This is a genomic window from Aminobacter sp. HY435 (assembly GCF_027568395.1).
In the GTDB taxonomy this organism is placed as follows: domain Bacteria; phylum Pseudomonadota; class Alphaproteobacteria; order Rhizobiales; family Rhizobiaceae; genus Aminobacter.
In genome coordinates this window covers 55,372-434,689 of record NZ_JANKZL010000005.1, presented here as the reverse complement: position 1 = coordinate 434,689, position 379,318 = coordinate 55,372, and the positions used below count along the sequence as shown (strand labels likewise).

Below are 379,318 nucleotides of genomic sequence, written 5' to 3'. Positions count from 1 at the left end.
GCATGCCTGGGAAGCCGCCGGCTACGGCCACCTGCCGGTGTGCATGGCCAAGACCCAGTACTCGTTTTCGACCGACCCCAACTTGCGCGGCGCGCCCACCGACCACGTGGTGCCGGTGCGCGAGGTCCGGCTGTCGGCCGGCGCCGGCTTCGTCGTCGCCATCTGCGGCGAGATCATGACCATGCCAGGCCTGCCAAGGGCACCATCGTCGGAGAAGATCTTCCTCAACGAACAGGGACAGATCGAAGGCCTGTTCTGAGCTTTCTCCCTTATTCTCCCAAGGCGCTCCTCCCCACCCACCTGTCCCCCAGGCCCGGAGCGCCCTTCAAGGCCTGGCACCTTGTGCCGGGCCTTCTTTTTTTACGCGGCGCAGCCGATGCCGAAACCGTTCCAAAGCAAAATTCGACCAACAAAAGTTGCCTGTAAGTAAAAATTCTTGCACTTGGATATTGCCCTTGGGACACGTTTCGGTTCAATATGTCCCCAACAACGTCCGCCTGAAGGCAGGATCGCCAGCATAGGCGGAGTGGTATAAACGGAGGAGAATTACCGATGACAGCTTCTTGGCGTTTCTCGACCCTGGCCGACCGCCACCGCGCGCTTGGCTCCAAGCTGGAAGACTGGAGCGGCATGGGAACCGCCTGGTCCTATGACAAGGACGCGGACGAAGAATACCTGGCGATCCGCACCAAGGCCGGCCTGATGGACGTGTCTGGTCTCAAGAAGGTCCACATCACCGGCGCGCATGCCTCGCATCTGATCGACCTGTGCACCACCCGCAATCCCGAGAAGATCTATCCGGGCAAGTCGGTCTATGCCTGCATGCTCAACGATGCCGGCAAGTTCACCGACGACTGCGTCATCTACCGCATGGGCCCCAACTCCTGGATGGTCGTGCACGGCTCGGGTTCGGGCCATGAGGAACTGACCCGCGCCTCGATCGGCCGTGACGTCTCGGTGCGCTTCGACGACAATCTGCACGACCTGTCGCTGCAGGGCCCGCTCGCCGTCGACTACCTCGCCAAGCACGTGCCCGGCATCCGCGACCTCAACTATTTCCACCACATGCAGACCCAGCTGTTCGGCCTGCCTGTCATGATCTCGCGCACCGGCTATACCGGCGAGCGCGGCTACGAAATCTTCTGCCGCGGCCAGGACGCGCCGAAAATCTGGGACACCATCGTCGCCGAAGGCAAGTCGATGGGCATCATCCCGACGCGCTTCACCACGCTCGACATGCTGCGCGTCGAAAGCTACCTGCTGTTTTACCCCTACGACAATTCGCAGAAGTACCCCTTCGCCAATGAAGGCCCCGGCGACACGCTGTGGGAGCTCGGCCTCGACTTCACCGTCAGCCCCGGCAAGACCGGCTTCCGCGGCGCCGAAGAGCACTACCGCCTCAAGGGCAAGGAACGCTTCAAGATCTTCGGCGTGCTGCTCGACAGCGACAAGGCCGCCGACGAAGGCGCCGAGATCTGGCGCGACGGCAAGAAGGTCGGCGTTGTGACCTGCGCGATGTATTCGCCGCTGGTCAAGAAGTCGATGGGCATCGCCCGCCTCGACGTCGATTGCGCCATCGTCGGAACGCCGCTTGAAATCCGCAACGCCGGCGGTACGGTCAAGGCGACAGCCCAGTCGCTGCCGTTCGACGACCCCAAGAAGCTCAAGCGGACGGCAAAGGGCTGAGACCTTGGACAGTGCGCCGGTGAAGACGATCCTCAGTCGCCCGGTCTACGGAACATTGTCACCGCAGGCCGGTAGCAGCCATCTGCTCGTAGCGGACGCCGAAGGGGCGTCCGCGATCCTGGACCTGGCGCGGCAGGCGCCCGAAGGCTTCTTCGCCAGTGCCCATATCATGTTCATACCGGGCCGGTCGGGAGAGCGCTTCCAGCAGAGCCTGAAAGCGCTCAAGCCGGCCCAATATTATGAAGGCCCCAGCGTCGCGGCAGCCTTGCCGCGACTGAAATGGACGCTCGCCAACGCCCATATGGGGCTGCGCATCTACCTCGCCGGCACCGAAGGGCTGATCGGTCAGATGATGCTGGCCGCGACCGAAGCCGGTATCGACCATGCGTCGATCCAGACGGAGCAGCGCGGTTCTCTCGCCCGCCGCATGCAGTGCGTGCACTGCAAGGGCATCACCGAAAACGTCACCACGCAACCGGCGACCTGCTCGCATTGCGGACTGCTGCTTCTGGTGCGCGACCACTATTCACGCCGCATCGCCGCCTTCCAGGGCGTGTGCATCAATGCCGAGGATCCGACCGAGATCCCTCAGAAGGAGGAGATTTTCCGGTGAGCGCGGGAACAACCAAGCTGAACGTCACCGTGACCGACGTGGTCGCGGTCAATGAACTGGTCAAGCGCTTCCATTTCGAGCGCACCGATGGCGATGACCTGCCGACTTTTTCCGGCGGCGCCCATGTCGTCGTCGAAATGCGCGACAACGGCACGACCAGGCTCAACCCCTACTCGCTGATGAGCTCGCCGCTCAACACGCGCGACTACACGATCTCGGTGCGCCGCGACGATTCGGGCCGCGGCGGCTCGCTGTTCATGCACAATCGCGTCAAGCGTGGCATGGAAATGGTGATCAGCTATCCGGTGAACCTGTTCTCGCTGGACCTTCGGGCCAAGAAGCACCTGATGATCGCCGGCGGCATCGGCATCACGCCATTCCTGGCGCAGACGGCGCAGCTGGCGTCGTCAGGCGGCAATTTCGAGCTGCACTACACCTGCCGTTCCGAGACGCTGGGCAGCTACACCGATGTCTTGCGCGATCGCTACGGCAGCCGCGTCAACCTCTACTACGACGACCGCAACGAGCGCATTCCGCTCGAGCGGCTGCTCTCGGGCCAGCCGCTGGGAACCCACCTCTATGTCTGTGGCCCGGCGGGCATGATCCGCTGGGTGCGCGATACGGCCGCGGCACATGGCTGGCCGGACGAAATGGTGCACTACGAGCACTTCGCCGCGCCGCAGCCTGGCACTCCCTTCGACGTCACATTGGCGGTGAGCGGGTTGGAGATCCGGGTCGGCGAACAGCAAAGCCTGCTCGAAGCCATCGAGGCGGCGGGCGTCGATCCACCTTACCTGTGCCGCGGCGGCGTCTGCGGCCAGTGCGAGACGAACGTCATATCCCATGACGGCACGTTCAAGCACAACGACCATTGGCTGAGCGCGGAGGAACACTGCTCGGGCAAGAAGATCATGCCGTGCGTGTCGCGTTTCGAGGGAAGATCACTGGTTCTCGAACGCTGACATCAGCCGGCACAAGGGAGGAACTCATGGGAATTAACTTCAGGCAAGAGACGTTCCGCGACGACTTCAGCTTCAAGAACAGTCCGGAGCAGGTCAGGCGCTTTCCGTTTCCGTTCAACGAAGACGCCTACATGTATGCGGTCAATATCGAGCCGCATGTGCCCGGGCCGAGGAACAGCGTGTTCGAGCACCTGATCGACGTCGACGAGCACTACATCTCGGAGATGCAGGACCGCGCGATGGTTCTGGCCGAGGATCCGCTGCGCTGCCAGTCGCTGCCGCACATGACGCTGGCCGGCTGGGACCTGCTCGAACTCCTGATGGTCGAGAAAGCCAAAAGCTATCCCGAACATTTCACCCTGACGCGTGACGGCGACCGCTGGCGTTGGATCAACCGTCCGCTCGGCATCGACGACACCTTCACCTTCGGCGACGTCTCCACCCTGCCCTACGGCCCGATGGAATACATCACCCGCCAGAGCCAGGGCGACTTCGCCATCCTCGACCAGCGCGACGGCAATCTCTGGATGGACGCCGGCACGGTCACCACCCAGGCCGACTGGTCGCTCGACTTCGACATCGGCATGAACTTCTTCGAGTGGCACGCGCCGGTTCCGCTGGCGCACGAGAAGGGCATCTTCACGCGTGCGCTGAAGTTCCTGACCAACATCCAGCAGGGCCAGCCGGCGCGCCGCCTGAACTGGACGATGACGATCAATCCGCGGCTCGACACCAGCCCCGAGAACTTCCACAAATGGGGCAGTGACCGCTTGACGGTGACGCCGGAGAATGTCGGCGACAAGGTGCATCTGCGCGTCGAGCTGCAGAGCTTCTGGCGGCTGCCGCGCTCCAATACGCTGGTGTTCCCGATCCGCTGCTACCTGATCAAGATGGACGAGCTGGTGGCGCAGCCGAAATGGGCACGCCGCTTCCACAGGGTGCTGCGCGACCTGCCGGTCGAACTCGCCGACTACAAAGGCCTGACGCGCTATCGCCCGACCGTCGTCGAATGGCTGTCGAAGTACGACGACGGCGCGCCGACCTCACCGGGCTTCAGCCCCGACTGAAAAGCAAAACCATGACGGCCCCGGCATGAGCCGGGGCCGTTTCAGCCAGGCCGCCATGCCGGTGCGCGGCGGAGGTGACCATGAACGATGCCTTGCAACCCAGACGGCCCTCGCTGTTTGTCGAACTCGGCGGCGAAGAGGCGATCCGCAAGCTCGTCGAGGTCTTCTACGATATCGTCGAGCAGGATGAGGACGCGCGCCCGCTGCACGTGCTGCACTTGCGCGGCCATGGCGTGGCCCATTCGCGCGAGGAACAATTCAACTATCTCTGCGGCTTCTTCGGCGGGCCAAGCTATTACGTGCAGAAGCACGGCCATTCCAGGCTCAAGGAAATCCACGAGCATGTCGAGATCGGACCGGATTTGCGCGACCTGTGGCTGAAATGCATGCGCAAGGCCATCGAGAAGGCCGATCTTCCCGCCAACTATCGCGAGATGGTCATGCGGCACTTCGGCTTCGCCGCCGAAACGACGCGTAACCGCGACTGAGCGGCTCTTCCAGCCTCAAGCAACTTTCCGAACCGAACGGGGTCAGTCGCCGCTCGTGCCCTGCGGGTAGGAGATGATCGACAGATACTTGATCGGCAGCGTGGTCAGCTCTTCCGGTCCGTGCGGCGCGTCGGCGTCGAAGAACAGGCTGTCGCCCGGCGTCATGCGGTAGAGGTTATTGCCGTGCCGATAGACGACTTCACCCTCCAGCATGTAGAGGAACTCCATGCCCTCGTGCTGGAACATCGGAAACACGTCCGAGTCTTCCGACAAACTGATCAGATAGGGCTCGACGGTGACGCCGGCGGTGTTCGAGCCGATGTGGCCGAGCAGGTTATACTGGTGGCCGGCGCGGGTGCCGCGGCGTTCGACGTCGACGCCCTCGCCCGACTTGACGAAGACAGCGCTGCGCTCCTCCTCGAAACGGCGAAAGAAGGCGGTCAGCGGCACGCCGAGTGCCCGCGACAGCGCCTGCAGCGTGGTCAGCGATGGCGAGGTGATACCGTTTTCGATCTTGGACAACATGCCGAGCGAGATGTTTGTCATCGCCGCCAGGTCGGCGACGGTGATGCCCAGCTTCTTGCGGAAGGCACGCACCTCGTGGCCGAGCGCGACCTCGAGCACTTTTTCCGGCGTGTCGCGGATGGCGTGCGGATCCTGATGCAGTGGGACCGGCTGAGCCCTTGTGGCGATAGCGGCCGCGGCCTTCTTGCCGTCGGCAGTCAAAACGGCTGACAAACGGTCTTCTTTCACACGGCTATCCCTTGTTGCAAAACTCACAAATCCATCAGTTCACCCATGGTAAAATTTCTTTACAAAAGATTCAAGGGCCTGCGGGTCAAACTGTAGGCAAAATGCATACCGAAAAGGCCGGTTGCCGCGGAAAACCATTCGGCAGCAAAGCCTTTTCGCCGCTTCAAGGCACGATCAGCCGGCCTGAAGCGGCGCGCTGATTTGACTAGACCCCTCCCCCATTCGATTGATTTACAGCGACACTGGAGCGCGCGAGACTCCTGGCTCGTGCAATCGCACGATGCATCAGCGGAGGAACGGCCATGAGGTCTGCCAGTTTCGCCAGTGGCGCCATCGTCGCCCTGGCTCTCGTCTGGAATGCGAGCCAAACCATCAATGTCGCCAGCGCGGAAGAACCCAGCAAAGCCGAACTCGACGCCGCGCGCCAGGCGCTGGAAAAATACAAGGATCCATATGTAGCTATCCGCGACCTCTATCTTTCGACGGTGGGCTGCGTCCACTACACCGGCGAAAAGATGGAAGGGCGGATGGAGTATCCGAAGGGTGCGATGGGCGTCCACTTCGTAAATCTTACCGTGAAGGGGCCGCCCGACCCCAGCAAGCCGAACGTGCTCATCTACGAACCTGGGGCGGACGGCAAGCTTAGCCTCGTCGCGGTCGAGTGGCTGGTTCCACTGGACGCGGCAACGGAGCGGCCAAGCGTGCTCGGCCAGCCTTTCCAGGGCCCGATGGAAGGCCACGAACCCTTGATCCCCAAGGAGTTCGCCCACTACGACCTGCACGCCTGGCTGTTCAAGGACAATCCGAACGGGATGTTCAGCCCGACAAACCCCGACGTGAAATGCGACGGTTACCCATTCACCCTGCTGGAGGAACCGACCAAGATGGTGCACGCGCCTTGAGGACAAGGCTCTGAAGCACCACCGCATTCAGCCTGACTGAGCGGCCGCGCCTGGTGCCCCGATCTCTGCCCGGTCCACCAGAGCGCCGTGATGGCCGATGACGGCGGCCGCGACGGCGGCGGCGAAGCCTGCCGCCGCGCGGTGATCGCCGCTCTGGAGGTAGTTGGCAAGGAAGGCACCATTGAAGCTGTCGCCGGCGCCGGTTGTGTCCACAATCCTTGCCGCCCTCGTTGCGGCAGCAAAGGACTGCTCGCCGTCGAAGCTCAGCGTGATGCCTTCCGCGCCGTTCTTGACGACCAGCCTGTTTGCGCCCGCAGCGCGATAGCGCGCGATCGTCGCGTCAACCGAGGCATCGCCGAAATGCGTCGCCTCATCTTCGAAACTCGGCATGACGAGCGATGAGGCGGCAGCACCTGATGTGATCGTGCTCCGCATGGTCTCGACATCGTCCCACAATCGCGGCCGGATGTTGGGATCGAACGCCACCAGCTTGCCGGCTGCCTTGGCACGGCCGAGTTCGCCCAGCAGCGTTGCGGCCGCCTCGGGCGCGAGGATCGCCAGCGTGATGCCGGAGAAGAAGATCACCTCCGAGGCGTCGATGGCGGAGCGCAATGCGGCTGGATCGTCGGCCAAAAGCCGTGCCGCGGAAGCCGAGCGCCAGTAGGAGAAACTGCGCTCGCCCTCCTTGAGATGGATCATGTAGAGGCCGGGGCTGCGGCCTGGCACGCGGCGTATGAAGCCCGTGCCAACGCCCGTACCTTCGATGAAGGCCAGCATTTCATTTGAGATCGTGTCGGTGCCGACGGCGGTGAAATAGTCGACCGGCCACGCCTCCGGCAGGCAGGCGCGAAGATAATAAGCGGTGTTGAAGCTGTCGCCGGCAAAGCCCTGCCGCAGCAGGCCGCCTTCGGCCTGCATGAGTTCGACCATGCATTCGCCGATGGAAAGTACACGTCCCGCCATGTCGTGCGGCCGATCCTTTGAGGTGCGTGGAGGGTCAGCGCCGGCCAGCGGCGCGCAGACCGCCGTGCTCGTCTTCGTCCGTGTGGCCGAGGCGGCTCGACAGGTCTGCAGCGGCATCGAGCAGCGTCTTGAGATAGCTGGCGTGGTTCTTGAGGCCGTCCTCGCGCGGCGCGACCAGACACAGCGTCGCGATGCAGACGCTGTCGGCCTGATAGACAGGCACGGCGAAGCAGTGGGTGAAGGTCTCAACCGCGCTGTTGAACGTGTAGTAACCGACGCGCGCAGCCTCGCGCACCTCTGATATGAAGACCGCCGGGTCGAGCCACTGGCCGTTGGGCAACTGGAAGTCCTCCTTCGGGATGAAGTCGAGGATTTCCTGGTCGCTCATATGCGCAACCAGCAGGCGGCCGGAGGCAGTCCACGGGATCGCCACCGGATCGCCAACGTTGGAGGAGATGCGGAACGGGCGCAGCCCCTCCTTCATTTGCGCGACGGTGTACTTGTTGCCTTCGAGCAGGCACATCTGCGCGGTCTCGCGCGTCTCCTCGGCGATGTGCGTGAGCAGCTTGTCGCATTCGCGCATCAGGTCGAACTGCTCGGAATAGGCGACGCCAAGGAAATAGAGCTTGCGACCAAGGAACACGCGGCCATCGTCGCCGCGATATTCCAGGATGCCCTGGCGCATCAAAAGGTTGACCAGTTCGTAGACCGACGAGCGCGGAGCGCCGATGCCTGATGCGATCTCGTTCGGCCGCATCGGCTGGCGCTTCAGGCGCAGGAAGTTCAGGATCGCGAAGGCGCGGTCGAGACCGCGGGCCCGCTTGCTGATCATGTCGTCCGGAACCTGGTCCATGCACCGCCTCCCCGGCGGATAGTCTGTGTGTCTGGCTACGACTCAGGGCGCCTTGTAGGCGACGCAGTCGATTTCGACTTTGCAATCGACCATCATACTCGACTGCACGCAAGCGCGAGCCGGCGGATGGCCACCGAAATACTCGGCGTAAACGCCGTTGAACGACCAGAAGTCGCGGGGGTCGTCAAGCCAGACGCCGACACGCACGACATGCTCGAGGCCGTAGCCTGCTTCCTTGAGAATGGCGATGACGTTTTCCATCGTCTTGCGGGTTTCGGCGATGATGCCGCCGCCGACGATCTCGCCGTTTTCCATGGCGACCTGGCCGGACACATAGAGCCAGCCATTGGCCTCGACAGCGCGGGCGAAAGGCAGCGCCTGCTTGCCAGCTCCGGACTGGCCGGTGCCGTAACGCTTGATCGTCATGTCTATTCTCCGAATGCTAGTTGAAGGTTGAGGTCTTGAGGAACTCGGCCAGACGCTCGGTCTGCGGCTTATGAAACATCTCGCGCGGATTGCCTTCCTCGCCGATGCGGCCCTGGTTCATGAAGATGACGCGCGACGACACCTCGTAGGCAAAGCGCATCTCGTGCGTGACCAAAAGCATGCTCATGCCGTCGCGGGCGAGGTCCTTGATGACCTGCAGCACCTCGTTGACCAGTTCGGGGTCGAGCGCCGAGGTGACCTCGTCGAACAGCATCAGCTTGGGGTTCATGGCGATGGCGCGGGCAATCGCCACGCGCTGCTGCTGGCCGCCGGAGAGCTGGCCGGGAAAGCGATCGCGGCGCTCGGCCAGGCCGACGCGGTCGAGCCACTTTTCGGCGACGCTGCGCGCCTCGTCGCGGGCCATCTTCTTGACCTTGACGAGGCCTAGCATGACGTTTTCGGCCGCGCTCATGTGCGGAAACAGGTTGAACTGCTGGAACGCCATGCCAGTCATCGCACGCTGGCGGGCGATTTCCTTTTCCTTCTTGCGGCGACGGGTGCCGCCTGCGGTCTCGTAGCCGATCTCCTCGCCGTCGATGCGGATCGAGCCGCCCTGGAACTCCTCCAGCATGTTGATGCAGCGGAGCATGGTCGTCTTGCCGGAGCCCGACGAGCCGATGATGGCGATGACATCGCCCTGCGCCATTGTGCAGTCGACGCCCTTGAGCACTTCGACCTCGCCGTAGCGCTTGTGCAGGTCGCGGATTTCGAGAAGGTTGCCGGTCATTGATGCGGCCTCACGAGGGGATCGAGGTCTTGCGTTCGACGTACTTGCCGAAGCGCTCGATGCCATAGTTGATGACGAAATAGAGGAAGCCCGCGAAGAGGTAGAATTCGAGGCTCATGAAGGTGCGCGAGATCAGCTCCTGCGTCCTCAGCAGGAGTTCGGCCACGCCGATGATCGACAAGAGCGTCGAGGCCTTGACCATCTCGGCGGCGGTGTTGACCCAGGCCGGCAGGACCTGGCGCAGGGCCTGCGGTCCGAGCACATAGGCAAATGTCTGCGGGAAGGTCAGGCCGATCGCCTTGGCCGCCTCGGTCTGGCCGTTGGGGATCGACTGCAGCGCGCCGCGCACGATCTCGCCGACATGCGACGAGCAGAACACGGCGAGCGCCAGCACGCCGGCCTGGAACGGTCCGAGATCGATACCCACGGTGCCGAGCACGTAATAGCTCGCGAGAACCAGCACCAGCACGGGCGTGCCGCGGATGAAATCGGTGTAGCCGCGCACCAGCCAGCGCACCGGTCCCTTGCCGTAGGTCAGGGCAAGGCCGACGCCGATGCCGAGCACGGTGCCTGCGAGGATCGCCAGCAGCGAGATGGAGACGGTGACGCCCAGTCCCTTGAGAATAGGAATGCGGGCGAGCCACAGGGTTTCGAGGAATGCGACGAGTTCCATGTCGGTCACCTCGGGATGGACATGCGCTTCTCGAGCCGGCGCAGAAGTGCGGCCAGCACGGAGCAGGTGGCGACGTAGAGAAGGCTGGTGACCATCCACGTCTCGATGACGCGGAAGCTTTCGACATTGATCTTGCGCGCCTCGAAGGTCAGTTCGGGCACGGCGATGGCCGCTGCCAGCGAGGTGTCCTTGAACAGCGAGATCATGGTGCTCGACAGCGACGGCAAGACATTGCGCAGCATCAGCGGAATGACGATGGAATTGCGGATCTGCGACTGGGTCAGCCCGATGGCGAGCCCGGCCTCCTTGAGCCCGTTGGGCACGGCCAGCAGCCCGCCGCGAAAGACCTCCGCGAGATAGGCGCCGGCATAGATCGACAAGGTGGCGACGAAGCTTTCGATCTTGCCCAGGCGAATGCCCATCTGCGGCATCGCAAAGAAGGTGAACAGCACCAGCACCAAAATCGGCGTGTTGCGGATGATGGTGACGTAGACTTGCGCCGGTCGGCGCAACAGCGCCCGCTTCGACAACAGGCCAAAAGCCGTGACCAGGCCGATGATGCAGCCGATGCCGATCGCCACGAAGGCGAGCGCCAGGCTGAGCGCCAGGCCCTGGAGCAGGAGGTCGAAGCTGCGCCAGACCGCCGAGAAATTGAGGGTGTAACCCATGGTGCCGTCCGAGTGAGAGATGTGGCGCGGCCAACCTTGGCCACGGACCGCGCCACTTGGGTCGGAGTTTACTTGTACTCGACGGGGAAGCCGATCTGCGGCGGAGCAAGCTCCTTGCCGAACCAGGTCTTGTAGGAATTGGCGTAGAAGTCGAACTCGACACCGGTCATCGCTTCATGCAGCGCGGTGTTGACGAAGTTCAGCCAGTCCTGGTCACCGCGCTTGACGCCGCAGGCATAGGTCTGCGGGTTCCAGCCGTAGCCGGCGTCCTTGTAGCGGTCCGGGTTCTGCTTCATGTACCAGGCGAGCGACGACTGGTCCGTGGCGACCGCATCGGAGCGGCCCGATTCCAGCGCCTGATAGATCAGGTCGACGGATTCGTACTGGTCGACCTTGGCCTCGGGCAGTGCGGCATGCACCATCGCCTCGGCGTAGACGTTCTGCAGCACCGAAATGGTGACGCCCGAGCCGGCAGCCTTGAGCGCCGCATAATCAGCATACTTGCTATCGCCCTTCAGCATCAGGCCAACGCCCTCGCGATAATAGGGGATGGTGAAGGCGATCTGCTGGGCGCGCTCGCCGGTCACGGTCATGAACTGGCAGGTCAGATCGACCTTGTCGGTGGTGATGTTCGGGATGCGCGCGTCCGACGACTGGTTGACGTATTCGATCTTGTCCGGGTCGCCGAACAGCGCCTTGGCGACGATGCGCCCCATGTCGACGTCGAAGCCCTGCAGCTTGTCGTCGGCGCTCTTGAAGTGCCACGGCGCATTGGTGCTGCCGGTGCCCATGACCAGGTGGCCGCGGGCCAGAACCTCATCGAGCTTGCTTTGTTTTTCCTGAGCGCCTGCCGGCATCGCAACCATCAGCGCGAGCGCGGCAACGGCCGCCGAAAGAGACGTCTTCATCTCGCCGTTCCTCCTGAACGAGTTACCAAAATCAATGTCCAATATTGTGGACATCTGTCCTTAATAATGGATTGACGTATCAAAGGCCACGCGGCATTGTTTGTCAAGCGGTTCGCGGGCATGGTCCCCGCGCTTTGATTTGGAGGCTTGGCAAGGAATGTTCGAAAAAATCCAGACGCCCGCCGTATTGGTGGACCTCGATGTGGCCAGGCGAAACATCGAGCGCTTCCAGGCCTATGCCGACAGCCACGGCCTGAAGGTCCGGCCGCACATCAAGACGCACAAGATGCCAGCCATTGCCGAGATGCAGCTCGACGCGGGTGCAGTCGGCATCACCTGCCAGAAGATTTCGGAGGCAGAGGCCATGGTCGCCGGCAGCGACCGGCTGACGGACGTGCTGATCACCTACAACATCCTCGGTGACGACAAACTGCACGCGCTGCTGGACCTGTCGCGCAAGGTGCGAGTGGCCGTGGTCGCCGACAACGCCACCGTCGTTGACGGGCTGTCGGCAGCGTATGCCGCCGCCGGCGCCACGCTTGAAGTCTTCGTCGAGTGCAACACCGGCGCCGACCGCTGCGGAGTTGGCTTGCCATCGGAAGCCGCCGAGCTCGCCGCCCGCATCGATGCTGCTCCAGGCCTGCAATTCGCCGGCCTGATGACCTATCCGCCGGTCGGCGGGGCAGAAAAGGTGCAAGCCTTCATGACGGCCGCGAAGGATTTGATCGAAGCAAAGGGCATCGCCGTTCCCGTCATCACCTCTGGCGGCTCGCCCGACATGATGACGGCGCATCTGGCGCCTGTCGCCACCGAGTTCCGTCCCGGCACCTATGTCTACAACGACCGCTCGCTGGTCGCACGCGGCGTCACCAGTTGGGACGACTGTGCGCTGACGGTTCTGGCCACCGTCGTCTCGGTGCCCGCCCCCAACCGCGCCATCATCGACGCCGGCTCCAAGACGCTGACCTCCGACCTGCTCGGCCTCGTCGGCCACGGCCATGTGCTCGGCCGCCCCGACATCTCGATCGATCAGCTTTCGGAAGAACACGGCCGCCTGCGCAGCGAGGGCGACATTGGCCTCACGGTCGGCCAGCGCATCCGCATCGTGCCCAACCACGCCTGCGTCGTCACCAACATGGTCGATGGCGTCTATGTCTACGGCAAGAACAGGGCGCCGGAGCTGTGGCCGGTGCCGGCACGCGGCAAGATCGTCTGATCCATTGCGCCAAACGAAAAGACCTCCCGGACAGCTGGTCCAGGAGGCCCTCCTTGGTTCAGCCTGGCGTGATCAGCGGACGACCAGCACCGGCACCTGGCTGTTGGTCAGGACTTCCACCGTCTGGCTGCCGAGGATCAGGCGTCCCAGACCGCGGCGACCGTGCGAGGCCATGACGATCAAGTCGCATTCCTGATCCTTTGCGATCTGGTTGATCGCCTCGGCCGCCCACATCTCTTCGACATGGATAGCCTCGGCATCGACGCCAAGCGCCTCTGCCTGAACCTTCGCGGCGCCCAGAACCTTGGAGCCATACTCCTCGCCGGCCTTCTGGTAGGCGACGATGTCCTCGGCAGTCGCAACCGGACCATACATGCCGGCAGACGCGAAGATCGGCGCGGGCTCGGAAACATTCAGGAACGTCACATTGCTGCCGAGCCCCTTGGCCAGTTCAAGCCCGTGGTCGACGCCTTTCTGAGCCAGCTCGGAGCCGTCGGTGGCGATGAGAATATGTTTGTACATGAGGCTGTCTCCTGGGGCTCTTTCGCGTGATCGATGCATGCCCCTTGCACCGTTCGATCGGATTCAGGGTCATGCTCGGCTTGGGCGTCAAACTCGCCGACCGCCAGCGCGCGGTCAAGGCGAAGCGTCGGCAAATCGGATGGGACAGCCCCTGCGCAGCCCGGCAAGTTCGCTTGACCGTCATGGCCGCCATCAACGGCTGCGCCCGCACGCTGTTCAACCTCAATCGCCCCGCCGCAGCCGCCATCAGGCTCGGGACAAATGCGGCAGAGGAAAGCGCCGTCCAGCCGTCCCGTCAGCCCTTGTAGGTCAGTCCGGCCGGATCGATTTCCGGCCTGCGTCCGGCAACGAGGTCGGCAAGCAGCTTGCCGGAACCGCAAGCCATGGTCCAGCCGACATGGCCGTGGCCGGTATCCAGATACAGCCCCTTGTATCGCGCCGGGCCGATGACCGGCACCGATCCCGGCATCATCGGCCGAAGGCCGGCCCACAGCTCGGCCTTGGCCGGATCGAAAGCACCGGGGAACAGCTCCATGCCTGTCTCGAACAGCCGCGTGAAGTCGGACGGCTTGTGACTGCGGTCGAAGCCGGTGAACTCGGCCGTCGAGGCAAGCCGCAGGCGGTCGCCGAGGCGCGAATAGGCGACCATCCGGTCCTCGTCGACACCGCCCATGGTCGGACCCTTCGACGGGTCGTCCATGGTCACCGTCGCTGTATAACCCTTGACCGGATAGACCGGCAGGTCGACGCCCTTGCTGCGCCCGAGCAGGCCGCTTTCGGGCCCCATCGCAATCACCACCGCATCGGCGTCGAGCCGGCCGGCGGAGGTCTTCACGCCGGTTACGCGGTCGCCCTCGACGATCAGGTCCTCGACAGTCGTATCGAACATGAACTTCGCGCCGAGCTTGTGCTCGGCATGGGCGGCGAGCGCCTCGACGAACAGGCGGGAATCGCCCGTCTGGTCCATCGGCGAGTAGACCGCACCGGCGATGCCCCTGGCGACGGCGAGTCCCGGCTCGAGTTCGACCAGCCTGTTGCGGTCGACGACCTCGATGTCCAGCCCATGCTCGGCGAGGAAGCCGTACATCGCGGCGCCGTGGTCGAGGCTCTGCTGCGAGCGGAAGAAATACATGATGCCGCGAGAGCGCTCATCATAGCCGATACCGGCTTGCGACGATATCTCGTTGATGCAGAGGCGCGAGTAGAGCGCGAGCCTGAGCTTGGCCTTGGTGTTTTCGCGCACCCGCGCACTGGTGCACTGGAACAGGAAGCGGAAGCTCCAGGCATAGAAGTAGGGATCGAGCCCGAGCTTCACCTTGATGCCGAGGTCGGGCGTGTAGAGCGACTTGATGAACATCTTGAGCGCCGACGGCGACGCCCAGGCGGTGGCGTCGCCCGGCGAGACCAGGCCCGCGTTAGAATAGCTGGTGCCCCGGGCCACAGCCGAATGGCGTTCGACGACCGTCACCTCATGGCCGTCGCGGGCGAGATAATATGCCGCCGCCGTGCCAACCACACCTGCGCCGAGAACCAGGATCTTCATGTCGAACCTAAATTGATATCGGGCTCTGACCGGGAACCCACGACCGCCGGGAACTCAACTCCACACCGCACCACTAGCCTGCGCAGCACTGAATTTCGAGGGACGCTTGCCGGAATCCGCTGCGCCAGCGTCAGCCAGCGGCGGAATTCTTGCGGCTCAGCAGCCGTTCCCAGTTGAGCGCGTCACGCACGATACCGTCGAGATCGTCATGTCCGGGCTTCCAGCCGAGTTCGCCGCGCGCCAGATCGGAGTTGGCGACCACCGACGCGGCATCGCCAGCGCGACGTTCGCCCATCTCGACCTTGAAATCGCTGCCGTGTACGCGGCGCACGCTGTCAATCACCTCGAGCACCGAATAGCCGTGGCCGTAGCCGCAATTGGCGACGAGATTGCCGCCGCCGGCGCGCAGGCGCTGCAACGCCAGCCGGTGCGCGGCGGCCAGATCGGACACGTGGATGTAGTCGCGGACGCAGGTGCCGTCCGGCGTGTCGTAGTCGTCGCCGAAGACCTGCATCGATGCGCGCTTGCCGAGCGCGGTCTCGGACGCGACCTTGATCAGATGGGTTGCGCCCTTCGTCGACTGGCCGGTGCGGCCCTTCGGATCGGCGCCGGCGACGTTGAAGTAGCGCAGCGCCGTGTAGCGCAGCGGATGGGCTGCGGCGGCGTCGCGCAGCATCCATTCGCTCATCAGCTTGGACAGGCCGTAGGGCGACTCGGGCGCCAGCCGCGCGTCCTCGCGCACCGGCTCGATACCGGCCGCGCCATAGACCGCCGCGGTTGAGGAAAAGATGAAGTGTTTCACCCCGCCGCGCACCGCAGCCTCGATCAGGCCGCGTGTCTTGCAGGTGTTGTTTTCGTAATAGCCGAGCGGGTCTGCGACCGATTCCGGCACCACGATGGAGCCGGCGAAGTGGATGATGGCGTCAATGCCGTGTTCGCGGATAATCCGGCCGACGAGGTCCTGGTCGGCGACGTCGCCTGTAACCAGAACCGCCTCCGGCGCCACGGCCCAGTCGAAGCCGGTCGACAGCCGGTCCAGGACCACGACCTGCTCGCCTGCGTCGAGCAGTTCCCAGACCATGTGGCTGCCGATGTAGCCGGCGCCGCCCGTTACCAATACCGCCATCGCATCGTCCCCGCGTATTTCGATCTGGCATTTGTCTACGCAAAACTGCCGCCAAATGCGAGATGCCGGGCGCAGGCTTGATCTTTGCGCTGCGGCCCTGGTTGATCCATATCAAGGGACTTTTTCGTGTTCCGTGGTCGTTTGAGCCGTCGAGGGCGTGGCATTTTGACCAAAAACGGTCGATGGACGCCGAACCGGCCGTTGATTATGCTCGCGGTTGAAAAATTGGGACGTCCACATGAACTACCAGCGGTTTTTCGAAGAAGCGATCGACCAGGTCCACGCCGAGCGCCGTTATCGCGTGTTTGCCGATCTGGAGCGCATCGTCGGCAAGTTTCCGCGCGCCATCTGGCGCGCCAACGGCCGGGCTCAGGAAATTACCGTCTGGTGCTCGAACGACTATCTCGGCATGGGCCAGCACCCCGACGTGGTGGCGGCCATGCAACAGGCGGCCGGCAACATGGGTACCGGCGCCGGCGGCACGCGCAACATCTCCGGCAACAACCATCCGCTGGTCGAGCTCGAGCTTGAACTCGCCGACCTGCATGGCAAGGAAGCCGGCCTCGTCTTCACCTCTGGCTTTGTCTCCAACGAGGCAGCGATCTCGACCATCGGAAAACTGCTACCCAACTGCCTTATCCTGTCGGACGAACTGAACCACGCCTCGATGATCGAGGGCGTGCGCCGCTCCGGCGCCGAAAAGAAGGTATTCCGCCACAACGACGTCGCCCACCTTGAAAGCCTGCTGCAGGCAGCCGGCCGCGAGCGAGCCAAGGTGATCGTGTTCGAGAGCGTCTATTCGATGGACGGTGACATTGCGCCGATCAAGGAGATCGCCGACCTCGCCGAGAAGTACAACGCGATGACCTATATCGATGAGGTTCACGCTGTCGGCATGTATGGCGGACGCGGCGGCGGCATCACCGAGCGCGAGGGCCTCGCCCACCGCATAGACATCATCGAGGGCACGCTGGCCAAGGCGTTCGGCACGCTCGGCGGCTACATCACCGGGACCCGCACGGTGATCGACGCCGTGCGCTCCTATGCGCCGGGCTTCATCTTCACCACCGCCCTGCCGCCGTCCATCGCAGCCGCCGCAACCGCATCGATCCGCCATCTCAAGAACTCGCAGGCCGAGCGCGATGCGCAGCAGCGCCAGGCGACGCACACCAAGCACGTGCTGGCCGAGGCCGGCCTGCCGGTGATGGAGTCGGAAACGCATATCGTGCCGATCCTCGTCGGCGACCCCGAGTTGTGCAAGATGGCAAGCGACCGCCTGCTTGGCGTCCACGGCATCTACATCCAGCCGATCAACTACCCGACCGTGCCGCGCGGTACCGAGCGTCTGCGCGTCACGCCGACGCCGTTCCACGACGACGCGCTGATTGCCACGCTCAAGGAAGCACTGGTTGAAACCTGGAACGCGCTGGGCATCCCCTACCGGACGCCCGGGCACTCCGAAGTCGCCAAGAGCGAGCGCATCATCCCGTTGCTGGTGCCGCAGTCCGGCGGCTGAGCTGTCGATGTGCCTGACGTGCGTCCTTCGAGGCTCGCCCGGCAGGCATCGAAATCATCTCGCATCTGTAGTGCGAGCCCGCTATAGCGTTTAAGCTAAGCAAACCTCGGCGGGCGAGCCTCGAAGGACGCACGCCGAAGCGCCAACCCGTCTTTTGCTCAGAGCTCCCTGATCCACTTCGCCAAGCGATGCGACGCCTCCTCGACCTGGTCGAGACGGCGGTGGAAGCAGAGCCTGAGGAAGCCCTCGCCGCCAGCGCAGAAGGCCGTGCCGGGAGCAACGCCGACGGCCGCCTTGTCGACGATGTCGAAGGCGCCCTTCTCCGCATCCTTCATGCCGTCGACGGCAAAGAACAGGTAGAACGCGGCCGGCGGCACGCAGAAGCGCACCCGTCCCGTATCGCCCAGAACCTTGCAGACGATGTCGCGCGCCTGGCGCGCCCGCGCCACCTGCTCGGCGATGAAGCCGTCGCCCTCGTCGAGCGCCGCGATCGCGCCGCGCTGCATGAACTGCGCCACGCCGGAGCTCGAATACTGGACCAGGTTCTCGAACATGCGGCTGAGCGACGGATGCGTCTTCAGCCAGCCGACACGCCAGCCGGTCATCGCCCAGTTCTTGGAGAAGGTGTTGACGAACAGGATCTTGTCCTCGGGCTCCATGATGTCCATGAACGACGCCGCCCGACCGCCGCCATAATAGAAAAGCGCATAAATCTCGTCGGCGACGATCCAGAGACCGTGCTTGCGGGCGAGGTCGAGGATCGCCTGCAACGTCTCGCGGTCGGCGGTCCACCCGGTCGGATTGGACGGCGAATTGACGAAGATGACCTTGGTCCGCGGGGTGATCGCGGCCGCCACCCTTTCGATGTCGCAGGACCAGCCATTGCCGGTCATGTCGAGCAGCACAGGCACCGGCTTGACGCCGGCGACACCGGCAGCACCGGCAAAATTCGGCCAGGCCGGGGCGAGATACAGCGCCTCGTCGCCTGCCCCCGCCGTCGCCTCCAGCGCCATGGTGATCGCCTGCATGCCACCGACTGTGACGATGAACTCGTCGGCGCCAAAGGTCCTGCCGAAGTGACGCTGGTGGTAGCGCACGATCGCCTGGCGCAGTTCGGGGATGCCGGCCTGCCAGGTGTAGAAGGTCTCGCCATTGGCCAGCCCGCGAGCCGCCGCGTCGCTGATGAACGCCGGCGTCGGCATGTCGCCCTCGCCCGACCAGAGCGGTATGAGGCCGGCGCGGTCGCGCCCGTAATTGGCGACCGCCTCGATGCCGCTGACAGGCGCGAGACGGGCTTCGGCGCGAACCAGGTCGATAAGGCTCATGATCACCCCAGGTTGATTGCTTGTCTGATGCAAGTCCTAGCGCGGCCGCTGAAATGAAAGAACCCCCGGAGGTCCAGCCAGCCGGGGGTTTTTCAACATGCCAGCGTCTGCGAAGCCTACTTCTTGGCCAGCAGGTCACGGATTTCAGTGAGGAGCTGCACGTCGGCTGAGGGCGGCGGGGCAGGCTCGGCTGCCTTCTGCTTCTCAACCTTGCGGCGCAGGGTATTCACGCCCTTGACCATAAGGAAGATGATCCAGGCAAGGATCAGGAAATTGATCACTACAGTGAAGAAATTGCCGTAGGCGAAGACTGCGCCTTGCTTCCTGGCTTCCTCAAGGTTGGTAGCTGTAACCGAGGACGACAACGGCCAGAAGTAGTTGGAGAAGTCGAACCCACCAAAGATAGCGCCGATAATCGGCATGATGATATCGGCTACCATCGAGGAGACGATCAGGCCGAAGGCACCGCCGATGATCACGCCAACGGCGAGATCCATGACATTGCCTTTGGAAATGAACTCCTGGAATTCCTTGAGCATAGAACCCTCCTTGTCTTGATCTGGACTCGGTCTCGATCTGGACTCGCGCGAATCGCGGCGTCTGTCCCTGCGCCGTCCAGCCACACCATAACAAAACCGCGCCGAACAACACACCCCACGCAAACTCGTCAAGCTCCTCGCTGGCGTCCAGGCAACCGGGCGTCCGGCGTCGCTGTGGCAAAGCTCTGGCTGCACCTGTCATCACCGCCGAAAATCGCCGCACCCACAGCGTTCACCGACTAGGCGACAAGGCTAATGGACTTGGCATAGAAGCTGTGATTGCCTTCAGCCGACAGGGTCTTGCCATGACCCGCAAATGGGAGAACACCGAACGTGCAGGGCTTGGCCATCGTCCTCATCGCCATAGCCTATGTCACGCTGCTGTTCGCGATCGCGAGCATCGGCGACCGCCGAGCCGCGAGCTGGGCGCCGGGACGCCCGCGCCCCTTCATCTATGCGCTCAGCCTCGCCATCTACTGCACCTCGTGGACGTTCTTCGGCTCGGTGGGACTCGCCTCCGAGCGCGGGCTCGAATTCCTCGCCATCTACATCGGCCCGGTGCTGGTGTTCATGTTCGGCTTTCCGCTGCTTTCGCGCATCATCAAGCTCGCCAAGGCCGAAAAGATCACCTCGATCGCCGACTTCCTCGGCGCACGCTATGGCAAGAGCTTCGCCGTCGCTTCGATTGCCACGCTGATCGCGACCGTCGGCGCCATCCCCTACATCGCACTCCAGCTCAAGGCGATCTCCGGCTCGGTCAGCCTGATGGTCGAGCACTACACCGGCTCGCAACCGTCGTTCGACCCGTTCATCAGCGACATCTCGCTGATCGTGGCAATGCTTCTGGCGCTGTTTGCAACGCTGTTCGGAACCCGCCACGCCGACGCCACCGAGCACCAGAACGGACTGGTTCTCGCGGTCGCCGTCGAATCCATCGTCAAGCTGGTCGCCTTCCTCGCCATCGGCCTTTTGGTCACCTTCATCCTTTTCGACAGTCCGGCGGCGATGTTCGAAAGCTTCGCAGCCAACCCCGCCGTCGGCGACGCGATGGGCTACGGCACATCGCTCGGCACCTGGCTGGTGGTGACCTCGATCAGCGGCTTCGCCATCGTCATGCTGCCGCGCCAGTTCTACGTGATGATCGTCGAGAACCGCAGCGAAAGCGAATTGCGCACTGCAACCTGGGTGTTTCCCGCCTATCTGGTGGCCATCAACCTGTTTGTGCTGCCGATCGCCTTCGCCGGCCTGGCGATTGTCGGCTCCGCGACCTCGAGCGACCTCTACGTGCTGTCGCTGCCCTTGCTGAAGGGCCACAACACCCTTGCCATGGTCGCCTTCATCGGCGGCCTGTCGGCGGCGACCGCGATGGTCATCGTCGAGAGCGTTGCGCTGTCGATCATGGTCTCCAACGACCTCGTCATCCCGATTTTCGTGCGCCGGCTGGTCAAGACCAAGTCCGGCGACACCGAAGACTGGTCAACGATCATCCTGAATGTCCGCCGCGCCTCGATCTTCGTCATCCTGTTCGTCGCCTTCCTCTACTATCGCGAGAGCACCAACAACGCCCGCCTGGCTTCGATCGGCCTGATGTCGTTCGCCGCCATCGCCCAGTTTGCCCCGGCCTTCATCGGCGGGTTGATCTGGCGTCGCGCCAACGCACGCGGTGCTGCGCTTGGCATGACCGCCGGCATTGTGGTTTGGGGCTACACGCTGATGTTGCCGTCGCTCGCTGCACCCGACACCGCCATCCTGGCCAATGGCCTGTTCGGCATCGACGCCCTGCGGCCGCAGGCATTGTTCGGCACGGCAGCCGAGCCGCTGACCCATGGCGTGCTGTGGAGCCTGGCCATCAACACGCTGTTCTTGGTGTTCGGCTCGCTGTCGCGCGCTTCGGTGCCGCTTGAACGTATCCAGGCGTCGATCTTCGTGCCCCGAGACGCCAGCCCGATGCCGTCGCTTCGCCGCTTCCGCACGGCGATCACGGTCAACGACCTCAAGGACACGATTTCGCGCTACCTGGGCGTCGAGCGCACGGAACGCTCCTTCCAGACCTTCGAAAAAGACAGCGGCAGCAAGCTCGTCGGCAACGAACAAGCGGGCATGGACGTCATCCGCTTTTCCGAGCAATTGCTGGCAAGCGCCGTCGGCTCGTCCTCGGCCCGGCTGGTCCTGTCCTTGCTGTTCAAGCGCGGCGACAACTCGACCAAGGACACGTTCAGGCTGCTCGACGACGCAACCGAGGCGCTGCAGCACAATCGCGACCTCTTGCAGATCGCGCTCGACCAGATGGAACAGGGCATCACCGTCTTCGACCAGGATTTCCGGCTGATCTGCTGGAACCGCCAATATCGCTTGCTGTTCAACCTGCCCGACGACATGGGCCAGGTCGGCGTCTCCATCGACAGGGTGCTGGCCTATCTGGTGGCGCGCGGGGACATCAAGCAGGCCTCGCGGTTGACCACTCTCGATCGCCTGACGAGTTTTGGCGGCCCCTGGCAGATCGAGCTCCTGACCAGCGGGCGCATCATCGAGATGCGCTCCAATCCGATGCCCGATGGTGGCGTCGTCGCCACCTACACCGACATTTCGGCGAGCGTCGCTGCCGACCTGGCGCTGAAGCGGGCCAATGAGTCGCTGGAGCAGCGGGTCAAGAACCGCACCGCCGAGCTGACGCGGGTCAACGAGGAGCTGGCGCAGGCGCAGATGTTTGCCGAGGAGGCCAATCTCGGCAAGACGCGCTTCCTCGCTGCCGCCGGCCATGACATCCTGCAGCCGCTCAACGCTGCCCGGCTGTACTGCTCGTCGCTGATCGAAAAGAGCGGCAAGGGCAATGCCGGCCAGGCGGCGCGCAACATCGAGTCGTCGCTCGAATCGGTCGAGACCATCCTGGGCGCGGTGCTCGACATCTCCCGGCTCGACGCCGGGGCGATGAAGCCCGCGGAAACCGTGTTCCGGCTGGACGGGCTGCTGCGGCAGATCGGCACCGACTTCCTGCCGCTGGCCAAGGCCAAGAACCTCGACCTCGTCATCGTGCCATCGACCCTGGCGGTCAACACCGACCGCAACCTGTTCCGCCGGCTGATCCAGAACCTCGTTTCCAACGCGATCAAATACACGCGCAACGGACGCATCCTTGTCGGCGTGAGGCGACGCGGCGAGCTCGTTGAAATCCAGGTCATCGACACCGGTATCGGCATAGCGCCGGACAAGCTGGGCACGGTGTTCAACGAGTTCACGCGCCTTGACGACGGCATGCGCGAGGCCGAGGGCCTGGGGCTGGGCCTGTCGATCGTCGACCGCATTGCCCGCGTGCTACGGCTCGAGATCGGCATTCGCTCGGAGAAGAACAAGGGCACGCGCTTCTCGGTGATCCTGCCGGTGACGACGGCGTCCGAGCTGCCGGCTGCGACCACCTCCCGCCCGCGCGTACAGGCAGGCGCCGTCCTCGACGGGCTCGGCGTGATCTGTATCGACAACGACGCCCGCATCCTGGAGGGCATGCGCCTGCTGCTCGAAGGCTGGGGCTGCGTGGTCCGCACCTACTCAGGCTCTGCGGCATTCATGGCCGATAGCAACGAGACGGCCACGCCGGAGATCATCCTCGCCGACTACCATCTCGACGGCGAGAACGGGCTCGACGTGATCAAGTCGTTGCGCAACGTCTACGGCGAGTCAACGCCGGCGGTGCTGATTACCGCCGACCGCTCCAACGAAGTGCGTGCGGCCGCCGATGCGATGGATGTCGCGGTGCTCAACAAGCCGCTGAAGCCCGCGGTGCTACGCTCGATGATGAACCGGATGCGACGCATGGCGCATGCGGCGGAATAGATATACCCGCCGAAACGCAACTAGAGCGCCGTGCGTCCGAATGGACGCAAAAAGGACACTCTAACTCACTGAGTTGGCGTATCGTGCTTTCCGAAAATCAGGTCCGATTTTCGGGCCGATGCGCTAGGTCGCCGGACGCGGCTCGCCGCCGATCTTCGAAAGCAGAATGACCGCCTGGGTGCGGCTGTCGACGCCGAGTTTCTGCAGGATGGCCGAGACATGGGCCTTGATCGTCGCCTCAGACACGCCGAGTTCGTAGGCGATCTGCTTGTTGAGCAGTCCCTCGGCCAGCATGCCAAGTACCCGCGTCTGTTGCGGTGTCAGCGATTGCAAACGCTTGATGAGGTCGGATATTTCCGGGTCGCGCTCGACGCCAAGGTCGATGTCGCCGGGGGCCGAGATTTCGCCCGACAGCACGGCTTCGATGGCGCGGCGGATGTCATCCATGCTGGCCGACTTCGAGATGAAGCCCGATGCGCCCAGTTCGAGCGCGCGCCGGATGGTCTCCGGGTCGTCATGGGCGGAAATGATGACCACCGGCACGGTGGCATGGACGCCACGCAACGAGATCAGGCCAGACAGGCCGCTTGCGCCCGGCATCGACAGGTCGAGCAGGACGATGTCGAGGTCGTCATGTGCGCCGACGATCGCCTTGACGCTTTCAAAGTCGCCGGCCTCGAGCACGCTCGACACATCGGCCAAACCGGCGATGGCCTGCTTGAGAGCTCCGCGGAAAAGCGGATGGTCGTCCGCGATGACGAACTTGTGGCCTGGCAATATGTCCCTCCCGATGATCCCGACCGTTCTGGGCGCCTCGGATCGTCGGGCGCGATTATGCGGCCCGGTGCCGGCATTTCAAGCAGCTAAAGACGAATTGGCCACCATCGGGGTCGGTCATGCTCAATTTTTCGGGCGCGAAGGGGCCAATTGACGGGCTCAGGTCTTGTTCGGCGCGGGCTCCGGCTGGTTTGCCTTGTCTTCCTTCTCGAAGTCCTTGACGATGCCCATGAAGCTGCGGAAGAAGCGCTCCATGTAGCCCATCGTCTTTTCGAACTCCTCCTCGGTCGGCAGCGTCGATTCCAGCTTCTGCGAAATCGAGCCTTCCAGCTTCACGACGCGGCCCTCGATAGCCTTGATTTCTCCTTGCAGGCGACCGATCTCGTCCTGCAGCGCCGAGCGTTCGTCGGCGGCGAGCTTGCAGACCAGCTGGCCGCTGCGCTCTTCGCAAATGGACATCTCGCCGGTCTGCGTATCCATGCGCACATAACCCTTGTCGGTCTTCTCCATCTGGTAGCGTTGCGCCTCGGCGGCAGACGCCTGTGCGGCGCCGAGGCCGACAATCAGTGGAACGAACATCAAAGCAGCGCGACGCATGGTTTTCTCCATTCACGGACGGCGCAATTGTCGCGCCGCAATGGGCCCAAATTGCGGTGGGACAAGCCGCTCGACCCTTCCCCGCATGATGCTTTCAGCCTATAGCGCGGATATGACGAAAACCATCTACAAGATCTGCCCTGAGCCGATGTGGCGCGAGGCCGAGCGCACTGGCGTCTTCTTGGGCGCGCCGGTCGATCTCGCCGACGGCTTCATTCATTTCTCGAGCGCCGAACAGGTGGTCGAAACCGCCGCCAGGCACTTCGCCGGGCAGGACAATCTGCTGCTGGTCGCGATCGATGGCGACCAACTCGGCAATGCGCTCAAGTATGAGGTTTCGCGTGGCGGGGCATTGTTTCCGCATCTCTACGCACCGCTGCAAACCACCGCCGCAAAATGGGTCCGCGCCTTGCCGCTGAAGGCCGATGGCAGCCACGACTTCCCGGAGCTTGACCAGGCATGAGCATTTTCGACCGTCTGGGCCGTCAGCTGTTGTTTTCGTTCGACGCGGAAGCCGCGCACGGCCTGTCGATCAAGGCCCTGCATTGCGGCCTGCCGGTCGGTGGACGCGCCCCCCGCGACGCCCGGCTCAACGTCAAGGTTGCAGGTCTCGACTTCCCCAATCCGCTCGGCATGGCCGCCGGCTACGACAAGAATGGCGAAGTGCCAGACGCATTGCTGGGGCTCGGCTTCGGCTTCGCCGAGATCGGCACAGTCACGCCGCTGCCGCAGGCCGGCAATCCCAAGCCGCGCATCTTCCGCCTCGTCGAGGACGACGCCGTCATCAATCGGCTAGGCTTCAACAATGAGGGGCACGATGCCTGCGAGAAGCGCCTTTCGGCGCGCGCCGGCCGGCCGGGCATCGTCGGCGTCAACATCGGCGCCAACAAGGACAGCAGCAACCGCATCGCCGACTACGTGCGCGGCGTGAAGCGCTTCGCCCGCCATGCCTCTTATCTGACGGTCAACATCTCCTCGCCCAACACGCCGGGCCTGCGCAACATGCAGGCGCGCGAGCAGTTGGCCGGGCTGCTGGCCAGCGTCATGATCGCCCGCGCCGAAGCAGGCCACCCGGTGCCGATCTTCCTCAAGATCGCGCCCGACCTGCACGAGGCTGAACTTGCCGACATCGCAGCGGAGGTCATCGAGAAGGAGATCGACGGCGTCATCGTTTCCAACACCACCATCACGCGGCCGACGCTGCGCAGCCCTGCTCACACCGGCGAAACCGGCGGCCTGTCGGGCAAGCCGCTGTTTGCGCGCTCGACGGCGGTGCTGGCGCGCATGCGCAAGCTGCTTGGGCCGCAGGCCGCCATCATCGGCGTCGGTGGCGTCGACTCGACCGAGACCGCACTTGAGAAGATCCGCGCCGGCGCCGATCTCGTGCAGCTTTACACCGGCATGGTCTATGCCGGCCCCTCGCTGCCGGCAAGGATAGTGCGAGGCATGTCCGAACACGCTGCCAGCAAGGGCCTGAGGAACATCTCCGAGCTGCGCGACAGCAAGCTCGATCAGTGGGCCGCCGCCCCGCTCTGAAAAGTCGCTCGCGCCCGCGGCTTCAGCTTTGCCAGCAGGCAGAGGCCACGGGCAATCAGGAACAGGTGCAGCGCCGCCCACAGGCCGTGATTGCCGAAAACCGGCGCCAAGGTCAGCTGCGCCGCGACGAAGATGGCGAGCGACAGCAGCATCATGTTGCGCATGTCACGCGACCAGGCCGCACCGATGAACACGCCATCCATCTGGAAGGCCAGTACGCCGCTCAGCGCGGTGAACGCGGCCCACGGCAGGAACGACATCGCCACCGCCCGCACCTCCGGAGCGGCCGCAATCAGCCAGACGAGGTCCTCGCCGAACAGCCAGAGCAGCACCGTCATCGTCCCGGCCATGGCAAAGCCCCAGACGGCGCACAGGCGGATCGCCTTGCGGAACGCGGGCTCGTAGCGCGCGCCGACCGCCCTGCCCGCAAGCTGTTCGGCCGCAGTCGCGAAACCGTCGAGGAAGAAGCTCGCGACCAGGAAGAAATTCATCAGCACCGCGTTGGCGGCAAGCGTCACCGTGCCGAACTGCGCGCCCTGGCGCGTGAACAGCGCAAACGCGGCAAGCAGCGCGAATGAGCGGATCATGATGTCCCGGTTGAGACTGAACATGCTGCGGAACGCCTGCGCGTCGAGAATGCTGGCGCGGGAAATACGCGGACCCTTGGCGAAACGCCGCGCCAGCACGCTGAGCCCGACGAACGTCGCCGCGGTCTCGCCGGCGACCGCAGCCCAGGCGATGCCCTCGACAGCCCAGCCAAAGTGCAAGCCAAACAGGATCGACAAGACGATGTTGACGCCGTTGAGCGTGACCTGGAGCATCAGCCCGAAACTGCCTTCGCCGCGCCCCAGCACGTAGCCGAGGATGGCGTAGTTGATCAGCGCGAACGGGGCGCCCAGCATGCGGATGCGCACATAGGCGTCGAGCGTTGCGTTGACCCGCGGCTCGGCCGCGACAAACCACTGACCGGCTTGCGAGATAAGAGGCGCGGCAAGCGCCAGCAGGATACCGGCGACGACGGCGATGATGACGGCGCGCCAGAAGATTGCCTGCTGCTCTGCTGCGTCGTTGCGGCCAAACGATTGCGCCACAAGCGCCGTCGTACCGGCACGCAGGAAGTTGAAGCTGGTGAAGACAACGTCGAAGGCGACGGCGCCCGCGGCGAGTCCGCCCAGCAGCGCGGCATCGCCGAACTGGCCGACCACGCCTGTGCCCACGATGCCAATCAGCGGCGTGGTCAGATAGGCCAGCGTCATCGGCACGGCAATCGCCAGAACCGAACGGTTGGTGACGTCAAAGGTGGCGATGCGCTTGATGTCCGATGCCGTATTCAATGCGCTTCCCACCGTGGTCTTTTCCGTCGTCGTGGCAAATGGCCCGGTTTCGCGCTCGCGCGCAACCGTCCAGGCTGTGCGTCCAATCGAAATCTCCAGCTGGTTCAGCCCACTTCAGATCGCCCGCCACCCCGACTGCGACTCCGGCGTCGATCCGCATCGCGACGACCACCTTGGCCGGCGTTCGCTCAGCGACGACGGCTTGCGGCAGCTACTCCACCGATATGCCAGCGCTGGCGCGGCGTCGCGCAATCCTGTTCGAGACCGCCGCCGAATTCGCCTGACGCTATTTGCGGTAGCTCATCAGCCTGAGGATGATGAACGCCGGGATGACGATCGCCGCACCGAGCAGGATGTAGCCCAGGAAGCGGTCGATAGCGCGGAAGCCCATGTGCCAGATGTCGAGGAAGAAATTACGGATGCCGTAGAAGATATCGTAGGGCGACCAGCCAAAGGCGCTCATGACGATGCCGACGAGCAGCGAGATGACCAGCAGCTTGATGAAAACCCGAAGCGGGGAGTCACCGAGAAAGCGCGCAATTCCGTTCAAGGCAATCTCCTGCTGTTCTAGCCTCCCCCTGATATCGCTATTGCCATGTGCGCTTCAAGGTGTGGCATCGTTGTCGCGCGTCAGCGGCACGGGCGTCAGTGCGTAAGCGACGCGGCGAACATATTCGCCGGTGCGATACATCAGCGTGCCGAGACGGCGATAAAATGGAAACTTCATCGGCTTGTAGCCGTTCTTCGCCGTCACGATCGTGCTGGCAGCGTGGCTGAAGCTCACCACCGGCTTGTCAACGTTGAAAACGGCAAGGCCGTGTGCCCAGCCGCGCTCCATCTCGACATCGATTGGCACAACCATCGGGCGCAGGCTTTGCAAGAATTTCCGCGCCGCCTCACGCGTCACTGCGTAAGCTGCCCCGCTGCCGATAGGACCATGCAAACAGCGCCCGATCGAACGCTTCTGGTCCATCTCAAGGTATTTCATATAGCCGCTCGTCCGATGGTAGGTCAGCTTGACCATGTCCCAGCCGCGAACCCGTCCAAGATCGTTGACGAAAGCCGGGAAGTCCTGCGTGAACCGGATGTCGTCTTCGACGATCACGCCAAAGTCCTGGTCGCCCTCGGCTATCAATTCCAGCGCTTTCAAATGGCTTAGGTAGCAACCGACCTCTGTTGGCAGCGCCCGCTTGCCACACACGCGCTCGAAATGCCTCACGTCGATGATGGCTTCTTGCCGTTTTGTCAGCTTCCTGCCGTCAACGGCAGGCACTCGGGTGACCTCGATGCCGAATTCGGCTGCACTTTCAACAATCGACGCAAAACGATCGGCAGAACGGTCGAGGTTCAGGGCATAGACTGGAGCAGGCTTGAGCAACATATTTCCCGTTGTCAGCATGGCGGAATGTGGCTGACAAACATTTCCGATGTTGCGGATATTCTATTTAGCTAAAAAAGGAAACCTCCTCACTAACCCGCCAGGCGTGGATGCCCTCCAAGCCACAGTCCCTACGTCAAGCACAGTTCCGGAGCCGAGGCGTGGCTAAATCTTGGCCTTCAAAGTGCGCTATCGTAAGCCGCAGTCCCGTCCGCAATGCCGTGGTCGGCTGCCAGCCCAGTGAACGCGCCAAGGCGATATCGGGCTTCCTCTGCCTCGGATCGTCGACCGGCAAGGGCAGATAGGCAATAGCCGACTTGCTGCCTGTTGCCTGCAGCACCTCCTGGGCAAGTTCGAGCATCGAAAATTCCGTCGGATTGCCGAGATTGACCGGACCGGTCATCGAATCCGGCGTGGCCATCAGCCTGATGAGGCCGTCGACCAGGTCGTCGACATAACAAAACGACCGCGTCTGGCTTCCGTCGCCGAAGATCGAAATACCGTCGCCGCGCAGTGCCTGAACGATGAAATTCGATACCACGCGGCCGTCGTCCGGCTGCATCCGCGGCCCATAGGTATTGAAAATACGCGCCACCTTGATTCCGAGACCGTATTGCCGCCGGTAGTCGAAGAACAGCGTTTCGGCGCAGCGCTTGCCTTCGTCGTAGCAGGAGCGCGGGCCGACGGGATTGACATTGCCCCAGTAACTCTCCGGCTGCGGATGGACTGCCGGATCGCCATAGACTTCCGAGGTCGACGCCTGAAGGATCTTGGCACCCTGGCGGTTGGCGAGTTCGAGCATGTTGAGCGCGCCGAGCACGCTGGTTCGCGTCGTCTGCACCGGCTCGCGCTGGTAGTGCACGGGCGAGGCGGGGCAGGCCAGATTGTAAATCTCGTCGACCTCGACCGAGATGGGCACACAAACGTCGTGCTCCATCAACTGGAAGCCAGGATGCTGCCTGAGATGAGCTACGTTGGCCGCGCTCCCGGTATAGAAATTGTCGAGGCAAAGGACCCTGGCTCCACTGCTCAGGAGCCGCTCGCACAAATGGGAACCGACGAAACCGGCTCCCCCGGTAACAAGTACCCGCTTTTCTTCACCCATCCCGTCCTCATGCTTTCTCGTCAACAATAGTCTGATTCCGGGGCAGCGGACCTTGTATTTTATGGTTGTATCTGTCCATCATTCATTCGCCAATAGGTAGAGCCGAATGAAATGTACTGATGACGAAACGTTGAAGCACGACCTGCCCCGGCAGGACGAACAACAGGCGATCATGCAAAAGACGCCCCGCAAGGCAGCTGGCATATTGCCCGATTTCACCATTGGCGGTCGCGGCGTCGGGGACCTGAGCGGCGGGATGATTGCGCCGCCACTCGTCAGCTTCGTCGTGATCTGTTGGAACTATGCGAAATATGTTGGCGCCGCCCTCGATTCCATCCGGCGCCAGGACTATCCGCATTTCGAATGTCTGGTCATCGACAACGGCTCAACCGATGGAAGTGGCGAGGTCATTGCCAAACACGTAGCCGGTGACGCCCGCTTCACCGTCGAAACGCTGCCGCACAACCTCGGCCAACTGGGTGCGGCGCTCTGGTCCTTGGGTAAGATAAAGGGCGGCTTTGTCACATTCGTCGATGCCGACGACGTGTTGTTCGACAACTACGCGTCGACGCATGTGCAAGCGCACATGGCGTTGCCTCGAAATGTGGCGTTCACATCAAGCAATGTCGCGGAAATGGACGCCCAGGGCAACACGCTGGCTTCGGCGACGATGTATGTCGACATTTCTCGCGACAACCTGACGCCCGGCCTGCGCAAGGAACAAAGCGTGTTGAGAGTGCCGACGATAGCGCCGAACGCCTACGACATGCTTTGCGCGAATGTGGCAACGGCTCCAAGGTGGATCAAGGGATGGCTTTGGGGACCTGGTACGGCGAACATGTACCGAGCTTCCATGCTCAAACTGGCACAACGTGGCGACAGCAACGCTGCGCCTCACATGCGCTCCGCTGACGGGTACTTCAATTTCTTGTGCCACGGCTTCGCCGGAAGCGCCCTGATTGCGATGACGCTGTCAGGTTATCGACTTCATACGGCCAACTATTTCTCGACCCGCGAGAATTTTCCCTCGCTTCGATCGGGGACGAGCGCATATGACCAGAAAGCGCGCGAAGCCACTCTGACAGACATTGATTTCCTCCTGTCCAATACAGAAAAATTCTCTTGGGTCCTTGGGGAGAAATTTTGGGATGTGATAGACCAAATCACCAGGATCGAATCCAACCGCCTGCGGGATTACTATCGAAATCAGGATCTATTCAAACTGTTCCTGCAGCATGCGCCGACGCTGGGAACTCATTTTGACGAACGTGTCTTCTGCCGAGAAGTAACGGCACGCTTTTCCGGCTGGCAGGCACACCGGATCCTGCAGTCCGGCTGCAATGAAAAGCCGACGCTGCGCCACAGACTTCGACTGGCGACCAGGCTGATGCGCTACGAAATTCGACGCCTGCGCAAACGGAGATGAAAATTTCTCCAAAAATAAGCTTCGTTCTTATCAACTACAACTACGGGAAATACGTCGCGGATGCCATCCGAAGCATCGCATTCCAAGACTACGGGAATTTCGAATGTTACATATTAGACAACAATTCCTCGGATGACAGTCGAGAGATCATCAGGAACGAGCCATCCCTGGACGACCGCTTTCATCTGGTGTTCCACGGTGAAAATCTGAACCAGATGGGCGCCTTTCTCAGCGTCCTCGATGTTCTTGACGGGGATCTTGTTTCGATAGTCGACTCAGATGACGTCCTGTTCAAGGGCTATGCGTCCCATCACGCACAGCTACATTCCGCGTCCCACTTGCCGGTCGCGCTGACATCCAGCGCCGTCCTGGAAATCGACAGCGAAGGGCGCCCGATTTCTCCTGGCTTCGCGCCGTTTCTTCGGACCACGCCGCAATCGGAGCCCACAAGCCTGGATTTCACCACCGCAATTCTTGGCCAGGACGAGCAACATCTGCTCGAGAAGCAGACCACATTTATCGCACGGGCCACAACCGGCTGGCATTGGTCGCCAGGCACCGCGAACATGTACGCAACTTCAGTCCTGAGAAAGATCAGTCCGCGTTTCGACGGTCGTCCGTACGAGGCGTCCACCGACAACTACTTTGCGCCTTTTGCACACGCCCTGGGTGGATCGGCATGCATAGATATTCCTCTCTCCGCCTACAGGATCCACGGCAACAACCGCCACGGAGCAATTCCTACCTTTCCTACGCTTAGAACCACGACCGTCTCGGGCCACAACCGCTCGATTGTCAGGCGGAGAGAGATCACGCTCACACTTGTCTCGCGCGCCGACGAGTTCATGCAATCGCACGGCGACACGTTCTGGACGCTCATGGACGCCCCCGCATACCCCGATGGCCTGGGCAGGCAGGCCTACTTCACAACCCCGGCTGTCCAGCAGATTCTCGCGCTGCACTATGATCGCCTGTCTGACGCCTGCGGCCGCGCAAGGACAGAGCAAGAGCTCAGCATCCGAATGGGTCCGAAAGCCTTCAGGTCTTTCGCGGCGCAGTTGCCGGCAACCGCCGCCGCCAGGCAAAGTTCACAGTCGAACCGAGTGCTTGCACGGTTCGAACTCTAACGGTTACCCAAGCCGTTTCCCGATTGCCGAGCCGCATTCCTGATGCTAACCAAGTGCCGCGCGGGTATGATGTAATGGTAGCCTGTCAGCTTCCCAAGCTGAACGCGCGGGTTCGATTCCCGCTACCCGCTCCAGCCACGACACCCTGGAAACTGGCCAACGCCGGCGATGCGCCGCGTATTCGGCGACCATTTGCACTCAGTCCACCAGACGACCAGCCAAAGCCACTTTCGCCATTGTTTTCCTGCGCGACTGGTGGTGTTGGTGTTGTCAGCGACATTCGGGAGAGGTGCGCGTTGAGACGAAAGCTCAAGAGATGGCTGCGGGCGGCCTTCCCTCCTGCATTCATCACGCAACAGAAGGGCCACCAGAGCTACTCGCAGCTTCAGCAAGATCTTTGGGTTGTCGCCGAAACGAGCGGCAAGACCGATGGCTATTTCGTCGAGGTTGGCGCTTGCGACGGCGTCGGGCTGTCAAACACCTACCTGCTTGAACAGATGGGCTGGAGCGGCGTCCTCGCGGAGCCCAATCCCGTAATGGTTGAGCCCATCGTGACCCGGCGCCGCGCACCGCTCTGCACGCTTCCGGTCGGCGGAACGACCGGCGAAGCGGTGACCATGCTGTTCGTTCCAGACGCTCCCGAATTGTCAACGATGCAGCAGTTTGAACATGGCGACCGCCATGCGACAGCTCGAGCAGCGCACATCAAGGTCACGCAGAAAACGATCAGCTTGAACGACCTGCTGGCCCGGTATCAGGCTCCTGAAGTTATCGACTTCATCAGCATCGACACAGAAGGAAGTGAGCCCGACATTCTCGCCGGGTTCGATTTCGACCGCCACGACGTCCGCCTGTTTGCAATCGAACACAATTTCACCAAGGCGCAACGGCAGATCGACAAGCTTATGAAGGCGCGCGGCTATCAGAGGGTCCATCGGCTGTGGTCGCAGTGGGATGCCTGGTATCGCAAGCGTCCCTGACGCAAAACAGGCCGGACTTGGCAAAGTCCGGCCTGTTCTGTTTCACTTTGCAGCGGTGGCTATGAGCCGCCTCAGTCGTCGCCGTAGATGTCGAAATCGAAATACTTGGCGTTGATCTTGGCGTAGGTGCCATCCTTGACGATGGCGTCGATCGCCGCGTTCAGCTTTTCGCGCAGCGGGTCGCCCTTGCGCACGGCGATACCGGTCAGCGACTCGGTGCCTTTCAGATCGCCAACCAGCTTGCAGCAATCCTGCCCGGTGGTCTTCAGCCAGTCGACCAGCACGAACTTGTCCGAAACGACTGCATCGAGACGGCCGTTGGTCAGGTCGGCCATCGCCTCATCCTGGGTCGGGTAGAGCTTCACGTCGGCGCCGGCCTTGGCGTACTTGTCCTCGGCATAGATGCTCTGGGTCGTCGATGCCTGGGCGCCGACAGCCTTGCCCTTGAGCGCGTCCGGTTCGGGCGAGGCCAAGGTCGAATCCTTGAGCGCCACCAGGGCCAGCGGCGTGGTGTAGTACTTGTTGGTGAAATCAACCTGCTGCTTGCGCTCGTCGGTGATGGTCATCGACGCCACCAGGGCGTCGAACTTGCCACCTTGCAAGGCCGGAATGATGCCGTCCCAGTCCTGGGTGACGAACTCGCACTCGACCTTCATCTGAGCGCACAGGGCGTTGGCGATATCGATATCGAAGCCGATCAGCTTGCCGTCGGCGGTCAGGCTGTTGAAGGGCGGGTAGGCGCCTTCGGTGCCGATCTTGAGCTTGCCGCCCTCCTGCGCTCCGGCGCCCCCGGCGGCGAACATGAGCATAGCCATCGCGGCCGAGACTGCGAATTTCCTGGAAATCTGCATAGTCCTCTCCATTTGTCGGGCGCTCTTTCCGAGCGTCCCTCCCCTCAGCCAATCACAGCGCCGGGGAATGGACAAGCAGACTAAAGACTGGAGAGCGCTGACCCTAGGTCATGCGGAAGTGCTTGGACAGCTTCAGCCCCTGGGCCTGATAGTTCGAGCCGAGATCGGTGCCATAGAGCGCGCGCGGGCGCGACAGCATATGCTCGTAGACCAGCCGGCCGACGACCTGGCCATGCTCCAGGATGAACGGCACCTCATGGCTGCGCACCTCGAGGACGGCCCGGCTGCCGGTGCCGCCGGCGCTGGAATGGCCGAATCCAGGATCGAAGAAGCCGGCGTAGTGGACGCGGAATTCGCCGACCAGCGGGTCGAACGGCGTCATCTCGGCGGCAAACAGCGGCGGGACATGAACCGCTTCACGGCTGACGAGGATGTAGAACTCGTCGGGGTCGAGCACCAGTTCCTCCGCACCGTGATTGTAGATCGGCTCCCAGAAATCGACGACGTCGTGCGCGGCACGCTTGTCGACATCGACGAGGCCGGTGTGGTGCTTGCCGCGATAGCCGACGATGCTGCCGACTTCGCCGGCAAGGTCGATCGACAAGGCGATGCCGCCGCCGGAGATGTTTGGCGGATCGATCGCCACCAGACGGTCGGACAGGTGCAAGGCATGAAGCTCGGTCTCGCTCAGCAACGAATTGCCGGTGCGGAACCTGATCTGCGACAGGCGCGAGCCCTTGCGCGCGACGATCGGGAAGGTGCGCGGGCTGACTTCGAGATAGAGCGGGCCAGCATAGCCGGCGGGGATCTTGTCGAACTCCTGGCCGCGGTCGGTCATCACGCGGGTAAAGATATCGAGACGACCGGTCGAGCTCTTGGGGTTGGCCGAGGCCGAAATCTCTTGGGGCAGCGCCAGGCTCTCAAGCAGCGGCACGATGTAGACGCAGCCCGTCTCCAATACCGCACCATTGGTCAGGTCGATCTCATGCAGCTTGAGGCGGTCGAGCTTTTCCGAGACGAGAGAGTTCGGACCGGGCAGGAAGCTGGCGCGCGTGCGGTAGGCGATAGCGCCGAGCCGCAGGTCGAGGCTTGCCGGCTGGATCTGGTCGGCATCGAGCGGCGGCGCCTTGAGCGCGCCCGACGCAAACAAAGCCGCGATGTCCTGATCCGGAAGAATGCCCGACTGTCGCAATTGCCTCACTCCTCTACAGCCCCTCACCCGGCAATCGGGCCGCGAGCCGCCGTTCCCGCATGGGGGACCTTGTGCGTGGCCCAAGACGTTTAGTCGGCCGCGCGATTGACGCAAGCAGCCTACAGGTCTAAAGGACCTTTATCCCGTGGTGATTTGGCCGGTCGGCTTGCAGCCACGTTAAACAAGTCGCTAAAGGGCCGCGTTTGGACCGGTTTGCGACTTTTCGCGACCGGTTTTTTTGTATCTGGAATTGGCTCATGACCTCCTCAAAGCAGCGCAACTGGAACCCGCAGACCACGCTCATTCACGGCGGCACGCTCCGCTCGGAGTTCGGCGAGACGTCTGAATCGATCTTCCTGACCCAGGGTTATGTCTATGAAAGCGCCGAAAGCGCCGAAGCCCGCTTCAAGGGCGAGACCCCGGGCTTCATCTATTCGCGCTATGCCAACCCGACCGTCGATATGTTCGAGAAGCGCATGTGCGCGCTCGAAGGCGCCGAAGACGCCCGCGCCACGGCCTCCGGCATGGCGGCCGTCACCGCTGCGGTCCTGTGCGGCCTGAAAGCCGGCGATCACATCGTCGCCGCCCGCGCGCTGTTCGGTTCATGTCGCTGGGTGGTCGAGACGCTGGCACCGAAATACGGCATCGAGACGACGCTGGTCGACGGCAAGGTGACAGAGAACTGGCAGAAGGCCGTGCGCCCCAACACCAAGCTGTTCTTCCTCGAAAGCCCAACCAATCCGACGCTCGAAGTCGTCGACATCGCCGCCGTCGCGGCAATCGCCAACGCAGCCGGCGCACGCCTCGTCGTCGACAACGTGTTCGCCACGCCGATGCAGCAGAAGCCGCTCGAACTCGGCGCCCATGTGGTGGTCTATTCGGCGACCAAGCACATCGACGGCCAGGGCCGCTGCCTCGGCGGCGTCATCCTGTCGGACAAGAAGTGGATCGACGAGAACCTGCACGACTACTTCCGCCATACCGGCCCCAGCCTGTCGCCGTTCAATGCCTGGACGCTGCTCAAGGGCCTGGAAACCCTGCCGCTGCGCGTGCGCCAGCAGACCGAGGCGGCCGGCAAGATCGCCGACTTTCTCGCCGACCGCCCCGAAGTATCGCGCCTGATCTATCCGGGCCGCGCCGACCATCCGCAGGCCGACATCATCAAGAAGCAGATGAAGGGTGGCTCGACGCTGCTGTGCTTCGATCTCAAGGGCGGCAAGAAGGCGGCGTTTGCCTTCGAAAACGCCCTCAACATCATCCTGATCTCGAACAATCTCGGTGACTCGAAGAGCCTGATCACCCATCCGGCGACCACGACGCACAAGAGCCTCACCGACGAGGCGCGCGCCGAACTCGGCATCGACGACGGCACGCTGCGCCTGTCGGTCGGCCTCGAGGACACGGATGATCTGCTCAACGATATCGAAGACGCGCTGAAGGCGGCGCGCTGAGCGGGCGCGATGGCCGCGCCACAGGCTTCATCACAATCGGCGTGAAAACGCTGAACGGCAGTTGACCCGACGCGACAAGCGTCGGACCCTGTCCCTCGGGCGTCGCGTGATCCTACGACACGTCAACGCCTTGATTTGATGCACGATCCCATTGGCCAGACAGCGGCCAGCGGGATCGGCATGACAGCATGGGAACGCAGCACATGTATCGTGCGATCACCCGGGACATCGCAGTCGAAGTCGAACCGTTCTATCTCGAGGAACGATCCGATCCCGCCGAAAACCACTATGTCTGGGGCTATCGCGTGACGATCGAGAACAACTCGGAAGAGTTCGTGCAGCTCTTGTCGCGATACTGGAACATCACGGACGGCACCGGCCGCGTCGAGGAGGTCAGGGGTCCGGGCGTGGTTGGCGACCAGCCCGAACTCAATCCCGGCGACAGCTATCAGTACACATCCGGCTGCCCGCTCTCGACGCCGTCGGGCATCATGTACGGGCGCTACACCATGCGCAACGAGGCAGGCGAGATGTTCGACGTCGACATTCCCGCCTTTTCGCTCGACCTGCCCAACGTCAGGCGCAGGCTGAACTGAAAGAGCTTACTGAACCGCCTCGAATTCGGCCGGATCGAACTCATAGGCCTTCGAGCAGAACTCGCAGTTGACGCGAATGCGGCCGTCCTCGACGCTTTCCTTGATCTCTTCCGCCGAGAACCCCTGCAGAATGCCCCTGATCTTGTGATCGGAGCACGAGCATTCGTCGGCAACGCGCACGCCTTCGTAGACACGCACGCCATGCTCGTGGAACAGCCGGTACAGCAGCCTTTCCGCACCGACGGTCGGGTCGATCAACTCGGTCGGCTCGATGGTCGCGACCAGCGCCAGCAGTTCCTGCCAGGCGTTGTCCTCAGGCTGGATGGCGACATCGCGCTCGTCGCCGTCGCCGCCGTGGAGGTCCTGGATGCGCCGGCGCTCGGGCGAATCCGGCAGGAACTGGGCGAGAAGGCCGCCGGCGCGCCAATGCTCACGCGGGCCGCCCTCGGCGGGCAGCACGAGCTTCGCGACAGAAAGCCTGACATCAGTCGGGATCTGTTCCGACTGGCGGAAATAGGTGCGGGCAGCTTCCTCGAGCGTAATGCCGTTGAGTTCGACAATGCCCTGGTAGCGCTGTGTGTGCGCACCCTGGTCGATGGTCAGCGCCAGGACGCCCGTGCCAAGCAGATCCTCCGGCGCGGTCATGCCGGCCTCAATGGCAGCCTCGACACGGTCGGCGTCAAAGCGCGCATAGGCACGCAACGAATGCGGCGTGGTGAAATCGGCGACAAGCATGTCGACAGGCCCGTCGGTACGGGTCTGCAGGATGAACTTGCCTTCGAACTTCAAGGACGTGCCGAGCAGCACGGTGACGACGCAGGCCTCGGCCAGCAGTCGCGCCACGGGCTCGGGGTAGTCGTGCCGCCCAAGGACCTGGTCGAGCAGCGGCCCGAGCTGCACGGTGCGGCCGCGCACGTCGAGCGGCTCGACCGCAAATGGAACAACATGGTCGTCGCCGGCGAATCCGAATTCGCCGAGCTTGCGTTCAGTCTCAGCCACTGGAACTTATCCCGTATGATTATTTCCGCGACCTTTCGGCATGCCGATGGTCGCAGAACAAGGCGTTAACGCCAATAGGTTGTCTTGATCCCGCCGCAGATAGGAGCGGGCGGGCGCGCATTCAAGCGCCAAGGCACCAGGCAAGAACCGCCTTCTGGGCGTGGAGACGGTTTTCCGCCTCGTCGAAGACCACCGAATTCGGTCCGTCGATCACCTCGTCGGTGACCTCCTCGCCGCGATGCGCAGGCAGGCAGTGCATGAACACGGCGTCGGGCTTGGCGTGCTTCATCAGCTCGGCGTTGACCTGGTAGGGCAGGAAGACGTTGTGGCCCCGCGCGCGATGCTCCTGGCCCATCGAGACCCAGCAATCGGTGACAACAGCGTCGACGTCGCGCACCGCGTCTTCGGCGTTGCGCGTGATCATGACCTTGCCGCCATTGGCCCGCGCCCAGTCGATGTATTTCTGCTCCGGCTCGCTACCTTGCGGCACCGCGATGTTGACGTTGAAGCTGAAGCGGGCCGAAGCCTCGAGCAGCGAATGCAGCACGTTGTTGCCGTCACCGGTCCAGGCAAAGGTCTTGCCGCGCACCGGGCCACGATGCTCCTCGTAGGTGAGTATGTCGGCCATGAGCTGGCACGGATGGGTGTCGTCGGTCAGGCCGTTGATGACCGGAATGGTCGCATTCTCGGTCAGTTCCAACAGCCTGTCGTGCGCCGTCGTGCGGATCATGATCGCGTCGACATAGCGCGACAGTACCTTGGCGGTGTCGGCAATCGACTCCGAGCGGCCGAGCTGCATTTCGGTGCCGGTCAGCATGATCGTCTCGCCGCCGAGCTGGCGCATGCCGACATCGAACGAGATGCGCGTGCGCGTCGACGGCTTGTCGAAGATCATCGCCAGCACCTTGCCTTCGAGGGGCTTGGATCGTTCGCCAGCCTTGAGGCGTGCCTTTCGCGCAGCCGCATCGTCCAGAATCCCGCGAAGCTCGCTCCCGGAGAGGGCCGAGAGGTCGGTGAAATGGCGAATCCCGCTGGTCATGTAACTTCCTTGGGTTCAGCCGCCGTTGGCGGCGGCCTTGGAGAGGCTGGCAGCTCCGGCGCGAATGCGCTCAAGGGCCTCTTGGATATCCGCGTCGCTCGTCGTCAGCGGCGGCAGCAGGCGGATCACGTTTTCACCCGCCGGCACGGCAAGCAGCTTCTGATCGCGCAGCGCCATGTTAACCTTGGTGTTGGGCATGGTGCATTTGAGACCGAGCATCAGGCCGGTGCCGCGGATCTCGGCAATGACGTCGGGATATTCGTCGACGATGGCTGCCAGGCCCTGCTTCATCAGCAGCGCCTTGCGGCTCACCTCTTCGAGGAAGCCGTCTTCCAGCACCACGTCCAGCACTGCGTTGCCAACAGCCATGGCCAGCGGATTGCCGCCGAAGGTCGTGCCATGCACGCCTGCCGTCATTGCGCTCGCCACCTCGTCAGTGGCAAGACATGCTCCCATCGGGAAGCCGCCACCGATGCCCTTGGCGATAGCCATCAGGTCCGGCGAAACGCCCGACCACTCATAGGCAAACAGCTTGCCGGTGCGGCCGACGCCACACTGGACCTCGTCGAAGATCAAGAGCAGGCCGTGCTTGTCGCACAGTTCGCGCAGGCGCTTCAGCGAGGCGGTCGGGAACGGGCGGATACCGCCCTCGCCCTGTACCGGCTCGAGCAGGATCGCCGCCGTCTCCGGTCCGATCAGCTTCTCGGCTGCATCGATGTCGTCGAAGGCGATCTGGTCGAAGCCTTCGACCTTGGGGCCGAAGCCTTCGAGGTACTTGGCCTGGCCACCGGCGGCAATCGTCGCCAGGGTGCGGCCATGGAAGGCGCCCTCGAAGGTGATGATGCGATAGCGCTCGGGATGGCCGTTCTTGTACTGGTACCGACGCGCCGTCTTGATCGCGCATTCCAGCGCCTCGGCGCCCGAATTGGTGAAGAACGCGCGGTCGGCGAACGAGTTCGCGGCAAGGCGCTCGCCCAGCCGGCTCTGGCCGGGAATCTCGTAGAGGTTCGAGACATGCCACAGCTTGCCGGCCTGTTCGGTCAGCGCCTGAACAAGGTGCGGATGGCCGTGGCCGAGCGAATTGACGGCGATGCCGCCGGCGAAGTCGAGATATCGCTCGCCGTTCTCGGCGATCAGCCAGGAACCCTCACCTCGCTCGAAAGCCAGGGGTGCACGAGCAAACGTCTCGAAAAGCGCCGATCCGCTCATTATATGTCTCTCCGGAACCGGAAAATCAAAAAGCCGCCTCAAGGGGGCGGCGCTGGGCGTATATCAGGTTTTTCGGAGATGAAGTCAACGAAAACGTCGCTTGCAGCGCCGCGTCTTCGCTATGCCACGGAAAGAACACGGCTGCCTTATCGACGCTTTGCACAGCCTTGCCGAAATTCGGACTCGATTTTGAGGCTGATGCCCGAAATGCGCCGTGGCCACCTTGCGGGGTCAGCCACAGGCAAGTTGGGGAAAACCGAAAAAACAGAATCACTGTTGCCTGCCTGAGGCTTGTCACCGAGTCAGCGCATCGGTAATTGTAATTGAGAAATAACTAGATTTCGTGCGGCGGACATAATCACCGAATAGATGTGGTGCCCACCCGGCTCCCCGGGGTGGCGAAGGATTCCGAATTCTGCGCGTTAAATCAGGAGCACGGTCTCATGAATTGGACTGACGAGCGGGTCGAACTTCTCAGGAAATTGTGGTCGGAGGGTCTGAGCGCCAGCCAGATCGCTGCGCAGCTTGGCGGCGTCAGCCGCAACGCGGTGATCGGCAAGGTGCACCGTCTGAAGCTTTCGAGCCGTGGCCGCGCCACGGCCGCGCCGGCGCGCCAGAAGAAGACGACCCAGGCAACAACCGCAACCAAGACTGTATCGCGTACTGTGACAAGCACTCGTCCCGTGACCACCAGCATCGGCGCGACCGCGCTGCAGGCACAATTCGATGTCGAGCCGGTGGCCCGCCAGTACCTCCGCCCGGTCGAAAACGTGGTGGTGCCGATTTCGCGCCGCCTGCAGTTGGTCCAGCTCAACGAGCGCACCTGCAAGTGGCCGAACGGCGATCCGCTGAGCGAAGACTTCAACTTCTGCGGCAACGAATCCGGCGAGAGCGGCCCGTACTGCGGTTACCACTCGAAGATCGCCTTCCAGCCGGCCTCGGAGCGCCGTCGTTCGCGCTGAGCGAATAGCGAATAGCGAATAGCCATTTGGAAAGGCCCCGGAACGTCAAGCGCTCCGGGGCCTTTCTCTGTTCGCTACTCACTATTCGTCGTCCTCACAGCCATCCGTTCTTCCTGAAGCGCCAGTAGAGCACCGAGCAGATCGTCACGATGGTGATCAGCACAGTGGGATAGCCGTATTGGAGCTGCAGCTCAGGCATGTCCGAGAAGTTCATGCCGTAGATGCCGGCGAGCGCTGTGGGTACCGCAAGAATTGCAGCCCAGGAGGCAAGCTTCTTGGCAATCGCCGTTTCCTGGCTCTGGCCGACGAGCACGCTGGCCTCGAAGGCAAAGGCGAGAACCTCTCGCAGCGTGTCGACCTTCTCCAGCACAGTGCGGATATGATCGCTGACATCGCGAAACAGCGGATGCATCGCCGGACGCAACTGCGGCAGATCGGCGCTGGTCAACCTGCGGCAGACCTCCACCAAGGGACCCGCGGCGTTGCGCAGCCGCAGCAGGTCGCGGCGCAGCATGTAGAGCCGCTCGATGTCCTTTGAGCTCATCGGGCCGGCGAGAACGCCGTCCTCGATGGCGTCGACCTCTTCCTCGATCTGCTCGAGAACCGGCATGTAGTTGTCAACGATGAAGTCGAGAATGGCATAGAGGATGAAATCCTCGCCCTTGGCGAGCGCGGTCGGGCAGGACTCCCAATGCTGGCGCACCGCGGCATAGGACGTCGACACACCATGCCTGACGCTGACGATGTAGCCCTTGCCGCAGAAGATATGCGTCTCACCGAAATCGACCCGGCGCTGGACCAGTTGCGCCGTGCGGGCGACGATGAACAGGGCGTCGCCATATTGTTCGATCTTGGGCCGCTGGTGCGGGTGCTCGGCGTCCTCGATGGCGAGGTCGTGCAGGCGGAACTGCTGCTGGACGCGCAGGAGAAGTTCACGACTGGGCTCAAGCAGCCCGATCCAGACGACATGGCCGTCCCTTGCCGCCCACTCGCCGGCATCCTCGATGGCGATGTCGGCGATGCGGCGACCGCCGAAATAGACGCTGGAGGCGACAACGCCGCTTTCCAGTTCGGGACTTTTGTCGAACGTCCTGGCAAGCTCGGTCATGCTGCACCCGGAGAACGATTGGCCTGCTAGTGAACAAGTCTAGTCTTTAGCGAACGAGCAAAAAAGCCCCCTGGCTTGGCAAGGCCCCGTCGATCACGCATCGCCCGTCAGGGTCACGCGATGGCTCTTGTCTTCCTTCGGCCGCTCCGGCGGCATCTGCTCGCCAGTGACGATGTAATAGATGGTCTCGGCGATATTGGTGGCGTGATCGCCGATGCGTTCGATGTTCTTGGCGACGAACAGCAGATGCGTGCAGGGCGTGATGTTGCGAGGATCTTCCATCATGTAGGTCAACAGCTCGCGGAACAGCGAGGTGTACATGGCGTCGATCTGCTCATCGCGGTCGCGCACAAAGCCGATCCGGTCTACCGAACGGGAGGCGTAAACGTCGAGCACCTCCTTGAGTTGGGTGAGCGCGAGTTCGGCCAACGCCTCCAGCCCGCGGAACAGGCTGCTGGGCTGGCGCCCCTCGGCCACCACAGACACGCGCTTGGCGATGTTCTTGCCGAGATCGCCGACACGTTCGAGATCGGCCGAAATGCGAATGGCGCCAATGATCTCGCGCAGGTCGGTGGCCATCGGCTGGCGGCGCGCGATGATGAGAATGGCCTTGTCGTCGATTTCGCGCTCGGCCTCGTCGAGCAGCGCGTCGTCCTGGATGACACGCTGCCCAAGTGCTGGATCGGCGTTGACCAGCGCGGCGATCGCCTGATCAACCATGCGTTCGGCCTGACCACCCATGGCCGCGATCTTGCGCGACAGGAACTTCAGTTCCTCGTCATAGGCGCTGACAATGTGAACGGATTGCATTTCTGCTTCGGCCTTCCTGCAAGACGCGGATGAATCATACCTCTGAATCCGCAACCCTAAGCTAGCCTGATGACAGAAAAAAGAAATGCTTGGCAGCCGCGGCCTTTTGCCGGCTCAGCGTGCCGGAAGGTGCACGGTGAAGGCCGAACCCTTGCCGATTTCCGACTTGATCGACAGCCGGCCGTTGTGCCTGCTCAGGATGTGCTTGACGATCGAGAGGCCAAGACCGGTGCCCTTTTGCGCACGACTGGTCTCGACATCGACGCGATAGAAGCGCTCGGTCACGCGCGGAATGTGCTCGGCCGGAATGCCCGGCCCGAAATCGCGGACGGTGACCTCGATTTCCGGCTCTCCCGCTTCGGTGGAGCGGTGCATCGAAACGATCACGCGGCCACCCGACTGCCCGTATTTGCAGCCGTTCTCGAGCAGGTTCTGGAACACCTGGAACAACTCGTCGCGGTCGCCATGCACCTCGAACTCGCCCTCCTCGAACTCCCGCTCGATGGTGACCCCGGTTTCGGTCGCGAGCGGAGACAAGGAGGCAATGACGGCTTCGATCGTCTGGCGCAGGTCGACCTTCACGCCCGGCTTGACATAAGCCTTCATCTCCAGCCGCGACAGCGACAGGAGATCGTCGATCAGGCGGGCCATGCGTCCAGTCTGGTTCTGCATGATCTGCAGGAATTGCTCGCGCGCGTTCGGATCGTTGCGGGCGGGACCACGCAGTGTCTCGACGAAGCCGGCAATGGAGGCCAGCGGCGTGCGCAGTTCGTGGCTGGCATTGGCGATGAAGTCCGCACGCATGCGATCGATGCGGCGCGCCTCGCTCTGGTCCTTGAAGGCGAGAACGTAGAGGCCGGTGCCGCGTCCGACGGCCGAGGCGGCGACCCGGTAGACGCGCTCGAATGGCACCCGCTCGACATATTCGACGCTGAGCGATCCGCTTTGCCCGCCGAGCACGCCCTCGATCAGCGCCTGCATCTCCGGAGCGCGAAACTTGAGCAGCAGCGGCAAATCCGGACGAACGACGCCGAAAGCCGCGACAGCCGCCTCGTTGGCATGCACCACGGCGCCGTCGCGGTCGAAGATGATCAAGGGGTCGGCAACCGCTGCCGCCAGCTTTTCGCCCGAGAGCCGGTCGAGCGGCGAACGCTCTGTCCTGGCTGCAACCTCGGCCAGGCGTCGCGACGCCTGCGTGCGCGGCGCAACAAGGGCAAACAGGACCAGCAGGAGAATGATGGCGGCAGTGAACCGCCCGGATGTCACGCCGAAGAAATGCACGGCCAGAACGGCGACGATCGCAGCCATCAGCATCCATCGGTTCTGATGGAGCCGGCCGGCCGTCAGGCGCACGGTGCGCCTTGCCCTGGTCTGGGTGCTGGTCTCTGCCATCCTGCCATCCGCCTGCCAGCAATGGTCCAAGCCGACATCAAGGCTCTGGACCGCCTTCAAGCCACCCAATAGCATGGTTCGCCAAGCTGGAAAGGTGCCGCCGCCATGAAAAAAGACAAGGAAAGCAAGAAGGACAATGCGCCCGCTGCAGCGGCCACGACGGAAGCCGCCGCCGCAGGCCCCGTCAGGATCCGCGTCGGCAAGGAGGAGCGCACCTTCGACATCAACGATCCCAAGCTTCCCGACTGGATCGACAAGAAGGCGCTGAAATCGGGTAAATATCCCTACGACGACAAGCTGCCTCAGAAAGAGTACGACCAGACGCTGGAGCAGTTGCAGATCGAGCTGGTGAAATGCCAGGCATGGCTGCAAGGGGCTGGCAAGCGCGTGCTGGCGGTGTTCGAGGGACGCGATGCGGCCGGCAAGGGCGGCACCATCTTTGCGCTGCGCCAGTACATGAACCCGCGCACGGCGCGCAACGTCGCGCTGACCAAGCCGACCGAGACCGAACGCGGACAGTGGTATTTCCAGCGCTACGTCGCGCAATTCCCGACCTCCGGCGAGTTCGTGACCTTCGACCGCTCCTGGTACAATCGCGCCGGCGTCGAGCCGGTCATGGGCTTCTGCACGCCGGAACAGCACAAGCAATTTCTCGACGAGACGCCGCAGTTCGAGAAAATGATCGTCAACGAGGGCATCCATTTCTTCAAGTTCTGGCTCGACATCAGCCAGGAGATGCAGCTCAAGCGGTTCCACGACCGGCGCCACAGCCCGCTCACGAACTGGAAATTCTCGCCAATGGATATTGCCGGCATCAGCAAGTGGGACGACTACACAAGGGCGATCGAGTTGATGGTCGAAAAGACCCACACCAGCTTTGCGCCGTGGATCGTCATCCAGGCCAACGACAAGCGCCGCGGCCGCATTGCCGCCATCAGGCACATCCTGCGGGCCCTTCCCTATGATGGCCGCGACCTCGACCAGGTCGGCAGGCCAGACGGCAAGATCATTGGCGAAGGCATGAAATTCCTGAAGGACTAGAAGCTCCGCGCCTTGCGATGCGGCGTCTTTGCCCAGTGGTGCGGACGCCGCCAGAGCTCGAAGACGGCGGACCAGGCAGCCAATGACAGCATGGTCCAATAGACCGGCGTGAACAGGCACAGCTTCCAGAAGCCGCGACGTTCCTTGCGCCCCAGCACCAGCCAGCCGAGGAAAAGGAAGCAGAAGTAGCCAAGTATCACGCTTATTACGTCAAGGGCGACAAGCCGGGTTTGCCACAGGCCCCATGGCTGGTCGAACACTATCTGCACGACCAAGGCTGCCAGGGTCAGCAGCAGAGCAAGATGCATCAGCGACGACAGCACCATTCCCGCAAACAGTAGCTGCGCGACGACAAACGAAACAGGGTGCAACTGGCGCGCGAGCTCCCGTGGATTGCGCATGTGAACCAGCCAGGTCGCGATCCAGCCCTTGAACCAGCGAACGCGCTGGTTGTGCCATGCCCGCAATTCCTCAGGCGCGTCCTCGCGCGTGGGCCGGGTCAGCGTCTCGCAGCGATAGCCATTGCGCGCCAGCCGTAGTCCGAGATCGGCGTCTTCGGTGACATTGAACGGGTCCCATCCCCCGACCTCTTCAAGCACCTCGCGCCGGAAATGATTGGATGTGCCGCCCAGTGGCAGCAATAGTCGATTGCTGGCGAGCCACGGCAGCAACCCCCGGAAAAGTGCCGCATATTCAAAACCGAACATGTTGGCGATCATCCCTGAGCCACGATTGGCAATCTCCAGCGGGGCTTGCAGGCAGGCAAGGTCCTTTCCGGAAGCGCGGAAGCGCTGCCATGCTTCCGCCAGTTGCGTCGGATCGGGCCGATCCTCGGCGTCGTAGAGCACGACCAGGTCGCCGCGCGTCAGCGGCAATGCGTATGCCAGAGCCTTGGGCTTCGTCCTCGGCAATGATGGCGGTACCAACACCAGCTCGACATTGGCGCGCAACTGGAGAGCCGTGATCGCAGCGATCGTGCTCGTATCGTCCTGTTCGCAGACAAGCTTGATTTCGAGCTTGCTGTGCGGCCATTGCAGCCTGCCAAGCGCTACCAGCAACTGCGGCACCACGTCGGCCTCATTGTAAAGCGCAACGAGCACCGAGTAGACCGGCAGCTCAGGAGACAGCACCAGCGAAATTTCCGGCTGGCGGGGCTCACGCCACCCTGCAGCAGCGATGGCGCGCAGTATCGCGCATCCAATGAAGCAGCTCACGACAAACAGATGCGCGGCAAAGAGCACCAGCATCGGCACTGTGGCCAGGGCGACCGACAGGAAACCGCCGAGCACGCCCAGCGAAAACGCCTGCCAGGGCCAGATGATGTCGCTGGCCGAGCAATCGGACCTGGCGTCGCGGAGATGATCGACCGCTCGACGCGTCAGTATCTGGCGCGACCGCGCCACAAGCGCCGAGCGCAGCACCGATGGCGCGGCAACCTTGATGCCTTCCCGCAAGCCAGGACGATCGTGCAAGGCGCGCGCCAGCACAGCCCAGCCGCCGGCGTCGGGCGAGACAACCTTGGCGAGACGGCACCAACCGTCCCTGACTTCGGCGAACATGACGCGATGCCTGTGGCCGAGTTGCTCGAGGCAGGCGTCGTCGCCGATAAGCAAATGCGCCGGATCGATCGCGGCAAGGTAGTCGACGCCGATCTCGCGCGCCATCGCGGCAAAGTATGCGGCTTCCGAGACCTTGCCTGTCGCCAGCAGTTCCGTTTGGATGCTGGTGCCTTGAAACATGGCCTGAGCGACCAGCACGTCGCGCTCGGAATGCGTTATGCCGAGTTCGTCGAGCACCCGATGCAGCGGCTGATAGCCTGCAGCGTCCAGCTCTCCGGAGGGAGATCCGTTGTCGTTTGCTTCGTTGAAATCGGAGGGCTCCGGAAAAAAAGCGGGGCGGATGGCTGCGTGACTGGAGTCGAGCACAGCCATCACGCACCCACGGCCTGCGAGCCGTCAATTTGGATACTTAGGCAGTAATTGAACCAACCCGTACCGGCCGCATCAGGCAGCCTGTACGTTCGCGCGCATCCTCCCCGCAGCGACTGGCTCAGCGTCATTGCAACATCCCCCAATGCTGCAAGTCCATGCCGACCATAATGCACGCGCATCGGCGCTATGCCATGCTCCAAACGGGTGAGAAACAGACCCGATAGGTATATCTCGATATATGGAATCAGCACCTGGGGCGACGCCCGGCACAAAGCTTCACATTGGCTTTGCCTCTTGACGAAGGGAGCGCTAAAGCTCTGGGCGAACAGTCGGGGTAAATGCAACCACAGAGGTGCAAACACATACCCCGCAACCATCATGCGGGCATTGCGCCGTCCGACCAACGCTTCGGATTTCGCGACGATGCCTCAGTCGAGGGGCCGAAGCGCAGCCATGAAACCCGCACCGCTGATGCTGGCGTTGGCGATCTTGATCGCAGCCTTGCCCGGCCCGGCAAGAACGGCTGAGCCTCAGGTGCCTATCCTGTGGGACAGCAAGGAGAGACTGCAGAAGCCCGACCTGTCGGCCCTGCCGAGGCTGCGCTTCCTGACCACGACGGACTTTCCGCCCTTCAACTTCATAGATAAGAACGGCCGGCTCTCGGGTTTCCATGTCGATCTGGCGCGCGCCATCTGCGCTGAACTCGGCATATCGGAGAAATGCCAGATTCAGGCGCTGCCCTGGCCGGAGCTCGACGCGGCGTTGGCCAAGGGCGACGGCGAAGCGCTGATCGCCGGTGTGCCGGCGACGTCGGCCAGCCGCGAAAACTACGCCTTCTCGCGTCCCTATCTGCAGTTCCCGGCGCGTTTCGTGATGCGCAAGGCTCAGGCCGTCACCGAACCGATCGCCGAGAAGCTGAAGGACAAGCGTGTCGGCGTGCTTGCCGGCTCGGCGCATGAGCGGGTGCTGCGCGACTATTTCGCAGGCATCAAGGCCGTTACCTACGCCAAGCCGGAATGGCTTTTCGCCGATCTGAAGGATGGCAAGGTCGACGCCGCGTTCGGCGATGGCATGCGGCTGTCGTTCTGGCTCGCAGGGACCGACGCCGCCGAGTGCTGCCGGTTTGCCGGCGGCCCCTATCTGGCGCCCGAGTATCTTGGCATCGGGCTTGCAATCGCCACCAAGCCCGACCAGGCGGCACTGGCAAGCGCCTTCGACTATGCGCTGCATGAAATCTCGGCGAAGGGCACCTTCGCCGAGCTGTATCTCAGGTATTTTCCAGTCAGCTTCTTCTGACGGCCGGCTTACGTCAGCGTGCGGTGCCTCGCCTTGGTGGCGCGCTCGATCGCCGCAACTGTCAGGGCATCGACGCTCAGATGCTTGCGCAGGAGTTGCAGCACGCGAAGCTCCTCCATCCGCATCTCGAGATCGACCGAGGCAACCTCGAACGCAGCGGCATAGGCCGTCTCGTGCAGACGCTCGGGGATCACCCGGCGCGCCGTATCGAGGATTTCGTCGAGACCGTTGTCGGAATGCAGCGTCTCCTGGCAATCCTGCGCCACCGCGATCAGCCGCTTTTCGTCAAAGTCCATGAACACCGGCCAGGACCTGACGACTTCGCCGATCCGCGCCAGCTCGACATTGGTCATGTCACGGTCGGCGGCGGACGTTACGACCATCAGGTAGATCAGCGCCTCGTGGGCGTTCGGCAGTGCCATGGAGTTCTCCGGAAGGGTTCAAATGTTTCCGAAACTTAGGAAGGCAATGCCCCGGCTGCAATGAAAAATGGCCGGAATCGTTGACGCCCGGGGCATGCACGCATAGAGCATGCCGTCTTCGGCGGAATTTCCGCCCAACTAAAAGGGCTCTCGACATGACGAGATCAAACATCATCGATCTCAACCCCGAACTTCTCGCGGCCGCGGCTGAAAGCAAAGCCTGGCCGTTTGAGGAAGCGAAGAAAATCGTCGAGCGCTACAAAGGCAAGGAATTCCCCGAGACCGTCCTGTTCGAGACCGGCTACGGTCCGTCGGGCCTGCCGCATATCGGCACCTTTGGTGAAGTGGCGCGCACCACCATGGTGCGCCACGCGTTCCACGTGCTGACCGAAGACAAGGTCAAGACGAAGCTACTGTGCTTCTCCGACGACATGGACGGGATGCGCAAGATCCCCGACAACGTGCCGGACCGTGCAGCCCTTGAACCGTATCTGCACATGCCGCTGACGGCGGTGCCGAATCCGTTCGGCGGCGACTATGCCAGCTTCGGCGATCACAACAACGCGATGCTCTGCCGCTTCCTCGATACTTTCGGTTTCGAATACGAGTTCGCCAGCGCGACCGAATATTACAAGTCGGGCAAGTTCGACGCGATGCTGATGCGCACGGCAGAGCGCTACGACCAGATCATGGCCGTGATGCTGCCGACGCTTGGCGAGGAACGCCAGGCGACCTACAGCCCGTTCCTGCCAATCTCGCCAAAGAGCGGCCGCGTGCTGTACGTGCCGATGAAGCATGTCGACGCCGAGGCCGGCACCATCACCTTCGACGATGAAGGCACGGAAACCACGCTGTCGGTTACGGGCGGCAGGGTCAAGCTGCAGTGGAAGCCCGACTTTGGCATGCGCTGGGCGGCGATGGGCGTCGATTTCGAGATGTTCGGCAAGGATCACCAGACCAACGCCGTCATCTACGACCGCATCTGCAACATCCTGGGCGGCCGCGCCCCGGAACATTTCGTCTACGAGCTGTTCCTCGACGAGAACGGCCAGAAGATCTCCAAGTCGAAGGGCAACGGCCTGACCATCGACGAATGGCTGACCTACGCGCCGACCGAAAGCCTCGGCCTCTACATGTACCAGAGGCCGCGCCAGGCAAAGAAGCTCTACTTCGACGTCATCCCGCGCGCGGTGGACGAATACTACACTTTCCTCTCCGCTTACCCGCGCCAGGAATGGAAGGAGCGGCTGGGCAATCCGGTCTGGCACATGCATGACGGCAACCCGCCTGTCGTCGACATGCCTGTTCCGTTCTCGATGCTGCTCAACCTGGTCAGCGCCTCGAACGCGCAGAACAAGGACGTGCTGTGGGGCTTCATCTCGCGCCATGCACCGGGCGTGACGCCAGCGACGCATCCCGAGCTCGACAAGCTGACGGGCTATGCGATCCGCTACTTCGACGATTTCGTGAAGCCGACGAAAACCTTCCGGGCGGCCGACGACGCCGAACGCGCGGCGCTCGAAGAGTTGGAGAAGGCGCTTGCCGCCCTGCCGGCCGGCGCCGACGGCGAAGCGATCCAGAACGCCTCGCTCAATGTCGCGCGCCAGATCGAGCGCTACCAGGACCACACCAAGAAGAGCCCGGAAGGCGGCCCCGGCGTGTCCGGCGCCTTTTTCCAGATGATCTACCAGGTGCTGATCGGCCAGGAACGCGGCCCGCGCTTCGGTTCGTTCGCGGCCCTCTACGGCATTGCGGAGACGCGTGCGCTGATCCGCAGCGCCCTCGACGGCACGCTGGCGGCGTGACTTCGACGTTGACCGGCCCACTATGCGGGCCGGTCACCTATTGGACCAGTTCGCCCTCAGGCAACCCCAACGGCGGAGCCTCGATATCCGGCAGGTTCGTGGCGTTGGGCGTCAGCGTCATCTCGACGCGCTCGGGCGCCGAGCCGAAAATGCCCTTCTTGCCTTGCTCCGCCTTCTTGCCGGCTTCCGCATAGGGACCGTCGGCCAAGGGTTTTGCCCAACCGTTGGCGACCAGCCATTCCCCGACATCGAGCTTGCCGATCCGACATCTGGCGACCACCTCGCCCTGGTCCTTGTCCGCGGGGATATCACAGACCACGGCGCGGCCGCGCAGCAGACCGCGCAGCGCGGTGCGCGCCCGCACGCCGCAGTTCCACTGCTTGCCATCGACAGAACAGGTTTCGGCGAGATCGAGAGGCGTCAGCCCGGCGATCGAAACCTGAAGTCCCTTTGCGTCGATGACGCCGGCAGCCGAGGCTACGGGCCGGAACAGCGTCGCGCCGTCCCACTCGGCGGTCACCTTCGGCTTGGGCGGCAAGGCGAGGCTCAGTTCGCTCAGTGGTGCGCGTGGCGGCTCGCGAACCAGGCCGCCCTCGACGCTTGCCGGCGGGGCGATTTCTCCCCCCGCCACGGAGCGCGCCGGCGCGGACTGGGTCGATACAGGCTCAGGCCCGGATTCCACTTCAGGTTCAGGCTCGACGGCGGCGGTGTCTTCTTCTCCGGTCAAGTCGAAATCGTCGGGCAGGTCACTTTCGTCGATGGCATCGATTAGCGGCGCTTCGAACGCCGACAGCCGGTGGCCGCCGGCGTTGACGATCAGGACCGCAAGGCCGAAGCCGGCGAGGGCCATTGCGAGTGCGGAAGCTTTCATGCCGGTCTACTGGCTCGCCCAGACGATGCGCGCCATCCATTCGACCTCGCCTGTCTGGAAGCGGCGGTTCGGATGCTCGGGATTGAGCGACATCAGTTCGATTGCGCCCTGCGTCTGCCGCTCGAGCACCTTGGCCATCACCTCGCCCGAGATTGTCTTGACCACCACGCGGTCGCCCTTGCGCACCACTGCCCCCGGCTCGACGATGAGCACGTCGCCGTTGCGATATAGCGGCAGCATGGAGTCTCCCTGCACCTCAAGCGCATAGGAACTGTCGGTGGCGCGCGCCGGCAGCTCAACCAGGTCCCAGCCTTGCCCGGCCGGAAAACCGGCATCGTCGAAGAAGCCGCCGGCGCCTGCCTGGGCAAAGCCTAGCAGCGGCACTCCGGTCGGCTTTTCGCGCGGCCTTGTCCTGACCGCCGCCCTGGCCGGTTCGACAAAAGCCAGGAACTCCTCGAGCGAGGAATTGGTCGCCTCGATGACCTTGGCGAGCGATTCCGTCGAGGGCCAGCGTGGCCTGCCGTCAGCGGACTGGCGTTTGGACTTGTTGAAGGCGGTGGAGTCGAGCCCTGCCCTCTTGGCGAGGCCTGACGCCGACAGCGAATAGCGCTCGGCCAGTGCATCGATGGCGGCCCAGACACGGTCATGCGAGAGCATGGCGCTCCCCTTCGGACAGGAAAAAATACCTTTCCGCAATCTTTAGACACGCCGCCGCCGCTTGTCTACAGCGGTCTTGCGTCAGCCCTTGTTCTTGGCCAGCGAACGCATGCCCTTGTGCGAGGCGATGAAGATTTTCTCCTCTTCGCTGACATCGCGCGGCGTGATTTCGGCACCGAGCAGCCTCACCAGGTCGTCGATCTGAACAAAGCGCCGGTTCTCGCGGTCGTAGACCCCGGCACTGGTCATGATCAGCGCAGCCGTCTCGCCATTGTCGAGGACGAAGCGATGCTTGCCAATGACCTCGGTGCCGCTCCAGGTCTCGATCGAGGACACCACCTCGAAGCGCTTCCACAGCCTGATCTCGCGCACGAACACCGTCTGCAACCCACCCAGCATCGGCGCCCAGCCACGCTTGCGGGCAAGCTCGATCAGGCCCGAGCGCATGAAGATGTCGATGCGGCCGACATCGGCGAGCATCATGTAGCGCGCATTGTTGAGGTGCATGTTGAAGTCGATGTCGGTCGGCAGGCAGCGGAACGACAGCCGGCCCTCATCGCCAAAACGGTAAGGGCCGCGACGAGATTTCGTCGCGGCCACCCGAGCAAGCCTTGCCCAAACGTACATATCGCGTCAGGCCGCCTTCTTTTCCTCTGATTTCGCGTAGGGATCGAAGCGCTGGTAGAAGGTCTCGCCCTTGTCGGCCATGTCGATGAGTAGTTTCGGCGCCTTGAACTCGGCGCCGTACTTCTTCTGCAGATCCTTGGCGATCTTGACGAACTTCTTGGCGCCGATGCCGTCGATGTAAGACAGCGCACCGCCAGTATAAGGCGCGAAGCCGAAAGCGAGGATCGAGCCGACATCCGCCTCGCGCGGGTCGGTGACGATGCCCTCTTCCATCACACGCACCGCTTCCAGTGCGATGACCGCCAGCAGGCGCTGCTTGATCTCCTCGACGTCGACCTTTTCCGGAGCGAGTTGCGGATAGAGGTCCTTGAGGCCGGGCCACAGCTTCTTCTTGGCCGGCTTCGCCGGGTAATCGTAGAAGCCCTTGGTGTTCTTGCGGCCGAGGCGGCCATGGCTGTCGACGAGTGTGTTGATCAGCGCCATCTGGCGCGGATCGACAGCCTTTTCGCCGAGATCCCGGATGGTCTGCTTCATGATCTTCTGGGCGAGATCGACCGCCGTTTCGTCGGTCAGCGCCAGCGGGCCGACCGGCATGCCGGCAGCCTTGGCGGCATTCTCGATCATCGCCGCGGGCACGCCTTCGATCAGCATCTTGAAGGCTTCCGACATGTAGCGCAGCACGCAGCGGTTGACGTAGAAGCCGCGCGTGTCGTTGACGACAATCGGCGTCTTCTTGATGGCGCGCACGAAGTCCATCGCAACGGCCAGCGCCTTGTCGCCGGTCTTCTTGCCCATGATGATCTCGACCAGCATCATCTTGTCGACCGGCGAGAAGAAATGGATGCCGATGAAGTTCTTCGGCCGCACCGAGTTCTTGCCGAGCGAGGTGATCGGGATTGTCGAGGTGTTGGAGGCAAACACAGCCGACGACTTGAGCACGGCTTCCGCCTTCTCGGTCGTGGCCTTCTTGACTTCCGAATCCTCGAACACGGCCTCGACGACGAGGTCGCAGCCGGCGAGATCGGCGTAGTCGGCGCTCGGCGTGATCAGCGAGAGCAGCTTTTCGCGCTCCTCGGCCTTGGCGCGACCCTTCTTGACCTGATCGGAGATCAGGTTGTCGGAATGCGCCTTGCCCTTGTCGGCCGCTTCCTGGTCGCGGTCGACCAGCACCACCGGGATGCCGGCCTTGGCCGTGACATAGGCAATGCCCGCCCCCATGAAACCGGCGCCGATGATGCCGATCTTCTTGAACTTGGTATCAGTGATGCCTTCGGGGCGGCGCGCGCCCTTGTTCAGTTCCTGCAGCGAGACGAACAGCGAACGGATCATCGCCGCCGCTTCCTTGGTCTGCATGATCTCGGCGAAGTAGCGCTGCTCGATGCGCAGGCCAGTGTCGAACGGAACCAGCAGCCCCTCATAGACCGACTTCAGGATCGCGGTCGCAGCCGGATAGTTGCCGTAGGTCTCGCGGCGCAGGATGGCGATTGCCGGGGGCCAAAGGTTGGCGCCCGCGGCCGAATAGACCGGGCCGCCGGGCAGCTTGAAGCCCTTTTCGTCCCAGGGCTGGACCGGCTTGAGGCCGGCAGCGATCATCGCCTTGGCGGTTTCGATCAGCTTCTTGGGCTCGGCGATCTCGTGGATCAGGCCCATGCCCTTGGCCTTCTGCGGCGTCAGCGTCTGGCCGGAGGTCAGCATCTGCAACGCCAACTGCGGATCGGTCAGCCTGGGCACGCGCTGCGTGCCGCCGGCGCCCGGGAAGATGCCGACCTTGACTTCCGGCAGGGCCATCTTGACCTTGTCGCTATCCGCTGCGACGCGGCCATGGCAGGCGAGCGACAGCTCGAAGGCGCCGCCCATGCAGGTGCCGTTGATCGCCGAGACCCACGGCTTGCCCGAGGTTTCGAGCTTGCGCCACAGGCCGCCCATGCGGCCGGCATTGTCGAACAAAAGCTTGGCTGCCTTCTCGGGGTCCTTGGCCTTTTCCTTGGCGAAGAGCTTCAGCATCTTCTGCAGCATGGTCAGGTCCGCGCCACCGGAGAAGGTCTCCTTGCCCGAGGTGATGACGGCGCCCTTGATGCCGGCATCGGCGACAACCTGGTCAATGATCTTGTCGAGCTCGTTCATCACCTCCTCGGTGAAGACGTTCATCGAGCGGTCGGGCATGTTCCAGGTGACGAGCGCGATGCCTTCGGCATCGGTTTCGACCGTGAAGTTGGTATAGGTCATGGAGAATTTCCTCCTTGAAAATCTGTTGCGTCAGCGGGAAAGCGCGACGGTGAAACTGCGGGCCTCTCCCCGTTTGCGGGGAGAGGATGCCGGCAGGCAGGTGAGGGGCAAATCTGGTCTTGCCGATCTTGGCGCTGCCCCTCATCCGGCCCTTCGGGCCACCTTCTCCCCGTAAACGGGGAGAAGGAAAAGTCGCTACACCCTCTCGATGATCGTTGCGGTGCCCATGCCGGCGCCGATGCACAGCGTGACAAGTGCCGTGTTGAGGTCGCGGCGCTCGAGTTCGTCGAGCACGGTGCCGAGGATCATCGCGCCGGTGGCACCCAGCGGATGGCCCATGGCGATGGCGCCGCCGTTGACGTTGATCTTGTCGTGCGGGATCTCGAATGCCTGCATGTAGCGCAGAACCACCGAGGCAAAGGCTTCGTTGAGTTCGAACAGGTCGATGTCCGAAATCTTCATCTTGGCCCGCTTGAGCAGCTTCTCGGTGACATCGACCGGGCCGGTCAGCATGATCGCCGGTTCGGAGCCGATGTTGGAGAAGGCGCGGATGCGGGCGCGCGGCTTGAGACCCATCGTCTTGCCGGCCTTCTTGGAACCGAGCAGGACCGCCGCCGCACCGTCGACGATGCCGGACGAATTGCCGGCGTGGTGGACGTGGTTGATCTCTTCGAGCTCGGGATAGCGCTGCACCGCGACCGCATCGAAGCCACCCATCTCGCCGGGGATGACGAAGGACGGGTTGAGCTGGCCGAGCGACTGCATGTCGGTGGTCGGGCGCATGTGTTCGTCATGGTCGAGAATGGTCAGGCCGTTCTGGTCCCTGACCGGCACGACCGACTTCTTGAAGTAGCCTTTCTCCCACGCCTTGGCGGCGCGCTTCTGGCTCTCGACCGCATAGCCGTCGACGTCGTCACGCGAGAAGCCGTACTTGGTGGCGATCAGGTCGGCGGAAACGCCCTGCGGCATGAACCAGGCCGGCATGCCGACGGAAGGGTCCATGAACCAGGCCCCACCCGACATGCCCATGCCGACGCGCGACATCGACTCGACACCGCCGGCAATGACAATTTCGTCGGCCCCTTGCGCGATCTTGGCCGCGCCGAGATTGATGGCGTCGAGGCCGGACGCGCAGAAGCGCGAGATCTGCATACCCGGCGCCTTGTTGTCATAACCGGCCTCGAAGGCGGCCGAGCGCGGGATCACCGAACCGGCCTCGCCGACCGGATCGACGCAGCCGAAGATGATGTCGTCGACCTGGGCAGTGTCGAGCCCGTTGCGGTCGCGCAGCGCTTCCAGCACCTTGGCGCCAAGGCGCACCGCCGGCACTTCGTGCAGCGATCCGTCCTTCTTGCCCTTGCCGCGCGGCGTGCGCACGGCGTCATAGACAAAAGCGTCAGCCATTTTCTTGCTCCTCGTTTTCGGATCGCGGCTCAGAGCGAGCGGGCGATCAGCAACTTCATGATCTCGTTGGTGCCGCCATAGATGCGCTGCACGCGGGCGTCGCGATACATGCGGGCGATGGGGTATTCATTCATGTAGCCATAGCCGCCGAACAGCTGCAGGCACTCATCGACGATCTTGCACTGCAGGTCCGACAGCCAATACTTGGCCATCGACGCAGTTACCGGATCGAGCCCGCCGGAAATGTGACGCGTGACGCAGTCGTTGTAGAAGACGCGCCCGATGGTCGCCTCGGTCTTGAGTTCGGCGAGCTTGAACTGGGTGTTCTGGAAATCGAGGATCGCCTTGCCGAAGGCCTTGCGCTCCTTGACGTATTCAATGGTCTCGGCAAGCGCGCGCTCGATCATGGCAATCGCGCCGGTGCCGATCTGCAGGCGCTCCTGCGGCAGTTGCTGCATCAGCTGGACGAAGCCCTGCCCCTCCTCCTGCCCGAGCAAGTTGGAGGTCGGCACGCGCACGTCGTTGAAGAACAGCTCGGAGGTGTCGTTGGCCTTCAGCCCGATCTTGTCGAGGTTGCGGCCGCGCTCGAAACCTTCGACCTCATCGGTCTCGACAACGATCAGCGATGTGCCCTTGGCGCCCTTGGCCGGGTCTGTCTTGGTCACCAGAATAATCAGGTTGGCATGCTGGCCGTTGGTGATGAAGGTCTTGGAGCCGTTGATGCGGTAGTGGTTGCCATCCTTTTCGGCGCGGGTCTTGACGCCCTGCAGGTCGGAGCCGGCACCCGGCTCGGTCATGGCGATGGCGCCGATCAGCTCGCCGGTCGCCATCCTGGGCAGCCACTTCTTCTTCTGCTCTTCCGATCCGTAATGCAGGATGTAAGGTGCCACGATCGAATTGTGCAGGGCGATGCCGAAGCCGTCGACGCCGACATGGCCGATCGCCTCGATGATCGCGCTCTCATGGGCGAAGGTGCCGCCCGAACCGCCATATTCCTCCGGCATCGAAGCACAGAGCAGGCCGGCGGCGCCAGCCTTCTCCCAGCTGGCGCGGTCGACCATCTCGTTCTTTTCGAACTCGTCGTAGCTCGGCAGTATCTCTTCCGACATGAAGCGGTGCGCCATGTCGTAGAGCATCGCCACGTCGTCCGCCGCCCAGGCGGGTTTGGGCAGGCCAAGAATATCAGCTGGATTGGTCGTCACGTGCTCCTCCGCGTTTCGACGCCGCAGTTGCGAGGCGGCCGCGTACGGCCGCCAGGTCTTCGATCAGAACGCCTCCGCGGCGAGCGCCATCATCGTCGCCGAGCCGGTCGACAGGCGCGCGAGATGCGCCGAGGTCTCAGGCATGACGCGCTCCATGAAATAGCGGCCGGTGACGAGCTTGGTCTCGTAGAAAGCTGCCGAACCGTTGGCGCCGGTGGCAAGCTTGTCCTGCGCCGTCTTGACCATCCGGCCCCACATGTAGCCGAGCGCCACGAGGCCGAAGAGATGCATGTAGTCGGTCGAGGCGGCACCAGCATCATCCGGATTGGCCATGCCGTTCTGCACCAGCCACATTGTCGCGGCCTGCAGGTCGTTGAGACCCTTCTTCAGCGCCTTGGTGTAGGGCGCCATGTTTTCGTCGCCGCGATTGGCCTCGCAGAACTCGCCGACCTCCTTGAAGAAGGCCTGCACGGCGCGGCCGCCATTGAGGCCGAGCTTGCGGCCGACGAGGTCAAGCGCCTGCACGCCATTGGCGCCTTCATAGATCATAGCGATGCGGGCATCGCGCACGAACTGGCTCATGCCGTGCTCTTCGATGTAGCCATGGCCGCCAAAGACCTGCTGCGCCATCACGGCGTGCTCGAAGCCCTTGTCGGTCAGCACGCCTTTGACGATCGGGGTCATCAGGCCCATGTGGTCGTCGGCAGCCTGGCGCTCGGCGCCGTCCTCGGAGCGGTGCGCGACGTCGGAGTTGATCGCTGTCCACAGCACCAGCGCCCGGCCCGCCTCGTTGAATGCCTTCATGGTCATCAGCTTGCGGCGGATGTCGGGGTGGACGATGATCGGGTCGGCCTTCTTGTCGGGCGCCTTCGGGCCGGTCAGCGAACGGCCCTGGATGCGGTCCTTGGCGTAGGCGACGGCGTTCTGGTAGGCGACTTCCGAGACGGCGAGACCCTGCAGGCCGACGCCGAGGCGGGCTTCGTTCATCATCGTGAACATCGCCTTCAGGCCGCCATTGGCCTCGCCCAGCAGGAAGCCCTCTGCCTCGTCATAGTTCATGACGCAGGTCGAGTTGCCGTGGATACCCATCTTCTCTTCGATCGAGCCGCACGACACCGCGTTGCGGGTGGCCGGGTTGCCCTGATCATCGATATTGAATTTCGGCACGATGAACAGCGAGATGCCCTTCACGCCTTCCGGGGCGCCCTCGATGCGGGCAAGCACCAGATGGATGATGTTGTCCGACATGTCGTGTTCGCCGGCCGAGATGAAGATCTTCTGGCCAGAAATCTTGTAGGAGCCGTCGCCGCTCGGCACGGCCTTGGAGCGCAGCAGGCCAAGATCGGTGCCGCAATGCGGCTCGGTCAGGTTCATGGTGCCGGTCCAGACGCCCTCGACCATCTTCGGCAGCCAGCTCGCCTTCTGCTCGTCGGTACCGTGCACGAGAACGGCGGCGATCGCGCCCTGGGTCAGGCCGGGATACATCATCAGCGCCATGTTGGCCGCCGACATGTATTCGCCGACCGCCGAGTGAACGGTGTAGGGCAGGCCCTGGCCGCCATGCTCGGCGGGTACGGCAAGGCCCATCCAGCCGCCTTCGCGATACTGGTCGAACGCTTCCTTGAAACCCTTGGGTGTCGTCACCGAGCCGTCGTCGTTGCGGACGCAGCCTTCCATGTCGCCGACGCGGTTGAGCGGATGCATGACGTTTTCAGCGAGCTTGGCGCCCTCGGCGAGGATCGCCTCCAGCACGTCGGGGCTGGCGTCGGAGAAGCCGGCGAGATTGCTGTAGCGCTCGTAGCCGAGCACATCGTTCAGCACAAAAAGGGTGTCCTCGACGGGCGCCCGGAATATCGGCATTGCTCTTCCTCCAGCATGGTTTGCGCCGGTTCCGGCCAGACGGTATGCGACGGGGAACCGCTTGTCGAACGTCGACTAGCAAAAATTGACGTTTGCGTAAACGTCAATTTTGGCAGCAGTGGATTTCTTGAGCGATTTTGTCGCTCGCGACGTAGCAAGCAGCCCTCGTCCTTGGGCAGGTTCCAGACGCAAAACGGCCCGGCGCAGTCTCCCGCGCCGGGCCGTTGCATTCAACTGGCAATCGGGACTTAGCCCGCAGCCGTCGCCGGCGACGTGGTGCGGTCGGCAAGCAAGCGGCGCACAATGGCCAGATGCTCGTTCAGTTCACCGATCGCATCGTCGAGCAGCTGACGCTGCTTCTGCAGGCGGCCGAGCTGCTTTTCCGACTTGTCGATGGTCAGGCGCAGCTGCTTGGCGTTGGTGCCGGTCGGATCGTACAGATCGATCATCTGCTTGACGTCGCGCAGCGAAAAACCAACCTTGCGGCCGAGCAGGATCAGCTTCAGGCGGGCACGGTCGCGCCGCGTGTACAGGCGGGTCGACCCCTCGCGCTTGGGGTTGAGCAACCCCTTGTCTTCATAAAAGCGCAGCGTCCTCAGCGTGACGCCAAACTTCTTCGCCATCTCGCCGATGCGTACATAATCGTCACCAGCCAGATTGTTTTCATTGGCCGCAGCATCGGCGACCGAAACAAGCTTCATCATCTACTTCCGATATCCCCAATTGCGAGCACGGCGGCTGGGCCTGCAGTGCTCTGATCCAAGGCCGAAGGGGGGCGGGCCTGCGATCATGGTTTCTGTGTAAATGCACTCAAGACGCCGGTTCTGCGCACGTCTTACGTTTACGTAAATGCTATAGCGATGACGCCCACCCTACGCAAGGGAAATCGACTGGCAAAAGGGTAACAGAACGTCGCACATTCTTAAGTTTGGTTAAGGGCTTGTTTACCACGTTCGGGGAAATGTGCGCATGTCGGTTCCACCGTGGTCATCAAGTATTGAATTGTTCACGGTTCCGGAGGGCGGCGAAGTGCCCGGAAGCCAGGCTTTCCATGAGGCGCATCGCTACTTCTGATCCCGGCAAGGCTTTGAGATCTCTGGACCCGACCAGCACTCCGACCAACGGGCGTTTCGATGAACAGCAAGCGGTCTTATCTCGACACCCTCAACGACGGCAGGCAGCGCCGCCCGCATGCGTCGCTCGACGAGCTCAACCGCTCGCTCGAAAACCTCGAAGCACGGCTTGAACGCAGGCGCGACGAACCGGCGGATCCCTATCGCCCCGCACAGCGCCAGGCGCCCGCCCCCGGTTACGCGCCGCGCGGCGAATACGGCCGCAGCGCACCCTACGAGCGTCCCTACCAGACGATCGCGCGCGACATCGACCGCATGCGCGGGCAGGAAGACGGCGTGGCAGCGGTAGGCAAGATCGCCGGCGAATTGCGCGCGCTGCGCGAGGAGATGCGTCACCAGATGACGGCTGGTCTGCAGCGCGAATTCGACATGTTGCGCAAGGACCTTGGCCGTGTCGCACAAGCAGGCGCGGCCGGTGCCGAAGCCGCCGAACTTGGACACGAGCTCGAACGCCTGTCCGGCGCCATCCATTCGCTTGCCGAACGCAGCGACGACAAGAGCGTCAACATGCTGCGTCTCGAACTCGAACAGGTTCGCGGTTCGCTCGCCAGCCTTGCCCGCGAAGACACGCTGCGCTCGGTCGACCGCCGCTGGGACGATTTCGACCGCCGCTGGACGGATTTCACCGCCCACATGGCAACCAGCCAGAACCAGCGTGGCGAAGACCCTGCTCTTGCAGCGCTTGCAGCCCGCCTCGAGCAGATCAACGACGCGGTCAACGGCCTGCCGGAATCGCTGTCCTTGCGCTCGATCGAAGACAAGGTCCGCACGCTTTCGGGCGCGGTCGAACAATTCGTGCGCCAGCGCGACGGCCATAGTGACGAGATGTTCGGCCTGATCGACGAGCGGCTCGACGAAATCTCGCGCGCCATCGTCGCCTCGACGGTCGCAGCGCAGACACCGCATTTCGACCCGGCGCCGTTCGAGCGCATCGAACTGCGCATCGCAGCACTTGCCCTGCAGATCGAGGAAGTCACCGCCGATCAGCCGTCCGTCGAGATCATCGAACGGCTCAACATGCTGTCGGACCGTGTCGACCATATCGCCGCGCGCTCCGATGTCCCAGATCAGGCGATCGAACGCCTCGGCCGCCAGATATCGCTGATCGCCGACAAGATCGAACGCACGCCCTCAACACCGGACGCCAACCTCATTTTCCAGGGCATCGAGCAGCGGTTCGACGCGCTTGCCGACGTTTTCCAGCGTCGCCAGGGCGATGCCGTCGAGCACGGCAACGCTCTGTTCCGCGATCTCGAACGCCGCCTGGAAGAGCTGGGCGACCGCCTTGACCGCCAGGCAAACCAGCCTGCGGCCGACCAGTCGGGCATCATGGAGGCGATCGACGCCCGTTTCACCGCCTTCGCCCAGCGTCTCGAATCCAATCGCGCCGATCCCGCCACCGAAACGGCGATGCGCGGCCTCGAAGCGCGTCTCGAAGACATTTCCAGCCGCCTCGAAATGTCGGCGGCTCAGGTGTCGGGCATCGATCCGGATCTGATCCGCAGCCTTGAAGCGCAGGTCAGTGGGCTGTCCAACCATCTCGCGCACCCGGCTTCGCCGCTGCCCGAGCTTGAAGACGTCCGTCCGCGCCTCGACGACATCGAACGTTCGATCGCCAGCAACCATCAGGCGATCCTGGAAGCCGCCCGCCAGGCGGCCGAGAACGCCGTGCATTCCCTGAGCGGTTCCGGCGCAAGCGACTCGAGCGCAGTCGAAGGACTGGCGCAGGACCTCAAGGCGCTGGAGACGCTGACCCGCCGCTCGGACGAACGCAACGGCAAGACCTTCGAGGCGATCCATGACACCTTGCTCAAGATCGTCGACCGCCTGGGCTCGCTCGAACGCTACGATCCCTCGTCGTCCGACGCCCCTCCGGCCTCGGTCGCCGAACTGCTCGCTCCTGCGGCCGCCGAAACCAAGCTGGCGTTGAGCGACACGCCGTCGCTGGTTCCGGATGAACCTGCGCCGCTGCCCGAAGCCCACGCCCATTTTGGCCGTCGCGGCGAACCGGTCGACCAGAGCGACCGCCACTCGCGCAGCCCTGCGCAGGCAGCGTCGGAAGCCGCCGCCGCGGTCGCCGCGCTGGAAGGCGTACGCGCCGACAAGAAGGACCAGAAGCCCGCCAAGCCGTCGATGCTCGGCGGCCTTGCCCGTGCCTTTGCGAAGAAGCCCCAGGCACAAGTGATCGACGTGGTCGAGCCGACGGTCGAAGTCGAGGTGCCTGCCGTGGCGCTCGATGCGCCGCTCGACCCCAAGATCGCCAACCGCCCGCTCGAACCCGGCTCTGGAGCACCCGACCTCAACGCCATCATGCGCCGCGTTCGCGACGAGCGCGGCCAGCCGGCGCGCGCAACCGAAGGCGACGCCGCCAAGGCGGACTTCATCGCCGCCGCCCGGCGCGCCGCACAGGCGGCTGCGGCCGAGGCCGACACACTGAAGCGGACATCCGACCTCAAGGGACCCGTGCGCGCATTGCGCATCGGCGACCTGCTGAAGGCGCGCCGCAAGTCGGTGTTGATGGCCGCGGGAGCGGTGATGTTGGCGCTCGCCGGCATGCAGCTCGGCAAGGCTTTCCTCAACGACCCGGTCGAGACGGCTTCGGTCACCCTGCCGCCCGCCACCGAGCCGGCCAGGATTGCCGCAGCCAAGCCTCTCGATGAAGCTGCCGCCACGGTTCGCAATGTCGACGCGCCGGCAACGGTTGACGATATCGCTTCGGAAGCAAGCTCCACGGACGAGATGCAGGTTTCCGTTCCCGTCGAAGTCGCGCTCGACCACGCCAGCACGCAGTCCATCCCTGCAAGGATGGCGGTAGACGAGACCATTCGCCCAGCTGGTGAAGCCATCGAAGCTGCAGCGCTGTCAGTGCCAGACGCGGTGCCTTCGGCACTGCGCGACGCGGCCAATGGCGGCGACGCCAAGGCGCTGTTCGAGATCGGCTCGCGCTATGCCGAGGCGCGCGGGCTAAACGCAAACGTCAAGACGGCGGCAGCCTGGTACGAAAGGTCCGCCGAGCTTGGTTTCGCGCCGGCGCAGTATCGCATTGGCAACATGTATGAAAAGGGCAACGGCGTTGACCGCGACGTGGCCAAGGCCAAGACCTGGTACCAGCTTGCAGCCGCGCAGGGCAACGCCAGCGCCATGCACAATCTCGCGGTGCTGCTGGCCATGGGCGCCGACGGCACCGTCGACAACGACACCGCAACGCGGTGGTTCGTCAGCGCTGCCGAACTCGGCGTCAAGGACAGCCAGTTCAATCTCGGCATCCTCGCCGCCAAGGGCGTCGGCATGCAGCAGGACCTGGAAGAGTCCTACAAGTGGTTCGCACTGGTTGCCAAGCAGGGCGACGCAGACGCCGCCTCCAAGCGTGACGAGATCGCCAAGGCGCTCAACCCCGAGCAGCTCAAGCGCGCCAAGGCGGCGACCGAACTGTGGCAGGCCAAGGCGCTCGATCCGGCCTCCAATTCGATCGACGTTCCGGCCAACTGGCAGGACGCCCCGGCGGCCGGCGTCGATATGAAAAAGGCCATCCAGAACGTCCAGGCCATCCTCAACAAGAATGGCTACGAGGCCGGCAAGGCCGACGGAATGATGGGCCAGAAGACCAAGGACGCGATCGCCGCCTTCCAGAAGGACAACGGTCTTGCCTCGACCGGCGAGATCGACACCGCCGTCGTCGAAGCACTGATTGCGCGCAAATGAGCGCGAAGACGGCGTCATTTCCCGCCGCCGTCTTTACCTGGCGGTTAACTGATTGAGTTATTTTCCGTTTCGAGCGCAGTGCGTTTGACTTCGCCGCAATGTCGGCGCAAGTAACCGCTAGCTAACCGGCACCCGGAAACGGGCGACGGCATAACTCCTATTGCAGAGACTGACGGGTGGGCATCTATCTCCCGATTGCAGAAATGTCTGTCAATGCGTTCGTGCTCCTGGCAATGGGCGCGGCGGTCGGCTTCCTGTCGGGCATGTTCGGCGTCGGCGGCGGGTTCCTGATCACGCCGCTTCTGATCTTCTACAACATTCCTCCTGCGATCGCTGTCGCCACCGGCGCCAACCAGGTCATCGCCTCGTCGTTCTCCGGCGCTCTCGCCCATCTCAAGCGCGGCACGCTCGACTTCAAGCTCGGCACGGTGCTCCTGATCGGGGGCATCGCCGGCTCGGCCGCCGGCGGCTTCGTCTTCGCCCTGCTGCGCGCCATCGGCCAGCTCGATCTGTTCATCTCACTGCTCTACGTCGTCTTGCTCGGCACGGTCGGCGGCCTGATGCTGATTGAAAGCGTCAATGCGCTGCGCCTGACCAAGGGCGGGGTGCCGCCGGCGCTGAAGAAGTCCGGCCAGCACAACTGGATCCACCGCCTGCCGTTCAAGATGCGCTTCCGCACCTCGAAACTGTTCGTCTCGGTCATCCCGGTGCTGGGCATCGGCGCGGGCATCGGCTTCCTGTCGGCGATCATGGGCGTCGGCGGTGGCTTCATCATGGTTCCGGCGCTGATCTACCTGCTCAAGGTGCCGACCAACGTCGTCGTTGGCACCTCGCTGTTCCAGATCGTCGTCGTCTCGGCCTTCACCACCCTGGTGCATTCGACGACCAACCAGACCGTCGACATCGTGCTGGCGCTCGTGCTGATGCTGGGCGGCGTTGCCGGCGCGCAATACGGCGCCAAGGCCGGCCAGAAACTGCGCGGCGAACAGTTGCGCGCGCTGCTGGCCCTGCTGGTCCTAGCGGTTGCCCTGCGCCTTGGCTTCGACCTTTTCGTCAAGCCGCAGAACCTCTATTCGCTGACCAGCGTCAGCGGGCTTTCGCTATGAGGATTGCGGCGCTCGCCCTAGCCCTGCTCGCCGCGGCAGCGCCGGCGCGCGCCCAGATCAAGGACGGCGCGCCGACCGAAAACATCCAGATCGGCTTGTCCACCGATCGCGTCTCGATCACGGCCGACTTCTCTGGCGCCGATCTCACCATCTTCGGTGCGCTGGAAAACACCGATCCGCAGGTCAACCGCCAGGGCCGCTACGACGTCGTCGTCGTGCTGGAAGGGCCGGCGCGCTCGGTCGTGGTGCGCCGCAAGGATCGGATCCTTGGCATGTGGATCAACACCCGCTCCGAGACCTTCATCAACGTACCGGTGTCTTACTCGATGGCGACGACGCGACCGCCGCAGGACATCACCACCCCCAACAGCTACAAGCAGCTGTCGCTGGGCATTCCCAACATCTACCTCGAGCCCGAGGAAAAGCGCGACAGCCCGATCACCATCCAGGAATTCACCGATGCGCTGCGCGACCGCAAGGAAGCGCTTGGCCTCTACTCGGACAATATCGGCGGCGTGCAGTTCCTGTCGCAGAACCTGTTCCGGGCGACGCTGCATCTTGCGCCAAACGTGCCGGTCGGCACGCACAAGGCGCGGGCCTTCCTGTTTCGCAACGGCCTGTTCGTCAAGGAAACCTCGACCCAGTTGGCCATCGTCAAGTCGGGCTTCGAACAGACCATCTACCGCTTCGCCACCGACCACGGCTTCGGCTACGGCCTTTTCGCCATCGGGCTGGCGATGTTCACCGGCTGGCTGGGCAGGATCATCTTCCGCAAGGATTGAGGGCTGGCGGCATGCCGCGCCTCGTGCCCGCCGTGCGTCCGGATGGACGCACAAAGGACGCTCCAACTTATTGAGTTGGCGCATCGTGCTTTCCGAAAATCGGGTCCGATTTTCGGGCCGATGCGCTAGCCCGGCCGCAGCAACGACCCGGCGATCGGGTAGACCCCGCTTGTGCCGATCATGTAGGCAGTTGGCGCTCCGGTGCGGAACAGCCCCTTGTAAGCCTTGTCGAGAACGTTGAGCGAGCCGGTGAACGCGCCGAAGGCCGGCATGACTAGCCGTTCGCCGTCGCTGGCAAAGCAGCGGCAACGCACCGAGCGGGCGCGCTGGACGATGCGCGCGCATGGGTGCAGGTGCCCGGCGATCTCGCCTTCGGCGTGGCCCTTCGACGGCTCGTGACGGAAGACAAGACCTCCGACAGCGAGTTCCTGGACGGTTTCGCCCGGCAGATCGGCCGGCGCATCCGGATCGTGATTGCCGGCGACCCAGAACCAGTCGCGCCCGCGCATCATGGCGGTCAGGCTGGCGCGGAACGGATCGGCCAGGCGCGCCGCACCCTCGCCGTCGTGGAAACTGTCGCCGAGGCTGACGACGAATTTCGGAGCATAGTCGTCGACGACAGCCGCCAGCCGGGCGAGCGTAGCGGCCGAATCGTAGGGCGGCAAAAGCCGGCCGCGACGGGCGAAGGACGACCCCTTTTCGAGATGCAGGTCCGACACCGCCAGAAGGCTGAGATCCGGGAAGTACAGCGCCGCGCGCCGGTCGCAGACTGCGCGCACGCCGGCGATGCCGATCGTCGCACTGCCATCCCCCGTCACTTCGCGCGCAGCGATGTTCATGCGCTTGCCATAGCCTCTTCGATCAGGTCAGCCGCCTCGAGCAACAGCCTATCGTTGGCCTCGCCATTGACCGGCTCCTTGCCGATTTCCAGCATGATCGGAACCGCCAGCGGCGATATCTGATCAAGATCCTTATGAACGATTCTGCCGCGGATGCGCGAGAGCATGTCGGCCAGTCTCCTGACATCGAGCAGCCCGCTCGCAGCATCCACCCTGGTCGCTTCGAGCAGGATGTGATCCGGTTCATGGCTGCGCAAGACGTCATAAATGAGGTCGGCCGAAACGGTCACCTGGCGGCCGTTCTTTTCCTGTCCGGGAAAGCGCTTTTCGATCAAGCCAGCGATAACGGCGCAGTTGCGGAAGGTGCGCTTGAGCAGCCAGCTGTCGGCAAGCCACGCCTCGAGATCGTCGCCGAGCATGTCCTCGTCGAAGAGCTCCGCGAGTGACGGCTTCTTCGACTCGAACATCCGGCCGAGGTCGCCCAGCGCCCACACGCCCAGCGAATAATCGGTGGCCACAAAACCGAGCGGATGCGCGCCCATCCGTTCCAGTCGGCGGGTCAGGAGCATGCCGAGCGTCTGGTGCGCCAGCCGGCCCTCGAACGGATAGGCGACCATGTAGAAGCGCTCGCCGCGCGGAAACGTCTCGACCAGGAGGTCTTCCTTGCGCGGCAGAACCGACTTTTGCTGCTGGAGACGCAGCCAGTCCGAGACCTGGTCGGGCAACGCCTTCCACCGCGTGGAATCGGCCAGCATGCCGCGCACCTGGTCGGCGAGGTAGGTCGACAGCGGAAACTTGCCGCCAGCATAGGACGGCACCAGCACGTTACCGCCGCCGCCCGTCGAGACATAGCACTCGTTTTCGCGGATGCCCTCGAAGCGCAACACCTTGCCGGCGAACAGGAACATGTCGCCGACCGACAGCGTCTCGACGAAATACTCCTCGATCTTGCCTAGCACTGAGCCGCCGCGCAGCGCGACCGATCCGGCATTGCCCGCACCTGCCTTGCCCTTCGTTCGCGTGTAGCGGACGTTGAGCATCGGCGCCTCGATGATGGTGCCGACATTCAGCCGGTATTGCTGGGCGATGCGTGGATTGGACACGCGCCACCTGCCGTCCCTGGTCTTGCGGATGCGGGCGTAGCGCTCATAGCTGCGCAGGGCATAGCCGCCAGTGGCGACGAAATCGACGATGCGGTCGAAATGGTCGCGGTCGAGCGATGCGTATGGCGCCGCACCCTTGACCTCGGCATAAAGTTCGTCGGCGTCGAAGGGTGCTGCGCAGGCGCAGCCGAGCACGTGCTGGGCCAGCACGTCAAGCGCGCCAGCGAGCAGCGGCGGCGTGTCCTGCGCACCGAGATAGTTGGCCTCGAGCGCTGCCCGGCACTCCAGAACCTCGAAACGATTGGCTGGCACCAGGATGGCACGGCTCGGCTCGTCCATGCGGTGGTTGGCGCGGCCGATGCGCTGCGCGAGCCGGCTTGCCCCCTTTGGCGCGCCGACATGGATGACAAGATCGACATCGCCCCAGTCGATGCCCAGGTCGAGCGTCGAGGTGGCAACCACCGCCCTCAGCGCATTGTCGGCCATCGCCTTTTCGACGCGCCGGCGCTGGCCCACATCGAGCGAACCATGGTGCAAGGCTATCGGCAGCGTATCCTCATTGATCCGCCACAGCTCCTGGAACAGCAATTCGGCTTGGCTGCGGGTGTTGACGAACAACAGCGTCGTTCGGTGCCTGCGCACGGCTTCGTAAATGTCGGGGATGGCGTAGCGGGCGGAATGCCCTGCCCATGGCACGTGTTCCTCGGAGTCGAGGATCGTGATCTCAGGCTTTGCCCCACCGGTGACGGTGATGACATCGGCCATGTTGGCATTACCCTCCCCCTTGTGGGGAGGGTCGACGCGCAGCGTCGGGGTGGGGGGTGAAGCCTGACCGTCACCCCCACCCCGCCCCGCTTCGCGGATCGACCCTCCCCACAGGGGGGAGGGTAAACTGCTCTGCCTCACCAACCAGTGCCGCAACTCGTCCGGATCGGCCACCGTCGCCGACAGGCCGATGGCCTGGAGATCGGGTACGAACTTGCGCAGACGGGCCAGGCCAAGAGCGAGCAGGTGCCCCCGCTTCGAGGTGACCAACGAATGCAGTTCGTCGAGAACGATGTAGCGCAGATCCGAAAAGAAGCGCTCGGCGTCGGCGGACGCGATCAGCAGCGCCAGTTGCTCCGGCGTCGTCAGCAGGATGTCGGGCGGCACGAGCTTCTGGCGCGCACGCTTGTGCTGTGGCGTGTCGCCGGTGCGCGTCTCCATCGTGATGGGCAGGCCGATCTCGGCGACCGGCTTGCCGAGATTGCGCTCGATGTCGACGGCCAGCGCCTTGAGCGGCGAGATGTAGAGCGTGTGAACGCCGCGATGCGCCTCCCCCGGCCGTTTCTTCGGCCTGACCGCAAGATCCGTCAGCGCCGGCAGGAAACCGGCCAGCGTCTTGCCGGCACCGGTCGGCGCGATCAGCAGCACCGAGTTTCCCCGCTGCGCGCTGGCGAGCAGGTCGAGCTGGTGGGTGCGCGGCGACCAGCCGCGCTCGGCGAACCATCGCACGAATGGTTCCGGCAGCATGGCGGCAGTCGAATTCGGCTCCAGTCGCGCTTGGCTCGTCACGCCCCATGCCTAGCGCGGGGATCGTGCCGCGCCAAGCGAAATCTGGAACAAAAAGGGATCAAGAGAACATGCCGCAACCAACTTGCGAGATCGCATTCCGTCTCACCCGCACTGGCCTGTCGGAAGGAACGAAACCTAAGTGACTTGCGTCCCCAATGCCGCCGTATCAAATGGCCCCATCAAACTCAGAGCCAAGCGCCATGACCGACACCGCCTCCCACGAAGCCCGCATCGCGACGCTGGAAAAGCTCGTTCGCGAGCTTCAGGCCCAAATAGAGCAATTGCAGAAGCAGGCAGGCATCACCGCCAAGCCGGCCGAAAAGCCGCTGCGCTCGCGCGGCATGTTCGGCAGCCCAAGCAGCAGTCAGCGCTAAATCGCCCGCTCCGTCACCACGATCAGCCCCTCGACAGGCTCGCGGCGGTCCTGGCGGATCACGGCGTGTTCCAGCGACACCAACCGCAGGCCGGCCGCCGCAATCAGCCCGTGCACACAGGCCTCGGAATGAGCATAGCGGCGCGATTCCTGCAGCTCGAAGACACCCTCGCCGGCCAGGCGTTCGACCGAAAAGGCAAACAGCCCGCCAGGCGCCAGCATCTTGATGACGCTCGCGAACACGCGGTCGAGCGCGCCCAGATACATGAAAACGTCGGCGGCGGTGACGAGGTCGGCGGTCCGGCCCTCCGGCTCCATCTCCTGCAGGTCGGCCTTGATCAGCCGGTCGTAGACGCCCTTGTCGCGCGCCTTGCGCAGCATTTCGGCAGAGATGTCGTAGCCGTCGAGGCGTTTCGTCACCGGCCTGAGCTTCACGCCCATCAGCCCGGTGCCGCAGCCGAGATCAACGGCATGATCGAACTGCCCGCGCCCGGTGGCGGCGATCGCCGCCGTCAGGAGTTCCGGCACGCGGTAATGCAGCGTCTCGACCAGCGCGTGGTCGAATTTTTCCGCATACTGGTCGAACAGCATCTCGACAAAGGCGCTGGGCGGACTGTCGGCGGCGGGTTCGGCGCCGATCAGTTGCAGCTTGAGCGCGGCGCCCGGCCGGTCTGCCGGTTCAAGCTTCAGCGACATGCGCCAGGCTTCGGCCGCCGCCTCAAACGCGCCTGCGGCCTCCTGGATCTCGCCGAGCCGAAACCAGCCCATGGCCCATTGCGGCGCGATCTCCAGCGCGCCGAGCATCAACTCGGCGGCGGCGGCATGGTCGCCGGACCCAAAGAGCATTTCGGCATAGTCCGCCCGCCGGTCGGCAAGCAGGTCGTTGGAAGAGAGCTGCAACGGCGTCAAGCGCGGCATCCAGAATGAGGGAAGTGGCGCGCATTACTGCCAAACCGCCCTTTCACGCAAGCGCCAAATGCCTATCTTGAGAGAATGCGGCCCAGCGACCTTCTCCATCCCCGGCCCGAAGGGCTCTACTGCCCGCCAGGCGATTTCTACATCGATCCGGTGCGGCCGGTCGAACGGGCGCTCATCACACACGGCCATTCCGACCACGCGCGGCCCGGCCACGCCAAGGTCCTGGCGACGCGCGAGACGCTGGACATCATGGCAATCCGCTGCGGCACGGATTTCGCAGGCGCCAGCCAGGCGATGCCACTCGGCGAAAAGATCAGGCTCGGCGACGTCATCGTGTCGTTCCATCCCGCTGGCCATGTGCTCGGCTCGGCGCAGATCGCGGTCGAGCAAAACGGCATGCGCATCGTCGCCTCCGGCGACTACAAACGCGCCCAGGACCCCACCTGTGTCGCCTTCGAGGTCGTGCCCTGCGACGTCTTCATCACAGAGGCGACCTTCGCCCTGCCTGTCTTCCGCCATCCCGACGCCTCGGGCGAAATCCTCAAGCTGATCAAGTCGACCCGGCAATTTCCGGAGCGTGCCCATCTTGTCGGCGCTTATGCGCTCGGCAAGGCACAGCGCGTCATCCGCCTGTTGCGCGACAACGGCTACGACAAGCCGATCTACATCCACGGCGCCATCTCCCGCCTGAGCGAATATTATCAAGACCAGGGCATCAACCTTGGCGACCTCCGGCCGGCGACAGTCGAAGACGGCGACAAGGCCGACTTCGCTGGTGCCATCATCGTCGCCCCCTCTTCCACCTTCGCCGACCGCTGGGCACGCCGCTTCCCCGACCCGCTTGCCGCCTTCGCCTCGGGCTGGATGCGCATCCGCCAACGCGCCAGGCAGGGCGGCGTCGAACTGCCGCTCGTCATCTCCGACCATTCCGATTGGGACGAACTGACCGCCACCATCAAACAGACTGGCGCCGGCGAAGTCTGGGTCACCCATGGCCGCGAGGAGGCGCTGGTGCGCTGGTGCGAACTCAACGGGATATCAGCGCGACCGTTGCACCTCGTCGGCTACGAAGACGAGGGCGATTGAGGATGATTGCTGCCCTGCCCCCTCACCCGGCCTCCGCTTCGCTCGGCCACCCTCTCCCAGCCGGGGAGAGGATCAGCAACGGTCGCCGCCAACCTCTTCTCCCCAACGGGGAGAAGGTGGCCCGAAGGGCCGGATGAGGGGGCGAACAAGCCATGAACCGCTTCGCCGAGCTCCTCGACCGTCTGGTGCTGACGCCGTCGCGCATTGGCAAGCTCAAGCTCATCACCGACTACTTCCGCGTGGTCGAGGATCCCGACCGCGGGCTGGCGCTCGCGGCGCTGACCGGCGAACTCGATATCGCCTCGGTCAAGCCGGCGATGTTGCGCCAGCTCGTCTCCGAGCGCATGGACCCTGTGCTGTTCGGCTATTCCTACGATTATGTCGGCGACCTCGCCGAGACCGTCTCGCTGGTCTGGCCGCAGGCACCGGGCAGCCGGCCCAACCACGACATCACGCTCGCCGAGGTGGTGCACAAGCTGCAATCGGCCAGCCGCTCCGACGGGCCGGCGGTGCTCGCCCGCCTGCTCGACCAGGCCGGCACGTCGGCCCGCTTCGCCATCATCAAGCTCGTCACCGGCGGCCTGCGGATCGGCGTCTCGGCCCGCCTCGCCAAGCAGGCGCTGGCCGACCTCGGTTCCGTCGACGTGTCGGAGATCGAGGAACTGTGGCACGGACTGGCGCCACCCTATGCCAATGTCTTCGCCTGGCTGGAGGGGACGGCGCCGAAGCCGGAAAAGACTGTGCAAGCCCTGTTCCGGCCGGTCATGCTGTCCAACCCCATAGCCGACGGCGATCTCGAAAAGCTCGCACCCGCCGACTACGCCGCCGAATGGAAATGGGACGGCATCCGCGTCCAGGCGGTGTCGGAAGGCGGCATCCGCCGGCTCTATTCGCGCACCGGCGACAACGTATCCGGCGCCTTCCCCGATGTGGTGGCGGCGATGGACTTCGACGGCGCGCTCGACGGCGAGCTGCTCGTCGGCGTACCGCGCGAGGCGACCGGCACCTTCTCCGACCTGCAGCAGCGGCTTAACCGCAAGACCGTCTCGGCCAGGATGCAGGAGCGCTATCCCGCCTTCGTGCGCTGCTACGACCTGTTGCAATTCGGCGGCGAGGATTTGCGCGCGCTGCCCTTCACCGAACGCCGCGCGCGTCTTGAGGTCTTCATCGCCACGCTCGATCCCGACCGCTTTGACCTCTCGCCGCTGGTCGCCTTCGACAGCTGGGAACAGCTGGAGGCAATGCGGAAAGAGCCACCGCACCCGATCATCGAGGGCGTCATGCTGAAGCGGCTGGATTCGTGCTATCTCGCCGGCCGGCCCAAGGGCCCATGGTTCAAGTGGAAGCGCGATCCGCACACCGTCGATGCCGTGCTGATGTATGCCCAGCGCGGCCACGGCAAGCGCTCGAGCTTCTATTCCGACTACACCTTCGGCGTCTGGTCGGGCACGGAGGGGGCGGAAGAGCTGGTGCCGGTGGGAAAAGCCTATTTCGGCTTCACCGACGAGGAACTCAGGCAGATCGACAAGTTCGTGCGCGACAACACCATCGAGCGCTTCGGCCCGGTACGCTCGGTGCGCGCCGACCGGGCCAACGGCCTGGTGCTGGAGGTCGCGTTCGAAGGGCTGAACCGCTCGACCCGCCACAAGTCGGGCGTCGCCATGCGCTTTCCGCGCATTTCCCGGCTGCGCTGGGACAAGCCGCCGGCCGAAGCCGACCGCATCGAGACGCTGCAGGCGCTGCTCGACTGAAGCCGAGAGTTTATTCGGTCACCGAAACCCTGATCTCGTAGATGTCGACCGACTTGCCATCGTTGTCGATGTCGGCGTTGATGGCGATCGAGCCGGCAGCGCCCGGATCCTTGTCAGGCACGTCCATCTCGAACAGGTATTCGCCGCGCTGGTAGCCAACGAGGTAGCGCTTGCGGCCGCAATCTCCGAGCTCGCCGAAGTTGCAGGCAACGGCCATCTGCGTTTCCTTGCCGTCTTCGGCACGGGCGATGATGTCGAACACGGCATGCTTGCCCGCGATCTGCTCGAGCACGCCCTTGCCGACATCGAAGCTGACGGCGGAACCGCTGTCGCCCGAACGAATGCGCAGGAAGCTTCCGGTGTCGTCCTTGCTGACTTCGGCGACCGTGCCCGACGGTGCGCTGACATCGGAGGGATCGGACGGCGAAAACACCGTGATCCAGTTGCGCCCGGCGTCGACCTCGCCGGGACGGGCGGGGCCGGAGCCGACTGCGGTCGGCGAAAAGTCCTCGCTTTCGAGCGTCTTGGGCGGGTTGCGCACCGAGGTGTCGATCTCTTCGGGAGACCTGAACAGGCCTGTCTGCACGGCCCACCATGCGCCGATACCGCCCATGGTCAGCAGGGTCACGACAAAGAACATCGCTGCGAACGGGCTGCGGCGCTCGGCGCGCCGGGCGGCGCGGTCGGCAGCGCGGCGTTCGGCCCGGCTGCGCTTTTCCTTGACCGCCACCGGCGGGGGCATCGGCCCGTCGGGCATGATGTCGGGCACGACTGGTGTAACGCCCCTGGCGCGCGCCTCGCCGGCTGGCGAAATCGAAACGGTTGGCGCGGCACGCGTGGCGTTGCCGTTGAGCGAAATCTCGGGCGCCAACGAATTGTCGGAAGCGACTGGCGGGACTGCTGGCGCCGCCGGAATGAATTCCGACTCGATCTCGGTGATCGTGGCCTGCAATGCCTTGCGACGGTTGATCGCCACCTCGACTGTCATGTTCGGATTTGACTTCAACGCACGGTCAAGCGCGGCGAAAGCCGCGCGGTAGACCTTTTCGCGAAATTCGCGGTTCTCGGGATCGCCTTTTTCGAATGCGTTCCGGATCGCCTTTTCGATCGAATCCAACCGGTATTCCTCGCAACGCGCCTGTGTTGCCAGATGGTTAGCGGCAGAAAAGGCATCAATCAACGGCGACATCAGCGTTTTGTCGCCAAAGCCGATACAATAGCGTCGATGAGGACCGCATCTTTGCCATGGAGCCGGCGAATCGCCGCGATCAGCCTGCATTGCCGTCGAGGCGGCATCTGGTATAGATATGACGTTTACGGAAACGTCAAAATTCGTGGGAGAATAGCGTGGCGCTGCCTGATGTCCTGAAAAAGAACCTGCGCATTCCCGTTGTCGGCGCGCCGCTGTTCATCATCTCGCACCCGCCGCTGGTGCTGGCGCAATGCAAGGCCGGCATCGTCGGCTCGTTCCCGGCGCTGAACGCCCGCCCCGAGGCGCAGCTCGACGAATGGCTGGCTCAGGTCACCGAAGAACTCGCCGCTCACGACGCCGCCAATCCTGGCCAGCCGGCGGCACCCTTCGCCGTCAACCAGATCGTCCACCGCTCGAACACACGCCTCGAGCACGATTTGCGCCTGTGCGTGAAGTACAAGGTGCCGATCGTTATCTCGTCGCTCGGCGCGGTCGAGGAGGTCAACCAGGCCGTGCACTCCTATGGCGGCATCGTCTTGCACGACATCATCCACGACCGCCACGCGCGCAAGGCGATCAAGATGGGCGCCGACGGGCTGATCGCGGTGGCCGCCGGCGCCGGCGGCCATGCCGGCACGCTGTCGCCATTCGCGCTGATCCAGGAAATCCGCCAGTGGTTCGACGGACCGCTGCTGCTGTCAGGCGCCATCGCCAATGGCGGCGCGGTGCTCGCGGCACAGGCCATGGGCGCCGATCTCGCCTATATCGGCTCGCCCTTCATCGCCACCGAAGAAGCCCGCGCGGCCGACGCCTACAAGCAGATGATCGTCGAGTCCAAGGCAGCCGACATTGTCTATTCCAACCTCTTCACCGGCATCCACGGCAACTACCTGAAGGGCTCGGTCCGCGCCGCCGGCATGGACCCCGACAACCTCGCCGTCTCCGATCCGAGCCACATGGATTTCGACGGCGACAACAAATACAAGGCCTGGAAGGACATCTGGGGCTGCGGCCAGGGCATCGGCGCCGTCGGCAAGGTGGTGCCGGCGGCCGAACTGGTCGAGCGCCTGGCCAGCGAGTATGCAGCGGCAAAGGCCCGCCTCGCCTGATCCGCTTGAGCGCATGACGGGGCGCATCGCCGCGCCTCGCTATCGCGCGGCCGGCCGATCCATCGCACCGACATGCAAACCGCACGCCGGCATTTACCCAGTTGTTCGTAGCCTGATAAAACACGTCAAAGGCGTCTTGAAATCGCTGCGCAATGAAGCTATCAGGCACTCATGTCTCGTGACCCTTGGGTCGCGAAACCCGGAGGCCGCTTTAGCTCAGTTGGTAGAGCACATCATTCGTAATGATGGGGTCGCGTGTTCGAGTCACGCAAGCGGCACCAGTCCTCCTCAGCAGCGCACCCATTCACGCCTGTCAGCCTCGACTCGGTCGCTTGAGCCCGGTCGCGGTGCGGCTGCGCGCGGCCACGCTGCCGTGCGTCGCCGACTTCAGCAGCTGGCGGAAACTTGCGCATTCCAGATGCGACGGCGCCGGACAATCGGCAACATGGCGCAGTGCGTCGCGAAGCAGGCGCAGATCGCGCATCTGCCGTTCCAACTCGTCGGCCCTGGCGTGCAGCAGCTGGCGGGGAATGTCCGGCCTGCCGTCGCGTCCGAACATGCCCGCGATGTCGGTCAGCGAGAAGCCGGCCGCCTTGCCAAGGCCGATCAGCGCCAGACGCAGCAGGACGTCGTTGTCGAACTGGCGCCTGAGACCATGCCTGCCGAGCGCGGCAATCAGCCCGATCTCTTCGTAATAGCGCAGGGTCGATGGCGGGACGCCCGTGCGCGCGGCGACTTCACCGATATCCAGAAATTGCATATTGACCTCAAGTTGACTTGAATTCGTAGGCTCTTCCGAACAGCCACTTCGCGCAAGAGGAAAAGCCGTGGACACGACCCAAAACACAACACGAAGGCCAGTCTGGCAGGATGGACGCGCGGTGGCGCTGCTGCTGGCTGCGTCGCTCACCACGATGGCGAATGCGACGATCAGCCCGGCGCTGCCGGGACTTGAGCGCCTGTTCGCCGACGATCCGAACACAGCGCTGTTGACACGCCTGCTGGTGCCGGCGCCATCGCTCGCGGTCGCCGTCTGCGCGCCTTTGGCCGGGCTGGCGGTCGACCGGTTCGGACGACGTTTGTTGTTGCTTTCGGCGTGATGCTGTTCGTCGTTGCGGGCTGCGCCGGGCTATACCTGCCGAACCTGCCCGCAATTTTCGCAAGCCGGCTCGCCCTAGGCGTCGCCGTCGCGCTGATCATGACGGCGCAAACCGCCCTGATCGGCGATTATTTCAGCGGCGACGACCGAAACGCCCTGACCGGGCTGCAGATTTCGGCGCGCAACTTCGGCGGACTGGCGTTCATCTCGCTGGCCGGCTGGATGGCGACGCTGTCGCCGCGCCTTCCCTTCGCCATCTACGGGCTGGCCGCGGCCTTCCTGCCCTTGATATGGAAGATCATCGTCGATCCACCGCGGCGCGTGCGCGCCCGGCCCGCCAACCCGGCAGGCGCGGCTGGAGCGTCCTGGATCTTGCCCCTGGCGTTTCTGGTTCTGCTGCAGGCGCTGACCAACATGATCTTCTTCATCATGCCGACGCAGATATCGTTCTTCCTCGAGGCAAGCGGCTATGACAGCGCCATCATGACGGGTTCGGTCCTCGGCACGCTGATGCTCTCGGGCGGGGTCCTGGCGCTCGCCTATCCCCGCATCCAGCGCGCGACGGGCTACGCCGGCATCTTCCTGCTCGGCTACGCGGCGATGGCGGTTGGTTTCGCGTCCCTGGGCTACGCCGACCAGACGCTGCCCCTGCTTGCCGCGGCTGCAATGATCGGCGCGGGCTACGCGCTGGTTTCGCCGAGCTTCGTGGGACTTGCGCTCAACCTGGCGCCAGCGTCGCGCCGGGAACTGGGCGGAGGCGTGCTCACCGCCTCGATCTTCATCGGACAGTTCTGCTCGCCGCTGGCCAGCACGCCGCTGACAACAAGCCATGGCTACGACGGCCTGTTCGCGGCCGCCGCCGCATTGGCCGGCAGCATGGCAATAGCGTCCGCAATGGCTGGCTTTGCAATATGGCTGCGCAGCCGCTCAACCGGCAACGCGGCTGGCCTCGGCCAGCCGCGTTGAGTCTCTGCCGAGTCCCTGCCGGATTTGCGAGAGGCCAGACAGGACGGATCAGATTCCGGATCCGTCCACCTCGATCTCGTCACCCTGCCACGGCGTGGGCATGGCGGCTGCGTTCTTGCCGAGGTTCGCCTGCGGCAGCGGCATCCAGCATTTCAGCTCGGGTTCGGCGTAGCCAATGATGCAGCCAGGATAGGAATCGGCCGCGCGCCAACCTTCGATGCCGAATTGATCGGGCCGCGACCAGTAGGCGACATCGACTTCGGCTGGCCCCTGTTCGACGGGACGAACCGTCACCAGGATGCGGCTGCCGTCTTTCGGCGCGCTCGCCATGTTGCGCCAGCGGTCGGGCTCTTGCATCGCATCCTCCTCCAGTCTGCTAATTCTGGAGGAATGCTAGCGCATGCCCCCGGAAATCGGAATCGATTTCGAGGGAGAGCACGCCGTCCATGTCCACGCCGTCGGCAAGCGCCTCGCAGCGGATCAGTGCCTGACGGCGCCGTCGGCAGCGATCACCTCGACCAGCCTGTCGAAGCCCCATTCCGTGCCGGACAGGCGCTGGCTCAGCGCGTCCGAGCCGCCGAGAAAGGACAGCTGCTCGGTGTATTTCATCCGGGTCGTCGCTCCCTCGGAGATAAGCTCGATGGTCGCCAGCGACACCGACACGCGCTGGCCGCCAAAGCTCATCTCGAAGCCATAGATGATGCGGCGGTCGGGGACGATATCGAAATACCGGGCACCAAATGTCTGTTCGGAGCCGTCGGAGGTCAGCCAGCGCTTGGTTTCGGCGCCACCGACGCGGAAGTCGAACGCGTCTTCAACGACACGCCAGTCGGGATGACAGGCGTTCCAGCGCTCTTTCAGTGCGGCGTCCGACCAGAAGCGGAAGGCATGCCTGGCGCTTGCGGCCAGCTGGCGTTCGATGACGAGGGTTCTGTGCTCGGCCAGGCTCAACGGATGTCCTCCTCTTCAGGCGTCTCGGCGATGACCGAAACCAGCCTGTCGAACGCGCTGTTCAGGGCGGCTTCGCGCTGGCGCACCCACTGGTCGATGGCGGACAGGGCGCCCGGCCGCATGGTGTAGGTCCTGGTTCGCCCGGCCTTGCTGGACACGACGATGCCGCCATCCTCAAGCACGCGCAAATGCTTCAGCGCCGACGGCAATCCCATTTGGTGCGGTTCGGCCAGTTGCTTGACCGTTGCCGGCCCGAGGCTCAGCCGTTCCACCATGCCGCGCCTGCCGGCATCGGACAGCGCAATGAAGATGCGGTCCAGCTGTTGCGGCTCCATCGTCTGGAACTGGCTCATCACAGGTTACGCCGCATCGTTCAGAAACCTCTCGGGCATGGCGTCACGATAGGGAAACATCGCAAAATAAGGCCGCGCCTCGTCGAGCGTGCGACGGATGGAGGGGCGCGCAAGCAGTCGCTCGAGATAGCCTGCCAGATTTGGCTGTCCTGCGGCAAACGGGTGCACGATGGAGGCGAAGAACAGCCCAGGCGCGGCAGCGCAATCGGCCATGGTGAAGTCGTCGCCAGCTGCCCACAGGCGACGCGCAAGCTGGGCGTCGATCATGGCGTAGGCCGTATCCAGCGACCGGCGCGCCTCGGCCACGCCGATGGGGTCGCGGCCATCCTCGGGCCTGATGCGGTCGAGCACGATCTTTTGCATCGGCACGCTGACATAAAGGTCGAAGAAGCGATCCCACAGGCGCACGTCGAGCGCTGCGTCGGCGTCTTGCGGCAACATCGCTACCGGGCCGGGATAATGTTGCTGGAGGTATTCGACGATGATGGATGTTTCGGCGACGGTGCGCTCGCGCGCGCTGTCATGCAGCACAGGTATCTTGCCGACCGGCCACTTCTCCAGCAGCACAGAGGCCGAGCCAGGATCGGCAAGATCGATAGTCATCGCCGTGAAAGGCACCTCGTTCTCATACAGCGCGATCAGCACCTTGTGGCAGAACGAGGCCAGGGGGTGAATGTACAGCGTCAGCGACATAACGTTCCTGCTCTAATAGTTTCCTTGCTTGGAAACTATTAGAGCATTCCAGCCAGCGCAATGGAAAGTTTCCGTCAACGGAAACTTTTTGGAAAGACCTGCCGGCGACGAATTTCAGGCCGTCGTCAACTCTGCTTCACCACCCTGAGCAGGACAAGCAGGATCACTGCGCCGATGGTGGCGTTGATGATGGCCGAGACCATGCCGGAGCCGAGGTTGATGCCGATCGTCGGGAACAGCCAGCCGGCGATCAGCGCACCGACAATACCGACGACGATGTTGCCGATCAATCCGAAACCGTAGCCCTTGACCAACTGCCCGGCGAGCCAGCCGGCGACAGCGCCGACAATGAGGAAAATGATAAGGCTTTCGATACCCATGTACCCTCTCCTGGTTGTCGCGCAGCGGACCAAGCCCGACAGGTTTCCGGACAACGCTGCGCAGCTTCAAAGACGTCGGGCGCGAACCGGCGGCACGCGCCCCTTCAGCATCAGGCTACGGCTGTGGTCTGGTCCTCGACTGCGGCTGCCGGGGTGTTTTTCTTGATCGATTCGATCGCCTTCAGCGCGGACGCCTTGGCGGCATAACCTTCAGAGCTGAACATCACCTCGCCGTTGGACGCACGGAAACGGAAGCGAAACTCGCCGCCCTTGTCCTTGTAGACCTCGAATTTGTACATCGCCTCGCCTCATGTTGCCGGCACCACGACTCACGCCGGTACGGAATCGTCGCACAAGCGCCCGGCACAAGTCCATCGCGGTTGCAGGAGCCTGGCGGCAGCACGGGGCGCGCGAGATCAGGCGTCCCGGTCGGTCAGGCAGATATGGCAACAACCCGAGCCGTGGCCAGGCGTCCAGGTAATGTTGTCGAAGCGGACGCCCGTCGCCTCGAACAGGCCGCGGTCGAACGCGCCGGCAATACGGCACAGCGTGGCCAGCTTCTGGTCGCCGACGCCGGCGCCAACCCAGGCATCCTTGAGCGGGCAGCGCTTCACCTTGAAGGCGATGTGGCTGTCGCTGCGCTCGATGTCGGTGGGATACATGCGCCCGTCATCCGGGCTGACGGCCAGGAAGGCTTCGCCAATGGCGCGTGCGTCGTTGGGGCCGAACCGCGCGAACGCCACTTCGGCCACCTCGCGGCCGCGCTTTTCAATCGCCCGAACCAGTATCGCCTCAGCCTTGTCGTCGCCCAGTTCGGCGGACAATTCGTCGAGCATGAGGCGATAGAGATCGGCGCGGTTGCGAAACGCCGCATCCAGTTCGGCGGCAAGCTTGTCGGCCCTCGCGGCAGGATCGGTCACGATACATTCTCCCTGGCATGCGGCAGTTCGGGCGTTGCGGCGACCAGCGCCTTGCCGGTTTTCGACTGCGGATTGGCGATCACCGCCGCGGTATCGCCCTGTTCGACGATGTGGCCGGCGTCCATGATTGCGATGCGGTGCGCGATGCTGCGCACGGCTCCCAGGTCATGCGAGATGAACAGGTAGCTGATCCGTTCTTGCCGCTGCAGGTCGCGCAGCAAACGCAAGATGTCGGCGCGCACCAGCACGTCGAGCGCCGCCACCGCCTCGTCGAGGACAATCAGCGACGGACCGGTCGCCAGCGCCCGGGCAATCGCGACGCGCTGGCGCTGGCCGCCGGAAATTTCGTGCACCCCGCGGCTCGCGAGAGCCGAAGACAGGCCGACACGTTCGAGCAGCTCGGCGATGGCCATGGAACGTCGGCCCCTGGCGACGACGCCATTGACGCGCAAAGGATCGTCGAGCAGCCTCGCCACGGTGGCGCGCGGATTGAAGGCTGCGAGCGGGTCCTGGAACACCATCTGCAATTTCGTCCGCACCGAGCGCAGCGCAGCACCGCGAAGCTGCAGCAGATCGGCCCGGCCGAAGCGAACGCTGCCGGCATCGGCCTCCGTCAGCCGCAGCAGCAGACGCCCCACCGTCGACTTGCCGGAGCCCGACGGCCCGACCAGCGCCAGCGTTTCGCCTTGCGCCATCGAAAAGCTCACGCCATCGACTGCGGCGAACTCCCTGCCGCCACGCCTGAAACGCTTGGTCAGGCCCTCGACTTCAAGCAGCGGCGCGCTCATGGCTCGGCCTCCAGGCGCGTATCGAGACCGAGATGTGCTGCAAGCAGTGCTTTTGCATAAGTGCTTTGCGGCGCACTTATCAGTTCGTCCGTCGCCGCCACCTCGACCAGGCGGCCGTGCCGGAACACGGCGATGCGGTCGGCGAGGTTGACCGCCAGCGCGATGTCGTGACTGACAAACAGCAGCGCCATGCCATCGTCGGCCACCAGTTGCCGGATCAGGGCGACGATCTCGGCCTGGACGATGGTATCGAGCGCGCTCGTCGCCTCGTCGGCGATCAGCAGCTTCGGCCGCCCTGCAATCGCCGCGGCTATCGCCACGCGCTGCTTTTGCCCGCCGGAAAGCTGGTGCGGGTAGCTCGTTGCCAACGCCGATGGTTCCGGCAGCCTGACACGGTCGAGCAACTCGATGGCAAGCTTTCGCGCCGCCGGCCACTCCATGTCGAGATTGGCGTGCGCGACTTCGGCGACCTGGTCGCCGACCGACATGACCGGGTCGAGGCTGGAAGCCGGATCCTGGAACACGAAGCCGATGTCGCGCCCGTTCTGCGCCTGGTGGCCCAATCCGGGCCAATCGACGCTGCCGTCGAGCCGCACCGAGGGCGGGAGCAGGCCTGCAATGGCTCGGGCCAGTGTGCTCTTGCCCGAGCCGCTTTCGCCGATGATCGCAAGTCGTTCGCCGGCTTGCAGATCGAGGTCCACATCGCCAAGGGCATGGACCTCGCTGCCGTAGCTGACGTAGTGGACGCCAAGGCTGCGTATTGAAAGCAACGGCCTCACGCCTGCCCCTCCCGCGCAGCCGAGCTTTCGACGACGCCTTCTCCCGCCAGGTAGACACCGAGCACGGCGAGCACCAGGGCGATGCCGGGGATGATCGACAGAAACGGGGCCGAGCGCAGCACCGCCCTGCCCTCTGATATCATGCCGCCCCAGGTGACGCGGTTGGGGTCGCCGAGGCCGAGGAAGGACAGCGCGGCCTCCGTGAGGATCGCGGCGGCGACGATCACCGACGACAACGCCAGCACCGGCGGCAGGGCATTGGGCAGCACCTCGCGAAGCGCGATCTCCACCGGATGCATGCCGATGACGCGCGCACTCGCGACATAGTCGCGCTCGCGGATCGACAGCACCTCGGCGCGGGCTATGCGCGCCGGCCCGGTCCACGAACTGAGTGCAATGGCAACGACAACGACGCCGAGCGACGGGCCAATGACGCTGACCAGCGCGAGCGACAACAGGAACCCCGGCACCGTCTGGAAGGCATCGGTAATGCGCATCAGCACTTCGTCGACGAAACCTCCGGCAAAACCGGCGGCTGTGCCGACCACGCTGCCGACGAGGATGGAGGCGGCCGCGGCCGCGAGACCGACAGCAAGCGAGGTTCGGGCACCATGAAACAGGCCTGCCACAACGTCGCGACCCAGCCTGTCCGTGCCCAGCGGCAACGCCCAATCCTGGAATGGCCGCAGCAAAGGCGGCCCGGCAATCGACAGCGGGTCGCGCGGAAACAGCCAGGGCGCAGCCAGCGCCATCGCCCCGAGCAGCCCCAGAATGACGAGGCCCGAGATGGCTTCGGGAGACCGGAACAGCCGAACCAGCCTCATGCGCCGGCCTCGCTGGCGCCGACGCGCGGATCAAGCGAGGCATAGGCGATGTCGACAAGCAGATTGATGGCGACCACCAGAACGGCGCTGACCAGTATGATCCCGATCAGCAGCGGCGTGTCGCGCGCGCCCACCGCCTCCTGCGCCAGCCGACCCAAACCGGGAATCGAGAACACGCTCTCAATGACGACACTGCCGCCGAGCATCGCCGCCGACTGCAGGCCGAGCATGGTCACGAGCGGCAACAGCGCATTGCGGGCGACATGCCGCCACACGATGCGCCGCCGCGAAATCCCGCGCGCGCGTGCGGCAAGGGCAAAATCCATGCGCCAGACCTCGGCCATGCCGGCCCGCATTATGCGCAGGTACAGCGCCAGGTAGATCAGCCCGAGGCTCGTCACCGGCAGCACCAGATGCCTGGCGATGTCGAGCGCACGGGCAGGCCCGGTCTTGCCCGATGCGATGGTTTCCATGCCCGACAGGGGCAGCCAGCGCAGCTCCACCGAAAACACGATGGTCAGCACCAGCGCCAGCCAGAAGCCTGGGATGGCGTAGAGCGCCAGCGACCCTATCGACAGGAAGCGGTCGCGGAAGCTGCCGGGACGCGCGCCAGCGACGATGCCGAGCGCGGAGCCGAGGAAGAACGACAGTGCGGTGGCGCAGCCCATCAGCAGAAGCGTGTTGGGCAGCCGTTCCAGCACGACCGAGAGCACCGGCCGCGAAAAGGCGACCGAATGGCCGAGGTCGAGATGCAGCAGCGCCCAGAGATAGGCGGCGAGCCGGGTCATCGGCGAGGCGTCGAGTCCCCAGCTCTGGCGCAATGCCTCGATCATGCCGGCGTCGCCGCCGACCGACACGACATAGGCGTCGACAGCGTCGCCAGGGGCTGCCTCCAGCAACAGAAAAGAGCCAACGACAACGACCAGCAATACCGGAACGCTGCCGACCAGCCGGCGCCGGAGAAGGCGAAAGGCGCGGTTCATGACTTACCCTCCCCGCTTGCGTGGGGAGGGGTCAGCGGTGGGGCGCATTCAGGCACTGCAATTTCCAGGAGCATTCTTACGAACTGATCATCGTCCAGGGTGGGGCGATGATGTCACGTTTCGACATAGGTGTCCGCCCAGTTCGAAACCGCCCAGCGCGGGTTGTTTGCGACATTCTTGACGTTGTCGCGAGCAACCGTGATGAAGCCCCACTCCGCGACGTTGATCAGCGGCAGGTCTTCCGTGACCTTTTTCTGGAAGTCCTTGTAGAGTCCGATGCGCGCTGCCGGATCGATGGTCTCGGCTGCCTTGGCGATCAGCGCGTCGAGGTCGGCGTTCTTGTAGCCGCCCTGGTTGGAGAACGGCACACCGTCGGCGATGCCCGATTGGACCAGGATGGTCGTCGAGATCGCCGGGTCGCCACGGAACACCGGCGGCGCGACGGCCAGGTCGAAGGCATGGTCGGTGTAGACGGCCTTTTGGTGCGCGGCGGAATCGTTGTTGACCAGTTCGGCGTCGATGCCGACCTCGGCCAGCGCCTGGCGCAGGTAGTCGCCGAACTGCCTGGTCTCGTTGAAATAGGGTGCCGGCAGCAGCTTGAGGCTGAAGCGCTTGCCGTTGTCGCCGCGCGGATAGCCGGCTTCGTCGAGCAGCGCGTTGGCCTTGGCCACGTCGAAAGCGTAGGTCGCCACATCGGCGGTGTAGAACTGCTTGTCGTTTTGCGGCACTGGCCCGGTCGACGGCTTGGCGTAGCCGAGGAAAATCGTCTTGACGACAAAGTCCCTGTCGATGGCATGAGCGATGGCCTGGCGCACCTTGGCATCGGCCAGTTCCTTGCGGCGATGGTTGATCTCGACCACAAGCTGATAGGTCAGTGCCTCATAACCCTCGGGAATGACCTTGATGCCCGGAACCTTGGAAATTCGGTCGAGGTCGGCCAGCGGAACGGCGGAGAATGCGGCCAGCTGGATTTCCTCGGCCTCGAGCGCACCGGCCGCCGCCGCCCGGTCGGGCAGCACGCGATAGATGATCTCGTCAAGCTGCGGCTCGCCCTCGCCCCAGTAGTTGTCGTTGCGCTCGAGCCGGTAATATTCACCCGGCTTGTGTTCGGCGAACTTGAACGGCCCTGTGCCGACAGGCGCATTGTTGGCCGGGTTCGCGGCAATGTCGGTGCCTTCGTAAATGTGCTTGGGCACCACCGAAGTCAGTGCCGGCAGCGCGTTGCGGATCAACTGGAACGGCGTCGGCCTGGAGAACTTGAAGACCGCGGTGTGGTCATCGGGCGTCTCGACGGCCTCCAGATCCTTGAACACGACGCGGCCGAGATTCTGTAGCGGCTTCCAGACGCTGAGCGCCGAGTAGGCGACGTCGGCCGAGGTGAACGGCTTGCCGTCGTGCCAAGTCACCCCTTCGCGCAGCTTGAAGGTTACCGATAGGCCGTCATCCGAGCCCTCCCACGACGTCGCAAGGCGCGGAGCAAGCCCGTCCTTGCCGTCGAATGAGGCTTCGGCCAGCGGCTCGACCACCTTGCTGGAAATGAAGAAGACACCATTGGACGCGACGATCGCCGGATTGAGGTTGCGCGGCTCGGAATCGGCTGCGACGACCAGACGGCCACCCTTCTTCTCCTGCGTCCAGCCGAACGACGGCAGCGCGGTGGATGCCAGAAGGAACGCCGACCCGGCCAGCACCTTGCGCCGCGAAATTTCGAAACCCGCCATAATCAGCCTCCTTGCCCGCGTCCCGCCGGCCAAAGTCAAAATGATGGGAGGATTATGATCGTCGACAGACGTTTTGCGAGAGACGAAATTGGCGTTTACGGCCCGTGGCCCAAAACATTGTGCTCGCTGCGAACTCAAAAGGGGCATGACGAGCTGAGCCGTCATGCCCCAATGGACTGTTCCACAAAGACAAATCCGAAACGCGTCCGGATTCGACTGCGTCTTAAGCCGCGGCTGCCTGCTTCCTGGCGATGCGAGCGCGGATGCTTTCGACGTCGGCGCGCGGCGTCGCGGCAAACAGCGTCTTGGTGTAGCTGTGCTGCGGGTTGGAGAACACCTCGTCGCGGCTGCCGTATTCCACCGCCTCGCCGAAATACATCACCATCACATCGTCGGCGATGTAGCGCACGACGCTGAGATCGTGGCTGATGAAGACGTAGGTCAGCTGGAACTCGTCCTGCAGGTCGGCGAGCAGGTTGAGCACCTGTGCCTGCACCGAAAGGTCGAGCGCCGAAACCGGTTCGTCGAGCACCAGAAGGCTCGGGTTGAGCATCAGCGCGCGCGCAATGGCGATGCGCTGGCGCTGGCCGCCCGAGAACATGTGCGGGTAGCGATTGAAGTGCTTTTCTTCCAGGCCGACCTTCTTGAGCATCGTCATGGCGCGGTCGCGCCGCTCGGAGACCGGAACGTCGGTGTTGATGAGCAGCGGCTCGGCCAGCACGTCGCCGATCTTCTGGCGCGGGTTGAGCGAGCCGTAGGGATTCTGGAACACGATCTGGACCTTGCGGCGCATCTCGGATGTCAGCTTTTCCTTGGCGATGTCGACCTTGTTGCCGTCGATCAAAAGGTCACCGGCGGTCGCCGCGTCGATCATGGTGACGATCCGGGCAAGGGTCGACTTGCCGCAGCCGCTTTCGCCGACGATGGCCAGCGTCTTGCCGCGATCGACGGAGAAGCTGACGCCCTTGACGGCATGCACCGTACGCGCCGGGCGGAACATGCCGCCGGGCACGTGATAGTCGCGGACGATATTCTTGGCTTCGAGAACCTTGGTCATTCGGCGGCTCCTGATGGTGCCGGTTCAAACATCATGTCGGAGACGGTCGGCAGGCGGTCGCCCGTGGCGTTGTCCGGCAAGGCGGACAGCAGCGCGCGCGTGTAGTTGCTCTTCGGCGATTCAAAGAGCGACAGCACGTCGGCTTCCTCCATCTTGCGGCCCTTGTACTGGACCACGACACGGTCGGCGGTTTCAGCCACGACACCCATGTTGTGGGTGATCATGATCAGGCCCATGCCGTACTTGTCCTGCAGCCCGACCAGCAGGTCGAGGATCTGCTTCTGGATCGTGACGTCGAGCGCAGTCGTCGGCTCGTCGGCAATCAGAAGCTTGGGATTGCAGGCAATGGCGATGGCGATCATCACGCGCTGGCACTGGCCGCCCGACATCTGGTGCGGGTAGGAGCGCAGGCGCTCTTCCGGCTCGGGGATGCCGACCAGCGTCAGCAGCTCGATGGCGCGGGCACGCCGCTGCGTGCGGTCCATGCCCATATGCACGCGCAGGACTTCCTCGAGCTGGAAGCCGACGGTGAAGCACGGATTGAGGCTGGCCACCGGCTCCTGGAAGATCATCGAGATCTCTTTGCCAATGATCTTGCGGCGTTCGCTGTCGCTGAGCTTCAGCAGGTCGCGACCGTCGAACAGCATCTTGTCGGCCGTGACCTTCGCCGTCCAGGGCAGCAGCCCCATGCAGGCGAGCATCGAGACCGACTTGCCGGAACCGCTTTCGCCGACGATGGCCAGCACTTCGCTTTTGTCGACCTTGATCGAAACCCCATCGACCGCGCGGAACGGGCCGGTTGAGGTTTCGAACTCGACGACGAGGTTTTCTATTTCGAGCAGGGCCATCGTCACGACCTCTTCAGCTTGGGATCGAGCGCATCGCGCAGGCCGTCACCCATGAGGTTGATGGCAAGCACGGTGATCAGGATGGCAAGACCGGGGAAGGTCACGACCCACCAGGCGCGCAGGATGAACTCGCGCGACTCGGCAAGCATGGTGCCCCATTCCGGCGTCGGCGGCTGGGCGCCCATGCCGAGGAAGCCGAGAGCGGCCGCGTCGAGGATGGCGTTGGAGAACGACAGCGTCGCCTGAACGATCAGCGGCGCCATGCAATTCGGCAGGATGGTCTTGAACATCAGGCGAAACGGACTGGCGCCGGCGACTTTCACCGCCGTGACATAGTCGCGGGTCTTTTCTGTCATCACCGCAGCACGGGTCAGGCGCACGAAGTGCGGCTGCATGACAAGCGCGATGGCGATCATCGCATTGGTGAGGCCAGGTCCAAGCACCGCCACCAGCACCAGGGCCAGAAGCAGCGACGGGAACGCCAGGATGATGTCCATGACGCGCATGATCACGGTGTCGACCCAACCGCGGTAGTAGCCGGCGATGACGCCGACCAGAACACCGCCGATAACGGCCACCGTGGTGACGACCACGCCGATGAACAGCGAGTAGCGTGCGCCGTAGATCAGGCGCGAAAGCAGGTCGCGGCCGACAGGATCGGTGCCGAGCAGGAAGCTCGTGTTGCCCCCGGCGTCCCATGCGGGCGGCAGCAGCACCGCATCGCGGTACTGCATGTCAGCTGCGTGCGGGGCGATCAGCGGCGCAAACAGCGCAACGATCACCAGCAGCACGAAGACGATGAGACCCAGGACCGCACCGCGGTTCTCGGAGAAATAGTACCAGAACTCGGCCAGACGGCGGCGGAGCGAAGGGTCGGTGGACAGGCCACCAGTCGCGGTAATTTCAGCCATTGCGCTCTCCTCAGTGCCGGATGCGCGGATTGATCAGGCCGTACATCAGATCAACCAACAGATTAACGAGCATGATGATACCGGCGATGATGAGCAGTCCGCTCTGGATGACCGGATAGTCGCGCCGGAAGACGGAATCGACCATCCACTTGCCGATGCCCGGCCAGGAGAAGATCGTCTCGGTCAGGATGGCGCCGGCCAGAAGCAAGCCGACCTGCAGGCCGATCGTGGTGATGACCGGGATCATCGCATTGCGCAGCGCATGCACGCCAATGACACGGAACGGCGACAAGCCCTTGGCGCGGGCGGTGCGGACATAGTCCTCGCCGAGCACCTCGAGCATGGCCGAGCGTGTCTGGCGCGCGATCACCGCAAGCGGGATGGTGCCAAGCACGATGGTCGGCAGGATCAGGTGGCTGACAGCCGACTTGAAGGCGCCGGCCTGCCCCGAAAGCAGCGAGTCGATCAGCATGAAGCCGGTCACGGGCGGGAAATAGTACATCAGCGAGATGCGGCCCGAGACGGGCGTCCACTGCAGCACGCCGGAGAACAGGATGATGAGCAGCAGGCCCCACCAGAAGATCGGCATCGAATAGCCGACAAGGGCCGCCCCCATGATCGACTGGTCGAAGAACGAGCCGCGCTTGATCGCTGCGATGATGCCGGCGGGAATGCCGAGCACGACCGCGAAGATCATGGCGCAGGTCGCAAGTTCCATCGTCGCCGGGAACAGGACGAAGAACTGGTCGATGATCGGCTGCTTGGTGACGATCGAGGTGCCGAAATTGCCGGTCAGCACACCACCCAGATAATCGAAATACTGGATGATGATGGGACGGTCATAACCGAGTGCTGCGGAAATTTCCGCGTGGCGCTCTGGCGACATGACGCGTTCGCCCGACAGGAGGGCTACAGGATCGCCGGGCAAGAGCCGGATGAAGGAGAATGCGATGATGGATACCCCGATGAAAGTCGGGATAAGGACGGCAAGCCGTCCCAACAGGTACCGGAGCATGTCAGACCTTTTTTGAGTGAATGTCCGAGAGGTCGGGAGGATAGCACATAATGTGCGATGGGGCGCTTGTGATACAAGCGCCCCACATAAGGTTGAGCGTGTCTAAGCGCCCTTACTCGACGATGTCAACACCTTCAAAGGCGAAGTCGCCGAGCGGGCTCTGAACGAAGCCTTCGACGCCCTTGCGCATCGGGACGATCGACAAAGAGTGATCGATCGTTGCCCAGGGAGCATCCTTCTTGAAGATCACCTGCGCCTGCTCGTAGAGCTTGGTGCGCTCGGCCAGGTCGGTCGTCTCCTTGGCCTTGGTCACCAGATCGTCGAACTCCTTGTTGCACCACTGCGCGCGGTTGTTGCCGCCGACGGCGTCGCAACCAAGCAGGGTGTCGAGGAAGTTGTCCGGATCGCCATTGTCGCCGGTCCAGCCGAGGATGACGGCGCCGTCGCGATCCTTGGCCTTCGAGCGGTCGAGATACTCGGCCCACTCGTAGGAAACGATCTCGGCCTTGACGCCGACCTTAGCCAGGTCCGCCTGCATCAGCTCGGCCGCGCGGCGCGCGTTGAGCATGTAGGGACGCGACACCGGCATCGCCCAGATCTTCATCGAAAGATCCTTGACGCCAGCTTCGTCGAGCATCTTCTTGGCTGCATCCGGATCGTAGGTGTCGTCCTCAACGGCATTGTTATAGGACCACATCGTCGGCGGGATCGGGTTCTTGGCGACCGAAGCGGCACCCTGGAACACGGCGTCGACGATGGCCTGCTTGTTGATGGCCTTGTTCAGCGCCTTGCGGACTTCGACCTTGTCGAACGGAGCCTGGGTGGTGTTGTAGGCCAGGTACGAGACGTTCAGGCCTTCCTGCTCGACCACCTTCAGGTTCGGATCAGCCTTCATCGCAGCGACGTCAGCGGCGTTCGGGAAAGGCATCAGGTGGCATTCGCCGGCCTTCAGCTTCTGGAAGCGAACCGATGCGTCCGGGGTGATGGCGAACACCAGGTCGTCGATCTTCTGCTTGCCGCCCCAGTAGTCCGGGTTGGCCTTGTAGCGGATGATGGCGTCCTGCTGATAGGCGACGAAGCTGTAGGGGCCAGTGCCGAGCGGCATCTGGTTCAGCTGGTTCATCTTGCCATCGGCCTGCAGCTTGTCGGCATATTCCTTCGACATGATCGAAGCGAACGGCATCGCGATATTGGCGAGGAACGGAGCTTCCTTGCGGGTCAGCGTGAACTTGACGGTCTGGTCATCGACCTTTTCGACCGACTTGATCACTTCCGGGAAGCCCATGCCAGCGGCATATTCCCACGAACCGCCGGGAACATACTTGTTCCAGGGATTGTCGGCCTTGAGCTGACGCTCGTAGGAGAAGACGACGTCGTCGGCATTCAGCCCGCGGGTCGGCGTGAAGAACTCGGTGGTCTGGAACTTGACGCCAGGACGCAGCTTGAAGGTGTACTCCAGGCCGTCATCGGAGATCGTCCAGCTTTCGGCGAGACCGGGGATCGGCTCAGTGGTGCCCGGCTTGAATTCGAGCAGGCGGTTGTAGACGGTATGTGCAGCAGCGTCGAAGGTCGTTCCGGCGGTGTAGAGACCCGGATCAAAGCCTTCCGGCGAACCTTCCGAGCAGTACACGAACGTCTTTGCGCTCGCTGCGCCGCTGAGGACGGTTGCAGCCAGCAACGCGGCCGCAAAGGTCGTTTTTTTGAACATTGAACACTCCCTATGATTTCCCAAGCCCCGAGTTGTCAGGCTCGCAGGCGCGCATATAAGCACCGTTTTTCCCGCTTTGGAACTCCCCGCCTACTTGCCCTTTGGTAAGCAGGATAATTTACCCACAGATCACTTGTAGACAGGCGGATATTTCCGTCTTCCATTGGATGATGGACCATTTGGACTTCCAGCGCCGCATATGAGAAACCGCTTGTTCAGCTTCAGCTACGACATCGAAGAGCCCAGCCACGACGCGAGGCACCTGAAGCCAATCGCAAAGCCTGCCGCCTGAAAATTCCCGCAAAGCCTCGATTGAACTGACGCTGGGTGATCTGGGCCATACTTGCCGTTAACGTCAGGTGGCAATACAAACAACTACAACATGCCCCGACGCGGCACTGTTCTTGCGGCGCAGCGATTGAAGTCGAGGGCGAAAGCCGGCGGACCATCAAGCCGGCGACAAAGAACAACCTGGGAGGCACTATTGGCCAAATCCACCGGCAAGGCGACCACGGCAAAAGCGGCATCGGGCAAAGCCAAGCCAGCCGACGCTAAGACAGCCTCTGCCCCGCCAAAGGCAACCGCAGCCAAGACGGCCAAACCGGCAGCTCCGAAGGGAGCCACCGCAACGAAACCGGCGCCAGTCAAGCCCGCGGCCGCGAAAGACAAGCCGGCAGCGGCGAAGCCTGTCACACCGAAGAGCGCACCGGCGAAAACGCCGGCCAAGGCGGCAGCCAAGCCAACGGCAATGCCCGAGACCAAGGCGTCTGCGGCAAAACAGGCGGCCAAGACGGCGGCGCCAAAGGTTGCAGCCAAGCCCGGCGCCACGAAGAGCGCGCCAGCGAAGGCCACAGCCGCCAAGCCCGCTGCTGCAAGGGCTATGCCGGCAAAGGCGACGGCAGCCAAGCCGGCGAATGTTGCAAAAGCCACGAAGCCGACCGTGGCGAAGACCACCAAGCCGGCGATCGCAGCCCCAGCCGCCAAGGCGGAAGTCGTTGCCGCCGCAGCCGCCATCGAGATCGTCAAGCCCGCCGCCAAGGCAGACGCTCGCCCGTGGCTCAAGAGCTATCCGGCCAACATGCCGACGGAGATCGCACCGCTCGTCCATCAGTCAATCGGCGACCTGCTTGCCGCCGCCTGCCACCAATATGCCGGCCGGCCCGCATTTTCGTGCATGGGCAAGTCACTGACCTATGGCGAGCTCGACCGCATGTCGACGGCGTTTGCCGCCTGGCTGCAGTCGAAGGGACTGGCCAAGGGCGCGCGCGTGGCGATCATGATGCCCAACGTGCTGCAGTATCCCGTCGCGATGATGGCAGTGCTGCGCGCCGGCTACACCGTGGTCAACGTCAACCCGCTCTACACGCCGCGCGAACTCGAGCATCAGCTCAGGGATTCGGGCGCCGAAGCGATCGTCATCCTCGAAAACTTCGCCACCACGCTGCAGGCCGTCATCGCCAATACAAGGGTCAAGCATGTCGTCGTCGCCTCGATGGGCGAGATGCTCGGCGTCAAGGGCATCCTGGTCAATCTGGTCGTGCGCAAGGTCAAGAAGCTCGTGCCGACCTGGTCGCTGCCCGGCCATGTCAGCTTCATGTCCGCGTTGAAGCAGGGCGCGAGCCTCAGCCTTAAGCCGGTCGAGGTCAAGGCGGACGACATCGCCTTCCTGCAATACACCGGCGGCACGACCGGTGTCTCCAAGGGCGCGATGCTGATCCACTCCAACGTGCTGGCCAATGTCGCCCAACTGGCGCTGTGGGTGGAGGATGCCTACGCCGTGCGGCCCAAGCCTGCGCATCTGACCTTCGTGTGCGCCCTGCCGCTCTATCACATCTTCGCTCTGACGGTGAACGCGTTGATGGGCATGCAGCAGGGTGCGCTAAACGTGCTGATCCCCAATCCGCGCGACATTCCCGGCTTCGTCAAGGAGCTGAAGAAGTTCAACTTCAACATATTCCCCGGCCTGAACACGCTGTTCAACGCGCTGTGCAACAACGAGGACTTCCGCAAACTCGACTTCAGCGGCCTGATCCTTAGCTTGGGCGGTGGCATGGCAGTGCAGCGCGCCGTGGCCGAGCGCTGGAAGAAACTCACCGGCAACCACATCACCGAAGGCTACGGCCTGTCGGAAACCTCTCCGGTGGCGACCGCCAACAAGTGCTCGTCGCCCGACTTCACCGGCACGATCGGCCTGCCCCTGCCCTCGACCTCGATCGCCATCCGCGACGAGGATGGCAACGACCTGCCGCTCGGCGAGGTCGGCGAGATCTGCATCAGGGGCCCGCAGGTGATGGCCGGCTACTGGAACCGCGACGACGAGACCGCCAAGGTGATGACGCCGGACGGCTACTTCAAGTCAGGCGACATGGGCTTCATGGACGAGGCCGGTTTCACCAAGATCGTCGACCGCAAGAAGGACATGATCCTGGTCTCGGGCTTCAACGTCTATCCCAATGAGCTCGAGGACGTCGTCGCCCAGCACCCGGGCGTGCTGGAAGTCGCAGCCATCGGCGTGCCGGACGAGCATTCGGGCGAAGTGCCCAAGCTGTTCGTGGTGCGCAAGGACCCGGAATTGACCGTCGAGACGCTGATCGCCTATTGCCGCGAAAACCTCACTGGCTACAAGCGTCCGCGCTATATCGAGTTTCGCACCGAACTGCCGAAGACCAACGTCGGCAAGATTCTGCGGCGCGAACTGAGGGGCTGAACCCTTCAGGCAGTTGAGAGCATTTGTCGGCCACCGCGGAGCCCTTCGCGGTGGCCGATTTGCTTGCGGAGCGGCGGCGATGGCCCTGTTTCTGCTCAGCCGGTCTGTTCGACACGAACATTCATCGTCCTGCACGCCTCCCAAAGCCTGTCCGTTGGCTGACGATCCCGCATTGACAATGCCATACCCAAACGGCTATCTATCGACCCATAGTCATTTGGGTATGAATGATGTCAAACCTCCAGGATGCGATCTTTCGCGCGCTTTCCGATCCCACGCGCCGCGGGCTGTTCGAGCGGCTCTGCCGCGAGGGCGACATCACGGTCGTCGGCCTGCTGGCGGAGGCGGGCGTGTCGCAGCCGGTGGTCTCCAAGCACCTGAAAATCCTGAAATCGGCCGGGCTGGTGCGTGACCGGCACGAGGGCCGCTATACCTATTACAGCGCCGAGCGCGATGCGCTGCGGACACTGGTCGACTGGACGACCGAGATGTCCGGCTTCTGGAACGACCGCTTCGACGATCTCGACAATTTGCTCAAGAGGATGGACCAATGACCGAAACGATGGAAACCACGCGCTCAGTCGTGGTCGAGCGCGATTTTCCCTATCCGCCGGAAAAGCTGTGGCGCGCACTCACCCAGCCGCATCTCATCGCCGAATGGCTGATGAACAACGACTTCAGCCCCACGGCCGGCCGCCGCTTCACGCTCTCCGCGGACTGGGGCCAGGTCGATTGCGAGGTCGAGACGGTCGAGGAGCACCGCGCGCTATCCTATCGCTGGGACACCAAGGACCTCAGGAGCATCGTCACCTGGACGCTTGCGCCGACTGCCTCAGGCACCAGCCTGCGCATGGAGCAGCGCGGCTTCACGACCGCCCAGAAGGCCTACTTCCAGGGCGCATCGGTCGGCTGGCCGCGCTTCTTCGACCAGCTCGGCAACGTCGTCGCCAAGCTCGCCTGACCGCAGCGACGCCATCGATTTCAGGGAGTATTGCAATGTACCAAGTGATCCGCATCATCCATCGCTGGACCTCGCTGATCTTCAGCCTGATCGTCGCCTCGATCTTTGCCGGCATGGCCCTCACCACCCTGCCCGAGTGGTTCTACTACCTGCCGCTGCCGCCGCTGTTCGTGCTGATCCCGACCGGCATCTATATGTTCTTCGTGCCCTATTTCAGCAGCGGGCAGGACGCGCTGCCGGCTGCCAAGGGCCGTGCCTGATGGCCAAGGACGCAGCTCCCAAGCTGCTGTCCGGCGGCAATCCGCAGATTGCGAAGGGTTATGGCGACGCCGTCGTCCAGTCCTACATCGACGCCATGCCCGGCTGGAAAAAGGGCATCGGCCGCCGCCTCGACGCGCTTATCACCGAGGTGATCCCCGACGTGGTCAAGGCGGTGAAATGGAACTCGCCCTTCTACGGCATGGAGAAGGACCTCTGGTTCCTCGGCTTCCACTGTCTGACGAAGTACGTCAAGGTCGCGTTCTTCAAGGGCGCGCACCTCACCCCGCTGCCGTCAGGCACGTCGAAGCAGGCCGACGTGCGCTATCTCGACATCTATGAGGATCGCCCGTTCGACGAACGCCAGTTCTCCGACTGGGTCAGGCAGGCCAGCGCCTTGCCCGGCGAGAAGATGTGAACCGCCCCATCCTGGGCATGTCCAGCCCTGCGACGCCGCCTCGGACTTTCGCGTTGCGTCGGTTGGCGAGGAATGCCGGGGGTCGGGTATTGCTCACTCCGCCAGCGTATTCTTGTAGATGACGCCGTCCTTCATGATGATCTTGAAGTTGTTGGCGGGGTCGGCCACCAGGTCGAGGTTCTCCAGCGGATTGCCTTCGACGAGCAGGAGGTCTGCGAGCGCGCCTTCCTCGACGACGCCGAGCTTTCCCGGATAGGGATTGCGCTTGCCGGACAGCGCCAGCAATTCGGCGTTGGTTCCGGTCGCCATGGCAAGCGCTTCGGCGGGCGTGTACCAACGCTTGAGCGAGGCAAGGATTGCGCCTTGCTGCCGCGCAAGTTCACGGGAAAACAGCACGTCGGTGCCCCACGCGGTCTTTATCTTGTATTTCTTCGCCAGTTCGTAGGTCCTTTCGATGCCCGGCCACACCTCGTCCGCCTTGGCGCGCTCGACGGACCCCTCCCGAAAGCCCTGCCTCAGCATCTCGGGAAGCGGCTGCAGGCTCAGCCAGATGCCCTTTTCCGCAATCAGCTTGGCATCGTCCTCGTTCATCAGGAAGCCATGCTCGATGGATTTCACGCCGGCCGCGATGGCCATTTCGATCGCTTCCGGCGTGAAGGCATGCGCGGCGACGTAGGTGCCCCAATTCTCGGCGATTTCAACGGCGGCGCGCAATTCCGGCAAGGTGAAGGTGGTGACGTCGAGCGGGCTGAAGGGCGAAGAGACGCCGCCGCCTGCCGTCAGCTTCAGTTGCACGGCCCCTTGCATGAACTGCTCGCGCGCGCGCAGCCGCACTTCGTCGGGGCTGTCCACGACGATGCTGCCGCCATTGTGCTCCATCGGGGTGAACTCGCCGACCGTTCTGGGCAGGTCGCTCAGCTGGCGGAAATCGCCGTGGCCGCTGGTCACGGTCATCATGGCGCCGGACGGATAGATGCGCGGCCCCTCGATGATGCCCTGATCGATCGCGCGCTTGAGGCCGAACGCCGGCCCGCCGACGTCGCGAACGGTGGTGAAGCCGCGCATCAGCGTATCCGTCGCCTCGTCGCCGGCGGCGATGTTGGCGAAGCCGATGTCGTTCATCGTGTCCGCCACGGAGGCCGCGATAAGCATCGTGTGCCAGTGCGCGTCGATCAGGCCCGGCATCAGCGTGCGCCCGTTGCCGGCGATCCGCTCCGCGTCCGCGGCCTCGATGGGATTTGTCGAGATTGTTGCGATCACATTGCCCTTGACCAGCACATTCGACGGCGCGGAAAGAGCAGCACCTTTTCCGTCGAAGATGCGGACGTTTTCGAAGAGGATGTCATCGGCACTGGCAGTCGCGCAAAATCCGAGCACGAGAGCTGCGGCAAGTCGATTTCTGCCCGAGAGGGCCGTCTTGAAAGCTGTGCGGACAAGAGCGAGTACTACTGCCGCGCGGGGCACGGCATGAGACACAACATCGATCACTCCCTGTGGCCGGAAAGATCTCTGGTACATGGCGGTTTTTCTCCGTCGGGAAGGAGTGATCGTTACGCAAGAACTGTTTGTAGCGTCCACGACATGACCGTCAACCCACGTTCCCGATCATGGTTTTGGCAAATGGGGTCGTCACCAGTTGGAACCGAGCAGACGTTTGTGGCGCAATCCGAAAACCTTGCCTATGGAATCGAAAGCTGACGCCACGATCGGCAGTTCCCCGACTGGGTCGAGCAGGCAAGCGCTGCCTGGCGAAAGCATTCGAGACGGTCCGTGCAATCCAGGACCGTCATCCCCGCCGCGCCGCCTCGATTGCGGCGACGTCGATCTTCTTCATGTCCATCATCGCTTCGAAGGCGCGCTTTGCCTCGGCGCCGCCAGCCGCCATGGCGTCGGTCAGCACGCGCGGCGTGATCTGCCAGTTGACGCCCCATTTGTCCTTGCACCAGCCGCAGGCGCTTTCCTGCCCGCCATTGCCGACGATGGCGTTCCAGTAGCGGTCGGTCTCCTCCTGGTCGTCGGTGGCGATCTGGAACGAGAAGGCTTCGCTGTGCTTGAACGCAGGCCCGCCGTTCAGTCCAATGCACGGAATGCCGGCAACGATGAAATCGACCGTCAGCACGTCGCCCGCCTTGCCCGACGGATAGTCGCCTGGCGCACGATGCACCGCAGTTACCTTGCTGTCAGGAAAGACCTCGGCATAGAAGCGGGCGGCAGCCTCGGCTTCCTTATCGTACCACACGCAGATTGTGTTCTTGGCAACAGGCATTGGACACTCCTTTTGCTACAGCGCCAGAGTTGCGCCCCGCCCCTTCCGAAATGGGCAGGCATCCGCTTGGTTCCACACTTCCGCGCGCGCCCGGTCGCCTGCTGCCACGAACGGCCGGTGGTCTCGCCTGCTAGGCCCCGCCCACCTTCTCGCCAAAGGTCGAGAAGAACTGGCCGGCCAGCTTCTTCGAGGTCGAGGTGATCAGGCGGCTGCCGAGCTGGGCGATCTTGCCTCCGACATCGGCCTTGGCGGCGTATTTGAGGATCGTCGAATTGGGGCCGTCCTCGGTCAGCGTCACGTCGGCGCCGCCCTTGGCAAAGCCGGCGATGCCGCCCTTGCCTTCGCCCTCGATGGTGTAGGCGTGCGGCGGGTTGAGGTTCTTGAGCGTGACCTCGCCGTTGAAAGTCGCCTTGATCGGGCCGATCTTCAGCACCACCTTGGCGGCCATCTCAGTCGGCGACGACATCTCCAGGCTTTCGCATCCGGGGATGCTCTCTTTCAGGATTGCAGGATCGTTGAGCGCCTTCCACACCGCCTCGATGGGCGCTGCAATCTTCTCCTCGCCTTCGATCACCAAGGCCATGGCAAATCCCTCCCGAAGAACACACCATAGGAGGCGTAACGCAGTCTCCGGCGCCTGTCCATCGCGCCGAAAGCCGAAGACCCGGCCAGGCCGTAACCAAAGAACGAAAGTTGCAGCCGCCCCGTACTTGCAGCGGTTTGGTCCTTGCCATAACGATGCAGGTCCGGATTTCGGGAGGAATTGATGGCCGGCCAGAAGACGACGAAGAAACTCCGTTCGCAGGAGTGGTTCGACAATCCCGACAATCCCGGCATGACCGCGCTTTATCTCGAGCGCTACCTGAACTTCGGCCTGACGCGCGAGGAGCTGCAGTCTGGCAAGCCGCTGATCGGCATCGCCCAGACGGGTTCGGACCTGTCGCCGTGCAACCGCCATCACATCGAGCTGGCCAAGCGCGTGCGCGACGGCATCGTTGCCGCGGGCGGCGTGCCGTTCGAGTTTCCCTGCCACCCGATCCAGGAAACCGGCAAGCGCCCGACCGCCTCGCTCGACCGCAACCTCGCTTATCTCAGCCTCGTCGAGGTGCTCTACGGCTATCCGCTCGACGGCGTGGTGCTGACCGTCGGCTGCGACAAGACCACGCCGGCGCTGTTGATGGCGGCGGCCACCGTCAACATCCCGGCGATCGCACTGTCGGTCGGCCCCATGCTCAATGGCTGGCACAAGGGCGAACGCACCGGCTCCGGCACGATCGTGTGGAAGTCGCGCGAAAAGCTGTCGGCCGGCGAGATCGACTACGACCAGTTCATGGACATCGTCGCCTCCTCGGCGCCATCGGTCGGCTACTGCAACACCATGGGCACGGCAACGACGATGAACAGCCTGGCCGAAGCGCTGGGCATGCAACTGCCCGGTGCTGCCGCAATCCCGGCGCCCTATCGCGAGCGCGGCCAGATCTCCTACGAAACCGGCAAGCGCATCGTCGACATGGTGCGCGAGGATCTGAAGCCGTCCGACATCATGACCCGCGAAGCGTTCGAGAACGCCATCGTCATCAACTCGGCGATCGGCGGCTCGACCAACGCGCCGATCCATCTCAACGCCATCGCCCGCCATCTCGGCGTCCCGCTCGACAATGACGACTGGCAGAAGGTCGGCCACCATGTGCCGCTCTTGGTCAATCTGCAGCCGGCCGGCGAATATCTCGGCGAGGACTACCACCATGCCGGCGGCGTGCCGGCGGTCGTCGCCGAATTGATGAAGGCAGGCCTGCTGCCGCACCCCAACGTGATCACCGCCAACGGCCGCACCATGGTCGAGAACTGCGCCGCCGCCGAGACCATGGACCCCAAGGTCATCCGGTCGGTCGCAGACCCGCTGAAGAAGGACGCCGGCTTCATCAATCTCAAGGGCAATCTGTTCGACAGCGCGATCATGAAGACCAGCGTGATCTCCCCTGAGTTCCGCGACCGGTATTTGTCAAACCCAAGGGATCCCGAAGCCTTCGAAGGCACCGCAAAAGTGTTCGACGGGCCGGAGGACTATCACGCCCGCATCGACGACCCGGCCGAGAACATCGACGAGAACACGGTGCTGTTCATGCGCGGCGCGGGCCCCGTCGGCTACCCCGGCGGCGCCGAGGTGGTCAACATGCAGCCTCCGGCCTACCTGCTCAAGCGCGGCATCCACTCGCTGCCCTGCATCGGCGACGGCCGCCAGTCGGGGACCTCGGGTTCACCGTCGATCCTCAACGCCTCGCCGGAAGCCGCCGTCGGCGGCGGGCTGGCGCTGCTGAAGTCGGGCGACCGGGTGCGCATCGACCTGAAGAAGGGCACCGCCGACATCCTGGTCAGCGATGACGAGATCACGCGGCGCCGCGCCGAGCTGCAGAACAATGGCGGCTATCATTTCCCTGATCACCAGACGCCGTGGCAGGAGATCCAGCGTTCGATCGTCGACCAATTGGCCGATGGAATGGTGCTCAAGCCGGCGGTGAAGTACCAGCGCGTCGCCCAGACCAAAGGCATTCCAAGGGATAATCACTAGTCGAGGAACTGACCGGACTATGGCTAAGAAACCGACCCGGAAAGATCAGGAGGCCCTGGACAGGGCTCAAGACATTGCTTTCGACGCGTGGGATGCGACCGCGCCTTCCAAGCGGCGCGCCCTGGCGGAGAAGGCGCTGGCGATCAGCCCGCTCTGCGCCGATGCCTGGGGCATCCTTGCCCAGCTTTCCGAAGCAGGTTCCGATGACGAGCTTGAATACTGGCGCCGCGCGGTCGAGGCTGGGAAATCGGCTCTCGGCGATTCCTTCGAGGAAATGGTGGGGGAATTCTGGGGCTGGATGGAAACCCGCCCGTATATGCGCGCACGGCAGGGTCTGGCACGGGCACTTTGGCAGCGCGGCTTGCGCGATGAGGCGACCGATCATCTCAAGGACATGCTGCGGCTGAACCCGAACGACAATCAGGGCGTTCGCTATGCGCTGATTGCCCATCTAGCTGAGACCGACGACCATAAGGCGATTACCGACCTTCGCGATGCCTATCCGGAGGAGGATATGGCGATGTGGGCCTGGCCGTTGGCTCTCGCTGCGTTTCGCCGCTCGGGTGATGCTGCGGAAAGTCGCAAGGCACTTGATGACGCTATGGCTAGCAATGCTCATGTTCCTGCCTATCTCCTTGGTCGAAAGAAGCTGCCCAAGCGCCAACCGGTCTATTACGGCTATGGCGACCAGAACGAAGCTGTTCTCTATGTGGTGGAATTTGGCGACGCGTGGTCGGTGGCGGCCCGGGCGTTGCAATGGCTGGAAAGGCACGTTCCCGCAAAGACGAGAAGCGGGCGCGGTGTTCGGGTAAAGCTCGAAGGCATTGCTGGCGATCAGCCGGCGGGGGACGAGTAGTGTGGGTATCTTGCCCGCCCCTCGCTAAATCCAGTCCTACAAGTACCCCGTCACCGCTGGCGGCCGGTCCCACGCATCGTTGCGGCCGTCCTCAAAGATGATCGGCACTGCGGCCAGTTCCTCCGGCGAGATGTCGTCGAGACACGCGATGTTCACCGCATGAAAGTCGCCGCCCATGATGTCGAAGCTGGCGGAGGCGAAGGGATGGACACCGCAGCGGCTGCAGAAGGTGTGGCGGATGGCCGACGAGCCGAAGCGATACTCGGTCAGCATGTCGGAGCCCTCGGTCACGCGAAAGCCGGCGGCCGCGCAAAATTCTTCCAGAAGCGCGTCTTGGCGCACCAGGAACAATTGCAACGGAAGCTCGATGTCCACCAGACGCCGTCGAGTTCAGGCTTCGAGCGCTGGCCCGCAGGCGCGAGATCAAGCTGGCATTCGAAATGCACAGCCCCGCAATGGCAGCTGCCATGATAGGTCTTCAACATCGTCCATTCTCCCAGGCATGGCGCATCAGGCCGAAGATCGATGACGATCTTCGGCAAGCGCTGGTTTCAACAAACACGTAACGAGCGCGCGTCTTGGCTCGCGGAGGTTCAGATCACAGGACGGCCGGCGAGAGCGTCGTCCAGGCGATCGAGGCATTCGCCCCAGCCACCCATGTGGGAGTCGCGCGTTTCGGCGTCGAGGAAGGGTTCCTGGCGGAAGGTCAGGCGCGTGCCGTCGCCTTCGGCCTTCAGCGTCACCGTGACCAGCGTCTCCCAGGCCGGGTCGTGGTCCCAGGCGAAGGTAAAGACGATCCTCTCGTTATTGACGATCTCGCGGAATGTGCCGGCCATGCCGTTGTCGCTATCGCCATGGATGAGCAGGTGATAGCGCCCGCCGTTGCGGAACTCGTGCCTTTTGCATGTCGACGTAAAGCCTTTCGGGCCCCACCAGCGCACGAGGTGTTCGGGGCTTGACCACATCTTGAAGACCAGAGCCGGGGGGGGCGTCGAAGAGGCGCGAGATTTCGAGAATAAGCGGCTCGGCTGCGGCGACGCTAGTTCTTGCGGTCATCGGACCCTCCATTGGGTTTGGCAGTCTGCAATTCCTTCAGATAGTCGGCCATGCGATCGAAGGAGGCGTCCCAGAAACGGCGATAGTGCTCGATCCAGTCGGCCACCTCGCGCAGCGGCGCAGCCTCCAGACGGCAAGGACGCCACTGTGCCTCGCGCCCCCGGCTGATGAGACCCGCCCGCTCCAGCACCTTGAGATGGCGCGAGACGGCCGGCAGGCTCATGGCGAATGGTTCGGCCAGTTCGTTGACCGTCGCCTCGCCCAAGGCCAGCCGGGCCAAGATGGCGCGCCGGGTCGGATCGGCAAGCGTTGCAAAGGTTGCGTTCAGGCGGTCGTCGTCCATTTATTTAGCAAGTCCGTTAATTAACCAATAAGCTAAATATAGACATGACGACCTGCCGTCAAGCCGGAACCGGAAGCACCTGGTATGGCCCGCTTCTCGCCCGCAACTTCATAGTGTAATTCTAGCGTACCCGGGGAGCTCGACGGCCATGGCCAATCGCCTTGTATCCTTGCTGAGTGCGTTCATCCTGTCGTGGCTGCTGCTCACGACAGCGACGCTCGCCACAACGCTCGATGTGCAGATTGCAACCGAGCCGGGAAACCTCGACCCGCAGATGCAGAGCGGCGACTGGTCGGACTGGATCGTCGGCGACCTGTTCGAGGGGCTGGTGACCGAGGACGCGGCAGGTAATCCCGTCGCCGGGCAGGCCGAAACATGGACCGTCTCGGCCGACGGGCTGATCTACCGCTTCAAGCTGCGCGGCGGCCTGAAATGGAGCGATGGCGAGCCGTTGACGTCAGGCGATTTCGTGCTGGCCTTCCAGCGCCTGCTCGATCCGAAGAACCGGGCCGAGTTCGCCTTCATCCAGTACCCGGTCAAGAACGCCGAGGCCTACAACACCGGCAAGATCAGCGACCCCGCGCAGCTCGGCGTCACCGCGCCCGACGCCCGCACCCTTGTCATCACCCTCGAACGGCCGCTGCCTTATTTTGTCCAGGCGCTGGTGCAGCCGGGCGCTTATCCGGCGCCCAAGCACGTCATCGACAAGGTCGGGCAGGACTGGGCCAAGCCCGGAAACATCGTCAGCAACGGCGCCTTCAGGCTCGCCGGCTGGAAGGCCGGCTCGCAGCTCACGGCCGAGCGCAACCCAAATTTCCGCGCCGCCAAGGACGTCAAGCTCGACGAGGTGATCTACCACTTCGCAGACGACGAAGCCGCCACGCTCGCATCCTACCAGGCCGGCGCCGTCGACATCGCCACGCAGTTCCCGGCGCGCGAACTGGCCGCCCTGGAGGCCAGCCGGCCGGGCGAGGCGCGCATCGTGCCGACGCTGGGCATCTGGTACTACGTGCTCAACTTGAAGACACCGCCATTCAACGACGCGATGGTGCGGCGTGCGCTGTCGATGGTCATCGACCGCGAAGCGATCGGTGCAGGCTTGCTCGGGACCGGGCAACTGGCCGCCTACGGCATGGTGCCGCCCGGCGTGCCGGGCTTCGACAGCGCCGCCTACATGCCCGACTGGAGCGTCAAGACAAGCGAACAGCGCATCGCCGAAGCGACGGCGCTGATGCGGTCGGCCGGCCACGGGCCGGACAAGCCCCTGAAATTCCAGCTGCGGACGTCGAAGCTGCCGGCGCAGATCGCCGTCAGCGAAGCCATCGCCGCGGCATGGAAACAGATTGGCGCCGAGGTCGAGTTCGTCAGGGCCGAAATCCCCCAGCACCAGGCAGCGCTCAACAATCACGATTTCACGGCCGGGTCGGCCCGCTGGGTGCTCGACTATGATGACGCAGCGGATTCGCTCAACCTGCTGAAGTCCGGACACCCCAACAACTATCCCGGCTATTCCAACGACGCCTTCGACAGCCTGCTGGACAAGGCCGCCGCCGAACAGGACGCGGCCACGCGCACCACATCGCTGCGCGAGGCGGAGGCGATCGCGCTCAACGAAACGGCGGTCATTCCGCTGACCTGGTCGGTTTCGAAGAACCTGGTGTCGCCGAAGCTCTCCGGCTTCGAAAACAACGTCCGCAACGTGCATCGCGCCCGCTGGCTCAGCCTCGACGAATAGCGGGTTGCCTCCGCCAGGCTTTGCAATCGCCTTGCAAACCTCCTAATTGCAGGCAAACGGGATCGATTGCATGACAAGGCGGCGCTCTTCTCTGGGGTTTCTGGGCATGTTCGGCCGCTCGGGCGACTTGCGCCAGCTGGATGCCGCGCTGCGGGCAGTCGACCTGCATCCCGCGCTGGTGCCCGAAGGCGTCAAGCTGACGATCGTCAACCTGATGAAGGACCACAGCCCCGGCGAGCCGCCGGCCCATGCCTATCCGATCGTGGCGCAGCTGTTTGGCTATTGCGTGTCAGGTTCGGACGCGTTCGCCCAAGCCAATGGCGGCGACATCGCCACCGACGTCGAACGGCGGATCGAAAGCGCGCTGGATACGGACGACAGCTTCGACGCACAGATCGTGCTGTTGACGCTGCACGCCAGGCTGATCAACCCGGATGTCGTCGCCCGCTTCGGCCTGAGCAGCGAGCAGTCCTGACCCCGCCTATCCGCCCATACCGCTGCGCGGCAGCTTGATCAGGTCGCCAAACCGGGCGCGGAGCTTGTCATCGAGCGCCCGCGGAATATGGCGCGGGAAACGCTCCGACAGCACGCGCGTCTTTTCGGCGATGGCCTTGCCGAGCAAATCAGGCTTGCCCTTCTCGTTCCATTCCTTGGGCGAGAAGCGATCTGCCACCGCGGGGTAGAAATATTCGGTCTGCATCAGCCTCAGCGTCTGCTCGTTGCCGAGATAGTGACCGGGTCCGTTGAGGCAGACTTCGGTGATGGTGTTTATCGACAGTGCCTCGTCGCTGACCTCGATGCCGCGCACGCAGCGCAGGCATTGGCCCAGCATGTCGTTGTCGATGATCAGGCTTTCGAGGCAGAAGCCGAGCAGCGAGGCATGCATGCCGGCGGACTCGTAGACCAGATTGAGACCGGAAAGCCCAGCCATGACATTGGTGATGCCCTTCTCGTAGCCCGACTGGATGTCAGGCAGCTTGGAGTCGGCCATGCCGGCCGCCGAACCTCCAGGCAGGTCATAGTACTGGGCCATCTGGGCGCAGGCCGCCGACAGCAACGCCTGCTCGGCCGAACCGCCGGACATGGCGCCGGTGCGCAGATCGGAAACGAACGGCCAGGTGCCGAAGATCGCGGGATGGCCGGGCTTCAGCGCATTGACGTAGACGAGGCCGGCGAGCACTTCGGCGACGGCCTGGACGACCGCGCCGGCGATTGCCGCTGGCGCCGTTGCTCCGGCCTGTCCGGCAGAGAGAAGGAGGATCGGAATGCCGCCGTCGACGCAGGCCTCGAGCACGCCGCAAGCGTCCTCGGCGAACTTCATTGGCGGTACGACGAAGCAGTTGGAATTGGAAACGAACGGTCGGGCGCGGAAATTCTCTTCACCGCCTGCGATCTCGTAGAGCATCTCCAGCGCCGGGGCGACGTTCTCGCGCACGGTGAAGCTGGTACCGACATGCTTGGAGGTGCCGGAGACGCAGGCATAAAGCGTGTTGAGATCCATCTCCAGCGGGTCGGGAATATCGCGCGGCACCATCGGGCGCTGGAAGAAATGAATGTTGTCGAGGCCCTCGACGAGGCGGGCGGCGTCGTAGATGTCCTGGATCAGGCTTTCGCGATACTCGCGCTTTTCGACATCGACCAGATGCACGGCGGCACCCGCCGTGCCGTAGTGCACGCGCTTGCCCTGGATCAGCATGTCATGCTTCGGATCCTGGCCGTGCAGGGTGAAATTTCGTGCGGCGTTCTTGATCGTCGACAGCACGAGTGCACGCGGGAAGCGGATGCGACCGTCGTCGCCATAGGTTGCGCCGACCCGTTTCAGCGCCTCGATGCAGCTTGGAATGGCGTTGGCGAAGCCGACTGTCTCGAGCAGGGTCAGCACCGCTTCATGGATGCGGTCCACATCGCTGGCCGAAAGGGGGGCGAAGCGTCCGCCTTCCAGTCCGGCGCGAACCGGCCTGATGTCATCTGCCAAGGGGGCCGACCGCAAGGCTCGTCGCGCTTCCCTCCCCCCGGAACGTCGCGAGCGTTGATCTGCCGATGAATCGTGATTCTCGACGGCGAGCGACATGCAAGTCCTCCGCAATTTTGTGAAGCTGGACCGCAGTGATTATGCCACCGTCGTTCCGCCTCGTCCCCATTGCAAGACTATGCAGCGTCTGTTGGCCCAGACCATGGGCCAGCGTATTTCGCCGAATATGCCAGAGGAAGCCTTTGGCCAGCGGCCCCAGAGGCCACCGGCATGCCAAGGCAGGGTCGCCGCGGGGCGAGCGCCGGAAGCGGTCAGGCAGCGGCCGGACGGCGTCCGGCAGCAGTCGCGAGCTCGCGGATGCCGGGCTCGATGTGCTGCAGCGCAATCGACGAAATACCTAGGCGCATGAAGCGTGTAGGCTTTTCAGAGTGTTCAAAGAAGCGCTCGCCCGGCTCGATGATGACCGAGCGTGCCGCAGCTGCGGCCGCGAGCCCGCGCGAGTCCGTTCCGCGCGGCCCTTCGAGCCACAGCGAGGTCCCGCCGGCGGCATCCGTCGCCTGCCAATCGGGCAGGAATGCTGACATAGCCTGGACCAATCGTTTGCGCCTCTCGCCGAATGCCGTCGACAGCCGGCGCACCAGCGCCTCGTGATGTCCGAGCGACAGGAACAGGGCAACCGCGCGCTGGTTGTTGGCCGGCGGGTGGCGCAGCATGAAGCGGCGCAGCGCGCGCAGCTCGGAGATCAGGCCAGCGGAGGCGACGATGTAGCCGAGGCGCAGGCCCGGCGCGAGCGTCTTCGACATCGAGCCGACATAGACGACGCGGCCCGAGCGATCGAGGCTCTTCAGGGCCTGCTGCGGGGCATCGTCAAGCAACTGGCTGTCATAGCCGTCCTCGATGATGATCTGGTTGTTGCGCATGGCGCGCGTCAGCAGGTCCTGACGGCGCTCGGCGCTGAGCGGCACCATGGTCGGGCATTGGTGGCTCGGCGTGACGAAGACAAAGCCGGCATCCGACGGGATCGCCGAGGTGACGATGCCCTGATGGTCGACCGGGACGGGCTCGATATCTGCCCCTGCCAGCCGGAAGATCGAGCGCGCGTCGGGATAGCCCGGATCCTCCATTGCCACCTTGGAGCCCTTGGTCATCAGCAGCGACGCGAGCATGTAGAGCGCGTTCTGGGCGCCGAGCGTAACGATGATCTCATCGGGATTGGCAAAAATGCCCCGGCGCGGCAGCAGACGCGCCTGGATCTGCTCGATCAGCAGCGGGTCGTCGCGGTCGACCATGTCGGCCGCCCAGTTGCGGATTTCGAGCACGGCAAGCGCCATGCGGTTGCACTCGCGCCACTCGGCGGTCGGAAACAGCGTCGGGTCGAACTGGCCGTAGACGAACGGATAGGACGACTTGATCCAGTTCTCGAGCTTCGCCGGCGGCGGCATGTCGGAGGCGGCGATCTGCCGGCGCGCCTTCCAATCGATTTCATTGGCCTGATCGGGCGCCTTTTGCTGCGGCTTGGCGGGTGTCGCCAGCACTTCGGGATTGACGAAGTGGCCACGGCGCTCGCGCGCTACGAGAAAACCCTGATCGACAAGCTGCTGGAAAGCCAGAACCACCGTGCCACGCGCCACGCCGAGCTTTTCGGCAAGGATTCGGCAGGACGGCAGCGGCATCGAAGCGGCAATCTGGCGGTCGAGAATGGCGGCGACGATCGCCTGGCGAATCTGCGCCTGAAGGGTCTGGCCCGATTCCGCTGAAATCCGGAACAGCCCGGACCATATCGCCGTGTCGTTTCTCTGTGGCATAGGACGTTTTCCCGCATGTCCAGTCTTTTAGACTTTGCTGGACCATAGAAAGCTATCCTTGGCACAAGCGGTTGCACCAATCAATTTTTCTAATCCTATAGATTTATGCCAGTGAACCTTTCCAGCGACGGTTGCAAACCGCCCGATTGAATCGATTGAAATTTGGCGCGATAGTCGCCGCCGACACTCTCTCAATACATCCAGAGGTCTGCTAGGATGCCCGGCAGGACGACAGGGGCAGACCACATTTCCGGAGTTCCAAGGTGATCGAACAACCCTTCCAGGCGGCGCTCGCCGCGCTTCGCAATCATCTGGCCGACGCCCCGAAGAACATGCGGGCGGCGTTTGCTTCCGACCCCAAGCGATTCAAGACATTTTCAGCCGGCGACGGCGACCTCCTGCTCGACTGGTCGAAATGCGCGGTGGACATCGGGACCATGACGCTGCTTGAAAAGCTGGCGCTGGCGGTCGACCTGCCTGGCAAGCGCGCGGCAATGTTCCGCGGAGACCGAATCAACGTGACCGAAAACCGCGCGGTGCTGCACACGGCGCTGCGCAACCCGCGCGGTGAGCCGGTCATGCTCGACGGCCACGACGTGACATCAGACGTGCATGCGGTGCTCGACGCTATGGCGGCATTCGCCGACGCCGTGCGCACCGGCAAGGCGACCGGCGCCACCGGCAAGAAAATCACCGACATCGTCAACATCGGCATCGGCGGCTCCGACCTCGGCCCGGCCATGGCGACGCTGGCGCTGGCGCCCTATCACGATGGCCCGCGCGCCCACTACGTCTCGAATGTCGACGGTGCCCACATCCACGACACGCTGGAAGGGCTGTCCGCCGAAACGACGCTGTTCATCATCGCGTCGAAGACCTTCACAACGGTCGAGACGATGACCAACGCCGAGACCGCCAGGGAGTGGGTGCAGGCAGCGCTCGGCCGCGATGCCGTCGGCAGCCATTTCGCTGCGGTTTCGACCGCACTCGACAAGGTCGCGGCCTTCGGCATCGAACCCGACAGGGTGTTCGGCTTCTGGGACTGGGTCGGCGGACGCTATTCGCTATGGTCGGCGATCGGGCTGCCAATCATGATTTCGGTCGGACCCGGCAATTTCCGCGAATTCCTGGCCGGCGCACACGCCATGGACCGGCATTTCGTCGAAACGCCGCTGCTCAGGAACATTCCGGTTGTGATGGGGCTGGTCGGCTACTGGCATCGCGCGATCTGCAACTATCCGGCGCGCGCCGTCATCCCCTACGACCAGCGCCTCGCGCGCCTGCCGGCCTATCTGCAGCAGCTCGACATGGAATCGAACGGCAAGAGCGTGACGATGTCAGGCGGGGCAGCGATGACGCCGACCGGGCCGCTGGTCTGGGGCGAGCCCGGCACCAACGGCCAGCATGCCTTCTTCCAGCTGCTGCACCAGGGCACCGATGTCATTCCCGTCGAGTTCCTGGCCGCCGCCGAAGGCCACGAGCCCGAACTCAAGGAGCATCACGACCTGCTGCTCGCCAATTGCCTGGCGCAGTCGGAGGCGCTGATGAAGGGGCGTACGCTCGAAGAAGCGCGCCGCCAGATGCTGACCAAGGGCATGGCACCCGAGCAGGTGGACAAGATCGCGCCGCACCGCGTCTTCTCGGGCAATCGCCCGTCCGTGACCATCCTGTACCGCAAGCTCGACCCGCATACGCTTGGCCGGCTGATTGCGCTCTACGAGCACCGCGTCTTCGTCGAGGCACAGCTGTTCGGCATCAACGCCTTCGACCAGTGGGGCGTGGAACTCGGCAAGGAGCTTGCCACCGGACTGTTGCCCGTCGTGGAAGGGCGCGAAAATGCCGCGCGCAGCGACGCCTCGACAGCCGGCCTCGTGGAGCATATCCACCGGCTAAGGGCGCAGTAGCTCCAACTGGACACGCGGGACGCTCTGGATACGATTGTCTGCACATCGCGCCGCCGGCGTTTGACTGAATGGGCGCGCGAGCAAAAGGAAGAGCATCTTGCGGGGCATCAAAGGCATACTTTTCGACAAGGACGGAACACTTGTCGATTTCCAGGCGACATGGTTCGCCATCGGCGACCTGATGGCGCTTCGGGCAGCCGACGGCGACCGTGCGCGCGCCAACGCGCTGATGGACGCCGCCGGCTACGACTTCCAGTCCCATTGCTTCCGAGCCGACTCGGTGTTCGCCGCCGGCACGAACGCCGATATCGTCGAGCTCTGGTATCCCCAAGCCAGCGCGGACGAGCGACTGGCGATGGTCAAGCATTTCGATCAGGTGACAGCAGAGGAAGGTGCGGCCAAGGCCGTGCCGCTGCCTGGCAGCAAGGATGCGCTGGCCAGCCTGCACAGCGCCGGCTTCCGGCTTGGCGTCGCCACAAACGACTCGACCAGCGGCGCGGAAAAGACGCTGCTGTCGCTCGGGGTCGCCCAGATGTTCGACGCCGCCTATGGCTACGACGCGGTGGCCAATCCAAAGCCGGCGCCCGATTCGATCCACGCCTTCTCCGACCTGACCGGCCTAAAGCCTTCCGAGATCGCGATGGTCGGCGACAACCGCCACGATCTGGAAATGGCGCGGGCCGGCGGCGCGGGTCTGGCGATCGCCGTGCTGTCAGGCACCGGCACGCGGGAATCGCTGACGCCGATGGCTGACGTGGTGCTCGATTCGATCGCCGACCTGCCGGCCTATCTGGCCAGCGAGGCCTGACCCGCTCCCGCGATACCTTTCAAAGAAAGACCCATGGCCCCCGAAGGAGAGCTGGGAGCCGTAGGCCCCTCTCCTATTCGAACACGATGGTCGGCGTGGCAGCTTCCGAGGCGTCTTTTTCTTCCTGCAACCGCTCCCAGACCTTGGTGGCGATGTCGCGATAGGTTTTCGCCTCGACGCTGTCGGGCCTGGCCACCGTGACCGGCGCTCCTGCGTCGGAGCTTTCACGGATGCCCATTTCCAGCGGCACTTCGCCGAGGAAGGTCACACCCAGCCGTTCGGCCTCCTTCTTCGCGCCGCCATGGCCAAAGATATCGTAGCGCTTGCCGGTGTCCGGGGCGACGAAATAGCTCATGTTCTCGACGATGCCGAGCAGCGGCACGTCGACCTTCTTGAACATGTTCAACCCCTTGCGGGCGTCGATCAGGGCCAGGTCCTGCGGGGTGGAGACGATGACGGCGCCGGCCAGCGGCACCTGCTGGGCCATGGTCAACTGGGCGTCGCCGGTGCCGGGAGGCATGTCGACGATGAGCACGTCGAGCAGACCCCACTCGACTTCACGCAGCATCTGGGTCAACGCCGACATGACCATCGGGCCGCGCCAGATCATCGGCGTCTCCTCGTCGACGAGGAAGCCCATCGACATGACCTTGAGACCGTAGTTCTGCATCGGCTTGAGGATCTTGCCGTCGACCGTTTCCGGCCGGCCGTGGATGCCGAGCAGCTTGGGCATCGACGGGCCGTAGATGTCTGCATCGAGCACGCCGACCTTGAGACCTTTGGCGGCCAGGCCAAGCGCGATGTTGACTGCCGTCGTCGACTTGCCGACGCCGCCCTTGCCGGAAGCAACAGCGATGATCGAGGCGATGCCTGGCACGCCGCGCTTGCCCTGGCTTTGCGAGGCGGGCGCATGCGGTGCGGGGCGTGCTGCGGGCGCGGCTGCCGGGCGCGGAGGTGCCGGGCGCTGCGGCACCGGCGCTTCCATGCCGCCGCCCTTTTTCTCGGCAGTCAGCGCCACGACGGCACCGTTGACACCGGGAATAGCCTTGACGACGCGCTCGGCTGCGGCGCGCAGCGGCTCCATCTCCTGGGCGCGCGCGGCGGGCACGGTGATCGAGAAGAACACCTTGCCGTCAGCGATGAAGATGTCGGAGACCAATCCGAGATCGACGATGTTGCCCGAGAAATCCGGACCGTTGACCGTCTTGAGACGCTCCACAACGATTTCTTTGGTGACTGTCATTTGGCGAACCTGCTTTTCCCTGTTGGCCTTGAGATAATGCAGTTCGGCAAAAGAACCAAGCTACCCGAACAGGCAGGGAGCAGACGGTTGGCAAAGCGGATCGCCGCCCCATCTATCAAGAGGACAAAGATTTTTCGACCGGCATGTCGGATCCGTTCAGGCTGCAGCGTCCTTGGAGCAGACACCAACGAGGCAACGACGTCATGCATTCGGCAATCGAAACATCCGCCATATCCAATTCCGCCCTGTGGACAGGTCGCGCGCTCAGCGGCCTGGTCATCGCCTTCCTGATCTTCGACGCGGCGATCAAGCTCGTGCCGCTGCAGGTGGTGCTCGACACCACCGCCGCGCTCGGCTTTCCGCCGGAACTCGCCCGCACGCTTGGCGTGCTGACGCTGGCCTGCACGGCGCTCTACGCCTGGCCGCGCACCGCAGTGCTTGGCGCCATCCTCCTGACCGGATATCTCGGCGGCGCCATCGCCATCCATGTGCGCATCGGCAATCCGCTGTTCACGCACACGCTGTTCGGCGTCTATCTCGGCCTGATGATCTGGGGTGGTCTCTACTTGCGCGACGATCGGGTCCGGGCTCTGATCCCGTTCGTTCGTTAAGGTATGTCCGGTGAGGAACTGACATGACCATACTCGCCATCATCCTCGGGATCATCGTCTTGGCGATACTCGCCATTCTGGCGCTCGCCGCTTCCAGGCCAGACAGCTTCGTCGTCCAGCGCTCCACCGACATCGCTGCCGCACCGGAAACGGTGTTCGCATTGATCGACGACTTCCACAAATGGCGCGACTGGTCGCCATGGGAGGGGCTGGACCCCGACCTCAAGCGCAAGATGAGCGGCGCAGAACGCGGCCGCGGCGCGGTCTACGAATGGGACGGCAACAAGAAAGTCGGCTCGGGCCGCATGGAGATCGTCGAGGCCTTCGTCCCGAGCAAGGTCGCCATCAAGCTCGATTTCTTCAGGCCTTTCGAGGCGCACAACGTGGCCGAGTTCACGGTTCTGCCGCAGGGCCAGGCGAGCCGCGTGAACTGGATGATGCGCGGTCCCGCGCCTTTCATGACCAAAGTGATGCAGACCGTCATGAACTTCGACAAGATGATCGGCAAGGACTTCGAAAAGGGCCTTGCCAGTCTCAAGGCCATCGCCGAGCGGGGCTGAACGCCAGCCTCGTACGCCGCGGCGGACGAGGCGCTTGCGCCGGCGCCGTCTAAACCTGCGAAGGAGGACACCATGCTGGGTCATACCAATGCCATCGCCAACATCGCGGTCAAGGACCTCGGCCGCGCCAAGAACTTCTACATCGGCACGCTCGGCCTGACGCAGGTCGAGGCCATGGGTGAAGAGGTCGCGGTGCTCAAGAGCGGCAGCTCGCTCGTCAACGTCTACCGTTCCGACTTCGCCGGCACCAACAAGGCAACGGCCGTTACCTGGGCAGTGGGCGGCGACATCGCCAGGCTGGTCAAGGAACTGAAGCTCAGGGGCGTGACCTTCGAGCATTACGACATGCCCGACACCCAGCTCGACGGCGACGTGCATGTCTTCGGCGAGTTGCGGGTGGCCTGGTTCAAGGATCCCGACGGGAACATACTGAGCCTGATCAACCAGTAGGGAAGCATTCCGCCCACAGCGCAAACCAGTCTGGCGCAAGCTGGCGGCTGCAGATAGCTTCGCAGCATGATCGACAAGCTTGAATTCTTCATCGCACTGGCCAGACAACAACATTTCGGGCGCGCCGCCGAGGAATGCGGCGTGACCCAGCCGACGCTTTCGGCCGGCATCAAGCAGCTCGAGGATATCCTGGGCGTCATGCTGGTGCAGCGCGGCTCGCGTTTCCAGGGACTGACGCCCGAGGGACGGCAGGTGCTGGACTGGGCGCGGCGGATCGTCGGCGACACCCGCGCCATGCGCGACGAAATGCGCGCCGCGCGCCACGGCCTGTCGGGACGCATGCGGATCGCCGCCATTCCGACCGCGCTGGCCATGGTGCCGAAACTGACGACGCCGATGCGCGACAAGCACCCCGGCATCACCTTCTCGATCCTGTCGCGCACATCGATCGAGGTTTTGTCGCTGCTCGGTAATTTCGAGATCGACGCTGGAATCACCTATCTCGACAACGAGCCGCTTGGTCGGGTGACCAGCGTGCCGCTCTATGCCGAGCGCTACCAGCTGATCACGGCGGTGGGGAACGAATATTCCGATCGTCAGAAAGTGACATGGGAAGAGGTCAGCACGCTGCCGCTGTGCCTGCTGACACCCGACATGCAGAACCGCCGCATCATCGACCAGCACCTGGCAGACGCCGGCGTGCAGGTGCGGCCGACGCTCGAATCGAACTCGATGATCGTGCTGTTCTCGCACATCAGGACCGGCAAATGGTCGTCGATCATGCCGCTGAACCTCGCGGAAACGTTCGGTTTCGCCGAGCCTATCCGGGCAATTCCGATCGTCGAGCCGGATGCCAGTCACACCGTCGGCCTGGTGGTGGCGCGGCGCGATCCGAATACGACGCTGGTGCAGGCGCTGCTTGACGAAGCCATGGCGCTGGCAGGCGATTTCCGCCGCAAGGTCTGAGCTACAATTACCTCCTGTTTGTCCACTCGATAGAAAATTTTTATCATGTGACGAAACATCTTTATTGATTCAGGTCGTCCAGATCGGGTTCAATAGGGTCATAGCGCCCAAGATGGCGCCAGTGTCAGGGAGGGCGCTGCGTGGTCATGCAGCCAGCAAGTACCGAAATTGCCGCGAAAACCGCCGCAGTGATCAGCGAAATGAAGAGCCTCGAGGGTCCGCTGATCCCGATTCTTCATGGCATCCAGGAGGAGTTCGGCTACGTTCCGCAGGAGACCCTGCCGATCATCGCCGAGGCGCTGAACCTGTCGCGCGCCGAAGTTCACGGCGTCTTCACCTTTTACCACGACTTCCGCCACCACCCGGCCGGCCGTCATGTCCTCAAGGTCTGCCAGGCGGAAGCCTGCCAGTCGATGGGCAGCGACGCGATTGCCGCCCAGATCAAGCAGAAGTTCGGCATCGGTTTCCACGAGACGAGCAAGGACGGTGCGGTGACGCTGGAGCCGATCTACTGCCTCGGCCTGTGCGCCTGCGCGCCCGCCGCGATGCTCGACGGCGAAGTGATCGGCCGTCTCGACGCCGACAAGATCGATGAAATCGCCGAGGAGATCCGCTCATGAGCGTGACGATCTACATTCCCGGCGATTCGGGTTCGCTTTCGCTTGGCGCCGAAAAGGTCGCCAAGGCGGTGGAGAAAGAAATTGCCGCGCGCGGCATCGACGCCAGGATCGTGCGCAACGGCTCGCGCGGCCTGTACTGGCTCGAGCCGATGGTCGAAGTTGCGACCGAAGCCGGGCGCATTGCCTACGGCCCGGTCTCTGCCAAGGACGTCGCATCGCTGTTCGACGCAGGCCTCGTCTCAGGCGGCCAGCACAAGCTTTCGCTCGGCGATCCGGAAAAGCTTCCCTTCATCGCCAAGCAGACGCGCCTTACCTTCGCCCGCTGCGGCATCACCGACCCGCTGTCGCTGGCCGATTACGAGGCCCATGGCGGCCTGACCGGCCTGCGCAACGCGGTCGCGATGGCGCCTGCCGACATCGTCAAGCAGGTGACCGAGTCCGGCCTGCGTGGCCGTGGCGGCGCCGGCTTCCCGACCGGCATCAAGTGGAAAACGGTTCTCGATACGCCGGGCGAGCAGAAGTATATCGTCTGCAACGCCGACGAAGGCGACTCCGCGACCTTCGCCGACCGCATGATCATGGAGGGCGACCCCTTCGTGCTGATCGAAGGCATGGCGATCGCCGGCCTCGCGACCCATGCGACCAAGGGCTACGTCTACATCCGCTCCGAGTATCCGCACGCCATCGCGGCGATGGAAAAGGCGGTGAAGGTCGCACGCCGCGCCGGCATTCTGGGCAAGAGCGTTCTCGGATCCTCCCAAGGCTTTGACATAGAGATTCGCTCCGGTGCCGGCGCCTATGTCTGCGGCGAGGAAACCTCGCTGCTCAACAGCCTGGAAGGCAAGCGCGGCGTTGTGCGAGCAAAGCCGCCGCTGCCGGCAATCCAGGGCCTGTTCGGCAAGCCGACCGTCATCAACAACGTGATTTCGCTCGCTTCCGTGCCGATCGTGATGGACAAGGGCGCACAGTACTACAAGGACTTCGGCATGGGCCGCTCGCGCGGCACCATCCCGATCCAGATCGCCGGCAACGTCAAGCATGGCGGCCTGTTCGAAGTGGCCTTCGGCCTGACGCTGGGCGAGATCGTCGACGAGATCGGCGGCGGCACCGCGACCGGCCGTCCGGTCAAGGCGGTGCAGGTCGGCGGCCCGCTCGGCGCCTACTTCCCGCGCGCTTTGTTCGACACGCCCTTCGACTACGAAGCCTTCGCGGCCAAGGACGGCCTGATCGGCCATGCCGGCATCACCGTGTTCGACGACAGCGCCGACATGCTGAAGCAGGCACGCTTCGCCATGGAATTCTGCGCAATCGAAAGCTGCGGCAAGTGCACGCCCTGCCGCATCGGCTCGACGCGCGGTGTCGAAACGCTCGACAAGCTCAAGCAGAACATCGAGCCGGAAAAGCAGCTCGCGCTGGTGACCGACCTCTGCAACACGATGAAGTTTGGTTCGCTCTGCGCGCTCGGCGGCTTCACGCCCTACCCTGTCATGAGCGCCATCAACCATTTCCCCGAAGATTTCCGGCCGGCAGCGGTCGCCCAGGCAGCGGAATAGGAGACAGCATCATGGGTCTCGTACACGAAATCGACTTCGGCACCCCTGCCTCCAGGTCCGAAAAGCAGGTCACGCTGACCGTCGACGGCTTCGAGGTGACCGTGCCCGAGGGCACCTCGATCATGCGCGCTTCGATGGAAGCGGGCATTGCCATTCCAAAACTCTGCGCCACCGACATGGTCGACGCGTTCGGCTCCTGCCGGCTCTGCCTGGTGGAGATCGAGGGCCGCAACGGCACACCGTCCTCGTGCACCACGCCGGTCATGCCCGGCATGGTGGTCCACACACAGACCGGCCGGCTCAAGGACATCCGCAAGGGCGTCATGGAGCTCTACATCTCCGATCATCCGCTCGATTGCCTGACTTGTGCGGCCAATGGCGACTGCGAACTGCAGGACATGGCCGGTGCCGTCGGCCTGCGCGACGTGCGCTACGGCTACGACGGCGACAACCATGTTCGCGCCAAGAATGACGGCGTCGAAAACTTCAAGTGGATGGCCAAGGACGAGTCCAACCCCTACTTCACCTACGATCCGTCCAAGTGCATCGTCTGCTCGCGCTGCGTGCGGGCCTGCGAAGAGGTGCAGGGCACTTTCGCGCTGACCATCGAGGGCCGCGGCTTCGGCAGCCGCGTCTCGCCCGGCGCGCACGAACTGTTCCTCGACAGCGAATGCGTATCCTGCGGCGCCTGCGTGCAGGCGTGCCCGACGGCGACGCTTACCGAAAAGTCGGTCATCCAGATCGGCCAGCCCGAGCACTCTGTCGTCACCACCTGCGCCTATTGCGGCGTCGGCTGCTCGTTCAAGGCCGAGATGCGCGGCGAAGAGCTGGTGCGCATGGTGCCGTGGAAGGACGGCAAGGCCAACCGCGGCCACAGCTGCGTCAAGGGCCGCTTCGCCTATGGCTACGCCACGCACAAGGAGCGCATCCTCAACCCGATGATCCGCGAGAAGATCACCGACCCGTGGCGCGAAGTGTCATGGGAAGAGGCGATCGCCCATACCGCCAGGGAATTCCGCCGTATCCAGTACCAGTACGGCCGCACCTCGGTCGGCGGCATCACCTCGTCGCGCTGCACCAACGAGGAGACCTACCTCGTCCAGAAGCTGATCCGCCAGGGCTTCCGCAATAACAACGTCGACACCTGCGCCCGCGTCTGCCACTCGCCGACCGGCTACGGCCTCGGCCAGACCTACGGCACTTCGGCGGGCACGCAGGACTTCGATTCGGTCGAGCACACCGACGTCGCGCTGATCATCGGCGCCAACCCGGCTTCGGCCCACCCGGTCTTTGCCTCGCGCCTCAAGAAGCGCCTGCGCGCCGGCGCCAAGCTGATCGTCATCGATCCGCGCCGCACCGAGATGGTGAAGTCTGCGCATATCCAGGCAGAGCACCACCTGGCGCTCAAGCCGGGCACCAATGTTGCCGTCGTCACCGCGATGGCGCATGTCATCGTCACCGAAGGCCTGTTCGACGAGGCGTTCATCCGCGACCGTTGTGACTGGTCGGAATTCCAGGACTACGCCGAGTTCGTCTCCGATCCGCGCCACAGCCCCGAGGAAGTCGAGAAGCTGTCGGGCGTTCCGGCGGAAACCATCCGTGGCGCGGCCCGTCTCTACGCCACGGGCGGCAACGGCGCGATCTACTATGGCCTCGGCGTGACCGAGCACAGCCAGGGCTCGACGACCGTCATCGGCATCGCCAACCTCGCCATGCTGACCGGCAATATTGGCCGGCCGGGCGTCGGCGTGAACCCGCTGCGCGGCCAGAACAACGTACAGGGCTCGTGCGACATGGGCTCGTTCCCGCACGAACTGCCGGGCTATCGCCACATCTCCGGCGACGCGGTGCGCGACATCTATGACAGCCTGTGGGGCGTCAAGCTCGACGACGAGCCGGGCATGCGCATCCCGAATATGCTGGACGCGGCCGTCGACGGCACGTTCAGGGGCATCTACATCCAGGGCGAGGACATCCTGCAGTCCGACCCCGACACCAAGCACGTCTCGGCCGGTCTCGCCGCCATGGAGTGCGTGGTGGTGCAGGACCTGTTCCTGAACGAGACCGCCAACTACGCCCATGTCTTCCTGCCGGGCTCGACCTTCCTCGAGAAGGACGGTACCTTCACCAACGCCGAACGCCGCATCAACCGCGTGCGCAAGGTGATGTCGCCGAAGAATGGCTATGCCGACTGGGAAGTGACGCAGTTGCTCGCCACGGAAATGGGTCTTGCCTGGGCCTACCGGCATCCGACCGAGATCATGGACGAAATCGCCCAGACGACGCCGTCCTTCGCGCTGGTTTCCTACGACCTGCTCGATAAAATGGGCTCGGTGCAATGGCCGTGCAACGAAAAGGCGCCGGAAGGCACGCCGATCATGCACATCGACGGCTTCGTCCGCGGCAAGGGCAAGTTCATCCGCACCGAATATGTGGCGACGGACGAAAAGACCGGCCCGCGCTTCCCGCTGCTCCTGACCACCGGCCGCATCCTCAGCCAGTACAATGTCGGTGCCCAGACCCGGCGCACCGAGAACGTCGCCTGGCATGACGAGGACCTGCTGGAGATCCACCCGCACGACGCCGAAAATCGCGGCCTGCGCGACGGCGACTGGGTGCGGCTGGTCAGCCGCGCCGGTGAAACGACCCTGCGCGCGACGATCACCGACAAGGTCTCGCCGGGCGTGGTCTACACCACCTTCCACCACCCCGACACGCAGGCCAACGTCATCACCACCGACTTCTCGGACTGGGCGACCAACTGTCCGGAGTACAAGGTGACGGCGGTGCAGGTATCGCCTTCCAACGGTCCGTCGGACTGGCAGAAGGAGTACAACGAGCAGGCACAGCAGAGCCGCCGCATCGCCGGCCAGCTGGAAGCGGCGGAGTAGCCCTGCAGTGACCGCCCGCCCCGCGATCACCCAGACTTCCCGCCTCGCCCGCCGGGCGAGCGGGACGGCGGTCGCCAACCGCATGGTGCCGGAGGAGACGCCGGTGGCGCTGTCCTACGGCGGCACAACGCATGCGGTGATGATGGCGAGCCCGGCCGATTTCGAGGATTTCGCGCTCGGCTTCTCGCTGACCGAAGGCATCGTCGGTTCGGCAGCCGAGATCGAGGCCATCGAGGTGCTCGACGTCGAGGCCGGGATCGACATCCAGATCAGGCTGCTCGACAAGGCCAATACGCGCTTCGAGCAGCGCAGGCGCCGCCTCGCCGGACCGGTGGGCTGCGGCCTCTGCGGCATCGAGTCGATCGAGGAAGCGATGCGCTCGGTCTGCGACGTGCACCGGCCGACGCTCCACCTTTGCGCCGACGACATCGTGCAGGCGGTGAAGATGCTGTCGAAGATGCAGCCGCTGCATGCCGAGACGGGTGCGGTTCATGCCGCCGGCTTCTACATACCCGGCAAGGGCGTGGTCGCGGCGCGCGAGGACGTCGGTCGCCACAATGCCCTCGACAAGCTGGCCGGGGCGCTCAGCCTGGCCGGCATCGACGGCAGCTCGGGCGCTGTCGTGGTGACCAGCCGCGTCTCGGTCGAGATGGTGCAAAAGACGGCGGCCATCGGTGCGCCCTTCATCATCGCTGTCTCGGCACCCACGGCTTTGGCCGTCCGCACTGCCGAGCAGGCCGGCATGACGCTCGTGGCGCTGGTGCGCGGCGACGATTTCGACATCTTTACCCATCCAGATCGTGTGAATACCGGAGCCGCGAAAAATGTCGCATGACGATGAAGACAGGATGAGCACCAAGCAGAAGCTCGTCTACATGGCAAACCAGATCGCGACGTTCTTCGATTCCAAGCCGCATGACGAGGGCGTGGCCGGCATTGCCGAACACATCAACAAGTTCTGGGATCCGCGCATGCGGCGCCAGTTCTTCGAGATGGTGGACGCCGGCGGGGCAGGCATGAAGCCGACGGTCATTGAGGCTTCGGCCAGCATCAGGCGGCCCAGGCAGGACGCAGCCTAGGGCACAGACACCCGGACACACCATGCCAGCGGCGACGCACGAACCCGTGGCGTCGCCGTTTTGCTTCCATGCAGCCCCTGTCGCAGCGCATGCGCGAGGATTATGATGGCGCCGCAGGAGGCCATGCAACCCTGATGGGAGAGCATGATGTTCGTGGCACGGTGGAAGATCGATGCCCGCTTCGGGCACAAGCAGAGCGCTATCGAGTTGATGCGCCAATGGGAACGTGAGATCGGCCCCCAGGCCGGAGTCGACAAGATGGCGATGCAGATCCTGAGCGGATCGATCGGCGCCAAGGAAGCCACCATCGAAGTGAACCACACCGTGGAGAGCCTGGCGCAGTTGGAAGACATGTTCGCCAAGATCGCCAGGATCGACGCCCATGCCAAATGGGGCAAGCAACTCGAACCGTTCGTCGTGTCCGGCTCGTCCTACTGGAACATCTATCGCGTCGTCGAATGACAAGGCCCGCCCGAAGGGCGCGCTGATCTGTCAAGGTTGCGCATCGTGCTCCCCGAAAGCCTGGTCCGGTTTCGGGGCTGACGTTTCGGGTGCCTTTCGGGCGCTTTGACGCAGTGCCAGAATGAACACGATTTCGGCGACGACGACGATGGCGACGATGCGGAAGCCAATCGTCACCGGGTCGTGGTCGCCGTCGCGCATCAGATAACCACCGATGAGAAACGCGCCGCTCCAGAGGAAAGCGCCGATCAGCGTTGCCAGCGCAAAGGGTAGGAACGACAGCCGGAGAACGCCGGCTTCGAGTGCCAGGTAGGTGCGCGCGACGGGCACCAGCTGCGCCACCAGCGACGCGCGGAAATTGTTGCGGCGATAGGCCTGGGCCAGCCGCTGATAGGTTTCGTGACGAAGGAATACGTAGCGGCCGAAGCGCTTGACGAAGGCGTCGGCGCGTTCGTGGCCGAGCCGCGTACCACCCGCATACCAGATCATCGAGCCGAGCGTCGAACCGACCGTGGTCGCCGCCATGAACTGGACGAGCGTGGGAACGTCTGGCGCAACAGTCATGCCGAGGAAAAGCAGCAGGACATGCGACGGCGGCACCGGCGAGATCTTTTCGGTGAAGGCGAGGCAGGCTGCGCCGACAAGGCCGAAACCGAGAAAGGAAGGGATCATGCGAAGCGCCAGTCGTAGCTCTTGGCCGGTTTCATCCTGACGATACGGTAAACCGAGGCCGGAGGAATGTTGCGGAAGGTGTGTCCAACACGCGTGACCTCCAAGTCAAGCCTGTCGAGCGCGTCTGGTCGATCGGGCGCGCGGCGCAAACAAGGGTGCCGGCTTCAAGCTGGTCTTCCCGGCGGCCTGAAACCTCTTAGGCGCCGGCGACGTGGAGCGATGTCGCGGCGTCCGCCAACGCCTGCGCCAGTTCGGGCGACGGCTGCCTGTCGGTGAACAGCTCGCCGAAGCCGCCAAAACCGCAGACCTGGACCAGTCCCTGGCGGCCGAACTTGGTATGATCGGTGACGACGATCGCGCGCTGGCCGCGCGACAGCACGACGCGGGCGAATTCCGCTTCCTCGAGATTGTAGTCCATGACGCCGTTGGCAAGGTCGACCGCGCCCGCCGAGATTACCGCATGGGTGACGGCGAAACGGCTGACGAATTCGATGGCCGAGACGCCGAAGGCGGCGCCACTGTCGCTGCGCAATTCGCCCCCCGCCATGTAGACCTTGTTGCCGTTGATGGTGGCCAGCGTGCGGGCGATGTCGGACGAGTTGGTGACGACCGTCAGCCGGCGATGGCCGAGCAGTTCGCGCGCCAGGTAGCTGGTGGTCGTCCCGGTGTCGAGCATCACCGACTCGCCGTCGCGGATGGTTGCGGCGACGGACCTGGCGATAGCGCGTTTGGCATCGGCGTTCTCGCGCATGCGCCGTTCGAACGGCGCTTCGCCCACCACCGACGGCAGCCCGATGGCGCCGTGCATCTTGAGGATCGAGCCGTCCGAAGTCAGCGGTTTGACATCGCGGCGCACGGTTTCGAGCGACACGCCGAGCTTGTCGGCGAGGTCGGCAATGGTGATCGTGCCTTCATCCTCGAGCAGGCGCAGGATTTCGCTGTGACGCTTGGAGTGGTTCATCGAGCTGCCTTGGTCAACGGTGGTGCGGCGCGGCCGCTTCTGACGATAGAACTGACTGGTTCAATACGAATTGCCGTCACTTCCCAACAAATACAGTCATAAAAGCAAATAAAGCCACAAAGCTGCGTTGACATCGGTCGTTCCGCTGCGTGAGACTACCCCCAATAAGAAAAAGGCGCGACCGCCTGGAACGCGTCGTGCACAGCATGGAGGGGCCGATGACGTCGAGCGAAGATCGCATTCGCGCGTTGCCGCTGTGGAACGGCGTCGTGACCATTTCGCCGCTCAAGGGCGGCATCAGCAATGAGAGCTGGCTGGTCGAGGACCGCAATGGCCGCCACGTCGCCCGCTTCGGCAAGGATTATCCGTTCCACCACGTCTCTCGCGAGCGCGAGGTGATGGTGGCGCGCGCCGCCCACGAGGCAGGCTTTGCGCCCGAACTGCGCTACGCCGCGCCGGGCGTGATGGTGAGCGAGTTCCTCGGCGCCAAGACCTACGGCGCCGACGACGTGCGCGCCAACGCAGCGCGCATCGCGCACATGATACGGCGCTTCCATACGGAGATGCCGAAGCATGTATCCGGACCGGGCTTCATGTTCTGGGCCTTTCACGTCATCCGCGACTATGCCCGCACGCTGGCCGCAGGCGGCAGCAGGATGGCAGCGGAGCTGCCACGCTATCTGGACTTGGCGGACCGGCTGGAACAGGCGCAGGCGCCGCTGCCGATCGTCTTCGGCCACAACGACCTGTTGCCGGCCAACTTCCTCGACGACGGCGACAGGCTCTGGCTCATCGACTTCGAATATGCCGGCTTCTCGACCGCGATGTTCGACCTTGCCGGCACCGCTTCCAATGCCGGCATGACGGCGGAGGAGTCGGACGAACTCCTGACCTCCTATTTCGGCGACAAGCCGGACCAGGCGATCCGCCGCTCGCATCAAGCCATGCAATGCGCCTCGCTGTTGCGCGAGGCGATGTGGAGCATGGTCTCGGAGATCCACCTCTCCGCCCCAGGCGTCGACTATGTCGCCTACACCGCCGAGAACCTCGACAAGCTCGAGGCGGCGCTCGAAACCTATCGCACGCAATACGGAAAGCTCTGATCATGGCCCTTCCCTCGCATGCCCAGATCGTCGTCATCGGCGGCGGCATCATCGGCTGCTCGACAGCCTACCACCTCGCCCGCGACCACAAGGCCGACGTCATCCTGCTCGATCAGGGCAAGCTGACTTCGGGCTCGACCTGGCATGCGGCGGGGCTGGTGGGGCAGCTGCGCTCATCGGCCTCGATCACCCGGGTGCTCAAATATTCGGTCGAACTCTACAAGGGGCTGGAGGCCGAGACCGGGCTTGCCACCGGCTGGAAGATGACGGGCTGCCTGCGCCTCGCCACCAACCAGGATCGCTGGACCGAGTACAAAAGGCTGGCGACGACGGCGAAAAGCTTCGGCATGGACATGCAACTGGTGTCGCCCGAAGAGGTCAAGCGCATGTGGCCGCTGATGGATACCTCGGACCTCGTCGGTGCGTCATGGTTGCCGACCGACGGCCAGGCGAGCCCATCCGACATCACCCAGTCGCTGGCCAAGGGCGCGCGCATGCATGGCGCGAAATTGTTCGAGAACGTGCGCGTGACCGGCTTCGAGATGAAGGACGGCCGCATCCTGAAGGTTATGACCGACCAGGGCGACATCACCTGCGACAAGGTGGTGAACTGCGCCGGCCAGTGGGCGCGCCAGTTGGGTGCAATGGCGGGCATCAACGTGCCGCTGCAGCCGGTCAAGCACCAGTACATCATCACCGAGAAGCTGGCAGGCCTCGCCACCGACGCGCCGACGTTGCGCGATCCCGACCGCCGCACTTACTTCAAGGAAGAGGTCGGCGGGCTGGTCATGGGCGGCTACGAACCGAACCCGCAAGGCTGGACCACAGGCGACGTGCCCAACGACTGGGAGTTCCGCCTGTTCGACGACGATTTTGATCACTTCGAGCAACACATGGTGCAGGCGATCGAGCGCGTGCCAGGACTGGCCGATGTCGGCGTCAAGCAGATGATCAACGGTCCCGAGAGCTTTACGCCCGACGGCAATTTCATCCTCGGCGTAGCGCCGGAATGTTCGAACATGTTCGTCGGCGCGGGCTTCAACGCCTTCGGCATCGCTTCGGGGGGCGGCGCCGGTTGGGTGCTGGCGCAATGGGTGGTCGACGGCGAGGCGCCGCTGGACCTCTGGGTGGTCGACATCAGGCGCTTTTCGGGCCTGCACCGCGACCGCCAGTGGGTGTCGGACCGTACGCTCGAGGCCTATGGCAAGCACTACACGATCGGCTATCCGCACGAAGAATATGCGAGCGGCCGGCCCTACATCGTCTCGCCGCTCTATGAGCGGCTGAAGAAGCACCGCGCCGTGTTCGGCTCCAAGCTCGGCTGGGAGCGACCCAACTGGTTCGCGCCGGAGGGCGTGGAGCCAAAGGACGTCTACGCCATGGGCCGGCAGAACTGGTTCGCACCGGTCGGCGACGAGCACCGGCATGTGCGCGAGGCGGTGGGCGTCTTCGACCAGTCGTCCTTCGCCAAATACGAAATGACGGGCAAGGATGCGCAAAAGGCGCTCGACTTCATCTGCGCCAATGACGTGTCGAAGCCCAAGGGCAGGCTGACCTACACGCAGTTGCTCAACACGCGCGGTGGCATCGAGGCCGACCTTACCGTGGCGCGGCTGGCGGACGACAAGTTCTATATCGTCACCGGCACCGGCTTCCGCACCCACGACCTCGCCTGGATCAGCGACCACATCCCGGCTGGGCTGGACGCAAAGCTGGTCGATGTGACCGAGCAGTTCGGCACGCTGTCGCTGATGGGGCCGAAGGCGCGGACAGTGCTCGAAGGGGTCACCGATGCCGAGGTTTCCAACGCTGCCTTCCCCTTCGGCCATGTGCGCGAGATCGCAATCGCCGGTGCGACGGTGCGGGCGCTGCGGGTCACCTATGTCGGCGAACTCGGCTGGGAATTGCATGTGCCGATCGAGGCCACCGGCGAGGTGTTCGACGCGCTGATGGCGGCGGGCGCAGCACACGGCATCCGCCCCATCGGTTATCGCGCGCTTGAATCGCTGCGCCTGGAAAAGGGCTATCGCGCCTGGGGTTCCGACATCACCCCCAACGACACACCGTTCGAGGCAGGTCTTGGCTGGGCGGTGAAGCTCAGGAAGGACGCCGACTTCCTCGGCCGCAAGGCGCTGGAAAAGCTCGGCAACGCACCGCTGACCAAGCGGCTCGCCTGCTTCACCGTCGACGACAAGGATGTCGTCCTTGTCGGGCGCGAGACAATCCTGCGCGACGGCCAGGCGGTCGGTTACCTGACCAGCGGCGGCTACGGCTACACTGTCGGCAAGAACGTCGGCTTCGGCTATGTCCGCAACGCCAGCGGCGTCGACGACGCCTTTGTCACTGGCGGCAATTACGAATTGGTGGTGGCCATGACGCGGGTGCCGGCAAACGTGCATCTTGAGCCGCTGTTCGATCCGGCTGCGGCGCGGGTGAAAGGCTGAGCACTCGCCAAAAAGCCATGATCTGCCTTATCAACGGTCGGCCGAAAACGGACGACAAGACAAGGACAACATCATGGCGCGACTGACAGGCACGGCAATGCGGGCGACCGCCCTTGGGTCCCTGCTGTTTTTGGTCGCCTGCCAGACGGGCTCCAACGTCGCCGGCGATGGCGCCGGCGCGTCGGCCACTGGCGTCACCTACCTGCAGACGATCCGCTCGGAACATGGCTTGCCGCCGCTCAACCCGGACTCCGCACTGGAAAAGGCCGCACTCCAGCAGGCGGCCTACATGGCGCGCAGCGGCAAGATGGAGCACACCACCGGCTGGGGCAAGGATTTCGCCGCGCGCATGAACGACAACGGCGTCGCGGGTGCTGCAGCCGAGAACATCGCCCATGGCGGAATGGAGCCGGCCAAGCTGTTTTCGATGTGGATGAATTCCACCGGTCATCGCCGCAACATGCTCGACCCGCGCTTCAACAAGTTCGGCCTCGCCTATGTTCGGGAAGCCAAGGGCAGCGACAAGCGCTACTGGGCGCTGGTGCTTGGGCGGTAGGCCACGCCTGCTTCGGCCGGCTATCGACTGGACCCGAATTTCTTGACCGTTGGCAGGTGCCTTGACCGTCACGGCATGGATTCCCGACACTCTCCGCTCGTTTCACTCGCTCACGAGGTCGGGAATGACGAGCTTCATTTGCCGTCACCGCCACCGCCAGTCGTTACCGCCAATCGCATACTTTGAAGGATTTGCGGAGATGGCCCCACTTCCGTCATTCCCGACCTCGTGAGCGAGCGCAGCGAGCGGAGAGTGTCGGGAATCCATGCCGTGACCGTGACGGGAGCCACCAACGGTCCAGAACACCTCGAACGAACCCCATATTGCGAGGCGGCGACCAGGACGCCGCCGTTTCAGACCAGCGCGCGCCCTTCATTGGCGGAGAGAACTTGCCGGCAGGCTGGCGACGACCGCGCAGCCGCCCGTTCAATGCACGCTGGTCGGCACCGTCTCGGGTTCGGCCTTGTCGACAACCTTCTGGCGGTGGAAGATGAACAGGCCGGCAAGCACGATGATGGCCGAGCCGATCAATCCCTGCGCATCCGGATAGTCGCCGAAGAAGGCGATGCCAAATACCACCGCCCACAACAGCAGCGTATATTGCAGCGGCGCGAGCAGCGACGCAGGCGCGAGCTTGAGCGCGCGCGTGATCATCAGATGCGCGGCACACGAGACAACGCCGAGCAAAAGCATGGCAGACCAGTCTAGCGCTGTCGGCGAACGCCAGTCGGCAATCGCCAGAATGGCGCCAACAGCGAGCGCGCCCAGCGTCTGCCAGGTGACCAGGGTCGTGTCGTTGGTGGCGCGCAGCTTGCGGCTGAGAATCAGCGTGACCGAGAACGACAGACTGCCGACGATGGCAAACAGCGATGCCAGTGACAACGAGGCAGTGGAAGGACGCAAGGCGATGACCACGCCGCAGAAGCCGAGCACGATGGCGATCCAGCGCCGCCAGCCAACTTTTTCGCCGAGGAAGAAATGTGAAAGTGCCGCGATGTAGATCGGGCCTGCCATGTAGAAGGTCATGACGTCGGCCAGCGGCAGATAAGCGACCGCTGCATAGAAGAACGCCGTGTCCGCCGTGGCGAGCACTACGCGCAGCACCTGCAGGCCAGGGCGCTCGACCTTGGTCAGCGGCGCGATACCCTGCTTGGCGATCATCGGCCCAAGGATGATGAACGCGCCGATAGAGCGGATGAACAGCACCTGGCCAACGGAGAAGCTGGTCACCAGCCATTTGCCCATGGCGTCATTGAGGGCGAACATGAAGTCGCCCAAAAGCATGAGCAGCACGCCCGCGAGAACGAGGTTGCTCTTGGGGAGAGCGAGGGCTTGTCGAAATGTCATGGTGTCTGCGTCCGTCGGACAACGGGTCCGGAAGGCGCCTATCTAGGCCGTCACGGCGATATTGGCGAGGGCAAACTGGCTTTCGCCATGCGTTGCTGCGTCGCAGCGTGGCTCTTTAGGGCTTCGGCGCCACGATGATCGGGCGATAGACGACAAATGCCCGGTCCCAGTCATCGATCTCGCTGCGGCGCCGGAACTCGGCGCGGCGGTCGAGCTCGATGCGCTGCAGGCACTCGGCAAAGGCGTCGTTGCGCTTGGTGAAGCCATAGGAGCGGCACTTTTCCTCGTCGAGCGCGCGCTGTTCCTCCGCCGAGACGCAACCGGCAAGCATGACGGCAGCGAGCAGCAACAAGATGGCTCTGGGCTTCATGGCGACACCTCGCATTCAAACCTGATTCCGCAAGGCGATTCTAGGCCTGCGACCGGTCTTCGGAAAGAGCGAGACGGTGATGGAGCCTGAACGCCCGGTCTCAGTTCCCCTGCGGCGGCACCACATGGCGGCGGTTGATGGTTGCCGGGCGGCCCTTGATCGACAGCGCGGTGTCGCGCTTCGGACGCTCGGCCACGACCTTGCCCCTGGCGACGACGCAGAGCCTTTCGGCGCGCAGGCGCACCGCCTCGATCGGGTTGCCGGCGTCGAGCACGACGAGGCTCGCCGTCTTGCCGACTTCGAGGCCAAGATGGTCGAGGCCCATGATCTCGGCATTCACCTTGGTGACCATGTCGAAGCAGCGGCGCATGTCTGATGGAGACGACATCTGGGCAACGTGCAGTCCCATGAAGGCGACGTCGAGCATGTCGGCCGTGCCGAGCGAGTACCAGGGGTCGAGCACGCAGTCCTGACCCCAGCCGACGCGGATGCCCGCCTTCAGCATTTCCGGCACGCGCGTCATGCCGCGGCGCTTGGGATAGGTGTCGTGGCGCCCTTGCAGCATGATGTTGATCAGCGGGTTGGGGATGGCCGAGACGCCAGCTTCCGCAATCAGCGGCAGGAGTTTCGAGACGTAATAATTATCCATCGAGTGCATCGACGTCAGGTGCGATCCGGCCGCCCTGCCCTGCAGTCCCAGGCGCTGCGCCTCGTAGGCGAGCTGCTCGATGTGGCGCGACAGCGGATCGTCGGTCTCGTCGCAATGCAGGTCGACCATCAGGCCGCGATCGGCTGCGATCTCGCACAGCTCCGTCACCGAGCGCGTGCCATCGGCCATGGTGCGCTCGAAATGCGGGATGCCGCCGACGACATCGACGCCCATGTCCAATGCGCGGATGGTATTCGCGCGGGCCGTCGGCGAGCGGTAGAGCCCATCCTGCGGGAAGGCGACGAGTTGGAGATCGATGTAGGGCGCGATCTCCTTCTTGACCTCGAGCAGGGCTTCAACGGCGAGCAGGCGGTCGTCGCAGGTGTCGACATGGGTGCGGATGGCGAGCAGGCCCATCGACACCGCCCAGTCGCAATAAGCGAGCGCACGCTCCTTCACCGCCTCGTGGGTGAGCAGCGGCTTGAGCTCGCCCCACAGCGAGATGCCTTCGAGCAGCGTGCCCGAGGCGTTGATGCGCGGCAGGCCGTAGGACAGTGTCGCATCCATGTGGAAATGCGGATCGACGAAGGGCTGGCTGACGAGGTTGCCAGAGGCGTCGACGACCTGACCGGCCGAAGCATCTATGCGCGGTTCGATCGCGGCGATCTTGGCACCCTTGATGCCGATATCGGCAACGGTTCCATCTGATAGCGTGCCGCCACGGACGATCAGGTCAAAGCTCATCTTTCGCCTTTCTGGTAGGGGATCATCAGCGCCTTGGGATAGGTAGCGCGGCGCGCCACCAGGATCAGAGCCAGGATCGATAGTGCGTAGGGCATCATCAGGAACACCTGGTACGGCACGATGCCGCCGGATAGTTGCTGAAGCCGGACCTGGTAAGCGTCGAAAGCGGCAAACAGGATGGCGCCGATCAGCGCCTTGCCCGGCCGCCAGGAGCCGAAGACCACCAACGCGATGCAGATCCAGCCGCGGCCGTTGATCATCTCGAAGAAGAACGAGTTGAACGCCGACATTGTCAGGAAGGCGCCGCCGACCGCCATCAGCGCGCTGCCAGCCATCACGGCGCCGATGCGGATGGCGGTGACGGAGATGCCTTGCGCCTCGACAGCCGACGGGTTCTCGCCGGCTGCGCGAACGGCGAGGCCGACGGGCGCGCGGTAAAGCACCCAGGCAACGACGGCCACGGTGAGGAAAGCCAGATAGGTCAGCGGCGTCTGGGTGAACAGGGCTTCGCCCAGCACCGGGATCTTCGACAGGCCGGGAATCGGCAATGGCTGGAACGCCTCGATCTTCGGCGGCGACGTCACTTCCGGCAGCGCCAGGCGATAGGTGAAATAGGTCAGGCTGGTGGCAAGCAAGGTGATGCCGATGCCGACGACATGCTGCGACAGGCCGAGCGGCACCGTCAGCGTCGCGTGCAGCAGGCCGAACATAGCGCCTGCAAGGGCGGCCACCAGCACCCCGGTCCACAGGTCGCCACCGGCATAGACGGTGAACCAGCCGGCGAAGGCGCCGGCCGTCATGATCCCCTCAATGCCGAGATTCAGCACCCCTGCCCGTTCGCAGATCAGTTCGCCCATGGTGGCGAAGATCAGCGGAGAGGCGATGCGGACGGCGGCGACCCAGAACGAGGCGGTGAAGAGGATTTCAAGCGCGTCCATGGTCACCTCCACCTCACCCTGAACCGCGTCAGAAGGATCGCCACCACCATCGTCAGCAACGAGGTGGCGACCATGACGTCGGCGATGTAGCTCGGAACCTTGGCGACGCGGCTCATCGAATCCGCGCCGACGAAGATACCGGCAACGAAGATCGCCGAGGCGATCACGCCGACTGGATTGAGCATCGCCAGCATGGCGACGACGATGCCCGAATAGCCGTAGCCCGGTGACAGGTCGAGCGTCAGGTTGCCCTTCAGCCCGGAAACCTCGGAAAAGCCGGCAAGCGCTGCCAGGCCGCCCGAGAGCACAGCGGTCTTCATCAGCACCTTGTTGACCGGAATGCCGACGAAGCGCGCGCCTTCGGGATTGTTGCCGACGGCGCGCATTTCGTAGCCGAGCGCAGTCTTCTTCATGATGACCCAGACGACGATGGCCGAGACGATGGCGATGACGAAGCCATAGTGAAGCCTCTTGCCCTGGATGATGCGCGGCAGTTGCGCTTCAGCAATGACCTTTTGCGACTGCGGCCAGCCAAGGCCCATCGGGTCCTTTAGCACGCCTTCAAGCAGCATCGACACGAACAGCAGAACGATGAAGTTGAGCAGCAGCGTGGTGACCACCTCGTCGACGCCGAAGCGCGTTTTCAGAAAGGCGGGGCCAAGCAGCAGTGCAGCGCCTGCCGCCATCGCGGCGATCATGATGACGGGGATGAGCACGGGCGCGGCGAGAGGCAACGCGCCCGTGCCGAGCACCACCGTCACAACGCCGCCGATATAGAGCTGCGCTTCCGCCCCGATGTTCCATAGCTTGGCGCGGAAGGCGACGGCAACGGCAAGGCCGGTGAAGATCAGCGGCGTGGCGCGCGTCAGGGTTTCGAGCAGCGCGAACTGCGACCCTGCCGCTCCCTTGGCGACGAGATAAAACACCGACAGCGGCGACGCGCCGGCGACAAGCACGAGCAGGGACGTGAAGACGAGTGTCGCGGCTATCGCTGCGACCGGATAGATCAGCGTGACCGCCAGCGACGGCGCGGGTTTCGGCTCAAGCCGCATGGTCGCCTCGCTCGTCGCCATGTCCGGCCATCAGTTCACCCAATTCGCGTATGGTCCTTTCACCGCGCGCCGATGGAGCGGAGAGCCGCCCTTTCGACATCACGACGATGCGGTCGGAGAGCGCCATGATCTCTTCGAGATCTTCCGAGATCAGCAGCACCGCAGCCCCTCTTTGACGCGCGGCGAGCAGCATGCGGTGGACATAGGAGACCGCACCGACGTCGAGCCCGCGCGTCGGCTGGCTGGCGAGGATCACCGCCGGCTCGGGATCGAGGGCACGGCCGAGGATCAGCTTTTGCATATTGCCGCCCGAAAGCAGGCGGATGCGCGCCTCCGGCGACGGGCATTTGACGTCGTAGTCGGCAATGATCTTTTCGGCGAACCGGCGCGCCGCCTTCCAGTCGAGAAAGCCCATCCGGCTGAAGCGCTCCGAGCGATAGCGCTCGGCGATGACGTTCTCCGTCACGCTCATGTCGCCGATGGTGCCGACCGCGTGCCGGTCTTCGGGGATGCGGGCGACGCCGTGGCCGAGGGCCGTGCGCGGCGACCATTCGCCCATTGGCGCGCCGCCGATGACGATCGTGCCGGCGGTGGGACGCTCGGTGCCTGAAATCAGCGCCGCAAGGGCAGCCTGCCCGTTGCCGGATACCCCGGCAAGCCCGGTGATTTCGCCAGCGCGCAGGCTGAGCGAGACGCGGTCGAGCGCCGCGCCGTTGCGGCGAGCGGTCGAAACGTTGTCGAGAACCAGAAGCTCCGCGCCGGGTTCGACGGCTGCGACCTCGGCCGGCTTGACCTCCTGGCCAACCATCAGCGCCGCCAGTTCCTTGCGTTCGGTGTCACGCGTCAGGCGCTCGCCGGACAAGCGGCCCGAGCGCAGCACCAGGACGCGGTCGCTGACGGCCATCACCTCGTTGAGCTTGTGCGAAATGAAGATGATCGACAGCCCCTTGGCAACGAGGAGCTTGAGCGTGCGGAACAGCGCGTCGGTTTCGGCCGGCGTCAGCACCGCCGTCGGCTCGTCGAGGATCAGGATGCGGGCGTCGCGGTAGAGCGCCTTGAGGATTTCGACGCGCTGGCGTTCGCCGACCGAAAGCGACGCGACGGTGGCGTCCGGTTCGACCGCGAGGCCGAAATCGGCGGCGAGCTGGCCGATGCGCCGGCGCGCGGCGGCCCTGTCAAGGCGCGGGCGCCACAAGCTTTGGGTGCCGAGCGAGATGTTCTCCAGCACCGTCATGTTGTCGGCGAGGGTGAAATGCTGGTGCACCATGCCGATGCCGGCATCGAGCGCGGCGCGCGGATCGCCCGGCGGCAGCTGGTTGCCGAACGCTTCCACCGATCCCCCGTCGGCGACATAGTGGCCGAACAGGATGTTCATCAGCGTCGTCTTGCCGGCGCCGTTCTCGCCGAGCAGAGCGATGACCTCGCCACGCTGCAGGTCGAAGGAAATGGCATCGTTGGCCACGAGCGGGCCGAAACGCTTGGTGATGCCGGAGAGGCGAAGGACGATGCTGGGCTCTGTTGTCATGAAGCGGCGGCGGCTGGAGGTCCCTTCTCCCCGTTCACGGGGAGAAGGTGGCCCGGAGGGCCGGATGAGGGGCAGCGCCGGCATCGGAAAGGCATTCGCTGCCCCTCATCTGCCTGCCGGCATCTTCTCCCCGTAAACGGGGAGAAGAACGCTGTCATCAGCTCGACTTCGGCTCGGCGTCATTGATCTCGACGGTGAAGGAGCCGTCCTTGATCGCCTTTTCCTTCTCGGCGACCTTGGCCTTGACCTCTTCTGGAATCTTGCTTTCGAACGTGCCGAGTGGCGCGAGCGAGGAACCGCCGTTCTTCATGAACGAATAGACGCCATAGTCGTCGGCCTTGAAGGTGCCGGCCTTCACTTCCGCGATCGCCTTGTCGAGCGTCGGCTCGAAGTGCCACAGCGCCGAAGCGACGACCGTTTCCGGATAGTCGGCCTGGGTGTCGATGACGTTGCCGACAGCCAGTGCGCCCTTTTCCTTGGCCGCGTCGGAGACGCCGAAGCGCTCGGCGTAAAGCAGGTCGGCGCCGCCGTCGATCTGGGCGAAGGCGGTCTCCTTGGCCTTGGGCGGATCGAACCACGAGCCGATGAAAGCAACCTGGAACTTGGCGTCGGGCGCGCTCTCCTTCACGCCGGCCATGAAGGCGTTCATCAGGCGATTGACCTCGGGGATCGGATAGCCGCCGACCATGCCGATGTTCTTCGACTTGGTCATGGCGCCGGCAACGATGCCGGACAGGTACGATGCGTCCTGGATGTAGTTGTCGAAGACGGCGAAGTTCGGAACGGCAGCGTCCGGCTTGAAGCTCGAGCCCATCAGGAAGGCGACGTTCGGATAGTCCTTGGCCACCGCGCGCGCCGCGTCCTCGACGCCGAACACCTCGCCGACGATCAACTGGTGACCGGCTTCGGCATATTCGCGCATAACGCGCTCATAGTCGTTGTTTGCCGTGTTCTCGGAGTAGACATACTCGATCTCGCCGCGCTCTTTCGCCGCGTTTGCCGCCTTGTGGATGCGGCTCACCCACTGCTGTTCGACGGGGACGGTGTAGATGGCGGCGACCTTGATCGGATCGGCGGCAAACACGCGGACCGGCAGGCCCACCGCTGCGAGGGCCGCCGAGGCACCTGCAGCCTTGATGAGGCTACGCCGCGACACGCCGAAACTGCTGGAATTGCTGCTCATTCTTTCCACCTCTGGCTGGGATGATGTTGTTGGCGAAGGCGTCTTTTTATCGTTTGGTCAACGTAAGCGAAAACGCATATGGCAGCAATCGCGCCCACCTTCCTGTCCACGACGTTATTGGCCGCTGGACGGAACGTCCAATGCCGGTTTCCCTCCGGCCTCAGGTCCTCTATATAGACTTCCGCGCCGAAGCACCGTCCAAGGACCCGTTGATTTGCTTTCGTTTTTTCGTCCTACGCAGAATCATCGACTGATATGGAGACTGGTGCGGGAGTCCTTCCGCAAGCATGCGCTTGGCTATTCGGTGGCGATCGTAGCCATGCTGGTGACGGCAGGCATGACCGCAGCCAGCGCCTGGATCATGAAGGACATCACCAACGAGTTCGTTGTCGGCAGGGACATATACCGCGTCTACATGATTGCCGGTGCAGTGGCGGCCATCTTCACAATCAAAGGCATCGCAACCTTTGTGCAGTCGCTTTATCTGAGCCGCGTCGGCAACGCCATCATCGCCGAGCGCCAGCGCAAGATCTACGATCGCATCCTGGCCCAGGGCATATCGTTCTATCATGCGATGCCCTCTTCCGAACTGATCACGCGTGTCACACACAACGCGCAGGCGGCCCGCGCCGTGCTCGATCTGATTGTCACGTCCTTCGTGCGCGACCTGTTCACCCTGATCGGGCTGGTCGCGGTGATGGTCATCCAGCAACCAACCTTGTCGCTCGTCGCCTTCATCGTCGGTCCGATCGCCATTTTTGGCGTCAACATGCTTCTGCGCAAAGTGCGCCAGATCATGGAGGCCGAATTTCTATCTCTCGCCCAGATCGTCCAGGTCATGCAGGAGACGACTGTCGGTGTGCGCATCGTCAAGTCTTTCAATCTCGAAACCTTGATGCGGAGCCGGATGCATAAGGCCGTGGGCGACGTCGAGAGGCGCGCCAACTCGATCGCAGCGCTCGAAGCGGCCACCAGCCCGATCATGGAAACGCTCGCCGGGCTTGCCATCGCGGGCGTAGTGCTCGTCAGTGGCTATCTGGTGCTCCAGGGTGGGCAGACGCCCGGCAGTATCATGGCCTTTATCACCGCCTTGCTCCTCGCCTATGAGCCCGCCAAACGGCTGGCGCGCATGCGCGTTTCTCTCGAGACCGGCCTGGTCGGCGTGCGCATGATGTTCGAACTGGCGGACCGGCCGCTGACCCTGTCGGAAAAGCCAGGTGCAGAGCCGTTGACCGCCGGTGACGGCACGGTGGAACTCAAGGACGTGAGTTTTTCCTACAATGACGGCGAGCCGGTGCTGCGCGACCTCGACCTGACCTTCCCGCCGGGCAAGATGACGGCACTTGTCGGCCCCTCGGGCAGCGGCAAGTCGACCGTGATGAATCTGATCATGCGGATGTACGATCCCGACAGCGGAGAGGTCCGGTTCGACGGCCAGGACATCTCCCATTCGACGCTGCATTCGCTGCGCGAGCGCATCGCCTATGTCAGTCAGGATACGTTCCTGTTCGCGGGCTCGATCATGCACAACATCCGCCTCGGGCGGGAAACCGCCACCGATGAAGAGGTCATTGAAGCCGCCAAGGCAGCCAATGCGCACGACTTCATCATGTCGTTGCCCATGGGTTATCAGACCCAGGTCGGCGAGAACGGTGCGTTCCTTTCCGGTGGCCAGAAACAGCGCCTTTCGATTGCCCGCGCCATCCTGCGCAATGCCAATGTCCTGTTGCTTGACGAAGCCACGAGTGCGCTCGACGCAGAATCCGAGGCGCTGTTCCGCGATGCGCTGGCGCTGCTGTCGGAAGGGCGCACGACCATTGCCATCGCCCACCGGCTGTCGACCGTGCACCAAGCCGACAACATCGTGGTCATGGACAAGGGCAAGATTGCCGAACAAGGACGCCACGCCGAGCTTCTGGAAAACGGCGGACTGTACCGCCGGCTTTACGAGTTCCAGCTGATGCGCTGACGAGCGCCGACGCCCCGGGTCAGTCGATGCGGATGAAGACGCCCTTGGTGCTCAGATATTCCTCCAGGTGCTCTGCGCCGCCTTCGCGGCCGTAGCCGCTCATCTTGTAGCCGCCGAAAGGCACCGCGGGATCGATGGCGTGGTAGGTGTTGACCCACACCGAGCCGGCGCGCAGCCGCTTCGCCAACTGGTGCGCGGTGGCGAGGTCGCGGGTAAACACTCCGGCGGCGAGGCCATAGGGCGTATCGTTGGCGCGTGTTACCACCTCATCGAGCGTATCGAACGGCATGGCAGAGATGACCGGCCCGAATATCTCCTCGCGCGCGATCGTCATTGCGTCGGTCACTCCAGAAAACACAGTCGGGGCGACGAAATTGCCAGCGGCGAGCGCTCCTTCGCCAAGCCGGCGGCCGCCAGCGACGAGCCGCGCCCCTTCCCTTTGGCCGGCCTCGAGATAACCTTCGACCCGTTCAAGCTGGCGCGATGAAATGAGCGGGCCGATCTCTGTTTCGGGATCGATGCCGTTGCCGATGCGCAGCCCATTGGCGTAGGCGGCAAGGCGCTCGACAAATGCGTCGTGGATGGAACGCGCGACGAACAGGCGCGAGCCGGCAATGCAGATCTGGCCGGAATTGGCAAAGACCGACATCGCAGCAACCGGCACGGCGCGCTCGATGTCGGCATCGGCGCAGACGATGACCGGCGACTTGCCGCCGAGTTCGAGCGAGACGCGCTTGAGATTGCCGGCGGAGGCGCGGACGATGCTCTGGCCGGTCGCCGTCGAGCCGGTGAACACGATCTTGTCGACACCCGGATGCTCGGCCAGCGGCGCACCGGCTTCCGAACCCGTGCCGGTGACGATGTTGACGACGCCATCCGGCACGCCGGCCTCGGCCATCAGTTCGGCAAGCAGAAGCGGCGTCAGCGGCGCCTCCTCCGACGGCTTGAGAACGACGGTACACCCGGTGGCAAGCGCCGGACCGATCTTCCAGACAGATGCCGCCGTCGGCGCGTTCCATGGGATGATCGCGCCAACGACGCCGACCGGCTCCTTGCGCGTGAAGGACACGATGTCGCCGGCCAGGGAATTGTCGACGGTCTGGCCGTGGATCGCGGTGGCCATGCCGGCGTAGTAGCGCAACATGCCGAGCACCCGGTTGGCGTTGCCGCGCGCCCTGGCGATCGGCAGCCCCATATCCGTCGTGTCGGAGACGCAGATCTCCTCCCAGTGGCGCTCGAACAGATCGGCGATGCGAAGCAGCAGCTTCTGGCGCTCGTGCGGATTGAACCGGCTCCACGGCCCGTCGAAGGCCTTGCGCGCGGCAGCCACGGCAAGATCGACATCTTCCTTGCCGGCTCGCGGCACGGTGGCGATGACCTCGCCAGTTGCGGGATTGCGGGTTTCAAAGGTCCGCGACGACAGGGCGTCCACCCATTTGCCGCCGATGAACATGGGCCGGTGGCGGCCATCGAGAGGGTGGCGAAAGGCTGCGGGGTTCAGTCTTGCGGTCATGATGTCTCCTTGCCCGCAAGGCTAGGCCGGAGACGCCGTCCCTTTCAAGCCGGCAGGAAGGCCGAACCAACGATCCAGCGGCGTCAGCCTCAGGCGGGGCGCTCGAAATCGCCGGTGTTGCGGTCCATGACCCACAATTCGCCGGTGGAGATGTCGAACCAGGCACCGAAAATCTCAAGCCGGCCCTTCTGCTCGAGGATTTTCACGCACGGGAAGGTGCGCAAATTGTTCATCGAATAGCGGATCGAGATGCGTTCGAGCGCTGTCTGGCGCTCGCCCGGCGTCATCATCGTGTTGCCCTGCACAGCCTCGGCGGCGGGGGCCACCAGGCTCATCCACTTGCCGATGAAGTCGCCCGGCGACAGCGGTGTCGAGTTGGGGTCGAGCGCTGAACGGATGCCGCCGCAGCGGCCGTGGCCCATGACGACGATGTTCTTGACCTTGAGCGCCTGCACGGCGAACTCAAGCGCGGCCGAAGTGGAGTGGAATTCGCCATCCGGCGAATAGGGCGGCACCAGATTCGCAACGTTGCGGACGACGAAGAGCTCGCCGGGACCAGAATCGAAGATCGTTTCGGGCGCGGCGCGCGAATCGCAGCACGCAATGACAAGCGTTTCGGGCGTCTGGCCTTCGCGGGCCAGCGATCGGTAATGTTCTGTTTCGGCCGCATAGCGACCGGTCATGAAGTTGCGGTAACCGGAGAGCAGTTTTTCGGGCAAGTTCACCATGGTCTTGGCATTAGACAAAAAAAGACGTCCGGGCAACGTAAATGCTGGCCTCGCCCGTCAAAGCCGACATGCACAAGGTTTCAAACACCGTACCAATCCAGCGATATCGATGCATTGCGTATTCAACGATCGTCACGATTGGTCTAGGATGACAATCGACTGCCAACGGCGTTCCCACTCGGCGAATCCCGACACCATCGCATCACACCGGCGCTCAATCGCAAGGAGAGTGACATGCGCGTGACCGTTCTCGTATTTTCCATCGCCTTCGCCATGGCCATACCTGGCGCAGGCGCAATATCGGCGGCGCGAGCACAGGGCCAGGAATGCACCGGTGAAAGCTGCCCCACGCCAAGCGGGCAAGGGCGGGACTGCGAAAGCAAAAAGGAAAACACGATCAGCTAGGCAGGGCTGTTCATTCAACCCTGCAGCCGGCGGAGCAATATGCCCAGCCGGTCTTCGGGCAACGCTTCCGAAAGATCCGATCCAGGCTTTGCAGGCAAATCGCCCATGCCGCGCGACCTGACTTCGCTGGGGCTGTAGCCGAACTCGCGCCTGAAAGCCCGGCTGAATTCCGCCCCGTCGTTGAAGCCCCGCTGCTCGGCGATCTCAAGGATGCGGCGCGTATCGCCGGGATCGGCCAAGGCGCGGTGCGCGTCGACAAGGCGCCTGTGCTGGATGTAGCGCATCACGCCGCCGGTCGGTTCGAACAGACGGTAGAGCCTGGTCCGCGAGATGCCGAGCTTGCGGCAAAGCGCTTCCTTGTTCAGTTGCGGATCGTAGAGATTGGCGTTGATGAACTGGCGGGCCCGTTCCAGCAACACGCCGGCAATGTGCGTTCTGGCCTCGACCATGCGATCGGCGGAAGGCGCAACGCACGCAAGGATCATGGCGCGGGTCGCGGCGGCCAGCCCGGGGATGTCGGTCACGGAGAGCGAAGGCAGCCGCCTGGCCAGGCCGGTGACATAATCGGCAAACAAATGCCCCATGCCGCCATCGAGCGTCGAGAATTCGGCGGCGCCGACCGAACTTGCAAGCTCACGGCAAAAGTCCCGGGGCACAAACATCATCAACATCTGGCTATCGCTGACATGGCCGACGAACTGGCGACCGAGCGGATGGACCTGCACGGCGCCCGGCCCACCCTGGAAAGACTTTTCCTGGGCGTCGGTTTCCGCGCCGCCGTCGAGAAACAAGGTCATCATCCAGTGATCGAGAGGGTCGCGTCGGACATGGCCCGGCAAGCTGGCGAAGTTCAATCCTTCCGTGCTGATCGAGGCGAGCGCGAGACAACCAAGGTCCCATATCACCTGCCTGCCATAGAATGCTGACGGTGTTTCGCCTTCGGGGGTAAGCTCGAGCATTGGCGCAAAGTTATGCCGCCACGCATCGAACTGGTCCGGCCCATGCACGTCGTCAGTTGAAAATTCGAAATGCGGTATGGGCTCGCCGGGCGGGCTTGCCGCCTCGGCGAATGCCTCGATGCCGAAAGATCTGCGCTCGGCAATGCCTTGTGCACCTGCAATCATGACGCCCCTCGTCGGGACCCCGGACAATCGGGGATCCCCGGTCGTGTTTTCGTCACAGCGCAGTTGTGAAGGGTTCGAGCCTACTCGGCAGTCGGTCTCAAGCACTTCCCTCAACTGCGAATAGATTCGCAATCATGCTCAATTCGCCCGTCAAAATACAACGCACGATGGCATAGTTCAACAACCGGGCACGCCCCGCAGCGACGTCCAGAATTCCCACGCTAGCCTTCCCCCATCGGCTTCTCCTCAACTGCAGCGATCTTGCCAGACGCCAACAGCACGGCGATCCAGCGCATCGACGGCGCCTGGGCGCAGTAGACGATGAAGGCGATCAGGATCGGCACGCCGATGAATGCGCCCGAGATGCCCCACATGAAGCTCCAGAAAAAGACGGCGAAGATGACGGCAAAGGGCGAAATCGCCAGCGACGCGCCGGTGATGATCGGCTCCAGATAGCTGCCGATGACGAACTGGATCAGGTTGAGCCCGGCAAAGATGAGAAGCGCCATCTGCCAGGATTCGAACTGGGCGATGGCGAACATTGTGGGAAACATCGTCGCGAAAAACGGCCCCAGGAATGGAATGTAGTTCAAGGCGAACGCGATCGCGCCCCAGGCCGTCGCCAATTCGAGGCCTGCCGCAATCGCGAAGCCCCAGACGACGAGACCGGTCAGCACGCTGGCGAAGGTGCGGACAAGCATGAAGCGGCGCAGCTTGGCGCCGATCTCGCGATTGGCTGCGAGGATACGGGCACCGTGCGGCTGGGCGGCGGGCGATTGCAGGCGCCGAATGAAATCCTCGACCTCGAGCAGGCCGAGCATGACGAGTACGAAAACCAGCAGCGCCAGACCGGCGAAGCTGTTGAGGCGCCCCGCCACGCCCTGGGTGAATCCGACCAGCCAGGTAACATCGAAGCGGTCCGCGAGCGGACCGGCAACGGCTATACCGCGCTCTTCCAGCCATTCGGTCCAGTCGACGTAAATGGCCTGGAAACGGCCCGCATTGAGAAACAGCCACTGGGCAAGTTTGCCGAACCCCCAGACGACTGACGACCCGACCGCGACGACAACGGCGATCGTCAGGCTGAGCGTGATGAACAGCGCGAGCAGGCGCGGCAGAACCTTTTGCAGTGCGGCCTGCAGCGGCCACACCAGTGCGATGACGAAGAGCGACACGACCAACGGAACGAAGATCGAGTCGCCCACCTTGAGCAGGGCAAGGACCAGGATGCCGGTCGCGATAAACCCATTCAACCGGCCTTTACCCTGCATTCCCGCCCCTCAACTTCAAAATGCTGCCTGATCGGACCACTTCCCGGTCAGGCCGTCAACGGCAACGCCCCTGGTGCACGACACGGAAATTGTCGGCGCGCGCCATGCAGCTGTTGGAGAAAGTGCGCCACCTGGACCCGCTGACCGCGCAGACCGGCGCGTATTCCATGGTGCAGGCGCGCGGCGGCTCGGCCCTGCGGCACTGGCCATTGTGGATCACGCGGAAGCCATCGGAACGGGCCAGGCAGCCGTTCGAAAACGTTCGGGTCGTGTTGCCGCGCTGGGCGCAGACAGGTGCGTATTCGAAGCTGCACATCTGTGGCCGGGACGGCCCTGGTCCAGGCCCCGGCGATTGCGGAACACAGGCCGACAACAGCCAGACCAGGCCAACCAGCACGGTGGCCGGGCTTGTGAGCAAGTTCTTGATGAACGACATGCCTCACCTCCAATTCTAGACGTCCCAAGTTCCCGCGGACTTGCGCAGCAACGCCAGCGCAAGGGTAAAGAGTGCGCCGCCCAGGAGGCCCGCGACGCCGACGCCGATGACAAGCGACGGTGTGAGTGCAGCGTCACTGGCAGCCGCGCCGCCGACCAGCCTGTCGACCCACGGCGTGCGGGCGACGAGCCAAGTCAGCAGAAGCCCACCGACAGCGCCGGCGAGCGCGTTGATGCCTCGCCCCAGGCTGGCGCTGTTGACCCAATGACCGAAGGCAAGGCCACCGGTGGCCCCGCAGACCGCCTCGACGACGAGAGGGACGATTGTCTCAAGCGAGGCCATTGGCTCTGCCTTCGTGGACCGGGCACGCCGCTGGCAGCATGCCCGGATCGTGAACGTCACGCGCTCGCGGATGCCTTCTGCAGCGCATCGCGCAGCACCTGCTCCTTGCTCTCGTCGAGCGAGGTCTTCAGCACCACGCCGCCGAACCCGGAAATCTCCTTGAGCACCTTGTCGGCGGTCATTTCCTGCACCAGCGCGAACAGCGCAGCGTTGCCCGGCTGGAGGTTGGCCGACAGTTCCTTCATGAAGGCGTCGTTGATGCCGAAATCGCTCAGCGCACCACCGAGCGCGCCGGACGCTGCGCCGACGGCGACGCCAAGAAGCGGATTGAGAAACAGAACTCCGATCAGCAAACCCCAGAAGCTGCCCGAAACCGCGCCGGCGGCAGTGGTGTTCATCAGTTGGTTGAGCTTGATCTTGCCGGCGTCATTCTTGGTTGCGATGACCGCATCGCCCAGCTTGATCAGATATTCCTTCTGAAGCGCAAATAGCCGCTCGCGCACTTCCTCGGCCTTTGCTTCGGTCGGATAGATGATGACGATCAGGTCGGACATGATGTTCCCTTGACGTTCGATTCAGTCTGGCTAAGCCAAACACTAGCGCGGCGCGCGTGGTGAAGGGATTAGCTGGGCGTCCCGAAGCTTTGCATTGCGTTTCAAACTTCCGGCGCAGGTCGACCAGCGTCAAGGCGTCGCCACAACAAGACCGGCGGCTGCGCAGTCACGGAAACCACAAGCTGGATGGGGAGAAAACCCCAGGACGAAACTCTGGTGCGGCAACAAACCTGGTCCGCCCGCGCCAGCTTTGTGATTGGCACTAGATCCCAGCACTTTGCGTTGCGTCCCGATTGCCGTGACGAGCGCCGGGAAATCGTTTCCGGGCTGTTGCCGTTGCCTGCAATTGCTGCTTTCTGGACAGCGGACTTGTCTGCAGCCTGAGGGGAGCATGTCGACAAAACACCTGCTTGCCTTCCTTGCTGTGCTGGTTTTCCTGACTGGCTGTGGCGGCCCGAGGGCCGTCACCGGACTTGGCATGACGACAGTTGCGACGCAGCCCCTGGCAACCGTGCCTGTCTATCTGGCGACGACCCGCGCAAGGTCGGACAATCTCTCGCTGCCCTATTCGGCACAACGCTCGCAAGACCTGAATTTCGCCGAGTTCGATATCGGCATTCCTCAAAATCACGTCCCCGGCGAGGTTGAAAAAACCGGCCGAACACCAGATCCGGCACGACATTTTGCCGCTCGCTCATATCGGCAGATCGCAGACCGGCGCCACTTCGTCGAAAGCCTGAATGCAGCACTGGCGCAGCGTGCGCCTGAAAATCGCGAGATTTTCATTTTCGTCCACGGCTACAACAACAACATCGCCGACAGCCTGTTTCGGGCAGCCCAGATAACCCACGACTACGAGGTCCGGGGGGTTACATTGCACTATGCTTGGCCTTCGGGCGGCGCGCTGCCGCTTTATGTCTTTGACCGCGACAGCACGGTGGTCGGACGCGGCGGGCTTGCCGAAACCATCGAGATCGCGGCCCGGACCAAGGCCAACCGGATCATCCTCGTCGGCCATTCGATGGGCGCATATGTCGTGATGGAAGCTTTGCGCGAGCTGGCCCAGACCGGACGCGGGCGCTATCTCGAGCGTCTCAACGGCGTGGTACTTGCGGCACCCGACATCGACATCGATGCGTTCCAGAGCCAGGTTCGCGACATTGGCGAACTGCCGCAGCCCTTCGCCATCGTGGTGTCGAGGCGCGACCGTGCCCTGAACATCTCGCGCCGCATCGCCGGTGGACATCCGCGCGTCGGCAGCGGTTCTGACGTCGCCTTGCTGCGGGAAAAGAACATCGTCGTTCTCGATGCGTCCGAGCTTGATGGCGGGGCGCACAACGTGTTCGCCAGCTCGCCGACGCTGATCAGCATCGGGGGTCATGGCGGCCTGATGCGCCGTTTCATCGAAAGCGGCGATGCCGCCGTTGGCGAAACGCTTCTCGCTGATGGCGGCTCGGCCATCGAAGGCGCCGCCGCACTGGTGATCTATCTTCCGGCCCGCATCCTCAGCGGCGTCGCAATGGCGAGCCGGGCAAGATGAGCGCCCCCGCGACAGCGAAAGCCGGCGGCATGGCAGTGCTGTGGCTCCTGCTGTTCGTGCTCTGGCTGATCCTGAATTCCTCGCTCGCAGTGCCGATACTCGCCACTGGCGCCATCGTTTCGTTCGCCATCGCCTGGATTTTTGCGCGGCGAAGCCCTGTCTGGCAACTCTCCGTCACGCCGCGCACGGCCTGGCATTTCCTCGCCTATACCGGCAGGTTCTTCATCGAGTTGGTGAAAGCCAACCTCAACATGCTGCGCTACGTCTATGCGCCGCGCATCGACATCCACCCGGGCATCGTCAAGGTTCATGTGCGGCTGAAAACGCCGGTCGGCCGGCTGGCGCTTGCCAATTCGATTGCGCTGACACCCGGCTCGCTGGTCATGGACCTCAGGGACGATGCGATGTTCATCCATTGGCTGAACGTCGAAACCACCGACCCCGAGCGCGCGACCGATCTGATGGTGCGCCCGTTCGAACGACATCTGGAGGCGGTCTTTGGCTGACGTCCTGATCGGCATCGCAGGCGTAATGATTTTTTTCGCCGTGCTGTTCGGGGTCATCCGCCTCGTGCTCGGGCGCACGGCCGTCGATCGCGTCGTCGCCATCGACATGCTGACAGTCGTGTCGATCGGCATGATCGCGCTCTACGCCCATGTCTCGGGGCGGTTCGTCTATATCGACGTCGCACTGGTCTACGGGCTTCTCAGTTTCCTTGCCGTTCTGGCCATCGCCCGGTTCCTGGAAAAGGGGCCGTAGGATGATGCTCGAGATCCTTGTCCTGCTCGTCTGCGTCAGCATCCTGGTCAGCGGCGTGCTCGCCGTTTGCCTCGACAACCTGATGGCGGCCATGGTCAGCGCGGGTCTCGCCAGCCTGTTCGCCGCCGTCTCCTACGTTCTGCTTGCCGCACCTGATGTGGCGATGGCGGAAGCCGCGATCGGCTCGGGGCTGGCAACGCTGATCTTCCTCTACGCCATTCGCCGCACAGGCGGCGGCAAGGAGGAATGATGCAACTGGTCGGCAGCATATTCATCCTGCTCGGCGCATTCTTCCTGTTTTCCGCCGGGCTCGGGCTGTTGCGCATGCCCGACACGTTCACCCGCATCCAGGCGGGGACCAAGGCTTCGACGCTCGGCAATATCCTCGTGCTGGTAGGCATCGGCTTCTACCATCCCGACTGGGCGCTGAAACTCCTTGTCGTCGGCTATTTCGTGCTGATGACCAACCCGCTGTCCTCGCACGCACTGTCGCGCGCCGCGCACGCCAGGCACGTGCCCATGGCGCCCCCGACGATGGTCGATGCGCTGCGCGACGAGGACGAGGCGCGGGCAAGGGAGCAAGCTTCCCGATGAGGACGGTTTTCTCGATCCTCGCGGTGGCGATGTTTGCGGTGATTTTCGCCGGCATTGTCGGTGATTATGGAGAACGGGAGAGCGTATCGGAATTGGCCCGCCAGTATCTGACCCTGGTGCCCGGGGATCTCGGGGCGGCTAACGTCGTGACGGGAATACTCATCACCTATCGCGGCTTCGATACGCTCGGCGAGGTCGCCGTGCTGTTCATGGTGGCGGCCAGCGTCGGGTTGTTGTTGTCCGGCGGCGAAGGCGAAACGCACACCGCCGACGCAGACAAGCCCCGCCGCCCGAGCGAACTGGTCGAAAACGGCACCGTGGTAATCCTGCCGTTGATCTTCCTGTTCGGCGGCTATGTCATCATGAACGGCCACCTGTCGGCCGGCGGCGGCTTCCAGGGCGGCGCAGTCGTTGCCTCGGGAACGATGCTCTTGATGCTCGCCCTGCCCGCCACCCGGCTGAATCATGGCTTTCTCAGCGTCACCGAATCCCTTGCCGGGGTGGTCTATGTCTCGATCGGCATCCTGGGGCTGGTCTTCGCCGCGGGCTTCCTCGACAGCCACATCCTGCCGCTCGGCGATTTTGGCACGCTGATCAGCGCCGGGGCCATCCCGGTGATCTCCGCCCTGCTCGGCATCAAGGTCGGGGCCGAGCTTTCCGTCATCATCGACCGATTCCGCAGCTGAGCATTGGAACCAAACCGATGGGCTTGCCGATTTCCACCATCTTGCTGACGACGGGCTTCCTGCTGATGCTGATCGGCATCTGGGGCATTCTCCGCCACCGCAATCTGCTTCGCATCATCATCGGCTTCGGCCTGCTCGACACCGGAATTCACATCGTGATGGTGGCGACAGGCTATATCGCCGGCGGCACCGCGCCGATCATCGACAAGGCCCTGGGCATCGACGAAGCGACCACCCGCGCCGTCGACCCCATACCTTCGGCGCTGGTGGTGACGGCCATCGTCATCGGCTTTTCCGTGACAGCGGTGATGCTGGCCTACGCCATCCGGATCCACGATGCCCACAAGACGCTTTCGATCGACGTGCTGACGGAATCGAAATGGTAGAGGCGCTGCTCCAGCCGCTGAACATCTTCCTGCTCGGCCTGGGCGGAGGCTTCCTGATCCCGCTTCTCTACCGGATCGGCAAGCCGCTGCCGGCGATTGCCTTCGTCGTCGCGCTGGGCGGCATGGCCGTCATTGCAGCCGTCAACTTCTCGAACCTGCTCAATGGCCAGCCGACCATCGAGGTGCTGACCGCAGGCGTCACGCCGCCGCTGTCGATCAACCTCCGCTTCGGGCTGTGGGAAGGGTTCTTCGTGGTCAGCGTCAGCATCGCGGCCATTCTCGGCGCGTGGCAGCTGTGGCCAAGACTGCGCGACAGCTACGGCGCGCTGTTGCTCTACCTGATCCTGATCATGGGCATCAACGGCATGGTGATGACCCGCGACCTGTTCAACCTGTTCGTTTTCCTCGAGATCGTCTCGATCGCCACCTATGGCCTGCTCAGCCTCGACAGGACCCCGGCCGCGCTGGCGGCGAGCTTCAAGTACATCATGGCGACAGTGCTCGCCTCGTCGTTCTTCCTCCTTGGCTCGGCCCTGCTCTACCACGCGACCGGCACGCTCAACATCGACCAGTTGATCGCCCAGCGCGACGCCATATCCGGACCGATCGCCACCACCGCGCTGCTGCTTGTGCTTGCCTGCCTGATCATCGAGCTGAAGCCATTTCCGGCCAATGGCTGGGGGCTGGATGTCTACGAGACCGCGCCATGCGGCATCGCGGCGCTGGTTTCGGTCGCTGTCTCCGCCGGCGTGTTCTTTGCTCTCTTCAAGCTGTTGCCGCTGTTCGAAAACCAGCTCTGGCTTATCGCCATATCAGGCGGCGCGACCTTCCTGTTTTCCAATCTCGTCGGCCTCAAGCAGACCAACGCCCAGCGCATGCTCGGCTATTCGTCGATTGCCCAGATGGGACTGCTGACGCTGGCACTGGCACTGCTTTCCAAGCAAGGAGCGACAGCCTCGCTGCCGCTTGTCGTGGGCGGGCTGTTCGTCAATCACCTGTTCGCCAAGGCAGGCCTGTTCTGGCTTGCTGGTGCGGTCGGCCAGCGCGACATCGACGGCTGGTCGGCGATATCGGGACGGCCGACCGGGTTGCTGGTCTTCGCCATGCTGCTGGTGGCCATCGCCGGCCTGCCGCCATTTCCCGGCTTCTGGGCGAAATGGGAGCTGGTCATGCAGCTTTCGGGCGCCGAGCTCTACATCTGGATCAGCGTGGTGCTGGTCGGCTCGCTGTTCGAGGCAGCATACATGTTCGGCTGGTTCAAGCAGGCGACACGCGCCCTGCCCGGCCAAGCGGCCGCCGTTCTCGGCTTTTCCCAGATGCTGCCGCCGATCGCCTGCGCGGTGCTGCTGTGCATCGCCGGCGTGATTGCGGCGCGGCTTTCCGAGGCGGCTGCACTCTGGCTGTTTGCACCGCTGCTCACAGGCGGCGTGCTTTACGCACTCGACTGGCTGCCCGGCCGCGTCAAATGCCTCTTGATGATGCTTTCGGTTCTTGGCGTCGGCGCCTGGCTCATCGGCGAGGTGCAAGGCATCAACAGATTGTTTGCGCTGCTTCTGCTGTCGGGAGGCCTGGTCGTCGCTTCGGCCGCCCTGTACCGCACCGACGCCCGTCCGGGGTATTTTCCGCTGATGGCGGTGATGCTGCTGTCGATTGCTGCGCTGACGCGATCGTCGACGAACTTGCAGTTCTTCTTCTGCTGGGAGCTCATCACGCTTTCGTCCTATTTCATGATCGCGCAGGGGCAAAACGCGCGCCCGCATGCGCTGCCGTTCCTGTTGTTCTCGCTGGTTTCGGCCTTCTGCCTGCTGGCCGGCTTCGCGCTGGCCGACGCGGCCAACGGCACGCCATTGCTGCAGGCCTTTCGGACTGGCGGCGCTGATGCCAGCGCGGCCTTCGTGCTCCTGGCCATAGGGTTCCTGATCAAGGCCGGCGCCATCGGTTTCCATGTCTGGCTACCCGGCGCCTATGCCGAGGCCGACGACGACCTTTCGGCGATGCTATCCTCGGTCGTAAGCAAGGTCGCGATCTTCGGCCTGTTCGTCGTCACCTACCTCGCCATCCGCTCGGAAGCCGGCTTGGAGCTCGCGCATCTGATGGCCTGGACCGGCATGCTGACCACGGTTGCGGGTGCGGCGATGGCATTCCGGCAGGACGACGTGAAGCGGCTGCTCGCCTATTCCAGCATGAGCCAGCTCGGCTACATCATCACCGCAATCGCGCTGATGAGCCATCTCGGCTGGGTGACGGCGCTGTACCTGGTCGCCAATCACCTGATGGTCAAAGGCATCCTTTTCCTCGCCGTGGCCGGCATCATCTGGCGCTGCGGCACAAGGCGGCTCGACGAGCTGGGCGGTCTTGGCCGGCTAATGCCCGTAACCTTCGTCACCGTCGCGATCGCGCTCGTGTCGATGTCGGGTCTGCCGCCGCTCGCCGGCTTCGGCGGCAAATGGCTTTTGCTCAGCGCCATGGCCGACAAGGGCTGGTACGGGCTGATCGCAATGGGCGTCCTGGCCACTTTCATCGGCCTGCTCTACATGTTCCGTCTCGGCCACACGCTGTTTTTCGGCGCGGCGCGCAAGGCGGCAATCGGCGAGGCGCCGGCGCAGTTGCTCCTACCGCAGCTTGTGCTGGTTGCCGCGATATTCGTGCTGTCATTCTTTCCCAAACTTTTGATGGATCCGGTTTCGGCAGCGATCGATCCCTATTTCGCCTCGACGCTGGTGTGGGAAGGCATGTCGCTCGAAACCATCTATGGCTACTGGAACCCGGTGCCGGTGATGACCGCCACGGCGATCGCCGCGGGCGCCCTGTTCCTCGTCAGCTGGACTGTCTATCGCATCGGCGGCGGCCGCGCGGCCGTCCACGGCATTGCCCAGTTCTACGCCTATTACACTGCGCGTACGCGCCCGCTCGCCATTCCTGTAGCAACGAAATTCTGGGACGGCGTTGCTGCGGCGGTCGTTGCATCGGGTGCGGCCGTCCGCCGGGTCTACACCGGCAATGGCCAAAGCTACGCAATGTACATCCTGTACTATGTCGTCGCGCTGTATCTCGCTGCAGCCTGAGCAACGTTCAGACCTGAAGATACCACAGCACCTGGCTGAGATCGGTAAGCTGCATCCCCTGCAGAATCGCTGGCAGTCGCAACAGCGGCGGACGCCCGCCCCGAGCCTCGGCTCGAACTTCGCTGGGGCTGCAGCCCATTTCCTTGCGAAAGGCCCGGCTGAATGTCGCGGCGTCGGGAAAGCAGTAATGATCGGCCAGCGTGGCCATGCTGCGATTTTCCAAGGGGTCGGAAAGTGCCTTGTGAGCCGCGACGAGGCGCTGCCTGAGGATGTAGCGGCTGACGCCATTCATCGGTTCGAACAGGCGGTAGAGCTTGGACCTGGATATTCCGAGCTGAGCGCACAGCAGATCGGCGCCAAGCCGCGGCGAATGCAGGTTCTTGTGCACGACCTGCCTGGCGCGCTCCAGTACGGTCGTCGCAATGAGCGGGCTCGCCTCGCACAAGCGGTCGGCCGTGGGTGCAAGGCAGGCGACGATCAAGGCCCTGACGCCGTCGACGACGCGCGCCATGTCCTTTGCCTCGATGGTTGGCAACCGCCGCTCCAGCGCGATGAAGAAATCGGAGAGCACGCCGCCGAGACCGGAAGTCTCCAAACTTCCGCTATGGCCGTCGAGAACGCCGGAGATCGACCGCAGCAAGTCCCGCGGAATGAACATCGTCGACACGCTGCTGTCGACGGCGGCACCTTCGAACGGCCGGCCAAGCGAGCGGATGTGCAACTGCCTGGGATGGTCGCCCGGTTGCACGCTTTTGCTGTCGGGAAGCACCAGGCACCAGTGGTCGAGCGGATCCTTGCGCAGGTGTTTCCAGTTGCGCGGCACAAGCGGACCCGGCAGTTGCGCGCTGGCGAAGGCCATCTGACCGAGATGCCAGACATCTTGCTTGTAGGCGAAGCCTTGGCTGGTCGGCGTGCTCGGCGAAACGTCGATCACCGAAGCCTGATAGGCACGCCACGCCTCGAACTGCTGCTCGCGCGGCAACGAGGTATTATCGAAGGTAAGCGGAGTGAGCAGTCGCGTAGCCACCATGGCCGCAGATTGCATAGTGGCTGGGCCGGAACCAGCCAAAAATGGCAACACTTTGTGCGACGCAACAAGAAAATCGCCCGGCAATGGGGCTGGCGTCGCAAAAGGTTGTTCGCGGTCAGGCAAGTACGTGCTGCGCCGGGACGAGGCCTCGAACCGCCGTCGAAGGCCGCATGCCAAGATGGCTGCCGAGTTGCGCGGCCCGACAGCCTTTGGTAGCCGGACAAGCCTAGTTTGCGGGCACCTGGGCGAACAGCCCTTCGAAGACCTTCTTGGCCTTGCCGACCTGCTTGACCGCCTTGGCCTGCTCGAGGTTCACCGGCTTGCCGACAACCACCATGGCGACCATCCCCATGCCATAATGCGGGGAGCACTTGACGCCATAGATACCTTCCTTGTCGACAGTGATGGTCACCTGCTCGTTCATCTTGCCCTTGAACGGCGTTGCGCCTTCCGGGATCATGTCCTTGATGCTCTGCACGTCATGCATCTTGTCGGTCGGCACGAAGGTGATGGTATCGCCGGGCTGGGCGATCACGAAGTCAGGCTGGAACACCATCGCGCCTTTTTCGCCCTTGTTCAGCATCTGAACCTGGTGTTCCGCAGCCTGCGCGGAACCGGCCATGAGCACAGCGGCGAAGGTGGCGGCGATTGCGAATTTCATGATGTCTTCCTTGCTTGCAGTACGGGTTGAGCTGGTGCCCAAATGCGCGCCTTGGCGAACACACGCTTTGACACAGCGCAAAGTGTAAGAAGAAAATGGGAGCTGGCCCCGTCGCATTCAGCCGCAGCGACAGGATGACGCCAGCGTGCAGTGCCCTGAAGGCTCAGTTGCTGCCGGCGTCTTCCTCGACCCGTCGAATCGTCTCGAGAAGACGTTGACGGACGGGGATGCGCGCCTCGGTGCGCAGCGACGCCGGCTTGGACATACTCAAGGATGCTGGTGTGGAATTCGTTCGAACACACGCAGCCAGTGAAGCACCACCATGCTGGTCCCTTCACTGACCGCGGCGATCAGCCTGCGCGCGTGCGAACAATAATCGCGGCGAACATCAGAACACCGACGAACACCACCAGGGACGACACGGCAACTACAGGCTCGAATGACGGGTGTCCGGTCAAGAGCAGGTAGAGAGCGGGCGTCATCACGAGCACGCCGCCGGTGTAGACATAATACTGCGCCTTCGCCAGGCGGGTCCCGGCGCCACGCGGGTTGAGCGCGTGAAATGTGCCGAAGATCGACATCGTCACCCAGCCGAGAAGATTGGTGTGCGCGTGCGCACCAGTTGCGGCATAGTCGTGGGCAATCGACATCTGCAGGCCAACGAGTATTCCGGCCACCAGAAAGCAGATGGCGGTGATGAAGTACATTCTCGAAATGCTTGGCATATTCCCCTCTATGTTCTCAATTTTCGCAAACAAATTCGGCAACACTGTATTGCCCACGCTGACGCGACCAGCATTCGCTGACTGTCGCGGCTGCCCTCGCATGGTCATATCTGCGCTGTCACTGCCGTTGGCCTCACATTGAGACGCTCGGTCATGAATATGGGACGTGCAGTCGCCATGCCCGGGCACCGGGCGTCGCTGTCCCTGCCAAACGCCCCGCCCACACACCTCCCGGGTCGTCCGAGCGACACGGCTGCCGGGGCGCCAGCCAGGGGACTGGGCATGTCCTTATGCAGCGACGATGAGACGGCTACTTAATGTCTCGCCGCGAGAAATCGGAACCTTTCCAGCCACCGAGCATATCGAATGCCTCGAGGCCGTCCTCTCGTTGGCCATGAGGCGTCCGAAGGGTGGCCAACGAAAGCAGTGCCCATGCCGTGCCGAGTACCCGCCCCAGGTACTGCGGTTGCGGATGGTCGGGTTGCGCCACCAGCGCTTCACCAATCTGCTGCATCTGGACTGCTTCGTCTGGCATGTTCGTGCCCTCCCTGGCTCGCTCCATTGCTGATGCTTGCCCACTCGCCGGTCTCCTCGGCCTGCAAGTAGCTTCTAATCAACCCCGGAAATATCCGTCGGCGATGTCGATCTCCCTGTCACTGCCTCGACCCCGGCCAGCGCAAACATTGGGACGTTCAGTCATGAAGTTGAGACGCGAGGTCATATGTCCGGCGTCGGATGCCGCTGCTGATCGGCATCGCCACAGGCATTGCCCGCAAGCGGCAGACGCGGCTATCGGCTGCGCCCCGACCTGTAGCCGGGACCGCTGCCGGTCAGCACTTGTCGGCGATTGGGCGGTCCATCCGCGGCTACGTACCGTTTCGATCGAGGCACTGCACCAGCCAGATGCGAGAGGCCGACGCGACGCCAGTGGAAATGGTGCGCGCGCCGGCCAACCAGCAGAGCATTTCGGTGAACTGCTGCCGTTGCCCTCCCATGAAGGGGCCGTTCTGTCACGGCCTCGAACGGGATTGCCGGAGACTTTGGGACGCTCGGTCATGAAGTCGAGACGCACGGTCATGTCATTCGGAGCCGACGCAACGACCCCAGGCGCGGCCATTCAGCCTGTCGAGATCGCGGCAGACAGGCGACTCCTGCGGCTTCGCGGGAGGGGGCCGGCACCAAGCCGGAGCCAAAGTCACGGGGTGTGCCGATCAGAATTTGCAGGTGATGTTGATGCGTGCCCTGAAGGCCGACATAGCCGTGGCCGGCGCCAGCGGGTGAACCGCGGGCACCGGCCTTTCAGGTGCCCCGTTGCCCCCACGGGGTTTCCTGATTCAAAGTGACGCGAACGCGGCTAGAAGAGAGGTCGCCGATCAGAATTTGTAGGCGAGGCCGACGCGGACCTCGCTGGTCTTGAGACCGATGTCCAATGGCGGTGCATACTGCAGGTCGAACGACTTGCTCCCAAGATCGGCATGGCGATACTCGGCCCGGAAAATCATGTTGTCGGAGACAGCGTATTCGGTGCCGAGGCCAAGCGTCCAACCTGTATAGGTCGTGTTGAAATTGCCATCGGCTCCAACGAGCCTCTGATCTACCGCGACAAAAGCAACGCCACCGGCGATATAAGGAAGCCACCGGTCGATGGCGTATCCAAGGCGTGCACGGACCGCGCCGGTTCGATTTATCTCCTGGACGACGGGGTAATCGGCGGGCCAGGGAATGCCCTCCGAATTGTACACAAGAGCACTATCGTCGGCCCCGCTCCAGGCCATGTCGGCTTCAATGCCGACGACGACGTTGTTGCCGAACTGGTAGTTCGCACCGGCGTACAAACCTCCGACGAAACCGGCCGGCTTCGGATTGGCATGATCGCCATTTCCCCCGAAGCTGCCATCTCCCTGGACATATCCCGTCTGGGCGCCGACATATCCACCTGTCCAGGTGAAGGCCGCAACGTCCGAAGCTGGTTCGCGGACCGCAATGTCAGACGCCAGCGCCCCACCGGTAGCGACGAAAAGGAATGTCGTCGCCAGTAGAATCTTTTTCATTGTCCATCCTAAGCCAGTCGGGCGCGCAGCTTCGTGCCAGTTCGATCGAAGTGCTGCCAAGCCAGAGCGCGAGAGAGGCCGGCACTTGCCCCGCAACTAGTGTTGCGCGTGCCGGCCACCCAGCAGAGCATTCGGTGAACTGCCACAACCGCTCTCGCACGGCAAAATTACCCTGTCACGGGCACCGATCAGCTTGCCGAACACATTGGGACGCTCGGTCATCAAGATGAGACGTGGGATCAAGGTGCATGATCGGCTTCTCATGTAGAGAAATATGACTTCTCCACATGCGAATCTTGAGGCTGCCCGTGAAAAATATTCTTGGAACTACTGCAATATATTCATTTCTTGTTTTTGGCACCGCTGCCGTGCAGGCCGCCGATCTGACCGTGGAGCCAGCACCGGCGCCGGTTGCGGAACGCTTCGCCTACGACTGGAGCGGCTTCTACATCGGCGCTCATGGCGGCATTGGCGGCGGCACCTTCAAACACGCGTTCGATCATGCCGCTGATCCTTTGGATGAGGCTGGCGAATACCGCGCCACCGAAGACATCACGGCCTTTGGCGCGTTTGGTGGCGTGCAGGTCGGCTACAACCACCAGTTTGGTCCCAACTGGGTTGCCGGCGTCGAAGCGGATCTTTCCGCCTCCGGAATCAAGGCAAAGGACTCCCAGAGCTACAACTGGGTCGATCACGGTGAGTTCGGCAACCGCGACGTGGAGACCAAGATCGCCTGGTTTGGCACACTGCGGGGCCGGCTCGGCTATGCCATGGACAACTTCCTGATCTACGGCACCGGCGGCGCGGCCTATGGCAGTATCAAGACATCTGCCATCGATAGCGAATACTGGGATGGCGGCGCTTCTAGCGACATCGACAGCCATTCGTTTTCCGACACCAAGCTGGGTTGGACGGCGGGCGCCGGTTTCGAATACGGCCTGACCGAGAACATCACGCTCAAGACCGAATATCTCTATGTCGACCTGGGGAGTATCGAGACCTCCGGATACAATGAGTTTTACCACTTCGACGGGCGGACCAGCGTCGACACCGCATTCCACACGCTCAAGACGGGCCTGAACTACAGGTTCTGATCAGGCACATGGGACGAATTGGGGCGGCTTTCGGGCCGCCTTTTTTTGTTTTGATGCGGGGCCCAAAACCCTCGGTACGGTCGCTTCTCAGGCTCGAGCGGACGCAAGCCAGGCTTCGACGATCGCCGCGCCGTTTCCGCTGCCTTGCTTCAGCACAGTCTCGTAGGCGGCCATCCCCACTGAATCGTTGGCGATGCCGCGCACGGAACTGGGGCTGACCTGATACCGCTTCTGGAAGGCGCGGCTGAAGTGCGCCTCGCTGCGAAAGCCGTGATCGCGGGCGATGGCTGCTATCTTGTGATCCGGTGTCGAACGCAGAATGCTCTGCAGGCTCCCCTTGAGCCGTTCGGCCAGCATCCAGCGTTGCACACCACCATGCGGCTCGAACAAGCGGAACAGTTTCGATCTGGAAACACCCAGAATGGCTACCATCTCGTCCGGACCGAAGTCGGGATCGGACAATTTTTGTCGCGCGGCCGACGATGCACGCTGGAAGAGGAAGCGCTTGTCACGCCTTTCCCGCGTCAAGGGCGCCGCAAAGGCGGCAGCGGCAAAGCGCAGGATGTTGTCAACCATCACCTGGCTCTGGAGTACGCTGAGACCTTCAATATGCTCCACAAGTGCCTTGAGCTGCGTTCCGACCATGGCACCGCTCGCGTCGTTCGCCGTCAGCACCAGCCCGTGCGTGTTGTTCTGCAACTCGACCGGCACACTGGCCTTGTCGAAGGTCAGCGTGATCCCCTCGTAACCGGGGGTCTTGCTCTCATAGGGCATCGAATAGTCGACGATGACAATATCTCCGGGCACGTGCTCCTGGATCAACCCGTCGTAATTGGTCGTGACCTGCCCTTCCACAACCATATACAGCACCATATGCGGAGCCGGACGTTCGTCGATGACCTTTTGCGTCCGCGACATCGCCATCGCCGAGCCACCGTTGACGTGCAGGAAGGCACCCGGAAGCTGCCAGCTGCGGCCATGAAAATCAAACAGCGCGGGATCGGCATCGTCGGGAACGGCGCAGTCAACAAGCAGGGAAAGCAGGTCCTTCCAGGCCGCGAAACACGCTGCTCCCGGCGCAAATGGCCATTCGATCCGCTGTGGTGCCGCCATATCTATTGATGCCCCCGCCCATTCCGATCCGGTTGAACCGTGCTGTTCCCTGCCCGGAAAAGCGTCGATCTAACCACACGAGGTGATCTGCAATGACCAAGCTAGTCAATAGCGTGGGACGCTCGGTCAAGCAGTGGAGACACACAGTCAAGCAATTGGGACGCTCGGTCATGACGTCCCGAGAACCATGACGCACACATGCCCCAAAAGCTGCCAGCACTACGGCAGCAAGCCGGTGCGACGCATGACTGCGCGTCCCATCTTCATGACCGAGCGTCCCAATCTGGTGCCGCATGCAGCGACAGCTTTATTCGGTTGTGCGAGAAAATGCGCGGCAACGACTTGCGCGGACCAGACAATCTCAAGCGTCTTTATCTGTCTCGTGGCGCGCCACGGACAGCGGAGCCTTGTGACCGGGGATCGAGCGCAACCGGCGAGGGGCGCCAAGGCACCAGCATAGAGGTCGGCAGCTGCTATCTCAGCTCCGATGAAAAAGTGCTGATCCAACGTTCATTTCCTCGCGTGGGCCAGGCTTGTTTGTGTCGGCGGGGAAAGAACATGATTGTCACAGATGCCAACTCGACGCGGGCAACCGCCCTGGCGGCGACCGCTTTCGCCACGGTGCTGGCAACCGGCGCCTTCATCACGCCGGCCCAAGCCCAGTTCGTGTGCGTCGACGGCGCACTCTCCGCCCAAGGCGCAACGGCGGCCGGATCCAGCTCCAATTTTGCCTGCGGGACCGCTGCCAACGCCAGCAGCGCATCCAACAGCAACAACACCGCGATAGGAACCGTATCCAAAGCCAACGGCGACAGAAGCGGCAACACCGCTACCGGCCTCGCCGACGCTTCCGGCAACGATTCCAGCAATTCGGCCTATGGCAACAATACCAACGCCAGCGGCAACGGCAGTATGAACACTGCGGTTGGCGCTGGAGCGATTGCCAGCGGTACGGGCAGCAAGAACATGGCAACCGGGTTCGTTGCCAACGCCAGCGGCGACGGAAGCAACAATAGCGCGTCCGGAACTCGCGCAAATGCTGTCGGCGCCGACAGCTCGAATGTCGCGTCCGGCAAAGACGCCAACGCCAGCGGCAACGAAAGCAACAACAACGCGTCCGGGACCCGGGCGGATGCCAGCGGAGATATCAGCTCCAACGTCGCCATTGGCCTGAACGCCAACGCCAGCGGTGACGGAAGCAGAAACGTCGCGACAGGTGACGGCGCAAAAGCCAACGGCGACAACAGCTTCAACGCCGCGACCGGCTTTCTTGCCAATGCGAGCGGGGCCAATGCCGGCAACATCGCGACCGGGTTTGCCGCCGATGCGAGCGGCAACGGCAGCAGGAACATTGCGTTGGGTGCTGGCGCCAATGCGAGCGGAAATGGCGTTGTCAATATTGCTATCGGCACCGATGCGAACGCCACAGGCGCCAATTCTTCCGCATTCGGCAGTGGCGCGTCGGCGACCCATGCCAATTCCACCGCGATCGGCAATGGCGCGATTACGACGCGTGCCAACCAGCAAGCATTCGGTCGCGCAACGAACACTTACACCATGGCAGGGCTCACCTCGGATGCGAGCCGCGCAGCGCAGACCGGACCACTGCAATTCGTCACCACCGACAGCGGCGGCAATCTCGGCTCCAGCACGCTTGGCGATCTCGGCATTGCCGGCATTGCCGACATCGCCAGCATCAACGGACAGATCACCGGGCTCAACAACCGCCTCAACGATCTCGACGGGCGGAGCAGCAAGGCGCTCAATGGCGTAGCGATGGCCTTTGCGATGTCGGGAACGCCCTGGGTCATGCCGACCGAACGTTACGCAATGTCGCTGAACTGGGGCACGTTCGATGGCACCAATGCCCTGGCCCTGAGCGGGGCGATGCGCCTTGGCGACCATGTGCAGGCCAACGGAGGCGTTGCATATGGCACGAATGGGGGCGGAGTGGGCGGACGCCTTGGAGTGCGGATAGGTTGGTGACGGCGACCGCTGGAAACCTTGCGCGACCGATCAGCCGCATTCTCGTCGCTCTGCTATTGCTCGCGCCCTTTGCTCCCGGCAGCACCAGGGCTCAGGAGAGGTTGCCAGCAACCGCGCCCACGCCTTCGCCAAAGGCACCTCGCCTGGCGCCCGCCTTGCCCGTCTCGCTGGAGCAGGCGCTCTATCTGATCCGCTCGACCCTGCTCACGCTCAACGACGCCAATCGATCCGGCAATTACACGGTGCTGCACGATCTTGCCGCGCCCGACTTCCAGGCCAACAACACGGCCGCCGATCTCGGGCAGAATTTCTCCGACCTGAGGCATCGCAATTTCGATCTCTACGGCGTTGCGCTTCTGGCACCGCAATTCACCGAGGCGCCTGCACTCGACCAGAACGGGTTGCTGCACCTCAATGGCTTTTTTCCGACGCAACCACAGCAGATCAGATTCGATCTCGCCTTCCAGGTCGCGGCCGGGCAATGGCGGCTGTTCGCCATAGCCGTCGCCACGCCGGAAGCGGTGCAATCAGAAGCGGCACAAACAGCGCGTTCGAAGCATCAATAGGCACAGCCAGGACCATGCGGCCCTGAAAGACTTCGCAAACGGAGCGGCAAGGACAAACGGCGGAGTGTCCGCCAGGGCGACCGCCCCTGTTCAGCCAGTGCATGTGCCGAACAAAATCTTTGGCGCGCCCGAAAGGATTCGAACCTCTGACCCCCAGATTCGTAGTCTGGTGCTCTATCCAGCTGAGCTACGGGCGCGCGACAGGCCGCTAGGAACGGCCAACACGCCTCGGTCAGGTCGACCGGGGCGATTGGCGCTAACTAGCCGCTGAGTTTGGGAATTGCAAGCCGCCGTAGACGATTTTCTCCAGCCGCTTGTGGATGTCAGTGCGACAAAAGCACCGACAGGCGCAATTCGCCGAGAACGCCCGCGGTCGCGCCACCAAGCACGAAGTCGCGCACGCGGGAATGGCCGTAGCCGCCCATCACCAGCAGATCGGCACCGACCGTCTTCGCGGTTTCCTGCAGCGTCTCTCCGATCGTCGAGTCGCGCAGCTCGACAAACACCGCCCGGGCTTCAACCCCGCCCGCCGTCAGCACCTTGGCCAGTTTCTCGGCCGCGTTGGTGTCGCGGAGCTTCTTTTCGTTGACGACCGTTATCACCGAGACCCGCGATGCCTTTTGCAGGAACGGGCGCGCATCGGCGACAGCGCGGGCGGCGACCCGACTGCCGTCCCAGGCGATGGCGACATGGCCGATGGCCGGCACGTTCGCTGCGCCGGGCAAGATGAGCGCCGGGCGCCCCGAGCCGAACACCACGGCTTCGGCCAACATGCGCGCCGTGTCATTGCCGGATTCCCAGCCAAGCAGCGCCATGTCGAAGTAGCGCGCCTGGTCGCAGGCCGCCTCGCCGATGGCCGCCAATGGCACCGACATTTCGGAAACCTCGACCTCGACCTTGGCTTTCGCAGCTTCGGCCTCCACCGCCGCAAGCAGGTCCTTGCCGCGCTTGCGGCTGGTCGCCTCGGCATCGCGGATCATCTGCGGGGTGTCGAGCAGCAGCTTCGACAGGGCATTGGAAACCTGGGGAATATCGGGATTGAACGCCGTCGCACGCAGTCGGCCGCCAAGCTGGGCAGCAATCGCCATCGCATTGACGGCAACCGCTTCGGAATTGGCCTCAGGATAGGTCGCCAGCGGTAGAAAGAATTGCTGTTTCATTGAAGATGCTCCTGTGAGGTCGCATTTTGCCGCCACGAACGGGGCAATCTCACCCAATCTAGCGCGGATCGGCATGCCGACCATTGAGCTAGATCAAGGTCAAGAGGCAGGGACCGCCCTAGTTACCCATATGTGGCCGCCCTGGGTCACACGCGATGTCCAAGAAAGGGGCCAAGGCATGACAACCTTGAACGACCTGACGCCCAATTTCCGCAACGTCCGCCTGTTGCTCGCCAGGGGCAAGGGACATCCCGAAGGCGAGCGCAACGCAGGCTACGATCTGTTGGTTCCGCTCGACGAATCGGGCCGCCTGGACCCGGCGGAATGGAAGACCCACAAGCAGCTCTGCCGCGTTCGCAAGTTCGCACATGACGAAACCGATCACATCGGCCTGCTGCGCCGCAAACCCGGCGGGCAATGGTACTTTGACTACGCCGAAGGCGACAGCGACGACGAGATCGGCTTCCGCATGGGCGAGGAGCGCTTCGTGACCGGCGAGTATGTTTCGATCGGCAGCGGTGCGAACATGAGCACCTATCAGGTGGCGCGGGTGCAGAAGCCCTGATCCGCTGCACGACCGGCGGCAGGCCACGCAACAAAAGCCATGCCGTCGCCGGACGCCTGTCGCGCCGCATCGCGGCCCGTGCCGTCCGCGAGATCATGCGGACCGCGGCGCAGACCGGCACTTCCGCGAACTGGCCCCAGTCACTGCAGATGGCGACCTGCGCATGGCGACGCATCCTTCGATGCCGCAGCCGTCTCGGCCACTTCGCCCCTTCCCCAGAACATATCCTGTTGCCGTCCAGGTATTCGTCGCCGCCGACGACAGCATGCAAATGGCTGCGGCAAACCGGTCCTTGAACCAGGACAAGTGCGCTCTAGTTCCCAGCGAGAGTACAGCTTCCGTGCCCAAGCGCCATCGCTATCGAGCAGCGGCGAGTTGCACGATCCGCGGCTAGCCCATGGGACCGACACGCACTGTGTATTGCGTAGGGACGAAGACCTTTCATGGCGAAAGCGACGATGAAGGCAGCAATAGTCCACGACTTCGGCAAGCCGCCGCAAATCGAGGAAGTTCCCATCCCGCGGTCACGCCCCGACGAGATCCCCGTCGAGGTCAGGGACTGCGGCCTATCCCATGCGTACCCGCAGGCCCCCCCGGGCGATTGGCCGGCAAAACCCTCGCGGCCCTGCATTCCGTGTCATGAGGCGGCCGGCGTCGCCGTCGAAGCCGGCGTGACCGGGCGCACGTTCGGCGACGCAGTGGGGTTGGCCTCGGCGCAGGCCAAACTTGGCCACATGCTCCACGAGCGGTCCAATCGGCTACGCCGCGACGTCAAGGCGGCGAACGCATCCTTCCCGCCGTCCGACATCAAGCAATCGGAAGGCTTCCACCACACCTGAGCATTGGCGTCGCCATGCGCAGGGCATGGCGACCCTCCCCTAAAAACCGGGCTTCATGGAGGGTTCGATGTCAGCAACACAAGACACCGGTGCGGCGGCGCGCAAGATGCCAGTCGCACAAAAGGCAACACTCAGCGTGATGACCTTGGCGGTGATGAACATCACCGCCGTAGTAAGCCTGCGCGGCCTCCCGTCGGAGGCGACTTACGGACTGACGTCCGTCTTCTACTACATCTTCGCAGCCATCTTTTTCCTGATCCCGGTTTCGATCGTCGCCGCGGAATTGGCAACCGGCTGGCCGCAGAAGGGCGGCGTGTTCCGCTGGGTCGGCGAATCCTTCGGGCCGCGCTGGGGTTTCCTGGCGATCTTCCTGGTGTGGGTCGAATCGACGATCTGGTTCCCGACGGTGCTCACATTCGGGGCCGTGGCGCTTGCCTTCATGGGACCGAACCACACCTGGGACTCAGCGCTGGCGGCCAACAAATTCTACACCATCGCGATCGTGCTGGCGGTCTATTGGGCAGCCACCTTCATTGCGCTGCGCGGCCTGAAATCTGCGTCGGCCATCGCCAAGTGGGGCGGCATCGTCGGCACCATCATCCCGGCAGCCATCCTGATCATTCTCGGCTTCCTGTATTATTTCTCGGGCAGGCACATCGAGCTCACCCTCGCCTGGGGCGACCTCGTCCCCGACTTCACCAACTTCAACAACCTCGTGCTCGCCGCCGGCATCTTCCTGTTCTACGCCGGCATGGAAATGAACGCGATCCACGTCAAGGACATCGACAACCCGTCGCGGAACTATCCGCTCGCGATCCTTTTGTCGTCGGTCGCAACGGTTGCGATCTTCGTGCTCGGCACGCTCGCCATCGCCGCCATCATCCCATCCAGCCAGATCAATCTCGTGCAGAGCCTCCTGATCACCTATGACGACTTCTTCGCCGCCTTCGGCGTCGGCTGGCTCGCGCCTGTCATGGCCCTGGCGCTCGCCTTTGGCGTGCTCGGCAGCGTCACCGTCTGGGTTGCCGGCCCGTCGAGCGCCCTGGTGGTCGTCGGCCGTGCCGGCTACCTGCCGCCGTTCTTCCAGAAGCTCAACAAGAATGGCGCCCCCAGCCACATCCTGATCATCCAGGGCCTGATCGTGACGTTCCTTGCGATCATGTTCGTGGTGCTGCCGTCGGTGCAGGCCGCCTATCAGATCCTGAGCCAGCTCACGGTGACGCTGTACCTGATCATGTACCTGCTGATGTTCGCCGCGGCCATCCACCTGCGCTACAGCGAACCGAACACGCCACGCCCCTACAAGGTGCCCTTCGGCTCATTCGGCATGTGGCTCTTCGCCGGCGTCGGCCTTGTCGGTTCGCTCATCGCATTCGTACTGAGCTTCGTTCCGCCGTCGCAGATCTCGGTCGGCAGCCCCAGCACCTACATCTGGATCCTGATCGCCGGAAACGCCGCCTTCGTCGCCATCCCGCTGATCATCTATGCCGTGCGCAAGATGCACTGGAAGACCAGGGAAGGCTCCGAGGATTTCGAGCCGTTCAACTGGGAAAAGGAAGGCCGCATGCCGGGCAGCGAAGCAACCGCTCCGGCTGCCTCGGCCAGCCACTGAGCTCATTCAAGAACGCTGGACAAGACACTGTCCGGCACCGCTTCAGGAGTTTCCTTCGATGACCGCACCTCTCCCCGAAGCCATCAAGACCGCGCTCGAGGCGGGCCAAAAGGCCGGCCTTGCCGCCACCGGCGGCAAGAACGCCGACTACATTCCGTTCCTCGCATCCGTGCCGTCCAACCTGTTCGGCATCGCCGTCGTCACCGCCGACGGCCGCGTCTTCAAGACAGGCGACGCCGACTACCAGTTCGCCATCGAGTCCATCTCCAAGGTCTTCACGCTGGCGCTGGTCATCGACCAGATCGGCCCCAACGCCCTGCGGGAAAAGGTCGGCGCGGATCCCACCGGGCTGCCATTCAATTCGGTGATGGCGCTCGAACTGCATGGCGGCAAGCCGCTTTCGCCGCTGGTCAACGCCGGCGCCATCGCCACCGCCAGCCTGGTGCCAGGCAAGGACGCAGAAGCCTGCTGGGCGGCCATCCTCGACTGCCAGAGCCGCTTTGCCGGCCGCAAGATTGCACTCTCCAACGACGTCAACACGTCCGAGCAGACGACCAACTTCCACAACCGCGCCATCGCCTGGCTGCTCTACAGCTCCGGCTCCTGCTACAGCGATCCGATGCGGGCCGTCGACGTCTACACGCGCCAGTGCTCGACGCTGGTCTCGGCCGCCGACCTCGCCACGATGGGCGCCACGCTTGCCAATGGCGGCGTCAATCCGGTGACCGGCGAGCGAGTGATCGGTGACGACAAGACCGCGCCCATCCTGGCGGAAATGACCATGGAAGGCCTCTACACGGCGTCGGGCGACTGGGCCTTCACCGTCGGGCTTCCCGGCAAGAGCGGTGTCGGCGGCGGCATCCTCGCGGTCGTCCCGGGCGAACTCGCCATCGCCTCGTTCTCGCCGCCGCTCGACCCGGCCGGCAACAGCGTGCGTGGAATGGCGGCCGTCACCGCTGTCGCCAAGTCGCTCGGCCGCAACCTCTATCGACCCCGTAGCTGATCATCCCGCCGCGCGGGCGCATCACCTGGATTGCCGGCTTCCACCTCGGCGACGGAAATGCCGCCGAAGGCATTGGCCGTCCCATCGACCACGGACTGGATGCCGGTGAGCGAGGTCACGTCGCACGTCATGCCGTGGCACTCGTTGCCGGTTTCCTGCTGGATACCCGCTGCGGTTTCCACCGCCATCTCACCGTTCAGGTTCGCGATCATCACCTTGGCGCCGGTCCCCGAGAGCGTCTTGGCAATGCGGCGCCGGGCACCGCCAGTGATGATGACGTTGTGTCCGTCCATGCGGAACTGCGAGGGCGTCGTTGGACATGGCCATTCTCCGAGCTGGAACACCACCAGGCGCTTGGAACGTGCCTCGCGCTCAGTCGAGTTCCTGGACACCACCGCCGGACACGGTGAGGATCTGGCCGCTGACCCACGACGCTGCCGGCGAGCAAAGGAACAGCGCGGCATTGGCGATGTCCTGCGCCTCGCCGAGCCGGCCAAGCGGCGTGTGCCTGAGCATCGCCTTTTCGACCTCCGGGGTAAGCACGGTCGACAGCGCATGCGTCTTGATCGCACCGGGGGCGATGGCGTTGACGCGAATGCCCATCGGGCCAAGATCGAAGGCGATGTTGCGCGTCAGGTGGTTCACCGCCGCCTTCGACGAGCCGTAGGAGGCCATGCGGACATTCTTGTTCTCGCCGGCCATGGACGAGATGTTGAGCACCGCGCCGCCGCCGGCCTTGTGGATATGCGGAGCCGCCAGCTGGGTCAGCCGGAACAGCGAAAACAGGTTGAGGTTGAAGGCCCATTCGAAGTCGCTCATCGGCATGTCGAATGGCTTCGGGCCACCGCCGCCGGCATTGTTGACCAACACCGTGATTTTGCCGAAATTCTTCAGCGCGGCGTCGATCACCACCTCGCGATGCCTTTCGTCGGTGACGTTGCATTCGAGGCCGATCGCCTTGCCGCCGGCCTTGTTGATGGCGGTTGCGACGTCATCCGCGCCCTCCTTCTTGAGGTCGGTGACGACGATGGATGCGCCTGCATTGGCAAAGGTCTCGGCGATGCCGCGGCCTATTCCTGCCGCCGCGCCGGTTACGATGGCCACGCCGCCATCAAGGCGAAACGAGTTTTCGATCGACATGCGCTTGCTCCGCTGGGGTGGCCGCGGCGGCGGCGTTCGAGAGCGACAAATAGGGCCGTCGTCTCCACCGGCCAGATTGTCAGCTGCATTTTCGCGCAGGCGTTGTGTCCTGGCCCGGGCCTGTGCCAATCGTTTTTGACTTGCCGGCCTGGCGGCCCTAGATGACGGCAGACCGGCATTTTCAGGTGGACGCGATCAGTTGAGGACATTTGCGAAGATCGCGGCCATCGTGCTTGCTCTGGCGCTGCTGGCGGCCTTTGCGGTCGGCTATTGGACCATGTCGCTCGGGCATGATGCACTGCGCGACATCGCAACCCAGGCCAACCTCTGCAAGACCGGCGACTGCCCGGAAGGCATCGACGAGGCTTCGGCATTTTTGGGCGAGGAATTCGGACTGTCACCGCGCCTGGTGCAGTGGTGCGTCGGCGTCGACACGCTGGCTGAAACCCCGCGCGGCGAACGAACGACCGGGCGCACGTGGTGGGTGGAGCTGCTCTACAAGCCGTGTGGCGCGCCGCTCACGGAATGAACGGCACCAGTGGGGGATGATTGCATGCATATGCTGCATGACGCCATGGCGGTGATCGAGCCCTACATTGCCACCTACGGCGCGTTTGCGGTGTTCGTCATCATCTACTTCGAAGCGTTCGGCGCGCCCTTGCCCGGCGAAAGCCTGCTCGTTGCCGTCTCGGCGATGGCGGCTCGCGGCGATATCAACCTGACATATGCGCTCGTGGCGGCGTTTTGCGGCGCCGTGCTCGGCGACTCCACCGGTTATGCCATCGGCCACTATGGCGGCCGGCCGCTTCTGCTGCGCTATGGGCAATACATCAAGCTGACGCCCGAGCGGCTCGCCAAGATCGAGGGCATCTTTCGCCGAAGAGGCATGTGGATCGTCATCGGCGCACGCTTCCTTGCGTTCCTGCGCCAGTTCAACGGGCTGATCGCCGGCAGCATGGCCATGCCCTGGCCACGCTTCTTCATGGCCAACGCAATCGGCGCCGCCGCCTGGGTGCTGGTCTGGGGTCTCGGCGCCTATTGGGCGACCGACACGGTCGAGGCGTTCTTCAAGAGATAGCGCCGAGCGCGGAAATCGCGTCAGGACAGCGCGGCCTTTCGCCTATATGTCGGATGATGCCCCTGTCGCCCTTCACGCGATGCAACATGACGCGTGGTTCTCGCTTGGGCTTCCGCCTATCTCGATTTGACCAGCCCGGAGAACCCGGCGACGGCCAAAAGGCTCAATGCCCATCCAACAACCGATTGGAAATAATAGTAATTCAGCGTGAAAACCCCAGTGGGCTTGGTGGGATCTGGCCTCCAGTATTGCTTCTGACCGATTTCCATGACCGGCAAAAGTGCGTCGAGCGAATACATCCACGGATTGAATTCCGGATAGCTTGAGGCTTCCGGCTGATTCAGGAAACATGAGAGTTGGTTTTGTCCGGCAAATGCGCGTCCGGCCAGGACCAGCCCTGCCGAAGGCATATAGCGGCTGGCGGTTTGTTCGAGGCTGCACATCGTCCATTCGAGCGAACGCAGGACGACCGCGCTGTTGGGCTTGAGCGCGCCGTTCTGCTGGGCAGAGTAGAACACTGTCACCCCGATGCCCCAGAACATGAACAACCACAGCAGAGCCAACAGCGGTTGGCGCCCATAGCGCAGGGTCACGGCCAGCATGCCGTCCATCAGCGCGAGGGCCATGCGCAGGACAGGGTTTCTTGCTCGTGCCCGCCGCGCGCGTCGCTGCAGCCGCTCCTTGGTGATAAGCACGGCGCGCGCATCTTCGTCATGGCCCATCTCACGAAGCACGGTTGAAAGCTGCTCGTAAGGCTGCGGCCAGAAGTCCTCCTTCCAGCGCCCCGGCACCTGTCGCGCCAGCCAGTCCAGCCTGCTTGCCGCATCGACCGGCCCACCGATAAACGCGCCGTACTGACACCGATTGAGCAGTAGGTCGCCCCTTTTTGGCCAGCATGCCTGTTCGTCGTCGATCGCACCGATTTCCGTGGCCGTCAGGTCGAGCGTTCCGCGGATCGATGCACCTTGCCGCAGGAAAAAGGCGCCGCTGACCCGGGAGCGATTTAGCCGTAGCGAATAGCCGTCGGGTTCAGACAGCGTTGCCGATGTGCAATCGACGTCGCCGCCGAAATTGGCGCCGCGCACTCGGATTTCGCCGCTGATGATTGCCCCCCGCAACGCCAGGTCGCCGCGCGCCGCCATTCCGTCGCCATTCAGGGCCACGCCGCCGGGCCGCTCAATCTGTGCGCCGACCGCGTTGACGTCAGCACCGAGGCGGGCCGCCGAGAGATTGACGCCGCCGCGTATCACGGCGCCTCGCAGCTGGATGCCACCTCTGGCTTCCAAGCCCTCGGCATTGATGGCGAGACCGTCGGGAAAGGAGAGCTTGGCCCCATCTGCCTCCAGGTTGCCGCCCAGGCGGGCGCCGAAAAGCCTGGTCTCTCCCGCGACATCCGCGCCGCAGATCGACAGGCTGCCGCGAGCTTCGAGCCGATCGGCTTGCAGGCCGGGCAAGGCCGAACCGTCGAGAAAAAGATTGTCGATGATCGCGGAGCGCAGCACCGGAGAGGCGTCGAAGAGGCAGTCCTTGAGACGGATGTCGCGCGGAATGCGACATCCCTCGAGATCGAGCATGCCAGTCACCCGCGCCCCGCTGACACTGATGCCCTTTTCGTGCAAACGACTTTCGTCTTCGCCGCCAAGAATGAGGAAGCGCAACAGTTCGGCGCGAACCGTGCGCGCGGGATCGTCCCAGTCGGGGCGCAGGCCATCGCCAAGCCTGTCGAAATCTCCCGACCTCAAATTCGCGACGATCTTGGCTTCGGCCGCATTGAGTGGCTGGAATTCGGCTAGTTCCGATACGGCCGCTCTGGTGCTCCCCGTTTCTGGCGCGTGCCTATTCATGCGTCCGGCCTCCAGTTCGCCTCAAGCGACGGTGGTAAGTGCCTCTGTGCAAGCAATGCAACCTTTGCTGCCTGTTGCCAATGTCGGATCATTTTGCATTATCAGGTGGCACAGCACAGCCTGCTTTTGCACTTGCCGACAGAATGAGACGCAATGCACAATTTTGGAATTGTAAGCTAATTCCGTTGCCGGGCTGGCGCGTTACATAAGGTAGGCGGCGCGCGGCTTCAGTTGCGCGAGGCAAAAGGTCTTTGGATGCATTGGATCGGGCTCCGTGTCGGGCTGGTCTTGAAGTTTTGAAGTCCACCAATGCTTTCGGCGTCCATGCTGCAGAAAGCGTTGCCACAGGGAGGGAAGACATGGCCAACGCAAATGCCGCGTCGAAGACCACGATGCAGCGATTCCTTGATGGCATCGAACGTGTTGGGAACATGGTGCCCCATCCGGTTGTCATCTTCCTGATCCTCATCGGCATTGTCATCGTATTGTCCGCGGTGATGGGAGTATTTGGAACCGCGGTCACCTACGAGCGCATCAATCCGGAGACGCTCGAGATCGAGCAGGCGAGCACCGAGATCCGGAGTCTGCTGAACACGGATGGCATCCGTTTCATGTACGAGTCGCTCATTCCCAACTTCATGAGCTTTACCGCCGTGGGTCTCATGATCGCCGCCATGATCGGTGCGGGCGTTGCCGAGGAATCGGGGCTGGTCACGTCGTTGATCCGCAAGCTCGTGCTGGTTTCGCCACGCTGGGCACTGACCTATATCCTGGCCTTCGTCGGCATCCTCGCTTCCATTGCGGCGGATGCGGGCTATCTGGTCCTGATCCCTCTCGCCGGCGTGGCCTACATGGCCGTCGGACGCCATCCACTTGCCGGCCTGGCGCTCGGCTTTGCCGCAGTCGCGGGCGCCTTCACCGTCAACATGCTCATCAAGCCGCTCGACGCCGTGCTGGTTGAGTTCACCAATGACGCGGCGGCCCTCGTCGACCCCAACAGGACAATAGGCCTGGCCTCGAACCTCTGGTTCTCGATCGCGTCGGTGCTGTTCCTGACGGTCATCGTCGCATTCATCACCGACCGCATGATCGAACCGCGTCTGGGAACCTACGACCCCAGCAGGGCCTCCGAAGGCGGCGGCCAGAGTGTGGGAGCAGAACTGTCCGAAAGGGAATCGCGCGGCTTGCGCTTCGCCCTGTTCGGCCTGATCGGCCTGATCGCTGTGTTCTGCCTGTTGACCCTGCCCGCCGGCGCGCCGCTCCGCAATCCGACAACGGGCGAGCTCATCGGTAACTCGCCGTTCATGAACGGCTTGATTGCGCTCATCATGCTGATGTTCCTCGTGACCGGTTGGGCCTATGGCATCGGCGCGGGTACATTGCGGACCCTGACGGAGGTGATCGGAGCTATCGAGAAGTCGATAAGGAACATGGGAGGTACGATCTTCCTGTTCTTTGTCCTCAGCCAGTTCGTCGCCTATTTCACGTACACAAACATTGGTACCGTGATGGCTCTCAGCCTGTCCGGCATACTGCAATCGGCAAATATCGGCACACTGCCCCTGCTGCTCGGCTTCATCGTCGTCGTTGCCATCATCGACCTGCTGCTCACCGGGGCGATTGCCAAATGGGCGATCTTCGCACCGGTGTTTGTGCCACTGCTGATGAAGCTGGGCGTCGAACCGGAAGCCGTGCTCGCGGCCTATCGTGTCGGCGACTCGCCGATGAACGCCATCACCCCGCTCAACGCCTATTTCGCCCTCGTGGTCGGTTTCGCCCAGAAATACGACAGGGCCGCCGGCGTCGGCACGCTCGTGTCGCTGATGCTGCCCTATGTGGTGTGGATGTTCGTGCTGTGGACGGCCCTGTTTGCAGTCTGGCAGATGCTGGGGCTGCCCTGGGGCCTGTAGCGATCGTCTCGCCAGCCCGAAACGAAGCAATCAGAAAAACGATCGGATGATATCATGAGCAACACCTCTCACCATCTCGACGTCGCCGCGGCCGAAGACCATCTGATGCGGTTCCTTTCGGTCGAAGGCGTTACCGGTCATGAAGCCAATATTGCTGCAGCCGTCAGCGATGCCTTGCAAAAGGTTGGCGTCCCCGCCTCCGCCATCCGCTTCGACGACGCCAACAAGCGCATCCCGCTGCCGACCGAAACGGGCAACCTGATCGTCGACCTGCCAGGCACGCGACCCGGGCCGCGGCTGCTGTTTTCGACCCATCTCGACACGGTGCCGCTGTGCGCAGGCGCCAAGCCGCGGCGGGAGGGCGATCGCATCGTCTCGGATGGCACCACGGCGCTTGGCGGCGACGCCCGCACCGGGGTCGCGGTTCTGGTCGTCGTTGCCGAAACGCTCATCAAGCACAAGCTGCCCCATCCGCCGATTACCCTGCTGTTCACCGTACGCGAGGAGAGCGGACTGCATGGCGCCCGCGAATTGAACCCGGCCGAGCTGGGCGGGCCGGTGATGTGCATCAACGTCGACGGCCAGTCCGCCGCCGACCTGATCATCGGCGCCGTCGGCCAGGAGAACTGGGAGGTCGAGATCACGGGCCGCGCCTCGCATGCCGGCGTCGCACCCGAGAGAGGCATCTCGGCGACGATGGTGGGCGCGCTGGGCCTCGTCGAGGCCCGGAATGCCGGGTGGTTCGGCAAGATCGTCAAGGACGATGGCCGCGGTACGAGCAATATCGGGATCTTCGGCGGCAAGGACGGCAGGCCCGCCGGCGATGCCACCAATGTCGTCACCGACTACGCCCACTTGAAAGGTGAGGCACGCAGCCCTGAAGCCGCTTTCGCCAAGAAGATCGCTGAAGGCTACAGGGAAGCCTTCAGCAAGGCCAAGGCTGCCGTCGTTGATCACGAAGGCGATACGGCGGAGGTGAAATTCAGCCATACGACGTCTTATCCGCCGTTCAAGCTCGACGAGGACACCGCGGTTGTGCAGCGCGCCACCAAAGCTCTCAAGTTGCTCGGCATCGAGCCGAACTACTTGTTCTCCAATGGCGGACTGGATGCCAACTGGCTCGACAAGCATGGCATTCCCACAATCACCATCGGGGCTGGCCAGGCCGAAATCCACACCATCAAGGAATACGTGAACCTCCCAGAATTCGAGAAAGGCTGCCGCATCGGCGTGCTCATGGCCACGCTCGAAGACTAGCTACCGCCCGATCCGTGGCGCTGACACGGTTCCAGCAAAGCTATCGCGCAGGTGGCACGTCGTTCCTTGCAGTCACGCAGGGTTTGGCTCCACGAAGGCGGAAATGATCGGGTGCCGGTGATACGGCGCTCGAGCACCGGGCGGCGGTGCGTATCTCAAGAGCCGGATGGCCTTGTCATGGTCCAATGAGGGAATGAGCGATTGAGCCCGATAGCCTACACTGCAACCATCATCGCCGTTGCCGTCGTATTGTTCGTATGGAACAAGATTCCGGTCGTCCTCGTGGCCATGGGCACTGCCTTGTCGCTTTGGGCGACCGGCGTGCTGACGCTTGGCCAATCGCTTGGCGGTCTCGGTGATCCGGCCGTTATCTTTATCGCCTCGCTGTTTATCGTCAGTTCCGGGCTCGAGGTTACCGGCGTGACCGCCTGGGCCGGCCAGCTCCTGATCCGCGGCGCAGGCGAAGAAAGCCGCACGCGGCTTCTTTTGCTGACCATGCTCCTTGTCTCGCTGCTCACCGCATTGATCAGCGTCAACGGCGCGGTCGCGGCCTTGCTTCCGGTTGTGGTTGTCATAGCAGTCAGGCTCAAACGCAACTCTTCGCAATTGCTCATGCCACTGGTGTTTGCCGCGCATGCGGGCTCCATGTTGGCCCTCACCGGGACGCCGGTGAACGTGCTTGTATCGGACGCCGCCGGCGATGCCGGTGTCGGCCCCTTCGGCTTCTTCGAGTTCGCGCTTGTCGGTGTCCCTCTGCTTGCCGGAACCATGGCCATCATCGTGCTGTTTGGAAAGCAGCTCCTGCCCGAGCGCAATGGCGCAACCATGCCAGCCGATTTCAGCCGTCACGCCAAGACGCTGGTCGAGCAATACGGCCTCGCCAGCGGCGTCTACCAGATGCGTGTCCGCGCGACCTCGCCCTATGTCGGCGCAGCAGTATCATCGATCAGCCTTGCAGATTATCCTGGCCTGCAGCTCATCGCCGTTCAGGACGGCGAAACGGCCAGCCCGATCCGCAGGCCGGCAATAGCGGAAGGCGACCATCTGCTGCTGCGCGGCGATGCCGAAACCGCCGCAGCGCTCGCCGCTAGCTTTCATCTTGCGTTTCGCGAGGAAGCAAAGCCTGGACAGGGCGAGGATACGCTGTTCAACCGTCATTCCGGCCTTGCAGAAGTGGTCATTCCTCCGCGGTCGGGCCTGGTCGGCCAGAAAGTCTTTCCCGGCATGGTCACCGACAGCGGCGACCTGATCGTCCTGGCCGTACAGCGCGGCGGTGCCGACGTCGTCGCCGACAGCGCCGCCAAGGATGCCGGGGGCATTGTGCTTCAGGCCGGAGACACCATGTTGCTGCAAGGCACATGGAGGGCACTGGATATCCATCTCGATGATCCGGACGTCCTGGTCGTCAGTTCTCCCGAACTGGTGCGCCGCCAGGCGGTACCGATGGGACCAGGCGCCAAGCAGGCGATCGCCATCCTGTTTGCCATGGTCCTGATGCTCGCCACTGGCATCGTCCCGCCCGCCGTTGCCGGCCTGCTCGCCGCCGGGGCAATCATCATGTCCGGGATCATGAGCGTCGAGCAGTCCTATCGTGCGATCAGCTGGACGACGGTGATACTGGTCGGAGCGATGATGCCGCTGTCGACGGCCATGGTCGAGACCGGGGCGGCAAAGCTGATGGCCGAGTACCTCGTCCATATGGTTGGAGACGCCGGCCCCGTGGCGCTTCTGGCGGGGCTGTTCTTGCTCACCGCCGTCATGGGGCAACTGATAAGCAACACAGCGACCGCGCTGATCGTCATTCCGATTGGCGTGGCTGCGGCAACAGCGATGGGCATCTCACCCCGACCAGTGCTCATGAGCACGGCGGTAGCTGCCGCCGCCGCTTTCCTGACGCCGATCGCCACGCCGACAAACCTGATGGTGATGGGGCCGGGCGGCTATGCCTTCAGCGACTACTGGAAGCTCGGACTGCCGCTGTTGATGTGGTTCTTCGTCGTGTCGGTTTTCATCGTGCCATTGATCTGGCGTTTCTGAGCACCCGTGGATCATGACGCCGCAACCTGAGTTGAACACAAGCAAACCAGAAACGAGGCTTTCCCCGATGACATTGCGTTGTTTGGCATCAAGGCATAGTGCCATGCTCGGTATGGTGGCTGTTTCGGTTGTGTCCGTTCTCCTTGTCGGCTGCCAGCGCCAGGAGGAGGCAGCCGAAGCGCCGCCACGGCCGGTGAAGACTGTTTCGGTGTCCTTCAGCCCTGAAGACACGTTCGGTTCGCTGGTGGGCGAGGTTCAGCCCCGCGTCGAAACCAATCTTGCTTTCAGGCAGGGCGGCGAAATCCGCGAACGCGACGTCGAAGTCGGCGATCTCGTCGAGGTTGGGACCGTGCTTGCCCGGCTCGACATCGAAGACTCCCAGGACGCCGTGCGAAAAGCCGAGGCCAATCTGTTCGCCGCGCGGTCCACTTTCGAGAATGCGGACGCGGTTCGCGGTCGCCAGCAGGCGCTTTATCCCCGCACCACCAGCCGGGCGGCGCTCGACAGCGCCATCGCCCAGGCCAATGCCGCGCGCGCCGGCGTCGATGCCGCCGAGGCCGCCGTACGCGTCGCCAACAACAATCTCGACAACCGGGTGCTGGTGTCGAACGCCGCCGGCGTCGTCACCGCCGTCGGCGGCGATGTCGGCCAGGTGGTCGGCGGCGGCCAGATGGTCGTCCGCGTCGCCCAACTCAAGGACAAGGACGCGGTCTTCCAGGTGCCGGAAGCCGCGATCCAGTCGGCCGACCGGAGCATGGCCATCGAGGCGAGCCTGCTCAGCAATCCGCAGAGTAGGGCCGTGGGCGCGGTGCGCGAGATTTCGCCAACCGCCAACCCCGTCACCCGCAACTTCACCGTCCGTGTCGGGCTGGACGCCGTGCCGGACGACTTCCGCTTTGGCAGCGCGGTTCGGGGCACGGTGCAGATGCCGGGCGCTCCGGTCGCGCGTCTGCCGATGACGGCGCTGTTCAACGAGGGCAACAGGCCGGCGGTTTGGGTCGTCGATGCCAAGACCAACACGACAAGGCTTGTCGCCGTCGATGTCGCCCGCTTCGAAACCCGCGATTTCCTCGTCTCCAAGGGCATTTCCGAGGGCGACAATGTCGTCGTCGCGGGTGTCCAGCAACTGCGCCCGGATATGCCGGTACGCCTTCTGCAGGGAAGCGCGCAATGAATGGCGGCTTCAACCTTTCGGAATGGTCGATCAGGCACCAGGGGCTTGTCATATTCCTGATGCTGCTCGGTGCCATTGCCGGCGCGTTCTCCTACGTCAATCTTGGACGCAGCGAAGATCCTGAGTTCACCGTCAAGACCATGCTCGTGCATGCGGCCTGGCCCGGCGCGACCATAGAGCAGACCACCGACCAGGTTACCGACCGCCTGGAGCGGACCCTGCAGGAAGTGCCGAGGCTCGACACCTTGCGCAGCCTGACCACAGCCGGCCAGTCGGTCATCTATGTGACGCTCGACGATTCGACGCCGCCCGACGAGGTCGCCGAGCTCTGGTATCAGGTGCGCAAGAGGGTCGGAGACATGCAGGCGACATTGCCGGCAGGTGTTCGCGGGCCATTCTTCAACGACGAATTCGGCGACACGTTCGGCATCATCTACGGCTTCACATCGAGCGATTTCAGCGATCGCGAACTGCGCGACTGGGTCTATGAAGCGCGCAATCGCCTGCGCCACGTCGAAAACATCGGCAAGATCGAGGTTCTCGGCACCCAGGACGAAACCATCTTCATCGAGTTTTCAACCCAGCGCCTCGCCAGTCTCGGGCTCAGCCCGTCCGCCATCATCGGCACCATCCAGGCGCAGAATGCCGTTCTTCCCACCGGCACGATGACCGACGATGTCGATCGCACAATCCTCGAAGTTTCGGGCGACCTGCGCGGCGAAGACGACATCCGCAACATCAACATACCGACCGGTTCAGGCTTCGTCCGTCTCGGCGACATCGCCACGGTGACACGCGGCACCGTCGATCCGCCGCAGCCATTGTTCCGCGTCAAGGGCAAGCCGGCGATCGGCCTTGCCATCTCCATGAATTCGGGTGGCGACATCCTCGAACTCGGCCGCAATGTCGAGCAGGTCATGAACCAGTTCCAGAACGATCTGCCGATCGGCATCGAGATGGTCCAGGTCGCCGACCAGTCGGAGGTCGTCACCAACGCCATCCGCGGCTTCACCATCTCCCTCACCCAGGCCGTGCTGATCGTGCTCGGCGTCAGCTTCGTCGCGCTCGGGGTCAGGGCCGGCCTGGTGGTTGCGGTGTCCATCCCGCTGGTCATGGCGATGACATTCCTTGCCATGGAGCTGACGGGCATAGCGCTGCAACGCGTCTCGCTCGGCGCATTGATCATCGCGCTCACCCTGATGATCGACGATGCGATGGTCGCCGTCGAGATGATGATGGCCAAGCTCGACGAGGGCTACGAACGGGTCAAGGCCGCGTCCTACGCCTACACGTCGACGGCATTTCCCATGCTGGCGGGAACGCTGGTGACCATCGCGGGTTTCATCCCCGTCGGCTTCGCCCGCAGCGTTTCGGGCGAGTATGCCAGGTCCCTGTTCCTGGTCATCGCATTCGCCCTGATCATCTCCTGGCTGATTGCCGTGCTTTTGACGCCCATTGTCGGCCTGGCGGTGCTGAAGTCGGGCGGCGCTTCCGGCAAGAAGGAAAGCGCGTTCGTGCGCGGGTTCAAGAAGTTCCTCCATGCCTGTATCCGCCTTCGTTTGGCGGTCGTGCTCGGCACGGCAGCCTTGTTCGCCGTTGCGGTCATCGGATCGTCGGCCATGAAACGGCAGTTCTTCCCACCGTCCGACCGTCCCGAGTTGATCCTGCAGCTGGTGCTGCCCCAGAGTTCGTCCCTGCGCGGGACCGAAGCGGAGGCCCGGAAGGTTGAGGACCTTCTGGCCGCTGACGACGACGTTGCCGACTGGAGTTTCTATGTCGGCTCGGACCCCATCCGCTTCTATCTGCCGATGGATATCCAGGCGCCGGCGCCGTTCCGCGCCCAGGCTGTCATCATCGCGAAGTCCGTCGCAGCGCGCGACGCCTTGCAGGCAAGGCTCCAGCAACAGCTCGACGAACGCTTTCCAAACATCGTCGCGCGCGTCTCGCCGCTTGAGATGGGTCCGCCTGTCGGCTGGCCGGTGCAGTACCGCATCAGCGGACCGGACGTTGCCGGTGTCCGCGCCGTGGCCTGGAAAGTGGCCGACGCGCTGGGCAATATCAGGGGCGTGATCAGTCCCAATCTCGACTGGAACGAGCCGGTGCGAAAGGTCGTCATCGAGGTCGACCAGGACCGCGCCCGTCTGGTCGGGCTGAATTCGGCCGCGATCTCCCAGACGCTGTTTGCGACAGCGTCCGGCTTGCCGATCACCCAGGTCAGGGACTCGATCTACCTCGTCAACGTGGTGGCGCGGGCGACGGCGGAAGAGCGCGCCAACGTCGAGACGTTGCGTTCGCTGCAGATACCGATCGGCCCCAACAAGACGGTTCCATTGGCCAGCATCGCCACGATCGAATACCGCACGACGCAGCCGGTGCAGTGGCGGCGCGACCGCGAGACCACCATCACCGTGCAGGCCGACACCGACGACGGCGTGCTGGCTGCCTCCGTGGTGGCACAGGCGGAAGCCAAGATCGAAGAGCTGCGCCGCGACAATCCGGGCTACAAGATCGCCGTCGGCGGATCGACCGAGGGCGCCGAGACGGGCCTTGCCTCGGTGCTCGAAATGCTGCCGCTGATGGCGATCATCATGGTCGTCATCCTGATGGTGCAGTTGCAGAGCGTTCAGCGCCTGATCCTGGTCATCAGCGTCGTGCCGCTGGGGCTCATCGGCGTGGTCGCGATCATGCTGATCTCGAATACGCCGGTCGGCTTTATCGCGGTCCTCGGCATGATCGCGCTGATCGGCATGATCACCCGAAACTCGGTGGTTCTGATCGACCAGATCGACAAGCGGCTGGAGGAAAAGGGCAGGTCATGGCAGCCAATCATCGACGTCACCGCCGAGCGCGTGCGGCCGATCTTCCTGACCGCCGGCTCGACCATTCTGGGCATGTTGCCGATCATCCGCGATCCATTCTGGGCGCCGCTTGCCTTCACCGTGGTGGGCGGCCTCGTGGTGGCGGCGGTCCTGACGCTGATCTTCCTGCCGGCACTCTACGTGCTTTGGTTCCGTATTCCGGCGGAACCGCAAGCGCCGGTCGCCGCAGAAGCTCCTCGGGCCGTCCTGGTGACCTGAAAACGTCATGTCCAGGCAGGTGAGCTCGCAAACGGCCTGAGTGCCCGGGTGCCGCATTGGCGGAATGGCGCCGGGACGGCGTCAACGACCTTTCCAATCAGCGCGATGGTCAGGCAGCTTCGTTGTGCAACGGAGCTGACAGCCATGCGTGGACAACGGCGCGTGCGCGGGATCGAAGGACTGTTCGCTGCCAATCGCTAGTCTAGATCATGCTGACAATCGTCCCTGGCGACGCGCACGCCGCGAGATGATCACGGAAAGGCGCCTCACATGAGCGGCATGGCCCTACCCGCGATCCAATTTCCTGCCTCCCGACGACACTTCAAAACTTTCCGACGACATTGAGGAATGCGCCCTCGTCGTCGAGGGTGAGGTCGCGGAGGTCGTCGGAGAAGCGGCCGAAATTGTAGCCGACACCGACCTTGAAGTTGTCGCCGACATGGCGGTAGACCGCTGCCAGCACGCCGAAGTCGGTGGTCTGCGCCGAGGGCATGTAGAGCACGCGGCCTTCGAGCAGAAGATCCCACGCCTTCACGATATGCAGGTCGGCGCGCAGGATGCCGAGATGCGCCGACGAGCGCTGCCAGTCCGTGAAGGTCTCGGAGCCGTCGGTTACGCGTTGCTGGACGTCGCCGATGCGGAAGCCGTATTTGCCACCCACCGACAGCCACGGGAACAGGTCGTAGATCAGGTCCGCCGAGAGGATGTGGCTGCGCTGCTTGGGACTGGCGAGCGAACCTTTGATGCCGACCTGGTCGATGCCGGGCAGGTCGTAGAGCCAGCTGTATTTGAACAGCGCGTTGAGCCGGTCGTTGTCGACCGGGCGGTAGGCATAGCCGAGCGAGGCCTCGACATAGTCGCCGTCATGGAAGGCGCCGGCATTGGAGTCCGACAGCACCGCGTCGACATTGGCGATGAGCCGCCAATCCTTGCTCGTCTTCCACGACAGGCCGGTGGCGAAGAGGTAGGAATTGGCGTCGCGGCTGCCGTCGTCGGAACTGTCGAAGCGCGCCTCGCCGCGGATGCGGGCGGTGATGCCGGCCTCCTCGTCGTTGTAGCCGATCGACAGGGAGGCTGCCTTGCGGTCGAAGTCCGAGCGCTGCTTGCCGGTCGCCGGGTCTATGGTGTCGTCGCGGACGGTGCCGACCTCAAGCCCGGTGTCGACAGTCCACACCGCGTCGGGCGTATAGACGACGCCATAGGTCTGCGTCAGTGACTGGCGCTGGCCGAACATGTCGTAGCTGTTTTCGGCATAGGCGGATGCGGTCTCGCCGAGCTTGCGGCGGACGCCGCCGACGACCGCTCCCTTGTCGCGGCCGACGAGATCATAGTTGCGGTCGATATCGAAGGCGCGATCCGGATCGAGGCGATAGCCGACATAATAGTGGTCGTCGGCGGTCGGGTCGTAGGTGACGGCGGCAAGCGCGCCGACGCCGCCGGTGCCGTAGGAGACCTCGCCAGCGAGGCCGACCTTGTCGGTGAGCTTCATCTCGCCGCCGACGCCGGCGCGGTCGTTGCGTCGGATATCGCCGGAGCGGCCGAGCGTGCCCTGGCCGAAGACATAAGCCTTCCAGTCGTCGTTTGGCTCGTATTCGAGCCGCACCCCAGCATCGAGGCGCGAGCCGTCATAGCCGGCCTTGCCCGAGGCGATGGCACGCGGCGACATCACTTCGGTGTAGCTGATGCCGAAGGAGGCCTTCCAGTATTCGTCGAACTGGTAGCTCAGGCTGGCCGTGCCCTCGCGCTCGACCTTGCCGTCCTCGTCTGAGAAGTCGTCATAGACGAGGTCCAGCCCGGTGCGGTCGTTGAGTTCGAGGTCGGCATGCGCGCCCCAGATGCGCTCGTCGACCGAGACCTGCTCGGACAGCGTCGCGAAGCCGGCCTGCTTTTCCTCGTAGTAGCCGCCGACCGTCCCCTTGGGCCCGCCCTTGGCGATGTCCTGGAGATCGACCTGGCCGCGCACACGCCATGCGCTCGCGGCGCGGTCGCGGTTGCCGCTGCCAGCGACGTCGCTGATTGTCAGGCCGCCGTCATAGGAGCGCGAGGTGCTGAAGCCGGGGCCCTTGGAATGCGAGACTTCGGCCTCGACAAAGGTCTTTTCCGAATGACGCAGCTGGATGTCGGCGCCATAGGCCTGCTGGTCGGCCTCCCCCGTGGTCTCGCTCATGCCGGTGACGCCGACGCGCACCTTGTCGTTCAGCCATTGCTGGCCGCGACCGCCATAGACATAGCCGTCGACGTCGGTGGAAACCGGCGTGTATTCGTACTGGGCGACGAGATAGACCTTGTTGCCGCCAAGCGCGCCGTCGCGCACCGGGCCGGTGGTGCCGGCCGACGACGACAGCGGCCGTTTCAGGATCATCACGCCTTGCATGTAGTCGAACGAATAGTCCTGGCCATAGACGAGGGTGCGGCGTTCGACGATGCGGCCGGAGACGGCGTCGCGGATCTCCACGGTCACCGTTTCGGAGCCGACGGTGATGTCCTGGCGCTTCAGGAAGTAGGCCGAGCCGCCGGTTCCCAGGAATTCGTCGCGCTGCGGCAGCGTGTCGGGCTGGGCGGCATAAAGCGTGACCTCGCTCTTGCGCTCGCCGAAGGAAGTCGTCTCCTGCGAGCGATAGACCGCGCTCGCGCCATAGAGCGCGCGGTCGGAGCGCATGAACTCGGTGCCGGTTATGCGCGTCTTGTAATTGCCCCACATGACGTGGCTGTCGCCACGATCGAGGCGGACGAAGAACTTGCCGTTGGTCGGCGCGTCCTCGACCATGGTCGAGTCGTCGCCATAGACAGGGTAAAAGTCGTCCGGATCGAGCCGGCGCAGCAATTGCCTCGGATCCTTGGCGTCGAGGCCGCGGAACATGTTCTCGATCTTGTCTTCGCCGGTGTCACCGGCGGCAGTCAGCAGATACTTGCCCTTGATCTTGCCCTTCACATAGAAGGCGAGCCGGCCATTGGTGTAGATGTCGTCATATTCGCCCGGCCGCACCGCCTCGATGTTGGCGTCGCCCATGCGCTTGCCGACAGTGAGGTCGGCGAGCGCGACATAGAACCAGTCATTGTCCGGAATATTGATCTGTCGGTTGAAGTCGAGCGCGCTCGCCTTCGACAGGCCCTGGACCGCGACATCGACCTGGTGGTCGCCCGGCGGCAGGATGCGCTGCACGACGAAGGCGCGTTCGTCGTCGAGCGGGATGTCCTCGCCCAATGCGCTGACGCGGTGGCCCTCTGGAACGTTGCGGCCATAAACGGTAACGGCCCCGCCATTGATCGGGATGTTGCGCAAGGCGGTGCGGTCCTCGCCGGTGCCGGGGGCGGCTGCTTCCCTCTTCGCATCGGGAGTGTAGTCCCGTTCGGTGCGCTTGATGCTGAGCGGCACGGTCTCGTCGTGGCGGCCCTTGGCGTCATAGACGCGCAACACGTAGGTGAACTCCGGCTCGCCGTCGAATTCCGCCGGCATCGTCCAGCCGGCTTCGCCGTTGATCTTCACCGGCACGACGGCGACGGGTGTCACCGCACCCGCCCCCTCGGCGGGGTAGATGCGGATTTCAGCGCGGTCTATGAAGGCCGGGTAGTTGGCGGTCGCCAGGAACGCCACCGTCTCCCCTGCTCTGTAGCTGCGCCTGACCGGCACAGTCGAGATGTTGAGCAGCGGCTTGGCCTCAAGGCCGTCGAACTTGACCTGGATGTCGACGGCGGCGAGGTCGACATCTGTCTTGCGATCGATATCCTCCGACGTCGACTTGGCGCCTTCGGCGAGCGGTTCGCCGTCGACGCTGATCGAGAACGGAATGTCGCCCATCCCGGCCGCCGCGGCGACGCCAGCCGTGGCAAGCAGGGTGAGTGCCGTTCCGGCAAGGAAGGTGCCGCGCAGGCCGGATGTCATGTGCATGAGGCGGGCTTTCACGACGGAGCTCATTTGCTTGCTTCCACGCGCGTTTCGACATCGAGCGAGCTACGGTGACCGGCGGCGCGCCAGCGGCTGGCGATCTCCTTGTCCAGGGCCCGCATGCGTGCATCCGTCAGGTCCTTGCCGGCAGTCGCATCGAGATAGCGGATGCGCAGGATCGACGGCTCCTTGCCGAGCAACTCGACGAGGTGGTCGAGGCCCTTGTTCCACTCGGGCCGCAGCGCGGTTTCGCCGGCGACGAAAGCCTCGTCCTTGAGGTCGAGCTTGACGATACGGCCGACCGAAGCGCCGAAGTTGAGCTTGGTCATCTTGCCGGCGGTAAGCCTGACGACACGCGGGTTCTCGGTGGTCAGGCGGTAGCCCGAAGGCAGCGTGCGGGTGTCGAGCTTCATGATGAAGTTCGAGCCGATACGCTGGGGCAGGTCGGCGCAGGCGACGTGGAAGCGGCCATGCGCGTCGGTGGTCACCAGCACGCCCTTGACGGTGGCAAGCCGCACGCCCGGCAGGCCGGGTTCGCCTTCGTCCTGGTAGCCGTTGCGGTTCTTGTCGTCGAAGACCTTGCCGATGATCTCGCCGCAGTCGAAGACGGGTTCGGCCAGGATTTCGACTGACGCCTTGGCCTCGGGCGCAAGCGGGTTGCCGTCATCGTCTGTCGCGATCGCCGTGTTGATGTGCTTGCCGGGTCCGGCCGAGCTCAGCGCCATCAGCTGCAGGCGGATCTCGATCTTGCCGCTGCCATTCAGCGCCAGGTTCTCGAACACGATGTTGCGGCCGTTGACGGCAGGCGTCACCGCGACACCGTCGACGGTCGCCGAGCCCTCGACGAAGCGGAAGCCGGCAGGCATCACGTCGGTGACGGTCAGGCCGCTCACCCGGGCCACGGAGTTGTTGGTCACCGTGATCGTGTAAGGCGCCTTCTCGCCGATGCGGATGAAGCGCAAGCCGGCCTGCTTGGTCACGGTGATATCAGACGGAGCAGCGGCAGGCAGCGCCAGAAGCGCGATGCTGTCGTTCGATTCCACCAGGTTCGACGGGACGATGACGCCGTTGCGGTAGCCGCGGGCCCGGGCCGTGTTGTCGACGCCGTCATCGATGCCGGCAGCATTGTCGATGTCGGCTTGCGTCAGGTCGTAGGTCGCCGTGAAGGTCTGTGCCGCACCGGGCGCAAGCGTCAACGGCGCTGGCGTTATCGCCGACAGGCTGCCGCCGGCGGGCTGACCATTGAAGATCGGGCCTGCATCGACTGGGTCGACGTTGTCGAGCGCAAGGTTGCCGGTGTTGGTGACGACGAAGCTGTAGGACAGCCTGTCGCCCGGCGTCGGGCTGCCGCTGCCGTCGGTATCCTCATAGGCACCCGACTTGACGATCTTAAGCTCCGGCTTGGCGGTCGGCGTGGTCACCTCGCAGGTGGTGCAGGCGGGATCGAGGTCGCCGCCCGAGATGGTGTTGGCGATCTCCGTGAGCCCGGCAGGGATCGGGTCGGCGATGGTGAACTCGATGGTGACCGTGGCCGTATCGTTGGCGGGCACGGTAGCCACAGTGAGGTCGAGCGTGCCCGGCCCGGCGACCGCGGCGGTGAAGCCGGTAGCGCCTGTGACCGAAGTCAGCGTCGCCCCTGCCGGCACGTTCTCGGTGAAGTCGAAGTTGGTGAAGGCCGAGCCGCCGGCATTGGTGAGCGTAATGGTGTAGGTCAGCACCTCCCCGGGCTCAGCGATATCGTTGACCGCGATACTTTCGTCGGTCAACGCCTTGGCCACCGTCATCTTGGGTCCGGTCGGCACCGTCACCGAGCAGGTCGTGCAGGCAGGATCGATGTCGCCGCCGGACACCGTGTTGACGATGGCCGCCAGGCCATCGGCGAGCGGATCGTCGACGGTGAAGACGACCGTCACCGTTGCCGTGTCGTTGGCTGGAACCGTGGCGACGCTGAGATTGGCGGTGCCCGGACCGGCGACCGCCGAGCCGAAGCCCGACGCTCCAGTGACCGAAGTCAGCGTTGCCCCTACCGGCACGTTTTCGGTGAGGTCGAAGCCGGCGAAATCGGAGCCGCCGGCGTTGGTCAGCGTGATCGTGTAGGTCAGCACCTCGCCCGGCTGGGCCGTGCTGTCAGCGGCGATGCTCTCGGCCGTCAGTGCCTTGGCCACCGTCACCTTGGGCGCGGTCGGCGTCGTCACCGAACAGGTCGCGCAGGCGGGATCGATGTCGCCGCCCGAGACGGTGTTGACGATCGAGGCCACGCCGTCGGCGAGCGGATCGTCGACGGTGAACCGGACGGTCACAGTCGCCGTTCCGTTGGCCGGAACCGTAGCGACCACGAGGTCGGCGGTGCCAGGCCCAGCGACGGGCGCGGTGAAGCCGGAAGCACCCGTGACCGAGGTCAGCGTCGCACCCGCCGGCACGTTCTCCGTCAGGTCGAAGTTCGTGAACGCAGTGCCCCCGGCATTGGTCAGCGTGATGGCATAGGTCAGCACCTCGCCAGGCTGCGCCACGCCGTTGACGGCGAAGCTCTCACCGGTCAAGCGCTTGTCGACCGTCACCTTGGCCGGCGTCAGCGTCGTCACCGCGCAGGCGGCGGCGCAGTCGGGCGGCAGGTCGCCGCCAGAGATCGTGTTGGTAACCTGCGTCGTCCCGGCCGGCAGCGGATCGGCCACCAGGAAGGTCACGGTGACTACGGCGCTGCTGTTGGCCGGAACCGACGCCACGGTGAGGTCAAGTGCCGCCGCGCCGGACACAGGGGCGGTGAAGCCGGAAGCTCCCGTGACCGAGGTCAGGGTCGCACCCGCCGGCACATTCTCCGTCAGCCTGTAGCCCGCAAAGTCGGTGCCGCCGGCATTGGTCAGCGTGATCGTATAGGTCAGCGTCTCGCCGGGCTCGGCGATCGTGTCGACGCCGATGCTTTCGCCGGTAAGCTGCTTACTCGCGCTGACCGCGGGCGGGGTCGGAATCTCCACACACTGGGCCGAGGGGCAGGACGGCAGCGGATCGCCGGTCTTCACCGCGATGTTCGAGACCTTGGTTACCCCAACCGGCAGCGGATCCTTGACCCTGGTGCGGACGACCAGCGTGCGCGTGCCTGGCACGACACCGATCTGGGCCGGAACGGACAGGCCGCTCCAGTTGACGTCGCTGCCGGAAAGCGCGCCGCCGTCGCTGGCATTGGCAAAGGTCACATTGGCGTCGAGACTATCGGTAACAGCATAACCGGTCGCGGCCCCGCCGACATTGGTCAGCGTGATCGTATAGGTCAGCGTCTCGCCCGGCTCGGCGATGCCGGCACGGCTGCCGCTCTCGCCGGTGAGCGCCTTGGCGATGGTGATCGCAGGCGGTGTCGGCAAGGACACGCACTGGTCGGAAGGACAGACGGGCTCAGGCTCGCCGGTCTCATAGACCACGTTGCCGATCTTCGTCACGCCGGCCGGGACCGGGGTATTGACGATGGTATGGACGAAGAGCTCCAGCTTGCCAGGGGTTGCCCCCGCCTGCTGCGGCACGCTCAGTCCCGACCAGGTGACGGTCGAACCGTTGTCCCAGACGCTGCCGGGAGAGGCGAAGCCGAAGGACACGTTCGGGTCGAGCTTGTCGACGACCGAAAAGCCGGTCGCCGGGCCGCCGGTATTGGTCAGCGTGATCTTGTAGACCAGCGTTTCGCCCGGCTCGGCGACACCCGGCAGGCTGCCGCCGGTATCGGACATCAGCGTTTTCTTGATCGTCACGTTCGGCGGCGTGGGAAGCTCCACGCATTGGACTGACGGGCAGGAAGGTTCGGGCTGGCCGGTCTCGAAGGCGATGTTCGACACGCTGGTCACGCCCACCGGCAGCGGGCTCGCCACCTTGGTGCGCACGGTAAGCACCAGGGTTCCCGGCTCGCCGCCGGACTGGGCCGGAACCGAAAGGCCGCTCCAGTTGACATCGCTACCGCTCGAAGTGCCGCCGTCGCTTGCGCTGACGAAGGAGACGTTTGGATCAAGCCGGTCAGTCACGGCATGGCCAGATGCGGCACCGCCGGTGTTGGTAAGCGTGATCTGGTAGGTCAGCGTCTCGCCGGGTTCGGCCACGCCGACGCGGCTGCCGCTCTCGCCAGACAGCTTCTTGTCGATGGCGATGACAGGAGGCGTCGGCGTCTGGGCGCATTGCGCGGAGGGGCAGTCCGGTTCGGGCTGGCCCGTCTCCAAGGCGATGTTGGCGACCTCCGTGGTGCCGACCGGAAGCGGATCGTCGACGATCACGACGACCGTGAGGTCGAGGATGCCGGGGGTACCGGCGCTGTAGGCCGGCACCGCGAGATTGGTCCACTCAACAGCACCGCCGACGTCGACGCCACCATGGCTGGCGGACGAGAAGAGCGTGTTGGAGTCGAGCTTGTCGGTGACGGCATAGCTGTTGGTCGCACCGCCATTGTTGGCCAGGCGGATGCGGTAGGTCAGCGTTTCGCCCGGCTCGGCAATGCCGGGCAGCGTGCCGCCGGACTCGCCGACCAGCGACTTCTGGATGGTGATGTGCGCGGGATCAGGGATCTGCACGCACTGGTCGGACGGGCAGATCGGATCGGGCTTGCCGGTCTCCTTGACCAGGTTGGTGACGATGGCGCCGGCGGCCAGCGGATCGTTGACCACGACGTTGACCGTCAGCACCAGCGTGCCGGGCACGGCTCCGACCTGCGCCGGAACGGTCAGGCCGTTCCAGACCACCTCGCCGGCACTGGCCACGCCGCCATTGTCGGCGCTCTGGAAGGTGACGTTGGCGTCGAGGACGTCGGTGACTGAATAGTTGATGGCCGCGCCGCCGGTGTTGGTCAGTGCGATCTCATAGGTCAGCACCTCGTTGGCCACGGGAAGACGGTCGCTCGCGATGCTCTCGCCCACCAACGCCTTCTTGATCGTGATCTTCGGCGGCGCTGGAATCTGGACGCACTGATCGGACGGGCAGTCGGGATCGGGCGAGCCGGTTTGCTTGGCCATGTTGGTGACGGTCGTCTGGCCCGCCGGCAGCGGGTTCTTGACCTGGACGCTGACGGTCAGCGCCAGCACGCCGGCGGCCGTGCCGTCATGGGCCGGGACCGTGAGACCGTTCCAGACGATGTCCGTGCCGCTGAGCACGCCGCCATGGCTGGCGCTGACAAAGTCGACATTGCCGTCGAGCACGTCTGTCAGCGAATAGTTCGACGCCGTGCCGCCGCTGTTGGTCAGCGTGATCTGGTAGGTCAGCACTTCGTCCGGCTGCGGAACCTCGTCGACCGTCATGCTCTCGCCGGTCAGTTGCTTCCTGATGGCCACGGCGGGCGGAACGTCATCGTTGACGACCTCGCAGACAGCAGAGTCGCCGCTGACCAGCGTCAGCGCATTGCCCGACACCTGCGGCGCGCCGTTGATGACGCAGCTGAAGGGCCCGCTGCTGTATCCGGGCAGGTTGGCTTCCGACAGCACATAACTTCCCGCCGGAACGGAGACTGCCGTCACCGCCGCCGATCCGGTCTCGCCGGTGATCGTCGCAGGCCCCGTGGCCGACAGCGTGAAGTCGGTTGCGGCGGCGATGCCGCCGTCGTCGTTGACCAGCGTCTTGACGAGCGTCAGCGTCGCCGGCTGGTCGTCATTGGCGATGGCGCAGACCGCCGCGTCGCCATTGGCCAGCGCCAGCGTGTTGCCGACAACGGCTGCGCCGCCATTGACGACGCAGGCATAGTCGCTGCCGGTGTAACCCGGCAAATTGGTCTCGCGCAGCACATAGGTGCCGGCGGGCACCGCTGCATCCGTAACCGCCGCGGAACCGGTGACGCCCGAGACGATGACCGGACCGGTCGCCGTCAGGGTGAAGTTGGCGGGTGTCGCAACACCGCCATTGTCGTTGGTGACCGTCTTCACCAGCGTAAGCCGCGCCGGCATGTCGTCGTTGACGATCGCGCAGACGGCCTCCTGGCCGACGCCGAGCGTCAGGCTGTTGCCGGATACGGCAGCCCCGCCATCCACCGCGCAGGAATAGTCGCCGCCGGCATAGCCAGGCAGGTTGGATTCGGTCAGCGCGTAGGTGCCGGCTGGAACCTCGGCGCTGGTCACCACAGGGGTGCCGGTCTTGCCGGCAATCGTCACTGGTCCGGTCGCCGTCAGCGTGAAGTCGGAGACCTGGGCCGTCCCGCCATTGTCGTTGGCGACCGTCTTGGCGAGCGTCAGCCGCGCCGCCTCGTCGTCGTTGGTGACCGAGCAGACGGCGACGTCGCCGGGCACGAGCGCGAGGTTGCTGCCGGAAACCGCAGCACCGCCATTGACGACGCAGCTATAGGTGCCGGCGGTGTAGCCCGGCAGGTTGGCCTCCGACAGCGTGTAGCTGCCGGCGTCGACCGCAACAGCGGTCACCGCCGCATTCCCCGACACGCCGGAGATCGGCGTGGGCCCCGTGGCCGAAAGCGTGAAGTCGGCGGGCACGGCCGCGCCGCCATTGTCGTTGACGACGGTCTTGGCAAGTGTCAGCCGCGCTGGCTGGTCGTCGTTGACCACCGTGCAGACGGCCTCGTCGCCAAGCGCAAGGGCAACCGTGTTGCCGGAGACGGGTGCCGCGCCGTTGACGACGCAGCTGTAGTCCCACGTCGTGTAGCCGGGACTGTTCACCTCGCCCAGTGTGTAGGTTCCTACGCCAACCGACGCATCGGTGACGGCGGCGCTGCCCGCAATGCCCGAGATCGAGACCGGGCCCGTCGCCGTCAGCGTGAAATCAGCAGCAACAGCCGTACCGCCATTGTCGTTGGTGACGGACTTGAGCAGCGTCAGCTTGGGGCCGATGTCGTCATTGGTGATCGTGCAGATGGCGTTCTGGCCATTTGCCAGGCTCAGTGAATTGCCGACGACCGCCGCCGCGCCATCGACGGCGCAGCTGTATTGATCGCTGGTGTAGCTCGCGACGGCATCCTCGCTGAGCGTGTAGGTGCCGGCGGGAATGGATGCATTGGTGACAACTGCCGCGCCCATCGCGCCCTCGACCACCTTGGGTCCGCTGGCGCGCAGCGTGAAATCGGCGGGAGTCAGGCTGCCGCCGTTGTCGTTCACCACCGCCTTGCGCAGCGTGACCTTGGGCTGGCAGATCTCGACCGGATTGATCTGTGCCATGAGGCCCTGGAACCCCGGCGCCGACTTGGAATGCACCACGATGGTGTTCAGGCCGGTCTGCCAGTTTCCGCGCAGCGAGCCGGTCGCACCGCCGCCTGCCAAGAAGCCGCCGTAGTAATAGGGGTCGGCCGCGCCGTAGTTGGACTGTATGCCCTGGGCAACTCCGTTGACCCAGACCTGGTGGACGGCATTGTCCGCATAGAATGTCATCTTGAGGTCGAGGCTGGCAGGATCGACCGCTGGATCGAGATTGAACTGATAGCGGTAGAAGCTGTCGAGATTGGCCGCTTGCCCGCCCGTGGCGCTATGGGCGATCCAGTTCGCATTGCCGAAGGGCGAAACCATCCAACTCATCGACGGATTGCTGACGACGGTCGCGGCCGTGTAGCTCAACCCTGCCGGCGGAGCGCCGGTGACTGGCGTGGTGGTGGTTGCGATAGCCCAGTACGAATCCTTGCCCGAGACCAGCTTGCCACCGGCGCCGTTGTAGGCCGTGTTGAAATAGGCGCCGCTGGTCGTGCACGACATGGTCGGCACGCCGGTAGGCACCGGCGGCGGCGTGGGGATCGACACGCTGCAGGTCGTGCAGCCGGGCGGAATGTCGCCGCCGCTGATCAGGTTCCTGATGCTGGTGACGCCGAGCGGAATCGGCGTCGCGACCGCGAATTGCACCCGCACCTTCTCGGTCGCGCCTGCGGCGACGAGCGGAACCGTGAGCTGGACCGTCGCCGGCCCCTGCACCGGCGTGGTGAAGCCGTTGGCGCCGGTGACAGAAGTCATCGTCGCGCCGTCGGGAACGTTCTCGATGAAGTCAAAATCCGTGGCGGCGCCAGCGCCGCTGTTGGCCAGGGTGATCTCGTAGGTGAGCGTCTCGCCGGGTTCGGCGACGTTGTTGCGCGTGACATCCTCGTCGACCAGCGCTTTGGCAACGCTTACGTTGGGGCTCATGTCATGAAGGACGATCCCATCCAGGCCGAAGTCATTGCCGGCCGCCGTGGTCCGGTTGTTTCGAATGGACAAGGTGACTGATGTTGTGCCGGGACCGGTTACGAACTCCTGATAGCCCTGAACCCAAGTATTCACAACGAGGCTCGGCGTTGAGGCAGCCCCGAGCGCCAGTGATCCGCCCGCATTTGGCGCGACGTTCTGGATCAGGATCGGCGGGTTGCTTGGATGGGTCAATTTGACGTTATAGACAAATCGATAGTGCGTATTTGGTTCTACCGCGATCGGCGAAACATTATACCAGACGCGCTGGGTTGTGCTGTAAGTGCAACCGGCAGTGTTATGGAAAAGATAAGCGGTTCCGTCTGGATCTGATGAAACACCGCCGGCGTCTTGAATCGAGCCGTTCAGGCAGCTGGCAGTCCCATACGTTGTATCGGCATTGCTTAGCGCGGTGGGCAGGCGACTTGCGACGGAACCAAAGCCCTCCCGGAACACCACGGTCTGCGCCTGAGCTGGCGACGCCATCGCACACACAGCCATCGCCCAGAACGTCAACAGGATCGGGGCGACGGTCATCAGCGGCCTTGGCCACGCTGGTACGCTTTCCGGGCAATGTGAGGGAGCCTCATTCGAGGGGCCGACTCCTGCCCCATCTCGCGAAAGCCGAACGAAACGACGCACCGCCGCCGACAGCGAACGTGACAAAAGCATGGACAGCCCCCTCGTCTGCGAAATCTTCCGGGGACGGGGCGGCCGTGAACCTTGTCCTGCCCGAGATGTCGCGCCGGACCTCCGCCAGGTCGCCCGTGTTGCCGCGTCGATGTCTCGGGCCGGCAGCCCAGCGCCGGCAGATTTCTACATGCTCAGGAGAAGCATGGCCTTGGCCAAACGTATTTCAGGATATGCCGGCGCTATCAGGAAACCACGCCAATTTGCAGTCCGTCGGGCTGGTGAGCGCGGCCTATTTGGCCGGGCGCAGTTGGGCCGGTGTAATGCCGCGATGCTTGCGCAGCGTCGCGGTCAGATGGCTCTGGCTGGAGAAGCCGCTGAGATGGGCGACATCGGCGATGCTCGACCAGCCCAGGGCCAGTATGCTCGCCGCATGGTCGAGGCGCAGATTGGTGAGATATTCGTGCGGACGCTGCCCGAAGCTCTTGCCAAAAGCCTGGATGAAATGGCTCGGCGAAAGCTGGCATTCAGCAGCCAGTTCCGCGACAGTGATCTTGCCGGCAAAGTTGGCCGCGAGATAATCGCGCGCACGGCGCTCGTTCTGCGGCGAAAGCCCGCCGGTCCTTCTGCATTTCTGGCCAGCAATGTCCGTGAAGTTTCGGAGCAAATGCACGCCGAACACAGTAATCAGCGAATCGAGATAGAGTTCGTTGACGGGGGCTCTGGTTGTCAGTTCCGTCTTCAACAGGCCAGCCAACTGGAGAGCCCAGGGGCCCGGCACCTTGGCCTGGACCGGTTGCAGCTCGAACATTTCCGTGTCGAACTCGTGCCCGGCAAGTTCTTGCAGGCTGGCCGGGGTGATGACGATCGCCACGCTCTCGCGCCTCGTCGACCAGGCGGTGACCCCCGCCCCCGTGGCCGGAACCAACCCTATCCCCCCCAGCGGAATGTCGAAATTCTGCATCGGGCCGCCGTTGAGGGACGACCGCACGCCCGGCACGGAGGTAAGGAACACCGTCGCGTAATGCGCTTCTGCGACAAGCGAAGCCTCGCCGGGGTCCTTGATAGAGTGGATTGCACCACCCCTTGCGGTAGACGCGCGCACGTCTTGTGAAGGCGGTACAAAATCAAGAACGTTAGCACCGCTCATCTTGCAATCTGCGCGTGTATGCAATTTCAGTAATACTCACGTAATATTGCCCATACTTCGATATATAGTTTTCATCGAAATACAATATGGATTCTTGCCTATCATTAAACTTTATTGAACACGCGCCTGGAACACGAATACAAGCCAGCGGCGATGATCCGCAAACCGTACACCAACCGCTCCTATTCGTTGGTCGGGCCGTCGATCGGAGCCGATGTCGAATGGCAGACAGCTACACCGGGCAGCCACGCCATCGGCCATCGTTCGTTTTCCCGTAGACGGCACCCTGCACTACCTGCAGACGTTTCCTGGTGCGGCAAGCGCTGCCCAACGGCACGGCCGGGAAGTCGACCGGCTGGCCGCCCCTGCGCGACAACCTCTCTTAGGGAATGCCAGCGCTGACGCAGTCCCGGCGTATGTTCGGCAAGGAAGGAGATGTCCCGTGGCGTGCCGGGACATGCCGCATCGCAACCTCGAAGGGTGACTTAGCCAACGCCACAACAGGGGTAGTGGTCAAACCCCGAAGCGATTTGGTTGGAGAGTGGCGCGCCCGAAAGGATTCGAACCTCTGACCCCCAGATTCGTAGTCTGGTGCTCTATCCAGCTGAGCTACGGGCGCGCATTGGACCGTCACGACGGTCGCTCACTTCGGCCGGATGGGCCGCAGCGATTGGCGCTACCTAACGGCTGGCTTTGGGAATTGCAAGCCGGTGCCGGCAAAGTTTTTTGCGATCAAGCCGGCCGACGCAAATTGCTGCGCGCCTCGTCGAGGCGAACCGGCTGGTCCGGAATGGTGACGGCAAAGACGGTGCGGCCACCGGCGCTCTCGACAAGCTCGATCGTTCCCCCATGCGCGCGCACGAGTTCGTGGGCGATGGCCAGGCCCAGGCCCGTTCCGCCGCTGCGGGCCGAGCCGCGGAAGGCGGCGAAAAGGTTCTCGCGCGCCTTTTGCGGCAACCCTGGCCCGGTGTCGGCGACAAGGATGCGGCTAACGCTGCCTTCCCGCTCGGCATAGACGGTCAGGCGGTTGACGATGGCGCTGTCGTCGGACCCCGACATCGCCTGAACGGCATTGCGGCACAGGTTGGTCAGCACCCGGAACAGTTGGTCCGGATCGGCGTCGATCTCGAACTCATTGTCCACGGCATTGAAGAACTCGATGCCGGACTCGGGGTCGAACCCGAGCAGCCCATGCACGTCATCGACCAGTTGCCGCAGCCTGAGGCGGCGCCGCGCCGGCGGCAATTCCTGGGCGCGGCCGTAGGCGAGAACGTTTTCCGAATAGGAGACGGCGCGATCCAGCGTCCTGATCAGCTTCGGCGCGAAAGCCTGCACGGTCGGATCCTTGACCATGCGCAGGCGGTCCGACATCAGCTGGGCCGAGGCAAGAATGTTGCGCATGTCGTGATTGATCTTGGAAACGGCCAGGCCGAGATCGGCCAGGTGCTTCTGCTCGCTCAGCATCCTTTGCAGGCGGGCCTGCATCGCCGACAATTCACGCTCGGCGACACCGATCTCGTCGGCCCGCGCTTCCGGTTCGATGACCCCCGCCGGATCGTCGGGCGCCGAGGAAAACGTCAGCATCGAGCGCGTCATGGCGCGGATGGGGCGGATCATGATGCGATCGATGGCGTAGTAGACCAGGGCGGCGGTGAACAACGATATCAGGAGCGAGACGACGACAATGTAGCGCGCGTTGGCAAGCATGGCGCGGTGCAGCCGATAGTCGGGCAGCACCAGCTCGAACTCCTTGGTGCTCTCGCCGACGGTGCCGTAGACGCGCAGCATGCGGCTGCCGCCGAACAGCAGCGCGTCGATGGCGGCGGGCATCGAGCCCAGCACCGTGACCTGGTTGATCGCGATGTGCGCGTCGACCTGCGGCGGCATGTCCGAGACCACCAGAAGCCGCGACGCGCCGCCGTCGCGAACTGCGATCGCCTTGGCGCCAATCGCCGCCAGAACGTCGTTCTGCGCCGAGCGCGACAGCGTCGCGGGGTCGCCCTGCACCAGGATGGTCGCAACCGCAGCCGCGGTCGCAAGCCGCTCCTCGAGCCAGCGGATGCGGAACGACGACATCGACGGCAGGAAGAACAGCACTTCGGCAAACAGCACAAAGGCCACGGTGAGAAGCAGCAGCTTGGCGGAAAGTCCGCGCGCCAGCGGAACCGAATGCCCGGCCTGCTTGTCAGTATCCGAACCGTTTTCGGCTGCTTCAGTCATGCGCGTCTTTTGTTACAGGGTCCCGAACGGGGATGCCGGCTGTCCGCCGAGTGCAGCGCAACAGGCCAACAACTTGCCTGGCGCGCCTTACATTCCCCACTCCGCCAAAGATAGGTCATCGCCGCACAGATGCAAATTCCGTTGCCAAATGCCCACCCGGCGCCAATGTTGGCCTGCCGCCATGTCGCCCCGACAACACATTCCGCCCGGAAAACAACCGCAAGTGGCAGACGCGCGGGCGGATTGACTCGGCATCATCATGTTTCTATAAGCCCGCACACGCTCGGGCCCCGCTTCCGTCGCGGTTTCTTATCGCGTCGAGGCAAGCCGAGCCAAGCTCCTGTTACAAAGTGACAGAATCAAGAAGGGCCGCACCCCGCGGTATTAAAACAAATGAAGCGTACCTATCAGCCGTCCAAACTCGTCCGTAAGCGCCGTCATGGTTTCCGTGCTCGCATGGCTACCAAGGGTGGTCGTGGCGTCGTCGCAGCTCGCCGCAACCGCGGCCGCAAGCGGCTCTCCGCCTAAGCCATAGGCGGGAACCTTGCCCGCTGACGGCAAGCCAAAGGGGTCTGCTCCGCATGGAAGCGGCCCCGAACGGCTTCTGAAAAGAAAACAGTTTCTGGCCGTCCGCCGCGGTGACAAGCGGCGTGGGCGGTTTTTTCTCGTCGAGGTCCTGGACCGCGGCGATGAGGCAGAGCCGCGGGTCGGCTTCACCGTCACCAAAAAGGTCGGCAACGCCGTTGTGCGCAACCGGGTTCGCAGGCGTCTCAAAGAGGCCGTCCGCACCCATGCCGCAGGTGACATGGCTGCCGGCAAGGACTATGTGATCGTCGGGCGCGAAGATGTGCTCGCCGCCCCCTTCGGCCAGATCACGGCTGAACTTTCTCGGCGAATTCGCGGAACGCGATAAGGGCTTTCGATGGAAAACAACCGGAACTTCTTCATCACCATCGCCTTGTCGGTGCTGATCCTGACGCTGTGGCAGGTGTTCTACATGAACCCGCGCATCGAGACGCAGCGCGAAACAGCGCGCATCGAGGCCGAACGCGTCGCCAAGGAACAGCCCGCCGCGCAGCCTGGCGCGACAACGCCGGCGCAGCCGCAGGGCGGCATTCCCGGCGCACCGTCGGCAACGCCCGCAGCGGCCGTCGAAACCCGCACCCAGGCGATCGACGCATCCAAGCGCGTCGCCCTCGACACGCCGAGCCTGAAAGGCTCGATCAACCTGACCGGCGCGCGCATCGACGACGTCAGCCTGAAGGGCTATCGCGTCACGGTCGAACCGAATTCGCCGATCATCGAGCTTTTGAACCCGCAGGCGCTGCCCAGCGGCTTCTATGGCGAGGTCGGTTTCGTCGGCAACGAGGCAACTGGCATCGTCCCCGGTCCCGACACCGTCTGGACCGTTGAAGGCAATGCAACGCTGACGCCTGCAACGCCCGTCACCCTGACCTACGTCAACGACAAGGGCCTGACATTCAAGCGCCAGATTGCCGTCGACCACGAGTACATGTTCACGATCACCGACACGGTGACCAACAGCGGCGGCGCCGATGTCGCGCTGTCGAACTACGGCCGCATCACCCGCTTCGACAAGCCGCTGCATGCCTCGACATACGTGCTGCACGAAGGCCTGATCGGCGTTACCGGGACCGAAGGCCTGCAGGAAATCAAGTACTCGACGATCGAGGACGAAAAGCAGGTTCTGCCCGGCAAGTCGACGGACGGCTGGCTCGGCATCACCGACAAGTACTGGGCGGCAGCTCTTGTGCCCTCGGGCAAGCAGCCCTTCCAGCCGCGCTATTCCTATTTCGATGACGGTCGTCCGCGCTACCAGTCGGACTACCTGACCGATCCGATCACCGTTCCGGCCGGCCAGTCTGCGACCGTGGAAACGCTGGTGTTCGCCGGCGCCAAGGAAGTTGGCGTTATCAACGCCTATGAGAAGGACCGCCAGATCCGCCAGTTCGAGCTTCTGATCGACTGGGGCTGGTTCTACTTCCTGACCAAGCCGATGTTCTGGCTGATCGACACGCTGTACAAGTTCCTTGGCAATTTCGGCCTGGCGATCCTCGCCACCACCGTCATCGTCAAGGCCATCTTCTTCCCGCTCGCCAACAAGTCGTACAAGTCGATGGCGAACATGAAGAAGGTGCAGCCGAAGATGCTTGAAATCCGCGAGAAGTACGCGGACGACAAGATGAAGCAGCAGCAGGCGATGATGGAGCTGTACAAGACCGAGAAGATCAACCCGCTGGCGGGTTGCTGGCCGGTCCTGATCCAGATCCCGGTGTTTTTCGCGCTGTACAAGGTGCTCTACGTCACCATCGAAATGCGCCATGCGCCGTTCTTCGGCTGGATCCACGATCTTGCGGCGCCAGATCCGACGTCTATCTTCAACCTGTTTGGCCTGCTGCCCTGGGCGGTGCCTGCGTTCCTGCTCATCGGCGTCTGGCCGATCATCATGGGCATCACGATGTTCCTGCAGATGCGCATGAACCCGACGCCTCCAGATCCGACCCAGGCAATGATCTTCACCTGGATGCCGATCATCTTCACGTTCATGCTGGCCTCGTTCCCGGCCGGTCTGGTGATCTACTGGGCCTGGAACAACACGCTGTCGATCCTGCAGCAGGGCTTCATCATGAAGCGCCAGGGCGCCAAGATCGAGCTCTGGGACAATCTGATCGCGCTGTTCAAGAAGAAACCAAAGCCGGCCGAATAGGCCACCCCGCTCAACGAGAAAAACCCCGGCGCGCCGGGGTTTTTTTGTGCCCGCAGCACAGCGGAACGTGGCTGAAACTTTTCCTGCGGCCCAGCCGTAGCTAGGGGATGCCCCGCGCATCAGTTGCGGGGTGGCGGTTTCTGGCCATCCCCCCGGCCAGCATAGAACCGTCTCGGCAAGGCCGGGGTCTTGCATATCCCTTGCGAGACCCCGGTTTGCCCGGCTGCTGCGGGTATATTGCATGGCGCGACAGCGAATGTTCAGATGAACTGCCGCGTTCACCTGGATACATCGCCATGCAAGGACCTAATCCTTCGATCAAGCACCCGATGCCGATGCACAAGCGCGTCGGCTTCCTGAAGCCGCTCGTCGATGCCGAAAACATCGAGATCGGCGACTTCACCTATTACGACGATCCCGAGGGGCCGGATCTCTTCCAGCAGAAATGCGTGCTGCACCACTATCCGTTCATCGGCGACAAGCTGGTCATCGGCAAGTTCTGCGCCATCGCCGAAGGCGCTCGCTTCATCATGAACGGCGCCAATCACGCGATGTCGGGTTTTTCGACCTATCCGTTCAACATCTTCGGCCATGGCTGGGAGGACGGTTTCGACGTCGCGACCTGGCAACAGGAGGTGCGCGGCGACACAATCATCGGCAACGACGTGTGGATCGGCATGGAAGCGGTGATCCTGCCGGGCGTTCATATCGGCGACGGAGCCATAATCGCGGCGAAATCAGTTGTCAGCCGCCACGTGCCGCCGTATGCGATCGTAGCCGGCAATCCCTCGACGGTCGTCAAGAGACGCTTCGACGACAAGACAATCGAAAAGCTGCTGGCGATCGCCTGGTGGAACTGGCCGGCAGAAAAGATCGGCCGCAACCTCAACGCCATCAGAGGCTCGGATATCTCTTTACTGGAGGCAGCGGCTTGACCGAACAAACAACGACAAACGGCAACTTGAGCACCGAGGTGTTCAAGCGCCCATGGGTGTTCATCCGTGGCGTGCCATCAATGAAGTTCCTGCCGCCGGAAGGACCGCCGGAAATCGCATTCGCCGGCCGCTCCAATGTCGGCAAGTCTTCGCTGATCAACGGCCTGGTTCGGCACAACGGCCTGGCGCGCACCTCGAACACGCCGGGACGCACCCAGGAACTCAACTACTTCGTACCCGACGGCTATTCGGGAGAGGCCGGCGACCTGCCACCGATGGCGCTGGTCGACATGCCGGGCTACGGCTATGCGCAGGCGCCCAAGGAGCAGGTCGACCAGTGGACCAAGCTGGTGTTCGACTATCTGCGCGGCCGCGTGACCCTGAAGCGCGTCTACCTGCTGATCGATTCCCGCCACGGCATCAAGAAGAACGACGAGGAGGTACTGACCCTGCTCGACAAGGCCGCCATCTCCTACCAGATCGTGCTGACCAAGACCGACAAGATCAAGGCTGCGGCGGTGCCGAAGCTGATCGAGGATACGCTTCTCAAGATCAAGAAGCGCGCCGCCGCCTTCCCGACCGTCATCGCGACGTCGTCGGAAAAGAACGAAGGCATGGACGAGTTGCGCGAGGCCATCACGCTTGTTGTCAACGGCGGCTGACCGCGGCAGCTAACGATCGCCGGCCGGGCGTTACGCCGCGGCCGGCCTGAAGGCGAGCGCCAGCCCGTTGATGCAATGGCGCTTGCCGGTCGGCGGCGGACCGTCGTCGAAGACATGGCCAAAGTGTCCGCCGCAGCGGCGGCAATGCACTTCGGTGCGGGTCATGAGCAGCGAGTTGTCGGTGCGGGTCCCGACAGCATTGGGCTCGGCCTGCCAGAATGACGGCCATCCCGTGCCGGAATCGAACTTGGTGTCGGACGAATAGGCCGCCAGGTCGCAGCCGGCGCAATGGAAGACACCCTTGCGGTGCTCGTTGAGCAATGGGCTCGTCCATGGCCGTTCGGTGTCTTCCTGGCGCAGCACGGCGAACTGCGCATCCGAGAGGATGCCACGCCATTCGGCGTCGGTCCTGGTGACCTCGAAACTTTCAGCATTGGCCGGGTTCGACAGGATCAGGCGTCGGGGAAGCAACGCGGCGGCGACAAGCGCGATGGCAGCGCTGCCGAGCAGAAGCATACGGCGGTTCATGGCTTCACCTCCGCTGCGACCATAGCGCCGTGTCGCTTCAGCGCGAAATCAACACGCCTTGAGCGACAAGGACGGCGCCCCACAGCGGCACGGAGAGGGCCGTTGCGGGACGCTTTGCCGGTTGCGCCCGTGAGCAAAGGACGCAACCCGTGACCGGCGGTTACATCTTCGGCAGGAGCACCTTGTCGATGACATGGATGACGCCATTCGACTGCTCGACATTGGCGATGGTGACGTTGGCGACGTTGCCGTTCTCGTCCTCGATCATCACCTTGTCGCCGTCATACTTGGCGGTCCAGGTGCAACCACCAACAGTCTTGACGGGGTGAGCACCCTTGTCGTCGTCGACCATCTTCTTGATGTCAGCCGACATCGCCTTGGCACCGACGACGTGGCAGGTCAGGATCTTGGTCAGCTTGTCCTTGTTCTCGGGCTTCAGCAGGGTTTCGACCGTACCGGCCGGAAGTGCCGCGAAAGCCTCATTGGTCGGGGCGAAGACGGTGAATGGGCCCTTGCCCTGCAGGGTCTCGACCAGGCCGGCAGCCTTGACGGCGGCAACGAGCGTGGTGTGATCCTTCGAGTTGACGGCGTTCTCGACGATGTTCTTGTCGGCGAACATTGCAGCACCGCCAACCATAGGATTCTCGGCATAAGCCATGGTAGCAAGAGCAGAGAACGCGCCGGCGAGCAATGCGAGAGAGATCTTACGCATATCGTAACTCCTTGGATTGTTTTCCGAATTGGAAAGGCAAAAGAAGTTACGATGGATAATTCAAACAAGTTTCGCCAAAACCCGCATTTTTGCAAATTATTCTTTCAATGCTTCGATATGTATTTGGCAAACACAGTAGATACGTTTTCATCGCTTGAAAAGTTTCAGGTTCAACAAATTTTTCTGCCGACCAAACCATTGCACGGGCGCAGCAACACTGCCGGCAAGCCAACCCCATCAGATCACCATGTCGACAAGGTCAGATGTCGCGAAGATCGCCTGCAGCGACGACAGGTCCAGTCGGCTGTCCGGTCGGAGAACCACCCGTCGGCTCGAGGCTGACGGCGAGGACCGCGCCGGCGGCGAGCTTGTCGCGCATGTCCTGCTTGACCGGCATCTTCATCGAGGCGCCTGCTGGGATGACGCCCATCGACACCGGCGGGTTGTTGCCCTCGATCATCCAGAGCTCGAAATCCCTGTCGGCGCCGCGTTCGCCCGCCACATGCGCCAGACCGATCTCGCCGCTGTGGGCATCATACATGACCATGTACTTCACATCGCTGCCATCGGCGGCGAGAGTCGCGACCATGCGCTCCTGCGGCGCCTGCACCGGCGGATTGACATAGGGAACGGCGACATAGAGAGCCAGCGCCGCCACGGCTGCGGCTGCCAGCCCGCGCCAGAGGGCAAGGCTGGACCACAAGCCTGGCGAAGGCGCTGCCGAGGATGGCAGTTGGACAGCGGTTGCAAGACGCCGGTCGATGGCCGGCTTGATGGCCGCCGGCGGCTCAACCTCCGGATAGGCGGAAGCCAGCGGCGCAAAGCGCAGCTCCCACTGGTCGACGAGACGGGCGAAAGCCGGCTCGCCGTCGATACGGGAGGAGGCCTGGCGCCGCTCGTCGGCCGGCAGGACGCCAAGAACGTACTCGGCGGCGAAGATGTCGTCGCCCCCTTCCCATTCCGGTCCGCTGTTTTCCGCCAGTGTCATCGCTCAAGACATTCCCTAAGTTTTTGCAGGCTGCGACGCAGCCATGTGCGCATGGTGTTCAGCGGCACGCCGTGGCGTTCCGCGAGTTCGACATAGCTCTCCCCCTTGAGGTAGGCGCCCCGAACGGCAGCCGCCCGATCCTTTTCCAGTTCCTCGAGACAGCCGTAGATGCGCTCGGCTTCACCGCCGGCGACCGCCGAAGCCTCGGGACCTGGACTGGGATCTGCAACCTCAAGCGCCTCGTCGATGTTGACGGTCACCTGGCGCCTTGACCTGAGACGATCGATCGCATGATTGCGGGCGATCGCGACAAGCCACGAAATAGGGCTGAGATCGGAAGCCGCGAACCGGTCGGCCTTCGTCCAGATCTTGACGAAGACCTCCTGCAGCGCCTCCTCGGCCTCCGCCCTGTCATTCAATACACGCAAGCAGACGCCGAAAAGTTTCGCGCTGGTCTGCCGGTAGAGCAGATCGAAGGCGCCGCGGTCCTTCATGGAAGTCCGCACAATCAGCTTGGTGATGTCTTGCGGCGTCATGCCCGCAACTTACGTTGCGAGCAACGAATTGCAACTGCTGTTTCATGCAAGGCACAGCCTGCAACCACATCCAGGACAACCTCACCTGCGTTGGCGTCTAACCATTTGATCGCCGCCGGAATTCCGGCTAATACCCCGGCCAAATTTCCATTAATCCGGGGACAATGCCGATGACGACGAACGTCGCCGCCAACGCCGAAATGCAGGCAGCTCTGCTTTCAGCCGCCCTGCCCTATATGCAGCGCTACGAAAACAAGACCGTCGTGGTGAAATACGGCGGCCACGCCATGGGTGACGTGACGCTCGGCCGGGCCTTCGCCCGCGACATCGCGCTCCTCAAGCAGTCGGGCGTCAACCCGATCGTCGTGCATGGCGGCGGCCCGCAGATCGGGGCGATGCTGACCAAGATGGGCATCGAATCGAAGTTCGAGGGCGGCCTGCGCGTTACCGACCAGAAGACGGTCGAGATCGTCGAGATGGTGCTGGCAGGCTCGATCAACAAGGAGATCGTGGCCCTCATCAACGCCGAGGGCGAATGGGCGATCGGCCTGTGCGGCAAGGACGGCAACATGGTCTTCGCCGAAAAGGCCAAGAAGACGATGGTCGACCCTGACTCGAACATCGAAAAGGTGCTCGACCTCGGCTTCGTCGGCGAACCGGTCGAAGTCGACCGCACGCTGCTCGACCTCCTGGCGCGCTCGGAGATGATCCCGGTCATCGCCCCTGTCGCCCCCGGGCGCGACGGCCACACCTACAACATCAACGCCGACACCTTCGCCGGCGCCATCGCGGGTGCGGTCAAGGCCTCGCGGCTGCTGTTCCTGACCGACGTGCCAGGCGTGCTCGACAAGGACAAGAAGCTGATCGACGAATTGACTGTCGCCGACGCCAAGGCGCTGATCAAGGACGGCACGATCTCCGGCGGCATGATCCCCAAGGTCGAGACCTGCATCGAGGCGATCGAGCGCGGCGTCGAAGGCGTCGTCATCCTCAACGGCAAGACGCCGCATTCGGTGCTGCTCGAGCTGTTCACCGAGCACGGCGCCGGCACGCTGATCGTGCCGTAAGCAGCTACCACCAAGCTGCCCCGATGGACCAAGACAGGCCGGCTTTTGCCGGCCTTGTCGTTTCAAGGACAAGCCTCGTATTCACGAAGCATTGAAGCGCCGCAGCTTTCATTTTTCCCGCGTTGACGCACACTGGTTGCGGGTCCCTCGGACGACGAACCATGCTGGCTGCGCTGGCGCTGATCCTGTGCACGAGTTGCGAACTGCCTGCCGCGCCGATCACCGCCGTGGACGCGGGGTCCGTGGATGTCGAACTGGTTCTGGCCGTCGATGTTTCGAGCTCGATGGACGAAGGCGAGTTCGCACTGCAACGGGCAGGCTACGTCAAGGCGCTGCGCCATCCCGACTTCATCACTGCGGTGCAGTCGGGCGTGCGCGGGCGCATCGCGGTGACCTATTTCGAGTGGGCCGGCTCGGTCTTGCAGGACTCGATCATTCCCTGGCAGATCATCGACAGCCCGGAAAGCGCGGACGACTTCGCCGACAAACTGGCGCAGAGGCCGATCGTAGGTTCCGGCGGCACCTCGATTTCGAACGCGGTCGCCTTCGGCGCGGACCTCCTGGAGCAGAACGGATTCCGGGCAGAGAAGAAGGTCATCGACATTTCCGGCGATGGACCGAACAACACCGGGGCGCCAGTGGAGGTCGCCCGCAACAATGCTGTCGCGAACGGCATCGTCATCAACGGTTTGCCGATTCTCATCCATCCGACCGAGACGCTCGAAGGCATCGACCGCTACTATGCCGACTGCGTGACCGGAGGCCCCGGCTCGTTCGTCCTGCCCGTACATGTCGCCTCGGAATTCGTCACGGCCATCCGCCGCAAGCTGGTACTCGAGATCAGCGGGCTTACGCCCGGGCCGGGACCCGCCGCCCTGAAGCCGGTGAACCTGGTCAAATGCATGGTCGGCGAGAACTACCGGCTCGTCTATCCCAAGCCCTAGTCGCTCCCCTATCCTCGCAAATGCCCGAGCGGCACGTGCCCCGGACCTTTGATGTTCTGCAGTACCAGTTGCGTGTGCACGTCGCGCACGCCTGAAAACCGCATCAGCCGATGCATGACGAAGGCGTTGAGGTCGTCGACCTCGGGCACCATCACATGCAGCAGGAAGTCGTAGTCGCCGGTCATGGTCCAGCACGCCGAGACCTCGTCCATGAGCTGGACGGCGGCGATGAACTTTTCCGGCGAACCGTCGCTATGGCTGACCAGCCTGACCTGTACGAACACTTCGACCATCAGGCCCACCGCGCGCCGGCTGATGTTGGCGGAAAAGCCCTTGATGACACCTGCCTGCTGCAACGCCTCGAAACGCCGCGCGGCAGGCGTGTTGGAGAGGCCTATCTCCTGCGCGATCTCGGAGACCGGCTTGCGGCCGTCGCGCTGAAGCAGCTCGAGCATGCGGACCTCGGTTTCGTCAAACTTGGGCATTTCCACCTCTCCACGCGTCCGTTTGGGTGAACATACCTCAATCTTGACCCGCACACCCGCAGATAGGTGAATTCCGCCCGTCTTGCCGCGCTACCATTGGCAAATCGCATTGCTCTGTCTGGGAGGATCGGACCATGGGTGTCAGCGTTCAGGAATACGCGCGCGAATGCGCGGCACAGGGCTTGCGCGGCGACTATTCGGTGTGCCGGGCCGATTTCACCGTCGAGCAGAAATACGACTACAGCGCAGCCGAGCAGGAAGTCTGGCGCACCTTGTGCGACCGGCAGAGCAAACTGACCAAGCGTCTGGCGCACAAATCCTATCTCGACGGCATGGAGGCGCTCAGCCTCGTCGACAGGATTCCCGATTTCCACGAGGTCAGCGACAAGCTGCGCAAGCTGAGCGGCTGGGAGATCGTCGCCGTGCCCGGGCTGATCCCGGCGCAGCCGTTCTTCGACCATCTCGCCAACCGGCGATTCCCCGTCACCAACTGGCTCCGGACGCGCGAGGAGCTCGACTACATCGTCGAGCCCGACATGTTCCACGACTTCTTCGGCCACGTGCCGGTGCTGAGCCAACCGGCTTTCGGCGATTTCATGCAGATGTACGGCGAGAAGGCCGGCGACCTGATCGAAGCAGGCGGCGGCGACATGATTACCAGGCTCTACTGGTACACCGCCGAATATGGCCTGATGCAGCAAGCAGGCCAGCCGAAGAAGGCGTTTGGCGCGGGCCTGATGTCATCCTTCACGGAGTTGCAATTCGCTGTGGAAAGCGCCGACGCCCACCACGTCGGCTTCGACATCGAAACGGTGATGCGCACGACATACGAAATCGACAAGTTCCAGCGCGCCTATTTCGTGCTGCCGTCGTTCGATGCGCTGCGCGATGCCTTCCAGCACAGCGATCTCGCCGGGATCGTCAAGCGCTTCAAGGACGCGCCGCCGCTCGATCCGGCGATGATCTGAGCAGTCGAGGCCGCCGCCCTAGCCGACGGCCAGCAGGACGAGGATGCCGCCGACGATCAATACGCAGCCGGCGACTTCCAGCTTGTTGATGCGCTCGCGGAAATAGAAAACGCTGGCGGCGAAGGTGAACAGCATCTCGATCTGGGCCAGCGACTTGACGATCGCCGCCTGCTGCAGCGTCATCGCCATGAACCAGCCGAACGACGCCGAGGCGCCGACCAGCCCGGTGAACAGAGCCGGCCGCCAGGCCTTGGCGATGCGAGGCAGTTCATCGCGCTCGCGCCAGACGATCCACGCCAGCATGACGACCGTCTGCAGGACGATGACGACTGCCAGCGTCACCGCCGCCTGCATCATGAAATTCGGCCCACCAAGCGCCAGCGATGCGGCACGGTACGCAACCGCCGAAATGCCGAAGAACGTGCCTGACGCCAGGCCGATCAGCGCATTGCGGCTGAACACCGAAGTTACCAGCGTTCGGGCGTTGAGCGCCGTGTGCGCGACCGAAATCAGCATTACGCCAAAGACGCTGATGGCGATGGCTGCAATCGCGCCTGTCGTCGCCCGTTCGCCGAGAAAGAGCAGACCAAAGAGCGCGGCCTGCGCCGGCTCGGTGCGCGAATAGGCGGTGCCGACGGCGAAGTTGCGGAACGAAAACAGGTGGATCAGCAGGAAGGTGGCGGCGATCTGGGCGAAACCGCCGACCACCGCCCAAACGAAGAACGTCGTGTTGAGGCGCGGCAGCTCGTAGCCAACCGCGAAATGCAGCACCGCCACGAAGGCGAGCGCGAAGGGAAAGCCGAAGCCGAAGCGCACGAAGGTCGCGCCGGTCGTACCCATCACGCCCTTGAGGTGCTTTTGCACCACCGACCGCAGGTTCTGCAGGAAGGCGGCAGCGATGGTGATGGGTATCCAGAGTTCCATGGGGATGTCCGTCAGAGCGACGGAAGCGTCGCGCATCCCCTGTAAGCGGCAGCGCAGCAGGGCGCAACATCAGCCTGGACGCTGGCGGTGGCCAACGCCGCCGCCCGTCCCGCGCGCGGCTCAGGCCGCTTCGGAAATCCCGTCGTCGAAGATCGCGAGATTTCGCCCGCGCGCCTTGGCCTCGTAGAGGCGCTTGTCGGCGGCGCGCATGAGTTCGGAGACATTGGCCTCGGCTGGGCAAGGTGTTCCGCCGATGCTGACGGTGAGCGGCACCGAACGTTCGTTGTCGGGCTGGAAGCGCAGCTTCTCGACCTCGGTGCGGATACGCTCGGCGACAAGCCTGGCCTCGTCGTCAGTCGCGCCGACGAGGAAGGCGCCGAATTCCTCGCCGCCGATGCGGCCGAGGACGTCGCCGCTGCGCACACCGCGCGAGATGGCGCTGGCGATCTGCAGCAGGGCCTGGTCGCCGGTTAGATGGCCAAAGCTGTCATTGATCTTCTTGAAGTGGTCGGCGTCGATGATCAACAGGGCGCCACGGTCGTTCTTGCGGCGCGAACCGTCGAGGGCGGCAAAGAAATTCTCGCGATTGAGCATACCGGTCATCTCGTCGCGGCTGGCCTTTTCGGACAGGCGGCGATGCGCCGTGGCCAGCTGCGCATGGGCGCGGGTAAGTTCATCATGCGCCACCTTGAGCTTTTCACTCTGCCAGAATGTGTGAAAAGCAAGAGGAAAGGCAATGAATAGCGGGCATATCACGCACATCAGCCAAGCAATCGGGCCAGTTGTTCCACCCAGCGCCGGGACCATGGTCAAGACCAGTGCAAGGGATCCCACGATGGAGACTGCCGTCACGAAAGTCGATTTTAGAAAGACACTTTTCAATTTCTGCTCCCTGCCGCCAACTTCAATGCCAGCTTCTCCTGAAGGTCCTCTTTCATCCCTAGTTAAAATTTGACCCAACTTGCCGAAATTAAGTCTTTGTCGCCGGCAACGATGTCGTCAGACTGGCGCTTTAAAAAATCTCCAGCCATGGCATAAGGAAACATGACCGACATTCCCGACCCCGCCCGCTTCGACCATGTAACCGACTGGGTCTTCGACCTGGACAATACGCTCTATCCGCATCACACGAATCTGTTCTCGCAGATCGACGTCAAGATGACGGGCTATGTGGCGGACCTGCTGACGCTGTCGCGCGAAGATGCGCGCAAGCTCCAGAAGCAGCTTTATCTGGAATATGGCACGACGCTGAACGGACTGATGCAGCGTCACGGCATCGATCCCGACGAATTCCTCGAATATGTCCACGACATCGACTATTCGTGGCTGGTGCCGGATCCGGTTCTGGGTGCGGCCATCCACCAGCTGCCGGGCCGCAAGTTCATCTTCACCAACGGCAATCGCGGCCACGCCGAGCGCACGGCGCGCCAGCTCGGCATCCTCGACCATTTCGACGACATCTTCGACATCGTCGCCGCCGGGCTGACGCCGAAGCCGTCGCGCCAGCCCTACGAGACGTTCACCGCGCTGCACAAGGTGACCGGCGCCAACGCCGTGATGTTCGAGGACCTGGCACGCAATCTGGCGGTACCGAAGTCGCTCGGCATGACAACGGTGCTGATCGTCCCGCGCAATTTCGAGCCGACATTCTCGGAAATCTGGGAAAGCGACCCGACCAACGAGGACGACGTCGACTTCGTCACCGACGATCTCGCCACCTTCCTGGCCACGCTGGTCGAGGCCTCGACGAAGTGAGGCGTTTCACTGCCGTCGAGGCGCGGATCGATGCTGCGGCGCATGCCGTGCTCGACCACCTGCCCGACGGCGGCTTCTACGGGGCGCTGGTCGAATTCCTCGTCTTTGGCCTGAAACAGGCCTGGGCCTGCCTGTTCGGCGGCGCCATGCTGGCCCTGATCATCGCCACCCGCCTGTGGTGGCCGGCCGATGCAGGCCTTGCCCGCTACGATTTCCTGTTCCTGGCGGCGGTCGCCATCCAGGTCGCCATGCTGGCGCTCAAACTTGAAAAGCCGTCCGAAGCAAAGGTGATCCTGATCTTCCACGTGGTCGGCACCGCGATGGAGATCTTCAAGACATCTGCCGGATCGTGGGCCTATCCCGAAGACTGCTTCTTCAGGATTGAAGGCGTGCCGCTGTTCTCAGGCTTCATGTATGCGGCGGTCGGCTCGTATCTCGCCCGCGTCAGTCGCATCTTCGACATGCGCTACAGTAACTATCCGCCGCTGTGGACGACGGTGGTGCTGTGCCTCGCCATCTACGTCAACTTCTTCGCCCACCACTTCACGGTCGACCTGCGCTACGGCCTGTTCGCCGTCACCGCAGCGCTCTATTTCCGCACGGTCGTGCACTACCGGGTCTTCCGCTTCCGCCACCGCATGCCACTGCTTGTCGGCTTCCTCCTGGTAGCGCTGTTCATCTGGTTCGCCGAAAACATCGGCACCTGGTCGCGCGCCTGGATCTATCCCGGCCAGCACGAAAGCTGGACACCGGTCTCGATCCAGAAGCTCGGGTCCTGGTATCTCTTGATGATCATTTCCTTCGTGCTGGTGACGCTCGTCCACCGGCCGCAGCCGGTGGAGCGGAAGGCGCAATCCGGCTCACAGGCTGTAGAAGCGCCGAATGATTTCCCAGGCCTCGTCGGCGGTGTCGACAAAATCGATGATGTCCTGGTCGCCCGGCGTGATCGTGCCCTGCTCGGCGAGGAAATCGAGGTCGATCGCCCGCTCCCAGAATGACTTGCCGAACAGGATGATCGGCACGCGCTCCATGCGCCCGGTCTGGATCAGCGTCAGCGTCTCGAACAGCTCGTCCATGGTGCCGAAACCGCCGGGAAACACGGCGACGGCCTTGGCGCGCATGACGAAGTGCATCTTGCGGATGGCAAAGTAGTGGAAATTGAAGCACAGCTCCGGCGTCACGTAGGGGTTCGGCGCCTGCTCGTGCGGCAGCACGATGTTGAGGCCGATCGACGGCGCGCCGACATCGTCGGCGCCGCGGTTGCCGGCTTCCATCACGCCCGGCCCGCCGCCGGTGACGACGACGAATTCGCGATGATAGGACGCCGCCGAATGCTGCGAGCACAGCCGGGCGAACTTGCGCGCCTCGTCGTAGTAGACGCTGTTGGCCTCGAGGTTCTTGCGCTGCGTTTCGTTCTTGGCCGCCCAGGCCTCGCCGCCGGGCTCGGGGATGCGCGCGCCGCCGAACAGGATGACAGTCGATCGGATGCCGCGCTCGGCCAGTATCATCTCGGTCTTCAAGAGCTCGAGTTGCAGCCGCACCGGCCGCAATTCGCGCCGGGTCATGAACTCTTCGTCGTTCCAGGCGAGACGATAGGTCGACGCGCGCGTTTGCGGCGTATCCGGCACGCTCTTGGCGCGCTCCAGATCTTCGTCGGAGTGCGGCAGCGGCGTCCAGCCAGCCTTGTCCATAGGATTCATTCTCTGCTCGACCCCAAATTACCGTTGCCCGCGACATTCCGCGGCGTCACCGTGATTGACCCCTTCATAAGCCTGAAATAGGGTCCGCGCGATTTTATGCCAGCTTAGAAGCCTTAACCTTAACGGCCCGTAACGGAGAAGTTCATGTCGAAGCCCGATCTCGCAAGCCTCGAAAAGACCATCGACAAGGCGTTCGAGGAACGCGACGGCATTTCGACGTCGACCCGCGGCGAAGTCCGCGAGGCCATCGAGGCAGCCCTCGACCTGCTCGACAAGGGAACCGCCCGTGTCGCCCAGCGCCAGGACGACGGCAAGTGGCAGGTCAACCAGTGGCTCAAGAAGGCGGTGCTGCTGTCGTTCCGCCTCAACCCGATGGAACTGATCTCGGGCGCGCCTGGCGGCGCATCGTGGTGGGACAAGGTGCCGTCCAAGTTCGACGGCTGGGGCGCGGTCGACTATGAGAAGGCCGGCTTCCGCTCGGTGCCCTCGGCGGTCGTGCGCCGCACCGCCTATGTCGCCCCGGGCGTCGTCCTGATGCCGTCCTTCGTCAATGTCGGCGCCTATGTCGACACCGGCACGATGGTCGACACCTGGGCGTCGGTCGGCTCCTGCGCCCAGATCGGCAAGAACGTGCACCTGTCGGGCGGCGTCGGCATCGGCGGCGTGCTCGAGCCGATGCAGGCCGGCCCGACCATCATCGAAGACAATTGCTTCATCGGGGCGCGCTCGGAAGTCGTCGAAGGCTGCATCGTCCGTGAGGGCTCGGTGCTCGGCATGGGCGTGTTCATCGGCCAGTCGACCAAGATCGTCGACCGCGCCACCGGCGAAGTCTTCTACGGCGAAGTGCCGGCCAACTCGGTCGTCGTCGCCGGCTCGATGCCTGGCAAGCCGCTGCCCAACGGCGAGCCTGGCCCGAGCCTCTATTGCGCCGTCATCGTCAAGCGCGTCGACGCCAAGACCCGTTCCAAGACCTCGATCAACGAACTTCTGCGCGATTGATCTTTCGCTGAAACCGAAGCAACTTCGGCTGGCGCGCGAGGGGCGCGCCGGCTTTTTCAGTTTCGGAGGGGTGACATGGACTGGAAGTATCTGCTGACCAGCTTCGATGGTCGAATCAACCGTGCCAAATTCTGGGCTGGCATCGCCGTCATGGTGGCGGCCAGCGTCATCGCCAACCTGCTCGACATGATGCTCGGGCTGGATATCGGCGACTCGGGCGCAGGCATCATCAGTATCGTCGTCGCCATCGCCTCGATCTATTTCGCGCTGGCAATCTACGCCAAGCGCTGGCATGACCGTGACAAGTCGGGCTGGTGGAGCCTGATCGCACTCGTGCCGGTAATCGGCGCCATCTGGATCCTCGTCGAACTGGGGATTCTCGAAGGCACCCGCGGCGCCAACCAATACGGACCGGATCCGCTTGCCTGACAAAACAGATTTTCTCTGGCTGTTCTTTCGCCTGTCGGGCCGCGTCAACCGCGCGGCCTACATCCTCGGCTTCCTGTTCATGCTGATGGTGGTGTCGTTCCCACTCTACCAGTTCATGCGCGTGCCGCCCGAAAGCGGAGCCGCGCAGGTCTGGTCGATGCTGTTCGGCCTGACATTCCTGGTCTTCCTGTGGGCGCACATCGCCTTCAGCGTCAAACGGCTGCACGACTTCGACAAGCCAGGGCTGTTCGCGGTGGCGTTGTTCATTCCCATCGTGTCGATCATCGCCTTCGTGGCGCTGTGCTTCTACCCGGGCACGCCTGGCCCGAATCAATTCGGGGCGCGAACAAACGCACCCGGATAAGATCAGGCAACGTCCTCGGGCCTCAGCCCCGGTGAGCCCTGCCCCCTGGCGCGACGGGTTCTCGACGCCGTTCTGAAGACTGACGACGACAGCAGTCTCCGGCGCATGATCGGCGATGGTCTTGGCGATGGCGTCGGTGTCACGGGATCGTGACGCCTCGACGCTGACCCGAAGCTGGAATTGGCGGCATCCGCCACAAGCCAACGTCGTGACAGAACCCGGCGATTCGACTATCGCTGTGGCCATGAAACTGCCAACCGATCCCGCCGAGAACCTCGCCGCCCTCATTCGCTGCCCGTCGGTGACGCCTGCCGAAGGCGGTGCGCTGAGCGCGCTGGAAGGCATGTTGAAACCGCTGGGCTTTGCCGTCGACCGCCCGACCTTCTCGGAGGACGGCACGCCGGACATCGAAAACCTCTATGCCCGCCGCTCGGGCAACGGCCCCCACCTGATGTTTGCCGGCCATACCGATGTCGTTCCCGTGGGCGACGAGGCGGCCTGGACGCATCCGCCCTTCGCGGCCGAAGTCGCCAATGGCGAGATGTACGGCCGCGGCGCCGTCGACATGAAGGGCGGCATCGCCTGCTTCATCGCCGCTGTTGCCCGCCATGTCGAAGCCACCGGCGGCCCCAAGGGTTCGGTTTCGCTGCTGATCACCGGCGACGAGGAAGGCCCCTCGATCAACGGCACCGCCAAGCTGCTCGAATGGGCGGCGTCGCGCGGTGAAAAATGGGATGCGTCGCTGGTCGGCGAGCCGACCAATCCGGACGCGTTGGGCGACATGATCAAGATCGGCCGGCGCGGTTCGCTGTCGGCAACCATCACCGTCACCGGGCGCCAGGGCCACGTCGCCTATCCGCAACTGGCAGACAATCCGGTGCGCGGGTTGATGACGCTTGTCGATGCGTTGCTCACTCCTGTGTTCGACAAGGGCACCAAGGATTTCCAGCCGTCCAATCTCGAAGTCACCACGTTCGACGTCGGCAACACGGCCACCAACGTCATCGCCGCCAGGGCGAGCGCCACGTTCAACATCCGCTACAACGACACCTGGACGGACGAGACCCTGCAGGCGGAGATCCACAACCGTCTCGACAAGGCGAGCGGGCGCAAGAAATACCGCAAGGGCCGCAAGGAGCCGATCGAGTTCGAGCTCACATGGCGCAACCGTCCGAGCCACGTCTTCCTGACCCGCAACGACAAGCTGATCGACGCACTGGGCGGCTCGATCAAGGCGGTCACCGGACGCAAACCGAAGCTGTCGACGACAGGCGGCACCTCCGACGCACGCTTCATCAAGGATTATTGCCCCGTCGTCGAATTCGGCCTCGTCGGCAAGACCATGCACATGGTCGACGAGCGCGTGCCGCTTGCCGAACTGGAAATGCTGACCCAAATCTATCAGCGGTTCCTCGAGGACTGGTTCGGATAGCAGCACGGGACGACATGTTGGCCGGCGACGAAATTCAGCAAAATCTGGCAGGTGCGTGGAGGCTGATGCTGGGCAAGGCCGACGGCCTGCGTCTGCTCGATCTCAGCGCCGACGGCTTCTGGAACTCATTCTTCGCCATACTTGTCGCCGCACCGGCGCTGATCGTCGGCTGGGTCGGAGTTTCCGACGAGCTGTCGCTGCAAGGGCCTGCCCTTGTCGGGCGTTTCGGCATCATCCTGCGCCTGGCCATGATCGATATCGGGGCCTGGGTCGTGCCACTCGCCGCCTTTGCGCTGGTGGCGTCGAGGGCGGGCGTTGGCGACCGTTTCGTGCACTATGTGGTGGCCAGCAACTGGGCTTCGGCGATCATCGCCTGGCTGATGCTGCCGGCCGCCCTGATCAGGATGCTGCTGCCGACCGCACAGGACCTGATCACTCTGGTCTCCCTGCTGCTGTTTGGGCTGTCGATGGTACTGAGCTGGCGCATGACGAATGCGGTCATCGGCAAGGGAACGGCGGTCGGCTCGGCGGTCTTCGCCGCGATGTTTGTGGTGTCGCTGATCGTCCTGCTGTCGCTGCAGGCGCTGTTCGGGATCTACGTGCCCCAATAGCTGCAGCGCGTTCCGCCGGCGTTCATCAACGCCAGGCCGCGGCAGCAGCTGCGACGAGGGTCAGGCCGGCGGCAACCAGAGCGGACGCCGCGAAGCCCAGGGTCGCGTAGATCGGGCCGAAGGCGGTGGTGCCGACAAATACAGCGAGGTAGGTCACCGCGCTGTTCAGTCCCATGATCGTGCCGCGCTGGGCCGGATCGAGCGCCGAGAGCCGCATGACGAGCACATTCAGACCGAAGTGGTTGGCTAGCCCCCACAGCGCCATGACCGCGATCAGTACGCCAAAATTGCCTGCCACAAGGGCCAGCAACACATAGATCAACGCGACGAGCAGATATGCGACCGGCATCACGCGGCGGGCACCAAGGCGATCAACAATGCTGTCGAGCAATGCAGCCGCGCCAAAGCCCAGGCCATACGCAACCGCCGCCAGCCCGCTGGCGCTGACGGGACGCCCAAGTCCCTGGTTCAGGTGGTCGCCGAGATAGCCATAGACGCCGTAGAACGCTGTCATGAACGCGCCGCAGGCAACGAGCAGTGGTACGATGCCGGGGGTCGCCAGCGCGCCCCACGGCGCCGGTGCAGCGCCGCCGGAAGGCCTGTCGTCACGGGCAATGGCCGACACGGCGGCGGTGGCCGCACAGGCAAGCAGGGCGACAGCGCCAAACACCGCGCGCCAGTGGACAAGATCGGCAAGCACCGCCGACAGCGAAACGCCGGCAACCATCGACAGCGTCCAGCCCGTCAACACCACGCCGATGGTACCGCTTTCGCGTCCGGGCGGGGCGATCGCGGCAGCGCTGGCGTAGATCGCCGGCAAGGCGATGCCAGCGGCGATGCCGGCAAGCAATTGCGCGGCAATCAGCACGGCGACTGCCGGCGCAAGCGCGCAAGCAGCCAAGGCCAATGCAAACAGCGCCAGCGCGCCCATCAGCATCCGCCGCGCGCCGACCCGGTCGATGTAGCGGGCGAGGAACAAGGCGCTTGCGGCCGTGCCGAGGCCAAAAGCCGAAGCCGCGGCCATGACCACGGGCGCGGAGCTTGCAAAGCCATGCGCGACTTCCGGGGCGATAGGCCCGAGCACCAGCGAATTGCAGCCGATAACGGCGATGCACAGCGTCAGCAGATAGGCCGCACTGGGAATGGGGGCCGCTGGCGCGACGAGAATTGCGGCTTGTTGATTGACATTCGACATCGTCGCATAATGTCCGAATGAAATTCAGCTTCAACGGGGATTTTCGACATGGATCTAGAAACAGATACCATTCGGCCGAGCAAGCTTCCGGAACGCAGCATCGACGCGACCGACCGAAGGCTGTTAGGCGTTCTGGTCGAGGACGCCACCGTTTCGTACGCCGAGCTTGGCGATCGCTGCGCTCTGTCGGCGCCGGCCGCGCATGAGCGGGTCAAGCGGATGCGCCGCTCCGGCGCGATACGCCAGACGGTAGCGCTGGCGGATCCGAAGGCCGTCGGCAAGCCGCTGCTGGCCTTCGTGCACGTCGACACGAAGGGCTGGGGCAAGACACCGGAGCTGATGGCCGTTTCGTCATTTCCCGAGGTCGAGGAAATCCACACGGTCGCAGGCGACGCCTGCCTGCTGCTCAAAGTCAGGACTGAAGACACGCGCGCGCTCGAGGGACTGCTTGCGCGCCTCTACGATACGCCGGGGGTGACGTCGACGCGCAGCTACGTGGTGTTGTCCACCTACCTCGAACGGCCCGTGCAACCCGGCATCACCCAGGACTGGCCCGCGCCCAGGCACATGGCCAACCCTATCTACTAGAGCAATTCCAGGAAAAGTGTGACGCGGTTTTCCGTTTGGATTGCGTCAAAACAAGGAGATAGAGCGTTTTCGCGATTCGAAGAAAAGCGAAAATGCTCTAAGGCGCGACTAGTAGTCTACGCCGGTCAGGTAAAGGCCGTCGGGTGGCGCGACCTGGCCGCAGGCGGCACGGTCCTTCGCTTCGAGCGCCAGGCGCAGGTCGCCGGCGCTCCAGCCGCCCTCGCCGACGCGCTTCAGGCTGCCGACCATCGAGCGAACCTGGTTATGCAGGAACGAGCGCGCCGAGGCGCCGATCTCGATGATGTCGCCGCGGCGCGTCACTTCGAACCTGTCGAGCGTGCGCAACGGGCTGTTGGCCTGGCACTGCGTCGAGCGGAAGGTGGTGAAATCGTGCCGGCCCAGCAGCACCTTGGCGGCGTCCGCCATCGCCTCATGGTCGAGGCGCTTGGGCACCCACCAGATCTTGCCGCGCTCGAGCGCCGCCGGCGCGCGGCGATTGAGGATACGGTAGATGTAGTGACGGCCGGTGGCCGAAAACCGCGCATCGAACTCGTCCGGCACCTGCCGTGCGGCCAGGATGGCGACGGTTTCGCCTGCCACCTGCAGATGTGCGTTGACCGCATCGCGGACCTTGTCGTCGGCCCACGCCCTGGTCAGGTCGGCATGGGCGACCTGCGCGGTCGCATGCACACCGGAATCGGTGCGGCCGGCCCCGCGAAGCGCGATCTCGTCGCCACTGAACTTCAGGATCGCCTGTTCGATGGCGGCCTGCACCGTATGCAGGCCAGCCTGCCGCTGCCAACCGGCATAGGCGCGACCATCGTATTCAATGTCGAGGCGGTAGCGGGGCATGCGGTACTGGCTGTCGTCAGGCGGCGAGTGCAGTGCCGAAAGCGGAGGCGTAGACCAGCTTGCCGGTCGCCGGCGCATCGCCCCAGGCCTGGGCCTGCAGCGCGTCGCACTGATAATCGCTTTCGAATTGGGCCGCGCGCTCATGGCTGTAGCCGAAGCGGCCATAATAGGCGGGATCGCCCAGCACCACGGCCAGCGTCTCGCCGGCATCCTTGAGGCGGATATGGGCCTCGCGCACCAGGGCGCCGCCAATGCCGGTGCCGTGGAAATCGGGTTCGACCGCCAGCGGCGCAAGCGCTACCGCCGGGACAGTCTTGCCGCCGTTCTGGACATAGAGCCTGGAAAACAGGATGTGGCCGACAACCTCGCCATCTTCCTCGGCAACGAGTTCGACGACCGCATCGCCTTCGGCGACCAGCGCATCGACGAGACCGGCCTCGGCCTGCTGTCCGAATGCGTGTTCTTCAACAAGGCGGATCGCCTCACGGTCGCGCGGGGTGGCCGCGCGGATCGACATCATGCTCATGACAATTTCATTCCTTTTTCGATCTTGGCACCGCGCAGGAATTCATCCGCGGTGACGGGTTTTCCTCCCGCCCTCTGCACCTCGACCAACCTGACGGCAGCGTCGCCGCAGGCAATCTCCAACCGGTCGTCGAGAACCGTTCCCGGCTCCCCTTGCCCAGCGGACCGATGCGAGCGCAACACCTTGAGGCGCTCGCTCCGTCCGCCGATTTCGAATTCACACCAGGCACCAGGAAACGGCGAAAGACCGCGGATCGTGCTGTCGACCGCCGCCGCCGGCAATGTCCAATCGATCCGCGCTTCGGCTTTCTCGATCTTCCTGGCGTAGGTAACGCCCTCGCTGGCCTGAGGCACTGTTTCCAGCCTGCCCGCTTCAAGTTCAGCCAGCGCTTCTACCATGAGCGAGGCTCCCACCGCCATCAGACGATCGTGCAACTCGCCAGCGGTCATGTCGGGTCCAATCGCGACTTTTTCAAGTCGCGCGACCGGACCGGTGTCCAGCCCCTCTTCCATGCGCATGACCATCATGCCCGTCTCGGCATCGCCTGCCATGATCGCGCGCTGGATCGGGGCCGCACCGCGCCAGCGCGGCAGAAGCGAGGCGTGGCCGTTGTAGCAGCCCAGCCGCACGCCTTCGAGAATGGCCTTCGGCAGCAGCAGGCCATAGGCAACCACCACTGCAACATCGGCCTGCAAGTCGCGAAACGCCGCCTGCTCGGCCTCGCCCTTCAGCGTCAGCGGCGTGCGCACCTCGATGCCAAGCCGTTCCGCCTCGCGTTGCACCGGCGATGGCGTCAGTTCGAGCCCGCGACGCCCCGCGGCGCGCGGCGGCTGCGAGTAGACGGCGACGACCTCGTGGCCGGCTTCAACGATCGCTCGCAGCGTCGGAACGGAGAAGTCCGGCGTTCCCATGAAGATGACGCGAAGGCTCATTCGTTTCAGGCGATCCAGTTCGAAGCCCCGGACGGCGACGGCCGCCCGATCAGGCTTACGCTTCAAACGGGTTTACGAGCCTGACGTCAAGCCTGGAGTGGTCACCCAACCATGCGGCTTGGCGCGCGATCCTTGGCGAGCTTCTTGAACTTGCGCAAGACCATGTCACGCTTGAGCTTGGAGATGTAGTCGATGAACAACACGCCATCGAGATGGTCGATCTCGTGCTGGAGGCAGGTGGCGAGCAGTCCGTCGGCCTCGATCTCGTGCTCCTTGCCGTGCTCGTCGAGATACTTCACCCGCACCGTCGCCGGACGTTCGACCTCGGCATAATAGTCCGGGATCGAGAGGCAGCCTTCCTCGTACACCGAGGAATCATCGCTTCGCGACAGAACTTGCGGGTTGATGACAATGCGCGGCGCCGGCTCCTCGCCTTCCTTGGCAAGGTCGATCACCAGCATGCGCAGCGGTTCGCCGACCTGGATTGCGGCAAGGCCGATGCCCGGCGCGTCATACATGGTGTCCAGCATGTCACGCGCGAACCTGCGGGTGGCATCGTCGATGCGCTCCACCGGCTTGGAAACTTCGCGCAGAAGCGGATCGGGAAGGATGATTAGCGGCTTGATCGTCATGCGCTTCAACTAGGATGTCCGGCGAAAACCGTCAACCACCAGCACACTACGATGTTCCTGCTTTGATCTGTCGCAGGCATGCGAATCGGCTATGCTGGAGCGCATGAACCCGATTTCCACGATCCTTTCCGAACCGGTCGCCCAACTCGGCGCCACCATCGTCACGCTCGGCCACGTGCTGGCTTTCGGGACGCTTTTGTTCTTCGGCCTGCTGACGGCGATGGTCGTTGCCCTGTGGCGTTCGGCCAGGGCACGCTCGGTGGCGGCGACGGAGGCGGCCGACCATGCCCGCGACGCCGAGGCGCGGATGGCTGGCATCTTGCAGGCGCAAGCGGAGATGCAGGGGCGCCTGGGAACCGTCGCCGAGATCTTCGGCTCGCGCCAGGCGGAACTGACGCAGTCGCTCAGCCAACGGCTCGACGCGATGACCGGCCGCATCGGCCAGACCATGGCCGAACAGACCAAATCGACCCACGACAGCCTGGCCAAGCTGCAGGAACGCCTGGCCGTGATCGACACCGCACAGGGCAACATCCAGTCGCTTGCCGGCCAGGTCGTGCAGTTGCAGGCGATCTTGTCCAACAAGCAGACACGCGGCGCCTTCGGCCAATCGCGCATGGAAGCGATCGTCGCCGACGGCCTGCCGCTCGGCGCCTATGAGTTCCAGGCCACACTATCGAACAACAACCGGCCCGACTGCCTGGTGAAGATGCCCAACGGCGCGCCATCGCTGGTCATCGACGCCAAGTTTCCGCTCGAGGCGTGGAACGCCATTCGCGCGGCGGCCGACGTCGACGGCGCGGCCGAAGCGCAGAAATATGCCGCGCAGGCCTTCCGGCGCGATCTCGAGGTGCACATCAAGGCGATCTCGGACAAATACCTGATCACGGGCGAGACGCAGGACACCGCGTTCATGTTCGTGCCGTCGGAATCGATCTTCGCTGAAATCCACGAGAACTTCGAGTCGCTGGTGCACCGGGCGCATCGCGCCCGGGTGGTCATCGTCTCGCCCTCGTTGCTGATGCTGTCGATCCAGGTGATCCAGGCAATCCTCAAGGACGCCAGGATGCGCGAGCAGGCGCACCTCATACAGGGCGAGGTCATCCGGCTGATGGAAGATGTCGGTCGCCTCGATGAGCGCGTGCGCAAGCTGCAGACGCATTTCTCGCAGGCCAACAAGGACATCGACGACATCTTGGTGTCGTCGTCGAAAGTCACCAAGCGCGGCGAAAAGATCGAAGCCCTTGAATTTGGCGCCGGCCAAGGCACGGAAACCGACGAGGCGCCAAAGCGCGAAGCGGCGCGCGCAGCCGATTCCAAGACCGGCCAGCTTCGGCTGCGCGTGGTCGAGGAACGCGACTAGCGCGAGCGGAACCCGCGCCAGTCGGCCGCATGCGCTAGAGCGCCGTGCGTCCGAATGGACGCGCAAGGGACGCTCTAACTTACTGAGTTGGCGCATCGTGCTTTCCGAAAATCGGGTCCGATTTTCGGGCCGATGCGCTAGGATGCCTTCTCGGCAGTGGCCATGCCCTCGAATTCGGGCAGCCAGTGCAGCGCGGAGCGGTGCCAGACCTGCTTGCGCGGCACCAGTTGATCACGCTGGTCCGAAGTACCGGTCCTGAGGCCATAGACTTTCGGGCCATCGCCGACCGATGTGGCAAACAGGTGGGACCCGCATTCGCCGCAGAAGCCCTGCGCGCGCTTGTTGCCGCTGTCGCCGACCTTCACGTAGATCTTGGGCATACCGGAGAAGGCAATGTTTTCCTCCGGCACCTGCACGGTGACGCGAAAGGCCGTGCCGGTCAGCTTCTGGCAATCAGTGCAATGACAGATCGCCGTCCTTTCCGGCTCGACGTCGGCCTTGTAGGTGATAGCGCCACAGTGGCACCCGCCCGAGATCTTCATGTCACTTCTCCCTCAGACATCTGCTTCGTGTCTGGCGCACCGTGCTAGCGAAATTGCGCCGTCCTGTCAGGCTAGTGGATGCTGCCCTGCTCGATCTTCTTGCGACGCTCGCGCCAGCGCCCGGTCGTCTGCGGTTTGACGAAGACGGACGTCACCTCCGGCACTTCGGCCTTCAGCCTGGTTTCAAGGCGCTCGACGCATGTCTCGATCTCGGCCGCCGAGATGTCGTCGACAAAATCGATGCTGAGACCGGCCACGACCTGTTGCGGCCCCATGTGCACCGTCAGCACGCCATTCGCCTTCGCAACAGCCGGATCGGCCTGAGCGATGGCGAGGATCGCCTGCTGGACATCCGGCAGCGCCGGCTCGCCCATCAGCAGCCCCTTGCTTTCATTGGCGAGGAACACTGCGGTCGCGGCGAGGATGAAGCTGATGCCGATCGAAGCCGCACCGTCGAGCCAGGGCTGCTCGAAATACTGGGCGGCCGATATGCCGATGAGGGCGACCAACAGGCCGAGCAGTGCGGCGCTGTCTTCGAACAGCACGGTATAGACGCTCGGGTCCTTGCTGCGCCGGACCGCCTGGATGTAACCGAAATTGCCCTTGCCGCGCCGGAACTCCTTCAGCGCGACGAACCACGAGCCGCCTTCGAAGATCACGCAAAGGCCCAGCACCACATAGTTGACGACAGGGTTCTTGATCGGCTCGGGATCGACGATGTGCAGCACGCCCTCGTAGAAGGCGACGCCGGCGCCGAGCGCAAACACCAGCAAGGCGACGATGAAACACCAGAAGTAGAGCTCGCGGCCATGGCCGAGCGGATGCGTGATATCAGGCGGGCGGGCGGCGCGGCGCAGGCCGTAGAGCAGAAGCAGGCCATTGCCGGTGTCGACCACCGAATGCACGCCCTCCGATAGCATCGCCGAACTGCCGGTGAAGAAAGCGGCGACGAACTTGGTCGCCGCGATGAGCAGGTTGCCCGCGATCGCTGCGAAAATGACAAACCGGGAACCGCCTTGCGCCGACATCAGACCCTCACAGGGCTGAATGTAGCGGCCCGCCGATCACTCTCAAGCCTATATTCGCGTGTGCCATCCAGACATGCTGCTGGACACACTCTATCCCTCTTGCAAGCGCGGCAAGTTCGCGTTTCACTCCAACTCTCAGCAGCGGGAGAAACGAATCATGGCCAAAGGTGCGATGAAAGCCGGGAAAGAGCCCCGGAAACCCAAGAAAGACGCCAAGAAGCCTGCTCCGGCACCTGCCTTCAAGGCGCCTCCGGTTCAGGCGACCAAGATCAAGGACAAGTAGTCCTTGGCACGCATGATACCGACCACGCCCGGTCGCATCGGCCGGGCGCCTGGTTGATCTTATCGCCGGAAGTACCCATCTACCCGGGCGCAAGGACGACCTTGCAACTCCCCTCATATTTCGGCCGGGACGACCCGCCATCTCGCTGGAGCGTTCCATGGCTTGGACTTATCTGTTTTTCGCCGGACTGTTTGAAATCGGCTGGGCCATCGGCCTGAAATATACCGACGGCTTTTCAAAGCCGATGCCGACCGTCCTTACCATCGCCTCGATGATTGTCAGCCTCGGCCTGCTTGGCCTTGCGCTGAAGACGCTGCCCGTCGGCACGGCCTATGCCATCTGGACCGGCATCGGCACCGTCGGCACGGCGATGCTTGGCATCTGGCTGCTGGGCGAACCGGCGACGGCGCTTCGCCTCGCCTGCATCGGATTGATCGTGTCTGGCATCGTCGGCCTCAAGCTCGTCGCCTGATCGAAGATCGTCGCCGCAAGATCCTGACGCAAGACCAGCGGCTTGCCCGAAAAGCGGGCCGCTTGGGCGCCAGACTGGGCTTGCCTATGGGCGCGCCAAAGCGGCCCGTCAGCCGAGGTGCTTGGCACATCTCGGCTGCGAGCCGCCCACAATTTCGGGCGTGGCGCCTTAGTCTAGGTCAGATCAATCAGCCGTAATTGGCCGAAGGCGGCATGCGCTTGCCACGCGCCTTGCGTGCCGCATAGCGCGCGTCGCGCTTGGCCTTGCGCTCGGCTTCGTCTGCCAACAGGCGGGCGATACGATCGCCTTCCTCGGCTTCGCGTGCCTTTGCATCTGCCTGGGCGGCCTCTTCGGCAGCCAGGCGTTCGGCCTCGGCCTTTGCCTCGCGCTCGGCCTTTTCGATGGCCTCGCGTGCCAGGCGTTCCTGGCGCAGCTTTTCCTTTTCGGCTTCGCGGATTGCGCGTGCCTCTAGGATTGCCTTGCGTTCGGCCTGACGGGCCACAACTGCCGGATCGTCGGCGGCCGGGCGTGCTTTGTACTTATCGAGAAGAGCCTTCTTAGCCTCATTGGCGGCGTTACGCCGTTCGAAGACGTCTTTTTCCCTGTAGATTGCCAAGTTTGTGATTTCCCTGAAGTCAAGTGACGCCGCTTACATACGCAGCAAGGGCGCAAGTTCAAGCGCCAATTGCGCATGCCAGCCATGATTTCCCCGCTTGTTGCAGCTAGGAAACGTTCGACCGTTCAAAAGGCGGCAAAGATTGTTCACTGCCTGGAGACTGGCAGCCGCGGCAACCTATAGCTACCTGTGACGGGAAAGCCAACCCCCAAGGAAGCAGCGATGGAACTCGGTCTCTACACATTCGCCGACGTCAGCCCCGAACCAGGCCCGGACGCCATCGGCCCCTATCAACGCTTGCGCAATCTGATCGAAGAGATCGAGTTGGCGGATCAGGTCGGGCTCGACGTGTTCGGCCTCGGCGAACACCACAGGCCCGACTATGCCGCCTCGGCGCCGGTCGTCGCACTGGCTGCGGCGGCCGAACGCACCAAGCGCATCAGGCTGACAAGTGCTGTCACAGTGCTGTCGTCGGACGATCCGGTGCGCGTGTTCCAGCAATTCGCCACGCTCGACCAGTTGTCGGGCGGCCGCGCCGAGATCATGGCCGGACGCGGCTCGTTCATCGAGTCGTTTCCGCTGTTCGGCTACAATCTCGAGGACTATGACGAACTGTTCGCCGAAAAGCTCGACCTTCTGCTTGCCTTGCGTGACAGCGAGCGCGTGACCTGGCAGGGCACGCACCGCGCGTCGATCAACGACCGCGGCGTCTACCCTCGCCCCTACCAGGACAAGCTGCCGATCTGGATCGCCATCGGCGGCACGCCGCAGTCGGCGGCCCGCGCCGGCGTGCTCGGCCTGCCCCTGGCGCTCGCCATCATCGGCGGCGAACCAGCCCGTTTCGCCCCGCTGTTCGACCTTTACCGCGAAGCGGCGCGCCGCGGCGGCCAGGACGTTGCGAAGCTCGCCACCAGCATCAACGTTCACGGCTTCATCGGCGAGACCACCGAACAGGCGGCGGACGATTTCTACCTGCCACAGGCCGAGGTGATGAACCGCATCGGCCGCGAGCGTGGCTGGGGTCCGACATCGAGAGCGCATTTCGACCTGTCGCGTGGCCCGCGTGGCGCGCTGTTCGTCGGCAATCCGGAGGCGGTGGCGGAAAAGATCGTCGCCCAGCACAAGCTGTTCAACAACGACCGCTTCCTGTTGCAGATGGCGATCGGCATCATGCCGCATGCCAAGATCATGAAGGCGATCGAGCTCTACGGCACCAAGGTCGCACCTCTGGTGCGCAAGGAACTCGGTACGTCAGCCTCCTTGGTCGCGCCGGCAGCCTGATGCCCTTGGCATCTGGACCAAGGTAAATCGCCACGGCGGGTTTGTGCCCTGCCGACGTGGTTCCTATATCCGGCGGGTCCCACCCGCCGGAGCTGCTTCATGACCACCCTTTCCGTGCTCGATCTGTCGCCGGTGACCGAAGGCAGCACCGCTGGCCAGTCACTGACAAACACACTCGACCTCGCCCGCCATGCCGAAAAACTCGGCTTCCATCGCTACTGGCTGGCCGAGCATCACAACATGGCCGGCATCGCCAGCGCGGCGACCTCCGTGGTGATCGCCCATGTCGCGGCCGGCACCAGCACCATCCGCGTCGGCGCCGGCGGCATCATGCTGCCGAACCACGCGCCGCTGGTCATCGCCGAGCAGTTCGGGACGCTTGCCGCCCTGCACCCGGGCCGCATCGACCTCGGCATCGGCCGCGCGCCGGGAACCGACATGCTGACCGCACGCGCCCTGCGCCGCAACCTCGAAGCCGGCGTCGACAACTTCCCCCAGGACGTGGTCGAGCTCATCAACTATTTCGAGCCGGCGACACCAGATCAGCGCATCCGCGCCGTACCCGGCGAAGGCGAACAGGTCGAGGTGTGGGTGCTTGGCTCCAGCCTTTATGGGGCGCAGCTCGCAGCGATGCTCGGCCTGCCTTACGCATTTGCCTCGCACTTCGCGCCCGCCGAGCTCGACCATGCGCTCGAGGTCTACCGCTCGCGCTTCCAGCCTTCGCAGCGCCTGGCCAAGCCTTATGTCATGCTCGGCGTCAGCATCGTCGCGGCCGACACAGACGAGCAGGCGAAGCTGCTCTTCACCTCGCAGCAGCAGGCCTTCGTCAACCTGCGCAGCGGACGCCCGGGCCGGCTGCCCGCGCCCGTCGAGGGCTACGATCGCGACCTCGACCCCGCGGCACGCCAGATGCTGGCGCAGACGCTGTCCTGCGCCATCGTCGGCTCACGCGAAACCGTGCAGCGTGGCATCGAAGCGTTCATTACCCGAACGGGTGCCGATGAGCTCATGGTCACCGCGCAGGTTTTCGACCACGCCGCGCGCAAGCGCTCGTACGAGATTTTGGCGGAAGTGCATAAGGGGATGAAGCGGGCGTAGGCAGCCTCGAAATCGCTACCGCATCGCCTCGACGATCCCCTTGTCCGGAAAGCACGTCGCGGAACGGCCGTTTTTTGCCTGCCAGTCGCCGATCGAGCGGCGGGTCTTGAAGCCCGGCAGGCCATCGGCCCCGCCAACGTCATAACCGAGCTTTTCAAGGCTCCGCTGCATCGACGCGACATCGGAACGGTAGAGCCCGTCAACCTTGCCCCAGCTGCCGGCAAAGCGCCTGTCACCACTGGCAATGCGGTCGGCGCCATGGCCGATGAAGAGCGCATAGACATCGCTCTCGTTGTACTTCTTGAGCACGTAGAAATTGGGTGTAACGATGAAGGCCGGACCGTTCCGTCCGGCGGGCATCATCAGGTAGCCTTCGGCGCGCGCCTCGTTCTGCGGGAAGGGCTTGGCGCCGACGCGGGTGATCCCCAGAGCTGCCCAATCCGCTATCTTCTTGCCCTGGTCGGGGCCTTCCAGCGCGCAGGACACATTCTCGGGCAACGTCACCTCGAAACCCCAGTCGCGGCCCTTCACCCAGCCATAGTGGACGAGATAATTGGCGATCGAGGCCAGCGTGTCAGGCGTCGAGTTCCAGATGTCGGCGCGGCCGTCGCCGTCGAAGTCGACGGCATGTTCTAGGAACGAGGTCGGCAGGAATTGCGGCTGCCCGAGCGCACCGGCCCAGGACGAGCGCATCGCCTTGCGGCTGACCAGCCCGCGCTCGACCATTTCGAGGCCGGCCAGCAGCTCCTTGCGGAACATGTCCTTGCGGGTGGCGAGGAATGCCTTTGTTCCAAGCACCTCGAAGGCGTCGTAAGGCATCTTGGCAGCGCCAAAGCCGGACTCGCGTCCCCATATCGCCAGCACGATGCCGGCCGGCACGCCGTAGCGCTTCTCGATCGCCGCAAGTGTTCTTGCGTTGGCGCCGGCGCGGGTGCGCCCGCCCGCCGTCACCGCTCCAAGCGTCTTTTCGGAGAAATAATTGCCGGGCGAGCCGAATTCGGCCTGATGCTGCTTCTTCGGCGTCTTCGGCTTTTCGCCGGGGAGTACGAGATCGGGCAGCTTGAGGTTGGGTGAGACGCCCTGGAACGCCGCGTCGAAGGTCGCCCTGGAGATACCCTTTGCTTTTGCCTCCGGCCATAGTTCCTTGGCCAGCCAGGCCTGGAATTGATCGTCGATCCTGGCGGCGGATGCCGGGGTGGCGCAAAACGCGATCAGCGCTGCGGCAAGGACGGTGGCAAATCTTGCGGAAACTCTCTTCATCCAGCTTCCCTGCAAGCCAATTGAGTCAAAAGACGGTCCGCGATTTGAGCGCGGCGGACAACGTGCCTTCGTCGAGATAATCGAGTTCGCCGCCGACCGGCACGCCGTGCGCAAGGCGCGTGACCTTGATGTCGAAACCCGACAGCTGGTCGGTGAGATAGTGCGCCGTGGTCTGGCCCTCGACCGTCGCATTGACGGCCAGGATCACCTCGCTGACCCCGCCTTCGGCGACGCGGCTGACGAGCTGCCTGATTGTCAGTTGGTCCGGCCCGATGCCGTCAAGCGGCGACAGCGTGCCACCGAGCACATGGAAGCGCGCGTTCATCGCAGCCGCACGCTCCAGCGCCCAGAGGTCGGACACGTCCTCGACAACGATGATTGTCGTGGGATCGCGGCGCGGGTCGGTGCAGATCATGCACGGGTCGGACGTATCGACATTGCCGCAGGTCGAGCAGACCCGGACCTTGTCGACGGCATCGCCCATGGCTGCCGCCAGCGGCGTCAGCAACTGCTCTTTCTTCTTGATCAGGTGGAGAGCGGCGCGGCGGGCCGAGCGCGGACCGAGCCCCGGCACCTTGGCCAGGAGCTGAATCAGGCGTTCGATCTCGGGACCGGCGATTCGCTTCGACATGGGAGGGATATAAGACGACGAGCGAACAGTGAGTAGCAAATAGTGAAGGCCGCCCGGCGGCAACCCTGTCTTCTGCTGATCACTGCTGACTATTCGCTAGTGTCACTCGTCCATCGGCCTGTCCTGGCTGGCGATCAAGGCACCGATGGCATCGGCCTGCTTGGAACTCGGCTGGAACGACATGGCGCTGGCGAGCGCTGCATCCGAAGAGGCCGACGCGACCGTTACAGGCTTGGCGTCGTCGACACCTGGAAGCGTCTTCGCGTCGGCCGAAGCGACCATGGTTTCGGCAGGAGCCTCGGGCAACGGCTTACGTACCCTGCCGCGCTTCTCGTAGAAGGCATTGCCGCCGGCAACCGTGGTGTAGTGCATGTTCTTGTAGGGGAACTTCAGCCCGGCCGTATGGAAGAACATGACGTTCTCCCTCACCTTCGGGTGGCGCTCACCCTTGAGCACCGACTCGGCCGCAGCCGTAACATCGGGCAGCGCCTTCGAGTTCATCGGGCGCGACAGCACGCCGGGCGCGAACTGGTTCTTCTGGCCGACGACGCCGCAGATCGAGTTGCCGTAGTCGCCCGATTTGAGCCGGTTCATCACGACCGAGCCGACTGCGACGAGGCCATCGCGGCTCGAACGGTTGGACTCGAAGAACATGGCCCTCGCCAGGCACTCCTTGTCCTTCGCCGAATAGGCATAGGACCGCGTCCCGACAGAATTGGTGGTGACCCCATCCGTAACGCTGCTCGTCGTGCAACCGGATACGATGAACGGGGATGCGACGACGCCGACCAAGATCGGCATCTTCCATCTCAAGGCGATCAAATCCGCCCCTCTCTTTAAGCCCGCCACGTCCCCAGAATGAGGCCAGCATGAGCCATTTTCGGGCAAAATGATGGCGCAGTGCCGTTTGCGGTGGCTGCGGGGTCAAGAATGGCGGCGCCGATCGCCTATGCGCGGCTCATAAAGCCTTTCCGGGGCACTGCAGAGCGAGGGATTCCGCCATGAAAGCCGTTCTTTGCGATCAGTTTGGCCAGCCGCCGCGCATCCAGCAGGTGGGCCGAGAAGGTGATCGCAGCCGGCAAGCGCCAGCCGCAGAAGCTGGTCGGCAAGCACCTGAGCCTCGACGAGGCCCCGGAGGTACTGATGGCGATGGACCGTTTCGAAGGTCTGGGGATCAGTGTGGTGACGCGATTCTGACCGATTGCGATTAATTGCGAAAGTCAGGACGTGCGTCTCGTAAGTGATTGAAATTTTCCACCAATACGTTAGCCTGCAATGCTGCTAAATAAAGATCCAGATCGACCGTATACAAAACGGCCCCAGATGTCAGCATTTCTAGAATTGCCGCGTCAGTAAGCCCAAATCGACAGTATTCATCTCGCGCAGATGCTGTCTTGCTAGGGATGAATTTCTCTTCCGATGTGGCAATTATCTGCCTAAGTACTAACGAAACCTCAAGCCGAATAGGGTCGCCCACATATCGAACCAAATTGGACGTCTCGCTCAGGATATTCGGCAGGAAAAGCAACCCAGACGAGGCCGCAACAACTTCTGACAGCATCCTAAAATCAAGGATGTCAAATCCCTGGAGACGTTTGTGCTTAGAGATGTAGATTTCCTTGGTCAACCCTACCGCAAATAGGATCGACAAATTGGCATCCAGAACAACTGGCTTTGCCATCACTCTACCAATTCGCGTCGCTTAACCGATAGAATTTCACCATCTTTATCTCGCACCTTCACGACTCTATAGGCGCGCTTGGCAGAGTTATCGCCCGTTATAGTCGTGAGAGCATTTCGCTGGCTATTCCATGGCCGAGAAAACCCGAGCGTAACGTTCCAAGTCCTTTCAGCGTCATCGAATTCAATTTCTTCCAAGCCCAAGTTGGTCATGCCCTCTTCGGCAAGCAAGTCAGAAACATAATTCTTAGCCGCCTTTACGGCCTCCTTGACGTCCATAACAGACCTCCAACAACAGCCCTATTAAGGTAGCACGGCTAAACTTGAATCACTAGAACGGCAGCTTCATGCCGGGCGGGATCGGCAGACCGGCGGTCAGCGCCTTGGTCTTTTCCTGCATCGCCGCCTCGACCTTGACCTTGGCGTCGTTGTGGGCCGCGACGATCAGGTCCTCGAGGATCTCGCCCTCGCCTTCCTTGACCAGCGACGGGTCGATCTTCAGCGCCTTCATCTCGGATTTGCCGGTCAGCGTCACCTGCACCAGGCCGCCGCCGGACTGGCCGGTCATCTCGAGCTGGGCGATTTCTTCCTGCATCGCCTGCATCTTGGCCTGCATTTCCTTCGCCTTGCCCATTAGGCCGAGGAGATCCTTCATGGTCTTGTCCTTTTCATCTCAGAACGGGTCGTCGTCGTCATTGTCCACACCGGGATCGGGGGACACGTCGATGTCGGTGTCGATGTCGGGCGCATCGGTCGCAGTGGGCAGGCGCACGTCGATGATCTTGGCGCCCGGGAAACGCGACAGGATCGCCGAGACGGTCGGGTCGGCGCGCGCGTCGGTGAGCGCGATTTCCCGCTTGTTGGCTTCGATTTCTGCGAGTGTGGGGCCGCCCTCCTCGCGCGACAGCGACACCATCCAGTGACGGCCGGTCCAGGCCTTCAGCTTGGCCGTCAGGTCGTTGAGGAATGTCCGGGGCGCGTCGGCGGTCAGGCTGCATTCGATGTGGCCGGCCTCGATGCGCACCGGCCGAACCACGCGGCGGATCAGCACCTTGAAGGCCATCTCGCGATTGGCCTCGGCGAGGTTGGCAAGTTCGGCGATCGTGCGCACCGGTACGGCATCGACAAGCGGTTCGGGCGCCGGGGTCGGCGCGACAAACGCCTCGGGCGCGGGCACGCTCTCCACCAGGCGCATGGCCTGGCCGCCGCCATTGCTGACCGGCATGCGCGCCTGGGCGATGGCCGAAGCGCCGCCTCCGCCATTGCCGCCGCCAGCAGGAACGCCGCCGTTGCGCGGGCCGCCGGATGCCTGCATCGAGCCGTCGCCGAGCGACCTCAGCGCTTCGTCGAGGGTCGGCAGATCGGCGGAATGGGCGAGCCGGATCAGCACCATCTCGGCCGCACTCACCGGCCGGTTGGACGACTGCACCTCGGGAATGCCCTTGAGCAACATCTGCCACGCGCGAGACAGGACGCGCACTGAAAGCGACTGCGCGAATTCCACGCCGCGCTTGCGCTCGTCTTCGGACAGCGAGGCATCGTCGGCCGCCGACGGCACGAAGCGCAGACGGGTGACGAGATGGGTAAACTCGGCGAGGTCGTTGAGCACGGCGACCGGATCGGCGCCGGTGTCGTATTGCGCCCTGAGTTCGCCAAGCGCAGCCGCGACGTCGCCCTTCATGATGTTCTCGAACAGGTCAACCACGCGGGCGCGGTCGGCGAGGCCGAGCATGGCGCGCACCGCTTCCGTCGTCACCTTGCCGCCGCCATGGGCGATGGCCTGGTCGAGGATCGACAGCGAATCGCGCGCCGAGCCCTCGGCGGCGCGGGCGACCATGGCCAGCGCATCGTCCTCGACCTCGATGCCTTCCTGCGCGGAAATGTTGCGGAGATGGCCAACCAGCTTGCCAGCGTCGATGCGGCGCAGGTCGAAGCGCTGGCAGCGTGACAGGACCGTGATCGGAACCTTGCGGATTTCGGTGGTGGCGAAGATGAATTTGACGTGCGGCGGCGGCTCTTCCAGCGTCTTCAACAGGCCGTTGAAGGCCTGCGTCGAGAGCATGTGCACCTCGTCGATGATATAGACCTTGTAGCGGGCCGACACCGGCGCGTAGCGGACGCGGTCGATGATGTCCCTGATGTCGTCGATGCCGGTGTGGGAGGCGGCGTCCATTTCGATGACGTCGACGTGGCGGCCTTCCATGATCGCCTGGCAGTGCTCGCCGGGCACGGTCAGGTCGACGGAGGGGCGGTCGTTCTCAACCGTCTTGTAGTTCAGCGCGCGGGCAAGGATACGGGCTGTGGTGGTCTTGCCAACACCGCGGACGCCGGTCAGCATCCATGCCTGGGCGATGCGCCCGGTGGCAAACGCATTGGTCAGCGTCTGGACCATCGGCTCCTGGCCGACGAGAGCGGTGAAGTCCGCGGGGCGATATTTGCGCGCAAGGACGCGGTAGGCGCCGTCCTTGCTCTTTTCGGTCTGTCCGGCTTCGCTCATTCGCCCCGTTCGCTCGCCCGTTGGTCCTGGCGCCCCTGTCCGACCTCTGCCGGGTCGATTCCGCGGAACGAGTTTCGCCCACACGGCGCAACGCCGTCAATGACGCGGAAATAGGGCGAAGAGGTGGGAGGCTGGAACAATGACCCGTTCCGGGCTCGTTAGGGCTGCTTCCTTCCGGACCTGACCCGGTTGGCGAGTGGATCGTCCACCACCAACCTCCCGACCTTCATATCGGCAATTGCCGCACCAATTGCAAGAGCCAACAAAGCGCGCCACCCGAGGTTCATATGACGCAGGGAGCGAAGGGATAGCCGAGCTCGGCGCAGCGTGGCTGCAAACCCGCAAAGAATCTTGCGATCGAAGACGAAGTCGGGCGATGCGGCCCACGAAATTGATGTAGGATGCCGCTTGGCGTCGCTTGCCGGCGGCCAGCAAAAAAAGTGCATCCCACCATTCAGCGCCACGCCAGCATAGCAGCATGTCCGCAGTGCCGATCGCAGCCACGCAATATCTACCACGCCCTTGCAGTGGGGGACGCCACGCTCTAGCTTTTGATCAAACAAGGGAAACGCCAATGATGTCGGGGCTCAAGGCCGGGTTTACGCTGGATTCTCGGCTCGACTCGGACACCGAGCCGTTGATGTGGCTTGGGCTGTGCGAATTGCGCGTCATGAACGACCGCCGCTGGCCCTGGGTCGTCCTGGTGCCGCAGCGCCCGGGCATCGAGGAAATCCATGACCTGACCCCGCTCGACCAGGCAATGCTGACCTTCGAGAGCAACATGGTGGCCCACGCGCTCAAACGCTCGACCGGCTGCACCAAGATCAACACCGGCGCACTCGGAAATGTCGTGCGCCAGCTGCATTTCCATGTCGTCGCCCGCAACGAGGGCGACGCCGGCTGGCCTGGGCCCGTCTGGGGACACGGCGTGCGCGAACCCTATCGCCGCGACGATCTTCACCGCTTTGCCGAAAGCGTCAGGAAAGCCCTCTAGCAAGATCGCGCCCTGCCAACCCGAGTTCCCATCACATGCCATTCAGCCTGTTTTCCGCGCCCGAACGCGAAGCGAGCCATTTCCTTGGCTTCGCCGGCAACACCATCGACCGCCAATCGGAGAAGCGCAGCGACGATTCTGCCCTATTGGCGCTGGCCGAACCGAGCGCACGGCTGCTGATAGTCATGCAGGGCCGCTTGCTGCTCGACTTCGCCAACGGCTCCGCCGACCCGTATTTTGCCCTCGCGACAGCGCGGGCATTAGGCATCGAGACCGGCCAGGCGATCCTGCTCGGTCGGGCTGACGACAAGCCCATCCTAGCGGTCGCTGCGACAAGCGACGTCGAAAGCCTGCCCGCAAACCTCAAGGCGCTCGATTTTCGCTCCATCCACATGCAGGGCCTGATCGACAGCGCCGGGCTCGGCGCGTTGGCGCAAGGGGCGGCACTGCTTGGCTGGCACGCCAGCCACGGCTTTTGCGGCCGTTGCGGGGTCGCAACCGTGATGCGGGCCGGCGGCTACAAGCGCGTCTGCACCTCCTGCGGCGCAGAGCATTTTCCGCGCACGGACCCCGTTGCCATCATGCTGACCGTGTCGGGCGAGAAATGCCTGCTCGGCCGCGGCAGGCACTTTGCCCCCGGCATGTATTCGGCGCTCGCCGGCTTCATCGAACCCGGCGAGACCATCGAAGCGGCGGTGCGCCGCGAAACGCTGGAAGAAGCCGGCATCCGGCTTGGCCGTGTGGTCTACCACTCCAGCCAGCCCTGGCCATTTCCGTATTCGCTGATGATCGGCTGCTTCGGCGAAGCGCTCAACGAGGACATCAGTCCCGATACCGCCGAACTCGAGGATTGCCGCTGGTTTTCCCGCAGCGAGGTCAGGCAGATGATTGAGGGCACTCATCCGCTTGAGCTCAAGGTGCCGCCACGCTATGCGATCGCCCATCATCTTATCCGTGCCTGGGCCGAAAGCGACTGACGGGTGCCCGATTTCATATAGCTGACTCAAGTCTGGCATCTTGCATTTCGGTTCTTACCTGACCATAGTCAGGCAATGGACACGCCAGAGCAGATTGCCCAACTCCGCAGCTTCAACCGCAGGGTGTCGCGCCGGATCGGGTTGCTGGAAGACAGCTATCTGAGCCGCGGTCGCCCGCTCGGCGAAGCCAGGGTGCTTTTCGAGATCGGCCCTGACGGTGCGGGGCTTGGCGCACTGCGCTCCAGCCTCGGGCTCGATTCGGGCTATCTCAGCCGCATCCTGCGTTCGCTCGAGGCGCAGGGCCTCGTCAGCGTCGACAAGGCCGATGGCGACGCCCGGAGCCGCCACGCGACGCTCACAGACAAGGGCCTTGCCGAGCACGCCGCCTACGACGCGCTGTCCAACGAACTGGCAAACTCCATTCTCGAACCGTTGCAGCCGTCGGCGCGGCAGCGGCTCATTGCGGCGATGGCCGAGGTCGAGCGCCTGCTGGTCGCTGCCTCGGTGACGGTCGACGAGGAAGATGCCAACAGCGCCGAAGCGCAGCGCTGCATGGCGCTGTATGTCGAAGAACTCGCCATGCGCTTCGAAGAAGGGTTTGACACCAGCAAGGGCAACAGCGTCACGGGAAGCGAGTTCATCCGCCCGCACGGCAGCTTCCTGATTGCCCGGCTCGACGGAAACGCCATAGGCTGCGGCGCGGTGCGCATGCTGGATGCCGGCGTGGCGGAGATCAAGCGGATGTGGGTCGCACCGTCAGCGCGCGGGCTGGGCGTCGCCGGCCGCATGCTGCGCAAGCTGGAAACGGTCGCCGGCGAACTGGGCGCGCAAAAGGTGTATCTCGACACCAACCGCGCGCTCAAGGAAGCACAGTCTCTCTACAAGCGCGATGGCTATGCCGAGGTTGCGCCCTACAACGACAACCCCTACGCCAATCACTGGTTCGAGAAGCGCCTCTAGGCGCTTCGGCAAATCCAGGTCAGGCGATCGAAGCCCGGGCGCTTGCTAGGCGCCGGCGTCCTGCGAGTTGCGGAAGTCGTTGGCTTCATAGACGCCGAGAATGCGCACCTCGCGGGTGAAGAAGCGCAGCTCCTCCAGGGCAAGCGCAACCATGCGGTCGTCCGGGTGGCCCTCGATATCGGCATAGAACTGGGTGGCGGTGAATTCGCCGCCGAGCTGGTAACTTTCCAGCTTGGTCATGTTGACGCCGTTGGTGGCGAAGCCGCCCATCGCCTTGTAGAGTGCCGCCGGCACGTTGCGCACGCGGAAGACGAAGGTGGTCATCATCCTGGTTGCCGGGTCGGAGCGCTCGGCCCACTTCTTGCCCTTCGACAGCACCACGAACCGGGTGATGTTGTTCTCCGTGTCCTCGACATTCTCTTCAAGGATATCAAGACCGTAAAGCGACGACGCCAGACGCGGCGCAAGGGCGGCCATGGTGCGGTCCTTGACCTCGGAAACGAGCTTGGCGGCACCTGCCGTATCGCCGGCGACCACCGGCTTCCAGCTGTTCTTGCGGATGTACTTGCGGCACTGGCCAAGCGCGTGGATGTGGCTGTGCACGGTCTTGATCTCGGTGCGCTTGACGCCCGGCAGCACCATCAGCTGGAAGTGGATCGGCAGGAAGTACTCGCCGACGATGTGCAGCTTGGATTCCGGCAACAGGTGATGGATGTCGGCGACGCGGCCGGCGATGGTGTTTTCGATCGGGATCATCGCCAGATCCGCCTTGCCCGTCTCCACCGCATTGAACGCATCCTCGAAGGTCGGGCACGGCAACGGCTCCATGTCAGGAAACACGTTGCGGCACGCCGTATCGGAATTCGCGCCAGGCTCACCCTGGAAAGAGATGCGATTGGTCTTTTCGGGCATTGTCTGGCCTTGCTACTGTCTGGAAAGAATGGCGCGGGCGCGCTCGAGGTCTTCGGGCGTGTCGACGCCGAGCGGCACGGACGAGACGATCTCGGCGTCGATGCGCATGCCTGCTTCAAGCGCACGCAACTGTTCGAGGCGCTCGCGCTTTTCCAGCGGCGATGGCCCGAGCTTGACGAAACGCTCGAGGGCCACGCGGCGATAGGCGTAGAGCCCGATGTGATGGTACAGCGGACCGTCGCCCCAGGGCGCGGTGGCGCGGGTGAAGTAGAGCGCCTTCAGGCGCGCTGCCGTGAGCGGCGACCCGACGATCTTGACGACGTTCGGGTTGGTCTTTTCCTCTTCGCGCACGATCTCGACGCCCAGCGTGGCGATGTCGACGGCAGCGCTTTCGAGCGGGCGCAGCGAGGCCCGGATGAGCTCGGGATCGATCGTCGGCAGGTCGCCCTGGACGTTGACCACCGTTTCAACGTCGCCATGGGGGTCGAGCGCCGTCAGCGCCTCAAATATGCGGTCCGAGCCCGACTCATGATCGACGCGCGTCATCACCGCTTCGAAGCCGTGCGCCGTCACGGCCTCGGCGACCGATTCCGTATCGGTCGCCACGACGACGCGGCCCAGTCCGCTTTCGGCGGCGCGCTTGGCGACGTGAACGATCATCGGCAACCCGGCGAGGTCGGCCAACGGCTTGCCCGGCAAGCGGGTGGAGGCCATGCGGGCGGGGATCAGGACAAGGGTGGACATGGCTTGGCGGCTGTTTCTAAATGCTCTGGAAAGTGTCAAAACGTCTCACTGGAAGCGCCCTTATAGGTGTTGCAACCGGCAAGCAAAAGACCTAGTTTCCGCGCGATTTGACCCGGTCCGGCCGGGCGATAAACAATACCGACGAACGGCGACGGTCGCAGAGGACGGCGGACCGGCCGGATAAGGGAGCCTGGGGCGTATGGATTCATTCGAAATCAACAAGATTCTCGGCGGCCTGCTGGGCACTGCGTTCGTGGTCTTTTCGGTGTCGCTCGCGTCGGATGCGATTTTCGCTTCGCCCGTTCCCGAAAAGCCCGGCTTCGCGATTGAAGCCGCCGAAGAAGGCGGCGGCGCCGCCGGCGGCGGGGAAGCCGCACCTGCTGCAGTGCCGATCGCACAGCTCTTGGCCAGCGCCAACGCCGAAGCGGGCGCGGCCGTTTTCAAGAAGTGCACGGCTTGCCACTCGATCGAAAAGGGCGGCCCCAACAAGGTCGGTCCGGACCTGTGGGGCGTGGTCAACCGTCCGATCGCCTCGCATGAAGGCTTTGCCTATTCCGGCCCGATGAAGGAATTTTCCGAAGGCGGCAAGGTCGTCTGGGACTTCGACCACCTGAACCACTTCCTGACCTCGCCCAAGGGCCTGATCAAGGGCACCGCGATGGGCTTCGCCGGCATCAAGAAGGATGACGAGCGCGCCAACCTGATCGCCTACCTGAACTCGCAGTCGGATGCCCCGGCGCCGCTGCCGGCAGTCGACGCCGCTCCGGCGGCAGAGCCCGCAGCCGCTCCGGCTGAGGGCGCTGCTCCTGCGGCTCCGGCCGAAGGCGCTGCACCGGCCGCTCCTGCCGCTCCGGCCGAGGGTGCTGCTCCGGCGCCTGCCGCTCACTAACCAATTTGTAATCTTCGCAATCTTGAAAAAGCCGGGTTTGACCCGGCTTTTTTGTTGCCTGACGCAAACGTGCGAAAACAATCGGCAACGCGTGGTTTCCATGCGCTGCGAATGAATTAGAGTGTCGAGAAACGACGCGCTGCGGGGAGAATGCGATGAAGCCACGCCTGATGAGAACCTTGGCGGCAGCCGGGCTCGCCGCCGTTCTACTGTCAGGCGCCGGCCTGCCGTCTGTCGCCGATGACGGCAAGTGGCTGACCACTTCGTCACTGACCGGCACATCGAAATATGGCGAGGACTTCAAGCACTACGACTACGTCAATCCGAACGCGCCCAAGGGCGGCACGGTGAATTCGACCGTCGCCGGCACTTTCGACAGCTTCAATCCGTTCATCGTCACCGGCACGCCGGCAGCGGGCCTGACCTACTTCGGCGGCCTGCTCTACGACACGCTGATGCAGCAGGCGACCGACGAGGGCAGCACCAGCCATCCGCTGATCGCCGATGCCTACAAGCATCCCGCGGACTTCTCGTCCGCAACTTACCGCATCGACCCACGCGCCAAATGGCACGATGGCAAGCCGATCACGGCGGAAGACGTGGTCTGGTCTCTGAAGACGCTGAAAGAGATCAGCCCGTTGTACAACAAGTACTACACCAACGTGACCGAGGCCGTCGCCATCTCCGACCACGAGGTCGAGTTCCGTTTCGACCAGAAGGGCAATCGCGAACTGCCGCATATCCTCGGCGACCTCGCCGTGCTGCCCAAGCACTGGTGGGAGGGCACCGACGCCTCGGGCAAGAAGCGCGACATCACCAAGGGCACGCTCGAGCCGCCGCTCGGCTCGGGCGCCTACAAGATCGAAAGCTTCAAGCCGGGCTCGGAGATCGTCTGGTCGCGCGTGCCCGACTATTGGGGCGCCGATGTTCCGGTCAATGTCGGCCGCAACAATTTCGACAAGCGCCGCTACGTCTATTTCCAGGACGTCGATGCCCAATGGCTGGCCTTCACCAAGGGCGGCTTCCAGGACATTCGGCCCGAGAACCGCTCGCAGCGCTGGGCCACCGGCTACACCTTCCCGGCCTTCAAGGCCGGTGATGTGATCAAGAAGGAATTCGCCACGACCTCGGGCGAGCCGATGCAAGGCTTCGTTCTGAACACCCGACGGGCGCAATTCCAGGACCCGCGCGTCCGCAAGGCGCTGACCATGGCTTTCGATTTCGAGAGCATGAACCGCAACCTGTTCTACGATTCCTACACCCGTACAGACAGCTACTTCGAAGGCGGCGAACTCGCCTCCAGCGGAATCCCGCAGGGCAAGGAACTGGCGATCCTCGAGACGTATCGCGACCAGTTGCCGCCGGAGCTCTTCACCGAGCCATACAAGCTGCCGGTCTATGGCACGCCGCAGTCGTTCCGCGAAAACCTGCGCGCTGCCTCGCAACTGTTCAAGGAAGCCGGCTGGGTCAGCCGCGGCGGCAAGCTGGTCAGCGAAAAGACCGGCCAGCAGTTCAAGATCGAGTTCCTGGGCAACGACCCTACCGACGAGCGCACGACCGGGCCGTTCATGGACAATCTGCGCAAGCTCGGCATCGACGCCACGCTTCGGATCGTCGACACCAACCAGTATGTCTCCCGCGTCAACCAGTTCGACTACGACGTCATCACCATGGTGACGGCGCAGACCCTGTCGCCCGGCAACGAGCAGCGCGAGTATTGGGGTTCCAAGGCCGCGGACACGCCCGGCTCGCGCAATTACTCCGGCATCAAGAACCCGGTCGTCGACGCGCTTGTCGATCGCGTCATCTTCGCAACCGACCGCGAAGAACTGGTTGCCGCGACCCATGCGCTCGACCGGGTGCTGCTGTGGAACTACTACACCGTTCCGCAATGGCACCTGCCAAAGGTCTGGATGGCCTACTGGAACAAGTTCGGCATTCCCGACAAGCAGCCGGCTTATCTCGGCGTCGACACCGATTCCTGGTGGATCGACAAGGACAAGGAAGCGGCGCTCGCGGCCAAGTACAAGGGCGTCAATTGAGCCCGCGGCTTCCTCGCAGGGATTTCCTCGCACTGGGCGCGGCGGCGATTGCCGCGCCGCTCATCCCTGGCCGCGCCTTCGCCGCAAGTCCCACCGGCACTGGCCTGCATGGCCTGTCGGCTTTCGGCGACCTGAAATACGGTCCCGATTTCCAGCACTTCGACTACGTGCAACTGGACGCGCCCAAGGGCGGCACGTTCAATTTCTCGCCGCCGAGCTGGGTGTTCAACCAGAGCCCGCTGACGTTCAACACGCTCAACACCTTCGTCAGCAGAGGCGACAGCCCGCCTCGCATGGAGCTTTGCTACGATGCGCTGATGGTGCGGGCAATCGACGAACCCGACGCCATCTACGGGTTGCTGGCAAGTTCGGTGACGATCTCGGACGACCGAAACATCTTCGAGTTTGCGCTTCGGCCGGAAGCGCGCTTCAACGACGGCACGCCGGTCACGGCCGAAGACGCGGCCTACGCCTTCACGCTGTTCAAGAAGGACGGTCATCCCAGCCTGCTTTTGCCGCTGAGCCATCTCGTCGAAGCCAAGGCGCTGGACAAGCACACGCTGCGGCTCAGCTTCGACGGCAAGCAATCCAACCTCACCATCCTCGACGTGGCCACCTTCCCGATCCCGGCGAAGGCCTATTTCGAGGCCAATCCGTTCGATGGTTCCTCGCTGAAACCGCCGCTGGGCTCCGGCCCCTACAGGGTCGGCAGGGTCTCGCCCGGCCAGACCATCGAATATGAGCGCGTGGCCGACTATTGGGGCAAGGATCTGGCGGTCAATCGCGGGCTGTACAATTTCGACCGCATCCGCATCGAGTTCTACCAGGATCGCCAGGCCGCCTTCGAAGCCTTCAAGAAAGGCGATATCCTCTACCGCCAGGAAGCGACTTCGCGCATCTGGGCGACCGGCTATGATTTTCCGGCGTTCACCGCCGGCAAGGTGGTGAAGCGCGAGTTTGCCGGCGACAAGAGGCCGATCATGCAGGCGACCGCCATCAACCAGAGGCGCCCGCGCTTTCGCGACCAGCGCGTGCGCCAAGCGATCGCGCTTTGCTTCGACTTCGAATGGACCCGGCGCAATCTGTTCTACGGCGCCTACGAGCGCTCGCAATCGACCTTCGAGAAGTCGGACTATCGCGCAGACGGCCTGCCCTCGCCCGCCGAACTTGCGCTGCTCGAGCCATTGCGCGGCAAGATCCCCGAAACGGCATTCGGCGAAGCGGTGGTACAGCCGGCTTCCGACGGCTCAGGCCGCGACCGCAAGCTGTTGGGACAGGCCTCGAAGCTGCTCGACGAGGCAGGCTGGAAAGGCAGCGGCGGCTCATTGCGCAATGCCAAGGGCGAGGCGCTGGCCTTCGAGGTGCTGGTCGACGACGACAGCTTCGTCCGTGTCTATTCGCCGTGGGTCGAAAACATGCGCGCCATCGGCATCGACGCGTCGGTGCGCATGGTCGATTCCACCCAGTACCAGGCACGTCAGACCAGTTTCGACTACGATGCGATCTCCATGGCGCTCTCCTTCTCGTCGACGCCAAGCCGCGACGAGATCGATGGGCTGTTTCATTCACGCGCAGCCAGCATGCAGGGATCGACCAACCTGCCCGGTACCGCTGACCCGGCCGTCGATGCCCTGATAGACGCTGTCGGTGCGGCCAAGGATCGCGACCAGCTGACCATTGCCATGCGCGCTCTGGACCGGGTCTTGCGCGCCCGGCAAGACTGGATTCCAAATTGGTTTTCGGCGAATCACCGCGCCGCTTTCTGGGACATGTTCGGCTTCAACGAGCCGAAGCCCGATTTTGGCTTCCCCGTCGAAGCGATGTGGTGGTTCGACAACGATAAGGCTGCACGTATTGGCAAGACCTGAGATTTCTGAACCTTTGTCCGGGCTCCGTCCGGGGAGCGTCGCCTGATGGGCGCCTATATTCTCCGCCGCATTCTTTTGATGATCCCGACGCTGTTCGGCATCATGGCGATATCGTTCGCCGTCATCCAGTTCGCGCCGGGCGGCCCGGTCGAGCAGGTCATCGCCAAGCTGACCGGCCAGGGTGGCGACGCCAGCGACCGCCTTTCCGGCAGCAGCGGCGATCTGGGCGGCAACAGCTTCGATCCCGCCGGCGGGGAGAGCTCGTCAAAATACCGTGGCGCGCAAGGCCTCGACCCGGAATTCATCGCCAAGCTCGAAAAGCAGTTCGGCTTCGACAAGCCGCCGCTCGAGCGTTTCGGCCTAATGCTGTGGAACTATGCCCGCTTCGACTTCGGCGAAAGCTATTTCCGCGACATCTCGGTGCTCGAGCTGATCCTGGAGAAGATGCCGGTGTCGATCTCGCTCGGTATCTGGATCACCCTGCTCTCCTATCTGATCTCGATCCCGCTCGGCATCCGCAAGGCGATCAAGGATGGCTCCACCTTCGATATCTGGACCAGCGGCGTGGTGATCATCGGCTACGCCATACCGGCGTTCCTGTTCGCCATCCTGCTGATGGTGCTGTTTGCCGGCGGCTCGTTCTTCGACTGGTTCCCGCTGCGCGGCCTGACCTCGGAGAATTTCGACGAGCTGTCGCTGGGCGGCAAGGTGCTCGACTACCTCTGGCACATGGCCCTGCCGCTGGCGGCGCTGGTGCTGTCGGCTTTCGCCACGACCACGCTTCTGACCAAGAACTCGTTCCTCGACGAGATCCGCAAGCAGTATGTCGTGACCGCCCGCGCCAAGGGGCTGTCGCAACGCCAGGTCCTATACGGCCACGTGTTCCGCAATGCGATGCTGATCGTCATCGCCGGCTTCCCGGGCGCTTTCATCTCGGCCTTCTTCACCGGTTCGCTGTTGATCGAAAACATCTTCTCGCTCGACGGGCTGGGCCTGCTCGGCTTCCGCTCGGTGCTTGACCGCGACTATCCGGTTGTCTTCGCCAACCTCTACATCTTTTCGCTGCTGGGCCTGTTCGTCGGCCTGATTTCCGACCTCATCTACACCTGGATCGATCCGCGCATCGACTTCGAGCGGAGGGACGTCTGATGTCGACGGTCGAGACCGTTGCGGCGCCTGTTCGCCGCCCGTGGCTGTCGCCGCTCAACAAGCGGCGCTGGTCGAGTTTCAAGGCCAACGGCCGTGGCTACTGGTCGCTGTGGATCTTCCTCGTGCTGTTCGTGCTGTCGCTGTTTGCCGAGTTCATCGCCAACGACAGGCCGTTGCTGATCAGCTTCAAGGGCGAGCTCCACTCGCCCATCCTGCGCGATTACCCCGAGGAGACGTTTCTCGGCGACGAAGGGTTCTTGCCCGTCACCGACTACCGCATGTCGGTGGTGCAGGAAGCCATCGACGCCAATGGCTGGATGATCTGGCCGCCGATCCGCTACTCCTACCGCACCACCAACAACGAAATCCCCGAGGCGGCCCCCTCCAAGCCATCGTGGATGTACACAAAGGACGTCCGCTGCCAGCGCTACCCGCTCGGCGTCGACGATCCCAACTGCACCATCGGCAACTGGAACTGGCTCGGTACCGACGACCAGGCGCGCGACGTTCTGGCCCGCGTCATCTACGGCTTCCGCGTCTCGGTGCTGTTCGGCCTGATCCTGACAGTCGGCTCGGCGGTGCTCGGCGTGTCGGCCGGTGCAGTCCAGGGCTATTTCGGCGGCTGGACCGACCTGTTGTTCCAGCGCTTCATCGAAATCTGGTCGGCTATCCCGGTGCTCTATCTGCTGCTGATCGTCGCCGCCATCCTGCCGCCGGGGTTCTTCATCCTGCTCGGCCTGATGCTTTTGTTCTCTTGGGTCGCCTTCGTCGGGGTCGTGCGGGCCGAATTCCTGCGGGCGCGCAACTTCGAATATGTGAATGCGGCGCGGGCGCTCGGCGTGTCCAACCGCACGATCATCGTGCGCCACCTTTTGCCCAACGCCATGGTGGCAACGCTGACCTTCCTGCCCTTCATCCTGAACGGCTCGATCTCGATGCTGACGTCGCTCGACTTCCTGGGCTTCGGCCTGCCGCCCGGCTCGGCCTCGCTCGGCGAATTGCTCAAGCAAGGCCAGCGCAACCTCAACGCGCCATGGCTCGGCCTGTCGGGTTTCGTCGTCATCTCGCTGATGCTGTCGCTGCTGATCTTCGTCGGCGAGGCCGTCCGCGATGCCTTCGACCCGAGGAAGACGTTCAAGTGAGCCAGCGCCTGTGGTATAATTTTGGATGTTTTCTACCATGGAGACAAACATGGGCATGAACATCAAGAACGAGACTGTCGAGCGGCTGGCCAGGCAACTGGCCGATCAAACCGGCGAGACATTGACCGCAGCCATCCAGGTAGCCCTGGAGGAGCGATTGGATCGAGTCCACCGCGAGCGCGATATCGCGGAACGCAAGCGGCGCGTCCGCGAAATTGTCGAGAGCTTTGGCCCTGTTCCCGAAGGCATGACAAGCGACCACTCCGATCTCTATGACGAACACGGGCTGCCCAAATGATCGTCGACGCCTCGGCGATCCTGGCAATCATTCTGGACGAACCGGAAGGCCAGGCATTCGAAGACCTGCTGATCGCAGACAGGCCGCGCCCCGCCATGTCGCCGGTCAATTTTCTCGAGGCCGCAGTCCGCATCGATGCATTGCGATCCGACCACAAGTCCGGCCGGTTCGACGCCCTTGTGACCACGCTCGATATCGAACTGGCTACCGTCACACCCGAACAAGCACACCTCGCCCGTGAGGCATATCGGAAGTTCGGCAAGGGCAACCACCCGGCAAAACTCAACTTCGGCGACTGCTTCGCCTATGCGCTTGCCAAGGCCCGGCGCGAGCCGCTTCTCTTCAAGGGGGATGATTTCCGCATGACCGACATCGAGGCCGCCACTTGACCTCTTCTTTGCTTTCCGTCCAGGACCTCTCGGTCGCCTTCACCCAGGGCGGCTTGACGACCACCGCCGTGGACCACATTTCCTTCGATATCGCCAAGGGCGAAACGGTCGCGCTCGTTGGCGAATCCGGCTCCGGCAAATCGGTCTCTGCGCTGTCGGTGCTGAAGCTGTTGCCCTATCCGCCGGCAAGCCACCCCTCGGGGCGCATCGTGTTCGGCGGCCAGGACCTGCTCGGCATGGACGAAAAGGCCCTGCGCAAGGTGCGCGGCAACAAGATCACGATGATCTTCCAGGAGCCGATGACCTCGCTCAACCCGCTGCACAGCATCGAAAAGCAGATCGTCGAGGTGCTGACGCTGCACCAGGGAATGAGCGACAAGCAAGCCCGCGCACGCACGTTGGAATTGCTCGAGGAAGTCGGCATCCGCGAGCCGAAGAAGCGACTCGACGCCTATCCGCACCAGCTGTCGGGTGGCCAGCGCCAGCGCGTCATGATCGCCATGGCGCTCGCCAACGAGCCGGAACTGCTGATCGCCGACGAGCCGACGACCGCGCTCGACGTGACGGTCCAGGCGCAGATCCTCGAACTCCTCGCCGGCCTTAAGGCTCGCAAGGGCATGTCGATGCTGTTCATCACCCACGACCTCGGCATCGTCCGGCGCATCGCCGACCGCGTCTGCGTGATGACCCGCGGCCAGATCGTCGAGACCGGTCCGACCAAGGAGATTTTCGCCAACCCGCAGCACAGCTACACCCGCCACCTTCTGGCGGCGGAGCCGAAAGGCAAGCCGCCGGCGGCCGACGCCTCGGCCCAGGCGGTCATGACCGGCTCAGACGTGAAGGTCTGGTTCCCGATCAAGCAGGGCTTCTTCCGCAAGACGGTCGACCATGTGAAGGCAGTCGATGGCATCGATGTCACCGTGCGGGCCGGCCAGACGGTCGGCGTGGTCGGCGAATCGGGATCCGGCAAGACGACGCTCGGGCTGGCGCTGACCCGGATGATCTCGTCGCAAGGCAGGATCGATTTCTCCGGCCGCGAGATCGACAAGCTGACGTTCAACGCCATGCGGCCGCTGCGCCGCGAGATCCAGATCGTCTTCCAGGACCCGTTCGGCTCGCTGAGCCCGCGCATGTCGGTAGCCGACATCATCGAGGAAGGGCTGAAGATCCACGAACCGCAGCTCAAGGCGGCGGAGCGCGACAAGGCGGTGGTCGACGTGCTGCGCGAAGTCGGCCTCGACCCCGAGACGCGGTTCCGCTACCCGCACGAGTTCTCCGGCGGCCAGCGCCAGCGCATCGCCATTGCCCGCGCCATGGTGCTCAAACCACGTTTCGTCATGCTTGACGAGCCGACCTCGGCGCTCGACATGAGCGTACAGGCGCAGGTCGTCGACCTGTTGCGCAATCTCCAGGCCAAGCACGACCTCGCCTATCTGTTCATCAGCCATGATCTCAAGGTGGTGCGGGCGCTGGCCAACGACGTCATCGTCATGCGCAACGGCAAGGTCGTCGAGTCAGGGCCTTCGGAGCAGATTTTCGAGCGGCCCCAAACGGACTACACTCGGGCGCTGATATCGGCAGCGTTCAGGATCGAGACGGCGCCAACGGGCGTGGTCTCCGAATAGCAGCAAGGGCAGAGCATGGCGGGCAAGGGCAAGGTTCTTCTTTCGATCACAGGCTTCAACCCACAGCGCTGGTACGAACTGTTGTCGGAAGAGCGCGACGTGGTGCTGGAGCCGGACGGACCTGCCGATCCGACGATCGAATATGCCGTCGTCTGGAAGCAGAAACCTGGCTTGCTGGCCAAGCTGCCGAACCTGAAGGCGATCTTCTCGATCGGCGCGGGCGTCGACCACATCTTTACCGACCCCGGCCTGCCCGAGGTGCCCATTGTGCGCGTGGTCGCCGACAACCTGACCCAATACATGACCGAGTATGTGCTGTGGCGGGTGCTCGACCATCACCGGCAAGGTCAGCTCTACCGGGCGCAGCAGACCAAGAAGGCCTGGCATGAGCCGCCGCAGCGGCCGGCGCAGGATATCTCCGTCGGCATCATGGGGCTGGGCAACCTCGGTCGCGCGGCCGCGGACGCCCTGAAGACCGTGGGCTTCAGGGTCAATGGCTGGAGCCGCCGGCCCCAGGAAGTGGCCGGCGTGACCACCTTCAACGGCGACGCCGGGTTGGTGCCGTTCCTCAACGCCACCGATATCCTGGTGGTGCTTTTGCCGCTGACCGAAGCGACGAAGGGCATCGTCAACTACGGCTTGCTCAAGGAACTGCGCCGGCGCAATGGCATTGGCGGCGCGGTGCTGATCAATGCCGGGCGCGGCAGGCTGCAGCGCGACGCGGACATTCTGCGCGCGCTCGAAGACGGAACCCTGAAGGAAGCCAGCCTCGACGTGTTCGAGGTCGAGCCGCTGCCGAAGACCAGCCCGTTGTGGAACCATTCCAAGGTGTTCGTCACGCCCCACGCCGCCGCCACGTCAGACCCGGCACATCTGGTGCCGCCGATGCTCAAGCAGATGGACGCGTTCGAACGCGGCGAGCCGCTCGATAACGTCGTCGACCGCGAAGCGGGGTATTGAGCGAACTCCAGGCCCTTGGCATCCTGGTTTATCGCGCCGGCCGCGTCAGGCGGGCGAGAGCGCCCTCTGCCGATACGCCTTGATCGGTCCCTCGACCAATTCGAAGGTCAGTGCCGCAAGCGCGATCGAGACTGGCGCGGTGATCAGCAAGGTGGCTACCGGGTCCATCTGATCGCGCAAGGCGCGGCTGATGGGGTAATGCCAAAGGTAGATCGAATAGGACCAGAGCCCAAGCCTCACCAAGGGCGGCCACTCCAGCAGCGAACTCACGACTGACTTGTGCCCCGCCGCCAGGCACAGCACCAAGCCAGTTGCGGCAAGATCCACGAGGAGGCCGACCACCGTCAGCGTGACCATCGACTTGATGTACAGTGCGGGAAGGACGCCCAGGAGTACCGCGACGGAGGCGAGCAGAATGCCATCGGCCTGCTGTTTCGACGGTCGCCAGGACAGCTGAGCGATTGCCGCTCCGATGAGGAGGCCGCTGCCCCTGGTATCGAACCGGTAATAGGTTCGATACCAGTCCTGCCAGACGATGGCGTCGATCATGCGCCAGGCCGTCGCGACCACGAATGCGACGCCGAGCACCTTGGCGGCACGGGCTCTGCCGAGCCGGACGAGCAGCAGCACGACGACCGGCCAGATCAGATAGAAATGCTCCTCGACCGCCAAAGACCAGGTGTGGCTGAGATATTCGGGAGTGCGCCAGAAGGCCCTTGAATAGTCACTCAGATAGAAGCCTGCGATCAGCACATCGACAAATGTATTGGCCTCGGGAAACACCATGGGCGCCAAGGCCGAGTAGGCCACCAGCATCAACAGCAGTGGAGGCCACAGCCTGAGCATCCGGCGCCAATAAAAGCGTCCAAGCGCGATACGGCCTTCGCGTTCGGCCTCCAAGGTCAAAAGCGACGTGATCAGATAGCCGCTCAAGACAAAGAAGACATCTACCCCGATGAAGCCGCCTTTCAAAAAGGGCAGCTTGCAGTGGAATGCCAGCACGACAAGGACAGCAACCGCGCGTAGTCCATCAAGTGCCGGTTCGTACTTCATGCCGCCGCCCCACCACTACGCACGGCGGAACGCTATCCAGAGAACCTGAACAAACTGCTTAAGCGCAGCCAATTGTCCTGGCGTACTCTATCGGCGACGATGCGTGCGGAGCGGCGTCAGGGCCTGCGAAAACTGGTCGGGCCGCCATAGAGGTAGCCAATGCGGTCGATGGCCTGGCGCAGGCCCTCGCGGGCAACCGTCATGGTGTGGCCGTTGGCGTGGATCATGCTGGCCGCGTCGGTCATGATCGCGACATGGCCCTTCCAGAAGACGAGATCACCACGCTTCAGCCGCGAGAAATCCGCGCCCGCATCGACCGGTTCACCGAGCGAAGCTTCCTGCATGTCGGAATCGCGCAGCACGTCGCGACCGGCCATGCGCATGGAAAGCTGCACCAGTCCCGAGCAATCGGTGCCAAAAGCAGTGAACCCGCCCCAGAGATAGGGCGTGTCGATGAGGCGCTCGGCGACAGCGACGAAGTCGTCCGCGGTGGTTTCGAGCGGCGCCAGATGCTGCAGCACGATCGCCTCGCCCGACGGCAGCACGCCATAGCGGGTGCCGCGCGTCTCGGCGAGATCGGCGATGGCAACCCGCGACCCTATCGACAGCTGCCCGCTGCGCGGAAACTTCATGTCCGGCCCGGGATAGACGAAGGTCCGGAGGGCGGTGACGACATGCGTCGGCTCCGCGCCGCGCGGTGCGAGGTCGGTTGCGGCGACATAACCGACATAGCCGTCGCGCTCGGCCTGCAGCCAGGCAAACCCGTCTGCCTCGTCAAACACCATGACGTCGTCGCCATGCAGCAGCTGGGTGTTGAGCCCAGCGTCGGCGCGCGGCGCCTTGCGCACATCGGCGACGGACGCAGCAATGCGGGCCGGACGGCCGGTCACGAAGCGCTCGGCGGCAACCTCACCCTGAAGCCGGGCATCGGCGATGTCTGATCGAAAAGCGTGCAGGCGGCTGTCGCGGGCGGTCAAATCGGAAGCTCCATTGCTTTGGCGATGATAGCATCGCCCAGTCGCTCGACATAGAGCGCGCCATCGACCGTGCGCCTGATCAGCACGTTGCGCTTGTCGAGCTCGTCGCGGTGACGCGACACGAGTTTGAGCGCGCCCATGGTGTCGAGCGCGCGGGTGATGACCGGCTTGCTGACGCCGAGCCGCGCGGCCAGGCCGCGCACTGTATGCGGCGGCGGGTCGAGATAGATCGTCAGCAGGATCGCCATCTGGCGCAGGGTCAGGTCGGGCGCGTCGTCACGCACCTCCGACAGGGCGAACTGCTGGAGCAGTCTCAGCGATTGGCTCGGGCGCAACGCGATCGGCATTTCGCCAGCATCCACGGCAATTGTTTCGGTTCCGTTTCATTGCCGGAGTTTTCTTGGCGGGGGCGACGCGCGCCCTCCCCCCTTCGCAAGGAGAGGGCGCGCGCCTTGAGGCCTCAACCGAAGCGAGCCGAAATGACCCTTTCCAGCGCCCGGATGGCCTGAGCCTCGCCACCGATGGGGCCGTGCGGCCGCTCGGTCGGATTCCAGGCAAAAATGTCGAAATGTGCCCAGCCGGGCGTCTTCTCGACAAAGCGCTTGAGGAACAGGGCCGCGGTGATCGACCCGGCGAAACCGTCCGTGGTCACGTTGTTCATGTCGGCGATCTTGGACGACAGCTTGGCGTCGTAAGGCTTCCACAGCGGCATGCGCCAGATCGGATCCTCGACCGCCGCGGATGCCGCCGACAACTCGCCGGCGAGCACCTCGTCGCCGGTGTAGAAAGGCGGCAGGTCCGGCCCGAGCGCGACGCGCGCAGCGCCCGTCAGCGTCGCCATGTCGATCAGCAATTCCGGCTGCTCCTCATCGGCAAGCGCCAGCGCATCGGCAAGCACCAGCCGGCCCTCGGCATCGGTGTTGCCAATCTCGACGGTAATCCCCTTGCGGCTCTGCAGCACATCGCCCGGGCGGAACGCATTGGCCGAAATCGAATTCTCGACCGCCGGAATCAGCACCCGCAGGCGGACATTGAGCTTTGCCGACATGATCATCGAAGCGAGACCGAGCACGTTGGCCGCGCCGCCCATGTCCTTCTTCATCAACAGCATGCTCGAGGCAGGCTTGATGTCGAGACCGCCGGTGTCGAAGCACACGCCCTTGCCGACCAGCGTGATCTTGGGCGCGTCCTTCGGCCCCCAGGTCAGATCGATCAGGCGAGGAGCGTCGGCGGAAGCCCGACCCACGGCGTGGATCATCGGGAAATTGTGCTTGAGCAGGTCGTCGCCAACGGTCACGCGCACCTCGGCGCCATGGGCGCCGGCAAGCTTCCGGGCAACCGCTTCCAGCGCGGAGGGCCCCATGTCGTTGGTCGGCGTGTTGACCAGGTCGCGGACCAGCGAGACCGCATCAACCAGCCGGTTCAGCCTGGCCAAATCGACGCCCGCTGGAGCGACAAGCCGAATGTCCTTGCCCGGCTTCTTGCCATAGCGGGTGAAGGCGTACCCACCAAGCGCAACGCCAAGGGCTGCAAGTTCCGGATGCGCCGGTTGGGTTGAGAAGTGCCAGTCGCCTTCCGGCAGGTTGCGCGCCAGCACGCCGAAGCCGAGACCGCTTTCCTGCTGGCCAGTGCCGAACAATGCGCCGGCGATCTTGCCGTCTGTGCCCGGCACTGCCAGAACCTTGCCCGTCTCGCCGGCAAAGCCGTTGGCTTTTGCCCACGCAACTACCGCAGTTGCAAGACCGGAATTCTCCAGTCCATCCTTCGCAACGAGATGGATAGGCAACGCATCCGCGGACTTGTTGTCGAAAAGTTCGACCGGCATTTCGGCTTCCTTCATCTTCGGCTGGCATGCCGCGAGGCGGCCCTTAACCATCCGTTAGGGTTAACAGATTATTTCTCCAAGGCGGGGAAGTGGCCGATTGCGACCACATGCACGAATGGAGAGCTGCCTGCGATGTTGACCAATCGTTGGGTGAACGCAACGGGAAAACGCCTTGTCACAGCGGCATTCGTGACCGCGCTTGCCGCCGGCGTGGCCGGTTGCGGCACCGGCAAGATGACCACCGGATCCATCGGCCGCGGCGGCAAGGCGGTTGACACAATGTCGACCGGGGCGATCTCCGGCTCAGTTGACCAGCTGGGCCGCAAGTACATCAGCGACCCGAACAACAAGCCAGTGGCCATGCAGTACGCCACCTTGCTGCAGGCCAAGGGCCAGGCAGACCAGTCCCTGGCGGTGATGCGCAAGCTCGCGATCGGCTATCCAAAGGACCGCGACGTACTGGCGGCCTATGGCAAGGCGCTCGCTGCATCGGGCGAGTTGCAGCCGGCGCTTGACGCGGTGCGCCGCGCCCAGACGCCGGAATATCCCGATTGGAAGCTTGTCTCGGCCGAAGCCGCCATCCTTGACCAGCTTGGCAAGACCCAGGACGCGCGCGGCCTCTATCGCAAGGCGCTCGACCTCAAGCCGAACGAGCCCTCGGTACTGTCCAACCTCGGCATGTCCTATGTGCTGGAAGGCGATCTGAAGTCAGCGGAAACCTATCTGCGCTCGGCGGTTTCCCAGCCCGGAGCCGACAGCCGGGTGCGCCAGAACCTGGCACTCGCGGTCGGGCTGCAGGGGCGTTTCGACGAGGCCCAGAAGATCGCAAGCCAGGAGTTGTCGCCCGAGCAGGCGCAGGCGAACGTTGCCTATCTCCGCGCCATGCTGGCCCAGCAAAACGCCTGGAACCAGATCAAGGCCGAGGACAAGCCGACCACCAACTGACGCCACACCTGCCGGAGCGCAAAAAGCCGCGTCATCCCCGACGCGGCTTTTGCCTGTCGTAGGCGTTCCGCCTATTCGCTGCTCGACTGTTCCTTGTCGCCCATGAGGCCGCGCTGGCTGACCTGGATGCCGGCCGGGCCGAGGATGATCGCAAACAGCACCGGCAGGAAAAAGAGGATCATCGGGACCGTAAGCTTGGGCGGCAGCGCTGCAGCCTTCTTCTCGGCCGCATTCATGCGCATGTCGCGGCTTTCAGCAGCCAGCACGCGCAGCGCATGGGCAACGGGCGTGCCATAGCGCTCTGCCTGGATAAGGGCCTGCGTCACTGACTTCACTGATTCCAATCCCGTGCGGGAAGCGAGGTTCTCATAGGCCTGGCGCCGCTCGGTAAGGTAGGAGAGCTCGGCATTTGTCAGCACGAACTCCTCGGCCAGATCGACCGACTGCGACCCGATCTCGTCGGCCACCTTGCGCAGAGCCGCCTCCACCGACATGCCCGACTCGACGCAGATCAGCATCAGGTCGAGCGCATCCGGCCAAGCCATCTGGATCGACTGCTTGCGCTTGGTGGCGCGGTTGGAGACGTACAGCACCGGCAGGTAGAAGCCGACATAGGCAAGAACGATACATGCAAAAATCTTGACGAAGAACGGCTTCTCCGCCAGCCCGCCCATGACGAATACGTAGATCGCCCCAAGAACCAGGCCGACGAAGGGCAGGACCAGGCGGAAGAACAGGAAGCGGGTCAGCGGGTTTTGGCCGCGGAAACCGGCAACCTTCAGCTTGTTGAGCGTTGTTTCGTCGACAAGCGCGCGACGCAAGTCAAGCCGTTCGACGATGTTGCGCATGCCAACGGACTGCTGCTCGCGCAATCCCCTGTGCCGACGGTCGCTTTCGGCGGCAAGGCGAATGCGCTGCTTGGCACGCAACTCGTCGCGCTCCAGCGCAACGGCCTTCATGCGACCCTTGAGCGGATTGCCGGTGAGCGAGGGCAGCACAGTAAAGACCGTCGCGAAGACCGCGATCGCTACGAGCAGGGCAATGAGGAAAGAGGGATCGGTGAGCGATTTGACGACTTGGTCGGTCACGTTGCTAGACCTCGAAATTCATCATCTTGCGCATCACGAAGATGCCGATGGCCATCCAGATACCGGAGATGCCCAGGATCAGGTTGCCGGTGCTCGTGACGAACAGCGGCATGATGTAGTTCGGGCTCGAAAGATAGACGAGAAAGGCAACGATGATCGGCAGCGAGCCGATGATGCCGGCTGACGCCTTGGCTTCCATCGAAAGTGCCTGGACCTTGGCCTTCATCTTCTTGCGGTCGCGCAGCACGCGAGACAGGTTGCCAAGTGCCTCGGACAGGTTGCCGCCTGCCTGGCTCTGGATTTGAATGACGATGCCGAAGAACCCAGCTTCGGGGCACGGCATGGTCTCCGGCATTCTCAGTGCAGCTTCGGGAATGGAGATGCCGACCTGTTGCGCCTCGACCATGCGGCGGAACTCGCCGCGCACCGGCTCAGGCGATTCCGAAGCGATGAGGCGGATGCCATCATTGAGAGGCAGGCCCGATTTGACGGCGCGCACGATGATGTCGAGCGCATTGGGAAATTCGTCGAGGAACTTCTTGACGCGCCGCTTGCGGCAAAACGCGACGAACCAGCGTGGCAGGCCGATGGTTCCGGCAACAAGCGCGCCGGGAAGCAGGATCAGCGGCGCCCCCGAAAGGAACACCAGGAACGTGACGACAAGCCCGCAAATGACCGAGTAGACGTAGAAGCGTTCCAGGGTCACCTGCATGCCGGCCTGGCGTATCTGGACGCGCAGCGGCGGCTTCTTGATGTTGCGGTCCTTGGTCTTTTGCTTTTCCTCCAGGTCCTTGAGCGAATCCTGGACGGACTTGCGGCGCTTGGCGACTTCGGCCACGCGATCACGCGACGCCTTTAGCTGGGAGCGATCGTTGTCGGTTTGCCTGACCGTCGCCAGGCGCCTCTCCGTATTGGTCTCGGCCTCCATCCGCTTGAAAAGCAGCGCATAGGCAACCAGACCGGCGCTGAGGCCAGCGAGGGCGACAAAGGCAAGCAACGTGGCATCGAGGCCAAACATGATGCGCTAGTTCCCCACTTCCCGTGCGACGGCCGCCATGTCAGTCGGTGCTCTTTTCCATGGCTTCGAGCGCGGTTGCGAGCCGCGATTCCTCGCCATAGTACCTGGCGCGGTCCCAGAAATGCGGGCGTCCGATGCCCGTGGATACGTGCTGGCCGATCAGGCGGCCGTTCTGATCCTCGCCCTTGATGTTGTAGAGCACCAGATCCTGCGTGATGATGACGTCACCTTCCATCCCGACGACTTCGGTGATGTGGGTGATGCGCCGTGAGCCGTCGCGCAGGCGGGCCGCCTGGATGATGATGTCGACGGAGCCGACGACGATCTCGCGAACCGTTTTCTGGGGCAGGGTGTAACCGCCCATGGCGATCATCGCTTCGATACGGTTGAGGCACTCGCGCGGACTGTTGGAGTGGATGGTGCCCATCGAACCGTCGTGACCGGTATTCATCGCCTGCAGCAGATCGAAGACCTCAGGTCCGCGCACCTCGCCAACGATGATGCGTTCAGGGCGCATGCGCAGACAGTTCTTGACGAGATCGCGCATCGTGACCTCGCCCTCGCCTTCTAGATTGGCAGGGCGGGTTTCCAGACGAACCACATGCGGCTGCTGCAGTTGCAGTTCGGCCGAGTCTTCGCAAGTGATGACGCGCTCCTCGCGGTCGATATAGTTGGTCAGGCAGTTGAGCAGGGTCGTCTTGCCCGAGCCCGTGCCGCCAGAGATGATGATGTTGCAGCGGACGCGTCCGATGATCTTCAGCACCTCCGCGCCATGCTGCGAAATCGCGCCGAATTTGACGAGCTGATCGAGTGTCAGCTTGTCCTTCTTGAACTTGCGGATGGTGAGAGCGGTGCCATCGATCGAAAGCGGCGGCGCGATCACGTTGACGCGCGAGCCATCGGGCAGGCGCGCGTCGCAGATCGGCGAGGATTCATCGACCCGGCGGCCGACCTGGCTGACGATCCGCTGGCAGATGTTGAGCAGCTGCTGGTTGTCACGGAAACGAATGGACGTCTGTTCAACCTTGCCGTTGACTTCGATGTAGACGTTCTTGGCACCATTCACCATGATATCGGCGATCTCGTCGCGGGCCAGCAGAGGTTCCAGCGGGCCGTAGCCAAGAACGTCGTTGCAGATATCTTCCAGAAGTTCTTCCTGCTCGGCGATCGACATCGCGAAGTTCTTGATCGCGATGATGTCGTTGACGATATCGCGAATTTCCTCACGTGCGCTGTCAGGATCGAGCTTGGCGAGTTGCGACAGGTCGATCGTGTCGATCAGCGCCGAAAACACCTGGCTCTTGGTGTCGTAGTAGCTTTCGCTGCGCTCGCGCTGGACCTTTTTCGGTTCGGGTGCAAACGATGGCGTCGCTTCCACCGGACGGCGCTGCGCCATGGCGGGAGCGGGCGTCGTCGCTGCCGGACGCGGAGCGACCAGCGTGTCCGCGGAAGGCCCAGCGGGCGACGGGGCCGTCACAGGCGGACGGAATGCCGGCGTCGAGCGGTTCCCGTCGTCATTGCCTCTTTTGCCAAACATGATCGACTAACGCCTCCGCCGCGCTGGCATCACTTCTTGCGGGCTTTGAGCCGGCCGAGAATTCCAGCCAAGCCGGACTGCTTCTTTGATTTGGCTTCGGACCGCCCGGTCAGGATATGGGCGATCTCGTTGATCGTGCTCACGACCGGGTTTTTTGCATCCATTTCCCCCAGCATGCGCCCGTTGTTGGCAGCATTGCCAAACAGCAGCGGATCAAACGGGATAACCGAAATCGGCGCGATGCCCAGCGGTTCGGCAAAGTCAGCCGCGGAGATTTCGGGACGCTTCGGCATGCCGGCCTGGTTGAGGATGAGCCTCGGCGGTGGATCGTTGGGACGTAGCCGCTTGAGCATGTCCACCAGGTTCTTGGTGTTGCGCAGGTTGGCGAGTTCCGGCGTCGCCGTAATGACCACCTCGTCGGCACGGGTCAGCGTGTTCTTGCTCCAGCCGCTCCAGATATGGGGAACATCGAGCACAAGCAGGGGGGTGCTGCGCTGCGCGGTATCGATGATCGCCGCGAACGCCTCCGCGTCGAAATCGTAGACACGCTCGAGCGTGGACGGAGCCGCGAGCAGCGACAGATTCTCGGCGCATTGGGCGAGCAGGCGATCGAGGTAAACCTCATCGACGCGTTCAGGCGCAAACACCGCTTCCGCGATGCCTTGTGCAGGGTCCTGGTCGAAATTGATGTTGGCGGTTCCGAACGCCAGGTCGAGGTCGGCGACGACCACTTCCGACTTGAACAGGTTCGACATCGCCCAGGCAACGTTGTGGGCGATGGTCGAAGAACCGACGCCGCCCTTGGCGCCAACAAATGCGATTGACCGGCCAATCGGCTCGGCGTCGGGATCGACGAAGATCGAGGAGATGACGCTGACGATGTCGGCGGTCGAAACCGGTGCCACGACATATTCGGAAATGCCAGACCGGATCAGCTCCCGATAAAGCGCGACATCGTTGTAGTGGCCGATGACCACGACCTTGGAGGTCGGATCGCAATATTCGGACAAGGCATGCAGCGCCTCGAGTAGGCTCTTCGGCTCGCGACGGGACTCAAGGATGATCAGGTTCGGCGTCGGTGAGCCGCTATAGACCTCCATTGCCGTCTCGATTCCGCCCATATGCACCTGCAGGTGGGCCTTCGCCATGCGTCGGTCCTCGCCGGCACGGTCGATGGGCCCCGCAACGCTGTCGGTCTCGCAAAAGGCCTGGATCGAGATGCGCGGCACCGGCCGGAGCGCCTGCATCACAGCCATGTCCTGCTGCGAAAGGTCGGCGCCCTCAGCTTGCGAATCGTAGGCCAGGTTGCTCATGTCAGCTTGCTCCAGACTGCATACGATCAGTAGTTGATTTCAGTTCTCGGAGTCGGCGAATAGAACGGCACCTTGCGATAGCCGTCGATCACCACCCCACGGCGTTCCGCGTCGATCGTGGACTGCTTCCGCGGCCCAAGAAGATCAGCCGGGTTGGCGATCTGCGCGGCGAGATTGTTTTGATAAGAACAGCCGAAATTGGCGTAGTGCTTGTTTTCGGCGGTGTTGAGAATGTCCTCGGGCCAGGTTCCGCAGCGATCCGTCTGGGCGCGCATGGCGGTGTAGGTCACGCGCACCGGCGAGGGAACATCGGGCATCGCTGCCTGGTAGCTGGCGATGGCGATCCTGTCGGATGGCACGCCGTTCTTGACGGCGACGCGCCTCAGGCCCTTGGCAGCCGCATTGGCGGCCGCATCGTTGGAAGCGCCTACCGGGACAAGCACCGTCAGGATCGGGGTCGAACGGTGATCGTATTCGCTTAGAAAGCCCTCGAACGTTGCCTGCTGACCCTTGGTCAGGCCGCGTTCTGCAACACCGACGGGGATGTCGATAACCTGGTTCTTTTCGGCGATGACGATCGGATGGTTGGTACGGTAGTCGTCGGGAATCGACCCCACCTTGATGCTGTCCCTGTTCGCGCACCCAGCCAGCAGCGCAACGGCGGCGGCAACCAGAAGCGGACGACCGATGTACGACACTGCCGGAAGCCTCCAGCCGAAGGACTTCGCAGAAACCAAAACGTCCTGATACATGCCCCTACCCCCGCTCACTGGTAGATGAAGCCAACGACGCCGTGATAACGGCCCATCGGCTTGTCGGTTTTCATGGTGCCGTAGACCCGGTTGACACGGCCAAGGAACATGCCCGCGCCATCGCTGGCGGCATTGAAATTGTCGTCGGGCTTGGCCAGCTCATTGCGCGCCACCGGACGGGCCAGATATGGCGTGATGAGGATGACCAGCTCGGTCTCGTTGCGGACGAAATCGCGGCTTCGGAACAGAGTGCCAAGCACCGGCACCTTCGACAGCCCGGGGATTCCGCCGAGTGACTGCCTGATGTCGTCGCGAACAAGGCCCGCGATCATCATCGAACCGCCGGAAGGCAATTCTACAGTGGTGTCGGCGAGACGCTTGCGTATGGAAAGGATGCTCGTGCCGGGCAAGTTTCTGCGCGGATCGAAAATTCCACCGAGCAGGCCAGGATCCTTTCGCGAGGGTCCGGCCTCCAGCAGGACGGCCCCCTCGTTTGTCGGTTCGGAAACGGACGTGCGAACCTTGAGGCTGATCCTTCCGGGCGACAGGACAACGGGCTGAAACTCGAGCCCGATACCGTATTCGAGCTTTTCCATGTCGTAGATGACTTCGCCGGTATCCTTGTCGACGTTGCGGCCACTGACCAGGTTGAATTCACCACCCACCTTGAACGTGGCCTTCTCGCCGGAAACTGCCGTCAGCGTCGGTTCGGCAAGCGTCTTCATCACGCCTGCCTGTTCCATCGCATTGATGTAGCCGTCGATGACGGACGTCCCGAACCCGATGCCCGACGCGGACAAGGGTTTGCCCAGGCCGAAGGAGGCCTCGGAAATTGCCCCCCAGCTGATGCCGTTGGCATCGCCGCCGGCGATCAGATTGACGCCCAGCTGCTTCATGACGTTGCGGCTGACCTCGGCCACGGTGACTTTCAACGTCACCTGGTCGTCACCGGTAATCTGAAGCAGGTTGACGATAGCGCTCTTCTGGCGGGACTGGTCGGGGTTGTTGATGTCGACGCCGGCATTGTCGGAACCGCCCGTCGCGGTCTGCGAATACTGACCGGTCGTCGCCTCGCCGCCGGTGACGAAGATCGTCGCCAGGTCAACGGCTCGCTTGGAATCGAGCGGCGTATCGACGGTGCCAGTCAGCACGACGTTGTCGTTGATCAGCTCGACCTTGATCTGCGAGTTCGGGATGAAGCGCTTGATGTAGTCTTCGAGCCCGGCGACATCGCGCTCGACGGCAAGATCGAGGCTGACGATCTGCTCGCCATTGGGTCCGAAGACGAAAATGTTGGTCTGACCGACAGATTTGCCAAACAGGTAGACGCGGCGCGCCGTTCGCGTGACGGCATCGGCGACACCCGGATTGGCCACCAGAATGTCGTAAGCGTCGCTCGGCAGGTCGATGACCACCGATTTGTTGAGCCCGAGCTTGACGCGCTGGCTGGACGAATTGCCTCCGACCTGCGCCCTGGAGGCTGCCTCGGCAGAAGTCTGCACCGGCAGATTGGGAGCAATTGCGAGGAATGCGACAGCGGTCGCAGCAGTTGCAAGAAGCCTGACGCTAGACCTCATTTCCTTGCTCCCGATTCGGAAATCTCGCCAGATTTGATGAGGCGCACCGTGCCGCGCTTGCCGCTGCCCGAGACCAGGTAATCGGCCTCCGCGAGGTTCTTTTCTTGCGTATCGACGACTGAACGCAACGCCAGCGTCAGACGGTCGGCCATCTGCTGGGCAACCGTGATGATCTCGGCCTGCTGTTGGGTCAGTTCGAGCGTCGCGGTCTCGCCGACCTTGACCTTCTTACCTTCTTCATCCTCCTGGATCGTCTGGTCGATGGCCAGTACGCGAATGTTCTTCAGGATTGTTTCGGTAACGAAGCCGCTGCCCGATTTCACCGCATCGGAACGGCGGGTCATGATGACGTCGACATAGTCGTTGGGAAGAATGAAGCCGCCCGCCGACGTGTCTGCCGAGATTGCGGTCGCTACCGCGAGTTTGCCGGCGGGAAGCACGGAAGACATGAAGCTTTGGCCTTCGCCAACGAGCTTCGACTTGCGCAGCGGTTCGCCACTGAACATGCCCAGGCGGGCGACGGAGTTCTTGAACTTCTCGAGCGCTTCAGGCTCGTCGCTGCGGGTGATGAAATTGGGATTGAGCCCATCGGTCGGCCATTGCTGCCAACCAATATTGCTTTCGACAACACCGCCCATGGGCACGTCGGCAGTCAACACCAGGACATCGGTCAGTGCGATCTGGGGCTGCTGCGGACCAGTCTCCACGACAACCTCCACGGGCGGAGGCACCGACATGTTCTTGGCGACATAGCCTGCGCCGCCCGCAGCGGCGACCGCCACGCCGAGTATCATCAGTCGCGATGCAGCCATTGTCCGAACCTCGCCCTGGCACCCCATCAAGCCAAGCCGGACTTTGCATAGGCAATCGTCAACTTATGGTTAATGCAATCCTTACAAGCGTGATTAATCGTTCGTTACACGCGGAAAAGCGCCACCAGAGCGCCATGCGTCCGAATGGACGCACAAAGGACGCTCTAACGTACTCAGTTGGCGCATCGTGCTTTCCGAAAATCGGATCCGATTTTCGGGCCGATGCGCTAAGGCTTGACGATCTGCTCGATGGCCCAGATCGACAGCGGCGACGAAGGAAAGGCAAGCAGTCCGCCAATCCCCAGTGCGATGCCGTAGGGCACGCCGCCGGACTCGTGCGAGAAGTTCTTGAGGAACATGTTCTGGCCGGCGATTTGCGAAAAGCCGAACGCGCGATACGAAAGGATTGCGATGGTCAACACACCGCCCAGGATCGCCGAGATGAGCAGATAGTCCATCAAGGGGAAGCCAAGCCCCATCCACACGGCCGTGGCGGCAATCAGCTTGGCATCGCCGCCGCCCATACCGCCCAACGCAAATAGCGCGAAGGTGATGGTCAGGAGCAGCGCTCCGGCAGCAAGGTGCATGCCGATCTCGGCCCAGCCCATTCCGGCAAACGGGGCAACAACGAGGAATACGGCCACCAGCAGCAACGGCACGCGGTTGGCGATGGTCATCGACAAGGTGTCGGAGACGGCCGAAAAGACCATGCAAAAGGGAAAGACGACAAAGATCAGTGCTTCAAGCATGGCCAGACATCCAGATCCGCAAAGTCATTCCAGAATAGCTTGGCCGCATTAAGCTTCGGTGAAGCCACGTCACACTGCAAGGTGCGCCGTCTTGCGGATCCAGGAGATGCGGCGCCGTAGACGCCTCGCATCGACCGTCAAGAAAGCAAAAAAGGCTGCCCATGAGCAGCCTTTCCGCCGGCCTTGCCGATACGTGATCGGCAGGACGTCAAATTACTTCGGCTGCGCCTTGGCGAGTTCGCCAGAGATCAGGCCGAACTTTGCCTTCAGCTGGCTGCCGACGGCAGTGGCGCCGCCAATGATAGCGAGTGCGATAAGCGCGGCGATCAGACCGTATTCGATGGCGGTCGCGCCGGATTCATCCTTCACAAAACGTGCGATCAGGTTGGACATCGTAAGCTCCTTGCTCCGTGTTACAGCACTTCCGTCACGATTTCTTTGTCGTTGATCGGATGACTGCAACCTAGCGGGGAGCTCTTTCATTCGACTTAAGAAACAGCCTTACCGAAACCTTTCGGGACGCGTTGACACCTTTTGGTTAACTGCCGGCTAAGCGAAATGGCGATTTTGTCGGCAGTTCGGAGGTGCGTGGAGCCGCAAGGTTTGTGCTGTCCGGGCACCCGACGCGCCCAATCGCAGAACAAGGCATTGCGCCCGATGGTTGCAGGCTCACAAGGCTTAACCCTTGGTTCACCAAAGTCGTTCATGTTCTCTTGAACAATCCAACCCGACAGCCGTCGAGGCAGGCCATGACAATGCAGAGAGTTTTCCTTTTGGGCGCATTTGCGGCTGCGGCTTCCCTGGCCGGCGCGCTGTCCGCGCAAGCGGGCAAAGGGATAGAAGTGACGATGAACCAGGCCAAGATCGTGCGCCTGGCGCGGCCTGCCGACACCATTGTCGTCGGCAATTCTGCAATCGCCGACGCCTCGGTACAGGACTCCTCGACGATCGTACTGACCGGCAAGGGATTTGGGGTGACCAACCTGGTGGTCCTCGATGCCGATGGGCAGCCGATCGTCGATGAACAGGTGACGGTGATCCGGCACGACGCTTCGTCGGTGCGCATCTACAGGCGCTCCGAAATCCAGACGCTCTCATGCACACCCTACTGCGAGAGTTCCTACAAGAGCGATGCCGAACGGATTTCCGAATCCGAGATGAACGCGAGCCAATAGGGACCTCAGACATCCCCTGGCGTGCAAGGTTAGCGCCTGGTTTACAGGTGCTGCGCAATTTTCCGGATCATTCAAACCGAGCTTCAACGGCTTTGCTCTATGGTGCGTCCCGGGGCCACAAGAGGCGGTCGGGACATGGACAACGAGACTGAAGCACGCCAGCATGCCAAGCGCAGCCGCAAGGGCTTCGCCGCACGCTTCATGCGCGATCGAAGCGGCAGCACAGCGATCGAATTCGTCGTGCTGGCAATCCCGTTTTCGCTGCTGGTGTTCGCCATCCTTGAAAGCTGCATCTCGTTTGCCGGCCAGCAGGTTCTGTCGAACGCGACCGACGATCTGGCACGGCAGCTGCGCACAGGCCAGATCAGGGCTACGAACGAACTCAACGAGACGGCCGTGAAGGCGATGCTCTGCAAGAAGCTGGAGGTGCTCGTCGCCAAGGGGTGCCCGGGGCTGCTGGTCGACCTGCGCAGTTATCCAAGCTTTGCCGATGCGGCGAACGTGAAAATCAAGTTCACCAACGACAGGGACATCGACACTACCGGGTTCGAGGTAAAGCCAGGGCTCTCCATGTCGAAGAACATGCTGCGCGTCTTCTACAAATGGCCCGTCATTACGGACTTCATGCGCTCGTGGATGTCGAACCTGAAGGGCGGCCACACGCTGCAGTTTGCCACTGTCATCTGGCAGAACGAGCCATTCAACGACTAACGCATTTTTCGCAATCGCCATGCGCGGTTTCAAGGGTAGGCGCGCCATCGACTGGTGTTCAGCCGCGCTCATGGAAAGGGACAAGATGTCATTCGGTGCGGGGGCACGGTCCATGCTGGAGCAGTGGTGGATGTGCGTGGATTTTTTCGCTCGGGACAAGCGTGGCGTCGCAGCCGTCGAGTTCGCCTTGATCGCCCCACTTCTGATGGCGCTCTACTTCTTGACCATGGAGGTCTCGCAAGCGATCGAGACCAACAAGAAAGTCAGCCGCGTCGGCTCCATGGTCGCGGACCTCATCACCCAGCAGCAAACGATCAAGAGCTCCGAGGTGGACGCGGTGATGAAGATCGGCGAGTCGATCCTGCAGCCCTACAGCCGCAGCACCGGCAAGATTGTCATTACGGCCGTCGAGATCACCGCCGACGCGCCGCCCAGGGCCCAGGTTGCGTGGTCGCGCAAGCTCGTGAACGGGGTGACGACCATCAACGTCCCGGCGGGCACCATCACGAACGTTCCCGATGCTCTCAGGATCGCCGGCAGTTTTCTGATAAGGGTCGAAAGCGACCTCGACTACAAACCCGTGCTCACCTGGGCAGCCGAGAACAAGGCTGCGATCGGCTTGGCCGCATCGTTCGACAGCATCTCCATGGGCGAAATCTACTATCTGCGTCCGCGCATGAGTCAGACGATACCCTGCGCCGACTGCTAGAACGCCCAGCAGGACTGCGCTGCACTGGCGGTATGTCGGGAGCTTGCGCTGTCAGAATTGCCAAGACCTGCGGCAGATCTTATGTCTGCCTCATTGGCAACCGAAAGCCGGCAATAGATGGCGCGTGCATTCATATTCGTCCTGGATTCCTTTGGCATGGGCGGCGCAGCCGATGCCGAGCGCTTTGGCGATGTCGGCTCCGACACATTCGGCCACATCGCGAAAGCCTGCGCCAGCGGCCGCGGCGACCGCGAGGGTCTGCGCCACGGGCCGCTCATTCTGCCCAACATGGTGTCGCTCGGGCTTGGCCGCGCAGCCAAACTTGCCAGCGGATTCGAATTCGCACGCGAAGCCGGCTTGCTGCCGGGCGCCTTCCATGGAACGGCACAGGAGATCTCGAGCGGCAAGGACACGCCATCGGGGCACTGGGAAATCGCTGGCCTTCCAGTCACCTTCGACTGGGGCTATTTTCCGCAGACCGTGCCCGCCTTCCCTGCCGCGCTGACCCAAGCCATCGTTCGCGAGGGCAAGGTGCCGGGCATACTGGGCGATTGCCATGCCTCCGGCACCGAGATCATCGAGCGGCTGGGCGAGGAGCATATCCGGACAGGCCGGCCGATCTGCTACACGTCGACGGACTCGGTGCTGCAAATCGCCGCCCACGAAGGCCATTTCGGGCTCGAGCGCCTCTACGAACTCTGCGAAGTCGTGCGCCGTCTGGTCGACCCGCTCAACATCGGCCGTGTCATTGCGCGGCCCTTCGTCGGTGAAAGCAGCGCCACATTCGAACGCACACCCAACCGCAAGGACTACGCGACGCCGCCGCCTGAGCCGACACTGCTCGACCGGCTGACGGCACGCGGCAGCAAGGTCATCGCCATCGGCAAGATCGGCGACATCTTCGCCCATCGCGGCATATCGGAAGTGCGCAAGGCCGCAGGCAACATGGCGATGTTCGACAAGGCGCTCGGCGCGATGGACGGCGCGGGCGACGGCGACTTCGTCTTCGCCAACTTTGTCGACTTCGACAGCGAGTTCGGCCACCGGCGCGACGTTCCGGGTTATGCAGCAGCGCTTGAAGCCTTCGACAAGCGCATCCCGGAAGCCCTCGCCCGGTTGAAAGGAGGTGACATTCTGATTTTCACCGCCGATCATGGCAATGACCCGACCTGGCGCGGCACCGATCATACCCGCGAACGCATCCCGGTGCTGGGCATGGCTCCAGGCTTTTCCGGGGGCGACATCGGCCTCAGACCGACTTTCGCCGACATCGGCGAAACGGTCGCCGAGCATCTTGGCCTTGCACCCGGACGCCACGGCCACTCTTTCCTCAAGACGATCGTGACCAATGCCTGAGTTGCCCGAAGTCGAAACAGTCCGGCGCGGCCTGCAGCCGGTATTCGAGGGCGCGCGCATCGACCGCGTCGAGACCCGCCGGCCCAATCTGCGCTATCCTTTTCCCGAACGCTTCGGCGACCGGCTCGAAGGCCGCAGGGTCAGTTCGCTCGGCCGTCGGGCCAAATATCTCGTCGCCGACGTCGAGGACGCGCCGTTGCTGATCTGCCACCTCGGCATGTCCGGCTCGTTCCGCGTCGAGACCGACGAGCAGGCGGCAACGCCCGGCGTCTTCCACCACGAGCGATCGAAGGCCGAAACCCACGACCATGTCGTGTTCCATCTCACCGATACCACCGGAACGCCGGCGCGGATCGTGTTCAACGATCCGCGCCGCTTCGGCTTCATGCTGTTTGCCGAACGCGACGGCGCGGAGCATCCGATGCTGTCGGGCCTGGGTGTCGAACCCACCGGCAACACGCTTGACGGCGTGTTGCTGGCCGAGTTGTTCAGGGACAAGAAAACCCCGCTCAAGGCGGCCCTGCTCGACCAGCGGCTGATCGCCGGGCTGGGCAACATCTATGTCGCGGAGGCGCTGTGGCGTGCCGGCCTGTCGCCGACACGCCCAGCCGGGACCATCGCCGGCCCAGGCAAGGTCGCGCGCGAGCGGGCGGAGCTTCTCGCCACGTCGATCCGCGAGGTGATCGCCGACGCCATCGCCGCCGGCGGCTCCTCCCTGCGCGACTATGTCCATACCGACGGCTCGCTCGGTTACTTCCAGCATTCGTTTTCGGTCTACGACCGCGAGGGCGAAGCTTGCGCGCACAGCGGCTGTGCCGGCCATGTCGAACGCATAGTGCAAAGCGGGCGCTCAACCTTCTATTGCCGCCAGTGCCAGCGGTAAGCTAGAGCGAAGGCATATCGCCAGAAGCAACGAGGAGAGCCGCGAGATGGCCTATGAAACGATCATCACGGAAAGGCGCGGCAAGGTCGGGCTGATCACGCTCAACCGGCCGAAGGCGCTCAATGCACTCAACTCCCAGGTGTTGGCCGAGCTGCTCGCCGCCACCCGTGAACTGGACGCCGACAACGGCATTGGCGCCATCGTCATCACCGGCTCCGAAAAGGCCTTCGCCGCCGGCGCCGACATCAAGGAGATGCAGGCCAAGACCTATGTCGAGGCTTATCTCGAGGACTTCTTCTCCGGCTGGGAGGCGTTCGCCGCAACCCGCAAGCCGATGATCGCGGCAGTCGCCGGCTATGCGCTGGGCGGCGGCTGCGAACTCGCCATGATGTGCGACTTCATCATCGCCGCCGACACCGCCAAGTTCGGCCAGCCCGAGATCACGCTTGGCGTCATGCCCGGCATGGGGGGGTCGCAGCGGCTGACCCGTTTCGTCGGCAAGTCGAAGGCAATGGACATGTGCCTGACCGGCCGCATGATGGATGCGGCCGAGGCCGAGCGATCGGGACTCGTCTCGCGGGTCGTGCCAGCCAGCGAACTGATCGACGAAGCGATGAAGGCCGCAGCCAAGATCGCCGCTTTCTCGCTGCCTGCCGTGATGATGTGCAAGGAAGCCGTCAATCGCTCCTATGAGGTGACGCTGGCCGAGGGACTGCGCTTCGAACGCCGCGTGTTCCACTCGATGTTCGCGCTCGAGGACCAGAAGGAAGGCATGGCCGCCTTCGCCGAGAAGCGCACTGCGAATTTCCACAACCGCTGATCTGAATCGCGTTGACGCAACGGGCAAGCTGAACTATAAGCCCACCAACCGAGGCGGCCTATGGGGCGCCCGAATGATTTTTGCGCACTGCGGCAAGCCGTTCGCGCCCACCATAGAGATCAAAGAGAGGCACCATGGCCAATACCTCCTCGGCCAAGAAGGCAACGCGTAAGATCGCCCGTCGCGCAGCGATCAACAAGAACCGCCGGTCGCGCGTCCGGACCTATGTCCGCCAGGTCGAAGAAGCTCTGGCTTCGGGCGACAAGGCGAAGGCAGAAGCAGCCTTCTCGGCAGCCCAGCCGGAATTGATGCGCGCCGCCACCAAGGGCGTGCTGCACAAGAACACCGCCTCGCGCAAAGTTTCGCGTCTGGCGCAGCGGGTCAAGGCGCTTTCCGCCTAAGCCCTGCAAGCAATTGGATTTCTGAACAACCCGGCCTAACCAGCCGGGTTTTTCTTTGTTCAAAAATGGGCCGGAAAAGCCATCCCGAATGCCGTCCAAGCACACCGCGAGGGAGCAAGAATATTTGCCGGCATATTCGGCTATTCTGATAAGTACAACTGCAACAAGCAGCCTTATCCGCAGACTCACCGTGTCAGAAATTCCATAGCAATTTCATGAGCTTACACACGGTCATCCACAGGTTGTTCAAGTCTCCCGCGGGACTCGGGGGACAAGTAGGTGTCAAGCGGATTCTTTTAGAATTTTTTCCCGGCGGGCGCGGATTTTTTCGACTCCGCAAAAAGGGTTTGAATCACAAAGGCTTTAGCGCTGCGGGCGCGTTCCAAGGCAGGTGAATCCGGCGCGGAGCAAACCAGATTCACCAAAAACCCGTTAGACTCGCCCTTGCCCTGTCCACAGCGATTTTTGTAAGGTCTTTTCATCGAAGGACGGGCACAGAGCCCTCGGCCAAGCCACAAAAATCGGCGGCGTTTTCGGCGTGGAAGGATTCCGCGATCGGGAGAGGCGTGTCCACTTCGACAGGGCGTGTGGGGATAACACGGCATAACAGGTTTTGACGAACTGGCGCTTGCGCCAGACGGCTACGCTTTTGCCTGACGCTGTCGCCCCCAACAGCGCCACGGTTCCGGTCGCCCTCGCGGCGAGCCGGACGCAACGAGATTGGGGTGACGCCGGAAACGGCCTGCAGCCCGAATGAGCATTCCGAAGGACGCGCGGCGCGTCTTCATCGGATCACGAGTACCGAAGGTTAGGGATTGCAAAATATGCAAAGCGGCATCGAAAGCGAAGCAAAGGCGGGCTTTCTTTTTGGCGGCGATCTGATCGAGGGTAACGAGGCTGCCGCAGCGAGTGCGGCAGAGAAGATCTTCGACCGGGTCAAGACACAGCTCCAGGTGCGCCTGGGCAGCGAGGTCTTCTCCAGCTGGTTCGGCCGCATGAAGCTTGCGGAAGCTTCCAAGGGCGTCATCCGCCTTTCGGTGCCGACCGCCTTCCTGCGTTCCTGGATCAACAGCCACTATCTCGATCTGATCGCTGAATTGTGGCGTCAGGAAGAACCCGAGCTGATGAAGCTCGAAGTCATCATCCGCACGGCAACGCGGGTAGGCCGCCCGATCGTCGACAGCGACGTCGCCGGCGCCCGCAAGCCGGTGCGCCAGACGCAGACCGCGCTTGCCACCAGCACAGTGGCCGCCGGCCGCGTCGAGCGCCCTGCCCCCGTCCGCAACGGCGCGGCGGAGCCGGAGTTCAAGCAGAGCGTCCTCGGCTCGCCGCTCGACCCGCGCTACACGTTCCAGTCCTTCGTCGAAGGCCCGTCGAACCGCGTGGCGCTGGCTGCCGCGCGCGCCGTGGCGGAATCGAACTCGCGCTTCAACCCGCTGTTCCTCCATGCCACCGTCGGTCTCGGCAAGACGCACCTCCTGCAGGCGATCGCCGCCGAGTCGCTGCGCCAGAACCCGAAGTCGCGCGTCGTCTACCTGACCGCAGAATACTTCATGTGGCGCTTTGCAACCGCGATCCGCGACAACAACGCACTGACGCTCAAGGAACAGCTGCGCGACATCGATCTCCTGATCATCGACGACATGCAGTTCCTCCAGGGCAAGTCGATCCAGCACGAGTTCTGCCATCTCATCAACATGCTGCTCGACTCGGCCAAGCAGGTCGTCGTCGCCGCCGACCGTCCGCCGGCAGAGCTGGAATCGCTCGAACCGCGCGTCCGTTCGCGCCTCAATGGCGGCGTGGCACTGGAAATGTCGGCGCCGGACTTCGGCATGCGCTTTGGCATGCTCAAGATCCGCTACGCCGGCGCCAAGGCAGAGGACCCGAACCTCGCCATGGACGAGGAAGTGCTGGCGCACGTCGCCCGCACGGTGACGGGCAGCGGCCGCGAACTCGAAGGCGCGTTCAACCAGCTGGTCTTCCGCCAGTCGTTCGAGCCGCAGCTGTCGATCGAGCGCATCGACGAGATCCTCGGCCACATCTACCGGACGGGCGAGCCCAAGCGCGTCCGCATCGAAGACATCCAGCGCATCGTCGCGCGCCACTACAACGTGTCGAAGACGGAGCTCCTGTCGAACCGGCGCACACGCACCATCGTCAAGCCGCGCCAGATCGCGATGTATCTGTCGAAGGTGATGACGCCGCGTTCGCTGCCGGAAATCGGGCGGCGTTTCGGTGGCCGCGATCACACCACCGTGCTGCATGCCGTGCGCAAGATCGAAGACCTGTCGGGCGGCGACAACACACTGGCGCAGGAGTTGGAACTGCTGCGCAGGCTGATCAACGACCAGGCCTGACGCTTTGCCGGCGCTGGCGACGCCCCAGCGCCCGCACTTATCCCCAGAACGCTCGCGCAAGCGCCTGCAATGGCCGCGCGGGCTTGCCTTTCCGGCCTTTTTACTGTCAGACTCGGCGCAATTCCGATCGTGTTGCGGGCTTTCCCGGGCGCATTCGAGCCCGTGAGCCCGCATCTTCAAATAAGCGAGCCTGTTTCGTCATGCGTGTTATCCTGGAACGCTCCAATCTTCTGAAGTCGCTAAACCACGTGCACCGCGTGGTGGAACGGCGGAACACGATCCCGATCCTTTCGAACGTTCTGCTGCAGGCAGACGGCGCAAGTCTCGAACTCAAGGCAACCGACCTCGACCTCGAGATTTCGGAAGCGACGCCGGCCAGCGTCGAGCGTGCTGGCGCGACGACCGTGCCTGCCCATCTGCTCTACGACATCGTCCGCAAGCTGCCCGAAGGCGCAGAGGTGATGCTGAAGACCGACGACGACGGCAACGCCATGTCGGTCATTTCGGGCCGCTCGAGCTTCCGCCTGCAGTGCTTGCCGCAGTCGGATTTCCCCGAGCTTTCCGCCGGCACCTTCTCGCACATCTTCAGGCTCGACGCGCAGGCCCTTAAAGGCCTGATCGACAAGACCCAGTTCGCCATCTCGACCGAAGAGACGCGCTACTATCTCAACGGTATCTTCCTGCACACGCTGGAAAGCGCCGGCAAGCTGATGCTGCGTGCTGTCGCAACCGATGGCCACCGCCTGGCGCGCGCCGAAGTCGAGGCGCCGGCCGGCTCCGAAGGCATGCCGGGCATCATCATCCCGCGCAAGACGGTCAGCGAATTGCAGAAGCTGATGGACACGCCGGACGTCGCTGTGACCACCGAGCTTTCCGACACCAAGATTCGCCTGACCATCGGCGGCGTCATCCTGACGTCGAAGCTGATCGACGGCACCTTCCCCGACTATCAGCGCGTCATCCCGAGCGGCAACGACAAGAAACTGGTCATCGACCGCCAGAGCTTCGCTGCGGCAGTCGACCGCGTGTCGACGATCTCGTCGGAGCGCGGCCGCGCGGTCAAGCTGTCGATTGCCGACGGCCAGGTGACGCTTGCCGTCAACAACCCCGATTCGGGCAGCGCCATTGAGGAGATTGCGGCCGACTATTCGTCGGACCCGATCGAGATCGGCTTCAACGCCAAGTACCTGCTCGATGTCACGGCCCAACTGAAGGGCAGCGAAGCGCGCTTCATGCTGGCCGACGCCGGCTCCCCCACGCTCATCCACGACACAGCCGACGAGAACGCTCTCTACGTGCTGATGCCGATGCGCGTGTAGCGCCAGGACGGCCGTGCAAGACCAGACCCCAGAGGGCGAGCGGAAACGCACGCCCTCGACGCATATCAGCACGCTCAAGCTGACCGACTTCCGCAACTATGGCTCGCTTTCGCTCGACCTCAGGCCGGGCGCGGTGGTGTTCACCGGCGAGAACGGCGCGGGCAAGACCAATCTCCTCGAAGCGATCTCGTTCCTGACACCGGGACGCGGCCTGCGCCGCGCGCCCTACCCCGATGTCGCCCGCGAGGGGAGCAACGGCGCCTTTGCCGTGCACGCCACGATCGAAGGTCCGTTCGGCGACGCCGAGATTGGCACCGGCACGGCGCCCGAGGCTGCTGGAGAAGCCGGCCGCCGTGTGCGCATCAATGGCGCCAACGCCAAATCCGCCGACGACATGCTCGAATGGCTGCGCGTGGTCTGGCTCACCCCTTCGATGGACGCCCTGTTCACCGGACCCGCAGGCGACCGCCGCCGTTTCCTCGACCGGATGGTGCTGGCCATCGACCCTGCGCACGGCCAGCGCGCGCTCGACTACGAAAAGGCGATGCGCGGGCGAAACCGGCTGCTCGGCGAAGACCGCCGCGACAGCGGCTGGTTCGACGCCATCGAGACCCAGATGGCCGAGACGGGAGCGGCAATCGCGGCAGCGCGGGTCGAAATGGTCCGCCTTCTCACCACGATGATCGGCCGCCTGCCCGAAACCGGGCCCTTTCCCCAGGCCGACCTGGCGCTCGCGGGAACGCTCGAAGAGAGTATCGGCGGCATGCCCGCAGTCGAACTCGAGGAGCGTTTCCGCCAGGCGCTGGCCAGAGGGCGCGAGCGCGACAGGGCGGCCGGCCGCACGCTGGAAGGTCCGCACCGGTCCGATCTGCTTGTGCGCCACCGGCCCAAATCCATGCCGGCCGAACTCTGTTCGACCGGCGAGCAGAAGGCGCTTTTGATCGGCATCGTCATCTCGCATGCCCGCCTGACCGGCGAGATGGCGGGGGCAGCCCCCATCCTGCTGCTCGACGAAATTGCCGCCCATCTCGACGCCGGTCGACGCGCCGCGCTGTTTGCGATTCTCGAAGAGCTGAACTGCCAGGCCTTCATGACAGGCACGGAAGCCAGCCTGTTTTCGAGCCTCGCCGGCAAGGCGCAGTTCCTGACCGTCGACCACGGCAGCGTGCACGCCACCGCCTTGCCAGACGGCGTGGACTGATAGATCGCGCCGCTATCCGCCTGACAAGCCGATTTCGCGGCGATATGGTTGCACCATGAACCAGGCAGCCCCGCTCTCCCCGGAAGAACTCGAACGCTACGCCAGGCATATCGTGCTGCCGGAGATCGGCGGGCCGGGCCAGCAAAAGCTCAAGCGGGCGCGGGTGCTGGTGATCGGTGCCGGCGGGCTGGGTGCGCCGGTGCTGGAATATCTTGCCGCCGCCGGTGTCGGCACGCTCGGCATCGTCGACGACGACCATGTTTCGCTGTCGAACTTGCAGCGCCAGGTCATCCACGCCACCGAATCGGTCGGACAGTCGAAGGCGGAGAGTGCAAAGGCTGCGATTGAACGCATCAACCCGCATGTGACTGTCGAACTGCACAAGACGCGCCTGACCACCGACAACGCGGCCGGGTTGATCTCAGCTTACGACCTGGTGATCGACGGCTCCGACAATTTCGAGACACGCTATGCGGTGGCGGATGCCGCCGCGGCGGTGAAGCGGCCGCTGGTGCATGCCGCCGTCGGGCGCTTCGACGGCTCGATCACCGTGCTCAAGCCGTTCGAGACGGGCGCCGACGGGCGCCGCAACCCGTCCTACCGCGACCTGTTCCCCGAACCGCCGCCGCCCGGACTCGTGCCGTCCTGCGCGGTGGCCGGGGTGCTCGGCGCGCTGACCGGCGTGATCGGCACGCTGCAGGCGATGGAGGCGATCAAGCTGATCACCGGCATCGGCGAGCCGCTCGTCGGCCGGCTCTTGCTCTACGATGCGCTCGGCGCGCGTTTCGACACCGTGCGCTACAAAGCCTCCTGAGCCATGCCGGAACCGACGATTTGCCGCCTGCCCGAGGACTTCGACCGCTGGGACGAGCTGCTTGCGCTCATCATGCGCTCCTTCGCCTACATGGACGGCGTCATCGAACCGCCTTCGTCGGCGCACCTTCTGTCCGCAGCCGCCTTGCGCGACAAGGCAAAGGTCGAGACCGGCTTCATCGCGACGTCCGGCGACCGCCTCGTCGGCTGCATCTTCGCGGCCGAACGCCCCGATGCATATTACGTCGGCAAGCTCGCCGTCGATGAAGGCATGCGTGGCCACGGCATCGCCAGAAGGCTGATGCAGGCGACGGAGCGCCATGCCGTCAGCCGTGGCAAGCCGGCGTTGGAACTGCAGAGCCGAGTCGAGCTGCACGCCAATCACTCGACCTTCGCCAGGCTGGGTTTCATAGAGGTCGAGCGTACGGCCCACCAGGGCTTCGACCGGCCGACCTCGATCACCTTCCGAAAGGTGCTGGCGTGAGCCTGGAGCTGACCGCCGAGGAACGTCGCATCGCCTCCGGCAGCGATGGCCGGGCAATGGCGATGCGCATCGCTGCCGACAGTGCTGCCCTGCTCGGCGCGCCAAGGCTGATCCCCATCGCCTCCGCCCATATCGACGGCGCGCTCTACCACGGCGATTCGGGCACGCTGTTTGCCGAACGGCTGGTGGACGGCGGCGCGCGGGTGGCGGTGCGCTCGACGCTCAATGTCGGCGCGCTCGATCTCACGGGCTGCTCGCGCGTGCGCCTGGAAGAGCCGCAACGCTCAATGGCGCGGCGGATGATGGAAGCCTACCGCAAGCTCGGCTGCGAACAGAGCTGGACCTGCGCCCCCTATCAGGCCGGCCACCGGCCGGCATTCGGCAGCGATGTCGCCTGGGGCGAATCGAACGCAGTCGTGTTCTGCAACTCGGTGCTCGGCGCCCGCACCAACCGTTATGGTGACTTTCTCGACATCGCCTGTGCGATCTCAGGCCGTGCACCCGACCACGGCCTGCACCTCGAGGCGAATCGCCGGGCGACTTTGGTGTTCGACGTCTCCGCTTTGCCTCCTGCTTTCCTCGCTTCCGAAATCGCCTGGCCGGTCTTGGGCAGCCTCTATGGCCGCGAGGTCGGCAACGCCATCGGCGTGGTCACAGGCGTCGTGCAAATGCCCGGCGAGGACGCACTGAAGGCCTTCGGCGCGGCCGCTGCATCGTCGGGCGCCGTCGGCCTTTTCCACATCGCCGGCGTGACCCCGGAAGCGCCCGATCTCGCCACGGCGCTGGGCGGCCTCGAAGGCGAAACGACGATTGCGGTGACGCCCGAAATGGTGGCTGCGGCCCAGGCCCGGCTGTCAACCGCTGAACGCACCGACAGCATCGACGCCGTCGCCATCGGCAGCCCGCATCTGTCGCTGGCCGAGTTCGACGCGCTGGAGCAGCTACTGGCGGGCCGGCGGCTTGCCGTCCCCATTCACGCCTGCACCGGCAGGCATGTCGTGACCGAGCTCGACAAGGCCGGCCGACGCAAGGCGCTCGAGGCGCTGGGCGTCGTCATTGTCGCCGACACCTGCGTGGTCGTGACGCCGATCCTGCCGGACCGGTCAGGCGGCGTGTTGATGACCAATTCGGGCAAGTTCGCGCACTACGCGCCGGGAAACACCGGCTATGGCGTGCTCTACGGCTCGCTCGCCGACTGTGTCGAGAGTGCTGTCACCGGGCGTCCTGTATTCGCGAGGCTCGGCTCGTGAGCGCGCGGGGCGAGATCCTCGTTCCGGGCAAGCCCGGCGAAGGCCCGGCACTGGTGCTGTCGGCGCCGATCAGTTTCTGGGGCGGCGTCGATCCGAAATCCGGGCGCATCGCCGACGTGCGCCATCCCCAATGCGGGCAATCCATTGCTGGCAAGGTGCTGTTCCTGCCCGGTACCATCGGCTCGTCCTCGGCGTCGGCCGTGCTGATGGAGCTTGTGCATGCCGGGCACGCGCCGGCGGCGCTTGTGCTGCGCGAGCCTGACGCGATTCTTTTGCTCGGACTGATCGTTGCGCGCGAAATGGGCTGGGAGACGCCGGTGGCGGTGAAGCTGCCGCGGGAAGCGTTCGGGGCTTTTGAGGGGTGGCAGGTGCGGGTTGGTGCTGATGGGGCGATCAGCGTTTCCAATTGAAGCGGGCGGCTGGACCGTGCGTCCTTCGAGGCTCGCCCGCCAACCCATGGCGCCAACCACGCAAAGTGGATGAGGGCTCGCACCTCAGGATGAGGACGTCGGAGCACTGCGCATTACATTCTGGACCCGTCAATGCACTCAGCGCCGGGTTGGCCCGTCGGAGCACTGCGCGCCATGTTCTGGACGGTCGGGGGCACTGCGCGCCACGTTCTGGAACACCGAGGCGGCAAGCTGAAAAGCGCCGACAGTCCTCATCCTGAGGTGCTTAGGGCGAGCCTCGAAGGACGCAGCGACCAGCGTTCGGCGCCCCCTCATGTCCTCAGCGGCAGGACGCGGTCCGGCGGGCGGTGCCCGTCGACATGTGCGCGAATGTTGATGATGACCTTCTCGCCCATGTCGATGCGGCCCTCGATGGTCGCCGAGCCCATATGCGGCATCAGCACCACCTTGCCCTTGGCGGCGAGCTTGAGCAGCTTGTGGTTGACCGCCGGCTCATGCTCGAAAACGTCGAGCGCGGCGCCCGCCAGCTTGCCGTCCTGCAACATCTTGACCAGCGCATCCTCGTCGATGATGTCGCCCCGGGCGATGTTGACGAGGTAGGCGGTCGGCTGCATGAGCGCCAGCCTGCGCCCCGACAGCAGATGGAACGTCGCCGGCGTCGAGGGGCAGTTGATCGAGATGATGTCCATCCGGGCAAGCATCTGGTCGAGGCTCTCCCAATAGGTCGCCTCCAGTTCGTCTTCGACCGACTGCAGCACGCGGTGGCGGTTGTGATAGTGGATCGACAGGCCGAAGGCCTTGGCGCGGCGGGCGACCGCGGTGCCGATCCGGCCCATGCCGACGATGCCGAGGCGCTTGCCGCCGAGACGGCGTCCGAGCATCCAGGTCGGCGACCAGCCGGCCCATTTCTTGTCGCTCGTCAGCACGTTGGCGCCCTCGGTGAGGCGGCGTGGCACGGCCAGCATCAACGCCATCGCCATGTCGGCGGTGTCTTCGGTCAGCACATTGGGCGTATTGGTCACGGTGATGCCGCGCTTCGACGCAGCCGCGACGTCGATCTTGTCGACGCCATTGCCGAAATTGGCGATCAGCTTGAGATTCGGGCCGGCCTGTTCGATAAGCGCGGCATCGATCGTGTCGGTGACGGTGGGCACCAGGACGTCGGCTTCCTTGACCGCAGCAACCAGTTCCGGCTGGGTCATCGGCTTGTCATCGACATTGAGCCGCGCGTCGAACAGTTCGCGCATGCGCGTTTCGACCGGATCCGGCAGCTTGCGCGTGATGACGACGAGAGGCTTTTTTCGGCCGGTCATTCTTTCCTCGACGAAGATCCCATTGAGACCTCTTTAACCAAGACCGGCGAAACTGGGAACCGATCGATGGGTGGTAATCTGTGTAACAAGCAGTGCCGCCGAAGACAAAGAAAAAGGGGCGCCTTTCGAAGCCGCAAGGCACGAAGCGCCAAGTTCAAGCAGAGGTTACGGAAGTGTCTGGTTTCGCGTCGCTCCGCCTGGCCGTCAGCGCAGCCCTGATCGGCCTGGCATTGGTATCGCCACATGCCGGCATTGTCGGTCCGGCGGTCGCTGCCCAGGTCGGCACCGTCGGTCCGAGCGGATTGCCGCTGCCGCGATTTGTCAGCCTCAAGGCGGGCAAGGTCAATTCACGCATCGGCCCGGGCGTCAACTATCCCGTCGACTGGCTCTACCTGAAGCCGGGCCTGCCGATGGAGATCATCCAGGAATATGACAACTGGCGCCGCGTGCGCGATGCCGACGGCGCCGAGGGCTGGATCAACCAGTCGCTGCTTTCGGGCCACCGCACCGCGATCGCCGCTCCGTGGCAGCGCGGCAAGCCGGCCAAGATCAACATCCTTGCCGATCCCGAAGCCGGCGCGCGCACCGTCGCCATCGTCGAACCGGGCGTCATCGGCTCGATCAAGCGCTGCAACGGCGAATGGTGCGAGATGAGCTTTGCCGGAACCAGCGGCTGGGTCAGCCAGTCGCAGCTCTGGGGCGCCTATCCCGGCGAAAGCGTCGAGAACTGATGCTCCGGCACCGGCGACCGGGCGCCACTTGCCCGGTTGCTCGCTGCAAAAAAGCAAAACCGACCCTGCAAACAAGCAAAAGCCCCGGACGCCTGGCGCCGGGGCTCACAACTCCGAAAGACCGGACGCGGCCTGAACGGTCACACGGCGCGTTTCGGCCGTAGCCGCACCACGATGTCGACGTTGCAAATCTCCATCCCTTCCGGCGGTTCCGGAAGATTGGCGACCGTCACCGCGCTCGACTCGATGTCGAACACCCGGTTCTCGCCCTCGACGTAGAAGTGATGGTGATCGGATGTGTTGGTGTCGAAATAGGTCTTCGCACCTTCGACGGCCAGGATGCGCAGCAAACCCGCTTCGGTGAACTGATGCAGCGCATTGTAGACGGTCGCAAGCGAAACCGGCACGCCGGCGCCAAGCGCCTCCTCGTGCAGCTCTTCAGCGGACAAATGGCGGTCGCCCTTCGCGAACAGCAGTTCGGCCAATGCGACGCGCTGGCGCGTTGGTCTAAGCCCTGCATCGCGGACTCGCATTTCCACAGCAATGGTTGCCTTGCGGGAGTCCAATTGATTGCCTCGCAGAAGTTCGCCTTCGCCCCACTTTAGCCCGCCGGATGCGCCAAAGACGGGAAATGCCGCCGGCAAGCTACTTCGACATATATTCTGTCGCTCAAATGCGATCAATAGCGCGCATTGACCCAAAGGGATGGTCGCGTTATGCGCAAAACGCCGGTTTCCGGCACAAGACAGTCTGTGCTAGTGAGAGCACACAACAAGGGCGAGCCGTCGTCCTAAGCTTTGACGGGGAAGATTGTTCATGGCCGATCAGAAATCCAGCTACAGCTACGAAGAACTGCTGGCGTGCGCCCGCGGCGAGCTGTTCGGACCCGGCAATGCCCAGCTTCCCGCCCCGCCGATGCTGATGTTCGACCGCATCACGGAGATCAGCGAGACCGGCGGCGAGTTCGACAAGGGCTATGCCCGCGCTGAATTCGACATCAAGCCGGACCTCTGGTTCTTCCCCTGCCACTTCATCGGCAACCCGATCATGCCGGGCTGTCTCGGCCTCGACGCAATGTGGCAGCTGACCGGCTTCTACCTCGGCTGGCTCGGCGAGCAGGGCAAGGGCATGGCGCTTTCCACCGGTGAGGTGAAGTTCAAGGGCATGGTCACGCCTTCGGTCAAGAAGGTCGAATACGGCATCGACTTCAAGCGCGTGATGCGCGGCCGCCTGGTCCTGGGCATCGCCGACGGCTGGTTGAAGGCCGACGGCGAAACTATCTACAAGGCCACCGACCTCAAGGTCGGCCTCGCAAAGCAGGAAGCCGCGGCCTAAGGCTGCCGGACATTCTGAAAGGAAATCTGAATGAGACGGGTCGTCGTAACTGGCCTTGGAATCGTGTCGTCCATCGGCAACAACGCTTCCGAAGTTCAAGCCTCGCTGCGTGACGCCAAGTCGGGCATCAGCTTCTCCGAGTCCTTCGCCGAGCACGGCTTCAAGTGCCAGGTCTGGGGTGCTCCAAATCTCGACACGACGGAACTCGTCGACCGTCGCGCCGCGCGCTTCCTGTCGCAGGGCGGCATGTGGAACCACGTCGCGATGAAGCAGGCGATCGCCGACAGCGGTCTCGAAGAGAGCGACATCTCGGGCAACGAACGCACCGGCATCATCATGGGCTCGGGCGGTCCGTCGACCCGCACTATCGTCGAAGCCGCCGAAATCACGCTGAAGAACAACAGCCCCAAGCGCATCGGGCCGTTCGCGGTGCCGAAGGCGATGTCGTCGACCGCATCGGCCACGCTCGCCACCTGGTTCAAGATCCACGGCGTCAACTACTCGATCTCGTCGGCCTGCTCGACCTCGGCGCACTGCATCGGCAATGCGGCGGAAATGATCCAGTGGGGCAAGCAGGACATCATGTTCGCCGGCGGCCACGAGGACCTCGACTGGACGATGTCGAACCTGTTCGACGCGATGGGCGCGATGTCGTCCAAGTACAATGACCGAGCTTCGGTCGCTTCGCGCGCCTACGACCTCAACCGCGACGGCTTCGTCATCGCCGGCGGCGCGGGCGTACTGGTGCTGGAAGAGCTCGAGCATGCCAAGGCGCGCGGCGCCAAGATCTATTGCGAGCTCGTCGGCTACGGCGCGACCTCTGATGGCTACGACATGGTCGCCCCGTCGGGCGAAGGCGCGATGCGCTGCATGCGCCAGGCGCTTTCGACGGTGAAGGGACCGGTCGACTACGTCAACACCCACGGCACCTCGACGCCGGTGGGCGATTCGAAGGAAATGGGAGCGATCCGCGAAGTGTTTGCCGGCAACCTGCCGAACATCACCTCGACCAAGTCGCTAACCGGCCACTCGCTGGGCGCCGCGGGCGTGCAGGAATCGATCTACTCGATCCTGATGATGCAGGGCGGCTTCATCGGCGAGAGCGCGCATATCGAAGAGCTCGATCCCGAATTCGAAGGCATGCCGATCGTGCGCAAGCGCATCGACAACGCCAAGATCGATACCGTTCTTTCCAATTCGTTCGGTTTCGGCGGCACCAATGCAACTCTCGTTTTCCAGCGCCTCACCGCATAGGGACACCGACATGGACGGACTGATGAAGGGCAAGCGCGGCCTGGTGATGGGCGTTGCCAACGACCATTCGATTGCCTGGGGCATTGCCCAGAAGCTCGCCGAGCATGGCGCGGAACTGGCCTTCACCTATCAGGGCGAGGCTTTCGGCCGCCGCGTGAAGCCGCTGGCCGAAAAGCTCGGCGCCTCGATCCTCGTGCCTTGCGATGTCGAAGACAGCGCCTCGGTTGCCGCCACCTTCGAGACACTCAAGGAAAAGTGGGGCGGCATCGACTTCCTCGTCCACGCCATCGGCTTTTCCGACAAGAACGAGCTGAAGGGCCTGTATGCGGACACCACGCGCGAGAACTTCGTGCGCACCATGGTGATCTCGTGCTTCTCGTTCACCGAGGTCGCCAAGCACGCCGCCGCGCTGATGAACGAGGGCGGTTCGATGATCACGCTGACCTATGCGGGGTCGGTTCGCGTCATGCCGAACTACAACGTCATGGGCGTCGCCAAGGCCGGCCTCGAGGCCAGCGTGCGCTACCTCGCCAACGACTACGGCCCGCGCGGCATCCGCGTGAACGGCATCTCGGCCGGTCCGGTGCGGACCCTGGCCGGTGCCGGTATCTCCGACGCCCGTCACATGTTCTCCTACCAGCAGCGCAACTCGCCGCTCCGGCGCACCGTTTCGCTGGAAGAGGTCGGCGGCTCGGCGCTCTACCTGCTCTCCGACCTGTCGTCGGGCGTCACGGGCGAGATCCACTATGTCGATTCCGGCTACCACATTGTCTCCATGCCGACGCTGGAAGAGCTGAAGCAGATGGACAACGGCCGCGACTGACAATCTGGACGGCGGCTAAAATTGTAGACAATCGTCACAGGCGATCTTAACGAGCGAATTGGTAGGAATGCCTCGCAAGTTAGGAAGCCACTGCATGTCCGCCGTCCGCAACCCCAACAGAAGCCCGCTTTTCCGCCTCGTCACCATCGCCAGTGCTGGGCTCGGCAGTTTCGTGATCGGGCTGTGGGGGCTGAAATGGACCCTCGGCAACCAGGTCGTCGGCATGCCCACGGAGGTTGCAGGCGCGGTCATTGCGGCACTTTGCGCCCTTGCCGCCTCGATCGCCGCGATGTCGTTCTTCGCCGGCGTCGATGAATCGGCCGAGTTCGTTTTCAAGGAAACCAATTTCGACAAGCTGACGGGACTGCTGGCGCGGCCGGCGATGGTCGGCAAGATCGCCGAAGCAGCGTGCGCAACCGGCCGTAGCGGCAAGCCGATCTTCCTCATCGACGTCGACATCGACCGCTTCAAGCAGATCAACGACGCCATCGGCTATTGCCAGGGAGACGCCTTGATCCGCGCCTTCACGGCGCGGCTGACCGCGGCCCTGCCCAAGGGCGTCGTGATGGGGCGCATCGGCGCTGGCGAATTCGCGATCCTCTATCCCGACCAGTTGATGGATGGCGCGCTTGAGGCGCTGGTCGACCGGCTGATCGAAGATCTCATGCGCCCCTACCCGCTGCCGTCGCACGTGCAGTCGGTCAACGTCTCGGTTGGCGTCGTCGCCATGCCCAAGGATGGCAACGATCCCGTGGCGCTGCTGCGCCGGTCCAATCTCGCCCTGCAGAGCGCCCGCGCCGGCGGCATCGGCAACTGGGCCGTGTTCCACCCCGACATGGGCAAGGTCGCCGACCACCGCCAGTGGGTGGAATCGGAACTGCATGTCGCCTTCGAACGCGGCGACTTCGACCTGCACTACCAGCCGCAGCTCGACCTGATGTCGGGCAACGTCGTCGGCTACGAGGCCCTGATCCGCTGGCGGCATCCCGAGCGTGGGATGATCCCGCCGATCGAGTTCATTTCGGTGGCCGAAGAGACCGGCATGATCGCGCCGATCGGCGACTGGGTGCTGCGCAAGGCCTGCACCGACGCCCGGCACCTGCCGGACGATTGCTTCGTTGCCGTCAACATCTCGCCGGTGCAGTTCATGACCCGCGATTTCGTCGGCAACGTCGCCAGGATCATCCAGGATACCGGCATCGACCCCAAGCGTCTCGAACTCGAATTGACGGAATCGGCGATGATGCAGGATCGCGACCGTGCCGCCGAAATCCTCAAGCAACTGACGGCGATGGGTTTGTCGGTCGCAGTCGACGACTTCGGCACCGGCTACTCGAACCTTGCCTACCTGATCGACTTCTCGTTCCAGAAACTGAAGATCGACCGGTCTTTCGTCAGCCGCATGGAGACCGACAGCAACTCTGGCGCGGTGGTTTCGACGATTGTCGGCCTGTCCCGGGCGCTGGGCGTTCGCACCATCGCCGAAGGCGTCGAGACGGAGAACCAGGCGACCCTGCTGCGCGCGGCCGGTTGCCAGGTCGTGCAGGGCTACCTTTTCGGCCGCCCCGCCCCGCTTTCCCTGGACACCTTGCGCGCGCCTGCCCAGCAGGCGGCAGCCATCCATTGACACGGCTGGACGGCGGCCGCAGCCGCCCCGCCTTGCGTTGTCCTATCGCTGCGCGAACCAGACCCTGAAGCCGTCCTCGAGCGCGATTTCCCGCACCCATGAGAATGACGCCTCGAGCACCGGCTTGTAGGGCAGATGGCGGTTGGCCACCATGAACAGCCGGCCACCCGGCTTCAGCGCTGCCGCTGCCGCCTTGATCATGCGCTGGCCGATCTCGGGGTCGGCGTCGCGGTCCTGGTGGAACGGCGGATTCATCACCACCACGTCGTAGCGCCGCTCGACCGGCTCCTTGGTCAGGTCGCTCCAATGGAAGCCGGCTTCGACCGGTGAGCTGGGAACATTGAGTTTCGCGGCCTCGAGCGAGGCGAAATCCGCCTCGAACAGGTCGAGCACGGTGAGGCTCCTGGCACGCGCCGAAACCTCGGCTGCGACATATCCCCAGCCGGCGCAGAAGTCGGCGACCTTGCCCTTGATGTCCGACGGCAGGTGTTCGACCAGCAGCCGTGAGCCGGTGTCGACGCGTTCGTGGGAGAACATGCCAGGCGCGGTCCGGAAACGGCCTTCAACCAGCATCTCCGGATTGTCGGCGCGCAGCGTTGCAGCAGCAGCATCAGCCTGGGCGCCGCGGCGGAACCAGAGCGCGGTGCCGTGAAACTTCGGCAGGTGGTCCTCGATCTCGACAAGGCCGCCGAGCCGCTTGCGCAGGCTGGCGATGCCATCGTCCTTGCCGCCGGCGACGACGACCAGCCCGCCCGGCACCACGCGCTCGATGGCTTCGGCGACCCGCAGCTCATTCAGGCCGCGATGCCGCCCGGCAAGCACCAGCGCCAGATCGTAGCCTTCGCCTTCGGCCTGAGCGCTGACATCATGTCCCGCCGCCGCCAAGGCCAGCACATAGGGGCGAAAGCCCTGGACGAGCGACAGTGATCCTTCAAAACCCTGCGGTTTCCGAAAACCCGGCTCGGCGCCCAGGAACAGCGTGCGCGTGCCCTTCTGCGGCATCGGCAGGATGTCGGCCTCAAAGGGATAGAACAGAGTTTTCAGGGCGTCGCGCATTGCGGATCCTAACAGTGCGTCCTTCGAGGCTCGCCCTTTGGGCGAGCACCTCAGGATGAGGACGGTCGGCACCATCGCCAACCAGAAATGTCGTGGCTTGATCAGTCTGTCATGGCGCAGCCACCCAGCGCCATTTACCCCATCTTGAGGTACGAGCGAAGCGTGCCCCTGGGCATGAGGACGGTCGGCGCCACTACCAACCGGAGAGGGCTTGATGGGCTGCCAGCTGCAGTCGCCGGACACCACCTACCTCATCCTGAGGTGCGAGCGAAGCGAGCCTCGAAGGACGCACTCAAAACAAAAGCGGGCGCGACCTTCCGGCGCGCCCGCTTCATATCAGGATGTCAGCCTATCAGGCTGCGGTTTCTTCGCCTTCAGCCTTCTTTTCCTTGGCAATTTCCTTGCCGGTGGCCTGGTCGACGACCTTCATCGACAGGCGGACCTTGCCGCGCTCGTCGAAGCCCATCAGCTTGACCCAGACCTTGTCGCCTTCCTTGACCACATCCGAGGTCTTGGCAACGCGGTCGTTGGCAAGCTGCGAGATGTGGACGAGGCCGTCGCGCGGACCGAAGAAGTTGACGAAGGCGCCGAAGTCAGCGGTCTTGACGACCGTGCCTTCGTAGATCTCGCCGACTTCCGGCTCGGCCACGATGGTGTGGATCCACTTCTTGGCCGCCTCGATCTCCTTGGCGTTCGACGAAGCGATCTTGACCGTGCCGTCGTCCTCGATGTTGATCTTGGCACCGGTCTTCTCGACGATCTCGCGGATGACCTTGCCGCCCGAACCGATGACTTCACGGATCTTGTCGGTCGGGATCTGCATCACTTCGATGCGCGGCGCGAACTCACCGAGTTCCTTGCGGCCTTCCGACAGAGCCTTGGCCATTTCACCGAGGATGTGCAGGCGACCGTCCTTGGCCTGGCCGAGGGCGATCTGCATGATCTCTTCGGTGATGCCGTCGATCTTGATGTCCATCTGCAGCGCGGTGATGCCGTTGGTCGTGCCGGCCACCTTGAAGTCCATGTCGCCGAGGTGATCCTCGTCGCCCAGGATGTCGGAGAGAACTGCGAAACGCTCGCCTTCCTTGATCAGGCCCATGGCGATGCCGGCAACCGGCTTCTGCAGCGGAACGCCCGCATCCATCAGCGCCAGCGAGGTGCCGCAGACGGTAGCCATCGACGACGAGCCGTTCGACTCGGTGATCTCCGAGACGACGCGCAGCGTGTAGGGGAACTGCTCGGCAGCCGGCAGCATCGGGCGCACTGCGCGCCAGGCCAGCTTGCCGTGGCCGATTTCGCGACGGCCGGGCGAACCCATGCGGCCGGTCTCGCCGACCGAGTAGGGCGGGAAGTTGTAGTGAAGGAGGAACTTCTCCTTGTACATGCCCGTCAGGGCGTCGACGTACTGCTCGTCTTCACCGGTGCCGAGCGTGGCAACGACCAGCGCCTGGGTCTCGCCGCGGGTGAACAGCGACGAACCGTGGGTGCGCGGCAGGACGCCGACTTCGGAGACGATCTGGCGAACGGTCGAGAGATCGCGACCGTCGATGCGCGAGCTGGTGTCGAGGATGTTCCAGCGCACGATCTTGGCCTGGAGTTCCTTGAACACGGCGGCGACCTTGTCGGCCGACCACTTCGGAGTTTCGTCGCCCTCGGCGGCAAACGCTGCCTTGACCTTGGCCTTGACCGCGTCGACAGCCGCATAGCGGGCCTGCTTGTCGATGTTCTTGTAGGCGTCGCGCAGTTCGCCTTCGACGATCTTGAGCATCTCTGCTTCAAGCTCGGAGTAGTCCGGCGCGGTGAAGTCGCGCGGGTCCTTGGCGGCCACTTCAGCCAGCTTGATGATGGCGTCGATGACGGGCTGGAAGCCCTTGTGGCCGAACATGACGGCGCCGAGCATGACGTCTTCCGGCAGCTCCTGGGCTTCCGACTCGACCATCAGGACGGCTTCGCCCGTACCAGCGACGACCAGATCGAGCTTCGATTCCGGCATCACGTCGATGTGCGGGTTGAGCACGTATTCGCCGTTGATGTAGCCGACGCGCGCGCCGCCGATCGGGCCCATGAAGGGCACGCCCGAAAGCGTGAGCGCTGCCGAGGTGGCGACGATCGACAGGATGTCCGGATCGTTCTCAAGGTCGTGCTGGACGACAGTGATGACGACCTGGGTGTCGTTCTTGTAGCCAGCTGCAAACAGCGGGCGGATCGGGCGGTCGATCAGGCGGGAGACCAGCGTCTCCTTCTCGCTCGGACGGCCTTCACGCTTGAAGTAGCCGCCGGGGATCTTGCCGGCTGCGTAGGTCTTTTCCTGGTAGTTGACGGTCAGCGGGAAGAAATCGAAGCCCGGCTTCGGCTCCTTGGCCGAGACGACGGTGGCGAGAACGACGGTCTCGCCATAGGTGGCGAGCACGGCGGCGTCGGCCTGACGCGCGATCTTGCCGGTCTCGAGGATGAGCGGACGGCCGGCCCATTCGATTTCAACTTTGTGGTAATTGAACATGTTCTGTCCTTCGTGGCGGGAATGGCCAACGCCGCATTCCGGCGCGCCAAATTCCCTGGCTTGTTCGGCGCGCTGTTTGAGGAACCAATCGGCTTCCCGAACGCGCCTGGGCTTCGTTTTGGCCAGCCACGGGCAAGACAACAGGAAGTTCGGCGGTATGTGGGCCGCGAAGGCGGCTGGCCGAACGTCGTGCAATCCTGCCCCATGACCGTCCATGGGTGGTTCGGGCGCTTCCCTGTGGCGCTCCGGACCCTTTTTCAGCACGACCACACAATGTGGCGGGATCGGGCTAATGGACCATCGAACAGGATGGCCCGAATGCGCAACCGGCGGACTCTCGCAGGGAGAGCCCGCCGGTCAATTCATCAGCGGCGCAGACCGAGCTTCTCGATCAGCGTCTGATAACGTGCGTCGTCCTTGCGCTTGAGGTAGTCAAGCAGCGAGCGACGCTGGGAAACGAGCGCCAGAAGGCCACGACGGGAGTGGTTGTCCTTCTTGTGGTCCTTGAAGTGCTCGGTCAGGTTCTTGATGCGCTCGGAAAGGATTGCAACCTGGACTTCCGGCGAACCGGTGTCGCCCTTGGCGGTTGCGAATTCAGTCATAAGTTCCGACTTGCGCTCGGCAGTGATCGACATCGTGTTTTTCCTTTCGATCTTGAGGAAACGGGACGCCCACGGCCGGGATGTCGTCCAGCTGGGGCCAGTGAACAAAACGCACAAAAGCGCAATGTTGCGGCGCATATAGTGGAATTTGGCGGCAAATGCCAGCTATTTCGCAAGCCGGCTCTCAGAGCCATTTCTTCCAATGGAAAAATGCCACCAGCGAGACAGCGACCACGGCCATGAAACCGAGTGCCGCCGGATAGCCGTAGGGTGCCAGCAGTTCCGGCATGTTCCATGGCGAGACGCTGGGATCGAAATTCATGCCCCATATGCCCGCCAGGAAGGTCAACGGAATGAAGATCGCCGAGACGATGGTGAGCACGCCGACGATCTCGTTGGTGCGCGCCTGCGACAGCGACAGCTGCACCTCGATCAGGCCGATCATCGTGTCGCGCTGGGACTCGACACTCTCCGAAAGCCGGATCGCATGGTCGAGCGTGTCGTTGAAATAGATCTTGGTCCCGGCGGTGATGAACGGCGCATCGGACCGGGTCAATGTCAGAAGCGCATCGCGCAGCGGCCACAGCGTGCGCTTGAGCACGTTGGTAGAGCGGCGCATCATGTGCAACTGGCTGATCTGCTGCTTGTGAGGCTGCTCCAGCAGATCGTTTTCGATCTCGTCCACCTTGTCGGCGGTCGCGTCGACGATCGGGAAGTAGCTGTCGACCACGGCGTCGATCAGCGCATAGGCAAGATAGTCGGCCTTGCGGTGGCGCAGGCGGCTCGGATTGGAGGTGCGGATGCGCTGCCTGACCGGCTCGAACGGATCGCCTTCGCGCTCCTGGAAGGTGACGACGAAGTTCTCGCCGAAGAAGAACGAAATCTGTTCGTAGCGGCCGGCCTTGGCGTCGTCGATCATGCTGAGGACGAAGAAGGCGTGATCGTCGAAGAAATCGGCCTTGGGGCGCTGGCCGGTGTTGACGACATCCTCAAGCGCCAGCGTGTGCAGGCCGAAGATGCGACCGATCTCCTCGATCAGGCCGACATTGGCGAGACCGACGCAATCGAGCCAGATCAATGGCCACTTCTCGCAAGCGGCTGACACATCGTCGAGGCTGGCATTGTTGATGAATTCGCAGGCTTCGGGCGAAATCAACGTCAGGTTGAGCGCCGACTGCCTGGCGGCAGGATCGGCGATCAAGGTTCCTGGCGAGGCCCCGACCGGGGCCCGCCGCACGTGTCGTTGCGGGCGCAGTGCTATCGTCTCAGCCTCGGCCATCGCGTTTCATCCGCGGAATCATCTTGGACGATCCAATCGGAAACAACGGCTGCAAACAAGGGTCAGGCCGTGAAGACGCGCTTGGGCTTGAACATGCCCTGCTCGATGGCGCCGATGGCGATCAGCTTGCCGCGGGCCGTGGCGCATGCTTCTTCGGCTTCCGCCGGCGCGTCGCGGCCGCGAACGATGACGGGGTTGCCGAGCCTGATCTTGGTCGCGGCCTCGTCGGTCACCACCACCTGCGGCAGGCATTCGAGTGCTGCCGAGGTGTCGACAACGAACTCGTCGATTTCAGTGAAGTCCCACTTGCCTTCCTCGCCATCCGGCTGGCCGGCGGCACGGGCCGCCTCGAGTTCGGCGATGGTGACGAAGTCTTCCTGGGTGAACGGCTCGACCTCGATGCGGCGGAGTTCGGAGATATGACCGAAGCAGCCGAGATCCCGACCCATGTCGCGCGCCAGGGAGCGCACATAGGTGCCCTTGCCGCATTCGATCTCGAAGACGGTGCGGTCGGCGCTGTTCTCGACGATGTCGAGGCGGCCGATCTCGATCTCACGCGCGGGAATGTCGACGACTTCGCCTTCGCGGGCGAGGTCGTAGGCACGCTCGCCGGCGATCTTGATCGCCGAAAACTGCGGCGGCGTCTGCATGATGACGCCGGTGTAGTTGGGCATGATGGCGCGGATTTCGTCTTCCGACGGACGATTGTCCGAGCTTTTGGTCACCGGACCTTCGAGGTCGTCGGTCGAGCGTTCCTCGCCCCAGGTCACCGTGAAGCGATAGACCTTGGCGCCGTCCATCACGTAGGGCACGGTCTTGGTGGCCTCGCCCAGCGCGATCGGCAGCATGCCGGAGGCAAGCGGATCGAGCGTGCCGGCATGACCGGCCTTTTCGGCGTTGAACAGCCATTTGATCTTGGAGACAGCCTCGGTCGAGCCCATGCCCACCGGTTTGTCCAGCACCAGCCAGCCGGAGACGGGCCGGCCTTTCTTCTTGCCGCGACGCGACATGTCAGTCTTCCTTGTCTTCTTCGCCGTCGAGATCGCGCGCCACTTCGGGCGAGCGCAGGAGATCGTTGATCTTGGCGAAATTGTCGTAACTGGTGTCCAGCCGGAACCGGAATTCCGGCATGTATTTCATCTGCTTCAGGGCAAATGATACGCGGCCACGGATGAACTTGGCATATTTGTTGAGCGCGGCGATGACCGCCTCAGGATCCTTGGCGCCAATCGGCGACACGAATGCGGTGGCGATCTTGAGGTCGGGCGACATGCGCACCTCGGTGATCGAAATGACGGTGGTCTCAATCACCGGATCGATGATCTCGCCGCGCGGCAGCATTTCGGAAAGCGCATGACGCACCTGCTCGCCGACGCGAAGCTGGCGCTGGGATGGGCCTGACTGGGAATTCTTCGGCAACTTGTAGCCGCTCCGTTACATAAGGAGAGTCTTGTCAGTGAACCGATTGGGATGGCGGTTCACCCCAACTAGAGCCGGCGTAGGCAACAGCCTGCGAAGCCTTCTCTTTCATCTGCAAGATTTTCTCATACTCTTGTTTCATATGGTCTTTCGATGCGAAGGCACTGAGGGGAATGTACCAATCCCCGCCTCCGGCCCAGAAGCCAATTCCGTAGTCCGTTACCGCGACCGCCTGAACTGCACTCCAACTGACCTGGCTCTGCGCAAGCGGCCCAGCGTTGGTCACTCCATGTTCATCGATCACCACCATGACCGGCACAGGCTGGAACTGCTCCGCCTTTGCAGGCGGCGCCAGCATGTCGGTCATGTTTGCACTTACCCCGACAATGATGATCAATGTCCCGACGAGCCAAACAAATCCTGACGGCAAACCTCGCCGCTCCAGAGCCCCGCCTAGCAAGACAACGGCCAAGCCAAAAACAGCATGCCAGAAAAATCGTCCCCACGCGCGGCGACGATTATCTGCCTGCAAGCTGGATCGCGCCAGCAGATCGTCCGAAGGAGAGAGACTGCAGCGATATTCGAGCCGACCCTCTTCCTTCATAGCGATCTTAGAGCCTCCGGGTCACCATCTCCACGCGGAAGCACTCGATGACGTCGCCCTGGCGCATGTCTTCGTAGTTCTGGAAGGCCATACCACATTCCTGGCCGACCGGCACTTCGGGGACTTCGTCCTTGAAGCGCTTGAGCGTCTTGAGGGTACCTTCGTGGATAACCACGTTGTCGCGGATAAGGCGGACGCCCGCACCACGTTCGACCTTGCCTTCGGTGACGCGACAACCCGCGACCTTGCCGACCTTGGTGATGTTGAACACTTCGAGGATCTCGGCATTGCCGATGAAGGTCTCGCGGCGTTCCGGCGACAGCAGGCCCGACATCGCATCCTTAACGTCATCCACGAGGCTGTAGATGATGTTGTAGTAGCGGATCTCGATGCCCGACTGTTCGGCGGCGTGGCGCGCCTGTGCATTGGCACGGACGTTGAAACCGATGATCGCCGCACCCGAGGTCTCGGCAAGCGTGACGTCGCTCTCGGTGATGGCGCCGGCGCCGGCATGAACGATGCGCGCACGCACTTCGTCGGTACCGAGCTTGTCGAGCGCGGTAACGATCGCTTCGACCGAACCCTGCACGTCGCCCTTGATGATAAGCGGGAACTCCTTGAGACCCGACGACTGCAGCTGCGACATCATCTGCTCGAGCGAGCCGCGCTGGGTTGCGTGCTTGGCGACAGCCTTGTCGCGCGCCAGCCGCTGGCGGTACTCGGTGATTTCGCGGGCGCGGGCTTCGTTGTTGACCACAGCGAAGCGGTCGCCAGCCTGCGGCGTGCCCTGAAGGCCGAGGATTTCCACCGGCATGGAGGGCGGAGCTTCCTCGACGTGCGTGCCGTGGTCGTCGACCAGAGCACGCACGCGGCCCCACTGGTTGCCGGCGACGAGAATGTCGCCCGGCAGCAGCGTACCGGTCTGGACGAGCACGGTCGCAACCGGACCGCGACCCTTGTCGAGCTTGGCCTCGATGACCACGCCCTCGGCCGTACGGTCGGGGTTGGCCTTGAGGTCGAGAACTTCGGCCTGCAGCAGGATCGCCTCGAGCAGCTTGTCGAGATTGGTGCCGTTCTTTGCCGAAACCTCGACGTCGAGAACTTCACCGCCCATCGATTCCACGAAGACTTCGTGGCGCAGCAGCTCGGTGCGCACCTTCTGGGCGTCCGCCGACGGCTTGTCGATCTTGTTGATCGCCACGATGATCGGAACACCGGCCGCCTTGGCGTGATTGATGGACTCGATCGTCTGCGGCATGACGCTGTCGTCGGCCGCGACCACCAGGATCGCGATGTCGGTCGCCTGGGCGCCACGAGCACGCATCGCCGTGAAGGCGGCGTGGCCGGGGGTGTCGATGAAGGTAATCTTCTGACCATTCTTCTCGACCTGGTAGGCGCCGATGTGCTGGGTAATGCCGCCGGCTTCGCCCGAAACGACATTGGCGTTGCGGATGGCGTCGAGCAGCGAGGTCTTGCCGTGGTCGACGTGGCCCATGATGGTGACGACCGGCGGACGGGACACAAGGTCCTCGTTGCGGTCGGCAATGTCGAACAGGCCGTCTTCGATGTCGGACTCGGCGACACGGCGGACCGTGTGGCCGAATTCGCCGGCAACCAGCTCAGCCGTATCGGCGTCGATGACGTCGCCCGGCTTCATCATCTGGCCCTGCTTCATGAAGAACTTCACGACATCCACGGCGCGCTCGGACATACGCTGAGCGAGTTCCTGGATGGTGATGGTCTCGGGAAGCGTAACCTCGCGAACGATCTTTTCGCGCGGCTCATTGTGCATGGCGCGCTTGAACTTCTCCTGCCGGCGACGCATCGCCGAGAGTGAGCGCGAGCGGGCGTCGCCATCGACGGACGACAGCGCGGTGTTAAGCGTCAGCTTGCCGCGACGACGGTCGTCTTCGGTCTTGGTCTTGGCCGGTCGGGCAACCTCGGGCGTGACAACGCGACGGACAGGCGTGGCAGCGCTCGCACCTGCGCCAGCGCCGGTAGCAGCGCCGGTAGCAGTGCGGCCGCGCGGACGCACGTCCTCTTCATCGTCGGCAGCGTTGGCCTGGACGGCCGCAGGCGCACGACGGCGTGCTTCTTCCTCGGCGCGGCGGCGGGATTCGGCTTCCGTCTTCAGACGAGCTTCTTCCTCGGCCTGGCGACGCGCCGACTCCTCACGTTCCTTGCGGCGGCGTTCGTCTTCCTCGGCGCGGCGACGCGCATCCTCGACGGCGCGGGCGCGCTCTTCCTGTTCGCGAACGACCGAACCTTCAAGCGCACGACGACGCGCTTCCATTTCGCCACGCGACAATTCGTTCAGCACCATGCCGGAGCGGTTCTGCTGCGGAGCGGGCCTCGGCGTCTCGCGCACCACGGGGGCAGGAGCTGCGGGAGCAGGCCTGGACGCTGCGACTGGCGCTGCGGGCTGCGGCTTTGGCGTCGCCACCGGGGCTGCGGCCTGGACCGGAGCCGGAGCAACGGGCGCAGGAGCGGGAGCCGCTGCTGCCGGAGCTGCGGCCGCAGCAGCGGGAGCCGGCGTATGGACCGGCTCATGCTTGTCGCCGGGCATGGAGAACTTGCGCTTCTTCGTCTCGACGACGACCGCCTTGGTGCGGCCGTGCGAGAAGTTCTGGCGCACGGTTCCCTGCTCCGTTCCCGGGCGCTTCAGCGTCAAGGTCTTCTTCGGAGTGACGCTCAACGTCTTGTCATCGCCCGATTTGGTGTCGCTCATTCCATATCCTCTGCGGCATCATCGTCGTCGGCAATCGCCGCAATCATTGCCAGATCATCCGGGGAACCGCCCCGATATCGGTCAAGCGCAACCATGCGCTTTGCGACCGCCTTGCCCGCGTCTCCCGCGAGAACGGCAGCATGTATCACATTTGTTGCCCCCAATGCCAAACCCAATTCGGCTTCCGAAAAAAGTTTGTAGGCAGGCGTGGCAGGCCCGCCGATATGCACTGTCGCCTTGCGGGCCTGGGTGATCTTGCGGACGCCATCCTCGGCGCCCTCATAGGCATGAAGTACAAGCAGCGCTTTTCCGGAGCGCACGGTAGCATCGACTTTGGCAGCGCCCAGCGCCACCAATCCGGCCTTGCGGGCGAGGCCCAGCGAGCCGAGCGCCGACTTCGCCAGAAGCGCATCGACCATGGCACCCAAATCGGGCGGCACGTTGACGGGCTGCTTGAAGGCGCGAGCAAACATGCCCTTGGCCGCAGCCTTGTCGACATGTAGGCGGTCAGCAGTCACCCAGCAACCGCGGCCGGGCAACTTTCTCTTCAGATCGGGAAAAACAGTCGAATCGGGGCCGACGACGAAACGGATCAGATTATCCGTTTCGCCGGCCTGGCGCGTAACGATGCAGGTGCGATCGTTCATCTCGTCCAAAGCTATCTCCGGCCCGATCCACGTCACTCACCGGCGACGTCAGCGGCTTCTTCTTCAGCCACTTCGTCTTCGGAGATCCAGCCGGCCATGCGGCGGGCGGCGACAACCATCTGTTCTGCGTCGGCGCGCGAGACGCCGTAGTCTGCCAGAACGCCCGGGAAGAACTTGGTCTCGCCGTCCTTGCGTTCCTTCCAGCCAACAAGGTCGTCGGCAGCATAGCCGGCGAAGTCCTCGACCGTCTTCACGCCGTCCTCGCCGAGCGCCACCAGCATGGCGGTGGTGATGCCGGGGATTTCGCGCAGTTCGTCCTGGACGCCGAGCGCCTTGCGCTTGTCGTCGTGCTCGGCTTCGATCTTGCCGAGATATTCGCGGGCGCGGGTCTGGATTTCAGCCGCGGTGTCCTCGTCGAAACCGTCGATGGAGGCGATTTCGTCGGCATCGACGTAAGCCACTTCCTCAACCGAGGTGAAGCCTTCCGAAGCCAGGACCTGGCCGACCATCTCGTCGACGTCGAGCGATTCCATGAACAGCGTCGAACGCTCGACGAATTCCTTCTGGCGGCGCTCGGATTCCTCGGCCTCGGTCAGGATGTCGATATCCCAGCCGGTCAGCTGCGAAGCCAGGCGCACGTTCTGGCCGCGGCGGCCGATGGCCAGCGACAGCTGGTCGTCAGGAACCACGACTTCGATGCGCTCCGCGTCCTCGTCGAGAACGACCTTGGCGACTTCAGCCGGCTGCAGGGCGTTGACGATGAACGAGGCGGCCGAAGGCGACCACGGAATGATGTCGATCTTTTCGCCCTGGAGCTCGCCGACGACGGCCTGGACGCGCGAACCACGCATGCCGACGCAGGCGCCGACCGGGTCGATCGAGCTGTCACGCGAAATGACGGCGATCTTGGCGCGCGAACCGGGATCGCGGGCAACCGACTTGATCTCGATGATGCCGTCGTAGATTTCCGGCACTTCCATGGTGAACAGCTTGGCCATGAACTGCGGATGGGTACGCGACAGGAAGATCTGCGGGCCGCGCTGCTCGCGGCGCACGTCATAGACATAAGCGCGGACGCGGTCGCCGTACTTGTAGTTTTCGCGGGGGATCAGTTCGTCGCGACGGATGATCGCCTCGCCACGGCCGAGATCGACGATGACGTTGCCGTATTCGACGCGCTTGACCGTGCCGTTGACGATCTCGCCGATGCGATCCTTGTATTCGTCATACTGGCGGTCGCGCTCGGCTTCGCGCACCTTCTGGACGATGACCTGCTTGGCCGACTGGGCGGCGATGCGGCCGAAATCCATCGGCGGCAGCTGTTCGGCGATGAAGTCGCCAAGCTGGGCGTCGGGATTGCGCTCACGCGCCGAGGTCAGCGCGATCTGGGTGGCGTAGTCGTCGACCTTTTCGACGACTTCCATCAGCCGCTGCAGCTTCATCTCACCCGTATTGGGGTTGATGTCGGCGCGGATGTTGGTCTCCTGACCATAACGCGAGCGCGCGGCCTTCTGGATGGCGTCGGCCATCGCTGCGATGACGATCGACTTGTCGATAGACTTTTCGCGGGCGACCGCGTCGGCGATCTGCAGCAGTTCGAGCCTGTTGGCGCTTACAACCATTGTCTTTCTCCCCGAGCTTCCAGCCGGACCCTGTCCAGCCGCACGGCTCTGTCAGTCTTCCGTTTCGGTTTCTTCGTCTTCATGCGCGTCGTCGGCTTCGTCGCCGTGACGCTTCTTGGCGTCCTTGCGGGCCCTGTTGTCCTTGCTCAGGGCATCGCGGATCAGGTCGTCGGTAAGGATAAGCCGGGCGTCGGCGATTGCCTCGAAGGGCACGCGCACCGTCGGCTCCTCGCCATAGGCGGCCTGGTCGCGCTGGACCAGAATGCCTTCGTCGTCGGCTTCGGCGATCTTGCCACGAAAGCGCTTGCGGTCGGCAACCATCACCGAGGTCTCCATCTTCACGAGATGGCCGATCCAGTTGGTGAAATCCGACTTGCGCACCAGCGGCCGGTCGATACCGGGCGACGACACTTCAAGATGATACGCCTTTTCGATCGGATCATCGACGTCAAGTGCGGGCGAAACCGCGCGGCTCACCTCTTCGCAATCCTCGACGGTCATGGTGCCGTCCTCGCGCTCGGCCATGATCTGAAGCGTCAGGCCGTTTTGGCCCGACAGCCTGACCCGGACGAGACGAAAGCCGATCGCACGAAGCACCGGCTGGATGATCAGCGCGATACGGGCATCGATGCCTGTCTCGCGGATGATGCGATCATCGCCTGTTTGTTCGGCTGCGTTTTCGGTCATAGAATCTCCAGACGGCCGGCAGGTAACAAAAAAGAGCGGGACCGGGTGGACCCACTCTTCGTCATACCGACCAAGAATTTGTGGCTGATATAACCGAAGGTGGCCCGGCTTTCAAGCCCTGCGGCCGGTCGTGCACCGCTAAGGCGGATGGGCGCGGGCGCAACGGACGCCTGGGTCGCTCGCCCCGGCCGCCATGATGCGCCCTCACCGACCTTTGCACCAGACGCATGGCAAACATGCGACATCCCTCCTAGCGAAACGCGCGGGCGCACCTATATTTGCTGCATTGCACAACGATAATGGTGCAACGCAAGAAGGAAGATGGATATGACCACTCGCAAGCCCTTCGGACGCATTGGCCACCTGGTTCGCACCTTCGGCAGCGCCGTTGCAGCGGCTGCAGCCGTCGAGCGCGGGCATCGTCCGCACAACCAGGACCTGATCATGCTGGGCATCGACCCGCGTCATTTCGACCGCATCAACCGTCCGTAAGTTTCAGCGCTCAGGGTAGTGAGCGAGGCCGTGGTACCGGCCGAGGTTTCGGTAGCGATCCTCGACCGATGCACGGGCTGACGCTCCGGAGCGGCGTTTCCTTCTGGATCCGTCGCTCTGTCTCCTGATATCGGCCCGAAAGGGCAAAAAGAAGCCGGGGTCTGTCGCCAGACCCCGGCTTCTTTTTTGACGGCCGGCGCCCTGCGGCGCGCGACCTCAGTCCTCGCTGGCGCCGAGCTGCGCCAGCACCTTGCCGCGCCCGCGAGCCCGCAGATAGAGCGGCAGAAGCACCGCCGTCGCCGCCAGCAGCAGCAGCACAATCGCGATCGGCGAATGCACCAGGATCATTGGGTCGCCCTGGCTGATGGCCAGCGCGCGACGCAATTGCTGTTCCGCCATCGGCCCCAGGATCAGGCCGACCACGACCGGCGCGATCGGATAGCCGAAACGGCGCAGGCCGTAGCCGAGCAGGCCGAACGCCAGGAGCATGCCGAGCTCGAAGGTCGACGGGTTGGCGCCGATGGTGCCGAGCGTCGCGAACATCAGGATACCGGCGTAGAGCCACGGCGTCGGGATGGTCAGGAGGCGAACCCAGACGCCGATCAGCGGCAGGTTGAGCACCAGAAGCATCAGGTTGGCGACGAGCAGCGAGGCGATCAGGCCCCAGACGAGCTGCGGGTTGGTGGCAAACAGCAGAGGTCCGGGCTGCAGGCCGAACTGCTGGAAGCCGGCCAGCATGATAGCAGCCGTCGCCGTGGTCGGCAGGCCAAGCGTCAGCAGCGGCACGAGGGTTCCGGCGGCAGATGCGTTGTTCGCCGCCTCCGGACCGGCAACGCCTTCGATCGCGCCCTTGCCGAACTCCTCGGGCTTTTCCGCCAGATGCTTTTCCATCGAATAAGACAGGAACGTGCCGATCTCGGCGCCGCCAGCCGGCATCGCACCGATGGGGAAGCCGACGGCGGTGCCGCGAAGCCACGGCTTCCACGAGCGGCGCCAGTCTTCGCGGGTCATCCAGACCGAGCCCTTGATCGCCTGGATCGTCGAATCGCCGCCCTTGCTGGCCGCGACGGAGAGTGCTTCGCCGACGGCGAACAGCGCCACTGCCAGCGTTGTCACCTCGATGCCGTCGAGCAGGTCGGGGATGCCGAAGGCAAGGCGTGCCTGGCCGGTCTGCAGGTCGATGCCGATCAGGCCGAGCGCCAGGCCGATGAACAGCGCGGTCAGGCCGCGCAGCGTCGAGTCGCCAAAGGCGGCCGAGACGGTCATGAAGGCGAGCAGCATCAGCGCGAAATATTCGGCCGGGCCGAAAGACAGCGCCATCTTGACGACCGTCGGCGCGATGAAGGCCAGGCCAACGGTGGCGATCAGGCCGGCAACGAACGAGCCGATGGCGGCTGTCGCCAGCGCCGGGCCGCCACGACCGGCGCGGGCCATCTTGTTGCCTTCCAGCGCGGTGACGATCGAGGCGCTTTCGCCGGGTGTGTTGAGCAGGATCGACGTCGTCGAGCCGCCATACATGCCGCCATAGTAGATTCCGGCGAACATGATCAGCGATCCGGCCGGATCGAGCTTGTAGGTGACGGGCAACAGCAGGGCGACGGTAAGCGCCGGGCCGATGCCGGGAAGAACGCCGACAGCGGTGCCGAGCGTGACGCCGATGAGCGCATAGAGCATGTTCATCGGCTCGAGAGCCGTGAGCAATCCCTGCGCCAGCAGACCAAAGGTATCCATCTAGAGCCGAGCTCCCTTGTAAATCGCTCAGAACAGCAGGTGTTCGAGCGGGCCGGCAGGCAGCGAGAGCTGCAGTCCCTTGGCGAAAACGATCCAGATGGCGAACGAAAGCACGATACCGATGGGGATCGTCTTCCACAACGGACCACGGCCGAAGGCGCGTGCGGTTGCGGCGAAGAGCAGACCCGTGGCGATCGAGAAGCCGGCAATTTTCAGCAGCAGCATCTGCGCGGCAAGACCGCCGACGATCCACAGGATCGGGCTGATCTCCTGTTTCTCCCGCTCGGGGAAATCACCGCGCCAGGCCTCGATGGCCGTCCAGAGGGACAGGCCGAAGAACGCCACTGAAATCACATACGGGAAAGTGGTCGGGCCGACGCGCGCATAGTTGGCGCCGGCGCCATGACTGGCGGTGCTCCAGGCGATGACCGCGGCCACCACGGCAAGACCCGCGGCGATGGCAAGCGCCGCCCAATCGGGGCGGCGCTTCTCTTGTTGCTGGTTGTCCAGGCTCATTTCACCAGACCGATGTCTTTCAGGATAGCCGAGGTGGAGTCGGTGTCCTTCTTCAGCTGCGCTGCGAAGTCGTCGCCGGCGAGGTACGTGTTGGCCCAGCCTTTGTCGGCCAGGGTCTTCTGCCAGGTCGCCGAGTTCACCATCTTTTCGACGTCGGCGAGCACGGCGGCCTTCTGCTCGGCGGTGATGCCGGGAGCCGCGGCGACCATGCGCCAGTTCTGTATCGCAACGTCAACGCCGCCTTCCTTGAAGGTCGGGGCATCGATGCCTTCGACCTTGGCATCCGACGAAATGCCGATGATGCGCAGCGTGCCGGCCTTGATCTGCTCGGCGAATTCGCCGTAGCCGGAAATGCCGACGGTCACCTGGTTGCCAAGGATGGCTGCGAGGGCTTCGCCACCGCCCGAATAGGCGATGTAGTTGACCTTGGTCGGGTCGACGCCGGCAGCCTTGGCGATCAGGCCAGCCGTGATGTGGTCGGTGCCGCCGGCCGAACCGCCGCCCCACGACACGGAGCCGGGGTCAGCCTTCAGCTTGGCGACGAGGCCGGCCATGTCCTTGATGTCGGAAGCGGCCGGAACGACGAGGGCTTCGTACTCGCCGGTCAGGCGGGCGATCGGGGTGACCTGGTCGAGCGTGACCGGCGATGCGTTGGTGAGGATCGCGCCGACCATGACGTAGCCGCCGACGATGAGCTGGCTGGGATCGCCATTGGCCTGGTTGACGAACTGGGCGAGACCGATGGTGCCGCCGGCGCCCGGAACGTTGTTGACCTGGACCGAGCCGGAAATCTTCTCGTCCTGAAGTGCGGTCTGCATCGAACGGGCCGTCTGGTCCCAGCCGCCGCCCGGAGCTGCGGGAGCCATGATCTTGTAGTCGGCCGCGTAAGCCGGCAGGGCGAGAGCGCCCGCGAGAATGGATGCCAATACGAACTGCTTCATTGCTGTTCCTCCCTTGCCCGCATGCGCGGGACAATATGCTTTTCAGTTTCGAAGCCCGCGCAAATGGCGGCGTCCCGGAACTTTCAAGGGGGAAGAACTGGCTGGCCCTCGGGCCTGTCGCCATGGCGACGTTTCCCGGCCCCTCTGCCCGGCGATGGTTCGCCGTCGGGTTGCCTTAGCGGAAACGTGTTCGAAGTCCTCCCGAACCTTCCGAGCCTCGCCGCCTCCAACGGATGGGCCTAAACCTCCCTAGCGCAGCAACCTGACATCAGACTGACACCGATGCAACAGCCTGGAAACATCTGGCGTCAGGGGCTGCGCAGCGCCTCGTTCCAGCGCTCGATGACGCGCGAACGCTTGACCTGGTCGAGGTAGACCATCAGGCCGGGGCTGACCGGAACCGGGCGCAACTGGCCGCCCAGCACCTCCTGCATCCGGTTGGCAGTGTTCTCGCCGGACACCTCGGGATTGACGGCGGCGATCTGCAGTTCGCGCGCCATCACCGTCTGGCCTTCCGCCGACATGAAATATTCGAGATAGCGCCTGCCGAGATCGGGCGAACGCGCCGCCTTGGGCACCAGCCCGATGCGCGACATCACCACCGTATAGTCCTTGGGCAAAACGATGCCGACGTCGGGGTTGCGCGCCGCCCAGTCGGCGGCATAGGAGCCCAGGATGTTGTAGCCGAGCACGAAGCGGCCATCGGCGATGCGCTCGAGGATCGCGCCGCTGGTCGAGTAGAGCTTGACGCCCGCCGCCCCCATGGCGCGGATCACCGACCAGATGTCCGGATACTGCTCCTGGTCGCGGGCCATGAACATGAAGCCGACGCCGGAGCGCTCGATGTCGTAGGTGGCGATGCGGCCATAAACCTCGTCGCCCCTCGCCTTGAGGAAATCGACGAGCTGGCCGCGCGTCGCCGGCGGCGGCGCGTCCTTGAAGCTCGGCTTGTGGTAGACGAACACCGCCGGCTCGAAGGTCAGCGCATAGGCGGTGTCGCGCCAGTTGGCCCAGCGCGGCCAGATATCGGAAAGCGGCAGACGGCTTTCCTGGGCATAGCCGTCATTGGCAAGCTTGACCTGAAGGTCCATGGCCGAGGAAAAGGCGATGTCGGCGGTGCCCTTGCCCTCGTCGGTCTCGGCCACGACGCGATCATAGATATCAACGGTCTGGAGGTCTTCGTAGCGAACCGCCACACCGGGATTGGCCTTCTGGAAACCTTCGATCATCGGCTTGGCCAAGGGTGCGTCGAGCGAGGAATAAACGACGAGCGTCCGGGCGTCCGAAGCGCCGTTGAGCGCGGGAAACACGGTGACCTCGGCCCAAGCGGGCGCTGAAAGGCAGACAAGGGCGGTGAGGATGGCAAGGCGCATGATCGCCGGACCATGCCTCAGCGCGGTGAACGACACAACGGCGAAGCGCGATCACCGGGCTGGACCTTTGCCCGGCGAATGGGCATCGTCGGCACGGTGCTGGTGCTGGTCTGTTGCAGATGACTGCCTTGCGGCGCTGCACCCCCACCCCTAACCCCTCCCCACAAGGGGGAGGGGGACGGCTTCGCGCCGCTGCCACCAAGACTGCCAGGGATTGGTGCCTGGCGGCCATGCAGCAGGGTTCCCCCTCCCCCCTGTGGGGAGGGGTTAGGGGTGGGGGTGATCTCAACTGCGATTGCCCGGGTACTGAAAGGGGAAAAAGCAGGTGCGCATTCTGGTGGTGGAGGACAACGCGGCGCTGGCTGGCGGGCTGGCGGCGGTGCTCAAGGGCAGCGGCTACGCCGTCGACGTCGTCGGTGACGGCGCTTCCGCGGTGGCAGTTCTGGCCACCGAGCGATTCGATCTTGTCATCCTCGACCTCAACCTGCCGGAGATGGACGGGCTCGACGTGCTGCGCACCATGCGCGGGCGCCAGCACGACGCCGCGGTGCTGATCCTGTCGGCGCGCCACTCGCTCGACGAGCGCGTCAAGGGCCTCGACCTCGGCGCCGACGACTACATGGTCAAGCCGTTCGACGTCGGCGAGCTGGAAGCCAGGGTGCGGACGCTGTTGCGCCGCCGCGCCGGCCTGAAAGCCGCCACCGTCAGCTTCGGCGAGGTCCAGCTCGACCTCACCACCCGCAGTTTCTCGTCGGGGGGCGCGGCCATCGACATCCCGGCGCGCGAGCTGGCACTGCTCGAAACGCTGTTCATGCGCGCCGGCAAGGTGGTCGCCAAGCAGGCGATCATCGAGTCGCTCGCCGGTTTCGACGAAGACCTCAGCGCCAACGCCATCGAGCAATATGTCAGCCGGCTGCGCAAGCGGCTCGCCGCCTACGGCCTGACGGTCAGGACGGCGCGCGGTATTGGCTACTATCTCGAAAAGTTGCCCAGCCCCTGATGCCGCGCGCCAGACCCTATTCGCTCCGCCGGCGGCTGCTGCTGTGGCTCCTGGTGCCGCTGGTCACCCTCGGCCTGATTGCGCTTGCCGATACCTATCGCGAGGCCGTCGACACGGCGAACGCCGTCTCCGACCGCGTGCTTGCGGGTTCGGCATTGGCAATCGCCGAGCGGGTGGTGGTGGCCGAAAACGGCGCGCTCGAGGTCGACATCCCCTATGTCGCGCTGGAAATGCTGACATCGGCTGCGCAAGACCGGGTCTTCTACCGCGTCGACGGGCCTGGCGGCGAGTTCATCACCGGCTATCAGACCCTGCCCGTCATACGGGGCCTGGAACTGGAAGAAAGCGGCTACGCCGACGCCAGCTTCCGCGGCGAACCGATCCGGCTGAGCTCGCTGTCGCGCGCGGCGTCGACCGGGGCGACCTCGATACCGTTCGTCGTCACCATCGCCGAGACGACGATTGCCCGCACGCAGCTGGCGCAGACGATCCTGCTGCGCTCGGCGCTGCGCCTGGCGATCCTGATCGGCGCTGCCGCGGCCATCGTCTGGCTCGCCGTCACCTTCTCGCTGCGCCCGCTCTACCGCCTGCGCGACGCCATCGCCGAGCGTAATCCCGACGATCTGCACCCGATCGAGCAATCGGTGCCCAAGGAGGTGCGCGGGCTGGTCGAAACGGTCAACTCCTTCATGGGCCGGCTGGGTTCGGCGCTCGGCGCGATGCGCCATTTCACCGGCAATGCCAGCCACCAGCTGCGCACGCCGCTGACCATCATCCGCACCCAGCTCGCGCTTGCCTCGCGCGCCCACTCGCTCGACGAAGCGCGCCAGGCGGCGCGCTTGGGCGACGAGGCGGTGGCCCAGGCCGAGCGCGTGATCGCCCAGCTTTTGCTGCTCGCCAAGGTCGACGAAGCAGCCTCCGACCGGCTGAAGGCCCTCGCCGCCATCGACCTCACCGAACTCGCCCGGCAACTGACCGCCGACCGCGTCACGCAGGCGCACGCCGCCGGCATCGACCTCGGTTTCGAGGGCGAGCAGCCGCTGCATGTGCGCGGCGAGCCGATGCTGCTGTCCGAGATGATCCGCAACCTGATCGAGAATGTGCTCGCCTATGCCGGCGAGGGCGTCGAAGCGACGGTCAAGGTGCTCGACCACGGCAGCTACGTGCTGCTCGAAGTCGAAGACACCGGCCCCGGCGTCCCGGCGTCCGAGATGGAACGCGTGCGCCAGCGCTTCGTGCGCGGAAAGTCGGGCGACAAGCCAGGCGCCGGGCTTGGGCTGCCGATCGTCGAGGAGATCGCGGCACTGTTCGGCGGCCGCATGGAGTTGTCCGCCGGTGCCGGCGGGCGTGGGCTGCGGGTGCGAGTGGCGTTTGCCAGGGCCGAGGGCTGAGGCGCTGCCCGATTTCCTTAGCGGGAAAAGCTACACCCTGATGAACGTCAGATAGGCTGGCGTCCGGTTTTCGCGGATCGCCTTGGCCTCGTAGCGCGTGCGGGTCCAGCCCTCATAGGGCGTGTGCCAGTCGGCGGCGTCGGCAGCCTGCCACGCGAAAGCGCCATGCGCGTCGCAATGCTGCAGCGTCCAGTTGACATAGGTGTCGATATCGGAGGCAAAGCGGAACTTCGCACCGCTCTTCAGCACGCGGGCGAACCGGTCGAGATTGACCGGGCTGACAAACCGCCTCTTCCAGTGCTTCTTCTTGCGCCAAGGGTCGGGGTAAAGCAGGTCGATGCCGTCGAGCGAGGCTTCGGGCAACCAGTCCAACAACTGGGTGGCGTCCTCGTCGTAGAGGCGAATGTTGGCGAGCGGCTTGTCGTCGAGTGCCATGGTCATCTTGGCCATGCCGTTGACGAAGGGCTCGACGCCGATGAACCCGGCGTCGGGGTTGTTTGCGGCGATGTGGCGAAGGTGCTCGCCACCGCCGAAGCCGATCTCGAGCCGGACCTTGTCGACAGGCGCTTCGAACATGGAGCGCAGGTCGGCGGGAGCCGTCGTGCCGAGATCGATGCCCCAGCGGGCCAGTCCCGTTTCCAGGGCAACAGCCTGCTGCGGGCGGATGGGTTTACCGCGCCGCCGCCCGAAAAAGGCTTCGCTCATGCGGCTGCGACGCGGTTCCTGTTCCATGTAGACTCCGGTCGCCTCAGGCGGCGACCGCTTCCTTGTCGGCGACGGCGTCCTTGATCGCCTTCACCAGGTCGGTCTTCTCCCAGGAGAACGAACCGTCGCGGCCTGCCTTGCGACCGAAATGGCCGTAGGACGAGGTCTTGGCGTAGATCGGCTTGTTCAGGTCGAGGTGACGGCGAATGCCCGACGGGGACAGGTCCATGACCTGGCGCAGCGCGGTTTCCAGCACAGCCTCGTCGACCTTGCCGGTGCCGTGCAGGTCGACATAGACCGACAGCGGCTGGGCGACGCCGATGGCGTAGGACAGCTGAATGGTGCAGCGGTCGGCAAGCTTGGCGGCAACCACGTTCTTGGCAAGGTAGCGCGCGGCGTACGCTGCCGAACGGTCGACCTTGGTGGTGTCCTTGCCGGAGAACGCGCCGCCGCCATGGGGGGCTGCGCCGCCGTAGGTGTCTACGATGATCTTGCGGCCGGTCAGGCCGGCGTCGCCGTCGGGACCGCCGATCACGAACTTGCCGGTCGGATTGATGTACCAGTTGCAGTCGTTGGCGATTTCGAGATCGCCGAGCGCCTCGCGGATGTAGGGCTCGACCACCTTGCGGACCTTGCCGGAATCCCAACTGCCGTCGAGATGCTGGGTGGACAACACGATCTGGGTGACTTCGTGCGCCTTGCCGTCCTGGTAGCGGACTGTGACCTGGCTCTTGGCGTCGGGACCGAGCTGACCTGCCTCGCCCTTGTTTTCGTGGCGGGCGGTCGCCAGCAATTCGAGAATCTTGTGGCTGTAGTAGATCGGAGCCGGCATCAGATCGGGGGTCTCACGGCAGGCGTAGCCGAACATGATGCCCTGGTCGCCCGCACCCTCTTCGCCCTGGCGATCGGCGGCGTTGTCGACGCCCTGGCCGATATCGGGCGACTGGCCATGCAGCAGCACGTCGATCTTGGCGGTCTTCCAGTGGAAGCCGGCCTGCTCGTAGCCGATGGCACGGATAGCCTTGCGGGCCACCGACTTGAACTTCGACGGATTGACGACCGGATGCCCTGCGGCGTCCATGACGATCTGGCCGTTCTTGTCTTTCTTCAGCAGCGTGTCGGGCACGCGAACCTCACCCGCGATGACCACGCGGTTGGTGGTCGCCAGCGTTTCGCAGGCAACGCGAACCTTCCAGGGGTCCATGCCGGTTTTCTTGGCTTCACGATAGACGAGATCCACGATCTCGTCGGAGATGCGATCGCACACCTTGTCGGGGTGGCCTTCGGATACGGATTCGGAGGTGAAAAGGTAGTTTTGCCGCGACACGGGATGTCCCCTCTTGGAAAGAAATCAGCGCAATGCCGATCTATTGGCGCGACACGTGTTAGCGAAGCCTGCCGGAACTCGTCAAGCAGGCTTTCGTCGCGTCAGGTCGGTTATTGAAAGCGCGTTGCGCTGGCGTAACGCCGGCGCATTGCGCATCTGTCCGGAAATCGAAGCCGATTTCCGGACAGTATGATGCGCAGTTTCAGAAATCAGGAATGTCGCTTGTGCCTCCATCAGGACGCACGACGCTCCTTCACTGCTCTTCGTCGTCGGCCAGAACCTTGGCCAACTCGATGACCTTGCGCCGAACCTTCGGGTTCGAAATCCGGGCAAAGGCACGGTTGAGTTGCAGGCCTTCGGCGCTCGACAGAAAATCGACCACAAAACTGGTGGACGAGTCCTCGGCGAGACCCTTGTGCTCGCTTCCGTCGGCTCCGGGGGCATCCTCGAAGAAGAATGCAACCGGCACGCTGAGGATCGAAGCGATAGCCTGAAGACGGCTTGCACCGACCCGATTGGTCCCTTTCTCGTATTTTTGGATCTGCTGAAAAGTGATGCCCAAGCTTTCTCCGAGCTTTTCCTGGCTCATTCCCAACATATTGCGTCGCAGGCGAATTCTTCCGCCGACGTGTACGTCGGTCGGATTTGGTTTCTTTTTGTTTTCTTTTTCCACTGTCTTTCCTCGCTGGATTACTCCAGCTTTATATTTTGGGCAGTCAGCCCATTTGAGGGCAATTTATACGTCCGGACAGGAACGTCATTTGGCACGACCGATAGCCGCGCGGCAGCATATGAGTTTCTAACAACCGCAGTGTCAATTCGCCCTAAGCCTCTGTCTGAGCTTCAAGCCACCTGCCGCAACGGCAAAAACGAACATGATCAGGAAATCGTTAACGCGCCAAAACGGCGCTGCCGTGGCAGTGGGAGCGGCCACTGGAACAGACAAATCGATGATGCCGCGAACGTTCATCGCAAGTGCATCCACAACTCGCCCAAATGGGTCGACAATGCCGGAAATCCCTGTGTTGGCCGCGCGCAGGACCGGCAACCCGTTTTCCACCGCCCGGATCTGCGACTGCCGGAAATGCTGATACGGTCCCGGCGTGTCGCCAAACCACGCGTCGTTGGTCACGTTCACAATAATCTGAGTTGACGCTGCGTCAACTGCCGTGAGGCGAGGAAAGATTATTTCATAGCAGATAAAAGCCGATGCTTTCACTCCACCTGTCAAGGAAAGCGGGTGACGGCTTGCAGCAGCGGCAAAATTCATCGGACCGGCAACCAGCTGGGTCAATCCGATGCGCGCCATCAAGTCGGCGAAGGGTATGTACTCGCCAAAGGGCACGAGATGAACTTTGTCGATGGCGTCGACGATTTCACCCTTGTCGCTGATGCTGACGACCGAGTTGTAGTAGCGCACGTCCTCGCCGGCCGTAGCTCCCCCCTCCTCGCGCACTGCGCCGGCCATCAAGAGCTGGCCGTCGTCGAGTGCGTCTCCGATCGCCACCAGCGCGTCCGGTCGCTCGTTGAACAGGAACGGCACCGACGTTTCGGGCCACAGAATGAGGTCGGGTTTCCTGGCGCCAGCCTTCGGGGCTTCGCGCGAGAGGTCAAGCAAAGTGGCAAAGACGCGGTCCCGGACCCGGCCGTCCCATTTTTCGGTGAGGTCGATGTTGGGCTGGACAATGCGGACATTGATGGTCTTGTCCGTCGGGGCCACCGGCCGCGTGATGCGCCAATAGCCATAGCCGACATGCGCGGCTGCCAGCGCCACGGCGAGCGACAGGCCAAGCTTGAGATTGCGCCGGTCGGCGAGCAATGCCGGCACCGAAAAGACGAACACGGCCAGCACGTTCATGCCTGCGACGCCGACGACGGACACGCTCTGCATCAAAAGCGGCACCGGCATCGCGGCAAAGCCAAGCGGATTCCACGGAAAGCCGGTGAACAGGAATGTGCGCAGCCATTCGGTCAGGCCGAAGGCGAAGGCCAGCGCAAGGATGCGGCCGATGCCATCGCTCCACAACAGCCGCGCTGCAACTGCGGCGAAGCCGTAGAAGAACGACAGTATGAGCGGAATGCCAATGGCCGCGAACGGCAGCGCCCAGGCATAGCTGTCGGCTTCGACGAGCAAGGCGCCGCCGATCCACCACAGCCCGGCGAGAAAATAGCCGAAGCCGAACCACCAGCCGGTGGCGAAGGCGGGCCAAAGACGGCGAACGAAGCCGGCAGGCGCATCGGCGACGGCGCCGTCAAGCAGCCAGACAAGTATCGGGAACGATACGAAGCAGGCGGCGAAGAAGTCGTACGGTGCCTGTCCCAGCACCGCGATGGCGCCGGCCACGAAGGCCAGCAGCGCCCGCTTCCACCCCCACAAGAGAATAATCCGCCCAGCCAGGCGCGTCATCCGCGTCCCCCAACCCAGAATCACGGATCGTAGCTGTAACAGCACCGCGCGGCGGCACCAAATTCAGCGCCGCTGCAATCAGGCATCACGCCTGCTCAGCCTTTGCACGACGGCGGCGCTCGCCCTTGACGCTGTGGACGATGCGCACCCGCTTGACCCGGCGTGGATCGGCGTCGAGCACATGGAACTCGAAGCCCGGAATGGCCTGGACGACCTCGCCGCGCGTCGGCACCCTGCCGAGCGCGTTGAAGATCATGCCACCGATCGTGTCGACATATTCGCTGTGTTCGCCGGGCGAGAACTCTTCGCCGAGAACCTTGGCGACTTCCTCGATCTCGGCCTTGCCGTCGACGACATAGACGCCGTCTCCGGCCTGGGTGATCATCGGCTCGTCGTCGTCGTGCTCGTCTTCGATGTCGCCGACAACCATCTCGACGATGTCTTCCAGCGAAACCAGCCCGTCGGTGCCGCCATACTCGTCGATGACCAGCGCCATCTGGGTGCGCGTCGCCTGCATGCGCGCCATCAGGTCGGAGGCCAGCATCGACGGCGGCACGAACAGCACCGTGCGGATCAGGTTGAGATCGCCGATGCTGCGGTTGAGATCGACCTGCGACAGGTCGATCTGCGCATCGGCATGGGCCTTGCGCGAGCGACCTTTCTTGACGCGGGCGCCGCGGGTGATGTGGGCGAGGATGTCGCGGATGTGGACCATGCCTCTGGGATCGTCGAGCGTCTCGACATAGACCGGCATGCGTGAATGGCCCGATTGCTCGAGCACGCTCAGGACTTCGCCAAGCTTGGTGCTGAGTTCGATCGCCTCGATGTCGGCGCGCGGCACCATGACGTCCTCGACCCGCACTTCGCGAAGCCTGAGGATGTTGTTGAGCATGGCGCGTTCGCCGGGCGAGAAAGAGTCGGCATCGCTGCCGGTTTCGGCCAGCGCGTCGACGATTTCCTCACGGATATTGGTGCCGTTGCTGCGGTGTCGAAACAGCTTGGTCAGCCGTTCGATAAATGACGGCCGCTCGGCCTGGGGGTCGTGCGTCGCGGTTAACGGCGCACTGGTACTAGGTCCGTCCTCGGTCTGGTCGGAGGCCTTTGCCGCGGTTCCCGGGTCGGGCGTGGCGGCAGTCTCTGTTTTGTCGTTCATCGTCTTCCGGTCGATTGCTGACCCCTGTTACGCGTAGGGATCGGGAATGGCAAGTCTGGCCAGCGCCTGGCGTTCCAGCGCCTCCATTTCCTCGGCCTCGTCTTCAGTCTCGTGATCATACCCCAAAAGATGCAGGAGTCCGTGGATAATCAGGTGGGTGATATGGTTTTCGAGCGGCTTGCCTTCAAGCTCGGCCTCTTTCGCCACCGTCTCATAGGCCAGCACGATGTCGCCGAGCATCGGCGGCAGCGGATCGCCCGGCGCCATCGGGAACGCCGGAAACGACAGCACGTTGGTCGGCTTGTCCTTCTGGCGCCATTCGGCGTTAAGGCTCTGGATGCTGTCGTCATCGGTGAACACCAGGCTGAGCTCGACGCCTTCCACCGGCTCGACCTCGGCTTCGGCAAGTGCGACCGGCACGGCGCGCGCGACGAGCACCCGCAGCGCCTGTTCGTCCGGCCAGGCGCCGGCCTCGAGCATCAGGTCGATGTCAAGCTCGGCGCCGGCCGGCGCCGGCGTATTGGTACTGGGCATTTGTAGTCCGATCAGTCTTCGGTGGGCAGGCCGCGCGCCATCTTGCCGTCGCGGTCATAGGCCCTGACGATCTCGGCGACGAGCGGATGGCGAACCACGTCGGTGTCGTTGAAGCGCACCGTTACCGCACCGGGCACACCGTCCAGGATGCGCAGAGCCTCGACAAGGCCGGACTTGGTGTTGGGCGGCAGGTCGATCTGGGTCGGGTCGCCGGTGACGATCATGCGCGAATTTTCGCCGAGACGCGTCAGGAACATCTTCATCTGCATCGAGGTCGTGTTCTGCGCCTCGTCGAGGATGACAGCCGCATGCGCCAGCGTACGGCCGCGCATGAAGGCCAGCGGCGCGATCTCGATGACCTCGGCGGCGATGGCGCGCTCGACCTTGTCGGCGGGCATCATGTCGTAGAGCGCGTCATAGAGCGGACGCAGGTAGGGATCGACCTTCTCCTTCATGTCGCCGGGCAGGAAGCCGAGGCGTTCGCCTGCTTCCACCGCCGGACGCGACAGGATGATGCGCTCGACCATGCCGCGTTCGAGCAGCATCGCGGCATGCGCCACAGCGAGATAGGTCTTGCCGGTGCCGGCGGGACCGATGCCGAAGACAAGCTCGGCGCGCTCCAGCGCCCGCATATAGGCGTCCTGGTTGAGCGAGCGGGCATAGATCGTGCGCTTGCGCGTCGAAATCTGCGCGGCGGCCATCTTGCCCTTGCGCTCGAGCGTCGGCAGCGTCAGTTGGTCGTCGGGAGCGACCGCCATGCGCACCGCCCCGTCCACGTCGGATTGCGCCACTTCGCCGCCTTTCTGCAGGATGTCATAAAGATGATCGAGCGCCCGGCGCGCCTGTTCGGCCGCGGTCGCACTGCCCTTGATGGTCAACTGGTTGCCGCGCGAACGGATGTCGACGCCGAGTTTCTGTTCCAGACGGGCCAGGTTCTCGTCGAACTGGCCGTAAAGCGCACTGGCAAGCTTGTTGTTGTCGAAGGTCAGTACGATGTGCGCCATGTCAGACGCCCCGGAGGGCAGGTTCTTGAGTTCAGCAGCGCTCAACCGTCTCTCCTCATCTGCCGTGCGGCCGATCAGGCCGTTTCGGCGAACAGGCTGTTTGTGCCCGTCTTCGTGATTCGTACATTGATAATGTCACCGATTTCGCCGGCCTTTTCATCAACAATCACAGGCTGGAGCCAAGGTGACCGTCCGACGATCTGTCCGGGTTCGCGGCCGGGCTTTTCGATCAGTGTCGAAATCGTCTGTCCGACCAGGCTGTCGGCAAAGGCATGCTGCTGCTGGGTGATCAGCGCCTGCAGGCGCTGCAGCCGCGCATCCTTCACCTTTTCATCGACATGCCCGTCCATATCGGCGCCGGGCGTGCCCGGGCGCGGCGAATATTTGAAGGTATAGGCCGAGGCGTAATTGGTGGCGCGCACGATCTCCATCGTAGCCTCGAAATCCGCATCCGTCTCGCCCGGAAAACCGACGATGAAATCGCCCGACATCGCAATGTCGGGGCGTGCCGTGCGGATGCGCTCGATCAGCTTGAGATAGTCGGCCGCCGTGTGCCGGCGATTCATCGCCTTGAGGATGCGGTCGGAGCCCGATTGTACCGGCAGATGCAGGTAAGGCATCAGGGCCCGCAGGTCGCGATGGGCCGCGATCAGCTCGTCGTCCATGTCGCGCGGATGGCTCGTCGTGTAGCGCAGCCGGGCAATGCCTGGAATTTCCGCGAGACGGTAGAGCAGCCGGCCAAGGCCCCATTCCTTGCCGTCGGAGCCCTCGCCATGCCAGGCGTTGACGTTCTGGCCGAGCAGCGTCACCTCACGTACGCCGGCCTCTGCGAGGCGCTCGGCCTCGGCGACGATCTGGGCCACCGAACGCGACACTTCCGAGCCGCGCGTGTAGGGCACCACGCAGAAAGTGCAGAATTTGTCGCAGCCTTCCTGCACGGTCAGGAAGGCGGTCACGCCGCGCTTCGCGACTTCCGACTTCCTTGGCTGCGGCAGATGCTCGAACTTGTCCTCGAGCGAATATTCGGTTTCGACGACCTTCTGGCCGCCGCGCGCCCGCCTCACGACATCGGGCAGGCGATGGTAGGTCTGCGGGCCGACCACCAGATCAACGGCTGCGGCGCGGCGCAGTATTTCGCGGCCCTCGGCCTGGGCGACGCAACCGGTCACGCCGACGATCATCTCGCGCCCGGCCTCGGCCCTTTCGGCCTTCATCTGGCGCAGACGGCCGAGCTCCGAATAGACCTTCTCCGCAGCCTTCTCCCTGATGTGACAGGTGTTGAGCAATACGAGGTCGGCATCGTCGATGGTCTCGGTCGCGGCATAGCCGTCGGCGGCGAGCGCATCGTTCATGCGCTGCGAGTCGTAAACATTCATCTGGCAGCCATAGGTCTTGATGAAGACCTTCTTGGCAGCACCGTTGACGGCGGCAGCGGATGCTGCCGGCATGATTTCGGAGATATCGTCGAGTTCCATGGGGCGCCTATTAGCGCCTTTCGGCGGCAAAAAACAGACCTTAGGCCTGTTCCACTGGCGCCTTCAGGCCGAGCGACTCCAGCATCATTGCGCGGACGCGCTCCTCCATCAGCCGCGTCGCTTCCTTGCGGCTCGACTTGGCGGAAAAGTCGATCGGCTCGCCGAAGCGTATCTCGACGTCGAGCCCGCCTTCGGCCAGCAGTTGCCCGACATGCGGCACAAGGTCCATGTCGCCGATCCAGCTGGCGATCGACCGGTGCTGCCGGCCCATCGGCAGGCCATGGATGCGGGTATAGGCAATCGACACGGGCTGGATGACGACATGCTCGGCCGCCCCTTCGGCAATCGCCATCGAGGCCGCGCCGAACAACGTGCTCTTGAAGGGCAGCAACAGGTTGCCGTCGCCGGTGCTGCCTTCGGCAAACAGCACCATGGCGTTGCCGGCCGCGAGGCGCTGGGCGATCTCGCTGGCCTGGTCGCCCGACTTGCGCTTGCGCTCGCGCTCGATGAAGACGGTGCGCTGCAGCCGTGACAGGAAGCCGAAGATCGGCCAGCCGTTCAGCTCCGACTTGGCGATGAAGGTGACGTCCACCCTGGAACCGAGCGCCATGATATCGGTCCAGGAGACATGGTTCGCGGCGATCAGCAACGGCCTGGTCTCAACCATCTTGCCGACGATGCGCACGCGCATGCCAAGCGCCTGCAGCATGGCGCGATGCCAAAGCTTCAGAATCACGGTTTCGGGCCACAACCCGGTCTTCATCGAGATGACTTGCAGCGGCACAAGCACCGCCGATGCAGCAACCATGTAGGAAAGGGCGAGCCCCGTACGGATCTTTCCGATCATCTAGCGCTCGATACCCTGTGACAAACCGGGCTTCTGGCTAGCGAAGATCGAGCCGCATGACAAGCGCGCCGGTCGCGCCTTGCGCCGACTGGTAGTAGTTGGGGCGCTTGCCGACCTCGTGGAAGCCGAACTTGCGATAAAGGCCGATCGCCGGCGCATTGGTCTCGTCGACCTCGAGGAACAGCGCCTCGGCACGTTGGGCGTGCAGTTCGCGCAGCACCGCGTCCATCAGCCGCCAGCCCAAGCCGTGCCGGCGATGGTTGCGCGACACTGCGATCGTCAGGATCTCCGCCTCGCCAGCGGCCAGCCGGGCCAGCACGAAACCGGCGGGTGCCGAACCGCCATGGCCGATCTCGCGAACCGCAAAGCCGAACACGGTGTCCTGCTCGAGGAGCGATGAAAACTCCTCGCCCGACCAGGGCCGCACGAAATCCTCGCGGTGCAGTGGGGCGATTGCCGCACTGTCGTCGACAGTCAGGGTTTCGAGGGCATAGTCGCGTTTCAGCGGCCAGAACGGCAGTTTCATTTCACTTCCCTGGGCAGCACGAAACCGGCCTGCGGCTTGGCGTCGGGCGCTCTCAAATAGACTGGCTTCGGCCGCTCGCCCGCCGGCTTGACCGCGGCAAGGCGCGCATATGTTCCGATGTCGGCAGTGGCCAGCAAGGGACCGAATTGGAATGCCTTGTCGACGGCAGCCGCCTCGGCGATCAGTTGCGCCGCCGTGCCGGCAAGCGCCATCGTTTCGGAGGCGGCAATGGAGGCAGCCTCGTCAAGCGACAGGACCACCGGTTCGCGCAGCACCTGTCCGCCCTCGCCATAGACAGCCGCATGGATTTCCTGGCGGCCGGCATCGAGCGCGGCAAGCACCTGGCGCGGCCCGAGCGCCTCGCGCGCTTCGGCAGCCAGCGCTTCCAGCGTCGTCACGCCAACTGCCGGGATCTTCAGCGCCAGCGAGAAGCCGCGCGCCGCCGACACCGCCACGCGAACGCCGGTGAAGGAACCCGGACCGGTTGAAACGGCGATACGGCCGAGATCGGCGTAGTTCTTGCCGGCTTGCGCCAAAGCCTCGTCGATGACGGCCATAAGGTGCTCGGCATGGCCCTTGCCAAGGTCACGCACGGAACGGCCAATCTCGCGGCCGGCGCCGACATCGTAGACGCTGGCGGCACAGAGGCTTGCGGCACAGTCAATGGCCAGAAGGATCATTTCTTGCTCCGGATCGGCTGCCGGAGATGGCTGCAGCGGAATGCGTTCATGTCGTCCAATTTACCACGGACTGCTTAGCATTCCGTTGGCAATGCTCAGCCTCTTTCCTTCGCCTTCAACTCCAATCTCCGCTTGTGGAGGACCGGCTCGGTGTAGCCGTTGGGCTGGGCGCGGCCTTCGAAGACGAGGTCGCAGGCGGCGCGGAAGGCGCTCGACTGGTCGAACTCGGGCGCCATCGGCCTGTAGAGCGGATCGCCGACATTCTGCCGGTCGACGATCGCCGCCATGCGCTGCAAGGAATCCATCACCTGGATGTGCGAGCAGACGTCATGACGCAGCCAGTTGGCGATGTGCTGGGACGAGATGCGCAACGTGGCGCGGTCTTCCATCAGGCCGACGTCGTTGATGTCGGGGACCTTCGAGCAGCCGACGCCCTGGTCGATCCAGCGCACGACGTAACCGAGGATTCCCTGTGCATTGTTGTCGAGCTCGCGCTGGATCTCGTCGGGCGTCCAGTTGGGGCGGACGACCACAGGCACCGACAGGATGTCGTCGAGCCGCGCCTTGGGCCGGCTCTTCAGCTCGGCCTGGACGGCGTGCACATCGACCTTGTGATAGTGGGTGGCATGCAGGGTCGCTGCCGTCGGCGACGGCACCCAGGCGGTGTTGGCGCCGGCTTTCGGATGCGCGATCTTCTGCTCCAGCATCGCTGCCATCAGGTCGGGCATCGCCCACATGCCCTTGCCGATCTGGGCATGGCCGGACAGGCCGCATTCCAACCCGGTGTCGACGTTCCAGGCCTCGTAGGCATTGATCCACGGCGCCTGCTTCATGTCGCCCTTGCGCACCATCGGGCCGGCTTCCATCGAGGTGTGGATCTCGTCGCCGGTGCGGTCGAGGAAGCCGGTGTTGATGAACACCACGCGCTCCTTGGCGGCGCGGATGCACTCCTTGAGGTTGACGGTGGTGCGCCGCTCCTCGTCCATGATGCCCATCTTGATGGTTTTCCGGGGCATGCCGACAAGGCGCTCGACGCGGTCGAAGATCTCGACAGCGAAGGCGACTTCCTCGGGACCGTGCATCTTCGGCTTGACGACATACATCGAGCCGGCGCGGGAATTGGCACGGCGGCCGTTCTGGCCGACATCGTGCAGCGCAATCAATGCTGTGATCGCCGCATCCATGATGCCCTCGGGCACCTCATGGCCGTCGCGGTCGTGGATACCAGGATTGGTCATCAGGTGGCCGACATTGCGCACCAGCATCAGCGAGCGGCCGGGCAGCGAGACCGAGCCACCGTCAGGGGTCGTGTACTCACGGTCGCCGTTGAGCCTGCGGGTAACCGGCTTGCCGCCCTTGTCGAAGGTCTCGGACAGATCGCCCTTCATCAGGCCGAGCCAGTTGCGGTAGACCAAAACCTTGTCTTCGGCGTCGACGGCCGCGACCGAGTCCTCGCAGTCCTGGATCGTCGTCAGCGCCGATTCCAGCACCATGTCGGAGATGCCGGCCGGATCGGCCGTGCCGATCGCGCTGTCCCGGTTGACCACCACCTCGACATGCAGGCCGTTCTTGGTGAGCAGCACCGCATCGGGGTTGTTTGCCGCGCCGCGATAGCCGGCGAACTGCCTGGCATCGCCCAGCGCAACCGAACCGGCAGCACTCGCGAGCTTGAGCGCACCGCCCTCGACGGCAAGACCCCTCACATCGCTCCAGCTGCCCGAGGCCAGCGGCGCGGACTGATCGAGAAACGCCTTGGCCCAGGCAATCACCTTTTGGCCGCGCTTGGGGTTGTAGCCCCTGGTCTTCTCCGCGCCGTCCGTCTCCGGGATGGCATCGGTGCCGTAGAGCGCGTCATAGAGCGAACCCCAGCGCGCATTCGCCGCATTCAGCGCGTAACGCGCGTTCATCACCGGCACCACCAGCTGCGGCCCGGCGACGGTGGCGATCTCGGCATCGACATTTTCGGTCGTCACGGAAAATGCCGGCCCCTCCGGCACCAGATAGCCGATCTCGCTCAAGAACGCCTTGTAGACGGCCATGTCGTGCGGCGCGCCATGCTTGCGATACCAGGCATCCAACTTCAGCTGAAAGTCGTCGCGCTTTTCCAGCAGCGCCCGGTTCTTCGGCGCAAGATCATGCACGATCGCGGCAAAGCCTTCCCAGAACGCAGCGGCCTCGACACCCGTCCCCGGCAAAGCCTCCGACACGACGAAGTCGTGCAGCTCACGTGCGATGGAAAGGCCGTGAAGGTCGACAGTGTCGGTCATAACATGCGCTCCAGAATTCCGGCGCCGCGGGGGCGTTCTAAATAAAGTTTTCGGGCGTTTGGCACGCAAAACGCGCAGGGTCAATTCGCCCAATGTTGCAAGGCAGCCGTGATTTACTGACGTCGCCGCTGCAAATCGATTTAGCGGTCAAACGGCTATCCGGGGCCGGCCGCTGGCAGTTGCAAGCACATGCGCCTCGATGAACATGCGCTGGCTCTCGACCGTCGAGGCCTTGACGTCGACCATAACGTCGATCTCGGCTGCGTCGGTTCCGGCGTCGCGCGCCTTGGCGGCGACGATAGCGCGCACTTCCACCTCGGCCAGCGCCAGCGCCGCATCCTCGTCGATAAAGTCGCGCACAAGCTCGCCGACCGCCACGCGGAACAGCCCTTCCTTCGGTTGGCTGACGCGCGCCTCGGCCGTCACGCGGACCTGCCCGACCACCGCACCGAGCGCATTGGCGACGTCGGTATCGTCAGGCACCACGCATTCGTTGCCGACAAGCGCGGGCAGGCCGGCATAATGCAGCGGGGCGGACGCGCCGAGGCCGATCACCGGCCGGTCGAGCGCGACCGCGAAGCGCGCGATGCCGGGATGGGCGTCGACCGCTCGCTGCACCAGCGCATGGGCAACGGTCGCCGCGCCATCGAGCCCGTCCTCGGCGAATGCGGTTTCAAGGATCACCTCCGCCGACAGGCGGGTCAGCGTCGCCAGCACGCGTTCGGCCAAGACTTCAGGTGTCGCCGCGATCGGCTGGCCGCGCCCGTCGCGCCTGCGGGTGAACAGCTCGGCGCCGAGCCGCGCGGCAGTCTCGTCCCAATTGGCCTGGCGTCCGACAACATGGGCTGCGTCCGACGGCGTGAAGCCGATGACGTGGACCAGCCCGCGCGACACCAGCCGGTTGAGCGTGGCGTTCTGGGCATTGGAGGTGAGCAGGCGGTCGATTGGCTGCGGCACACCAGTGATCTGGTCATAGAGTTTTGCCTCCGGTGCGGTCAGGCCTGCGGCCAGATGTTCGGGCACGCCGGTGCGGACGGCGAAGCGGCCATCCATGCGGCCCGGATTGGGCGCGCGCAGCTGGCGCTCCAGTTCCGACGTCACCGCCTCGCCATGGACCATGCCGGCGAGCGCCAGCGGCACCAGGCGGCGCGGCCCGAGCGACATTTTGGGCTGCAGCCCGCCGTCTTCCAGCGACACTTCCGAGTCGCCGCCGAGGCCGAAGGTGCGCATCGCGACCGCCTCGACCATGGTGCGGAAGCCGCCGACGGTCGCACCCTCCGGGTCGAGCCGCGGGCGGCCGTGGTCGAGCACGGCGACATCTGTCGTGGTGCCGCCGATGTCTGAGACAACCGCATTGTCGAGCCCGGTCATGTGGCGGGCGCCGACGAGGCTGGCGGCGGGGCCGGAAAGGATGGTCTCGATCGGACGCTGGCGGGCAAATTCGGCGGACACCAGCGCGCCGTCGCCGCGCACCACCATCAAAGGCGCCTTGATCTTGCGCTTGTCGAGAAAGCCTTCGGTCGCGGCGACGAGGCGGTCGATCATCGAGATCAGGCGGGCGTTGAGCAACGTGGTCAGCGCCCGGCGCGGACCGCCGAGCTTGGCCGACAGTTCGTGGCTGGTGGTGACCGGAAGGCCGGTCGCCTCGCGGATCAGGTCTCGGGCGGCGATCTCATGCGCTGGGTTGCGGGTGGCGAAATAGGCGCAGACGGCGAAGCCCGACACGGACCTGCCGAGCTCGGGCAAGGCGGCTGCGAGTGCTGCGAGGTCGAGGGTCCGGGCATTGCCGTGGACATCATGACCGCCCTCGCAAAGCACCAGCGGGTCACTGCCGAGCGCCGTCTTCAGCCCATCGCGGGCGAGGTCGGCCTCGGAGAAGCCGATCATGACCAGCGCCACGCGCCCGCCCTGGCCCTCGACCAGCGCGTTGGTGGCGAGCGTCGTCGACATCGACACCAGCTTGATGGCTGCGGGGTTTACATGGGCCTTGTCCAGCACCGCGTCGACCGCGCCCGAAATGCCGACGGCCAGGTCGTGGCGGGTGGTCAGCGACTTGGCCTTGGCCAGCACCCTGCCCTGCGGGCCATGCGCCTCCGACCACAGCACGGCGTCGGTGTAGGTGCCGCCGGTGTCGATGCCGAGGAAAAGCGGGGCGTGGTGGCTGGCGGTCATTTCGGGCGGTCCAGGGCTTTTGTCTGAGGCCTCGCCTTAGCCCATAAGCGCAAACAATGAAAACCGGCCAGTCGCCGCAATCGACAGGCTCAGGACCCGACGGCGTGAAGGGTCGCTACATCGCAAGAAATTTTTGGCCGCGCGGAGAAATTTGCCCCGCCGATCAGCCCACCGGCTGCGAAATCTGCTCGTCCTGCTCGACGGTCAGCGGCTTGACGCCTTCCGGCAGCGGCTCGACGGCCGGCGGCACGGCGGCAGGAGGTGCGGCCACAGGCGCCGGCGGCACCGGCGCGCGGGCAGCGCAGGCGGAGAGGGTTGCCAGGACAAGGAGGGCGGCGAGCAATTTCATGGAGCGGGCGTTAGGCGGAAGGTGTGGCGGGATCGCGGCGGCAGATGAGCCCGGGGTGCTGCCAACGTCAAGCCGCCCCTGACAACTCCTGACAGCAGCCTGTCAGGAGGCATCGGCTACTCTCCTGCAATCCCTGAGGAGGATGGCATGAGCGGCTTTGACGATTTCGATTTCCTGATCGGCGACTGGACTGTGATCAACGAACGCCTGCGCGCGCGGCTGGTGGGCTCGGACGATTGGGAGACGTTCACGGCGTTCTCGCACATCGAAAAGGTGATGCAGGCGCCGGACAGCACCTTTGGTGGCAATCTCGACCAGATGACGGTGCCCGAGCGCGGCTTCACCGGCATGACGCTCAGGCTCTACAATCCCGAGACAGGGCTGTGGTCGATCTACTGGAGCGACACCCGGAGTTACCGGCTGTTTCCGCCGACGATCGGGCAGTTCGCGGACGGTCGCGGCATCTTCTATGGCGACGATGTCGAGGGTGGTGTGCCGGTGCGCGTGCGGTTTCTCTGGACGCCTGATGAAAGCCCGCGCTGGGAACAGGCGATGTCTAGGGATGGCGGCGAGACGTGGGAGTTGAACTGGGTGATGCGATTTGCGAGGTGAGGAGCATTCGCATTCACCCACTTCAGCCACAAAAGCCGGCGATGCCGGCGCAGGCCACGTTCGACCTGCGCAATCCCACCTAGCGGCGTCTGAAAAACTTGCGCCCCCCGCGCTTGGTAGGTGTTCGTTCCCGCTGCATTCGACTAGTAATCAGACATGTTAGACAAGCTCGCCTCCCCAAAGCACACAGCCGCCACTAGGCGTGACTCGGTATATCCATACTACGCTGGCTTCTCCGATGAGTTCGTCGAATCAGTCCTCAAAACAATTGGCAATGAAGGCGCAATTTTGGATCCTTGGAACGGATCAGGAACCACCACAGCTGTGTGCGCTCGACTCGGGATCCCATCGTATGGCGTCGACATAAACCCGGCAATGAAACCAATCGCAGCGACGCGCTCTGCGTCGCCCCCCGATGTCAAGCGCGCATGCGCCACTGCAAAGGCCGTGATTGGCTCGATTGAACCTGATTTGGTTCGCGATGCATCGGTGTTTGAGTTGTGCTCCATATTGCTTGACCGCTCCAAGACCTCCGCGGATACAGAACTACATGACATACTACGATTTGGCTTCATGACGTCTTGCCGTCGTCTCTCGAAGCAGAGTCGTTCCAAAAACCCCACTTGGTTTGCAACTGACCGACTGGAAGCATTGAAACTTCCTCTGGACGAGATACTACGCATATGTGACGCATCGTTTACCGCCCTGGCAGCTTGGAAGGCTAAAGATAGCGAGCCGTCAATTTTCTGCCCTCCCAATCTGGTTACGGCGGACTGGACTTCGACGGAATGGAACCAAAATGTCTCACATGTCATAACGTCCCCTCCTTACCTCACGCGAATTGACTATGTCATGAAGACATTGCCCGAGCTTCTGCTGCTTCGAGAAGAAACAGGTATCGACCTTGATGCACTTCGAAAGAACATGCTGGGAAGCGTCCTGACTGGGCCAGTGCCCACTCCAGAACTTCCGCTCAAGAGCTTGACAGCGCGCACAGCTATCGAGAAAATTCGACGACACCCATCAAAGGCCTCAAGTACGTATTATTTCCGTTTTTTCCATAGTTATTTTCGTAATTTGGAAAAATCTATATTTAAAATAGCAACTAGTTTTAAAAATTTAAATACAGCTACGATCGTTACTCAGGGATCTTATTACAAGGAAATATTCATCGATGTTCCAAATATTATCGATGAACTATTCGACTCCTGTGGGTATTCTTGCCGACATCGATCCAGCTTTCGCGCCAAGCACAACATTATAACTGTAAATAAAAGATCGATTGCATCAAATTTACCTCCCGTTCTTGAAGTATCTTCAACATACGAAAGACGTTCAAAATGAAGGCAAATGCCTCTCCGATGTCCGTGGCCGACTACTGTGAAGCTATGGAAAAGGATCGAATCGTCGTAAATCACGAGTATCAGCGGGAAGAGGGGGTCTGGACCCCGTACGCAAGATCCTATTTTATTGAATCCATATTGCTGGGATACCCCATACCAAAGCTCTTTTTGTATACAAAGTTTGATCTCAAAACCCGCAAAAGCATTAAGGAAATTGTCGATGGACAACAGAGAAGCCACGCTTTGCTGCTGTTCTATAAGAACAAAATGAAGCTTTCTAAAAATATACCAACTATACAGCTTCGCGAAAAGCGATATCGCGACCTAGATGACGACGAGCAAGAAGCGTTTCTGTCCTACTCACTTTCAATCGATGAGTTTAGCGGAGTTCCAGAAGACGATATCCGCGAGTCGTTCGCTAGAATGAACGCAAACAACATCTCCTTGAACGCTGAAGAACTCCTAAACGCGAAGTATCAGGGCGAATTCAAATGGTTTATTATTGACCTTACCCGCCTTTATAGGGAGGACTTGATAAAGGCCGGAGTTCTAAGCCGTAGGGACGTTGTCCGCATGGCTGATACACGTATATTTTCTGATCTTATTTCGATCTTTGAGGATGGTTTTATAACAACAAAACCAACCAATATCGAAGCACTCTACAAGCGCCACGACAGAGAATTTGGGCAAGCAATGGAATACGGACGCGTTGTTGCTGCTGCCTTTGCTGCCTGGCGCGAGTTCGATGGCGGAAGTTATGAGCGGTTGGCCCGGAAGCATATCTTCTACACTTATCTCGCGGCCGTAATCTCCAAGCAAAATGGAAACAACCTGATCCCTGATCTCAGCGAAAAGCAACAAGGCGAACTCGCGAGAATTAGGACCATGGGCCTGACGCTTTCTGCGCTCAATCAGTCGCTGGCGCAGGAGGCCCCAGACGCTGATCTGGTTGAATTCGTCAATGCCTGCTCTGCTAAGACCAATGTCGGCGATCAAAAGTTCCTCCGATTTGCATACCTACTTGCTGCGCTAGAAAACGAGATATGACTTGGCGTATCGACTATCATAAGACTTTACTTAACGTGCGACGCAAGATTTCGCGGCTAGAAGGCGCCTATTCTAGTCGCGGGTGGAAGCAAGATTTTGCAGCATCCCCGTACCTCGGCAGTCTAGTGGTTGAGCTGGACAACCTCTGCGTGGACGCACTGCGTTCCTACGCAATCTCGATCATTCGGCGAGAACAAGCGAACGGCCTGAGTATTAGACGGATTGGCCGAAAGGCCCTAGCAGATGGCGAGTATAGCGCCTTGGTCATGGAGATACTGCGCTCAGGCCAATATAAACAAAAGAGCCGGCCACTCCAAATTGCCCGCAGAGAAGAACCTACTGTTCGCGATCCCACACAAATTCGGCGAATTTTAACGGCCGTCAACGCGCCAATTCAAATAGATTTCGACAACGCAATAGCACTCAACTATGGTGTTTTCAGCAACATGAAGCACCATAGGCACTATTATGCCCATAGAAACAAGAACACATTCCTAGAGATATTTAATAACTTTAGCCAACTACGTCTTGGCTTGATTAAGAACCCAGACGACGCTCTTCACATTCGAACGGCAGGCTCGGGCATCCCGCAATATCTTGAATGGACCGCAGAAATTCGAACTTTTTTTGAAGTCGCGGTGCGCTAAGCAAAGCAATTGTATTTCTAGTTATCGCCCATCTTGAGCGCCTGGATGAAGGCTTCCTGCGGGATGTCGACCTTGCCGAACTGGCGCATGCGCTTCTTGCCCTCTTTCTGCTTCTCGAGCAGCTTGCGCTTGCGGGTGACGTCGCCGCCGTAGCACTTGGCGGTGACGTCCTTGCGCAGCGCCGAGATGGTCTCGCGGGCAATGACCTTGCCGCCGATCGCGGCCTGGATCGGGATCTTGAACATGTGCTGCGGGATCAGTTCCTTCAGCTTCTCGACCATGACGCGGCCGCGCTTTTCGGCCGCCGTGCGGTGGACCAGCATGGAGAGCGCGTCGACGGGCTCCTCGTTGACCAGGATCGACATCTTGACGAGGTCGCCTTCCTTGTAGTCGGTGAGGTGGTAGTCGAAGGAGGCGTAGCCCTTGGAGATCGACTTCAGCCGGTCGTAGAAGTCGAACACGACCTCGTTGAGCGGCAGGTCGTAGACCAGCATGGCGCGCTTGCCGACATAGGAGAGGTCGGCCTGGATGCCGCGGCGCTCCTGGCACAGCTTGAGGATCGAGCCGAGATAGTCGTCGGGTGTGAGGATGGTGGCGCGGATCCACGGCTCCTCGATCGCGGCGATCTTGACCACGTCGGGCATGTCGGCGGGGTTGTGCAGTTCCTTGGTCGACCCGTCATTGAGGTTCATGCGGTAGACGACCGAAGGCGCGGTGGCGATGAGGTCGAGGTTGAACTCGCGCTCGAGCCGCTCCTGGATGATTTCGAGATGCAGCAGGCCGAGGAAGCCGCAGCGGAAGCCGAAGCCGAGTGCGGCCGAGGTTTCCATCTCGAACGAGAAGCTGGCGTCGTTGAGACGCAGCTTGCCCATCGCGGCGCGCAAATCCTCGAAGTCGGCGGCGTCGACCGGGAACAGGCCGCAGAACACCACCGGCTGGGCCGGCTTGAAGCCCGGCAGGGCTTTGGCGGTCGGGCGCTTGTCTTCGGTGATGGTGTCGCCGACGCGGGTGTCGGCCACTTCCTTGATCGAGCCGGTGAAGAAGCCGAACTCGCCGGGGCCGAGCTCGTCGACCTGGATCATCTTCGGGGTGAAGACGCCGGTGCGCTCGACCAGGTATTTGGCGTTGGTCTCCATCATGCGGATGGTCTGGCCCTTCTTGAGCTTGCCATCGATGATGCGGACCAGGACGATGACGCCGAGATAGGTGTCGTACCAGCTGTCGACCAGCATGGCTTTCAGCGGCGCGTCGATGTCGCCCTCGCGCGGCGGCGGCAGCTGGGTGACGATCGCCTCCAGCACGTCGGGGATGCCGAGGCCGGTCTTGGCCGAGATGTAGACAGCTTGCGAAGCGTCGATGCCGATGACTTCCTCGACCTGCTCCTTGATGCGCTCGGGCTCGGCGGCAGGCAGGTCGATCTTGTTGAGCACGACCACGATCTCGTGGTTGTTGTCGATGGCCTGGTAGACGTTGGCCAGCGTCTGCGCCTCGACGCCCTGGGACGCGTCGACGACGAGCAGCGAACCTTCGCAGGCCGACAGCGAGCGCGACACCTCATAGGCGAAGTCGACGTGGCCGGGCGTGTCGATCAGGTTGAGGACGTAGTCCTCGCCGTTCTTGGCCTTGTAATTGAGGCGAACGGTCTGGGCCTTGATGGTGATGCCGCGCTCGCGCTCGATGTCCATGTTGTCGAGGACCTGTTCGGTCATCTCGCGCAGTTCCAGCCCGCCGGTGGACTGGATCAGCCGGTCGGCAAGCGTCGACTTGCCGTGATCGATGTGGGCAACGATGGAGAAATTGCGGATGTGGTCGAGCGGTGTGGTCATGCGCCGCGCTTTAGCAGGGGCGGCAAGGGTTAACAAGCAGGGCTTTGCGGCCACAGGCCACCGGCGCGGGAGATGGCGGCCGGCGACGGAGCTCTGCCGGCCGGCCGGATCTGGAACGCGACAGGCCTAGGCGCGGCCGGCGATCTGCATCGTCATGAGATCGCGGCGCTGGCGACGGGTGCAGGCGACCAGCAGCGCCGAGCACAGCACGTCGACGTCGCTGCCCTCGTGCGGACGCCAGCCGCAGCCGCAGGCAGACGGCCCCGAATGGGCGTCGGCCGTTTCGCGATAGATCGAGCCGACAGCCTGGGCGACGAGGCACATCACGACCATCGGCGGCAGGCCGGTCTTGTGCATGACCTCGCAGATCTCGTTCATGACGGTGGCGCGGATATGGGCCTGCGCGTCCTCGTGACGGCGTTCGTTTTCGCTCGAATGTGCCAAGACTGCAGTCTCCGGTTCGACGGGCGCCTTGTGGCGCGGGGTTCGATGGGCGCCTCGTGGCGCAAAGGGATCTGGTGGCGGACCTAGCTCGCGGCCCGGCGCAGCTTTTCGCGCGCGGCTTCGAGCCGGCGCATGGCTTCAAACAACGCCTCCTTGTCGCGGCTGTGAAGGTCGAGCAACGACACAAACACGCTGCTTTCGCCGACATCGGGCTGCATCAGCGCGTTGAGGCGGTCAAGGCTTTCGTTGGCGGCGCGGCGGGCGGCGCAAACTTCGGCGCCCAGCACCTCGACACGGGCACGCAAGGCCAGATGCTCCGAATCCGCCGCATCGCCATCGCGGGGGTCTGGCCGGCGCGGCATGGGAACGAAATGCATCATTTCGGTCTTTCTCCTGTCTGAGCAGCCCGTCCGGCGCAGCTGCATCAGCGGCCGCCGTCCAAGCACCTACAAAACATGAGTACAAATATCAAGTTTAAAATCGGTGATATTCGAACGGCGGCCGGCGGTTGACGCGGCCCGCCGCGGACGTTCCAATACCCCGCCTGCGCAAGGGCATGGGAGAAGAGAGAAAAGATGGCCGAAGAAGCCCTGCCGAGCCATGAAGGTCTTGCCGCGCATGCGCGACCGGCGACCAAGGAGGACGCCGCGGTGCTGGCCAAGCTGGTCAACATGGCCGGCGACGGCTTGCCGCTCTATCTCTGGACCAAGATGGCAAATGGCGGAGACCCATGGGAAGTCGGCCGACAGCGGGCCTTGCGCGAGGAAGGCAGCTTCTCCTACCGCAACGCCGTGGTGCTGGAGCATGGCCGGGTCATCGCCTGCCTGATCGGCTACCCGATCGTGCCGGCGCCGGTCGATCCGAATGCACCTGACATGTTCGTGCCGATGAACGAACTCGAGGCGATGGCGGTCGGCACCTGGTATGTCAACGTGCTGACGACCGTGCCGGAAATGCGCGGACAGGGCTGCGGGACACGGCTGCTCGGCATGGCGGACACCATCGCCGAGGCCACCGGCTGTAACGGCACGAGCCTGATCGTTTCGGACGCCAATCCCAAGGCGCGGCGGCTCTACGAACATGCCGGCTACCGCGAGGTGGCGACGCGGCCGATGGTCAAGGACGAGTGGGCCAACCCCGGCCGGAACTGGGTGCTGATGGTCAAGACGCCGCCCCAGCAACTGGAGTAGCGGCCGCAGCCGAGCCGACAGAAAATCTTTCGAGGCGCGTGAACCTTCCTCTCCGACCGCGACACCCATGATCGTGGCGGCCATCGAGCCGCAAGATCAAAGGCGTCACAGAGGAGAACCGCAATGACCATGACTGCTTCCATCATCCGCGCGTCGCTGATCGCAACGCTGGCGCTCTCGATGTCGGCCGTTGCCGGCGCAGCTTCCGCAGCCCAGCTCAAGGCCCGCGTGCCGGCCCCGCCGCCGCACCAGCTCGGTCTCAAGGCGCCGGGCGGCGGCCAGTCCGAGGGCCATGTCGAGACCTGCAACAACAAGGCGTCGTGCAACCTGATGATTGCCTACTGCGCCGGCCATGGCGGCGACTGGGAGGAAACCGGCACGCCCGGCCCCCAGGGCGAACCGCAGAAGGGCAAGTGTACCTATCCCTGATGGCATCAGGGGCTCCCAAGACTTGAAGCCACGTCCCCCTCCCGTCTTCGGACGGGAGGGTTTTTGCCTCGCATGGCGCGATAGCGCTGGAGTGTGTCGCCCGCCTGCTTGACGTTAGAGCGGCATTCGGAGCAAATCGCGGACTTGCTTGGAGCCCTCAACGCATGTCCGCCTTCGGCCTTTCGCTGCTCGGTCTGTCGACCGTCATCTTCCTGATTGCCGCCATGGTGGCCAAGACCTGGGGCCTGGAGCCGACCATCGGCAAGCTGGTGGTGACACTGATCCTGTATTCGCTCGGCAACCTGATCATGCTGCGCCTGGTGCGCGAGTTCGGCATGTCCGTGTCGTTCTCGCTGTCGGCGGTTATCCAGCTGATCGCCGTCAATCTCGTCGCGATCCTGTATTTCGGCGAGAGACTGAGCGGCATACAGGGTATAGGCGTCGGCTTCGCGGTGGTCGCCGTGGCGCTGATCACTCTCGGGCCGGCACTCGCCGGGAAGTAGGGTCAGCGGGAGCTCGCCTCCGCATTCACATGAAAGATCGAGTGCAGGGCCAAATCCTGCGCCGCACCTGATGTCGTCTGCGCCACGGCATGGATTCCCGACACTCTCCGCTCGCTTCGCTCCCTCACGAGGTCGGGAATGACGGAGGAAGGGAAGCGCCTCCTCAAGTAGAGCACGGGCGAAATCCAGGAGTTCACGATGGGGCGGAAGCATCTCCGTAGCCCTCATGGTGAGCCTGTCGAACCACGAGGGCGCCAGGCAACCGTTGGTGTCCGTCTTTAATCATCGCCGAACCCCTTTTGGCTAGACCACTGGTCGTCTAGCGCCCTCGTGGTTCGACAGGCTCACCATGAGGGCTACTTGGGCGTCTCCGACTTCCACGAGTCAGGGGGCGGCGAAGGCGCCTCCACGGCCCGTCGCCAGTACCCCTCCGTCGGCGAGCAAAGCAAGCGGAGAGTGGCGGGAATGACGCGGCTAGGTCGGCCAAAAGAATAGGGGCTAGCGGCCCCCACTCTCGTCACACAGGATCGGTCGCGATCAGACGGCGATCTTGCCGCCGCCCTGCCTGGTGATCGCAACGACGGCCGGGCGGACCGGCATGTCGGGCTTGAAGTCGGGCCAGCGGGTCGACAGGTCCTCGTAGTAGGAGGGGCGGCCAAAACCTTCCCAATCCTCGCCACCGTCGCCGGGATGCTGGACGGCGACGAAGGCGGTCTGGTCGTCGGGCGCAAACAGCGGGCCGCACATCTCGGCGCCGACAGGCACGCGGAAGAACAGCTTGGAGGTGGCACGCGCTTCGCCCTCGGTGTCGACGGCCCAGAGACCATCTGTGCGGCCAGTGGCCTTGGGTGAGTTGCCGTCGGTCGAGACCCACAGGCGGCCGGCGGAGTCGACGGCGCAATTGTCCGGCATGCCGAACCAGCCATTCTCGGTGGTCGAGGTCGAGAACGAGGCGCCGACCTCGGCGACCGCAGGATCACCGCACTTGAGCAGCACTTCCCACTTGCCCCTGGTGGCGGCAAAGTCGCCCCCGTCCTCGATCAGCTCGATGATGTGGCCGAAGGCGTTCTCGGCGCGCGGGTTGGCGGCGTCGACCTGGTCGGCCTTGCGCTTGGTGTTGTTGGTCAGCATGACATAGACCTTGCCGTTGACGCCGTTGGGCTGGATGTCCTCGGGACGGTCCATCTTGGTGGCGCCGAGAAGGTCGCCGGCGCGGCGGGCCTCGATGACGACGTCGGCCTGGGTGGCGAAGCCGTTGTCGGAAGTCAGCGGCCCCTCGCCCTGGACCAACGGCAGCCATTCAAACGAGCCGTCCTCGGCAAACCTGGCGACATAGAGGATGCCTTCGTCGAGCAGGTCGAGATTGGCTGCGCGGTCGTCGGCGTTGAACTTGCCCTTGGTCACGAACTTGTAGACGTAGTCGAAGCGCTCGTCGTCGCCGAGATAGAAGACGACGCGGCCGTCGCTGGCCACGATGGATTCGGCACCCTCGTGCTTGAAGCGGCCGAGCGCGGTGCGCTTTTTCGGCAGCGAGTTCGGGTCGTTGACGTCGACCTCGACGATCCAGCCGAAGCGATTGGGCTCGTTCGGCTCCTTGGAAACGTCGAAGCGATCGTAGAACTTGAACCACTCATAGGTGCCTTCCGGCACGCCGAGGCGCTTGTAGTTGGCGGCTTCGGGGTGGTCGACCGGCAGCTCGCCGCCAAAATAGCCGTGGAAGTTTTCCTCGGCCATGATGTAGGTGCCCCAGGGCGTGACGCCGCCGGCGCAGTTGTTGAGCGTGCCGAACACCTTGGTGCCCGAGGCATCGGCGTTAGTCTTCAAGCGGTCGTGGCCGGCGGCCGGGCCGGTCAGCTGCATCTCGGTGGTGGACGTGATGCGGCGATTGAGCTTGCCATCGCGCACCGGCTGCCACTTGCCCGCGTCCTTGCGGATTTCGACGATCGAACCACCATGAGCGGCCATCTCGATGTCGACGCGCTTCTGGTCGGCAGGGGCAACCTCGATCTTGCCTTCGACGATCTTGACGATGCCGGGGAACATCAGGTGTTCGTTGGTGTATTCGTGGTTGACCAGCAGCAGGCCGTGCTCGGACGAGCCTTCGAGAGGCACATAGCCGACATAGTCGTTGTTGTAGCCGAACTGCCTGGCTTGCGCTTCGGCCGACTGGTTGGTGGGATCGAACTCCGGGGCGTCGACAAAGATCGGATCGCCCCAGCGCAGCAGGACGTCGGCATCGTAACCAGCGGCAACATGGTGCTTGTCGTCGATGCCGGCCTCGACCTCGTCAAAGCTGAAAGCCGAGCCGCCGGCGGCGCGGGCATCGTCGGCGAGGATGATGGCGATCGGGCTGACGGTGGCGGCGATGGCCGAGACAGCGAGCGACCCCTTGAGGAAGCCGCGGCGGGAGAACCGCCTGGCGATGATGTCGCCCATGGTGCGGTTGTCGGTCGGGTTGTGGCCGGGACCGTCATTGTCCTCGAGCATCGACGTACGGAACTTGTGATCGTAGGGCTGGTTCATCTGATAACCTCTGGCGGGTGTTCGGCTTGGGGTTCGCCGAGACCGCTAATCGGATGAGATAACAGCAGCATGACAGTATCGCCGGAAATCGGCGTTGGTTATACGACCTTGGAATGCCGCTCACGTTTCAAACCGGAAGGAGCGGCGATTTCTTGCCCCGACCATTGCGCGGACGCTGGTCCGGAACGTGCAAGCAACCGAAAGGCGGACGGCAGGACGATGCGGCAGACTTTGTGGAACAGGATCGAGTTTTCGCTTTTGGCGGCGGGCATCATCATTGCCGGCGGCTTGTGGGGATTCGTCGAGCTTTCCGAGATCGCGCGCGATGCGGCGGCGCATGCCTTCGACACGGACATCCTGCTGTTCTTCCGCGAGGCGGGCAACACCGCCGACCCGATCGGCCCCTCCTGGCTCGAGGAGGCGATGCGCGACATCACTGCGCTCGGCAGCGCGGCGGTGCTGATCTACATCACCGCCATCACCATCATCTATCTGTGCATCACCAGACGTTTCGGGCCGGCGCTGTTCGTGTTTGTGTCGGTGGCCGGCGGACAGGTGCTGTCCAGCCTGCTCAAGCTCGGCATCGACCGGCCGCGCCCCGATCTCGTGCCACACCTGGCACAGGTGCACACGATGAGCTTTCCAAGCGGCCATGCCATGCTTTCGGCGGTGACCTACCTGACGCTCGGCGCACTCCTGGCGCGGTTCCTGCCGGGAGTGGCAACGACTGTCTTCGTCTTCGCCATCGCGGTGCTGACGACGCTGATGGTCGGCATCAGCCGGGTCTATCTCGGCGTGCACTGGCCTTCGGACGTGCTCGCCGGCTGGTGCGCCGGCTTTGCCTGGGCGACGCTGTGCTGGGTGGCCAGCCGTTTCCTGATGAAGTCCGACGAGACCTGAAGCGGTTCGACCATGGACGGCGGCGCTGAAACGACGACGGCGCCCAAGTCGTGGATGTTCAGCCGAACTTGCGCTGGGCGTCGAGCGCGAGGCCCAGGCCGACCGAGCCGAAGGCATCGCCCTGCACCACCTTGGCTTGCGGCACCAGTGCCAGAATGCTTTCGCGGGCCAGCGGAATGGCGGTCGAACCGCCGGTCAGGAACACGGCGGTGATGTCCGAGGCCTTGACCCGGGCTTCGGCGAGGGTGTCGGCGACAGTTGCCGTGACGCGCCCGACTTCGGTGCGGATCGTGTCTTCCAGCCCCTTGCGGGTCATTGCGGCGCTGAATTTCGCGCCCGGCAACGACACGTCGATGGAGGTCTCCTCGGCATCGGTCAGCTCGATCTTGGCCTTTTCGACCTTGGTCGCGAGCGCGTGGCCGAACCGTTCCTCGACCACCTCGATCATGCGGTCGACGAGGTCGGGCCGCTGTGCTTCGAAGCGTATCTGGCGCAGGTCGAGCTTGGCCTTGGGCGTGTAGAGCAGGTTGATGCGCTGCCAGGTGGCGAGATCGATGAAATAGCCCGCCGGCAGGTTGCGCTTGCCGTCCTTGGTCGGCGTCAGGTAGCCGAGCTCGGGCATGACGTTGGCGATGGAGAGCAGGCGGTCAAAATCGGTGCCGCCGATGTGGATGCCTCGGTTGGCGAGGATGTCGGCCTTGCGGTCGTTAGCGGCCGCGCGCTCGGGCGAAACGCGGACGATGGAAAAGTCGGAGGTACCGCCGCCCATGTCGACGATCAGCGCCAGTTCCTCGCGCGTGACGGTGCGCTCGTAGTCGAGCGCGGCGGCAATCGGTTCGAACTGGAAGTCGATGTGCTTGAAGCCTTGCGCACGCGCCGCCTTTTCGAGCTCGCCCTGGGCGGCAGCATCCGCCGCAGCGTCTTCATCGACGAACTGCACGGGACGGCCGAGCACGACGTTTTCGACCGGCTCCCCGACATGGGTTTCGAGCTTGTCCTTCAGGTGGCCGACGAACATGCCGATGATATCGGTGAAGGCGATCTGCTTGGCCTTGATGCGGGTCTTCTCATGCACCAGCGACGAGCCGAGCACGCTTTTCAGCGCGCGCATCAGGCGGCCTTCGGCGCCGTCAGTGTATTCGCCAATCGCGCGGCGACCGAGGGCGGTGTTATCGTCTTCGAAGTTGAAGAAGATGGCCGAAGGCAGCGTGACGCTGTCGCCTTCGAGCGCAACGAGCCGGGGACGACCGTTCTCGATGACGCCGACGGTCGAATTGGAAGTGCCAAAGTCTATGCCGCCGAAAGCCGGTCGCATCGTCTTGTCCTGAATTTTGCTGCGTGAACGGGCGGCCTGATCCAATGAGGCCGCAGCGGGACCGTGCGGGTACACGACGAGACGCGACATGTCGATGTCCGAAACGGCAATTTCTGCAAAATGTGATCGCTGGTCCAAGCGACGCGACATTTCCAGGAAACGGCATTCGTGTCATAGAGCCGGCGATCAACCGACCGCCAGGCCCTTTCCGATGACGCTTACAGGATTTCTCGCCTACAGCGGCGCACTCGCCATTGCCGCCGCCATCCCCGGACCGGGCGTGACCGCGCTCGTGGCCCGCGCGCTGGGTTCCGGCTTTCGCTCGTCGCTGGCGATGTCGCTCGGGCTGGTGGTCGGCGACCTGACCTATCTCACCGCCGTGGTTCTGGGGCTTGCCGTGGTCGCGCAGACCTTCGGCATGGTGTTCCTGGCGATCAAATGGGTCGGCGTCGCCTATCTCGGCTATCTGGCGTGGAATTTCTGGACGAGCGGCATCACGCCCGAGACCGTCGAGGCGAAGAAGGGCAAGGGCGGCCTGCTGTCGAGCTTCCTCGCCGGACTGACGGTGACGCTCGGCAACCCCAAGACGATGATCTTCTATTTGGCGATCACCCCGACCGTCGTCGACCTGCGCACCATCACACTGGCCGACTACGGCATCCTGGTGGCGATCACCATCGCCGTGCTGCTGGTGGTGCTGGTGCCGTATCTGGTGCTCGCCTCGAAGGCGCGCTGGTTCCTCAAGACGCCGCGGGCGCTGAAGCTGCTCAACCGTACGGCGGCGGCCTTCATGGTCGGGGCCGCGGCGGCCATCGCCTTCCGCCAATAGGGACGCTTCGGGAATTTTCTTCCCGCGTATCGCCTTTCGCTGGAACACTATTCCGCGCCTTGCGTCTAATCAGCATGGCGGCCACTCGGAATTTGCGTTGCGACACCCTATCTTCGTCGCACATATCTCAGGCATATCTCGGGAGCGATACCTATGAACAAGCCCGTCACCTCCACGCGGACACCCGGCCGCGGACGCATCTACAACTCGATCGCCGAAACCATCGGCGACACCCCGCTGGTGCGCCTCGACAAGTTCGCCAAGGAAAAGGGCGTGGCAGCGAACCTCTTGGCCAAGCTCGAGTTCTTCAACCCGATCGCCAGCGTCAAGGACCGCATCGGCGTGGCGATGATCGAGGCGCTCGAGGCCGACGGCCGGATCGTTCCCGGCAAGAGCACGCTGGTTGAGCCGACCTCGGGCAACACCGGCATCGCGCTGGCCTTCGCCGCTGCAGCCAAGGGCTACAAGCTGATCCTGACCATGCCCGAGACGATGTCGATCGAGCGCCGCAAGATGCTGGCGCTGCTCGGCGCAGAGTTGGTGCTGACGGAAGGCGCCAAGGGCATGAAAGGTGCCATCGCCAAGGCCGAGGAACTGATGCAGTCCATCCCCTACGCTGTCATTCCGCAACAGTTCGAGAACCCGGCCAACCCGGAAATCCACCGCCAGACCACGGCCGAGGAGATCTGGAACGACACCCAGGGATCGATCGACATCCTGGTCGCCGGCATCGGCACGGGCGGCACGATCACCGGCGTCGGCCAGGTGATCAAGGCGCGCAAGCCGTCGCTGCACGTGGTGGCGGTCGAGCCGGAAGGCTCGCCGGTTCTCTCGGGCGGCCAGCCGGGACCACACAAGATCCAGGGCATCGGCGCGGGCTTCGCGCCGAAGGTGCTCGACACCACCATCTATGACGAGATCGTCAAGGTCTCCAACGAGGACGCGATCGCCAACGCCCGGCTCGTCGCGCGGCTGGAAGGCGTGCCGGTCGGCATTTCCTCGGGCGCGGCGCTTCAGGCGGCGGTGATCGTCGGTTCGCGGCCGGAAAACGCCGGCAAGAACATCGTCGTCATCATCCCGTCTTTCGCCGAGCGCTATCTTTCGACGGTGCTGTTCGAGGGATTGGGCGGCTAACTATCTGGTGCCAAGCGCCGTCATGGTTCGACAGGCTCACCATGAGGGCTGCAGCGGCGTCTTCGTTCGTCGCATCACCGAAAAAGCCAATCACCTGTCCGCAAGCCCTGCCCGCGTCCGCTCCAGAAAGGAGCGGACGGCGCCATAGCTGCCTCGTCGACATGAATGAGGCATGTACTGCACGGTCGTCTCCTGTGCTTGACGGGCCGCGTCGTCGCTGGCCGAACGGAAGTCGCGCAACAGGAGGCAATTTCGACAGGGATTTTTTTCTTGCAGTATCTGCCGCCGGGTCAGGGCGACGCAGCTCCTGGACCGATGAAATTGCATCCTGGCAGGAGATTGGCCCGACTTGATAAGCCGGCTCGACGCATGTCAAATCGAAGCCGCTGGAGGGAGACCGGCAGCCAAGTGCCTGGGGGATGAAAATGTACAAGCTTTACACGCGCGCCGGCAGCGGCGGCTTCGTTGTCGAGGCCGCACTGGAGATGGCGGGCGCGCCGTTCGAACGGGTCAACGTCATCAAGGGCATCAATCCCGACGAGCAATTCGGCAAGATCAGCCCGCTGGGCCAGGTGCCGGCGCTGGTGCTGCCGGAGGGCCAATCGATGACCGAATCCGCTGCCATGTGCCAGTTGATCGCCGAACGGTTTCCGAATGCCAAACTGGCGCCGCCGCCCGGGGCCGCGGGCCGCGCCGACTTCCTGCGCTGGATGACGTTCCTGACGTCGGTGATGTACCCGGTGATCCTGCGCATCTACTACGCGCCGCGATACAGCGCCGATCCCAATGGCGCGGACGGCGTCAAGACCGCAGCGATTGCCGAAGCCGATCGTGGCTTTGGCGTTGTCGAAGCGGCGCTTGAAGGCCGTCAGTGGCTGGCCGGCGAACGCATGTCGATCGTCGACGTCTATCTGCTGATGCTCGCCTACTGGCATCCCGAGCCGGGCAAGGCGGCAGCCGCGTGGCCAAACATCCAGCGCGTGTGCAAGATGCTGCGCGACGTCCCCGTCATCAAGGATCTGAACATCCGCCACGAACTGTGGTGAAAAACGATAGCGATGCGGCAACGCGTCCGAAAATCAAAGTCGACTTTCGAGGCAAGCGGTCGGATGTGTTGGGGGCGTGCTGTCGCCGGGCTCGCGCCGCGGCAGGCGTCGGAGCCTTAGAGGCGGGTAGAGATCGCCCGGCGTTCGCCGCGCAAGGTCGTGCTGCGATGGTCGTTCATCGGCCGCGCGAGGCGGCTTTCATGACGCGAGCTAACGGTCATGATCAGTGAAACGTCACGCGGCTGTGCAGCGAGTGTTCGCGACGCGCGCAGGCCGGGCCGGGACCGCGCATGTAGTGGCGCTCGGGGCGATAGGTTGGCGCGATGAATTCGCGCAGCACCACGGCGGCGTGAGTGAGTTGGTTCCAGATAGCCATTGTTCTTATCCCTGTCCCTTCGGAAGCCCGTTCCGAATGTGGAAGCGATCATAGCCGGCGGTTGTGAATCTTCGGTGAACGCGACGTTAATCTTCGTGTGAAAATGCGCCCGATCTTGGCTGAAATGCGTTCTTTTCTGGGCATTTAGGCCTATTCGGGCGGCATTGGTTAAGATGTGTCTTTTGCGCCACGGATGTATCCGTAGATCGCCGCGTAGCTATCCACAGGTTTCAGAGCGTCGTTACATCGCAACAGCCGGTTCTGGTCGCCTCGTCGTGGGATTTCGCAGTCAGGCGAGGAACAGTCTTTCGAATGCCTTGCGGCCGGGCGGCGTAAATTCGACGACCCGGCTCCCTGCCGGTCGCCGCGCCCATTTTTCGGCGAGGATCTTCTCGAGGATGGCGGTGCCGAGCGATCCGGCAAGGTGCGAACGCCGCACGCTCCAGTCGAGGCAGGCCCTGCACATCGGGCGCCGCGACAAGCCGAGTTTCGAGGTGTCGATGCCGACGGAGGCGAAGAAACCGGCACCGACGGGCCCGAGCCTCACCGTCACGTCATCGCGCAGGATGATTTCCTCGGCGACGAAGCGGTCGAACATCGCGACCGCATGATCGCCCGCCAGGTGGTCGTAGCAGACACGGGCTTCGCGCATCGACTTGTCGCGCGGACCGGGCCGGGCGCGCTGGGGACCCGCATTGGCAGCGACGCCGCTGATCGCCTCGATCATGGTCGCGACCTCGGTGCCTGACAGCGCGTAGTAGCGGTGCCGGCCCTGGCTCGCCACGGTCAGCAGCTTGCCGTCCATCAGCTTGGCGAGATGGGAGCTTGCCGTCGGCAGGCTGACGCCGGCTTCGAGCGCCAGTTCGCTGGCCGTCAAGGCGCCGCCATTCATCAGGGCGGTCAGCATGTTGGCACGCGCCGGGTCGCCAACCAGGGCGGCGACGCGGGCGATGTCTGGACCTTCCTTCATGGCTGACTTACCTCCATAGTTTGATGCTAGTCGAAGCGTCATCGCCAGGCAATGCGTATTCTCCGGCCAGAAAGGAGATCGCAATGACGACGAAGACCCAACTCGCCGCACAGCCGCAACATCAAGCAGATCGAGCGTTTCGCCTGATCCTGCGGTTCCTCGCCCGAGGCTACGACCGCCACCTGCAGCGGCTCGACCTGTCTGAACTCGACGACCATGCGCTGAACGACATCGGCCTCAGCCGCCGCGACGTCGAACGCGAAATCGCCAAACCCTTCTGGCGCTAGCACGGCGACCACGCCGAATGCTTCGACGCCGGTCGAACCTTGTCCACATGGAGATCCCAATGACCATCACCTGCTTCATCCGCTATCAGATCGACCCGTTCGGCAAGGCGGCCTTCGAGGAGTATGCCCGCAACTGGGGCCAGGCGATCCCGCGCTGCGGCGCCGACCTGATCGGCTATTTCGCCCCGCACGAAGGCTCGGCGACGACGGCCTACGGTGTCTACACCGTCGAGAGCCTGGCGGCCTACGAAACCTACCGGGCGCGGCTGGCGGCCGATCCGGCCGGCCGCGAGAACTACGAATTCGCCAAGCGCAAAAGTTTCATCCTGAAGGAGGACCGGGTGTTCCTGAAGCTGGCGTCGGAGCCGCACGCCAGGCTGGTGACGCCATGATCGCGGTCATCTTCGAGGTCGAGCCAGCGGAGGGCCGGCGCGACGCCTATCTCGGCATCGCCGCCGAGCTCAGGCCGCTACTGCAGGGCATCGACGGTTTCCTGTCGATTGAACGGTTCCAGAGCCTGACGGACGCCGGACGGCTGTTGTCGCTGTCGTTCTGGCGCGACGAGACGGCGGTGAGCGCGTGGCGGAACACGGAAGAGCACCGCCAGGCGCAGGCAGCCGGTCGCAGCGGGGTGTTTGCCGGGTACCGGCTGCGCATTGCGCATGTGGTGCGGGACTACGGGCTGGACGAACGGGCGGAGGCGCCTTGGGATGGCCGGGAGGCGCATGGATGACGGAACCGTTTGCGCTGCCCCTTATCCCTGCCGGACCTTCTCCCCGTAACAACGGGAGAAGGAGGCTGGCCGCAGCGCTCACGCCGATGAAGCCGACCGCGACGGCGACGTCTCCCTCTCCCCGTTCTTCACGGGGAGAGGGTAAGGGTGAGGGGCAACGCAGACACCTCAGCCTCAGGCATTGCCGATCAGGACGCCTGCCCCGAACACAAGCGCGCCGCCGAGCACCACCTGGAACACGGCACGCAGGAACGGCGTCTCCATGAAGCGGTTCTGGATGTAGGCGATGGCCCACAGCTCGAAGAACACTACGACGGCGGCAACTGCCGTCGCGGTCCAGAAATGCGGAATGAGATAGGGCAAGGCATGACCCAGGCCGCCGAGCGACGTCATGACGCCGGTGGTGATGCCACGCTTGATCGGCGAGCCGCGTCCCGACAGCTTGCCATCGTCGGAGGCGACCTCGGTGAAGCCCATCGAAATGCCGGCGCCGATCGACGCCGCGAGACCGACCAGGAAGGTCTGGAAGGTATCCTGGGTGGCAAAGGCGGCCGCGAAGACGGGCGCAAGCGTCGACACCGAGCCGTCCATCAATCCGGCAAGCCCGGGCTGGACATAGGTCAGGATGAACTGCCGGCGCTCGGTGTCGGCCTCGCTCGTCTTGACCTCGCCGGTGACGTGCTTTTCCTCGAGATGCTGGGCGGTGAGCTCGTGGTTCTGCTCGGCAGCGGCCAATTCGTCCAGAAGCTTGCGGGTCGAGGCGTCCGTCGTGTGCCTGGCGGCTTCGACGTAGAAACGATAGGCCTGCTGTTCCATAAGTTCGGCCTGCGAGCGCACCTTGTCGATACCGAGCGGGCGCACCAGCCAGTCGGGCTTGCGCTCGTAGTAGCCCTTGACGTGCTCGCGGCGGATCAGCGGAATGCGTTCGCCGAAACGCTTGCGGTGCTGTTCGATCAGCTGATCTCGGTGACCGTCTTCCTCCTCGGCCATGGCTTCGAACAGCTTGGCCGATTGGGGGTATTCGTCGCGCAAGCCATCGGCGTAGGCGCGGTAGATGCGGCCGTCGTCTTCTTCGGAGGAAATCGCAAGCGCCAGGATTTCCTGCTCGGTCAAGGAATCAAAGGCACGGCGGCCGAAGCCGAAGACGCGAGACAACATGGGAAACACCCTCAGATTAGAATGATTCTAAATTATGATGCAGCAGGCCCATGGTCAATGCGGCCGCGCCGAAGACATTTTTCCCGCTGCGCCGAAAATCAAGTCAGCACTTCTTGTTATAGGGAAAAGTTTGGCTATATAGCCTAATCTCACATGAGAGAGGTTTTCCGATGCCGGCCAAGCAGCAAGCCGAACGTTTCGACCCCAAGCCCGTGCTCGAGCTGATCGCCAGCATCGAGGCCGACCTTGCCCGCCTCAAGGGCATGCTCGAACCGCAGCCGGAGAAATTCGACCCCGCCAACCCGCACAACAAGACCTGCGACGGCAAGCTGACGCCCGACGGCGTCGAGTGCTGCTACCGCATGTTCGACGACGGCAAGTCGCGCTACTCGGTGGCGCAGTCGATGAAGATATCATTCGCGGCCGCCACCCACCGCTTCAACGCATGGCGAAAAGCCGGCGGCGAGAAGCGGGTGCGTTCGCTGTTGGGGTGATTGCGGGTAGTGCCGTTCGCGCCGCGAGACCCTACGGCGCCCCATTCCCCGACAGCAGCTGTGCGGCGCCCGACAGCGCATTGCGAAAGGCGTCGTCGAAGCCGACGCCTTTTGTCCCCCAGCGCTCGTCCCGCCCGCTCAGATGCCATTCGGCAGTCCAACCTGGCGGATGGTCACTCCAGACGATGCGCCCAGCGAGAACGACATCGCCGCCGGCGGCATCGGCGAGACCGTCAAGAACCCGCTCATCGGAAAACATCTTTGGCGAGGCACCACGCCGCTCGAACTCGGCCTGGGCCGGCAAGATGAGCGTCAGCGCCAGCCGATCGGCCGAAGCCATGAGCGAGGCGCGCATATCCTTGTCACGCGCTCCCGAGCTGTCGGAGGCAAGCAGGCCGTCACGGCCCTTCATATCGTGGATGCCAATGACCGCGACGATGCGCGGACGGTTAGGCCAAGGCGCTCTGCCTGCCTCGCGAAGGAATGCATCAAGCTTCGTCGTGTCGAAGACACAGGTCAGGTCGTGCGGCCGGTCGTAACTGCCCTGCTCGTCATGGATCGGCGTGCCGCTCATGCGGTCGCGGAACTGGTAGCTGGCGATCAGCTCGCCCGCCCGTCTGGCCTCTTGCTCGACCCGTGACGTGCTGGCCAGCCGCTGATCGCCCGTCACCCTGACGACGACATCGCGCAGGCAATTGGCAAAGCCGATGTCGCGCCGCTCGGGCGCCGTGCCGCTGGTGATGGTCATCGTCGTATAGAGGTCTGAAGCGGCAGCAACGCCAGCAAAGGTCAAAGCAAACGGGATTGCCACCAGCCAAAATACTGCTGCCCCGCGTAGCATATACCACCTCTCCGTTGGCAGCTTCCAATCTAGCAGAGCACCCCCCGCGGGAAAAAGCCCTTGGACGCGGGCTCGCCTCAGTCGAGCGTGCGGCGGAAGCGGAACAGCGCAAGCGCGGCGAAGAACAGCACGAACAGGCCGAGAATGCCGATTTCCGAGGCAATGGCAGGAAATTCGGCGCCCTTGAGCATGACGGCGCGGATGATGCGCAGGAAATGCGTCAGCGGCAGGATTTCGCCCAGCGCCTGGGCCCAGCCGGGCATGCCGCGATAGGGGAACATGAACCCCGACAAAAGGATCGACGGCAGGAAGAAAAAGAAGGTCAGCTGCATCGCCTGCATCTGGGTGCGGGCGATGGTCGATATCGTGTAGCCGAGCAGCACCAGCGCCAGCACGAACACCAGGATGGCCGACAACAGCAGCGGCAACGAGCCGATGAAGGGAATGGCAAACAGCAGTTTGGAGGCGACTAGCACAACCGTCACCTGGACCGCGCCGACAACCAGATAGGGCAGCACCTTGCCGAGCATGATCTCGGCCGGGCTCGCCGGCATGGCGAGCAGGTTTTCCATCGTGCCGCGCTCGGTCTCACGCGTCAGCGCCATCGACGTCATCATCACCATGGTCATCTGCAAGATGACGCCGAGCAGGCCGGGCACGATGTTGTATTGCGAGATGCCCTCGGGATTGTAGCGGCGATGGACAACGACCTGGAGTTGCTCCCTGGCCGTTTCGGCGGCAGCGGCCTCCATGCCCTGGGCGCGCAGCAGCGCCTGGTTGGCGACGGTGCCGAGAGTCGAGACCGCGCCACTCGACGCGGAGGGATCGGTGGCGTCGGCCTCGATCAGGATTTGGGGTTCGTTGCCGCTGGCGACACGGCGCCCGAAATCGGCGGGAATGGTGACGACGAAGGCGACCGCACCGCTGGCCATCAGCTGTTCGGCCTCCTCCGCGGTCGAGGCGACATGGTCGAAGCGATAGTAATCGGTATTCTGCAGGGCAGCGACGATGGCGCGGGTGTATTGGTCGTTGTTCATCGCCAGCAGGGCCGCCGGCAGGCTCTTGGGGTCGCTGTTGATGGCGAAGCCGAACAGCACGAGTTGCATCAGCGGCACGCCGAGCATCATGGCGAAGGTGATGCGGTCGCGCCGCATCTGGATGAACTCCTTGGTCAGCAGCGCGCCGAGCCGGGCAAGCGAGAAGAAGCCGTTGGAACTTTTCATGACATGTTGTCCCTGGAACCGGCCATGAACTGGATGAACACATCCTCCAGGCTGGTCTCGCCCGGTTCGACGACGATGCCTTCGCGGCCACCGATGTCGGCAAGGGCTGCTTCAAGCTTCGATCGGTCCGAGCCCACGACATGTAGCGTGGCGCCAAACGGCGCGACCTGGTCGACGCCGGGCCGACCCTGGAGCGCGTTCGCCACCAGATCGAGTCGAGGACCGGAGACGACGAATGTGGTGAGGCCGGCGTTGCGGACGACATCCTCGACCGTGCCGGTCGCCAGCATCTTGCCGTAGGAGATGTAGCTGATGCGATGGCAGCGCTCGGCCTCGTCCATGTAGTGGGTCGAGACGAGCACGGTCAGGCCGCCCCGGGCGAGATGATGGATCTCGTCCCAGAATTCCCGCCGCGCCTTGGGATCGACGCCGGCGGTAGGCTCGTCGAGCAGCAACAGCTTCGGCTTGTGCATGATGCAGGCGGCGAGTGCCAGGCGCTGCTTCCAGCCACCCGACAAGGTGCCGGCAAGCTGGTTGCGCCGGCTGGCCAGGCCCAGCTCCTCAAGCGTCCGGGCGACATGGTCCTCTACCGGGCGCAGCTGATAGAGACGGGCGACGAATTCGAGGTTTTCGCCGATGGTCAGGTCCTCGTAGAACGAGAACTTCTGCGTCATGTAGCCGACTTCGCGCTTGATCTTGAGGCTGTCGGTGCGCAGGTCGTAGCCCAGCACCTGGCCCTCGCCCTCGTCGGGCGTGAGCAGCCCGCACATGATGCGGATCGTGGTGGTCTTGCCCGATCCGTTCGGCCCGAGAAAACCAACGATCTCGCCCTCCGCGACCGTCATCGAAACATGGTCGACGACGGTCTTGTCTCCGAAACGCTTGACGAGGTTCTTGACTTCGATGGCGTTCATGTTGCGCTGTCTCCGGCAGCGGGCGAAGGGGAAACAGCGAATAGTGAGCAGGGAACGAACGTGCTCATGACGTGCCTCTGCATTCGCTGCTCCTTATTCGCCATCGCTCTTGTCCAACGCCACATCGACGATCTGCCCCGGCTGCAGGACCGAATTGGCGTCCTCGGGCCGCGCCTCGACGAGGTAGACGAGCTTCTGGCGGTTCTCGAGCGAGTAGATGACCGGCGGGGTGAACTCCGGATCGGGCGAAATGTAGCTGACCCTGGCCGTCAGGCCTTCGGGGCAGCCGTCGCAGCGCACCGCCAGCCGAGTGCCGACCTGGATCGAGGAAAACGCCGTCTCGGGGATGAAGAGGGTGAGCTTGGCGGCGCCATCAGGCAATAGCGAGACGACAGGCGCCGAGGGGCTCGCCGTCTCCCCGGCATTGCGGATGACATCGGTGACACGGCCGCCGGCTGGGGCCGTAAGCACCCGCTTGGACAGCCGCCATTGCGCCTGCTCAAGCGCCGATCGCGACTGCTCGACCTGCTTTTGCGCTGCCTTGATGGTTTCCTCGCGCGCCGGAAGGCCGGCGACCTCGAGATTGGCCTGGGCAAGGCCAATGGCGGCTTCCGAGACTTCGACCTGGGTCTTGGCCTCATCCATCTGGGCCTGGGTGGCGATGCCGCGCTTGAACAGATCCTGCGTGCGCACCAGAACCCGGCTGGCCTCTCCTGCCTGCGCCTTGGTCGAACGCACGCTCGCCTCCAGCGCAGCGATCTCTTCCGGGCGCTTGCCGACCTTGAGGTCGGCGAGTTGCGCCTCGGCCTGGGCAAGGGCGGCTTCGGCCTGGCTGACGGCGATGCGGGCGTCACCGCTTTCCAGCGTCACGATGGCCTTGCCCGCCTCGACGCGGTCGCCGCGACGGACAGCGATGTTTTCGACCTGCGCCACTTCGATTGGAGCGAGTTGGACATAGTCGCCTTCGACGTAGCCGACGGCGAGCGGCGCGGGTGCTGCGCAGGCCGAATAAAGCGATGCTGCAAAGGGTATGGAACAAAGGATGCTCATGGCTTTCCTGCTTTCCGGGCGGCGATGATGGCCGCGACGTTTTCCTTGGCGATCGAGATGATCTTGGCTGCCTCCGCCGGTCCGACATCGGACCAATCCATGCGCCGCAAGACGGCCGCGCGGGCGATCCTGAAATAGACGACCTGGCCGATCATCATGAACACGCTGATGCGGGTACGCTCGCTCTCCGCCGGCTCGCCTGTCGCGGTTGACCAGAGATTGCACAGGCGGCGATGCACGGGCTCGAAGACCCCGGAATAGATGCGATCGAGCGCATCGGTCGGCGTCGACAGTTCGCGCAGCACGAACTGGACGATCTCTCCCGCCTCGGGACGCGCGACCATGAAGCCGACCATGCGCTCGACAGCGGCATCGATCTGGGCCTCGGCCTCCTGGGGTGTCAGTGACTGCGGGGTGGCAAGCGCCGTATTGCCGAATGCCTGGGCGGCAATCGCCTCTATCGTCTCGACGACATAGTCGGCGGCGGCAAGGCGCAGGCCTTCCTTGCCGCCGAAATGGTAGGCGATGGAGCCGATGTTGGCACTGGCGGCGGCGGCGATCTCACGCGTCGACGTGCCGTCGAAACCCTGGCGACCGAACAGATGCAGCGCGGCCAGAACCAACGCCCTGCGGGTTGCCTCGGGTGCTGTGGCCGATTGCTGGGGCGTGCCTTTTTCTCTGCTCATGCGATTACTTTAATCAATCGATTGATTAACGTCAAGATCGATGTTGCGCCGCACGCATGGCCGCGCTTTACTGCCCGCCATGGCGAAGGAAATTGAACGCAAGTTCCTGGTGAGCGGGCAGGAATGGCGAGGCCTTGTCGAAGACAAGATCCGCATCCGCCAGTTCTATCTCGCATCCAACACCGGCCGCTCGGTGCGCCTGCGCATCTGCGACGGGGCGCGGGCGACGCTGACGCTGAAATTCGGCTCGCGCGGCCGCGAGCGCGACGAATTCGAGTATGACGTGCCGCTGGCCGACGCGCTGGAGATGCTGGATTTCGCCGTCGGCCGTGTCATCGAGAAGACACGCCACCATGTTAGCCATGGTGGGCGCCTGTATGAGGTCGATGTCTTTGGCGGGGAGCTGAGCGGGTTGGTAATCGCTGAACTTGAGACGCCTGAGGACGTTCCGGCTGCCGAGTTGCCGGCATGGCTCGGCCGGGAAGTGACCGGCGATGCGCGCTACTACAATGCGGCGCTCGCACTCAGCGACATACCCGAGGCGGTGGCATGAGCTTTTCCATCGATCCCCGCCTGCCGCTGACAGCCGAAGTCCAGCGGATTGGCGGCGAGGAGATCGAAAAGGTCGTCGCCTTTCTCGACAGTGCGCGCGACAGCCCGGAAAAGGGGCTGCACAACGCGCGCAAGCGCATCAAGGCGCTGAGGTCGCTGCTGCGTCTGGTGCGCCCCGGCGACGAGGCGTTCTGCCGGGCCGAGAACGACCGCTTCCGCGAAATGTCGAAATCGATCGCCGGCCCACGCCAGGCAACGGCACTCATCGAGACCATCGACAGGCTGATCGCCGATTTCCCCGAGGACGCCGACAATGCAGGCCTCGCGGGCATCCGCGCGATGCTGGCGCGTCACCGCGCCAGCATTGCCTATGGCGAGGCCGGGCTTGGCGCAACGCTGGACGCTGCCGTCACCGAATGCCGCGCGGCGGTCGATGCCCTCGACACACTGTCCCTGCCCGACAACCCCGACGACGCGGCCGACATCCTGGCCGAGGGCGCGCTGACGACGCTGCGCCGGGCGCGAAAAGGACTGGAGCTGTCGCGCGAACGCGGCGGGGCCGAGGATTTCCATGAATTGCGCAAGGCGGTGAAAACGCATGCCGCACACCTGTCCTTGCTGCGCAAGCTGTGGCCGGCTCCGGTCAGGCCGAGGCGCGAGCGGGCCGACCTGCTTGGCGAGAGTCTGGGCGAATTGCACGATGTGTTAGTGATGCGCGCGCTGATCGAAATGCGCGAAACGCCTTTCGACGGGGCCGAACCGAAACATCTCGTCCGGTTGCTGAAACGCTCGGAGAAGGCGCTGCGCAAGCTGTGCATAGCGGGGGCCGAAGAATTGTTCGAAGACAAGTCCAAACGCGGCGCAAGGAAGCTTGCGCGTACATTCCGAAACGACCGTGCAGAGGACCGCGCCACGCCGGACCCGGAGACCACAGGCGAACAGTAGGGCATCTGGCTTATCCCAACAGCGTCATGCTACTTCCTTTTCGTCATGACGCAGAAGACCGACACCTTGCTCGACCGCATTGGCCGATGGCTCGCCGCCCGGCTGCAGGTAGAATCCTCAGGCTACGAGCCCTACACGCCGTCAGATCCGGAAACGCTGCGCCGCACGCTCGAGCCCGGCGACATCGTGCTGATCGAAGGCAACCAGCGCATTTCGGCAGTCATCAAGTACCTGACGCAGTCGACCTGGTCGCATTCGGCACTCTATATCGGCGACGCATTGCCCGAGCCTGCCGATGGTTCGGAGCGGCCCAGGCTGATCGAGGTCAATCTCGGCGAGGGCTGCGTGGCGGTTCCGCTGTCGAAGTACCGCACCTACAACACCCGCATCTGCCGCGCCAACGGCCTGTCGCCCGAGGACCGCGACCATGTCGTCAAGTTCATGATCGCCAGGCTCGGCCTGAAATACGACCTCAAGAACATCCTCGACATGCTGCGCTATTTCTTACCGACACCGCCGGTGCCGGTGCGCTGGCGCCGTCGCATGCTCGCCTTCGGTTCGGGCGATCCGACCCGCGCCATCTGCTCGACGATGATCGCCGAAGCCTATGGCGAGATCCGCTATCCGATCCTGCCGGAGATCACCCGTGCGCCCGGCCGCGCTTCGGCACAGTCGAACTACATGCGGCGCGAGATCATGCACATCCGCCATCACTCACTCTACACGCCGCGCGACTTCGACCTGTCGCCCTATTTCCGTATCGTCAAGCCGACGTTGGAATACGGCTTCGACTACCGGCAGATCAGTTGGAGCGAAGAGAAGACCAAAATGTAATACTTTGAGCATCATTTGATCGCATGAAAGCGATGGCTGGCCAGGAAATCGTCGCGACCGTGAAGGACGGCAAACTCTGGATCGCTGCCGCGGGCAGCTAAGCTCGGCAGCTGCAAAGCACCGGCGCAGAATTGTCAGGCGTCGGGTTCGGAGAAATCCGTGTCGAGGCGCTTTTCGAGATCGACGAGATCCTTGGGCAGCGGCAGCCCCTGCGCGCGCAGCTCAGCCAGCTTTTCGCGGATCTGCTCCTGCAGCTCGTGTGCGTCCTCGGGTTGATTGACCATCTCCTGAAACAGGACGGCAATCTGGGCCTTGATCTGTTCGAGCGCCATCTGGGCCTCCCGGGGCTGTATCCTACCGCAGCATGCGCGAAATCAGCTGCGCCGTATAGTCGACCATTGGCACGATGCGGGCATAGTTGAGCCGGGTCGGGCCGATGACGCCGAGCGCACCGACGACGCGGGCATCCTTGTCGCGATAGGGCGCGACGACCAGCGACGAGCCGGACAGCGAAAACAGCCGGTTTTCCGAGCCGATGAAGATGCGCACGCCCGAACCTTCCTCGGCGAGGTCAAGCAACTGGATCAGCCCGTCCTGGGTTTCCATGTCCTCGAAGAGATGCTTGAGCAGTTCGATGTCGGCCTGGGCGGTGACGTTTTCGAGCAGATTGGCGCGGCCGCGGACGATCAGGCGCGCCGGCAGGCCGCTGTCGGCGCCGGCCCAGACGGCGAGGCCCTTTTCGACCAGCTGCTGCGACAGCGTGTCGAGGGCTGCCTTGGTCTCGTCCTTGATGCGGGCAATCTCAAGCCTGGCCTCGGCCAGCGTGCGGCCGCGGATATGGGCGTTGAGGAAATTCGACGCCTCGTGCAACTGGGAAACGGTGACGCCGAGTGGCAGCTCGACGACGCGGTTTTCGACATCGCCGTTCTGCGAGACGAGCACGGCGAGCGCCTTGGTGGGTTCGAGCTGGATGAACTCGATGTGCTTGAGGGCGACCTCGTTCTTGGTGGCGAGCACGAGGCCGGCGCCGCGCGACATGCCCGACAGCATCTGGCTGGCTTCCGTCAGCATGTGCTCGAGCGTGGCGCCCTCGCCCGACGCCTTGACCTGGGCCTCGATTATGCGACGCTCCTCGTCGGAGAGGTCGCCGAATTCCATGAAGGCGTCGACGAAGAACCTGAGCCCCTTCTGCGTCGGCAGGCGGCCGGCGGAAATGTGCGGCGCATAGACGAGGCCGAGATGCTCGAGATCGCTCATGACGTTGCGCACTGTCGCCGGCGACAGCGACGAGGGCAGCATGCGCGACAGGTTGCGCGAGCCGACCGGCTCGCCGTCGCGCAGATAGGAATCGACGATGCGCCGGAAGATGTCGCGCGAGCGCATGTCGAGGGACTGCAGGCTAGGGTCGGTAACCGCTCTGGTCATCTGGTTCGTGGTCTCCGCAAGAGATGATATAGACAGCACGGAGCCGAACACAACCGCTTGGGCTCGCTTGCCGGTTTTCCTTTGCGCTCCACCCGGCATGGGGCTACAAGCCGCCAACGTTTACGATTTTCCCTGGAAAGAACCTGAATGCGCCCCTCCAAACGCCAATTCGACGAAATGCGCGCCATTTCCTTCGAGCGCAATGTCTCCAAGCACGCCGAAGGCTCGTGCCTCGTCAAGTTCGGCGACACCCATGTGCTGTGCACCGCGAGCCTGGAAGAAAAAGTGCCGGGCTGGATGCGCAATTCCGGCAAGGGCTGGGTGACGGCGGAGTACGGCATGCTGCCGCGCTCGACCGGCGAGCGCATGCGCCGCGAGGCGTCCTCCGGCAAGCAGGGCGGACGCACGCTGGAGATCCAGCGCCTGATCGGCCGCTCGCTTCGTGCCGTTGTCGACATGGGCGCTCTCGGCGAGCGCCAGATCACCGTCGACTGCGACGTGATCCAGGCCGACGGCGGCACACGCACTGCCTCGATCACGGGCGCCTGGGTCGCGCTGTACGACTGCCTGCGCTGGATGGAAGCGCGCCAGATGGTCAAGCTCGACAAGGTTCTGAAGGACCATGTCGCCGCCATTTCCTGCGGCATCCACGACGGCCAGCCGGTGCTCGACCTCGACTATCTGGAAGATTCGGCCGCCGGCACCGACGCCAACTTCGTCATGACCGGCAAGGGCGGCATCGTCGAGATCCAGGGCACGGCCGAGGGCACCCCGTTCTCCGAGGAAGAATTCCTGCAGCTGATGGGCCTCGCCCGCAAGGGTATTACGCGGCTGGTCGACCTGCAGCAGATGGCGGTCGCGTAAGCAGTCGAGGCGATGACGTCGCGCTTGGACAAGCTCAGGACCACGGGGGGTATTCGATGACCCCCTCGGCCATCCTCGAATCCGCACTCTACGTCACCGACCTCGATGCTGCGGAAAAGTTCTACGGCGAGGTGATGGGGCTGGAGCGGATCGCCAAGGTGCCGGGGCGACATGTGTTCTTTCGCTGCGGCCGGGGTGTGCTGTTGCTGTTTTACGCCGAGTCAACGCGGCAGCCGCCGAAGCCTGACGCGAGATTGCCGGTGCCGCCGCACGGCACGACCGGCCAGGGGCATCTCTGCTTTGCCGGAACGGCGGAAGAGATAGAGGGCTGGAAGACGCGGCTCGAAGACGCAGGCATCGCCATCGAAGCCGATTTCGAGTGGCCCTCCCCCGACAAGGACACGAGGGGCGGCCGCTCCATCTATTTCCGCGATCCCAGTGGCAATTCGCTCGAGATCGCCGAGCCGAAAATATGGGGTATCTGATGCGTGAACTCGCCGACAAGAAGATCGTCATCGCCAGTCACAATGCCGGCAAGCTGCGCGAATTCGCCGACCTGATGGCGCCGTTCGGCTTCGAGGCGAAGTCGGCCAAGGAATACGGCCTGCCCGAGCCCGACGAGACCGGCACGACCTTCGAGCAGAACGCCTACATCAAGGCGCTGGCCGCAGCGCGGGCGACCGAATTGCCGGCACTGTCAGACGATTCCGGCCTGGTAGTCGACGCGCTCGACGGCGCGCCCGGCGTCTATACCGCCAACTGGGCCGAGAAACCCGACGGCACGCGCGACTTCGCCATGGCGATGCAGCGCACCGAAGACGCCATGCAGGAGCGCGGCGCGGCCAGCCCGGACCAGCGCAGCGGCCGCTTCGTCGCCGTCATCTGCCTCGCCTGGCCCGATGGCCATGCCGAATATTTTCGCGGCGAGGCCGAGGGCACGCTGGTATGGCCACCGCGCGGCGAAAAGGGTTTTGGCTACGACCCGGTGTTCCTGCCGGAGGGCTTCGACAAGACCTTTGGCGAGATGAGTGCCGAGGAAAAGCACGGCTGGAAGCCCGGCCAGGCCGACGCGCTGTCGCACCGTGCCCGCGCCTTCCAGAAATTCGCCCGCGCCAAGCTCGGTTCGGCCTGATCGATGGCTGCTGGACTCGATGCATTGCTTTGCGATGCACCCCCACCCCTAACCCCTCCCCACAAGGGGGAGGGGAATCCTGGCGCGACTATCGCCATCGGGCTGCATGTCGACCTGCCATTCGAAAGCCGGCGGAAGCCTGGTTCCCCTCCCCCTTGTGGGGAGGGGTTAGGGGTGGGGGTATTGCCGCCGCACCATAGCCAGTCGAGGTTCACCCAATGATCTTCGACCGCTCGCCCGGCTTCGGCGTCTATGTGCATTGGCCGTTCTGCGCGGCCAAATGCCCCTATTGCGACTTCAACAGCCATGTCCGCCACCAGCCGGTGGACCAGGAGCGCTTTGCCCGCGCCTTCGCGACGGAACTGGCGACGATGCGTGCCCGCACCGGGCCGCGCGAGGTGACGAGCGTGTTCCTCGGCGGCGGCACGCCGTCGCTGATGAAGCCGGAGACGGTGGGCGCCGTGCTTGAGGCGATCGCCGCGAACTGGACGATCTCCGACAACGCGGAAATCACGCTCGAGGCGAACCCCTCGTCGGTGGAAGCCGAGCGCTTCCGCGGCTATCGTGCGGCCGGCGTCAATCGCGTATCGCTGGGGGTGCAGGCGCTGAACGACCGGGATCTGCGCTTCCTCGGGCGGCTGCACAATGTCGAGGAGGCGCTGCATGCCATCGGCCTGGCGCGCGAGATTTTTCCACGCCTGTCCTTCGATCTGATCTACGCTCGCCCCGGCCAGAAGCCGGAGGATTGGGCGGCGGAGCTGAAGCAGGCGATCGGCTATGCCGTCGACCATCTGTCGCTGTACCAGTTGACCATCGAGGAAGGCACGCGCTTCTTCCAGCTCTACAATGCCGGCAAGTTCGAGATTCCCGACGGCGAGCATGCCGCCGAACTCTATGCGATCACGCAAGAGGTGACGGCGGCGCACGGCCTGCCGGCCTACGAGATTTCCAACCACGCCAGGCCGGGCGCGGAGAGCCGGCACAACCTGACCTACTGGCGTTACGGCGAATATGTCGGCGTCGGCCCCGGCGCGCATGGCCGCTTCCTGGAGGACGGCACGCGCATCGTCACCATCGCCGAGAAGCTGCCGGAACGCTGGGCCGAACTGGTCGAGGAGCGCGGCCACGGCGTTGTGGGCGGCGAGACGCTGAATCGCTCCGAGGAAGCAGACGAATTCCTGCTGATGGGCCTCAGGCTTGTCGAGGGCATCGACCTCGCCCGCTACGAGCAACTTTCCGGCAAGTCGCTGTCTTCGGCGCGGCTGTCGATCCTGCAGGGCGAAGGACTGGTGGCGCCGATCGGCAATTCGCGCCTGCGTGCCACGCCCGAGGGCATGATCGTGCTCGACGCGGTTGTGGCGGATCTGGCGCGGTAGCGGCCGGTCTTTGCGTTCGACCTCGGCAGCGGGGCATGGCGCGCAACGCCCGTAGCTGTCGTTACACCTCCCGCTGTAGGCGACCGCATCGTTGGCCGTGGCACCTAGCAACCGTGGTGGCATTTGACCGTGGCGGCAGCTGCAACTTCACGGCATGGATCCCCGGGTCTCCGCATTCGCTGCGCTCCTGCTCCGCCCGAGGATGACGAGCTTGGGTGGGCGTCACCGCCAATCGCCAGCGGTGGCGCCGACATTTCCGCTGATTTAAGCGATTTCCCTGTTGCGGCGTTCGCGATTGGCGGCAGGCTCCCTCCCCTCGTCATCCTCGGGCGGAGCACAAGCGCAGCGAATGCGGAGACCCGGGGATCCATGCCGTAACGGGGCCGGCCGGTCTCGAAGTTTCAGGATACTCTCGTTCGGCCCGAGGCAGACACGCACCAGCATCACGCAAAGCGCCCGACCAGAGCCCCGCGTGGTATAGAACGCACCCGTGGGCAAGCAACGATCCAGCAGCCAAGAGATCAGAACAACGGAGCCAACATGAACACCGCATTCGCATCCTGGCAGTTCTGGGCCGTGCTTTCGGCCGTCTTTGCGGCGCTGACGGCGATCTTCGCCAAGGTCGGAATCGAGAACGTCAACTCGGATTTCGCCACGCTGATCCGGACGGTGGTGATCCTGCTCGTGCTGGCCGCCATCGTGACCGCCACCGGTCAGGCGCAGGCGCTGGGCTCGATCTCGGGCAAGACCTATACGTTCCTGATCCTGTCGGGACTGGCGACCGGCGCGTCGTGGTTGTGCTACTTCCGGGCGCTGAAGCTGGGAAATGCGGCGCAGGTGGCGCCCATCGACAAGCTAAGCGTCGTTCTTGTCGCGGTGTTTGGCGTCATTTTCCTTGGCGAGCGACTTGGCGCGGCGAACTGGCTCGGCGTCGCGCTGATCGCGGCGGGCGCGGTGCTGGTCGCCTACAAGGCGTGAGGGCGGAGCTGCCTTGGTGGCGGCGTCGAGGCGGGAGATGAAGGCGTCGAAGCGATGAGGCATGGCCAATGCTTTGCCGTTGGTCGCGAATCCCTGTGGTTCTGATCCGCGGTCGCGAATTCTGCCCCGCACTGTGGCAAAGCCAAGGCGAAAACGATCACATGTTTTGCATGCCGGAGCGGGTCGTGCCAAACAGGCGCTGAAAGAGAGGCGGCGTGCAGAACAACGACAACAAGCGGGTTTATGTGATCGGCCAGACCGAGGTTGCGGCGCGGCCGCTCGATCCGGCGCTGTATCTGGTGGCGACGCCGATCGGCAATCTCGGCGACATCACGCTGCGCGCGCTGGAGACGCTGGCCGGTGCCGATCACGTCGCGTGCGAGGACACGCGCGTCACCCGCGTGCTGCTCGACCGCTACGGCATCCGCCAGCGGCCGACCGCCTATCACGAGCACAATGCGAGCGAGGCCGGACCACGGCTGATCGAGGCGCTGGAGAACGGGCGCTCCGTGGCGCTGGTGTCGGACGCCGGCACGCCTTTGGTTTCCGATCCCGGCTTCCGCCTCGTCGGACAGGCGCAGGAGCGCGGCATCCGCGTGGTGCCGATCCCCGGCGCCTCGGCGGTGCTGGCGGCCCTGACTGCGTCCGGGCTGCCGTCGGACGCTTTCTTCTTTGCCGGTTTCCTGCCCGTCAAGGACGGGCAAAAGCGGACGCGGCTGGGCGAGCTGAAGGCCGTGCCCGGCACACTGATCCTGTTCGAATCGCCGCGTCGGCTGGCGGACACGCTCGAATGCATGGCGGACGTGCTGGGCGACCGGCGCGCGGCGATCGGGCGCGAGCTGACCAAGGCCTTCGAGGAAATCCGTACCGGCACGCTGGCAGAGCTCGCCGCCCACTATGCCGAGGCCGACACGCCGAAGGGCGAGATCGTCATCTGCGTCGCCCCGCCGGAGGCAAGGGCCGAGACGGCCGATGACATCGACAAGCTGCTGGTGTCGCTGGCCATGGAGATGCCGGCTTCGAAGGCAGCCGCCGAGGCGGCGCGCATGACCGGCCAGCAGAAGCCGGCGCTCTACCGCCGCCTGCTGGAACTCAAGGAAGGGTCCGGTGACTGACCGGCTTGCCCGGCAGAAGGCACATGGCCGCGGCCACCGCGGCGAATGGCTGGCCGCGCTTGCGCTGATGCTCAAGGGCTATCGCATCGTTGCCCGCCGCTACAAGACCAAGCTCGGCGAGATCGACCTCATCGCCCGGCGCGGCGACCTCGTGCTGATCGTCGAGGTCAAGGCGCGCAGGACGCTGATCGAGGCGATGGAGGCGGTGGCCTACGGGTCGGAACGACGAATAGAGCGCGCAGCCGACCTGTGGCTATCGCGGCAGCCTGATTACGGCAGGCTTTCGGTGCGGTTCGACATGGTGGCGGTGCTGCCGCGGCGCTGGCCGGTGCATGTCGAGAACGCATTCCAGGGACGGAACTGAGCGGGGTACGGCGCAGCGTGCGACGCGTTGGGCCTTTACGCCTGCGGCCAATGCCCTTAACAGGCCACGCAAAGCCCGCGACGCGGGCCATCGAGGTTCGCGCCCGAGGGCGCCCGATTTACTGGAGATGGCAATGTCCCTGCCCGACCGCCTGAGCAACGACCCGCGCAGCCCGTTTTTCAACGCCGAAGCGCTGCAGGCCGGCGTCGGCATCCTGTTCAACGGCAAGGAGCGCCAGGACGTCAGCGAATATTGCGTCAGCGAAGGCTGGATCCGCGTGCCGGCCGGCAAGTCGAAGGACCGCTTCGGCGAGCCGATCACCATCAAGCTCAAGGGCACCGTCGAGCCGTTCCCGAAGCCCTGACCGGACAGGCCCGGCGCGGCAAACTGCGTCCGGCGTTTGCAGCTGCAAGCCATGCGGCGCTCATTCAGCCGGTGATGTCGAAACCGGCGGGCAGGCTTTCCATGCTCGCCGGGTCAGTCGCCACGCCGAACACCACTGCCCCGCGCGGCCCCTGCCAGAACAGCTTGAGCATTGCGGCGACCGCGTCCTCGCCACCAGCGACGAGCGCCGTGACCGAACCGTCACGTTCGTTTCGGACCCAGCCGCTCAGGCCAAGCCTGTCGGCCTCGCGCTTGGTCCAGACACGAAAGCTGACGCCCTGGACGTGGCCGGTGATGCGGACGCGAAAGACACGGGACGGAGCTGGCATTCGAGCCTCCTGGTGCTGGAATTCCCCTCCCCCTTGTGGGGAGGGAGGGCGTCAGGGTTGTGCGGCCGCTCATCCGCCTGCCGGCACCTTCTCCCCGTAAGGACGGGAAAGGACGCTGTTTCAGCGCCGGGTCACCCGCATCGGCAGGCCGCCCTGCGGCTGGGTGGTCAGCTTTTGCACCGGCCACGGCTTTGTCTCGGCGACCGTTTCAAAGCGGAAGCGCGAGAGCAGGATGGCGAGCGCGATGATCGCTTCCTGCATGGCAAAGCTCATGCCGATACAGACGCGGGGACCGGCGCCGAAGGGCAGGTACTGGTAGCGGTCGATCTTGTCCCTGTTTTCGGGATGGAAGCGTTCGGGCATGAAGGCCTCCGGCCTGTCCCAGAGCTTGCGGTGGCGGTGCACCGTCCACGGCATGACCAGCACCTGCGCCTTGGCCGGAATCCTGAAACCCCTGTATTCGTCTTCGGCGATCGGCTCGCGGTTGATCGACGGCGCAGGTGGATAGAGGCGCAAAGCCTCCTCAAAGGCAGCGCGGGTGTAGGGCATGGCGTCGAGCCATTTGACCGGATCGGGCTCGCGGACCAGCACGTCGTCGATCTCGCGCTCGACGCGGTCGCGCTCCCAGGTGGCTTCGGCGAGGCAATAGATGGTCCAGCCGAGTGCGCGTGCCGTGGTTTCGTGGCCCGCACCAATGAAGGTGATGATGTTGTCTTCGATCTCTTGGCGGGACAGCCCGTCGGGACCTTCGGCGCGCAGCAGAAGCGTCAGGAAGTCCTCGGGTGCGCCGCCGGGATCGCTGGCCAGCCTGTCGCTGCGCATCGCCACGGTGTCGGTGACGATCTTGCGGAAATAGGCCATGGTCTTGCGGCCGCGGAGGCGGGTGATGCGCGGCAGCCACAGGGGCGCGCGCAGCAGGTCGAGCGGGTCGACGCGACCCATGGTCTCGAACAGCCGGTCGATCTCATGCGCGAAGCTGCCAGCCTCGCCAGCTATTTCGCCCGAAAACAGCGTCTCGGCGAGGATCTCGTAGGTCAGCATCGTCATGTCCTGCGCGACATCGACGGTGCCCGTCACATCGTCATAACGTTGGACGAAATCGAGCGTGCGCTCGAGCATCGGCTGGGCGAAGCCGAAGATGTGGCGCGGCGTGAAAACCGGGGCCATTGCCTTGCGCGAACGCTTCCAGACATCGCCCTCGGCGGTCAGCAGGCCGTCGCGCAGGATCGGGCGCAGGATCATCTGGCGGACGGTCGCCATCTTGTAGTTTTTCGCGTTGTCGACCAGCACGTGGCGGATGAGGCCGGGATCGTTGGCGATGACCAGCGGTCCGCCGACGCCATTCACCGAAATCCACGGTTCGTTGTAGGATGGCTCGCCCCACAGCTCGAGCGGGTTGCGATAGACGATCCGCATCATCTCCAGCGTCGACGGCGGCTTGGCGCGCGGCGTCGGCGCGGGCGGGACGAAGGGCTCGGGTCTGGTGTCCATCAGGCTTGCCTCACCGCTGGACTGTAGGCGCAGCCGACCCGGGCGTCCATGCGGCCGGCATGGGTAACCAGGATGTGACCGGGTCACCGTTAGGTGCCTTCTTGCCACTGGAGGCCTTGAACACATATTGCCGGCAGTAACTATTCTATACCAGAAAGCAGGAAACCAGCCTTGAAACACCAGCTTAACATCGTCGTGGCCAGCACACGCCCTGGCCGCGTCGGACCGGTCTTTGCGCGATGGCTCGAAGCCTATGCGCGCGAACACGGCAAGTTCGCCCCTGTCATCACCGACATCGAGGCCTTCGGCCTGCCGATCTTCGACGAACCCAAGCACCCGAGGCTCGGCCAGTACGAAAACGAGCATACGAAGAAGTGGTCCGAGGCGATCAAGGCCGGCGACGCCTTCGTGTTCGTAACGCCCGAGTACAATTTCTTCGCCGCGCCGGCGCTGGTGAACGCCGTCAATTACCTGGCGCGCGAGTGGAACTACAAGCCAGCCGGCTTCCTGAGCTATGGCGGCGTGTCGGCCGGCCTGCGCGCCGTGCAGTCGGAAAAGATGCTGCTGACGACGCTGAAGATCATGCCGATCCCCGAAGCGATCGCGATTCCGGCCTTCACCCAGCACCTCGACGAAGACGGCGAGTTCAAGGCCAACGAACTGGTCCAGGACAGCGCCAAGACGATGCTGGACGAACTGTATCGCTGGAGCGAAGCGCTGAAGCCGCTGCGCGCGGCCTGACACCCTTGCCGCCCCGGCGCATCGTCAGGGCGGCAAGTGGCCACCCACCCTGCCTGTCCTGTCGGTGACGGCAGTTTCCACGGCCTGCAATCATCGCTCGCACGGTGACGGCAACTGGCCCGCAGGGAGCCCATTATTCCCGCCCAAAAGCCCGGCAAAACTTGGAAAAACCACACTTAAGCCCTATATCTTAAAGACCAACGGGCGTGCGATTCGGGGCCGATTTTGCCGCGTCCTCCTGCGGCAGTCAGACGAAAGATTTTCATGAGCGATCAGTCCGAGAACCTTCCCGGCGCCGATGCCGAGTACGGTGCAGATTCCATCAAGGTTTTGAAGGGCTTGGACGCCGTCCGCAAGCGCCCCGGCATGTATATCGGCGACACCGACGACGGCTCGGGCCTGCACCACATGGTCTATGAGGTGGTGGATAACGCCATCGACGAGGCGCTGGCGGGACACGCGACGCTGGTGACGGTGACACTGAACCCCGACGGCTCGTGCACCGTGACGGACAACGGCCGCGGCATACCGACAGACATCCACACCTCGGAAGGCGTTTCCGCCGCCGAGGTGATCATGACGCAGCTGCATGCCGGCGGTAAGTTCGACCAGAACTCCTACAAGGTTTCGGGCGGCCTGCATGGCGTCGGCGTATCCGTCGTCAACGCGCTGTCGGTGTGGCTCAAGCTCACGATCCGCCGCAAGAGCCAGATCCATGAGATGACCTTCAACCATGGCAATGCCGTTGCGCCGCTGAAGGTCGTCGGCGACGCCGGCGACGAGACCGGCACGGAAGTGACCTTCCTGCCCTCGCCCGACACCTTCACCATGGTCGATTTCGACTACGGAACGCTCGAACATCGCCTGCGCGAACTCGCCTTCCTGAACTCGGGCGTCCGCATCGTTCTGTCGGACAAGCGCCATGCCGACGTCAAGGTGCAGGAACTGCTCTACGATGGCGGCCTGATCGAATTCGTCAGGTATCTCGACCGCGCCAAGAAGCCGCTGATCGACAAGCCGATCGCCATCCGCGCCGAGCGCGACGGCATCACCGTCGAAGTGGCGATGTGGTGGAACGACAGCTACCACGAGAACGTGCTGGCCTTCACCAACAACATCCCGCAGCGCGACGGCGGCACGCACCTCGCCGGCTTCCGCGGCGCGTTGACGCGCCAGGTGACCGGTTATGCGGAAACGTCCGGCATCGCCAAGAAGGAAAAGGTTACGATCACCGCCGACGACACCCGCGAGGGCCTGACGGCGGTGCTTTCGGTCAAGGTCCCCGATCCGAAGTTCTCGTCGCAGACCAAGGACAAGCTGGTTTCCTCGGAAGTCCGCCCGGTGGTGGAAAGCCTGGTCAACGAGGCACTCGGCACTTGGCTCGAGGAGCATCCGGCCGAAGGCAAGATGCTGGTCGGCAAGGTGGTGGAAGCGGCCGCGGCGCGCGAAGCCGCGCGCAAGGCGCGTGAACTGACCCGCCGCAAGGGCGTGCTCGACATCACGTCTTTGCCCGGCAAGCTCGCCGACTGCCAGGAGCGCGACCCGGCCAAGTCCGAAATCTTCATCGTCGAGGGTGACTCGGCAGGCGGCTCGGCCAAGAGCGGCCGCTCGCGCCAGAACCAGGCGATCCTGCCGCTGCGCGGCAAGATCCTCAACGTCGAGCGCGCACGCTTCGACCGCATGCTGTCGTCGGACATGATCGGCACTTTGATCACCGCGCTCGGCACCTCGATCGGCAAGGACGAGTTCAATGCCGACAAGCTGCGCTACCACAAGATCATCATCATGACCGACGCCGACGTCGACGGCGCCCACATCCGTACGCTGCTGTTGACGTTCTTCTTCCGCCAGATGCCGGAGCTGATCGAGCGCGGGCACCTCTATATTGCCCAGCCGCCGCTCTACAAGGTGACGCGCGGCAAGAGCTCGCAATATCTCAAGGACGAAAGCGCCTTCGAGGAGTATCTGATCGACGTCGGCCTGGACGATGCGTCGCTGACGCTTTCCAATGGCGAAGTGCGCGTTGGCCAGGACCTGCGCGCCGCGGTGACCGACGCGCTTGGCGTACGCACGCTGATCGATGGCCTGCACACGCGCTACTCGCGCCCTGTCGTCGAGCAAGCGGCGATTGCCGGCGCTCTCAACCCCGACGTGTTTGCCGACCTTGGCCGCGCCAAGGCGATGGCGGAAACAATCGCCCAGCGCCTTGACCTCATTTCGGAGGACATCGAGCGCGGCTGGACCGGCGAGATTTCGACTGCCAATGACGGTTCGGGCGGTTACGTGTTCGAACGCACGCTGCGTAGCGTCAAGGAGAGCATCCATCTCGACATGGCGCTGATCAACTCGGCCGATGCGCGCGCACTGGACCGCTACGCGGCGCGCCTTGGCGAAATCTACAACCACCCGCCGGTGCTGCGCCGCAAGGAAGCCTCCGAACCCATCGCCGGTCCGCTGGCGTTGCTGAACGCGGTGTTCGCTTCGGGCCGCAAGGGCCTGACCATGCAGCGCTACAAGGGTCTTGGCGAGATGAACGCCGAGCAGCTGTGGGAAACCACGCTCGACCCGAATGTGCGCTCGCTGCTGAAGGTGCAGGTGATGGACGCCACCGACGCCGACTCGCTGTTTGCCCGACTGATGGGCGACGAGGTCGAGCCACGCCGCGACTTCATCCAGGAAAACGCGCTGAGTGTCGCGAACCTCGACGTCTGATCTCGGCAGGTTCTACGCCTGATGTTTCGCCCCCTTCGCTCAGCGGAGGGGGCGATTTTCGTTTCTGGGCAGGCTTTGGAAACAAATCTGGCCGGTTTTCGCGCTTGGGGACCCCCACCCCTAACCCCTCCCCACAAGGGGGAGGGGAACAACGTCGCCGCCTGCTTCTCCGCGGCGTGGCACAGGCCGGTCGCACCGCCTCCGCTCCCCCTCCCCCTTGTGGGGAGGGGTTAGGGTGGGGGTAGCAAGCCCACGAGCTTTTCGGATTTTCCTAGATGCACGCGCCTGCACATTGCGCTGACGGCCTGTTGATGTAGCTTGGCGGCTGAAATCACTCAGGAAAGCTCTCATTGACCCTTCGGCGCGGCCTCGCCACCATCACCGCAATCGCTGCATGGGCAGCACTAGCATTGCAACTGGTGCTGCTGATCGGACAGATGACTGGCAACGGCGCGTCAGTCGTCGAGGCCTTGTGGCGGTTCTTCGGCTTCTTCACCATCATCATGAACCTGATGGCCGCGACGGTGGCGAGCGCCTTGGTGCTGAACCCCGCTGGCCACCTCGCCGCGCCAAGGTCGCGGCTGGTAACGGCGGCGGCGATCGTCTTCGGAGGCCTCGTCTATTCGGTGGCGCTGCGGGCGATCTGGCAACCGGCCGGCTGGCAGGCGGTCGCCGACCATGCGCTGCATGACGCGACGCCGGTATTGTTCTTCCTGACCTGGCTTGCCTGGGACCACGGTGGCCTCAAATGGCGGGACGCCCTGTGGGCGGCGGTGCCGCCGCTGGCCTATTGCGCCTATGCCTTCGCCAGGGGCGCTGCCGACGGCTGGTACGCCTACTGGTTCCTCAATCCCGAGACGCTGAGCAACCCGCAGCTTTTTACCAACATCGCGCTGCTCACGCTTGCCTTCATCGTGGTGGCCACCGCGCTTGTTGGCATCGATCGCCTCCTGTCGAGCCGGCGCGGCGTAGCAAGAGCTTAGTCGGCCTCGCGCAGCCGGTAGCCGACGCCGGTTTCGGTGGTGATGTAGTGCGGCTCGTCGGGGGTCTTTTCGATCTTCTGGCGCAACTGGCGGACATAGACGCGCAGATATTGCACGTCGGCGCCCCCGCCCCAGACCTGCTCGAGCAGGAAGCGGTGGGTCAGCACCTTGCCGGCGTGCTGCACCAGCGCGCGCAGGATGTCGTATTCCTTGGGTGACAGCTTCACCTCCTGCCCCGCCAGCCTGACGATGCGCTTGACCAGGTCGACCGACAGCTCGCCGGTCTGGAACACCGGTTTCTCGCCCTGCTGCTGCAGCCGGTGACGCAATGCCGTGCGGATGCGGGCGATCAGCTCGTTCATGCCGAAGGGTTTTGTCACGTAGTCGTCGGCGCCGAGCTCCAGCGCCTTGACGATGCCGGCCTCGTCGGTGCGGCTCGACAGGATGATGACGGGCACCTGCAGCCCCTCCGCCCGCCAGATGGCGAGCAGGTCGTGGCCGGCCATGTCGGGCAGGCCGAGATCGAGCAGAATGAGATCCGGCTTCTCGGCCCTGGCGATGACAAGCGCCGGCTTGGCCGCCGGCGCCTCGATGACGGTGTAGTCCTGCGTGCCGAGCCCGACGCGCAACAGCTTGCGGATCGGCGGCTCGTCGTCGACGACGAGGATTTTCACCCCGGTGGTGCTCATGCCAATCCTTCGAGTTTCGATGCCTGCGGCGGTACCGGCATGGTGATGGTGAAGACCGCACCGGGCCGATCGACGCGGTTGGAAGCAACGATGGTGCCGCCCATCGCCTCGACGAAACCACGGCAGATCGACAGGCCGAGGCCCGTGCCGGCGCGGACATGGTCGCCCTTGCGAACGCGATAGAACGTATCGAAGACCCGTTCCAGATCGGCCTGCGGAATACCGGGGCCTTCGTCCATGACCTGGATCGCCGCCGTCGCACCATCGGCCCAGCCGCGAATGCGGATCGTCGAGCCTTCGGGGGCATATTTGGCGGCATTGTCGAGCAGGTTGAACAGCACCTGTTCGAACAGCACCGGATCGAGCTTCAGCATCGGCAGATCGCCCGGCATGTCGCGTTCGGTCTTGTGATGGGCGGTGATCTTGGCCGCGCGGCGCAGTGCCGAGCCGACGATGTCGCCGACATAGTGCAGCGCGGAATTGGGTTCCATCGCGCCCGACTCGAGCTTGGTCATGTCGAGCAGATTGGCGATGAAGCGGTTGAGGCGCTCGGATTCGTCGAGCACTGTCGAGACCAGTTCCGCCCTTCCCTCCTCCGGTAACGAGACGCCGAACTCGCGCAGCGCGCCGGCCGCACCCATGATGCTGGCGAGCGGGGTCTTGAGGTCGTGCGAGATCGAGGTCAGCAGTGCCGAGCGCAACCTGTCGGCTTCGACCGCAAGCCTGGCACGGTCGACATCGGCAACGAGCTGGATGCGCTCGATGGCCACCGCCGCCTGGTCGGCAAGCGCATCGAACAGGCGCTGCTGCTCTGGTGTCAGCAGCGGGCCCTGGCGGTCGTTGTCGAGACCGACGACACCCACCGCCATGCGCCCGGTGCGCAGCGGCAGATAAAGGCGCTTGGCGCCCGGCAAGGTATCGGCGCCGCGGCCGGCGGCGCGGTTGTGCTCCCAGGCCCATTTGGCGGCGGCGATGTCGGCGTCGACGAGCGTGTCGTCAGGCGGATAGCCGGCCTTGACGGCGATGGTTCCGTCTTCCGGCAAGAGCAGGACGACGCGGACCTTGAGCATCGAGGCGATCTGGAAGGCAGTGGCCCACAAGACGTCGTCAAGCGTGCCGGTGCCGGCAAGCTTCTTGGAGAACAGATAGAGGTCCTCGGTCATCCGGGCGCGCTCGCGGGCAGCGGCGGCCTGGCGCTGGACGCGGCCTGTCAGGTTGGAGGCGATGACCGCGACGATGAGGAAAAACAGCAGCGCGACCACGCTTTCGGGATCGGAAATGTCGAGCGTGTAGAGCGGTGGCAGGAAGAAGAAATTGTAGGCGGCAGCACTGACCAGCGAGGCAAACAGTGCCGGCCACAGGCCAAGCGTGACCGCCGAGCTCAGCACCCCCATCAGGAAGACCAGGGCGATGTTGCGAACGTCGAGGAACTGCTGCAGCGCCATGCCGACGACAAGCGCACCGGCGACATGCAGCGCTGCCGTGAGATAGGGCCAGGGGTCGAAGCGTCGCCGCGGCGTCGCCGTCTTCACGCCTGGCGAGGCCGGCGCCGCGTCCGGCTCGGCGCCTGACGTCACATGGACACTGATGTTGCCGGCCTGGCGGATCAGGTCATGGGTGACCGAGCCTTCGAAATACTCGCGCCAGCGCGACTTGGCGGGCTTGCCGACGACGATATGGGTGAAATTGTGGGTGCCGGCATGGCGAACGATGTCTCCTGCCACCGACTGGCCGGGAATGGTGATCGCCTCGCCGCCAAGCTGCTCGGCAAGCCGCATGGTCGCCGCGAGCCGGTCCTTGTCGGCGTCGGGCAGATTGGCCGAGCGCGATGTCTCGACATGGAGCGCGGCCCATGGGCAACGCAGGCGGTCGGCCTGGCGGCGGGCATAACGCACCAGCGAGGCGCCGCGCGGATGCTCGTCGACGGCGACAAGCACGCGGTCGCCGGCGGCCCACGGCCCCTCGATGGCGTGGGCCTGCATATGGGTGAGCAGCTGCTCGTCGACGCGCTGGGCGGTGCGGCGCAGGGCCAGTTCGCGCAGGGCGGTCAGGTTGCCGGGCGAGAAGTAGTTCTCGATGGCGCGGCGCGCTGTGGTCGGCACATAGACCTTGCCCTCATGCAGGCGCTTGATCAGGTCGTCGGGCGTGAGGTCTATGATCTCGACGTCGTCGGCGCGGTCGATGATCAGGTCCGGCACCGTCTCGCGCACGGTAACGCGCGTGATCTGGGCGACGATGTCGTTGAGGCTCTCGACATGCTGGATGTTGAGCGTGGTGTAGACGTCGATGCCCTGGGTCAAGAGCTCCTGGACATCGAGGTAACGCTTGGGATGGCGGCTGCCGGGCGCATTGGTGTGGGCGAGCTCGTCGACAAGCGCCAGCGCCGGCCGGCGCGCGATGATGGCGTCGAGATCCATCTCGTCGAGGGTGCGGCCCTTGTAGTCGACCGCCTTGCGCGGGACGACCTCGAAGCCTTCGACCAGCGCTTGCGTTTCGCGCCGGCCGTGGGTCTCGACGACGCCGATGACGACGTCGGTGCCATCGGCGAGCCGGGCACGGCCCGACATCAGCATCTCGTAGGTCTTGCCGACGCCTGGGGCAGCACCGAGGAAGATCTTCAGACGGCCGCGTCCTTCACGCTCGGCTGTCTCAAGCAGCGCGTCCGGCGAAGGCCTGGCTTCCTTGTCCCTGATATCGTCTGGCATCTGTTCTTTTGCAGTCTGGCGCGCCGGGGTTCTTGGATAACTCCGGCGCGACCTTGTCAGGGCGCAACCGCCGCGTCGAGGGCCAAATTCAGCTTGAGCACATTGACCACCGGTTCGCCCATGAAGCCGAGTTCGCGCGCCTCGACATGGCTGTCGACGAGCTTGCGGATGGCGGCTTCATCGGCACCGCGGGCCTTGGCCACGCGCGCCACCTGGAAGTAGGCGGCTTCGGGCGACAGGTGCGGGTCGAGGCCGCTGCCCGAGGCGGTGACCAGTTCCATCGGCACCGGAGCGCCCGGATAGGCCTGCTTGAGCGCTTCTGCCTCGGTCTTGATGCGGTCGATCAGCTTGGCGCTGGTCGGGCCGAGGTTGGAGCCCGAGGAAGCGGCGGCATTGTAGCCATCGCCAGCGGCCGAAGGACGGCCGTGGAAGTAGTTGTCGCCGGCGAAAGCCTGGCCGATCAGCTCGGAGCCGATGACCTTGCCGTCCTTGACGATCAGGCTGCCATTGGCCTGGTGCGGGAACAGGACCTGGGCGACGCCGGTCATGCCGAGGGGATAGGCAAGGCCGGTGATGACGGTGAGCGCGACGATCATGACGAGCGCGGGTCTGAGTTGCTTCAACATGATGGATGTCCTTTACACGAGGCCGATGGCGTTGATCGCCATGTCGATGGCCTTGATGCCGATGAAGGGCACGATGATGCCGCCGAGGCCGTAGACGAGCAGGTTGCGGCGGAGCAGCGCGCCGGCGCCGATCGGCCGGTATTTGACGCCTTTCAGCGACAGCGGGATCAGCGCGACGATGATCAGCGCGTTGAAGATGATCGCCGACAGGATGGCGCTCTGCGGGGTCGAAAGCCCCATAATGTTGAGCGCGCCGAGCTGCGGATAGAAGGCCAGGAACATCGCCGGGATGATGGCGAAATATTTGGCGATGTCGTTGGCGATCGAAAACGTGGTCAGCGCGCCACGGGTCATCAGCAGCTGCTTGCCGATCTCGACGATCTCGATGAGCTTGGTCGGGTCGCTGTCGAGATCGACCATGTTGCCGGCCTCGCGGGCGGCGACGGTGCCTGTGTTCATGGCGACACCGACGTCGGCCTGGGCGAGTGCCGGGGCATCGTTGGTGCCGTCGCCGCACATGGCGACCAGCTTGCCCTTGGCCTGCTCCTCGCGGATCAGGCTGAGCTTGTTCTCCGGCGTCGCCTGGGCGAGGAAGTCATCGACGCCAGCTTCGGCAGCGATGGCAGCGGCCGTCATCGGGTTGTCGCCTGTTATCATGACGGTGCGGATGCCCATGCGACGCAGCTCGGTGAAGCGCTCCTTGATGCCGCCCTTGACGATGTCCTTGAGGTAGATGACGCCGAGCAGGCGGGCATCGCGGACAACCGCCAGCGGCGTGCCACCGAGCTTGGCGATCTCGTCCGAGATGGCCTGGATGCCGCGCACCGCTTCCGCGTCGACACGCGTGCCGGAAGCCGAGGCAGCGCCTGATTTGACGTAGTTGAGCACCGAGTCGACGGCACCCTTGCGGATGGACGAACCGTCGAAATCGACGCCGCTCATCCGGCTCTGCGCGGTGAAGGGCACGAAGTGTGCATGCAGCGAGCCCATGTCGCGGGCACGGATGCCGTAGCGATCCTTGGCCAGCACGACGATGGAACGGCCTTCCGGCGTTTCGTCGGCGAGCGAGGCGAGCTGGGCGGCATCGGCCAGCTCCTGCTCGGTGACGCCCTTGACCGGACGGAACTCGGTGGCCTGGCGATTGCCGAGCGTGATGGTGCCGGTCTTGTCGAGCAAAAGCGTGTCGACGTCGCCGGCGGCTTCCACCGCGCGGCCGGACATGGCAAGCACGTTGAAGCGCACGAGACGATCCATGCCGGCGATGCCGATGGCCGAGAGCAGCGCGCCGATGGTGGTGGGGATCAGCGTGACGAACAGCGCGACCAGCACGATGACCGGGATGTAGCCGCCGGCATAGGTGGCGAAGCTCGGGATCGTGGCGACGGCGAGCACGAAGATCAGCGTCATGCCGGCAAGCAGGATGTTGAGCGCGATTTCGTTCGGCGTCTTCTGGCGTTCGGCGCCCTCGACCAGCGAGATCATGCGGTCGAGGAAGGTCGAGCCGGCAGCCGCCGTGATGCGGACGCGGATCCAGTCGGACAGCACTTGGGTGCCGCCTGTCACGGCCGAGCGGTCGCCGCCGGATTCGCGGATGACGGGAGCTGATTCGCCAGTGATGGCGGCTTCGTTGACCGAGGCAACACCCTCGATGATTTCGCCATCGGAAGGGATGATGTCGCCGGCCTCGACCAGGACGACCTGGCCGACCTTCAGGCTGGTGCCGGCCACCATCTTGTAGGCGGTGCGGCTTTCGCCTTCGAGCAGCTTGGCCTGGGTCTCGGTGCGCGCCTTGCGCAGCGAGTCGGCCTGGGCCTTGCCGCGGCCTTCGGCGACAGCCTCGGCGAAGTTGGCGAACAGCACCGTGAACCACAGCCACAGGATGATCTGGAACGAGAAGCCGAGGCCGCCCGCTCCTGATATCAGGTCCTTGACGAACAGCACTGATGTCAGCGCCGTGACAACGGCGACGACGAACATGACGGGGTTCTTGGCCAGGCTGCGCGGGTCAAGCTTCCTGAACGCGTCGCCCATGGCGGGGAGGATGATGCGAGCGTCGAGCAGGCTCGCAGATTTGTGGGCACTCATGTGAGAGACTCCAGTCCTTTGGTTTTGCGGCGCTGCATCAGAACGTCTGGCCGACGATCATGGCGAGGTGCTCGACGATCGGGCCGACGGCGAGTGCCGGGAAGAAGGTCAGGCCACCGACGATCAGGATCACGCCGGCAAGCAGGCCGACGAACAGCGGACTGTCGGTCGGGAAGGTGCCGGCAGATGCGGGGACCGTCTTCTTGGTGACCAGCGAACCGGCGATTGCGAGTGCCGGGATAATGACCAGGAAGCGGCCCATCAGCATGGCGAGACCGATTGTGATGTTGTACCAGGGCGTGTTGCCGGTGAGGCCGCCGAAGGCCGAGCCGTTGTTGGCCGCGCCCGAGGTGTAGGCGTAGAGGATCTCCGAGAAGCCGTGCGGGCCTGGCGTGCCAACCGAGGCGACCGCACTCGGTATCAGCACGGCGATCGCCGTGAAGCCGAGCATGGCGAGCGGCAGGCACAGGATGGCGAGAACGGCCATCTTGATTTCCTTGGCCTCGATCTTCTTGCCGAGATATTCGGGCGTGCGGCCAACCATCAGGCCGGCGACGAAGATGGCGATGACGACGAACATCAGGATGCCGTAGAAGCCGGCGCCGACGCCGCCGACGATGACTTCGCCGAGTTCCATGTTGATGAGCGGGATCAAGCCGCCAAGTGCAGTGAACGAGCCATGCATGGCGTTGACCGCGCCGCAGGATGCGGCGGTGGTGACGACGGCGAAGAGCGACGACAAGACGATGCCGAAGCGGGCTTCCTTGCCCTCCATGTTGCCGCCATCGATGCCGAGCGCGTGGACGAGCGGGTTGCCGGCAGCCTCGGCCCAGTAGGTCACGGCGACGCCGGCGACAAACAGGATGCCCATGGTGGCGAAGATCGCCCAGCCCTGGCGCTGGTTGCCGACCATGCGGCCGAAGACGTTGGTCAGCGCCGCGCCAAGCGCGAAGATCGAGACCATCTGGAGGAAGTTGGTGATGGCGTCAGGATTTTCGAACGGATGCGCCGAGTTGGCGTTGAAGAAGCCGCCGCCATTGGTGCCGAGCATCTTGATGGCAAGCTGCGAGGCGACCGGTCCGACGGCGATGGTCTGCTGGGCGCCTTCGACAGTGGTCGCGGCGACGTAGGAGCCGATCGTCTGCGGCACGCCGAGCCAGACATAGGCAAGCGTCAGCAGCACGCAGAGCGGCAAAAGCACATAGAGCGTGCCGCGTGTCAGGTCGACCCAGAAATTGCCGATCGACTTGCCCGAGGCGCGAGCAAAGCCGCGGATCAGCGCCATGCCGACGGCGATGCCGGTGGCGGCGGAAACGAAGTTCTGCACCGTCAGCCCGGCCATCTGCACCAGGTAGGACATGGTGCTTTCGCCACCGTAGTTCTGCCAGTTGGTGTTGGTCATGAAGCTGACGGCGGTGTTGAACGACAGTTCAGGCGGCACAGCAGTCATGGCCGCCGGGTTGAAGGGTAGCGACCCCTGGAACCGCTGCATCGCATAGAGCAGCAGGAAGCCTGCGATGTTGAACGACAGCATGGCCGCGGCATAGCCGGTCCAATGCTGGTCCTCGCGCTCGCTGGTGCCGGCAAGCCGGTAGAGCACGCGCTCGACGGGGCCGAGCACGGGCGACAAAAGCGTGCGCTCGCCGCCGAAGACGCGGGTCATGTAGCCGCCGAGCGGCTTCACGAGCAGAATGATGATCGCGCAAAATGCGGCGATCTGTATCCAGCCATTGATGGTCATTTGAGAAACTTTCCGTGCGGGCGCTGGACGGTCAGAACCGTTCGGGGCGGATGAGCGCGTAGGTCAGATAGGCAAGCAGGAACACCGTCACTGCGCCGCCGAGAATGTATTCGAGCAACATTTGGCATTCCTTCAGAGGATGTCGCAGGCTTTGACGTAGGCAAAGCACAGAGCGAAGAAGACTAGGCCTATGGCGAGAACGAAGATGTCCATCTTCGAGGGCTCCTGTTCCGTTGAAACCTTGCACCGAGGGCACAAAGACCATGGCCACGCGCCAAACGACGGCGTCAGACATGCTGACGACGTTGGCCGGGCTCTGGATTTCGGAACGGAATATGGCCCCGGACCGCATCAAGGTTCGAGAGAGCGGGGCACGGAAAGAAATAGGAATTGCATAAAGAAAACGGCCCCCGGGCGGATGCCTGGAGGCCGTCTTGTCGTCAAATCTGGAGCTGCCGGTTCAACAGCGGCGGCAACTGTTCAAGCAGGATCAGGCCAGGCCTTCGGCGCGCAGCGCCTTCTGCACCGCCGGACGGGCGGCCACGGTGCCGAGATAACGCTGGATGTTGGCGAAGGACGACAGATCGATGCCGACATGCTTGGCCCAGCCGAGGATCGTCCAGAGATAGGCGTCGGCAGCGGTGAAAGCGTCGCCCATCAGGTAGGCGCGGCCGTCGAGCTTGCCGTCGACATAAGCGAGGCGCTTGGCGAGGTGCTCGCGGTTGATCTCCTTGGTGGCCTCAGGCGTATTGGGCTTGAAGAAGGCACCGAAGCTCTTGTGCAACTCGGTGGCGACGAAGGCGAGCCACTGCTGGACACGGTAGCGGGCCATGTCGCCGGCCTTGGGCATCAGGCCGCTCTCGGGCTTCTGGTCGGCGAGATACTGCACCAGGACCGAGGATTCGGTCATCAGTTCGCCATCGGGCAGCACCAGCGCCGGCACGTAGCCGTTGGGGTTGGTGGCGAGGAAATCCTGCGCCGCTTCGGTGGTCTTGGTCTTGCCGTCGACCTTGACGAGATCGAGGTCGATGCCGACTTCGTTGGCGACAATGTGCGGAGCCAGCGAGCAGGCGCCGGGCATGTAGAAAAGCTTCATTTCGTAGAGAACTCCAATGGTGGGCAGCCTCCCTGTCGCATGCGCGCGCGGGACAGCCAAGCACCATCGGGGTGAACACTATGTCACCAATCCACGGCTGCGGAGAGCTTGAAAACGCAGCTGCCTAGACCGTAATCGTCTTCAACTTTTCAGCAATAAGGTCGGCAAGCCTGGCCGCAACCTCTTCCTTGGACAGATCGGGCCATTCCTCGACGCCGCTCTTGGCGACGATACGGACGCTGTTGCGGTCGCCGCCCATCACGCCGCCCTCATGGCTGACGTCGTTGGCGACGATGAAATCTGCGCCCTTTTTCGCAAGCTTGGCCTGCGCGTTCTTGACAACGTTCTGGGTCTCGGCAGCGAAACCGACGACCAGATACGGTCTTTTGGCATGATGGCCGACGCCAGCGAGAATGTCAGGGTTCTCGACCATCTGCAGCGCAGGCGGCCCCTCGCCCGCCACCTTCTTGATCTTTTCGCCGGCGGCATTGTCGGTGCGCCAGTCAGCGACAGCGGCGACAAAGACGGCAGCGTCGGCCGGCAGCAACTGCTCGACGGCGTCGCGCATCTCGCGCGCGCTCTCGACATGGACGGTCTTCACGCCGGCCGGGTCGGGGATGGTGACCGGGCCGGAAACGAGACGGACGTCGGCACCGAGCTTCGCCAGAGCCGCGGCGAGCGCATGGCCCTGCTTGCCCGACGAGCGGTTGGCGATGTAGCGCACCGGGTCTATGGGCTCGTGCGTCGGGCCCGAGGTGACGATGATCTTCTTGCCCGAAAGCGGTTTCGGTCTGTTGTCGAGCAGCGCTTCGATGGCAGCCACGATCTCCAGCGGCTCGGCCATGCGGCCCTCGCCGGCCTCGCCGCTTTCGGCCATCTCACCCTGCTTCGGCCCGACGAAATGGATGCCGTCCTTCTCCAGTGTCGCCCGGTTGCGGCGGGTCGCTGGGTGCGACCACATCTTCGGGTTCATCGCCGGTGCCAGCAGCACCTTCTTGTCGGTGGCAAGCAGCACCGTCGAGGCAAGGTCGTTGGCATGGCCGTTGGCAAGCTTGGCCATCAGGTCGGCGGTAGCGGGCGCGACGACGATCAGATCAGCCTCGCGAGACAACCTGATGTGGCCGATGTCATGTTCGTCCTGGCGGTCGAAGAGGTCGGAAAAGACGTGATCGGCGGTCAGCGCGCCGACCGACAGCGGGGTGACGAATTCCTGCGCGGCAGACGTCATCACCGCCCGCACCGAGGCGCCGCGCTCGCGCAGCCGGCGGATCAGGTCGAGCGACTTGTAGGCGGCGATGCCGCCGCCGATGATGAGCAATATGCGCTTGCCGCTGAGGATCATGCTTTTCCGCCGTGTCGTCACGCCGGCTTCAACGCCGGCTCGATGTCGGTATGGATGAAATCGTCGCCCTTGAAAAGCAGCGGCAGCCTGCGCGTCTTGGCGAGTGCATAGGCGAAGCAGTCGCCGAAATTGAGCTTCGCGGCGTGTCCGGAACCCCTGCTGAACTTCACCCGCGCCGCAATGGCGACATCCAACTCCGGCTCGCCAAACGGAACAAGGGTGATCAGCGTGTCGGAAACCAACCCTTGCAGAAATGAAAGTCCTTTCGTCGGCGCAACCCCGGCCAGAACGAAAGCGCATTCGAGATAGGTCGGAACGGACATCAACTTGCTGGGTGTCTGTTCCAGCATCCTGCTGAATGCCAGGGCTTCAGGTTCGCGGCGCGCGATTGCCACGATGGCCGACGTGTCAATGACCATCACAGCCCCTCGTACTCGCCGCTGATCGCATCGCTCAGCTCTTTTTGCGAGTAATACTTGTAGCGGCTGTCTGTCGGCTCGTCGGCTTCGAGCTCGGCGGCTCGGCGCATGATCTCTTCGGCGCTAATGCGCGAGGTCGGGGCATGCTGGTCAGCCACCTCGTCCGACAAAAGCTGCCTGAGGGTTTCCTCAAGCGAATTGCCGTTCTGCGCTGCCTTCACGCGCAGTGCCTGCTTCACACCCTCGGGCACGTTCCTAATGGTAAGAGTGGCCATGGCAGCCTCCATGCAGTCATTGACAGCAATGTAGGCATTGACAGCACTTGCGTCAAACAACAGGCAGCGGTCAGGTAATTTGCCAAGCGAGGAACACAAGCGCCGCCGCGATGACCCACAGTGCCACACGACCGGAGCGGTTGTAGCGTGCCTCGGCCTTGCCGATGGCGCGCGCGGTCGCCTCGTCGAAGCGCAGGCCGTTCTCGGCCATGAGGTCGATCTGGCGCGACAGGCGTTCGGTGCGGGCGGCAAGATCGGGGGCCTGGCGCATCAGCGACATCAGCGCGCCAAGACCGTCGCGGGCGTCGATCAGCACGCCTTGCGGCCCGAGATTGCCAGCGATCCAGTTGCCGACCACAGGCTCGGCGGTCTTCCACATGTTGAAGGCAGGATCGAGCGAGCGGGCAACGCCTTCGACCACGACCATCGTCTTTTGCAGCAGCACCAGCTCCGGCCGGGTTTCCATGTCGAACAGTTCGGTGACCTCGAACAGCAGGGTCAAAAGCTTGGCCATCGAGATGGTCTCGGCCGGCTGGCCGTGGATCGGCTCGCCGATGGCGCGGATGGCCTGGGCGAAAGCGGCGACATCATGCTTGCGCGGCACGTAGCCGGCTTCGAAATGCACCTCGGCGACGCGCATGTAGTTGCGGGTAATGAAACCGTAGAGGATCTCGGCGAGGAAGCGGCGCTCCTTCTTGCCGAGGCGGCCCGATATGCCGAGATCGACGGCGACGATGTCGCCCTTTTTGTCGACGAACATGTTGCCCGGATGCATGTCGGCATGGAAGAAGCCGTCGCGCAACGTGTGGCGCAGGAACGACTGCACCAGCGTCGCGGCAATGCCCTTCAAATCATGATTGGCGGTGCGCAGGCCCTCGATGTCGTTGAGCTTGATGCCGTCGATCCACTCCATGGTGAGGACGTCACGGCCGGTGCGCTCCCAGTCGATGGCCGGGACGCGGAAGCCCGGATCGTCCCTGGTGTTTTCACCGAGTTCGGAATAGGCGGCCGCCTCGAGGCGGAAATCCATCTCGACCTTGGTGGTCTGCGCCAGCGTCTCGGTGACCTGGACCGGACGCAGGCGCCGGCTCGAGGGTATGTAGCGTTCCTGCAGCCGGGCGGCGAGGAAGTAGCTTTCCAGATCCTGGAAGAAGCGGCGACGCACGCCGGGGCGAATGACCTTGACGGCGACCTTGCGCGGACCTGCCGGCGTCGCGACTTCGGCCGGGTGGACCTGGGCGATGGAAGCCGCAGCCACCGGCTCGCCTATGCTGGTGTAAAGGTCCGAGACCTTGCGGCCGAGCGAGCCTTCGATGGCAGTGACGGCATCGGCCATCGGGAAGGTCGCCATGCTGTCCTGCAGCAGCGCCAGATCGAGCGCGATGTCGTCGCCGACGACGTCCGGACGCGTAGCAAGGAACTGGCCAAGCTTCACATAGGACGGCCCAAGGCGTGCCACGGCATTGGCAAGGCGGTCGCTGCGGACGCTTTTTCTCGCCCTGCGGCGGGTAAACAGCTTGGCAACACGCCAGCCGAATTTCGGCAAACCGGTCAGCTGGTCGCCCGGCAAAGCCGCGACCACGCCTTCACGCACCAGCACCCAGCCCGCGCGCGCGAGCCGGAAAGACGCACCGAGACTGCTCATCGCGCGCCGTCCGTCAAAGCTTCCAGCCCGAGTGAAGCGCAGCGATGCCGCCGGAGTAGTTGCGGAAGGTGACGCGGTCGAAGCCGGCGCGGGTGATCATGGTCGCGAAGTTCTGCTGGTTGGGGAATTTCCTGATCGACTCGACCAGGTAGGCATAAGGCTCGCCATCACCCGTCACGGCCTGGCCGATGCGTGGAATGGCGTTGAACGACCAGGTCTCATAGACCTTGTCGAGCAGCGGCATGTCGACTTCAGAAAACTCCAGCACCATGATCCTGCCGCCGGGCTTGAGCACGCGCCAGGCTTCCGACAGCGCCACGTCGATGCGCGGCACGTTGCGAATGCCAAACGCGATCGTATAGGCGTCGAAGGTTTCGTCCGGAAACGGCAGTTCCTCCGCGTTGGCCTCGACAAAATCCGTCTTGTCGGCAAGGCCGCGCTTTTCAGCACGTTCGCGGCCGACGGCAAGCATCGAGCCATTGATGTCGAGCACGGTGGCATGGGCGTTGCCATGCGAAGCATCGATGATGCGAAACGAGATGTCGCCGGTACCGCCCGCAACATCCAGCACCTTCCAGCCGGGACGACGCGGCGGGTTGAGCCACGACACCATGCCATCCTTCCAGACGCGGTGCATGCCGGCCGACATCAGGTCGTTCATCAGGTCGTAGCGATTGGCGACCTTGTGGAAGACCTCGTTGACCAGTCCCTGCTTGTCGCCCACGCCGACATTGCGGAAACCGTATGAAGTTTCCATGCCGCCGACAGCCGTCGTCCGTTGTTCTGACATTTTCTTGTCCAATCAAATCCGGCGGGACCATAGCCGATCACACCAGCCGGCGCTATTGTTTGAGGCGCGGTTTTCAGCCGCGCCCAAGTCGAGACGACGAGGAATATCGAATGCCATTGAAAGCCGAGTTGCACTGTCACATCGAAGGAGCGGCAGCACCCGAACTCGTCATCCGCCAAGCCGAGAAATATGGCAAGGACCCGTCGCCGTTCATTCAGAACGGCTCTTTCGTCTGGAACGACTTTACCTCGTTCCTTGCGGCGTATGACTTCGCGGCGGACCTGTTCCGCACCGAGGAAGACTACGCCAGACTGTCGGAACACTACCTGACCAGCCTCGCCCGGGACGGGGCCATCTATTCGGAAGTGTTCACCTCGCCCGACCATGCGATCAAGGCGGGGCTGTCACCAAAGGCCTATACCGACGCTCTTGGCGAAGGCATGGAGCGGGCCAAGGCAAAGACCGGGATCGAAGGCCGGATGATCGTAACCGGCGTGCGCCATGTCGGCGTCGAATCGATCGAAGCGGCGGCGCGCTTCGCCGCCAAGTGCAACCACCCGCTGGTCAGCGGCTTCGGCGTTGCCGGCGACGAGCGCATGGGCGATTTCGAGGACTATGTGCGCGCCTTCGAAATCGCGCGCGAGGCGGGCCTGGGCATCACCATCCATGCCGGCGAACTGCTGGGCTGGGAAAGCGTTGAGGCAGCGCTCGACCACATTCGCCCCTCGCGCATCGGCCACGGCGTGCGCGCCATCGAGAACCCGGACCTGGTCAAGCGCATCGCCGACGAAGGCATCGTGCTCGAGATCTGCCCGGGTTCCAACATCGCGCTGAAAGTCTTCGACAACTTCGCCGACCACCCCTTCGCCAAACTCCGCGACGCGGGCTGCAAAGTGACGCTGAATTCCGACGATCCACCCTATTTCTGGACCAGCCTGAAGCGCGAATACGACATCGCGTCCGAGCATTTCAGCATGGACGAAAAGGCGCTGATGGCAACGACCCGCACCGCGATCGAGGCGGCCTTCGTCGACCGCAAGACAAAAGCGGCGCTATTGGCGCGGCTGGATGGCCACAAACGCTGAATTTCAGCCGACAAAACTGTGGTTCAACGCGGCAAGACATTGGTCGGCGGCGGGCCAGCCGATAAAGTGGCGTCAATTTTCCGAGTTCCAGGAGCGTAAGCCCATGACCGTAACCGTCGTCGACCATCCGCTTGTCCAGCACAAGCTGACCATCATGCGCGACAAAGAAACCTCGACGGCCAGCTTCCGCCGGCTGCTGCGCGAAATCTCGCTTCTGCTGGGCTACGAAGTCACCCGTGACCTCGAACTGACCACCAAGACGATCGAAACCCCGATCGAAACGATGGTTGCACCGACGCTGGAGGGCAAGAAGCTGGTGTTTGCCTCGGTGCTGCGCGCGGGCAACGGCCTGCTCGAAGGACTGCTCGACCTGGTGCCGGCGGCGCGTGTCGCCCATGTCGGTCTCTATCGCGACCACGAGACGCTGGAAGCGGTTGAGTATTTCTTCAAGGCACCGAGCGATCTCGGCGACCGCCTCGTCATCGTCGTCGACCCGATGCTGGCAACGGCCAACTCGGCGATCGCGGCGATCGACAAGCTCAAGGGCCGTGGCGCGACCAATATCCGCTTCCTGTGCCTGCTGGCCTCGCCAGAGGGTATCGAGCGCTTCACCACGGCCCATCCCGACGTGCCCGTCTTCACCGCCTCGATCGACCGCGAGCTGAACGACAAGGGCTATATCGTGCCCGGCCTCGGCGACGCCGGCGATCGTCTCTACGGGACGAAATAAGCCTTAACCGGCAATTTACCGCCTTTCGCATCAGGTCTCGCCCGTTAAAGGCGCGAACACCATGGCCCGCCTATCGTGGCGCCCGTAATCCAGGGCGTCACCATGCTTCGCAAGGTCATCATTTTCAGTCTCTGCGCCGGAGCCGCGGCGTCGTTGCCGTCGCTGTACGAAAAGCACGGCGATACGTTCAGGACCTTCGTCGCAGGCGATGCGGAAACCGGTGCTTCGACGCCGAGCACGGTCGAAGTCAGCACGGCAACCGCCACGACGTCGGGACGGCGCGTGGTCATCGACCAGGACATGCGCGGCCACTTCACTGCAAGTTTCAAGATCAACGGACGGTCGGTCGATGCGCTGGTCGACACCGGCGCAACACTGGTTGCGATCAATCTCTCCACTGCCAGGCGCGCCGGCGTGAAGGTGACGGCCAGCGACTTCACGCGCGAGGTCAATACCGCCAACGGCACGGCCAAGGCAGCGGTGGCGCTAATCGACAGGGTGCAGATCGGCAAGATCACGGTCGAGGATGTCGATGCCGTGGTGCTCGAGGACAAGGCCCTGCAAGGCACGCTGGTCGGCATGAGCTTCCTGTCGCGGCTGAAGAAATACCAGGTCGAGAACGGCGCGCTGCTTTTGGTGCAGTAGTGCGTCCTTCGAGGCTCGCCTGAGGCGCGAGCTCGCACGACGGCCACGGGTCAGCCCGAAATGGAACGGCGAGCCGCCAAGGACGCACTTCAATCCCGCGGCGAAATCCGGCGAACGATAGCCTTTGCGGGCGCGGGCTTCGCCGCGCCGATGCTGTAGGCGGCGTGCACCGCAGCGGCGGCGACCTCGGCGTGCGATTGGTTGCGCGCGTGCACCAGCGCCAAGGGCTCGCCGGCGCCAACTTCCGCCCCTACGGGCAACAGGCGGGTGATGCCGACAGCGTGGTCGACCTTGTCATCGGATCGGGTGCGCCCGCCGCCAAGAGCGACGACGGCAAGACCGATCTCACGCGTGGCGATGCCGGTGACGAAGCCGGAGCTCTGGGCCCTGACAGCGAACTCGACATCGGCCTTGGGCAGATACTTGCTTGCGTTTTCCACGAAGTCGGCCGGCCCGCCGAGCACCGAAACCATACGACCGAAAATGTCGGCGGCGGTGCCGTCCTCGAGCGCGATGCGCGCACGCTCCAGCGCCTCGCGCTGCGAGCTAGCCCTACCGGCCGACAGCAGCATTTCGGCGGCGAGCGCCAGCGTAACCTGCTCGAGACGCGGATCGCGGAAGCGCCCGGTGAGGAAATCGACCGCGTTGTGCACCTCGACGGCATTGCCGGCGGCGGAGGCCAGCGGCTGGCTCATGTCGGTGATCAGCGCCGTCGTCCTGAGACCTGCGCCATTGGCGACCTCGACCAGGCTGGTGGCGAGAGCTGAAGCATCGCGCGTCTTTTCCATGAAGGCGCCGTTGCCGAGCTTGACGTCGAGCACCAGCGAGCCGAGGCCGGCGGCAAGCTTCTTGGACAGGATCGAGGCGGTGATGAGCGGCACCGACTCCACCGTCGCGGTGACGTCGCGCACGCCGTAGAAGCGCTTGTCGGCGGGGGCGAGGTCGGCGGTCTGGCCGATGATGGCGCAACCGGCCTCGCGCACAGTGCGCCGGAACAGGGCAAGATCGGGCTGGCTGACATAGCCCGGGATCGAATCCATCTTGTCGAGCGTGCCGCCGGTGTGGCCGAGGCCGCGGCCCGAGATCATCGGCACGCAGGCGCCGCAGGCGGCAACGATGGGTGCCAGCATCAGCGAGACGTTGTCGCCGACACCGCCGGTCGAATGCTTGTCGGTGGCGGGGCCTGGCAGGTCGGACCAGTCGAGCACGTCGCCGGAATCGCGCATGGAGGCGGTCAGGGCCACAGCCTCGTCGCGACTCATGCCGTTGAAGAAGACAGCCATGCCGAAGGCCGCGATCTGGCCCTCCGAGACGGCGCCCGAGGTGATGCCGGCAACAAAAGCCCTGATCTCGTCGGCGGAGAGCGCCTTGCCGTCACGCTTGCGGCGGATGATCTCCTGCGGGAGCATGCCTACCCTCCCCCTTGTGGGGAGGGTCCCACGGCGACGCGGCGGCGACAACCATACCCCGTCTCGCTCGCTTTGCCCTGCAAAGCGCGCTTGCCGGCCCTCCCCACAAGGGGGAGGGTAAGAGCGCCCTCACTCATCGAACGAGCCCTTTTCGAAGGCCTTGCGCAGCACCGAAGCCAGGCGCGCACCACCGATGGGAGCCATGTCCTTGGTCTCGCGATGAGACAACTCGGCACCGGTCATGCCGGCGGCGAGGTTGGTGATGACCGAGCAGGCCAGCACCTTGAGGCCGAGGAAGCGGGCGATGATCGCCTCCGGCACGGTCGACATGCCGACAGCATTGGCGCCGAACATGCGCGCCATGCGGATTTCGGCCGGGGTCTCGAAGGACGGCCCGGAGAACCACATATAGACGCCCTTGTGAAGCTCGATGCCGGCCTCTTCGGCCGCCGCTTCGAAGGAGCGGCGAAGGCCGGCGTCATAGGCTTCGGTCAGGCCGACGAAACGACGATCCGTCGGCTCGCCGAACAGCGGATTGGTGCCAGCGAAGTTGATGTGGTCCTCGATCAGCATGACCGATCCGGGCAACATTTCGGGGTCGACGGAGCCCGCCGCGTTGGTGAGCAGCAGCTTGCTGACGCCGATACCCGCGAGCGTCTCGATCGCCGGGCGCATCACCGAGGCGTCGCCATGCTCGTAATAGTGGGCGCGGCCGGCCATCATGATGACCGGACGACCGCCGAACAGGCCAGCAACGATCTCGCCGGCATGGCCGGTCACGCCGCTGCGTGGAAAGCCGGGCAGCTCGGCATAAGGGATGCGGACGGCGTTCTCGACCTCGTCGACGAGATTGCCGAGACCGGAGCCAAGGACTATGGCGGTCGAGGGCGCGAGGCCGTCGAGCTGTTCGACGAGGCGATCGACGGCTTCCTTCATTTCAGCATCTCGCCTTCAAAGCCATAAGGCAGCATCTGGCCCATGGTGACAGTTTCAACCACGCCGGCTTCGTCGCAGAGATACAGCCTGGTGTCTGGGCTGGTGAATTCGGCGAGGCGCTGGCGGCAGCCACCGCAAGGCGTGATACGCGCCATGCGCTCGGCAACCACCGCAATCTCGGTGATCTTGCCGCCCCCGGCCATGATGTAGTGGCCGAGTGCGGTCGTCTCGGCGCACCAGCCCTCGGGATAGGAGGCGACCTCGATGTTGGCGCCGGCAAAGACGCGGCCGTCCTCGGTGCGCAAGGCGGCACCGACAGGGAATTTCGAATAGGGCGCGTAGGCCTTGGCCATGGCGGTACGGGCGGCGAGGAAGAGATCATGAGACATGGGGGCACCCTGAAGCCTGCCCCTCACTCCTACCCTCTCCCCATGAAGAACGGGGCGAGGGAGGCGTCAACGTCGCAACTGCCACCTTCTCCCCGTCATTCACGGGGAGAAGGGGCCGGCAGGCGGATGAGGGGCGGTTTGGAAATTCGGTCATCCGGAGCTCAGCGCTCCTTCACATAAGGCACACCGCCGGCGCGCGGCGGGATGGCCTTGCCGATGAAACCGGCGAGCAGGATGACGGTCAGCACATAGGGCAGCGCCTGCATCAGCTGGACCGGCACCTTGCCGATCAGCGGCAGCGGCGTTCCCTGCAGGCGGATCGACAGCGCGTCGAGGAAGCCGAACAGCAGGCAGGCGAACATCGCCGGCACCGGCTTCCACTTGGCGAAGATCAGCGCGGCCAACGCGATGTAGCCACGGCCGGCGGTCATGTCCTTGACGAAGCCGGCGTTCTGGGCGAGCGCCATGTAGCAGCCGGCGAGCCCGGTCAGCACGCCGGTGCAGATGATGGCGCGGTAGCGCAGCCAGGCGACCGAGATACCTGCCGTGTCGACGGCAGCCGGGTTTTCGCCGACGGCGCGCAGGCGCAGGCCGAAGCGGGTGCGAAACAGCACCCACCAGGTGAACGGCACGGCGAGGAAAGCCAGGTAGGTCAGCAGCGAATGGCCCGACAGCAGGCCCGAATAGACGTGGCCGATGATCGGCACGTCGCGCAAGGCGTCGGCGCCCGGCAGCTTGATTTCGCCGAAACGGGCCTCGGGCGGCAGCGACGGCGTGCGGCCGCCCTGCTGGAACCAGGCCTGGCCCAGGATAACGGTGGAGCCGGCGGCGATGAAGTTGATCGCCACGCCCGAGACGATCTGGTTGCCGCGATGGGTGATGGAGGCAAAGCCATGGACCAGCGACATGCCGATCGAAACGAGGATGGCGACCAGCAGGCCGATCCAGGCCGAGGCGAAGACGGCAGCGGCAGCCGCACCGGCAAAGGCGCCGGCGAGCATCTTGCCCTCCAGGCCGATGTCGAAGACGCCCGAGCGCTCGGAATAGAGCCCGGCGAGGCAGGCAAGCAGCAACGGCACCGTCAGGCGGATGGTCGAGTTGAGCACATTGATGAGCGTGTCGACGAATTCCATTTCAGGCACGCTCCCCTTTGGCCGCCACGACGCCAACCGACTTCGGACTCAATGTGGCAAAGATGCCCTGGATCGTCGGCCGGAACATGTTTTCCAGCGCACCCGCAAACAGGATCACCAGGCCCTGGATGATGACGATCATGTCGCGGCTGATGTTGGGCATCTCGAAGGCCAGCTCGGCGCCGCCCTGGTAGAGCATGCCGAACAGGATCGCCGCCGGCACGATGCCGGCGGGGTGCGAGCGGCCCATCAGCGCCACCGCGATGCCGACGAAACCGGCGCCGCCGACGAAGTCGAGCGGCACATTGTGCTGGTCGCCCATCAGCGGGTTGATGGCCATCATGCCGGCGAGCGCGCCCGAAATCAGCATGGTGACGATGATGATGCGCGACTCGGAAATGCCGGCGTAGCGCGCGGCCTTGGGGCTGAAGCCCATGGTGCGGATCTCGTAGCCGAGCTTGGTGCGCCAGATCAGCACCCAGACCAGGAAGGCCATGACCAGCGCCAGAACGAACGAGATGTTGAGCGGCACCGAAGGACGCACCTTCATGCCGAGCTCGGTCAACAGCCAACCGAGCTTGGGCAGTTGCGCGCCCTCGAGAAACTGCCTGGTCTGCGGCGCCATCGCGCCGACCGGCTTCAGCACGTTGACCAGCATGTAGACCATCACCGAGGCGGCGATGAAATTGAACATGATGGTGGTGATGACGATGTGCGAACCGCGCTTGGCCTGCAGATAGGCCGGGATCAGCGCCCAGAGCGCGCCGACCAGCGCCGAGGCGATGATCGCAAGCGGGAAGATCACCCACCACGGCAAGGTGCTGTCGAAGGTCAGCGCCACGGCCGCGACG

At 63.7% G+C, this 379,318-nt stretch carries 366 protein-coding genes, 4 tRNA genes, 1 other RNA gene, 3 pseudogenes and 1 riboswitch (1 of these 375 cut by a window edge); of the genes and pseudogenes, 169 read left to right on the top strand and 205 right to left on the bottom strand.

Going from position 1 to position 379,318, the window contains the following annotated elements; genetic code table 11:
• The 6 genes from PCJ21_RS09340 to PCJ21_RS09315 form a co-directional block, all read left to right on the top strand.
• Nucleotides 1-259, top strand: a 259-nt coding sequence (locus PCJ21_RS09340; protein WP_269931110.1) for a formate--tetrahydrofolate ligase, incomplete at its 5' end; no start/stop codon positions are given.
• A gap of 293 nt (nucleotides 260-552) precedes the next feature.
• Nucleotides 553-1,686 carry an aminomethyltransferase family protein gene (locus PCJ21_RS09335; protein WP_269931109.1) on the top strand — a complete coding sequence of 378 codons (1,134 nt, stop codon included), beginning with the start codon at nucleotides 553-555 and terminating at the stop codon, nucleotides 1,684-1,686.
• Nucleotides 1,687-1,705: 19 nt separating this feature from the next.
• Complete coding sequence (locus tag PCJ21_RS09330) at nucleotides 1,706-2,299, top strand: dimethylamine monooxygenase subunit DmmA family protein (protein WP_269931108.1); 594 nt, start codon at nucleotides 1,706-1,708, stop codon at nucleotides 2,297-2,299.
• Nucleotides 2,296-3,261 (top strand): PDR/VanB family oxidoreductase, encoded by a 966-nt coding sequence (locus tag PCJ21_RS09325; RefSeq protein ID WP_269931107.1) that lies wholly within the window; start codon nucleotides 2,296-2,298, stop codon nucleotides 3,259-3,261. The genes PCJ21_RS09330 and PCJ21_RS09325 overlap by 4 nt, the downstream gene beginning before the upstream one ends.
• Nucleotides 3,262-3,287: 26 nt before the next feature.
• Nucleotides 3,288-4,328: a heme-dependent oxidative N-demethylase family protein gene (locus PCJ21_RS09320; RefSeq protein ID WP_269931106.1), complete on the top strand. Its 1,041-nt coding sequence runs from the start codon at nucleotides 3,288-3,290 to the stop codon at nucleotides 4,326-4,328.
• Between the two features lie 80 nt (nucleotides 4,329-4,408).
• Nucleotides 4,409-4,816, top strand: coding sequence for a group II truncated hemoglobin (locus tag PCJ21_RS09315; RefSeq protein ID WP_269931105.1), 408 nt, complete (start codon nucleotides 4,409-4,411; stop codon nucleotides 4,814-4,816).
• Between the two features lie 42 nt (nucleotides 4,817-4,858).
• Here the strand turns inward: PCJ21_RS09315 and PCJ21_RS09310 are convergent, their stop codons facing one another.
• Entirely contained in the window at nucleotides 4,859-5,542 is a 684-nt protein-coding gene (locus PCJ21_RS09310; protein WP_442865990.1) for a helix-turn-helix domain-containing protein, read from the bottom strand.
• A 329-nt stretch (nucleotides 5,543-5,871) separates the two neighbouring features.
• Between PCJ21_RS09310 and PCJ21_RS09305 the strand changes: the two genes are divergently transcribed.
• Nucleotides 5,872-6,471: a hypothetical protein gene (locus PCJ21_RS09305; protein ID WP_269931104.1), complete on the top strand. Its 600-nt coding sequence runs from the start codon at nucleotides 5,872-5,874 to the stop codon at nucleotides 6,469-6,471.
• A 27-nt stretch (nucleotides 6,472-6,498) separates the two neighbouring features.
• On the opposite strand, the gene PCJ21_RS09300 is transcribed toward PCJ21_RS09305, so the two are convergent.
• From PCJ21_RS09300 to PCJ21_RS09270, 7 genes are all read right to left on the bottom strand, one after another.
• A complete protein-coding gene (locus PCJ21_RS09300) occupies nucleotides 6,499-7,434 on the bottom strand; it encodes a sugar kinase (RefSeq protein ID WP_269931103.1) in 936 nt (311 codons plus the stop codon).
• A 34-nt stretch (nucleotides 7,435-7,468) separates the two neighbouring features.
• Nucleotides 7,469-8,287, bottom strand: coding sequence for an IclR family transcriptional regulator (locus tag PCJ21_RS09295; RefSeq protein WP_269931102.1), 819 nt, complete (start codon nucleotides 8,285-8,287; stop codon nucleotides 7,469-7,471).
• 42 nt (nucleotides 8,288-8,329) lie between these two features.
• Nucleotides 8,330-8,713, bottom strand: a complete 384-nt coding sequence (locus PCJ21_RS09290; protein WP_269931101.1) for a RidA family protein — start codon at nucleotides 8,711-8,713, stop codon at nucleotides 8,330-8,332.
• A gap of 16 nt (nucleotides 8,714-8,729) precedes the next feature.
• Nucleotides 8,730-9,500, bottom strand: coding sequence for an amino acid ABC transporter ATP-binding protein (locus PCJ21_RS09285; RefSeq protein WP_269931100.1), 771 nt, complete (start codon nucleotides 9,498-9,500; stop codon nucleotides 8,730-8,732).
• Between the two features lie 10 nt (nucleotides 9,501-9,510).
• On the bottom strand, nucleotides 9,511-10,173 hold the full coding sequence (locus tag PCJ21_RS09280) for an amino acid ABC transporter permease (RefSeq protein ID WP_269931099.1): 663 nt from the start codon (nucleotides 10,171-10,173) through the stop codon (nucleotides 9,511-9,513).
• A 5-nt stretch (nucleotides 10,174-10,178) separates the two neighbouring features.
• Nucleotides 10,179-10,841 (bottom strand): amino acid ABC transporter permease, encoded by a 663-nt coding sequence (locus PCJ21_RS09275; protein WP_269931098.1) that lies wholly within the window; start codon nucleotides 10,839-10,841, stop codon nucleotides 10,179-10,181.
• A 68-nt stretch (nucleotides 10,842-10,909) separates the two neighbouring features.
• Nucleotides 10,910-11,749: a transporter substrate-binding domain-containing protein gene (locus PCJ21_RS09270; protein WP_269931097.1), complete on the bottom strand. Its 840-nt coding sequence runs from the start codon at nucleotides 11,747-11,749 to the stop codon at nucleotides 10,910-10,912.
• A gap of 157 nt (nucleotides 11,750-11,906) precedes the next feature.
• Here PCJ21_RS09270 and PCJ21_RS09265 point away from each other — a divergent pair, with 157 nt between their 5' ends.
• Nucleotides 11,907-12,965: a D-TA family PLP-dependent enzyme gene (locus tag PCJ21_RS09265; RefSeq protein ID WP_269931096.1), complete on the top strand. Its 1,059-nt coding sequence runs from the start codon at nucleotides 11,907-11,909 to the stop codon at nucleotides 12,963-12,965.
• 72 nt (nucleotides 12,966-13,037) lie between these two features.
• Here the strand turns inward: PCJ21_RS09265 and PCJ21_RS09260 are convergent, their stop codons facing one another.
• Nucleotides 13,038-13,487, bottom strand: a complete 450-nt coding sequence (locus PCJ21_RS09260) for a universal stress protein (RefSeq protein ID WP_269931095.1) — start codon at nucleotides 13,485-13,487, stop codon at nucleotides 13,038-13,040.
• Nucleotides 13,488-13,558: 71 nt separating this feature from the next.
• On the opposite strand from PCJ21_RS09260, the gene PCJ21_RS09255 reads away from it, so the two are divergent.
• Nucleotides 13,559-13,795, top strand: coding sequence for a hypothetical protein (locus PCJ21_RS09255; protein WP_269931094.1), 237 nt, complete (start codon nucleotides 13,559-13,561; stop codon nucleotides 13,793-13,795).
• Here PCJ21_RS09255 and PCJ21_RS09250 read toward each other — a convergent pair.
• Both PCJ21_RS09250 and galE read right to left on the bottom strand, forming a co-directional pair.
• On the bottom strand, nucleotides 13,783-15,030 hold the full coding sequence (locus PCJ21_RS09250) for a D-amino acid dehydrogenase (RefSeq protein ID WP_269931093.1): 1,248 nt from the start codon (nucleotides 15,028-15,030) through the stop codon (nucleotides 13,783-13,785). The two genes, PCJ21_RS09255 and PCJ21_RS09250, sit on opposite strands and share 13 nt — an antisense overlap.
• 130 nt (nucleotides 15,031-15,160) lie before the next feature.
• Nucleotides 15,161-16,156, bottom strand: coding sequence for a UDP-glucose 4-epimerase GalE (gene galE, locus PCJ21_RS09245; protein WP_269931092.1), 996 nt, complete (start codon nucleotides 16,154-16,156; stop codon nucleotides 15,161-15,163).
• Between the two features lie 238 nt (nucleotides 16,157-16,394).
• On the opposite strand from galE, the gene hemA reads away from it, so the two are divergent.
• Complete coding sequence (gene hemA / locus PCJ21_RS09240; protein ID WP_269931091.1) at nucleotides 16,395-17,672, top strand: 5-aminolevulinate synthase; 1,278 nt, start codon at nucleotides 16,395-16,397, stop codon at nucleotides 17,670-17,672.
• Between the two features lie 158 nt (nucleotides 17,673-17,830).
• On the opposite strand, the gene PCJ21_RS09235 is transcribed toward hemA, so the two are convergent.
• Nucleotides 17,831-18,997 carry a pyridoxal phosphate-dependent aminotransferase gene (locus tag PCJ21_RS09235; protein ID WP_269931090.1) on the bottom strand — a complete coding sequence of 389 codons (1,167 nt, stop codon included), beginning with the start codon at nucleotides 18,995-18,997 and terminating at the stop codon, nucleotides 17,831-17,833.
• Nucleotides 18,998-19,113: 116 nt separating this feature from the next.
• On the bottom strand, nucleotides 19,114-19,536 hold the full coding sequence (gene mscL / locus PCJ21_RS09230; protein ID WP_269931089.1) for a large conductance mechanosensitive channel protein MscL: 423 nt from the start codon (nucleotides 19,534-19,536) through the stop codon (nucleotides 19,114-19,116).
• Nucleotides 19,537-19,869: 333 nt separating this feature from the next.
• Between mscL and PCJ21_RS09225 the strand changes: the two genes are divergently transcribed.
• Nucleotides 19,870-23,364: a PAS domain-containing hybrid sensor histidine kinase/response regulator gene (locus PCJ21_RS09225; RefSeq protein ID WP_269931088.1), complete on the top strand. Its 3,495-nt coding sequence runs from the start codon at nucleotides 19,870-19,872 to the stop codon at nucleotides 23,362-23,364.
• 123 nt (nucleotides 23,365-23,487) lie between these two features.
• Here the strand turns inward: PCJ21_RS09225 and PCJ21_RS09220 are convergent, their stop codons facing one another.
• Both PCJ21_RS09220 and PCJ21_RS09215 read right to left on the bottom strand, forming a co-directional pair.
• Nucleotides 23,488-24,144, bottom strand: coding sequence for a response regulator (locus PCJ21_RS09220; RefSeq protein WP_442865989.1), 657 nt, complete (start codon nucleotides 24,142-24,144; stop codon nucleotides 23,488-23,490).
• A 156-nt stretch (nucleotides 24,145-24,300) separates the two neighbouring features.
• On the bottom strand, nucleotides 24,301-24,738 hold the full coding sequence (locus PCJ21_RS09215; protein WP_442865986.1) for a hypothetical protein: 438 nt from the start codon (nucleotides 24,736-24,738) through the stop codon (nucleotides 24,301-24,303).
• 112 nt (nucleotides 24,739-24,850) lie between these two features.
• Here PCJ21_RS09215 and PCJ21_RS09210 point away from each other — a divergent pair, with 112 nt between their 5' ends.
• Both PCJ21_RS09210 and PCJ21_RS09205 read left to right on the top strand, forming a co-directional pair.
• Nucleotides 24,851-25,201 carry a DUF952 domain-containing protein gene (locus tag PCJ21_RS09210; protein ID WP_269931086.1) on the top strand — a complete coding sequence of 117 codons (351 nt, stop codon included), beginning with the start codon at nucleotides 24,851-24,853 and terminating at the stop codon, nucleotides 25,199-25,201.
• The gene (locus PCJ21_RS09205; protein WP_269931085.1) at nucleotides 25,198-26,274 is read left to right on the top strand and encodes a quinone-dependent dihydroorotate dehydrogenase; all 1,077 of its coding nucleotides are present in this window, start codon (nucleotides 25,198-25,200) and stop codon (nucleotides 26,272-26,274) included. Before PCJ21_RS09210 ends, PCJ21_RS09205 begins: the two co-directional genes overlap by 4 nt.
• Here the strand turns inward: PCJ21_RS09205 and PCJ21_RS09200 are convergent.
• The 4 genes from PCJ21_RS09200 to PCJ21_RS09185 all read right to left on the bottom strand — a co-directional run bounded on the left by PCJ21_RS09200 (nucleotide 26,250) and on the right by PCJ21_RS09185 (nucleotide 30,091).
• Nucleotides 26,250-27,530, bottom strand: coding sequence for an MATE family efflux transporter (locus PCJ21_RS09200; RefSeq protein WP_269931126.1), 1,281 nt, complete (start codon nucleotides 27,528-27,530; stop codon nucleotides 26,250-26,252). The genes PCJ21_RS09205 and PCJ21_RS09200 overlap by 25 nt on opposite strands.
• Before the next feature lie 364 nt (nucleotides 27,531-27,894).
• Nucleotides 27,895-28,158 carry a DUF6460 domain-containing protein gene (locus tag PCJ21_RS09195; protein WP_269931084.1) on the bottom strand — a complete coding sequence of 88 codons (264 nt, stop codon included), beginning with the start codon at nucleotides 28,156-28,158 and terminating at the stop codon, nucleotides 27,895-27,897.
• Nucleotides 28,159-28,212: 54 nt separating this feature from the next.
• Nucleotides 28,213-28,986, bottom strand: coding sequence for a glycosyltransferase family 25 protein (locus PCJ21_RS09190; RefSeq protein ID WP_269931083.1), 774 nt, complete (start codon nucleotides 28,984-28,986; stop codon nucleotides 28,213-28,215).
• 136 nt (nucleotides 28,987-29,122) lie between these two features.
• Nucleotides 29,123-30,091, bottom strand: coding sequence for a UDP-glucuronic acid decarboxylase family protein (locus PCJ21_RS09185; protein ID WP_269931082.1), 969 nt, complete (start codon nucleotides 30,089-30,091; stop codon nucleotides 29,123-29,125).
• Between the two features lie 130 nt (nucleotides 30,092-30,221).
• Here PCJ21_RS09185 and PCJ21_RS09180 point away from each other — a divergent pair, with 130 nt between their 5' ends.
• The 4 genes from PCJ21_RS09180 to PCJ21_RS09165 all read left to right on the top strand — a co-directional run bounded on the left by PCJ21_RS09180 (nucleotide 30,222) and on the right by PCJ21_RS09165 (nucleotide 33,624).
• Nucleotides 30,222-31,517: a glycosyltransferase family 2 protein gene (locus PCJ21_RS09180; protein WP_269931081.1), complete on the top strand. Its 1,296-nt coding sequence runs from the start codon at nucleotides 30,222-30,224 to the stop codon at nucleotides 31,515-31,517.
• Complete coding sequence (locus tag PCJ21_RS09175; protein WP_269931080.1) at nucleotides 31,514-32,644, top strand: glycosyltransferase family A protein; 1,131 nt, start codon at nucleotides 31,514-31,516, stop codon at nucleotides 32,642-32,644. Before PCJ21_RS09180 ends, PCJ21_RS09175 begins: the two co-directional genes overlap by 4 nt.
• Nucleotides 32,645-32,704: 60 nt before the next feature.
• A tRNA-Gly gene (locus tag PCJ21_RS09170) sits at nucleotides 32,705-32,778 on the top strand.
• 162 nt (nucleotides 32,779-32,940) lie between these two features.
• Nucleotides 32,941-33,624: an FkbM family methyltransferase gene (locus PCJ21_RS09165; protein ID WP_269931079.1), complete on the top strand. Its 684-nt coding sequence runs from the start codon at nucleotides 32,941-32,943 to the stop codon at nucleotides 33,622-33,624.
• A 71-nt stretch (nucleotides 33,625-33,695) separates the two neighbouring features.
• Here the strand turns inward: PCJ21_RS09165 and PCJ21_RS09160 are convergent, their stop codons facing one another.
• Both PCJ21_RS09160 and PCJ21_RS09155 read right to left on the bottom strand, forming a co-directional pair.
• Nucleotides 33,696-34,475 (bottom strand): ABC transporter substrate-binding protein, encoded by a 780-nt coding sequence (locus PCJ21_RS09160; RefSeq protein ID WP_269931078.1) that lies wholly within the window; start codon nucleotides 34,473-34,475, stop codon nucleotides 33,696-33,698.
• 103 nt (nucleotides 34,476-34,578) lie between these two features.
• Nucleotides 34,579-35,667, bottom strand: a complete 1,089-nt coding sequence (locus PCJ21_RS09155; RefSeq protein WP_269931077.1) for a 2'-deoxycytidine 5'-triphosphate deaminase — start codon at nucleotides 35,665-35,667, stop codon at nucleotides 34,579-34,581.
• A gap of 135 nt (nucleotides 35,668-35,802) precedes the next feature.
• A riboswitch (SAM riboswitch) is annotated at nucleotides 35,803-35,880 on the top strand.
• A 44-nt stretch (nucleotides 35,881-35,924) separates the two neighbouring features.
• Between PCJ21_RS09155 and PCJ21_RS09150 the strand changes: the two genes are divergently transcribed.
• Together PCJ21_RS09150 and apaG are read left to right on the top strand one after the other, a co-directional pair.
• Nucleotides 35,925-37,118, top strand: a complete 1,194-nt coding sequence (locus tag PCJ21_RS09150) for an O-succinylhomoserine sulfhydrylase (protein WP_269931076.1) — start codon at nucleotides 35,925-35,927, stop codon at nucleotides 37,116-37,118.
• Nucleotides 37,119-37,321: 203 nt separating this feature from the next.
• The gene (gene apaG / locus PCJ21_RS09145) at nucleotides 37,322-37,714 is read left to right on the top strand and encodes a Co2+/Mg2+ efflux protein ApaG (RefSeq protein WP_269931075.1); all 393 of its coding nucleotides are present in this window, start codon (nucleotides 37,322-37,324) and stop codon (nucleotides 37,712-37,714) included.
• Nucleotides 37,715-37,720: 6 nt separating this feature from the next.
• Here the strand turns inward: apaG and PCJ21_RS09140 are convergent, their stop codons facing one another.
• The 3 genes from PCJ21_RS09140 to PCJ21_RS09130 form a co-directional block, all read right to left on the bottom strand.
• Entirely contained in the window at nucleotides 37,721-38,713 is a 993-nt protein-coding gene (locus tag PCJ21_RS09140) for an Hsp33 family molecular chaperone (protein WP_269931074.1), read from the bottom strand.
• A 121-nt stretch (nucleotides 38,714-38,834) separates the two neighbouring features.
• Nucleotides 38,835-39,752 carry an ornithine carbamoyltransferase gene (gene argF, locus PCJ21_RS09135; RefSeq protein ID WP_269931073.1) on the bottom strand — a complete coding sequence of 306 codons (918 nt, stop codon included), beginning with the start codon at nucleotides 39,750-39,752 and terminating at the stop codon, nucleotides 38,835-38,837.
• A 15-nt stretch (nucleotides 39,753-39,767) separates the two neighbouring features.
• Nucleotides 39,768-40,961, bottom strand: a complete 1,194-nt coding sequence (locus PCJ21_RS09130; RefSeq protein ID WP_269931072.1) for an aspartate aminotransferase family protein — start codon at nucleotides 40,959-40,961, stop codon at nucleotides 39,768-39,770.
• A gap of 443 nt (nucleotides 40,962-41,404) precedes the next feature.
• Here PCJ21_RS09130 and PCJ21_RS09125 point away from each other — a divergent pair, with 443 nt between their 5' ends.
• Nucleotides 41,405-41,923: a GcrA family cell cycle regulator gene (locus PCJ21_RS09125; protein WP_269931071.1), complete on the top strand. Its 519-nt coding sequence runs from the start codon at nucleotides 41,405-41,407 to the stop codon at nucleotides 41,921-41,923.
• 94 nt (nucleotides 41,924-42,017) lie between these two features.
• Here the strand turns inward: PCJ21_RS09125 and PCJ21_RS09120 are convergent, their stop codons facing one another.
• The 3 genes from PCJ21_RS09120 to PCJ21_RS09110 form a co-directional block, all read right to left on the bottom strand.
• Nucleotides 42,018-43,031: a magnesium and cobalt transport protein CorA gene (locus PCJ21_RS09120; protein WP_269931070.1), complete on the bottom strand. Its 1,014-nt coding sequence runs from the start codon at nucleotides 43,029-43,031 to the stop codon at nucleotides 42,018-42,020.
• Between the two features lie 93 nt (nucleotides 43,032-43,124).
• Entirely contained in the window at nucleotides 43,125-43,841 is a 717-nt protein-coding gene (phoU, locus tag PCJ21_RS09115; RefSeq protein ID WP_269931069.1) for a phosphate signaling complex protein PhoU, read from the bottom strand.
• 114 nt (nucleotides 43,842-43,955) lie between these two features.
• Nucleotides 43,956-45,233: an ATP-binding protein gene (locus PCJ21_RS09110; protein WP_269931068.1), complete on the bottom strand. Its 1,278-nt coding sequence runs from the start codon at nucleotides 45,231-45,233 to the stop codon at nucleotides 43,956-43,958.
• Nucleotides 45,234-45,338: 105 nt separating this feature from the next.
• Between PCJ21_RS09110 and ppk2 the strand changes: the two genes are divergently transcribed.
• Nucleotides 45,339-46,274, top strand: a complete 936-nt coding sequence (gene ppk2, locus PCJ21_RS09105) for a polyphosphate kinase 2 (RefSeq protein ID WP_269931067.1) — start codon at nucleotides 45,339-45,341, stop codon at nucleotides 46,272-46,274.
• Here ppk2 and PCJ21_RS09100 read toward each other — a convergent pair.
• Entirely contained in the window at nucleotides 46,271-48,205 is a 1,935-nt protein-coding gene (locus PCJ21_RS09100; RefSeq protein WP_269931066.1) for a glycosyltransferase family 2 protein, read from the bottom strand. The two genes, ppk2 and PCJ21_RS09100, sit on opposite strands and share 4 nt — an antisense overlap.
• A 453-nt stretch (nucleotides 48,206-48,658) precedes the next feature.
• Between PCJ21_RS09100 and PCJ21_RS09095 the strand changes: the two genes are divergently transcribed.
• Nucleotides 48,659-49,501 (top strand): transporter substrate-binding domain-containing protein, encoded by an 843-nt coding sequence (locus PCJ21_RS09095; protein WP_269931065.1) that lies wholly within the window; start codon nucleotides 48,659-48,661, stop codon nucleotides 49,499-49,501.
• Between the two features lie 8 nt (nucleotides 49,502-49,509).
• Here PCJ21_RS09095 and PCJ21_RS09090 read toward each other — a convergent pair whose 3' ends face one another.
• A complete protein-coding gene (locus PCJ21_RS09090) occupies nucleotides 49,510-49,923 on the bottom strand; it encodes a tellurite resistance TerB family protein (RefSeq protein WP_269931064.1) in 414 nt (137 codons plus the stop codon).
• A 155-nt stretch (nucleotides 49,924-50,078) separates the two neighbouring features.
• On the opposite strand from PCJ21_RS09090, the gene PCJ21_RS09085 reads away from it, so the two are divergent.
• The gene (locus PCJ21_RS09085; RefSeq protein ID WP_269931063.1) at nucleotides 50,079-51,728 is read left to right on the top strand and encodes a lysine--tRNA ligase; all 1,650 of its coding nucleotides are present in this window, start codon (nucleotides 50,079-50,081) and stop codon (nucleotides 51,726-51,728) included.
• A 37-nt stretch (nucleotides 51,729-51,765) separates the two neighbouring features.
• On the opposite strand, the gene PCJ21_RS09080 is transcribed toward PCJ21_RS09085, so the two are convergent.
• From PCJ21_RS09080 to PCJ21_RS09045, 8 genes are all read right to left on the bottom strand, one after another.
• On the bottom strand, nucleotides 51,766-52,599 hold the full coding sequence (locus PCJ21_RS09080) for a thermonuclease family protein (protein WP_269931062.1): 834 nt from the start codon (nucleotides 52,597-52,599) through the stop codon (nucleotides 51,766-51,768).
• Nucleotides 52,600-52,605: 6 nt separating this feature from the next.
• Nucleotides 52,606-53,256, bottom strand: a complete 651-nt coding sequence (locus PCJ21_RS09075; RefSeq protein WP_269931061.1) for a S24 family peptidase — start codon at nucleotides 53,254-53,256, stop codon at nucleotides 52,606-52,608.
• Between the two features lie 81 nt (nucleotides 53,257-53,337).
• Nucleotides 53,338-53,883, bottom strand: a complete 546-nt coding sequence (locus tag PCJ21_RS09070) for a thioesterase family protein (RefSeq protein WP_269931060.1) — start codon at nucleotides 53,881-53,883, stop codon at nucleotides 53,338-53,340.
• A 6-nt stretch (nucleotides 53,884-53,889) separates the two neighbouring features.
• Nucleotides 53,890-56,109, bottom strand: a complete 2,220-nt coding sequence (locus tag PCJ21_RS09065) for a 3-hydroxyacyl-CoA dehydrogenase NAD-binding domain-containing protein (RefSeq protein WP_269931059.1) — start codon at nucleotides 56,107-56,109, stop codon at nucleotides 53,890-53,892.
• Nucleotides 56,110-56,304: 195 nt separating this feature from the next.
• Nucleotides 56,305-57,513 (bottom strand): acetyl-CoA C-acetyltransferase, encoded by a 1,209-nt coding sequence (locus PCJ21_RS09060; protein WP_269931058.1) that lies wholly within the window; start codon nucleotides 57,511-57,513, stop codon nucleotides 56,305-56,307.
• 29 nt (nucleotides 57,514-57,542) lie between these two features.
• Nucleotides 57,543-58,715, bottom strand: a complete 1,173-nt coding sequence (locus PCJ21_RS09055; RefSeq protein ID WP_269931057.1) for an acyl-CoA dehydrogenase family protein — start codon at nucleotides 58,713-58,715, stop codon at nucleotides 57,543-57,545.
• A 63-nt stretch (nucleotides 58,716-58,778) separates the two neighbouring features.
• Nucleotides 58,779-60,575 (bottom strand): acyl-CoA dehydrogenase, encoded by a 1,797-nt coding sequence (locus PCJ21_RS09050; RefSeq protein ID WP_269931056.1) that lies wholly within the window; start codon nucleotides 60,573-60,575, stop codon nucleotides 58,779-58,781.
• A 248-nt stretch (nucleotides 60,576-60,823) separates the two neighbouring features.
• Nucleotides 60,824-61,276 carry a MerR family transcriptional regulator gene (locus tag PCJ21_RS09045; protein WP_269931125.1) on the bottom strand — a complete coding sequence of 151 codons (453 nt, stop codon included), beginning with the start codon at nucleotides 61,274-61,276 and terminating at the stop codon, nucleotides 60,824-60,826.
• A 432-nt stretch (nucleotides 61,277-61,708) separates the two neighbouring features.
• On the opposite strand from PCJ21_RS09045, the gene PCJ21_RS09040 reads away from it, so the two are divergent.
• The 3 genes from PCJ21_RS09040 (at nucleotide 61,709) to PCJ21_RS09030 (ending at nucleotide 67,298) form a co-directional block, all read left to right on the top strand.
• Nucleotides 61,709-65,410 (top strand): peptidoglycan-binding protein, encoded by a 3,702-nt coding sequence (locus tag PCJ21_RS09040; RefSeq protein ID WP_269931055.1) that lies wholly within the window; start codon nucleotides 61,709-61,711, stop codon nucleotides 65,408-65,410.
• A 176-nt stretch (nucleotides 65,411-65,586) separates the two neighbouring features.
• On the top strand, nucleotides 65,587-66,516 hold the full coding sequence (locus tag PCJ21_RS09035) for a sulfite exporter TauE/SafE family protein (protein ID WP_269931054.1): 930 nt from the start codon (nucleotides 65,587-65,589) through the stop codon (nucleotides 66,514-66,516).
• Nucleotides 66,513-67,298 carry a TIGR02186 family protein gene (locus tag PCJ21_RS09030; RefSeq protein WP_269931053.1) on the top strand — a complete coding sequence of 262 codons (786 nt, stop codon included), beginning with the start codon at nucleotides 66,513-66,515 and terminating at the stop codon, nucleotides 67,296-67,298. Before PCJ21_RS09035 ends, PCJ21_RS09030 begins: the two co-directional genes overlap by 4 nt.
• 125 nt (nucleotides 67,299-67,423) lie before the next feature.
• On the opposite strand, the gene pdeM is transcribed toward PCJ21_RS09030, so the two are convergent.
• Complete coding sequence (pdeM, locus tag PCJ21_RS09025; RefSeq protein WP_269931052.1) at nucleotides 67,424-68,137, bottom strand: ligase-associated DNA damage response endonuclease PdeM; 714 nt, start codon at nucleotides 68,135-68,137, stop codon at nucleotides 67,424-67,426.
• Nucleotides 68,134-70,794, bottom strand: a complete 2,661-nt coding sequence (locus PCJ21_RS09020) for a ligase-associated DNA damage response DEXH box helicase (protein ID WP_442865985.1) — start codon at nucleotides 70,792-70,794, stop codon at nucleotides 68,134-68,136. The genes pdeM and PCJ21_RS09020 overlap by 4 nt, the downstream gene beginning before the upstream one ends.
• A gap of 200 nt (nucleotides 70,795-70,994) precedes the next feature.
• Here PCJ21_RS09020 and PCJ21_RS09015 point away from each other — a divergent pair, with 200 nt between their 5' ends.
• Nucleotides 70,995-71,168: a hypothetical protein gene (locus tag PCJ21_RS09015; protein WP_269931051.1), complete on the top strand. Its 174-nt coding sequence runs from the start codon at nucleotides 70,995-70,997 to the stop codon at nucleotides 71,166-71,168.
• Here PCJ21_RS09015 and PCJ21_RS09010 read toward each other — a convergent pair.
• The gene (locus PCJ21_RS09010; protein ID WP_269931050.1) at nucleotides 71,165-72,076 is read right to left on the bottom strand and encodes a methyltransferase domain-containing protein; all 912 of its coding nucleotides are present in this window, start codon (nucleotides 72,074-72,076) and stop codon (nucleotides 71,165-71,167) included. The genes PCJ21_RS09015 and PCJ21_RS09010 overlap by 4 nt on opposite strands.
• 84 nt (nucleotides 72,077-72,160) lie before the next feature.
• Between PCJ21_RS09010 and PCJ21_RS09005 the strand changes: the two genes are divergently transcribed.
• The gene (locus PCJ21_RS09005) at nucleotides 72,161-73,171 is read left to right on the top strand and encodes a ligase-associated DNA damage response exonuclease (protein ID WP_269931049.1); all 1,011 of its coding nucleotides are present in this window, start codon (nucleotides 72,161-72,163) and stop codon (nucleotides 73,169-73,171) included.
• Nucleotides 73,172-73,323: 152 nt separating this feature from the next.
• Nucleotides 73,324-74,922 carry a cisplatin damage response ATP-dependent DNA ligase gene (locus PCJ21_RS09000; RefSeq protein ID WP_269931048.1) on the top strand — a complete coding sequence of 533 codons (1,599 nt, stop codon included), beginning with the start codon at nucleotides 73,324-73,326 and terminating at the stop codon, nucleotides 74,920-74,922.
• A 10-nt stretch (nucleotides 74,923-74,932) separates the two neighbouring features.
• Here the strand turns inward: PCJ21_RS09000 and PCJ21_RS08995 are convergent, their stop codons facing one another.
• Complete coding sequence (locus PCJ21_RS08995) at nucleotides 74,933-76,039, bottom strand: hypothetical protein (protein WP_269931047.1); 1,107 nt, start codon at nucleotides 76,037-76,039, stop codon at nucleotides 74,933-74,935.
• Nucleotides 76,040-76,269: 230 nt separating this feature from the next.
• On the opposite strand from PCJ21_RS08995, the gene PCJ21_RS08990 reads away from it, so the two are divergent.
• Together PCJ21_RS08990 and PCJ21_RS08985 are read left to right on the top strand one after the other, a co-directional pair.
• Complete coding sequence (locus tag PCJ21_RS08990; RefSeq protein ID WP_269931046.1) at nucleotides 76,270-77,223, top strand: NAD(P)H-dependent flavin oxidoreductase; 954 nt, start codon at nucleotides 76,270-76,272, stop codon at nucleotides 77,221-77,223.
• Between the two features lie 205 nt (nucleotides 77,224-77,428).
• A tRNA-Thr gene (locus tag PCJ21_RS08985) sits at nucleotides 77,429-77,504 on the top strand.
• Between the two features lie 32 nt (nucleotides 77,505-77,536).
• On the opposite strand, the gene PCJ21_RS08980 is transcribed toward PCJ21_RS08985, so the two are convergent.
• A complete protein-coding gene (locus PCJ21_RS08980; RefSeq protein WP_269931045.1) occupies nucleotides 77,537-77,983 on the bottom strand; it encodes a helix-turn-helix domain-containing protein in 447 nt (148 codons plus the stop codon).
• A gap of 121 nt (nucleotides 77,984-78,104) precedes the next feature.
• Here PCJ21_RS08980 and PCJ21_RS08975 point away from each other — a divergent pair, with 121 nt between their 5' ends.
• Nucleotides 78,105-78,323: a hypothetical protein gene (locus PCJ21_RS08975; protein WP_269931044.1), complete on the top strand. Its 219-nt coding sequence runs from the start codon at nucleotides 78,105-78,107 to the stop codon at nucleotides 78,321-78,323.
• Entirely contained in the window at nucleotides 78,323-79,288 is a 966-nt protein-coding gene (locus tag PCJ21_RS08970) for an MFS transporter (RefSeq protein ID WP_269931043.1), read from the top strand. Before PCJ21_RS08975 ends, PCJ21_RS08970 begins: the two co-directional genes overlap by 1 nt.
• Nucleotides 79,289-79,336: 48 nt before the next feature.
• Here PCJ21_RS08970 and PCJ21_RS08965 read toward each other — a convergent pair whose 3' ends face one another.
• The 18 genes from PCJ21_RS08965 to PCJ21_RS08880 all read right to left on the bottom strand — a co-directional run bounded on the left by PCJ21_RS08965 (nucleotide 79,337) and on the right by PCJ21_RS08880 (nucleotide 94,125).
• Nucleotides 79,337-79,645 carry a hypothetical protein gene (locus tag PCJ21_RS08965; RefSeq protein ID WP_269931042.1) on the bottom strand — a complete coding sequence of 103 codons (309 nt, stop codon included), beginning with the start codon at nucleotides 79,643-79,645 and terminating at the stop codon, nucleotides 79,337-79,339.
• A 123-nt stretch (nucleotides 79,646-79,768) separates the two neighbouring features.
• Nucleotides 79,769-80,239, bottom strand: a complete 471-nt coding sequence (locus PCJ21_RS08960; protein ID WP_269931041.1) for an SRPBCC family protein — start codon at nucleotides 80,237-80,239, stop codon at nucleotides 79,769-79,771.
• Nucleotides 80,236-80,592 (bottom strand): ArsR/SmtB family transcription factor, encoded by a 357-nt coding sequence (locus PCJ21_RS08955; RefSeq protein ID WP_269931040.1) that lies wholly within the window; start codon nucleotides 80,590-80,592, stop codon nucleotides 80,236-80,238. Before PCJ21_RS08955 ends, PCJ21_RS08960 begins: the two co-directional genes overlap by 4 nt.
• A 6-nt stretch (nucleotides 80,593-80,598) precedes the next feature.
• The gene (locus PCJ21_RS08950; RefSeq protein WP_269931039.1) at nucleotides 80,599-81,285 is read right to left on the bottom strand and encodes a glutathione S-transferase family protein; all 687 of its coding nucleotides are present in this window, start codon (nucleotides 81,283-81,285) and stop codon (nucleotides 80,599-80,601) included.
• 125 nt (nucleotides 81,286-81,410) lie between these two features.
• The gene (locus PCJ21_RS08945) at nucleotides 81,411-81,665 is read right to left on the bottom strand and encodes a GlsB/YeaQ/YmgE family stress response membrane protein (protein WP_269931038.1); all 255 of its coding nucleotides are present in this window, start codon (nucleotides 81,663-81,665) and stop codon (nucleotides 81,411-81,413) included.
• A gap of 110 nt (nucleotides 81,666-81,775) precedes the next feature.
• A complete protein-coding gene (locus PCJ21_RS08940; protein WP_269931037.1) occupies nucleotides 81,776-81,964 on the bottom strand; it encodes a YegP family protein in 189 nt (62 codons plus the stop codon).
• 117 nt (nucleotides 81,965-82,081) lie between these two features.
• Complete coding sequence (locus PCJ21_RS08935; RefSeq protein ID WP_269931036.1) at nucleotides 82,082-82,585, bottom strand: L-2-amino-thiazoline-4-carboxylic acid hydrolase; 504 nt, start codon at nucleotides 82,583-82,585, stop codon at nucleotides 82,082-82,084.
• Complete coding sequence (locus PCJ21_RS08930; RefSeq protein WP_269931035.1) at nucleotides 82,582-83,373, bottom strand: ATP-binding cassette domain-containing protein; 792 nt, start codon at nucleotides 83,371-83,373, stop codon at nucleotides 82,582-82,584. Before PCJ21_RS08930 ends, PCJ21_RS08935 begins: the two co-directional genes overlap by 4 nt.
• A complete protein-coding gene (locus PCJ21_RS08925) occupies nucleotides 83,370-84,152 on the bottom strand; it encodes an ABC transporter ATP-binding protein (protein WP_269931034.1) in 783 nt (260 codons plus the stop codon). The genes PCJ21_RS08930 and PCJ21_RS08925 overlap by 4 nt, the downstream gene beginning before the upstream one ends.
• Nucleotides 84,149-84,976, bottom strand: coding sequence for an ABC transporter permease (locus PCJ21_RS08920; protein WP_269931033.1), 828 nt, complete (start codon nucleotides 84,974-84,976; stop codon nucleotides 84,149-84,151). Before PCJ21_RS08920 ends, PCJ21_RS08925 begins: the two co-directional genes overlap by 4 nt.
• Entirely contained in the window at nucleotides 84,973-85,959 is a 987-nt protein-coding gene (locus PCJ21_RS08915) for an ABC transporter permease (protein WP_269931032.1), read from the bottom strand. Before PCJ21_RS08915 ends, PCJ21_RS08920 begins: the two co-directional genes overlap by 4 nt.
• Before the next feature lie 113 nt (nucleotides 85,960-86,072).
• Complete coding sequence (locus PCJ21_RS08910; RefSeq protein ID WP_269931031.1) at nucleotides 86,073-87,680, bottom strand: ABC transporter substrate-binding protein; 1,608 nt, start codon at nucleotides 87,678-87,680, stop codon at nucleotides 86,073-86,075.
• A gap of 223 nt (nucleotides 87,681-87,903) precedes the next feature.
• Entirely contained in the window at nucleotides 87,904-88,737 is an 834-nt protein-coding gene (locus tag PCJ21_RS08905; protein WP_269931030.1) for a dipeptide ABC transporter ATP-binding protein, read from the bottom strand.
• Nucleotides 88,734-89,585 (bottom strand): ABC transporter ATP-binding protein, encoded by an 852-nt coding sequence (locus tag PCJ21_RS08900; protein ID WP_269931029.1) that lies wholly within the window; start codon nucleotides 89,583-89,585, stop codon nucleotides 88,734-88,736. Before PCJ21_RS08900 ends, PCJ21_RS08905 begins: the two co-directional genes overlap by 4 nt.
• Nucleotides 89,586-89,587: 2 nt before the next feature.
• A complete protein-coding gene (locus PCJ21_RS08895; RefSeq protein WP_269931028.1) occupies nucleotides 89,588-90,496 on the bottom strand; it encodes an ABC transporter permease subunit in 909 nt (302 codons plus the stop codon).
• A 10-nt stretch (nucleotides 90,497-90,506) separates the two neighbouring features.
• Nucleotides 90,507-91,511 (bottom strand): ABC transporter permease subunit, encoded by a 1,005-nt coding sequence (locus PCJ21_RS08890; protein ID WP_269931027.1) that lies wholly within the window; start codon nucleotides 91,509-91,511, stop codon nucleotides 90,507-90,509.
• Nucleotides 91,512-91,623: 112 nt separating this feature from the next.
• On the bottom strand, nucleotides 91,624-93,219 hold the full coding sequence (locus PCJ21_RS08885) for an ABC transporter substrate-binding protein (protein WP_269931026.1): 1,596 nt from the start codon (nucleotides 93,217-93,219) through the stop codon (nucleotides 91,624-91,626).
• A gap of 375 nt (nucleotides 93,220-93,594) precedes the next feature.
• Entirely contained in the window at nucleotides 93,595-94,125 is a 531-nt protein-coding gene (locus PCJ21_RS08880) for a hypothetical protein (RefSeq protein WP_269931129.1), read from the bottom strand.
• Nucleotides 94,126-94,159: 34 nt separating this feature from the next.
• Here PCJ21_RS08880 and PCJ21_RS08875 point away from each other — a divergent pair, with 34 nt between their 5' ends.
• The 5 genes from PCJ21_RS08875 to PCJ21_RS08855 all read left to right on the top strand — a co-directional run bounded on the left by PCJ21_RS08875 (nucleotide 94,160) and on the right by PCJ21_RS08855 (nucleotide 97,563).
• A complete protein-coding gene (locus PCJ21_RS08875) occupies nucleotides 94,160-95,926 on the top strand; it encodes a long-chain fatty acid--CoA ligase (RefSeq protein ID WP_333474389.1) in 1,767 nt (588 codons plus the stop codon).
• A 230-nt stretch (nucleotides 95,927-96,156) separates the two neighbouring features.
• Nucleotides 96,157-96,480 (top strand): ArsR/SmtB family transcription factor, encoded by a 324-nt coding sequence (locus PCJ21_RS08870; protein WP_269931025.1) that lies wholly within the window; start codon nucleotides 96,157-96,159, stop codon nucleotides 96,478-96,480.
• The gene (locus tag PCJ21_RS08865; RefSeq protein ID WP_269931024.1) at nucleotides 96,477-96,887 is read left to right on the top strand and encodes an SRPBCC family protein; all 411 of its coding nucleotides are present in this window, start codon (nucleotides 96,477-96,479) and stop codon (nucleotides 96,885-96,887) included. Before PCJ21_RS08870 ends, PCJ21_RS08865 begins: the two co-directional genes overlap by 4 nt.
• Before the next feature lie 35 nt (nucleotides 96,888-96,922).
• Nucleotides 96,923-97,147 carry a hypothetical protein gene (locus PCJ21_RS08860; RefSeq protein ID WP_269931023.1) on the top strand — a complete coding sequence of 75 codons (225 nt, stop codon included), beginning with the start codon at nucleotides 96,923-96,925 and terminating at the stop codon, nucleotides 97,145-97,147.
• A complete protein-coding gene (locus PCJ21_RS08855) occupies nucleotides 97,147-97,563 on the top strand; it encodes a DUF1801 domain-containing protein (protein ID WP_269931022.1) in 417 nt (138 codons plus the stop codon). The genes PCJ21_RS08860 and PCJ21_RS08855 overlap by 1 nt, the downstream gene beginning before the upstream one ends.
• A gap of 93 nt (nucleotides 97,564-97,656) precedes the next feature.
• Here PCJ21_RS08855 and PCJ21_RS08850 read toward each other — a convergent pair whose 3' ends face one another.
• The 3 genes from PCJ21_RS08850 to PCJ21_RS08840 form a co-directional block, all read right to left on the bottom strand.
• Entirely contained in the window at nucleotides 97,657-99,081 is a 1,425-nt protein-coding gene (locus PCJ21_RS08850; RefSeq protein WP_269931021.1) for a metal-dependent hydrolase family protein, read from the bottom strand.
• A 268-nt stretch (nucleotides 99,082-99,349) separates the two neighbouring features.
• Nucleotides 99,350-99,829, bottom strand: a complete 480-nt coding sequence (locus PCJ21_RS08845) for a VOC family protein (protein WP_269931020.1) — start codon at nucleotides 99,827-99,829, stop codon at nucleotides 99,350-99,352.
• A gap of 130 nt (nucleotides 99,830-99,959) precedes the next feature.
• Nucleotides 99,960-100,412 (bottom strand): SRPBCC family protein, encoded by a 453-nt coding sequence (locus PCJ21_RS08840; protein ID WP_269931019.1) that lies wholly within the window; start codon nucleotides 100,410-100,412, stop codon nucleotides 99,960-99,962.
• A gap of 183 nt (nucleotides 100,413-100,595) precedes the next feature.
• Here PCJ21_RS08840 and PCJ21_RS08835 point away from each other — a divergent pair, with 183 nt between their 5' ends.
• Both PCJ21_RS08835 and PCJ21_RS08830 read left to right on the top strand, forming a co-directional pair.
• Nucleotides 100,596-102,398 (top strand): IlvD/Edd family dehydratase, encoded by a 1,803-nt coding sequence (locus tag PCJ21_RS08835; protein ID WP_269931018.1) that lies wholly within the window; start codon nucleotides 100,596-100,598, stop codon nucleotides 102,396-102,398.
• Nucleotides 102,399-102,417: 19 nt separating this feature from the next.
• Nucleotides 102,418-103,254, top strand: coding sequence for a tetratricopeptide repeat protein (locus PCJ21_RS08830; RefSeq protein ID WP_269931017.1), 837 nt, complete (start codon nucleotides 102,418-102,420; stop codon nucleotides 103,252-103,254).
• A 36-nt stretch (nucleotides 103,255-103,290) separates the two neighbouring features.
• Here the strand turns inward: PCJ21_RS08830 and PCJ21_RS08825 are convergent.
• The 3 genes and pseudogenes from PCJ21_RS08825 to PCJ21_RS08815 form a co-directional block, all read right to left on the bottom strand.
• Nucleotides 103,291-103,739 (bottom strand): annotated as a pseudogene (locus tag PCJ21_RS08825) (GFA family protein).
• Nucleotides 103,740-103,847: 108 nt separating this feature from the next.
• Nucleotides 103,848-104,219 carry an SRPBCC family protein gene (locus PCJ21_RS08820; protein ID WP_269931016.1) on the bottom strand — a complete coding sequence of 124 codons (372 nt, stop codon included), beginning with the start codon at nucleotides 104,217-104,219 and terminating at the stop codon, nucleotides 103,848-103,850.
• Nucleotides 104,220-104,293: 74 nt separating this feature from the next.
• A complete protein-coding gene (locus PCJ21_RS08815; protein ID WP_269931015.1) occupies nucleotides 104,294-104,653 on the bottom strand; it encodes an ArsR/SmtB family transcription factor in 360 nt (119 codons plus the stop codon).
• Nucleotides 104,654-104,801: 148 nt separating this feature from the next.
• On the opposite strand from PCJ21_RS08815, the gene PCJ21_RS08810 reads away from it, so the two are divergent.
• Together PCJ21_RS08810 and PCJ21_RS08805 are read left to right on the top strand one after the other, a co-directional pair.
• Nucleotides 104,802-106,388: a peptide ABC transporter substrate-binding protein gene (locus PCJ21_RS08810; RefSeq protein WP_269931014.1), complete on the top strand. Its 1,587-nt coding sequence runs from the start codon at nucleotides 104,802-104,804 to the stop codon at nucleotides 106,386-106,388.
• Nucleotides 106,389-106,458: 70 nt separating this feature from the next.
• Nucleotides 106,459-106,863 carry a hypothetical protein gene (locus PCJ21_RS08805; RefSeq protein ID WP_269931013.1) on the top strand — a complete coding sequence of 135 codons (405 nt, stop codon included), beginning with the start codon at nucleotides 106,459-106,461 and terminating at the stop codon, nucleotides 106,861-106,863.
• Between the two features lie 6 nt (nucleotides 106,864-106,869).
• Here PCJ21_RS08805 and PCJ21_RS08800 read toward each other — a convergent pair whose 3' ends face one another.
• Entirely contained in the window at nucleotides 106,870-108,459 is a 1,590-nt protein-coding gene (locus tag PCJ21_RS08800; protein ID WP_269931012.1) for a trimethylamine methyltransferase family protein, read from the bottom strand.
• 212 nt (nucleotides 108,460-108,671) lie between these two features.
• Entirely contained in the window at nucleotides 108,672-110,165 is a 1,494-nt protein-coding gene (pdxR, locus tag PCJ21_RS08795) for a MocR-like pyridoxine biosynthesis transcription factor PdxR (RefSeq protein ID WP_269931011.1), read from the bottom strand.
• 263 nt (nucleotides 110,166-110,428) lie between these two features.
• Here pdxR and pgi point away from each other — a divergent pair, with 263 nt between their 5' ends.
• Nucleotides 110,429-112,069: a glucose-6-phosphate isomerase gene (gene pgi, locus PCJ21_RS08790; protein WP_269931010.1), complete on the top strand. Its 1,641-nt coding sequence runs from the start codon at nucleotides 110,429-110,431 to the stop codon at nucleotides 112,067-112,069.
• Nucleotides 112,070-112,166: 97 nt separating this feature from the next.
• Nucleotides 112,167-112,877 carry an HAD family hydrolase gene (locus tag PCJ21_RS08785; RefSeq protein ID WP_269931009.1) on the top strand — a complete coding sequence of 237 codons (711 nt, stop codon included), beginning with the start codon at nucleotides 112,167-112,169 and terminating at the stop codon, nucleotides 112,875-112,877.
• Nucleotides 112,878-112,950: 73 nt separating this feature from the next.
• On the opposite strand, the gene PCJ21_RS08780 is transcribed toward PCJ21_RS08785, so the two are convergent.
• Nucleotides 112,951-114,120: an Mrp/NBP35 family ATP-binding protein gene (locus PCJ21_RS08780; protein WP_269931008.1), complete on the bottom strand. Its 1,170-nt coding sequence runs from the start codon at nucleotides 114,118-114,120 to the stop codon at nucleotides 112,951-112,953.
• A 203-nt stretch (nucleotides 114,121-114,323) separates the two neighbouring features.
• On the opposite strand from PCJ21_RS08780, the gene PCJ21_RS08775 reads away from it, so the two are divergent.
• The 10 genes from PCJ21_RS08775 (at nucleotide 114,324) to PCJ21_RS08730 (ending at nucleotide 123,312) form a co-directional block, all read left to right on the top strand.
• Nucleotides 114,324-114,731 carry a DoxX family protein gene (locus PCJ21_RS08775; protein WP_269931007.1) on the top strand — a complete coding sequence of 136 codons (408 nt, stop codon included), beginning with the start codon at nucleotides 114,324-114,326 and terminating at the stop codon, nucleotides 114,729-114,731.
• 23 nt (nucleotides 114,732-114,754) lie between these two features.
• Complete coding sequence (locus PCJ21_RS08770) at nucleotides 114,755-115,291, top strand: SRPBCC family protein (RefSeq protein WP_269931006.1); 537 nt, start codon at nucleotides 114,755-114,757, stop codon at nucleotides 115,289-115,291.
• A 72-nt stretch (nucleotides 115,292-115,363) separates the two neighbouring features.
• On the top strand, nucleotides 115,364-115,741 hold the full coding sequence (locus tag PCJ21_RS08765) for a VOC family protein (protein ID WP_269931005.1): 378 nt from the start codon (nucleotides 115,364-115,366) through the stop codon (nucleotides 115,739-115,741).
• Nucleotides 115,742-115,807: 66 nt separating this feature from the next.
• On the top strand, nucleotides 115,808-116,707 hold the full coding sequence (locus PCJ21_RS08760; RefSeq protein WP_269931004.1) for a LysR family transcriptional regulator: 900 nt from the start codon (nucleotides 115,808-115,810) through the stop codon (nucleotides 116,705-116,707).
• A 140-nt stretch (nucleotides 116,708-116,847) separates the two neighbouring features.
• A complete protein-coding gene (locus tag PCJ21_RS08755) occupies nucleotides 116,848-117,327 on the top strand; it encodes a formate dehydrogenase subunit gamma (protein ID WP_269931003.1) in 480 nt (159 codons plus the stop codon).
• Nucleotides 117,324-118,880, top strand: a complete 1,557-nt coding sequence (locus PCJ21_RS08750) for a formate dehydrogenase beta subunit (protein ID WP_269931002.1) — start codon at nucleotides 117,324-117,326, stop codon at nucleotides 118,878-118,880. The genes PCJ21_RS08755 and PCJ21_RS08750 overlap by 4 nt, the downstream gene beginning before the upstream one ends.
• 11 nt (nucleotides 118,881-118,891) lie before the next feature.
• Nucleotides 118,892-121,771 (top strand): formate dehydrogenase subunit alpha, encoded by a 2,880-nt coding sequence (gene fdhF / locus PCJ21_RS08745; protein WP_269931001.1) that lies wholly within the window; start codon nucleotides 118,892-118,894, stop codon nucleotides 121,769-121,771.
• A 7-nt stretch (nucleotides 121,772-121,778) separates the two neighbouring features.
• Nucleotides 121,779-122,606, top strand: coding sequence for a formate dehydrogenase accessory sulfurtransferase FdhD (gene fdhD, locus PCJ21_RS08740; protein ID WP_269931000.1), 828 nt, complete (start codon nucleotides 121,779-121,781; stop codon nucleotides 122,604-122,606).
• On the top strand, nucleotides 122,596-122,850 hold the full coding sequence (locus PCJ21_RS08735; RefSeq protein WP_269930999.1) for a formate dehydrogenase subunit delta: 255 nt from the start codon (nucleotides 122,596-122,598) through the stop codon (nucleotides 122,848-122,850). The genes fdhD and PCJ21_RS08735 overlap by 11 nt, the downstream gene beginning before the upstream one ends.
• A 147-nt stretch (nucleotides 122,851-122,997) precedes the next feature.
• Nucleotides 122,998-123,312, top strand: a complete 315-nt coding sequence (locus PCJ21_RS08730; RefSeq protein WP_269930998.1) for a hypothetical protein — start codon at nucleotides 122,998-123,000, stop codon at nucleotides 123,310-123,312.
• Nucleotides 123,313-123,342: 30 nt separating this feature from the next.
• On the opposite strand, the gene PCJ21_RS08725 is transcribed toward PCJ21_RS08730, so the two are convergent.
• Both PCJ21_RS08725 and PCJ21_RS08715 read right to left on the bottom strand, forming a co-directional pair.
• Nucleotides 123,343-123,984, bottom strand: coding sequence for a DedA family protein (locus PCJ21_RS08725; RefSeq protein WP_269930997.1), 642 nt, complete (start codon nucleotides 123,982-123,984; stop codon nucleotides 123,343-123,345).
• Nucleotides 123,985-124,180: 196 nt separating this feature from the next.
• Nucleotides 124,181-124,945, bottom strand: coding sequence for a DeoR/GlpR family DNA-binding transcription regulator (locus tag PCJ21_RS08715; protein ID WP_269930996.1), 765 nt, complete (start codon nucleotides 124,943-124,945; stop codon nucleotides 124,181-124,183).
• Between the two features lie 218 nt (nucleotides 124,946-125,163).
• Here PCJ21_RS08715 and PCJ21_RS08710 point away from each other — a divergent pair, with 218 nt between their 5' ends.
• From PCJ21_RS08710 to PCJ21_RS08700, 3 genes are all read left to right on the top strand, one after another.
• On the top strand, nucleotides 125,164-126,048 hold the full coding sequence (locus PCJ21_RS08710) for a phosphotransferase (protein ID WP_269930995.1): 885 nt from the start codon (nucleotides 125,164-125,166) through the stop codon (nucleotides 126,046-126,048).
• 2 nt (nucleotides 126,049-126,050) lie between these two features.
• Complete coding sequence (locus PCJ21_RS08705; protein WP_269930994.1) at nucleotides 126,051-128,492, top strand: GcvT family protein; 2,442 nt, start codon at nucleotides 126,051-126,053, stop codon at nucleotides 128,490-128,492.
• 73 nt (nucleotides 128,493-128,565) lie between these two features.
• Complete coding sequence (locus PCJ21_RS08700) at nucleotides 128,566-129,048, top strand: CAP domain-containing protein (protein ID WP_269930993.1); 483 nt, start codon at nucleotides 128,566-128,568, stop codon at nucleotides 129,046-129,048.
• Between the two features lie 426 nt (nucleotides 129,049-129,474).
• Here the strand turns inward: PCJ21_RS08700 and PCJ21_RS08695 are convergent, their stop codons facing one another.
• The 7 genes from PCJ21_RS08695 to PCJ21_RS08665 all read right to left on the bottom strand — a co-directional run bounded on the left by PCJ21_RS08695 (nucleotide 129,475) and on the right by PCJ21_RS08665 (nucleotide 136,856).
• Complete coding sequence (locus PCJ21_RS08695; protein WP_269930992.1) at nucleotides 129,475-130,395, bottom strand: DMT family transporter; 921 nt, start codon at nucleotides 130,393-130,395, stop codon at nucleotides 129,475-129,477.
• Between the two features lie 115 nt (nucleotides 130,396-130,510).
• Nucleotides 130,511-130,765 carry a hypothetical protein gene (locus PCJ21_RS08690; RefSeq protein WP_269930991.1) on the bottom strand — a complete coding sequence of 85 codons (255 nt, stop codon included), beginning with the start codon at nucleotides 130,763-130,765 and terminating at the stop codon, nucleotides 130,511-130,513.
• 100 nt (nucleotides 130,766-130,865) lie between these two features.
• A complete protein-coding gene (locus PCJ21_RS08685) occupies nucleotides 130,866-132,158 on the bottom strand; it encodes an amidohydrolase family protein (RefSeq protein WP_269930990.1) in 1,293 nt (430 codons plus the stop codon).
• The gene (locus PCJ21_RS08680; protein WP_269930989.1) at nucleotides 132,155-133,096 is read right to left on the bottom strand and encodes an ABC transporter permease; all 942 of its coding nucleotides are present in this window, start codon (nucleotides 133,094-133,096) and stop codon (nucleotides 132,155-132,157) included. Before PCJ21_RS08680 ends, PCJ21_RS08685 begins: the two co-directional genes overlap by 4 nt.
• 2 nt (nucleotides 133,097-133,098) lie before the next feature.
• Nucleotides 133,099-134,148 carry an ABC transporter permease gene (locus PCJ21_RS08675; RefSeq protein WP_269931122.1) on the bottom strand — a complete coding sequence of 350 codons (1,050 nt, stop codon included), beginning with the start codon at nucleotides 134,146-134,148 and terminating at the stop codon, nucleotides 133,099-133,101.
• The gene (locus PCJ21_RS08670) at nucleotides 134,138-135,673 is read right to left on the bottom strand and encodes an ABC transporter ATP-binding protein (RefSeq protein ID WP_269930988.1); all 1,536 of its coding nucleotides are present in this window, start codon (nucleotides 135,671-135,673) and stop codon (nucleotides 134,138-134,140) included. Before PCJ21_RS08670 ends, PCJ21_RS08675 begins: the two co-directional genes overlap by 11 nt.
• Before the next feature lie 157 nt (nucleotides 135,674-135,830).
• On the bottom strand, nucleotides 135,831-136,856 hold the full coding sequence (locus PCJ21_RS08665) for a BMP family protein (protein WP_269930987.1): 1,026 nt from the start codon (nucleotides 136,854-136,856) through the stop codon (nucleotides 135,831-135,833).
• Nucleotides 136,857-137,070: 214 nt separating this feature from the next.
• On the opposite strand from PCJ21_RS08665, the gene PCJ21_RS08660 reads away from it, so the two are divergent.
• Nucleotides 137,071-138,825, top strand: a complete 1,755-nt coding sequence (locus tag PCJ21_RS08660) for an ABC transporter ATP-binding protein (RefSeq protein WP_269931121.1) — start codon at nucleotides 137,071-137,073, stop codon at nucleotides 138,823-138,825.
• Between the two features lie 19 nt (nucleotides 138,826-138,844).
• Here the strand turns inward: PCJ21_RS08660 and PCJ21_RS08655 are convergent, their stop codons facing one another.
• The 7 genes from PCJ21_RS08655 to PCJ21_RS08625 form a co-directional block, all read right to left on the bottom strand.
• Complete coding sequence (locus tag PCJ21_RS08655; RefSeq protein WP_269930986.1) at nucleotides 138,845-140,338, bottom strand: aldehyde dehydrogenase family protein; 1,494 nt, start codon at nucleotides 140,336-140,338, stop codon at nucleotides 138,845-138,847.
• An 89-nt stretch (nucleotides 140,339-140,427) separates the two neighbouring features.
• A complete protein-coding gene (locus tag PCJ21_RS08650) occupies nucleotides 140,428-141,066 on the bottom strand; it encodes a carbonic anhydrase (RefSeq protein WP_269931120.1) in 639 nt (212 codons plus the stop codon).
• A 419-nt stretch (nucleotides 141,067-141,485) separates the two neighbouring features.
• The gene (locus tag PCJ21_RS08645; RefSeq protein WP_269930985.1) at nucleotides 141,486-142,595 is read right to left on the bottom strand and encodes a helix-turn-helix domain-containing protein; all 1,110 of its coding nucleotides are present in this window, start codon (nucleotides 142,593-142,595) and stop codon (nucleotides 141,486-141,488) included.
• Between the two features lie 221 nt (nucleotides 142,596-142,816).
• On the bottom strand, nucleotides 142,817-143,866 hold the full coding sequence (locus PCJ21_RS08640) for an AI-2E family transporter (RefSeq protein WP_269930984.1): 1,050 nt from the start codon (nucleotides 143,864-143,866) through the stop codon (nucleotides 142,817-142,819).
• A 55-nt stretch (nucleotides 143,867-143,921) separates the two neighbouring features.
• Nucleotides 143,922-144,182: a Kazal-type serine protease inhibitor domain-containing protein gene (locus PCJ21_RS22085; protein ID WP_333474392.1), complete on the bottom strand. Its 261-nt coding sequence runs from the start codon at nucleotides 144,180-144,182 to the stop codon at nucleotides 143,922-143,924.
• Between the two features lie 135 nt (nucleotides 144,183-144,317).
• Nucleotides 144,318-144,644: a hypothetical protein gene (locus PCJ21_RS08630; RefSeq protein WP_269930983.1), complete on the bottom strand. Its 327-nt coding sequence runs from the start codon at nucleotides 144,642-144,644 to the stop codon at nucleotides 144,318-144,320.
• 56 nt (nucleotides 144,645-144,700) lie between these two features.
• Nucleotides 144,701-145,198, bottom strand: a complete 498-nt coding sequence (locus tag PCJ21_RS08625) for a DUF1269 domain-containing protein (RefSeq protein WP_269930982.1) — start codon at nucleotides 145,196-145,198, stop codon at nucleotides 144,701-144,703.
• A 391-nt stretch (nucleotides 145,199-145,589) separates the two neighbouring features.
• Between PCJ21_RS08625 and PCJ21_RS08620 the strand changes: the two genes are divergently transcribed.
• The 8 genes from PCJ21_RS08620 to PCJ21_RS08585 are packed head-to-tail and all read left to right on the top strand — an operon-like array spanning nucleotide 145,590 to nucleotide 152,228.
• Nucleotides 145,590-146,738 carry an alpha/beta hydrolase gene (locus PCJ21_RS08620; RefSeq protein ID WP_269930981.1) on the top strand — a complete coding sequence of 383 codons (1,149 nt, stop codon included), beginning with the start codon at nucleotides 145,590-145,592 and terminating at the stop codon, nucleotides 146,736-146,738.
• Nucleotides 146,735-147,244 carry a Na+/H+ antiporter subunit E gene (locus PCJ21_RS08615; RefSeq protein ID WP_269930980.1) on the top strand — a complete coding sequence of 170 codons (510 nt, stop codon included), beginning with the start codon at nucleotides 146,735-146,737 and terminating at the stop codon, nucleotides 147,242-147,244. The genes PCJ21_RS08620 and PCJ21_RS08615 overlap by 4 nt, the downstream gene beginning before the upstream one ends.
• Complete coding sequence (locus PCJ21_RS08610; RefSeq protein WP_269930979.1) at nucleotides 147,237-147,497, top strand: monovalent cation/H+ antiporter complex subunit F; 261 nt, start codon at nucleotides 147,237-147,239, stop codon at nucleotides 147,495-147,497. Before PCJ21_RS08615 ends, PCJ21_RS08610 begins: the two co-directional genes overlap by 8 nt.
• 1 nt (nucleotide 147,498) lies before the next feature.
• The gene (locus PCJ21_RS08605; protein WP_269930978.1) at nucleotides 147,499-147,747 is read left to right on the top strand and encodes a hydrogenase subunit MbhD domain-containing protein; all 249 of its coding nucleotides are present in this window, start codon (nucleotides 147,499-147,501) and stop codon (nucleotides 147,745-147,747) included.
• The gene (gene mnhG / locus PCJ21_RS08600; protein ID WP_269930977.1) at nucleotides 147,747-148,091 is read left to right on the top strand and encodes a monovalent cation/H(+) antiporter subunit G; all 345 of its coding nucleotides are present in this window, start codon (nucleotides 147,747-147,749) and stop codon (nucleotides 148,089-148,091) included. Before PCJ21_RS08605 ends, mnhG begins: the two co-directional genes overlap by 1 nt.
• Nucleotides 148,088-148,777 carry a hydrogen gas-evolving membrane-bound hydrogenase subunit E gene (gene mbhE / locus PCJ21_RS08595; RefSeq protein ID WP_269930976.1) on the top strand — a complete coding sequence of 230 codons (690 nt, stop codon included), beginning with the start codon at nucleotides 148,088-148,090 and terminating at the stop codon, nucleotides 148,775-148,777. The genes mnhG and mbhE overlap by 4 nt, the downstream gene beginning before the upstream one ends.
• A 17-nt stretch (nucleotides 148,778-148,794) precedes the next feature.
• A complete protein-coding gene (locus tag PCJ21_RS08590) occupies nucleotides 148,795-149,163 on the top strand; it encodes a sodium:proton antiporter (protein ID WP_269930975.1) in 369 nt (122 codons plus the stop codon).
• On the top strand, nucleotides 149,157-152,228 hold the full coding sequence (locus PCJ21_RS08585; protein ID WP_269930974.1) for a complex I subunit 5 family protein: 3,072 nt from the start codon (nucleotides 149,157-149,159) through the stop codon (nucleotides 152,226-152,228). Before PCJ21_RS08590 ends, PCJ21_RS08585 begins: the two co-directional genes overlap by 7 nt.
• 7 nt (nucleotides 152,229-152,235) lie before the next feature.
• Here the strand turns inward: PCJ21_RS08585 and PCJ21_RS08580 are convergent, their stop codons facing one another.
• From PCJ21_RS08580 to PCJ21_RS08560, 5 genes are all read right to left on the bottom strand, one after another.
• The gene (locus PCJ21_RS08580; RefSeq protein ID WP_269930973.1) at nucleotides 152,236-153,435 is read right to left on the bottom strand and encodes a helix-turn-helix domain-containing protein; all 1,200 of its coding nucleotides are present in this window, start codon (nucleotides 153,433-153,435) and stop codon (nucleotides 152,236-152,238) included.
• A gap of 49 nt (nucleotides 153,436-153,484) precedes the next feature.
• A complete protein-coding gene (locus PCJ21_RS08575; protein ID WP_269930972.1) occupies nucleotides 153,485-153,919 on the bottom strand; it encodes a pseudoazurin in 435 nt (144 codons plus the stop codon).
• 350 nt (nucleotides 153,920-154,269) lie between these two features.
• On the bottom strand, nucleotides 154,270-154,644 hold the full coding sequence (locus PCJ21_RS08570; RefSeq protein ID WP_269930971.1) for a hypothetical protein: 375 nt from the start codon (nucleotides 154,642-154,644) through the stop codon (nucleotides 154,270-154,272).
• 310 nt (nucleotides 154,645-154,954) lie between these two features.
• Nucleotides 154,955-155,179 (bottom strand): hypothetical protein, encoded by a 225-nt coding sequence (locus PCJ21_RS08565; protein ID WP_269930970.1) that lies wholly within the window; start codon nucleotides 155,177-155,179, stop codon nucleotides 154,955-154,957.
• 838 nt (nucleotides 155,180-156,017) lie between these two features.
• On the bottom strand, nucleotides 156,018-156,755 hold the full coding sequence (locus PCJ21_RS08560; protein WP_269930969.1) for an outer membrane protein: 738 nt from the start codon (nucleotides 156,753-156,755) through the stop codon (nucleotides 156,018-156,020).
• A gap of 248 nt (nucleotides 156,756-157,003) precedes the next feature.
• On the opposite strand from PCJ21_RS08560, the gene PCJ21_RS08555 reads away from it, so the two are divergent.
• Nucleotides 157,004-157,789, top strand: coding sequence for an outer membrane protein (locus tag PCJ21_RS08555; RefSeq protein WP_269930968.1), 786 nt, complete (start codon nucleotides 157,004-157,006; stop codon nucleotides 157,787-157,789).
• An 87-nt stretch (nucleotides 157,790-157,876) separates the two neighbouring features.
• Here PCJ21_RS08555 and PCJ21_RS08550 read toward each other — a convergent pair whose 3' ends face one another.
• Complete coding sequence (locus tag PCJ21_RS08550) at nucleotides 157,877-158,902, bottom strand: helix-turn-helix transcriptional regulator (RefSeq protein WP_269930967.1); 1,026 nt, start codon at nucleotides 158,900-158,902, stop codon at nucleotides 157,877-157,879.
• A 327-nt stretch (nucleotides 158,903-159,229) separates the two neighbouring features.
• Here PCJ21_RS08550 and PCJ21_RS08545 point away from each other — a divergent pair, with 327 nt between their 5' ends.
• Together PCJ21_RS08545 and PCJ21_RS08540 are read left to right on the top strand one after the other, a co-directional pair.
• The gene (locus tag PCJ21_RS08545) at nucleotides 159,230-160,888 is read left to right on the top strand and encodes a YadA-like family protein (RefSeq protein WP_269930966.1); all 1,659 of its coding nucleotides are present in this window, start codon (nucleotides 159,230-159,232) and stop codon (nucleotides 160,886-160,888) included.
• A 155-nt stretch (nucleotides 160,889-161,043) separates the two neighbouring features.
• Complete coding sequence (locus tag PCJ21_RS08540) at nucleotides 161,044-161,454, top strand: hypothetical protein (protein ID WP_269930965.1); 411 nt, start codon at nucleotides 161,044-161,046, stop codon at nucleotides 161,452-161,454.
• 120 nt (nucleotides 161,455-161,574) lie between these two features.
• Here PCJ21_RS08540 and PCJ21_RS08535 read toward each other — a convergent pair.
• A tRNA-Arg gene (locus tag PCJ21_RS08535) sits at nucleotides 161,575-161,651 on the bottom strand.
• Nucleotides 161,652-161,777: 126 nt separating this feature from the next.
• On the bottom strand, nucleotides 161,778-162,614 hold the full coding sequence (locus PCJ21_RS08530) for a universal stress protein (RefSeq protein WP_269930964.1): 837 nt from the start codon (nucleotides 162,612-162,614) through the stop codon (nucleotides 161,778-161,780).
• A gap of 178 nt (nucleotides 162,615-162,792) precedes the next feature.
• Here PCJ21_RS08530 and PCJ21_RS08525 point away from each other — a divergent pair, with 178 nt between their 5' ends.
• From PCJ21_RS08525 to glsA, 4 genes are all read left to right on the top strand, one after another.
• The gene (locus PCJ21_RS08525) at nucleotides 162,793-163,179 is read left to right on the top strand and encodes a hypothetical protein (RefSeq protein WP_269930963.1); all 387 of its coding nucleotides are present in this window, start codon (nucleotides 162,793-162,795) and stop codon (nucleotides 163,177-163,179) included.
• 443 nt (nucleotides 163,180-163,622) lie between these two features.
• Nucleotides 163,623-164,018 (top strand): hypothetical protein, encoded by a 396-nt coding sequence (locus PCJ21_RS08520; RefSeq protein ID WP_269930962.1) that lies wholly within the window; start codon nucleotides 163,623-163,625, stop codon nucleotides 164,016-164,018.
• 67 nt (nucleotides 164,019-164,085) lie between these two features.
• Nucleotides 164,086-165,630 (top strand): putative glutamine/gamma-aminobutyrate antiporter GadC, encoded by a 1,545-nt coding sequence (gene gadC / locus PCJ21_RS08515; protein WP_442865984.1) that lies wholly within the window; start codon nucleotides 164,086-164,088, stop codon nucleotides 165,628-165,630.
• Nucleotides 165,631-165,688: 58 nt separating this feature from the next.
• Nucleotides 165,689-166,633 (top strand): glutaminase A, encoded by a 945-nt coding sequence (gene glsA / locus PCJ21_RS08510; RefSeq protein ID WP_269930961.1) that lies wholly within the window; start codon nucleotides 165,689-165,691, stop codon nucleotides 166,631-166,633.
• Between the two features lie 53 nt (nucleotides 166,634-166,686).
• Here the strand turns inward: glsA and PCJ21_RS08505 are convergent.
• Together PCJ21_RS08505 and hdhA are read right to left on the bottom strand one after the other, a co-directional pair.
• Nucleotides 166,687-166,926, bottom strand: a pseudogene (locus PCJ21_RS08505) (SDR family NAD(P)-dependent oxidoreductase); the annotation flags it as partial.
• Nucleotides 166,927-167,005: 79 nt separating this feature from the next.
• Entirely contained in the window at nucleotides 167,006-167,773 is a 768-nt protein-coding gene (gene hdhA, locus PCJ21_RS08500; RefSeq protein WP_269930959.1) for a 7-alpha-hydroxysteroid dehydrogenase, read from the bottom strand.
• 199 nt (nucleotides 167,774-167,972) lie between these two features.
• Between hdhA and PCJ21_RS08495 the strand changes: the two genes are divergently transcribed.
• Both PCJ21_RS08495 and PCJ21_RS08490 read left to right on the top strand, forming a co-directional pair.
• Nucleotides 167,973-168,302, top strand: a complete 330-nt coding sequence (locus PCJ21_RS08495; protein WP_269930958.1) for a hypothetical protein — start codon at nucleotides 167,973-167,975, stop codon at nucleotides 168,300-168,302.
• Between the two features lie 45 nt (nucleotides 168,303-168,347).
• Complete coding sequence (locus PCJ21_RS08490) at nucleotides 168,348-168,851, top strand: DedA family protein (RefSeq protein WP_269931117.1); 504 nt, start codon at nucleotides 168,348-168,350, stop codon at nucleotides 168,849-168,851.
• Nucleotides 168,852-168,967: 116 nt separating this feature from the next.
• Here the strand turns inward: PCJ21_RS08490 and PCJ21_RS08485 are convergent, their stop codons facing one another.
• Nucleotides 168,968-170,695: a hypothetical protein gene (locus tag PCJ21_RS08485; RefSeq protein WP_269930957.1), complete on the bottom strand. Its 1,728-nt coding sequence runs from the start codon at nucleotides 170,693-170,695 to the stop codon at nucleotides 168,968-168,970.
• Between the two features lie 359 nt (nucleotides 170,696-171,054).
• Between PCJ21_RS08485 and PCJ21_RS08480 the strand changes: the two genes are divergently transcribed.
• The 5 genes from PCJ21_RS08480 (at nucleotide 171,055) to PCJ21_RS08460 (ending at nucleotide 180,150) form a co-directional block, all read left to right on the top strand.
• Nucleotides 171,055-172,605, top strand: a complete 1,551-nt coding sequence (locus PCJ21_RS08480; protein ID WP_269930956.1) for an AbgT family transporter — start codon at nucleotides 171,055-171,057, stop codon at nucleotides 172,603-172,605.
• Nucleotides 172,606-172,659: 54 nt separating this feature from the next.
• On the top strand, nucleotides 172,660-173,862 hold the full coding sequence (locus tag PCJ21_RS08475; protein ID WP_269930955.1) for a M20/M25/M40 family metallo-hydrolase: 1,203 nt from the start codon (nucleotides 172,660-172,662) through the stop codon (nucleotides 173,860-173,862).
• A 201-nt stretch (nucleotides 173,863-174,063) separates the two neighbouring features.
• A complete protein-coding gene (locus PCJ21_RS08470) occupies nucleotides 174,064-175,899 on the top strand; it encodes an SLC13 family permease (protein WP_269930954.1) in 1,836 nt (611 codons plus the stop codon).
• Between the two features lie 103 nt (nucleotides 175,900-176,002).
• Nucleotides 176,003-177,073 (top strand): efflux RND transporter periplasmic adaptor subunit, encoded by a 1,071-nt coding sequence (locus PCJ21_RS08465; protein ID WP_269930953.1) that lies wholly within the window; start codon nucleotides 176,003-176,005, stop codon nucleotides 177,071-177,073.
• The gene (locus PCJ21_RS08460) at nucleotides 177,070-180,150 is read left to right on the top strand and encodes an efflux RND transporter permease subunit (RefSeq protein ID WP_269930952.1); all 3,081 of its coding nucleotides are present in this window, start codon (nucleotides 177,070-177,072) and stop codon (nucleotides 180,148-180,150) included. The genes PCJ21_RS08465 and PCJ21_RS08460 overlap by 4 nt, the downstream gene beginning before the upstream one ends.
• A gap of 322 nt (nucleotides 180,151-180,472) precedes the next feature.
• On the opposite strand, the gene PCJ21_RS08455 is transcribed toward PCJ21_RS08460, so the two are convergent.
• The 5 genes from PCJ21_RS08455 to PCJ21_RS08435 form a co-directional block, all read right to left on the bottom strand.
• The gene (locus PCJ21_RS08455; RefSeq protein WP_269930951.1) at nucleotides 180,473-184,066 is read right to left on the bottom strand and encodes a TonB-dependent receptor; all 3,594 of its coding nucleotides are present in this window, start codon (nucleotides 184,064-184,066) and stop codon (nucleotides 180,473-180,475) included.
• The gene (locus tag PCJ21_RS08450) at nucleotides 184,063-192,099 is read right to left on the bottom strand and encodes a DUF7507 domain-containing protein (RefSeq protein ID WP_269930950.1); all 8,037 of its coding nucleotides are present in this window, start codon (nucleotides 192,097-192,099) and stop codon (nucleotides 184,063-184,065) included. The genes PCJ21_RS08455 and PCJ21_RS08450 overlap by 4 nt, the downstream gene beginning before the upstream one ends.
• A gap of 961 nt (nucleotides 192,100-193,060) precedes the next feature.
• Nucleotides 193,061-193,918, bottom strand: coding sequence for a helix-turn-helix transcriptional regulator (locus PCJ21_RS08445; protein ID WP_269930949.1), 858 nt, complete (start codon nucleotides 193,916-193,918; stop codon nucleotides 193,061-193,063).
• A 542-nt stretch (nucleotides 193,919-194,460) separates the two neighbouring features.
• Nucleotides 194,461-194,537: transfer RNA gene (locus PCJ21_RS08440), tRNA-Arg, on the bottom strand.
• Nucleotides 194,538-194,650: 113 nt separating this feature from the next.
• Complete coding sequence (locus PCJ21_RS08435) at nucleotides 194,651-196,138, bottom strand: sensor histidine kinase (protein WP_269930948.1); 1,488 nt, start codon at nucleotides 196,136-196,138, stop codon at nucleotides 194,651-194,653.
• Between the two features lie 393 nt (nucleotides 196,139-196,531).
• Here PCJ21_RS08435 and rpmH point away from each other — a divergent pair, with 393 nt between their 5' ends.
• The 5 genes from rpmH (at nucleotide 196,532) to yihA (ending at nucleotide 200,463) form a co-directional block, all read left to right on the top strand.
• On the top strand, nucleotides 196,532-196,666 hold the full coding sequence (rpmH, locus tag PCJ21_RS08430; RefSeq protein ID WP_008833937.1) for a 50S ribosomal protein L34: 135 nt from the start codon (nucleotides 196,532-196,534) through the stop codon (nucleotides 196,664-196,666).
• A 16-nt stretch (nucleotides 196,667-196,682) separates the two neighbouring features.
• Complete coding sequence (gene rnpA, locus PCJ21_RS08425; protein WP_269930947.1) at nucleotides 196,683-197,051, top strand: ribonuclease P protein component; 369 nt, start codon at nucleotides 196,683-196,685, stop codon at nucleotides 197,049-197,051.
• Nucleotides 197,052-197,060: 9 nt separating this feature from the next.
• Nucleotides 197,061-198,866, top strand: a complete 1,806-nt coding sequence (gene yidC, locus PCJ21_RS08420; protein WP_269930946.1) for a membrane protein insertase YidC — start codon at nucleotides 197,061-197,063, stop codon at nucleotides 198,864-198,866.
• Between the two features lie 296 nt (nucleotides 198,867-199,162).
• Nucleotides 199,163-199,801 carry a CatB-related O-acetyltransferase gene (locus PCJ21_RS08415; protein WP_269930945.1) on the top strand — a complete coding sequence of 213 codons (639 nt, stop codon included), beginning with the start codon at nucleotides 199,163-199,165 and terminating at the stop codon, nucleotides 199,799-199,801.
• The gene (gene yihA / locus PCJ21_RS08410) at nucleotides 199,798-200,463 is read left to right on the top strand and encodes a ribosome biogenesis GTP-binding protein YihA/YsxC (RefSeq protein ID WP_269930944.1); all 666 of its coding nucleotides are present in this window, start codon (nucleotides 199,798-199,800) and stop codon (nucleotides 200,461-200,463) included. The genes PCJ21_RS08415 and yihA overlap by 4 nt, the downstream gene beginning before the upstream one ends.
• Before the next feature lie 30 nt (nucleotides 200,464-200,493).
• Here the strand turns inward: yihA and msrB are convergent, their stop codons facing one another.
• The 4 genes from msrB to PCJ21_RS08390 all read right to left on the bottom strand — a co-directional run bounded on the left by msrB (nucleotide 200,494) and on the right by PCJ21_RS08390 (nucleotide 203,227).
• Nucleotides 200,494-200,991 (bottom strand): peptide-methionine (R)-S-oxide reductase MsrB, encoded by a 498-nt coding sequence (gene msrB, locus PCJ21_RS08405; RefSeq protein ID WP_269930943.1) that lies wholly within the window; start codon nucleotides 200,989-200,991, stop codon nucleotides 200,494-200,496.
• A gap of 160 nt (nucleotides 200,992-201,151) precedes the next feature.
• A complete protein-coding gene (locus PCJ21_RS08400) occupies nucleotides 201,152-201,703 on the bottom strand; it encodes a fasciclin domain-containing protein (protein WP_269930942.1) in 552 nt (183 codons plus the stop codon).
• 259 nt (nucleotides 201,704-201,962) lie between these two features.
• Entirely contained in the window at nucleotides 201,963-202,691 is a 729-nt protein-coding gene (locus PCJ21_RS08395; RefSeq protein WP_269930941.1) for an anti-sigma factor, read from the bottom strand.
• Complete coding sequence (locus tag PCJ21_RS08390; RefSeq protein WP_269930940.1) at nucleotides 202,688-203,227, bottom strand: sigma-70 family RNA polymerase sigma factor; 540 nt, start codon at nucleotides 203,225-203,227, stop codon at nucleotides 202,688-202,690. The genes PCJ21_RS08395 and PCJ21_RS08390 overlap by 4 nt, the downstream gene beginning before the upstream one ends.
• A 164-nt stretch (nucleotides 203,228-203,391) precedes the next feature.
• Here PCJ21_RS08390 and argB point away from each other — a divergent pair, with 164 nt between their 5' ends.
• Together argB and PCJ21_RS08380 are read left to right on the top strand one after the other, a co-directional pair.
• Nucleotides 203,392-204,294: an acetylglutamate kinase gene (argB, locus tag PCJ21_RS08385; RefSeq protein ID WP_269930939.1), complete on the top strand. Its 903-nt coding sequence runs from the start codon at nucleotides 203,392-203,394 to the stop codon at nucleotides 204,292-204,294.
• Nucleotides 204,295-204,455: 161 nt separating this feature from the next.
• Nucleotides 204,456-205,238: a DUF1194 domain-containing protein gene (locus PCJ21_RS08380; protein WP_269930938.1), complete on the top strand. Its 783-nt coding sequence runs from the start codon at nucleotides 204,456-204,458 to the stop codon at nucleotides 205,236-205,238.
• 8 nt (nucleotides 205,239-205,246) lie between these two features.
• On the opposite strand, the gene PCJ21_RS08375 is transcribed toward PCJ21_RS08380, so the two are convergent.
• Nucleotides 205,247-205,723 (bottom strand): Lrp/AsnC family transcriptional regulator, encoded by a 477-nt coding sequence (locus tag PCJ21_RS08375; protein WP_269930937.1) that lies wholly within the window; start codon nucleotides 205,721-205,723, stop codon nucleotides 205,247-205,249.
• Between the two features lie 134 nt (nucleotides 205,724-205,857).
• On the opposite strand from PCJ21_RS08375, the gene phhA reads away from it, so the two are divergent.
• Nucleotides 205,858-206,691 carry a phenylalanine 4-monooxygenase gene (gene phhA, locus PCJ21_RS08370; protein WP_269930936.1) on the top strand — a complete coding sequence of 278 codons (834 nt, stop codon included), beginning with the start codon at nucleotides 205,858-205,860 and terminating at the stop codon, nucleotides 206,689-206,691.
• A gap of 18 nt (nucleotides 206,692-206,709) precedes the next feature.
• Here the strand turns inward: phhA and PCJ21_RS08365 are convergent, their stop codons facing one another.
• Together PCJ21_RS08365 and PCJ21_RS08360 are read right to left on the bottom strand one after the other, a co-directional pair.
• A complete protein-coding gene (locus PCJ21_RS08365) occupies nucleotides 206,710-207,615 on the bottom strand; it encodes a DMT family transporter (protein WP_269930935.1) in 906 nt (301 codons plus the stop codon).
• Nucleotides 207,616-207,735: 120 nt separating this feature from the next.
• Complete coding sequence (locus tag PCJ21_RS08360; RefSeq protein WP_269930934.1) at nucleotides 207,736-208,497, bottom strand: GGDEF domain-containing protein; 762 nt, start codon at nucleotides 208,495-208,497, stop codon at nucleotides 207,736-207,738.
• A gap of 162 nt (nucleotides 208,498-208,659) precedes the next feature.
• Between PCJ21_RS08360 and PCJ21_RS08355 the strand changes: the two genes are divergently transcribed.
• Together PCJ21_RS08355 and PCJ21_RS08350 are read left to right on the top strand one after the other, a co-directional pair.
• On the top strand, nucleotides 208,660-209,370 hold the full coding sequence (locus tag PCJ21_RS08355) for a pyrimidine 5'-nucleotidase (RefSeq protein ID WP_269930933.1): 711 nt from the start codon (nucleotides 208,660-208,662) through the stop codon (nucleotides 209,368-209,370).
• Nucleotides 209,367-210,206: pseudogene (locus PCJ21_RS08350) on the top strand (DUF817 domain-containing protein); the annotation flags it as partial. The gene PCJ21_RS08355 and the pseudogene PCJ21_RS08350, both read left to right, overlap by 4 nt.
• A 24-nt stretch (nucleotides 210,207-210,230) precedes the next feature.
• Here the strand turns inward: PCJ21_RS08350 and PCJ21_RS08345 are convergent.
• On the bottom strand, nucleotides 210,231-211,070 hold the full coding sequence (locus tag PCJ21_RS08345; RefSeq protein WP_269930932.1) for an LOG family protein: 840 nt from the start codon (nucleotides 211,068-211,070) through the stop codon (nucleotides 210,231-210,233).
• A 144-nt stretch (nucleotides 211,071-211,214) separates the two neighbouring features.
• On the opposite strand from PCJ21_RS08345, the gene dapD reads away from it, so the two are divergent.
• The 5 genes from dapD (at nucleotide 211,215) to PCJ21_RS08320 (ending at nucleotide 214,905) form a co-directional block, all read left to right on the top strand.
• Nucleotides 211,215-212,069 (top strand): 2,3,4,5-tetrahydropyridine-2,6-dicarboxylate N-succinyltransferase, encoded by an 855-nt coding sequence (gene dapD, locus PCJ21_RS08340; protein WP_269930931.1) that lies wholly within the window; start codon nucleotides 211,215-211,217, stop codon nucleotides 212,067-212,069.
• A 75-nt stretch (nucleotides 212,070-212,144) separates the two neighbouring features.
• The gene (locus tag PCJ21_RS08335; protein WP_269930930.1) at nucleotides 212,145-212,498 is read left to right on the top strand and encodes a DUF805 domain-containing protein; all 354 of its coding nucleotides are present in this window, start codon (nucleotides 212,145-212,147) and stop codon (nucleotides 212,496-212,498) included.
• Nucleotides 212,491-212,862 (top strand): DUF805 domain-containing protein, encoded by a 372-nt coding sequence (locus tag PCJ21_RS08330; protein ID WP_269930929.1) that lies wholly within the window; start codon nucleotides 212,491-212,493, stop codon nucleotides 212,860-212,862. Before PCJ21_RS08335 ends, PCJ21_RS08330 begins: the two co-directional genes overlap by 8 nt.
• Nucleotides 212,863-213,106: 244 nt before the next feature.
• Complete coding sequence (dapE, locus tag PCJ21_RS08325) at nucleotides 213,107-214,294, top strand: succinyl-diaminopimelate desuccinylase (RefSeq protein ID WP_269930928.1); 1,188 nt, start codon at nucleotides 213,107-213,109, stop codon at nucleotides 214,292-214,294.
• 14 nt (nucleotides 214,295-214,308) lie between these two features.
• Entirely contained in the window at nucleotides 214,309-214,905 is a 597-nt protein-coding gene (locus PCJ21_RS08320) for a transporter (protein ID WP_269930927.1), read from the top strand.
• A gap of 25 nt (nucleotides 214,906-214,930) precedes the next feature.
• Here the strand turns inward: PCJ21_RS08320 and PCJ21_RS08315 are convergent, their stop codons facing one another.
• Nucleotides 214,931-216,100, bottom strand: a complete 1,170-nt coding sequence (locus tag PCJ21_RS08315; RefSeq protein ID WP_269930926.1) for an MFS transporter — start codon at nucleotides 216,098-216,100, stop codon at nucleotides 214,931-214,933.
• A gap of 48 nt (nucleotides 216,101-216,148) precedes the next feature.
• On the opposite strand from PCJ21_RS08315, the gene PCJ21_RS08310 reads away from it, so the two are divergent.
• Nucleotides 216,149-216,688 (top strand): Lrp/AsnC family transcriptional regulator, encoded by a 540-nt coding sequence (locus PCJ21_RS08310; RefSeq protein ID WP_269930925.1) that lies wholly within the window; start codon nucleotides 216,149-216,151, stop codon nucleotides 216,686-216,688.
• A 108-nt stretch (nucleotides 216,689-216,796) separates the two neighbouring features.
• On the opposite strand, the gene truA is transcribed toward PCJ21_RS08310, so the two are convergent.
• From truA to def, 4 genes are all read right to left on the bottom strand, one after another.
• Nucleotides 216,797-217,540: a tRNA pseudouridine(38-40) synthase TruA gene (gene truA / locus PCJ21_RS08305; protein WP_269930924.1), complete on the bottom strand. Its 744-nt coding sequence runs from the start codon at nucleotides 217,538-217,540 to the stop codon at nucleotides 216,797-216,799.
• Nucleotides 217,541-217,556: 16 nt separating this feature from the next.
• On the bottom strand, nucleotides 217,557-218,066 hold the full coding sequence (locus PCJ21_RS08300; protein ID WP_269930923.1) for a GNAT family N-acetyltransferase: 510 nt from the start codon (nucleotides 218,064-218,066) through the stop codon (nucleotides 217,557-217,559).
• On the bottom strand, nucleotides 218,063-218,998 hold the full coding sequence (fmt, locus tag PCJ21_RS08295; RefSeq protein WP_269930922.1) for a methionyl-tRNA formyltransferase: 936 nt from the start codon (nucleotides 218,996-218,998) through the stop codon (nucleotides 218,063-218,065). The genes PCJ21_RS08300 and fmt overlap by 4 nt, the downstream gene beginning before the upstream one ends.
• Nucleotides 218,999-219,099: 101 nt before the next feature.
• Nucleotides 219,100-219,630, bottom strand: a complete 531-nt coding sequence (gene def, locus PCJ21_RS08290) for a peptide deformylase (protein ID WP_269931116.1) — start codon at nucleotides 219,628-219,630, stop codon at nucleotides 219,100-219,102.
• Between the two features lie 103 nt (nucleotides 219,631-219,733).
• On the opposite strand from def, the gene PCJ21_RS08285 reads away from it, so the two are divergent.
• Entirely contained in the window at nucleotides 219,734-220,993 is a 1,260-nt protein-coding gene (locus PCJ21_RS08285; RefSeq protein ID WP_269930921.1) for a DNA recombination protein RmuC, read from the top strand.
• A gap of 137 nt (nucleotides 220,994-221,130) precedes the next feature.
• On the opposite strand, the gene PCJ21_RS08280 is transcribed toward PCJ21_RS08285, so the two are convergent.
• Together PCJ21_RS08280 and PCJ21_RS08275 are read right to left on the bottom strand one after the other, a co-directional pair.
• Nucleotides 221,131-221,535, bottom strand: coding sequence for a GFA family protein (locus PCJ21_RS08280; RefSeq protein WP_269930920.1), 405 nt, complete (start codon nucleotides 221,533-221,535; stop codon nucleotides 221,131-221,133).
• A gap of 71 nt (nucleotides 221,536-221,606) precedes the next feature.
• Nucleotides 221,607-222,563 carry a cation diffusion facilitator family transporter gene (locus PCJ21_RS08275; RefSeq protein WP_269930919.1) on the bottom strand — a complete coding sequence of 319 codons (957 nt, stop codon included), beginning with the start codon at nucleotides 222,561-222,563 and terminating at the stop codon, nucleotides 221,607-221,609.
• 73 nt (nucleotides 222,564-222,636) lie between these two features.
• Here PCJ21_RS08275 and PCJ21_RS08270 point away from each other — a divergent pair, with 73 nt between their 5' ends.
• Both PCJ21_RS08270 and sugE read left to right on the top strand, forming a co-directional pair.
• The gene (locus tag PCJ21_RS08270; RefSeq protein ID WP_269930918.1) at nucleotides 222,637-222,846 is read left to right on the top strand and encodes a hypothetical protein; all 210 of its coding nucleotides are present in this window, start codon (nucleotides 222,637-222,639) and stop codon (nucleotides 222,844-222,846) included.
• A gap of 157 nt (nucleotides 222,847-223,003) precedes the next feature.
• Nucleotides 223,004-223,318, top strand: a complete 315-nt coding sequence (sugE, locus tag PCJ21_RS08265) for a quaternary ammonium compound efflux SMR transporter SugE (RefSeq protein ID WP_269930917.1) — start codon at nucleotides 223,004-223,006, stop codon at nucleotides 223,316-223,318.
• A gap of 187 nt (nucleotides 223,319-223,505) precedes the next feature.
• Here sugE and PCJ21_RS08260 read toward each other — a convergent pair whose 3' ends face one another.
• Complete coding sequence (locus PCJ21_RS08260) at nucleotides 223,506-223,934, bottom strand: DUF6481 family protein (protein WP_269930916.1); 429 nt, start codon at nucleotides 223,932-223,934, stop codon at nucleotides 223,506-223,508.
• Between the two features lie 222 nt (nucleotides 223,935-224,156).
• Between PCJ21_RS08260 and PCJ21_RS08255 the strand changes: the two genes are divergently transcribed.
• Nucleotides 224,157-225,215 carry an LLM class flavin-dependent oxidoreductase gene (locus PCJ21_RS08255; RefSeq protein ID WP_269930915.1) on the top strand — a complete coding sequence of 353 codons (1,059 nt, stop codon included), beginning with the start codon at nucleotides 224,157-224,159 and terminating at the stop codon, nucleotides 225,213-225,215.
• A 99-nt stretch (nucleotides 225,216-225,314) separates the two neighbouring features.
• Nucleotides 225,315-226,313, top strand: a complete 999-nt coding sequence (locus PCJ21_RS08250) for an LLM class flavin-dependent oxidoreductase (protein ID WP_269930914.1) — start codon at nucleotides 225,315-225,317, stop codon at nucleotides 226,311-226,313.
• Nucleotides 226,314-226,328: 15 nt separating this feature from the next.
• Here the strand turns inward: PCJ21_RS08250 and PCJ21_RS08245 are convergent, their stop codons facing one another.
• The 3 genes from PCJ21_RS08245 to PCJ21_RS08235 form a co-directional block, all read right to left on the bottom strand.
• The gene (locus PCJ21_RS08245; protein WP_269930913.1) at nucleotides 226,329-227,573 is read right to left on the bottom strand and encodes a lytic murein transglycosylase; all 1,245 of its coding nucleotides are present in this window, start codon (nucleotides 227,571-227,573) and stop codon (nucleotides 226,329-226,331) included.
• 25 nt (nucleotides 227,574-227,598) lie between these two features.
• Complete coding sequence (recR, locus tag PCJ21_RS08240) at nucleotides 227,599-228,204, bottom strand: recombination mediator RecR (RefSeq protein WP_269930912.1); 606 nt, start codon at nucleotides 228,202-228,204, stop codon at nucleotides 227,599-227,601.
• Between the two features lie 102 nt (nucleotides 228,205-228,306).
• Nucleotides 228,307-229,005: a cell wall hydrolase gene (locus PCJ21_RS08235; protein WP_269930911.1), complete on the bottom strand. Its 699-nt coding sequence runs from the start codon at nucleotides 229,003-229,005 to the stop codon at nucleotides 228,307-228,309.
• Nucleotides 229,006-229,269: 264 nt separating this feature from the next.
• On the opposite strand from PCJ21_RS08235, the gene PCJ21_RS08230 reads away from it, so the two are divergent.
• Nucleotides 229,270-229,401, top strand: a complete 132-nt coding sequence (locus PCJ21_RS08230) for a hypothetical protein (RefSeq protein ID WP_442865983.1) — start codon at nucleotides 229,270-229,272, stop codon at nucleotides 229,399-229,401.
• Between the two features lie 10 nt (nucleotides 229,402-229,411).
• Here PCJ21_RS08230 and PCJ21_RS08225 read toward each other — a convergent pair whose 3' ends face one another.
• The 5 genes from PCJ21_RS08225 to ffs form a co-directional block, all read right to left on the bottom strand.
• Entirely contained in the window at nucleotides 229,412-229,885 is a 474-nt protein-coding gene (locus PCJ21_RS08225; RefSeq protein WP_269930910.1) for a PIN domain-containing protein, read from the bottom strand.
• A complete protein-coding gene (locus tag PCJ21_RS08220) occupies nucleotides 229,885-230,163 on the bottom strand; it encodes a hypothetical protein (RefSeq protein ID WP_269930909.1) in 279 nt (92 codons plus the stop codon). Before PCJ21_RS08220 ends, PCJ21_RS08225 begins: the two co-directional genes overlap by 1 nt.
• 52 nt (nucleotides 230,164-230,215) lie before the next feature.
• Nucleotides 230,216-230,539, bottom strand: a complete 324-nt coding sequence (locus tag PCJ21_RS08215; RefSeq protein ID WP_269930908.1) for a YbaB/EbfC family nucleoid-associated protein — start codon at nucleotides 230,537-230,539, stop codon at nucleotides 230,216-230,218.
• A gap of 18 nt (nucleotides 230,540-230,557) precedes the next feature.
• Entirely contained in the window at nucleotides 230,558-232,381 is a 1,824-nt protein-coding gene (locus PCJ21_RS08210; protein WP_269930907.1) for a DNA polymerase III subunit gamma/tau, read from the bottom strand.
• A gap of 123 nt (nucleotides 232,382-232,504) precedes the next feature.
• An RNA gene (gene ffs, locus PCJ21_RS08205) (signal recognition particle sRNA small type) lies at nucleotides 232,505-232,601 on the bottom strand.
• A 354-nt stretch (nucleotides 232,602-232,955) separates the two neighbouring features.
• Here ffs and PCJ21_RS08200 point away from each other — a divergent pair.
• The 3 genes from PCJ21_RS08200 (at nucleotide 232,956) to PCJ21_RS08190 (ending at nucleotide 235,312) form a co-directional block, all read left to right on the top strand.
• On the top strand, nucleotides 232,956-233,375 hold the full coding sequence (locus PCJ21_RS08200; protein ID WP_269930906.1) for an HIT domain-containing protein: 420 nt from the start codon (nucleotides 232,956-232,958) through the stop codon (nucleotides 233,373-233,375).
• Nucleotides 233,376-233,410: 35 nt separating this feature from the next.
• Complete coding sequence (gene nudC / locus PCJ21_RS08195; RefSeq protein WP_269930905.1) at nucleotides 233,411-234,352, top strand: NAD(+) diphosphatase; 942 nt, start codon at nucleotides 233,411-233,413, stop codon at nucleotides 234,350-234,352.
• 75 nt (nucleotides 234,353-234,427) lie between these two features.
• Nucleotides 234,428-235,312 carry a bifunctional helix-turn-helix transcriptional regulator/GNAT family N-acetyltransferase gene (locus tag PCJ21_RS08190; RefSeq protein ID WP_269930904.1) on the top strand — a complete coding sequence of 295 codons (885 nt, stop codon included), beginning with the start codon at nucleotides 234,428-234,430 and terminating at the stop codon, nucleotides 235,310-235,312.
• Between the two features lie 45 nt (nucleotides 235,313-235,357).
• Here PCJ21_RS08190 and PCJ21_RS08185 read toward each other — a convergent pair whose 3' ends face one another.
• On the bottom strand, nucleotides 235,358-236,224 hold the full coding sequence (locus PCJ21_RS08185) for a prephenate dehydratase (RefSeq protein ID WP_269930903.1): 867 nt from the start codon (nucleotides 236,222-236,224) through the stop codon (nucleotides 235,358-235,360).
• Nucleotides 236,225-236,236: 12 nt separating this feature from the next.
• Entirely contained in the window at nucleotides 236,237-236,968 is a 732-nt protein-coding gene (locus PCJ21_RS08180; RefSeq protein ID WP_269930902.1) for a 3-deoxy-manno-octulosonate cytidylyltransferase, read from the bottom strand.
• Nucleotides 236,969-237,167: 199 nt separating this feature from the next.
• On the opposite strand from PCJ21_RS08180, the gene PCJ21_RS08175 reads away from it, so the two are divergent.
• The 9 genes from PCJ21_RS08175 (at nucleotide 237,168) to PCJ21_RS08135 (ending at nucleotide 247,330) form a co-directional block, all read left to right on the top strand.
• On the top strand, nucleotides 237,168-237,857 hold the full coding sequence (locus PCJ21_RS08175; RefSeq protein ID WP_269930901.1) for a c-type cytochrome: 690 nt from the start codon (nucleotides 237,168-237,170) through the stop codon (nucleotides 237,855-237,857).
• A gap of 155 nt (nucleotides 237,858-238,012) precedes the next feature.
• Nucleotides 238,013-239,899 carry an extracellular solute-binding protein gene (locus PCJ21_RS08170; protein ID WP_269930900.1) on the top strand — a complete coding sequence of 629 codons (1,887 nt, stop codon included), beginning with the start codon at nucleotides 238,013-238,015 and terminating at the stop codon, nucleotides 239,897-239,899.
• Nucleotides 239,896-241,767: an extracellular solute-binding protein gene (locus PCJ21_RS08165; protein WP_269930899.1), complete on the top strand. Its 1,872-nt coding sequence runs from the start codon at nucleotides 239,896-239,898 to the stop codon at nucleotides 241,765-241,767. Before PCJ21_RS08170 ends, PCJ21_RS08165 begins: the two co-directional genes overlap by 4 nt.
• Before the next feature lie 45 nt (nucleotides 241,768-241,812).
• The gene (locus PCJ21_RS08160) at nucleotides 241,813-242,916 is read left to right on the top strand and encodes a microcin C ABC transporter permease YejB (RefSeq protein WP_269930898.1); all 1,104 of its coding nucleotides are present in this window, start codon (nucleotides 241,813-241,815) and stop codon (nucleotides 242,914-242,916) included.
• Nucleotides 242,916-244,058 (top strand): ABC transporter permease, encoded by a 1,143-nt coding sequence (locus tag PCJ21_RS08155; RefSeq protein ID WP_269930897.1) that lies wholly within the window; start codon nucleotides 242,916-242,918, stop codon nucleotides 244,056-244,058. Before PCJ21_RS08160 ends, PCJ21_RS08155 begins: the two co-directional genes overlap by 1 nt.
• A gap of 49 nt (nucleotides 244,059-244,107) precedes the next feature.
• Nucleotides 244,108-244,356, top strand: a complete 249-nt coding sequence (locus PCJ21_RS08150; protein ID WP_269930896.1) for a type II toxin-antitoxin system VapB family antitoxin — start codon at nucleotides 244,108-244,110, stop codon at nucleotides 244,354-244,356.
• Nucleotides 244,353-244,745, top strand: a complete 393-nt coding sequence (locus PCJ21_RS08145) for a type II toxin-antitoxin system VapC family toxin (protein WP_269930895.1) — start codon at nucleotides 244,353-244,355, stop codon at nucleotides 244,743-244,745. The genes PCJ21_RS08150 and PCJ21_RS08145 overlap by 4 nt, the downstream gene beginning before the upstream one ends.
• Nucleotides 244,742-246,370 carry an ABC transporter ATP-binding protein gene (locus PCJ21_RS08140; protein ID WP_269930894.1) on the top strand — a complete coding sequence of 543 codons (1,629 nt, stop codon included), beginning with the start codon at nucleotides 244,742-244,744 and terminating at the stop codon, nucleotides 246,368-246,370. The genes PCJ21_RS08145 and PCJ21_RS08140 overlap by 4 nt, the downstream gene beginning before the upstream one ends.
• Nucleotides 246,371-246,385: 15 nt before the next feature.
• Entirely contained in the window at nucleotides 246,386-247,330 is a 945-nt protein-coding gene (locus PCJ21_RS08135) for a 2-hydroxyacid dehydrogenase (protein ID WP_269930893.1), read from the top strand.
• A 45-nt stretch (nucleotides 247,331-247,375) separates the two neighbouring features.
• Here the strand turns inward: PCJ21_RS08135 and PCJ21_RS08130 are convergent, their stop codons facing one another.
• The 4 genes from PCJ21_RS08130 to PCJ21_RS08115 all read right to left on the bottom strand — a co-directional run bounded on the left by PCJ21_RS08130 (nucleotide 247,376) and on the right by PCJ21_RS08115 (nucleotide 251,185).
• Nucleotides 247,376-248,383: an acyltransferase family protein gene (locus PCJ21_RS08130; RefSeq protein WP_269930892.1), complete on the bottom strand. Its 1,008-nt coding sequence runs from the start codon at nucleotides 248,381-248,383 to the stop codon at nucleotides 247,376-247,378.
• 116 nt (nucleotides 248,384-248,499) lie between these two features.
• Nucleotides 248,500-249,360: a C40 family peptidase gene (locus tag PCJ21_RS08125; RefSeq protein ID WP_269930891.1), complete on the bottom strand. Its 861-nt coding sequence runs from the start codon at nucleotides 249,358-249,360 to the stop codon at nucleotides 248,500-248,502.
• Nucleotides 249,357-249,707: a MarR family winged helix-turn-helix transcriptional regulator gene (locus tag PCJ21_RS08120; RefSeq protein ID WP_269930890.1), complete on the bottom strand. Its 351-nt coding sequence runs from the start codon at nucleotides 249,705-249,707 to the stop codon at nucleotides 249,357-249,359. Before PCJ21_RS08120 ends, PCJ21_RS08125 begins: the two co-directional genes overlap by 4 nt.
• A gap of 113 nt (nucleotides 249,708-249,820) precedes the next feature.
• Nucleotides 249,821-251,185 carry a leucyl aminopeptidase family protein gene (locus PCJ21_RS08115; protein ID WP_269930889.1) on the bottom strand — a complete coding sequence of 455 codons (1,365 nt, stop codon included), beginning with the start codon at nucleotides 251,183-251,185 and terminating at the stop codon, nucleotides 249,821-249,823.
• Nucleotides 251,186-251,317: 132 nt separating this feature from the next.
• Here PCJ21_RS08115 and PCJ21_RS08110 point away from each other — a divergent pair, with 132 nt between their 5' ends.
• Nucleotides 251,318-252,130: a tetratricopeptide repeat protein gene (locus PCJ21_RS08110; protein WP_269930888.1), complete on the top strand. Its 813-nt coding sequence runs from the start codon at nucleotides 251,318-251,320 to the stop codon at nucleotides 252,128-252,130.
• Between the two features lie 71 nt (nucleotides 252,131-252,201).
• Here PCJ21_RS08110 and PCJ21_RS08105 read toward each other — a convergent pair whose 3' ends face one another.
• The 9 genes from PCJ21_RS08105 to PCJ21_RS08065 form a co-directional block, all read right to left on the bottom strand.
• A complete protein-coding gene (locus PCJ21_RS08105) occupies nucleotides 252,202-253,218 on the bottom strand; it encodes a type II secretion system F family protein (protein ID WP_269930887.1) in 1,017 nt (338 codons plus the stop codon).
• A gap of 4 nt (nucleotides 253,219-253,222) precedes the next feature.
• Nucleotides 253,223-254,236, bottom strand: a complete 1,014-nt coding sequence (locus PCJ21_RS08100; RefSeq protein ID WP_269930886.1) for a type II secretion system F family protein — start codon at nucleotides 254,234-254,236, stop codon at nucleotides 253,223-253,225.
• 40 nt (nucleotides 254,237-254,276) lie between these two features.
• Complete coding sequence (locus PCJ21_RS08095) at nucleotides 254,277-255,773, bottom strand: CpaF family protein (protein ID WP_269930885.1); 1,497 nt, start codon at nucleotides 255,771-255,773, stop codon at nucleotides 254,277-254,279.
• A 29-nt stretch (nucleotides 255,774-255,802) separates the two neighbouring features.
• The gene (locus PCJ21_RS08090) at nucleotides 255,803-257,086 is read right to left on the bottom strand and encodes an AAA family ATPase (RefSeq protein ID WP_269930884.1); all 1,284 of its coding nucleotides are present in this window, start codon (nucleotides 257,084-257,086) and stop codon (nucleotides 255,803-255,805) included.
• A gap of 26 nt (nucleotides 257,087-257,112) precedes the next feature.
• Nucleotides 257,113-257,784: a CpaD family pilus assembly protein gene (locus PCJ21_RS08085; protein ID WP_269930883.1), complete on the bottom strand. Its 672-nt coding sequence runs from the start codon at nucleotides 257,782-257,784 to the stop codon at nucleotides 257,113-257,115.
• Between the two features lie 68 nt (nucleotides 257,785-257,852).
• A complete protein-coding gene (locus PCJ21_RS08080) occupies nucleotides 257,853-259,415 on the bottom strand; it encodes a type II and III secretion system protein family protein (RefSeq protein ID WP_269930882.1) in 1,563 nt (520 codons plus the stop codon).
• Complete coding sequence (cpaB, locus tag PCJ21_RS08075) at nucleotides 259,412-260,227, bottom strand: Flp pilus assembly protein CpaB (RefSeq protein WP_269930881.1); 816 nt, start codon at nucleotides 260,225-260,227, stop codon at nucleotides 259,412-259,414. Before cpaB ends, PCJ21_RS08080 begins: the two co-directional genes overlap by 4 nt.
• A 227-nt stretch (nucleotides 260,228-260,454) precedes the next feature.
• Nucleotides 260,455-260,976, bottom strand: a complete 522-nt coding sequence (locus PCJ21_RS08070; protein ID WP_269930880.1) for an A24 family peptidase — start codon at nucleotides 260,974-260,976, stop codon at nucleotides 260,455-260,457.
• Between the two features lie 213 nt (nucleotides 260,977-261,189).
• Nucleotides 261,190-261,369, bottom strand: coding sequence for a Flp family type IVb pilin (locus tag PCJ21_RS08065; protein ID WP_269930879.1), 180 nt, complete (start codon nucleotides 261,367-261,369; stop codon nucleotides 261,190-261,192).
• 356 nt (nucleotides 261,370-261,725) lie between these two features.
• Between PCJ21_RS08065 and PCJ21_RS08060 the strand changes: the two genes are divergently transcribed.
• From PCJ21_RS08060 to PCJ21_RS07995, 14 genes are all read left to right on the top strand, one after another.
• A complete protein-coding gene (locus PCJ21_RS08060) occupies nucleotides 261,726-262,151 on the top strand; it encodes a pilus assembly protein N-terminal domain-containing protein (RefSeq protein WP_269930878.1) in 426 nt (141 codons plus the stop codon).
• A 135-nt stretch (nucleotides 262,152-262,286) separates the two neighbouring features.
• On the top strand, nucleotides 262,287-262,862 hold the full coding sequence (locus tag PCJ21_RS08055; protein ID WP_269930877.1) for a TadE/TadG family type IV pilus assembly protein: 576 nt from the start codon (nucleotides 262,287-262,289) through the stop codon (nucleotides 262,860-262,862).
• 19 nt (nucleotides 262,863-262,881) lie between these two features.
• On the top strand, nucleotides 262,882-263,571 hold the full coding sequence (locus tag PCJ21_RS08050) for a TadE/TadG family type IV pilus assembly protein (RefSeq protein ID WP_269930876.1): 690 nt from the start codon (nucleotides 262,882-262,884) through the stop codon (nucleotides 263,569-263,571).
• A 117-nt stretch (nucleotides 263,572-263,688) separates the two neighbouring features.
• Entirely contained in the window at nucleotides 263,689-264,927 is a 1,239-nt protein-coding gene (locus tag PCJ21_RS08045; RefSeq protein WP_269930875.1) for a phosphopentomutase, read from the top strand.
• Complete coding sequence (mutM, locus tag PCJ21_RS08040) at nucleotides 264,920-265,810, top strand: bifunctional DNA-formamidopyrimidine glycosylase/DNA-(apurinic or apyrimidinic site) lyase (RefSeq protein ID WP_269930874.1); 891 nt, start codon at nucleotides 264,920-264,922, stop codon at nucleotides 265,808-265,810. Before PCJ21_RS08045 ends, mutM begins: the two co-directional genes overlap by 8 nt.
• A 46-nt stretch (nucleotides 265,811-265,856) precedes the next feature.
• Nucleotides 265,857-266,630 (top strand): enoyl-CoA hydratase, encoded by a 774-nt coding sequence (locus PCJ21_RS08035; protein ID WP_269930873.1) that lies wholly within the window; start codon nucleotides 265,857-265,859, stop codon nucleotides 266,628-266,630.
• A 134-nt stretch (nucleotides 266,631-266,764) separates the two neighbouring features.
• Complete coding sequence (rpsT, locus tag PCJ21_RS08030; protein WP_269930872.1) at nucleotides 266,765-267,031, top strand: 30S ribosomal protein S20; 267 nt, start codon at nucleotides 266,765-266,767, stop codon at nucleotides 267,029-267,031.
• Between the two features lie 824 nt (nucleotides 267,032-267,855).
• A complete protein-coding gene (gene dnaA, locus PCJ21_RS08025) occupies nucleotides 267,856-269,388 on the top strand; it encodes a chromosomal replication initiator protein DnaA (RefSeq protein WP_269930871.1) in 1,533 nt (510 codons plus the stop codon).
• 200 nt (nucleotides 269,389-269,588) lie between these two features.
• Nucleotides 269,589-270,707, top strand: coding sequence for a DNA polymerase III subunit beta (dnaN, locus tag PCJ21_RS08020; RefSeq protein WP_269930870.1), 1,119 nt, complete (start codon nucleotides 269,589-269,591; stop codon nucleotides 270,705-270,707).
• A 13-nt stretch (nucleotides 270,708-270,720) separates the two neighbouring features.
• Nucleotides 270,721-271,908: a DNA replication/repair protein RecF gene (gene recF, locus PCJ21_RS08015; protein ID WP_269930869.1), complete on the top strand. Its 1,188-nt coding sequence runs from the start codon at nucleotides 270,721-270,723 to the stop codon at nucleotides 271,906-271,908.
• Between the two features lie 55 nt (nucleotides 271,909-271,963).
• Nucleotides 271,964-272,722 carry a molybdopterin-synthase adenylyltransferase MoeB gene (locus PCJ21_RS08010; protein WP_269930868.1) on the top strand — a complete coding sequence of 253 codons (759 nt, stop codon included), beginning with the start codon at nucleotides 271,964-271,966 and terminating at the stop codon, nucleotides 272,720-272,722.
• A gap of 3 nt (nucleotides 272,723-272,725) precedes the next feature.
• Nucleotides 272,726-273,205 carry a GNAT family N-acetyltransferase gene (locus PCJ21_RS08005; RefSeq protein WP_269930867.1) on the top strand — a complete coding sequence of 160 codons (480 nt, stop codon included), beginning with the start codon at nucleotides 272,726-272,728 and terminating at the stop codon, nucleotides 273,203-273,205.
• Nucleotides 273,202-274,455: an aconitase X catalytic domain-containing protein gene (locus PCJ21_RS08000; RefSeq protein WP_269930866.1), complete on the top strand. Its 1,254-nt coding sequence runs from the start codon at nucleotides 273,202-273,204 to the stop codon at nucleotides 274,453-274,455. Before PCJ21_RS08005 ends, PCJ21_RS08000 begins: the two co-directional genes overlap by 4 nt.
• Nucleotides 274,452-274,865: an aconitase X swivel domain-containing protein gene (locus PCJ21_RS07995; RefSeq protein WP_269930865.1), complete on the top strand. Its 414-nt coding sequence runs from the start codon at nucleotides 274,452-274,454 to the stop codon at nucleotides 274,863-274,865. Before PCJ21_RS08000 ends, PCJ21_RS07995 begins: the two co-directional genes overlap by 4 nt.
• A gap of 311 nt (nucleotides 274,866-275,176) precedes the next feature.
• Here PCJ21_RS07995 and PCJ21_RS07990 read toward each other — a convergent pair whose 3' ends face one another.
• Nucleotides 275,177-276,178: a 2-hydroxyacid dehydrogenase gene (locus tag PCJ21_RS07990; protein ID WP_269930864.1), complete on the bottom strand. Its 1,002-nt coding sequence runs from the start codon at nucleotides 276,176-276,178 to the stop codon at nucleotides 275,177-275,179.
• Nucleotides 276,179-276,351: 173 nt separating this feature from the next.
• Between PCJ21_RS07990 and PCJ21_RS07985 the strand changes: the two genes are divergently transcribed.
• Nucleotides 276,352-276,909 (top strand): SH3 domain-containing protein, encoded by a 558-nt coding sequence (locus PCJ21_RS07985; RefSeq protein ID WP_269930863.1) that lies wholly within the window; start codon nucleotides 276,352-276,354, stop codon nucleotides 276,907-276,909.
• A gap of 140 nt (nucleotides 276,910-277,049) precedes the next feature.
• Here PCJ21_RS07985 and irrA read toward each other — a convergent pair whose 3' ends face one another.
• Nucleotides 277,050-277,475, bottom strand: coding sequence for an iron response transcriptional regulator IrrA (gene irrA, locus PCJ21_RS07980; protein WP_333474391.1), 426 nt, complete (start codon nucleotides 277,473-277,475; stop codon nucleotides 277,050-277,052).
• Between the two features lie 250 nt (nucleotides 277,476-277,725).
• Here irrA and fabA point away from each other — a divergent pair, with 250 nt between their 5' ends.
• From fabA to PCJ21_RS07960, 4 genes are all read left to right on the top strand, one after another.
• Nucleotides 277,726-278,244, top strand: coding sequence for a 3-hydroxyacyl-[acyl-carrier-protein] dehydratase FabA (fabA, locus tag PCJ21_RS07975; RefSeq protein WP_269930862.1), 519 nt, complete (start codon nucleotides 277,726-277,728; stop codon nucleotides 278,242-278,244).
• Between the two features lie 30 nt (nucleotides 278,245-278,274).
• Complete coding sequence (gene fabB / locus PCJ21_RS07970; protein WP_269930861.1) at nucleotides 278,275-279,498, top strand: beta-ketoacyl-ACP synthase I; 1,224 nt, start codon at nucleotides 278,275-278,277, stop codon at nucleotides 279,496-279,498.
• 10 nt (nucleotides 279,499-279,508) lie between these two features.
• Complete coding sequence (gene fabI / locus PCJ21_RS07965) at nucleotides 279,509-280,321, top strand: enoyl-ACP reductase FabI (RefSeq protein WP_269930860.1); 813 nt, start codon at nucleotides 279,509-279,511, stop codon at nucleotides 280,319-280,321.
• A 94-nt stretch (nucleotides 280,322-280,415) separates the two neighbouring features.
• Entirely contained in the window at nucleotides 280,416-281,948 is a 1,533-nt protein-coding gene (locus PCJ21_RS07960) for a putative bifunctional diguanylate cyclase/phosphodiesterase (RefSeq protein ID WP_269930859.1), read from the top strand.
• Between the two features lie 42 nt (nucleotides 281,949-281,990).
• On the opposite strand, the gene PCJ21_RS07955 is transcribed toward PCJ21_RS07960, so the two are convergent.
• The 11 genes from PCJ21_RS07955 to rimP form a co-directional block, all read right to left on the bottom strand.
• Entirely contained in the window at nucleotides 281,991-283,004 is a 1,014-nt protein-coding gene (locus PCJ21_RS07955) for a class I SAM-dependent methyltransferase (protein ID WP_269930858.1), read from the bottom strand.
• 352 nt (nucleotides 283,005-283,356) lie between these two features.
• Complete coding sequence (gene pnp / locus PCJ21_RS07950; protein WP_269930857.1) at nucleotides 283,357-285,504, bottom strand: polyribonucleotide nucleotidyltransferase; 2,148 nt, start codon at nucleotides 285,502-285,504, stop codon at nucleotides 283,357-283,359.
• Nucleotides 285,505-285,869: 365 nt separating this feature from the next.
• Nucleotides 285,870-286,244 carry a 30S ribosomal protein S15 gene (gene rpsO / locus PCJ21_RS07945; protein WP_269930856.1) on the bottom strand — a complete coding sequence of 125 codons (375 nt, stop codon included), beginning with the start codon at nucleotides 286,242-286,244 and terminating at the stop codon, nucleotides 285,870-285,872.
• Nucleotides 286,245-286,290: 46 nt separating this feature from the next.
• Nucleotides 286,291-287,385 carry a magnesium/cobalt transporter CorA gene (gene corA, locus PCJ21_RS07940; RefSeq protein ID WP_269930855.1) on the bottom strand — a complete coding sequence of 365 codons (1,095 nt, stop codon included), beginning with the start codon at nucleotides 287,383-287,385 and terminating at the stop codon, nucleotides 286,291-286,293.
• A 62-nt stretch (nucleotides 287,386-287,447) separates the two neighbouring features.
• Nucleotides 287,448-288,395 (bottom strand): tRNA pseudouridine(55) synthase TruB, encoded by a 948-nt coding sequence (gene truB / locus PCJ21_RS07935; protein ID WP_269930854.1) that lies wholly within the window; start codon nucleotides 288,393-288,395, stop codon nucleotides 287,448-287,450.
• A 1-nt stretch (nucleotide 288,396) separates the two neighbouring features.
• Complete coding sequence (gene rbfA, locus PCJ21_RS07930; RefSeq protein WP_269930853.1) at nucleotides 288,397-288,804, bottom strand: 30S ribosome-binding factor RbfA; 408 nt, start codon at nucleotides 288,802-288,804, stop codon at nucleotides 288,397-288,399.
• 34 nt (nucleotides 288,805-288,838) lie between these two features.
• Nucleotides 288,839-289,408 carry a hypothetical protein gene (locus tag PCJ21_RS07925; RefSeq protein ID WP_269930852.1) on the bottom strand — a complete coding sequence of 190 codons (570 nt, stop codon included), beginning with the start codon at nucleotides 289,406-289,408 and terminating at the stop codon, nucleotides 288,839-288,841.
• 7 nt (nucleotides 289,409-289,415) lie between these two features.
• Complete coding sequence (gene infB, locus PCJ21_RS07920; RefSeq protein WP_269930851.1) at nucleotides 289,416-292,136, bottom strand: translation initiation factor IF-2; 2,721 nt, start codon at nucleotides 292,134-292,136, stop codon at nucleotides 289,416-289,418.
• The gene (locus tag PCJ21_RS07915; protein ID WP_269931114.1) at nucleotides 292,133-292,783 is read right to left on the bottom strand and encodes an RNA-binding protein; all 651 of its coding nucleotides are present in this window, start codon (nucleotides 292,781-292,783) and stop codon (nucleotides 292,133-292,135) included. The genes infB and PCJ21_RS07915 overlap by 4 nt, the downstream gene beginning before the upstream one ends.
• 32 nt (nucleotides 292,784-292,815) lie before the next feature.
• The gene (nusA, locus tag PCJ21_RS07910) at nucleotides 292,816-294,405 is read right to left on the bottom strand and encodes a transcription termination factor NusA (RefSeq protein WP_269930850.1); all 1,590 of its coding nucleotides are present in this window, start codon (nucleotides 294,403-294,405) and stop codon (nucleotides 292,816-292,818) included.
• Nucleotides 294,406-294,456: 51 nt separating this feature from the next.
• Nucleotides 294,457-295,092: a ribosome maturation factor RimP gene (gene rimP, locus PCJ21_RS07905; protein WP_269930849.1), complete on the bottom strand. Its 636-nt coding sequence runs from the start codon at nucleotides 295,090-295,092 to the stop codon at nucleotides 294,457-294,459.
• 327 nt (nucleotides 295,093-295,419) lie between these two features.
• Here rimP and PCJ21_RS07900 point away from each other — a divergent pair, with 327 nt between their 5' ends.
• On the top strand, nucleotides 295,420-295,584 hold the full coding sequence (locus tag PCJ21_RS07900; RefSeq protein ID WP_269930848.1) for a hypothetical protein: 165 nt from the start codon (nucleotides 295,420-295,422) through the stop codon (nucleotides 295,582-295,584).
• Between the two features lie 216 nt (nucleotides 295,585-295,800).
• Here PCJ21_RS07900 and PCJ21_RS07895 read toward each other — a convergent pair whose 3' ends face one another.
• From PCJ21_RS07895 to PCJ21_RS07880, 4 genes are all read right to left on the bottom strand, one after another.
• A complete protein-coding gene (locus PCJ21_RS07895) occupies nucleotides 295,801-297,315 on the bottom strand; it encodes a tripartite tricarboxylate transporter permease (RefSeq protein WP_269930847.1) in 1,515 nt (504 codons plus the stop codon).
• A 27-nt stretch (nucleotides 297,316-297,342) separates the two neighbouring features.
• Nucleotides 297,343-297,831, bottom strand: coding sequence for a tripartite tricarboxylate transporter TctB family protein (locus PCJ21_RS07890; protein WP_269930846.1), 489 nt, complete (start codon nucleotides 297,829-297,831; stop codon nucleotides 297,343-297,345).
• Nucleotides 297,828-298,772 (bottom strand): Bug family tripartite tricarboxylate transporter substrate binding protein, encoded by a 945-nt coding sequence (locus tag PCJ21_RS07885; protein ID WP_269930845.1) that lies wholly within the window; start codon nucleotides 298,770-298,772, stop codon nucleotides 297,828-297,830. The genes PCJ21_RS07890 and PCJ21_RS07885 overlap by 4 nt, the downstream gene beginning before the upstream one ends.
• Nucleotides 298,773-299,080: 308 nt before the next feature.
• On the bottom strand, nucleotides 299,081-300,145 hold the full coding sequence (locus PCJ21_RS07880; RefSeq protein ID WP_269930844.1) for an ABC transporter substrate-binding protein: 1,065 nt from the start codon (nucleotides 300,143-300,145) through the stop codon (nucleotides 299,081-299,083).
• A gap of 325 nt (nucleotides 300,146-300,470) precedes the next feature.
• Between PCJ21_RS07880 and PCJ21_RS07875 the strand changes: the two genes are divergently transcribed.
• The gene (locus PCJ21_RS07875; protein WP_269930843.1) at nucleotides 300,471-301,145 is read left to right on the top strand and encodes a response regulator; all 675 of its coding nucleotides are present in this window, start codon (nucleotides 300,471-300,473) and stop codon (nucleotides 301,143-301,145) included.
• Nucleotides 301,145-302,536: a sensor histidine kinase gene (locus PCJ21_RS07870; protein ID WP_269930842.1), complete on the top strand. Its 1,392-nt coding sequence runs from the start codon at nucleotides 301,145-301,147 to the stop codon at nucleotides 302,534-302,536. The genes PCJ21_RS07875 and PCJ21_RS07870 overlap by 1 nt, the downstream gene beginning before the upstream one ends.
• Before the next feature lie 30 nt (nucleotides 302,537-302,566).
• On the opposite strand, the gene trmB is transcribed toward PCJ21_RS07870, so the two are convergent.
• From trmB to PCJ21_RS07800, 14 genes are all read right to left on the bottom strand, one after another.
• Nucleotides 302,567-303,268: a tRNA (guanine(46)-N(7))-methyltransferase TrmB gene (trmB, locus tag PCJ21_RS07865; RefSeq protein ID WP_269930841.1), complete on the bottom strand. Its 702-nt coding sequence runs from the start codon at nucleotides 303,266-303,268 to the stop codon at nucleotides 302,567-302,569.
• Between the two features lie 16 nt (nucleotides 303,269-303,284).
• A complete protein-coding gene (metK, locus tag PCJ21_RS07860; protein ID WP_269930840.1) occupies nucleotides 303,285-304,568 on the bottom strand; it encodes a methionine adenosyltransferase in 1,284 nt (427 codons plus the stop codon).
• 253 nt (nucleotides 304,569-304,821) lie between these two features.
• On the bottom strand, nucleotides 304,822-305,241 hold the full coding sequence (locus PCJ21_RS07855; protein WP_269930839.1) for a helix-turn-helix domain-containing protein: 420 nt from the start codon (nucleotides 305,239-305,241) through the stop codon (nucleotides 304,822-304,824).
• A gap of 141 nt (nucleotides 305,242-305,382) precedes the next feature.
• Nucleotides 305,383-306,975 carry an apolipoprotein N-acyltransferase gene (lnt, locus tag PCJ21_RS07850; protein WP_269930838.1) on the bottom strand — a complete coding sequence of 531 codons (1,593 nt, stop codon included), beginning with the start codon at nucleotides 306,973-306,975 and terminating at the stop codon, nucleotides 305,383-305,385.
• 85 nt (nucleotides 306,976-307,060) lie between these two features.
• Nucleotides 307,061-308,128, bottom strand: a complete 1,068-nt coding sequence (locus PCJ21_RS07845) for a hemolysin family protein (RefSeq protein ID WP_269930837.1) — start codon at nucleotides 308,126-308,128, stop codon at nucleotides 307,061-307,063.
• A gap of 27 nt (nucleotides 308,129-308,155) precedes the next feature.
• Nucleotides 308,156-308,662 (bottom strand): rRNA maturation RNase YbeY, encoded by a 507-nt coding sequence (gene ybeY / locus PCJ21_RS07840; protein ID WP_269930836.1) that lies wholly within the window; start codon nucleotides 308,660-308,662, stop codon nucleotides 308,156-308,158.
• An 11-nt stretch (nucleotides 308,663-308,673) separates the two neighbouring features.
• A complete protein-coding gene (locus PCJ21_RS07835; protein ID WP_442865988.1) occupies nucleotides 308,674-309,666 on the bottom strand; it encodes a PhoH family protein in 993 nt (330 codons plus the stop codon).
• Between the two features lie 74 nt (nucleotides 309,667-309,740).
• A complete protein-coding gene (miaB, locus tag PCJ21_RS07830; protein ID WP_442865980.1) occupies nucleotides 309,741-311,141 on the bottom strand; it encodes a tRNA (N6-isopentenyl adenosine(37)-C2)-methylthiotransferase MiaB in 1,401 nt (466 codons plus the stop codon).
• Nucleotides 311,142-311,181: 40 nt separating this feature from the next.
• The gene (locus PCJ21_RS07825) at nucleotides 311,182-311,988 is read right to left on the bottom strand and encodes a lysophospholipid acyltransferase family protein (RefSeq protein WP_269930834.1); all 807 of its coding nucleotides are present in this window, start codon (nucleotides 311,986-311,988) and stop codon (nucleotides 311,182-311,184) included.
• 37 nt (nucleotides 311,989-312,025) lie between these two features.
• On the bottom strand, nucleotides 312,026-312,514 hold the full coding sequence (locus PCJ21_RS07820; protein ID WP_269930833.1) for a GNAT family N-acetyltransferase: 489 nt from the start codon (nucleotides 312,512-312,514) through the stop codon (nucleotides 312,026-312,028).
• Nucleotides 312,511-313,194, bottom strand: a complete 684-nt coding sequence (gene tsaB, locus PCJ21_RS07815; RefSeq protein WP_269930832.1) for a tRNA (adenosine(37)-N6)-threonylcarbamoyltransferase complex dimerization subunit type 1 TsaB — start codon at nucleotides 313,192-313,194, stop codon at nucleotides 312,511-312,513. The genes PCJ21_RS07820 and tsaB overlap by 4 nt, the downstream gene beginning before the upstream one ends.
• A gap of 95 nt (nucleotides 313,195-313,289) precedes the next feature.
• Complete coding sequence (locus tag PCJ21_RS07810; protein WP_269930831.1) at nucleotides 313,290-315,461, bottom strand: malate synthase G; 2,172 nt, start codon at nucleotides 315,459-315,461, stop codon at nucleotides 313,290-313,292.
• Between the two features lie 147 nt (nucleotides 315,462-315,608).
• Entirely contained in the window at nucleotides 315,609-317,633 is a 2,025-nt protein-coding gene (locus PCJ21_RS07805) for a hydantoinase/oxoprolinase family protein (protein WP_269930830.1), read from the bottom strand.
• 163 nt (nucleotides 317,634-317,796) lie between these two features.
• The gene (locus PCJ21_RS07800) at nucleotides 317,797-317,982 is read right to left on the bottom strand and encodes a hypothetical protein (protein WP_269930829.1); all 186 of its coding nucleotides are present in this window, start codon (nucleotides 317,980-317,982) and stop codon (nucleotides 317,797-317,799) included.
• 147 nt (nucleotides 317,983-318,129) lie between these two features.
• On the opposite strand from PCJ21_RS07800, the gene PCJ21_RS07795 reads away from it, so the two are divergent.
• From PCJ21_RS07795 to PCJ21_RS07780, 4 genes are all read left to right on the top strand, one after another.
• Nucleotides 318,130-318,594 carry a hypothetical protein gene (locus PCJ21_RS07795; RefSeq protein WP_269930828.1) on the top strand — a complete coding sequence of 155 codons (465 nt, stop codon included), beginning with the start codon at nucleotides 318,130-318,132 and terminating at the stop codon, nucleotides 318,592-318,594.
• 156 nt (nucleotides 318,595-318,750) lie between these two features.
• Complete coding sequence (locus tag PCJ21_RS07790) at nucleotides 318,751-319,938, top strand: DNA methyltransferase (RefSeq protein WP_269930827.1); 1,188 nt, start codon at nucleotides 318,751-318,753, stop codon at nucleotides 319,936-319,938.
• Nucleotides 319,935-320,984: a DUF262 domain-containing protein gene (locus PCJ21_RS07785; RefSeq protein ID WP_269930826.1), complete on the top strand. Its 1,050-nt coding sequence runs from the start codon at nucleotides 319,935-319,937 to the stop codon at nucleotides 320,982-320,984. Before PCJ21_RS07790 ends, PCJ21_RS07785 begins: the two co-directional genes overlap by 4 nt.
• Nucleotides 320,981-321,631, top strand: coding sequence for a hypothetical protein (locus PCJ21_RS07780; RefSeq protein WP_269930825.1), 651 nt, complete (start codon nucleotides 320,981-320,983; stop codon nucleotides 321,629-321,631). Before PCJ21_RS07785 ends, PCJ21_RS07780 begins: the two co-directional genes overlap by 4 nt.
• 17 nt (nucleotides 321,632-321,648) lie before the next feature.
• Here the strand turns inward: PCJ21_RS07780 and lepA are convergent, their stop codons facing one another.
• From lepA to PCJ21_RS07765, 3 genes are all read right to left on the bottom strand, one after another.
• Nucleotides 321,649-323,457, bottom strand: coding sequence for a translation elongation factor 4 (gene lepA / locus PCJ21_RS07775; RefSeq protein WP_269930824.1), 1,809 nt, complete (start codon nucleotides 323,455-323,457; stop codon nucleotides 321,649-321,651).
• 126 nt (nucleotides 323,458-323,583) lie between these two features.
• A complete protein-coding gene (locus PCJ21_RS07770; protein ID WP_269930823.1) occupies nucleotides 323,584-323,901 on the bottom strand; it encodes a hypothetical protein in 318 nt (105 codons plus the stop codon).
• An 83-nt stretch (nucleotides 323,902-323,984) separates the two neighbouring features.
• Entirely contained in the window at nucleotides 323,985-324,281 is a 297-nt protein-coding gene (locus PCJ21_RS07765) for a hypothetical protein (RefSeq protein WP_269930822.1), read from the bottom strand.
• Nucleotides 324,282-324,476: 195 nt separating this feature from the next.
• Between PCJ21_RS07765 and PCJ21_RS07760 the strand changes: the two genes are divergently transcribed.
• From PCJ21_RS07760 to PCJ21_RS07750, 3 genes are all read left to right on the top strand, one after another.
• On the top strand, nucleotides 324,477-325,091 hold the full coding sequence (locus PCJ21_RS07760) for a GNAT family N-acetyltransferase (protein WP_269930821.1): 615 nt from the start codon (nucleotides 324,477-324,479) through the stop codon (nucleotides 325,089-325,091).
• A gap of 123 nt (nucleotides 325,092-325,214) precedes the next feature.
• On the top strand, nucleotides 325,215-325,520 hold the full coding sequence (locus tag PCJ21_RS07755; protein WP_269930820.1) for a hypothetical protein: 306 nt from the start codon (nucleotides 325,215-325,217) through the stop codon (nucleotides 325,518-325,520).
• Between the two features lie 164 nt (nucleotides 325,521-325,684).
• Nucleotides 325,685-326,023 (top strand): hypothetical protein, encoded by a 339-nt coding sequence (locus PCJ21_RS07750; RefSeq protein ID WP_269930819.1) that lies wholly within the window; start codon nucleotides 325,685-325,687, stop codon nucleotides 326,021-326,023.
• A 537-nt stretch (nucleotides 326,024-326,560) separates the two neighbouring features.
• Here the strand turns inward: PCJ21_RS07750 and PCJ21_RS07745 are convergent.
• Nucleotides 326,561-328,546: a PhoX family protein gene (locus tag PCJ21_RS07745; protein WP_269930818.1), complete on the bottom strand. Its 1,986-nt coding sequence runs from the start codon at nucleotides 328,544-328,546 to the stop codon at nucleotides 326,561-326,563.
• Between the two features lie 219 nt (nucleotides 328,547-328,765).
• Between PCJ21_RS07745 and PCJ21_RS07740 the strand changes: the two genes are divergently transcribed.
• A complete protein-coding gene (locus tag PCJ21_RS07740; protein WP_269930817.1) occupies nucleotides 328,766-329,446 on the top strand; it encodes a phosphatase PAP2 family protein in 681 nt (226 codons plus the stop codon).
• 58 nt (nucleotides 329,447-329,504) lie between these two features.
• Here PCJ21_RS07740 and PCJ21_RS07735 read toward each other — a convergent pair whose 3' ends face one another.
• Nucleotides 329,505-330,761 (bottom strand): Hsp70 family protein, encoded by a 1,257-nt coding sequence (locus tag PCJ21_RS07735; RefSeq protein ID WP_269930816.1) that lies wholly within the window; start codon nucleotides 330,759-330,761, stop codon nucleotides 329,505-329,507.
• Nucleotides 330,762-330,972: 211 nt separating this feature from the next.
• Between PCJ21_RS07735 and PCJ21_RS07730 the strand changes: the two genes are divergently transcribed.
• The 3 genes from PCJ21_RS07730 to PCJ21_RS07720 all read left to right on the top strand — a co-directional run bounded on the left by PCJ21_RS07730 (nucleotide 330,973) and on the right by PCJ21_RS07720 (nucleotide 333,770).
• On the top strand, nucleotides 330,973-331,590 hold the full coding sequence (locus tag PCJ21_RS07730; RefSeq protein ID WP_269930815.1) for a LysE family translocator: 618 nt from the start codon (nucleotides 330,973-330,975) through the stop codon (nucleotides 331,588-331,590).
• Between the two features lie 153 nt (nucleotides 331,591-331,743).
• The gene (gene cysK, locus PCJ21_RS07725; protein WP_269930814.1) at nucleotides 331,744-332,724 is read left to right on the top strand and encodes a cysteine synthase A; all 981 of its coding nucleotides are present in this window, start codon (nucleotides 331,744-331,746) and stop codon (nucleotides 332,722-332,724) included.
• A 425-nt stretch (nucleotides 332,725-333,149) separates the two neighbouring features.
• Entirely contained in the window at nucleotides 333,150-333,770 is a 621-nt protein-coding gene (locus tag PCJ21_RS07720; RefSeq protein WP_269930813.1) for a glutathione S-transferase family protein, read from the top strand.
• A 223-nt stretch (nucleotides 333,771-333,993) separates the two neighbouring features.
• Here the strand turns inward: PCJ21_RS07720 and PCJ21_RS07715 are convergent, their stop codons facing one another.
• Nucleotides 333,994-334,146 (bottom strand): hypothetical protein, encoded by a 153-nt coding sequence (locus PCJ21_RS07715; RefSeq protein WP_269930812.1) that lies wholly within the window; start codon nucleotides 334,144-334,146, stop codon nucleotides 333,994-333,996.
• Between the two features lie 289 nt (nucleotides 334,147-334,435).
• Nucleotides 334,436-335,116 (bottom strand): ArsR/SmtB family transcription factor, encoded by a 681-nt coding sequence (locus PCJ21_RS07710; RefSeq protein ID WP_269930811.1) that lies wholly within the window; start codon nucleotides 335,114-335,116, stop codon nucleotides 334,436-334,438.
• Between the two features lie 83 nt (nucleotides 335,117-335,199).
• Between PCJ21_RS07710 and PCJ21_RS07705 the strand changes: the two genes are divergently transcribed.
• The 3 genes from PCJ21_RS07705 to PCJ21_RS07695 are packed head-to-tail and all read left to right on the top strand — an operon-like array spanning nucleotide 335,200 to nucleotide 336,136.
• Nucleotides 335,200-335,403 carry a DUF1127 domain-containing protein gene (locus tag PCJ21_RS07705; RefSeq protein ID WP_269930810.1) on the top strand — a complete coding sequence of 68 codons (204 nt, stop codon included), beginning with the start codon at nucleotides 335,200-335,202 and terminating at the stop codon, nucleotides 335,401-335,403.
• A 59-nt stretch (nucleotides 335,404-335,462) separates the two neighbouring features.
• Nucleotides 335,463-335,795: an NIPSNAP family protein gene (locus PCJ21_RS07700; protein ID WP_269930809.1), complete on the top strand. Its 333-nt coding sequence runs from the start codon at nucleotides 335,463-335,465 to the stop codon at nucleotides 335,793-335,795.
• A complete protein-coding gene (locus PCJ21_RS07695; protein ID WP_269930808.1) occupies nucleotides 335,792-336,136 on the top strand; it encodes an antibiotic biosynthesis monooxygenase family protein in 345 nt (114 codons plus the stop codon). Before PCJ21_RS07700 ends, PCJ21_RS07695 begins: the two co-directional genes overlap by 4 nt.
• Nucleotides 336,137-336,310: 174 nt before the next feature.
• Here PCJ21_RS07695 and mbfA read toward each other — a convergent pair whose 3' ends face one another.
• A complete protein-coding gene (mbfA, locus tag PCJ21_RS07690) occupies nucleotides 336,311-337,294 on the bottom strand; it encodes an iron exporter MbfA (RefSeq protein ID WP_269930807.1) in 984 nt (327 codons plus the stop codon).
• A gap of 170 nt (nucleotides 337,295-337,464) precedes the next feature.
• On the opposite strand from mbfA, the gene PCJ21_RS07685 reads away from it, so the two are divergent.
• On the top strand, nucleotides 337,465-337,788 hold the full coding sequence (locus PCJ21_RS07685) for a hypothetical protein (protein WP_269930806.1): 324 nt from the start codon (nucleotides 337,465-337,467) through the stop codon (nucleotides 337,786-337,788).
• A gap of 31 nt (nucleotides 337,789-337,819) precedes the next feature.
• On the opposite strand, the gene PCJ21_RS07680 is transcribed toward PCJ21_RS07685, so the two are convergent.
• The 5 genes from PCJ21_RS07680 to PCJ21_RS07660 all read right to left on the bottom strand — a co-directional run bounded on the left by PCJ21_RS07680 (nucleotide 337,820) and on the right by PCJ21_RS07660 (nucleotide 342,502).
• Nucleotides 337,820-338,599 carry a DUF2066 domain-containing protein gene (locus PCJ21_RS07680; RefSeq protein WP_269930805.1) on the bottom strand — a complete coding sequence of 260 codons (780 nt, stop codon included), beginning with the start codon at nucleotides 338,597-338,599 and terminating at the stop codon, nucleotides 337,820-337,822.
• A gap of 107 nt (nucleotides 338,600-338,706) precedes the next feature.
• On the bottom strand, nucleotides 338,707-339,852 hold the full coding sequence (locus PCJ21_RS07675) for an ABC transporter permease (protein ID WP_269930804.1): 1,146 nt from the start codon (nucleotides 339,850-339,852) through the stop codon (nucleotides 338,707-338,709).
• A complete protein-coding gene (locus tag PCJ21_RS07670) occupies nucleotides 339,849-340,766 on the bottom strand; it encodes an ABC transporter ATP-binding protein (protein WP_269930803.1) in 918 nt (305 codons plus the stop codon). The genes PCJ21_RS07675 and PCJ21_RS07670 overlap by 4 nt, the downstream gene beginning before the upstream one ends.
• Before the next feature lie 93 nt (nucleotides 340,767-340,859).
• Nucleotides 340,860-341,816: an HlyD family secretion protein gene (locus PCJ21_RS07665; protein WP_269930802.1), complete on the bottom strand. Its 957-nt coding sequence runs from the start codon at nucleotides 341,814-341,816 to the stop codon at nucleotides 340,860-340,862.
• Nucleotides 341,813-342,502 (bottom strand): CerR family C-terminal domain-containing protein, encoded by a 690-nt coding sequence (locus PCJ21_RS07660; RefSeq protein ID WP_269930801.1) that lies wholly within the window; start codon nucleotides 342,500-342,502, stop codon nucleotides 341,813-341,815. The genes PCJ21_RS07665 and PCJ21_RS07660 overlap by 4 nt, the downstream gene beginning before the upstream one ends.
• A 79-nt stretch (nucleotides 342,503-342,581) precedes the next feature.
• Between PCJ21_RS07660 and PCJ21_RS07655 the strand changes: the two genes are divergently transcribed.
• Genes PCJ21_RS07655 through PCJ21_RS07645 form a run of 3 tightly spaced genes read left to right on the top strand, consistent with a single transcriptional unit; the run spans nucleotide 342,582 to nucleotide 344,833 of the window.
• Nucleotides 342,582-343,055, top strand: a complete 474-nt coding sequence (locus tag PCJ21_RS07655) for a CYTH domain-containing protein (RefSeq protein ID WP_269930800.1) — start codon at nucleotides 342,582-342,584, stop codon at nucleotides 343,053-343,055.
• A complete protein-coding gene (locus PCJ21_RS07650) occupies nucleotides 343,052-343,999 on the top strand; it encodes a CHAD domain-containing protein (RefSeq protein ID WP_269930799.1) in 948 nt (315 codons plus the stop codon). The genes PCJ21_RS07655 and PCJ21_RS07650 overlap by 4 nt, the downstream gene beginning before the upstream one ends.
• A gap of 45 nt (nucleotides 344,000-344,044) precedes the next feature.
• On the top strand, nucleotides 344,045-344,833 hold the full coding sequence (locus PCJ21_RS07645) for a YiiX/YebB-like N1pC/P60 family cysteine hydrolase (RefSeq protein ID WP_269930798.1): 789 nt from the start codon (nucleotides 344,045-344,047) through the stop codon (nucleotides 344,831-344,833).
• A 134-nt stretch (nucleotides 344,834-344,967) separates the two neighbouring features.
• On the opposite strand, the gene PCJ21_RS07640 is transcribed toward PCJ21_RS07645, so the two are convergent.
• The gene (locus tag PCJ21_RS07640) at nucleotides 344,968-345,165 is read right to left on the bottom strand and encodes a hypothetical protein (protein WP_269930797.1); all 198 of its coding nucleotides are present in this window, start codon (nucleotides 345,163-345,165) and stop codon (nucleotides 344,968-344,970) included.
• A 22-nt stretch (nucleotides 345,166-345,187) separates the two neighbouring features.
• Nucleotides 345,188-346,258, bottom strand: coding sequence for a heat-inducible transcriptional repressor HrcA (hrcA, locus tag PCJ21_RS07635; protein ID WP_269930796.1), 1,071 nt, complete (start codon nucleotides 346,256-346,258; stop codon nucleotides 345,188-345,190).
• A gap of 147 nt (nucleotides 346,259-346,405) precedes the next feature.
• On the opposite strand from hrcA, the gene rph reads away from it, so the two are divergent.
• The 8 genes from rph (at nucleotide 346,406) to PCJ21_RS07595 (ending at nucleotide 352,451) form a co-directional block, all read left to right on the top strand.
• A complete protein-coding gene (gene rph / locus PCJ21_RS07630) occupies nucleotides 346,406-347,122 on the top strand; it encodes a ribonuclease PH (protein WP_269930795.1) in 717 nt (238 codons plus the stop codon).
• A gap of 56 nt (nucleotides 347,123-347,178) precedes the next feature.
• Nucleotides 347,179-347,607 (top strand): VOC family protein, encoded by a 429-nt coding sequence (locus tag PCJ21_RS07625; protein WP_269930794.1) that lies wholly within the window; start codon nucleotides 347,179-347,181, stop codon nucleotides 347,605-347,607.
• Nucleotides 347,607-348,254 carry an RdgB/HAM1 family non-canonical purine NTP pyrophosphatase gene (rdgB, locus tag PCJ21_RS07620; protein WP_269930793.1) on the top strand — a complete coding sequence of 216 codons (648 nt, stop codon included), beginning with the start codon at nucleotides 347,607-347,609 and terminating at the stop codon, nucleotides 348,252-348,254. Before PCJ21_RS07625 ends, rdgB begins: the two co-directional genes overlap by 1 nt.
• A 218-nt stretch (nucleotides 348,255-348,472) precedes the next feature.
• The gene (gene hemW / locus PCJ21_RS07615) at nucleotides 348,473-349,630 is read left to right on the top strand and encodes a radical SAM family heme chaperone HemW (RefSeq protein ID WP_269930792.1); all 1,158 of its coding nucleotides are present in this window, start codon (nucleotides 348,473-348,475) and stop codon (nucleotides 349,628-349,630) included.
• 540 nt (nucleotides 349,631-350,170) lie between these two features.
• Complete coding sequence (locus tag PCJ21_RS07610) at nucleotides 350,171-350,608, top strand: EamA family transporter (protein WP_269930791.1); 438 nt, start codon at nucleotides 350,171-350,173, stop codon at nucleotides 350,606-350,608.
• A gap of 215 nt (nucleotides 350,609-350,823) precedes the next feature.
• A complete protein-coding gene (rsmI, locus tag PCJ21_RS07605) occupies nucleotides 350,824-351,723 on the top strand; it encodes a 16S rRNA (cytidine(1402)-2'-O)-methyltransferase (RefSeq protein ID WP_269930790.1) in 900 nt (299 codons plus the stop codon).
• Complete coding sequence (locus PCJ21_RS07600) at nucleotides 351,716-352,087, top strand: YraN family protein (RefSeq protein WP_269930789.1); 372 nt, start codon at nucleotides 351,716-351,718, stop codon at nucleotides 352,085-352,087. Before rsmI ends, PCJ21_RS07600 begins: the two co-directional genes overlap by 8 nt.
• A 133-nt stretch (nucleotides 352,088-352,220) precedes the next feature.
• A complete protein-coding gene (locus PCJ21_RS07595; protein WP_269930788.1) occupies nucleotides 352,221-352,451 on the top strand; it encodes a DUF3297 family protein in 231 nt (76 codons plus the stop codon).
• A 64-nt stretch (nucleotides 352,452-352,515) separates the two neighbouring features.
• On the opposite strand, the gene PCJ21_RS07590 is transcribed toward PCJ21_RS07595, so the two are convergent.
• Complete coding sequence (locus PCJ21_RS07590; protein ID WP_269930787.1) at nucleotides 352,516-352,800, bottom strand: acylphosphatase; 285 nt, start codon at nucleotides 352,798-352,800, stop codon at nucleotides 352,516-352,518.
• 120 nt (nucleotides 352,801-352,920) lie between these two features.
• Nucleotides 352,921-354,291, bottom strand: coding sequence for a cytochrome P450 (locus PCJ21_RS07585; protein ID WP_269930786.1), 1,371 nt, complete (start codon nucleotides 354,289-354,291; stop codon nucleotides 352,921-352,923).
• A 171-nt stretch (nucleotides 354,292-354,462) separates the two neighbouring features.
• On the opposite strand from PCJ21_RS07585, the gene PCJ21_RS07580 reads away from it, so the two are divergent.
• The 3 genes from PCJ21_RS07580 (at nucleotide 354,463) to PCJ21_RS07570 (ending at nucleotide 358,727) form a co-directional block, all read left to right on the top strand.
• Nucleotides 354,463-355,032 (top strand): NADPH-dependent FMN reductase, encoded by a 570-nt coding sequence (locus tag PCJ21_RS07580; RefSeq protein ID WP_269930785.1) that lies wholly within the window; start codon nucleotides 354,463-354,465, stop codon nucleotides 355,030-355,032.
• A gap of 264 nt (nucleotides 355,033-355,296) precedes the next feature.
• Nucleotides 355,297-357,744 (top strand): DNA topoisomerase (ATP-hydrolyzing) subunit B, encoded by a 2,448-nt coding sequence (gene gyrB, locus PCJ21_RS07575; RefSeq protein ID WP_269930784.1) that lies wholly within the window; start codon nucleotides 355,297-355,299, stop codon nucleotides 357,742-357,744.
• Nucleotides 357,745-358,094: 350 nt separating this feature from the next.
• Complete coding sequence (locus PCJ21_RS07570; RefSeq protein ID WP_269930783.1) at nucleotides 358,095-358,727, top strand: Pr6Pr family membrane protein; 633 nt, start codon at nucleotides 358,095-358,097, stop codon at nucleotides 358,725-358,727.
• On the opposite strand, the gene PCJ21_RS07565 is transcribed toward PCJ21_RS07570, so the two are convergent.
• The 12 genes from PCJ21_RS07565 to ubiE all read right to left on the bottom strand — a co-directional run bounded on the left by PCJ21_RS07565 (nucleotide 358,724) and on the right by ubiE (nucleotide 372,140).
• Nucleotides 358,724-359,416: a response regulator transcription factor gene (locus tag PCJ21_RS07565; protein ID WP_269930782.1), complete on the bottom strand. Its 693-nt coding sequence runs from the start codon at nucleotides 359,414-359,416 to the stop codon at nucleotides 358,724-358,726. The two genes, PCJ21_RS07570 and PCJ21_RS07565, sit on opposite strands and share 4 nt — an antisense overlap.
• Nucleotides 359,413-362,121 carry a sensor histidine kinase gene (locus tag PCJ21_RS07560; RefSeq protein WP_269930781.1) on the bottom strand — a complete coding sequence of 903 codons (2,709 nt, stop codon included), beginning with the start codon at nucleotides 362,119-362,121 and terminating at the stop codon, nucleotides 359,413-359,415. Before PCJ21_RS07560 ends, PCJ21_RS07565 begins: the two co-directional genes overlap by 4 nt.
• Before the next feature lie 56 nt (nucleotides 362,122-362,177).
• Nucleotides 362,178-362,747 carry a potassium-transporting ATPase subunit KdpC gene (kdpC, locus tag PCJ21_RS07555; RefSeq protein ID WP_269930780.1) on the bottom strand — a complete coding sequence of 190 codons (570 nt, stop codon included), beginning with the start codon at nucleotides 362,745-362,747 and terminating at the stop codon, nucleotides 362,178-362,180.
• Nucleotides 362,748-362,759: 12 nt separating this feature from the next.
• Nucleotides 362,760-364,832, bottom strand: a complete 2,073-nt coding sequence (gene kdpB / locus PCJ21_RS07550) for a potassium-transporting ATPase subunit KdpB (RefSeq protein WP_269930779.1) — start codon at nucleotides 364,830-364,832, stop codon at nucleotides 362,760-362,762.
• Nucleotides 364,833-364,869: 37 nt separating this feature from the next.
• Entirely contained in the window at nucleotides 364,870-366,573 is a 1,704-nt protein-coding gene (gene kdpA / locus PCJ21_RS07545; RefSeq protein WP_269930778.1) for a potassium-transporting ATPase subunit KdpA, read from the bottom strand.
• A gap of 31 nt (nucleotides 366,574-366,604) precedes the next feature.
• Nucleotides 366,605-366,694, bottom strand: a complete 90-nt coding sequence (kdpF, locus tag PCJ21_RS07540) for a K(+)-transporting ATPase subunit F (RefSeq protein ID WP_067954606.1) — start codon at nucleotides 366,692-366,694, stop codon at nucleotides 366,605-366,607.
• Between the two features lie 369 nt (nucleotides 366,695-367,063).
• Nucleotides 367,064-367,669: a glutathione transferase GstA gene (gene gstA / locus PCJ21_RS07535; RefSeq protein WP_269930777.1), complete on the bottom strand. Its 606-nt coding sequence runs from the start codon at nucleotides 367,667-367,669 to the stop codon at nucleotides 367,064-367,066.
• A gap of 124 nt (nucleotides 367,670-367,793) precedes the next feature.
• Nucleotides 367,794-369,011, bottom strand: coding sequence for a bifunctional phosphopantothenoylcysteine decarboxylase/phosphopantothenate--cysteine ligase CoaBC (gene coaBC / locus PCJ21_RS07530; RefSeq protein ID WP_269930776.1), 1,218 nt, complete (start codon nucleotides 369,009-369,011; stop codon nucleotides 367,794-367,796).
• Nucleotides 369,012-369,028: 17 nt separating this feature from the next.
• The gene (locus PCJ21_RS07525; protein WP_269930775.1) at nucleotides 369,029-369,430 is read right to left on the bottom strand and encodes a type II toxin-antitoxin system VapC family toxin; all 402 of its coding nucleotides are present in this window, start codon (nucleotides 369,428-369,430) and stop codon (nucleotides 369,029-369,031) included.
• On the bottom strand, nucleotides 369,430-369,705 hold the full coding sequence (locus PCJ21_RS07520; RefSeq protein ID WP_269930774.1) for a FitA-like ribbon-helix-helix domain-containing protein: 276 nt from the start codon (nucleotides 369,703-369,705) through the stop codon (nucleotides 369,430-369,432). The genes PCJ21_RS07525 and PCJ21_RS07520 overlap by 1 nt, the downstream gene beginning before the upstream one ends.
• 70 nt (nucleotides 369,706-369,775) lie before the next feature.
• On the bottom strand, nucleotides 369,776-371,350 hold the full coding sequence (ubiB, locus tag PCJ21_RS07515; RefSeq protein WP_269930773.1) for a 2-polyprenylphenol 6-hydroxylase: 1,575 nt from the start codon (nucleotides 371,348-371,350) through the stop codon (nucleotides 369,776-369,778).
• A 13-nt stretch (nucleotides 371,351-371,363) separates the two neighbouring features.
• Nucleotides 371,364-372,140, bottom strand: coding sequence for a bifunctional demethylmenaquinone methyltransferase/2-methoxy-6-polyprenyl-1,4-benzoquinol methylase UbiE (gene ubiE / locus PCJ21_RS07510; RefSeq protein ID WP_269930772.1), 777 nt, complete (start codon nucleotides 372,138-372,140; stop codon nucleotides 371,364-371,366).
• 110 nt (nucleotides 372,141-372,250) lie between these two features.
• On the opposite strand from ubiE, the gene PCJ21_RS07505 reads away from it, so the two are divergent.
• From PCJ21_RS07505 to PCJ21_RS07495, 3 genes are all read left to right on the top strand, one after another.
• Nucleotides 372,251-373,225, top strand: a complete 975-nt coding sequence (locus tag PCJ21_RS07505) for an adenosine deaminase (RefSeq protein ID WP_269930771.1) — start codon at nucleotides 372,251-372,253, stop codon at nucleotides 373,223-373,225.
• Between the two features lie 103 nt (nucleotides 373,226-373,328).
• Complete coding sequence (upp, locus tag PCJ21_RS07500; RefSeq protein ID WP_269930770.1) at nucleotides 373,329-373,955, top strand: uracil phosphoribosyltransferase; 627 nt, start codon at nucleotides 373,329-373,331, stop codon at nucleotides 373,953-373,955.
• 102 nt (nucleotides 373,956-374,057) lie between these two features.
• Nucleotides 374,058-374,600 (top strand): TIGR02281 family clan AA aspartic protease, encoded by a 543-nt coding sequence (locus PCJ21_RS07495; RefSeq protein WP_269930769.1) that lies wholly within the window; start codon nucleotides 374,058-374,060, stop codon nucleotides 374,598-374,600.
• Nucleotides 374,601-374,689: 89 nt separating this feature from the next.
• Here PCJ21_RS07495 and deoA read toward each other — a convergent pair whose 3' ends face one another.
• The 5 genes from deoA to PCJ21_RS07470 all read right to left on the bottom strand — a co-directional run.
• Entirely contained in the window at nucleotides 374,690-376,009 is a 1,320-nt protein-coding gene (deoA, locus tag PCJ21_RS07490) for a thymidine phosphorylase (protein WP_269930768.1), read from the bottom strand.
• A gap of 129 nt (nucleotides 376,010-376,138) precedes the next feature.
• Complete coding sequence (locus tag PCJ21_RS07485) at nucleotides 376,139-376,945, bottom strand: purine-nucleoside phosphorylase (protein WP_269930767.1); 807 nt, start codon at nucleotides 376,943-376,945, stop codon at nucleotides 376,139-376,141.
• A complete protein-coding gene (gene cdd, locus PCJ21_RS07480) occupies nucleotides 376,942-377,334 on the bottom strand; it encodes a cytidine deaminase (RefSeq protein WP_269930766.1) in 393 nt (130 codons plus the stop codon). The genes PCJ21_RS07485 and cdd overlap by 4 nt, the downstream gene beginning before the upstream one ends.
• Before the next feature lie 161 nt (nucleotides 377,335-377,495).
• A complete protein-coding gene (locus tag PCJ21_RS07475; RefSeq protein WP_269930765.1) occupies nucleotides 377,496-378,467 on the bottom strand; it encodes an ABC transporter permease in 972 nt (323 codons plus the stop codon).
• A 1-nt stretch (nucleotide 378,468) separates the two neighbouring features.
• Nucleotides 378,469-379,318 carry the 3' portion of an ABC transporter permease gene (locus PCJ21_RS07470; RefSeq protein ID WP_269930764.1) on the bottom strand. 293 nt of this gene lie beyond the right edge of the window, so the window shows 850 of its 1,143 coding nt (coding positions 294-1,143); its start codon lies off the right edge, out of view — the gene reads right to left on this strand; its stop codon occupies nucleotides 378,469-378,471.

Coding starts and splice junctions, on each gene's coding strand:
- PCJ21_RS09335 (WP_269931109.1), top strand. CDS start 553: ATGACAGCTTCTTGGCGTTTCTCGACCCTGGCCGACCGCCACCGCGCG.
- PCJ21_RS09320 (WP_269931106.1), top strand. CDS start 3,288: ATGGGAATTAACTTCAGGCAAGAGACGTTCCGCGACGACTTCAGCTTC.
- PCJ21_RS09315 (WP_269931105.1), top strand. CDS start 4,409: ATGAACGATGCCTTGCAACCCAGACGGCCCTCGCTGTTTGTCGAACTC.
- PCJ21_RS09305 (WP_269931104.1), top strand. CDS start 5,872: ATGAGGTCTGCCAGTTTCGCCAGTGGCGCCATCGTCGCCCTGGCTCTC.
- PCJ21_RS09300 (WP_269931103.1), bottom strand. CDS start 7,434: ATGGCGGGACGTGTACTTTCCATCGGCGAATGCATGGTCGAACTCATG.
- PCJ21_RS09295 (WP_269931102.1), bottom strand. CDS start 8,287: ATGGACCAGGTTCCGGACGACATGATCAGCAAGCGGGCCCGCGGTCTC.
- PCJ21_RS09290 (WP_269931101.1), bottom strand. CDS start 8,713: ATGACGATCAAGCGTTACGGCACCGGCCAGTCCGGAGCTGGCAAGCAG.
- PCJ21_RS09285 (WP_269931100.1), bottom strand. CDS start 9,500: ATGACCGGCAACCTTCTCGAAATCCGCGACCTGCACAAGCGCTACGGC.
- PCJ21_RS09280 (WP_269931099.1), bottom strand. CDS start 10,173: ATGGAACTCGTCGCATTCCTCGAAACCCTGTGGCTCGCCCGCATTCCT.
- PCJ21_RS09275 (WP_269931098.1), bottom strand. CDS start 10,841: ATGGGTTACACCCTCAATTTCTCGGCGGTCTGGCGCAGCTTCGACCTC.
- PCJ21_RS09270 (WP_269931097.1), bottom strand. CDS start 11,749: ATGAAGACGTCTCTTTCGGCGGCCGTTGCCGCGCTCGCGCTGATGGTT.
- PCJ21_RS09265 (WP_269931096.1), top strand. CDS start 11,907: ATGTTCGAAAAAATCCAGACGCCCGCCGTATTGGTGGACCTCGATGTG.
- PCJ21_RS09260 (WP_269931095.1), bottom strand. CDS start 13,487: ATGTACAAACATATTCTCATCGCCACCGACGGCTCCGAGCTGGCTCAG.
- PCJ21_RS09255 (WP_269931094.1), top strand. CDS start 13,559: ATGCTCGGCTTGGGCGTCAAACTCGCCGACCGCCAGCGCGCGGTCAAG.
- PCJ21_RS09250 (WP_269931093.1), bottom strand. CDS start 15,030: ATGAAGATCCTGGTTCTCGGCGCAGGTGTGGTTGGCACGGCGGCGGCA.
- galE (WP_269931092.1), bottom strand. CDS start 16,156: ATGGCGGTATTGGTAACGGGCGGCGCCGGCTACATCGGCAGCCACATG.
- hemA (WP_269931091.1), top strand. CDS start 16,395: ATGAACTACCAGCGGTTTTTCGAAGAAGCGATCGACCAGGTCCACGCC.
- PCJ21_RS09235 (WP_269931090.1), bottom strand. CDS start 18,997: ATGAGCCTTATCGACCTGGTTCGCGCCGAAGCCCGTCTCGCGCCTGTC.
- mscL (WP_269931089.1), bottom strand. CDS start 19,536: ATGCTCAAGGAATTCCAGGAGTTCATTTCCAAAGGCAATGTCATGGAT.
- PCJ21_RS09215 (WP_442865986.1), bottom strand. CDS start 24,738: ATGCGTCGCGCTGCTTTGATGTTCGTTCCACTGATTGTCGGCCTCGGC.
- PCJ21_RS09210 (WP_269931086.1), top strand. CDS start 24,851: ATGACGAAAACCATCTACAAGATCTGCCCTGAGCCGATGTGGCGCGAG.
- PCJ21_RS09205 (WP_269931085.1), top strand. CDS start 25,198: ATGAGCATTTTCGACCGTCTGGGCCGTCAGCTGTTGTTTTCGTTCGAC.
- PCJ21_RS09200 (WP_269931126.1), bottom strand. CDS start 27,530: ATGACGCTGGCCTATCTGACCACGCCGCTGATTGGCATCGTGGGCACA.
- PCJ21_RS09185 (WP_269931082.1), bottom strand. CDS start 30,091: ATGGGTGAAGAAAAGCGGGTACTTGTTACCGGGGGAGCCGGTTTCGTC.
- PCJ21_RS09175 (WP_269931080.1), top strand. CDS start 31,514: ATGAAAATTTCTCCAAAAATAAGCTTCGTTCTTATCAACTACAACTAC.
- PCJ21_RS09160 (WP_269931078.1), bottom strand. CDS start 34,475: ATGCAGATTTCCAGGAAATTCGCAGTCTCGGCCGCGATGGCTATGCTC.
- PCJ21_RS09150 (WP_269931076.1), top strand. CDS start 35,925: ATGACCTCCTCAAAGCAGCGCAACTGGAACCCGCAGACCACGCTCATT.
- apaG (WP_269931075.1), top strand. CDS start 37,322: ATGTATCGTGCGATCACCCGGGACATCGCAGTCGAAGTCGAACCGTTC.
- argF (WP_269931073.1), bottom strand. CDS start 39,752: ATGACCAGCGGGATTCGCCATTTCACCGACCTCTCGGCCCTCTCCGGG.
- PCJ21_RS09130 (WP_269931072.1), bottom strand. CDS start 40,961: ATGAGCGGATCGGCGCTTTTCGAGACGTTTGCTCGTGCACCCCTGGCT.
- PCJ21_RS09125 (WP_269931071.1), top strand. CDS start 41,405: ATGAATTGGACTGACGAGCGGGTCGAACTTCTCAGGAAATTGTGGTCG.
- PCJ21_RS09120 (WP_269931070.1), bottom strand. CDS start 43,031: ATGACCGAGCTTGCCAGGACGTTCGACAAAAGTCCCGAACTGGAAAGC.
- phoU (WP_269931069.1), bottom strand. CDS start 43,841: ATGCAATCCGTTCACATTGTCAGCGCCTATGACGAGGAACTGAAGTTC.
- PCJ21_RS09110 (WP_269931068.1), bottom strand. CDS start 45,233: ATGGCAGAGACCAGCACCCAGACCAGGGCAAGGCGCACCGTGCGCCTG.
- ppk2 (WP_269931067.1), top strand. CDS start 45,339: ATGAAAAAAGACAAGGAAAGCAAGAAGGACAATGCGCCCGCTGCAGCG.
- PCJ21_RS09100 (WP_269931066.1), bottom strand. CDS start 48,205: ATGGCTGTGCTCGACTCCAGTCACGCAGCCATCCGCCCCGCTTTTTTT.
- PCJ21_RS09095 (WP_269931065.1), top strand. CDS start 48,659: ATGAAACCCGCACCGCTGATGCTGGCGTTGGCGATCTTGATCGCAGCC.
- PCJ21_RS09090 (WP_269931064.1), bottom strand. CDS start 49,923: ATGGCACTGCCGAACGCCCACGAGGCGCTGATCTACCTGATGGTCGTA.
- PCJ21_RS09085 (WP_269931063.1), top strand. CDS start 50,079: ATGACGAGATCAAACATCATCGATCTCAACCCCGAACTTCTCGCGGCC.
- PCJ21_RS09080 (WP_269931062.1), bottom strand. CDS start 52,599: ATGAAAGCTTCCGCACTCGCAATGGCCCTCGCCGGCTTCGGCCTTGCG.
- PCJ21_RS09075 (WP_269931061.1), bottom strand. CDS start 53,256: ATGCTCTCGCATGACCGTGTCTGGGCCGCCATCGATGCACTGGCCGAG.
- PCJ21_RS09070 (WP_269931060.1), bottom strand. CDS start 53,883: ATGTACGTTTGGGCAAGGCTTGCTCGGGTGGCCGCGACGAAATCTCGT.
- PCJ21_RS09065 (WP_269931059.1), bottom strand. CDS start 56,109: ATGACCTATACCAACTTCACGGTCGAAACCGATGCCGAAGGCATCGCG.
- PCJ21_RS09060 (WP_269931058.1), bottom strand. CDS start 57,513: ATGGCTGACGCTTTTGTCTATGACGCCGTGCGCACGCCGCGCGGCAAG.
- PCJ21_RS09050 (WP_269931056.1), bottom strand. CDS start 60,575: ATGCCGATATTCCGGGCGCCCGTCGAGGACACCCTTTTTGTGCTGAAC.
- PCJ21_RS09045 (WP_269931125.1), bottom strand. CDS start 61,276: ATGAAGCTTGTTTCGGTCGCCGATGCTGCGGCCAATGAAAACAATCTG.
- PCJ21_RS09040 (WP_269931055.1), top strand. CDS start 61,709: ATGAACAGCAAGCGGTCTTATCTCGACACCCTCAACGACGGCAGGCAG.
- PCJ21_RS09030 (WP_269931053.1), top strand. CDS start 66,513: ATGAGGATTGCGGCGCTCGCCCTAGCCCTGCTCGCCGCGGCAGCGCCG.
- pdeM (WP_269931052.1), bottom strand. CDS start 68,137: ATGAACATCGCTGCGCGCGAAGTGACGGGGGATGGCAGTGCGACGATC.
- PCJ21_RS09015 (WP_269931051.1), top strand. CDS start 70,995: ATGACCGACACCGCCTCCCACGAAGCCCGCATCGCGACGCTGGAAAAG.
- PCJ21_RS09005 (WP_269931049.1), top strand. CDS start 72,161: ATGCGGCCCAGCGACCTTCTCCATCCCCGGCCCGAAGGGCTCTACTGC.
- PCJ21_RS09000 (WP_269931048.1), top strand. CDS start 73,324: ATGAACCGCTTCGCCGAGCTCCTCGACCGTCTGGTGCTGACGCCGTCG.
- PCJ21_RS08980 (WP_269931045.1), bottom strand. CDS start 77,983: ATGCAATTTCTGGATATCGGTGAAGTCGCCGCGCGCACGGGCGTCCCG.
- PCJ21_RS08970 (WP_269931043.1), top strand. CDS start 78,323: ATGCTGTTCGTCGTTGCGGGCTGCGCCGGGCTATACCTGCCGAACCTG.
- PCJ21_RS08965 (WP_269931042.1), bottom strand. CDS start 79,645: ATGCAAGAGCCCGACCGCTGGCGCAACATGGCGAGCGCGCCGAAAGAC.
- PCJ21_RS08955 (WP_269931040.1), bottom strand. CDS start 80,592: ATGAGCCAGTTCCAGACGATGGAGCCGCAACAGCTGGACCGCATCTTC.
- PCJ21_RS08950 (WP_269931039.1), bottom strand. CDS start 81,285: ATGTCGCTGACGCTGTACATTCACCCCCTGGCCTCGTTCTGCCACAAG.
- PCJ21_RS08945 (WP_269931038.1), bottom strand. CDS start 81,665: ATGGGTATCGAAAGCCTTATCATTTTCCTCATTGTCGGCGCTGTCGCC.
- PCJ21_RS08940 (WP_269931037.1), bottom strand. CDS start 81,964: ATGTACAAATTCGAGGTCTACAAGGACAAGGGCGGCGAGTTTCGCTTC.
- PCJ21_RS08930 (WP_269931035.1), bottom strand. CDS start 83,373: ATGAGCGCGCCGCTGCTTGAAGTCGAGGGCCTGACCAAGCGTTTCAGG.
- PCJ21_RS08920 (WP_269931033.1), bottom strand. CDS start 84,976: ATGAGGCTGGTTCGGCTGTTCCGGTCTCCCGAAGCCATCTCGGGCCTC.
- PCJ21_RS08915 (WP_269931032.1), bottom strand. CDS start 85,959: ATGAACCGCGCCTTTCGCCTTCTCCGGCGCCGGCTGGTCGGCAGCGTT.
- PCJ21_RS08910 (WP_269931031.1), bottom strand. CDS start 87,680: ATGGCGGGTTTCGAAATTTCGCGGCGCAAGGTGCTGGCCGGGTCGGCG.
- PCJ21_RS08905 (WP_269931030.1), bottom strand. CDS start 88,737: ATGACCAAGGTTCTCGAAGCCAAGAATATCGTCCGCGACTATCACGTG.
- PCJ21_RS08900 (WP_269931029.1), bottom strand. CDS start 89,585: ATGGCCCTGCTCGAAATAGAAAACCTCGTCGTCGAGTTCGAAACCTCA.
- PCJ21_RS08895 (WP_269931028.1), bottom strand. CDS start 90,496: ATGGCTGAAATTACCGCGACTGGTGGCCTGTCCACCGACCCTTCGCTC.
- PCJ21_RS08890 (WP_269931027.1), bottom strand. CDS start 91,511: ATGCTCCGGTACCTGTTGGGACGGCTTGCCGTCCTTATCCCGACTTTC.
- PCJ21_RS08885 (WP_269931026.1), bottom strand. CDS start 93,219: ATGTTCAAAAAAACGACCTTTGCGGCCGCGTTGCTGGCTGCAACCGTC.
- PCJ21_RS08870 (WP_269931025.1), top strand. CDS start 96,157: ATGTCAAACCTCCAGGATGCGATCTTTCGCGCGCTTTCCGATCCCACG.
- PCJ21_RS08865 (WP_269931024.1), top strand. CDS start 96,477: ATGACCGAAACGATGGAAACCACGCGCTCAGTCGTGGTCGAGCGCGAT.
- PCJ21_RS08860 (WP_269931023.1), top strand. CDS start 96,923: ATGTACCAAGTGATCCGCATCATCCATCGCTGGACCTCGCTGATCTTC.
- PCJ21_RS08855 (WP_269931022.1), top strand. CDS start 97,147: ATGGCCAAGGACGCAGCTCCCAAGCTGCTGTCCGGCGGCAATCCGCAG.
- PCJ21_RS08850 (WP_269931021.1), bottom strand. CDS start 99,081: ATGTACCAGAGATCTTTCCGGCCACAGGGAGTGATCGATGTTGTGTCT.
- PCJ21_RS08845 (WP_269931020.1), bottom strand. CDS start 99,829: ATGCCTGTTGCCAAGAACACAATCTGCGTGTGGTACGATAAGGAAGCC.
- PCJ21_RS08840 (WP_269931019.1), bottom strand. CDS start 100,412: ATGGCCTTGGTGATCGAAGGCGAGGAGAAGATTGCAGCGCCCATCGAG.
- PCJ21_RS08835 (WP_269931018.1), top strand. CDS start 100,596: ATGGCCGGCCAGAAGACGACGAAGAAACTCCGTTCGCAGGAGTGGTTC.
- PCJ21_RS08830 (WP_269931017.1), top strand. CDS start 102,418: ATGGCTAAGAAACCGACCCGGAAAGATCAGGAGGCCCTGGACAGGGCT.
- PCJ21_RS08820 (WP_269931016.1), bottom strand. CDS start 104,219: ATGTGGTCAAGCCCCGAACACCTCGTGCGCTGGTGGGGCCCGAAAGGC.
- PCJ21_RS08815 (WP_269931015.1), bottom strand. CDS start 104,653: ATGGACGACGACCGCCTGAACGCAACCTTTGCAACGCTTGCCGATCCG.
- PCJ21_RS08810 (WP_269931014.1), top strand. CDS start 104,802: ATGGCCAATCGCCTTGTATCCTTGCTGAGTGCGTTCATCCTGTCGTGG.
- PCJ21_RS08805 (WP_269931013.1), top strand. CDS start 106,459: ATGACAAGGCGGCGCTCTTCTCTGGGGTTTCTGGGCATGTTCGGCCGC.
- PCJ21_RS08800 (WP_269931012.1), bottom strand. CDS start 108,459: ATGTCGCTCGCCGTCGAGAATCACGATTCATCGGCAGATCAACGCTCG.
- pdxR (WP_269931011.1), bottom strand. CDS start 110,165: ATGCCACAGAGAAACGACACGGCGATATGGTCCGGGCTGTTCCGGATT.
- PCJ21_RS08780 (WP_269931008.1), bottom strand. CDS start 114,120: ATGACAGTCACCAAAGAAATCGTTGTGGAGCGTCTCAAGACGGTCAAC.
- PCJ21_RS08775 (WP_269931007.1), top strand. CDS start 114,324: ATGCATTCGGCAATCGAAACATCCGCCATATCCAATTCCGCCCTGTGG.
- PCJ21_RS08770 (WP_269931006.1), top strand. CDS start 114,755: ATGACCATACTCGCCATCATCCTCGGGATCATCGTCTTGGCGATACTC.
- PCJ21_RS08765 (WP_269931005.1), top strand. CDS start 115,364: ATGCTGGGTCATACCAATGCCATCGCCAACATCGCGGTCAAGGACCTC.
- PCJ21_RS08760 (WP_269931004.1), top strand. CDS start 115,808: ATGATCGACAAGCTTGAATTCTTCATCGCACTGGCCAGACAACAACAT.
- PCJ21_RS08750 (WP_269931002.1), top strand. CDS start 117,324: ATGAGCGTGACGATCTACATTCCCGGCGATTCGGGTTCGCTTTCGCTT.
- fdhF (WP_269931001.1), top strand. CDS start 118,892: ATGGGTCTCGTACACGAAATCGACTTCGGCACCCCTGCCTCCAGGTCC.
- PCJ21_RS08735 (WP_269930999.1), top strand. CDS start 122,596: ATGTCGCATGACGATGAAGACAGGATGAGCACCAAGCAGAAGCTCGTC.
- PCJ21_RS08730 (WP_269930998.1), top strand. CDS start 122,998: ATGTTCGTGGCACGGTGGAAGATCGATGCCCGCTTCGGGCACAAGCAG.
- PCJ21_RS08725 (WP_269930997.1), bottom strand. CDS start 123,984: ATGATCCCTTCCTTTCTCGGTTTCGGCCTTGTCGGCGCAGCCTGCCTC.
- PCJ21_RS08715 (WP_269930996.1), bottom strand. CDS start 124,945: ATGAACCACTCCAAGCGTCACAGCGAAATCCTGCGCCTGCTCGAGGAT.
- PCJ21_RS08710 (WP_269930995.1), top strand. CDS start 125,164: ATGACGTCGAGCGAAGATCGCATTCGCGCGTTGCCGCTGTGGAACGGC.
- PCJ21_RS08705 (WP_269930994.1), top strand. CDS start 126,051: ATGGCCCTTCCCTCGCATGCCCAGATCGTCGTCATCGGCGGCGGCATC.
- PCJ21_RS08700 (WP_269930993.1), top strand. CDS start 128,566: ATGGCGCGACTGACAGGCACGGCAATGCGGGCGACCGCCCTTGGGTCC.
- PCJ21_RS08695 (WP_269930992.1), bottom strand. CDS start 130,395: ATGACATTTCGACAAGCCCTCGCTCTCCCCAAGAGCAACCTCGTTCTC.
- PCJ21_RS08690 (WP_269930991.1), bottom strand. CDS start 130,765: ATGAAGCCCAGAGCCATCTTGTTGCTGCTCGCTGCCGTCATGCTTGCC.
- PCJ21_RS08685 (WP_269930990.1), bottom strand. CDS start 132,158: ATGAGCTTTGACCTGATCGTCCGTGGCGGCACGCTATCAGATGGAACC.
- PCJ21_RS08680 (WP_269930989.1), bottom strand. CDS start 133,096: ATGGACGCGCTTGAAATCCTCTTCACCGCCTCGTTCTGGGTCGCCGCC.
- PCJ21_RS08675 (WP_269931122.1), bottom strand. CDS start 134,148: ATGCGGCTTGAGCCGAAACCCGCGCCGTCGCTGGCGGTCACGCTGATC.
- PCJ21_RS08670 (WP_269930988.1), bottom strand. CDS start 135,673: ATGACAACAGAGCCCAGCATCGTCCTTCGCCTCTCCGGCATCACCAAG.
- PCJ21_RS08665 (WP_269930987.1), bottom strand. CDS start 136,856: ATGAGCAGCAATTCCAGCAGTTTCGGCGTGTCGCGGCGTAGCCTCATC.
- PCJ21_RS08655 (WP_269930986.1), bottom strand. CDS start 140,338: ATGACCGCAAGACTGAACCCCGCAGCCTTTCGCCACCCTCTCGATGGC.
- PCJ21_RS08650 (WP_269931120.1), bottom strand. CDS start 141,066: ATGGTGAACTTGCCCGAAAAACTGCTCTCCGGTTACCGCAACTTCATG.
- PCJ21_RS08645 (WP_269930985.1), bottom strand. CDS start 142,595: ATGATTGCAGGTGCACAAGGCATTGCCGAGCGCAGATCTTTCGGCATC.
- PCJ21_RS08640 (WP_269930984.1), bottom strand. CDS start 143,866: ATGCAGGGTAAAGGCCGGTTGAATGGGTTTATCGCGACCGGCATCCTG.
- PCJ21_RS22085 (WP_333474392.1), bottom strand. CDS start 144,182: ATGTGCAGCTTCGAATACGCACCTGTCTGCGCCCAGCGCGGCAACACG.
- PCJ21_RS08630 (WP_269930983.1), bottom strand. CDS start 144,644: ATGGCCTCGCTTGAGACAATCGTCCCTCTCGTCGTCGAGGCGGTCTGC.
- PCJ21_RS08625 (WP_269930982.1), bottom strand. CDS start 145,198: ATGTCCGACCTGATCGTCATCATCTATCCGACCGAAGCAAAGGCCGAG.
- PCJ21_RS08620 (WP_269930981.1), top strand. CDS start 145,590: ATGTCGACAAAACACCTGCTTGCCTTCCTTGCTGTGCTGGTTTTCCTG.
- PCJ21_RS08615 (WP_269930980.1), top strand. CDS start 146,735: ATGAGCGCCCCCGCGACAGCGAAAGCCGGCGGCATGGCAGTGCTGTGG.
- PCJ21_RS08605 (WP_269930978.1), top strand. CDS start 147,499: ATGATGCTCGAGATCCTTGTCCTGCTCGTCTGCGTCAGCATCCTGGTC.
- mnhG (WP_269930977.1), top strand. CDS start 147,747: ATGCAACTGGTCGGCAGCATATTCATCCTGCTCGGCGCATTCTTCCTG.
- mbhE (WP_269930976.1), top strand. CDS start 148,088: ATGAGGACGGTTTTCTCGATCCTCGCGGTGGCGATGTTTGCGGTGATT.
- PCJ21_RS08590 (WP_269930975.1), top strand. CDS start 148,795: ATGGGCTTGCCGATTTCCACCATCTTGCTGACGACGGGCTTCCTGCTG.
- PCJ21_RS08585 (WP_269930974.1), top strand. CDS start 149,157: ATGGTAGAGGCGCTGCTCCAGCCGCTGAACATCTTCCTGCTCGGCCTG.
- PCJ21_RS08575 (WP_269930972.1), bottom strand. CDS start 153,919: ATGAAATTCGCAATCGCCGCCACCTTCGCCGCTGTGCTCATGGCCGGT.
- PCJ21_RS08570 (WP_269930971.1), bottom strand. CDS start 154,644: ATGCCAAGCATTTCGAGAATGTACTTCATCACCGCCATCTGCTTTCTG.
- PCJ21_RS08565 (WP_269930970.1), bottom strand. CDS start 155,179: ATGCCAGACGAAGCAGTCCAGATGCAGCAGATTGGTGAAGCGCTGGTG.
- PCJ21_RS08550 (WP_269930967.1), bottom strand. CDS start 158,902: ATGGCGGCACCACAGCGGATCGAATGGCCATTTGCGCCGGGAGCAGCG.
- PCJ21_RS08545 (WP_269930966.1), top strand. CDS start 159,230: ATGCGCGGCAACGACTTGCGCGGACCAGACAATCTCAAGCGTCTTTAT.
- PCJ21_RS08530 (WP_269930964.1), bottom strand. CDS start 162,614: ATGAAACAGCAATTCTTTCTACCGCTGGCGACCTATCCTGAGGCCAAT.
- PCJ21_RS08525 (WP_269930963.1), top strand. CDS start 162,793: ATGACAACCTTGAACGACCTGACGCCCAATTTCCGCAACGTCCGCCTG.
- PCJ21_RS08520 (WP_269930962.1), top strand. CDS start 163,623: ATGGCGAAAGCGACGATGAAGGCAGCAATAGTCCACGACTTCGGCAAG.
- gadC (WP_442865984.1), top strand. CDS start 164,086: ATGTCAGCAACACAAGACACCGGTGCGGCGGCGCGCAAGATGCCAGTC.
- glsA (WP_269930961.1), top strand. CDS start 165,689: ATGACCGCACCTCTCCCCGAAGCCATCAAGACCGCGCTCGAGGCGGGC.
- hdhA (WP_269930959.1), bottom strand. CDS start 167,773: ATGTCGATCGAAAACTCGTTTCGCCTTGATGGCGGCGTGGCCATCGTA.
- PCJ21_RS08490 (WP_269931117.1), top strand. CDS start 168,348: ATGGCGGTGATCGAGCCCTACATTGCCACCTACGGCGCGTTTGCGGTG.
- PCJ21_RS08485 (WP_269930957.1), bottom strand. CDS start 170,695: ATGAATAGGCACGCGCCAGAAACGGGGAGCACCAGAGCGGCCGTATCG.
- PCJ21_RS08480 (WP_269930956.1), top strand. CDS start 171,055: ATGGCCAACGCAAATGCCGCGTCGAAGACCACGATGCAGCGATTCCTT.
- PCJ21_RS08475 (WP_269930955.1), top strand. CDS start 172,660: ATGAGCAACACCTCTCACCATCTCGACGTCGCCGCGGCCGAAGACCAT.
- PCJ21_RS08465 (WP_269930953.1), top strand. CDS start 176,003: ATGCTCGGTATGGTGGCTGTTTCGGTTGTGTCCGTTCTCCTTGTCGGC.
- PCJ21_RS08460 (WP_269930952.1), top strand. CDS start 177,070: ATGAATGGCGGCTTCAACCTTTCGGAATGGTCGATCAGGCACCAGGGG.
- PCJ21_RS08455 (WP_269930951.1), bottom strand. CDS start 184,066: ATGAGCTCCGTCGTGAAAGCCCGCCTCATGCACATGACATCCGGCCTG.
- PCJ21_RS08450 (WP_269930950.1), bottom strand. CDS start 192,099: ATGAGCCCCAACGTAAGCGTTGCCAAAGCGCTGGTCGACGAGGATGTC.
- PCJ21_RS08445 (WP_269930949.1), bottom strand. CDS start 193,918: ATGAGCGGTGCTAACGTTCTTGATTTTGTACCGCCTTCACAAGACGTG.
- PCJ21_RS08435 (WP_269930948.1), bottom strand. CDS start 196,138: ATGACTGAAGCAGCCGAAAACGGTTCGGATACTGACAAGCAGGCCGGG.
- rpmH (WP_008833937.1), top strand. CDS start 196,532: ATGAAGCGTACCTATCAGCCGTCCAAACTCGTCCGTAAGCGCCGTCAT.
- yidC (WP_269930946.1), top strand. CDS start 197,061: ATGGAAAACAACCGGAACTTCTTCATCACCATCGCCTTGTCGGTGCTG.
- PCJ21_RS08415 (WP_269930945.1), top strand. CDS start 199,163: ATGCAAGGACCTAATCCTTCGATCAAGCACCCGATGCCGATGCACAAG.
- msrB (WP_269930943.1), bottom strand. CDS start 200,991: ATGAACCGCCGTATGCTTCTGCTCGGCAGCGCTGCCATCGCGCTTGTC.
- PCJ21_RS08400 (WP_269930942.1), bottom strand. CDS start 201,703: ATGCGTAAGATCTCTCTCGCATTGCTCGCCGGCGCGTTCTCTGCTCTT.
- PCJ21_RS08395 (WP_269930941.1), bottom strand. CDS start 202,691: ATGACACTGGCGGAAAACAGCGGACCGGAATGGGAAGGGGGCGACGAC.
- PCJ21_RS08390 (WP_269930940.1), bottom strand. CDS start 203,227: ATGACGCCGCAAGACATCACCAAGCTGATTGTGCGGACTTCCATGAAG.
- argB (WP_269930939.1), top strand. CDS start 203,392: ATGCCGATGACGACGAACGTCGCCGCCAACGCCGAAATGCAGGCAGCT.
- PCJ21_RS08380 (WP_269930938.1), top strand. CDS start 204,456: ATGCTGGCTGCGCTGGCGCTGATCCTGTGCACGAGTTGCGAACTGCCT.
- PCJ21_RS08375 (WP_269930937.1), bottom strand. CDS start 205,723: ATGCCCAAGTTTGACGAAACCGAGGTCCGCATGCTCGAGCTGCTTCAG.
- phhA (WP_269930936.1), top strand. CDS start 205,858: ATGGGTGTCAGCGTTCAGGAATACGCGCGCGAATGCGCGGCACAGGGC.
- PCJ21_RS08365 (WP_269930935.1), bottom strand. CDS start 207,615: ATGGAACTCTGGATACCCATCACCATCGCTGCCGCCTTCCTGCAGAAC.
- PCJ21_RS08355 (WP_269930933.1), top strand. CDS start 208,660: ATGACCGACATTCCCGACCCCGCCCGCTTCGACCATGTAACCGACTGG.
- PCJ21_RS08345 (WP_269930932.1), bottom strand. CDS start 211,070: ATGAATCCTATGGACAAGGCTGGCTGGACGCCGCTGCCGCACTCCGAC.
- dapD (WP_269930931.1), top strand. CDS start 211,215: ATGTCGAAGCCCGATCTCGCAAGCCTCGAAAAGACCATCGACAAGGCG.
- PCJ21_RS08335 (WP_269930930.1), top strand. CDS start 212,145: ATGGACTGGAAGTATCTGCTGACCAGCTTCGATGGTCGAATCAACCGT.
- dapE (WP_269930928.1), top strand. CDS start 213,107: ATGAAACTGCCAACCGATCCCGCCGAGAACCTCGCCGCCCTCATTCGC.
- PCJ21_RS08320 (WP_269930927.1), top strand. CDS start 214,309: ATGTTGGCCGGCGACGAAATTCAGCAAAATCTGGCAGGTGCGTGGAGG.
- PCJ21_RS08315 (WP_269930926.1), bottom strand. CDS start 216,100: ATGTCGAATGTCAATCAACAAGCCGCAATTCTCGTCGCGCCAGCGGCC.
- PCJ21_RS08310 (WP_269930925.1), top strand. CDS start 216,149: ATGGATCTAGAAACAGATACCATTCGGCCGAGCAAGCTTCCGGAACGC.
- truA (WP_269930924.1), bottom strand. CDS start 217,540: ATGCCCCGCTACCGCCTCGACATTGAATACGATGGTCGCGCCTATGCC.
- PCJ21_RS08300 (WP_269930923.1), bottom strand. CDS start 218,066: ATGAGCATGATGTCGATCCGCGCGGCCACCCCGCGCGACCGTGAGGCG.
- fmt (WP_269930922.1), bottom strand. CDS start 218,998: ATGAGCCTTCGCGTCATCTTCATGGGAACGCCGGACTTCTCCGTTCCG.
- def (WP_269931116.1), bottom strand. CDS start 219,630: ATGACGATCAAGCCGCTAATCATCCTTCCCGATCCGCTTCTGCGCGAA.
- PCJ21_RS08285 (WP_269930921.1), top strand. CDS start 219,734: ATGAACCCGATTTCCACGATCCTTTCCGAACCGGTCGCCCAACTCGGC.
- PCJ21_RS08280 (WP_269930920.1), bottom strand. CDS start 221,535: ATGAAGATCTCGGGCGGGTGCCACTGTGGCGCTATCACCTACAAGGCC.
- PCJ21_RS08275 (WP_269930919.1), bottom strand. CDS start 222,563: ATGTCGGCGCAAGGCGGTTCCCGGTTTGTCATTTTCGCAGCGATCGCG.
- PCJ21_RS08270 (WP_269930918.1), top strand. CDS start 222,637: ATGCTGCTGGACACACTCTATCCCTCTTGCAAGCGCGGCAAGTTCGCG.
- sugE (WP_269930917.1), top strand. CDS start 223,004: ATGGCTTGGACTTATCTGTTTTTCGCCGGACTGTTTGAAATCGGCTGG.
- PCJ21_RS08255 (WP_269930915.1), top strand. CDS start 224,157: ATGGAACTCGGTCTCTACACATTCGCCGACGTCAGCCCCGAACCAGGC.
- PCJ21_RS08250 (WP_269930914.1), top strand. CDS start 225,315: ATGACCACCCTTTCCGTGCTCGATCTGTCGCCGGTGACCGAAGGCAGC.
- PCJ21_RS08245 (WP_269930913.1), bottom strand. CDS start 227,573: ATGAAGAGAGTTTCCGCAAGATTTGCCACCGTCCTTGCCGCAGCGCTG.
- recR (WP_269930912.1), bottom strand. CDS start 228,204: ATGTCGAAGCGAATCGCCGGTCCCGAGATCGAACGCCTGATTCAGCTC.
- PCJ21_RS08235 (WP_269930911.1), bottom strand. CDS start 229,005: ATGCCGATCTTGGTCGGCGTCGTCGCATCCCCGTTCATCGTATCCGGT.
- PCJ21_RS08225 (WP_269930910.1), bottom strand. CDS start 229,885: ATGGCAAAGCCAGTTGTTCTGGATGCCAATTTGTCGATCCTATTTGCG.
- PCJ21_RS08220 (WP_269930909.1), bottom strand. CDS start 230,163: ATGGACGTCAAGGAGGCCGTAAAGGCGGCTAAGAATTATGTTTCTGAC.
- PCJ21_RS08215 (WP_269930908.1), bottom strand. CDS start 230,539: ATGAAGGATCTCCTCGGCCTAATGGGCAAGGCGAAGGAAATGCAGGCC.
- PCJ21_RS08210 (WP_269930907.1), bottom strand. CDS start 232,381: ATGAGCGAAGCCGGACAGACCGAAAAGAGCAAGGACGGCGCCTACCGC.
- PCJ21_RS08200 (WP_269930906.1), top strand. CDS start 232,956: ATGATGTCGGGGCTCAAGGCCGGGTTTACGCTGGATTCTCGGCTCGAC.
- nudC (WP_269930905.1), top strand. CDS start 233,411: ATGCCATTCAGCCTGTTTTCCGCGCCCGAACGCGAAGCGAGCCATTTC.
- PCJ21_RS08190 (WP_269930904.1), top strand. CDS start 234,428: ATGGACACGCCAGAGCAGATTGCCCAACTCCGCAGCTTCAACCGCAGG.
- PCJ21_RS08185 (WP_269930903.1), bottom strand. CDS start 236,224: ATGCCCGAAAAGACCAATCGCATCTCTTTCCAGGGTGAGCCTGGCGCG.
- PCJ21_RS08180 (WP_269930902.1), bottom strand. CDS start 236,968: ATGTCCACCCTTGTCCTGATCCCCGCCCGCATGGCCTCCACCCGCTTG.
- PCJ21_RS08175 (WP_269930901.1), top strand. CDS start 237,168: ATGGATTCATTCGAAATCAACAAGATTCTCGGCGGCCTGCTGGGCACT.
- PCJ21_RS08170 (WP_269930900.1), top strand. CDS start 238,013: ATGAAGCCACGCCTGATGAGAACCTTGGCGGCAGCCGGGCTCGCCGCC.
- PCJ21_RS08160 (WP_269930898.1), top strand. CDS start 241,813: ATGGGCGCCTATATTCTCCGCCGCATTCTTTTGATGATCCCGACGCTG.
- PCJ21_RS08155 (WP_269930897.1), top strand. CDS start 242,916: ATGTCGACGGTCGAGACCGTTGCGGCGCCTGTTCGCCGCCCGTGGCTG.
- PCJ21_RS08150 (WP_269930896.1), top strand. CDS start 244,108: ATGGGCATGAACATCAAGAACGAGACTGTCGAGCGGCTGGCCAGGCAA.
- PCJ21_RS08145 (WP_269930895.1), top strand. CDS start 244,353: ATGATCGTCGACGCCTCGGCGATCCTGGCAATCATTCTGGACGAACCG.
- PCJ21_RS08135 (WP_269930893.1), top strand. CDS start 246,386: ATGGCGGGCAAGGGCAAGGTTCTTCTTTCGATCACAGGCTTCAACCCA.
- PCJ21_RS08130 (WP_269930892.1), bottom strand. CDS start 248,383: ATGAAGTACGAACCGGCACTTGATGGACTACGCGCGGTTGCTGTCCTT.
- PCJ21_RS08120 (WP_269930890.1), bottom strand. CDS start 249,707: ATGCCGATCGCGTTGCGCCCGAGCCAATCGCTGAGACTGCTCCAGCAG.
- PCJ21_RS08115 (WP_269930889.1), bottom strand. CDS start 251,185: ATGCCGGTCGAACTTTTCGACAACAAGTCCGCGGATGCGTTGCCTATC.
- PCJ21_RS08110 (WP_269930888.1), top strand. CDS start 251,318: ATGTTGACCAATCGTTGGGTGAACGCAACGGGAAAACGCCTTGTCACA.
- PCJ21_RS08100 (WP_269930886.1), bottom strand. CDS start 254,236: ATGTTTGGCCTCGATGCCACGTTGCTTGCCTTTGTCGCCCTCGCTGGC.
- PCJ21_RS08095 (WP_269930885.1), bottom strand. CDS start 255,773: ATGTTTGGCAAAAGAGGCAATGACGACGGGAACCGCTCGACGCCGGCA.
- PCJ21_RS08090 (WP_269930884.1), bottom strand. CDS start 257,086: ATGAGCAACCTGGCCTACGATTCGCAAGCTGAGGGCGCCGACCTTTCG.
- PCJ21_RS08080 (WP_269930882.1), bottom strand. CDS start 259,415: ATGAGGTCTAGCGTCAGGCTTCTTGCAACTGCTGCGACCGCTGTCGCA.
- cpaB (WP_269930881.1), bottom strand. CDS start 260,227: ATGGCTGCATCGCGACTGATGATACTCGGCGTGGCGGTCGCCGCTGCG.
- PCJ21_RS08070 (WP_269930880.1), bottom strand. CDS start 260,976: ATGCTTGAAGCACTGATCTTTGTCGTCTTTCCCTTTTGCATGGTCTTT.
- PCJ21_RS08065 (WP_269930879.1), bottom strand. CDS start 261,369: ATGTCCAACCTGATCGCACGTTTTGTGAAGGATGAATCCGGCGCGACC.
- PCJ21_RS08060 (WP_269930878.1), top strand. CDS start 261,726: ATGACAATGCAGAGAGTTTTCCTTTTGGGCGCATTTGCGGCTGCGGCT.
- PCJ21_RS08055 (WP_269930877.1), top strand. CDS start 262,287: ATGGACAACGAGACTGAAGCACGCCAGCATGCCAAGCGCAGCCGCAAG.
- PCJ21_RS08050 (WP_269930876.1), top strand. CDS start 262,882: ATGCGCGGTTTCAAGGGTAGGCGCGCCATCGACTGGTGTTCAGCCGCG.
- PCJ21_RS08045 (WP_269930875.1), top strand. CDS start 263,689: ATGGCGCGTGCATTCATATTCGTCCTGGATTCCTTTGGCATGGGCGGC.
- mutM (WP_269930874.1), top strand. CDS start 264,920: ATGCCTGAGTTGCCCGAAGTCGAAACAGTCCGGCGCGGCCTGCAGCCG.
- PCJ21_RS08035 (WP_269930873.1), top strand. CDS start 265,857: ATGGCCTATGAAACGATCATCACGGAAAGGCGCGGCAAGGTCGGGCTG.
- rpsT (WP_269930872.1), top strand. CDS start 266,765: ATGGCCAATACCTCCTCGGCCAAGAAGGCAACGCGTAAGATCGCCCGT.
- dnaA (WP_269930871.1), top strand. CDS start 267,856: ATGCAAAGCGGCATCGAAAGCGAAGCAAAGGCGGGCTTTCTTTTTGGC.
- dnaN (WP_269930870.1), top strand. CDS start 269,589: ATGCGTGTTATCCTGGAACGCTCCAATCTTCTGAAGTCGCTAAACCAC.
- PCJ21_RS08010 (WP_269930868.1), top strand. CDS start 271,964: ATGAACCAGGCAGCCCCGCTCTCCCCGGAAGAACTCGAACGCTACGCC.
- PCJ21_RS08005 (WP_269930867.1), top strand. CDS start 272,726: ATGCCGGAACCGACGATTTGCCGCCTGCCCGAGGACTTCGACCGCTGG.
- PCJ21_RS07990 (WP_269930864.1), bottom strand. CDS start 276,178: ATGACCGGCCGAAAAAAGCCTCTCGTCGTCATCACGCGCAAGCTGCCG.
- fabA (WP_269930862.1), top strand. CDS start 277,726: ATGGCCGATCAGAAATCCAGCTACAGCTACGAAGAACTGCTGGCGTGC.
- fabB (WP_269930861.1), top strand. CDS start 278,275: ATGAGACGGGTCGTCGTAACTGGCCTTGGAATCGTGTCGTCCATCGGC.
- fabI (WP_269930860.1), top strand. CDS start 279,509: ATGGACGGACTGATGAAGGGCAAGCGCGGCCTGGTGATGGGCGTTGCC.
- PCJ21_RS07960 (WP_269930859.1), top strand. CDS start 280,416: ATGTCCGCCGTCCGCAACCCCAACAGAAGCCCGCTTTTCCGCCTCGTC.
- PCJ21_RS07955 (WP_269930858.1), bottom strand. CDS start 283,004: ATGCGCGACGCCCTGAAAACTCTGTTCTATCCCTTTGAGGCCGACATC.
- pnp (WP_269930857.1), bottom strand. CDS start 285,504: ATGTTCAATTACCACAAAGTTGAAATCGAATGGGCCGGCCGTCCGCTC.
- rpsO (WP_269930856.1), bottom strand. CDS start 286,244: ATGCGCCGCAACATTGCGCTTTTGTGCGTTTTGTTCACTGGCCCCAGC.
- corA (WP_269930855.1), bottom strand. CDS start 287,385: ATGGCCGAGGCTGAGACGATAGCACTGCGCCCGCAACGACACGTGCGG.
- truB (WP_269930854.1), bottom strand. CDS start 288,395: ATGTCGCGTCGCGGCAAGAAGAAAGGCCGGCCCGTCTCCGGCTGGCTG.
- PCJ21_RS07925 (WP_269930852.1), bottom strand. CDS start 289,408: ATGAAGGAAGAGGGTCGGCTCGAATATCGCTGCAGTCTCTCTCCTTCG.
- infB (WP_269930851.1), bottom strand. CDS start 292,136: ATGAGCGACACCAAATCGGGCGATGACAAGACGTTGAGCGTCACTCCG.
- PCJ21_RS07915 (WP_269931114.1), bottom strand. CDS start 292,783: ATGAACGATCGCACCTGCATCGTTACGCGCCAGGCCGGCGAAACGGAT.
- nusA (WP_269930850.1), bottom strand. CDS start 294,405: ATGGTTGTAAGCGCCAACAGGCTCGAACTGCTGCAGATCGCCGACGCG.
- rimP (WP_269930849.1), bottom strand. CDS start 295,092: ATGACCGAAAACGCAGCCGAACAAACAGGCGATGATCGCATCATCCGC.
- PCJ21_RS07900 (WP_269930848.1), top strand. CDS start 295,420: ATGACCACTCGCAAGCCCTTCGGACGCATTGGCCACCTGGTTCGCACC.
- PCJ21_RS07895 (WP_269930847.1), bottom strand. CDS start 297,315: ATGGATACCTTTGGTCTGCTGGCGCAGGGATTGCTCACGGCTCTCGAG.
- PCJ21_RS07890 (WP_269930846.1), bottom strand. CDS start 297,831: ATGAGCCTGGACAACCAGCAACAAGAGAAGCGCCGCCCCGATTGGGCG.
- PCJ21_RS07885 (WP_269930845.1), bottom strand. CDS start 298,772: ATGAAGCAGTTCGTATTGGCATCCATTCTCGCGGGCGCTCTCGCCCTG.
- PCJ21_RS07880 (WP_269930844.1), bottom strand. CDS start 300,145: ATGCGCCTTGCCATCCTCACCGCCCTTGTCTGCCTTTCAGCGCCCGCT.
- PCJ21_RS07870 (WP_269930842.1), top strand. CDS start 301,145: ATGCCGCGCGCCAGACCCTATTCGCTCCGCCGGCGGCTGCTGCTGTGG.
- trmB (WP_269930841.1), bottom strand. CDS start 303,268: ATGGAACAGGAACCGCGTCGCAGCCGCATGAGCGAAGCCTTTTTCGGG.
- lnt (WP_269930838.1), bottom strand. CDS start 306,975: ATGACGCGCCTGGCTGGGCGGATTATTCTCTTGTGGGGGTGGAAGCGG.
- PCJ21_RS07845 (WP_269930837.1), bottom strand. CDS start 308,128: ATGAACGACAAAACAGAGACTGCCGCCACGCCCGACCCGGGAACCGCG.
- ybeY (WP_269930836.1), bottom strand. CDS start 308,662: ATGCCCAGTACCAATACGCCGGCGCCGGCCGGCGCCGAGCTTGACATC.
- PCJ21_RS07835 (WP_442865988.1), bottom strand. CDS start 309,666: ATGGCGCACATCGTACTGACCTTCGACAACAACAAGCTTGCCAGTGCG.
- miaB (WP_442865980.1), bottom strand. CDS start 311,141: ATGGAACTCGACGATATCTCCGAAATCATGCCGGCAGCATCCGCTGCC.
- PCJ21_RS07825 (WP_269930834.1), bottom strand. CDS start 311,988: ATGATCGGAAAGATCCGTACGGGGCTCGCCCTTTCCTACATGGTTGCT.
- PCJ21_RS07820 (WP_269930833.1), bottom strand. CDS start 312,514: ATGAAACTGCCGTTCTGGCCGCTGAAACGCGACTATGCCCTCGAAACC.
- tsaB (WP_269930832.1), bottom strand. CDS start 313,194: ATGATCCTTCTGGCCATTGACTGTGCCGCAAGCCTCTGTGCCGCCAGC.
- PCJ21_RS07810 (WP_269930831.1), bottom strand. CDS start 315,461: ATGACCGACACTGTCGACCTTCACGGCCTTTCCATCGCACGTGAGCTG.
- PCJ21_RS07805 (WP_269930830.1), bottom strand. CDS start 317,633: ATGACCGCCAGCCACCACGCCCCGCTTTTCCTCGGCATCGACACCGGC.
- PCJ21_RS07800 (WP_269930829.1), bottom strand. CDS start 317,982: ATGAAATTGCTCGCCGCCCTCCTTGTCCTGGCAACCCTCTCCGCCTGC.
- PCJ21_RS07795 (WP_269930828.1), top strand. CDS start 318,130: ATGAGCGGCTTTGACGATTTCGATTTCCTGATCGGCGACTGGACTGTG.
- PCJ21_RS07790 (WP_269930827.1), top strand. CDS start 318,751: ATGTTAGACAAGCTCGCCTCCCCAAAGCACACAGCCGCCACTAGGCGT.
- PCJ21_RS07785 (WP_269930826.1), top strand. CDS start 319,935: ATGAAGGCAAATGCCTCTCCGATGTCCGTGGCCGACTACTGTGAAGCT.
- PCJ21_RS07780 (WP_269930825.1), top strand. CDS start 320,981: ATGACTTGGCGTATCGACTATCATAAGACTTTACTTAACGTGCGACGC.
- lepA (WP_269930824.1), bottom strand. CDS start 323,457: ATGACCACACCGCTCGACCACATCCGCAATTTCTCCATCGTTGCCCAC.
- PCJ21_RS07765 (WP_269930822.1), bottom strand. CDS start 324,281: ATGATGCATTTCGTTCCCATGCCGCGCCGGCCAGACCCCCGCGATGGC.
- PCJ21_RS07760 (WP_269930821.1), top strand. CDS start 324,477: ATGGCCGAAGAAGCCCTGCCGAGCCATGAAGGTCTTGCCGCGCATGCG.
- PCJ21_RS07755 (WP_269930820.1), top strand. CDS start 325,215: ATGACCATGACTGCTTCCATCATCCGCGCGTCGCTGATCGCAACGCTG.
- PCJ21_RS07750 (WP_269930819.1), top strand. CDS start 325,685: ATGTCCGCCTTCGGCCTTTCGCTGCTCGGTCTGTCGACCGTCATCTTC.
- PCJ21_RS07745 (WP_269930818.1), bottom strand. CDS start 328,546: ATGAACCAGCCCTACGATCACAAGTTCCGTACGTCGATGCTCGAGGAC.
- PCJ21_RS07740 (WP_269930817.1), top strand. CDS start 328,766: ATGCGGCAGACTTTGTGGAACAGGATCGAGTTTTCGCTTTTGGCGGCG.
- PCJ21_RS07735 (WP_269930816.1), bottom strand. CDS start 330,761: ATGCGACCGGCTTTCGGCGGCATAGACTTTGGCACTTCCAATTCGACC.
- PCJ21_RS07730 (WP_269930815.1), top strand. CDS start 330,973: ATGACGCTTACAGGATTTCTCGCCTACAGCGGCGCACTCGCCATTGCC.
- cysK (WP_269930814.1), top strand. CDS start 331,744: ATGAACAAGCCCGTCACCTCCACGCGGACACCCGGCCGCGGACGCATC.
- PCJ21_RS07720 (WP_269930813.1), top strand. CDS start 333,150: ATGTACAAGCTTTACACGCGCGCCGGCAGCGGCGGCTTCGTTGTCGAG.
- PCJ21_RS07715 (WP_269930812.1), bottom strand. CDS start 334,146: ATGGCTATCTGGAACCAACTCACTCACGCCGCCGTGGTGCTGCGCGAA.
- PCJ21_RS07710 (WP_269930811.1), bottom strand. CDS start 335,116: ATGAAGGAAGGTCCAGACATCGCCCGCGTCGCCGCCCTGGTTGGCGAC.
- PCJ21_RS07705 (WP_269930810.1), top strand. CDS start 335,200: ATGACGACGAAGACCCAACTCGCCGCACAGCCGCAACATCAAGCAGAT.
- PCJ21_RS07700 (WP_269930809.1), top strand. CDS start 335,463: ATGACCATCACCTGCTTCATCCGCTATCAGATCGACCCGTTCGGCAAG.
- PCJ21_RS07695 (WP_269930808.1), top strand. CDS start 335,792: ATGATCGCGGTCATCTTCGAGGTCGAGCCAGCGGAGGGCCGGCGCGAC.
- mbfA (WP_269930807.1), bottom strand. CDS start 337,294: ATGTTGTCTCGCGTCTTCGGCTTCGGCCGCCGTGCCTTTGATTCCTTG.
- PCJ21_RS07685 (WP_269930806.1), top strand. CDS start 337,465: ATGCCGGCCAAGCAGCAAGCCGAACGTTTCGACCCCAAGCCCGTGCTC.
- PCJ21_RS07675 (WP_269930804.1), bottom strand. CDS start 339,852: ATGAAAAGTTCCAACGGCTTCTTCTCGCTTGCCCGGCTCGGCGCGCTG.
- PCJ21_RS07670 (WP_269930803.1), bottom strand. CDS start 340,766: ATGAACGCCATCGAAGTCAAGAACCTCGTCAAGCGTTTCGGAGACAAG.
- PCJ21_RS07665 (WP_269930802.1), bottom strand. CDS start 341,816: ATGAGCATCCTTTGTTCCATACCCTTTGCAGCATCGCTTTATTCGGCC.
- PCJ21_RS07660 (WP_269930801.1), bottom strand. CDS start 342,502: ATGAGCAGAGAAAAAGGCACGCCCCAGCAATCGGCCACAGCACCCGAG.
- PCJ21_RS07655 (WP_269930800.1), top strand. CDS start 342,582: ATGGCGAAGGAAATTGAACGCAAGTTCCTGGTGAGCGGGCAGGAATGG.
- PCJ21_RS07650 (WP_269930799.1), top strand. CDS start 343,052: ATGAGCTTTTCCATCGATCCCCGCCTGCCGCTGACAGCCGAAGTCCAG.
- PCJ21_RS07645 (WP_269930798.1), top strand. CDS start 344,045: ATGACGCAGAAGACCGACACCTTGCTCGACCGCATTGGCCGATGGCTC.
- PCJ21_RS07640 (WP_269930797.1), bottom strand. CDS start 345,165: ATGGCGCTCGAACAGATCAAGGCCCAGATTGCCGTCCTGTTTCAGGAG.
- hrcA (WP_269930796.1), bottom strand. CDS start 346,258: ATGACCAGAGCGGTTACCGACCCTAGCCTGCAGTCCCTCGACATGCGC.
- rph (WP_269930795.1), top strand. CDS start 346,406: ATGCGCCCCTCCAAACGCCAATTCGACGAAATGCGCGCCATTTCCTTC.
- PCJ21_RS07625 (WP_269930794.1), top strand. CDS start 347,179: ATGACCCCCTCGGCCATCCTCGAATCCGCACTCTACGTCACCGACCTC.
- rdgB (WP_269930793.1), top strand. CDS start 347,607: ATGCGTGAACTCGCCGACAAGAAGATCGTCATCGCCAGTCACAATGCC.
- hemW (WP_269930792.1), top strand. CDS start 348,473: ATGATCTTCGACCGCTCGCCCGGCTTCGGCGTCTATGTGCATTGGCCG.
- PCJ21_RS07610 (WP_269930791.1), top strand. CDS start 350,171: ATGAACACCGCATTCGCATCCTGGCAGTTCTGGGCCGTGCTTTCGGCC.
- PCJ21_RS07595 (WP_269930788.1), top strand. CDS start 352,221: ATGTCCCTGCCCGACCGCCTGAGCAACGACCCGCGCAGCCCGTTTTTC.
- PCJ21_RS07590 (WP_269930787.1), bottom strand. CDS start 352,800: ATGCCAGCTCCGTCCCGTGTCTTTCGCGTCCGCATCACCGGCCACGTC.
- PCJ21_RS07585 (WP_269930786.1), bottom strand. CDS start 354,291: ATGGACACCAGACCCGAGCCCTTCGTCCCGCCCGCGCCGACGCCGCGC.
- gyrB (WP_269930784.1), top strand. CDS start 355,297: ATGAGCGATCAGTCCGAGAACCTTCCCGGCGCCGATGCCGAGTACGGT.
- PCJ21_RS07565 (WP_269930782.1), bottom strand. CDS start 359,416: ATGAGCACCACCGGGGTGAAAATCCTCGTCGTCGACGACGAGCCGCCG.
- PCJ21_RS07560 (WP_269930781.1), bottom strand. CDS start 362,121: ATGCCAGACGATATCAGGGACAAGGAAGCCAGGCCTTCGCCGGACGCG.
- kdpC (WP_269930780.1), bottom strand. CDS start 362,747: ATGTTGAAGCAACTCAGACCCGCGCTCGTCATGATCGTCGCGCTCACC.
- kdpB (WP_269930779.1), bottom strand. CDS start 364,832: ATGAGTGCCCACAAATCTGCGAGCCTGCTCGACGCTCGCATCATCCTC.
- kdpA (WP_269930778.1), bottom strand. CDS start 366,573: ATGACCATCAATGGCTGGATACAGATCGCCGCATTTTGCGCGATCATC.
- kdpF (WP_067954606.1), bottom strand. CDS start 366,694: ATGTTGCTCGAATACATTCTCGGCGGCGCAGTGACGGTGTTCCTGCTT.
- gstA (WP_269930777.1), bottom strand. CDS start 367,669: ATGAAGCTTTTCTACATGCCCGGCGCCTGCTCGCTGGCTCCGCACATT.
- coaBC (WP_269930776.1), bottom strand. CDS start 369,011: ATGATCCTCAGCGGCAAGCGCATATTGCTCATCATCGGCGGCGGCATC.
- PCJ21_RS07525 (WP_269930775.1), bottom strand. CDS start 369,430: ATGGTCATTGACACGTCGGCCATCGTGGCAATCGCGCGCCGCGAACCT.
- PCJ21_RS07520 (WP_269930774.1), bottom strand. CDS start 369,705: ATGGCCACTCTTACCATTAGGAACGTGCCCGAGGGTGTGAAGCAGGCA.
- ubiB (WP_269930773.1), bottom strand. CDS start 371,350: ATGAGCAGTCTCGGTGCGTCTTTCCGGCTCGCGCGCGCGGGCTGGGTG.
- ubiE (WP_269930772.1), bottom strand. CDS start 372,140: ATGTCAGAACAACGGACGACGGCTGTCGGCGGCATGGAAACTTCATAC.
- PCJ21_RS07505 (WP_269930771.1), top strand. CDS start 372,251: ATGCCATTGAAAGCCGAGTTGCACTGTCACATCGAAGGAGCGGCAGCA.
- upp (WP_269930770.1), top strand. CDS start 373,329: ATGACCGTAACCGTCGTCGACCATCCGCTTGTCCAGCACAAGCTGACC.
- PCJ21_RS07495 (WP_269930769.1), top strand. CDS start 374,058: ATGCTTCGCAAGGTCATCATTTTCAGTCTCTGCGCCGGAGCCGCGGCG.
- deoA (WP_269930768.1), bottom strand. CDS start 376,009: ATGCTCCCGCAGGAGATCATCCGCCGCAAGCGTGACGGCAAGGCGCTC.
- PCJ21_RS07485 (WP_269930767.1), bottom strand. CDS start 376,945: ATGAAGGAAGCCGTCGATCGCCTCGTCGAACAGCTCGACGGCCTCGCG.
- cdd (WP_269930766.1), bottom strand. CDS start 377,334: ATGTCTCATGATCTCTTCCTCGCCGCCCGTACCGCCATGGCCAAGGCC.
- PCJ21_RS07475 (WP_269930765.1), bottom strand. CDS start 378,467: ATGGAATTCGTCGACACGCTCATCAATGTGCTCAACTCGACCATCCGC.